Genomic DNA, 350,626 nt, shown 5'->3' on the forward strand with positions numbered 1-350,626 from the left:
CCCGCTCGGGCTGGGCGGCATGGCCTTCGAGGCCACCGCGCTGGACCTGGCCGAGGGCAGCCTGCTCGGCCTCTACACCGATGGGCTGGTCGAGGGCGCCGACCGCGACATCGACCGGGGCATGGCCCGTCTCAGCAGTCTGCTCTCACGGCCCGGCCCCGACCTCGAAACGCTGTGCGCGACGGCGGTCCAGCGGCTGGTTCCCGTCTCCCAGCCCGACGACGTCGCTCTGCTGCTGACCCGCACCCGCGGCCTGGGCCCCGACCAGGTCGTCTCCTGGGACGTGCCGCTGGACCCGGCCGCCGTCGCCGACATCCGGGCCCGTGCGACCCGCCAGGTCGAGTCCTGGGGCTGCCGGGAACTGGCCATGACGACGGAGCTGGTCGTCAGCGAGCTCGTCACCAACGCCATCCGTCACGCATCGGGGCCCGTGCGGTTGCGACTGCTCCGCGACAGCCGCCTGACCTGCGAGGTCGCCGACGGCAGCAGTACGGCGCCGCGGCTGCGGCATGCCCGCAGCACGGACGAGGGCGGCCGTGGGCTCTTCCTCGTGGCGCAGCTCTCCCATCGCTGGGGCGCGCGGTACACACCGGGAGGGAAGATCATCTGGTCTGAGCAGGAGATGCCGTGACGGGTCCGAGGGGGGAGTGGCTGTGACGGGTCCGAGCAGGAGGCCGTGCCCCGGGCCGAGCGGGAGTTGCCGTGACGGGCCCGAGCGGGAGTGGCCGGGACCGGTTCCAGCACGAGTTGCCCTGACCGGTCCGAGCGGTGCTACAGCCCCCCGCGCCCCTGCAATGTCGCCTGCCACGCGGGGGCCGGCTCCTTGAGGTCCGGTTGCGCGCGGCGCCCGCCCCGGGCGAAGAAGTCGGCGAGCGGCAGCAGGGCCGCTCCCACGGTGACGGCGTCCGGGCCGAGGGTCCCCAGGGCGATCCGCACATGCTCGGCGGGATACGACAGGGAGTAGGCGGTGGCGTGCTTCCGCGCGGAGTCCAGGAAGCGTTCCCCGAGCATCAGTCCGGCCCAGCCGCCGACGAGGATGCGCTCGGGCTGGAGGAGGTTGACCAGGTCGGAGAAGCCCGCGCCGACGTACTCCGCCGTCTCCTCCAGGACGGCCAGGGCCGCCGCGTCCGGCTCCGGCGTCGCTCCGCGGGCGTCCGGGCCGGGGTGGGCGGCAGCCAGCAGCGCGGTCAGCGCGGTCTCCTCGTCGACGTCGGCCGGCGGCCGTCCGCCGGCCTCCGCCCAGCGGTCCAGGAGCGCCTCCGCCCCCGCGTACGCCTCCAGGCAGCCCCGCGCTCCGCACCGGCAACGCCGCCCTCCCACCCGTACGGTCAGATGGCCCCATTCCAGGGCCCGGCCGGGACGCAGGTCGTCGGCCACCGCGCAGGCGCCGACGCCGGAGCCGAGCAGCACGACGACGGCGTTGCGGGCCCCGCGCCCCGCGCCGAACCACATCTCCGCCTGCCCGAGCGTCTTCGCGCCGTTGTCGATGAAGCAGGGCACGGACCGCGGCAGGTGGCCGGACTCGCGCAGCAGGCGCTCCAGCGGCACGGCGTCCCAGCCGATGGCCTGCCCGTGCACCACGGCGCCCTCCTCAGGGGTCGCGGCGACGATGCCCGGCACGCCGATGCCCACCCCGAGGAGTCGTTCGGCCGCGATCCCCGCCCGGTCCATGACCTCCCCGATGCCGTCGCGCACATGGCCGACGACCACGCCGACGTCGTACCGGTCCCCGGGGCGCGGGCCCTCGATGGGCAGCGGCTTCTCCACGCGGGCGAGTTCGGTGAGCGCCAGGTCGAACAGCTCGATGCGGACCCGGGTCTCGCCGATGTCCACGCCGATGATGTAGCCGCTGTGCGGGCTGACGCGCAGCAGCGTGCGCGGCCGGCCGCCGGCGGAGTCCACGCTTCCGGCCTCCTCCACCAGCCCCTCGGCGACCAGTTCGGCCACCACGTTGCTGATGGATCCCGAGCTCAGCCCGGTGGCGGGCCCCAGCGAGAAGCGGCTCAGGGGCCCGTCGAAATACAACCGTTGCAAGACGGCGGCGCGGTTCTCGCGCCGCAGGTCACGGACCGTTCGGCCGCCGCGCACTGCCACTGTGCCCCCTCGTCCCGGAGTAGTAGCTCGAACATACCTGTGCGACAGCCCTTGACGCGACCTTCCCACGGGACTTAACTCACGCCGTGAATTAAGCCGTGGGGTGTGCGAGGTGTGCGGCGTGCGCCGCCGTCCCGACTCCTCCCGGCGCTCCCGTCACCCCTCGAAAGGCCCTGGAGCCATGCGCACAGTCAGAGCCGCAGCCGTCGGTGCCGTCACCCTCTCCCTCGTCCTGACCGCGGCCGCCTGCGGCGGCGGTTCGCCGACGGGCGGGTCCGGCGACTCGCCCAGGACGCTCACCTACTGGGCGTCCAACCAGGGCGCCAGCATCGAGATCGACAAGAAGGTCCTGCAGCCGGAGCTCGACAAGTTCGAGAAGCAGACCGGGATCAGGGTGAAGCTGGAGGTCGTCCCCTGGTCGGACCTGCTGAACCGGATCCTCACCGCGACCACCTCGGGCCAGGGCCCGGACGTGCTCAACATCGGCAACACCTGGAGCGCCTCCCTTCAGGCCACCGGGGCGCTGCTGCCCTGGGACGCGAAGAACTTCGAGAAAATCGGCGGCAAGGACCGCTTCGTCGACTCCGCGCTCGGCTCCACCGGCGCGCAGGGGCAGGACCCCGCCGCCGTACCGCTGTACTCGATGGCCTACGCCCTCTACTACAACAAGAAGATGTTCGCCGACGCCGGCATAGCGAAGCCGCCGGCCACCTGGGACGAGCTGATCGCCGACGGCCGCAAGCTCTCCAAGGACGGCAAGTGGGGCCTGGGCGCGGAGGGTTCGAACCCCTCGGAGAACATCCACCACGCCTTCGTCTTCGCCCAGCAGCACGGCGCCGGCTTCTTCACCGCCGACGGCAAGCCGGACTTCACCAACGACGGCGCGGTCACCGCGGTCAAGCAGTACGTCGACCTGATGGCCAAGGACAAGATCATCGCGCCGGGCAACGCCGAGTACGCCCAGAACCAGTCCGTCAGCGACTTCGCCAAGGGAAAGACGGCGATGCTGCTGTGGCAGTCAGCCGCCGCCAACCTCAAGTCCCAGGGCATGAGCGAGGACGACTACGGCATCGCCCCCGTGCCCGTGCAGTCCGGCACCCCGGGCCCCGGCAGGCAGGTCAACTCGATGGTGGCGGGCATCAACCTGGCCGTCTTCAAGAACACCGACAACCTCGACGGCGCCCTGAAGTTCGTGAAGTTCATGACCGGCGACACCGAGCAAAAGATCCTCAACAAGGCCTACAGCTCGATACCGCCGGTGAAGTCCGCGCAGGCCGACCCCGCCTTCGCCACCCCGGCCAACGCCGTGCTGAAGGACACCCTCGCCCAGAGCGCCGCCGCGCTGCCGCAGGTCCCCGACGAGTCCCAGTTCGAGACGGCCGTCGGCACGGCCGTCAAGGAACTGTTCGCCGACGCCGCCGCCGGACGAGCGGTGACCACCGCGTCGGTGAAGGCCGCGCTGGAGAAGGCCCAGCAGCAGATGCCGGCGAAGTGAGCACCATGACGACCACCATCGCCGAGCCCGCCGTGCGCAAGGGCTCACCCGGGGCGGCGGGGCGCGGTCCCCGCCGCCCCGGCCGGATCCGCCGCATCGGCCTGCCCTACCTGCTGCTCCTGCCCGCCCTGCTCCTCGAACTCCTCGTCCACCTCGTGCCGATGGTGATCGGCATCGTGATGAGCTTCAAGGAACTCACCCAGTTCTACATCCGGGACTGGGGCACCGCCCCCTGGGCGGGCCTCGGCAACTACGAGGTGTCGGTGGACTTCGACGCCCCCGTCGGCCAGGCCCTGCTCCACTCCTTCCTCGTCACCGTCGCCTTCACCGTGCTGTCGGTCGGCCTGTGCTGGCTGATCGGCACGGCGGCGGCGATCTGCATGCAGGACACCTTCCGCGGCCGGGGCCTGCTGCGCGCCCTGTTCCTGGTGCCGTACGCGCTGCCGGTCTACGCGGCGGTCATCACCTGGGTGTTCATGTTCCAGCACGACAACGGCCTGGTGAACCACGTCCTGCACGACCAGTTGGGCCTCACCGACAAGCCGTCCTTCTGGCTCATCGGCGACAACAGCTTCATCGCCCTGCTCACCGTCTCCGTGTGGAAGGGCTGGCCGTTCGCCTTCCTCATCGTGATGGCCGGACTGCAGAACATCCCGAAGGAGCTGTACGAGGCCGCCGCCCTCGACGGTGCCGGTGTGTGGCAGCAGATCCGCCGCATCACCCTGCCGTCGCTGCGCCCCGTCAACCAGGTCCTGGTGCTGGTCCTGTTCCTGTGGACGTTCAACGACTTCAACACGCCGTACGTGCTGTTCGGCAGGACCGCGCCCGAGGCAGCCGACCTCGTCTCGGTCCACATCTACCAGGCGTCCTTCGTCACCTGGAACTTCGGCACCGGCTCCGCGATGTCCGTCCTGCTGCTGCTCTTCCTGCTGGCCGTGACGGGCGTGTACCTCGTGCTCACCTCGCGCGGACGGAGGGCCGCCCCATGACGAACAGGTCCCCGATGGCGGCACCCCGCACCTTCCTGTGGACGCGGCGCGTCTTCCTCACCCTGCTCACCGGGTTCGTCCTGGTACCGGTCTACGTCATGATCTCCAGCTCGCTGAAGCCGCTGGCGGACGTCTCCGGACGGTTCCGCTGGCTGCCGAGCGAGCTTACGATCCGCCCCTACATCGACATCTGGTCGACGGTGCCCCTCGCGAAGTACTTCGTGAACTCCCTGATCGTGGCGGGCGCCGCGACCGTCTGCTCGGTGGTGATCGCGGTGTTCTCCGCCTACGCGGTGAGCCGCTACAGCTTCCGCGGCAGGCGCGTCTTCACCGTCACCGTGCTGTCGACGCAGATGTTCCCCGGCATCCTCTTCCTGCTGCCGCTGTTCCTCCTGTACGTCAACATCGGCAACGCCACCGGCGTCGCGCTGTTCGGCTCGCGCGGCGGGCTGATCCTGACGTACCTGACCTTCTCGCTGCCGTTCTCCATCTGGATGCTGATCGGCTACTTCGACTCCGTGCCGCGCGACCTGGACGAGGCCGCGCTGGTGGACGGCTGCGGGCCGCTCGGCGCGCTCTTCCGGGTCGTGGTGCCGGCCGCCGTCCCCGGCATCGTCGCCGTCGCCGTGTACGCCTTCATGACCGCCTGGGGCGAGGTGTTGTTCGCGTCGGTGATGACCAACGACGCCACCCGCACCCTCGCCGTCGGCCTCCAGGGCTACTCCACCCTCAACGACGTGTACTGGAACCAGATCATGGCCGCCTCGCTCGTCGTCAGCGTCCCCGTGGTCGCGGGATTCCTGCTGCTCCAGCGCTACCTCGTCACCGGCCTCACCGCGGGCGCGGTGAAGTAGCCGGTCCCCATTCCCGTTCCTCCCCGAAGGATCTTCGTGTCTGAACCGATAGACCTCGCCGCCTTCCCCCACGACTTCGCCTGGGGCGTCGCCACCTCCGCCTACCAGATCGAGGGGGCGGTCGCGGAGGACGGACGAGCCCCCTCGATCTGGGACACGTTCTCCCACACCCCCGGCAGGACGGCCGGCGGTGACCACGGCGACGTGGCCTGTGACCACTACCACCGCTGGCCCGAGGACATCGCCCTGATGCGGCGGCTGGGCATCGGCACCTACCGCATGTCCCTCGCCTGGCCCCGCGTCGTGCCGGGCGGGGACGGACCGGTCAACAGCGCCGGTCTCGACTTCTACGACCGGCTGGTCGACGCCCTGCTCGCCGCGGGCATCACCCCCAGCGTGACCGTCTACCACTGGGACCTCCCTCAGACCCTCCAGGACCGCGGCGGCTGGACCGAACGGGACACCGCCGAACACCTCGCCGCCTACGCCTCTGTCGTCGCCGAACGCCTCGGCGACCGCGTCACCCAGTGGGCCACCCTCAACGAACCGCTGTGCTCCGCCTGGATCGGCCACCTCGAAGGCCGAATGGCGCCCGGACTCACCGACCTCACCGCCGCGGTCCGCGCCTCCTACCACCTGCTGCTCGCCCACGGCCTGGCCACGCAGGCGATCCGCGCCGCGGCGCCCGCCGCACGGGTCGGCCTCGTCACCAACCACTCCACCGTCGAGCCGGCCTCGTCCCGCCCGCAGGACATCGCCGCCGCCGCACGCGCGGACGGCCACACCAACCGCTGGTGGCTCGACCCGGTCTACGGCAGGGGTTTCCCCACCGACATGCGCGAGCTGTACGGAGTCGACCTGCCCGAGCGCCCCGGCGACCCGGCCGCCATAGCCGCGCCCCTCGACTGGCACGGCCTGAACTACTACTTCCCCGTCACCGTCGCCGACGACCCCGAGGGGCCGGTCCCCCACGCCCGCGAGATCCGCCTGCCGGACGTGCCGCGCACCGGCATGGACTGGCAGATCGGCGCCGACGGCCTGGAGGCACTGCTGCTGCGCCTCACCGACGACTACGGCGTCCGGCGGCTCTACGTCACGGAGAACGGCTCCGCCTTCCCCGACCGCGTCGGCCCCGACGGCACCGTCGACGACCCCGAGCGGACCCACTACCTGGAACAGCACCTGGCGGCCTGCGCCCGAGCCCTCCGCAAGGGAGCCCCCCTGGCGGGCTACTACGTCTGGTCGCTGCTCGACAACTTCGAGTGGGCCTACGGCTACGACAAGCGCTTCGGCCTCGTCCACGTCGACTACCCGACCCAGCGGCGCACCATCAAGGCCAGCGGCCACCGCTACGCCGGCCTCATCCGCGCCCACCGGCAGGCCACCGCCGTCGGCTGAGCCTGCCGACCGGCCGTTTCCCCGCGCTGGCCGGGGGGAACCCGGCGAAGCCGACACGCCGATCGAGGACGGAGGCGATGGAGATGACCGGCCGCGAGGCAGACTCCGCCGACGAGCGCGCACGCGCGCGCAGCGAGCAGGAGCCGGGAGCCCACTCCGGCGCGGAGAGCCAGGCACGGGAGCGCACGATCCCCGGCACGGCGAGCACCAAGGAGGGCTACCAGCCGACACGCGGAACGGTGGCGGGCAAACCGCTGGAGGGTGTCGAGGCGGAGGAGCAGGACCAGCGGGCCGCGGACGACCAGGGCGGCGCGGCAGGGCGCGAGCGGCGCACGTAACCGGCGACGGCACGCCTACCAGGAGCACGGACGCCGAAGGGGACCCGCGTCCGTGCTCCTCCGGACACCTCGGGACAGCCACAGTGGACACGTTTCTGCTCACGTTCGGGCACGGCACCGCGGGGCGCGAGCGGATCACCGAGCTGCTGCGCCACGCCGGGGTCGCGGCCGTGGTGGACGTGCGCACCGCTCCCGGCAGCCGCCGCAACCCGGACGTGTCCCGGCAGCGGCTGGCCGAGTGGATGCCGGACAGCGGGATCGCCTACCGGTGGGAACCCGCCCTCGGCGGGTTCCGCAAACTCCCCCCGGACAGCCCGGACACCGTCTGGCGCAACGCCTCCTTCCGCGGCTACGCCGCACACACACGCTCTGCCGAGTTCGTCGCCGCCCTCGACGAGGTGCTGCGCGAAGCGGCCGCCGTGCGCACGGCGGTGATGTGCAGCGAAGCGGTCTGGTGGCGCTGCCACCGCCGCCTCATCGCCGACTTCGCGGTGCTCGCCCGCGGGGTACCGGCCCGGCACCTCATGCACGACGGGCGGACCAGCCCCCACACCCCGACGCCCGGCGCACGTCTGCGCCAGGACGGGCTCCTCGTGTACGACGACCTTGCCGCGGCGGCCTCCGGCCGGCGCAAGGCGCCATGACACTCCCCAGGACGCCGCAGTGATCCGCACGCCGCGCGCGCCCGCCCGGTCGCGGCACTGTCCGCGTGCCGTCGCGCCGTGTTCCGCGACGGACATATCCGTGCCCGGCGCTGCTCAGCACCCGTCCGCCGGGCCGCCGCCTTCCGTTCCTCGGGCCCCGTCGCCGCCTCCGGCTCCCTCGCCGAGCGCGGCGACGGCGGCAGCGCCGTGCCCCGCGGCGAGCAGGGGCGCCCGGACGTCGCGCTCCAGGTCGGGCAGGTAGCCGAACAGCACATCGGCGGGCCCGTGGACGCGTACGCGGCCCAGCGCGGCGGGCAGCAGCAGACTCCGGGCGCGATCCAGCCGCCCCGACCAGCCGTTCGTCTCGACGGTCACCGCGGCGCCCGCGTTGCTGAGCACGTGCGCGGTTGTCAGCTCCCGCACGAGCGGCGCGGGCGTGCCCGCCCGCCACCGTTCCAGGGCGAAGTGGGGGCCGGCGGCCAGCACCGTACGTTCCACGCCGTCGTCGACGCGCACACTCAGGCCGGAGTGGAAGTCGGGACGGTGCTCGGGCCGCCACTGGTCGAGCAGCCGCCCGACGTTGGCGTGCCACTCCTCGTCGTCCAGGGCCGAACCGTCCTCCATGCGCCACCGCATGGCGTGCTGCTGGATGTCCGAGGTCTGCTCGATCTCGTACACCAAGGTGCCGGGGCCGAAACTGTGGTACGGACGCCCCGGAAGGGGGGGAGGACAGGCGCATGAGACCCCTGACGATCCTCTTCGCGCCGGAGAGCGCGTACGGTCCCACCAACAACTGCGTCGGCATAGGCGACGTGTTACGCCGTCGAGGCCATCGCGTCGTCTTCGCGGCCGAGGCGTCCTGGAAGGGCAGACTCACCCCGTTCGGCTTCGAAGAGGAGCTGATCGACCTGGCCCCGCCGCCCGAAAGGCCGCAGGAGGCAGGCCAGTTCTGGAAGGACTTCATCCGGGACACCGCCCCGGAGTTCAGGAAGCCGACGATCGAGCAACTGGGCACCTGGGTGAGGCCCGTCTGGGAGGAGCTCGTCTCCGGCGCCAGGTACTGCGAACCGCGGCTCAAGGACATCGTCGACCGGGTCCGGCCTGACGTTATCGTCGAGGACAACGTCGTCTGCTTCCCCGCGCTGACCACGGCGGGAGTCCCCTTCGTGCGGATCGTCTCCTGCAACCCGCTGGAGATGAAGGGCGAGCATGTCCCCCCGCCGTTCTCCGGATACCCGGCCGCCGACCGCACCGGCTGGGCCGACTTCCGGGCCGAGTACGACCGTACGCACCGCGACGTCTGGTCCGCGTTCAACACCTGGGTGGTGGAACAGGGCGCCCGGCCGCTGCCCGAGCTGGAGTTCATCCACGAGGGCGATCTGAACCTGTACGTGTGCCCGGAGATCGCCGACTACACCGAGGCCCGCCCGCTGGGCCCCACCTGGCACCGGCTGGACTCCTCGGTCCGGGAGACCGACGAGGAGTTCTCCCTGCCCGAGCAACTGGCCGAACCACCGGGTGGCACGGGCGACAGCGCACTGATCTACTTCAGCCTCGGTTCGCTCGGTTCCGCCGACGTCGACCTCATGCGCAGGGTCATCGCCGCACTGGCCCGGACCCCGCACCGCTACATCGTCTCCAAGGGCCCGCTGCACGACCGGATCGAGCTCCCGCCGACCATGTGGGGCGCGGAGTTCCTCCCGCAGACGCGCATCCTCCCGCTGGTCGACCTCGTCATCACGCACGGCGGCAACAACACGACCACCGAGTGCTTCCATTCGGCAAGCCCATGATCGTGCTGCCCCTCTTCTGGGACCAGTACGACAACGCGCAACGGGTCGCCGAGCTCGGTTACGGCGTCCGTCTGGAGCCGTACCGCTTCACCGACCGTCAACTGCACGACGCCGTGGAGACCTTGCTCGGGGACCGGCGCCTGCGGCGCACCTTGCGGGAGGCGTCGGAGGTCATCCGGGCCCGGGACGGGCTCCGTACCGCGGCCGACCTCATCGAGCGGTGCGGTCGCGATGCCCGGTGAGGCGGGAGCCGCCGGCGGTTCACCCCCCCGGCTGGCTCTACGGCGACACGGGAACGAAGCCGCGCAGCTCGTCCGTGCCCGGCTGCACCACGAGGTAGCTGGAGTCCGGGACCTCGTTCCAGGCGCCGGGAAGGTCCCCCAGCGGCTCGGAGACGACCAGGCGCGTCTCGTCCCCCACCTCCTGCAGGAACGTCACGTCCGGATGGAGCTTGCGCAGGGTCTCGACCCGGCTGCTGAAGAAGAGCGAACGCGGGGTGTCAGCGCTCGAATAGCGGAAGGCCCAGGTGCGTTCCCCGTCGGTGACCGCCACCGTCATCTGCAGGGGGTGCTGCACACCGTGCTCGTGGCCGAGGCCCTCGACGAAGCCCGCCATCCGGGCGACGGCGCCGGGCGGGTCCTGGTCCAGCCCGAACGTGAGCGCCAGGAAGAACATGATCTCGGAGTCGGTCGAGCCCTCGATGCTGGAGAACAGTGCCGGGTCGACGGCCAGGGCGAGGTCCCGGCGCAGCCGGTGGAAATCCGTGATGGCCCCGTTGTGCATCCACATCCAGCGGCCGTGCCGGAAGGGATGGCAGTTCGTCTGCTGGACGGCCGTCCCGGTGGAGGCCCTGATGTGGGCGAAGAACAGCCCTGACCTCACATGGGAGGCGAGCTCCCGCAGGTTGCGGTTGCTCCAGGCCGGGCTGGTGTCGCGGACGATGGCCGGGGTGCCCCTGTCGTCGGCGTACCAGCCCACGCCGAAGCCGTCGCCGTTGGTCGTCTCCGCGCCGAGCCGCGCGTGCAGGCTCTGGTCGATCAGAGAGTGCTGGGGCCGGTAGAGAAGCGCCTCGAGGAGCACGGGCGTACCCGAGTAGGCAAGCCACCGGCACATACGATCACCCTCCTGTCCTGCGGTTCCGTTTCTCACTGTGCCGCCGGTGGAGGTACCCGGCTACCGGGGTTGTACGAGCCGCCCGGCTGCCGGGCCGCTATGGGGGGCCGTACGGAATGCGTACGAGCGCTGTGACGAGTGCCGTACGAGACCCACTCCGCCCGTACGCAGTCCGTTGCCGGACACGTCGGCCCGGCTCAGCCGGAACTTCGTCGACGGGTGCGATCGTTGTCCGGGTGGCACACCATTCGGGTGTGACCCGATGGACGAATGACGACGTGTACGACGAGGGGCGCCGATGGCGATCTGGGACCGGATCAAGGAACAGGCCAAGGGCCTGCAGCAGTCGCAGGGCCACGGAGGCTCCGCGGGCGCGGGGCACGGCCGGCCGTCCGGCGGCGGGTCACGCGCTCAGCTGGTGGGTGTGCTGAAGTCCCAACTCGGCTCACTCAAGGCGGAGTTGAAGAGCGGCGCCTACCGGGACGCGAGCATGGCGATGTGCGCGCTGGTGGCCGCCGCGGACGGACATGTCGACCCTGCCGAGAGGCAGCACGTCGAGTCGATGATCCTGGGCAACGAGGTACTGCAGAACTTCCCGCCGGAGCAGCTGCGCGAGCGGTTCAACCGGCATGTGAACCAGCTCATGAGCAACTTCCAGGTCGGCAAGAGCGAGGCGCTGCAGGTCCTGGCGAAGGCCGCGAAGAACCCGACGGAGGCCCGGGCGGTGGTCCAGACGGGCATCGTCGTCGCCGGTGCCGACGGCCACTTCTCCCAGGCCGAGGCGTCCGTCATCAGGGAAGCGTGCGGCGCGCTGGGCGTTTCCCCTGCCGAATTCGGCCTGTGAGCCGCACGCCGTGAGGGCGTGAGCGGCGACCGGGTGACCGGCGGATGAGTGCCGAGGCCACGGGCTGTGGCCTCGGCGTCGTCTCCGCGTCGTCTGGCGTCGGCGGGGAGACGGCGGTGAGATCTTCCGCCCAGCTCAGGGGACGGGACGTTCGCCCACCGGTCACGGTCTCTGTCCGGTCCCTGTCCGTGTGCCGTCCGGTGGCTGTCCGGTCGGTGACCGTGACGGTCAGCGCAGCACGAGCAGGACGGCCAGCGCGACGAGCAGCGAGTCGATCCGGTCCAGCAGGCCGCCGGAACCGGGCAGCCAGCGGCCCGCGTCCTTGGTCCGCACCCCCCTCTTGACCATGGACTCGAGGAGGTCGCCGGCCGGACCGCCCACCGCCACCGCGATCGCCATCGGCCAGCTCAGTGAAGACAGCACGGCGAGCACAGCGAGGCCGGCCGCCGCCCCGGCCAGGGTTCCGCTCCACCGCTTGGCCGGTGACAGGGGCGACAGCCGAGGCCCGCCCAGCCTCCGGCCGGCGAAGTACGCCACGATGTCGGCGATCGAGACCGCGACGAACAGCGCCAGCGCGCTCGCTCCGAGCGGCACCAGCGCGGCCGGCAGACTCAGCCAGGCAAGCCCGAGCAGGCCGGCCCCCAGCCGGCGCAGACCGTGCTCGGCGTCCCCGGCCAGGAGCGGTACCGCGGCCACCGCGAGCGCCCCGACCCCGGCCACCCGCACCACCTGCCCGGGCGCGAGCCAGGCGGCCAGTACCACGCTGACCACCGCGGCGGCCAGCACCACCTGGTCCGCCCGGCCCAGCCCCACCAGCCCGCCGAACTCCAGCACGGCGATCACCCCGACCACGAGGGCGAGGACCGCGGTGCCCGGGCGGCCCCACCAGAACGCGGCGGTCACCAGGGGCACCCCGACCGCCCAGGCGCACCACCGGATCAGCAGCTCACGGCGCCGGGAGGCCGCCACCGCGACCCCGCCCAGCACCAGCGCCCCGCCGAGGTAGGGCGCCAGGGAGGCCACGGTGATCATCGAGCGTGTCCGGCGGTGGGACGGCGCGCGGGCATCGCCCCGAACGAGCCCGAGGCCGGTCGGAGCGCGTCCAGGGCGGCCCGGCACGCCGCCACGATGCGCGCGTTCTCGGCGGTGTCCCTGACCGCGATGCGCACGGTGCGGCCCTGGTACTGCGGCGACAACGGCGACAGATCGCGCAGGTAGACGTCGTGGCGGCGGCACTCGGCCACCAGCTGTGCGGCGCTCGGTCCGCCGGACGGCAGGTTCACCGTGAGGAAGTTGGCCACGGCCTCCTCGACCACGACGGCCTCGTCCAGCCCGGCCAGGTCGGTGGCCAGCCGGCGGCGCAGCGTGTGCGTGCGGCGCCAGCAGCCGCTGTAGTACGCCGGGTCACGCAGGGCCGCCACCGCGGCCAGCTGGGCCGGGAGGCTGACCGGCCAGGGCGGTGTCCACCGGCGGAGCCGCGCCGCGGTGACCGGCTCGGCCACCAGGTAGGCGGCCCGCATGCCGGACAGTGCGTACATCTTGGACAGTGAGCTGCAGACCACCACCCGGGGGTCCGTCGCCGCGAGACCGGCGAGCGACTCCTCCAGGCCGACGTAGCCCATGTACGCCTCGTCGATCCACCAGCGGGTCCGCGGCGGCGCGGTGGCGATCACCGAGCGCAGTTCCGCGGCCGGCGCGTGGCGCCCGGTGGGATTGTTCGGGTTGACCACCACCACGAGGTCGTAGCGACCGGATCCGACGGCGGCGGACAGCTGGTCCGGATCGATCCGCCAGCCGTCCTCACGGCGCAACCGGAGCCGGTCCACCCGGCACCCGATCACCCTCTCCGTGACGTGGGCGTACTCGCCGTAGCACGGGTCCGTCAGCAGCACTCTGGACTCCGGGGTCAGCCACCGGCCGAACGCCCGGAAGATCAGGTCGGACGAACCGGCTCCGACCGCGAGCGTCTCCACCGGCAGCGTCCGGGAGACGGCGATGTCCGCGAGCAGGCCCTCGGCGCCGGTCGGCGGTGAGGTCCGGGCGGCCCAGTCCGGATCCTCCGCGAGCGCCGCGCGGACTCCGGGAGCCGGCGGGAACCAGGCATCCAGTACATCGGCCGCCACCACCTGATGACGCCGGCTCAGGCTGCGGAAGTCCGTGCCCAGGGCGGTGAAGGACGCGCCGCCGTGCTCGCAGCCGTCCGGACCCGGCGCGAAGGGCACGTCCAGCCGCCAGTCCACGTCGGCCCGCAGACGCTCCAGCAGGGCCCGGTAACGGCCCAGCGTGAGGTTCGTCAGCTCGGTCACCTCCCCGGTGAGCACCTCGAAGGTCAACGCGCCGCTGTGCACGGTGCGGCCGACCGGGCGCAGGCCGGTGGCCTGGTACATGGACAGCAGTTCGGTGCGCCCCATCGCCACCACCCGGCGACCGCCCCGCGCGGCGATCCAGCGCAGCGCCGCGTACATCAGCAGCGGGGCCGCCGCGGTGGCCCGCCAGCGCGGTTCGACGGTGAGGATGCGCACCTCGAACAGATCGCCCTCGTCGAGCAGCGGCAGTTCGTCGCGGGTCAGGTACTTGTCCAGCCCGTACCGCCCCACCCACGGCGGCGTCAGGCTGACGAAGCCGACGCGGGCCGTGCCGCGCGCGGCGACCAGATAGACGTTGTCGCCGTCCAGGCCGTCGCGCAGCCGCCCGGCCGGGTTCGGCGCGTGCTGGCCCAGCTCCTGTGCGTACACCCGGTGACGCAGTTCGTGGATCCACTCGAGATCCTCCGGCGTGGCGGCACGCAGCTCCAGGTCACGGCCCATGAACACCTCTTTCGACAGGGGGGTCCCATCGTCGGGAACAGGGAGTCGCCGTGTGAGAGCCAAGAGACACAGCCGGTCTGAGTACGCGTACTCAGGCGTGCAGCGGCACCAGTGCAGGAGGCGGCCGCGAGGACACGACCTCACGCAGGGAGCGGGCGGCCCTGCCGGGTATCCACTGCCCGGTGCGCACCGACCGGACAGGCATGGCCACAGACCGGTAACGACGGGCAACTTACGGCAAGTTGGCGAGGTCTAGGCCACCATGAAGATCTCTTTCCTGCTGCACAACGCGTACGGCATCGGCGGCACGATCACCACCACGTTCAATCTGGCCCGTGCGATGGCCGAGCGTCATCAGGTGGAAATCGTCTCCGTGTTACGGCACCGGGAGCATCCCAGCCTCACCCCGGACCCCAGGATCGGGCTGCGGGCACTGGTGGACCTGCGGACCGATAAGGGACATCCGCTGCATCGGAGACCGGCGAGGGTGTTCCCCTCCGCCGAGTACCGCTACCAGCAGTACAGCGAGCTGACGGACCAGCGGATCGCCGAATGCCTCGAGGCCATCGACGCGGACGTGGTCATCGGCACCCGGCCGGGGCTCAACGTGCACATCGCGCTCCAGGCCCCGCGGCGCGTCATACGGGTCGGCCAGGAACACCTGACCCTCGACAACCATCCGCCGCGGCTGCGTGCCGGCCTGCGCCGGGTCTACCGCCACCTGGACGTGATCACCACCGTCACGGAAGCGGACGCCGCCGCCTACCGGCGCAAGATGCGGCTGCCCGGCGTACGCGTCGAGGCGCTCCCGAACAGCGTCCCCGATCCGGTGCTGCCGGCCGCCGACGGCACCGCCAAGGTCGTGATCGCCGCGGGTCGGCTGGTTCCGGTGAAACGATACGACCTGCTGATCGAGGCGTTCGCCCAGGTCGCCGCCGCGTTCCCGGACTGGCAGCTGCGCATATACGGCAAGGGACAGGAACAGGACAGGCTGCGGCAGCTCGTCGAGAAGCTCGGTCTGTGGAACAACGTCTTCCTGATGGGCCCGGCGGCTCCCATGGAAGCCGAATGGGTCAAGGCCTCGATCGGTGCGGCCACGTCCGACTTCGAGCCGTTCGGCATGACCATCGTGGAGGCGATGCGCTGCGGACTGCCCGTGGTGAGCACCGACTGCCCCTACGGGCCAGGCGAGATCATCAAGGGCGGGGTCGACGGCCGCCTGGTCCCGGTGGGGGACCGTGACGCCCTGGGGGCGGCGCTGCTGGAACTCGTCGGCGACGACGAACGCCGCCGCCGTATGGGCCGGGCCGCCCTGGAGAACGCGCGGCGCTTCGCCCCGGGCCCCGTCGTGACCCAGGCCGAGCGCCTGCTCCGGGAGGCGGTCTCGACCAGGAGCACTGGGCAGCGGACCGCACCAGCACCAGGACCGGCACACGGCGTGCTGATCAGCCAGGGCCATGCCGCGCGCGACATCGCGCATGCCGCCGCCGTGGACGCCCTGCGCCTGCTGCGGAGGGGACGGCGATGAGGACGCAGGGCACGACGCCGGACACAGCGCCCGGGGACCACGTGGAGCCCGGGGAACAGACCGGACGCGGGGAGAGCACGGACCACATGGAGCAGCACGAACACCTGCGCGCCGACTGCACCGTCGACGCGGAGGGCCGCATCACCTTCCACCTTCCGGCCGGACCGGCCGCCCGTCCCCGCCTGCTGATACGCCTGCGGCCCAAGAAGGGAGAGCCCGAGAAGACCCGGCACCTCATCGACCTGGAGCCCGCCGGAGCCGACGGCGGATGGCGCGCCGTGCTGGAGCCGCGCCGTACGCTCGCGGAGGGCCGCTGGGACGTGTACCTGCTCCCCGAGCCCGGCGCCGAACGACACAGGCTGCGTCCCGGACTGTGCGACCTGCGCGCCCTCGTCGACGGTCACCTGCGCGACCGGCCCTCCCCGGTGGCCGTCCGGCTCCCGTACGTCACGAAGGACGGTTTCCTCGCCCTGCGGGCGTGGCTGCGCGCCGCCCACGCGGAGGTTCGCCGGATCGACGCCACGGACCGGGCGATCACGGTCGGCGCCCGGCTGCACGGCGCGGAACTTCGCGAGGACGCCACCGTACGGCTGCGCCTGCGCGGCAGCGCGGACACCGTCCGTACCGTGCGGCCCCGAGCCGCGGACGACGGCAGGAGTCTCTTCTTCACCACCGCCCCGGAGGACCTGGTGCCCGAAGCGGGCAGCGGTGGCGCGATCTGGGACCTCTTCGTCCAGCCCGCCGCCGGGGCACCGCCCATCCGGATCGGCCGTCTGCTGGACGACCTCGCGGACCGCAAGCACGTCCACGTCTGTCCGGCGATCGCGGTGGACGGTCGCGCGCTGCGCCCCTACTACACGGTCGGCAACGACCTCTCGATCGAGGTGACCACGGCCGGCTGAGGGCGGCCCAGCGCTCGGCGCGGCTCAGACGAGCGCGACCTCGACCGGCAGCTTCTTGATGCCGCAGGCACGGACTTCCCTGCCGGACTGCGTGGTGCAGAGCTGGCCGGCATCGACATGGTCCTGCTCGACGCGGCCATCGCCGGGTGCATTGCCACCTGGCACAACAACAGTGGCTCCCTGGGCGCAGAGCGCCATCGCATACTGCGCGACTGCGCCATGCATCTGGACCAGGCTCAACCCCTGATGACCGAAGCTGAAGAAATCCAGTACCACCGATGCCTGCGGCAACTGGCCGTGCGCTTGAGGGCTCATAACCACTGAGGGAAACGAGCCCCACGGACGCTGCCCGCCTGACTGACCCTCGCCCACCGCGTACGGCCCGTGCGGCACAGCGGTCAGGTGTGTGCCGCACGGGCGGCTAAGGGGCGCGTCGTCCCGTGCTCGTGATGCGCGTGACGGCTCCAGGGTGAGGGCGCGGTCGTGGGGGACGGGGGACAGGGCGCGGTGCAGTGCCAGTCCCTCGATGAGGGCGTCCGGTTGGCGCGCGGTGGCGGCGTCGACATGCCTCTCCAGGTGGACGCGGCTGCGCGCCATCCATTCCTGGGTGAGTTCCCGGTAGGCGGGCCGGCGTGCGGCGAGGGTGTAGAGCTCCTGGGTGAGGATCAGGCCGCGCTGGCTTCCCTCGGACAGTGCGTGGATGAGGTCGGCCACCGCTGCTCTGGCCTCCTCGGGGTCGGCCGGGGGCGCCAGGTGAGTGTCGAACAGCGCGACGACGTGGTCGGTGAAATGCCGGAACGCCTCGCGCAGGAGGTCGTCCATGCCGCTGAAGTGGTAGGTCATCGATCCCAGGGGCACGGCGCAGTCCTCACCGATGGTGATGGCGGCGACGTCCAGTGCGGTGAGGTTGTAGTTGACGAAGGTGCGCGCGCCGATCGTGATGTTGGTGCCGTAGTCGACGTACAGCGGCGGCCGCACGTGTGCCTCCGCTCCCAGGGCGCCGAGCAGTTCGGCGAGGAGCGGCCGGGCGGCGTCGGCGTCCTCGACGTAGGCGGCCTGGTAGCGCGCGGCCAGGCGGACGGCCTGCTGCTGCCGGCGCGCGATCTCGGGATCGTCGGCGATGTAGAGGTCGCCCGCGATCATGCGCTCCAGGTTCGTGCGCGGGTCGTCCGCGAAGTAGTCCATCGGCATGCGTACGGCGCTCCGGCAGAGGGACGTACGGAAGTGCTCAGGAGCGCCCTACGGTGAGCGCGTCAACCGTCACCGGTCCTGTGCGATCAGGCCTGGGAGCTGCGCGGTTGCGCTGTCGGCCCGGCGCTTGGCCTCTGCGGCGCGTCCGTCGGCGGTCCGGGCCCGCTCGCGTGCCGCGCGTTCGGCCGTGCGGGCCTGCCGCTGCTCCTCCCTCGCGCGCCGCAGTTCCTCGGTCAGTTCGTCGACGCGCCGCTGGAGCCGTTCCACCAGCTGTTGGGCGTCCTTCGCCTCGCGGTGGGCGGCAGCGGCGCCTTCCTCGCGATCCCGCAGTTCCCGTTGGGCCTCCTCGACCTCCTGCCGGGCCCGGGCGATCTCTCGTCGCCTCTCCTCGGCCTCGGCGTCACTGCGGGCCGCGGGCGCGGAACGACCCGACGAGGGCGGCGGGCCCGGTGTGCGGCGCGGTACGGCCTTCTCCGTTGCCGTGGGAAAGCCGACGGCGGCGCTCAACGGCTTGACCAGCCGGCCGTCCGCCCATTCCCGGGCCGCGTCGGGGTCGGCCAGGACGGCGTGCAGGGTGGACTCGACCTCCTGCTGGACGTCCTCCCCGACCGGGTGACCGGCCTCGGCGGCAAGCCGCCTCGCCTGCCGGGCCAGTGCGGTGATCAGGGCGTGCTGTCGGCGGCTCAGTTCTCGCAGCTGCCCGCCGTCCAGGTCGCGATGGGCCTGCCGCAGGCCCTCCCCGAGGCGGAGCAGCGGCTCGACCTCGCCGGGCTGCTCGCGGACCAGGAGGTTGCAGGCCCAGGCCGACAGGCTGGGACGGCGCAGCTTGGCGATCTTCTCCGCGAGAGCCCGGTCGCCGGCCGTGCGGGCCTCGGCCGCCCGGACGTTACGGGCGGCGGTGAAGTCCTCCGGCCGCAGCCCGTACAGCTCGTCGGCGACCGTGTCGAAGTCCACGGGCCTCCTCCTCCCCGTACGAGAGTCCACACCGATCTTCCCAGAGGTGGCGACGGCAGGCCCCCCGGCGGCCCGGCCGATCGCCACGGTGCCGGGGGCGTCCCGTGGGGACAGCTGCTCCGTACCGGCGAGTGCGGTCAGGGGGTGCTGTCGCTGCTGCCGGAGTCGTCGGAGCCCGTGCCCGGGCGGTCGGCGTCGAGTTCTTGGACCAGGCGGCGCAGGACGGGGCCGTACTCGGGATGGGCGAGGGCGGAGGCCATCTGGGCGACGAGGTAGTCGGCCGGGTTGCCGGTGTCGTACCAGCGGCCCTGGATGACCTGCCCGTACACCGCGCGGCTCGCGGCGTAGGCGTTGATCGCGTCCGTCAGGTAGATCTCGCCGGTCCTGTGTTCGTACCAGCGGCGGGTCTGCTCGCGCAGCTCGTCGACGATGCCGGGCGTGATGACGTAGCCGCCGATGGCCGCGAAATCGGACGGGGCCTCCTGCGGTTTCGGCTTCTCCACGAGGCCGGTGATCCGCAGCATCCCGTCGCCGAGGTCCTCCTTGACGACCGGCACGCCGTAGCGCTGGGACTCCGCGCGCTTCATGGGCATCAGGGCGAGCACCGGACAGGCCGTCTTCTCGTATGCGCGGATCAGCTGCTGGGCCCGGGGCACCTCGGCCACGAAGACGTCGTCGGGCCACAGCACCAGGACCGGTTCGTCGCGGAAGCTGCGGGCGGCGTTCAGCACGGGCGTGCCGTTGCCGTACGGGCCCTGCTGGTCGAGGTAGGTGATGTGTCCCTGGGCGGCCAGCTCGGCGACCTCCTCCACCGCGTCCGCGTAGGCCGTTTTGCCGTCGGCGCGCAGCTGGGCGACCAGCGCGGGGTTCGGTCGGAAGTGGTCCTGGATCAGGCTCTTGCCGGCGGAGACGACGATGGTGATGTCGGTGATGCCGGAGTCCACCAGCTCGCGGACCGTGTGCTCGATCACCGGCTTGTCGCCGACCGGCAGCATTTCCTTCGGCGTCGCCTTGGTCAGGGGCAGCAGGCGGGAACCGAGGCCCGCGGCGGGGATGACGGCTCTGCGAATGGTGGGGGACATCAGTCTCTCTCGGACGAACGACACCATGCCTGGAGCGGCTCCGTCGACGCTACCAGCGCAGGGTTTTCCGTGCGGTCGACAAGCCGTGCCGCTGGGCGGGGCGGCGCGCCCGGTGCGAGCCGCGCCAGGGCCACACGGGCACCGTGAGGGGGCCGGGCCGCTCGACCGGTTCAGGCCGAGGCGACGTGACGCCGTCGAGTGCGACGAGGTCGTTTCACTGCCACGTCCGGGCTTCCCGGGCGAGTTCCCAGGGCCGAGGCCCGGTGCCGTCCGTCCAGGCCAGGAGGGTCTGCCGGTCCACGCACACGATCCCGCACTGGTCGGCGTACTCCACCGCCGGCGTGGTGAAGTCGCTCGTGGTGACCAGGACGGCGACGTCGGCCTCGTGGACGGTGAAGCAGGTGCCGCCGAAGCGCTGCAGGTCCTGGGAGCCGACCCGGTTCGCGTCACCGTAGCGCTTGCACTGCAGGACGACACGACGCCCGTCGGGGGTCACGGCCACGACATCGGCGCCGAGGTCCCCGGCACCGCCCACGACCTCGACGGCAGAGCAGCCGTCGCGTGCGCAGAGAGCGGCGATCGCCGCCTCGAACTCCTCGGGGGTCAGGGCGTCGTAGTCGACGTCGGGCGCCACGGCCTGGCGCTGGCGGGGAATCACCGGAGCCTCCAACTCGTCGGCTGCTTCCCTCGCCGCCTCGTCGAGCGCGGCCGCGGCCCGACGTGCCGCTCTCGCCACGTGCAACCGGCGCCGCAGACCCATGAAGCCCGCGACGCCTGTGAGGACGAGGGCGAACGCCCAGGCGGGACGCCGCTCGACGGCGGCGGCCACCGTACGGGCCGCGAACCCCAGAACGCTCACGACCACGGCGAGAAAGACGAAGAACAGGGCGGTCGAGCGGAGGTCGAACGCACGGCGGCGGTTCGCCGGCGGTGTACGACGCGCAGGTGTGGCCACGGTGATGAGCCCCCTCATTGGACCGATATGAAGATCACTCCCACCGAATGCCCAAGATCGGGCTCTTCATCGTCCGCCAGGCCCGCCAGGCCCGCCAGGCCCGCCAGGCCCGTCCGGCCCGTCCGGCCCGTCCGGCCCGCCCGGCCCGGCGGGGCGTGGCCAGGGTGGCGCCGTGGCCCTTACCGGCCGGGGCCCGGTGCTCGGACGGACGCGGCGGCCGGGCAGCCCCCGCTCTCGCCCTCCCTGGGCGAGCCGGCGTGGGTGCGCGTGGCCGGTTCGGCCGGGCTGCCGACCCTGCCGCGCGAGGTGACGTTCGCCGAGGACGGCTCCGTACGACAGCGACCGGCCGGTGAGCTCCTCGCGCTGCGCGACGAGAGGGCACCTCCGCCGCTCGGGGAACTCGCCGCACCGGCCCGGACACCGCCCCGGATAATGAGGCGGTGTCCACTCCAGTGATCTCCGCCCGGGAAGCCGAAGTCCTCGCGTTGCTGGGGGAGTACCTCAGCAACGCGGAGATCGCCGCGCGGCTGGTCATCTCCGTGCGCACCGTCGAGTCGCACGTCTCCTCGCTGCTGCGCAAGCTGCAACTGCCGGACCGGCGGGCGCTCGCCCGGCACGCGGCCGAGTGCGCCCGCGCCGAACAGTCGCGCTCGGCGCCCGCGCTGCCGGCACCGCTGACGGCCTTCATCGGCCGGGTGCGGGAGCGCAGAGAGCTGGCCGAGGCGGTGAAGGCGCACCGGCTGGTGACCGTGGTCGGCCCGGGCGGGGTGGGCAAGACACGCCTCGCGCTGGCCGTCGCGGCGGACGCCGCAGGCGACTTCGCCGACGGGGTCTGGTTCGTCGACCTGGTCCCGGTCACCGAGCCCGGCCGCGTCGGAGCGGCGGTCGCGGCGGCCGTGGGGCTGGGTGAACAACCCGGGCACCGCGTCGACGACGCGGTGTCGGCCGCGCTGGCGGATCGCCGGGCGCTGCTGGTGCTGGACAACTGCGAGCAGGTGCGTGACGGAGTGGCGCCGTTCCTGGAGCGGCTGTTGGCGGCCTGCCCCAGGTTACGGGTGCTCGTGACCAGCCGGGCCAGACTGATGGTGCCGTTCGAGCGGGTCTTCCCGCTCCCGCCGCTGTCACGGGCCGGCGGCGGCGAATCGGAGGCGGTGGCCCTGTTCATGGACCGGGTGGCCGCCGTCGGCCCGCCGCCGGGCCCGGCCGCGTACGAGGGAGTCGTGGCCGTCTGCGAACGGCTCGGCGGCATGGCGCTGGCGATCGAGCTGGCCGCGGCGCGGTGCCCCACGCTCGGACTGGACGGTCTCGCGGCCGGCCTCTCCGATCAGTTGCGGATCCTCACCGGCGGGCCCCGCGCCGACGACAGGCACCGGTCTGTGCGGGCCGTGCTGGACTGGAGCCATGACCTGCTGGAGCCGCGGGAGCAGGCACTGCTGCGCCGCGTGTCGGTGTTCGTCGCGCCGTTCACCACCGAGGCGGCCGCCGAGGTCGCCGGGTTCGCCCCGCTGGACCCGGCCGCGGTGGTCGACGGGCTGGGCAGGCTCGCCGAGCAGAGCCTGCTCACCGTGGCACCGTCCGCGAGCGGCACCCGGTACCACGCGCTGGAGACCATCCGGCAGTACGGGACGGAGCGACTGGCCGACGCCGGCGAGCTGACCGATGTCCGGGCCCGCCACGTGGCGTGGTGCCTGACCGGCGCGGCCGCCCTCACCGGAGCGTCCGGTGGGGAGTGGCGGGCCCGGTTCGACGGCGTGGCGGACAATTTGCGGGCCGCCCTCACCTGGGCCGCCGGCCGGCCGGAACTGCGTGCGGAGGCGTACCGTCTCGCCGTGTCCCTGGCCGAACTGGCCTTCGCCCGCCACCTGCTCGGCGAGTCCCAAGAGCGCTACGAGCAGGCGGCCGGGCTCGCCGACGACACCGCCGGTGCCGCGGCGCTGCGGCAGGCCGCCGCGGTGGCCGGGTGCCGCAGGCTCGGCGACGACATGTTCCGGCTGCACCGCGCCGCCGCGGAGGCCTCCCACCGGGCGGGGGACAACGTCAGCGCTGGCCGCGACCTGGCGGCAGCCGCCACCGTCGCGTACCGCTTCTCCACCTCGTTCACGCGGATTCCCCCCGTCGAGGAGGTGACGGCCCTGCTCAAGGAGGCGCGCGAGCTGTCCGGCGACGCCACCGACGCCCGGGCGGCCATCGCACTGGCCGAGGCGGCGGTGCTCGCCGACGCGTACGGCGCGCTGCAGGGAGACGCCGACAACACCGCGCGGGAGACGGTCGAGCGCGCCGAGCAGGCCGTCGCGCTCGCCCGGCGCGCGGGCGACCCGGTGGCGCAGTCCGCCGCACTCGACGCGCTCTCCGGTGCCCAAAGCTGGGCCGGTGACGCCTTCGCGGCCGCGGCCGCCGCCCGGCGCCGGACCGACATCCTGGCCTCCGCGCCGCCGGCTGCCGCCGCTGTGCACGAGATGACGGACGCCCTCGCCATGGCGGCGGGAACCGCCCTCGGCATGGGCGAGCTGTCGCGAGCCCGGCGGTGGGGCCGACAGCTCGCCGACCATCCGCTGCTGGCCGAGGCGGGCCACCACGCCACGTCCTGGATCCTGGTCGCGGACGCGTTCGCCGGCCATGCCGACGAGGTCCTCACCCGCAGCGTGCGCTTCCTCGACGCGTGGGAGCAGAGCGGCCGGCAGCGGTCGCTCTCCCTGGGCGCGGCAGCCGCGTCCGTCGCCATGATCCACGGCCTGCGCGCCGATCAGGAGGCCCGCGCGACCTGGCTCGCTGTCGTCGACCGGGCGGACACGGCGCCGCAGCACCAGCACGGCTACGGCGCGGTCTTCGACGCCATGGTCCTGCTCCACCACGGGGACGTGGACGCGGCGCTGGAGCGGGTCGCGCCGGAGCCGGACGAGGTGTGGAAGTGGGTGTGCTGGATCTGGCTGCACTGGTACGTGGCTCTCAGGGCGGAGGCGGCGGTACTCGCCGGGCACCCGCAAGCCCCGGCCCGGATCGCCGCGGCCCGGGCCGTGGTCGCCGGCAACCCGGTCGCCACCGCCCAGGTGGACCGCGCGCAGGCCCTGCTCGACGGCGACCTGCCGCGGCAACTCGCCGCCGCTGCCGCGTTCGACGCGGCCGGCTGCCCCTACCAGTCGGCGCGCACGCTACTGCTGGCCGGCGGTGAGCACGCCGCCGCCGGCACGGCCGCGCTGACCGGCCTGGGCCTCACGCCCAAGGCCGCCCCGTAGCCGTCGTGGCCGCTCGGTAGCCGTCCGGGGCGGACCGGCCAGGCGCCGGGCGCCGGCGGAGCCGTGGTCGGTGTCAGCCCACCGCCTGCTTCACCAGCGCCGCGATCCGCGCCTCCACGTCGGCCGTCACCTCGGTCAGGGCGAAAGCGGTCGGCCACATCGCGCCGTCGTCCAGTTTCGCCGCGTCGTTGAAGCCGAGCGTCGCGTAGCGCGCCTTGAACTTCGCCGCGCTCTGGAAGAAGCAGACGACCTTGCCGTCCAGCGCGTAGGCGGGCATGCCGTACCACAGCTTCGGAGCGAGCACCGGTGCGTTGGCCTTGACCACGGCATGGACGCGCTCGGCCATGATCCGGTCGGAGTCCGGCATCTCGGCGATCTTCGCGAGCACGTCCCGTTCCGCCTCCGCCGCCTTCTCCGCCGCGCTCGCGCCGCGGCGACGTGCCGCCTTCTTCTGCTCCTGGGCGTGCTCCTTCATCGCGGCACGCTCCTCGGGTGTGAATCCCTCGTACGTGCCGTTCTCGGTGCCGGTCATGGTCACTCCCGTGGTCGTGGGGCAGGATCGGCCCGGCGTGTCCCGGCGGGCCGATCGCTGTTCGCTGTGGTCACAGCATCTCCCGGCCGGGGCAGGGGCCGCCTCCGTACTGAGCACGGAACCCACCACGGACCCCTGCCCGCACCGCGTTCCTCATCCGACCTGGATGCCGACGATGCAGGTGTCGTCGTCGGTGTCCGACCTGCTGTAGGTCAGCAGGCGGTCGAGCTGCTGGTCGAGCGTGCTGGGTGCCGTGCGGGCGGTGGTCAGCAGATGGGTCAGGGACTCCTCCACGGACCGGTCCCGGCGCTCGATCAGACCGTCCGTGTACATCAACAGGGTGTCCTCGGCGCTCAGTTGGAGTTCGGCCTCCTCGTACACCACCTCGGGCAGCGCTCCGAGCAGCATTCCCTTGACCAGCGGCAGGGGAGTGGCTTCTCCGTCCCGGACCAGCACGGGCGGCAGGTGGCCCGCCCTGGCCCAGCGCAGCGTGCGCCGGGCCGGGTCGTACAGGCCGCAGACCGCCGTCGCGGTGACCGCTCCCGTCAGGTGGTGGGCGACGATGTTGAGCCAGGACAGCAGCTGGCCGGGACCGGCTCCGGTCACCGCGAGGCCGCGCAGCGCGTTGCGCAGGACGACCATGCTGGTCGCGGCTTCGATGCCGTGGCCGGCCACGTCCCCCACGCACAGCAGCACCAGCCGCGACGGCAGGACGACGGCGTCGTACCAGTCGCCGCCCACCAACTGCTCGGTCTCCGCGGGCCGGTATCGGACGGCCACCTGGAGGTCGTCCACCTCCAACGGCGCCTGGGTGGGGGGCATGATGGCGTGCTGCAACTGGAGGGTCAGCCGGTTGCGTTCGGTGGCCTGCTGCTCGGTGTGCGCCAGCTGGTCGCGGGTCGCGGCGAGCGCCACCTCGGTCCAGTGCTGGGCGGAGATGTCCTGGCACGCGCCGCGGACGAGGAGCAGCCGGCCGTCGGTGTCGAGCACCGGTTCGGCGACGACCCGGATGTGGCGGGTCACTCCGTCCGGCCGCTGCAACCGGAAGGCCGCGGCCGCCGGCCGTCGGTGGTGCAGCAGCGTACGCAGGAAACGGCGGATGGAGACGCCGTCGTCCGGGTGCGCGTGGTTCGGCAGCTCCTCCAGGGGCACCGGCGTGCTCGACCTCGGCCGGCCGTAGAGGTCGAACAGCTGCCCGTTCCAGGTGATCTCGCCGGTCAGCACGTTCTCCTCGAAGCCGCCGATGCGGCCGAGGCGCTGGGCGTGCTGGAGCAGGCTCGCCAGCCGGGCCGTCTCGTCCTCGATGCGCCACAGGAGCAGGACGGCCGTGCCGTGCCGGCTGATGCTGATGTCCGCGACCGCCGAGAGGGGGACCTGGTCGACCAGGGCGGTGAGGTTCATCCGGCGGGCCCGGAACGGCTCACCGGTGGCGTACACCCGCTCGATGCGCTGGAACAGCTCGCTGTCACCGGCGGCCATCGGGTAGGCCTCCAGCAGCAGCGCGCCGCTCACCACCGCACGCGGCCGGCCGGCCGGGTCCAGGAAGCGGTCGTTGACGTGCTGGATGCGGAAGTCCACCAGGTTCCCGGCGCCGTCGAGGTGGGGCACCAGGACCAGGGCGGGGTCGTGCAGCCCGTCGGCCAGGTCCATCAGCTCCGCGGCGTCCGGCAGGACGCGCGGCTCCTGCGCGGCGCCCAGCAGCGGCGTGTATGTCTCCAGCGTGTGGGCGCACAGCTCCGCGAGGGCCTCCACCTGGCGGACGATCTGCGGAGGCTGCGGTGCCAGGGGCGTCGGCCAGGCGATCTCCAGCACGCCGTGGACGCGCCCTCCGGTACCGGCGGGCACGGCGGCCCTGCCGCCGTCCGGATGGTGATGCAGGCCGATGCTGGGCAGCCCTGTCCCGGCGAGGGACGTGATCCACTGCCCCTCGCGCTCGGCCAGGCCGCGCCGCGCCACCGTCACCACGTCCGGCGGGACGTAACGCCAGCGCGCGGCCTCCGCGGGGGAGAAGCCGGCGCTGCCCGCCAGGGTGAGCGAACCGTCCGCACTCGCCGCCCAGATCGCCACCGCCACCGCGCCGAGCGGGCGCAGCGCCTGCTCCAGCAGGGCGTCGGCGACGGCCTGGGTGTCCTGCGCCGCCAGCGCACCGCTCTCCGCCGCGCGCAGACGCACGGCGGCCGACTCGGCCTCCGCCTCGTCGGCGGCCCGCGTGGCGGCGAGGAACGCGTTCGTCACCTCCGACATCCGGTCCCGGGCGGCCTGGTTGATGACGTCGACCGCGAACTCCAGCAGCGTGACCTGGGCCTGCCCGGCCAGTTCGGTGAGCTGCCGGGCGGCCTGGGCGGGCCCGCACTTGAGCCGCTCGACCAGGATGCCCTTGGCGAGCTCGATCAGCGCACGCCCCTCGGCCTCCGCCTGGGCGGCCCGCACCTCCCTGCTGAGCCGTTCCACGGTGGCCGCCAGCCTGCCCACCGGTGACACGGGCGGGACACCCGCGAGGTCCGCGGGCGTCCCGTCGGTGAAGGTCACCGACAGGGCGGAGGACGCCGGGGCAGCGGCGGACTCGAGCCTCGGCTCACCGTCCTGACCCGGATCGCGCGGATGCTCGGTGATGCTCACGGTGTGGATGCTCCTCGGCTGGAGCGCCCTGGGGCGCGGAACAGAAGACGCTGCGGGTCGGGCACCGGCGTACTCATGCGGGCAGCCAGCGCCGCACGCAGGCGATGAGATCGCGCGTGTCGACGGGCTTGGTCACGTAGTCGCTGGCGCCCGCGGCGAGGCTCTTCTCCCGGTCGCCGGGCATCGCCTTCGCGGTGACGGCGATGATGGGCAGCTCGGCGTACTGCGGCATCCTGCGGATCTCGGCCGTCGCGGTGTAGCCGTCCATCTCCGGCATCATCACGTCCATCAGCACGAGCGCGACGTCAGGGTTGCCGACCAGCGTCTCGATGCCCTTGCGCCCGTTCTCGGCGTGCAGCACCCGGAAGCCGTGCAGCTCAAGGATCCCGCTGAGCGCGAACAGGTTGCGCGCGTCGTCGTCGACGACCAGGACGGTACGGCCGGCCGGCGCGTCGTCCGGGCGCGGTGCCGGATGGTGCGGTTCCTCGGACCGGACCAGGGCCAGCACCTCCCCGGGCTCCTCGGCGGACAGGTGCAGGGCGATGCGCTCGCGCAGTTCGTCGAGGCTGGAGAGGAACTCCAGTGCCCCGCCCGACGAACGGGACCGGAGCGTCTCCTCCAGGGACACGTCCGTGGGGTAACTGCTGTGCACCAGCACCGGCACGTTCGCCAGCGCCGAGTCACCCTCCAGGGCCTGCAGGAACCGCGACGCCTCGCCGTCCTGCATGCCGTGCTCAAGGACGACGCAGTGGCACGCTTCGGCGGCGAGGGCGCCCGCCGCCTCCTGCGCCCCGACGGCGGTGATGATGTCGACCGCGGGCTGCCCACCGTCCTCCCGGCCGTGCGCCAGATCCGCGACCACGCTCTCCGCGACGAGGGTCAGCAGACCGCGCGGCCGTTCCTCGACGACCAGCAGCCGCCTGGGCCGCGGTACGTACCCGACCCGGGGCACCGGCACCGGGCGGGACGGTTCCTCGGGGACGGAGTCGGCCGAGGACGGCTCCGGACTCCTGCCGTGGCCGGCCAGTTCCTCGTAGTCGGGCCGGGCCACGGGCAGGAAGAGCGTGAAGGTGCTGCCCTGACCGGGTGTGCTGTCCACCGTGACGGCACCGCCGAGCAGTTGGGCGATCTCCCGGGTGATGGACAGTCCCAGACCGGTGCCGCCGTACTTGCGGCTCGTCGTGCCGTCCGCCTGCTGGAAGGCGCCGAAGATCGTCTCCAGGTGCTGCTCCTGGATGCCGACGCCGGTGTCCTTCACACGGAAGGCCACCACGGCACCGCCCCGGATCACCCCCTCGGGCACCTCCTCGTCGGGCGCCGGTTCGATGCTCAGCTCCACACCGCCCGTCTCGGTGAACTTCACGGCGTTCGACAGGAGGTTGCGCAGCACCTGGCGCAGCCGGGAGTCGTCGGTGAGCAGGTCAGCGGGCGCCCCGGGAGCGGTCGTGACCGTGAAGTCCAGCCCCTTCTGCGTCGTCATGGGCCGGAAGGTGGCCTCGACGTACTCGATGAGCTGCCGCAGCGCCACCCGCTCGGGCGCGACGTCCATCTTCCCGGCCTCGACCTTCGACAGGTCGAGGATGTCGTTGATCAGCTGCAGCAGGTCCGAGCCGGCGGAGTGGATGATCTGCGCGTACTCGACCTGCTTCGGGGTGAGGTTGCGCGACGGGTTCTGGGCCAGCAACTGGGCGAGGATGAGCAGGCTGTTGAGCGGGGTGCGCAGTTCGTGGCTCATGTTCGCCAGGAACTCCGACTTGTACTTCGAGGCCAGCGACAGCTGCTGGGCACGGGTCTCCAGTTCCTGCCGCGCCTGCTCGATCTGCAGGTTCTTCGCCTCGATGTCCCGGTTCTGCGCCACCAGCAGCGAGGCTTTCTCCTCCAGTTCGGCGTTGGAGCGCTGAAGCTCCTCCTGCTGGACCTGCAACTGCTCCGAACGGGCCTGCAGTTCGGCCGTCAGGCGCTGCGACTCGACCAGCAGCTCGTCGGTGCGGGCGTTGGCGACGATCGTGTTGACGTTGACGCCGATGGTCTCCATCAGCTGGGCCAGGAAGTCCTGGTGGGTCTCCGTGAAGGGGGTGACCGACGCCAGCTCGATGACGCCGAGGACCTGGTCCTCCACCACGATGGGCAGCAGCATCAGCGCCGTCGGCACCACCTGGCCGAGCCCCGAGGAGATGGTCACGTAGCCGGGCGGCAGCTCGTCCACCGTGATGGTGCGGCGGCTGCGCGCGGCCTGGCCGACCAGGGTGCGGCCGAAGGCGATACGGGTGGGCCGGTCGCTGTCGTCGGGGTAGCCGTAGGAGCCGACGAGCCGCAGCTCGGGCCCGTCGTCCCCGTCCTCGGCCAGGTAGAAGGCACCGTACTGCGCCGACACCAGGGGAACCAGCTCGTCCATGATCAGCTCGGCGACCACGGGCAGGTCGCGGTGGCCCTGCATCAGACTGGAGATCCGGGCGAGGTTCGTCTTGAGCCAGTCCTGCTCCTGGTTGGCGCGGGTGGTCTCGCGCAGGGACTCCACCATGGAGTTGATGTTGTCCTTGAGCTCCGCGACCTCGCCGGAGGCCTCCACGGTGATCGAACGCGTCAGATCGCCCTCGGCGACGGCGCTCGCGACCTCGGCGATGGCGCGGACCTGCCGGGTCAGGTTGCCCGCCAGTTCGTTGACGTTCTCCGTCAGGCGCTTCCAGGTGCCCGAGACGCCTTCCACCTCGGCCTGTCCGCCGAGGCGTCCTTCGGTGCCGACCTCGCGGGCGACGCGGGTGACCTCGTCGGCGAAGGCGGAGAGCTGGTCGACCATCGTGTTGATCGTCGTCTTGAGTTCGAGGATCTCGCCGCGGGCGTCCACGTCGATCTTCTTCGACAGGTCACCCCGGGCCACCGCGGTCGTCACCAGTGCGATGTTGCGGACCTGGCCGGTGAGGTTGTTGGCCATCGAGTTGACGTTGTCGGTGAGGTCCTTCCAGGTGCCCGCGACGTTCGGCACGTGCGCCTGTCCGCCGAGGCGTCCTTCGGTGCCGACCTCGCGGGCGACGCGGGTGACCTCGTCGGCGAAGGCCGACAGCGTGTCGACCATCGTGTTGATGACGTCCGCCAGCGCCGCGACCTCGCCCTTGGCCTCGACCGTGATCCGCTGCGACAGGTCGCCGCGCGCCACGGCGGTGGCGACCTGGGCGATGGAGCGGACCTGGCCGGTCAGGTTCGACGCCATCACGTTGACGTTGTCGGTGAGGTCCTTCCAGGTTCCCGACACGCCGCGCACCTGCGCCTGTCCGCCGAGGCGTCCTTCGGTGCCGACCTCGCGGGCGACGCGGGTGACCTCGTCGGCGAAGGCGGAGAGCTGGTCGACCATCGTGTTGATGGTGTTCTTCAGTTCGAGGATCTCGCCGCGGGCGTCCACGGTGATCTTCTGGGAGAGGTCGCCCTTGGCGACCGCAGTCGCCACCAGTGCGATGTTGCGGACCTGGCCGGTGAGGTTGCCCGCCATGAAGTTCACGGAGTCGGTCAGGTCGCGCCAGGTGCCCTTGACGCCCTTGACGTCCGCCTGTTCGCCGAGGCGTCCTTCGGTGCCGACCTCGCGGGCGACGCGGGTGACCTCGTCGGCGAAGGCGGAGAGCTGGTCGACCATCGTGTTGATGGTGTTCTTCAGTTCGAGGATCTCGCCGCGGGCCTCGACGGTGATCTTCTGGGAGAGGTCGCCCTGCGCCACCGCCGTGGTCACCTGGGCGATGGAGCGGACCTGGCCGGTGAGGTTGCCCGCCATGTGGTTCACCGAGTCCGTCAGGTCGCGCCAGACGCCGGCCACACCCGGCACCTGGGCCTGTCCGCCGAGGCGTCCTTCGCTGCCGACCTCGCGGGCGACGCGGGTGACCTCGTCGGCGAAGGCGGAGAGCTGGTCGACCATCGTGTTGACGGTCTCCTTCAGCTGCAGGATCTCGCCGCGGGCGGGCACGTCGATCTTCTGGGAGAGGTCGCCCTTCGCCACCGCCGTGGCCACCTGGGCGATGTCGCGGACCTGGGTGGTCAGGTTGCCCGCCATGGCGTTCACCGAGTCCGTCAGGTCGGCCCAGGTGCCCGAGACGCCCGGAACCTCGGCCTGCCCGCCGAGCGTGCCCTCCGTGCCCACCTCGCGGGCCACGCGGGTCACTTCGGAGGTGAACACGGACAGCTGGTCCACCATGCCGTTGAAGACCTTCGCGATGTCACCCATGAGGCCGTCGGCGTCGTCCGGCAGACGGGTGCCGAAGTCCCCGTCGCGTACCGCCGTCAGGCCCGCCAGGAGCCGCCGCAACTCCTCGTCGCCCGGAACCGCATCGACGACCCCGGTGCTCTCGCTGGTCATGCGCACCCTCGCTCCGCTCCCCAGGAGTCCCCGGAACCGAGGACTCGGACCCCCGCCGGACCGATCGGCGGCCCGGTTGTCGCCCACGCGTTTCCGCAGTTCACGGATCTGCGCGGGCAGAAAATACGCCGCAGGCTAACCCACGTTCCCGGCACGGAACAAAGCGTCGGGGCCAGGAGAAGACAGGCATCGACAAACAGGTATGCCCTGTGGAAACAGGGGTACTGGGAAAGATTTCGCGAAGCTCGTTCGCGGATTGTGCGGAGCTCGTCCGCGGAGAGCCGGCGCAGCCGGACTGCCGTCGTGGAACTCAACTGCCGCCGCGCCGGTCGGCGTGGGCGGGGCGGAAGCAGGCCGCCACCGTCTTGCCGTGCCGCTGGCACGTCATCCCCCAGTCGTCGGCGAGCTCGCGCACGATCCCCATGCCCCGCCCCGACTCCTCGCCCGCCTTCGGGTCACGCTGCCGCGGCAGCGTCGGATCGTCGTCATGGACGCTCACATGGAGGCAGTCACCGTCCCAGGTGAGGACCAGGTGCGCGTCGCTGTGCGCGTGCATGTGCGCGTTGGTGAGCAGTTCGGACACCGCCAGGACGATGTCGTCCACCGTCTCCGGTTCAGCGGCGGTCCACGGCAGGGACTCCAGACGCTCGCGCGTCCACTGCCGCGCGGCGCGCACGCCCCCCGACACGGGGAACGTGTGCACCCAACCCATCGCCTTGACCGCCACCGACATCACTCCTCCCTGCCGTCAACGCCCGTTTCTACACAGGCCGTCTACCCGGCGCCCGCCTTCACAGGCCTTCGAGCCCGGTTCCCAGTCCGGGCCGCCGTGCACCTCGTGCGAAGAAACTCGTGACGGCTGTGACCCCGTGGGGCGTCAGTCGTCACTCCGGGGACCGTGCCAGTCCAGGATGACGACCGTGGCGTCGTCCTTGAGGTTGCCCCGGCAGGCGTCCAGCACCGCGGTCGTCAGGGCGCGGACGGCCTCCCTGGGGTGCGAGGCGCGGGTGTCACGCACGACAGAGGGCAGGTCGACGGCCGCGGCACCACGTTCCTGCATACCGTCGGTGAGCAGGACCAGGCGGTCGCCGGGGCGAAGCCGGAGTTCCTGGACGCGGTAGGAGGTGGGTGCCGCCACGCCGAAGGGCAGGTTGACGGCGAGCTTGATCTCCTCGACCTCGGTGGCGCCTCGGCGCAGGCGCAGGGGCCACGGGTGTCCCGCGTTGACCAGCTCGCAGGTCCCTGTCCCGAGCCGGATGCACATCACCTGCCCGGTGGCCAGACCACGGCTGTGGGCCAGCAGGGCCTCGTGGGCGCGACGGGCCTGCTGCAGCGCGTCGCAGCCACTGCGGCGGGCGCCGCGCATGGCACCGACCAGCAGCGTGGCCAGCAGGGCGGAGTTGGTGTCGTGGCCCATGGCGTCGGTGATGGACAGGTGCAGGGTGTCGCGGTCGAGGGTGTAGTCGTAGGTGTCGCCGCCGATGTCGTCGGCCGGCACCAGCCCCGCGGCGAGCGTGAACTGCGGGGCCTCGCAGCAGGGCGCCGAGGGCAGCAACTGGTGCTGGATCTCGGCGGCCAGGCTGGTCGGGGTGGTGCGTCTGCCCGCGTGGTACAGGTCGGTGAAGCGGCGGTCCGTGACGATGATGTAGGCCAGCGCGTGCGCCGCCTCGCTGATCTGCCGGAGCACGGTGTCGTCGGCGCACTGCAGCGTCACCTCCAGCACCCCGATGCAGTCGCCGCGGTTGGTGACGGGCGAGATCACGCGCCGTCCGCCCAGACCGTCCGGTTCCACGTGCTGGCGCTGGCTCTGCAGAACCGTGTCGTAGACGCTGCCCCGAAGGTCGATCCGCTCCGCACCACCGGCCGTGTCACCTGCGGCGGGCGCGGTCAGACGCAGCAGCCGCTGCCCCATGAGATCGACGAACAGGAACGACACCCGCTCCGCCCCGAAGCGCTTGCGCAGATCGAGCGCGAGCACGTCGACGGACTCCCCGGGCGGCGCGGCCTCCGCCGCGGCCAAGAGCTCGCCCAGTCCCAGATCTCCGCCCTCCATGGCAACCTCCCATCCGATGTCGCCACGTCTTCCCCGGCTTCCGCCGACCTCACCCGATACGTCCCTCACACCCGGTGAGGACGTGCTGCCTTCCCCCGACGGGGGGACGCCCGGGCAGCACCAGTGTTCGAGACCTGACACGTGCGGTCACGACGTCGGGACCCGGATTCCCACGAGCGGCGAAGTACCGGGTGAAAGCCAAGTCTTCGGACTGTGAATCGATGAGAGGAGAGGGGCTGCCGACCGAGCCGGGCAAGCTGACGGTCACCCTGCGCGACAGGGGCGGGGCGCCGGACTTCGACCGGCCGACGAGGGCGGACGAGTGGCCGATGGTCCAGTTCTTCCTCTCCGGCCTGCTCCGCGCCCCCGCTCTGCCGAACGGGCTGCGCCCCGCGGCGTTCGAGGCGCTCGCCGCGGTCCCCGGGGTGAAGGTGCTCCCGGAGCAGACGGACGCCGACGGCCGCACGGGGATCGGCATCCAGTACGTGGGCAAGCCCGGCACTCCCTGGGCGGACGGCGGACCCGTGCTGGTCTTCGACGCGAGGACGTACCGGTACCTCGGCACGCGTGACGAGCGCACAGCGGGCGGCCGGACGTACGAGCAGTGCTCGTACGTCCAGCCGCCGCCGCAGTGGTGGACCGGGTGAGGCAGCGCCCCTGAGCGTCCGTCACCTCAACACGGAACGGGGCTCGCGTCCGGGCCCGGTCACTGGCTGAAGTCAGTACCCGGGCCCGGCCGTCGGGACGTGTGCCACCTCCGTCAGACGCGGCGGGTCACGCGGCGGGCGGGGGCCCTGCCGTGCTCGCCCACGTGTGCGTCGGGGAAGGACCTGTCGCCGAAGAGGACGCGGCCGGCCGCGGCCCGGCCGAGGGGTGTGCGCAGCAGGGTGAAGGCCGCCGCTGTCAGGGCGGGTGTGCGGAGGTGGGCCAGACCTCGGCGCAGCATGAGGCGTCCTTTGAAGTCGGCGCGCAGCGAGGCTCCGTCATAGTGGGTCAACGCCTCCGGCTTCCCGGACCGCAGCGCGTCGTGCAGGACCGCGGCCGCGTGTTCCGACAGCCGCAGGCAGGGGTCCAGGCCACCGGCGGTGAGCGGTGAGACCGCACCCGCCGCGTCGCCCACCAGCAGCCCGTCGGGGCAGCTGATCCGGCGCAGTACGCCGCCGACGGGTATCGGGCCACCGCGCCGCTCCACCACCTCGGGACGCTCCACGCCGGCCAGTCCCGGCGCCGACGCGCTGAACCGTCGCAGGGCCTGGCGCAGCCCGGCCGGGAAGCGGTCGGCGTAGCCCGCGACGCCGACATGGGCGTGCTGTCCGTCGTTGACCACCCAGGCCAGGTAACCGGGGGCGAGCGTGGGATCCACAACGCAGTGGAACGTGGGCGGTTCGTCATGGCCGGGGAGTGCGAAGACCTCCTCGGCCCCGATCAGCAGGTGCCGGTTGCGGTCGAGGGCGAGGTCGCGGGCGACCGTCGAGCGGGCTCCGTCGGCGCCGACGACGAACCGGGCCCGGACCGTCGTCGGCCCGTCACGGCCGACCAGATGGAAGATGTCGCCCTGACGGCCGGCGTAGCGCGTGCCCAGCGCCGTCCGCACCCCGGCGGCGGCAGCGGTGGCCGCCGCCGCTGTGTAGAGCGGGGCCATGTCGCCCACCCGGTACTCGTCGCGGGCGCTGACCAGGCTGACGGGGCGGTCCAGGCCAGGGGGGTAGAGGACCACGCGGCGAATCGGTGGTCCCAGGTGTTCGGCGGGCAGCGGAAAGTCGTCGAGTGTCTTCCGTACGAAGATTCCGGTGGTGCGGATCGCGCCGGTCAGACTAGCCCGCCGGTCGACCAGGAGCACGTCGTGACCTTCCCGGGCGAGGAGGGTGGCGGTGTGCAGGCCGGCCAGTCCGGCGCCGACCACCAGGACGTCGGTACTGGCCGTGACCGGGACGCCGTGGGCGGTGCCGGCTGTCTTCATGGGCTGCTCCCTGTGGACCTTGATCATCGGTGGCCTGCGTGCGCGGCGCCGTCCGCCGGCTGCTCGGCCTCCCAGCGCAGCAGGTCACCCGGCTGGCAGTCGAGCGCCTCGCAGAGCGCGGCCAGCGTGGTGAAGCGCACCGCCTTGGCGCGGCCGTTCTTGAGGACTGCGAGGTTGGCGGGTGTGATGCCGACGCGTTCGGCGAGCTCACCCACGGACATCTTCCGCCTGGCCAGCATCACGTCGATGTCGACGACGATCGGCATCAGATCACCTCTTCCAGCTCGGCCCGCATCCGTGCCGCCTCGACGTCGCGCGCGACGGCCTGGGCGAGCAGCATCCGCAGCACGAGCACGATGAGAGCGACACCGAAGACAGCCAGGGAGACACCGCCCAGGAGGAGCACGATGCCCGGCGCCACGGCCTCACCGGGCGCCAGCACCACCCCCAGGGCGAACACCAGCAGCGCCGCCGCGACGAATGCGCCGATCACGAGGTGTACGTAGCGGAAGGCGGCGGGGGAGAACACGGTGCCGCGTCGCACCATCGTCACCAGCTGCCATACGCAGACCAGGACGACCTGGACCGTCACGATGCCCAGGACCAAGATCACCAGGATCGGGACGCGTCGGTCCGCGAGGACGCTGTCGTCCATGTCGTCGGCCAGCAGCGCCACCATCACCGTCTGGACGAACACCGAGCCGGCGAGCAGTGCCACGCACACGGCGCGCAGCGCGGACACGGTCAGCTTTCCCATCATGGCCCCCTCAATCGAAACGCGATGGGAATCTATCGAAATTCGATAGGTTCGCGCAAGGTGGTGCCGTGGGGGACCGAGCGCAGCCGTCGAGGGCCGGGCGTACTCGTCAAGGCCGGGCGCAGCCGCCGGAGCTCGGAGTGCGGGCTCGGTGCCTGCGTCAGTCGGTGCTCGGTCCGGTGCGGTCCCACCGTCGCCGGGCTGGGTGCGGCAGTGACTCGCGCCCCTATTGCCCGTATCCTCGTCAATGCCCAGTATTTCCTAAAGCGGATGTGTGAAGGGCTGGGTGAGGCGGAGCGTGGTACGGACCGGCGGGGAACCGATACCGACGGGGAGCGCGACGGGCGGTGCAGGGCCCGCCCGTTCCCGTGAGCGGTTTCTCCAGGGCGATCCGATCGACGACGTGCGCACGTCGATCCTGCGCTCCTGGCAGCGCTGCCGATCGCTGGCTCTCTCGCCGGACCAGAACGACCTTCCCTTCCGGGACGACTTCGACCCGGAGAGCCGGCTCGTCCGCGCCGCCGAGCCGGTGCTCGACCGGCTGCGGTCCCGGTTCGCCGGCAGCGCCATGAACATCTCCGTCGCCGACGCGAACGGCACGGTGGTGCTGCGGCGCTTCGGTGAGGAGTCCCTGGCCAGACGCCTGCCGACGATCCAGCGGGTCCCGGGCTTCGTGTTCGCCGAGCAGTTCGCCGGTACGAACGGCATCGGCCTCGCGCTGGCGGAGCGACGACTGATCCGCGTCTACGGCGCCGAGCACTTCGCTGAGCGCTCCCAGGGGAGCGCCTGCCGTGCGCTTCCCGTCCGCGACCCGCTCAGCGGGCGTATGGAGGGCGTCCTGTGTTTCGGCTACCCACGCGGCCTCGAGGACCCGGCGCTGACCACGGTGATCTGCAAGGCGGCCGAGGCCATCGAGCGACGGCTGCTGGGCCAGAGCTCCGCACGGGAGCGCGCCCTGCTGGGGGCGTATCTGGACTCCGCGGCCCACGACGCGGTCGGCCTGCGCCACGGAGTCGACGTGGATGAACTGGCCGACCGGCTGCCCGCCCGTGACCGGGAACTCCTCCGGGAGAAGGCCACGGAGCTGATCTCCCGCGCGCAGCGGGGCGCGGTCGACGTGGCCCTGTCCGAGGGCCGGGTGACGCTCGTGAGCCGCCCGGTGACGACCGCATCGGGCATCGAGGGCATCGCCATCGAGGCGATCGTCCCCGCCCCCGCGGCGCGGCCGCTGCTCGGTGTCTCACACCATGAGGACCACCGGCTCGCCCTCCCCGCCGAGCCCGCCGCCTCCCCTGCCGGTCCGCTGTCCGGGGGCCGTCCCGTGGCCCTCGTGCCCGGGCAGATCGCCGTGGCGTCAACGCAGTCTCCCGACGCGGCAACCGGCCGGGAGGCCGCGAGAACCCGGGGCGTCCCGACCGCCCGCGGCGGCGGCCCGGCCGGCATCCCGGCCGGCATCCCTTCCGGCCCTTCCGGCCCTCCGGGCTCCCCGCCCCAGGCACCCCGCCTCGTGCTGCTGGGGGAGCCGCACGTGGGGACGTACGCCCTGGCCGCGCGTCGCCGCCTGGAACTGCTGTCCGAGGCCAGTGCCCACATAGGCACCACCCTGGACGTGCTCCGCACCGCGCAGGAACTCGCCGAGACGGTCGTCCCACGCCTGGCCGACTACGTCACGATCGACCTGCCCGAGCCCGTTCTGCGCGGCGAGGAGTCCCCCGACCCCGGCAGCGACCTGCGCCGTGCCGTGGTCCACGGCATCCGCGACGACTGTCCCTTCAGCCCGGTCGGCAAGAGGATGGACTTCGGTCCGCTCGCGCCGCAGTCACGGTGTCTGGCCGGTGGGCACGCGGTGCTCGAACCGGACCTGGCAGCCGCCGCGGGCTGGCTGTCCCAGGACCCCGAGCACACCGAACAACTGCTGACGTGCGTCCAGTCCCTCATCGTGGTCCCGCTGCTCGCGCGCGGCGTCGTCCTCGGCATCGTCAGCTTCTACCGCTCGCCGGACTCCCCCCTCTTCGGCGACGACGACTCCTCGCTGGCGCAGGAACTCACCTCCCGCGCCGCCCTGTCCATCGACAACGCCCGGCGCTACACACGCGAACGCACCATGGTCCTGGCCCTGCAGCGCAGCCTGCTCCCGCACGGCCTGCCCGACCAGGACGCCGTCGAGGTCGCCCATCGCTACCTGCCCGCCGAGTCCGACGTGGGCGGAGACTGGTACGACGTCATCCCGCTCTCGGGCACCAGGGTCGGCCTGTTCGTCGGAGACGTCGTCGGCCACGGCATGCTCTCCGCCGCCACGATGGGCCGGCTGCGCACCGCGGCGCGCAGCTTCGCCGAGCTCGACTTCCCTCCGGACGAGGTCCTCACCCACCTCGACAACCTCGTGGGACGCCTGGACCGGGACGACGCCGGCGGCGCCGGCATCATCGGAGCGACCTGCCTGTACGCCATCTACGACCCGACCTCACGGCAGTGCACCATGGCCCGTGCCGGCCACCCTCCGCCCGCTCTGGTCGCCCCCGACGGCACCGTGTCCCTTCCCGAGCTGCCCGCCGGACCCCCTCTGGGCCTCGGGGGTCTGCCCTTCGAATCCGCCGAGATCCAACTCGCCGAGAACAGCCAGCTGGTCCTCTACACGGACGGACTCATCGAGGACCGGGACCGCGATGTCGACGTGGTCCTCGACCAACTGCGCGCCGAACTGGCGCGCCCCGGGCGCACCCCGGAGGAGACCTGCCAGGCCGTCCTCGACACCGTGGCGCCCGCCCATCCCCGCGACGACATCGCCCTGGTCGTCGCCCGCACCCATGCCCTGGACCCCGACCGGATCGCCGCCTGGGACGTGCCCGCCGACCCGGCCCGGGTCAGCGACGTCCGTGCCGCGGCCGTCCGGCAACTGGCGGACTGGGGCCTCGACGAGACCGCCTTCGCCGTGGAACTGCTGCTCAGCGAGCTGGTCACCAACGCCATGCGGCACGGTGCCGGGCCGATCACGGTGCGGCTGCTGTACAACCGCACGCTGATCTGCGAGGTCTCCGACAGCAGCAACACCGCCCCGCACCTGCGCCAGGCGGCCAGCACCGACGAGGGCGGCCGCGGCCTGTTCCTCGTCGCCCAGCTGGCCCAGAGCTGGGGCACGCGGTACCTGCCGCAGGGCAAGGTCATCTGGGCGGAGTGCGGCCTCGGCGACGTCTGAGGGGCGAGGCACACCGGCGCACCGAGCATCCCTTGGCGGCCCGCCGGCCCGATGGGTGTCACAGCGGGCCGGAACATGTCTGAAATGTAATGATTTGCTCAAACAGCGTCCCCGATGAACGTCGGGAAGAAATCGCCAGGCCGATCCCCGGAGATGTCCGTGCACGACGCTCCCGACACCTCTGCGCAGGCGGTCCCGCCCGCCGGGGCGGACCCACTGGTCCGTATCCGCGGGCTGGTCAAGCGGTTCGGCGGCACCCTCGCCCTGGCAGGCGTCGACCTCGACGTCCACGCCGGCAGCGTCCTCGCACTCCTCGGCCCCAACGGCGCGGGCAAGTCCACGCTCATCAAGATCCTCGCCGGCGTCCACCACGCCGACGCGGGCCGGATCACCGTGGGCGGACACCCGCTCGGGACCCACCCCGCCTCCCACGGCATGTCCTTCATCCACCAGGACCTGGGGCTCGTGGAATGGATGACGGTCGCCGAGAACATCGCCCTGGGCACCGGCTATCCGCGCCGCGCCGGGCTGATCTCCTGGCGGCGCACCCGGGAGCGCTGCACCGACGCCCTGCGGATCGTCGCCGCCCACCTCGACCCCGACGCGCCGGTCGCCGACCTCGCCCCCGCTGACCGTTCACTGACCGCCATCGCCCGAGCCCTGGCGGCCCGGGCGAAGCTCATCGTGCTCGACGAGCCGACCGCTCGCCTGCCCGCGGCGGACTGCGCCCGCCTCTTCCGCGTCCTGCACGCCCTGCGCGACCGAGGACACGGCATCCTCTACGTCAGTCACCGCCTGGACGAGGTGTACCAGGTCGCCGACACCTTCGCCGTCCTGCGCGACGGCCGCCTCGTCAGCCACGGCCCGCTCGCAAGCCGCGACCCCGCCCGTCTGGTGCACGACATCGTCGGCGACGAACCGACCGGCCGCCGCCCCGCCACGGCCTGGGCCGAGGGCCCCGCGACGCTGACGCTCGACGGCGTACGGACCGCCGGAACCGGACCGGTCAGCCTGCGCCTCGCCGCCGGTGAGGTCCTCGCTCTGGTCGGTCTCACGGGCGCGGGACACATGCACCTGGGACGAGCCCTCGCCGGCGCCCTGCCCGTCCTCGGCGGTCAGGCCCTTCTCGACGGCCGTCCCTACCACCCCCGCACCGTCGCCGAGGCCGTCGGCCGCGGGGTCGGCCTCGTCACCGCCGACCGGCAGCGCGACGGCTGCGCCGACGAGCTGACCGTACGGGAGAACCTGCTGCCCAACCCCCGCGCGGGACGCCCGAGGCAGCCGCGCTGGATCAGCCCCCGCCGCGAACGCACCGAGGCGGCCGCGCTGATCGCACGGCTGTCGGTCCGACCCCCCGACAGCGAGGCCCCCATCGCCACCCTGTCCGGCGGGAACCAGCAGAAGGTCATGATCGGCCGCTGGCTCCGTACGGGCCTGCGGCTGCTGATCCTCGAGGAGCCGACGGCGAGCGTGGACATCGGCGCCAAGGCGGCCGTCTACCGTCTGCTCGACCAGGCGCTGGCCGCCGGCCTCGCCGTGCTGCTCGTCTCCAGCGACTTCGAGGAGGTGGCGGGCGTGTGCCGGCGTGCCCTGGTCTTCGTGCGCGGGACCTCGACTGCGGAGCTGAGCGGTCCGCGCCTCACGGTCGCCGAACTCACCCGGGAGGCTTCCGCCATGCCCCCCTCCGGCAGCGCGGCACACCCATGACGTCCTCGTCCTCGCCCCGGCCGCGACGGCGACGGCCGGGCCCGCCCGGCCGGTTCCGCCGGCCTGACGGGCCGGTACCGGCGGCGCGACCGCGCGGCCCGGGCGGACACCTCGTCGGCGCCTACGGCCTCCTGGCCCTGACCGCCCTGCTCTGCCTGGTCTTCTCCCTCACCCTGCCGCGCACCTTCCCCACCGCGGCCACCCTCGACGCGATCCTGTCCAACCAGTCGATCCCGGCCGTCCTCGCCCTCGCGGCGATGGTGCCCATCGTCACCCGCGCGTTCGACCTGTCCCTCGGCTACGGCCTCGGACTCGCCCACGTGATGGTGATGCAACTCGTCGTCCACGAGGGCTGGCCCTGGCAGCTCGCCTGCCTGGTGGTGATCGCCGGCGGGGCGGTGGTGGGCGTCCTCAACGGTGTCATCGTCGAGTTCGGCCGGATCGACTCCTTCATCGCCACGCTCGGAACGGGAAGCATGCTGTACGCCGTCACCGGCTGGGTCACCGACGGCGGCCGGATCGTGCCCGGGCCGCAGGGCCTCCCGGCCGCCTTCACCGACCTGTACGACTCCACGTTCCTCGGCCTGCCGGTCCCCGCCTTCTACGTGCTGGCCCTGGCGGTCGTCCTCTGGGTGGTGCTGGAACGGCTGCCGCTCGGCCGGTACCTGTACGTCGTCGGCTCCAACCGCCGCGCCGCCGACCTGGTCGGCATCCCCACCCGCAGGTACTCCGTGTACACCTTCGCCGTGTCGGGGCTGATCGTCGGCTTCGCCGGTGTGCTGCTCGCGGCCCAGCAGCAGATCGGCAATCCGAGCGTCGGTCTCGACTACCTGCTGCCCGCCTTCGTCGGAGCCCTCCTCGGCTCCACCGCGATCAAACCCGGCCGCCCCAACGCGCCGGGCACGGTCGTCGCCGTCGCAGTCCTCGCCGTCGGCCTCACCGGCATCGGCCAGATGGGCGCCGACTTCTGGACCATCCCGCTGTTCCACGGCGGCACGCTGCTCCTGGCGGTCGGCCTGGCCGGCTACTCCGCGCGCCGCCTGCGCACCAGCGCCGCCACGGCCCGCGACGCCCCTGCCGGACCACCGCCCCGCGCGTCGCGGCCCGGCGGCCCGGCGGACCGCCCTCCCTGACCGCGCCACGGGCCCATCCGTGTGACCCCCGCACCCCCGACGTGTCCTCCCATCCCCTCCGTTCCTCCGCGAGGAGCTCCCGTGTACGGCAATCGCAAGGCCCACGGCACCTCCCCGATCCGGTTCGTCTCCGCGCTCCTGCTCGCCTCGGCCACCGTCCTCGCCGGCTGCGAACGCGGCTCGCCGTCGGGCCCGGGCGACTCGACGACCGGTCCGAGCGGCTGCCCGGCAGCACAGGCGAAGGCCCAGTCCGCCGTGAGACAGGCGGAGCGGACCGACGCCCCGTGGAACGGACCGACCAGCGGCCCCACGGCGGTGTCCGGCAGGACCCTCGTCTACGTCGCCCAGACCATGACGAACCCCGGAGTCGCGGGCGCCGCGAACGGCGTACGCGAAGCCGCGCGGGTCATCGGCTGGAACGTCCGGGTCATCGACGGCGGCGGCACCCCCGCCGGCATCCAGGCGGCGATGAGCGAGGCCGTGGCCCTCAAGCCCTCGGGCATCGTCATCGGCGGGTTCGACCCCCACACGACCTCCCGGCAGGTCGCGCAGGCCGACGCCGCGGGCATTGCGCTCATCGGCTGGCACGCGGTCCCGGCACCGGGTCCCAGCCGACGGCCCAAGCTCTTCACCAACGTCACCACCCGGGTCGAGGACGTGGCCCGCATCAGCGCGCAGTGGGTCATCCTGCACTCCGGCGGCCGCTCCGGCGTCGTCCTCTTCACCGACGACTCGATCCCCTTCGCCAGGAACAAGTCGGATCTGATCGGCAGGGAACTCGCCACCTGCTCGGGCGTGCGGCTCCTCGCCCGGGCCAACATCCCCATCCCCGATGCGAGCAGCCGCACACCGCAGGAGGTCTCCAGCCTCCTCTCCCGCTTCGACACCAGATGGACCCACTCCGTCGCCATCAACGACCTGTACTTCGCCGACGCCGCCCCCGCCTTCCGCGCGGCCGGCCGGGATCCGTCCGGACCGCCCTTCAACATCGGCGCCGGCGACGGCGACCCCTCCGCCTTCCAGCGCATCAACAGCGGCCGGTACCAATCCGCCACCGTGCCCGAGCCGTTGTCGCTGCAGGGCTGGCAGATCGTCGACGAGTTCAACCGAGCGTTCTCCGGCCGGCCGGCCAGCGGATATGTCGCCCCCGTCCACATCTCCACGGCCGACAACAGCGACGGTGCCACGACCTGGGATCCGTCGGGCTACCGGGAGGCGTACCGGGGGATCTGGGGCAGGTGACGAACTGATGAGCGGGCCGAGGGTGTTCGCGCTCCTGCGGCGGATCGTGGATGGCCGTCGTCACCCACCCCTTCGCAGGGGAGCACGGTCAGCTGCCGCTGGTGGCCCTGGCCATGGGCGCGGGCGCCCTCGCGCTGTCCACATCAACGACGCCGGGTACTGGATGTTCACCAAGCTCGCCGGCCTCGACGTGGCGGCGGGCCTGCGCACCTGGACGGTCCTGACGACCGTCATGGGATGCGCGGGCTTCGTGCTCACCACGGTGCTGTGGCCGTTGCTCTGAGCGGACGTGTCGGCTCGAAGGGCCGTGGAGGCGCGCGGACCGAGGGAGTCCCCACCTGAGGGTCGCGGTGGCCCGAGGCCGCGGCTCGGCGGCCCGCCGGGGATCTGTCCGGCGGGCCGCGCGGCACCCACGGCGCAGGCAGCGGCCCGTGGGGGCACGCAGCGAGGTGCGCCACTCAGGTGCCGTGACACACCGGCCCCGCCCGGCGGGCGCCGTGGCTGGTTACTGGGTCAGCTCGTGATGGGCGGCTCGGTGTGCGGCGACGGCCATGACGACGACGGAGACCAGGACGATACCGGCGCCGACGAAGAGAGGTGCGGTGTAGCCGAGGCCTGCCGTGATCGCCAGGCCTCCGGACCAGGCGCCGAGGGCGTTGCCGACGTTGGACGCGGACACGTTGGCGCCGGCGGCCAGTGCCGCCCCCTGCGCGAAGTCGGTGACGCGTGTGATCATGCCGGGGACGCTGGCGAACCCGAACACACCCAGCAGAAAGACCAGGATCACCGACGCTGTGGCGCTGTGGGCCAGCAGACCGAACGCGACCAGGGTGCCGGTGAGGCCGACCAGAGCCAGGACCAGCGCGCGGTCCCGGTCATGGTCGGCCGCCCGGCCGCCGATCAGGTTCCCGACGACCAGACCGACGCCGTACACCATGAGCAACCAGGCGACGTCCGCGGGGGAGAAGCCACCGACCTCGGTGAACGTGTAGGCGATGTAACTGAACGCGCCGAACATGCCGCCGTAACTGAGTGCGGTGGCCGCCAGGGTCAGCCAGACCTGCCCGGACCGCAACGCGCCGACCTGGGCCCGCAGGCTGCTGGGAGGTATCGGTGCCGAACGGCACGACACCGTCGGCGACGGCGTCTCTCCCGCCCCTGCGGGTACGAGGGCGACGATCCCCGCCAGCGCGAGTACGCCGATGCCGGTGACCGCCCAGAACGCCGCCCGCCAGCCCCAGCGCTCACCGACCAGCGCGCCGAACGGCACGCCCAGGACGTTCGCGACCGTCAGCCCGGCGAACATGACGGCCACCGCACGGGACTTCTTCTCCGGCCCGACCAGAGCGCGCGCGACCAGCGAGCCGATACCGAAGAACGAACCGTGGCACAGCGCCGCGACGATCCGCCCGAGCAGCATCACCTGATAGTTCGGCGCGATCGCGGACAGCAGGTTGCCGATGACGAACAGGACCACCAGGCCGACCAGGACCTGCTTGCGGGGCAGCCGTGCCGTCGCCGCGGTCAGCGCGATCGCGCCGACCGCGACGCTCAACGCGTAACCGGAGATGAGCCATCCCGCGGCCGCCTCGGAGACCGCGAAAGTCGACGCCACCTGGGGTAACAGCCCCGCGATCAGAAACTCGGTGAGACCGATGCCGAAGCCGCCAAGCGCCAGCGCGATGAGTGCAGTCGGCATTCGTCCCTCTCCGGTCCCGTGCTCAACTACCCCAGCATGCCCAGGAGTTCGCTTGAGAAACAGATGTCTCGTACGGTCGGGCTCGCGGATGCAGCCGTTGAACACGGCGGTGCGACGCAGTTGTCCGGCGCACCACCGGAAGTGCCCGTCGCTGTCGTCCAGGCCGGACAGGTCGTAGGTGATGAGGGCGTAGGCGGCCTGGTAGGCGGTGAGGGCGGCGGGTTCGTACCCGAGCTCGTGCCGAGCATGGGGCCAGCAGCCGCACCTGCCCGGCCGAGTCCGTGGGCGACTTAACTCGGCGGCTTCTGAAGGCGAGCGCGGGTCGCAGACTTCTGTGGAGAGCAGGAGCAGGAGCAGGCGGGCAGGGGCAGGAGTCGGCCCTGGAGTGCGCGGACCGTCACGGCCGGGGATCCTGCCGGACTTTCGGCCCCCAGTCCGCCGACACCTCGGCCAGGCAGTGGGAGCACAGAGGGTTGCCGCCGTGGCCGTAACGATGCGTCCTGCGGTGGCACCTGGCGCACCGGCCGACCTCGTCGGCCCGGCACGTCAGGGCCGAGGGGTCGGGCTCCGTCGGTGGGGGAGCGGGCTCAGTCATCGGTGGGTTCCCGGTCCGGGCGTGCGGCGGTTCCCGTCTGGAGCGGGGAGTGGACGCGAGGGCCGCCGACCGCGGCGCCGGGGTGCACGTCCGCCCTCTCTCAGTCGACCGGCCATGTGTGGACCGGGGCGTTGAGGTGCATGTAGTCCGTGTACAGCTGAGTCATCCGCCGCAGGGCCTCATGGCGGCCGGAGTGGGTGGAGCTGTCGATGTGGTGGAACATCTCCTTCTGCCAGACCGCTCCGTTGCGGGCGGTGACGCACCGCTGCTCGATGATGCCGAGCAGCGGCTCCCGCCAGGCCTCGTCCATGCCGGAGCGCTCCAGCCCCCGGTGCGCCAGCGGCAGCAGACGCCGCAGGACGAGTTCGGACGCCGGCACCTCGCCCATCCCAGGCCAGTACAGCCGTGCGTCGATGCCGTGCCGCGCCGCCGTGTGCAGATTGTCCTCGGCAGCCGCGAACGACATCCGGGACCAGACCGGCCGCTCCTCCTCCACCAGGGCGCGAGTGAGCCCGTAGTAGAAGGCGCCGTTGGCGAGGGTGTCGGCGACGGTCGGGCCCGCGGGCAGCACACGGTTCTCCACCCTCAGGTGCGGCTTCTCGTGGGCGACGGCGTAGACCGGTCGGTTCCAGCGGTAGATCGTGCCGTTGTGCAGGGTGAGTTCGGCCAGTTCGGGGATGTCGCCTCGGTCGAGCGTCTCCGCGGGCTCCTGCTCGTCGCACAGGGGCAGCAGTGCGGGGAAGTAGCGCAGGTTCTCCTCGAAGAGGTCGAAGACGCTGTTGATCCACCGCTCCCCGAACCACACCCGCGGCCGCACCCCCTGCACCCTGATCTCCTGCGGCCGGGTGTCGGTGGCCTGCTCGAACAGCGGGATACGGGTCTCGTGCCACAGCTCCTTGCCCAGCAGGAACGGTGAGTTGGCCGCCAGCGCAACCTGGACTCCGGCGATAGCCTGCGCCGCGTTCCAGTAGCCGGCGAACTCGTCCGGGGACACCTGGAGGTGGAACTGGGTGCTCGTGCAGGCGGCTTCCGGAGTGATCGTGTCCGCGTAGGTCCGCAGCCTGTCGACGCCGTCGACCTCGATGTGCAGGTCCTCGCCCCGGGCGGCGAAGATCTGGTCGTTGAGCAGTCGGTACCGGGGGTTCTCCGACAGTGCCGCCCCGCCGACGTCCCGCCGCCGGAGCGTGGGCAGGATGCCGATCATGATGAGATGGGCGCCGACCGACCTGGCGCGTTGCTCGGCGTGGTTGAGCGCGGCGCGGATCTCCGACTCCCAGTCGTCGGGGCCGCCGGCCGTCAGACGGCGGGGCGGAATGTTGATCTCGAGGTTGAACCTGCCCAGCTCCGTGGACCAGGCGGGGTCGGCGATCGCCTCCAGCACGTCGCTGTTGCGCATCGCCGGTTCCGCCTGGTCGTCGATCAGGTTGAGCTCGATCTCCAGGCCCACCTGGGGGCGCTCGTACTCGAACCGTGACTCGCGAAGCATCTGTGCCAGCGCGTCGAGGCACTCCTGCATCTTGATCCGGTACCGGCGGCGGTCCTCGCGGGTGAAGACCAGTGCTGGAACGTCCCGTCCCATGGGCCCTCCAGGCTCCCCCCTGGGACACCTCTTTCCCACCCAGCGTCGCACCACCGGGCGGCCCTGACCATGCGGGACGGCCACCGCCGACGCCCAAAGACGGCGCTGCCCCAAGACGGCTACCAGGACGGCGGCGAAGACCGCGGCGACCGGGAAGCCGGGCCACCGGAACCTCCGTGTCGCAGGCCCGCAGGCCGCTTGCTCGCGCCGGGCGCCCGGCGCACGCTGGTCGTATGGGTGCGCGCGACGGTCCGACGCTCATCACCTCCGTGCAACGGGCCTTCCGGTTGCTGGAAGCGGTGAGCACGCACGAGAACGGCGCGCCGGCCAAGCAGCTGGCACGCGAGACGGGCCTGCCCCTGGCCACCGCCTATCACCTGCTGCGGACACTGGTGCACGACGGATACGTCAGGAAACTCGACGACGGCGGGTTCGTCCTGGGCGACAAGCTGCAGACGCTGCACGTGACGGGCCGTGGCCAGGCGCGGCTCAGCCGGGTACGCCCCACACTCGCCGCTCTGCGCGACGAGCTCGCCACGGCCGCCTACCTCACCTTCTACGAGGAGGGTGAGATCCGGGTCGCCGAGATCGTCGACGGCCCCCGGACACCCCGGGTCGACCTCTGGGTGGGATTCCAGGACGCCGGGCACGCCACCGCCCTCGGCAAAACCGTCCTGCGGGAACTGGACGAGGAGTCCCGCCTGGACTACCTCTCCCGGCACCACCTGGCGGACCTCACGCCACGGACCATCACCAGCCCTCCGGAACTGCTCCGCCGCATCGACTCCTCACCCATGGCCCCGGCTGTCACGGACCTGGAGGAGTACTCCCTCGGCACGGTCTGCGTCGCCGTACCCGTCTACAGCGGGGATGTGCTCGGCTCGCTCGGCGTCTCGCTGTCGGCGGACCGGCTCTCCCGGCTGGAGGAGATCCGGGCGCGGCTGCTGCCGGTCGCGAGCCGTGTGACCAGGGCCCTGTCACTCACTATGTGAAATCCCCGTCCTTGTGCAGCCCGCCCCGACCGCCTTTCCTGGAGGAAACAGACATGTCGGGCGGTGACTCCGGCATGCGTATCCCGCATACGGATGAGGACCGCGGAAGAAGTATGAGTGAGGCCCGAGACCACGGCGGCGACCCCTGGCCCGTACGGCCGATCACGAACTTCCTGGCCGCTCTTGTCGGGTACGTCCGAAGACGCGACCAGCTGACCGCCGGCATCCCTGTACTGCCCGTACTGATCGTCTCCCTCGTCGTGCTCGCCGACCTCTCCGGCGGAGCGGGGATGATCTGGCTGCCCCTTCTCGCGGTGGGGCCGGCGCTGGCCGCCACCACCAACGAACCGCGCGGTGTCCTCTGCGTCGGCCTCTTCGCCGCGGTGCTCGGGGCGGTGCTCGGCACCCGTGACGGTGTTCCGGGCCGCGAACTGGCGGCCGTGCTGTCCGCCCTGATGGCCGTCACCCTGGCCAGCGGCCTGGCCAGCGCGCTGCGACGGCGTCGGGAACGGGTACTCGCCGCCGTCCGCTCGGTCGCGGAGACCGCTCAGCACGCCCTTCTCAAGCCCGTACCGCAGACCGTCGGCCCGTTCCGGGTGGCCGTGCGCTACAGCGCCGCCGCGGCGGAGGCCCGTATCGGCGGGGACCTCTACGCGCTGGTGTCCACGCCCCACGGGATACGACTGATCGTCGGCGACGTGCGCGGCAAGGGGCTGCCCGCGGTGGGGACCGCCGCGCTCGTCCTCGGTGTCTTCCGGGAGGCCGCCTACGACGAACCCGATCTGCTCGCGGTGGTCGGCAGGATCGAGCGGAGCCTGGCCCGCAACCTCGGACAGGACGACTTCGTCACCGCCGTCGTCGCGGGGTACCCGACGGCAGGCCGGCTGCACGTGGTCAACTGCGGGCACGCGCCCCCGCTGCTGGTGCGCGCCTGCGGAGGCGTCGTCGCGGTCGACCCCCCGCATCCGGCCCCGCCGCTCGGGCTGCGCGGCCTCGCGGACGAGACCCCCGCCCTTCAGGAACTGCCGTTCGCCGACGGGGACCAACTGCTGCTCTTCACGGACGGGGTCACGGAGGCCCGGAACGCCGACCGGGAGTTCTACCCGCTTGCCGAAGGGCTGGCCCGTCACGTCTGCGACGAACCCGAGCGCACCCTCACCGCGCTCCACGGCGAACTGCTGGCACACGTCGGCGGCCGGCTGCACGACGACGCGGCGCTGCTCCTGCTCCAGAAGCCGGCTGTCGCCGTACCTCGATGAGGTGTCGTGGCACACCCCTGATGTCACACCCCCGGTGTCTCCGCCCTCCGGGCCGCCGTCCACGGCACAGTGGAGGCATGACCACAGACGACAGGAACGTACTGGCCCGGGGACGCGTGGCGACCAGGCTGCCCGCCCAGGACCTGGACCGCGCGCGGCGCTTCTACTCCGAGCGGCTCGTCTGGAGCCCGTCGACGAACGGCCCGGTGGGTTGCTGTACCGGTGCGGAGACATGGAGTTCGCGGTGTTCCAGTCGACGGGTGCCTCACCCGGCACCTTCACGCAGATGGGGTGGCAGGTCGATGACATCGACGAGGCCGTCTCGGAGCTCAAACGGCGCGGCGTGACCTTCGAAGAGGTGGACGTACCCGGCTTTCGGACGAGGGACGGGATCGCCGAGATCGAAGGGAACTACCCGACCAAGGGGGCACGGGGTGATCGCGCCGCCTGGTTCCGCGACAGCGAGGGCAACGTGCTGGGCATCGGGGAGCCGGTCCTCTGACCCTGCCCAGGCCCGCCCCGCATGCACGCGAAACGCACGTCGAACGTACGCGGGACGTACGTTTCCTGGGATAGGGTGGCGGCCGGAGGTGCCGCATGTCCGAGTTGTTCGACGCGGTAGACGCGCTGGTCGCGTCCAGGTCCCCGCTGCCGCCGCCCGAGGAGCGCAGGCGGCTGCGGAAGGCCCACGGCCTGACGGTCGAAGAAGTGGCAGCGGCACTGAAGGTGCGCCGTGCCACGGTGAGCGGCTGGGAGGCCGGCAAGACGGAGCCGCGCCCGCCGGAGCGCGACGCGTACGCGCGGCTGCTGAACAAGCTCGCGGAGCTCTACCCCGCCTCCCTCACGCCCCCGCAGGACACCGGTGCGCCCGAGACGTCCCCCGGTACGCCCACACCGGTGCCGGACGCGCGCACTGAGGCGACGGGCCGGACCGCCGACGCGACCAGGACGGCCAGGACCGAGGGGGGCGCTGCGCCCCGCCCCGCCGTCCCCGCCCGCACCAGGGACACCGCCGTCCCGTCCGCTGCCGCGTCTGCTGCATCTGCCGCGCGTCCGCCGCGCACCCCCGGCCCGACCTCGACGTCACGGCGCCCGGCCGTGAAGAACCCTGCGCCGGCCGGCACCCCGGTGACCGGCACCGACGCGCGCTTCGAGAACGGTCCGCTCGCGGTCGTCGACGTCGACGCCGACGGCCAGGTCCTCGCGTACTGCGTCGGTGGCCTGGTCCTGGACGTACCCGCGAAGTCCCTGCCGTCCCTGGTCGACTGGACGCTGCGGGAGGCCAGGCTGGGGCAGCCGAAGCTGTCCGGCTCGGGCAAGGACGCCGACCCGCTGCTCGTGCTCACCGAGGCCGCGTGCGAGCGCTACGGCCTGCCGGCGACCCTCAGCGAGGACGAACGCCTGGCCGGGCGGCTCCCGGAAGGACACAAGGTCGTCAAGCAACTGCTGCGCGCGGAATGGAAGTTGACCAAGCGGGGCTTCGGGCCGTGGGCGCGGATCTACCGCCCCGCGCAGGGCTCGGAGCGCGCCTGCGTGCAGCTGTGCATCCCGTCGTGGCACGCGCTCGATGCCCGCCACTGGGGCGACGCCGCCCAGCTTCCGCCGGCGGACCTCGCCCGGCTCCTGGGCACCTACGCGGCCCGGGTGATCACGCCGCGCGGGTCGACCGCCGTGACCGGCCTGGAGCTGATGACCGCCCTGCACCCGCCGACCCGCGCCTCCGAGCCGGACGAGGCGGGCAGGCGGCACAGCGAGCACAACCCTGGCTCGCTGGGGAAGGACCCGGTCGACCCGGCGCCGTGCGAGGCCCCCGACGGACACCCGATCCTCAAGGACCTGCCCCGCTTCCACCGCCGTACCCCGGCCGAGGTCCTGTTCGAGGAGGCGTACGACTGGGCGCGGCCGCTCACCGACGACGAATGCATGCGGCAGTTCCTGGTCGGCATCGACGTCAACATGGCCTTCGCCGCAGGCGCCAACGGTCTGACCGTGGGCCTCGGCGCGCCGACCCACGTCACACGGCCCGCGTTCGACCCGAAGCTGCCCGGCTCCTGGCTGGTCGACCTGTCCCACGTCGACCTGTCCCGCGTGAAGCTCGGCAAGGAGTGGGTGCATCTCCACGGCGACCTGCTGCCCAGCCCGTTCACCCCGACCGGCGACCGCCCCGAGGGACCGGCCTGGTACGCCACGCCGACCGTCGCCTACGCCGTCGAGCTCGGCTACGACGTCGCCCCGACCGAGGGTTACGTCCGCCACGAGAACGGCCGCTACCTGGACGCCTGGTACAGCCGCCTGCGTGACGCCTACGTCCACACGATGGCCGACCTGGGCGTGCCCGCCGACGCGAGCCCGGAGGAGTTCCTGGCCGCGATGGACGGCTACCGGGAGCGTGACCCGGAGCTGGCGATCGTGGTGTCCGCGATCAAGGCGACCGTGAAGGGCGGCATCGGAAAATTGCGTGAGCGCCCTCGCGGCGAGCGCTGGAAGCCCGGTCAGCCGTGGCGGGCCCTGTCCCGGCCGACGTGGCGTCCGGACATCCGCGCAGCGGTCATCTCCCGTACGCGCGTCAACATGCACCGCAAGATCGTCAGGCACGCGGCGTTCACCGGGCAGTACCCGGTCGCGATCCTCTCGGACTGCGCCGTGTACGCCGCCGACGGGCCCTCCCCGCTGGACTTCCTGCCCTACCGGGACGGCAAGCCGCTGCCGGGCGGGTGGCGGCTCGGCGTCAGCCCCGGGATGGTCAAGCACGAGGGCACACAGACGGTGCTGTGGGGCGAAGGGGTCCGGGAACAGTTCGAGGCGCCCGAGCTCAACCTCGCCCGGTACATCAAGACCGGCGAGGTCACCCCACACGACAACGGGGAGTAGGCGGCCGCGATGAGCATGTTCGGGGACGGCCTGGACAAGGCGGTGCAGGGGGCGTTCACCCGTCCGATCCCGAAGTCGGCCGGCGCGCAGATGCGGTACCTGGTCAAGCAGCTCAAGGGCACCAGGGCCGTCGCCCGGATGCTGCGGGTCTCCCAGCGCACCGTCGAACGGTACGTGAAGGACCAGCTCAAAAAGCCCCGCCCTGACCTCGCCGCCCGACTGGAGGCCGAGGTCAGGAAGCGGTGGCAGCCGCAGATCCGCGCCCGGGCCAGACAGCGGGCGGCGACCACCGACGGCATCGTCATCGACACCCGCGCCCGGATCGGCTACACCGCCCCGATCGGCTCCACCGACGACGCCCGCCTCCGGCATCTCACCGTCGCCCTCCCCCCGCAGTACGCCGCCCGCCTCTTCGAGGCGCGGGAGCAGGGCGCCACGGAGCAGCGCCTGCGGGAGATCGCCGCCGAAGGGCTCAGGGACGTCTACTTCCAGGACGGCGGCCGCCGCGCCGGCATGCTGGAAGAGGTGCGCTTCACCGACATCGAACACGTCGAGTTCGACCTGTAGGGGTCTTGTTGCCTGGGCCTGGCAAACCCGGTGGGTCGTGCGCTGCCGGCAGCGGGCATGGGCGACCCTCGGCGGACGTGCTCCAATTGGCGTGCGAGCGCTGCGCGGGAGAGAGGACGGGGGACGGTGAGGTCGTCGGGCCGCAGGGCGACGCGGAGCGTGGCATGGCTGCTGGTCGGTGTCGTGTGTCTCGTCCTGGGGACGGTGTCGGCCTGGGAGATCGGCGGAGCGCTGGAGCGGGAGCGCGAGTTCCGTGCGGCGCCGTCGTGTGTCTCCGTGCCCGTGAGGGCGTCGGGGTGCGTGTGGGAACAGGCATTCACCGTCCGGAAAGCCGACATGCACCGCAACGAGAGAAGCGAGCCTCCGGAGGCGGAGTTGTCGCTGCCGTCCGGCGAACCGTGGCACGTGACGTTCCGGCAGACCGACCCGGTGCTGTCCGAGATGCAGCCGAACGACAAGGTCGTCGGTCTGATCTGGCACGGGCAGGTCGTCGAGGTACGCGACACCGACGAACGGCGGCAGCAGACGTCGGCCGGCCCCCTGGGGTGGCCGGCGGACCGCCTGGGTGGCGCGCTTGCTTGCATCTCGGTCGGCCTGACGGCCCTCGTGGGAGGGCTGTGGTCCCTTCTCGCGCGGGGCAACCGGCGTCAGGCGAGGGCGGCGACCGTGGTGCGGTGGCACGGCGTCGTCATGGGCGGCGCGGCCATCCTGACGCTCTGGGCGCAGGAGGCCAACGACTGGCCCCTCTGGGCGATACCGGCGATCTGGGGGCCGCTCGCGCTGCTCGCTCTGGCTTCCCTGGTCGCCTTCACCATCGCCGCCGTACGCGGCGACCTGGATGACGACGCGCCCCCCACCCCGCAGGCAGCTCAGCCACCGTCCCCGCCGCGGATGGGCCTCCCGGCCGGCACAACGGGACCGGAGCGCCCTTCCCCTTGATGCTGCATCGGGTGGCCTCCATCGGTCCCGACGCGGTGCGTACCTCGGCCCTCGTCACTGGCCCACCCTCCCGTCGACGCACTCGCGCAACAGGTCGGCGTGCCCGCAGTGACGTGCGTACTCCTCGATCCTGTGCACCATGAGCTCCCGAACCGCGATCCGTTCCTTCCCCACCCGCTCGCTCAGGTCCCGGTGCTCGGCCAGCGCGGCGTCGGTCGCGGCCTGCTCGCGCGCCAGATCGCGGTAGGAGGCGTCGACCACGTCCTGCTCGGCGACAGCGCCGTCGAAGTCCGCGTCCCGCTCGCCGTACAGCTTCGGCAGCGGGTCACCGTCGGTGATCCAGTTGCGCCAGTCCCGTTCCACCTCCGCGAGGTGGCGGACCAGGCCGAGCAGTGACATCGTCGAGGGCGGAACCGACCGGCGGGCCAGTTGCTCCGCGTCCAGGCCGTCGCACTTCATCCGCAGGGTCATGCGGTAGTTCGTCAGGAAGTCCTGCAGCGTGGCGAGTTCGCCGTCCGGGCTGGGACCTTCGTTGTTGCGGGGGTCGTCGTCCGGGTCGGCCCACATGTCGGGGTAGACGGTCGCCTGGCTCCAGCGCGCGGGTTGGTCATTCATGCGTCGCATGGTCGTCCGTTTCGGCACGTCCCGCTACTGAGTTTCGTGCCCGAGGGGACGTCACGTGGCGGCACTTCAGAACGTGCCCCTGTGCTCAACGGTGTGATGCCCCAACTGTCGGCTGAACACCGCGCGGAAGCCGTCGAAAGCGGCGGCCAGCCCCTGTATCACCCATCGGCCTGCCGCTCCTCTCGATCAGCGTCAGCCACTGTGTCACCGCCCTCCGGCAACGGGCCTCGGCAGCCCGGTCCCGCGCCGACAGCGGCAAGGAGAGCGGCACGACCATGTACGACACGGGCCCGTTTGGACAGGCCGAGGATGCGGTGGCCCGGCAGGTAGCCGACGTGGGCGGTGCCGACGAACGGCAGCAGATGATGCTCGCACACCGACCGCACGGGAATGCTGCGGGCCAGCACCAACCTCGTCGTACTCCTCGTCGTCGGGGAAGGTGGGCAGGTCGAAGGGGCGGGGGCTGAACAGTTCGGCGTAGGCGCGGGCCATACACCCGGGGGTGCCGCGCAGGCTCTCCGTGCCGGTGTCGATGCCGAGCGCGTCAAGGAACCGCGCGGCCGCGCGTTCGGCTTCGGCCAGGTCGATGCCGCCGGGATCGTGCACGACACGCAGAGGGCTGACCGAGGGTGCCGGTGTCTGCGGCCGGGGAACGCCGGCGCCGGGCGGAGCGGGCATGTCAGCGCTCCGCGAGGTGTGGTCGGTGATCGATACGCCGAAGTTCACGACGTACTCCTCCTCTGAGGGGGACAGGGCGGCCGGACGGCGACCGGTGCGTGGACGACGACCGGTACGTCCGGAACTCGCGGGCGCCGGCGGGAGGGAGCGGGTTCCAGGCGGACACAGCAGTGGCCGGGACTGGGTGCCAGCGTGCCTGGAGAATGCCTTCTTTGAGCCGTTCGAGAACGCCGCGGAGCGGGTGGAGGTTCATGCCGCAGACGGTCTGCGTGTGTTCGCGGGCGAGCGCGTCAGGTGAGCCTCCCGCGTGACCGGGGCCGGGGCGCAGGGGTGTCATGAAGTCACTGTGAGCCGTCCAGTCGCATGAGGACGGCGTACGCCGACTCGGCCCGGCGCGCCGGTGCGGCGTCGGGGCGTGCGTGGTCCAGGAAGCTCCGCGTCCCGCCGTGGTGGAGAATCCGGCCGCCGTCCATGAGGGTGACGGTGTCGGCTTCGTCGGCAAGGTCGGCGATGTCGTGCGTCGACATCAGGACCGGGGTCTTCGCCGCGACCTCCCGCAGCACGTCACGGAAGACAGTGCGCTGGTGCGGGTCGAGTCCGGCCGTCGGCTCGTCCAGCAGGATGACGCGCGCGTCATGGGCGAGGGCGCAGGCGATGCCGACACGGCGGAGCTGTCCCCCGGAGAGCCTCGCCGTCTTCCGGCCGGCCTGTTCGGTGAGGCCGACCTGGTCGAGGGCCGCCCCGGCACGCTCCCAGGCGCGGGAGCGGCTCTCACCCTTCAGCCAGGCGACGTACGCCACATACTCGCGAGCGGTCAACTGCCGGGAAGAGGGCACCCGTTGAGGCAGCCACGCCACGTGTCGGCGGTATCCACGGCTGGCGGAGGTGAGATCCGTGCCGCTGAACAGGACCCTGCCCGCCCTCGGTGCGACCGTTCCGGCGAGCAGCGCCATCGTGGTGGACTTGCCCGCCCCGTTGGGTCCCAGCAGGATCGTCAGGCCTTCCCCGGGGACCTCATAGGTGAAGCGGGACAGGACAGGACGCAGCCATCGGTGGTAGCTGAAGGTCACACGGTCGAGCAGCAGAGTCATCGGTCGATCCTTGGTGCGAAACAGATGAGGGAGAGAACCCCGGCCAGAAAGACGGCGGCAGCGCCTGCGGCAGCATGTGTGACATGGGCTTCCTCCGTGACGATCACCCATGGATAGGGATCGTTGATGCTCCGGCCTCCGAGGAACATGGAGTGAATCATCCAGAAGACCGGGAGCAGGGTCGCCCGGTGTCCGAGCAGTGGCCAGGCCCCCAGGGCGAGTCCGCAGAAGAGCAGGTTGTTGCGCGCCGCTGTCCACATAGCCTCCGGACCGAGCGGAGACATCGCCATGGCCACCGCGGACACGATCACGGCGAAGCCGGAAACCAGCGTGATGTCCCGTGCGTCGAGCCTGCGGACGGCCGACCGTTCCATGGAGGGCAGTCGCCGTTCAAGACAGACGACCAGAGCGACGGAGGGGATGAGGCAGAGGAAGTTGCTCAGCTCTGTCGGCACCGCGTAAGCACCCAGGAACGTGGGGAAGACGAGGACCACGTCCAGGGTGAGCACGACGCTGAGGACGAAGGCCACCAGGGCTCCGGGCAAGAGGCCCAGGGCTCCCCGCTGGCGCAGCCACCACATCATGGTCAGCGACCTGCCCTACAGGCGTGACGGAGCCGCTCGGCGTACCAGGCCTTCTGCTCCTGGGAGGAGAGCTTGTCCACGGTCGCCATCTCGGAGAGGAGCTGTTCCCGGCTCTGCCCTTGCCGGAACTGCTGGGTCTCACGGGACAGCCAGGCCAGGTACTCGCTCTCCACCCCTGCCGTCCGGGCGGCCCAGAGCGTGTTGTAGTGCAGAGCGTTCCAGTCCGGTCGCGCGCAGGGCATTCCGACGACGGAAAGGGCGATGTTCTCCCGGAGGACCTCGTCCGCGTTCCCGGGCACGAGGTCGAGGACCCAGTGTTCCCCCCTGGTGTCGATCTGGTGCACATCGGCCACGCTCAGATCGGTGATGCGGTCAGGGCTCTTCGCGATGATGCCCCGGGCCTGCAATCTGCTTGTCATTCGGGCGAGTTCGGCCTGTATCTCCCCGATGTGCTCGGAGCCGGCCGACGGCAGGCAGACTTCAGGCGTGCTTCCCTCACAGGTGACGGTGGCGAGACCCTTGGCGGCAGGAGCGATCGAGCGCCAGTCCTTGGTGATGCCGTATGCGCCCAAGAGGCCACTGACCGCGATCACAAGGGCCGCGGCGACAGAGCTGACGCCGATGCGCCGGGGCGCCGCCAGGACAACACAGGCAAGAGCCAGACCGAGCGTGGGCAGAACGGCGGCTGCCGTCATGGCCGGGGAGTACGCTTCTCCGAATCCCAACCAGGCGATGGATCCCGTGACATGGTGCGCCCAGTAGCTGTCCGTCCCCAACGGGAAGCTGATCCCGATGAACACGGTCACGGCTACGAGCGGTGCGGCGTACAGCGCGTGGAATCGGCGCCCTATGACGAACCCGATCACAGCGTGCGCCGTGAGCAGGACGATGACGATGGCCATCAGGTGCAGCACGTACAGATCGGGAAGGACCCCAACCACCCACAGGCCGCCGGCCGTGATACCGGCGGTGAGGATCGTCAGGCAGAGCACCGTGATGACGATGGGCTGGACCGCGATGCGCCAGGTGGAGCGCGCGGCCCCCACCTCCCAGGTGCCGAGGGCGCGCAGCCGCGTCGCTTCGACCGCGGCCAGGCCCGCCGCAGCCGCAGCGGCCATCGGGACCGGCGCGTGCACGGCGTACGACGCGACCTGTGCGGGCCACGGCACGGCAATCAGCCGATCGATGTTCCGGGTGCTCGTGACGAAGACGAAGGCGAAGAAGAGGCCGATCACGGGAAAGGCCAGCACGGCTGGATGCGTGCGAAGAGCGGAGGAGAAGCGCATGAACCCTCGTATGGAGAACAAACCCGGGCCGCCGCACGCTGTGCGGCGGCCCGGCAGGATCAGTCAGCCAGGGTCGTGTCTACGCTGACTTTGTCAGCGGCACCCGTGCAAGCCCCGCACCCCGAACCGAGCTTGGTGACCTCGAGGTAGTAGCTGTCATAAGGCAAGTTGGACTCGGTGGCCGTGCTGGTGTATCCAGGCCCTTTAAAGCAATTGGTGAGCGTCGACGTGTCGTGCTTTACGTCACTGCCCCAGTCTATCTGCTGCCACAGCGCCACATCGACGCTGTTCGAAGTTCCTGCCTGATCACAGCCAGTGAAGTGGAACTCGTTGTACTCCTCATCGACCCACTGCTGGGAAGTGGTGCCCTGAACAAGGCTGAATGGAGACTTGCTCCAGTTGGCCCAAGCTCCCGTAGCCGTCGCGATCGTGAGTGCGGCGGCAGCTCCCGCGACGACACAGGCGTTGCGCAAACGTCTTCCCGTCAAAGGAAAACTCTCCTTGTCCTTCCGGTCTTCGAGGCCCCCCTCGAACTGGAGACCGAAAGGCTGGGTGACTGTAACACCGCCCCCGCCGCATGTCAGCCATGATCGAATAGAACCTTTCGCCAGGTGGATACAGGTTTTTACCTCCTTCGAGGTGGCGCACGCAGGCGTCCGGCCCTGTGTCGGTCGGGTGCAGCTCACCCGTTCGCAGCGCCTCGGAGGCTGAGTGGGTCAACTCGTCGCACGGAAGGTGACATGGGATTCCACTTACGCATGTATGATCTTGCAACGGGCGATCACGGTCGAGCAGTAGGCGATGGCTGCCTAGCGGTGACCGGAGAGAAGAACCCGACGCCGGTCGTCAGATTGGCGCAACAGGCGGCCGAGGTCACCAGGCCGGCCAGTCCGTCACTCACTGGGCTTTCGCTTTTTCACGTAACCGAAGGCCGCGCCATGACGGGTGCGACCACCGAGTGCCAAGCGGCGCTGAAGAAGGCAGAGGACCAGTTTGATCGCGGCGGCCGTCGGCGGTTGACGCACGGGATCACCTCGTCGGGCGTGATGTAGTCCACGGAGAGCCATGCCCCGTCAGTTGCGGGATAATGCGTACTGGGCGGCCCGAAGGCCGAGTGGATGCTGTCGGACGAGGCGCGGGCTTGAGGGTTGGGTGCGGCGCCGTTCCACCCCGCAGGCGTGGGCTTTGCGGTACCGGATCATCCCGCCTTGCGCCAGCGGGGCGTCTAACAAGGACGTGGCCGCGCAGCTCGGGTCCACCCCGCATGCGGTGGGCCGTTGGCGGGCCCGGGTTTGTGGAGCATCGGATCACCGGCCTGGGTGACATGCCGCGTTCCGGTGGGCCCAGGACGGTTCACCGACGAACAGATCGCCGCCGTGGTCACAAGAACGCTGGAGAGCACACCGAAGAGCGCCGCGCACTGGTACGACGCGGGCGATGGCAAAGGAGATGGGCCTGTCGCAGTCGACCGTGTCGCGGGGCGGGCCGTAGGCCAGCAGCACCACCGCTCGGAGACGTTCAAGCTGTCGACGGACCCGTACTGGGCCCGCCCGAGCGCGTTTTGGCGTTCTGCGTCGACGGGAAGTCGCAGATCCGGGCTCTGGAACGTGGACCTTTGAGCACCCTGGCCGCCGAACGGCTGGACCTCGGCGCGGCGCAGACCCATGACCCCGACGCCGCCACACCGCGCTGCGGCTGCGGATCCAAGGCGTTCATCGACCGTCATCTCGGACACCCGGACCTGTCCCCGCGGACCATCGCCGCCGCGCACCACCTGTCTGCGCGCCAGGTACACCGGCTCTTTGAGGCGCAGGGCACCACGGTCAGCCGCTGGCTCCAGCACCGCCGCCTTGAGGCGTGCGCGCCCGACGCCGACGGCCTCGTGGTCGCCGCCGTCGCCAACTGCTTCGGCTTCGCCGGCCACGCCCACTTCAGCCGGGTCGCCCGGCGGCCTATGGGATGTCACCCAGTGAATGGCGCGCTGTGCGGCTTAAGAGGGCATGCGGGCGCGCGACAGGGGATCACGACTGCCTGGCCGCCTGACCTGTGATGCGTCGCGCCGTTGCCCCGCTGGCATGGTGTGGTTCGATCTGATCGGCAGCTCTCCTTTCGCCGATCAGAACACGTGCCGGTCATACGCCGCCATGGGCCGCCGGTGACCGGCGATGCGGGAGGTGGGCGGCCGTGCGGTGCCCGGCATGACAAGCTGTGACTCCATTGCCCGAACCAGGAGGTCACCATGACCGCAGAAACTCCATCACAAGAAGGTTCGGAGCCGGCTGACGCCGGGAGCCGTGCCCTGGCGCCTGACGATGACGGCCAGTACGACCTGAAGAGCAAGTTCCGGGAGGCGCTGGCGCGTAAGCGAGGCAAGCAGGCGGAGGCCGCGGCCGTCACTGCGAACACCGACGCCTCGAAGGTCCGCGGCGAGCACGGCCCGGCCGCGAGCCAGCGGTCGTTCCGGCGGAAGAGCGGCGGCTGAGGTCGAACCGCCGCCGGATGAAACTCCGCGAGACCCCGCCCGGCCGCCTTGACGGTGGCCGGGCGAGACCGGTTCGAAGAAGCCCGGCGCATCGGTTCACGCAGGGCCGGAAGGCCCGACGGTCGGGAACACCGCCCCGCTGGACGTCGTCCAGCGGGGCGGAATGCTGCGAAAGGGCGGGAACTGCGTGCGGGCGCGTGGTCTGCCGGTCAGCCCGGCGTCGAGGCGAGCCAGCGTCGCGACCAGCCCCACGGAACAAGCGCACGGAGGCGAGGCGGCCCGGGCCTCGGAGGCGTGGCCGAGCCGTGCCGTGACCGTCAGCCGGCGGTCAGGACCATCGCCGCCTGGTCGTCCAGGGTGGCGTTGCCCGCGAACGCGGTGACCGCCGCGGTCACGGCCTCGATGAGGTTCGCGGCGGTGGCCTGCGCGGTCCCGGCCGCGAGGAGCGCCTCGGTCAGGCGTTCCTCGCCGAAGAACTCGCCGTCGGCCGAGCGTGCCTCGGTGACGCCGTCGGTGACCAGGACCAGGCTGTCGCCGGGGTACAGGTCGATGCCGCACGGGCTGAAGTCAGGTTCGCGGCTGATGCCCAACAGCACGCCCGGCGGGGCGAGTTCCTCGACGGTGCCGTCGGCGCGCCGCACCAGTGGCGGTACGTGCCCTGCGCGGATCAGGTCGAGCCTGAGATGGGAGGCGGTGTGCCGCAGCTCGCCATAGGTGAGCGAGACGAACTGATCCTCATCGGTGGCGTTCTCCGTCAGCGCGTCGTTGATGGCGGTGACCACCGCCGCCGGGTCGTCCAGGAGGCGGGCGGCGACGCGTGCGGTGTGGCGGACCATGCCGGTCGTCGTCGCGGCGAGCGCACCGCGTCCGCACACATCGCCGATCATGAGCGCCCAGCGGTGCTCGGGCAGCGGGAAGACATCGTAGAAGTCACCGCCGACGTCGAGTCCCTCACCGGCCGGATGGTAACAGGCCGCCAAGGTGGCGCCGGGAATCCTGGGCAGTTCGGGAGGCAGCAGACCCGCCTGGAGATCGCGCGCGAGCCGGGCACGGTCGGTGAACTGGTGGGCGTTGTCGGCGATGGTGGCGGCCCGGCGGGCGAGTTCCTCGGCCAGGGCGATCGTACGGCTGTCCAGCGGCAGGTCGGTGGCCAGCAGGGTCAGCACACCGAAGGTGCGGCCCCGGGTGGTCAGCGGCACGCACACGTAGCCCCTGATGCCCGGGTGTGCGGAGAAGCTGCCCGCGGAGACGGTCTCGGTGGCGCCCGAGGCCAGCACGCAGGCGACGGTCCGGTCCACCTCCTCGCACAGTGCCGGGGAATCGAGCAGCTCTTTCCCGTCCCGGGTGGCGGCGGCCACCGCGATGCGCTGGGTGCGGCCACGCTCGGTCACGTGGACGGCGCACAGCGGTGCCAGGGCCGGCACGGTCAGCCGGGCCATGCGCTGCAGGGCGTCGGAGTAGTGCGTCTCACGGGTGATGGCGGTGCTGGCCTCCAGGACGAAGGCCAGATCCTGATGGGCTGCCTTCTCGCGCTCCTGGGCGGCCTGGCTCGCCTCCACGGCGCGGTGGCGTTCGATGGCCAGCGCGGCTATGCGGGTGAACGCGGCGCTGAGCGCCAGGTCCTTGTCCTCGGGTGCCTTCGGCGTGCGGTGGTACATCGCGAACGTGCCCAGCAGCCGTCCCTCCGTGTCCTGGATCGGCGTCGACCAGCACGCCGCCACCCCGGCCCGTAGCGCCACGTCGCGGTAGTCCTCCCACAGCGGATCGGTGGCGATGTCGACGACGATCACCCGTTCACGCCGGGACGCGGACGTGCCGCACGAACCGACGCCCTCGCCGATGGGAGCCCCGTCGATCGCCTCGTTGTAGAAGTCCGGCAGGCTCGGGGCGGTGCCGTGCCGCAGATGCCGTCCGTCGGGATCGGTGAGCAGCACCGAGACGATCATGTCCGGGGACAGCTCCTCGATCGCCCTGGCCATGCCGCTCAGGATCTCCGCGAGCGGGGCGTCGCGCGCGATCTGCTCCAGGAGCGCCCGCTGCTCGGCGGCCAGCAGGTGCGCGTGGTGGTGGGCGGTGGTCTCGACCGCTATCACCACGACCCCGTCGATCCGGCCGATCTCGTCATGGCGGGGCTCGTAGGTGACGTCGAAGTACCCCTCGCGCTGCCGGCCCGGCAGGCCGAGCAGCAGCCGCCCGCCTCGGGCCCGGTAGGCGACACCGGTGCGGTGGACCGCGTCGAGCCGGTCGAGCACACCCTGTACGGCCAGTTCGGGAACCAGCTCTCCGACGGGTTCGCCCAGCCGGGCCCGGTCACGTCCCACGGCCTCGAAGAACGCCGAGTTCGCCGCTTCCAGCAGATGGTGCGGTCCCCGCAGCGCGGCGAAGATCACCGGCGCCTGTTCGAACAGGTCCTCGTACTCCTCGTTCCGCCGGTCCGTGGAGGCGGGAGGGGCAGCGGCCGGGCCGCGGCGACGGGAATCTGTTGACATGACAGGTGGCCCTCTCCTGTCTGACCGGCCGCTGATCACGCGGCGCGTCCTCTCCACTCTGGCATGTCTTGTGCGACACACGTCTTCGCGGTGTCCAGACCACGCTCGCGCCAGATGATGCCGTGACGCGCACGGGACCCCGAGGCCCCGCACTCAGCCGACCAGGGCTGAGCGTCGCCCGGAGGCGACTCCAGCTCAGTCGGTCATGGTTCGCACATCGGTGCTATGAAGGGTACATGAGGGTATCTTCCGGGAGATTCCGGACACAACCCCGGTCGCCTTCTCGTGCCCCGCCCACCAGAGGCGCACGCGGTCGTCGCGGCTCTCTGCTGGATCCGCGCAGCGCGGCGGGGCAGGTGTTCCTCGTCCAGATCCTGATCGTGGTCCTGCTGGTCGTGGCCGGGATGGTGAGCGTCATGCTCCAAGCGGCGCACGACGCTGTCCAGCAGGGGCGCCGGGACTCGCTCGTCGCCGCCCAGTCGTTCGCGAGTTCCCCCGGCATGGTCGAGGCGCTGCGCAGCCGCGACCCGACCGCGGTGCTGCAGCCGCGCGCCGAGGAGGCGCGCAAGAAGACCGGCGTGGACTTCGTGGTGGTCACGGACACCAGGGGCATTCGCCTCACGTACCCCTACCCGCAGGAGATCGGGAAAAAGTTCGTCGGCACCATCCAACCGGCGTTGGAGGGGCGCACCGTCATCGAGCAGGCAGGCGGGCCGCCCGTGCCCGCGGGCGAGGGGACGGCAGTGCAGGCGGTGGTCCCGGTGACCGACGCGCGCGGCACCGTCGTCGGTCTGGTCTCCGCCGGGATCACGGTCGAGAACGTGGGAAGGCTGTGGGTACCGCAGCTGCCGATCATCCTCGGAACCGGTGCGGCCGGACTGGCCCTGGCGGCCACGGGGACGACACTGGTGTCCCGGCGGCTGCTACGGCACACGCACGGCCTCGCCCCGCAGGAGCTCGCGCGGCTGTACGAGCACCACGACGCGGTCCTGCACGCGGTGCGGGAAGGCGTGCTGATCACCGCCGGCGACGGGCGGCTGCTGCTGGCCAACGACGAGGCGAAGCGGCTGCTCGGGCTGCCGGCCGACGCACCGGGGCGCCCCGTGCGGGAGCTGGCACTGTCGGAGCAGATGACTGACCTGCTGATGTCCCCGGAGGCGGTCACCGACGAGGTGTATCTCGCCGAGGACCGGTTGCTGGCCGTGAACAAGCGGCCGACGTTCCCGGGCGGCGACCGGGGCGGCAGCGTGGTGACACTGCGGGACACCACCGAGTTGGCGGCCGTCTCCGGGCGCGCGGAGGTGGCACGCGAGCGGCTGACGCTGCTGTACGAGGCCGGGGCGCGGATGGGAACGACGCTCGACGTCAGGCGTACGGCCCAGGAACTGGCCGAGGTGGCGGCACCGCGGTTCGCCGACATCGTCACGGTCGATCTGCTGGACGCGGTGCTGCGGGGACGGGAGCCCACGGCGGAGGGATGGCGGCATCTGCGGCGTGCGGCGATCAGCGGCCATCCGCAGCTGATGCCGATGTATCCGCTGGGTGAAGTGATCACCTTCTCGCCGGATACGCCGCAGATGAAGGCGCTGCAGCAGGGCAGGGGCCTGCTGGAGGCGGACCTGCGGCAGGCGCACGGCTGGCAGGAGCAGGACCCGGACCGTGCCCGCAGGGCCCTGGAGCTGGGGTTGCATTCGCTGGTGACCATGCCGCTGCGGGCACGGAACGTACCGCTGGGCGTGGCGAACTTCTACCGGTCGACGCCCTCCCCGGCGTTCGAACCGGAGGACCTGTCCTTCGCCGAGGAACTGGCCGCGCGCGCCGCGGTGGCCATCGACAACGCCCGGAGGTTCGCCCGGGAGCACGCGATGGCGGTCACACTGCAACGCAGTCTGCTGCCGCGCGGGCAGCCGCAGCAGGACGCACTGGAGGTGGCCTGGCGGTATCTCCCCGCGGAGGCGGGCGTGGGCGGGGACTGGTTCGACGTCATTCCCCTGCCGGGCGGGCGCGTGGCGCTGGCGATGGGCGACGTCGTCGGCCATGGACTGCACGCCGCGGCGACCATGGGCCGGCTGCGCACCGCGGTGCACAACTTCTCCACGCTGGACCTCCCCGTGGACGAGGTGCTCGCCAACCTGGACGACTTCGTCGTCCGCATGGACAACGAGGAGAGGACCGAGGACGACGGCGAAGGCCACGAAGGGGAGGGGGTGACCGGAGCGACATGCCTGTACGCGATCTACGACCCGGTGACGGGAAACTGCACGATGGCCCGCGCGGGGCACCCCGAGCCGGTGCTGGTGCGCCCGGACGGTACCGTCACCTGTCCCCATGTACCGGCGTCGGCCCCCCTGGGCCTCGGCTGCTACCCCTTCGAAACCGCCGATCTGCACCTGAGTGAAGGCTCTCAACTGGTGCTGTACACCGACGGCCTGGTGGAACAGCGAGCCCGTGACATCGACGTCGGCCTGGACCGGCTGCGCCGGACACTGCACGAGGCCGGGAGGCGCACTCCGGAGGAGGCGTGCCAGGCGGTGATCGAAGCGCTGGGGCCGGCACACCCCGTCGACGACATCGCGCTGCTGGTGGCGCGGACCCGGAGGTTCCCGCCCTCGCGCGTGGCCGAGTGGACCGTGCCGTCGGACCCGGCGATGGTGCCCTCCGTGCGGGCCAAGTGCAGGGAGACGTTGCGGACTTGGGGGCTGGAGGAGATCGGATTCACCACGGAACTGATCCTCAGCGAGTTGGCCACGAACGCGATCCGCTACGGGCTGCCGCCGGTGCGGGTGCGGATGCTGTACGGGCGCTGTCTGATCTGCGAGGTGTCGGACGGCAGCAGCACATCACCGCGTTTGCGGCGGGCGACGACCACGGACGAAGGCGGGCGGGGCCTGTTCCTCGTGGCGCAGTTCGCGCAGCGCTGGGGCACGCGCTACACCGCCCGCGGCAAGGTCATCTGGGCGGAACAGACCCTGAGCGACGGCCCGTCCGCCGGCACGGCCCATGCACCGGTCGACGCTCTCCTCGAACAGTTCGGCGATCCCGCCCTGTGAGCCGGCCCGCACCATGCCCGCCGGAGGCGACTTGAGCCGACGAACCTCGACGAAAGACGGATCTCGACGGCAGACGAACGGCAACGAAAGCGGGCCCGGCGGACGGCCGAGGACCCCGACGGGGCGGCGTACAGCGACGTGGTGTCGGAGTACGCCGCCCCGGGGCGGACGAGGTGCGGGAGGAAGGCCGCCCGCCCCGTCATGGCGGCTACTTCGGGTCGCGGTTGAAGTTCGAGGTCGACCAGAAGCAGCCGAGCACCGCGAGCCCCAGGCACCAGACGACGGCCAGCCACCCGTTGTGCCCGATCTCGCTGCCCAGCAGCAGGCCCCGCAGGGTCTCGATGGCGGGCGTGAACGGCTGGTACTCGGCGATCGGCTGGAACCAACCGGGCATGGAGTCGACCGGGGTGAAGGCGCTGGAGAGCAGCGGCAGCAGGATCAGCGGCATCGCGTTGTTGCTGGCGGCCTCGGCGTTCGGGCTGACCAGACCCATGCCGACCGCGATCCAGGTGAGCGCCAGGGCGAAGAGCACGAGCAGCCCGAACGCCGCCAGCCACTCCGACGCGGTCGCGTCCGTGGACCGGAAGCCGATGGCCAAGGCCACGGCGCCCACCAGGACCACGCTCAGGACCGACTGGAGCACGCTGCCGACGACATGCCCGACGAGCACCGACGGGCGGTGGATCGCCATCGTGCGGAAGCGGGCGATGATGCCCTCGCTCATGTCGTTGGAGACGGACACCGCGGTCCCGACCACGGTGCTGCCGATGGTCATCAGCAGTAAGCCCGGGACGACATACGCGATGTAGGCGGAGCGGTCGGGACCGCCGCCGCTGATGCCCGAGCTCATCGTGTCGCCGAAGACGTAGACGAAGAGCAACAGCAGCATGATCGGGGTCAGCAGCAGGTTCAGGGTGAGGGACGGGTAGCGCCGCGCGTGCAGGAGGTTGCGGCGCAGCATCGTGGCCGAGTCGCGTACGGCGAGGGAGAGGGAGCTCATCGGACAGCCTCCTTGGGCTGGTTCGGCGGGGCGGAGCCGCCGGTCAGGGCGAAGAACACGTCGTCGAGGTCGGGGGTGTGCACGGTCAGCTCGTCCGCCTCGATGCCGGCCGAGTCCAGCAGGTCGAGGAGGGAGCGCAGCTCGCGCTGGCTGCCTCCGCTGGGGATCTGCAGGGCGAGGGATTCGTCGTCCCGGGAGGCCTCGCGCAGCGCGGAGGCGGCGCTGTTGTAGGCGGCCGGGTCGGTGAAGCGGAGCCGGACGTGTCCGCCGGGGATGAGCCGCTTGAGCTCCTCGGCGCTGCCCTCGGCGGCGATCCTGCCGTCGTCGAGCACCGCGATACGGTCGGCGAGCTCGTCGGCCTCCTCCAGGTACTGCGTGGTGAGGAAGACGGTGACGCCGCCCGTGACCAGGTCGCGGATGATCTGCCACATGGTGTGCCGGGAACGCGGGTCGAGGCCGGTGGTCGGCTCGTCGAGGAAGATGATCCGCGGGTTGCCGACCAGGGTCATGGCGATGTCCAGGCGGCGCTTCATGCCGCCGGAGTAGGTGGAGGCGGGCTTCTTCGCCGCCTCCACAAGGTCGAAGCGCTCCAGCAGTTCGGCGGCGGTGCGCCGCCCCTCACTGCGGGAGAGGTGGTGCAGGTCCGCCATCAGGAGCATGTTCTCCTCGCCGGTGATCAGGCCGTCTACGGCGGAGAACTGCCCGGTGACACCGATCGCGGCGCGCACCGCCTGGGGATCGGCGGCCAGGTCGTGGCCGCCGACGTGGATCACGCCGTCATCGGCACCGATCAGGGTGGAGAGGATCTTCACGGCAGTGGTCTTGCCGGCACCGTTCGGGCCGAGCAGGGAGAAGATCGTTCCTGCGGGGACGGCCAGGTCGACACCGTCGAGGACGACCTTGTCGCCGTGGGACTTGCGCAGTCCGTTCGCCGCGATGGCCAACTTGGTCATGAGGGGTGCTCCTTACAGGCCGCGGGCGGTGATGTCGCCGTGGGAGGTGGTCGCGCGGATGTTCAGGCCGGCGGCGCCGCCGTCGGTGTTCCTGAGCGCGTTGTGGATCCGGCCGTAGCCGGTGCTGGCGTCCAGGGAGGCGGAGACTCCGTGGGCGGCGCCGACCGAGATGTCGCCCTGCTCGGCGCGCAAGGTGACCGTGCCGCGCACGGCCTCGGTGATCTGGATGTCGCCCCTCTGGGTGCTGATCTCCGCGGGGCCGCTCAGTCGGCCGACCGAGACGTCGCCGTCGAGGACGGTGAGGCGGGCGCTCGCGGCCTCGTCGAGCTTGACCGCCCGGTAGCCGTCTCCGAAGGCGACGTCCCCGAGCCGTCCGACGCCGCGGAACTCGGCGGCGACCGCCTTCGCCTCGACGCGGGAGCCGACGGGCAGTTGAACGGTGACCTCGACGGCTCCGGAAGGACCGAGGATCCGGTTCTTCTCGGCCGGCGCCTCGATCCGCAGGACGCCGCCGCCGTACTCGACCGTGGTCTGCTCCGCCGCCTTCACGTCGCGGCACCGGGAGGCGTCCGCGGGCAGGACCTCGACCGTGGTGTCGGCCCGCTCGGCGGCGATGAACCGGACGCGCCCCGCGGGGACGTCCAGGAGGGCGGAGACCGGGGCGGGGGTGTCGAACCGGTGCATGATTGCTTCTCCTGTCTGCGGATCGTTTCTGATGGCGGAAACGCTACGTTGCATTCAGGAACGCTTCAATACAGTCGTTGCATACAGTGGTTATCAGCGCAGGTGAAGGCAGAGAAATCGTTGCAATGGGTCTGAACGTAACGCAATGAAGGGGCTGCTTTCGTTGCAATGGAGTGGGAGTGAACGCTATGGTGAAGCCTCAAGTGGCGGGAAGGGAGAACGGTGATGCCGGGAGGCAGGCTCACCCAGCAGGAACGCCAGCAGATCGCGCTGGGGCTGGCCGACGGCCTCGCCTACGCGGAGATCGCCAGACGTCTCGACCGCCCCACCTCGACGATCACACGTGAGGTGATGCGCAACGGCGGCCCCACCGCCTACCGAGCCGACCTGGCCCACCGCGCCAGCGAACGCCGCGCCCGCCGCCGCAGGCAGGCCCAGCCCCAGGGGCCGGGGACGCCCGCGCAGGGCCACGGGCGCGACACCGAGGCCGTGCGCGAGTACGAGGAGGCGTTCACCACCCTCCTCATGCAACAGGGCCTGCCCAAGATGACGGCCCGGGTGCTGACCTGCCTCTACACCACCGACGCGGGCAGTCTCACCGCGTCCGAACTCGTCCAGCGTCTCCAGGTGAGCCGGGCGTCCGTCTCCAAGGCGGTCACGTTCCTCGAAAGCCAGGGCCTCATCAGCAGGGAACGCGACGAACGCCGCCGCGAGCGCTACGTCGTCGACAGCGACGTCTTCTACCAGTCGATGATCGCCGCCGCCCGGTCCAGCGCCCAGCTCGCCGAGACCGCACGGCAGGGCGTCCGCATCCTCGGCCCCGACACCCCGGCCGCCATCCGCCTCGAGGGCATCGCCCGCTTCGTCGACTTCGTCACCGAGAGCCTCACCCGCGCGGCGGAGCAGGCCCGCGACATCCTCTACACGAGCGCCGACACGACGTCAGGCGGCCCTGCCACGCCCAGTTCTGAGCGCGGATAGACAGGCCGGTCCGGTTCACAGGCCGGGCTGCGAGGTGCGGCCTATCAGGGCCCAGACGCACGTACCGTCAGGTGCGCGGTGGACCCCGTAGCGCTCGGCCAGTACCTCCACCAGCCACAGGCCCCGGCCGCCCTCGGCGGCGTCGTCGTACTCGGGGTCGGCCGGTGCTCGCCACACGCCGGTGTCGCGGACCTCGATCCACAGGTGTGACGGGCAGCGGGCCAACCGCAGGGTGGCCTGGGGGGAGCCGCTGTGCCGGACGGCGTTGGTGACGAGCTCGGAGACGACCAGGCCCGCCGTCTCCTCCACCGCGCCGCTCATCTCCCACTGGGCCAGCCGGGCCCGGGTGAACGCCCTGGCGCGTGCGGCCGCCTGCGTCTCGGCGGGCAGCGTGCAGCAGGCGTACGCCGTGGCGTCCCGGGGGTGGGACAAGGCGTCCCGCGCACTCGGGCCCCCGCGCTGGTTCGGTCCTTGCCGGAGGGCCGGCATGATCGGTCAACTCCCTGCTTGCAGCGCGGAGTTTCCGGGGTCGGGGCTCAAGGAGGTGTCGGACACGATGAGCGCGTCCAGCCTCCGGGGCCCGTGCACCCCTTCCACTCGGTCGAGTTCGATGTCGCTGGTGGCCGACGGCCCGGAAACGAACGTCAGCGGCCGCGCCGGATCCAGGCGGGCCAGAGCCTCCGGTACCGAGGCCACCACCTGGTCGGCCCGTACCACGCACACGTGGACGTCGGGTACGAGGGTCAGCGCACGGCGGCCCTGTCCCGGCCCTCCGTCCAGCACGAGCGTTCCGGTGGCGGCGATGGCGACGGCCACGGTCGTCACCACCGCGCCGACCCGGTCGAGTTCGGCGACGGGCAGGAGGGGGACGTCCGTCAGGACCCGCTCGCAGTGGAGCGCCGACCGCCAGGCGGGCGGGAAACCCTCCGGCACCACCACGGAGCCACGGCCGCCGACGGATCGAGCGACCAGGGCGGCCACCTCCTCCTCGGAAACCAGCCGCACCGACGCCCCGTAGTCCGCCAGCCGTTCGGCCAGAAGATCCACGGTCCTCGGCGACCCCGGCGGTGGCATCCCGCCGTGAGAGTAGTCCCGAGGGACCGGGATGTCCTCGGCGCGCTCGTCCCCGGGCACGTCCCGCAGCGCGTGCCTGATCCGGAGCAGTACCTCGCTCCGCGCGTCCGGCCGCGCCTGTTCCCGACGTACGGTCATCGGTGGGTCCTCCTCCACCAGGCGCGGAAGCTCTCGTTGGCCGGCACCGGGGCGTCGCGGGCGTCGGTCCAGCGGGACAGCGGGCCGGGCAGCCGGCCCAGGCGGTCCCGGCGCGTCACCAGCCGCGCGGCCAGGGCACCGGCGCGCTGGGCGGCGGCGAGCCGCGACGGGGCGGCAAGCACCCACCGTGCGACCGCCATCCCCAGGCGTTCGGGAGCGGGGACGAGCCGTCCGCGCTCGCTGTCGACGACCCGGGCGCGCAGATGGACCAGCAGCTCCGGAATGTCGATCTTCACGGGGCAGGCCTCGTAGCACGCTCCGCACAGCGAGGAGGCGTAGGGCAGGGAGCGGTCCACCTCCGAGGCGGTCCCCCGCAACTGGGGGCTGAGGACGGCACCGATCGGGCCGGGATAGACCGAGCCGTAGGCGTGGCCGCCGACCCGTTCGTAGACGGGGCAGACGTTCAGACAGGCGGAACAGCGGATGCAGTGCAGCGCTTGCCGGCCGACCGGGTCGGCGAGTGTCTCGGTCCGTCCGCCGTCGAGGAGGACCAGATGGAAGGCGCGGGGTCCGTCGGCGGCCCGCGTGCCGGTCCAGGTGGAGGTGTACGGGTTCATCCGCTCCCCGGTGGAGGAGCGGGGCAGCAGCTGGAGGAAGACCTCCAGGTCCCGCCATGCCGGAACGACCTTTTCGATCCCGGCGACCGAGATGAGCGTCTCGGGCAGCGTCAGGCACATCCGCCCGTTGCCCTCCGACTCGACCACGACCGCCGTTCCGGTCTCGGCCACCAGGAAGTTGACGCCCGAGACGGCCACCTTCGCGCGCAGGAACTTCTCCCGAAGGTGCCGCCGGGCCGCCTCCGCCAGCCGTCGGGGGTCGTCGTCGAGGTCGGCGGGCGCGGGAGTGCCGTACGCCCCCATCGACCGCAGGAAGATCTCCCTTATCTCCGCCCGGTTGCGGTGAATGGCGGGCACCAGGATGTGCGAGGGGCGGTCCTCGCCGAGCTGCACGATCAGCTCGGCCAGATCCGTCTCGAACGCGGCGATACCGGCGTCGGCCAGTGCGTCGTTCAGCCCGATCTCCTGGGTGACCATCGACTTGACCTTGACGACCTCCCGCTCGCCGGTGGCCCGTACGAGGTCCACGACGATGCGGTTCGCCTCCTCGGCGTCACGCGCCCAGTGCACCTGCCCGCCCGCCGCCGTCACCTTCTCCTCCAACTGCACCAAGTGACGGTCGAGATGGCGCAGGGTGCGCTCCTTGACGGCGCGGCCCGCCTCCCGCAGCCGCTCCCAGTCGTCCAGCTCGGCCACGGCGGAGGCCCGCCGGGCACGGATGGTGCCGGTGGCGTGCGCGAGGTTGCGTCGCAATTGGGTGTCGGCCAGGGCGCTGCGCGCGGCGTCCGGGAACGCCGGCATGCCCAGGAACGTCGTGTCCTTCACGGGGTCCTCGTCCTTTCGATGCCGGGCCGGTCCGCGGTGCGGTCCCGGGAGACGGGAGGGGGCGCGGCGGCGGCCGGCAGGTGGATGCCGACCGGTGTCGGGGAGCCCTCGGTGGACGCGAGGATCTCGGCGAGGTGCAGGGTGCGGACACCGGCGCGCAGCCGGGACAGCATGCCGCCGATGTGCATCAGGCAGGAGTTGTCGCCGGCGCACAGCACCTCCGCGCCGGTGTCCAGGACATGCCGCACCTTGTCCGCGGCCATGGCCACCGAGGTGTCGGCGTTCTTCAGCGCGAAGGTGCCGCCGAAGCCGCAGCACTGGCCGGCCGCGGGCAGTTCGACCAGTTGCATGCCTCGTACCGCACGCAGCAGGGCCAGCGGCCGGTCGCCGACGCCCAGCATGCGCAGCGAGTGGCACGTCGGGTGGTAGGTGACCCGGTGCGGGAAGTACGCGCCGACATCGGTGACGCCGAGCACGTCGACGAGGAACTCCGACAGCTCGTACACGTGCGGGGCGTGCCGGACCGCCGCGGACAGCCGGGCATCGCCCGCCGCTTCGGCCACCCGTCCGTGGTGCTCGCGAACCATCGCGGCACAGGAGCCGGACGGGGTGACGACGGCGTCGCAGTCGGCGAACACCTCGCTGAAGCGTCGTACGAGGGGGACACACGCGCGCCGGTAGCCGGTGTTGAAGTGCATCTGCCCGCAGCAGGTCTGTTCCCTCGGGAAGTCGACTTCGCAGCCGAGCCGCTCCAGCAGCGTCACCACCGCCCGGCCGGTCGTCGGGAACAGGGTGTCGGTCAGGCAGGTGATGAAGAGCGCGATCCGCATGGGTTCCTCCGGTGTTCGGACGGGGTGCGGCTGCTAGGGCAGCATCCAGGCGAGGGCGTTGGACTGCAGGAACACCAGCAGGCACAGGGCCAGCAGGAGCAGCAGGCTCCACTTGATCGCCGCCCGGAAGAGCACGGATTCCTGGCCGGCCAGGCCGACGGCGGTGGCGGCGATGGTGAGGTTCTGCGGGCTGATCATCTTCCCGACGACACCGCCGGAGGTGTTGGCCGCGACGAGCAGGGTGGGGTCGAGATCCGCCTCGTGCGCGGCGGCCTGCTGCAGGGTCGCGAACAGCGCGTTGGCGGAGGTGTCGGATCCGGTGACGGCGGTGCCCAGCCAGCCGAGGACGGGGGAGAGGAACGCGAAGGCCGCGCCGGCTCCGGCGATCCACGTGCCGATGGTGATGGTCTGTCCGGACAGGTTCATCACGTAGGCGAGGGCGAGGACGGCGGCCACGGTCAGCAGGGCCCAGCGCAGCTTCACCACGGTGGCCACGAACTCCCGTGCCGCCGATGCGGGGGACACTCGGTAGACGGCGGCGACCACGAGGCCCGAGAGCAGCAGCAGGGTTCCGGGAGAGGAAAGCCAGGGGAAGGTGTACACGGTGGTGGTCGAGACCTTCCCGGCCGCGGTCAGGACCTGCCCGTCCAGCCCCGGCCAGCTGATCTTCATGTCGGTTGCGGCGAGGAACTCCTTGGCGGGCGACCACAGCTTGGCGAGCGAGAACACGGCGATGACGACCAGGTAGGGCAGGAAGGCCATCAGGATCCGGGAGCCCGCCATGCGCGGTCGGTTGCCCCCCGGTGCCGGACGGGTACGCGTGGCGGCGTGCCGGTCCTCGTTGCCGGGCGTGCCGTGGGACCGCAGCCCCGGCGAGGCGGCGTCGGTCGGGCCGTCGTCTCCCGGTGCTCCGGCCGTCCCGCCTTCCGTCGGCTCTCGCAGGTCAGCGAGGGCCTGCTCGCCGCCCCGGGGCTGCCACACCCGCAGGAAGAGGACGACGGAGGCGAGTCCGGCGAGGGACGCGACGATGTCGGTGAGCTCCACCGACAGGTAGTTGGCGCTGACGAACTGCGCGAAGCCGAACACCGCGCCGCACACCAGGGCGACCGGCCAGGTCTGGCGCAGCCCCCGGCGGCCGTCGACCAGCGCGACGAGCATCAGGGGTACGAAGAGGGCGATCAGGGGAGTCTGCCGGCCCACGTAGGCGCCGATGTCGGTGTACGGGATCTTCGTGAGGTTCCCCGCGGTGATGATCGGGATGGCGATCGCGCCGAACGCGACGGGGGCCGTGTTGGCGACCAGCACGGTCAGGGCGGCCCGTACCGGGGCGAAACCCAGTCCCATGAGCATGACGCCGGTGATCGCCACCGGAGCTCCGAATCCCGCCAGCGCCTCCAGCAGGCCGCCGAAGCAGAACGCGATGATGATGGCTTGCACCCGTGGGTCGGCGCTGATCAGTCCGAAGGCGCCGCGCAGGTCCTCGAACCGGCCGCTGACCACGGTCAGCTGGTAGACCCAGATGGCCGTGAGGACGATCCACATGATCGGGAACAGCCCGAAGGCAGCTCCCTCGCCCGCCGACAGCAGGGCGAGGTCCGCGGGCATGCCATAGGCGGTCACGGCGACGAGGACGGCGACGGCGAGCGAGCCGAGGCCGGCCCAGTGCGCCTTCATCCGCAGGCCACCGAGGAGTACGAACAGCGTCAGCAGGGGGAGGGCGGCGACCAGGGAGGACAGAGCGAGGCTGTTGCCGAGAGGGGAGAGATCAGGCTGGTACATGAGAGACCTTTGCTATGTGGCTATGGTCAGACCATGCGTTGGACTTTCCACGCTAAGCAGCCTCACAGCGGCTTGTCCATGCCCGGAGTGGAAGTTCTTTCTTGGTCGGACCAATCTGCAGGCCTGCCAAGCTATGATCAGATGTCCGCACATCGCCGGGTCGTACGCAGAAGGGGCTGTCCGTGGCTGAGTCGACGGGCTGGGAGCCGGTGCCGCGTTCGCGCACCTTCGAGCTGGTCCTCGCCCGGATCGAGGAACAGATCCTCGCGGGCAACCTGCGGGTCGGTGACCGGCTGCCGCCCGAGCGGGAGCTGGTGGAGATGCTCGGGGTGAGCCGGGCCGCGGTGCGTGAGGCGCTGCGCGTCCTGGAGGCCCAGGGTGTGCTGCGCTCTCGCGTGGGCACCGGACCGTCGTCGGGCAGCGTGATCGCCGCCATGCCGGACGAGGGCCTCACCCAGCTGCTCCGGCTGCACATCGCCCTGGCCAACCTGCCTCTGGACGACGTCATCGAGGCCCGGGCCACCCTGGAGCGTGCGAGCGCCCGCCTCGCCGCCGGCCGAGTCGCCGAGGTCGATCTGGAGCCCATGCGTGAGCCGCTGACGCGCATGGACGAGGTGGGCCTGCCGCGCGAAGCCTTCAACGACTACGACACCGCGTTCCACGTCGCGATCGCGGAGGCCGGGGGCAACCGGCTCATGGCGGACATGACGGTCGCCGTGCGCAACGCGGTGCGGCACACCCTCCTCACGGCGTTCAACAAGATCGAGAACTGGGAGAAGATCGCGGCCAGACTGCGCGCGGAGCACCACAGGATCTACGACGCCATCGAGGCCGGTGACGCCGAGTCGGCCGGGAACCTCGTGGAAGCGCATGTGCGCGGGTTCCACCACGACGTCGTCCAGACGGTCCTCGACAGGCCGGACGCCCCCACCTCCGCGCGCTGAGGGAGCGCTCCCCTGCCGCGCTCCGATGCGCGGGTCGGCGCCGTGAGCGCTGCGGCGCAGGTGTTCGGGCCCGGCGGCAACGCCGGCAGCGTGGCCCGCCGTGGACGTCGGCGGGTAGAAGAAACTGTCACGCCTGTTCCGAGCAACCTGTTACGCCTGCTCGGGAACCGCCATCTCGCCCAGCAGCGACCAGTCGTCCTGTGGAATGTTCGCGTTCACGATGCGGGGTGTCTCGACGAGATGCGGCGGCAGCTTCTGCTGCGCTGCCTCGAAGTGCGCCGACTGCACGTGGGCAGCCCCTGCCTCGTCGTCGCGGAAGGCCTCGACCAGGACGTACTCCGTCGGGTCCGCGATGCTGCGCGACCACTCGAACCACAGGCAGCCGGGCTCCTGGCGTGTGGCCTCGGTGAAGTCGGCGGTGATGTCCGGCCACTGGTCGGCCTGTTCGGGCCGGACGCGAAACTTGGCGGTGATGAAGATCATCGGTCTTCCTCTCTCCTGGAACGCTTGTCGTCTTCCGGTGCCTTGGCCGCCCGCGCCGCCCCGTCCGGACGCGGGCCGGCCGGGGCAGCCGGGCCGGCAGGCCGGACGCGGTGGTCGGCTCGTGGCCGGCGCGTCGTCGGCCCGGGTGCGGCGATCAGGAACCGGCAGTGACGAGATCGTATGGCGTCAACCGGTGGTCGGCGGTCCGCGCGGATCCTGGCGGTGCCTGCTTTGGGGTGAAACCTCGTTGCTCATTACAGCTGTCTGTTTTCTCGACAGGTGGAAACTTGCACCATGCCGTCCGGTTGACCGTGCGGTTACGGGCACATGACGATCTCCTCGCCCCGCATTCGGGATTCCGTCACAAGGAGTGTTTATGAAGGCAGTGCGTGTGCACCGGTATCATCAGCGGCCCGTCGTGGAAGAGGTTCCGGAGCCCAGGATCACCTCGGCGCAGGACGTCATCGTGGAAATCGGCGGCGCCGGACTGTGCCGAACCGACCTCCATGTCATCGAGGGGCAGTGGCAGGAAAAGTCACAGGTGTCGCTGCCGTACACCTTGGGCCATGAGAATGCCGGATGGGTGCGGGAAATCGGTTCCGGCGTGACCCATGTGGCGGTCGGTGATCCGGTGATCATTCACCCCCTGATGACGTGCGGCCTGTGCCGCGCATGCCGCTCGGGCGATGACGTGCACTGCGCGAACAGCGCCTTCCCGGGCATCGACTGCGACGGCGGCATGGCCGAGCTGATGCTCACCAGCGCACGCTCGTGCGTCAAGCTCGCCCCCGGTCTCCTCCCCGCCGGCGTGGCGGCGCTGGCCGACGCGGGCCTGACCGCCTATCACGCCGTACGCAAGGCGGTACCGCTGCTCTACCCCGGCGCCCATGTCGTCGCCATCGGCGCCGGCGGCCTCGGCCACATCGGCATTCAGGCCCTGGTGGCCATGACCGCCGCCGAGATCGTCGTGGTGGACACCTCCGAAGCGGCCCTGGAGCTCGCCAGGAGCCTGGGCGCCCACCACACCGTGCGCGCCGACGGCGACCCGGTGGCCGCGGTGCGGGAGATCACGGCCGGTCAGGGCGCCCATGTCGTCATCGACTTCGTGGGCGAGCGTGGCACCGAGGCCCAGGGCGTCGCCATGCTGCGCAGGGCCGGTTCCTATTTCGTCGTCGGATACGGAGGGCACGTCCACGTTCCGACCATCGACATCATCTCGAACGAGATCAACGTCATCGGGAACCTCGTCGGCAGCTACAACGACCTCGACGACCTGATGACGCTCGCGGCCCAGGGAAAGGTGCGCCTGCACACCACGACGTATCCGCTCGATGCGGTGAACGACGCCATGGACGATCTCCAGCAGGGCCGGCTGCAGGGCCGCGCCATCCTCGTGCCCGGAGCCCGGTGACAACCGCCCCATCGCATCCGCGAGGCGCCGTGCCGGGCACTGCCCCGGCGCGGCCCCGGGGACGCCCCCGCACGCGCCCGCAGGCCGGGAGTTCCGCGCGCCGGGCCGGAAAACGCCCACCGTCACACAGTGAAAAGGAGTTGGGGGCCGCGACCTCCGGCGAAAAACCATGACAGAGAACATGGAGAACACATATGCCCAGCGGTTGCTCGCCGAGTTCCTGGGCACCGCCATCCTTGTCTTTCTCGGGGTGGGGTCGATTCCCGCCACTCTCATGCTGCAGGAAATCGGGAAGACCAGTTTCACCATGGCCGACCTCGGTGTCATCGCGTTCACCTTCGCCATGGCGGTGGTGGCTGCGGTGTTCGCGATAGGCCATGTTTCGGGCTGTCATATCAATCCGGCCGTCACACTGGCGCTGGCGGCCACGGGCCGGATGCCCGGGCGTGAGGTGACGGGATACATCCTGGCCCAATGCGCCGGAGCGGTGGCCGGTGCCGGCGCCGTCGTCGCCGTGCTCGGCAGCCGCGCGGTGCACCTGGGTCTGGGAGTCGCCTCGTACGCCCCTCCCACCTCCGCGTCCCAGGCGTTCCTCGCGGAGGCGCTGGGCACCTTCATCCTGGTCTTCGTCGTCTTCGGGGTCGTCGACCAGCGGGCCCCGGGCGGCTTTGCCGGGCTGCCCATCGGATTCGCGGTCTTCGCCATAGCGGTCGCCGTCGGCCCGGTCACCGGAGCGGCGCTCAACCCCGCACGGACCCTGGGCCCCCTGCTGGTGTCCGGTCCGGCCGGAGGGCCGGTGGACTGGTCCCAGCTGCCCGTGTATCTCGTGGCGCAGTTGGTCGGTGGTCTGCTGGCCGGTCGGCTGTACGTGACGATGAACCGGTTGCGTACCATCGCCGCATGACCGTCCCACGCCAGGCAGTCCTCGCGCTCGAAGGCCGGACCGGCCCGTCCGGCACGGCCGGGGACCGCTCGCCCGTGGCCGGTCACAAGGTAGGTTCCGCTGGAGCTGGAGCTGGAGCTGGAGCCGGAGCCGGCCACCCGGCGGCCCCTCACCGTGCGACGCGACCGGCTTCCCCACGCCGCGCAGGAGGCACATGATGCACGGCACCGAGACGTTCGCCGCCGGGACCGCCGACCTGCTCGGATCGGTCCGCCGCGCGCTCAGGGTGCTCGAGGCGGTCGCGGCCGGCGGTGACGGCATCACCGCCAAGGCCGTCGCCCGGCGCGCGGGCCTCCCCCTTCCGACGACGTACCGGCTGCTGAACACCCTGGTGTACGAGGGCTACCTGGTCAGGCTGCACCAGTCCCGCGGCTACGGCCTGGGTTACAAGCTCACCGGCCTGCACCGGCGCCTGAGTCAGCAGCTGGAGGTGACCCCCGGCGTGCTGAGTGTCCTCCACCGCATTCACGACGAGTGCGCCGCCGCCGCGTACTTCACCGTGTTCCGCGACGAGGAGATCGTCGTGGCGGAAGTCGTGGACTCGCCCTCGGCGCGGCGGGCGGAGCCACTGGACGTCGGCTTTCACCAGGCTCCGCACGCCACGGCCTTCGGCAAGGTCATGCTGTCGTGGCTGCCGGCCGAGCGGCGCCGGGACCATCTGCGGCAGCAGGGACTGCCCCGGCTCACCGAGCGCACCATCACCACCCCCGACGTCCTGGAGGACCATCTGGCAATGGTGCGTACCTCCGGCGTGGCCGTGGAGGTGGGAGAGTTCCAGGGAGGGCTGTCCTGTTTGGCTGCTCCCGTGTTCGATGCAGGCGGCACGGTGGCCGGTGCTCTGGCCACGTCCGTACCGGTGGAACTGTTCGAACAGCGGCACAGGAAGCTCAAGGACGCCGTCAGCGCCGGCGCGGCCCGCGTTTCTCGTCTGATCGCCGGCGTCCCGGAGCAGCACGACGCGGCAGCGAGACCGAGAAGGCCAGGCAGCCGCGGGTAGAACCGTCACGGGACCGCGGTCCGTCAGTGGTCCCCGTCCGGACTGCACGGGCCGGCGGCAGGCACCCGGATCTGCGCCGGTGGCTGGTCGTGGCGATCGCCTCGATGGTCCGGCGGCGCACCCTGCGCCTCGTGCTCGGCCGACGCCTGGAGGGGGATGGTCGTGGGCCGTGCCCCGGTCGGCCTGCCCTGGCCGGTCTCACCGCGGTGCGGAGTGTGCGTGCGGATACGGCCCTTGCCTGCTCTCTTTGCCTCGTACATCGCCTGGTCCGCCTGGTGCAGCAGTTCCTCCGGCGTGACTCCCGGACGGGCTACGGAAATGCCGATGGAGGCCGAGACGAACGCGTCCTCGTCGGCGATCCGGTAGGGCTTCGTCAGGGCGGACAGCAGGCGTTCGGCGACCTCCCGTGCGCGTGGGGGGTGCGTTCCCGCCTCTCCCTCGAGGAGAGCGGCGAACTCGTCACCGCCGAGGCGGGCCACGGTGTCCTCCGCTCGTACGGACGCCTGGAGCCGGCGTGCGGCGTGCACCAGGAGTGCGTCGCCGGCCGCGTGTCCGGCCGAGTCGTTGACGGCCTTGAAGCCGTCCAGGTCGATGAAGAGCACCGCCGGCGGGGCCGTGTCGGTGGTCCGCTTGCGCAGGGCGTGCGCGACGCGGTCGGCGAAGAGGGCGCGGTTGGGCAGTCCGGTGAGCGCGTCGTGGAAGGCGAGGCGTTCCAGTTGCGCCTGTTGGGCGACCTGGTCGGTCACATCGCGGCTGACGAAGATCACTCCTTGGGAGTGGTGGCTGACCGTCGATTCGACGTGGCGCCAACGCCCGTCGGCGTGCCGGACCCGGCAGGACACGCTGCGGCCCGGACCGCGCTGGCCTGACGCCGCTTCCTGCCGCATCTCGTGGAGGGCCTGCATCAGCGACGTCACGTCGTCCGGGTGGCAGTGCAGGGGGAGGGTGCTGCCCGTGAGGTCCTCGGCCCGGTAGCCGAACACGGCATAGGAAGCCGGGCTGGCGAACAGCACCCGGCCGTCCAGGCTGACGACGGTGATCACGTCGCGGGTGCCGTCGACGAGGGCGCGGTAGTGCTCCTCCCGGCGCGTGGCCTCGCGGGTGATGCGCAGTTGGTCGGCGTGGATGACGCCCTGCCGGGTGCCCAGCGCGACGAGCAGCGAGCCTGCCAGAAGCAACAGCACCATGTCGGTGTCGCCGCCGACCATGGTGTGGGCCGTCAGGGCGAGAGCGCAGACGGCCACCGGGACGAAGGCGGCGACGACTCCGATGACGGGCACGGTCCGCTGGTCGACGTCCATGGCGCTGGCGCCTCCGGGCAGCCACGGGGCGACGGCGGCGAGGAGCAGGCCGGTGATCGAGCAGGCCGCCGCGCAGGGAATCCCCCACCAGGTGCCGGGGGCGGGCAGGAGGATGCGCAGCATGTCGCTCGCCGTCAACACGACGAGGGCGAGGGCGCCCACCGTGGTCGCTGTCCGCTCCGTGCGCTTCATGCTGAAGCGGAGGGCCACCATGAGCCCGAAGACGAGGATGTCCGTCACCACGCGTGCGAGATCCTGCAACGAACCGAACGCGTCGCCGTCTCGGTCGGCACGGTGCAGCAGCAGTACCCAGCCCAGCGTGAGCAGGGAACCGGCGATCATCCATCCGTCCAGGACGCGCCGCAGCGAGATCAGGTTGGTGCCGCCGTGCGCGGCCGCGACGACCAGCCCGGCGACCCCCAGCACCAGGCAGAGGCCGATTCCGGTGCCCGCCAGCAACTGCAGGACCGAGTACGGGCCGTCGGTGGACTCCTCGGGCGGGGGCGGGAACTGACTGATCATCAGATGGTGGAGCCCGCCTGCTGCCACCGACACCGCGAGAAGGACGAACCGAAGACGCAGCTGCGCGGCGGCCTTCCTGGCGCGTGCGAGAAGGGACAGCGCGGCCAGGCCGTGCGCGGCCGGTACGCCCACGGCGGCCGGCGTGAACAGAGCAGCCGTCGCACCCGCCACGACGGCGGTGGCGAACAGGCAGGCCAGGCCCAGCGTCCTGCCCCACCTATGTTGTGTCCCTGACCAGCCGACCAGTACGGCGCGCACCGCGCCCCGGCAGCCAGCCCGCCCGTGCGTCACGAGAACCCCCGACGGTCATCGAGACCAAACCGGGGCAAGCCCCCGTGTCCGGACTACTTGTGTCCGATGAGAGGGTAGAAGGATCAAGGGCGCTGACTCAAAGAATACCGGCGAGTTCACCTGATAAAGGGACAAGATCCTGTGTGCTGACGTGGTGCGCCCGCCGAGAGGTCGTCGTGGGTCGTCGTCCCACGGCTCAGCGGGGCGGCGTCGACAGGTGGGTGAGGATGCCGCACACCTCGTCCACGATCTGCCGGGCCTCCGCCTCGTCGGCGCAGTCGCCCAGTTCCCGCGCCGCGCCGCCGATGACGGTGGTCAGCACTCTCACCCGGACCCGGCCGGCGCGTCGCTTCTCGTCCACTTCCAGGAGACGGGCGTTGCGCCGTACCCACGCGCGGTCCCACTGGCGGCGCAGCGTGTCGAAGCCGCCCGGGCCGTCGTCCTCCGCGAAGAGCCGGGCGAGCCGCCGGTTGTCCCAGGCGCCCTCCAGGTACGCCCTGGCTCCGGCCACGAAGAGGACGATGGGATCGTCCACGCCACCGCCACGCTCGGCGGCCAGCGTGGCCGCGGTCCGGCGCTCCTGCTCCTCCCGGAACTCCTCCCACAAGGCGAGGTACAGCCCTCGCTTTCCGCCGTAGTGCTGGAACAGGCTGCCCAGCGGGAGGCAGGAGCGTGTCGCGATCTCGGCGAGGCCGGCGTCGGCGTAACCGCGTGCGGTGAAGACCTCCAGCGCGGCGTCCAGCAGGGCGTGCCGAACCGAGCCGTAGGGCTCGGCAGGCCCGTCCGGCAGGCCCGTACGCGACTGTCCGTCCGGCAGGTCAGTGCCCGTACGCGACGGCCGGTCCGGGCACTGACCTGCCGGCTCCGTGCCGGTCGGCTCCATGATGCCGCTCACTGTCCGTCCTCACCTTCCCCGGCGCCGTCGCGGATGGCGAGGGCGACCAGCAGTTCCAGAAGGTCGGCGATCCGGCGCGGATTGCGCCCGGTGCGTTCCTCGATCCTGCGCAACCGGTAGTGCGCCGTGTTGTGGTGCACCCGCAGCCGGTCGGCGGCCAGCCGCAGGTTGAGATCCGCCTCCGCGAAGGCCCGGATGGTGGCCGCCAGCGTGTCGCCACGCCGACGGTCCTCCGCCAGCAGCGCACGCACCCGGGGATCGACCAGCTGGCGGGCGAGGTCGTCGGCGCGCAGCGCCAGATAGTCGAACGGCGACAGGCGCGGCAGCGCCGCCACCCCGCCTCCGCCCGGCACCAGGTCGAGGGCGGCCCGTGCCTCCTCGTAGGCGCGCGGCAGTTCCCTCGCGCCCTGGGCGACGGTGCTGATCCCCATGGCGAGCCCGGTTCCCTCCCGCGCCAGCCGCCCCTGCACGGCCTCGAAGTGGGCGCAGATGTCCTCCGCGTCCATGCCGGTGCGGACCACGGGCACGGCCACCACCTCGTCGTGGCGTACGACGACCAGGGTGCGGCCGGCCCACGGCCCGGCGACGCTGAGGGACGCGCTGGCCGCGTAACCGTGCTCGGCCGACGTCGGGTCGCCGGTGCGGGTGTCGCCGACGCACACGGCCACCACCGCCATCATCGGCGAGTGCGGCCCGATGCCGTACGCCTGTGCCGCGGCGAGCAGCGGACCGCGCGTCGGTGCCGCGCCCGCCAGGAGCTGGTCCAGCAGGTCCCGGCGCTCCCGGTCCGCGTCCGCCACCACGTGCTGCTGGTACTCGACATAAGCCTGCGCGGCGTGGGTGCTGGCGTAGTCGACGTACCGCATCAGCGGAGTGACGAGGGACAGCGCGGCCTGCTGCGCCTCGGCGGACGTGCCCGCGCAGTCCAGCAGCGCGTCCCACAGCACCTGGCGGCCGACCCGGAAGGCGCTGATCCAGTCCTCCAGGGCGAACCCCGCGCGTGCTCTGCGCATGGCTGCCGCGCGGCTGAACACCAGGTCCTCCGGGGCGATGTTCCGGTCGTCGGCCAGCGCAGCCAACTGCATCCGGTAGTGCGTGAGCACCTGGTCCCGGACGTCGTCGAAGAACCGCTCGTCCTGCAGCGCGTACGACGGGATCTCCGTGCGCATCACCGCCACGGCGGTCCTGGCCACGTCCTCCAGCCGGTCCTGGACGGCGTGCAGGATCCGGTGCCGCTCCCGGACGAGCGGATCGGAGAGTGCGGGGGTGCCCAAGGCGGGACCACGAGGCATGGCGCAGATCGTCGCCGCCCGCTGGTGTCCCGTCAACAGGCCCGGTGGGGGAGGGGTTGGCTGAACTGGGCGTGGCGCACAAAGCGGTGACCGTGAAGTTGGGTGCTCGCACCCAATGTGCGCCCGGAAGGCCCCCACCTACTGTGACGCTCGCCCACCCCCCAGCACCTCGGAAGGGGCGTCACTCATGCTCGTGGTCGACGGTATCAGCGTGCGCTTCGGCGGGATCACGGCACTGGACGGTGTCGGGTTCTCCGTCGAGCAGGGCACCGCCGTGGGGCTCATCGGACCGAACGGAGCCGGCAAGACCACCCTGTTCAACTGCCTCACCAGGCGCTGCACCCCCCAGGCGGGGACGGTGCGGTTCGACGGCGAGGACCTGCTCGCCCTCCCGCCGCACGCCGTGGCCGCGCGCGGCATCGCCCGCACCTTCCAGAACCTCGGACTCTTCCCGCGGCTCACGGTCCGGGAGAACGTCATGGTCGGCGCCCACAGCCGGGGACGCACCGGACACCTCGCCGCGGCGCTCCGGCTGCCCCGCGTCCGGCGGGAGGAGGCGGAACTGCGTGACCGGGCGGACGCACTGCTGCGACGACTCGACCTGGCGGACGTCGCCGGCCATCCCGCCTCCGGGCTGCCGTTCGGCACCCTCAAACGCGTCGAACTCGCGCGGGCGCTCGCGGTACGCCCCCGGCTGCTGCTCCTCGACGAACCCGTCAACGGCCTCAGCCACGGCGAGGTCGGCCAATTCGCGGATCTGGTCCGGGAGGTGCGCCAGGACTTCGACCTCACGCTCGTGGTGGTGGAACACCACATGGGGTTCGTGATGGACCTGTGCGACAAGGTGGTGTGCCTCGACTTCGGAAGCAAGATCGCCGAGGGCCCGCCGGAGGACATCCAGCGCGACCCGGCCGTCATCGAGGCGTACCTGGGAGTGGCGGCATGAGCGAGCCGACCACCGACCGCACCGGGACGCAGGAGACGGCACAGCCCGACTTCCTGACCGTGTCCGGCCTGCACGCCGGATACGGCCAGGCCCAGGTGCTCCAGGGGCTGGACTTCTCCGTCGCGCGCGGCGAGGTGTGCGCGGTCCTCGGACCCAACGGCGCGGGCAAGACCACCACGCTGCGGGCGCTGTGCGGCATGGTCCGCGGCCGCGGCTCGGTGCGGCTGAACGGTGCGGAACTGCTGGGCCGCGCGCCCGAGCAGGCCGCCCGGCTCGGCGTCGCGCACGTGCCCGAGGGCCGCGGCACCTTCAACGACCTGACCGTCGAGGAGAACCTGCGCGTCGGCGCCCACCTGCGCCGGGGCCGTGCCGAACGCGCTGCCGTGGCCACCGACCTGGAACGCGTCTACGGCTACTTCCCCAAGCTGCGCCGGCGCTCCCGCCAGGCCGCGGGCAGCCTCAGCGGCGGCGAGCAGCAGATGCTCGCGATCGGCAGGGCGCTGATGCTGCGGCCCGCGCTGCTGCTGCTGGACGAACCGTCCCTGGGCCTCGCGCCGATGGTCACGCGCGAGCTGTTCGAGATCATCCGTGCCGTCAATGAGGAGGAACGCACCACCGTGGTCGTCGTCGAGCAGAACGCCCAGCTCGCGCTGGATGTCGCGCACCGGGCGCACGTACTGGAGGCCGGCCGCCTGGTGCTGTCCGGACCGGCCGCGAAGATCCGCGAGGACGGGCAGGTCGCCGAGGTGTACCTCGGTGTCTCCGTCCGCTCCGGAGAGGGCGGGTGAGCGCCGTGAGCGAACCGCTCCAGCAAGTCGTGGAAGGGATCGGCTCCGGCGCCGTCTACGCCAGCCTGGCGCTGGCCCTGGTGCTGATCCACCGGTTCACCGGGATCGTGAACTTCGCGCAGGGTGAGCTCGCCATGCTGTCCACGTACGTGGCGTGGCAGCTGGTGGCGTCCGGGATGCCGTTCTGGCTGGCGCTGCCGGTCACCCTGGCGGTGTCGTTCGCCGGCGGCATGCTCATCGAGCGGCTTGTCATCCGGCCCGTCCAGGGTGCGCCCGAACTGACGGTGGTCATCGTCACGGTGGGGCTGTTCATCTTCGTCAACGCGATGGCCGGTCTGATCTGGTCGTTCACCGTGAAGGACTTCCCACAGCCGTTCCCCGGCGGAGGGATCGACCTGGCCGGGGTGCGCGTGGACTGGTCGACGCTCGGGATCATCGTGGTGGTCGCCGTCGTGATGGGCCTGCTGTACCTGCTGTTCCAGCACACCTCCCTCGGCCTGGTGATGCGGGCGGTCGCGTGCAACCCCGCCTCCGCCCGGCTGTCGGGCATCCGGGTGGGCCGCGTGCTCATGCTCGGCTGGGGACTGGCCGCGACGGTCGGCGCGGTGTCGGGCGTACTCGTCGCGCCGGTGCTGTTCCTGGAGCCCAACATGATGGGCGGGGTGCTGATCTACGCGTTTGCCGCGGCCACCCTCGGGGGCTTCGACAGCCCGGTCGGCGCGGTCGTCGGCGGCCTGTGCGTGGGCGTCGCCGAGACGCTCGCCGGGGCGTACGTGGACGTGATCGGAGCCGATCTGAAGGTGGGCGTACCCCTGGTGATCATCCTGGCGGTGCTGCTGGTCCGGCCCCAGGGCCTGTTCGGGCGGACGGCGGTGGAACGCGCATGAGCACGATCACCACAGCACTCGCCACCGACCGCGCCCGGCGTCTGCGGGCCGCCCTGACAGCGCTGCTCGTGGCAGCCGTCGCCGTCGGCGTGCCGTTCTACTTCGCCCCCTTCCAGGTCTTCCAGCTGACGATGGTGCTGCTGTACGCCGTGGCGCTGGCCGGACTGAACCTGCTGGTCGGGTTCGGCGGGCAGATCTCGCTCGGGCACGGCGCGTTCTTCGCGGCGGGCGCCTACACGGCAGCCGTCATGCTCGACCGGTACGACACCGGCCACCTGGCCACGCTGCCGGTGGCGGCCGTCGGCTGCTTCCTGCTGGGGCTAGGGTTCGGGGTGCCCGCACTGCGGCTGCGCGGACTGTACCTGGCCCTGGTCACCCTCGCGTTCGCGGTGTTCCTGCCGCCGCTGCTCAAGCGGCTCGAACCGGTCACCGGCGGCTCCATGGGCCTGACCGTGGACAAGCTGCAGCCGCCCGCGTGGAGCGGGCTGGCCGAGGACCAGTGGACGTACTTCGTCGTCCTCGCCGTCACCGCGGCGGCCCTGCTGCTCGCCCGCAACCTGCTGCGCTCCCGCGTCGGCCGGGCCCTGCTCGCCGTGCGGGACAACGAGAGCGCGGCGGAGGTCATGGGCGTGCGGCTGTCGCTGCACAAGACCCTCGCCTTCGCCTGGAGCGCGCTGTTCGCGGGTGTCTCCGGGTGTGTGTACACCTGGGTGATCGGCTTCGTCTCGCCCGACTCCTTCAGCTTCGTCCTGTCCATCACGCTGCTGGCCGGCCTGGTGGTCGGCGGACTCGCCTCGCTGTACGGGCCGCTGCTGGGGGCGGCGTTCGTGATGTACGTGCCGAGCGTGGCCCAGGACATCAGCGACGCGGCGCCCGGTGTGGTGTTCGGCCTGCTGATCGTCGCGGTGATGTTCGTGGCCCCGACGGGACTGGCCGGCCTGGCGGGCCGCCTCCGGGCAGCCGCGGCCCGTCGCCTGACCCGCACCACCCCCGCCGCCGGCCGGCCGGCCCTCTCCGACCCCGAACCCGCCGCGACCCCCGCACCACAACCGGACCCCGCCCCTGTCGACGCCGAAACCGTGGGCGCACCGCCCCGCACGGAAAAGGAATGAACCACATGCGTGAGACGAAGCCCATGCGCGAGACGCAGCACATGCGCAGGACGACCGCACTGCGGGCGGCCGCGGCCGTGACCGCGGCCCTGCTCACCGTCACCGCCTGCAACAGCCAGCGCGGGCAGGACGACAAGGACGCCGCCGCCGACGGCGCGTGCCAGGGCCAGCAGACCACCGGCATCACCGACAAGACCGTCAAGATGGGCGGCATCTACCCGCTGTCGGGACCTGCCTCCGCGTACGGCACGATCAGCACGGGCGTGAGCACCTACTTCAAACACGTCAACGACAAGGGCGGCATCGACGGCCGCACCGTGGAGTTCGTCGTCCGCGACGACGGCTACCAGCCGCCCAAGGCGGTCGAGGAGGCCCGCAGACTGGTCGAGCAGGAGAAGGTCTTCGCAATCTTCCAGACCCTGGGCACCCCGTCCACGGCAGCGGTGTGGGACTACCTCAACAAGCGGAAGGTGCCGCAGCCCTTCGTCGCCACCGGTGCGTCCCTGTGGGGTACGGACGACAAGCACCCGTGGACCATCGGCTGGCAGCCCAACTACGTGTCCGAGGCACGGGTGTACGCCAAGTTCCTCAAGGAGGAGAAGCCGAAGGCCGAGGTCGCCGTCCTCTACCAGAACGACGACTTCGGCAAGGACCTGCTCGGCGGGTTCAAGGAGGCCGTCGCCGGCAGCGGCGTCAAGGTGGTCGCCGAGGAGAGCTACGAGGTCACCGACCCCTCCGTCTCGGCGCAGATGACCAGCCTCGCCCGCTCCAAGGCCGATGTGCTGCTGAACATCACCACGCCCAAGTTCGGCAGTCAGGCCCTCGCCGCCGACGCCAAGAACACCAAGTGGAACCCGCTGCACATCGTCAACGCCGTGTCCGCGTCCGCCACTGTGCTCAAGCCCGTCGGCTTCGAGAACGTCCAGGGCCTGGTCTCGGCGACCTACTTCAAGGACCCCGCCGACCCGCAGTGGGCCGACGACGCGGAGATGAAGACGTACCGGGAGGCCCTGCGCAAGCACGCGCCCGACGCCGACCCCGCCAACCAGTTCAACGCCTACGGCTGGGCCGTGGCCTCCAGCCTGCACAAGGCGCTGGACGCGATGAAGTGCCCCACGCGGGAAGGGCTGCGTGACGCGGTGCGCGACTTGAAGGACGTCAAGGTGGACATGCTGCTGCCCGGGGTCACCCTCTCCACCGGGCCCGACGACGCCTTCCCGATCGAGACGATGCAGCTGATGCGGTTCAAGGGCGAGCGCTGGCAGCTCTTCGGCGAACCGGTCGACACCCGCAAGGAGTTCGGCTCCCCGGTCGACTGAGCCGGCGGGGGGGCGGCTTCGCCCTGGGCCCCCGGCAGCGGAACGCCGTGGTGGGCCGCGAGTGCCAGCAGGGCCACGCGCAGTGGTCCAGTCTCCAGGACCGTACCCGGCTCGAACCAGCGGGCCACGGCGGCTCCGCTCGCCGCACGGGCCGGAACCGACCATCGCGGCCAGACGCTCCCGCTGCCGGCTCGCCGGGGCGTTCGGGCCCTGCCGCGGCACGCGGAGCCCGGCCGGCGGACATCGCACCGGCCGCCCACGAGACGCTGGTGCTCGGACTCACCTCGACGCGGGGCGACGGCTGAGTCCCCGGCTGCCGGCGGCCCGGGGCGGCGGCCGACGGCGGAAGTCCGAAGCGCCACGCAATGCTCACAGGCAGCGACGCCTCGTGAACCGCCGGGCGGCGAGCCGGGCCGGGCCGCCTGCCAGCTGTCGGCCTCCGTCCCACCCGGGCTTGCCCGGTCAGGGGCCCGGCGACCGCCGGTGTCGATGACTCCGGTCGCCTCCCGCTGCCGGGCGGCACGGGCCGCTTGGCCTGCCGGAGATCAAAGACCGCGGATCATGTCCGCGGCCTTCTCCGCGATCATGATCGTGGGAGCGTTGGTGTTGCCCCGCACCACGGTGGGCATCACCGAGGCATCCACCACCCGCAGGCCGTTCACGCCGTGCACCCTGAGCCGGGAATCCACGACGGGGCCGATGGAGCAACTGCCCGCCGGGTGATAAAGGGTGTGCAATTCCCGTCGGGCGTAGTCGAGCAGCCCGGCGTCGTCGGTGGAGCGCGGTACGCGGAAACTCGCACGGCGGTGCTTTACCAGGCTGGGCTGCTCGGCGATGTCGAGCAGCATCCGCAGGGCCCGGACCATCGTGGCACGGTCTTCCTCGGTGGTCAGGTAGTTGTGCACAATGCGCGGTTTGGCGCTGGGGAGGGCGGACCGCAGGGAGACCTTGCCCCGGCTCGTGGGGGAGAGGAGGACCGCGCCGAACATGAAGGCGTGGTCGGTCACGGGGCTGATGCCCTCCCCGTGGAACATCACCGGGGTGGCGTGCACCTGGATGTCGGGGGCGTCCAGTCCCTCACGGCTGCGGTGGAACCCGCCGGCCTCGCCGAGGTTCGAGGTGAGGGGACCGCGGCCCTCGCTCTCCAACAGGCGGACGTTGTCCGGTGTCTCGGCGGTGAACAGCGACTCGGTGTCGGTGAGGTAGGACAGACCGACGTGCGGATGGTCCTGCAGGTTCTCTCCCACCGGGAGGTCCACGCGGGGCGTGATGCCGAGGGCCGTCAGTTCACCGCCCGGGCCGATCCCGGAGAGCATGAGCAACTGCGGCGAGTTGTAGGCCCCGGCCGACAGCACGACCTCCCGTTCCGCGCGCAGGGACAGCGGTGCGCCGTCCCGCTCCACCTCGACGCCGGTCGCCCGGTCGCCGTTCAGGAGCACGCGGGTGCACTGGACGCCGGTCAGTACCTCGAGGTTCGGCCGGGACAGGGCCGGCCGCAGGTACGCGTCGGCCGTGCTGCAGCGCAGCCCGTCGCGCTGGGTGAGGTGGTAGTAGCCGACACCGTCTTGCTCGGGCCCGTTGAAGTCGCTCGTGCAGCGGTGGCCCGCCTCCTGGGCCGCCGTCACATAGGCGTCCATCAACGGATGCCTGGACCGGCCCTCGCTGACCGTGAGGGGCCCGCCGGTGGAGTGCCACGGCGACGGGGCGCCGGTGAAGTTCTCGGCGCGCAGGAAGTACGGCAGGACATCCTGCCAGCTCCACCCGTCGGCGCCGCCGGCCGCCCAGGCGTCGTAGTCGCGGCGATTGCCGCGTATGTAGATCATGGCGTTCATCGAGGAGCAGCCGCCGAGCGTCCGGCCGCGGGGCAGATAGCGGCGGCGGCCGTCCAGCCCCGGCTCGCACTCGGTGAGGTAACTCCAGTCGTACTTCGTCTGGAACAGCTTGCCGAACGCTGCCGGAACCCGGATTTCGGCGGCATCGTCCTCGGGGCCCGCCTCGATGAGCAGAACACGCGTGCTCTCGTCCTCACTGAGCCGGCGCGCGAGCACACACCCCGCCGACCCCGCACCCACGATGATGTAGTCGTACACCTGGCCCCCTCGCCCGACGCGGTAGCTCGACCCCTCTACCCAAGCGGCATCGGCGGGCGGATCACACCGTGCTGTCGGCCATTGCCGGGCTGGTTCGCGTTCTGTCGAGAACCAGCCCCCCAACTGCCCGCCGCAGCGGCGCCCCGGCGGCGCCGGCGCCTCCTCGAGGCAGGGGGTCAACGAGCCTCGTGCAGGGAGAGGACGGCCTGCACCAGCGCGTCGGGGCTCTCCCAGTTCAGCATGTGCCCGGCGTCCGGCACGGTGATCAGCCGCGCCCCCGGTATGCCGTCGGCCAGGCGTCGGGCGTGGCGGGGCGGAGTGCTGCGATCGGCCGAGCCGACCATGACGACGGTGGGGACCGCGATCTCGGCCAGGCGTGGGTAGCGGTCCTCGCGGGCGAACGCCCGCACGATCGGCACGAGCGGGGTGTGGGCCTGCTGGAGGAAAACCTCGCGGAAGGCCCCGATCATGGCGGGAGAGGGCTGCTTGCCGCACTGAACAGCGCCGAAGAGGACTCCGCCCGTGCGGGTGCGTGCCAACCGCTGGAGGATGCCCCGCTCCAGCAACGGGATCTGCAGCCGGTTCTGCGGTGCTCCGTCGTAGATGCGGCCCGCCCAGGTCGCGAACAGCACCAGACCGCGCAGCCGACGGGCGACGCCGGGGTGGTCGAGCACGGCACGAAGCGCGAGGAACCCGCCCATGGAATGCCCGACGAGCACTGCGTCGCGGACGTCGAAGTGCTCCAGGACCGCCAGGTAGTCCTGCGCCATGGGGCCGGAGCCGATGCCGTCCGCACCGAACGTCGACCCTCCGTGGCCGCGCTGATCGAAGACGATGACACGGTGACCGCAGGCCACCAGGGTGGCCTGCACCAGATTCCACCCCAGGAGCGAGGCACCGTAGCCGTGAGCCAGCACCACCGGTGGCCCGTCACCCGCGACGATGGTGCGCAGCACCGTCCCGTCGGGCCGGGAGAGGAACACTTCCTCGCCCTCGGGCTCGCGGCGAAGCCGTTCGTACGGGACGGGGTCCGGCAGACGCTCGATCCAGCCGGCCGTTGCCCGCGCGGCCGCCATGACAGCGAGGGCCGCCGCCGCGCCACCCCAGACCAGCCGCATCTTCATCGATGTCTCCCCCATCCGTCCCTCTGTGTGTCAGAGCCGGGTCGGAGCGCGCCTGACGGGGCCCATTCTGTATGTCAACGAACCTTGGTGCGCCGATGATTGCCGGGGAATGGCTCAGAAGGCGTTGTTTCAACTGGACGCCCCCGGCTCCTGGTTGCCGCCATCGGCTGGACCTGGAGGCGCGGCCGCGCCGAACCGGCCCCGGAGTGCGGTTTGGCCGGACGATGCCCGCTGGACAGCGGTAGCGGGGCGCGCCGGTTCGGAGGGAAGTGCCGCGAGGTCCAGGAAGTGCCCGACGCCGACTTACCATACGGGACGACCCGTATGGTAAAAAGGAGTCATGGAAGCAGTGACAACTCGTCCTGGGCGCCCACGAGATGAGCGGGCTCACGCGGCGATCCTCGCCGCCGTCACCGAGCTGGTGGCCGAGTCGGGGTACGCCGCCATGTCCCTCGGTGCCGTGGCGGCACGGGCCGGAGTGGGCAAGGACACCATCTACCGCAGGTGGTCCGGCAAGGCGGAGCTCGTCTACGAGGCCGTGTTCACCGCGAGCGACGCCGCACCCGTCCCCGACACCGGAAGCCTCGAAGGCGACCTGACCGTCCTGGTCCAGCAGCTGATCGACGAGTTCAGTACGCCGGCCGCCGTCGCGGCCCTGCCCGGCCTGCTGGCGGACTTCGCCGCAGCATCCGACCTGCGCGCCAGGATCCGGTCCGCCTTCCTCGAACCCGCCAAACAGCGCCTGACCGTCGTCTTCGACCGGGCCCACGCACGACGGCAGACCGGCCCGGACGTCGACGTGGACCTGGTGCTCGACGGGCTCGTCGGAACCGTGTTCTTCCGGCTGGGCATCCTCGGTGAGTCCGCCGGCCCCGAACTGGCCCAAGACATCGCCCGGATCGCCGCCAAGGGAATCGAGAGCCGATGAACGGATGGCTGTCGGCCGCAGGGGTCCTGGCGACCGCAACGGCCCTGATCCACATCACCGCGGGAGGCCGTGACGTGGTCCGCCCCCTGCTGGCCAGCGGCTTGGACGCCGAGCCGCTGCGCACGCTGCACGCGGTGTGGCACTTCGTCAGCGCGGACCTGCTGTTCAGCGGAGCCGCCCTGATCGCCCTCGCCGCCGACCCCACTCCGCACACACCGCTCGTCCTCTTCATCGCCGCGCACTTCCTCACGTACGCGGCTGTGTTCCTGGTCATCACGCTTCGCGCGGGCTGGTCACGGCCCCTGCTGCGGCTGCCCCAGTGGCTGCTGCTGCTCCCGGTGGCGGTGCTGGCCGGGACCGGAGCGCTGTAGAGGGCCGTACCCGGCTCGTTCGGACGCCTCGTACGGCGAGGCCGTTCCTCCGGGGTGCTCAGAGGCGGTGATGCAGCGAAACGCTCCGCCTGGCATGGCGCGGCTCGCCGCACACGCCGCCGTGTCACCTGGCGTGGGTGTCGAGCCAGGCGGCGATGGTGGAGGCGACGTGCAGCCCTGCATCCTCCAGCATCATGTCGTGGCCGACGTCCGGTACGAGCAGTGGGGCCACGCCGTACAGCTCTGCGATGTCACGGGCGTCATGCACGGGTGAGCGATCTTCCTCGGGACCCACGACGAGGACCGGACAGCGGATGGAAGCCGTGTCGACGTGGACACTCCCGTCGCTGTAGGCGTTGATCACCGTGGGCGACTCCGGGCTGAGCCGTGCCATGACAGAGTCCATAGCCGCTTCGGATACGTGCCGGAACCACTGTTCGCGCACATGGTCGCGGCTGACGGTGACCGGACGGTCCGTCGGATACGGGGTGCTGCGCATCCGGCCCAGTCGGCCGGGACCTACGGAGGAGACCAGCACCAGCCCGCTCAGCGAGGAACGCTCCGCCACGAGCTGCGCGACCAGACCGCCCATGCTGTGCCCGAGCACGGCAGCCCGCGGCGCCGTGCGCTCCAGCACCGCCAGCGCAGCGTCCGCGTAGTCCTGGGGAGTGAGGCGGAGGTAGTCACGGGCGGCGACGGCACGGGACCCCGCGTGGTTCGGCAGCGACATCGCCAGCGCGGTCCAGCCCGCCCGCGCGAACACCGGCATCCACCGCTCGAACGCCCACCAGCCGTGCAGGGCACCGTGGATCAGCAGCACCCGGCCATGATCGGCCACTGCCGCATCGCGGGCCTCACGGACCAGCAACCCGTCGACGTCGTGGTTGATCCACTCCAGTGTCACCGCACCTCCCGGACCGGTCGCGCCCGCCAGGTGCCGTTCGCCGTGTGCCGCCGGCCTGCGGCCACCTGGAGTACACAGACCCCGGACTAGGGAACGACCCTGAGCAGCCTGTTGGGTGAGCCGGTGCCGATGTTGCGCAGCACCCCCGTCGTCGCTCCGCTGACCAGAGCGCTGTGCACGGTTGCCGGGCTCGCTGTGGGGTGTGAGGTGAGGTAGACGGCCGCGGCTCCCGCGACATGGGGGGTGGCCATGGAGGTGCCGGAGAGGATCGCCGTGGCCGTGTCGCTCGTGTACCAGCCGGCGGGGATGGAAGATCCGGGGGCGAACAGGTCCACAGAAGAGCCGTAGTTGGAGTAGGCGGCTCGGTAGTCGGTGCTGGTGCTGGCGCCGACGGTCAGGGCGGTGCTTACGCGCGCCGGTGACGAGTAGGCGGCGTTGGTGTTCGAGTTGCCGGCGGCGACGGCGTAGGTGACGCCGGATGAGATCGAGTTCCTCACCGCGGTGTCCAGCGCGGTACTGGCGGTGCCGCCGAGCGACATGTTGGCGACGGCGGGGCGGACGCGCTGCGCAGTGACCCAGTCCACGCCGGCGATGACGCCCGAGGTGGTGCCCGAACCGTTGTTGTCCAGGACGCGTACCGCCACGATCCTCGTGGCCTTCGCGGCGCCGTACGTGACGCCGGCGACCGTGGTGGCGACATGGGTGCCGTGTCCGTTGCCGTCGGCGGCGACGGTGTCCCGGTCGATCACGTCGTACCCGTACTCGGCACGACCCCTGATCTCCTGGTGGGTGATCCGTACGCCGGTGTCGATGACGTACACCGTCGCGCCGGCACCAGCCGTGTCGGGGTAGGTGTACGTCCTGCTCAGCGGCAGTCTGGCCTGGTCGATCCGGTCCAGGCCCCAAGGTGGGTTGACCTGCGTCGAGCTGAGGCTGACCTTCTGGTTCTTCTCTACGAAGGCGACAGCCGGGTCCGCCGCGAAACTCCTGGCTCCCGCCGCGCTGACGCGGACGGCGTAGCCGTTGACCGCGGAGTTGTAGGTCCTCTCCACGGTGGCACCGTACTTGGCCGCGAACCGACTGCCTTCCTCCGAGGCCGCTCTGAACTTGGCGGAGGGTTTCAGCGTGACGATGTAACTGTTGTCAATGCCGTAGGGAGAGTTCTCGTTGAGGGGGGTCCTCTCGACGGCCGGGGCCGCCTCGGCGGGCAGACCGGCTCCGCTCCCCAGGGCGAGGGCCGTGACGATCACGCCAACGGCTGAGACGATCCAGCGCCGGGCGGTGAAGGCTTCTCGCATGCTGACGACCCTTCCTGGGAGCCGACTCCTGGACGATCTTCGCTGTCGCTCTGGCGAGAACGGCCAGACCGTTCATTGACGAGATGCCATGCGTGTGACGCAGGGCCGCGCGCATTTGTATGACTTACCGCGTAAGAGTGTCGTGGGGCTGGGCTGCTCGGCCCACACGTGGCCGGTGCGTGTCGGCCGCGGGCTGCCGGTGCCCCTGCCGGGCGGGCAGCGATCGGCGCCGACTCGGCCATGCCGTCATCGCGCACCGCCCAGGGCCGGAGATGACCGTGCCTCCCGGAGGCGCCGAACGGCGGCTGGGCGAGCTGAACACCGACAGCAGGATTCAGCCCTGCAAGGTCCTTGACTCTTGGCCTGAACCCGCCGGTAACATCTGGCCACCCTTGTACGGCACCGGTGCTCGTCCGCTCGGCGTGCCCGGACTGTTCCGCTGTCAGCTGCGGTCGCCTCCGTAACCCGGAGCGGACGCGCGATTGCCATGGCCTTCTCTCCATGCCACCCCCCGCAGCTTCGCAGTCAGTCCCCGGTCCCCGTCCGCCGCGAGGTCGTCGTGAAGAAAACCCGTGCCCTGGCGCCGATAGCCGCCGCTCTCCTCCTGCTCCTCGGGCAGGCGCCCGCCCGCGCCGCCGGGAGTTCCGCCTTCCGCCCGTCGAGCAACCCGATCATCTTCGTCCACGGCTACAACTCCAGCGGATCCATCTGGAACACGATGGTGAGCCGCTTCCAGAACGACGGCTGGCCTTCCGGCCACCTCCGGCAATGGAGCTACGACTGGCGCCAGTCGAACGCGACCACGGCCCAGCAGCTCGCCATCGAGATCGACGGACTCCTCGCCGACACCGGGGCCTCGAAGGTCGACGTCATCACCCACTCCATGGGCGGACTGTCCTCCCGCTACTACGCCAAGAACCTCGCAGGCGCGTCGAAGATCGACGCCTGGGTGTCACTCGGCGGACCCAACCACGGCACGGACTGGGCCGACACCTGCACCGACACCTCCTGTGTCGAGATGCGTATCGGCTCGGCCTTCCTGAACGACCTCAACTCCGGAGACGAGACGCCCGGTCCGCCGCGCTATGCCACCTGGTGGTCGCCGTGCGACACGATCATCAACCCCGACAGCAGCGTGTCGTTGTCCGGTGCGGCGAACACCCGGACGGCCTGCCTGAGCCACAACGCCCTCACCACCGACGGGACCGTCTACGCCCAGACCCGGGACATGGTCAACTCGTGAGGCGTGTCGGAGAAGGTCGTCAGCAGGGCACCTCCCCTGCGTGAAGCGGGGCGCTGCGCCACCATCAGTGGTGGCGCATGCGCCCGTTCCCCACGAGGCGACGGCGCAGAGAGGCGCACAGAGGAGGGGAGTGAGGGGGGAGCGGCCCGGTGCGTACGGCACCGAGGGCGGTCACCAGGCAGTGTCGTCCCACTGGTCGAGCAGGGCGTCGGCCGTCGCTTCCTCGGCGTCGGCCTCCGGGCCGTGGAGGGACTGTTCGGCCCAGATCACCTTGCCGCGGTCCAGGTAGCGCGTGCCCCACCGCTGGGCGAAGCGGGCGACCAGGAACAGTCCCCGTCCGCCTTCGTCGGTGGTCGCCGCCCGACGCAGGTGCGGTGAGGTGCTGCTGCCGTCGGCGACCTCACAGATCAGGCTGTTGCGGTCGTGCAGCACCCGCAGCCGTATCGGGGCGGTGCCGTAGCGGATGGCGTTGGTGACCAACTCGCTGATCACCAACTCGGTGGTGAACGCGATCTCCCCCAGCCCCCAGACCTCCAACCGGCGGGCGACCTGCGCACGGATCGCGGAGACGACCGCAGGATCGCCCGGCACGTCCCATTCGGCGACCTGGGACGGTTCGAGCCGGTGGGTACGGGCGACGAGCAGGGCTATGTCGTCGCCCGGGTGAGCCGGCAGCAGGGCGTCCATGACGTCCTGGCAGGTCTCCTCCGCGGTCCGGCCCGGGTGCGACAGGGCTTCGCGCAGTGCCTTGAGCCCGGCGTCGATGCCCCGTTCCCGGTCCTCGATCAGGCCGTCGGTGTACAGGACCAGCCGGGAACCCTCGGGCAAGGTGAGTTCGGCCGTCTCGAAGGGCTCCCCGCCGCCCAGCCCGAGCGGCGGGGAGGCCGGCACGGGCACGTACTCCACGGTGCCGTCGGGGAGCACCAGGGCCGGCTCCGGATGCCCGGACCGGGCCAGCGAGCACGCCCCGGAGGCCGGGTCGTAGATCGCGTAGAGGCAGGTGGCTCCCGTGACGCCCTCGGTGTCCCGCTCGGCGCTCTCCTCGCTGTCGATCCGGGTGACCAGCTCGTCGAGGTGCCCGAGAAGCTCGTCCGGGGGCAGGTCCAGGGCGGAGAAGTTGTGCACCGCGGTGCGCAGCTGCCCCATGGTGGCCGCGGCGTGGAGGCCGTGGCCGACCACGTCCCCGACCACCAGCGCGACCCGGGCACCGGGCAGCGGGATGACGTCGAACCAGTCACCGCCGACTCCGTCCAGCGCGGGCAGGTAGCGGTGCGCGGCGTCCACGGCTGACTGGTCGGGCAGGGACCGGGGCAGCAGGCTGCGCTGGAGGGTCTCGGCCAGGGCATGCTCGCGGGTGTAGCGCCGGGCGTTGTCGATGGCCACCGCTGCCCGCGCGGCCAGCTCCTCGGCGAAGGCCAAATCCTCCTCCTCGAAGGGATCACTCGTCGAGCGCCAGAAGCCGACCGTGCCCAGCACCATGCCGCGGGCCTGGAGCGGCACGGTGACCAGGGAGTGGAAACCGTGGTCCAGCACCCGCCGGGCGCGCTCGGGGCCCTGAGCGGCCCGTCGGCCGTCGGAGGCGGTCAGGTCCGCCTCCAGGACGGCGCGGCCCCGATCGGCGTCGGCCGCCACGGGCGAGCTGGGCACGCAGCGGATCAGCTCCCCCGCGGGATCCAGGCACCGGGCACCCTCGACGCCGTGCACGGCCACGCGGCGCATCTCCGGCGCGGGTCCGGCCGACTCCTCACCCCGCAGGACCGGAACCAGCAGATCGACGGTGGCGGCGTCGGCGAACCGGGGGACCGCCACCTCGGCCAGCTCCTGAGCGGTGCGCGCCACATCCAGCGTGGTGCCGATCCGCACACCCGCCTCGTACAGCAGCCACAGCCGGTCCCGGGCCACCTCGGCCCGGCCTGCCAGCGCCCGCAGCTCCGTCGTGTCGCGTAGCGTGACCACACTGCCCGCGGGCCTGCCGTCGGGGTCGACCGGCCGCATGTTGACCGCCAGCAAGCAGCCGGTCGCCGGCCAGGTGCACCTCGTCGGTGGCCGCCCGGCCCGAGACCAGCAGCTGGGCGGTGCCCGCGGCCAGGCCCAGGTCGGTGACACGGCGCTCCTCGGCATCCGCGGGCAGGTCCAGCAACCGCCGTGCCTCATCGTTGGCGAGCAGGAGCCGTCCGCCACCCCCGAGGATCAGCACCCCTTCCCGCACCGCGTGCAGCACCGCGTCATGGTGCTCGTACATCCGCGTCATCTCGGACGGATCCAGGCCGTGCGTCTGCCGCCGCAGCCGCCGCGAGACCAGCGCCGTCCCACCGGCCGCGACCGCCAGCGCGCCGCCGGCGAAGCCGAGCAGGTGCGGCAGCTGACCCTGCACCACGTCGTTCACGCTGTCGACGGTGATGCCGACCGACACGAAGCCGACGATGGTCTTGCCGTCGGTGTCGTAGACGGGGACCGTCGAGTCCACGGAGAGGCCGAGGCTGCCCTCGAAGGTGTGGGTGAAGGGCCGGTCGGCCGCAGCGCCCCGGCGCAGCGCGAAGACGTGCTTCCCGATCAGCCCGGGATCGGGGTGGGTCCAGCGGAAACCGTTCGGATCGAACGCTACGACGTAGTCGACTCCGGATTCCTTCCGGGCTTCCTCCGCCCCCGGTTGCATCAGCTTGCTGGGGTCGCCGGACTTCATGGCCTGCAGCGTTCCCGGGGCGTGCGCGAAGGTCTGGGCGACCCCGACGGCCAGCTGCCGGGCCTCTTGCGTGCTGGCGTTCCGTGCCTGCAGCACGAGGGCCACGCCCGCGGCCGCGGCGAACAGCACCATGATCCCCAGCTGCAGCAGGAACACCTGGCCCGCGACGCTGCGTACCCTCGGCAAGGAGGACGCGCGCGGCCCCGGTGACCGGCCTCCGGACTCCCGACGCAGGTCGTGCGCCCCAGGCCGTCGTGAGGCCCGTGCGGAACGAGCGTCCCGACCGCTGTACGGGTCGGATCGAGAGACCGAGAGCCGGCCACCTGCTCTGCCCATAGCCGTTCCCCTTCATGTAGCGCACCTGGAGCTCAGGCACGTGCCCACGCCTGCCAGCGCTTGGTCACCGCGTCCCTGTTCTCGAGCCACCAGGCCACGTCCAGGTCGAATCCGGACCGCAGGTGCCCGGGAGTACTCGGCAAGTGAGCGGCGGTGGTCTCGGACAGATACGCGTAGGCGGCGGGCACGACAGGACCGTTGGGATGGATCCGGGCCAAGTGGGCCTGCACGTCGGGCCGCAGGGCGAAGTCGATGAACCGGTAGGCGGCGTCGGTGTTCGCGGCGCCTTTGAGGATTCCGTAGCCGTTGCTCTGTCGGCGGGCACCGCTCCACGTGTACGCGAGCGGGGAGCCGTGCCCGGTCGGAGGCCGGAGGCGACCGAGCCAGGCGCTGGAGGCCACGACCTCATTACGGTTCAGCAGCTCGGCCGGCGCGGCACCGTTCTCCCAGAATGCCTGTACGAAGCCCCTGATCTCGTCGAGGGCCTTGAAGGCACGGTCCACGTCGAGGGGGTACAGCCTGTCGACCGGTACACCGTCGGCCAGCAGGCCGAACTCCAGCTCCGGCCAGTCCAGTGAGCTCTGCAGCGCGCGCCGGCCGGGAAACGCCCCGACGTCCCAGAAGTCCGCCCAGGACTCCGGCTTTCGCCCGCCGAAGGCGTCGGCGCGGTAGGCCAGGACACTGGCCCAGTACGCCTTGCCCACGCCATGAGAGGTGAGCAGGGACTCGGAGATGCCGGTGTTCGCGGCGTTTCTCAACCTTTCGTAGTCGAGCTCCTCGGTGACGCCTTTCTGCTGGAACAGCGCCAGGAGGGACATGTTGGTGTCCGTGACGTCGCACGGCGGGCGGCCCCGCTTCACCTCGGCGAGCATCTGCTCGTGCAACATGTTCACCACTTCGATCCGGATGCCGGTCTCTTTGGTGAACGGGTCGTAGAGGGCCTTTCGATTCGCCTCGCCATAAGCGCCGCCGATGTCACGGACGATGAGCACCTCTGTGCTCCTGGTCCCGGTGGCGTTCCGTTCGGCGCGGGACTGGCACGCGGTGAGCGAAGCGGTGGCGACGCCTGCCGCGACGCCGCCGACTCCGCTGAGGAACGCTCTGCGGTCGATCCCGACGCCTTTTCTCACCGTCTGCCTCCGATGGGTCTGGATGCAGTGGTGGTCGGCAGCGCCTTCGGCTTCGGCGCGCAGCGTGGCTGTGGGTCCGCCGTGGCGAAAGGCAGCCGGTTCTGTGCCGGCCGTGCAGGCCACGGTGTGTTCACGTACGGGCGGTGCCGGGCCTCACCCGCCGACACCTGGGCATCCCGAGGGGGATGACAGGTGACGGCAGGTGCTTCCCCGCTTCGCATCCCATCACGTTCGCGGTAGGGCATCACCATTCGATGGATCTTTCTTCGCGAAGCTTTCGTACGTGTGTAGCAGGAAAAGTCGATTCTTTACAGATGTCGGGTCACAGAAGACTCGTACGACTTCGCCGGGGGTGTGCTCGCTTACCCGTCTTGACGGCCCTTCGTTTCACTGTCATTCTCTGTGCCACTTCGGTCGGCGTTCCCCGACTTCCACGCGGGGCGACCACGAGGCCCGAATTACGAGCGCCCTGCCTCAGTGAGTCGTGGTGCCGTCCACCACGTATCCGCGTCGTTTGTCGGCGGTGTGCGTAGCGGGCGGCCCTCTGTGAGGTGGGTGAAATTGCTCAGGAACAGCTCGATGAGTGCTTTCCTCTCGCCCGTGGTCTCGCCCGGGGACACGCTCGTGTTGCACACCGACGGCCTCATCGAGTGCCGCGACGAGGACATCGACGCCGGCCTGGCGCGTCTGACCACGGCCCTGGCCCACAGCGCCCTCGGCCCGGACCGACTGGCCGACCCGCTGCTGACCCGCCTCGAAGTCGCCGGGGCGCCCCGGACGACATCGCTCTCAGCGTCATCCGTCTCTGACGCTGCGCAGCCGGTCCAGGGCGTTGCAGCCTGATGACCGACGAGGCCGAGGTGGCCTCACAGTCGGCAACGCCCCGGTCGTGCTGGCCGTCACCCGTTCGGGCCTCTTGATGGGCGCCGCCTTAAGGCGGCGGGCAGGCTCGGTCGCAGCTCTTGTCCGTCGACGGTTTCCCGGACGAAAGGACTCTCCATGGCGGTCCGCGACAAAGTCCGCACCATTGGCAACAGCGGTCTGGAAGTGCTCGACATCGCCGTGTCCAGGCAGTGCACGGTCGAGATCAAGGAACCCCGCGACACCCTCACCCTCAGCCGGCGCCTCAACGGCGTGAATCTGGATCTGGTGGACGACCAGAACTTCACAGGTCTCAAGACCGGCCAGACCATCCCTTGGGGAAGCATCCGCGCCTCCGGGCCTGTAGGGCTGCGGATCTCCTACCGGGTGCGGACCGGACGGGATGTGACGGGAACCCCGGAGTTCTGAGGCCTGGGCCTGCCCCCACGCACCACGCCTGACTCGGCGAAGCGGCCACAGCGTTCGCAGCCGTTGCCGACATTGCCGCTGCGGATGGCGGCAGCGCAGGCCGCCGTAAGTGCCCAACGATGTTGCTGGCGGGTGGCCCGATTCTCGGCGGTCTGTACCTCCGGTGCCCGATGGGCTTGGTCGTGCACGGTCTCGACCGGCGTGGCATCGCCGTCACGCCGCCGATCGGACCTGCGCGGTCGCGACCGCCGGTCACCTGGCACAACCTGGACGGAGCCGGAGCCTCGGCCGAGGTTCCGGTTCGACGCGGTCGCAACGGAACCCAGGGAGGTCCCCTTGACTGACGCCATGCCTCACCTTGACGACACCGGCGAGAGCGACGACGTCGTGACCCTGCTGATGCAGCAGCACAACCACATCCGTGACCTCTTCGCCCAGGTCGAGAACGCGGCTGCCGGCGACCGCGCGGACGCCTTCCGCAGACTCGTCCGTCTCCTGGCTGTCCACGAGACCGCTGAGGAAGAGGTGGTCCACCCCTCGGCCCGCCGGCTCTTCGAGGGCGGTCAGCAGGTGGTGGACGACCGTCTGGAGGAAGAGAGGGCCGCGAAGCAGAAGCTGAGCCGCCTCGATGACATGAGCACCGACGACCCCGAGTTCATGCCCCTCTTCCGGGAGCTGCGCGCGGAAGTGCTGCGCCACGCGGCCTCCGAGGAACAGCACGAGTTTCCCCGGCTGCGCGAGAACGCCACAGCGCAGCAGCTCCGCATGATGGCCACAGCTGTCCGGGCCGCCGAGGCCATGGCGCCCACCCGCCCGCATCCGGGTGTGGAGACCGCGGCGGAGAACCTCGCTGTCGGGCCCGTGGCGGCCGTGGTCGACCGGGCCCGCGACGCCGTCCGCAAGGTGATGGGCAAGCAGAGCTGAGCGACTGCCGGAGGCCACCGCTGCGGCCTCGGGCCAACCCGCCGGAGTGGTCGGCCCGGCCGTAGCCGGTCCGATCGCACCGCTCGACGGTGCCGTCGACCTGAACGTACTGCGGTTGCTCGTCGCAGGCGCGCACCTGTGCTCAGGCCAGGCCCTCTCCGGCCGTTCCCGGTACACACCGGCGGGCAGCGATCGAGGGGCGATCCAGTGGCCCCTCGGCAAGGCATCTCGACTTCACCGTGGTGCAGATGGCACCGTACATCCGCATGAAGCGGGGTGAATCCGTACAAACGGAAAGATCGGTGCGCTGGAGGCTGGTGCTGGCCAGCACCACCATGCTCTTCGTCGAGCTGGCGCTGATCAGATGGGCGGGCGCCAACGTCGTCCACCTCAGTTATTTTTCGAACTTCATCCTGCTGGGATCGTTCCTCGGCATCGGCATCGGGTTCCTGATCCCCGCCGCGCGCGGACAGTGGCTCAAACGCTGGACGCCGATCCCGCTCGCACTGCTCGTCATCCTGGTACGCGAGTATCCGGTGCAGGTACGTCAGAGCAGCAGTGAGGTCATCTACTTCACCTCCGTGAAGACCACCGGCCTGCCCGAGTGGGTGACGCTGCCGGCCATCTTCCTGCTGACCGCGGTGATCATGGCGGGCATCGGAAAGATCACAGCCGACCTCTTCCGGCAGCTTCCCTCGCTCGACGCCTACCGCTACGACCTGCTCGGCAGCATCGCCGGCTCGGTGTCCTTCGCTGTGCTGTCCTGGCTGCGTGCCCCGTCGGTGGTATGGGGCGTACTCGCCGCCGTGGCCCTGCTGATCCTCGGCGGACGGCGCAACACCCTCCTGTACGGCATCCCCCTCACGGCGATGGTGGCGGCGCTGTTCCTGGAGACGGCGACGTCCGGCATCTCCTGGTCCCCCTACTACAAGATCCAGCTCAAAGCGTCGCCGACCACCAACCGCACGTACAACATCTCCGCCAACGGCGTCCCGCACCAGAGCACCGCGCCGCTCCCGGTGCTGCTGCGGGAGAACTCGCCCTACCGTCAGGCGTACGAGCAGACACCACGCAACCCGCACAAGCGCGTGCTGGTCATCGGGGCCGGCAACGGCAATGACGTGGCCGTCGCCCTGGCGCACGGAGCGGAACGCGTCGACGCGGTGGAGATCGATCCCCGGCTGCAGCAGATCGGCGCACAGTTGCACCCCGCCAGGCCGTACGACGACCCCAGGGTGCACGTCCACATCGACGACGGACGGGCCTTCCTCGAGCGGACCAAGACCAAGTACGACCTCATCATCCTCGCGTTGCCGGACTCGTTGACGCTGGTGGCCGGAGCGAGCAATCTGCGGCTGGAGAGCTACTTGTTCACCCAGCAGGCGTTCGAGGCCGCACGCGATCACCTGGCGCCGAACGGCGCGTTCGCCATGTACAACTACTACCGCAAGAGCTGGCTGGTCGACCGCTTCGCAGGCACCCTCGACGACATCTACGGCCACGCCCCCTGCATGACGACGTTCAACAAGCACGCGGCCGTGCTGGTCGCCGGGATGACGCCCGCCGACCAGTCCTGCGAGCACATCTGGCAGCCCAGTGGGGCGGTCCCGGCGGCGGCGAGCGACGACCACCCCTTCCCGTATCTGCTCCATCGGAACATTCCCACGCTCTATCTGGGAGCCCTGGGGGCGATCCTTCTGGTGACGCTGGTGTCGGTGCGGCTGACCGGGGTTCGCATCCGCAGCACATTCCGGTACACCGACATGTTCCTGCTGGGCGCGGCGTTCATGCTGCTCGAAACGAAGAACGTGATCGGCTTCGCCCTCTACTTCGGTACGACCTGGCTGGTCAACGCCCTCGTCTTCTTCGGGGTCCTGCTCGCCGTCCTCGCGGCGGTAGAGGTCCGGCGCAGGCTGCGGCGGGTCAACCAGCTGGTGCTGCAGCTCATGCTCTTCGGCTCCCTCGCGGTGGCCTGGCTCGTCCCGGCGCACGCCGTGCTGTCGCTGCCGTTCGCCGGCCGGCTCGCCTGCGCCATCGCCCTGGCCTTCACCCCCATCTTCTGCGCCAACCTCATCTTCTCGGACCGCCTCGCACTCGCCCCCGACCCGACGTCCGCGTTCGGCGCGAACCTGCTCGGTGCGCTGACCGGGGGCGCGCTCGAATACCTGGCCCTGGTGACGGGCTACCAGGCGCTGCTGCTGGTCGTGGCCGCGCTGTATCTGGGTGCGTGCGTCGCCATGCGCATCGTCGGGCGCGGGACAGGCGTGCGGGCAACGCGGGTGCGGGACGAGTCGGTGGCCGTCAACGCCCCTGGCGGACCATCGCCATCATGATCGGTTGGATCGCCGTTGGGAGTGGACCGTCTCTTCGAGGGCTGCGCGGGCAGTCCGGAAGCTGACCAGGTGGTGATCGGCTCGTCGAGATGGGGGAGCGAGCGGTCGGAGTCAGGGATGGGATGTCGGGTCACCAGCCGGTTCGGCGCCCGCCGGCCGGCGGCGCAGCGGCGTGAGTCTGTCCGTACGGTGGCCTCGAAACTTGATCTGCGACCGGCCAATCCACTGACTGCTGTTTGACGAGGTGTTCTCTGGAAACACGTCTGGCGAACCGACAGCAAGGAGAAACCTCGCCATGGGCATTATCGCGTGGATAGTTATCGGTCTGCTCGCCGGGGCTATTGCCAAGGCGCTCATGCCGGGCAAGGACCCGGGCGGAATCATCGTCACCATGCTCATAGGTATTGCCGGTGGTCTGCTCGGAGGCTTCCTCGGCAAGGTCATGTTCGGAGTCGACTCGATCGACGGCTTCTTTGATTTGTCTACATGGATCGCGGCCATCGTCGGATCCGTCATTCTGCTCGCGCTGTACCGGCTGTTCACCGGCCGCGGTCACGGCCGCGGACACCGGCGCGGGCACGTCCACGCATAAGACGCTGGAGCAGCCGGCCGCCCGGCCGGGTGCAAGCGGCGTGGATCGCGTTACGCGAGTGCTCCCGTCTTCGGACGGGAGCACTCGCCGTTGCGGCCAAGGCGGCACCCACCCTTCGCCCTGGCCCACCCTGTCCGTCTGTGACCCGCACGCACGCGCCGTCCATCGGGTTGTCGCCCTCATCGCGGTGGATGCGAGGCGCTTCGACTTTGTGTGTGCGCCCAACAGCTCGCCGCCCGCATGATCGGGCGGCGGTTCTGTGCGGGCCGTGGCTTCGGGCTGCCGCATCCGTCCGGGCTGGTCAGCTGCTTGTCCGGATCCCGCCTGGGCGAGGCAGCCAGAGGCCGGAACCCGGGTTGTCCGTGGGTGTTCGACGCGGCCAGCATGACCGTATGGAGAGCTTGGGGGAATTACGACCGGAGCAGGCCCGTGATGCCGGCGAGTTTGCTGTTGCCTTGAGGCAGCTGAAGGCGTGCACCGGATTGACGTACCGCCAGTTGGAAGAGCGGGCAGCCGAGCATGGCGACGTGTTGGCGCGCAGCACCCTGGCTGACGTACTCAGCGGCAGGACCACGCCGCGCCCGGAGTTGCTGATCGCGTTTCTGCGAGCCTGTGGGGTGGGGCCGGCGGAGATGCGGACGTGGATCCGGGCAAGGGAACGGATCGCTGCCGCATCCGGGACACAGGGCGACGAGCGTGTGGCCTCGGCGACGCGCGACGGCGAGAGAGCGCCTGAGCAGGTGCCGTGGTGGTCGCGATGGCCGGCATGGCCGGTGCGCCGGCGCGGGGTCGTCGGGACGGTGGCTCTGCTCGTGATCGTGGTCATTGCCGGCGTTGCCTATATCGCCATGCCTGCTGGAGGACCCAAGGTGGTCAAGGCATCTTCTGGGTCAGCGGCGGCATCCAGTCCGTGCGGGAGCGATGGCTGCCGAGGCAAGGATCCTGAACAGCATGGGTGCCTGTACGACGGAAGGCGCGTGAACAGCGTCAAGACCGAAGCCGGGTTGGTCAATTTCTTTCACAGCTTGCAATGTCGGTCCCTGTGGGCGGAAATCTCCCATGATCCGGCTCTGGTCTCGATCTATATGAAGAACGACACCGGTGAGGCTCTGAGTATGGGGAGTCGGCACCTCAAGCGGACCGCGCCGTCTGCAGGGACCATGGTCCGCACTCCGATGCTGCCCTCTGCAAAAGCACCGCGGCACGCTGAGGTCTGTGCCACGTACCGGCAAATGGAAGCATGCGTCAGTACGGACAACATGACTCGAGTGAAGCCTTACCCCACCCAGTCTGCGGGGTGACGTGCTGCGTGCGGTCAGGAGCCACGGGGCGTCGAGACCACCTGGTCCGGGCGTCCCGTCGGCGCCGCAACGTCAACTGACTCCTCCTTGACTGGCGCTCCCGGCGACAACACGGGCAAGGACGCTGACTGCTTTCCGGGCATACTTGTCAATCGGGTACGAACAGTCCTCCCTGGCGCAAGTATGTCCGAGCGGGGGGCTGCGGCCGGCGGCCGACGCCGCGTACGTGGGGGGCGGAACCCGCAACCACGAGGTGATCCGAAAGGCAGGCAGAGGCGACCGGGTAGCCGTCGTGCGCTTGGTGGTGTGTGCCGCGTGCCGCAGCCCATTACATTGGCCCGCGGCCCAGCCGAGACGGGCCGGTGCACTGGTAATGCTCGCTCGGTCACCCCACGTGTCTTCATCGTTCGTCTTCATCTTTCGAGGTCGCTCCCCGCATCGGGGACGCCCCTTGTACGGAGGTCACCGGCATGCCCCACCATGCGAAGTCCCCGAAGAAGTTGCAGCGCAACCGCTCCGCCCTCACCCACAAGGTCGCCTATGCCCTGACTCACCCCGGCCGCGTCACCCCGTACCTCCGCCGGGCGGCGCGGGACACCTGGCTGCGCCTGAAGCACCCCGACCACGTCGGCTACTACCGGGCGGTGATGGCCTCCGACACCCGCCGCAACCCGGAGGCAGCGGTCGGCAGCCAGACCCACGAGCGCTGGCTGGCGCTCGGGCAGATGCAGTTCGACTACCTGATCGAGCACGGGTTGCGCCCCGCTCACCGGATGCTCGACATCGGCTGCGGCAATCTGCGCGGGGGCTGGCGCTTCATCGACTACCTCGATGCGGGGAACTACTACGGCATCGACATCTCGCCGGACATCCTGATCGCCGCCAAGAAGACGCTCGTCGAGCGGGGCCTGCAGGACAAGCTGCCGCACCTGACCCTCACCGGCGACCTCACCCTCGACTTTCTCCCCAGTGATCACTTCGACGTCGTGCACGCGCACAGCGTCTTCTCCCACTCGCCGCTGGATGTGATCGAGGAGTGCCTCGCCCACGTCGGCCGGATTCTGACGGACAGCGGCTTCTTCGACTTCACCTTCGACCGCACCGAAGGTACCGAGCACCAAGTGCTGCGCGAGGACTTCTACTACCGCACCGAGACCCTCCTGGGCCTGGCCCGCAGGCACGGTCTGTACGCGCGTTTCATGGACGACTGGGAGAAGCGGCCTCACGGCCAGTCGAAGATCAGGGTGAGCCGCTCCCCGCTGCCCGACCCGGACCAATCCGATGCGCTGCCCAGGCGCAAGCCGGAGGTCACGGACTCGGCTGGCGATACGTCGTCGTGGTCGAACAAGCAGCAGCAAGACAGTCATCGGTCAGTCTCGTCGCAGCAGTGACCAGACGCTGCAAGGCCTGATGCGCGCTCGTGAGGAAACGGCCCCGGAGTCTGGGTGAGAAGAGCCCCCCTTCTGCGGGTCGTTGCAACGCCCCAGTGCAGACGGACGACGGGGGTCGGGGTCCGCAAGGCGCGGACGGATCTGCAAGTACTTGGCCATCAAGGGCTGACGTGAGCTGCGCTGGAGCTCGTCGAGGCGCGGCGACCGGCGGCGCCCGGCGCAGCTCCGCCGTCGCGCGCCGCAGCGCCAGTGTTTCGGTGGAGCCGGTCCAGACGCTGCCAACCACCTCAAGCGATGGATGACCGGGGATGGGCCGCTGCCGCTGCTCCGGGGTCGGCACTGTCATCCGGGTCCACTGCTGGGCCCAGTCAGCCCCCCGCGTGGCTCCAACGAGAAGACCAACGGCTTGCTGCGGCACCTCTTCCCCGGGGGTACGGAGCTGTCCGTCCAAACGGCCGCGCCTGCACGCCGGCTGGCCACTCGAGCAGGGACCGGGGTCTTCGTCGGTGTGGGCGGTGGGTGCCCGCACGGTTTCGTGAGGGTGCGCGTGCTGGTCAGCCGCCTGTCACAGGTCGGGCCGCCGAGGTCGTCCCGCGCGACATGCCGTCGGCGCGCGGTGGCCTGTGGGCGCCGACCGGGGTGACCGGTGTGCGTTCCGAGCGGGGGGAGTGCAGACACGGAGCCGGTTGGTCCGGCGTTCGGGACGCGTGGGCCGCCGACGAGATCGTGTCGCGCGCCAAGCCCTCAGCCGCAGAAGGGGAACGCCGCCTCAGCACCATGGCCCGACCGGCCGGCGCGGGCGCGCCGTAGCCGCCCTGGGCGCGCCACGGAGCCCGCAACTGGCCGCGCTGGTCGAGGAGCCACGCTTCGGCGCGGGCGATCAGTGGCTCGAACCAGGGCAGCGCCAGCAGGATCAACAGCCCCGCTGCCCAGCCGAGCAGGACGTCGCTGAGCCAGTGAGTACCGAGGTAGACGGTGGTGAGGCCGACGCCGAGCGCCATGGCCGCCGACAGCGCGGACAGCCAGCGCCGCGCTGTCGGAGTGGACGCCAAGTAGGCCAAGATGCCCCAGGTCACCACGGCGTTGGCGGTGTGACCGCTGGGGAAGATCTCGCCGCCCGAGCCCATCTCGTTCGAGCCGATCACGGTCGCGTAATGCGGACCGAGACGGCCCATGCCGATCTTGGCGGCGCCGACGGTGATGTTCAGCAGCAGCAGGGAGACGGCGAGCGCCAGCAGCGGGCGGAAGACGTGCTGCCGCCACGAGCGCCAACCCAGCCACGCGGCGACCAGCACCGCCGTGGGGCCACGCTGGCCGAGCACCACGTAGTGGTCGGCGAAGGCGTGGAGCTGCGGCCACTGCTGGTACGGCCGGAAGAACATCAGCTGCCAGTCGAGCCGTACCAGCCGGGACGTGGTCAGCACGGCCCAGACGATTGCCAGGTAGAGGATCAGCGTGACGGTGAGCAGCACGATGCGGTGCCGGCTCATCTTCGGCACATCAACGTGTGCCTGCCGCTCCGGCTCACGGTCCAGCCTGGCGAAGAGCCGGTCCAGGCGGGTCGCAGTGTGGTCCGTACGCACCCGAGCGACATTACAGTTTGTGAGCGACTGATATCTCTCCGTGCTCGCGCCTTTGGCGGGTCGCGGGCCGGGGAGGGCGGGCTCGTCGTCACCGCGGGCCGACTTACCGTGAACAGGCGACGGGCAGCTGAGGCAGAGAAGAGCGCAGCACGCCTGAAACGTGGCGCAAAGGGGTGTGGACGTGCGGTCGATGAGCAGCGCCCGAGATGCGCGGGCCGTGCTGCGTGCCTCCTGCCCAGGGGCGCGCCGGTCACTGGCAGCATGGTCGGCTCGTGCCGGTTGGCGGCCTGGTGCCTGGGCCGCCGGTCTTCGCCGGTGCCTCGATCTGCCGGGCCGATCGGCCCAGGGCGGTCCCGGGCGTGTCTCAGCCCAGCTCCGAGCCGCGCAGCAGAAGTTGGGTGACAGCGATGGCGGCCACCACCATCGCCGCCCGGAACGGCCACCGGCTATGGATGCCAGAGTGCAGAGCCGTGCCTGTGACCGCGACCGTTCCGCCCACGGCTGCCAGGACCCGGTCCGAGGCGTCCGCCGGCCCGGGCGGCCCTGCCAGCACCACACCGAGGGCCGCCAGCATCACGACAGGCGCCAGCCACCGGCAGGCCGGCCGGCCCAATCGCTGCGGCAGCCCTCGTACTCCGGTCGCCAGGTCGTCCTCGATGTCCGGCAGGACGTTCACCAGATGGGCCCCCACACCCAGCAACAGCCCGGCTGTCACCGCCCACCAGGCGGGCCAGGTCGGCGACGGAAGGCCGAGGGTCACGAAGGCCGGCAGCGAGGCGAAGCCCACGGCGTAGGGGAGCGGTGAGAGCACCGTCTGCTTCAGCCGCAGGTTGTAGGACCAGCCGGCGGCAACCCCCACCAGGTGTACCGCTCCAGCGGCGGCACCACTCAACAGGGACAGCGGCACGCACAGCGCCAGAGCGGTCACGGCGGCGACCGCCGCCGTACGGGGCGGCAGCTCGCCGGTGGCCGTCGGCTTGTCGCGGCGCCCGCAGGCCGTGTCGCGTCGCGCGTCGGCCGCGTCGTTGCACCAGCCGATCGAGAGCTGGCCGGACAGCACGGCCGCGGCCACCGACGCAGACCCCGCCGCTCCGCGACCCGCTGCCACGGCCAAGGCGGTGACGAACACCGTCACGGCGAGCGCAGGCTCGAGATGGCAGGAGCGCAGCAACACCGGGACACGGTGTGTCGTGCGGGAGAGAACTCCAGACGGGTGGAGAGACACGTCAGCAAGGTAATCGGTGGTCCGGAACGAGGAAGGCATGACCGACATGCGTGTCCCCGTGATCGTCGATGAGGCCCCCGTCCCGCCTCCCGCACCGCACCGGACGGCCGCGCCCACCGCGGCGACCACGATCGTCGCCGTTCGCACCGCGCTACCGCCGTACCGCTACACCCAGGACGACCTCACCGAGCGGATCGGTGATCTGTGCCTTCCCGCGGAGGCCGACCGCAGCGTGCTGCGCCGTCTGCATGCGTCCGCCGGAGTGCGCACGCGTCATCTCGCCCTGCCGATCGAAAAGTACGCCGCCCTGGGTGACTTCGGGCAGAGCAACGACGCCTGGGTGGCGGCGGGTCTCGAACTGGCCGAGGAAGCCCTCACCGGCGCGCTGCAGGAGGCGGGACTCCGACCGGCCGACGTCGACCTGCTCGTGTGCGCCTCCATCACCGGTGTCGCCGCCCCGTCGCTCGACGCCCGGCTGGCCGGGCGCGTGGGACTGCGGTCCGACGTCAAGAGGCTGCCGGTGTTCGGCCTGGGCTGCGCGGCGGGAGCCGCCGGACTCGCCCGGGTCCACGACTACCTGCGCGGGCACCCCGACGACATCGCGGTGCTGCTGACCGTCGAACTGTGCTCGCTGACGCTCCAGCAGCACGATGCCTCCCGCGCCAACCTCGTCGCCGGTGCCCTGTTCGCTGACGGCGCGGCGGCACTCGTCGCACGAGGCCGCGGCAGCGGTGGTGACGGACGCAGTGACGGCGGCTGTGCGGGGCCGGACATGACCGGGCCCTCGGTGGTCGCCACACGCAGCCGCCTGTATCCGGGCACCGAACAGCTCCTGGGGTGGGACGTCGGCGCGAGCGGATTCCGCGTCGTGATCGACCCATCTGTTCCCGGTCTTGTGCGGGATCACTTCGGCCGACACGTGAACGGTTTCCTGGCCGAACACGGCCTGGACACCGAGGACATCGCGACCTGGGTGTGTCATCCGGGAGGCCCCAGGATCCTCGCCGCCGTGACCGACACGCTCGGTCTGCCCGACGGTGCTCTGGACTCCGCGCGGCAGTCCCTCGCGACGGTGGGGAACATGTCCTCCGTCTCCGTCTTGCACGTCCTGCAGAACACGATGCAGTCCCGTCGGCTCGCTCCCGGTGCGTGGGGACTGCTCATGGCGATGGGCCCGGGATTCTGCTCCGAGCTCGTCCTGTTGCGCTGGTGAGGAGCCCTCGTGTCGTGGTACTCCCTACTCGTCCTCGCCGTCGCCGCCGAACGCGTCGCCGAACTCGTGGTGGCGCGGCGCAACGCGGCCTGGACCCTCGCCCGCGCCGGTGTGGAGCGCGGCCGTGGTCACTACCCGGTCATGGTCGTCCTGCACACGGGTCTGCTCGTGTGCTGTCTGCTCGAACCCGTACTCGCCGACCGGCCGTTCCTGCCCGCGCTGGGGTGGCCCATGCTCGGGGCCGCCGTCCTGGCCCAGGCTCTGCGCTGGTGGTGCATCGCCACACTCGGGCCGTACTGGAACACCCGGGTCATCGTCGTTCCGGGAGCCCGTCTGGTAGGCGGTGGGCCCTACCGCTTCCTGCGCCACCCGAACTACCTCGCCGTCGTCGTGGAGATCGCCGCCCTGCCACTGGTGCACTCCGCCTGGCTGACGGCGACGGTGTTCTCCGTCGCCAACGCGGTGCTGCTCGGTGTCCGCGTCCGCTGCGAGAACGCCGTACTCGCCCAGGCGGTGCCCGCGTGACCTCTTGCCATGACCTCCTGATCGCCGGAGGCGGACCCGCCGGCCTGGCGACCGCGCTGTACGCCGCGCGGGCCGGACTCGACACCGTCGTCGCCGAGCCACGCCCGGCGCCGGTCGACAAAGCGTGTGGTGAAGGGCTGATGCCCGGCGCAGTCCGCGCACTGACCGCCCTCGGCCTGAAAGTCCCCGGCCACCCCGTCGTGGGCATCCGCTACGTGCAGGGAGCCCGCCAGGTCGAGGCAGCCTTCCGGCACGGCCCCGGGCTCGGCGCGCGCCGCACCGATCTGCACGGAGCGCTGCACCGAGCCGTCATGGACGCCCACGTGCCCGTGCTGCCCCTGCGGGTGGAGCACGTGCTGCAGGACGCCGCGGGCGTGACCCTGCCCGGGACAGGCCTGCGTGCCCGGTGGCTGGTCGCCGCAGACGGCCTGCACTCACCCGTACGCCGTTCCCTCGGTCTGCAGGTGACGACTCGCGGGACACCCCGATACGGGTTGCGCCGGCACTTCGCCGTGCCGCCCTGGTCGCCTTACGTCGAGGTGCACTGGGGAGCGCACGCGGAGGCGTACGTCACCCCGCTCGGCCCCGCACTCGTCGGCGTGGCCCTGCTGACGACCAGACGAGCCCCCTTCACCACCCAACTGGAGGACTTCCCCGACCTGGCTGCGCGCCTCCCCCCGGAAACGGCCGTCACCGCGGTACGAGGCGCGGGACCCCTGCGCCAGAGAGCCCGTGCTCGCGTCCACGGGCGGACCCTCCTCGTCGGCGACGCCGCCGGATACATCGACGCACTGACCGGTGAGGGCGTGTCCCTGGCCCTCAGCGGCGCGGAGGCCCTCGTCGCCAACTTGCGCCGGGGCACACCGAGCCGCTACGAGAACGACTGGTGCCGAGCGACGCGCCGACACCGCCTCCTGACAGAGGCTCTGGTGAGAGCCCGACAGCAGCCCGCGCTGGCTTCACGCATCACGCCCACGGCCGCACGCCTGCCACGCCTCTTCGCGGCAGTGGTGAACGCACTGGCGTGAGAGTCAACATAGGCATTCGTCACTGGGTGAGGCCGCGGCCGCATGAGGCATCGTCGGCCGCGGTGGCCTGAGTGACGGTGACGTGGTCGGGGGAGAAAGGAGTGAAGGCGACGTTCAGGTGGGTGAGCCCACGGAAGTTGAGGCTGCGTTGCCACTGCGGCGCTGTGTCGCCGAGCCGTAGATCGGGAAGCCGGGTGAGGAGTGCTTCCAGGGTGATCGCACCCTCCAATCGGGCCAGTGCGGCGCCGAGGCAGAAGTGCGGCCCGTGCCCGAAGGCGACGTGCCGTCCTCCGGGCCGCTGGAAGTCCAGAACGTGGGGATCAGGGAAAACGGCCGGGTCCCGGTTGGCAGCCCCACACACGAGGAGCACCACCTGTCCGGCGGCGATGGTGCGGCCCGCCAGGTCCAGCTCATGTCGTGCGCGGCGCAGCATGAGCTGGACCGGGCTGTCGTAGCGCAGGAGTTCCTCGACGGCGGCGGGCATCAGGTCGGGCCGACGGCGTAGCTGGTCGGCTGCGTGCGGGTGGCGGAGCAGGGCCAGTGCGGCGTTGCCGATGAAGTGGGTGGTGGTTTCATGGCCCGCAATCAGCAACAGCGCGCAGTTGGCGAGGAGCTCGTCGAATTCCTGGTCCGCGCTGTGCTCCTTTGCGCTCAGGAGCGCACGCAGGGTGTGGGGAGCGGGCGGCATGCCGTGGCACATGAGGAGGTCACGGAGGTAGGCGAGCATGCTTGCCATGCTCTGCGAGGCGGCACGGCTCTGGTCGGCGTCGAGCCGGGAGCTGCCGATGGCCGCGGCTACCGGGTCGGACCAGGAAGCCAGAGCCGGCCGGTCCTGTTCCGGTACATCGAGGAGGTCGCAGATGATGGTCAGGGGCAAGGGGCGGGCCAGGTCTGCGACGATGTCCATCTGACCGTTCGGCGCTGCCTGCGCGATGATCCGCTCGACAGCCTCAGAAATCCGGTCGCGGAGCTTCTCTACTGCCCGGGGAGTGAAGGCCTTGCTGAGCAGGGCACGCAGCCGGGGATGGTCCGGGGCGTCGCTGTAGACCATCTGCCGACTCAGGACCCGGGCCAGCGGCCGCAGTTCCTCGGAAACGGCGTCGATGTCGGGATAGCGCACGGAGGACAGTCGTGGATCACCGGCGGCGTTACTGACGACTGTGTGGCCGGTCGCGACCCAGGCGTCCAGACGGCAATCCCAGAACAGCTCGTCGGCGCTACGAAGCTCCTCGTAGAAGTCGTAGAGACGTGCCTGGACGCGAGGCCGGCCGGCCAGCAGCAGGGATGCGGGAGTGTGCATCGCCCCACGCTAGCGTCGTATGTCAGCACCTCTGCCTGGTTCTGAGTTTCTGTCCAAGTGCTGGCCGCCTGCACGCACGCGCGCACGACGCCGGCTTCCCGGCCCGTCGGTAGGCCCGGCGTATGACTCCGCTGCCGGATAGGCGATTCGAGCGTTGGGCGCGGAGTCAGAGCAATCGGCGCCGGTTCCGTGCGCGCGGAGGGTCGCCAGCCCACAACCGAAGCGGCAGCGGTGATGTCAAGTAACCTTTACACAGTGTCTGATCTGCTTTACATTTCGCAGGTGACACACGAAGAGAAGCGAGCGTGGATCATCGCCGTGCTCGCCATCGGAACGTACGCGGCCTACCTCGCCGTCATCCTGGCTCGAGCCGCTGACAACACTCCTCTGGCCGAGGTGTCCTACGCATCGACGCTGCTTTGGACCGTGGGCATCTCGATCGCGGCATCGATCGTGCTCAGCATCGCCGTTTCCATCGGCGCGCCGAAGGATGCCGGAAGGAGAGACCAACGCGACCGTGAGATCCACGGGTTCGGGGAGTACATCGGTCAGTCGTTCGTTGTTCTGGGAGGAGTCGCGGCCCTGGGGATGGCACTGGCCGACGTGGACCAGTTCTGGATCGCCAACGTCCTCTACGCCGGATTCACCCTCTCGGCGAGCGTCGGATGCGCGGCGAAGATCGCCGCCTACCGCTGGGGCTTTCAGCTTTGGTGAGGCGAACGACCAGGGTCACCAACTCCATCCGGAGTCTTCGGTTCACGCACGGTGAGATGACACAGGCGGAACTGGCCGACCGGATCGGCGTGACGCGCCAGACCGTCATCGCCATCGAGAAGGGCCGCTACTCGCCCTCATTGGAGATGGCCTTCCAGATTGCCCGGGTGTTCAAGGTCCCGCTCGAGAACGTGTTCCAGTACGTGGACGAAGAAGAAGGAGACACACCATGAAGGCAATCGTCCAGGACGTGTACGGCCCGCCCGATGTCCTGGAACTCAGAGACATCGACAAGCCGGTGGCCCGTGATGATGAGGTCCTCATACGGGTGCGGGCAGCCGGGGTGGATCCCAGCGTCTGGCACCTCATGACGGGCCTGCCGTACCCCATACGCCTCATGGGATTCGGACTGCGCAAGCCCAAGCTCCGCATACGCGGATGGGACGTCGCGGGCCGTGTCGAGTCTGTCGGCAGGAACGTGACCCGCTTCGCACCCGGCGACGAGGTCTTCGGGACTTGCGAGGGATCGTACGCGGAATACGCGTGCACCCGGGAGGACAGGTTGGCGGCGAAACCGTCCAGGACCACCTTCGAGCAGGCTGCGGCCGTCCCCATCTCCGCCTTCACCGCTCTGCATTGCCTGCGCGAGCAGGGGCGGATACAGCGGGGGCAGAAGGTCTTGGTCATCGGCGCGGGCGGCGGCGTGGGGACGTACGCCGTACAGCTGGCCAAAGCGGTCTTCGGCGCGGAGGTCACCGGCATCTGCAGCACCGGCAAGACCGAACTGGTCCGCTCCCTCGGCGCGGACCACGTCATCGACTACACGCGTGACGACTTCGCCGGCGGCGGCCGCCACTACGACCTCATCCTCGACACCGCTGGCAACCGACCGCTGTCCCACCTGCGGCGCGGGCTTACCGCCCGGGGGACCCTCGTCATCGTCGGAGGAGAAGGCGGAGGGCGATGGCTCGGCGGTCTGCACCGCGCCCTCGGAGCGCTGGCCCTGTCCCCGTTCGTCGGCCAGAACCTGCGCGCACCCTTCGTGAAGGAGCCCCAGGCGGACATCCTCCAGTCCCTGGCCGAGTTCATCGAAGCCGGCCAGATCACACCGGTCGTCGACCGGACGTACCCCCTCAGCGAGGCCCCCGACGCCATCCGTCACTGGGAAACGGGCCACACACGCGGCAAGCTCGTTGTCACCGTCTGACAGCAACCAGATGAAACAGGCCTGTCCGGCCGATCACGCTGTCACTTGATGACTGATTCATTTTTCTGCTCGTGGGCGGGGCGGTCTGACGAACGACGAGTGCACGCGGCTGGCGCCGGATCTGCCGAAGTCCGGCCGCCAGGGCAGGTGGTGGAGCGACCATCGGACGGCGGCAAACGGGACCCTGTTCCGGGTCCGCACCGGCGTTCCCGTGCGGGACTTGCCGCAGCCATCCAGCGCCACAAACCGTCGCTCGCCCTTCGACGCCTCATCGGCCTCGGACTCGTCGTCGGGGAAGACCTTGTGCACCGGCGGGTCCGTCCGGGCGGGCGCTGGCCGTTGATGGCGCGCTGATGACCTGACCGGGCAGATCCTGCCGTTGTTACGGAACACGGGCGGTGCCCGCGTCTGACGCACACGATCCTTTCGTCGAGCGGGACACTCACGACGCCTTCCAGCTCCGGTCTAGCCAGCCCCCGGCTCCAGGGAGCCACTGAGCTCAGCAGAACCCACACTGCTGTAATCGGTCGAGATCGGCCCGCGTTCGGGTGAAGCGGAGCCGCGTGTCCTGAGACAGCCGTCGCTCCTGGTGATCCTCAAGTACGTCGGTGGTGGCATCGAGGTGATGGGGGACTGCTCATGACTCCGGATGTGCAGGGTGGCGAAGGGGCGGACACGGCCGATCCTCCACTGCGCAGGCTGACGATCGCCGGCGGTCTCATGGTGGGGGGCTTCCTTCTCAACGTCATCTTGACCGCCGCACTTCATCCCTCAGGCGAGGAAGACGACCACCCGGCCATCTTCACCAAGTACGCGGACAGCAGCTCCTGGGTCGCTGTTCATCTAGGCCAGTTCATCGGCGTCCTGGTGACGCTGGGCGGCCTGCTGGTGCTGTACCGCGTCCTGCGCGCGGCCGACGGGCCTTCGCTGCTTGCGCAGCTCGCGGCGGCAGCAGCTGTTGCCACTGCCGCGATCTGGGCTGTCCTGCAGGGGCTGGACGGCGTGGGACTGAAGCAGGCCGTCGACTCATGGGTCAGCGCGTCGGGCAGCGACAAGGCTGTCCGCTTCGCCAACGCCGAAACCGTTCGCTGGCTGGAATGGGGATTCCAAAGCTACTTCCGTATCCTGCTCGGGCTGACCCTCGCGCTCTTCGGGGCCGCGATTCTCGTCACTCGCCAGATCCCTGGCTGGCTGGGCCTGACGGCTTGTGCCGCTGGCGCCTGCTCTCTGGTCTTCGGCGTGGACGTGGGCTACAGCGGCCTGGCCAGCGGGCTGCAGGACGTCCTTGGTGTCGCCATCTTCATCCTCGTCCTGGTCTTCGCTGTCGGAGTACTCGTCAGCGGGGTGCGTGGGCTCGGGCGGCCCCGTAGCTGAACGACAACCACGCGCCAGCTGCTGGCCCATCGGTACTGGGATGCTCGCGGGCCGAGCGTGGCTCTGTCCCTTACGACCGGTTGTTCCGGCGCTGCCGATGCTCGTGGCTTGCGCCGCCTGCGTTTCTCCACCGTGCTGAGCCAGGGTCGGCCCGGGTCGGTGAGTTCCAGTTCCGTCCGCCCTCTGCCGCTGCCCCGCGCCGTCGGCCGGGACCGCCGCGCGGCAGACAGCTCGCCCGAAACGCTCCAGTCCAGACGCCCGTCCGGCGGCAGCCGGGCCTCGGCCGGCATCTCCGTCCAGACATGCCAGCGAGGCCGTCCGGAGGCTGTGGACGTCCCACACCTGTCGGCGGGGTCCCATCGGCCTTGCACGGCACCGACGTCCTTCCTACGTACCCCAGGGTGACAGCTTTCCGGGGCCAGCGATCGGGGTCCTCACCTCACGCGGGGCCGGCCCGCGGAGCTGTCACGAGCCGCCGGACATGAGCTGTTGATGCGTTTAACGTGCCAGGCTTGTTCCACCTGGCGAAGATGCAGGTCGGACTTGTGCAGCTGGGAGAAGTGAAAACTCTGAGGCGCCGCCTCCCGCAGCATCTCGCTCAGTGCGGAGAGGGCGGTGACGAGCTGCTCCATGTCTGGCAGCACGTTGCGCAATTGCCCAGAGTGCCGGCCCATCTCGGCCGTGGATGGCTCAGTCTGCGTGGTCGGCGATGCGCCGGGGCCTGCACGTTTCGTACACCGTATGCCTCCCTCTCCTCAGGCGACCGATCGGCCGTGTGCCCGTCGGCAGGTATTGGCGGACACCCGGCTATCTCGGACTGGAGGGGCCGGATCGGATTACTTGAAGGCCGTGACGTTGCGCGCCACCCACTCGCCGAACGAGTGGGCCGGCCGGTCGACCAGCTGCTCGACGGTCGGACTGACTTGCTGCTCGCGCGGCAGCGGCGCGCCCAGGATGTCGAGCGTGCCCTCCACCACGGGCTCGGGCATGAACCGCAGCATGCCCTCCCGAGCCTGCTCGCGCGTCAGTTCGGCGAAGTGGACCGGTTCGCCCAGCGCCTGACCGATCGTCTCGGCCTGTTGGCGAGGCGTGATGGCCGCCGGACCGGTCAGTTCGTAGATGCCGCCGGAGTGCTTGCCGTCACGCAGGACGACGTCCGCGGCCGCGGCGATGTCGACGGGATCGATGACCGGCAGGGCGACATCGGCGAAGGGCGCCGCGATCGTGCGTTGCGTCCGGACGGACTCGGCCCACGCGAAGGCGTTGGAGGCGAAACCGCCCGGGCGCAGGATGCCCCACTCGAGACCGGACTGCTGGATGGTCTCCTCGAACTGGCGCAGGCGGCCGTGCGAGACGGAGTCGGGGCGGGTCCCGACGATTTGCGAGGACACCAGGACGACACGCTCCACGCCGCTGGACTTCACCACGTCGAGGAGGAACTCCGGGCTCTCGCCGAAGGCGTTGAGCTGCCCCGCCAACAGGATGAGCATCGCCTCGGCGCCCTTGAGTGCGGGGCGGAGGCTCTCGGCGTTGTCCAGGTCTGCCTGCTTGTGGATGACGCCCCCGGGGAGCTGGAAGTTCGGCGTGCTCCTGGAGACGGCCGTCACCTGCTCGCCGGCCGCCGCGAGCATCGAGATGAGCGGCCGGCCGATGTTCCCCGTCGCGCCCGTTACTAAGATCATGATGTCCCCCAGAGTCGTGTGGTGCCGTGGTGACGGAGGCCTGTTGAACAGGGTCGCCGAATGCGGTTACGTCGTTGCCAAGCAACGTCACTCGCCGCGACGTCCGTGACGCTAACAGCCGCGACACAGTAGGTACCTAGGGGAAAGTGACTATCCGCAGCGGCTACTGGGGCGGGCGAGCGGGGCGTCCGGCTCAGCCCCGGCCTGGGCGGTCGCGGCCAGCGTGCGCTCGTCCAGGCGGCAGGCGAGCAAGCGCCACGCGGTGGCGAGTTCGAAGCCCTTCCGGCCGTTCCTCGGGCGCCGGTGGCCTTGAGGGAAAGGGCGCGGACCAGGCGGAAGGTCCGCGGTCCGTGGCGGCGGCGAGATAAGTGGCCGGTCTTGGCTCAAGGCCCAATGGATGAACGGTCCGCTCCCGGTATGACGCCGGGACGTGCGCGTACCCGAGACGGATCCGCCTGCCCTCCACTACCACGCGTTCGAGTACCGAACGGTGCGGACCATCGGTCGTGATCGACGGCCTGGGCTGGTCACTTCCGGAGAGGAGGGCGAGGAGGCCGAGGTCGCGGTGGCGAGGAAGAGCGCTCGGACCGCCCGCGTGGTCAGCTCCGTAGATCGGTCCGGGCCCCGCCCGGCAAAGCCCAGCCTTCTCCCCGTGGCGAGCAGACGCAGATCAGGAGACGCGTACAGTCGATGCTTGTTGGACCGTGACTTTTCGGGGGGTATTCCATGGTCGAGACCGCCGACGCACGCCGCGCCCATGCGGCGTTCGTGCAGCCCGAGCAGGCCTGCCCGATCGCACCGGTCCTCGACATCGTCTTCAGCCGCTGGACCACCCCGATCCTGTGGACTCTCAACGAGTACGGCAGGCAGCGCTTCATGGAGTTGCAGCGCACCATCGCCACGATCACGCCGAAGGTTCTGACCCAGCGGCTGCGGCAGTTGGAACGCGACGGTCTGATCGTGCGTACCTACCACCCGGAGGTCCCGCCCCGGGTGGAGTACGAAATCAGTGACCTGGGACGCAGTCTGGCGCCGCTCTTCGCCACGCTGTCGGAGTGGGTAGAAGGCAACCTGGCCAAGGTGGAGCAGGCCCGCCAGGAGTTCGATGCCGCGGAGCAGCGTCCCGCCGGTCGGTAGGGGTGGACCCATCCGGCTGGCGGACGTCCGGGCACGCTGCCGGGATGGTGGGGCGGGCGCATGCCGACGGGGTGCGGCGTAGCGGGGAACGGTTCGCGCAGCCGTTCGCGGCGGCGGGCCTCACGTCGGATCTGCGTCGAGCATGACATCGCCCACTGCGAATGATCTACGTCATGCAGGGTGACCTGCTGTCGGCGTACACCTGCATGTGTCCAGGCGACTATGGAGGAACCGGCTCCTCCCTGGTGTCGTGGTATCCCCGTCCGCACAGGTGATCAGGTCAAGGGCCTGTCAATGCTGCTCCCGCGCATTGTCGTAGGGTCCGGTAAGAATCCCTCGTCCTTCGGAGCCACCGTGCCGCAGCTTGCTCGCCTCGTGACCACGCTCGCCGCCCCTTTGGCCTTCTCGGGAGCCGACGCCGCTCCCTGCCTGGTTTCCCGGCCCGCAACGCGGCTGCTTATCCAGCGAGGGGACACGGAGTTGGTCGTGCAGGAGCTGAAGCCCTCGGCTGCGGCCTCGACCGTCCGCTTTCCGGCCCCCTGGCCGCGCCGCTTCGGACGATGCGCGGTGTCCCCTGCAGGTGATCTGGCCGTTTTCACAGGTCCGCACGCGCTACAGGCTGTCGACCAGGCGGGGAACGTGCAGTGGGAGCTGCGGCACCGCTGTTGGGGAGGCTGTGCAGGGCACGAAGCGTTCACCGAATACGCAGACGAGCGCGACCATCGGTACGCGAGCAGCGGCTCGGCCGGTTTCTCTGCGGACGGGACGCTCGTGTGGGCTCACATCCGCGGCCCCCTGGCACACGAGCAGCCCGACCGCGGCCGCGGGACAGAAGAGTGGCTGGTCATCAACGCTGGGGACGGCACGGTGCTCGCACGTGCCCGGACACATACGGCAGCCGCGGGCTCCTTCCACGTTCCGCACCCGGACCCCAACCAGATGGGTCTGACGATCGGCGAAGGGCAAGAGGGCTCCCCGCTGAGATGGGGACGCTGGGACGGCGACACACTTGCCGTCGACAGTTTCGGCGGCGAGAACCGCGTCCTGCTGGCGGTGAGCCCCACCGGTGACCGTTTGCTCACCGTCACCCACGATCAGGACACCGTGGCCCTTCATCGGGTCAGCGACGGCGCGGTGGAAGCCGAACTGAGTGCGGTCGCGGTCCCCCGGCATCCCTCGGTCGAAAGCGAACCCTCCGGGACGTTCGAGGACGACGAGACGCAGGCGTTCTTCGACTATGGGGGAGGCTTCCTCAACGAGGACACTGTCGTCGTGGGGACAGTCGAGAGCGACGAGGAGTTCGGTACCGGCCGGCACTGGCTCGTCGACACGGCCCGCATGCGGCTGACCGACCGGCTCACCTACCCCTTCGAGGTATCCGGCCTGCCACAGGCGCTGGGCGACGGCACCTGGTACACCGTGTCCGACACCGAGAACGCCCTTCACGTCTGGGCCCTGTAGCCGTGGTACCGGCGAGCGCGTTGAGCACGTTCATGCGTACCCGGTTGAGCACATAACCGCGTACACCGACACCTGCCTGTCTTTTGTCGTCCGGCGAGGGTGGGGCCGTGCAGGCCGGCGATGCCGTGAACGCCGTCGCCCCTCGAGGCGGCAGTCACGCTGGACTTCCCACGGGCGAAAGCGTGTCCAACGCGAGCACGAACCCCGACCGACGTGTGGTGCCGTTGTCGGAAAGCGGCGCAGGCGCACCGGCGGTCTGGTAATTCTGGGCTCCATGTGGCGGCCAGCGGGCCGCCGTACGAAGGGCGGTGTCGTGTCGAGGAGCACGAAAGCAGCGGTGCTGACCGTTGCCGTACTCGTCATTGTCTCCACGCCGCTGGTGTGGCTGCTGGGCAATCCGGACGCGGGGCAGTTGGTCGGTGCGTCGGTGCAGGCGGCCACAGGGGTGGCGGCGTTGGTGTGGGCCCTGATCCAGCGGGAGTCGGCCGGTTCCGGATCCGCGCTGCGATCCCGGGACCGGAACGTCGCAGTAGCCACTGGGCGGGCAGAGGCCGAGGACGGGGCAACAGCGTCCACTGGTGTGCGTCGACCGACCGGGGCACCGGGTGGATCGGCGCGGGCCAAGCGGACCGGTGACGCTGTCGCACGTGGTGAAGGCAGCCGTGCCAGCACTGGCGTTGACTTCGGCTAGTAAGGCGGGCGGTGGACAGGTCAGGCAGACGCATGGGACGCGGTAACAGCGGCCGCAAACGCAAGGGTGGCGGCAAGGCGGCAGGCAGCGGGCGATTGCACAAGCAGTCTGCCGTCCCGCCGTACACACCGTCCGGCGACCCGTTCGCAGTGACGGCGCACACGGGAGACGCCCGGGCAACAGACGGCGCCACTGCGGTGACCGGCCTGCGAGGCACCGTGGTAGGCCGGGGCGCCTGGGTGCGCCGTACAGGGAATGCCAGTGCGAGCGGCCCCAATTCCGTGGCCATCTCGGGTGCTGGCGACGTCACTGTCGTGCAGGCTCCCTCCGAGCCGCCTCAATGGCCGCAGGTGGTGGGAAACCCGCCGACGCCCGCATCGCCCTTTCAGGAACGCGCCGAGGTTCGGGAACGCATTGAGTCGGCACGGAACCGGCACGCCACGGTGGTTCTCACCCAGGTGCTGCGCGGCGGTGGCGGAGTGGGCAAATCCCAGCTTGCCGCCAAGCTGGCCTGGGAAGCGCTCGACGGGGGAACCGACTTGGTGGTGTGGGTGAATGCGGCCTATCCCGGCCAGGTGGTCGCCGAGTATGCCGGTGCAGCCCGCCGGGTGGGCGCACGCGGTGCGGACGGGCAGGACGCCGAGGTCGACGCACGGGCTTTCCTGGACTGGCTGGCTGGTACCCGGCGCCGGTGGTTGGTCGTACTGGATGACGTGGCCGACCCTGACGCCCTCGCGGCCTGGTGGCCCCCGGCATCGTTGCGCGGCCGCGGCCGCGTGCTGGCCACCACCCGCCGCCGGGATGCCGTGCTGTCCGGCGGTGGCCGCACGGTAGTGGAAGTCGACAGCTACACCCCGGCCGAGGCCGTCGCCTATCTGGAGGGCCGGCTGGCAGAGGCGGGTGCCGACCACTTGAAGGACGGGACGCTGGCCGACCTCGCGGCCGCGCTGGGGCTGCTGCCACTGGCGCTGTCACACGCCGCCGCCTACATGATCAATGAGGATGTGGCGTGCGAGCAGTACCTGCGGCTGTTCCAAGATCGCCACCGGCTGTTGGACGAAGTGCTTCCGGCCAGCGCGGATACCGAGGGGTACGGGCGACAGGTCGCCGCGGCGCTGCTGCTGTCCCTGGACGCCGCCCGGGCCGCCGACCCGGTCGGGCTCGCGGTGCCCGCACTGCGCCTGATCGCTCACCTCGATCCTGCAGGCCACCCGCGCGAGTTGTGGCACAGCAGAGCAGTGCTCCGCTACCTGCGCGCACACCGCGAACCGCGCCGACGCCTGCTGCGGCCCCGAACCGGTCCCGAGCAGGTACGCGCCGTGCTGCGTCTGCTTCACCGCTACGGCCTGATCACCGACGACTCGACCCAAGGCCGGCGCGCGGTCCGGCTGCATGCGCTGACTGCCCGGGCCGCGCGCGAGACGGTACCCGGCCGGGACCTGCCCGCCACCGTGAGAGCGACCACCGAAGCGCTGGAGGAGCTGTGGCCGGAGCTGGACCAGACTGATCCCGACCTCGCTGCCGTCTTACGCGCCAATACCAGTGCCGTCGCCGCATGCGCCGAGGACACCGTCTGGGCCGACGATGATGCCCGACTGCTGCTGTGGCGTGCGGGCAAGAGCCTGCTGGACGCGGGCGCCTACACCACCGCTTTCGCCTACTGGGAGGACCTGACCGAACGGGCTGGACGGCGGCTGGGCCAGGGGCACCGCCACACCCTGCTGGCCCGCAACAACCTGGCCTCCGCCTATGGACAGGTGGGCCGCATCAGAGACGCTATCGCACTGCAGGAACGTGGCCTCGAGGAATGCGAGCAGGAGCTCGGCACCCGGCACCGGGCCACTCTCATCGCGCGAGCCAACCTCGGTGTTTCGTACCAGCAGGCTGGTCGCATCAGCGAGGCCCTCGCCGTACTCGAGCAGGTCGCTGCAGACCGCGAGCGGCATCTCGGCGCCGGCCATCCTGACTTCGAGAACTCCCTGGTGAACCTCGCTCCTTGTTACTGGCATGTGGGCCGCACCGACGAGGCCATCCGCCTGCTGGAGCGCATCAATACCGGCCGTGGTCGCGCTGACGACCCGAACACTCTCACCGTGCGTTACGTCCTGGCGCAGTCCTACCATCTCGCCGGGCGCACCCAGGAGGCGATCCGTCTGATGGAGCGGGTCATCGCCGACCGCGAACGTCAGCTCGGCCCCGACCACCCGGAGACCCTCGCCGCACGCGGCAGCCTTGCCGCTTGCTACTTGCAGGATGAGCGCAGCGGAGAGGCCATCGCCCTTCTGGAGCCCAACGTCGCCGACTGGGTGCGCCTTCATGGCCCGCAGCACCCCAGCACTGTCGCCAGTCGGGCTCATCTCGCCAACGCCTACTGGAAGGCGGGCAGCCGAGCGGAGGCGATCGCCCTGCTGGACATGGTTGTTGCCGATCGCCGTCGGCTGTTTTCGTCATCGCATCCCGAGACCGTGAAGATGGCTGCCACGTTGCGGCAGTGGCAACGCGAACAGAGGCCACGTCGAGGCTGACTGACTTCCACGGATTCCAGCGTTTCCGGGGCAGCGAAGCATCGAGGCTCGTGCGGTCGCGGCCAGCCGCACCCGCCAGCCCCACCCCGGCCACGCAGCCGCCCCCCACCGCTACCTTCACCGAGCGTTCGCCCGTGCCTGACGGGCAGTTCGAAGAAGGTGACCTGGGGTTCGGTCAGGGCCGCCAGCTTTGGGCCGCCGAGGTCGACGAGCCGTTGCGCCAGGTCGGACGCCGTCGACGCTGACGCCGTTGCGGGTACACGGCACCCCGGTGGTGGGCAACGCTGCCACGGCTCCGGTCAGCCGCAGCGGCTGGAGCAGGGTGCCCAGCGGCTGCGGCGCGGCGAGGGTGGTGAGCCGGTCCAATGCCGCGTAAGAGACACCGGCGGTACAGCCCCATCGCTGCCCTCGTCGGACCGGCGGCGCCAACTCATTGTCAGGCTCGCAACGTTGGGCCCGATCCGTCAGCTGCGCGCAGGGTATGGTTCGGTACGGCGACCAGAGCCGGGACGCCGTTCTGGGGCATCCCGCAGTCCAGGTACCCGACGTGGGCGATGCGCTGGGGTCGCCGGTCGGCGGCGCCGAGCATCGGATGGATGTCGTAGTCGTGACCGACGCGCATGATTTCCCGGCAGGGCGCCGCCTCCGCCGCGTTGATCGCCGCGGCCGCCTTGGCGGCCTTGTCCGGTGGCGTTCGGCCGTGCCACCTGCCCGCCCTACCCGGGCCGGACGCGAACTGAAGCGTGCACCATCGGGCCGAGGCGGTGCCCGCCACGAAGAGAAGCTTGGTACTTACGCAAACAGGGACGACTGTCGGCCTGTCCTGTCTGGCGAGGACTGGGCGATCGGCTGTGTAAATCCTTGGGCTGCGGCGTGAACGAGGCTCAGCATCGGCGGCGTCCAATGGTCATGTCCCCTCGCATTTCCGTTTCTCTCCGTGACTCAACATACGCAAGGCGCAACCGGCATGGCGCGAAAGCCTCTTGAGTCGGCCCGGAGGCGGCAAAAGACTTCTGCCGTAGCAAGGCCGCACATGCGTCCCGGGACCCGCGGCACAGCAGTCACGATCGCAATGTGAGGAGCACGTCGTATGCCCGACGCCGGCTGTCGAGACGCCACACGATCGATCACGCTGACCGACGGCACCGCCACACGAACCCGGGAAGCCACCCCTGGAGACCTGGCGCCGGTCCAGGAACTACACCGCCGGTGCTCGCTGGGCAGCCGAGCCCTGCGATACCACGCGGGCAAGTCCGGGATCTCGCCGGCCGAATGGCGCCAGTTGTCCAATCCGGAGCGCGGCACCACCCTGGTGACCACCCCGGCCGAGCGTGCCGACCACGTCATCGCCATGACCAACGTCATGCGCACCGATCAGCAAGGAGTGGGCGAGCTCGCGATCCTGGTCGAGGACGCGTGGCAGTGCAGGGGGCTCGGTACCGCGCTGGCCGCACACGCGGCCACCGTGGCCCGCCGCGAGGGACACCACACGCTGACCGCCGCGGTGGCGGCGAGCAACAAGCCGATGCTCCACGTCCTGCAGAGACTGGACGCGACGCCGACCGAAGCCACGGGGCCGGTGCTCGACCTTCGCATCCCGCTGTAGCGGCGGGCTGGGGCGGTCGGCACCGGCGAGTCGACCGCCGCGGCGTCCCCGCGAAAGCCGGGCGGGGCCGTGACCTCGTCCGGCGACGTCGTTCCGTGCGACGGAGGTGGGACGGGCTGTTCATCGAGGTTTCGGGCACTACGCGTCGGGGGCCGGAAAGCCACTGCTCTACGATCACGCGCTTGTCTCGATGCGCGCCTGGAGGCCGAAGGACGGGACCTGAGGCAATCCGTCCGCGGACTCGATGCCGGAGAAGTCGTCGCCGCTGGCACCCTCAGCACCCTGATCTTCATGGAGGAGATCTCCGCCCGGCTCTGATGGGCGCGGGAGCCGCGTGAGGTGACGCCCCGCAGGCGCCCGGTATGGAGCTTGCCAATATCGACCAGCGGGTCGGTCGGCAGTCGACCCGACCTCAGCAGATCGCGGACGTGATTCCCGCCGTCGTGGCCGACTATGAGGAGACGCACGGGAACGCATAGGAGCGCAGCAACGGAGCTGGCCACTGCTACCGGAATAGCGTCAGGGCCGGAGCGACGTTGTCGGGCCCTCGGCGGCAGCGCTGGAGGCGCGTCGGCGCTGCTGTCGGCCGGGTCTTCGTCCGTGCGGCCGCCAGGCTCCGAGGTTCCGGGGTCGGCCTGGGGCGCCACGGGGTGAGCTCCGAGCGCTCCGTGGGCCCCCGACTCGTCGGTGTCCGGGAGTTAGACGCCAGGCAGGGGAAGAAGGCGTGGCGCGCTCCATGACTGGATGCGGCGCCTCCTATGACTGGATGCGCACAATTCCGCCACATGTGGAACCGACGGTGTTTCCGCAGGGTGCTGCGCGTAGGGCAAGGCCGGACACCCCTGGTGTCCCTGCGTCACCTCCGGTCGGAGCCGGCCCGGGTTGGCGTTAAAGACGCTTCAAGGCGGCTCGACGGCACGGCATGCTCTCAGTGCTCAGCCGCGTGCTCCGTCACATACGGCACCTCGCTCACTCTTCGCGGCAGCCGGGCAGCCGGGCAGCCGGGCGGCGGAACGAACCTACGCCATGAAGTACGACCGCCACGAAGTACAGCGGATGAGTGCGCGCATCACCGCACTGGCACCACAACAGGCAGACACTGCCGAGTCTCTCCCGGGTCCCCCCCCGGTGCTTCACAGCACGGAAGCGAGTCACCCAACGGTCTCCACTTCCCGAGGAGCAAGCATGGTGAGAACTACTTTGCGGGCCACTGCACTTGTGACAACGCTCTGCGGCTTCGCACTGCACCTCAGTGGTGTGGCCGGCGCCGCCACCAGCGAAGCGCCGCTGACACAAGCCTTCGCCACCACGCTCGTCAACAAGACCGGCACCACCGTGACCGTCACCGCGGGTGTGGGTTACGGCAACACGATCTCCGTATGGCAGGTGGGTGACAGCATCAGGATCAGGGACACCGGCGACCAGATCGCCGCGTCCGGCGGTTGCACCTCGGTCAGCGCCAACGAGGCCGTCTGCCCTGGTGCCGTGACCACGACCGAGCTGGTGGTCGCGGCCGGCGACCAGAACGACAGCGTCACCTCGTCCCTCAGCGGGCTGGGGGTCACCTTGATGGGCGGTGGGGGCGACGACAGCCTCGTCGGCGGGGGAGCCAACGACACACTCGAAGGGGAGGAAGGCGCCGACTCGCTGTCGGGCGGGGGCGGGAACGACACCCTGATCGGAGGATCAGGCGCGGACCGGATCACCGGCGGCTCCGGCAACGACTCCGTCGAGGGGCGTGACGGCGCGGACATCGTCGGTTCGGGTTCCGGCAACGATGTCATCGAGGGAGGCAACGGCGCCGACCAGATCGTCACCGCGGAGGGGTCCGACTACGTCGACGGAGGCAACGGCAGAGACACCATCGACGTGGTGGACGAGATCAGTGGCAACGACTACGCCGTCGGCGGCGCAGGATCCGACCGGTGCAGCTACGACGTCGGCGACTCCGTCACGGGTTGCCCCTGACGCCCAACGGCCGTGAACGCGACAGGCACATCCCATCCGACGGGACGACAGGGAGACACGTGATGACGAACACCAGGCGTGCGCGGGCCATACTGTGCGTCACCGCACTCGTTTGCGTATCACTGGCCGGCTCATCGGCCTGGGCCGGCTCGGGCTTCGCCGGAGCCGGCGGGCTCGCGGACACGACGGTCGTGTCGTTCTCGGACGACAGCGTCATCGTCACCGCGAGTACGGGCGTCGCGAACGACATCACCGTCCGGCGGCAGGGAGACCTGCTCGTGGTGTCGGACGCCGGGGACGCCGTGTCGGCTGTCGCGCCGTGCCAGGTGCGGTCGGCGAACTCGGCGACCTGTCCGCTGCCCGGGACCTCGATCCATATCAACGGTCAGGACAGCGATGATCAGATCACGGTCTCGGCGAACGTGGAGACGCCCTCGACAGTCTTCGGAGGCGACGGTGACGACCGCCTCGTCGGAGGCCCCAGGGCGGACCGTCTCTTCGGCGATGACGCGGCCCGTGGGATCAGAGCCGCGACGCCGGGCAACGACACCATCAACGGCGGCCCGGGCAACGACACACTCTCGGGGCTGGGCGGAAACGACACGATCAACGGCAACGCCGGGAACGACACGCTGAACGGCAACGAGGGCAATGACACCCTCAACGGAAACATCGGCAACGACACCCTCAGGGGAGGTACGGGCAACGACAGTCACAACGGCCAGGAAGGAATCGACACCCTCGAGGCCGTCGACGGCATCCCCATGAACGACTCGCTCGACGGCGGTCTGGCCATCGACACCTGCAACCGCGACCCCGGGGACGCGACCGTCAACTGCCCCTGAGGCCAGCATTGCCGTTGCGAAGTCGGCCTTGCGCCTCAGGGACGGCGCGCCGCAGCCGTCACCGGTGAAGGGGTGATGGACCCCGGCGGTGCCCAATCGTGCGGTGCGCGCGGCCGTCGCCCCAGTTCAACTGCGGGATAGTTGTCGAGCCCAACAGGCCTCTGCCCGCCCACCATGCAGCGGTGGGCGGGCAGAGCAGCGAGCCCTGTCAGTGGGGGCCTGGGTGAGGTACCACCCGGGTGACCTCGTCAGGGGCCAGGTCGAGCGGTGTCCCGGCCGCAGCATGGATTTGCAGCCGGTAGTCGCCGGGACCGTTGCATGTCAGGACGGGCAGTTCTCCGTCCAGGTCGTCCATGATGCCGCGGACCAAGAGCTCTCTGGAGGCGGAGTGTGCCGAGACTCGGGCCGCCTCCTGCCGGTCGCCGCCGTGGCGTACGGGCGCCGCTGTACGTGCTCGAGCCACCCGCCCCCGCCCAAGTGATCAGCTCGAACCGGGACTGGGGTTGTCGGACGCTCCGCTCGCGGCAGGGGGGTATCGGCGTTGATGCGCTGAGCCTCCTCGAGCTGGTCCTCAGGGCCGCTCGGTGGCCGTCCGTTGCTTGTCCGTGTCGTGCACACCCGGTGAGGGCCGTGCCGACGCGCGTCGGCACGGCCCTCACCGTCGAACCGCCGCCTCGCCGCTGCGCGCAGTCCCGTCGAGGCCAAGCAGCCCGGTCCTGGGACAGCCGCGTGATCACCGCCATCCGCTGCGCGGTGAACGCGACACTGGTCGCTTACTACGATGCCGGCGCGTCCTCACGGGGCTGTGTGGTCCGGGGGGACGTCGGAAGCAGGTTGGCTCCCACATGGCTCCCAAGTGGCTCCGAGCAGGCTTCGGTGGGGGAGCGCCCGGGCGCCGCGTCAGTCACCCTGAGTGGGTGCAGCCGACTCTTCTTCCTCCTCCATGAAGCGGATGCCCTCATGGGTCAGCGACGCGGTGGCGGGAGTCTTGTGCGATGTCCAGTCGACGTTGATCAGGCCCGCGTCGGCCAGGTAGGCGCAGGCTGCGGAGAGGTCCGCGTCGGGAAGACGGACCTCGTCACGGAGTGTCGCTCCGCTGACCTCGGGACGATTGCGTTCGACGGCCCCGTAGAGGGCTCGGAGAATCGCTTTGCGGTAGGTCTTGCGTTCACGGAGTGTCGTCATGGCTGTTCGCTCTCGGGCTGGTGGCCGACGGTGCGGGCGCGGACGGGGGGCGGCAGGCTGCGCGGCCGTCGACGTCTTGTCACGCCTCCGCCGCGTTGCGGGCTGGCCGCTCCGGCGGATCCAGCCGGGACTGTACAGGCTGTGAGGCGTGCCTGCTGGTTGTTGGTGAGACGGAGACGGCACGCCCCTCCGCGGTCAGCGGGGTAGCTGCGCTGCTCGGTCGAGGCAGCAGCGACGCCCCACCTCGGCGACGGCACGGGACACCTCCGCATCCGCCGTGACGAGGCGGACGGCGCTACCCGCGGAGGGCAGTGGTTCGTCATCCCTGCGTACCTCCTTCGGGAGGTGGCGCTGAGGACATGTGCGGCCACACTCGGACGTCCGGCGTCCGGGTGCCGCTGCGCTTCCGCACGCGCCCCTTCCTGAAGCGTATGCCGCGACTTTGGTCCCTGCCGTCGAAGCAGGCGCCGTGGTCGGGCCGATCCCGGAGGTTCCGGCAGTGGGGGGCACGGGGAGTAGCGTGGGAGGGACGAGGCGCATCCTGTGTTGGCCCCGGTTCCCGAAGACGGGTGGTCCTCATGACCGGCTCCGATTCATCCCCTGACTCCCGGCATCTGCCGAGCGGCGTTCACCGGGCCATGCGGCCGGGGTGCGCGCTCCTCCGGCTGGAAACGACGGAGTCGCGGGAGGGTGTCCTGGACGGTGCGTGGTGGCCGCGGTCGCGCGACATCGGCGCCGAGCTGCCCGCGCTGCTGAGCGCCCTTACCGGGTATCTCGGCCCCGTGACGCGCGTCGGGCTGGACGCCGCGGCTTGGGAAGGGCTCCCGACGCGAATCGTCGTCGACGACCGGGTGGTGCACATCGACTCCTTCCTGGTGGGAGACGGCACCGTCCTGATCACACGGGGCGACCAGGACATGTTCTCACTGTTGGTGATCCCGCCGCACGCGACGACAGAGGCCGCACATGCCGCAATGGCCCAGGCCGTCCGGGCCGACAACGTCGCCCAGGCGGAACAGATCCTGATCGACACCAGAAGCGGGCAGGATCCCGTGGACTGACGATCCGTCCCTCGACCGAGGCCGGCCGAGGGACGACGCACGACAGCGATGAGGTCAGCCGCGCCACTCCACCATGAGCAGCGTCGCGCCATCCGTGGGGGTTGTCGGCTCCGCCCCGCTTGAGGGCGTGGAACAGGGAGTGCGCCACCGCCCGGATCCCGTGGCCGGTTCTCTCCAGCTGGTTCACACGGTTGATCAGGGGCTCCGGGCGCTCCTCCCCACCGGTGTTGTGCTCCTTCACCAGTCCATCGGTGAAGCAGAGGACGCGGGTCCAGGCTCAGACCCGGATGCACCCTTCAGCAGATGCTGGCACCCGGCCGGTCCGCGGTGACCTGACCGGCGTACTCGGCCCGCTGCCGGCCGTTGTTCAGAACGGCACGGACGCCCGCGTTGCACGTACACGCCTGCAGAGGGCCGCACCCTCGAATCAGTCCGCAGGCCGCAGTGGAAAGCACCCAGTGGCACCGAGGCCGAACGCCGCAACCGAGGGTGACAGCTCTGCGGCTCGCGACGCTCACCAGGAGGGCGTCGCGTTCGCGACCACGCGGTCCGCCACCGAGAACACCGTTCCGCAGTCAGTGCACGCCGCTTGTCCGAACAGATACGGCACCCTTTGAGCAAGCGCCGGTTGTCCGTCGGCAAGGGCCTGGTGATGCAGCCGCTTGGCCAGGCCCTCCAGCTCTGCCGGAGCAGTTGGCCGCAACGGTGTCTTCTCGACAACCCCGAGCGCATAGTCATCGCTGCAGGAGAAGAAGCCGTCAGCCCCCATCACGATGAACAGGTTCACCCCGCAGTAAGGGCAGTCGACTTCGTACTCGCCTTGCGCCAGGTTGTCCAGGTGCTCGTCCCAGACTTCTACATCCTCGAAGGCCAAGCCCGCCTGGAGCAGTCCGACATAGTCCTCCATCTCCAGCGGCAGACGGAGGCACTCCTCAGTGAGCCGCGAAAGCTCCGCGATCTGCGAGGAGTAGACCGCACGCGCGGCAACGCCGTCCACCGACCGGCGCGCGCAGGCCACGATCGGGCCCGCCGCGAACAGAACCCAGCGCCGCTCTTCAGGATTGCGGTCGGCTGCGATCTCAGCAAAACGGGGAAGCGCCGCGAAGCTCGCCGAGAAAGCGGTGTCGAGCATCGGCCACAGCCGGTCCATCAGCTCGGACCAGACACCACGCGGATCGGCCTCGAACCGGTCGAGCAGAGCGGGGACGCCTTCCGCGGAGCCATGTGCGTCACTGAGTTTCGACCAATCCGTCATGCTCAGATCCAAGCAGGCGGGCTTCAGCGAGCCAACCAGACCCTCAGCTGAGATGGCTGCGTGATCCGACTGTCTCACCACGCCACTGCCGGGCATTTCCCTGCCGGAGCTGAGCCCTCACTTGGAAGGACCGCTGCCCCTCGCCCTGAGTTTCGATGCACTCGGCTTGATCGTGACGGGCTTCGGCGGACGGCGGTCCGCCGGCACGGGAGTTCGGTCAGCGGCGCTGGCGAAACTGAACGCCGTTCATCTGGTGGTGATCGCGGCCCTGGGTTCAGCGCCGGCCACGATCGGCCTTCACGAGCGGCTTGTCCGCCACCGGGTCGCGCTGGGAGCCTCCGCGGCCCTGGGCGACCTGATCGCCTCCCTGGGTTTCGGCTGCGACACCGTGGTGGCCGCCTCCGGGGGCCTCACCGTGTCGCGGTCGACACCGCCGCCACCACGCTCGTGGCCGGGCAACCGACATCAGCCTGATGACCTTCAACGACCACTCCCACTTCGCAGGGGAGCGCCGGGACCTGCTCACCTACCGCGACCGGCAGGCCCGCTCGTGGCGTGTGGCGAACATCACTACACGTGACATACCTACCGGTCGGTACCCTCGCCCTGGACTTGAACGACAGGAGACGTGATGTCTGCGACCAACCGCCAGATCCGTTTGGCAGCCCGACCCGTCGGCGAAGTGAAACCCGAGGACTGGGAGCACCGTTCAGAGCCCGTCGAGGACCCCGGCCCTGGCCGGTTCGCGGGCCGGACACGCGTCATCTCCCTGGACCCGGCCATGCGCGGCTGGCTGGACGACCGCCCCTCCTACCTGCCGCCGGTCGGCATCGGCGAGGTGATGCGCGCCGGGTCGGTCATCGAGGTCACCGCCTCGAACCACCCCGACTACCGGCCGGGCGACCACGTGGTCGGCACGTTCGGCGTACAGGAGCACGTGGTCTCCGATGGCAAGGGCGCGATGAAGATCGACACCTCCCTCGCCCCGCCCTCCACGTATCTCGGCGCGCTGGGCATGCCCGGCATGACCGCCTATTTCGGTCTCCTCGACGTCGGGGCGCTGAAGGACGGCGAGACCGTCGTGGTGTCGGGGGCGGCCGGCGCGGTCGGCACCATGGTGGGGCAGATCGCGAAGGCCAAGGGCTGCCGGGTCGTGGGCATCGCCGGAGGGCCGGAGAAGTGCGCGCTGCTCACCGGCGAACTGGGCTTCGACGCGGCGATCGACTACCGCGCCGAGGATGTGAGGAAGGCGCTGCGCCGGGAGGCCCCCGACGGCATCGACGTCTACTTCGACAACGTCGGAGGGGACATCCTCGATGCCGCCCTGACCCGGCTGGCGATGCACGCGCGCGTGGTGGTCTGCGGAGCGATCAGCCAGTACAACAACGCCACCCCGGTCAAGGGCCCCTCCAACTACCTCACCCTGCTGGTGCGTCGGGCCCGCATGGAGGGCTTCGTCGTCTTCGACTACGCCGAGCAGTACGCCAGGGCCGCGCGGGAGATCTCCGCCTGGATCGCAGACGGCCGCATCAAGGTCAAGGAACATGTGGTGCGAGGCACCGTGGACGACTTCCCCGAGACGCTGCAGATGCTCTTCCGCGGCGAGAACGTCGGCAAGCTCGTGCTGGAGCTGGCATGACCGCCGTCGAGGCCCTTCGGTCAGGGCAGAGGGCCGGCGCCGCGCTCACGGGCAAGGTGGCGATCGTCACCGGCGGTGCCAGCGGACTCGGCCGGGCCATGGCGCTCGCACTGGCGGAGGCCGGGGCGCGGGTGGTCGTCGCGGACCTCGACGCGCGGGCCGGCCGCGAGGTGGCCGACCTGGTAGACGGCGCCTTCCGCGCCTGCGACGTCTCCGACCTCGAGGCCAATCGCGCGCTGGTGGAGTTTGCCCAGGACCAGTACGGCGGCGTCGACATCGCGCTGCTCAACGCGGGTGTGGCGACGGGATGCGGCGTGGGTGGCGACTTCGACCCGGCGCGCTACCGCCGGGCGATGGGCGCCAACCTGGACGGGGTGGTCTACGGCACTCACGCGGTGCTGCCGGCGCTGCGGGCCCGGGGCGGAGGGGCCATCGTCGCGACTGCCTCCCTCGCGGGACTGGCGGCAGTACCGCTGGACCCCCTGTACGCGGCCAACAAGCACGCGGTCGTCGGACTCGCCCGCTCCCTCGGGCCGGCTCTCGCGGCGGACCATGTGCGCTTCAACGCGGTCTGCCCAGGGTTCGCCGAATCGCGGATCATCGACCCGCTGCGCGACATGCTCTCCGCGCAGGGTATGCCCGTCATCCCGGCCGAGGCCGTGGCGGACACGGTGCTACGGATCGTCACCGGTGACGGTTCGGGGGAGTGCTGGTTCGTCCAGGCGGGCCGGGAAGCGGAACCTTTCCGGTTCCGCACCGTCCCCGGCCCGGTGAGGCCCGCCGACGTCTGAGGGCGGAACGAATCCGTCGGACAGGACGGCAATCCGTTCGCCAAGGCACGTCGTGGTGCGAGTGACGAGGATGCGCAGCGAACGTCGACGGCGCTGGGCCGTCTGTGCGCCTGGTGCGGGCGCCGGGGCGAGCTGTCGCCCCGGCCGGGCGGGGAAGGCGGCTGGCGCAGGCGGCGTGGCCAAGGTGCCGGCGTCGCCGGCGCTTTGACGTGCCGTCCGCGGATGGGACGGGCGCAGCGTGCCTGGCCGCCCTTCTCGCCGAGGACGTCGCCCGGCCGTCGAATGCGGCCCGTTCATGCGCATCTCGGAGTCGTACGTCTCGAGTCGACCCGCCACGGCTGTCCGAGGTGTGCTTGTCCTGGCACCTGCGCCCGCCCGATCAGTTTGAACCGGGACTGGAACTGCCGGACGCTTCGTTCGCGGCACGGCGGTATTCGGCGTTGATGCGCTGAGCTTCCTGGAGCTGATCCTCGAGGATGACGATGCGGCAAGCAGCCTCGATGGGGGTTCCCCTGTCGACGAGCTCGCGGGCGCGAGCGGCGATCCGTAGTTGGTAGCGGGAGTACCGGCGATGTCCGCCTTCCGAGCGCAGCGGAGTGATCAGACGAGCCTCACCGATGGCTCGGAGGAACCCAGGGGTGGTCCCGAGCATTTCGGCGGCCCGGCCCATGGTGTATGCGGGGTAGTCGTCGTCTTCCAGACGATCGCTGAGTGGAGTATCTGCTGCCATGTCACCTCGTCGTGCAACGCGTCGAGGGGCCCTGATGCCGCACGGCACCAGGGCCCCGAAGGAGATTCAACACCATCTGCCGGCCCTCATGGTGTGCCGACCTTCTGTTTCCGCTCCCCGGCCCGGTGAGGGGAGGGGTGCGCGGATCGCTGTTGCGTGACCGGGGACCACCATCGTTCCGGGGCCTTGCTGTACCCGGACCGAGAGTTTCTCGGGTCGGGCGATCCTGATGGCGCCTGCTCCTCCGTCCTTCCTCTGCACCAACCATTTGGTGACTGGATGCTGCGGTACCGCTCGGTGTTGGCAGCCCCTACCGGTCCCTCAGCCTGGTCGGGCAGTCGCCTCTTGTCACTCCGGCGGCCGCCTCAAGCCCAGGGGCCAGCGCCGAACAGACCGATGCGCGTGTGGGGGTGCGTGTGCCGGCGGTGCTGAAGGACTGTGTCCGTCTCGGCCACTGAGGGCAGTCGGACGCTCCTTCGCCCCTCCGCTCGGCCCGGACCTCCGCATGGACGGCGAGACGGCGAGACGACGGTGAGGGCCCTGCCGACGCGCGTCGGCACGGCCCTCACCGGGTCTGCGATGGCGGCTTTCCGCCTGTCCTCACACCTCTGGGGAGGCGATGCCCCCGAGCAGCGCCGAGGCCCTCTGGAGCGGAGTGGGCACAGCCGACGGAGCGGTCTCGGCGTGGTCGTGGCAGGTGAAGCCGAGGCGGGTCATGGCCCGGACGACTTCCCCGCTGGTGAAGTCGCGGCGGTCCTGTCGGGTGATGACCTGGCCTACTTGCTTGACCGGGTAGCGGCGGCGGCCGATGGTCACGGACTCACCTGTGACGAGCTCGGGCGTGACACCCTTCATCGAGGCCAGCACCCCGCTCTTGGTCAGCTCGAACGGGTACCGGGCGATGACACAGCGCATGATGCCTCACAGACAAGAAAGAGAACGGGCTGACCGGGCGAGGTGCACCAGCGGGCGACGGTGAGGACGCCCGGGGTGCGGCCATGCTCCCCGATCACAGCGGCTCTAGGCAGCCGAGTCGAATCCGGTCCGCCGCGGTGCCCTGCGGCGCGCCGCTTCGCCGAATGACCCGCCCTGGCCGGCGTGGCCCCGGCGACCCCGACGTCCCTGGGACGACGAAGACGCGCCGCGTTGACGTTCCACGCCCGGCGCGGAGATGACGACCGGGACACCGGAAGGGGCCTGGGCACCCGTGATGCGGCTCAGCTCCGCCTCGCCCGAACGTACCTGGGCGATCCGGGGGGTGATGCCTGCCGAAGCCATCAGTCGGGTCATACCGCGACGCTGATCGGGGGTCACCAGGGTGACGACGCTGCCGGACTCGCCGGCGCGGGCGGTACGACCGCCGCGGTGCAGGTAGTCCTTGTGGTCACTGGGCGGATCCACATTGACGACCAGGTCGAGGTTGTCGACGTGGATCCCGCGCGCCGCGACGTTCGTCGCCACCAGTACCGTCACATGCCCGCTCTTGAACTGGGCCAGAGTCCGCGTGCGCTGCGGCTGGGACTTGCCACCGTGCAGGGCCGCGGCGCGGACACCGCTGCCCAGCAGGTGCTTGGTCAGCCGGTCCACCGCGTGCTTGGTGTCGAGGAACATGATCACTCGACCGTCGCGCGCCGCGATCTCGGTCGTCGTCCGGTGCTTGTCAGCGTCGTGCACATGGAGGACGTGATGCTCCATCGTGGTGACCGCCCCCGCCGACGGGTCGACGGAGTGGACCACCGGGTCCGTCAGGTAGCGGCGGACCAGCAGGTCGACGTTGCGGTCCAGGGTGGCCGAGAAGAGCATCCGCTGCCCGTCGGGACGCACCTGGTCGAGCAGGGCGGTCACCTGCGGCATGAAGCCCATGTCGGCCATCTGGTCGGCCTCGTCGAGGACAGTGATGTCGACGGCGTCCAGCCGGCAGTCGCCCCGGTCGATGAGGTCCTTGAGCCGCCCGGGCGTCGCGACGACCACCTCGGCCCCGGCACGCAGCGCACCGGCCTGCCTGCCGATGGACATCCCGCCGACGACGGTGGCCAGCCGCAGGCTCACGGAGCGGGCGTACGGCGTGAGCGCGTCGGTGACCTGCTGGGCGAGCTCGCGGGTGGGGACGAGGACGAGGGCGAGCGGCTGCCGTGACTCGGCACGCCGCCCCGCTGTACGGGCCAGTGCGGCGAGGCCGAAGGCGAGGGTCTTGCCCGAGCCGGTACGGCCACGCCCGAGTACGTCACGACCGGCCAGGGAGTTCGGCAGGGTCGCCGCCTGGATCGGGAACGGTACGGTCACGCCCTCACGGCCGAGCGTGGCCAACAGCTGTGCAGGCATGCCGAGATCGGCGAACGACTCGACGGCGGGCAGCGCGGGCGTGATCGTCTTCGGCGGCGCGAACTCGCCCTGTACGGCCCGTCCGGCCTGTCGATTTCCGTAGGTCTTGGAACGGCGCGGACCACCGGAGCGGTTGGCGCCGGCGCCTCCTCCGAAACGGTCGTATGTGCGGGATGTGTGGGCACGCTTCATGCGGAACCTTCCTTGATGGGGCACGTAGCAAGGAGTTCCCGCAGCAGATGAGCGGCGCAGAGAATCTCGAAACGAGCCGAAGTCGATGTGGGGCGAGTCGGGCCGACGGGAAACATGTCAGCCGTCGTTGATGCGGTGCATGCTTCCCGTCTCCCGCCCTGAAAAGCAGCGAGCTGGGGCCCGCACCCCAGAGGTGCGGGCCCCAGCTGCGAAGTATGCGTCAGCGCCGATGTCAGGCGGGGACGATGTTCTCGGCCGTCGGGCCCTTCTGGCCCTGCGCGATGTCGAACGACACCTTCTGGCCTTCCAGCAGCTCGCGGAAGCCCTGGGTGGCGATGTTCGAGTAGTGGGCGAAGACGTCGGCGCCGCCGCCGTCCTGCTCGATGAAGCCGAAGCCCTTTTCCGCGTTGAACCACTTCACGGTGCCAGTAGCCATTTTGTTTCTCCTTCGGAGACGGTGTCAGGAATACGCCGTGTGCGAATTCCGTGTCGCCGTGATGATTACCCCGTCGGAAATGAACCTTCTGGCAACCACACCTGCAACTGAGATCGACAGTAGCACGGTGCGATCGGCCCTGCACCGTCGATAATTTCCGATCCGGTCCACGGTCGAGGAATACTCGCGGTGCCCTGCACTTATTTCTCATGTCACGGGCACAGATATTGCTGTCCGCGGGCGCGGCCTTTTCCCCGTGCGCGTCCGCCCGCAGCCCTGTGACCTCCGTCGACGGGAGATGTGCCGCTGCCACCGTCGTCGGCCTGTGACACAACGGCGAACGCGCCGAGACTCCACTGCCGCGATGAAGGTCACATCGCCCGCGAAGAGCGTGACGGCCGTGGCCGCGACAGGTTGTGGGCCGTGACCGCCCGCACGCGCGCACCACGTCGGCCGCAGGGGCATGCGCGACCTCACCTGCCTCGACTTCGCAGGCGCGGTGAACGCGGCACTGTCGCTGACCACGATGCGGCGGTCCTGTGGGACTGATGTGGTCTGGGGGGTTCGAGAGCAGGTTGGCTCCCGGCTGGTGGGAGGCTTCGAGGTGGGGACGACCGGGCACCCCCTCGGTCACCAGGAGATCACCGGAACCGCCGGCGGACGGGGGCGCCCCCGTGCCTTCGGTCAAGAGAAAGGAGGGGAGCCGGGCAGCATGGCGGGGCGGCTGATCTGCTGTGGGATGTCGAACAGACAATGGTCCACGGGGCTTGTGAAATGGGCGCGCCACCGTATCCCCTGCGCACAGGTGCGGTCGATTGGCCCCGGCGCGCCTCCCGTGCGCACGACACGGCGGTGGGCACCCCGCACAGTACTGGCTGGTGCGGTGGCGCACTACGCGTCGGTTGGCGCGCAGGGATGTGCGCCAGGTGCGGGATGTCAATCGACGGCCTGGCGCAAGGCGATGGCACGTGTGGGATGAAGGTCACCAGTAGTGTCGGCGGCCGGCGACCGCGTGTCCCATGGAGCCCATGATCCACAGGATCGCGCCGATGACCGCGAGGATGATCCCGATCGTCCACAGGATCGATATGCCGGTGACGAAGCCGATGACCAGCAGGATGATGCCGAGGAGGAGCATGACGGCCTCCGGTGCGGAGTAGTGCTGCTTTCACTGTGGACCCCCGCGCCGCGATAGGGAAGCCTCGTCGCGGAGCTCGTCGACCCGGAATGTGTCGGGGTCGACGGGGCGGGCCGGCGGTGGATGAGCCCTCGTTGGGGGCGGGGCGCTGGCGACGGCGCCCGGGTGTGAGCTGTGTGCAGGGTGGGGCAGCAGTCTACGAAGGTGACGACGCCGACTAGTTGCAGGACCGCAATGAGCGGGTCACTGGATGCCGCCAGCGAAGCAGCGTGAATCCGTCGGGAAGCGGGGTCGTCGAGCCGGTCGGTGTGGCGTCGAACGTCGTCTTCTACTGGTTCTGTAACCACGTGAGCACGCTTTGTGGGTTCTGTGGACTGCCGCCCTATTCAGCGTCTGGTTCAGCGCGCTTCTCGGCGCCCGTCTCCAGGTAACCGGGGTCGTCGCCGGCGACCCGGCCCACGAACGTCTCGTTGGGTGTCGTTCCTGTCGTGCTGGGATGGTTCGCTGCCTCGTCCTCCGGCTTGCCGCCCGTCTCCTGCGACCTGCCTGAGCGGACCTCCGCGGTACCGACAGCCGTGGAGGGCCGGATCGATCTGCCCGACAGGTGTTCTCGGACCCACGCCCAGAAAGACATGATGCCTCCTGACCAGGAGGTGGTACTGACGTCGACGGCGTACCCCTCAGCGCCGTCGGCATTCAGCGTCGCACCCACTTCAAGGTGTTTTGGTTCTGAGTCCGGGGGTCGTCGGGCAAGGGGCTGCCTCGGTGCAAGTAGGTTCGAGCATTGGCCCGGTGGTCGGCGGCGGCCGCCGCGTGGTGTCTGGCGTCCCGGAAACGCGACGTGTTCGGCGTCTCGGCGAACCCACCAGACCCGACTAGCGAACCCGCACCAAGCGATGCGTGGCCCACGCTTCCGATGCTGGGGACTGCGCGGTGGGCTGCTGTGTGTCAGCTGCCGGCGGGTGTCACGCCGAACATGAGGGTGTGCCGTGGGACGTCGTATTGAACTGTCTGATTGTGCTCCAGCAGATCCTTCAAGACGTCGGCGTCGTCGGCATCGACAGTGAGGACTTCTTCCCCGGCGCCTTCGTCAAGAACCAGTTGCAGGGTGAAGGTGCCGCGCTTGCCGGGTTCTCCGGCCACCCAGCTGAACTGGTAGTGGTTGACTTGGCGAACTTTGATGGCGGCATCTGTCAGGGGCTGCTCGACCTGTGTCATGACAGCTGACTCCTTTCCTGTTCCTGTGCTGATTGAGCGCGTGCCCCGGGCCGCCTGAAGCCGCCGTCTTGGGGCAGCGTCTCGCAACCGCGGGCCCGGGTGTCCGGTGGGCATCGACCTACCGAACATGGCGGTGAGCGCGCGGGGTGGGGGGCGACTTGTCGCGCCCGTATTCGTCGATGCCTTCGGTTGGATTCTTTCGCCCTGTCCGACTCACCATCCCAAACAGGGATGAAACCGGATAAAAGCTTCCTAAAGGTAAATCTGCATCCCAGGAGGTGGGCTGGCTCTCCTCTTCTCCTTTGAACCACTCAGCAGTGGCCATAACTGTGGTCCCCCCAGCCGGGCGGATGGCCACGGAGACCGGAAGGCAGTCGCCCTTCTCCGCCCGATCCAGGACGGCGCGGGATCACCCGTGTTTCGGGTGCTTGGTGGAGGCGAACCGCTCAACGAGGGCCCGGGTGAGCGCCTCGGTCCCGAGAAGCCCGTGCGAGAGGACCTGGCGGCGGGCGACTACATCAACGAGCGCGGTGACTGGCGCCCATTAGCGATGCTGGAGGGTCGTGAGCTACGGCCGTCGGCGGGATCCCGACGTGGTTGGGGCCGTCGGTGCGAGCGCACAGCGCACTGCTGACCGCCACGGCGCGGACGGGCTGGGTGTACGGCTTCGACCGGATCTACGAGGCGCGCCGCGCCCAGGCCGACCCGGACGCCGAACACGGCCAGGCGCTCGGCTGGGAGCCGTCACTCTTCCCGCCGGGCGCCTGGGGCCTTGCAGGCCGCATGATCGGGTTGGTGTATCTGGTCGGTCGTGGTTGAGCGGCCTGGGTCGGATCGTCACCGACGGAGAGGCTGCTCGCGTTTCATCGCGTCGGCCAGTTGCTGGCGGGCCACGTACAGCGCCGTGTCCAACTGGCGGGTGCCCGTGATGACACACAGCGTGTACGTCGCGTCCTCGAGCTGGCGCATGGCCTGCGCGCTGCCACCGGACGCCGTGCGCCGTCTGAGCGTCTCGCAGCGTTCGACGAGATGGCGCAGGAGTGAAGGATCCGCTCTCAGCATGACGGCGGCCTCCGTCCTCCCCCCGGTTCGGAGCTATCCCTCCACTCCTACGGTCGCAGCCATCGGCGCTGGCCGCACCCGGGGAGCCTTACCTGGTCACACCTGCAGGAGGCGACCAAAGTACGATCACGCGTTGAAAATCGTCGCCTCTGCGCAGGCCGCGTACGGACACTGTGCACCGCTGGGGGAACGGTGCGGCCGGGCGAGCGGTCCCGTGGGTTGCGCAGGACCCGCAGGGTGCGGGGGCGACGTCGGGCATTCGGGCCCGCCACACTGCCCGTCCGGTTGATCGGTCCTGCGGCCCGTCCGGTTGCCGGCCAGCCGGGCACAGGCGCACCACCGGTTCCCCGAACCGTGCACAGACGCTCACCCGGGCAGGAAGGACACTGGCGGCCGGGCGTAAGCCAGTGTCATCGCTCAGGCCGGCGTGACGTTCTCGGCCTGCGGCCCCTTCTGCCCCTGAGTGACGTCGAAGTGGACCTTCTGGCCCTCACGCAGCTCCCGGTAGCCACCACCGGCAATGGCCGAGTAGTGGACGAACACATCAGGCCCGCCGCCGTCCTGCTCGATGAAGCCGAAGCCTTTTTCCGCGTTGAACCACTTCACCGTGCCGGTGGCCATGTCGGTCTCCCTCATCCATGATCGGGCGGCGCAGCACTGTGCCACGCGGCCGTAGGTTGCATCATCGTGGACCACCCGGGCGCTGGAAAGGAGAAACGCCCCGGAGTCACACCCTGCGTCGCGGCTACCCGCCACCCGCCGCAGCAGACTCTTGTCCCCGTCGCGGGCCGACTGGACGTGCTTGTCGCCGCTCCCCCGAACGACGAGGTGATGCGCTTGCCCACCGGCTCGCGACAGACCACAAAGCAGGGCGCTCTTGCTCTTACCGTACAGACATCAGGATCAAGGACGCTGAAACCACAGCAGAGGAGTCCTGGAGCCAGAAGTAAATCTGTCATGGTGAGAGTAGACATTGGGGCGCGCGGGGGTTAGTCTTGTCGTCGTACTCAGGAAGTCCAAGAGGGCGTGGCAGGCATGAACTGCCACGCGAGAACGCCTAGAAGGACACGGAACGGCAGGTCGGTGGCGGGGCCTGAGGTCTGGATCCCCGCCTCCGCCTGCCGGGCCGGAAGCAGTACCCGCGTTGTCCAGTGCAACCGCAACCGAATGAGGGAGGAGCAGACGCCATCAGGATCGCCCGGGCGAGGACGAAGAGACCGCTCGGGTACCGCAGGCCCCAGAACGGAAGGTGGTCCACGGTCACGCATCCGCGATCCCCGCAGCTCCGCCCTCCCAGGCGGGCCAGCGGAACAAGGAAGCCGGCGTGAAGTCAGCCGGCAGATGGTGTTGAAACCTCGGGGCCCGGGCGCTGCAGTAGCGCCCGGGCCCCCCGACGCGTCTTTCGAAAGAAGAGGTCTATGCCCCCTGCCAGTCCCCGCCCCGTCAACCCCCTTGACGACGACGACTACCCCGCCTACACCATCGGCCGGGCCGCCGAAATGCTCGGCACCACCCCCGCCTTCCTCCGTGCCCTCGGCGAACACCGCTTGATCGCCCCCCTGCGCTCGGAGGGCGGCCACCGACGCTACTCGCGATACCAGCTGCGCATCGCTGCCCGCGCCCGCGAACTCGTCGACGCCGGCACCCCTATAGAAGCCGCCTGCCGCATCGTCATCCTCGAAGACCAGCTGGAAGAAGCCCAGCGCATCAACCAGGAACTACGCGCCCACGGAACCAGCCAGCCAAAGACCTCAGCCTGACCCGGACTCGGCCGCGCCGAAACCGGCCCGGCCGAACAAGTGGGCAGATACGATTGCGAACCACCAGGTCATTGATCACGGGGGCAGGCGGTCGGGACGACGCGTTCTTCGCAGGGCTGGCCAGGTGAGTTCCGGGGCTGAAAGGAACAGTGCCCCGTCGTGGTGGTCCGTGAACATTTATTGTGAAACACCCACACTGACGGTCGGCGACCGGGGCAGGCAGCACATGAAACCGCAAATCGACTACGAGGCGGTCTTCCAGGCCCTGCCCGGCATGGTGGCACTGCTCACGCCGGATCTGGTGTACGTCGACGCCAACGAGGACTTCCTCCGGCTGGCCGGGCGCACCCGGGAGCAGCTGGTCGGTCGCTACATTTTCGATGTCTTTCCCGAGAACCCTTACGATCGCGCTGCGGTCGGCATGCGGGAGACCCAGGCGTCGATGCTGCGCGTGGTGGCGACCGGTGAGCGTGACACGATGGCGCTGATCCGCTACGACATCGAGGATGCCGAGCGGCCAGGTCGTTGGGAGGAGCGTTACTGGAGCCCGATCAACGCGCCAGTTCTCGGCCCGGACGGGCGAGTAGTGCTGATTGTGCACCGGGTAGAGGAGGTCACCGAGCTCATCCGCGCCCGCGGCGGCGCGGCCGTCGGTGACCGGGCGCGGGTGCTGGAGGCCGAGCTCTACACCCGCTCTCGTGACCTGCAGGAGGTCAATGAGCGCCTGCGCCAGGCCCACGCCCGCGAACGCGAGGTCGCGGTAGCTCTGCAGGAGGCCATGCTGCCCGCCCCCAGCTCCGTAGGCCACCACCGGGCGGCCGTGCGCTATCAGCCCGCCGTCGGCACCTTGAACGTGTGCGGCGACTGGTATGACCTGGCCGACCTGGCCGGCGACAGTATCGCAGTCGCCGTTGGTGACGTCGTCGGCCACGGCCTCACGGCTGCCTGTGTCATGGGACAACTGCGCAGCGCGCTGAGCGCGGCCTGCCGGGTGGCCGACGGCCCGGCCCGCGCCCTGGAGGCTCTCGGTCTGTACGCCCGCTTCGTCGAGGGCGCGGAGTCGACCACCGCCGTGACGACCTTCATCGACTGGGACCGTCACACCATCACCTACAGCAGCGCCGGTCACCCACCACCCGCCCTCCTCCACTCCGACGGCTCCGTGACCTTCCTCGACCAGGCCACAGACCCGCCGCTCGGAGCCCGCCCCGAACACGTTCCCCGCCCCCAGACCAGCACGCCGTTCCTCGAGGGCGCCACCTTGGTCTTGTACACCGACGGCCTGATCGAGCGCCGGCATGAGGACATCGATACCGGTCTGGCCCGCCTCGCTGACTCCCTCACCCGCCACCGGCACACGGACCCCGAATCCCTGGCCGACGCCGTCCTGGCCGACCTCCTCCCACCCGCCGGCAACACCGACGACATTGCTCTGGTTGTCGTCCGCCTGTGAGTGACTGCCACTGACTGAGGCACAGGTGCACCGACAAGGGCTGAACCGTTGGCTGAACGGTGTCTCCCGGGGGCGAAGGTGGCGCCGCGCTTGTGCATGGCTGGTCTCCAGAACCTCGCTGTTTGCATCCGCCGGTCGGTGGTCACTCGCCGTAGTAGTCCCTAGGTGGAAGGCGACTGGGAGTGAGTGATCGTGGCTCGAGAGCAGAAGGCAAAGGCCAAGACGGAGCAGGCCAAGGGCAAGGTCAAGGGAACCGTCGGCCGTGCGACGGACGACGAAGGTCTTGCGGCCGAGGGCCAGGCCAAGAAGTCGAAGGGCAACGTACGTGAGGCGAAGGAGAAGATCAAGGACACCTTCCGACGCTGACAAGGCACCTGGGTGGGTCCCCGTTCTCGGGGACCCACCGTCCGGGGACGACGGCGCGCTCCCGCGCGGCCCGACCTTGCTGCGGGAGATCACCACGAACTGCCGCAGGGATCTCGACCGATGTCACCATTGAGGTGAGACTGGGCGGCGCCGAGGACTCGGGAACGGACGTCGCGGGCCACGTCCAGTGCTCGGTGGCCGTCGGACCGGACGCAGCGTACGTCCATGCGCCAGCCGGAACCGTCGGGTGCCAGCGCTCTGCACGGGTCAGCGGCTGGAGCGCGAGCTCGGTGGAGAGGGGGGCGGCCGGGCTGTCGGAGCCGGGCTGCCACCGGTGCGGCGCTGCGTCTGGAAGGCGTTCAGGAGAAGGCCGCCGCAGTAACTGGCTGCTGGCGGTCACCGTTGTGATCGCCATGGTTCGGATGGCTTGTCGCCGCCCCGGCAGGGGTTGAGATCGGGCGTAGGCGTCCAAGGCCGCCTACTAACCCCTGCTGGCCGCCGGTGCCGTCAGGGGCATTCTCGACGCCTGCTCGTGCAAGCAGGCGGGGTAGATGTTCCCCCGGCCAGGACGAGGACGCCACTGCCACCGCGGATGAGGAGAGCCCCTGCGGCGAGGTGCCGGCGCCGCCACGCTCAGGCACCTTCGCGGCAGTCAGGGCGGCCGCCTTGCGGTGATCTGCTGACTGCCGGCCAAATGCAGAGGGCCAGACCTCGCCGCCCGCGGGTCTATCGCTCATTGGCTGCCTTTCACGAGGGCGAACGTGGCCCGTTCACCAGTGTCCGAGGTGCGCCCTCTCTTGAGGTGGGCAACAGTGGAAGCGGTGTCCATGTGCTGCCGGCCTCCTGCCCACCGAAAGGAAGTAACGAGATGTCGCAACGCAATACGGTTCTGCGCAGCCTGCACGACCTGGGGCTGGCCGCATGGTTCGGTGGATCCTTGATGGGCGCGGTGGGCCTGAATGGCGCGGCAAGAGCCGAAGGTGGAACGCCGGCGATCACGACGCGGGTCATGAGCTCCGGCTGGGCGAAGTGGGCGCCGGTGAACGCCACGGCTATCGGCACCCACCTGGTCGGCAGTAGTGGACTGCTCGCGGCGAACGCGGCACGGGTTGCCACCCAGCAGGGGGTGGCCGCCTCCACCGTTGCCAAGACGGTTCTGACCGGGGCTGCCCTGGCGGTCACCGCTTACAGCCGGGTGCTGGGCAAGAAGATCGAGCTGGCGTCCTCCGACGAGCCAGAAGATGCCGAAAAGGCCCGCGAGCACCCCGTCGACACGGAGAAGGCGCAGCGGCAGCTCGCCTTCCTGCAGTGGACGATCCCGTCACTGACAGGCGGCCTGCTCATCCTCAACGCGCTGCACGGAGAACAGCAGCGTCCCGAGGAGCAGGCCCGCGGGATGTGGCAGCGGGCCATGAGCAGGGCACCACACATGCCGCCGATGCCGCACATGCCACCCATGCCGGACTGGCGTTGGATGCAGCACTGACGATCGGGGGCTCCGCCGCCCGTGCGCACGGTCCGGCGACGGCTGCACGGTGCCAGTGGGCACGGACCGGCGATGTCGGAAGACCGGGTCGGTGAGGACGCGGGTGGGCTGCTGGCCGCGGGTGACCGACGACGGTCACGCACAGTCGTGCCGTCACAGAACGTGAGCCAGAGCACGAAGCCATCGCTGTAGTCAGCCAGGAAGCGGCCGATGCCGGCCATGAGGGCTTCGGCGGTCTCGTTACTCTCGCTCGGCAGGTGAACCTGGGCTCCGCTGTGCAGCCATTGGGGTGCTTCTTCCGGGGAACGGGCCGGAGGAGGGTGGTCGGATAAGTCACTCCGGCCACCCACTTCCGTCCGCTCTGTTCGCCGACAGTGGGTTACCAGACCCCGGTCTGTATGTACGGAGACGTCGCTCGGAAATTGCTGTCATAGCTGGCCCGGAAGACGTAGTTCGCGTCGGCGCGGGTCAGTCGGCCGGAAGTGTGGGCGTATCCGGTGCCGTCCGACAGGTAGGTCCCGTCGGAGAAGTTCCAGCTGCGGCCGCCGTCCGTGCTGTATTCCAGCCAGATCCACCCGCGCGGGTCCCAGCCGGAACCGACCAGCCGACCCCAGCCGTACTGGTAGCCGTTGTAATACCCGGAGCGCAGCTCGATGGTGATGCTGCCGCGCGTCCGCGGCACGTGGGTCACGCGGTTGGTCGTGGCCATCACCTGGTCAGTGTTGATCACTTCGGGTGCCGCCTGTGCGGGTGTGGCGAGCCCGGTCACGCCCAGCGCGCCCACTACCGTTGCAGAGCCCGCCGTGCGCAGCAGCGCCCTGCGATCCATGGATCGGCTCACGGTTTCCCCCTTCTGGCCTACTACGGGTCGCGCACAGCTTCGCAGAGGAAGACAGAGGACGCGGAGTCTTTTCGACTCTCGGCGAGTTCGCGCAGCGCCCCTGGCGAAGGGGTGGTGCGTGCGGGCCCTGGTCCCGATCGCTTGGGGCCGTATCACCGGGTCAGCACCAGTAGTTGCCGTGGCGTCCGGTGCCACTACGACCGTCCTGCGGAATCAGGCGGGGGGCCGGACGCATGTTCTGTTTCCTCTTGCGCGAGAACGAACGCACGCTGTCCGTCCGCAAGGTTCGATCAGGGGCAGCCGGACCTGCATCTCGGGGGCGTCCAGGCGGAGCCCGATGCCTTCGTCCGGGGTGCAGGCGAGCACGTCCGACATGGTCCGCAGGCCCCACGCGCAGGCGCAGTCGATGACCTGGAAGAGGTCTAGGCTTCACGCGCCGTTGCGGTGCGCGCCAATTGCTCATCCCAACGGCATGGTCACGTCACCGGACAGCGGCAACCCCTTCACCTTCGGTGCCAAGGATCTTGGCGGCCCGACGCAGGGACAACGCCCAAGCGTTGCCCCACCGGGTCTCGTCACTCTTCTCTTCCCCCTTCGTGGAGGTACTGTGCGCAACCTGCGCGGGACACAGACGGCCGCGATCGTCGCGGCCCTGACCGCCGTGGCGGTCCTGCCCGCCTCGGCCCAGGCCGATGACAACGCGCTTCCCGGGGTGACCGCCACCACGGAGACCCCGGCTCTGTACGGCGACGACGCCGGCGGCAACGCCGACGCCGACGACCCGGCGATCTGGCGCAACGCCGCCAATCCGGACGCCAGCCTGGTGATCGCCACCGCCAAGGAGGGCGGCCTGCGCGTCTACGACCTGGCCGGCAAGGAAGTGCAGTCGATAGCGGCGCCGCCCGCCCCCACCCCCGACGACAAGCCGGGCCGTTTCAACAACGTGGACCTGGTCTCCGGCTTCCCGCTGCCGACCGGCCGTGCCGACGTCGCCGTCGTCACCGACCGGGGCCGCGACCACCTGCGCATCTACCGCATCACCCCGGGCTCCGCCCAGCCGCTGACGGACATCACCGACCCGAACGCCCCGCTGGTCTTCTCCAGGACCCTGGACGAGGTCAACGACCAGGCCACCCCCTACGGTCTGGCCACCTGGACGGACAAGTCCACCGGCCGCTCCTACGCCGTAGTGAGCCGACGCAGCCGCACCCGGCTGGCCCTGCTGGAGCTGAAGGCGACCGCCACCGGAGCGGTCACCTACCGGCAGGTGCGCACCTACGACCTGCCCGCCTCCTTCACCCTCCCCAGCGGCCGGCCCTGGACCCCCTGCGCCGACCCCGGTGACCTTCCGCAGGTCGAGGGCATGGTCGTGGACCCGGTGAACAAGGTGCTCTACGCCGGTCAGGAGGACGTCGGCATCTGGCGGATGCCCGCCGACCTCAGCGGCAAGCCGAAGCTGATCGACAAGGTGCGCGAGTACGGCGTCCCCGCGACGTACGACGAGGCGACCGAGGAGTGCGTCGCCGGTGCGGATCCCGGCTACGGGGGTACGCACCTGTCCGCCGACGTCGAGGGCCTGACCATCCTCGACGAGGGCGGCGGTGACGGTTACCTGCTCGCCTCCAGCCAGGGCGACAACACCTTCGCCGCGTACGACCGCGAGGTGACCGACAACAACGAGTACGAGAGCGGCTTCCGGATCACCGCCGGGACCGTCGACGGCTCCGAGGAGTGCGACGGCGCGGCCGTGCTGAACGCCCCGCTGGGCTCCCGCTACCCCAACGGCCTGCTGGTGGTGCAGGACGGGCACAACACCCCGGACGAGACAGTCGAGCCGGGGGAGACCCGGGACAACACCAACTTCAAGTTCGTCGATCTGGGCAGGCTCACCGACGCGCTGGACGGCGACGGCTGAGCGCATCACCGCGGCGGACCGCGCGGTTCCCTGTTGTCCCTTGCCGAGCGAGTGAGAGGGAGCAACAGACCAACACTTGACGCCGATTCATCGGGGGTTTGCCCGGTTCGCCGGTCAAACCCTCGTCTCGGAATTGCCCGGCCGCACACATCCTGCGTTCTCGGGCTGATACCGGGCCGACGGCCACCTGGCGGACGGAGATAGCTGACGGGCCTCTGCTCGGGTGCTGGGTCCCGCCAGGCCGATCATCGCCCGGCGGCGCGGCCGTCCTCGCCAGGCGCTACGACAAACGCGACTACATCTTCAACGGCACCCTGGCCGTCACCGCGATCGTCATCTGGCTCCGAGACATCGTCCAAGAGCCATCACAAACGGCCAGAACGGCCTAGTAGCTGTCGTAGCTGGGGTTGCCGTTCGGCCGGTAGACGCCGATGATGGTGCCGCCCTTCGTCGTCGAGACGCTGACCGGCTCCAGCGCAGTGGGGATCGCTCCGTCGCCGAACAGCCGCTTGCCGGTGCCGATGATCACGGGATGGATGGTCAGCCGGTACTCGTCGACGAGGCCGTGCTGCATGAGGGTCTGGGCAAGGTCGCCGCTGCCGACGACGTTGATGTCGCCGCCGTCGGAGGCCTTCAGCTTGCGTACGGCATCGACGACGTCGCCCTCCAGCAGCGTGGAGTTCTGCCACTCGACGGACGTCAGGGTCCGAGACGCCACGTACTTGTGCATGCTGTTCATCCGATGGGTGAACGGGTTATCGGGATCCGCGGTCGGCCAGTACGACGCGAAGATGTCGTACGTCTTGCGGCCGAGCAGCATCGCGTCGGAGTGCTCGTACCAACCGGCGATGGCCGTGCCGACCTCGTCGTCGGCCACCGGTTTCTGCCAGCCGCCGTGCTCGAAGCCGCTGTCAGCGTCCTCGTCCGGACCGCCCGGCGCCTGCATGACGCCGTCCAGCGTCAGGAACGTGCAAACGATGATCTTGCGCATGGTGCGCTCCCTTCGTCGACGGGTAGACCGCACAACCGCCGGAAACTCATCGGCGGAACTTCCGTGGCCAGGGCGTGTATCGAAAGTGGATCACGGGACTCGGCAATGCCGGACGGGTCACGTGGCTCGGTCGTGTGGTCGGGCGCCTGCGGCGACAAGCATGGCGATCGTTTCGGGGTAGGGGCCGGTCATCGCCCATTCAAGTGGTGAACGGCCCATGCCGTGGTCTTCGCGGAGATTGGGGTCGGCGCCGTGGGCGAGGAGTGCACGCACCGTCTCGGTATGGCCCCAGCACGCGGCCGCGCACAGGGGCGTGCCATCCGCACCGCTTCCGCTCTCGGTGTCGGGCAAGGCCCCGGCTGCCAGCAGACGCAGGACGTTGTCGGCGGCTCCGGTGACTGATGCGGCGTAGAGAGGCGTGGTGCCCTCGGTGGTGCTGGCCTCCGGGCAGGCCCCGGCTCGCAGCAGAGCGTGGATCTGGGTGCTGTCGCCGAATGTCGCCGCCTCGACGAGACGCCTGGACAGTTTCTTCTGCCGCCGCCTGTTCACGATCGCTCAGACTAATCAAGAGGTGAGCGAGGGGCTCGGTCAAAGCCACTCGTTGATGGCTGCAGCCAGGACGGTTGCCTCGTAGCGGACCGCGAGTTTGTCGTACCCGCGTGGCAACGGCGCGGTGCCTTTTGAGGCGATTGATGCCGCACTCGACCGCGTGCCGGGCCTCGTACTCCTCGGGATCGAATTTCGGCGGACGGCCACCACGCGAGCCGAGCTTCTTGCGGTTGCGGGCCTGATCGGCCTTGTCCGGGATGGTGCAGCGGATGCCGCGCCGCCGCAGATAGGCACCGGTTGTTGCGGGCGGCGTACGCCCTGTCGGCGCGCACCCGCCGCGGCCTGGTGCGCGGTCTGCCCGACCCAATCGGGGCACCCGGGCCCGGCCCAGGACGGCCTCGACCGCAGTGCGGACCCGGAAGCGTATGCCGTCGATCAGCTGCCGCCGGGTCCATGTCGGCAACCGGCCTGGCTTCTTGCCCGCGCGCGTCTTCGTACCGCACTCGTGTGGCTGACGACCCCGTCTCATAACCTTGTGCCTGAAGACGTCGGATGCCATGTGTGTCCACTTGAGGAGGCGATGGTGCTCGGAAGAGGCACGTGGTTGCTCGCGGGCGCCATGACCGCGGTCTGCATGGTGCTCGTCGGCCCCAGTGCACCAGGCGGCGCACTTTTGGCCAGGTCACTGCCCGTTGAAGCCGTCAGGGATGTCGTACCGAACCGTGTCATGACGTGGAACATCTGCAACCCGTGCGAGGCAAGCAACGCCGACCGGGCAGCGGAGATCGCCACGTATGCTCCGCAGGTCATCGGGCTGCAAGAAGCATGCGTGCGTGACGTCGAGGGGATCCGCAACCATCTGGAGAGCCTTCACGGGTTGGTGTACCACGTCGAGTACGGGACCGTTCTGCGGAATTGGGGCCGCTGCGGGGGAGTGCCGTGGAGTGCGGGGGCCTACGGGCAGGCCATCCTCTCGGTGGCACCGATGACAGACCCTGTCAGCGTGGAATACCCCGACGGCGGATCAGAGGACCGCGGCTACATGGCGGTCACCACCACTGTGGGCGGTCAGCCCGTCCGGGTCTTCAACACGCACCTCGCCCAACGACGTCAGGAGACGGTCCGGGCAGGCCAGACCGGCGTACTCGCCGCAGACGTCGCCCGGCACGACCGCGCGATCATTCTCGGCGACTTCAACGCCGTGCCGGACGCCCCGGAACTCGCCGGGATATGGGCACTGGCCGCAGATACGGACCCCCAGTGCCGTCCCTCGTCCACCGGCATCTGCAAGCCGACCACCGACTGGCAGAGCAAGTTCGACTACATCTTCCTGCGCGGCTTGGTCCCGCTCGAGCACCGTGTGCGTCCGACCCCGTACTCGGATCACCACATGCTCTACACCGACCTGGACCCAACGTGAGCGGACGTCGTGACCGGCTCGGCTGGTGGGCCCTAGGGCGTGTCCGATGGGTCGTGGAATCGCGTGGGCTCAACGAAGCACTCCGGCGATGATGGGTGGGTGTTCTACGAAGATCTCAGCGAGTACGACTACCGGGACGAGGATGCGTTCACGGACAGGGAGTCGGGCTTCTACGCGCTCTGGTACCGCCCGGCGTACACCCGCCTGAACATCGGGTGGCTGGAAGCCGGCAAGCCGTACTCGACAGGGACGGTCCCCACGGTGGTCGTAGAGAAGCTGAAGGCTGTTCAGGAGGTCCAGTGGATGAACGTCTGCCTCGGGGTGCACGAGTGCGACCTGTGTCCTGCGGGTGAGGCTCCGGAGGGCAACGGGGAGGTGCGGATTCCGGGTGGGCCCGGCTTCGCTTATGCCGCTCCGTTCCTGATCACGCACTACGTCACCGCCCACGGCTACCGACCGCCGCAGGCCTTCATGGATGCCGTTCTCGCTGTCGATCTGGGCGTCCGCACGGTGGCCCGACGTCCCTTTTCCCTGGGTTCCGGAGGACGCGGAACGCATGTTGGAGTAGAGGCGAGCGAGGCTCACGTACGCAGCCAGAGCCGGATCGAGGCGACGGTGACCGGCCCGTGGAAGACATAGGCCCGCTTGTCGTAACGGGTCGCCACCGCACGGAAGATCAACCGCCAGCGGCGGGGCAGCACTGGCGGCCGTCCGACGGGGTTCGACAGAGAAGTCCACCGACGCCGCAACGAAGTGGAGCGGACGATCGACCGGCTGATCTGCGGCGTCGCCAGATCAAGCGCCCCCGTCCGCCTCGGCGGTGAGTTCCGCCGTGCGGATGCCCTGGGTCCATTCGGCGTCGTGGCGCCAGTCCATGGCGTAGGCGGCCACGCTTTCGGGCGGCAGCGGGATGACGCGCTCGGCCGTCACGTCCGTCGTCATGGCGTCAGGCTTCCGCCTCCTCGCCAGCGGTCACCACCCGGTGGCGAGCAGATGGTGGGGAGCCGCGCGAGCAGTGCCTGGGCGGCCCGCCAGGCGCGGGCAGGGCGCGAGGACGGGAGGCCAGCTGGACCACCGGACGGTGCGCGGGAGTGATCCGCACAGCCGGGCGGGCGCTCACCGTACGCGCGTATCCGCCTGGTCCATGTCACGGCCCGGTCGCCGCTGCTTGGGCGGCCCGGCTTCGTGGGCCAGTGGTGCGTCCTGCCCCGGTACGGCCTGCTCGGCCCAGATGACCTTGCCCCGCGGGGTGTAGCGAGTGCCCCAGCGGTCGGCCACCTGGGCGACCAGGAACAGTCCGCGGCCGCCCTCGTCGGTCGTCGTGGCGTACCTGAGGTGCGGTGAGGTGCTGCTGCCGTCGGACACCTCACAGGTCACCGTCCGGTCGCGCAGGAGGCGTACGTGGATGGGCGGCGAGCCGTGGCGGATGGCGTTGGTGATCAGCTCGCTGAGTACGAGCTCCATGGTGAAGGACAGCTCGGACAGACCCCACTCGTGCAGCTTGTGCGACACGGCGGCGCGCATCCCGGCGACGGCGGCGGGGTCGCTGGGCACGTTCCAGTCGGCCACCCGGTCGGCCGGGGTGGCCAGGGTGCGGGCGACGAGTACCGCGACGTCGTCCTTGGGCCGCCCGTGGAGGAGTTCGTCCACCAGTGCCTGGCAGTGTGCGTCGGGGGAGCGGTCCGGGTGCCGGGCGAGGGCCTCGCGCAGCATGTCCATGCCGACGTCGAGGTCCCGCGCGCGGTCCTCGATGAGCCCGTCGGTGTAGAGGACGAGCTGGGTGCCTTCCGCCAGTTCCAGCTCGGTGCTCTGGAACATGCCCCCCAGGCCCAGGGGCAGGCCCGTCGGCACGTCGGCAAACGTGACGTCGCCGTCGGGACCCACCAGGGCGGGGGCCAGGTGTCCGGCCCGTGCCATGGTGCAGCGTCGCTCGACCGGGTTGTGGATGGCATACAGGCAGGTGGCGCCGATGACGCCGGAGTCGTGGTCCGGACCCGACTCGTCCTGGTCGATGCGGCTGACCAGGTCGTCCAGACGGCTGAGCAGCTCGTCCGGCGGCAGGTCGAGGGCGGCGAAGTTGTGCACGGCGGTGCGCAGCCGGCCCATGGTGGCCGCGGCGTGCAGACCGTGCCCGACGACGTCGCCGACGACCAGGGCCGCCCGGCCGCCTGGCAGGGGGATGACGTCGAACCAGTCGCCGCTCACACCCGACTGGGCGGGCAGGTAGCGGTAGGCGACCTCGAGCGCGCTCTGCTCGGGCAGCGCGCGCGGCAGCAGGCTGCGCTGGAGGGTGACGGCGAGGGTGTGCTCGTGGGTGTAGCGGCGGGCGTTGTCGATGCTGAGCGCTGCCCGTGCGACGAGCTCTTCGGCCAGGGACAGTTCGTCCTCGTCGAAGGGCTCCGGTGTGCGGGAGCGCCAGAAGGTCGCCACGCCGAGCATGATGCCGCGGGCCTGGATCGGGACGGAGATCAGTGAGTGGACGCCGTATTCCTCGATCCTCTCGACGCGTGCGGCGTCCTGGAGCCGGAGGCCGGTGGCGGTGGCCAGGTCGGTCACCAGTTCCGAGCGGCCCGTGCCCAGACCGCGGGCGTGCGGTGTCGACGGGACGAAGTCGATCAGGGAGCCGACCTCGTAGAAGGGATGGTCCTCCCGGATGCCCTTGACGGCGGTGCGGCGCATACCCGTCCCCGCCCCGTCGGGCTCCTCGCCCTGCAGCACCGCGTCGAGCAGGTCCACGGTCACGAAGTCGGCGAACCGGGGAACGGCGATCTGAGCCAGTTCCTCGGCCGTACGCGTCACATCGAGGCTGCCTCCGAGGCCCAGGCCCGCGTCGTAGAGCAGCTTCAGGCGCTCGCGGGCCATCTCGGCCCGGCCGGAGAGCGCACGCAGTTCGGTGGAGTCCCGCAGAGTGGCCACCGTGCCACCGCAGAAGCCGTGGTGTCCGGTGGGCCGCTGGTTGACCGCGAGCAGGCGGTCCCCGGACAGGTGCACTTCGTCGCTCGCCCTGCGCCCGGAGGTCAGCAGTTCCCGGATGCCCCGGGTGAGGCCGGGCAGCTCCGCCACCGGTCTGCCCTCGGCGTCCCGGGGCAGGCCGAGCAGCCGTGAGGCCTCGTCGTTGGCCAGGAGCAGCCGGCCGTCCGCGCCGACGATGACCACACCTTCGCGCACGGAATGCAGGACCGCGTCGTGGTGCTCGTACATCCGCGTCATCTCGGCGGGGCCCAGATTGTGGGTCTGCCGCCGCAGCCTCCTGCCGACCAGTGCCGTTCCGGCCGTGGCCACCGCCAGACCGGCCGCTCCGGCGCCCAGGATGAGCGGCAGCTGCCGTTCCGCGAGGCTGGTGACCGTCTCGACCTTCAGCCCGGCGGAGACCAGCGCTGCCACCTTGCCCTCGCGGTCGTTGATCGGGACGGTGGCCTGGACCTCGTGACCGAGCGGCCCGTGCACGCTCTCGGTGTAGACCCGGCCGGCCAGCGACGGCTCGATCCGGCCCACGAAGCGCTTGCCGATCCGGTCCGGCTGGGGATGCGTGTACCGGATGCCGTCGGTGTCCATGACGACGATGAAGTCGACGCCGGCCGCCTTTCGGCCCGCATCGGTGAGGGGCTGCAGCACCTTCGACGGCTCGGGGGCCCGCAGCGCGGCGAGGACGCCGGGGGAGTGGGCGTAGGTCTGGGCGACGGCGATGGAGCGGCGTTCGGCCTCCGCTCTGCCGGCCCGCTGCGACTGCAGCACCTGCGCCACCACGGCACACGCCACCAGCAGCACCACCAGCGCCACCTGCAGGAGGAAGACCTGGCCGGCGACGCTGCGCGGACTCCTGCTCGCCAGAAGCCGCGACGATAGGCCACTGAAACTGCGAAAAGCAGACATTAGCCACTATTCCTACACGAAGAACCTCCGGATGGCCATGCTCTGACTGGTGCCGACATCGGAACGATGACGACGATCATCGAAGGTCTTGGAACCCACCTGACGCCACGTGGCTCGCCGCCCCGGGGGCACCGCGCCGCCAGCCGTGAAGCCCGGTGGTACGACCTCTGCCACGGGCAGGTGCGGCGCACCTGGGCAGGTATGGCCGGTGTGCCGGCCCACCCGCAGGCCGGCCGAACGACGCCGTCCGACTTCGTCATGCGCACCTGGGCGGTCGAACTCGGCCGGCGTGACATCCGGGTCCTGGCCGTGACCCGGCCTCGGCACCGCCCGCAGCAGGACCTCGACGGAGAAGCGGGGGATGAGGCTCGCTCTACGCGAGGTTGTCCGGCTCAGACGGCCATCCGATGACGTCGTCCAGTTGGACGTTGCGCAGGAGCGTTCCCTTGAGCCGGACTCCGGTGACGTTGGTGAGGCCGTACGGCGTTCTGCCGCTGTTCACCCGGCCGAGCTCGGCGTCGGTGAGATCAGCGTCGCGGAGGTCGACCTCGCGGAGATCACAGCCGAACAAGCGGGCCCCACGAAGTGACGCTCCGCGCAGATCCGCACCGCTCAGATCGCAGAACTTGAACCAGCAGCCGTCCAGGGTGGCCTGCCGCAGATCGACTCCCGCGAACGAGCATCGTGTGAAGCGCAACTGTGAGGGGCGAGCAGAAGTCAGATCCTGGCCGGTGAAGTCCTCCCCCTCCAGGGCTGCGTAGCGCGGGAGCGCGGCGAGTCGACGCCTCGCGTTCAGGGGCGTGGTCATGGGCGACAGTGTGCCAGTCAAACCAGAAGTGAGCTCGCAGGTTTCCCATGGGCTGCTGTGCGGACAGGTTCTGCGGTCACCGTTGATCACCGGTGGGTGAAGGCTGGTGATCCTCTGTCAGGTAGCGGTCGTCGGTGATCAGCACCAGCAGAAGTACCCTCCGGGCCGTTGTGAAGGTCAGCGTGATCTTGCGCCGGGCCTCCGGGTGGTCGATCCGGACCGTCACCGAGTCCGCGTCGGCCTCCAGGGGCAGGTCGTGCCGCGCCACCCAGGTACTCACCAGCCGCTGCCACTGGTCGGACAGCGTGGGCCCGCCGGGGGAAAGAAGGCCACGTCCGCGCACGTCGTACCGCCTCCAGCACCATATGGTCGGAGAGCCCTGACGCCCGCCGGGAACGTACGCACCGGACGGGGCTCCCGCAGTGCGTCGGAAAGGCCCGGGGGCGCCGCCACCCGGGCGGGGCCGCGCCCCGGGCGAGCCAGGCCGCTCCCGTGGCCACCGCCACGTCCGGCTCGGACACGTCCAGCACCGGCCGCCCCGACCGTGCGGCCAGCAGCTCGCCGACCATGGGAAGCCGGGAGCTGCCGCCCACGGGGACGATGAGATCGAGGTCCGCCCAGGAGAGGCCGTGAACCTCCTCTCTCGGCTCGTCCCGGGTGAGCGTGACCTCCACCGGCGGATCGAGCATGGTGAGCGGATCGGTGTGCTCCGACGAGACGGACAGCTGCTGCTTGAAGGCGGTGCACGCCTCGGCGAGCTGGGTCCGGCGTGGCATCTGCGGGCCCGCTCCCAGGTGGCCGGGACGGTGATCCCCACCCGGTCCGGCTCCGCCCCGACGGCCCGGCGGGCCTGTGCCACCAGGAAGCCGAGGACTCGTGCGGTGAGCTCCACACCGCTGAACCGGCGCTCGCCCAGCCGGTGTGGGAACGGCTCGCCGAACTCCCGCTTGAACTCGGCCCGGAAACGCTCGGGGCGTCGCAGGCGAGAGTTCTGGGCCGCCTGCCCGACCACCGGCGATCCGTCCGGGAGAAGACACACGGCACTGCGCACGGAGGTCGCTCCATGAGCGCTGACGAGGTCGCGCACCGGCAGCGGGGCTGCCCCTGACGCAGTACCACCAGGGCGGATGCCCAGGTGCCGAAGTCGATGCCGAAGACCACGCCGCCGGCCGTGCGACGTGGGCCTGTGCTGCAACTCACGGCGTGTCGAACTGGTCGGGTTCGAACGACGCTCCGCCTGACGAAGTCGAACGCGCGTCTACCCATGCCTGCGGGCCCCGGGTGTTCCCAGGGCCCGCAGGTGTGGGGGCACGCCGCTTGACGGTTACCAGCGGTACCAGCGGCCCTTGCGACCGCTGGTGTCCGCCGTCCGCACGACGAAGCCCAGCAGCCAGACCACCAGCACGATCACGGCTATCCACCACAGTGCCTTCAGCGCGAAACCCGCACCGAAGAGGATCAGAGCCAGCAGCAGAACGAGGAGCAAGGGGACCATAGTTATCAACCTCCGATGCTCCGGATGCCCGGCCAATCGAAGAACACACAATCGATTTCCATGGTTTCTTTACCGCTCCCATGGATACTCGACGCACTTGCACTACCCCACGTACCCGCCAATCGCGCGGCGGAGCCTGAGTTCCCCGCTGTCACCGAGCCCCTCTCCGCGAATTGCCGACCGTAACCGATCGGTGCGAGCGCTCACGACCGCTCCACCGCCAACTCCCATACCTTGGTGGCCGTTTGTTCGGCGTACGCGGTCGGGGACGGGTCGGCGGGGAGTTGGGCCGGCACGGACGAGTGCTTCTTGGGGCCGGGGCGGTCGGCGAACAGCGCTACCGTCAGGGCGAGCCGGTTGTCGAAGCCGGTCGTCCAGACGGTGCGCCGGGCGGTACCGCCTCCGGCCCCGGCGGTGAAGAACGTGCCGGGTGCCTCGGGCCGCACGGCGACGGCCTCACTGCGACCGTCCGGCCAGCTGTAGCCCCCCTGCGTCCGTGCCTGCGCCGTCACCATGAGGGCGCCCTTCTCGTCGATGACTTGCGGGGTGATGTCCGGCCGCGTCGTGTGCACGGTGTGCCCCTCGCGGGTGATCCGGGCGACCGTATGGGGCTCCGCGTGATCACCCACGGCCGCCACCGCCGCGTACGCCGAAGCCAGACGCAGCGGTGTCGGCGCTGCCGACTGCAGCAACCCGTCCAGCGGACCCGCGAGCCGTACGCCCTCGAAGGGGTCCAGCACCGAACCGGCCTCCACCGCCCCGCTCACCGCGTCGTTGAACGGCTGCCGCGCGTAGTCCGCCCCGCCGTACAGCACACGAACCGCCCCGTCCCCGGGCTCGATCCCCACCACGGCCGTGTGCACCCGCACCTCGCCGTCCGAGTCGTCCGGGCCGTCCTTCACCAACTCGGCGGTGGCGTCCTGAAGGGCGAGGTCGAAGGTGGTGTGCACGGTGTAGCCCCCGCGTGCCAGCTGGTCCTCGGTGATGCCGAGCCGGTCGGCGGCCTCCTTCGCGGCCACGTCGATCAGATACTGCCGCTGCCCCTCCGTCTCACCCGGCGGATAGAACCGGAAGGCGGGGAAACGGGCCGCGTCCCGCTGCTTCTTCGTGATGCTGCCCCCGGCTTCCATCGCGTCGAGCACCCACTCCCACCGGTCCCGGAGTTTCGCGGTCACTTCCGGGTCGGAGCCCGCCTTCTCGTAGTACGAGGGGATGTTGACGATCGCGGCCAGCGCGGCCCCCTGCGAGACGGTCAGGTCCTTGGGCGCCACGTCGAAGTAGTTGCGGGCGGCGGCCTGGACCCCGGCGGCGCCCCGGCCGAAGTACACGGTGTTCAGATAGCCCTCGAGGATCTCGTCCTTGCTCCGGGTGCGGTCGAGCTTGATCGCGATCAGTGCTTCACGGGCCTTACGGGACAGCGACTGCTCCGGGCTCAGCAGCGCGTTCTTCACGTACTGCTGGGTGATCGTGGAACCGCCCTGCCGCCCGCGGCCGGTCACCGTGGCCATCACGGCACGGGCGATGGCGCGCGGTGAGATGCCGGTGTCCGTACGGAAGGACCGGTTCTCCGCCGCGATCACGGCGTCCTGCACATGCCGGGGAACCTGCGACAGCGGCACCTCCTGCCGGTCCACGGGACCGCGCCGGCCCAGGTAGGAGCCCTCAGTGTCGAGGAACACCGTGCTCTGCACGACCGTCTCGGGGTGCGGCTCGGGGATCACGGTCAGCTTGTACGCGACGAGGGCGGCACCGCAGAGGGCGCCGATGAGTACGACGAACGTGACCAGCAGCCGTCGCAGCCAGCGCCCACGGGTGCGGCGCAGCCGGACGCGGAGGGGGATGCGGGGACTGGAGTGGGGGCGTCGGCGGGCGGCGAGGCGGGAAGCGCTCCGGGAAACGAAGCGGGAGACGGAGATGCCCGTGGCCTTCCGCATGAGCCGGCCGGGGGTCGTCGGACGCATGTTCACGACGGCACCGCACCGATGCCCGACCGCGCGACGACGGCGCCCGCCGCGTCGTACACGGTGACCGTCGGGCCGCCGCCCCCGGCGAGGAGATCGTCGCCCTCGGGCCCGGACAGCGGCGCGCTCGCATACCACACGCCCCAGCCCCGGTCGCCCGCGAGCGTGAGGACGTTGGCGGTGATCCTCCGGTCTCCGACGCCGATTTCGACGCGGGCCGCGTCGCCGGAAAGCCCGTAGTACAGGCCGGACAGAAAGTACCGGCCCTGCACCGCTTCGGCCTGCGCGGAAATGCCCGGCTCGCCGGCCGCGAGGTTCACGTCACCGGCCCCGCGGAACTGGTTCGGCGCCTGCGGAGTGGACCAGTGCTTGCCGTCCGGGGTCAGCCAGACGTCCACACCCGGGGCTGCGGCCACCCGCTCACCGGAGGCGACGATCCGCACCGGCCCGGGGACCGCGTCGTCCGCGGCCTCGGCGGAACCGGTGGCACCCCGGCTCCCGAACTGATCGGCGGCGAGGACGGCCGGGGGCGCGAGCAGCAGGGCGCACCCGGCGGCCACGGCCCGCATCCGCCGTCGGCGCCGCGCCGCGCCGTCCCGCTGGATCTCGTCGAGCGGAACGGCCGAGGACGTCATGCCGTCGAGGTCGGCGGCGAAACCGGCCCGCAGGGCCGCCCACTCCCTTCCGGCGGGCACCGTCCGGCCTACGAGGGCCCTTCTCACCCCGCGCCGCGCGGTGGAGCGCACCGCTCCCACCGAGCACCCCAGCACATGGGCGATCTCCGTCTCGCCCAGCCCGTCCCAGTACCGCAGCACGAGCACGACCCGCTCCCGGGCGCCGCCCAACAGCCGGGCCCCGCCGCGCAGATGCCCCTGCACAAGACAGCGCCGTACGTGGAAGTCGACGTCGTTGCGCGGAACGCGCCGCCACTGGGCGCACATTCGGACCAGGGTGAGCCGCGCCAACTCCTCGCCGCATCGGGCGTCCTGGGTGAGAAGGCAGGCAGTGGCCACGAGCCGGGGCCAGTTGGCACGGGCGTACGCCGCGAAGTCACCGCGTGCGACAGGCGATACGGAGGTGCCGCATGCCTCCCCTCCAGGATCCGCACGCACCTGCACGGCGGACGGATGGATCCCGGCACCCGTGTTCATCGTCTTCCTCCAGGGGTTTGCTTCGATGTGCGCGACCTGCGGGACCTGTACGCATGACGGGGCCTGCCGGGTTGCACGGGAAATCCGAGACTCCGGTGGAGGGTATGACCGAGGACGAGTTCGACGCTTTCTACGCGGCCGCGTTCCCCCGCTTGACCGGGCAGCTCTACGCCTTCACCGGGGACCTCGGCGAGGCCCAGGACGTGGTGCAGGAGGCGTTCGTACGGGCCTGGGACCGGCGCCAGAGGCTCCTGTCAGACGAGGCCCCCGAGGCATGGATACGCACCGTCGCGATGCGACTCGCGGTCAGCCGCTGGCGGCGGGCCAGACGGTGGCTGGAACTGATGCGCCGCACCCCGCCCCCGGAGTCGACCCCGGGCCCCGGCCCCGAACGCGCCGCATTGGTGATGGCGTTGCGTCAACTCCCCGAGAGTCAGCGCATGGCGATCGTCCTGCACCACCTGTGCGACCTCAGCGTCGAACAGGTAGCCTCCGAGACCGGCGCGCCCGTGGGGACGGTCAAGGCCCGGTTGTCCCGGGGGCGGGCGGCACTGGCCAAGCATCTGTCGGTGGAGGAGGCCGAGGAGCCGGCCTGGAAGGAGGGCCGCCGTGTCAGATGAACTCGCTGCCGCCTTGCGCGAGTTGGCCGTAAGGCACGAGACCCCACCGCCCGTGACCGCCCACGAGGTCCGAGCCAGGGCCGCCCGCCGCTCCCGCCGCCGCCGGGCGACCGCGGCCGTGGGCTTGGTCACGGCGGTGGGCACGCTCGCGGTGATCGCCCTGACGCCGCACGGCGACGCCCCGGACAACGACCGCCGGCTCCCGGCCACCGCGCCGGACACCCCGACACCGACGGTGTCCACCCCGCGCCCGGCCATCACCACTCCCAGGGTCCTCGACCTGGGCCGCCACACTCTCACGGTCGGCGACCGCGTGATGCGGGTCGACTCGCACTTCTTCGATGCCTTGCCGCCCGGCCGGGAGCTGACGGTGACCGCGAGACACGAGGTGCTGCGGCTGCCGCAGGAGGCGGAGGCGGCCAAGGACGCTTACTTCGTCAAGATCCCGTACGTCGTGGAACTGCACACCGCCGACCGATTGCCGATCTACGCCGGCCCCCTGGGCTTCGACACGAAGGCCCTGGCCACCCTCGCCCCCAAAGCGAGCTGGATCGGCCTCGCCCCGACGGACGCCGAGTGGCTCTACACCCGCTCCCGCGAGGGCGACCGCGTGACGGTCACCTCCACGGCCGTCCCGGGCACGCGGGAGGGCGGGGCGTCGGTCACCCCGACGACCCCGCCGGACCGCACGGTTGCGCCGGACCGCACGGTTCCACAGGACCGCACGGTCACCGGCGAGCCGGGGTGACGCGTCGGTGGATGCGGCGCGGGACGTGCGTGGGCTCCTCGGCCCGGACCTTTCCTGCCGGGAGTCGGTCCCCACGGCCTCGTGTCCGCCGCCTGGCGTGCCAGACGCTGACCTGGAGGACACCGGCCCTGGTGGTTCCCATCAGGTACGTGCCGGCGGCGAGCACCCGGAGGACGAAGGAGAGCTTGCCGGGGCGGGCCCGGCTGCGGAGGGGATGTGCATACGTCTTTGCGTAGGGGGCGAGGCCAGGTGGCGGCTTCGACGGTGATGCGGTCGGCCGTAGCGAGCTGGTCGGTGTCGGCGTCGAGGTGGCCGAGGATGAGGAGGTCGGCGGAGGCGGAGGGGCCGTCGCGGTAGAAGAGGGCCAGGTTGGCCCAGGGCGCGTAGTAGGCGAGGTCGCCGGCCTTCGGCGCGGCCGGTTCGGGGGCGTCGGCGGTGGTCAGCTTGCGCGGCGGGTAGCCGATCCGCTCCGTGCCGTGGAAGTCCTCCAGATCCACGGTGAGCGGGAGAAGAGCAGCGAGGTCGCGGGCGGCAGGGGTGTCGTTCAAGGTGGCGTCGACGGGCCGTCCGTCGAGGGTGGCACGGATGTCCATGAAGGTGTTCCTGTCGGAGCCGGGCGGGGTGGGGGATGCCGGTGCCTCCTGCCGCCCCGTTGCGGCCGAGGACGACAGTGCGGACGGCGAACCGGCGTGCGGAGCGCCGTCGGAGCAGCCGGCCACGGTCAGCAGCAGGACGGCTGCCGGGACGGCGCACGGCAGGGCCCGGCGGGGCGCGGAGGTCATCGGCATCATCCTGAGGGTCAGTCGGGCGTGGCTTCGGCGGAGGGGCGGAAGCCGTCTCGCTCGGTGTGCAGGGCGTACAAGCGCTCGGCCAGGACAGCGGGGGCTGGAGCGCTCGGCGGGGCGAATCGCGCAAGGGACGATCAGCTGGGCCGCATGGATGTTCTCCGGGGCGAGGCGGTGGGTCAGGGCTTGAGGAGCGCCTTGATCGCGGCGCTCGTCCATGGCCCGGTAGCCCTCGGCGACCTGTTCCAGCGGGAGGGCGAGGTCGAAGACCTTGCCCGGGTCGATGCGGCCGGTCAGGACGCGGTCGATGAGGTCGGGCAGGTAGCGGCGCACGGGGGCGGGGCCGCCGCGCAGCCCGACGTGGGAGAAGAACAGCTCTTGCCCGTCCACCGACACGTCGTGGGGGACGCCGACGAAGCCGACGTTGCCACCGGGTCGCGCCGCGTGCAGGGCCTGCTGCGCGGCCTGCGCGGTACCGACGCACTCCAGGACGCTGTCGGCGCCGATGCCGCCGGTGAGCTCCTTGATGCGGGCGACGCCCTAGTCGCCGCGCTCGGTGACCATGTCGGTGGCGCCGAACTCCCGGGCGAGCTGTTGACGGGACTCGCGATGATCCGCTCGGCGCCCATCTCCTTGGCGGCGATGACGCCGCACAGGCCGACCGCGCCGTCGCCGACCACGACGGCCGTGGAGCCGGGCCTGACACCGGCGGCGTCGGCGGCCCACCAGCCGGTGCCCATCACGTCGGAGACGGCGAGCAGGCCGGGCCAGTGCTCCTCGGCCGGTAGGCCGTCGGTGGCGACGAGGGTGCCCTGGGCGTTGGGGATCCGCACGTACTGGGCCTGGCAGGTGCTCATGAACTCGCGGTGCAGGCAGTTGGACTGGAAACCGTTGCGATTTCGCCGGTGTCTCCCCGGCCGTCCTCGAAGCTGTCGCCCGCGCCCTGCAGCTCGACGACGCCGAACGCGCCCACCTGCTGAACCTGGCGCAGGCCGCCGACGGCTCCGACGCTCTCACCCGCCCCCGGCGCCGCAGCACGCGGCAGTGGACACCCCACCGCAGTCTGCAATGGACCCTGGACGCGGTCACCGCCGGGCCCGCGTTCGTCCGCAACGGCCGCATGGACATCCTCGCCGCCAACCAGCTCGCTCGCGCTTTCTACCACGACGTCTACGCCACGCCCCACAACCAGGCCAACCTGGCCCGCTTCAACTTCCTCGACCCCGCCTCCCGCCGCTTCTACCCCGACTGGGACACCTTCGCCGACGTCGCCGTCGCGATCCTGCGGACGGAAGCCGGCCGCAACCCCCACGACAAGGACCTGCACGATCTGGTCGGTGAACTGTCCACCGACAGCGACTAGTTCCGCACCCGCTGGGGCGCCCACAACGTCCGCCACCACGGCCCCGGGACCAAACGGTTCCACCACTCGGCCGTCGGGTACCTCACCCTCGCCTTCGAGGGCCTGGACATGGCCGCCGAGCCGGGCCTGACCCTCACCATCTACACCGCCGAACCCGGTTCGCCCTCCGAAGAGGGCCTGCGCCTCCTCGCCTCCTGGGCGGCCACACAAGAAGCCGACGCCGACACGGAACCGACCGGCACCAACTGACCACGGCTGACGCACGTCACAGCGGTCCCTGCGGGCATCGGCGGACCGCCCATGTGCTCGAGGGGCACCGACGACGCGGTCGCGGCAGTCCGGGGCCGCTTCCGCGTCCGGATGTTCTGCTTCTCGCGGCACCGTGACGCCCCAGGCACACCCGGGGCGAAAGGCGTTGGCGGTAGGGCGCGGACGGAGTTCGACAGGCAGGCGGAGGAGAAAGTCAAGTCGCCGATGCTCGGCAATGGCCGACTACCGCGAACGCCACGCGGTGGAGTGCGCGGGATCGACCGCCCGAAGCGGCACCGCGCCATGGCGGCCCGGTACGACAGGCTTGCCGTCGGCTACGAAGCGACGGTGCTGGTCGCAGGTATCGACGAGTGGCTGTGACAAGCGCCTCTAGGCACCTGCGGGGCACCGCGGTTCGCGCCACATCGCCCACAGTACCGGCCCGTTCTCCGGTAGCCGAAGCTCCCCACGCACGGTGAAACCGAAGTGTTCGTAGAAGGGCAGGTTGGACGGCTTGGAGGACTCCAGATAGGCGGGCAGACCCGCTGCGTCGGCCTTGTCCAGCCCCGAGCGCAGCAGGGCGGCCCCGTGCCCCTGACCCTGGGCAGCCGGGTCGACGCCGATCACCGCCAGGTACCAATGCGGTTCCTGGGGTGTGTGCTGGGCGGCCGTCTCGACAGCGTCCCTGAACAGTGGAGCACGGTCACCAAGGATGTTCTGGAGCTCCTGGATGGTCTCCGCGTCGGGAACGGCCTTGGCCTGCGCCTCCGGCGGTACCCAGAAAGCGGCCGCCGCATCGGTGCGCTCACACACACCGTGGTGGACGTACTGCCGGGTGAAGACTGTGGTGAAGTAGCGGCCCAGTCCTGCCTCGCGCGAGGCGTCGCCGGTGAAGAGCCAGCGCATCATGGGGTCGTCGTCGAAGGCGCGGGCCAAGGTGCGACTGATCAGCGGAGCGTCGTCGATCGTTGCCGCCGTCGGGATCTTCGTCATCGGCATACGGGCCATTCTGTACCCCTGGGGGTTCCTCGGCGTCGGGGGGTCCGTCCGCTCGCGGGCCGACACGTTCGGCGACGGGAATTGGGTCAGGGTGCGCGGCGAAGGGACCGGCGGCGGCCGTTGTGACGATGGCCAGTCAGCAGCTTGGCAGCGCGCCCTGCTTTTGTTGCCGATGTGTCTGGGTCCGGACGCTGGGTGTTTCGAGCTGTGTCTGCACCCTGTACTGCGGATCACGGGCATGAGGGAACGTGGGAAGCCGCCGGTCACACGAGCGCTGAGGAGTGGTGTCCATCCGGCTGGCACCCGTTCGAGCAGGGGCGTATCCCGGATGGTCGGTGGCGCGTGCTGTTCCTGGCCTCGGGTCGTGATCTCTATGCGTTGCTGGTTATCAAATGCTGTACTCCTGCTGGCTCCCTCAGCTCTGCCGTTTCCCGCGGCCTCGGCCACGCCACGTCCCTCCGCTACGGCTGGGATGGTGCAGCGGGACGCAGACGCGCTGCGCGACGCCGGAGTCACCGGCGTGGCGGTCCGGCTGGAGACCCCACGCGGGATCGTCACGGTCCGCTCCGGTGTGGAAGATCTGGTCAGCCGCCGCCCGGCGGCTACCTGCGTTTTGGCAGCACCTCCAAGACCTTCGTCGCCACCGGCGCGTTGCTACTGGCGGGCGAGAAACGGCTGTCCCTCGACCAGACGGTGGAACAGCTGTTGCCCGGAGTGGTGTCCGGAGCCGGAAACGACGGCCGTACCATCACGGTCCGCAATCTGCTCCAGCACACCAGCGGTTTGCAGGACTACATCCACGACGTCTTCCCCGGCCCCAGCGCCCAGACCTGCTTCGCCAGGAGTGCGGCCCTCGGAGGAGCCGGCGTCGCGAGCCCGGCGTGTGCAACGCCGGGCTCGCGACGCAACTCCCCTGCCGGAACGGGGTCGTCGGTCAGGCGCCCTCGATCAGCCGGCGCGTGTGAAGACCTTCGCCGTGGATTCCGTGGCACAGGACTTCTTCTCTTCGGCGGTCATCTTGCGGGACTTGACCATCACCGCGCTCCGCTTGCCGTCCGTGCCGTTCGGGGCGGGGCTGGTGATCTCGTCGGGGACGAACCAGTAGTAGTGGCCCCACTCGCGGTCTTCGTAGTGCGTCTGCCAGGTGCCGGATATGCGCTGCATGACCTGGGAGCGCGAGATCCATCCCACCTCTCCCGGTGCCACGGTCACGGTGGCACTGCTGGTCTCGGTGTGGGAGCTCTGCCATGTGTAGTTGTAGGTCGCGGTCACGCTGGCGCTGATGATGCCCTCGATGCCCCCGCCGACGCTGATCGAGCCGCCGACCGAGTGGCTGGAGCCCACGGTGTCGGCCCAGCTCAGCGACTGGGAGGCGGGTGAGGAGGAGCAGTTGTAGAGCAGGTCGGAGACCTGGCGCGGCTCCCCGAGGTAAGCTTCCGAGATCTGCGGATCGTTGAAGGTGCACTGGCCCTCACCGGAGGCGCAGTCGGCCATGATCTGCTCCCGGGTAGGTTGCTCCTCGGCTGCGGCGGGCAGGGCGGTCGCGGCGACCGTCCCGAGCGCGACGGCCGTCAGCGCCATCGCGCGGCCGCCGTGTCGGAGCATGCGGTTCACTGTCATCGTTGGTGCCTCTCACACAAGTGGGGGGACGGTGACAGCAGACTCCTTCTGTGGCTGACAGGGCCGCAGTCACCGCCTGTGCCCAAGAGGCTTACGCACATGACGGCCGAGCCACACCAAGGAACGGTAAAGTTGTAGTTGATTGACGTACTGACGCTTAATCAACTCACTTTGTGGGGCTGTGATTTCGCGACCCACCGGGACGGGAGGGCCCGGTGACGCGATGGCCGGTGAGCGGGATACACCTCGCTCGGCACCGCGAACGACCAGGGCAAGACGTCCGGCGTCAACGCGATCGGTGTCATCGCCGAGGCCCTCGGTGCGGGCACGTCCCCAGGGGAGATCGGCGTCGTCGGCCAGGACACCGACGGCACCGTCACCCCGCAGGACGCGGGCATGTCCTGGGTGGTCTCCAGGCAGAAGGATTTCATCGGAAAGCGGTCCTACTCCCGCGCCGACGCCTCCTGCACCGACCGCAAGCAACTGGTCGGCCTGCTCCCGAGCGATCGCACGACCCGGCTGCCCGAGGGCACCCAACTCGTCACGACCGACGCCGCCTTGGAGACGGTGCCCGTGCCGATGCTCGGCCACGTCACCTCCAGCTACCACAGCCAGCCCTCGGCGCCCCTTCGCCCTCGCCCTCGTCGCCGACGGGCTGGCGAGGAAGGGCCAGACCCTGCTCGCCCCGGTGGCATGGACTTGGTGCCCGTCGAGGTGACCGACTTCGTCCTCCACGACCCCTGAAGGGACCAAGCGCGATGGCTGAGCCTCGGCTGACGATCGACGCACGGGTGAGCCCGTTGGCGCACTCGGAAGAGCGGATGCGCGCCGTCACGGTCAGCAGCGACCGCGGCGTCACGCTCGCCGAGCGACCGTTCCTCACCATGGTGAACGTGCGCGTCGACCGTGCGTCCGAAGCGGCCGACCGCATCGAGAAGACCCTGGGAGTACCGCTCCCCGCGCAGTGCGGCCGGACCACCGCATCCGGCTCTCACACGGTCTTGTGGCTAGTGCTGTGACCGGGAAGGTTCACCGGGTTGGGTGGTACTGATGGCTCCCTACACCAGTACAGTCGGCGCACTGAAGGAGCAGAGGAGCCCCGGTGCGCAAAAGAGACAGCAACGCTGATGGCCACGGCCAGCGGGCCGTGGCCATCAGGCGGATACAGGTCGTGCTGTTCGGAGTCGTTGTCCTGCTGGTCGGATTCCGTATCTGGGAGCGAGAGCACAGCGGTGGTTCAAGCTCGATCGTGTTCGGGCTGATGGCCGCATCGGCACTGTCCATCGGCGTGCTGGAAAGTTATCGGGCAAACGCCGCCAAACGATCTCGGTGACTCACCTTCCAGCCCAGCTCAGGCTGCCGGTGGCAGGGGCCGACCGCCCCAGCGGATGCCTTTCTCGCTGCGGACGCGGGCGCGTTCACGTCGTTCTGCGGCCAGGACGTCGCGGTGGCGGCGTTGGCGTTGCGCCAGCGCAGGTAGGCGTGCAGGGCCCGGGTCTGCACGGTGTGGTCGGGGTGGTTGGAGTTGGCGATGGTGAACTGCCTCAGCGGTCCGAAGTGGGCCTCGATCGGGTTCGCCCACGAGGCGTAGGTCGGGGTGAAGCACAACTCGACCTTGTTCTTCTTCGCCCAGCGGCGGATGTCGGCGCCCTTGTGGGCTGACAGGTTGTCCACGATCACGTACATCGGGGCGCCGTCCGGGCGGGCGGCACGGATCGACTTCAGCGCGGCCAACGTGTTTGCGGCACGGCCTAGGGCCAGGGCCGCTCGACGCGCAGGGATTGGCGGCGTGCGTGGTGGGCCGGGCGGGCCGGGAGGTGGTGGAGGCGGAGGGGTCCGGAGGCCATGTGCCCCCGGGCCCCTCGTCGGCGTCACCGGCGCAGCGGTCCCTCGCAGAGGTAGTCGGACGTGCCGCCCGTGCGGTCCGGCCAGATCTGGACCTCGCCGAACGCGCAGTCCATGTCGGCGAAGTTCGGTGAGGCGGGCGCAGCCCGGTCGAGCAGGAACCGGTCGACGGTCCACGCCATGTCCTGGAAGACCCGGTCGGCGCTGTCGGCGTCGGTGAGCCGGGCGGTGATCCGCCCAGTGCACGCGAAGCGGGGCATGCCCGCGTCGCCGTTGGCGGTGCACTCCGCCCCCGAGGAGGTCGCCGCGATGAAAACCGCGCGGACCGCGTCGGCGCCGGACTCCCGGAGCCGATCGTGGGGGACGTAGGAGGTGCGGGGCACGAACAGGTCGTCGGCTTTGGCGATCTGCCGGTCCAGGAAGGCGTCGTAGCCCTGCTGCACGGCTGCGTCACGGCCCAGCCGACCGCGCCAGGCGTCGAAGGCCGCCGGGTCGTCCGCCCGCAGGTGCCGGTACATCTCCCGCAGCTGGGAGGGGCGTTCGGTCCACAGGTACGCGAACAAAGTGCCGGCGTAGTCGTAGAAACGGAAGCCGTCGCCGCCGTACGTGGCGTGCAGGATCCTGTCGACTGACATGCGCGGCCCCCCGCCCGCGGTGTCCCGGACGATGCCGTGCACCAGTGACCTGCGGACGGCGACGCCGTCGTCGCGGGTGGCGCCGGCGAAGAACTCCGCGGTGCCCTCGTCCATGGCGGTCGTCCGGTCACCCCGGTACCAGGGGCCCTCGCCGAAGGAACCGTGCACCGCCCAGCGGCCGTTGAGGTAGTGCACGTACTCGTGGCGGAACAGCTCCTCCAGCGTGAGCCGGGAGTCCTGCGGGACGCGCCGCTGGTAGGTGTAGAACGTCGCGCCGCGCTCGATGTAGATGCCGCCGTTGTCGGTGTCCATGCCGGTCAGCAGGGGATGGTAGGCCTCGTAGTCGGCGCGGGAGGCGTACAACACGACGGTGAGGACCCCGTTGGAGTCGCCGGCGAGCGGTGTGCCGGTGCCGAGCACCCTGTGGAACTGCGCCTTGACCTGTTTGCTTGCGTAGTAGAGCTGGTCGACGGTGACGCGGTCCAGGCCGGTGCGGACGGTGAGGGTGCCGTTGTCGTAGCGGTAGGTGTGTGGGAACAGCTCACGCTCGATGTCCCTGATGCACACGCCGTAGGGTGCGCAGGCGTCATAGTGGTTGAGCCAGGAGACGATTTTCGCCCAAGGGGCGCCGCGACCCCAGTCGGCCGTCACCGGCCCGAGCAGGGCGCCGAGGTCGGCGACGATCGCGTCACGCAGGGACGGGATCTCGCCGAAGCGGGCGTACTCCGACAGCGCGTCCCGGGCGGCCCACTCGTTGGGCGTGCCCTTGAGGTGGGTGTACCCGGCGAAGGCGCGGAACGCGGCGCGGTAGGCGTCGTTGCGCGCGACGAGCGTGCGGAAGGAGCGGTCGTCGTTCCCGGCGTACAGGCCGAGGTAGTTGACGGTGAGCGCGGCGAGGGCGGCGCCGCCCCAGGAGGAGTCCGCGTAGGTGGTGGTGTGGTACCGGTCCAGGGTGGCCAGCACCTTGCGGATCAGTGGGAGCTGGGAGTGCCGCAGACCGGCGGCGCTGCCGGTGTAGAGGGCCTCGCGGAGCGTCTCGGCGTTGCTGCGCGTGGCATCGAAGCTGCGGGGTGCGGCGCCGAAGGAGTGGATGGCACGTCGCATGGCCTGGGCGGTGGGCGGGTCCGACACGTCGATCTCGGCGCGCGAGAAGTCGTGGTACACGACCGCGTGAAGATAGGTGAACATCTCCAGCAGGTGGCTGGAGTTGCGGCCGTCGTGTCGGGCTGCGAGCGCCGTGGCGCGCTGGGCGACGGCCCGGACATGGGCGTCGTCCATGACCGGCGCGAGGCGTGCGTCCCATGTCCACAGGATCGTGCGCAGGCAGCCGTCGGCGGTGACGGCCGGGTCGGCCAGGAAGTCGGCGAACGTCTCGGGGCCGAGGCGGGTCACGCCGTCCAAGGTGCAGGGTACGGCGGACGCGGGTGCCCGGCGGGCGTCCTCGGTGCCGACGGCGCCCGAAGTCCGACCGGCGGGTCGAGCCGGAGCCCGGCCCGGGGTGCGGCCGTCGACGCGGCGGTCTCCGGGGGCGGTCGTCGCGGGGGCGGCGGGTGCCGGGGCCTTGCCCAGACGGTGCACCTCGTCGTGCGGGTGGCGCCCCGGTGCAGTCGAGGCGAGAAGACGTACGGGATCGCGCTCCTCGGGCGTGCTGTTGGCTGGAGCGCCCGCGGAAGCGAGGAAGGCCATGGTGACGGCGGCGAGGAGGACGGTACGCAGGGGTCTGCGTCGGGACGCTGCGGACAGGCGCGATCTGAGGAACACCTGCGGCTCCTGGTGTGTGGAGGGTGACAGCGAAGCGTCCGCGCCTGTCGTGCCGGTGCTCCGGCGTGAACGCCCATGCAGCAGCGGCCAATTGATCGGGGATGAGGAGTGCGTGCCGCTGCGATGTGAGGCGTAAGATAGTAATGTGATATTGCACTGACAACCCCTCAGGTCCCTCCGGCTCTTGGTCATCCGCTCCGGCGAACCACTTGGCCGAAATCGCCGCACTGGGGGCCGGCCCCCCTCCGCGCTGTTCCAGTCCGCGGTGCGTGGGCGCAGCCACCTCGGCGCCGAACGCCCACGGTGCCTCTTTCGAGCAGCGGTGGTTCTGACCACGTATGCATGGCCTTCACCGGAGGCCGCCCGCAGCTCTTGATCACACCTGCGTACACTGCCTGCAATTATCGGCAGCCTGCCGCAGGTGGCGGGCATGACCCTTCGGGGACTTGATGCGTAGATCGACGATCGGCTCTGCCTTGCTCGGTTCGCTGGCCATAGCCGCTCTTCTTGCTCCGGGTGCGCAGGCGGACGAAGTGGTGGGCAACGTCGATATCGGCGCATTCCGGATCACCGGCGGGGGCGGCTCGGGCAACAGCGTCGTCCTGGGCACCACCGACTCCAGGACGATCACTGCCAGTCTGACGGTCAGCGACAACTCGGGCATCGAGTCCGCCGACTTCACGCTCTTCCACGGGAGCGGCCTCAGCAACGCCGACGCGGTCTTGAAACCCAGCGAAGTGGCGCCAGTGTGCACGACCGACGGAACCACTTCCGTCTGCACCAAGCACTACACGATCGATCCCCGGCGTGATCTTGATAACTCCCTGGCCGGCATCTGGAAGGTCGCTGTCGAAGCGAAGGCCAACGACGGGGACTACGTGAAGACGGACGGTCACACCACCTTCTTCATGAAGCGCTACGCCAGGCTGACGGCCAACGCTTCTCCCGAGCCTGTCGCCAAGGGCGGCACCCTCACCGTCACGGGCAAACTCACCCGGGCCAACTGGGACACGCACGACTATCGTGGCTACACGAACCAGCGGGCTTACCTCGAGTTCCGCCGGCCGGGCACCGACTACTACGAGTCTCTGGGCTACGTCCTTACGAACTCCACCGGGGCAGCGACAGCGAAGATCACCGCAACCGCCGACCGCTATTGGCGGTATGAGTTCAGAGGCACCATGACAACTCATGGCGTCAAGGCGACAGGTGACTTTGTGGACGCTCGTTGAACGTGTCGGGCTCGGTTCGACCGGCTGGGCCCGGGGCCCAGTGTGCACGTCCAGGCATTCCGGCTCTGTCGCCGATCTTGTGATGCTGCCGTGCCTCCAGGATCCGCTCACCTGTACGACCTCATGGGGGAACACGGTGTTCACTTCGCTGCTGGGCCCCGACGATGCCGACTTCCTTGGCAACCGCAGCGAACAGCCCGCCCTGGCCGTGTGCGGCCCCGATGGCGCGCCAGTGCCCGCAGCGTGGGCCATTGCCCAGTGACCACCGCTTGTCGACGATCAACCTTTCTTTTTCGGCGAAGAGCTTGCGACGGTCAGGTCAGCTGGCGAAGAGTACGCGGTTGCGGAGCATGGGCACGCGGGGCGGATCTCCCTGCGCGCCTCGGCATTGCTGGGGGAAGCCGGTCCGGGCGGATTCCCGTTGAAGTCGACCTGAGAAAGTGCACTGATGCGGCATTCTGCCGAGCCAGTGGCAGAGAAGTCTGGCAGCGGCCGGACGGAAGTGGCACCTGAAGCACGGTAATCCGGCTCACGGGGAGCAAGGCAATGCCTGAATGTGGACATCATTTGGTCAGCGCCCGATCGGGTCAGACGCCATCTGCCCAGCAACAGCGCGCAGTTCAGCCGGAGTCGGCGAGAGCCTCCCTCCGTTCCTCGACCCGACAACGGTGGCCGAATCCCATCTCTCCGAAACTCTAGTGAGTAGCCCTCCGAATGAGGGGTACTTGCGCTCATGCCGTCTACCTGATGCACACTCCGGCGTCGGTGCGGGTGTTCACGTATCGTTGGACTGATTGTTTGAGGGGTGCGTCTTCTCGAAGCACTGGACCTGTCGTACGGCATGCTTTCCCTTCGTCCGTACTCGCTGCGGGCCAGGCGTTGAAGGGACGGAGTTCAGGTGACGAATACAGGTGCCTCTCAATCCGAGATCGCGCCCGTAGCCGGCGAACAGGACCGCTCGGGGAGCGGGCACAGTGCCGTACGGAAACTGCTGTACTGCGAAGCGGTCTCGGCCTTCGGCGGCGGCCTGTGGTTCAGCATGTGGGCCGTCTACCTGACATCAGTCAAGGGAATTCCCGCCGCTTCCATGGGCCTGGCGATGGGGCTCGGCGGCGGAGCCGGCCTCCTCGCCGCCGTGCCGGTCGGGGCCCTCGCTGACCGGCGCGGTGCGCGGCAGGTGTTGGTGGCCGTCAGCGTCGCCCGCGGATCACTGGTGCTGCTCTTCCTCACCACGAGCGGTTTCTGGGGACTGCTGGTCGCAGCCGCACTCTTCACCGCCGCCGAGACGTCGGGGAGAGGCGTGAAGGTGACCCTGGTGTACGTCCTGATGCCCGACCACCAGCGCCTGACGGTGCTGGCCCAGGCCCGGGTGGTACAGCACATCACCTATGCCGCGGGAGCGGGTGCCGCCGCATGGGTGCTGTCCACCGACACGGCCGGCCCCTACTACGCCGCCCTGGCCGTCGTGGCTCTCTCGGCCTTCCTCTCCGCCACGGTGCTCATCGGCCTGCCGCCAACCCCACCGGTGCCGGCGGACCGGCGCAGCCCAGGGACCCGCGCCGTGCGCGACCTCCCCTTCCTGAGCTTGATGAGCACCACAGCTCTGCTCTCCCTGTGCTGGCCGCTGCTGTCCAGCGGGCTGCCCCTGTGGCTGCAGTACCAGACTGCCGCCCCGGTATGGCTCGCGCCGGTGACCGTAGTCGTCAGCTCCCTGTTCATCGCTCTGTACCAGGTGCGCGTGACTCGGCAGGGGGAGAGCCTGCGCGGCGCGGTTCGCTCAACCCGAAAGGCCGGAATCGCCCTGGGCGTCTGCTGTCTGCTGTTCGCCGCCGCGGCCTGGCCCGCACACGCCCTGCTTTCCTCCCTCATCGTCCTGGCCGGCCTCGCCGCGCACATCTACGGCGAACTGCACTACGTCGCCTCCCGCTGGGGTCTTTCCCTGCGACTGATGCGCCGCGATGCCGAGGGGGAATACCAGGGATTGGCCGCGAGCACCGAAGGAGCGGTAGCCACCGTGGGACCCGCGATGATCACTACCCTCGTCACCGGTGCGCTGGTCGGCGGCTGGGCCGTGCTCGCCGTCGTCTTCATGGCCGCCACCGCACCCACTGCGGCGTTGTGCCGCCGGGCGTTGCGGACGTCAAGAGGACGTGCCTCGACCGGATAGCCTGCCTGGCCCGCCGGTCGGAGGCGTCCGCGGAAACGCTGGGCATCGACGCCTCGGGAACTGCCCGATCTCGCGTCCGCGGACGACGTCCAGGCGATGGAGCAGATGGTGGGGCACCCGATGCCGCGGTTGCTGCGCAGGCTCTACCTCGAAGTCGCAGTCTCTGACGGACACCGGCGACTGGTTCAGCGACTGTGCCGATCTCGCGGAGGCATACCGTGACTTCGCTGATCGCGAGCACTCACGCAGGGGATCGTTCCGCTCATGGACCGGGGCTGCGCCATGTGGACGCTGATCGACGTCAGGACGGCCGACGGGCAGATGTGGGACTGGGACCCCGGCCTCTGCTGCACCGAACGTGCCCTGGCCCCTCTCGTCAGTCGCTGGCCGAGTGGATCAATGACTGGTTGCGAGGCACCATGCCCGACGGGGCTTATGCGCAACGTGAGATGTCCGGCAGGAAGTGCATCGCACGCTGATCAGCCTGCGAGCTGGCATCCGTCCCGGTGAGAGCGCTCGTGCACGCGGTACGAGGTCGGGGTCGGCCGCATGAACGTGGCCGAGGCGGCGGCCCACCTGCGCACCGCCACGCTCCGCGTGCTGAAAGCACAGCCCCCACAGAGCTGAGTATCGATGGCGGCGGTGGCGGCTCGCTCGGTCAGGCCCCGCTGGCGGGGCAGGGCAACTGTGCTGCTCTGTCGCTGTTCACCGCGGCTGGCGCGACGCCCTCGGAGCAACTGGGCATAGGGCGTCATCGAGGGCCTGGTGTCCGGAGGAAGAGGGTTCAGCCTCCACTCGTGCAGGAACGTCACCATCGCCGACGTCTGCACGGACGGCGAGGACGGCAGCGCGGGCAACGCTGGTTCGTCTTATGTCCAGGCAGCCCTTGCGGGCCTCCAGGCCCCACTGGCCGACGCTGTCGAGGAAGTCCGTCCTTCGCCCAAGAGGCTGGTGCGCCCTTTCCCAGTCCAGCAGTCTCCGTGTAACTCCCCGGCGGACAGCACGTTTTCGGCCTGATCCACTCCCTGCGCTGCGAGCACAGAGGGTCTGATCAGCTTATCGTTACGTTCATGGTCTTCCAGCCGACGACAGAACCCCCCGTCTTCCACGCTGCACTCCGCGATCAGTTCGAGACGTTTCTCGATGAGCATCGAACCGCGCTCCACGACAGCCTGAACGGGCTGACCGAGGAGCAGGCGCGCCGCTCGCTGGTGATGTCCAAGACCACGCTGCTGGGCCTGGTCAAACACGCCACGTTCGTCGAGAAAGTCTGGTTCGACGAGGCGATCACGTGTCGATCCCGTACCGAGATCGGCATTCCCGACACGCCCGACGAGTCGTTCGATCTCCACGACGGCGACACCATCGCCTCAGTTCAGCGCGCCTATCAGCAGGCTTGCGAGGCGTCCCGTCGAGCCACGGCGAAGATGACGCTGGACGACGTCGTACGGGGCAACCGGCGGGGCCCGCTGCCGCTGCGTTGGGTCTACCTGCATACCCTGCGTGAACTGGCCCAGCACTGCGGCCACGCGGACATCCTTCGCGAGCAGATCCTCGGCGGCACGACACGCCGCGGCTGAAGCGGGGACCGTCCCGCAGAAGTGTGATGCCGTGACCCACCGCGAACCATTGAGAAGCCACCGGGCGACGATCGGTCCTGAGGGCGGGCTGCAAGGTCGTCACCAGCGGTGTGAAGAAGGTGGTCGAGGACGTTGTCGGAGTTGATCCGGCCGGGGCGGTCCAGGAGGGCGTTCTTGAGGACGGGCCGCGGGTGGCTGAGGTGCGTTCCGAGTACCACCAGCGCCCTGATCCGCAGGGCTTCGATGAGTGTACGGACGTGAGTGCTGCGAGCGCGGCAAGGACAATGAGGGACGACTGCGGGTGAGCAGAACGAATCAGGCGGACTACGTCCGTGACACGGTCGAGCGGGCCAGGGCGTTGGTGCCGACGGGCGAGGTGCTGCGTGCTGATCACGGGGTCAAACTCGCCGAACGGGCACCGTCGCCCGGTAAATTCCGCCGCCCGCGCGTGCTGCGATCCGAACGCCGCACGCTCGGTGGCTGGTTGTTGATTCCGGTGTACTGGCTTTTGAGACTGTTTACGGCCACCTCCTGGAACCCGCTCGAGTGGCTGGTCGAAGCGTTCATGGAGCGTGACAAGAAGAGGCCGGGCAAGCCGTTTCACGGCGGCTGGAACAGCATGGCCGGTCATCTGGCCCGCGGCCTGGTGCCTCGGACGAACAACCCGGCCAACCCGGCAACCATGGTGATGCAGGTGACCGACCGCCGTCTGCAGATCGTGTACGTGTCACACGTGCGTTCCTTCACCGGCAACCCTGGTCCCGTCGAAGCGGGGTGGGCCACGGACATGCGCAATGTGACCTGGATCCGGGATCGCAGCGACGTGGTGGGCGGCGACCACGAGATCGGCTTCGTCGACGGTTCGTGGTGCACGGTCCACTTCTGGGGTGAGGGGTGGAGCCGGATGTCGGAGGCGTTCCCGTTCCGGTTGAGTCACCTCGACCCGATTCCGAACCTGCGGTGACCCGTCAGACGTGAGCTGGAGTCAGTCAAGGTGGCCTTGGGTCGGCGACCCGGCCCAAGGGGCCCGCTGTCGGAAATCCGTGCAGGGTCGTCCAAGCGGCGCACCGCGCCGATGCCGCGCGGAGACCGGTTGCCTGGTCACCGTGGAGGCCTCCCCGAGGCGGCATCGGCGCTGCCGGTGACACGGCGCAGCGCCCGGATCCGCCGATCACGGCAAACCCGGGCGCCTGCTCGCGGTACCGGCGGGGAACGGGCGGGGGCCCGTGCCGCCGGTGGTGATCACCTCATCGTGCCTGCCGTGCGTAAGGCGTGACGGTGATCCGGTCGATCAGCGGTGCGTAGCGGGAGCGGAGCAGCACCCCGGGGAAAGTGTCCGAGGCGTAGGTCGTGCCGTCGAAGTTCGGCAGTTCCTCCGAGTGGAACGTGATCGTGTTCCGTCCCTTCTCGAGGTGGACCGGGACCGTCAGCTCCCAGAAGTTGTTCTGGTGGAAGCTGTGCGGGAAGCCCACACGCCGGGCCATGCCGCCGTTGACGCTGATGTCGGCGTGGCGGGCGAGCGGGTCCGGGTTGTAGTGCGTCGCCTCGGACTGCTCCGGGTTGGAGTAGCGGATGCGCAACGCGTACAGGCCGGCCCGGTCGGCATCGACGGTGAACGTCGCGTCGTTGCCGTTGCCCGGGTTACCGCCGATGCCCGTGATCGCCGTGCCGCCGGTGGCCAGAGAGAGCGGGGCGAGTGTGGCCGAGCCCGCGAGCTGGGCGGCGCCGGCCTCGTACGTACGCGTGGGCAGCGTGCCCTCGGTCGGCGTGACCGTCAGGCGGTCGACGAGGGTCGTGACCGAACCTCCGGTCACGGTCACCTTGTTGACGCCGCCCGAGAGGGAGACCGCCGCACGGCTGCGGTCCTTGGTGAGGCGCAGAACGTCGTGCCCGTTGACGGAGAGCCGGGCGCCCGTGCCGCCGAGGGTGTCGACCTCCAGGGTGGCCTCGTGGTCGGCGGGGGAGTAGACCCAGAACGTGGCGGTCCCCTTCTTCGGCAGCCGGGCCGCGCCTGATCCGGTGGCGGCAGCCTTGGCGTGCTTCGGCAGGTCGTAGACGGGCCGCGCCCCGCCGCCCAGCCATGCCAGTTCACCTTCGTACACCTGGGTGCCGGCGGAAGCGCCCGGCAGGGAGAGGGTGAGGCGGTCGACGATGGCGTCGCCCTGGGTGGCGCCCTCGCCGTCGGCGCTCTTCGTGGCGAGCGTGAGTGTGTGCTTGCCCTTGGTGAGCTTGACCTTGGTGTCGGTGTGGTCCCACACCACCCACTTGTAGCCCAGCGGCAGGTACAGCTCCTGTTCGCTGTCCGCCTTGCCGTCCACACGCAGGAAGACGTTGGTGGGGCCCTGTTCCTTCACCCTGTCGAAGGTGTTGAGGGAGTTGGCGAAGACGCTCAGGTCGTAGGTGCCGTCCTCGGGCACGTCCACGGTGAAGTCGAGCGTGACGTCCGATCCGGTGCGCAGGCCGCCGACGTCGTAACCGCCGGAGGTGTAGAACTTCGACACGTCACGCGGCGAGCCCTCCGGGCCGTTCTTCGAGTAGCCGGAGCCGGTGTGGGCGGCGTCCTCCGCCTCGTAGGAGCCCTGCCAGCGCACCGGCGGGGACTGGGTGCCCTTCGCCTTCCCGGCCGGGCTGAGGACGATCTCGTAGGCCGAGGACTCCTTCAGCTTCGGCAGCGCGCCGTCGCCGAAGTCCACGACGACCGTGCCGTCGTCACCGACCTTCAGGTTCTGCTCCGCAAGCAGCTTCGGGCCGGAGTTGTCGCCGATCTGGCCGCTCCACTCGATCTCGCGCACCCAGGCGTGCACGGTGTCCCCGAAGACCTTCTGCGGGACGCCCGCGAAGGTGATGTGGCCCTTGCCGGTGGAGCCGCCGAAGATCAGCCGGGACTGCTTCTTCTTCTCGTCGAGCGTGGCGACGCCCTGCATGGTGTAGTTCTCGCCCGGGAACGGCGGGGTCACATTGACCGTGTGCCCGCTCATCGAGGCGTACGCGTTGAGCAGCCACCACTGGCCGTTGCCGCGGTTGGACTGCACCGCCGAGTCGGAGAGGTTGCCGTCGATGTTCCAGTAGGCGATGTCGGCGTCCACCTTGGACTCCTCGATCGCGGAGACCCACTGGATCATCTGGCCGGGGACAGAGGTGTGGTAGTTGAAGGCGTACTCGTTGATGTTGATGGGGAGTCGGGTGCCCTCCTTGTCCGTGCCCTTGAACAGGTCCTTCTCCCAGGCCCGGTACTTGGCGACACTCTGGCGCACCGCCTCCGGGTGGCTGAGCTCGTGCCAGGTGATGACGTCCGGGAGCGTGCCGGCGGCCAGGGCGTGCTTGAGGAAGCCCTGCACCTGGTCGAAGAGGATGCTGGTGTTGGGGCCGGCGATGCGGGCCTCGGGCATCTTGCTCTTGATGAGCTTGTAGAAGTCGTCCCAGGCGGCGAAGTAGTCGTCCGGGTCGTTGAGCCAGCTGACCTTGTTGTAGCTCCATTCGCCGGTGCCGAACATGTTGCCCTCGGGCTCGTTGAACGGCACGAAGACGATGTTGTCCTGGTACTCCTTCGGCAGCTTCAGCACCTGGTCGACCTGCTCGGCGACCTTCTCCTTGTACAGCCTGAGCTTCTCCGCGGGGGTGTCGCCCGGCCACTGGTAGGGGAAGCCGCGGTGGATGTCGGTCATGTAGATGTACACGTCACCGTCGGTGGAATCCGCGAGCGGCTTGACCACCTCCAGCGCGTCCGCACCGGGGTGCTGCGGGCCGTCCTGCGCCTTGGTGGAGACCGTGCGCAGGCCCATGCCCTCCATGAGGTTGTTGGTGGGAACGTCCGGTCCGTACACGCCGTAGAGGGTGCCGGAGGCGCCGCCGTGGAAGGCGCCGGTGTCCGAGCCGAGGTCGACGGTGAGCTGTCCCTCGCGGACCACCGTGACGGTCGCCTTCACCGCGCGTCCGGCCGCTGTCCCGGCGACCGTGAACGACCCCGGCTGGGCGTACCTGTCGGCCGGTACGGCGTCCCAGGTGACCGGTGTGTCGCGGTCGTAGCCGTCGGAGAAGGAGGCGCGGACCGCCGCGGGGAGGGACGGGGCGCTGCCGGTGGTGGTGCGGACCTCGAAGGACGTCTGCGAGAGCTGCTGCAGGCTGGGCAGAGCACCGACGGTGCCGGCCACCTGCTGGGGGCTGAGCGCCGCGTGCCACACGGTGAAGTCGTCGACCGCTCCCTTGAGCAGCGGGTCCGGCCAGAAGGACTTGCCGATGTAACCGGCGGCCGTGGCCGAACTGTCCAGCAAATCCTTGGCCTTGATGCTGGTCTCGGCCGAGGAGACGGCCACGCCGTCGACGTAGGTGGTGAGCCGGCCGGCTGCGCTGTCGAGGGTGACGGTGACCGTGCGCCATTCGTTCGCGGGCAGCATCGCGTAGCCGTTGACCTGTGCCTCCGCGCCCCCTCCGCCGGTGGTCACCGCGGTGCGCAGCACCCCGCTTCCGCTGTACGGGGTGGTGAAGAGGTACTTGGTGGTGTTGGTGCCCAGATCGAAGATCCGCTGCCAGGACGACTTGTCACCGCTCCACTTCACACGGGCGGACACCGTCAAGTCGGCAGCGTCACCCACCACTTCGCGAGGCAGGCGGACGTAGGCGCCGTTGGAGTCGGGCGCCCCGCCGGGCAGGGCGAGCGCCTTGCCCCCGTCCGTGCCCGCTACGGACTGGGCGGTGGAGCCGTTCACCAGGCTCGCCGTCAGGCCGTTGCCGGAACTGTCGGTGATCCTGCCGGAGGCGAGGTCGTCCTGGTCGAAGGTGTAACGGGCTGCGGGTGGGGGAGCGTCGGCCGCCTGGGCGGGCGCCGCTGGTGCGGTCAGCAGGCTCGCGCCGAGAGCCACAGCCACGGCGGCCGGTGCTCGGTGCCGGGCGGATCTGTCAGCGGATGGCATGGATGGCGTCCTCAATCCTTGAGTAACGACAAGTCGAACCGGTCCGATCGCCCGCGCTGGGCAGGCGCGAGAGCCACTCGCGGTGACAGGGGCGGCGACCCGTACGGCCTGGGGAGGGAGCCGTCGGGGCCGCCGTGGCGGAAGGGTCGCTTCATCGAACCGGTTCGGCGAAGCTAGCACCGGGGCGCGCGGCCAGCAATCCCTCGGACGCCAGGTTCCGCCGGTCCCCTTGCGGAACGCGGAATGAGGGGTTGGGTGTTGACAGGCGTTCGGTCGGTTCCTACCGTCACTTCACGCGAACCGGTTCGACAAGCCGGGCTCGCTTCTCGTTCCAGCCCATGCCCTCACGACCGGTGGGCGCCCCTCCCTCCGAGGGGGCGAGCCGGTGCGAGCAAGGAGTCGTCGTGAACATCGGTGAGATCGCCCGGCGAGCCGGTGTCTCGCGCAGCACCGTTTCCTACGCACTGAGCGGCAAGCGCCCCGTCTCGGACGAGACCCGGCGCAAGATCCAGGACGTCATCGACGAGCTGGGCTACCGGCCCAACGCGAGCGCACGCGCCCTCGCCAACGGCCGGACCAGCACGATCGGCCTGGTCTTCCCGCCGGCCGGGAACCACTACACCGGGATGCAGCTGGACTTCATCGGCAGTGTCGTGGAGGCCGCCGCGGTCCACGACTACGACGTGCTGCTGTCCCCGAGCGGCGTGGACAGCGACCGCTCGTTCCAGCGGCTGCTGGGGGAGCGGCGGGTCGACGGCGCCATCCTGATGGAGATCCGGCTGCAGGACGACCGGGTCGATCACATGGCCGAGCTGGGCTTCCCCTTCGTCACCATCGGCCGTACCGCGCACCCGGAGCACGGCTGGTGGGTCGGCCTGGACCACACCGCACTGGCGGCGGCGTGCGTCCACCACCTCGCGGACCTCGGCCACCGCAAAGTCGCGTTCGTCAACCGGCCCGAACAACTCCTGCGGGCGGGATACGAGTCCGCGCACCGCGGCCTGGACGGCTTCACGAAGGCCGCCGCCGAGCGCGGTCTGACGGTGCGGACGTACTGCTGCGGAGACGATGCCTCGTCCGGTCAGGCATGCGTGGCACAGATCCTGCACGACGACCCGGCCACCACCGCCCTGGTCACCCTCAACGAGGCCGCCCTGGGCGGCCTCTACCGGGGGCTCGCCCTGGCGGGCCGCCATGTGCCGCGCGACTTCTCCGTCACCGGAGTGGTGGCCGCCCGGTGGGCGGAGACGGTGACCCCGCAGCTCACCGCGGCGGACGTGCCGGCCGAGGCGTTGGGCCGGCGCGCCGTCGACCTGCTCATCGAGCGGCTCGACCATCCCGACGCGGCTGCCCGGCACCATCTGCTCGCGCCGCCGATCTCGTTGCGGGCCAGCACCGGACCCGCCGCCTGAACGTCCCTGAGGAGGCACCGGACTTCGGCCCTCGTCCGTACTGCTGACCCTCGATCACAGGCCCCTCGCTCTCCGCCCTCCCGCTCCGCCAACCGAACTGCTCACCTCGCCGTCCGGCCTGCCCGTGCCCCGTCGTACCTCCCGCTTCCGTCACCCTCCCACGGCGCACCTGTGCCAAAAAACAAGGAACCCCGCCATGCAGAGATCCTCCAGACTCCGTCTCACCGCCGCGGCCCTGTCAACCGTCGTCGCGGTCGTCGGCACCGCCTGCTCCTCCGGCTCGGGCAGCACCGACGCGAAGGGCGCAGACAGCGGCACGTACACCATCTGGGACCCGTACCCGCAGTTCGACAAGGCCTCGGCCTGGACGAAGCTGCTGGACAAGTGCGGCACCGAGGCCGGCGTGAAGATCAAGCGGACCGGCTTCGACACCAGCGACCTGTCGAACAAGGCGCTGCTGGCGGCGCAGCAGGACAACTCCGCGGACGTCCTCATCGTCGACAACCCGGTGGTGTCGACGCTGGCCGAGGCGGGCGTGCTCACCACGACCGACGACAACAAGCTGGACACCTCCAAGGTGGACCCCAACCTGCTCGCGGCAGGCCAGTCGGGCGGGAAGACGTACGGAACACCGATCGGCGCCAACACCCTCGCCCTCTACTACAACAAGAAGGTGCTGAAGGACGCCGGGGTGGACATCGCCTCGGTCAAGGACTGGACGTCGCTCACGGCGGCGCTGGAGAAGGTCAAGAAGGCGGGCAAGAAGGGCATCACCTTCTCCGCGATCGGCACGGAGGAGGGCAGTTTCCAGTTCCTGCCCTGGTTCTGGGGTGCGGGCGCAAAGCTGACCGAACTCGGCTCCGCCCAGGCCGTCTCGGCGCTGACGCTGTGGACCGACTGGCTGAAGAAGGGATACGCGCCCAACTCCGTCATCAACAACACCCAGACGACCAGCTGGCAGGAATTCGCCGGCGGCGACTACGCCTTCGCCGAGAACGGCACCTGGCAACTCGCCAACGCCGAGAAGGTCGGCTTCGACTACGGCATCCTGCCGATCCCCGCCTCCGGCGGAGGGAACGCCGCGGCCCCGACCGGCGGCGAGTTCGTCACCATCCCGGTCCAGGGCGACACCGGTCGCTACGCCACCTCCCAGAAGCTGGCGACCTGCCTGACCAGCACCCAGAACCTGTACGACACCGACACCACGCTGTCCTACGTGGCCCCCACCAGCGAGGTGCAGGACAAGCAGGTGGCGTCGAACCCCGCGCTGAAGCCCTGGGTCGACGCGGTCAAGGCGGCCAAGGGACGCACCAGTGACGACCTGGGCACCAAGTACCCCAAGATCTCCGAGCAGATGTGGAAGGCCGTCCAGTCGGCCCTCAGCGGTGCCGCCTCGCCCAAGGACGCGCTGACCACGGCGCAGTCCGCCGTCAAGTAGCCGACGATTGCTGGTCGGCAGATGAACCACACGACGCAGCTGTCGGACCGCCGGTCCGCGCAGGACGGGAACGGGGCGGCCACCGCCGCCCCGCCCCCGGCCCCCGCGCGAGCACGGCGCCGCCCGGCCTCCCCGCAGTGGGCCGCCTGGGGCTTCCTCGCCCCGGTGACCTGCTACCTCGTCCTCTTCTACGCCTATCCGCTCTACCGCAACATCGACCTGAGCCTGCGCCACTACACCGTCCGCTCCTTCGTCCAGGGCGACGCGCCCTTCACCGGCCTGCGCAACTACCTCACCGTCCTCGACGACCCCACCTTCGCCCCGGCCCTGCTCCACACCGTGGTCTTCACCGCCGTGTGCCTGGTCTTCCAGTACGCCATCGGCCTGGCCCTCGCGGTCTTCTTCCAGCAGCACTTCCGACTCTCGGTGACCCTGCGTGCCCTGTTCCTGGTGCCCTGGCTGCTTCCGCTGATCGTGTCGGCCTCCACCTGGTCGTGGATGCTCAACAGCGACTCCGGGATCGTCAACGCCGCCCTGCACGCCCTCGGCATCGATCCGGTGAACTGGCTGACCTCACCGGACTGGTCCCTGACCTCGGTGATCATCGCGAACATCTGGATCGGCGTCCCCTTCAACCTGGTCGTGCTCTACAGCGGCCTGCAGTCCATCCCGGCGAACCTGTACGAGGCGGCGGCGCTCGACGGGGCGAACGCCTGGCAGCGCTTTTGGCGCATCACCTTCCCGCTGCTGCGCCCGGTCTCCGCGATCACGCTGCTGCTGGGCCTGGTCTACACACTCAAGGTCTTCGACATCATCTGGATCATGACCAAGGGCGGCCCGGCGGATTCGTCCACCACCTTCGCCACCTGGTCCTACCAGCTCGGCTTCGGCAACCTGCTGCCCGCCTTCGGCCCGGGCGCGGCAGTCGGCAACCTGCTCGTCGTCGCCGCCCTCGTCTTCGGCCTCATCTACGTGAAGGTCCAGCGAAAGCAGTACGCCTCATGACCACTGCGACCACATCGCGCTCCCGACTGCGGCCGCCCGCGCACCGGACCACCTGGTGGAAGACGGCCACGGGCCTGCTGCTCACGGCGGTGATGCTCTTCCCGGTCTACTGGATGCTCAACGTGTCCTTCACCCGCGAGCAGGACATGCGCAAGAGCCCGCCGGACCTGTTCCCCACCCACGCAACCCTGGCCGGCTACCGCACCGTGCTCGACGAGCAGTTGCCCTACCTCGCCACCAGCCTCGTCGTCGGTCTGGGCACCGTCGTCCTGACCGTGGCCCTGTCCGCACCCGCCGGATACGCGCTGGCCAAGCTGCGCCCGCGCGGCGGCGGCATCCTGCACTTCGTCCTGCTGGCCGCCCAGATGATCCCCGGCATCATCATGGCGATGGGCTTCTACGCCATCTACCTCCAGCTCGGCCTGCTCCAGTCCGTCCCCGGCCTCATCGTCGCCGACTCCACCCTGGCGGTCCCCTTCGGCGTCCTCATCTTCACCGCGTTCATGTCCGGCATCCCCGGCGAACTGCTCCAGGCCGCGAAGACCGACGGCGCCGGGCCGCTGCGCACCTTCTGGTCCATCGTCCTGCCGATGAGCCGCAACGCCGTGATCACCGTGTCACTGTTCGCGTTCCTGTGGTCGTGGTCGGACTTCGTCTTCGCCGGCACCCTCGTCAACGGCGGCGCCCACGAACCGATCACGCTCGGCATCTACCACTACATCGGCAACAACAACCAGGAGTGGAACGCCATCATGGCCACCGCCGTCGTGGCGTCACTGCCCGCCGCGGTCATCCTCGTCCTCGCCCAGCGCTACGTCGCCGCCGGCGTGACCTCCGGCGCCGTCAAGGACTGACCTCCACACCCGCAACACCCCCCTTCCACCTGGTCACGGCCGCACACCTGCTCGCCAGACGGCCGATCGCCCCTGCTCGAGAAACGAGTCACGCTTCATGACCGCCGCCCGATCCGGCCCATCCTTCTCCGTCCACGACATCCCGTTCAGTACCTACGGATCATGGTTCGACATCTCGCCCGTGGTGGCGGAGAAGACGTATGCCGAGGACCTCCACCTCGTCTCCCACCAGAACGGCATGCACGCCGTCCTGCGCCTCGTCCCCCTGGACACGGCGACGGGCCATCGCGCGGACACCCGTGTCGAGGCCACCCCGGGCCTGCTCACCTGGACCGGCACAGCAGGCCGCGTCGACCTCGCCTACGAATCGCCGGACACCATACGCCTGCGGGGTACCGGCCTGAACATCAGCGTCTTTGCGGCCGCGCAGGCCCTGACCCCGTTCAGCGGCACCTACTTCTACCGCGAGCCCGGCACCGAGGCGTACGTCTTCACCTCGTACGAGACCGGGCGCCGCTACCGGATCACCGTCCTGTCCGGGACCGTGACCGAGACGCCCGGCGCGCAGGCACTCGGCAGCGCCGACCGCGGTGTCATCGCGGGCGCCGAGGCCGGCGCGGACTGGGAGGTCGCCATCGAGGAGTACGAGACCGCGCGCCGCCCCTACACCTCGACCACCGGCTTCGACCAGATCGTGGCAGCCGCGCGCACCGCCTTCGCCGCCTTCACCGACACCATCGCGCCCTGGCGCTCGTCCGCCACCCCCGCCGCGGAACTCGCCGCCTATGTGCTGTGGTCCGCGACCGTTGGTCCGAAGGGCTTCGTGACCCGGCCCGCGGTGCTGATGTCCAAGCACTGGATGGACAAGGTCTGGAGCTGGGACCACTGCTTCAACGCCCTCGCCCTGGCGCCGGGACGCCCGGAACTGGCTTGGGACCAGTTCTGTCTGCCCTTCGACCACCAGGACGAGACCGGGGCCCTGCCCGACTCGGTCACCCACTCAGAAGTCCTGCACAACTTCGTCAAACCCCCCATCCACGGCTGGGCCTTCGGCCATCTGCGCCGACGGCTCCCCGTGCCTCTCACTCCGGCGCAACTGACCGAGGCCTACGACAGGCTGTCCCGCTGGACGGACTTCTGGCTCACCGCGCGGCGCGCACCTGGCACCACGCTCCCTCACTACCAGCACGGCAACGACAGCGGCTGGGACAACGCCACCACCTTCGACCCCGAGCGTGTCGTCGTCACCGCCGACCTGGCCGCCTTCCTCATCCTCCAACTGCGTGAACTCGCCGCTCTCGCACGAGAGCTGGGTCTGCGGGATGACGCCCGCCGGTGGAACCGAACCGCCGACGCGACGCAGGATGCGATGCTCAGCGAACTGTGGACCGGTGACCGGTTCGCCGCCCGCTCGGTCGGCACCGGGGACAGCTGGACCAGCGCCAGCCTCCTCGACCTGATGCCCATCGCGCTCGGCGAGCACCTGCCTGGGGACATCAGCGCCGTACTGGCCGACCGGATCGAGGCCCACCTGACCCCGCACGGACTGGCCACCGAACAGCCCACCTCACCGCACTACCTCGCCGACGGCTACTGGCGCGGCCCGATCTGGGCACCCTCCACGGTACTCGTCGAGGACGGCCTGCGCCGGGCCGGCCATCAGCACCTTGCCGACGAGATCAGCGCCCGCTTCCGTGCCCTGTGCGAAACCAACGGCTTCGCGGAGAACTTCGACGCCCTGACCGGTACGGGTCTGCGCGACCGCGCCTACACCTGGACCGCCAGCAGCTACCTCGTCCTCGCCGAGGCCCACGAGCTCCGGCGTAGCGCACCGGCCCCGACAGCCGGAGGTTGACAACCACCCTGGGCGGAGCGACGCCCAGGGAGCACCACCCAACCCCGGGAGAGCCGCAATGGGCACCACTCTGCCCTTGCCCAGCTGCTCGGCCTGACGAGTTGGGCGCCTCGGGTGTCTCTGCGGCCACAGCACTGGCCGGGCCGGGACGGCCGACTCACCGCAAGGCGACCAGCCGCCCCTCCCACCCCCAGCCCGCCACCGGACCAGTGAACCTTGCAGGCCTGGGTCGCTCGGCGTGGTCAGCTCGATCGCTTGCCATCCGCTGACTTCCTTGGGGGGCCCGGCCCCGAGCATGACTTCCGGCCGCTGGCCGGCGTGACGCAGTGGGGCTGCTGCCGCCAGGCCGCCGGCCGGGAAACGACCGTACTGACCGCGTACGCGATCCTTCCCTGGCGGCCGCGCCTGGCGGAAGCCGGCTGTCAGCGCACGTCGACGTAGTCGCCTGCGGTGGTGACCGCCGAAGTGGTGGACGTGCCCGCGAAGGACCAGCGCCAGTAGCCGTCGGCCGCTGCCGTGGCCGTCGTCGACAGGTTGCCCGTCGAGTTGGTGTAGACCGTCTTGAGGGTCGTGTAGGTGGTGGTGCCCGCCTTGCGGAACTGCAGCTTCACGGGCTGGTTGGTGTAACCCGCGTACATGCGCTTGTCCCAGTTGGCGCGGGCCAGCTTGCCTGTGACCGTGATCGGCTTGCCCTTGGCGACCGGCTCGGGCCCGGCGTTGACACTGAGCGTGGCGCGTCGCAGGACCGGGTGCTTGGCGGCGCCGCCGTTGTTGTAGAGGTCGCCGTCCCTGGACTTGAGTTGGACGGTCACGTCCCACTTACCCGCGAGGGTGTTGCGGGGCACGCCCCAGCCCGAGTCGAGCTTGACAGTGAGCTTGCAGGTGGAGGTGGTGGCGTTGACGGCGGTGCACGTCGGGGTGCCGTGGTATGACCAGTAGTCGTCGCCGACCTCCCGGTCGATCTGGAGGAACGCGAGGTCTTCGCTGATCCCCGAGTCGTCCGAGGCGGTCACCGAGATGGTGAACGACTCGGTCTGGGAGGTGCCGAGGACGATGGGCTTGCCGCCGTTCACGGACAGCTTCTCGATCACCACTCCGGTCTCCGCCGCGTGGGCGGCCGGGGCGGTGACGGCGGAGGCGGAAAGCGCCAGGGCGCCGGTGAGGACGGCACCTATGGATTTCATGCGCATGAATCCCCAATTGGTTCGGGCCTGCCCCGGCCGTGAATCCCCCCGGCCGCAGGCATGGCAGGTGGGGGGAGGATATGTCACCCGCTGCTCAGCCGCCGACGGAGTACGGTCCGGCCGAGACCCCTGCCTGACGCATCGCGTCGGCGAAGGCGGCGACGAGCTTGTGTTCGCCGGAGGCGTTCGGGTGCCGTACGCCCTCGACGACGGGGGACAGGAAGGTCGCACAGCTCGCCGGCCAGGCGGGCGCGCGTGAGACACGTTTGACGATGCCGAGCGGGCACGGGAGCGGCTGGGCCGCCACCTCGGGGCCGTGAGCGCGCTGCCGGAGAAGCTGTACGGCACCGGTCCGGACAGCCCCTGGCGCTGTCGGCCGTGCGGCTGGCGGTGATCGAGTGGAGAACCGGATGCCAATCCCGTCCACCGCGTCGGCGAGCTGACAACCTGGCCGCCGCCGAGGCAGCCCCCCGCCTGCACGAGGACATCGGGCGGACTATGCTGTCGCGCTCGTGACCTGGGGGTTGTCTGCGGCAGACGCGTCTCGGATGCGCACGAGCAGCGCATCGTCGTCTTCGAGCGCCCGCGCGACTGACCGCCGTGGCCGCTGTCTCGCCTACAACCGCGCCATGCCCAGGACGCACACGCCCGCTTCCCGAGCATCGTCCAGTGCAAGACCGCACAGCGCTGACCGCCCCCCCGCCGTCGGGCATCGCTACGCCCGCCGCCTGTACGCCCCTCGCCGCCCGGCCTGGCAGACCGGACAGGCCCTGGGCATCACCAAGGCCATTCGTATCGGGGATGTCGGCGGCCTCGATCCGCTCATCCTGGTGAAGGTCCCGACGCCGACGCCTGTCAGGTAGTCGCGGCTTCCTGGTACAGATCCACCTCGCGGCTGCGCGGTGTCGGGTCCGCCGCCAGGCGGTGGGGACCTGCTTGAGTGAGTAGTTGGGGCCTGGCCACGGGTGCCATGCCCCAACGTGGGGCTGGTGTGCCTATTGAACGAGCTCCCAGTCCTGCGCACCGTCGTTGACCGCGTTCTGCAGGGTGAGCTGCCCGTCAGCGGTCGCACCGGTCAGGTACAGGCTCGTGTTCTTGACCGACTGCAGCTTGTAGAAGCCATCGCTCGTCTTGACGAGGTTCCAGCTGCCCGATCAATCAGGGTTGGTCGTTCGCTTCGGCTGCCCGGGTCTGTTCGGCGTCGGCGGAGACGATGACGCGTACGTCCCAGGGGCCGAGTTCCAGCGCTGCACCCGCGGGGACGGAGGTGCCGGTGAGAGCGTCGGAGAAGTCCACCGGTGCGGGGACGCTCGCCGGCTCCCAGCTCCAGTTGTGGACGATGTGGACGCGGCGCCCTTCGGGAGAGGTGCCGGTGGTCGCGGTGACGGACTCGGGCAGGTCGCGCCACCCGCTGAGCGCGGCCGGGGCCAGCCACTCGGCCACCGCTCGGGCCAGGTCGCGGCCGGGCACGGTGCCCACGCAGGTGACGCGACCCGCTCCGTGGCGGCGGGTGGTGATGGCCGGCCAGCGGCCGAAGTGCGGATCGTCGTAGGCGGCGAGGACATCGGCGTCAACGACCGTGAGGCTGTCGATCCACTGGGTCGCCGCCGCGTCGGCGGGCACCTCGAACGGGCTGCCGGGCACCGCGCGAACCGGGACCTCGCGCTGGAGGTTGCTGAACTCGTCGTACCGGACGCCTGCGGCCTCGGTGAGACGTCCGGGGGCCGGTTCGTGCCGGGCGCGGGCCTCGTGGTCTGCGTAGGCGGTGCGCGGTCCGAGGACCAGGTGGCCGCCCGCCTGAGCGTAGGCGGCGAGCCAGTGGACGGTCTCGTCGTGGGCGATGTACAGACCGGGGACGACGAGGACCGGGTGGCGGCGCGCGGCCGCCTCGGGCGTCATTCCCTCCTGTTCACCGTACGGGTCGTGCAGCTGACGGGCATGGATGATGCGCACCTGGCGGCCGGCGTCGAAGGCACCGCGGTAGAAGGGGTCGAAGATGCGGTGGTAGGCGGCGGGGTCCGGCTCGCCCTCGGCCGTCGCGAGCGGCGGGTACTTCTGCATCAGCCACTTGCTCGGCGTCGAGTAGACCATGGCGATGTCGGCATCCGGCTCGATCCCGGCCACGAGCGAGCCGGCCTTGTCGAAGTCTTCCCCGAGACGGGCGAGTTCGGCGTAGGTACGGCCGGGCAGTCCGCTGTGCGGCAGGACACCGCCCCAGTACGTCTCCGCGCCGAAGCGCAGGGTCTGCCACTGCCAGTACTCGATCATCCGGGCCCCACGCGCCACGTGCGCCCAGGCGGCTTGGCGCCACTGGCCGTCGTAGGCGGGGCGGTTGTCCCACGGGAAGCCGATCGACTGGGCGTTGGTCTCCGTGACCAGGAACGGCTCCTGGCGGGAGGAGAACATCCAGTCCGCGGTCTGGTAGAGGGACCAGACGCCGGTGGTCTTCCAGATCTGCTCGTGCGTGTCGGGTGTGGGATCGGGCAGCAGCAGGCCGTCCTGCATGTCGTAGTACGGGTTACCGGAGGCGATGTCGAGCCGGGCGGCAAGTTCGTCGTCCTGCACGCCCTGGCGGGTGTAGGAGATGCAGGTGGTGACGAACTGGCCGGGGCGGGTGTACTCGCGGACGATGTCGGCCTGCCAGCCGATGAACTCCGTGACCTGGCGTGCCTGGAACTCGCGCCAGGCGACGTCGTACTGCGGCTGGGCGTTGCTGTCCGGCGTCCACAGGTCTGCCCAGGTGGACAACCGGTGCGACCAGTAGACCAGGCCCCATTCGCGGTTGAGGGTCTCGATGTCGCCGTACTGCGCGCGCAGGTGGTCGATGAAGCGCTGGAAGACGCCGTGGTTGTGGAAGAGGTGGAGGCCCGGTTCGTTGTCGACCTGCCAGCCGATGACGGCCGGGTGCTCGGCGTACCGGGCGACGATCTTCCGGATGATCCGCTCGGCGTGGAAGCGGAAGGCGGGGTGGGTGAAGTCCACCTCCTGTCGGGCGCCCCAGCCGAGGCGCTGTCCGGTGGCGTACTCGCCGGTGATCTCCGGGTACTGGCGGGCCAGCCACGGCGGGACGGCGTAGGTCGGCGTGCCGATGATGACGGAGATGCGGCGTTCTTGGGCTCCGTCCAGGACGGGCTGCAGCCAGTCGAGGTCGAACCTCCCGTTCTCCGGCTCCCAGGTCGACCAGACCGACTCGCCGACCCGGATCACGGTGAAGTGTGCGTCGGCCATCAGGTCGAGGTCGGTCTTGAGCCGTTCGTCGGGCCGCAGTTCGGGGTCGTAGGCGGGCGTGTACTCGTGGTAGTACGCGGCACCGAACAGGACGCGGGCGGGCAGATCCGCCATGGAGGAGCCTCCGGAGGGTGAGGGGTGGGTGCGCTACTGCTTGACGCTTCCGGTCGCCAGCCCGCTCTGCCAGTAGCGCTGGAGCAGGAGGAAGGCGATGACCAGCGGGACGATGGAGATCAGCGATCCGGTTACGACGAGCGGAAGCATGTCGCTGCTGGCGCCGGCCCCGCCGCCATCGGGCCGGTGTCCTGCGGGATCGCCCAGACCTGGCCGTCGGGCCCGCTGACCTGCGCCCATGTCCAGTCGACGAATGTGTCCTTCAGCGTGGACGCGCCGTAGGGAGCGAGGTCCAGCAGGCTGTTGGTGATCGTGAAGGTCGGCACCGCCTGGTACTCGATCTGCGCCAGGTCCGGGGCTCCGGTGCCGGCCTTGAGCGCGGTGCGCAGCTTGGTGTAGTGGGCCACGCCCTGGCCGGCGTTGACCACCTTGACCTTGATGTCCGGGTACCTCTTCTCGAAGAGCGCGATCTCCTTGTCGATGTTCGGGACCCAGGTCCAGAACGTCAGCTCGGTCGGCGTCTTCATCGCCTTGTCGATGTCGGCCTGGCCGACCGGCTTGGCGGAGGCGGACGAGCCGCCGGAGCCGCTGCCGCCGCAGGCGGTGAGCGCGACGCCGAGCGACACGGCTCCGGTAGCGGTGAGGAAGCCACGTCGGCTCAGGGAGGCCGGAGAGGAGCCGGTGAGGAATCTGGACATGGTGGACTCCGTGGAAGGGCGTAGGGGATCGGCGGCCCGGGCGGCGGTTGCTGTGTGGAATGCCGGTGGTTGCGCTCGGGCATGCGGGGGCGGGCCGCGCAAGGCCGACGGGGAGCGAGCGGGTGACGTCTCGGCGTCGTGCCGAGCACGTGATGTCCGCTGACTGAGTGGGCTCGTGCCGGTGACGGTGTGAGCAGGGGCGAAGGGCCCCTCGGCGGTGACCGGCTCTGTAGACGGTGCCCTAGGACGTGGCGCCGGTGAGGGTGAAAGTCCCGCGGGATGAGCGGCTCGTGTGCTCAGGAGGGGGCGTAAGAAAACGGGACTGGGCTTGTCGGACTGTGGGTGGTCCGGCCTCGCAATCGGGAAGGGGCGTGAGGAGTTAGGCGGAGGTTCGCCGGTGATTCGGGGTCGTCCGGTGCGGCGGGGGCGCGGTCGATGCGCGGACGACGAGCTCGACCGGCGGGTCGTTCACCGGAATCGGGTTCGCATCCGGGTGCTCGATGGCGTGTACCAGATGTTTGAGGCCGTCCTGCGCTGTGGCATCGAAGGGCTGTCGCACGGTGGTCAGGGGAGGAGTCACGTAAGCGGCGACCGGGATGTCGTCGAGGCCGACGACACTGACGTCCTCCGGGACCCTACGGCCGGCTTCCAGCAGCGCGCGGATCAGACCGATGGCCATGTCGTCGTTGGCGGCGAAGACGGCCGTCACGCTGTCGTCGGAGGCCAGTCGGCGGCCGGCCGCGTAGCCGGAGGCGGCCGACCAGTCGCCTGGGATGACGGGCGGTTCGCGTCTGCCGTACGCGGCCAACGTCGCTCGCCATCCCTCAAGACGGTCCCTGGCGGCATACCAGCGTGGGGGACCGGCGAGGTGGTGGACGGTCGTGTGGCCCAGTTCGAGCAGATGCTCGGTGGCCGCCCGTGCCAGCTGGTCGGAGACGATCCCCGCGGTCACCACCCGGGAGGCGGCGAACTGCGGCGGCGCGCCGAGGACCAGGACCGGCACGTCGACGCGGCGTGAGAGGTCCGCGTCACCCTCCTCGTCGATCGGCTCGGAGATGACGATGCCGTCCACGCCCTGATCGAGGAGCGAGTCGACGGCACCGGCGATGCCGGCGGCGTCACCCTCCATGGTGTTGACCACGTGGAGCGCGTAACCGGCGTCCCGGACGGCACGCTCGACCCCCATCAGTAGTGAGGCGGGTCCGTACAGAGCCGTTCCGAGCGTCACGACGCCGATGGACCGGGCCCGCCCGGAGGCCAGCGCCCGGGCCGCATGATTCCGCCTGTAACCAAGCTCCGCGGCGGCATCGAGGACGCGTCGGCGCACGTGGTCGGAGACGTACTGCTCACCGTTCATGACCCGTGACACGGTCTTCTGCGAGACGCCGGCCAGCCGCGCCACGTCAATGCTGCGCGGTGCGGTGCCGGTGCTACGGCCTGCCAGTCGTGCCATGGGTGTCTCCTGAACGTCAGCAGGTCCGAGCGCGAATCCGCCCTGGTGTGACTGCGCTGTCATGACTGCGCAGACATATCTACGCACTCAAAGGCGGCGCGTCAAGAGTGTGTGCAAGCCCTGAAGCACGATGCCCCGTCAGCATCGAGTGGGATGCCCCCTGATGCCGTCACAGGGAGGCTGGGTGGCCTCTTCCCACGACACTAGCCAGTCGTCAGCGCGCACGTTCGCGGACTCCTGTCCTTGAACGGCACGGAACCCGCACCGGGCACCGTGCTGAAGCGCGGTGTCCGATGCGGGTTCTGCAGCAGTGCGGCGTGCTGGCTGGGCTTGTGGGATGCCGCTCTCAGGGAACAGCGAGGGTGATCTTGCCGTGGGCCTGATGGGAACGGAGCCGCTCGGCGGCCTTGTCGGCGGTGTCGAAGGTGACGGTGCTGTCGATCAGGGGCCGCACCCGTGCGTCGGCGACGGCAGGCAGCAGCTGCTGCCCGGCGGTGGCGAACCAGTGCAGCAGCGCTGTCGTCTGCTCGACTACCCATCGCTTGGTGCCCAGGCCAGACCCGTGGTCGGTGCCGCGGCGGGCGATCACGGGCTTGATGCCCTTCGCCCAGACCTGGGGGCGGTAGCAGTCGTGGTCATAGCCGCGGTCTGCGGTGCGTTCCCGTGGTCGCTACCGTGGCCGACCCCGCTTGCCGCGGGTCGGCGGGATCGCCGTCAAAAGCGGCATGAGCTGGGTGATGTCATTGGCGGACGATCGCCGCGCACGGCCGGATCCCGAAGACCTGCCACTGCTACGCCCGGATGGTGCGCGAGCAGCGAAAGAACGGGTGTCAGCCATGCACGAACCGCCGGCCCGTGTGGCCCGTGCAGGGCTGACACCGTCCCCCGCCTCTCCGGCCAGCCAGGGCTACGGCACGGGGCCGAGGCTGCCCTCCAGGGTGGTGCGGGTGATCAATGGGCGGTCCCAGCGGGCGAGGATCTCGTTGGCGAGGTCCACGACAGGCAGGGGGTCGACATCGTTGCGCACCTCGATGCCGGCGGCCAGCAGGCTGCGCGGGACCGCGCCAGCGTCCAGCAGCACGCGCCAGTCCTGCGGGCAGAGCGCCAGGAACTCCAGACCGGTCAGCCGGGATATGTCCAACGGGTCGGCGAGCGTGCCCGGGTAGGCCCTGAGGGTCCGCAGGCGCGGCAGGTCCACGACGGGCTCCAGGCTGAGCGGTTCGCCCTCCCACACGCCGATGCTCAGGACCTCCAGCGCGGGGTGCGTGGCGGCCTCGACGCTGCTCAGACCGCGCGTGTTGACGTGCGCCACGGCCGGCGGCTCGTCATCCGCGCGTCGGCGGGGTCCGCGCTTCCCCAGCCCGGGCAGCACCAGCTCGGTGAGCGAGTCGGCGATCAGGCCCGCACCGATGCTCTCCTCCCGGCTGAGGAGGATGACCTGCCCGGTGTGCCCGCCCGGCCCCGGGGTCAGGTCGACCGCGATCCGGGCGCCGTCACAGTCGCCGAAGACGATCCAGCCGGGTGATCCGACCAGCCCCTGCACCGCGGCGTCGGACCGGGTGTCGACCGCCTCCGCCTCCATCGCCGCGAACCGCCACGCGGACGGGCGTGAGGCGGCGTCGGCGATGTACACCTCGTCGAGGGGGAAGAGGTGGCAGCCGACGGCATCGGCGACCCGCATGGCCGACTCGTATTCGTCGTTCCAGTCCTCCCAGCGGGCCCGGGTCACCCGGTACAGCGCCTTGAGCTCGTCAGGCAGCGCGACACCGAGGCGTGCCTCCGCCTCCGCCAGCTCCGCTTCCGTGGCGCCGACGGCGTCGGAGAGGCATTCGCGCAGGAAACAAAACTCTCCAGTGCCGCCGGATCCGCCGCCGGCGAGAGCCTCGCGCCGGGCACCGGATCGGGCAGCCGGCGCCAGGGCTCGGGCACGGCGCCTTCGACCAGCACGAGCGCACCCGGGAGCGGCCCGCTGCCCTCGGCCTCCACGGCAGGCCCGAAGTCGAGCAGCTCCAGCACGGCCGGGCCGTCCGGGGACATCCGGCCCACGAAGGAGACGCCGTCGGCGCCGGCCTCCGCGAGCGCGCCCCGCACCCGCCGCACGGCGTCGGCCTCGGGCCGCCTGTCCGCCGCGTCATACGCCTGCCCGTGCATGGTGAACATCGTCCCCCAGGGCATCGGCACGCTGTACGCGTGGGCGCCGATCCGTCCGGCGACGTGACCGCCCAGAGCGCCCGGCGCCGCGGTGTGAGAGGACCGCAGGACGTGCAGCAGCGGCTCCCAGGTCGCGAACTCATGGAGCGTGGACAACAGGTGCCTCCGATCGGCGCGGTCAACGTGGCGAGGTGATTATCACGGGAGGCACTGACAACCCCTCCCCAGTGGCGCTCGGCCTCGCAGACGACTTTGACTTGACCGGCGAGGCATGCGCGGTAGCCGCCCACCACGGCCCGACCCCATCGGTCAGCTGCCGAAAACACCTGAAGAACGATACGGTCACAGGCATGATCAAGTGCGGGAGGCCATGGGACGTGCCAGATGCGTGCCATGATCGTCCATCCGGCTGGCAGCGTTCCAGAAGGGGCGTATCCCGGATGGCTGGTAGCCCTTGCGCTTCCTGGCCTCGGGTCGTGATCTCTCGTCGTTTACGGTGATGAGCTGCAGCGCTGGCGCTGGCGCTCGCCGTGTCGTCTCTGCCGTCTGCTGCGGCGTCGGCCATGTCGCACCCCTCGGGCACGGGTTGGTCTGTGCAGCGTGACGCCGACGCGCTGCGGGATGCTCGGGGTACCGGAGTAGCGGTCCGCCTGGCGACCCCGCGCGGGACAGTCACAGCCCGCTCCGGAGTGGGGGACCTGGTCACTCGCCGCCGGCGCGGCCGACGTCACCGGGACGTAGGGGGTCGCGATGCTTGGCGGTCGCGCATGGAGACGGAAATGGGAAACGACACGTCTGCCAATCGCCGTCATCGCGGCTGAGCTGTCATATCTTTTTGGCTACCGTCGTCTCCTTCCACAGGAAAACCCGAGACCTGCGCGCCATGCCCGATGGACAGCACAACGGGACGTATCAGGCACTCAAGAGATTCCGTTCCACCGGCCTCGGCTCGCACGCGCTGATGGCCTGCGCCGCCACCGCAGTCGTGGCGTCGATGGCCGCCTGTTCCTCCACCGGCCCCCTCGAGGAGGTACGGGCAGCCCCCACACGGGGTAATACGCCAGCCGCTGTACTGGCGGCGCCACCACCGTCAGCAGACCCCGACGCGACTCTCGCGCGAGCGCTCAAGCCGGTCCTGCGGGACGGCGACACGCGCCTGGCGGTGGCCGTGCTCGCCCTGGACGGCGCGGACCGGCAGATCGTTTCCTACCGGGGCGACGCAGCGTTCGACGCGGCGAGCATCAGCAAGGTGGACATCCTCGCGGCGCTGCTGCTCCGGGCTCAGGACGAGGGCCGCGCGCTGACAGCCGAGGAACGCCAGGCCGCTGAGTCGATGATCAGGACGAGTGACAACGACGCGGCGAACCTGCTGTGGCGGGCGATCGGCAAGGGTGAAGGTCTCGACGCGGCGAACGAGCGGCTGGGGCTGCATTCGACGAAGGCCGGCGCGGGAGTCCGATGGGGTCTCACCCAGACCACGGCGAAAGATCAGATCCGGTTGCTGCAAGCGGTGTTCGCCCATAGGCCGGTGGCATCCGCCCGCTCGCGCCAGGGGCTGACCGGGGCATCGCGTGCCTTCATCCGGGAGCTGATGGGCGACATCGCGAAGGACCAGGACTGGGGAGTGTCATCGGTGGCCTCCCGTTGGGCCCTGAAGAACGGCTGGCTGCAGCGGTCCACAACCGAGTTGTGGGTCATCAACAGCATCGGGCAGGTCACGGTGCACGGGCACCGCTATGTGGTCTCTGTCCTCAGCAGCGGCAACGCGTCCATGGAGGGCGGTATCTCTCTGGTCGAACGGGCGGTGAGGGCGGCGATCGGCGTGGCCAGCGCCCAGGTCCGTCCCTGGCCGAAGTGAGCCGTCCCCCTGCGGAGCCGAACCGAAGTCATCCGCTTCGTTGCCGGACGCCGGACGCCGGACGCCGGGCTGCCCTGGCCGCCCAAGGCAGCACCACGATGACTCTTTCGAAAGGAGGGCGGGTGGGCGGCGCGGGAACAACGGGCCCGCTGCAGCCTGGTCGGCACGGTGCACCGGACGCGGAACCTTACCGTCTCTGTGCGTGAGTTGGACGGACGAAGACGCCGGCGTCCCTCCATCGCCGGAATCGGTTGTGGTCAGTCGGCTAGGGACGTCCCGTAATTGATCTTTGAGTCGCCTGGATACCGTTGCGCCTGTGCCCGCCCGCTCATCCGGCGAGGGCGAGGTTGTGCAGGCGGGCGATTCCAAGCATGGCGTGGTGGGCGCCGTCCCCTTTCAAGCGGCAGTCACGGAGGACCTTCCATCCCTTCATTCGGGCGAAGACGTGCTCGACGCGGGCGCGGACCTTGCGGTGGGAGGCGTTGTGCTCCTCCTTCCATGCCGGAAGTTCGGCCTGGCCTTTCTCGCGGCGGTGCGGGATGACCAGGCCGGTGCCCCGGTAGCCGCCGTCCGCGATGACCGTCGCCCGGCCGATTTCACTTGTGATCAGCAATCCCGGAGCTGCCCTCTGCCCTGACATCTCCCGCCGGAGGTCGATGCTCGTGCGCCAGGCTTCAGCCGATGAACGCGTCGCTGATCACGATGTACGCGTACCAGAGAGCGCCGCCGAGGGCAGCGAGGCCCACAAGCGCCAGGACAGCCGTCATGCTGCGCATCGCGAGGGACTCGCGGATCACGGCCCGGGAAGGATCCGCCGGATCGTAAGTGACCTCGATCCGCCGTTCGTAACTGGTGGTGGTGCAGAGGTGGCTCTCCCCGCTGGTGTCCGTGTAGCGGTACGCCCTCATCCCGTCCGCGTTGTGCGAGAACTGCGCGATCACCGTGATGCCGTGTCTCCGCAGCCGCCGCGACCGATACAGGCTCCTGGCCGGCAGGTAGGCCGTCAGCCCACCGATGAGGACGCCGATGAACGCGGGCACCAGCATCGCCGAGTAGCGCGCTCCCCCGGCCACACCCACGGCCACCATCACAGCTGCCGCCGCCAGGAGCAAGGCAATCAGGACCGCGCCTCCCGCGGTCATCCGCCGTTCCTGGACCGCCAGGGAGCGGATGCTGACGAGCGTGGAGCCGTCGATGCGCGGCTCGCCCTGCGACCGCCGCGGCAGCAGCCGGTTGACAGCGCCGGCGAACGCGGTGACCGCGGCCACGCTCTCGTCCTCCACGCAGTGGACGTGCGGCGCGGTGCCGTCCGGCACGGTCAGTTCGATCGCGGCACGCCGCCCGTCCACCGTGACCCGTTCAATCGCCGCAAGCGGTATGGCCACCTCCTCGCCCGCCCGCTCCAACAACACCCCGTCGTGAACCAGCCGCGCCACCACGCCACCACCCCGCAAAACGAGATTAGGCGTCGTCATCTCAAACCCCGGCGGGTGTTCCCCGCAACGTGGTTACCCATCACCCTGCCCCCTGTCTGTTCGATCAAGGCGGATCCTAGATGCGCCGATCCTCCGCTGTCATCGGCCAGCCCTCCTCGCCGACGCATACAAGCCCGTCCCGTCTGCCCGGTCGGCGTACGTGCCCACTGGCCCGACGCAGTGCCCGCCCGGAGCAGCCAACACATACGTGAGTCGTTCGGCCCACAGGTGCCCTAGCAGGCGACTTGAGTGGGGGCATCACCTGACGGCAGGGGCAACCAGCACGACAGCAGCAGTGAAATGGCCGGCGGCGAGGCGAAGGCGTTCACGACGCCATGCTCGGCATGGCTCGTCGGCACGACCTCATCCAGGCCGCCCAGACAGCCATCGCCTGGGCGGTTCGGCATAGCGCGGAACACCTGAAGATCGATTACGGGACGTCACTTAGGGCATGCCGTCGAATGATCTTGGTTGGTGGATCACGGTCTGGTGATACGGCGCCATGAACTATCTGGTGCGGAGTGGGAGTTCGTCCGGCCGCTGTTGCCGGAGCCGTTTGCGGGGCCGGAAGCGGCTGGACGACCGGACGGTCCTCAACGGGATCGTGTGGAAGTTCCGGGCCGGGGCGGCCTGGTGGGACGTACCGGAGCGGTACGGGCCGTGGGCCACGCTGCACACCCGTTTCTGCCGGTGGGCCAAGGACGGCACGTTCACCCGGATGCTCCAGGCCGCACAGGCGAGGGCAGATGCGGCCGGAGACATCGACCGGCTGGTGTCCGTCGACTCCACTATCGTGCGGGCTCACCAGCACGCCGCCGGTGCCCGTAAAGGGGGCGCCCGGCACTCGGACGGTCACGCGGCGGCCTGATCAGCAAGATTCACGTAGCCTGCGATGCCCTCGGCCGCCCGCTCGCACTCATGGTCACGGGCGGCAACACCAACGACTGCACCCAGTTCACCACGGTGATGGAGGCAGTCCGGGTGCCCCGCATCGGCCCAGGCCGGCCGCGGACCAGGCCGCCTCACATCATCGGCGACAAGGGCCACAGCCAAGGCGATGCGCACCTGGCTGCAGCGGCGGGGCATCGCTCACACCATCCCCGAGCGGGCCGACCAGATCCGCAACCGCCTCAGGCGCGGCAGCCGCGGCGGCCGGCCCCCGGTCTTCGACCGGCAGATCTACAAAACAAACGGCGCAACGTGGTGGAACGGTGCTTCAACCGGCTCAAGCAATGGGGCGGCATCGCCACCCGCTACGACAAGATCGCCGAGTCCTACCAAGCAGCCGTCACCCTCGCATCCGTACTGATGCGGTGTGACATTTGATGACCACTCCTAGGCGTGTGGCCGCATAGGTTCACCGGGTCGGGGCGTGTGCTTCCCTTTCACCGAGCAGGCGCTTGGGAACGCTCGTGCAAGGGAAGCTGCGGGAACACGGAAGGGTCACTGGTGCTCGGATGAGGCTTGTCGGCGGGAGAGGGCCGGCCTGCGTCGCTCTCGGTCGATCTCGGTGACGACGACCGTGACCTCGTCGCCGACGTGGGCGACATTCGATGGAGTTTGCACGGGCGTCCAGGTGAGCTCTCGCAGGTGGACCAGCCCCTCGATTCCGTCGGCGACCTGGACGAAGACGCCGAATGGGACCAGCTTCGTGACCTGCCCGTGCAGTTTCTGCGCCACCGAGATGCCGCTGGCGAATGCTTGGGAGCGGTCCGGCTGCGTCGCTCGCAAGGACAGTCTGGCCTCTAGGTTCCATGTGTCGAACTGGAGGAACTCGCAGGAGATCCGCTGTCCGACCTGCACGACGTCGGAAGCTGCTTCGATGCGCCGCCATGAGCGGTTTGTCGGCGCCAGCTCGGTCTTGACACGAGGCCACTCTGAAGCTTCCCTATGTATGTTGCGTATCGCGCTACTGTTGTGTGATGTGCAACCTGGGGCCATGGTACGGCTCCGGTTTCCCTACACCGCGGAGTAGCGCTACAGATGACTCGCAAGCCACCTGCTGAGGACCCCGGCGAGGCCCGACTGCGGGTCGGCCCGCCGAAGGAGTACGCCGCCGGCATCCCCGCGGTCACCTCCTCCCTGCGGCACGCCGGCGAGCAGATGGGGGTCCGCCGCAGCCTGCTCACTCTGCTCCGGGTCAATCAGAAGGAGGGCTTCGACTGTCCCGGCTGCGCCTGGCCCGAAGCGGACCACCGGCACAAGGCGGAGTTCTGCGAGAACGGCGCCAAGGCCGTGGCCGAGGAGGCCACGGTACGGCGGGTCACTCCGGAGTTCTTCGCCGAGCACACTCTGGAGGATCTCCTCCCGCGCAGCGACTACTGGCTCGGGCAGCAGGGACGCCTCACCCACCCGATGTACCGCCCGGCCGGCGCCGACCGCTACGAGCCGATCTCCTGGGACGACGCGTTCGCGGTGATCGCCCGTGAACTCGCCGCGCTCGACCACCCGGACCAGGCCGCCTTCTACACCTCCGGGCGGGCGAGCAACGAGGCCGCGTTCCTCTACCAGCTCTTCGTCCGCGGCTTCGGCACCAACAACCTGCCGGACTGCTCCAACATGTGCCACGAGTCCAGCGGCTCGGCCCTGGTGGAGACCATCGGCATCGGCAAGGGCAGCGTCAGCCTGGAGGATCTCCACGAGGCCGATCTCGTCCTCGTGGTCGGCCAGAACCCGGGCACCAACCACCCCCGGATGCTCTCCGCCCTGGAGAAGGCCAAGCAGCAAGGTGCCCGCGTCATCGCGGTCAACCCGCTGCCCGAGGCGGGCCTGCTCCGGTTCAAGAACCCCCAGAAGCCCTCCGGCGTCATCGGCGGCGGTACCAAGTTGGCGGACCAGTTCCTCCAGATCAGGCTGGGCGGCGACCAGGCGCTCTTCCAGGCCTTCAACCGCATGCTGCTGGAGGCGGAGGACGAGGCACCCGGCACCCTGGACACCTCCTTCATCGAGCGGTACACGCACGGCTTCGAAGAGTTCGCCGAGCACGCACGCAAGGCGTCGTGGGAGGAGATCCTGCAGGCCACCGGCCTGCCCGAGGAGGAGATCCGGGAGGCGTTCGGCCAGGTGCTGGCCGCCGAGAAGATCGTCGTCTGCTGGGCGATGGGGCTCACCCAGCACAAGCACTCCGTGCCCACCATCCGGGACATCGTCAACTTCCTTCTGCTGCGCGGCAACATCGGCCGCCCGGGCGCCGGCCTCTGCCCGGTGCGCGGCCACTCCAACGTGCAGGGCGACCGCACGATGGGCATCCACGAGAAGCCGGACGACGCGTTCCTGGACCGGCTCGGCGCCGAGTTCGTCTTCACGCCGCCCCGACACCACGGCCATGACGTGGTCGACAGCATCCGCGCCATGCGCGACGGGGACGTGAAGGTATTCGTCGCCCTGGGCGGCAACTTCGTCGCCGCGGCCCCCGACACCGGCCTGACCGAGCAGGCGCTGCGCAGGTGCCGGCTCACCGTCCAGATCTCCACCAAGCTGAACCGCTCGCATGTCATCGCCGGGGAGCAGGCCCTCATCCTGCCGTGCCTCGGCCGGACCGAGGCCGACCTGCGGCCGAGCGGACCACAGCTGGTCACGGTGGAGGACTCCATGGGCATGGTGCACCTCTCGCGAGGACGGCTTGCGCCCGCGTCCGAGCACCTGCTGAGCGAGGTCGCGATCATCTGCCGGATGGCACGCTCCGCCCTCGGGGACGCAGGCCCGCAGGTGCCGTGGGAGGACTTCGAGGCGGACTACGACCGCATCCGTGACCGCATCGAACGCGTGATCCCCGGCTTCGAGGACTTCAACGCCCGGGTGCGGCGGCCGGGCGGCTTCGCCCTGCCCCATCCGCCCCGCGACGAGCGCCGGTTCACGACCGCCACCGGGCTGGCCAACTTCACCGTCAATCTGCTGGAGAGCCCCAAGGTCCCGCCGGGCCGGCTGCTGCTCCAGACGCTGCGCTCCCACGACCAGTACAACACCACCATCTACGGCCTGGACGACCGCTACCGCGGCATCCACCAGGGCCGCCGGGTCCTCTTCCTGCACCCCGACGACCTCACCGAGCGAGGCCTCGCCGACGGGGACACGGTCGACATCGTCAGCGAGTACGGCGACGGCGTGGAGCGCAGGGCACCGGCCTTCCGGACCGTGTCGTACCCGACCCCCCGAGGCTGCTGCGCCGCCTACTTCCCCGAGACCAACGTCCTCGTTCCCCTGGACTCCACGGCGGCCATCAGCAACACGCCCACGTCGAAGTCCATCGTCGTCCGGCTGGAACGGGTCTCCGGCGACGTGTGATCCGGTGGCGGCGGCGGGGGTGGACCGTCCGCCGGTCGTCCGTTCCCTGCCGGCAAGGTGGTGACCGATGAGTGGAAGCCCGTACGACCTCACCCCGCTGGCCCGCTTCGGCGGTCTCGTCGCCACCGACCTGCGGGATGTGACCAGTGATCCCGCGGCCTTGGACTCCACCGGCTTCTGGGCCGTGGTCGCCAGCTTCGAGGGGCGCCTGGTCTGCGCGCGCTTCGGTGACGTACGCCGTGCGCCCGTGCCCGCCGCCGAGCCCGGCGTGTGGCGCGGCCCGGACCCGGACGCCTGGACGTCCTCACTCGACCGGGCCGCCTACCTCGCCGGGGTCCGGCGTATCCGTCAGCACATCGCGGCCGGAGAGGTCTACCAGGCCAACCTGTGCCGGGTGCTGTCGGCGCCGCTGCCCGACCCGGAGCGCGCGGACGTCGACGCCCTCACCGCCTTACTGGCACGGAGCAACCCCGCGCCGTACGCCGGCACCGTGCGCCTGCCCGCGTACGGTGTGGAGATCTCCACGGCCTCGCCCGAGCTCTTTCTGCGCCGGGACGGCCGTACGGTCGAGTCCGGGCCCATCAAGGGCACCGGCCGCACCGCCGCGGACCTCCTCGACAAGGACCACGCCGAGAATGTCATGATCGTGGACCTGGTCCGCAACGACCTGGGACGCGTGTGCGTCACCGGCTCCGTGACCGTCCCCGAGCTGTGCGCCGTCGAGACACACCCCGGTCTGGTGCACCTGGTGTCCACCGTGCGCGGCGAACTCGCGGAAGGCGCCGGATGGCCCGAACTGCTCACCGGCACCTTCCCGCCCGGGTCCGTCACGGGCGCCCCAAAGTCCAGCGCACTGCGCATCATCGCGGCGCTGGAGACCGCGCCCCGCGGCCCGTACTGCGGGGGCGTCGGCTGGGTCGACGCCGACCGCGGAACGGGTGCGCTCGCGGTGGGTATCCGCACCTTCTGGATCGAACGCACCGCTCCTGGCGGCCCGTTCCTCCGCTTCGGTACGGGAGCCGGTATCACGTGGGACTCCGACCCCGAGCGTGAGTGGGCGGAGACGCGGCTGAAGGCGCGCCGACTGCTCGGGGTGGCGTCGGCTGGGTACCGGCTGATGGGTTGATCGCTGTCGGGCAACTCTTCTCGACGGGCCCTTGACAGCCCTTCTGAGGCATCAGATCGTTGTTGCCCATAGTGAATAGCAATGCATAATTCGCAACGCTCCTTGGTTGGTTGTCGCTCCGCCTCCCCTTCCCTCGCCGATCTCCACCTGGTCCGGTGATTTTGTCACGACGGAACAACTGACGATTTCCCCTCTTGCTCGGTCGCGCATCCGTCGTCCGCGACAGAGAGTCCACTGCCGTCTGCGGAAAGGACGAGCTGATGAACGAAACCCGTGAAAGGAACGGGAGTCGAAGCCATCCCGTCGAGGCGGATCTGCCGGGAAGCCCGGCGGTATCCGCCCGCCCCCGCACCGACCCGGTCGTCTTCGGTGTCGCCGCGGCCCTCACCCTCGCCTTCGTCGTGTGGGGGGTCGTGGCGACCGACACGCTGGAGAGTGTGTCCAGGAAGCTGCTGGACGGGACCATCCGAAACGGCGGCTGGGCCTTCGTCCTGGCCGCTTCGGGCTTCGTCGTCTTCGCCCTCTGGCTGGCGATGAGCAAGTACGGGCGGATCACGCTGGGCAAGGAGGGGGAACAGCCCGAGTTCCGCACGGTCTCCTGGATCGCGATGATGTTCAGCGCGGGCATGGGCATCGGCCTGATGTTCTACGGCGTCAGCGAACCGCTGTCGCACTTCATCACGCCACCGCCGGGCACCGACCCGGCCGATGCCAACGAGGCCATGGAGACCGCCATGGCCACCACCCTCTTCCACTGGACGCTGCACCCGTGGGCGATGTACGCGGTCGTGGGCCTGGCCATCGCCTACAGCACCTTCCGGCGCGGCCGTCGGCAGCTGATCAGCGCCGTGTTCACCCCGCTGATCGGTGAGAGGCGGGCGAACGGCTGGGGTGGCAGGGTCATCGACATCCTCGCCATCTTCGCCACCCTCTTCGGCTCCGCGGCCTCCCTTGGGCTCGGCGCCCTGCAGATCGGCAGCGGCTTCACCGGACTGGGCTGGCTGGGCTCCGTCGGCACCGGCCTGCTGGTCGCCGTGATCGCCGTGCTGACCGTGGCCTTCGTCGCCTCGGCCGTGTCCGGCATCGCCAAGGGCATCCAGTGGCTTTCCAACATCAACATGGTGTTGGCGGTGACCCTGGCGGCCTTCGTCTTCCTCGTCGGGCCGACCATCTTCATCCTCGACCTGTTGCCGACCTCCATCGGCGCCTTCCTCGGCGACCTGATCCGGATGGCAGGGCGTACCGAGGCGTCGAGCGGTGAGGGAGTCGCCGACTGGCTGGCCGGCTGGACGGTCTTCTACTGGGCCTGGTGGATCTCCTGGACGCCGTTCGTCGGCATGTTCATCGCGCGCATCAGCCGTGGCCGAACCATCCGGCAGTTCGTGGGCGGGGTCATCCTCGCCCCCAGCACCGTCAGCCTGCTGTGGTTCGCGATCTTCGGCGGCTCGGCGATGCACCTGCAGGACGAGAAGCGCCTCAGCGACGCCTCGACAGCCCAGGGGCAGCTCTTCGACGTGCTCCAGCAGTACCCCATCGCCACGGTGACGAGCATCGTGGTGATGATCCTCGTCGGTATCTTCTTCGTCTCCGGCGCCGACGCCGCCTCGATCGTGATGGGGACGCTGTCGCAGCGGGGATCCCTGGAGCCGTCCCGAGGCGTCGTGGTGTTCTGGGGTGTGCTGACCGGGGCGGTCGCCGCGATCATGCTGCTCATCGGTGGCGGCAAGGGCGACGCGCTCACCGGGCTGCAGAACCTCACGATTCTCGCGGCGGCGCCCTTCACCCTCGTGATGATCGGGTTGTGTATCGCGCTCACCCGCGACCTGCGCCAGGACCCGCTCATCATCCGCGGGCGCAAGGGCAAGGAAGCCATCGAAACGGCCGTCATCGCGGGCCACGAGAAGTACGACGGCGACTTCGAACTCCGCATCGGTCCCTGCACGTCCACCGACGGCACGGAGGGCGCGCAGTCCGAGCAGCCCGCGCACCCCACGGAGGCCACGGAAGCCACCTCCTCCTCCACTCGCTGAGCTGGGCGGGACCCACGCCCGGCGGGGTCGTGAACCGGCATGTGCGGTCACGGCCCCGCCGGGCGTTCGTGCTGTTCCACCGCTCTCGAGGCGGCTGAGAGAACGTCGTCGAGCTGCTTGACCCCCGGTCGGCGCTCCACGATGCTGTGTTGCGACACATGAGATGTGTGCCGTAATGAGCAACATTCGCGTGGACATCTGATTCACGTCTCGACCAGCCGAGGAGTGGCCATGACGCACCAGGTCCGTGCTGTCGTCGCGCGGGGCAAGGGCGCCCCCGTCAGCCTGGAAACGATCATCGTGCCCGACCCGGGACCGGGTGAGGCGCTGGTGAACATCCAGGCCTGCGGGGTCTGCCACACCGATCTGCACTATCGCGAGGGCGGCATCAACGACGATTTCCCGTTCCTGCTGGGGCACGAGGCCGCGGGGATCGTGGAGTCGGTGGGGGAGGGGGTCATCGACGTCGCGCCCGGAGACTTCGTCGTCCTCAACTGGCGTGCGGTGTGCGGCCAGTGCCGGGCCTGTCTGCGCGGGCGGCCCTGGTACTGCTTCAACACCCACAACGCGAAGCAGAAGATGACCTTGTTGGACGGCACCGAGCTGTCTCCTGCCCTGGGCATCGGCGCGTTCGCGGAGAAGACGCTGGTCGCGGCCGGGCAGTGCACCAAGGTCGACCCGACCGCGTCGGCGGCCGCCGCCGGTCTGCTGGGGTGCGGTGTGATGGCGGGCATCGGCGCGGCCATCAACACCGGGAACGTGGGTCGGGGTGACTCGGTCGCCGTCATCGGCTGCGGCGGTGTCGGGGCCGCGGCGATCGCCGGGGCGAGCCTGGCGGGCGCGGCGAAGGTCATCGCTGTGGACATCGACGACCGCAAACTGGACACGGCCAGGAAGCTGGGCGCGACCCACACCGTCAACTCCAAGGACGCCGACGCGGTCGAGGCGATCCGCGAGCTGACGGGCGGATTCGGCGCCGACGTCGTCATCGAGGCGGTCGGCCGTCCAGAGACGTACAAGCAGGCGTTCTACGCCCGCGACCTCGCCGGCACGGTCGTCCTGGTGGGTGTGCCCACCCCGGAGATGAAGCTGGAACTGCCGCTGCTGGACGTCTTCGGCCGGGGCGGCTCCCTGAAGTCCTCCTGGTACGGCGACTGCCTGCCGAGCAGGGACTTCCCGATGCTCATCGACCTCTATCTCCAGGGCCGGCTGGACCTGGACGCCTTCGTCACGGAGACCATCGCGCTGGACGAGGTCGAGAAGGCCTTCGAGCGGATGCACCACGGCGACGTGCTGCGCTCGGTGGTGGTCCTCTGATGGCCGCCCGCATCGAACAGCTCGTCACCTCCGGGACGTTCTCGCTGGACGGCGGCACCTGGGACGTCGACAACAACGTCTGGATCGTCGGCGACGACACCGAGGCGATCGTCATCGACGCCGCACATGACGCCGAGGCCATTGCCCAGGCCGTCGGCGGCCGGCGCCTCACCGCGATCGTGTGCACCCACGCGCACAACGACCACATCGACGCCGCCCCCGCCCTGGCCGACCGCACCGGAGCCCCGGTCCTCCTCCACCCGGACGACCTGGCGCTGTGGAAGCAGACCCACCCCGACCGGGCGCCGGACGCCGAACTGACCGACGGCCAGGGCCTCACGGTGGCCGGTATCGAACTGACCGTGCTGCACACACCCGGTCACGCCCCCGGGGCGGTCTGCCTCTATGCGCCGGCCCTGGATGCGCTCTTCAGCGGCGACACCCTGTTCGCCGGCGGGCCGGGGGCGACAGGGCGGTCGTACAGCCATTTTCCGACCATCATCGAGTCCATCCGGGACCGGCTGCTGACGCTGCCGGGGAACACCGTCGTGCACACCGGACACGGTGATACGACGACCATCGCCGCTGAGACCCCGCACCTCCAGGAGTGGATCGACCGCGGCTTCTGACGCCGTCGGCGACCCTTGAGCGCCCGCCGTGTCGGCTCGCGGCCATCGCGAGCCGACACGGCGGGCTGCTGTTGTTTCATGTGAACCATGTTTCCTGTGACGCAACGAAATTCACCGCTCGGAGTGCCCTCTGCATGCCTTGACAAGGGTTCGGGGCGACCTCAGACTGATGTTGCGCTTACCGCAATCCGTTTCGCTATACGCACCGAGGTGTCATGATGATTCCCGCGTGCCGTCTCGAGGACCTCCCGCGAGGCGAGGCCCACCGGCTCGACATCGATCCGCCGGTTTCGGTGTTCCGCACCGACGACGGCGAACTCTTCGCCATCGACGACACCTGCACCCACCAGGACGCGTCGCTCGCTGACGGCTGGCTGGAGGGCTGCGAGGTGGAATGCCCGCTGCATGCTTCCAAGTTCGACCTGAGGACCGGCGCGGTCGACGCTCCGCCGGCCAAGCTCCCGGTCCGGACGCACGAGGTCGTCGTCGAGGACGGCGTGATCTACGTCCGCCTGTCCACCGAGGCGCCCAACCTGCCGCCCTGCATCTCGGCCCGGCTCGCCGGGGGTCCCGCGTGAGGACCGTCGCCGTGGTCGGCGCCTCACTGGCCGGCCTGTCGGCGGCGCGCTCACTGCGCAAGCAGGGCTACGACGGGCGGCTCTTCCTCATCGGGGACGAGCTCCACCGCCCGTACGACCGGCCCCCGCTGTCCAAGGAGTTCCTGGCCGGCACCCTCGGCGAGGCCGAACTCGCCCTGGAGACCGATGACGAGGACCTCGGGGCGGAGTGGCTGCTCGGCGTCCCCGCCACCGGACTCGACCACGCGCGGCGTGCCGTCCGGCTCGGCGACGGACGGGAGGTGCAGGCCGACGGGGTCGTCATCGCGACCGGCGCCGCAGCGCGCACCCTGCCCGGCTCCGAGGGGCTGGCCGGAGTGCACACGCTGCGCACTCTGGACGACGCCCGCGCCTTGCGGGACGAACTGGCCCGCGGCGGACGCCTGGTGGTGATCGGCGGCGGATTCATCGGCGCCGAGGTCGCCTCGACCGCGTACGCTCTCGGACTCGATGTGACCGTCGTGGAGGCGGCCCCGACACCGCTCGCCGGACCGCTCGGCGAGGCCATGGGTGCTGTCGTGTGCGCCCTCCACGCCGACCATGGCGTACGGCTGGAGTGCGGCGTGGGCGTCAAGGGGCTGAGCGGGGAGACCCGCGTCGACGCCGTCCTGCTGGAGGACGGCCGCAGCATCCCCGCCGACATCGTCGTGGTCGGGGTGGGCGCACGTCCGAACGTCGAGTGGCTGGAAGGCTCCGGCATCGCACTCGACAACGGCGTCACGTGCGGCGCCGACGGCCGTACCAGCCTGGCCGGCGTGGTCGCGGTCGGCGACTGCGCCAACTGGTACGACCCGCGCGCGGGTTTCCATCGCCGCGTCGAACACTGGACCGGCGCGCGTGAGCGCCCCGACGCCGCGATCGCCACGCTGCTGGCGGGCGGCGCGGTGGAACCGGGGGTGCCCCGGCCGCCGTACTTCTGGTCCGACCAGTACGGCGTGAAGATCCAGTTCGCCGGTCACGCGGCCGGCGCGGACAGCGTGTCCATCGAGGCGGGCGCCGCGGACGACCGCGACGTCCTGGCCGTCTACCGGCGGGCCGGGGACCCGGTCGCCGTGCTCGGGATGAACCAGCCCCGGCTGTTCATGCGCTGGCGCAAGCAACTCGCCGCCATCGCGTCACCGCCTGCATCGTGACCCCGCCTGCATCTTGACACCGCCCCAGCGGCATCCCATGCTGCGGTTGCACATAGCACGCAGCGTTGCTCCATGCACAACGCCGTCCGCGCTCTTCCCGGCGCGTGAATGACCCCTCCGCGACGTCCTCCCGAGGAGTGCACCGTGACCTCGACCAGCTTGCCGGACAGCCTGATCGCCACCCTCCCCGGCTCCTCCTACACGGATCCCGGGGTCTTCGCCCAGGAGCAGGAGCGCATCTTCGAGACCATGTGGTTCTGCGTGGCGCGCGCCTCCGAGTTGGCGAAGCCCGGTGCCTTCCGCACCGTCGACGTGGGGCGCGAGAGCATCCTCGTCACCCGGGCGAGGGACACCTCCATCCGTGCGTACTTCAACGTGTGCCGGCACCGCGGTGCCAAGCTCTGCACCGAGGAGACCGGTGAGGTCAAGCGGGCATTCCAGTGCCCCTACCACGCCTGGACGTACGACCTGAACGGCAAGCTCGTCGCGGCGCCCAACCTCACGAAGATGCCCGACGTCGGCCGTACCGAATACGGCCTGGTGAGCGTGGCCGTTCGCGAATGGCTCGGCTATGTCTGGGTCTGTCTCGCCGAGAACCCGCCCTCCTTCGAGGAGGACGTCATCGGCGAGGTCGTCGCCCGCCTCGGCGACGTCGAGTCGATCGAGCGCTACGGCATCGAGAACCTCTCCGTCGGCAAGCGCATCACGTACGACGTGAAGGCGAACTGGAAGCTCATCATCGAGAACTTCATGGAGTGCTACCACTGCGCCACCATCCACCCCGAACTCACCGAGGTGCTCCCGGAGTTCGCGGACGGTTACGCCGCCCAGTACTACGTGGGCCACGGCGCGGAGTTCGGTGAGGACGTCCAGGGCTTCACCGTCGACGGCTCCGAGGGCCTGGACCGCATCCCTGGCGTCGCCGAGGACCAGGACCGCCGTTACTACGCGATCACCGTCAAGCCCCAGGTGTTCATCAATCTCGTGCCCGACCACGTGATCTTCCACCGGATGTACCCGGTGTCCGTGGACCGCACGATCGTCGAGTGCGACTGGCTGTACCTGCCGCATGTCGTCGAGAGCGGCAAGGACGTCAGCCGGTCCGTGGAACTCTTCCATCGCGTCAACCAGCAGGACTTCGAAGCATGCGAGCGCACGCAGCCCGGCATGAGCTCCCGGATGTACGCCAAGGGCGGCGTGCTGGTGCCCAGCGAGCACCACATCGGCGCCTTCCACGACTGGGTCAGCGAGCGCCTGGGCACCGTCCAGGGGTGACTCAGCCCAGGTAGCCCATCCGGTGGCTGATCTCCTCGGCGCCCTTGAGCAGCACCGGGGCGAGCTCGTGCAGACGCTTCTCGGTGAACCGGTAGGCGGGACCGGACGCGCTGAGTGCCGCGATGACCTCGCCGTCCCGGTTGCGGACCGGCGCGGCCATGGCGTGCAGACCGATCTCCAGCTCCTCCAGGGTGAAGGCGTAGCCCCGCTCCCGCGCCTCGGCGAGGTTCTTCTCGAGCCTCGTCTTCGCGGTGATGGTGTGCGGGGTGACCTTCTTCAGGCCGGCGGCGGACAGCAGCGCGGCGCGCTCCTTCGCGGGCAGGTGGGCCAGCAGGATCTTGCCGCTCGACGTGGCGTGCAGCGGGGTCAGCTGGCCGACCCAGTTGTGCGCGGTGACCGCGCCCGGGCCGCGCACCTGGTACAGGTTGATCGCGTAGTGCTCCTGCATGACGGCGATGTTGACCGTCTCGCCGATCTCCTCGGCGAGGCGCTCGCAGACCGGGCGGCCCTGCTGGGTGATGTCGATGCGTCCGGTGACCGCGCCGGCCAGGCGGACGATGCCGAAGCCGAGCCGGTACTTGCCGCGCTCGCCGGCCTGCTCCACCAGGCCGCGCGCCTCCAGGGCACCGAGCAGGCGGAAGGCGGTGGACTTGTGGACGTCGATCTCGCCCGCCACCTCGCTGACGCCCACCTCGCCACGCTGGGCGAGGATCTCCAGGACGCTGATGGCGCGGTCCACCGACTGCACGCCGCCGGCCTGCGCATTCGACGTTTCTGTATCAGGGCTGTAGTTGCTCACAGTAAAACTATACGCGTAGTAAACAACGCCCCTGCAAGTAACAGGACCGAAACCAAGATGTTGGAAGTTGCGTGGTTCGCAACCTGGTGCGTATAACGCGACCGGGTCTAGCATGCCTCGCATATCTACGGCGCGAGCGAGACGAGGCACCATGGCTCCTGTGCAGTACGACTTCGTCATCGTCGGTGGCGGTTCGGCCGGCAGTGCGCTGGCGAACAGACTCTCCGCCGACCCGGCCAACCGGGTGCTGGTCCTGGAGGCCGGCCGGTCGGACTACCCGTGGGATGTGTTCATCCACATGCCCGCGGCGCTGACCTACCCGATCGGCAGCCGGTTCTACGACTGGAAGTACGAATCCGAGCCCGAGCCCCACATGGGCGGCCGGCGCATCTATCACGCCCGGGGCAAGGTGCTGGGCGGCTCCAGCAGCATCAACGGCATGATCTTCCAGCGCGGCAACCCCATGGACTACGAGCGCTGGGCGGCCGACCCGGGCATGGAGACCTGGGACTACTCCCACTGTCTGCCGTACTTCCGGCGGATGGAGAACTGTCTGGCGGCCGACCCGGACGACGAGTTCCGCGGTCACGACGGCCCGCTCGTGCTCGAACGCGGTCCGGCCACCAATCCCCTCTTCGGCGCCTTCCTCAAGGCCACGCAGGAGGCGGGCTACGCCCCCACGGACGACGTCAACGGCTACCGGCAGGAGGGCTTCGCCAAGTTCGACCGGAATGTCCATCGCGGACGCCGGCTGTCGGCCTCGAAGGCGTACCTCAAGCCCGCGATGAAGCGGCCGAACCTCACGGTCAGGACGCGCGCCCTCGTCACCCGCGTCCTCTTCGAGGGCAAGCGCGCCGTGGGTGTCGAGTTCCAGCGCGGCCGGGGCGCCCTCCAGCAGGTCCGTGCCAGGGAGGTCATCCTGTGCGGCGGCGCCATCAACTCCCCGCAGCTGCTGCAGCTCTCCGGTGTCGGCAACGCCGAGGAACTGCGTGCCCTCGGCATCGACGTCGTCCACGACCTCCCGGGCGTCGGCGAGAACATGCAGGACCACCTGGAGGTCTACGTCCAGTACGCCTGCAAGCAGCCCGTCTCCATGCAGCCGTACATGGCGAAGTGGCGCGCCCCCTTCATCGGCCTGCAGTGGCTGTTCAGGAAGGGTCCGGCGGCGACCAACCACTTCGAGGCCGGCGGCTTCGCCCGTAGCAACGAGGACGTCGACTACCCCAACCTGATGTTCCACTTCCTGCCCGTCGCGGTCCGCTACGACGGCTCATCACCCGCCGGTGACCACGGCTACCAGGTGCACGTCGGGCCCATGTACTCGGACGCGATCGGCTCCGTGAAGATCAAGAGCAAGGACCCGCGCCAGCACCCGGCGCTGCGCTTCAACTACCTCTCCACCGAGCAGGACCGCCGCGAGTGGGTCGAGGCGATCCGGGTGGCCCGCAAACTCCTCAACCAGCCCGCACTCGCCCCGTACAACGGCGGGGAGGTCTCACCGGGACCGTCGGTACAGACGGACGAGGAGATCCTCGCCTGGGTCGCCAAGGAGGGCGAGACCGCCCTGCATCCGTCCTGCACCTGCAAGATGGGCACCGACGAGATGTCCGTCGTCGACCCGACCAGCATGCGGGTGCACGGCACGGAGGGCCTGCGCGTGGTGGACGCGTCCGTCATGCCCTACGTCACCAACGGCAACATCTACGCTCCCGTCATGATGGTCGCCGAGAAGGCCGCCGACCTGATCCTCGGCAAGGAGCCGCTCGCGCCGTCGAAGGCCGCGTACTACCGCCACCGTGACGCCCAGAAGCAGACGGGGTAGGCGTTGGCCGCCGCAGGGCTCCGGGCACTGCTGGACAGCGTCCGCTACGAGGTACTGCCGGGGAAGGCGACCGAGGACAAGGTCCTCGCCCATGTACCGCGCGACGTCGTCGTCACCGTGACGGCGTCGCCGGTCAAGGGCCTGGATCCGACCCTCGACCTGACCGGCCGGCTCGCCGCGCACGGTTACCGGGTCGTCCCGCACGTGCCGGCGCGGCTGCTGCGGGACGACCTGCACCTCAAGGAGGTCGCGGGCCGGCTGCGCGAGGCGGGCGTGGACGACGTCTTCGTCCCGGCGGGTGACGCCGACCCGCCCGCCGGGGTCTACGACGGGGCGCTGCCGGTGCTGCGCAGGCTCAGCGAGCTGGGCAGACCCTTCGCGCACGTCGGCGTCACCGGCTACCCCGAAAGCCATCCCCTCATCCACGACGACGTCACCATCCAGGCGATGTGGGACAAGCGCGAGCACGCCACGTACCTCGTGAGCAACCTCTGTTTCGACCCGCGGGTGCTGGGGGAGTGGATCGTGCGCATCCGGCGCCGGGACGTCACCCTGCCCCTGTACGTGGGTGTCGCCGGTCCCGTTCAGCGGGCGAAGCTGCTGGCGATGGCCACGAAGATCGGGGTGGGGGAGTCGACGCGCTTCCTGGCGAAGCACGCCTCCTGGTTCGTGCGTTTCGCGGCACCCGGTGGGTATGCCCCCGAGAGGCTGCTGACCCGCACGCAGGAGGCGCTCACCGCACCCTCGGCGGGCGTGGCCGGCCTGCACCTGTTCACGTTCAACCAGATCGCCGAGACGGAGCGGTGGCGCCGCGCGCTGTTGGACCGGCTGGGCGGCTGAACCGGGAGAAGGATGGCAACGGACACCGACTGGCAGCTGACCCGAACCTTCACCAGCACGTCCGGTGACGTCCACTGGGACCGGCTCGGCCCTCCCGGCCGGCCCGCGGTCGTCCTTCTGCACGGGACGCCCTTCTCGTCGTACGTCTGGCGTGCCGTCGCCCGCTCGCTCGCCCGCGACCATCAGGTGTTCTTCTGGGACATGCCCGGCTACGGAACCTCGCAGATGGCCGCGGGCCAGGACGTGTCCCTCGCCGCCCAGGGACGCGTCTTCACCGAGCTCCTGGGCCACTGGGGACTGGCGGATCCGCTCGTCGTCGCCCACGACTTCGGCGGCGCCGTCGCGCTGCGGGCCCACCTGCTGCACGGCGTTTGCTACCGGGCCCTCGCGCTGGTCGATCCGGTGGCGCTGGCGCCGTGGGGGTCCCCGTTCTTCCGGCTGGTCGGTGAGCACCCCCACGTCTTCGAGCGGTTACCGCCCGCACTCCACCGTGCCCTGGTGCGTGAGTACGTCGGTTCCGCCAGCAGCCCGGGCCTGCATCCCGCGGTGCTCGACCGGCTCGTCGCCCCCTGGCTGGACGGCCCCGGCCAGGCGGCCTTCTACCGGCAGATCTCCCAGGCCGACCAGCGGTACACCGACGAGATCCAGAGCCGGTACGGCGGGATCGGCGTCCCCACGCTCGTCTGCTGGGGCGAGGACGACACCTGGATCCCAGTGGCGAAGGGGCGCGAGCTCGCCGCTCTCGTCCCTGGCGCGCGCTTCGAACCGATCGCCGGCGCGGGTCACCTCGTCCAGGAGGACGCCCCCGCGGAGCTCACGGCCGCGCTCATCGCCTTCCTCCAGCAGCCGCGGTGACCGCCCAGCGGTACGCCCGGGGCCGTATACGGTGGGGGCGGGACATACGACGGGGGCGGGACCGCAATCCGGTCCGCCCCCGTGTGCATGCTGCTCAGCGGAAGACCACCGTGCGGTTGCCGTCCACCATCACGCGGCTTTCGCTGTGCCACTTCACCGCGTGCGCGAGCACCTGTGCCTCGACGTCCCGTCCGACCGTGACCAGGTCGCCGGGGTCGAGGGAATGGTCCACCCGGACCACGTCCTGCTCGATGATCTGGCCCTCGTCCAGGTCCGGTGTCACATAGTGCGCCGTCGCGCCGACGAGCTTCACTCCGCGCCGGTAGGCCTGCTCGTAGGGGCGTGCGCCCTTGAAACTGGGGAGGAAAGAGTGGTGGATGTTGATGGCGCGGCCGTCCAGCTCCTTGCACAGGTCGTCGGAGAGGACCTGCATATAGCGGGCCAGCACCACCAGGTCGATGTCCAGCTCGCGCACGAGCTCCAGCAGCCGGGCCTCGGCCTCGGGCTTGGTCTCCTTGGTCACCGGGATGTGGTGGAAGGGGATGCCGTACGTCTCCGCGAGTCCCTCGAAGTCCCGGTGGTTGGAGACGATCGCGGGGATCTCGATGTTGAGGGCGCCGGTGCGGCGGCGGAAGAGCAGGTCGTTCAGGCAGTGGCCGAACTTGGACACCATGATCAGTGTCCGGGTCGGTGTGGCGGCCTCCCTCAGGGTCCAGGAGATGCCGTAGGCCTGGGCCACCGGGCCGAACCGGTAACGCAGTTGTTCCAGACCGGCGTTCGGATCGGAAACGTCGAAATGGACCCTCATGAAGAAACGGCCCTGGAGCCGATCGTCGAACTGCTGGCTCTCCAGGATGTTGCCGGAGTTCCTGACGAGAAAGCCGCTCACTGCGTGGACCAGTCCGGCGCTGTCGGGACAGGAGAGAGTGAGGACGTACTCACGGCCAGGTTGCGGTCGAGGGGACATAAGCGGCCTCCGTTGGTGCGTAATGCACAACATGGTGAGCGATACGCAACATGGTCGGCGGGTCGACGCTTGCGGTCAAGGGTGGCCGGGTAAGTGATCGCATGGCCAAATCGTCACCGGTCAACCTCTTGACGTCTGTCTGGGCATTCGCCAGGGTGTTCCACCACAAGCAATCGGGTGCGCGATGCGCAACGAATTTCGGTTGAAAGGCTCGGCGCGTGGCAGACCTGTACGTGGATGGCGAATGGCGGGACCCGGTGGCCGGCGGGCACCGGGAGATCCGATGTCCCGCTGACGGCACGCTCGCGGCGACCGTATCGGAGGCGACCCGCCCCGACACCGAGGCGGCGATCGCCGCGGCCCGCCGGGCCTTCGACGAGGGGCCCTGGCCGAACACCTCCGAGCGGGAGCGCGGCGCGCTGCTGCTGCGCACCGCCGACCTGATCGAGCGCGACGCCAAGGAATTCGCCCGCGCCGAGTCCCTGGACACCGGCAAGCGGCTGGTGGAGAGCGAGTACGACATCGCCGACGTCGTCTCCTGCTTCCGCTACTACGGCGGGCTCGGCGGCACCGACGCAGGCAGGGTGATCGACACCGGCCGGGACGACGCCGTCAGCCGCGTCGAGTACGAGCCGGTCGGGGTGTGCGGACTGATAACTCCCTGGAACTACCCGCTGCTGCAGGCCAGTTGGAAGGTCGCCCCCGCGCTCCTCGCCGGCAACACGATTGTCCTCAAGCCCAGCGAGCTGACCCCCTCCACCTCGATCCTGCTGATGAAGGCACTGGAGGAGGCAGGGCTTCCGGCCGGCGCCGCCAATCTCGTCCTGGGAACCGGGCCCGAGGTGGGCGCACCCCTCTCCGAGCACCCCGCTGTCGACATGGTCTCCTTCACCGGGGGCCTGGAGACCGGCAAGCGCATCATGGCCACCGCCGCCGCGACCGTGAAGAAGGTCGCGCTGGAGCTCGGCGGCAAGAACCCCAACGTCGTCTTCGCCGACGCCGACTTCGAGACGGCCGTGGACTTCGCCCTCACGGCCGTCTTCCTGCACTCGGGACAGGTCTGCTCGGCCGGGGCCCGCCTCATCGTCGAGGACTGTCTGCACGACCGCTTCGTCGACGAGGTGGTCCGCCGGGCCCGGCAGATCCGCCTCGGCGGCCCCTTCGACCCCGATGCCGAGACAGGGGCGCTGATCTCCGCACAGCACCTGGCGAAGGTCGAGGCGTACGTCGCGGCCGGCCTCGCCGAAGGCGCCGTGCTGCGCTGCGGTGGCGCACGGCCCGACGACCCGGCGCTGGCGAACGGCCACTACTACCCGCCGACCGTGCTCGACGAGTGCCGGCAGGACATGCGCGTGGTGCACGAGGAGTCGTTCGGGCCCGTGCTCACGGTGGAGCGCTTCACCGACGAGGACGACGCTGTACGCATCGCCAACGACACCCAGTACGGACTCGCCGGAGCCGTGTGGACGCAGGACGCCGGCAAGGCCCAGCGGGTCGCCCGGCGGCTGCGCCACGGCACGGTGTGGATCAACGACTACCACCCTTATGTGCCGCAAGCGGAATGGGGTGGCTTCGGGCACTCGGGCGTGGGCCGGGAGCTGGGACCGACCGGCCTGAACGAGTACCGAGAGCCCAAACACATCTGGCAGAACATCCAACCCCGGCCGCAGCACTGGTTCCGCGGCTGAACGCCGAAAGAAGGTCGACCGTGACCACACAGACCGAGGTGCCGCAGCGGCGCGGCACGCCCCAGGACTCGGGCTCCACCCCGGTCATCTCCGTGCGCAGGCTGTGGAAGGTGTTCGGGCCGAAGGCCGACCAGGTGCCGGACTCCGAGGAGTTGTGCGGGCTCACCCGCCGCGAGCTCATGGACCGCACCGGATGCACCGCTGCCGTACGCGACGTCCACTTCGACGTCTCCCCCGGCGAGGTCTTCGTCGTGATGGGCCTGTCCGGATCGGGCAAGTCCACGCTGGTGCGATGTCTGACCCGGCTGATCGAACCCACCGCCGGTGAGGTCGTCTTCGAGGGTGAGGACATCCGTCAGGCGGACGACAGGCGGCTGCGCGACCTGCGTCGCCGTAAGTTCTCCATGGTCTTCCAGCACTTCGGTCTGTTGCCCCACCGCCGTGTCGTGGACAACGTGGCGTTCGGTCTGGAGATCCGGGGCATGGGCAGGGCCGAGCGCACCAGGCGGGCCCAGGAGGTCGTCGAGCTGGTCGGCCTCGCGGGCTACGAGAACTCCTATCCCGACCAGCTGTCGGGCGGTATGCAGCAGCGCGTGGGCCTGGCCCGGGCGCTGGCCGGTGATCCGGACGTGCTCTTCTTCGACGAGCCGTTCTCGGCGCTCGACCCGCTGATCCGCCGTGACATGCAGAACGAGGTCATCCGCCTGCACCACGAGGTCGGCAAGACGATGGTGTTCATCACCCACGACCTCTCCGAGGCCCTCAAACTGGGCGACCGCATCCTCATCATGCGCGACGGCAAGATGGTCCAGTGCGGCACGGGCGACGAGTTGGTGGGCGCCCCGGCCGACGACTACGTGCGCGAGTTCGTCAAGGACGTGCCCCGCGGCGACGTGCTCACCCTGCGGTGGATCATGCGCCCGCGGGAGGACGGCGACGAACTGGACGGTCCCGAGCTGGGTCCCGACGTCGTGGTGAAGGAGGCCACCCGGGCGGTCCTCGCGGCCGACAGGCCGGTCAAGGTCGTCGAGAACGGCAGGCTGCTCGGCATCGTCGGCGACGAGGAGATCCTCGCGGTGGTCGCCGGACAGGAAGGCGGCGCGTGATGACCGTCGCCGTCGAGAAACCCGAGAAGACACAGGCAGCCGAGCCGGCTGCTCCTGTCCAAGAGACACGCAAGATCAGCCGGTCCATGGTGGTCGGCGCCATCCTGGTCGTCTGGCTGGTGCTGTTCCTCGTCCTGCGCGGCAAGCAGACCCTCGCCCTGGCGGCGGCCGACCTCACCGATCTGCACCGGTGGATCAACGACGTCAACGACTCCATCGGGGCCAACCGCAACTCCAACCCGCTCTTCCTGTACTTCTTCAACGAGATCCGGCTGGTCATCGACCACCTGGTGATCTTCATCCAGGAGCTGATCTCCCAGCCGACCGGCGCCCGCCCGGTCCCGCAGATCGGCTGGCTCGGTGTCGTCGGCATCGCCGGTTACATTTCCTGGGCCGTGGGCAACTGGCGGGTCGCGCTGCTGGCGGTGGCCGGGTTCACCTTCATGGGACTGCAGGGCCTGTGGCAGGAGAGCATGGACACCCTGGCGCTCATCCCGTGCGCCGTGTTCGTGGCGCTGCTGTTCGCGCTCCCGCTGGGTGTGTGGGCGGGGCTGTCCGACCGGTTCAACCGGATCATGACGCCGTTCCTGGACTTCATGCAGACGATGCCGACCTTCGTCTACCTGGCCCCGCTGACCCTGTTCTTCCTCATCGGCGGCGCCTCCGCCACCATCGCCACCGTCATCTACGCGGCCCCTCCGGCGATCCGGATCACCGCGCACGCCATCCGGAACGTGCCCGCCACGACAGTCGAGGCGGCCGACTCACTGGGCGCCACACGCCGGCAGTCGCTGCTGAAGGTCCTGCTGCCGATGTCCAAGCGGACCGTGGTGATGGGCGTCAACCAGACCATCATGGCCGCCCTGGCCATGGTGACCATCGCAGCCCTGATCAACGCGCCCGGCCTCGGCGCGGTCGTCGTCCAGGCACTTCAGTCGCTCGACGTCGGCACGGCCTTCAACGCGGGTCTCGCCATCGTCGTCATGGCGATCGTCCTGGACCGGGTCACGACCGCGGCCGCCGCACGGGAAGAGAATGCACGGCGTTCGAAGAACCGCTTGGTGACGTGGCGGCGGCCCCTGCTGGGAGCCGGCGCGGCGGTCACCGCGGTCCTGATCTACCTGTCGCACACCTACCTGTGGGCGGCCGAGTTCCCCGGCGACGGCACCATCGGCAGCCACATCGCGAGCGCCGCGGACAGCGGGACCACCTGGGCGCAGGACAACCTGTCCGGTCTCACCAACGCGATCCGCGACGCCATTACCAACGGCCTGCTCAACCCGTTCCAGACGCTGGTCACCGACTCCCCGTGGTGGCTCGTCGGCGCGGTGCTGATCGCGCTGGGCGTGGTGCTCGGCGGCTGGAAGTCCGGGGGCACCACGGCCGTGTGCGTGGGCCTGCTGGTCGGCACCGGCGTGTGGTCGGATGCCATGACGACGCTCGCGTCGACACTCGTCGCGACGGTGCTCGTGATGGTGCTCGGCATTGTCTTCGGCGTGTGGATGGGACGCAGTCCGCTCGTGGACCGGTTGATCCGGCCCAGCCTGGACGCGGCCCAGGTCATGCCGCCGTTCGTCTATCTCGTGCCGTTCCTCGCGCTGTTCGGGCCCACGCGCTTCACGGCCATCGTCGCCGCGATCGTCTACGGAGCGCCCGTCGCGATGAAGATCATCGCGGACGGGATCCGGGCCGTGCCCGAGACCACCGTGGAGGCGGCCACCTCCGCCGGGTGCAGCACCTGGCAGGTCATCACCAAGGTCCAGCTGCCGATGGCACGCAGCGCCCTGACCCTCGCGACCAACCAGGGCCTGATCTACGTGCTGTCGATGGTTGTGGTGGGCGGCCTGGTAGGCGCGGGCGCCCTCGGCTACGACGTCGTGGCCGGCTTCTCGCAGGGTCAGTTGTTCGGGAAGGGGCTCGCCGCCGGGCTCGCCATCGTCCTTCTCGGAGTCATGTTCGACCGGATCACTCAGGCAGCGGCGCGGCGTACCAGCGCGTAAGGAGTTCACTGACCATGGCAAGGCAAGCAACACAGTGGAGAGTCGGCGCGGCCGGCATAGCGGTCCTCGGCCTCACCCTCACCGCCTGCGGCGGTGCGAAGGTCGGTGACAGCTCCGCGGGTGCCGGCAGCGACGGCAAATGCGGCACCTTCAACCTCGCGGTCAACCCGTGGGTGGGCTACGAGGCGGACGCGGCGGTCGTCGCCTACGTCGCGGAACACGATCTCGGCTGCAAGGTCAACCAGAAGGACCTGAAGGAGGAGATCGCCTGGCAGGGCTTCGGGACGGGCGAGGTGGACGCCGTCCTGGAGAACTGGGGTCACGACGACCTGAAGAAGAAGTACATCACCGACCAGAAGACCGCCGTCTCGGCCGGCTCGACCGGCAACAAGGGCGTCATCGGCTGGTACGTACCGCCGTGGCTGGCGAAGGCCCACCCGGACATCACCGACTGGAAGAACCTCAACAAGTACGCGGCGAACTTCAAGACCTCCGAGTCGGGCGGCAAGGGTCAGCTCCTCGACGGTGACCCGTCGTACGTCACCAACGACGAGGCGTTGGTGAAGAACCTGAAGCTGGACTTCAAGGTGGTGTACGCGGGCAGCGAGACCGCCCTCATCCAGGCCTACCGGGACGCCGAGAAGAACAAGAAGTGGGTGATCGGCTACTTCTACGAGCCGCAGTGGTTCCTGTCCGAGGTGCCGCTGGTGAAGGTCAAGCTGCCCGAGTACAAGGAGGGTTGCGACGCCGACGCGGAGAAGGTCGCGTGCGACTACCCGGTGTACGACCTGGACAAGATCGTCAGCGCCAAGTTCGCCAAGTCGGGCAGCCCCGCCTATGACCTGGTGAAGAACTTCAACTGGACGAACGACGACCAGAACACCGTGGCCAAGTACATCGCGGTGGACAAGATGAAGCCCGAGGCGGCGGCCAAGAAGTGGGTCGAGGCCAACCGCGACAAGGTGGACGCCTGGATCAAGTAGGGCCTTCACGGATGCCCGGTGGGCGGTGCGCACGGACGCGCACCGCCCACCGGGCATTGCTGTTTTCCGAGCCGTTCTCCGACGTCACCGGACCTCTTGACACCCACCTGCACGGCAGGCACATTGAGTTGCGCAACCTGAATCAGGTTGCGCAGAAAGCAACTCAACCGGAGGTGCGGCGATGGCGGGACCGCGTGTGGTCATCATCGGAGCGGGAGTCGTCGGCGCGGCGCTCGCGGACGAGATCTCGGCGCGGGGCTGGACCGAGGTGACCGTGGTCGACCAGGGGCCGCTCCCGGCCACCGGGGGCTCGACCTCGCACGCCCCTGGCCTGGTCTTCCAGACGAACTCCTCGAAGACCATGACGGAACTGGCCCGCTACACCGTCGAGAAGTTCTGTTCCCTCGACGTCGACGGCAAGCCCTGCTTCCTTCAGGTCGGCGGGCTCGAGGTGGCGACCACGCCGGAGCGCCTCGCCGAACTGCACCGCCGGCACGGCTGGATCACCGCCTGGGGCATCGAGTCACGGATCCTGACCGCCGACGAGTGCGTCGAGCTGCACCCGCTGGTCAACCGCGACAAGGTCCTCGGCGGCCTCCTCGTCCCGACCGACGGCCTCGCCAAGGCGGTCCTCGCCGTCGAGGCCCAGATCCGCCGGGCCACCGAGCGCGGCGTACGCTTCCTCGCCCGCCACGAGGTCCTCGACGTCCTGACGGCCGACGGCGAGGTGACGGGCGTCCGCACCGACCAGGGCGATCTGGAAGCCGACATCGTGGTGTGCTGCGCCGGCATCTGGGGCCCGAAGATCGCCCGCATGGTCGGCATGAACCTGCCGCTGACCCCGCTGGCCCACCAGCTCGCCTGGACCGGCCCCGTCCCGGCCCTCGCGGGGCAGACGGAGGAGGCGGTCCGCCCGATCCTGCGCCACCAGGACGCCGACCTCTACTACCGTGACCGCTTCGACGGCCTGGGCATCGGCTACTACGGCCACCGTCCGATGCCGATCTCCGCCGACGACATCCTCTCCGTGGACGAGGCCGACGAGATGCCGTCGATCCTGAAGTTCACCGAGGAGGACTTCGAGCCCGCCTGGACCGAGACCCAGTCCCTCCTCCCCGCCACGCAGGAGGCCAAGGTCGAGGAGGGCATCAACGGCCTGTTCTCCTTCACCACCGACAACTTCCCGCTGCTCGGCGAGTCCCCGGACGTCAAGGGCTTCTGGGTCGCCGAAGCCGTGTGGGTGACCCACTCCGCGGGCGTCGGCCGGGCCATGGCCGAGTGGCTGGTCGACGGCCACTGCTCGTCCTTCGACCTGCACGAGTGCGACGTCAACCGCTTCGAGCCGCACCAGCTGTCCCCGGAGTACGTCCTGGCCCGCGACTGCCAGAACTTCGTCGAGGTCTACGACATCCTCCACCCCCTCCAGCCGTCCGGCGACCCGCGCCCGATCCGCACCAGCCCCTTCCACTCCCGCCAGCAGGAGCTGGGCGCCTTCTTCCTGGAGGCGAACGGCTGGGAGCGCCCGCACTGGTACGAGGCCAACGCGAAGCTGGTCGAGGGCCGCTCCATCCCCACCCCGAACGACTGGGCCGCCCAGTTCTGGTCGCCCATCGTCGGCGCCGAGGCGCAGGTCACCCGCGAGACCGTCGCGATGTACGACATGACGGCCCTCAAGCGCCTGGAGGTCAGCGGCCCCGGCTCCGCCGAGTTCCTGGAGCGCCTGTGCACCGGCAAGGTCGCCAAGTCGGTCGGCTCGGTCACGTACACTCTGCTCCTCGACCACGACGGCGGCATCCGCAGTGACATCACCGTCGCCCGCCTCGCCCGCGACCTCTTCCAGGTCGGCGCCAACGGCAACCTCGACCTCGACTGGTTCACCCGCCACCTCCCCGCCGACGGCACGGTCCAGGTCCGCGACATCACCCCCGGCACCTGTTGCATCGGCCTGTGGGGCCCGCTGGCCCGCAAGGTCCTCCAGCCGCTGACGGATGAGGACTTCACCAACGACGGCCTCAAGTACTTCCGCGCCAAGCGCGCCTACATCGGCAGCGTCCCGGTGACGGCGATGCGCCTGTCGTACGTCGGTGAACTCGGCTGGGAGCTGTACACCACCGCCGACCAGGGCCTGAAACTGTGGGACACCCTGTGGCAGGCGGCGAAGCCGCTGGGCGGCGTCATCGCGGGCCGAGGCGCCTTCAACAGCCTCCGCCTGGAGAAGGGCTACCGCTCCTTCGGTACCGACATGACCTACGAGCACGACCCGTACGAGGCCGGCGTCGGCTTCGCCGTCAAGCTCGACAAGGACGACTTCATCGGCAAGGCCGCACTGGAGCGCCGCAAGGAGAACGTACGGCGGAAGCTGACCTGCCTCACGATCGACGACCCGCACGCTGTCGTCCTGGGCAAGGAGCCGGTGTACGACGGCGGCCGAGCGGTCGGCTACGTCACCAGCGCCGCCTACGGCTACACCATCGACAAGGGCATCGCGTACGCCTGGCTCCCGGCCGACCTGACCACGCCCGGCACGCCCCTGCAGATCGGCTACTTCGACCAGCGCGTCGAAGCGGTCGTCGCCGAGGAGCCCCTGTTCGACCCCACCATGTCCCGCCTCCGTGGCTGACATCCCGCGTCGACTCCGAGGGAAGGAACACCGCCGGTGAACGCACAGCTGCTCGACGGCAAGGCGACCGCCGCCGACATCCGCCGCGAACTCACGGAGCGCGTGGCGAAGTTGACGGCCACGAACGGCCGCCCGCCGGGCCTCGGCACCGTCCTGGTCGGCGACGACCCGGGCAGCCATGCCTACGTCGCCGGAAAGCACCGCGACTGCGCCCAGGCCGGCATCGCCTCCATCCGCCGGGACCTGCCCGCCGACGCCTCCCAGCAGCAGGTCGAGGAGACGATCGACGAGCTCAACGCCGACCCCGCCTGCACCGGCTACATCGTCCAGCTCCCGCTCCCGCGCCACCTGGACACCAACGCCGTACTGGAGCGCATGGACCCCGCCAAGGACGCCGACGGGCTGCACCCCGTCAACCTCGGCCGGCTCACCCTGGGCGTCGAGGCCCCGCTGCCGTGCACCCCGCGCGGCATCGTCGAGCTGCTCCGCCGCCACGAGGTGCCCTTCGCCGGGGCGAGGGTGTGCGTGATCGGTCGCGGCATCACCGTCGGACGCCCGATCGGCCTCCTCCTCACCCGCCGCTCCGAGAACGCCACCGTGACCCTGTGCCACACCGGCACCAAGGGACTTGCCTGGCACGTCCGTGAGGCGGACATCGTCATCGCCGCCGCCGGCTCGCCCGGACTGGTCACCAAGGACATGCTGCGCCCCGGCGCCGCGGTCCTGGACGTCGGCATCACCCGCACCGACCAGGGCCTGGTCGGCGACATCCACCCGGATGCCGCCCAGGTCGCCGGATGGATCGCGCCCATGCCCGGCGGCGTGGGCCCCATGACCCGGGCGATGTTGCTGGCCAACGTCGTCGAGGCCGCCGAGAGGAACGCCACCGCGATATGAACGCGCACGCCCCCAAGTACCCGCAGCATCCGCACCTCGCAGACGCCCTTTCAGAAGACGGAGACGTCCGATGAGCCCCCGCACCCCCGGCGCCGATCTCCCTGACCACCCCGACTTCCTGTGGCGTAATCCCGAGCCCAAGAAGTCGTACGACGTGGTGATCGTCGGTGGCGGCGGCCACGGCCTCGCCACCGCGCACTACCTCGCCAGGAACCACGGCATCACCAATGTCGCGGTGCTGGAGAAGGGCTGGCTCGCGGGCGGCAACATGGCCCGCAACACCACGATCATCCGCTCCAACTATCTGTGGGACGAGAGCGCCGGCATCTACGAGCACGCCCTCAAGCTCTGGGAGGGCCTGGCGGAGGAGCTCGACTACCCGATCCTCTTCTCCCAGCGCGGCGTGCTGAACCTGGCGCACAGCCTCCAGGACGTCCGCGACAGCGTGCGCCGCGTCGAGGCCAACCGCCTCAACGGTGTGGACGCGGAGTGGCTCGACGCGGACGGCGTCAAGGAAGTCTGCCCGATCGTCAACATCTCGCAGGACGTGCGCTACCCGGTCCTGGGGGCCACGTACCAGCCCCGCGCGGGCATCGCCAAGCACGACTACGTCGCCTGGGGCCTGGCCCGCTCGGCGGACGCCGCCGGGGTCGACATCATCCAGAACTGCGAGGTCACCGGCCTCGACGTGGTCGGCAACCGCGTGGTCGGTGTCCAGACCGACCTCGGCCCCATCGCGGCCGGCAAGGTGGCGCTCTGCTCGGCGGGCCACACCTCGGTCCTCGCCGCCATGGCGGGCATCGAGCTCCCCGTCCAGAGCCACCCGTTGCAGGCCCTCGTGTCGGAGCTTCTGGAGCCGGTGCACCCCACGGTCGTCATGTCCAACGCCGTCCACGTGTACGTCAGCCAGGCGCACAAGGGTGAGCTGGTCATGGGCGCGGGCATCGACGCGTACAACTCGTACACCCAGCGCGGTGCCTTCCACATCATCGAAGAGCAGATGTCGGCGGCCCTGGAGCTGTTCCCGGTCTTCGCCCGTGCCCACGTGCTGCGCACCTGGGGCGGCATCGTGGACGTCAGCCCCGACGCCTCACCGATCATCGGGCTCAGCCCCGTCGACAACCTCTATCTCAACTGCGGCTGGGGCACGGGAGGTTTCAAGGCCACCCCCGGAGTCGGCTGGGTCTACGCCCACACCATCGCCAACGACACCCCGCACGCCCTCAACGCCCCCTTCTCGCTCGACCGTTTCACCACCGGCGCGCTCGTCGACGAGCACGGCGCGGCCGCGGTGGCCCACTAGGGAGCCGAACCCATGCTGCTCATCCCCTGCCCGTGGTGCGGGCCCCGTGACGAGGCCGAGTTCCATTACGGCGGCCAGGCCCACGTGCCGTACCCGGAGGACCCGGCGTCCCTCTCCGACGAGGAGTGGGCCCGCTACCTGTTCTTCCGCGACAACCCGAAGGGCCCCTTCGCCGAGCGCTGGAGCCACACGGCGGGCTGCCGCCGCTGGTTCAACGCCGTACGGGACACGTCGACGAACGAGATCCTGACGGTGTACAGGTCGGGAGAGGAACGCCCGGCAACGCTGGAGCCGAGACCAGTTCTTTCAGCCCGTCTGGGGGTCCCCCCGCTGGGGGAGTTTGAGGACGAGGCCGTTCAGGCCGAAGGGGGGTCAGGGCGCGCAGCCCCCAGCGGGGTCGAAGGGGCGGAGCCCCTTCAGGGCGGGAAGGGTAGGGGCGGCGGGGGCGAGACCAATCCGTTCCGCCACCCCACCCGCGGCCGAATCGACCGCGACACCCCCCTCACGTTCACCTTCGACGGCACCGAATACCGAGGCTTCCGAGGCGACACCCTCGCCTCCGCCCTCCTCGCCAACGGCGTCATCCAGGCAGGCACCAGCATCAAGCTCGGCCGCCCCCGAGGCATCTTCTCCGCCGGCGTCGAAGAGCCCAACGCGGTCATCCAGATCGAGGAGCCCTTCCCGGAGCCCATGCTCCCCGCCACGACCGTCGAGCTCTACGACGGCCTCGTGGCCACCAGCCTCGCCGGCCAGGGCCGCCTCGCCACGGAACCCGACCCGGCCCGCTACGACGCCGTACACGCCCACTGCGACCTGCTGATCGTGGGCGCCGGCCCGGCCGGCCTCGCGGCAGCGGCGGCGGCAGCGAACAGCGGCGCCCGCGTCATCCTCGCCGACGACCAGCCGGAACCCGGCGGCAGCCTCCTGGGCACGGCCGAACACCTCGACTGGGTGCGGGAGGTGACCGAGCAGCTCGACGCCGCCCCCGAGGTCCGCGTCCTGCCCCGCACCACCGTCTTCGGCTACTACGACGACAACCACCTCCTCGCCGTCGAACGCCGCACCAACCACCTCGGCGCCGACGCCCCCGAGAACGTCTCCCGCGAACGTGTCTGGCGCATCCGCGCCCGCCGAGTCGTCCTCGCCACCGGCGCCCACGAGCGCTCGCTGGCCTTCGCGGACAACGACCGCCCCGGCGTGATGCTGGCCTCCTCGGCCCGCACCCACGTCAACCGCCACGGCGCCCTGCCCGGCCGCCACGCGGTCGTCTTCACGACCAACGACAGCGCGTACGCGGCGGCGCTGGACCTTGCCTCGGCCGGCCTGGCCATCGCGGCGATCGTCGACACCCGCCCCGAACCGGGCGAGTGGGCCGAGCGCGCGAGGGCGGCCGGCATCGAGGTGCTGGCCGGGCACGCCGTCACCGGCACGGAGGGCGAGGCCCGCCTCTCCGCCGTGACCGTGGCGCCGTACGGAGAGTCCGCGGGACGGCGGGAGTTCGCCGCCGACCTGCTGCTGGTCTCCGGCGGATGGAACCCGGTGGCGCACCTGTTCAGCCAGTCGGGCGGCAAGCTGCGCTACGACGACACGCTGGGCTCCTTCGTCCCCGACACCACCCGCCAGGCGGTCGAGGTCGTCGGCAGCGCGAGCGGTGCCCTCGACCCGGCCACCGTCCTGGCACAGGGCGCGGCCGCCGGTGCCCGCGCCGTCGAGGCGGAGGGCTACACCCCCGAGGCGCCGCGCCTCCCGGAGGTGCCCGCGCAGCCGCGGCAGACGCCGCCGATGCACGTGTACGTCGTCCCGGGCGACGCGGAAGGCCCCCGTTTCGTCGACCTCCAGCGCGACGTCACGGTCGACGACCTGGCCCGCGCGACCGGCGCCGGCCTGCACTCGGTAGAGCACACCAAGCGCTACACCACGGCCGGCACGGCCAACGACCAGGGCAAGACCTCCGGCGTCCTGGCCAGCGGTGTCGTCGCCGAACTGCTCGGCGTGGACATCTCGGCGCTCGGCACCACGACGTTCCGTCCGCCGTACACCCCGGTCTCCTTCGCCGCCCTCGCGGGCCGCGACCGAGGCGCGCTGAGCGACCCGGTCCGCACGACCGCTATCCACGAGTGGCACGTCGCGCACGGCGCGCTCTTCGAGAACGTCGGCCAGTGGAAGCGCCCCTGGTACTACCCGCAGGACGGCGAGGACATGGAAGCGGCTGTGCTGCGCGAATGCGCCGCCACCCGCGAGAGCGTCGGCTTCATGGACGCCTCCACGCTCGGCAAGATCGACGTACAGGGCCCGGACGCCGGCGTCTTCCTGGACCGTCTCTACACCAACATGATGAGCACCCTGAAGGTCGGCATGATCCGCTACGGCGTCATGTGCCGCCCGGACGGCATGGTCTTCGACGACGGTACGGTCATCCGCGTCGCCCCGGAGCGCTTCCTGGTCACCACGACGACGGGCAACGCCGCCGCCGTACTCGACTGGATGGAGGAGTGGCTCCAGACCGAGTGGCCCGAGCTGAAGGTCCACTGCACCTCCGTGACCGAGCAGTGGGCCACGATCGCCCTGGTCGGCCCGAAGTCCCGCGAGGTCCTCGGTTCGCTCGCGCCCCAACTCGCCGTGGCCAACGAGGACTTCCCCTTCATGGCCTGGCGGGAGACGACCGTCGCGGGCATCGAGGCCCGGGTCTGCCGGATCAGCTTCTCCGGTGAACTCGCCTTCGAGATCAACGTGTCACCGTGGCAGGCCCTCGCTCTGTGGGAGGCGGTGTACGAGGCCGGCGCCCCGTACGGCATCACCCCGTACGGTACGGAGACCATGCACGTCCTGCGTGCCGAGAAGGGCTACCCGATCATCGGCCAGGACACCGACGGCACCGTCACCCCCCAGGACCTCGGCATGAGCTGGGTGGTGTCGAAGAAGAAGCCGGACTTCATCGGCAAGCGGTCCCACGCCCGCGCCGACACGTCCCGCCCGGACCGCAAGCACCTGGTCGGCCTGCTCCCCGAGGACCCGGGGACCTTCCTCCCGGAGGGCACCCACCTGGTCGCCGACGGTGTGTTGCCGGCCCCGCCCGTCCCCATGCTCGGCCATGTCACGTCCAGCTACCGCAGCGCCGCCCTGGGCCGGACGTTCGCGCTCGCCCTGATCAAGGGCGGCCGGGACCGCATCGGCGAGCGGCTGTACGCCCCCGTCGGTGACCAACTGGTGCCGGTGACCGTGGCCAGCCCTGTCCTCTACGACCCCGAGGGAGCACGCCGCGATGGCTGAGACCGCCCTTACCGCCCCGCTCCGCAGCCCGCTGTCGCGCGTCACCGACCGTCTGGCCACCGCGACCCACGCGTCCGGGGGTGCGATCCGGCTGGCCGAACTTCCCTTCCTGGCCCAGCTCAACGTGCGTCTGGACGCCAAGGGAGCCGCGGCGGAAGCCGTCGGGCTGACCCTGGACCTGCAACTGCCGCTCCAGCCCAACACCGTAGTCCGCGCGGGGGAGTTGACCGCGCTGTGGCTCGGCCCGGACGAGTGGCTGCTGGTGGGACCGCCGGGCAGCGAGCGGGACCTGGAGAGCCGGATCCGGGAGGCCGCGGGCGCCGAGCCCGTCTCGGTCACCGACGTCTCCGCGCAGCGCACCACGCTCCTGGTCTCGGGCCCTCGCGCCCAGGACCTGCTGGCCCACGGCTGTCCGCTGGACCTGCATCCGCGGGTCTTCGGCGCCGGACGCTGCGCCCAGACGACGCTGGGCCGCACACAGGTCGTCCTGGTCGCCCGGGACGAACCGAGGGCCGGATTCTGGGTTCTGGTGCGCTCGACGTTCGCCGGCTATCTGGCGGACTGGTTGCTCGACGCGGCGACGGAATACGTCTGAGCGTCCTGGGCGGGTTGTCCCGTCCCCCCTGTGGCAGCTCCCCCGAGGAGCTCCCACAGGGCTTTGTGCCGCACGTCTCTTCACATGCTTCGAAGGCTGGACCCTGTGACCGTCACGGCTGACACCACCACCCCACTGCACCCGGGGATGCCCGCACTCCACCCGGACGGGCTGCCCGCACCCGGCCGGACGCTGGTCATGGGCGTCGTGAACGTCACCCCGGACTCGTTCTCCGACGGCGGGCTGTCGTTCGCAGCGGACGCGGCCGTCGCGCACGGGCTCGCGCTGCTCGAACAGGGCGCGGACATCGTGGACGTGGGCGGTGAGTCGACCCGCCCCGGCGCGGTACGCCCGCCGGTCGAGGAGGAACTGCGACGCGTCCTGCCCGTCGTCCGGGAGCTCGCCGCGGCGGGCGCGATCGTGAGTGTGGACACCATGCGGGCCGAGGTCGCCGCACGCGCGCTGGACGCGGGTGCGCGGCTGGTCAACGACGTCTCAGGGGGCCTTGCCGACCCCGCGATGCTGCCGTTGATGGCCCGGGCGGGGACGCCCTACGTCGTCATGCACTGGCGTGGACACTCCGCCGGAATGCAGGCGCACGCGGTCTACGACGACGTCGTCACCGATGTGCTCGACGAGTTGCGCCTCAGAATCGACGCCGCGCTGGAGGCGGGCATAGCGCCCGGCTGTCTGGTCGTCGACCCCGGGCTGGGCTTCGCCAAGACGCCCGACCACAACTGGGAGCTCCTGGGGTGCCTCGGGGACGTCATGGCCCTCGGCCACCCCGTCCTCGTGGGCGCGTCACGCAAGTCGTTCCTGGGCAGTCTGCTGGCCGACCGGGCGACGGGACAACCCCGCCCCGCGCGGCTGCGCGACGCCGCCACCACCGCCGTGTCCGTGCTCGCCGCCGCGCAGGGGATCTGGTGCCTGCGCGTGCACGATGTCGCCTCCACGGCCGACGCGGTACGCGTGACGGCCCGCTGGGGCGTCGAGGCGGCGGCCTCGACCCGGTCACCGCTGGGCTGAGCCTCCTTGTGCAGTTCGGCCCAGGTAACCCATCCGGCGGCTGACCTCCTCCGCGCCCCGGATCAGCGCAGGTGCGAGCTCGTGGATGCGTTCCTCGGTGAAGCGGTACGTGGGGCCCGAAGCGCTGAGGGCGGCGATCACCTCGCCGTCGCGGGAGCGGATCGGGGCGGCCATGGCGTGCAACCCGATCTCGAGTTCCTCCAGCGCCACCGCATACCCCCGCTTCCGCGCCTCGGCGAGATCCTTCTCCAGCTTCGCCCTGGCGGTCAGGGTGTGCGGCGTCAGCTTCTGCGTCCCCGAAGCCGCGAGCACGTCGGCGCGCTCCTTCTCCGAGAGGTGGGCCAGGAGTATCTTGCCGCTGGACGTGGCGTGCAACGGGGTCAGCTGCCCGACCCAGTTGTGCGTGCCGACCGCGCCCGGGCCGCGCACCTGGTAGAGGTTGACGGCGTAGTGCTCCTGCAGGACCGCGATGTTGACCGTCTCGCCGATCTCCTCGCTGAGTCGCTCGCACACCGGCCGGCCCTGCTGGGTGATGTCCAGGCGCCCCGTGACCGCGCCGGCCAGGCGCACGATCCCGAAGCCCAGCCGGTACTTGCCCCGTTCGGCGGTCTGCTCGACCAGGCCACGCGCCTCCAGGGCCCCGAGCAGACGGAACGCGGTCGACTTGTGCACGTCGATCTCGGCGGCCACCTCGCTGACGCCCGCCTCGCCGCGCTGGGCGAGGATCTCCAGGACGCTGACGGCGCGGTCGACGGACTGCACGCCGTTCACCGAGGTACCTGTTGTTTCGCTATCTGCGGCGTAGTTGCTCATAGCGCAACTATACGCATTCCTCGGTGCGTCACGGGGGGCCGCGGCGACCGGGCAGAAGGCCGGTTGGGTACTTGCTGCCGACAGTCTCCGCGCACTCTAGGGGTGTCCGTTCCTCAGCGGAAGACGACCGTGCAGTTCCCGTTGACCGGCACACGGCTCTCGCTGTGCCACCCGACGGCGCGGGCGGGCACCTGTGCCTCACCGTCACGGCCGATGGTCACCAGCTCGTCGGGGCCGCGCGAGTGGTCCACGCGGACCACGTCCTGCTCGATGATCGGGCCTTCGTTCAGGTTGGGCATGTCCGTGGATGGGCGACGTCGTGTCAGTGGGTGTCGGGCGTCCGTTTTCCGCCGGGATGGCAACTTCGCTCGGCCAACCCCTTGACAGTGAGTGTCCGCAGGGAGACAGTTTTGGTCGATCGTTGCTTATAGCGAAGAGAGTTGCGCAATACACAACCGATGGCCGCGCTCGGCCCCGGGCAGCGGGCTCCGCCCGGGCCCGGGGAACCTCTCTCCCTCCCTCGTCGATCGCTCCGGGGAGCGATCGATGTCCCCCGCCGTCCAGAACATCAGGCCGAAGATCCCGAAGATCGCATTCGGCCGTCCCCTCGACGAGGAGATCGACCGTGACACACGAGGTACGCGCCGTCGTCGCCCGGCAGAAGGGCGCACCGGTCTCGGTGGAGACCATCCTGGTGCCGAACCCCGGCCCCGGTGAGGCGCTGGTGCGGGTGCAGGCCTGCGGCGTGTGCCACACCGACCTGCACTACCGCGAGGGCGGGATCAACGACGAGTTCCCCTTCCTGCTCGGCCACGAGGCGGCGGGTGTCGTCGAGGCGGTCGGCGAGGGCGTCACCGACGTCGCGCCCGGCGACTTCGTCATCCTCAACTGGCGTGGCGTCTGCGGCGCTTGCCGGGCCTGCAGCAAGGGCAAGCCGTGGTACTGCTTCGCCACCCACAACGCCACGCAGCCGATGACCCTCGCCGGCACCCCGCTCTCCCCGGCCCTCGGCATCGGCGCTTTCGCTGAGAAGACCCTGGTCGCCGCCGGCCAGTGCACCAAGGTCGACCCGGCCGCCTCGCCCGCCGCGGCCGGTCTGCTCGGCTGCGGGGTGATGGCCGGGTTCGGTGCCGCGGTCAACACCGGCGGTGTCGGCCGCGGTGACTCGATCGCGGTGATCGGCTGCGGCGGCGTGGGCATGGCAGCGATCGCGGGCGCCAAGGTGGCCGGCGCCTCCCGCATCATTGCCGTGGACGTCGACGAGCGGAAGCTCAAGTGGGCCGAGCAGTTCGGCGCCACCGACACCGTCGACTCCTCCAGGACCGACGCCGTCGAGGCGATCCGTGAACTCACCGGCGGCTTCGGCGCCGACGTCGTCGTGGACGCGGTCGGCCGCCCCGAGACCTTCGAGCAGGCCTTCTACGCCCGCGACCTGGCCGGTACCGCCGTCCTGGTCGGCGTCCCCACCCCGGAGCTGACCCTCGACCTGCCCCTGCTGGACCTCTTCGGCCGCGGCGGGGCGCTGAAGTCCTCCTGGTACGGCGACTGCCTGCCCTCCCGGGACTTCCCCGCCCTGATCGACCTCTACCTCCAGGCTCGCTTCGACCTGGGCGAGTTCGTCACCGAGACGATCACCCTGGACGACGTGGAGGCCGCGTTCGCCAAGATGCACCACGGCGACGTCCTGCGCTCGGTAGTGGTGCTGTGACCGCGCGCATCGAACGCCTCGTCACCTCCGGCACCTTCGAACTGGACGGCGGCAGCTGGCAGGTCGGCAACAACGTCTGGCTCAACGGCGTCGACGACGAGTTCCTCGGCGTCGACGCCGCCCACGACCCCGGCCTGATCGCCGCCGCTGTCGGCGACCGGCGCCTGGTTGCCGTCGTGTGCACCCAGGCCCACAGCGACCACGTGAGCGCCGCCCCGGCCCTGGCCGCCCGCTACGGTGCGCCGATCGAGCACAACCCCTACGAGGCCGGTCTCGGCTTCGCCGTCCGCCGCACCAAGGAACACTTCACCGGCAGGGCCGCGCTGGAGGGCATCGACGACGAGACGGTCACCCGTCGCCTCACCCCGCTGGTCACCTCGCCGCCCGCGGCCAGCGCGTGCTCGGCATCGAACGCTTCGGCCCGGCCCACAACCTCGGCTCCAGCCACGGCGGTTCCCGTATCTACCGGCAGGCCTACTTCGAGGACCCGGCCTACGTACCGGTGCTGCTGCGCGCCCGCGAACCGTGGGAGAAGCCCGCCGTCGACTCCGGGCGCGAGGTCTTCACCGAGACCGGCGATCTCATGATCGGCCGCGAGGACAGCGAGGCCTTGGCCGGCACCCTGCGCAGCGCCCACGAGTGGGGCCTGGCCCACGAGGCCCTGGGCGCCGCCGACATCCCGCGTGGGCGCCGAAGCTGCTCGCCGACCTCGGCGTGCGCGTCACGGTGGAGCGCCAGGTCATGTACTGGTTCCAACCCGAGGGCGGAGTCCGCCCGCTCAGCGCCGAACGGCACTCCGTCTACCTCCGGGAGGACCCTGACGGCACCCAGATCTACGGCTTCCCCTCACTCGACGGCCCGGACGGCGGCGCCACAGTCGCCTTCTTCCGCAAGGGCGGCCCCTGCGACCCCGACCATCTCGACCGCCGGATCCACCCGGACGAGATCGTGGCCATGGCCGACTACCTGCGCCCGCGCATCCCGACCCTGCCCGGCCGCTTCCTGAAGGGGGCGGGCCTGCATGTACGCCAACACCCCGGACGAGCACTTCGTCCTCGCCCGGCACCCTGAACATGCGCAGGTGATCGTGGCCTGCGGCTTCTCCGGCCACGGGTTCAAGTTCGTCCCCGTCATCGGCGAGATCCTCGCCGACCTTGCCATCGAAGGCACCACCGACCACCCCATTGCCCTGTTCGATCCCCGCCGCGTGCGCGTCTGACATCTTCCGAAGGTGACACGATGACCATCACGAACCTGCCGCCCAGCCTGATCCCCACGCTGTCCGGCGAGTACTACACCGCCCCCGAGGTCTTCGCCCAGGAGCAGGAGCGGGTCTTCGAGGCCATGTGGTTCTGCGTGGCCCGCGCCGCCGAGCTGGACAAGCCCGGCGCTTTCCGCACCTACCAGGTGGGCCGCGAGAGCGTGCTGATCTCCCGCTCGAGGGACGGCTCGATCAAGGCGTTCCTCAACATCTGCCGGCACCGCGGCGCCAAGCTCTGCACCGAGGAGTCCGGCGAGGTCAAGCGCGCCTTCCAGTGTCCGTACCACGCCTGGACCTACGGCCTGGACGGCAAGCTGGTCGCCGCGCCCAACCTGACCTCGATGCCGGACATCGACCGGACCGAGTACGGCCTGATCAACGTCCACGTGCGGGAGTGGCTCGGCTATGTGTGGGTGTGCCTCGCCGACGAGCCGCCGTCCTTCGAGGCGGACGTGCTGGGCGCGGTCGTCGAGCGGCTCGGAGACGTCGAGTCGATCGAGCGCTACGGCATCGAGAACCTCTCCGTCGGCAAGCGCATCACGTACGACGTGAAGGCGAACTGGAAGCTCATCATCGAGAACTTCATGGAGTGCTACCACTGCGCCACCATCCACCCCGAACTCACCGAAGTGCTGCCGGAGTTCGCGGACGGCTATGCGGCCCAGTACTACGTCGGCCACGGTGCCGAGTTCGGTGAGGAGATCCAGGGCTTCACCGTCGACGGCTCCGAGGGCCTGGACCGCATCCCGGGCGTCGCCGAGGACCAGGACCGCCGCTACTACGCGATCACCGTCCGGCCGCAGGTCTTCATCAACCTGGTGCCCGACCATGTGATCTTCCACCGGATGTACCCGATGGCACCCGACCGCACGGTCGTCGAGTGTGACTGGCTGTACCTGCCGCACGTCGTGGAGAGCGGCAAGGACGTGGAGCGTTCGGTGGAGCTGTTCCACCGGGTCAACCAGCAGGACTTCGACGCCTGTGAGCGCACCCAGCCGGCGATGAGCTCGAAGGCGTACGTCAAGGGCGGCGTGCTGGTGCCCAGCGAGCATCACATCGGCGAGTTCCACACCTGGCTGCAGAACAAGCTCGGGGTTAGCGCCACACACTGACCCGCCCCACCCCCGGTACCGCCCGTCCACCTGCTGTTGCGGCCCCTCCGGCAGGTGGACGGGCCATTGGGCTGTCATGGACGAACCCGGGATCCGTCCCGGCCGAGGTTGCGTAATGCGCAACGTCGAGCATCATCGGAAATTGATAGGTGACGCCTCCCTTGACAATGCCCGCACCGCGCGGAAAGCATGTTGCGTATAGCGATTGTCGTTGTGTCATGTGAGACACCCCGTCTGGAGCCGGCATGAGGAGCATCACCGTCGTCGGAGCGTCGCTGGCAGGCCTGAGCACGGTCCGCGCGCTGCGCGCAGAGGGCTACGACGGCGAGATCGTCGTCGTGGGGGAGGAGCGCCACGCTCCCTACGACCGCCCGCCGCTGTCCAAGGACTTCCTCAAGGGCGACATCGACGCCGAGGGACTCGCGCTCGGCGACGCGGACGAGTACGAGGTCCTGGACGCGCAGTGGCTGCTCGGCGAGCGCGCCGTACGGCTCGACCCCGCCGCCCGCACCGTCACCCTGGCCGGAGGACGGCATGTACGCACCGACGGCATCGTCATCGCGACCGGCGCCACCCCCCGCACCCTCCCCGGCACGGACGGGCTGGCGGGCGTCCACACCCTGCGCACCCTGGAGGACGCCCAGGCCCTGCGCGCCGAACTGCTCGACGGCCTGCCCCGCGTCGTCGTCATCGGCGCCGGGTTCATCGGCGCCGAGGTGGCCTCCACCGCGCACCGGCTCGGACTGCACGTCACCGTCGTCGAGGCGCTCCCCGTACCCCTGGAGCGTCAACTCGGACGCGAGATGGGGCTGGTGGTCTCCTCGCTGCACAGCGATCACGGGGTCCGGCTGCAGTGCGGAACCGGCGTGGCGGAACTGATCGGCGAGGGCCGGGTCACGGGCGTACGGCTGGCGGACGGGCGGCTGCTGCCCGCCGACATCGTCGTGGCCGGCGTGGGCGTGCGGCCCAACACCGACTGGCTCGTCGGCTCCGGTGTGCACGTGGACGACGGCGTGATGTGCGACGCCGGCTGCTCGACCGGTGCCCCGGGCGTGGTCGCCGTGGGTGACGTCGCCCGCTGCCCCCACCCGTTCACGGGACGGCACGCCCGCATCGAGCACTGGAACAACGCCACCGAGCAGGCGAAGACCGCCGCTCGCACGCTGCTGACCGGTGTGCCGGCCGAGGCCCCGCTCACCCCGCCGTACTTCTGGTCCGACCAGTACCAGGTACGCATCCAGGTCGCCGGATACGTCGCGCCGGGCGCCGAACCCGAGGTCGTCGAGGGCGACATCGACAGCCGCACCTTCACCGCCGTCTACCGGCGCGAGGGCACCCCCGTCGCCGTGCTCTCCCTCAACCAGCCGAAGGTGTTCAACCGGCTGCGCCGCACCCTCGTCCCCGCCGCCGCGGCCGTCGTGTCATGAGCTCCGCGCCCCAACTCTCCCTGGAGACCGCGGGGAAGACCGCCCCGAGGGAATCGGTGGGGGAGACCGCCATGAGCATTCCGCGGCACCTCCGCTACACCTGGGACCACGAGTGGCTGGTCGTGGACGAGGGCAATGCCACCGTCGGCATCACCGCGTTCGCGGCTGAGGCCCTCGGTGACGTCGTCCACCTCCGACTGCCCGAGGTCGGGACCTGGGTCGAGGCGGGGGAGAGCTGCGGGCAGATCGAGTCACGAAACGCCGTCAGCGGCCTGTACGCCCCCGCCTCGGGCCGAGTCCTGGAAGTCAACCCCGCGCTGGCCGACAACCCCGGCGTCGTCAACGCCGCCCCCTACACCGGCGGCTGGCTGTTCCGGCTGCGGGTCGAGAACATCGCCGGCGCGCTGACCCCAGATGCCTATGCCGCCCACTGCGCCCACACCCAAGGAGACCGCCGATGACCCTGTTCAACCAGCCCCTGCACGAGCTCGACCCGGAGGTGGCCGCCGCGGTCGACGCCGAGCTGGAGCGTCAGCAGTCGACCCTGGAGATGATCGCCTCCGAGAACTTCGCGCCCGTCGCCGTGCTGGAGGCGCAGGGTTCGGTGCTGACCAACAAGTACGCCGAGGGCTACCCGGGCCGTCGTTACTACGGTGGCTGTGAGCACGTCGACGTCGCCGAGCAGATCGCCATCGACCGGGTCAAGGAGCTGTTCGGCGCCGAGTACGCCAACGTCCAGCCCCACTCCGGCGCTTCGGCCAACCAGGCGGCTCTGTTCGCGCTGGCCCAGCCCGGCGACACGATCCTGGGGCTGGACCTGGCTCATGGCGGCCACTTGACCCACGGCATGAAGATCAATTTCTCCGGCAAGCAGTTCAACGTCGTTCCGTACCACGTGGACACGGAGACCGGTCTGGTCGACATGGCGGAACTGGAGCGGCTCGCCAAGGAGCACCGGCCGAAGGTGATCATCGCGGGCTGGTCGGCGTACCCGCGGCAGCTGGACTTCGCCGAGTACCGGCGGGTCGCCGACGAGGTCGGCGCGTACCTGTGGGTGGACATGGCGCACTTCGCCGGTCTGGTCGCGGCCGGCCTGCACCCGAACCCGGTGCCGTACGCGGACGTGGTCACCTCCACCACGCACAAGACCCTCGGCGGGCCGCGCGGCGGGATCATCCTCGCTCGCAGCACGGACTTCGCGAGGAAGCTGAACTCGTCGGTCTTCCCGGGTTTCCAGGGCGGCCCGCTGGAGCATGTGATCGCGGCCAAGGCGGTCTCCTTCAAGGTCGCCGCGTCGGAGGAGTTCAAGGAGCGCCAGCGCCGCACGGTCGAGGGCGCGCAGATCCTCGCCGAGCGGCTGACCGCGTCGGATGCCCGTGAAGCCGGGGTGAACGTGCTGTCCGGCGGCACCGACGTGCACCTGATCCTGGTCGACCTGCGCCAGTCGGAGCTGGACGGGCAGCAGGCCGAGGACCGCCTCCACGAGGTCGGCATCACGGTCAACCGCAACGCCGTCCCGAACGACCCGCGCCCGCCGATGGTGACGTCAGGCCTGCGCATCGGCACCCCGGCTCTGGCCACCCGCGGCTTCCAGGCCGAGGACTTCGCCGAGGTCGCCGACGTCATCGCCGAGGCGCTCAAGCCGTCCTACGACGCCGAAGCGCTCAAGGCCCGGGTCACGGCCCTGGCCGACAAGCACCCGCTGTACCCCGGCCTGTGACCGACAACCTCCCCGCAGGGGCGTGCCGTGACCGTTCGTCGCGCCCCACCCATCCCACCGGAGTATGGCGTGGCAATCAGCGTCTTCGACCTGTTCTCCATCGGCATCGGCCCGTCCAGCTCGCACACCGTCGGCCCGATGCGCGCCGCCGGCATGTTCGTGGCCAGGCTGAAGCAGGACGGCGTGCTCGCCCAGACCGCCACGGTACGGGCGGAGCTGTTCGGCTCCCTCGGAGCCACCGGCCACGGCCACGGCACACCCAAGGCGGTGCTGCTCGGCCTGGAGGGCAACGAACCGCACACGGTCGACGTCGCGCAGGCCGACCTGGACGTCGAGCGGATCCGCGGCACCGGACGCATCCGCCTCCTCGGTGCCGAGATCGGCCCGGCCCACGAGATCGGCTTCGACGTCTCGACGCAGCTGGTCCTGCACCGTCGGCGCTCGCTGCCGTACCACGCCAACGGCATGATCCTCTTCGCCTACGACGCCGACGGCGTGCCGCTGCTGGAGAAGGCGTACTACTCGGTGGGCGGTGGCTTCGTCGTGGACGAGGACGCGGTCGGCGCGGACCGGATCAAGCCCGACGACACGGTGCTGACCCACCCGTTCCGCACGGGCGACGAACTGCTGCGCCTGACGAAGGAGACCGGCCTGTCGATCTCCGCGCTGATGCTGGAGAACGAGAAGGCCTGGCGCACCGAGGAGGAGATCCGCGCGGGACTGCTGGAGATCTGGCGGGTCATGCAGGCCTGCGTCTGCCGGGGTCTGGGCCGCGAGGGCATCCTTCCCGGTGGCCTGAAGGTCCGTCGTCGGGCCGCGGCGGCGGCTCGGGCCCTGCGCAGCGAGGGGGACCGGGCGGGCCGCGCGATGGAGTGGGTGACCCTCTACGCGATGGCGGTGAACGAGGAGAACGCGGCGGGCGGCCGTGTCGTCACCGCTCCGACGAACGGCGCGGCGGGCATCATCCCCGCCGTCCTGCACTACTACCTCGACTTCGTGCCCGGTGCCGACGAGGACGGAATCGTCCGCTTCCTGCTCGCCGCCGGGGCGATCGGCATGCTCTTCAAGGAGAACGCTTCCATCTCCGGCGCCGAGGTCGGCTGCCAGGGCGAGGTCGGCTCCGCCTGCTCCATGGCCGCCGGAGGGCTCGCCGAGGTCCTCGGCGGCAGCCCCGAACAGGTCGAGAACGCCGCCGAGATCGGCATGGAACACAACCTCGGCCTGACCTGCGATCCGGTCGGCGGCCTGGTCCAGATCCCGTGCATCGAACGCAACGGCATGGCCGCGGTCAAGGCGGTGACGGCCGCCCGGATGGCGCTGCGCGGCGACGGCCGCCACCACGTCTCCCTCGACAAGGTCATCAAGACCATGAAGGAGACCGGCGCCGACATGAAGGTCAAGTACAAGGAGACCGCCCGCGGCGGCCTGGCCGTCAACGTCATCGAGTGCTGAGGCACCGGACGAAGCGGGACAGGGGCGAAGCAGGAGAAAGGGCCGCAGCCATGCTCATCGACACCTACGGTCGCGTCGCCACCGACCTGCGGGTCTCGCTCACCGATCGGTGCAACCTGCGCTGCACGCGCCGCATGCCGGAAGCGGGCCTGCCGTGGCTGCCCAGGCCCGATCTGCTCACGGACGACGAGGTCGTGCGGCCGGTCCGGGTCGCGGTCACTCACCTCGGCGCCGAGGAGATCCGCTTCACCGGCGGCGAGCCGCTGCTGCGCCCCGGTCTCGTCGGGATCGTCGAGCGGTGCGCCGCTCTCGCACCGCGCCCCAGGCTGTCGCTGACCACCAACGGCATCGACCTGGGGCGGACCGCCGAAGCCCTCGAACGCGCCGGCCTGGACCGGGTCATCTCGCCGGACACACCGCGGCCCGCCGCCGCACCTCGTAGTGGCGGTCCCGCCGGGTCACCTGGCCGCGGCTCGCTCCGGCGGGCTCACCCCGGTGAAGGCCAGCGCCGTCCTGATGCCCGGACCGAACGACGACGAAGCACCCGAACTGCTCGCCTGGGCCATGGAGAACGACTACGAACTCCGGTTCATCGAGCAGATGCCGCTCGACGCCCAGCACGGCTGGCGACGCGACGGCATGGTCACCGCCGGGGACATCCTGGAGAGCCTGAGCAGCCGCTTCACGCTCACTTTCGAGCCGGACGAGGCACGCGGTTCCGCGCCGGCCGAACGCTGGCTCGTCGACGGCGGCCCGGCCCGGGTCAGCGTCATCGCCTCCGTCACCCGCCCCATTTGGCCGCGCCTGCGACCGCACCCGGCTCACCGCCGACGGCCAGGTGCGCACCTGCCTGTTCGCCCGGGAGGAGTTCGACCTGCGCGGGGCGTTGCGCTCCGCGGCGCCGGACGAGGAGATCGCGGGGCTGTGGGAGCGCGCGATGTGGGGGAAGAAGGCCGGTTCCGGCCTCGACGAGCCGTCCTTCCTCCAGCCCGACCGGCCGATGTCGGCCATCGGGGGCTGGCGCCCCGGGCGTAGAGCGCAGCGACGTCCACAGACAGAACCTGGAGTGAGGCCATGGGACGGGTCACTGAGCGACGGCGCGTCGTCCGGGTGCGCAACGGTGCCGTGAGCACGCGCCCGGACACGCTGGTGTCGGAGGAGCCACTGGAGATCCGACTCTGCGGCAAGCCGCTGGCGATCACCATGCGCACGCCCGGGGACGACTTCGCGCTCGCCGCCGGGTTCCTGGTGAGCGAGGGCGTCGTGGGCCGGGCCGAGGAGGTGGCGACCATCGTGTACTGCGCGGGCGCGACGCAGGACGGCTCGAACACCTACAACGTGGTCGACGTGCAGCTCGCCACCGGCGTTCCGGTGCCCGACATCACGCTCGAGCGGAACGTGTACACCACGTCGTCGTGCGGACTGTGCGGGAAGGCGAGCCTGCACGCCGTACGGACCACGGCGCGGTGGCCGATCGCCGACACGCCCCAGGTCCGGGTCACCCCCGATCTGCTGGCTGCCCTGCCCGACCGACTGCGGGCCGCCCAGAGGGTGTTCGAGCGGACCGGTGCACTGCATGCAGCCGGACTGTTCTCGCCCGAGGGCGAACTGCTGGACCTGCGGGAGGACGTCGGCCGACACAACGCCGTCGACAAGCTGATCGGCCGCGCGTTCCAGTCCGGCCGACTGCCGCTGTCGCGCAGCATTCTGCTGGTCTCCGGGCGGGCCTCCTTCGAGCTGGCGCAGAAGGCGGTCATGGCGGGCATCCCGGTCCTGGCGGCGGTCTCGGCACCGTCCTCCCTCGCCGTGGACCTGGCCGCGGAGACCGGGCTGACGCTCGTCGGCTTCCTGCGCGGCGGCTCGATGAATGTGTACGCCGGCGAGCAGCGCCTCGATCTGCGAGGCAGGGCGACGGCAGGAGCCGGTACGTGACCCGGCTCGAAGGCCTCCACAGCCGCACGCTGGTCGGCCCGCCCCGGCTGCGGCCACCCGACGCCCGCCACCGCCCCCGCCGTGTCGCGATGCTCAGCGTGCACACCTCACCGTTGCATCAGCCCGGCACCGGAGACGCCGGCGGGATGAACGTCTACATCGTGGAGCTCGCCAAGCGCCTTGCCACGATCGGCATCGAGGTGGAGATCTTCACTCGGGCCACCTCCGCCGTACTCCCGCCGAGGGTCGAACTCGCGCCCGGCGTCCTGGTCCGGCACGTCGACGCGGGCCCCTACGAGGGACTGGCCAAGGAGGATCTGCCCGCCCAGCTGTGTGCCTTCGGGCACGGCGTGACGCAGGCCTGGGCCGGCCGGCAGCCCGGCCACTACGACCTGGTCCACTCCCACTACTGGCTCTCCGGCCACGTCGGCCGCCTCGTCGCCGAACGCTGGGGCGTCCCGCTCGTCCACGCCATGCACACCATGGCCAAGGTCAAGAACGCCGCCCTTGCCGAGGGCGACACACCCGAGCCCGCGGCCCGCGTGCTCGGCGAGACCCACGTCGTACGGGCCGCCGACCGCTTGCTAGCGAACACTCAGAAGGAGGCGGAGGAACTCCTCCGCCACTACGGCGCCGACACCGGCCGAGTCGCCGTCGTCCACCCCGGTGTCAACCTGGAACGCTTCCGACCCGACGCCCGTGGTGTCGAGGCCGGCCGGGCTGCGGCGCGGTCCCGCCTCGGCCTCCCGCAGAACGCGCTGATCCCCCTGTTCGTAGGCCGCATACAGCCGTTGAAGGCGCCGGACGTCCTGCTGCGCGCGGTGGCCGGACTGTTGGAGGAGCGGCCGTGGCTGCGTGAGCGGATCGTGGTGCCGGTCGTGGGCGGGCCCAGCGGCAGCGGCCTGGCCAAACCGGAAGGGCTGCAGAAACTGGCGGCCTGCCTCGGCATCTCGGACGTCGTGCTGTTCCGGCCGCCGGTCGGCCAGGACCAGCTCGCCGACTGGTACCGGGCGGCGTCCGTGCTCGTCATGCCGTCCCGCAGCGAGTCCTTCGGCCTGGTGGCCGTCGAGGCGCAGGCCTGCGGCACCCCGGTGATCGCCGCCGAGGTCGGAGGCCTGCCGGTGGCCGTACGGGACGGGGTGAGCGGCGTCCTCGTACCCGGGCACGACCCGGCGGACTACGCACGGGCGCTGTACGGCTTCGCCGCCGACCCGGCCCGCCTCGCCCGCATGAGCGAGGCCGCGGTGCGGCACGCCCGGTCCTTCGGCTGGGCCACGGCCGCGGCGGCGACCGCGGACGTGTACACGGCGGCCCTGCACGAGCGCGGACTTCTGGCGGTGGCCAGCCGGCCCGCACGGCGCGATCCCGCGAGGGGAGACCGCGCGCCCGTCGGCCGTGGTGTTGGAGCAGCGGGGAGGTGACCGTCCCCGCCGCCACCCGGCACGGCTCGCCGGGAGCCGACGGACTCCCACGACGGTACGGTCCGGTCGCTCAGGGAAGCGCCTGCAGGCAGCCGTCATTGATCTGCCGGCGCAGCAGCAACTTCTGGATCTTCCCGATAGCGTTGGCCGGGAGCGGGTTCGGCGTCGGGCAGTGGGAGAGGGTGTAGGTGCGGGTGCTGCGGTACGGCATGGCGCAGCTGGACGTGTGACGCACCGGCAGTTCGAGTACGTCATCCGGGACCTGATGCGCCGGGCCGGTCGCCCTGTCGCCGAACAGGTCGGTGGCCAGGGCGACCTGGGCGCGGACGTGAAGGCCACCGACCCCTACGGGGGGCGCTGGGTGCTCCATGGAACCTCACCATGCGGCAGCTCGCCCCGCTCTTCGGATGCTCACCTGCCACCGTCTGCCGTGTCATCCAGCGTCTGCGACCATACGCCCGGTCAGCGGGGTGCGGCATCTGCGTTGAGATGCACGACGTGCGGACCCGGAGCTGCCCGGACGGCACCGGCCTGCTTCTCCCACACCGCCGTGAACGCGGCCAGGCCGAACTACCAGCTTGGAAAGAGGAGCACAATGCTTCCCACCGCAAGGTCCGAACCTGGGTCGAGCACGTCTTGGCGCGGATGAAGGCTTGGGAGATCCTACGTGACTGCCGTCTGACAGGCGACGGCGTGCACGCCGCCATGCTCGGCATCGCCCGGCTGCACAACCTCGCCCTCTCGGGGTAACCCCCGGTCAGCGCCGCTGGCTTGCGCGACGGCATCGGTGGAAACGGTGGGCGTTATGGCTCTGGCCTGTGCAGATACTCTCCTCGCCGGGTGGTCGGCGAGTTGTTGGATCGCGCCGATGTTGCCCGCGGTTGTCCGCTCTTATGGACACGCTGTGGGCATGGCGCCGGCTCAGGAGTGCGGGAGCCGCGCTCGGTGGCTGACGGACGACCGAGCCTTGGCAGCGGGAACTGGTCGGAAGGGCACCGCTGCGGGAGCATACGGGCGGAGGCTTCAGCATCTCCTTGGGGTGAACGGGGCCGTGAGTGCCGCTTCCCAGCCCCACGCTTGACACAACGTCCGAACATCGTGCCCGCAACGGACAGATCACGCGTGGGCTCCGTGCGGGGCGTCGGAGATATTCGATGGACCGCAACAGTCGCACGATCCACGCCGCCGGTGCAGGCCCGTTCGAGCATCATGCCCGGGCAAGGCCAATCCGGTGATTGCCGAGGTCGCCAATCAGGTCGCCTTCGAGATGATCGGCACGACGTCACCACCACCATGGCGGCGGAGGCCGGACAGCACCCCCCACGCCTTCGAGCCGATCATCCGGCACTTCGTGTCGGAATCCACACCCACCTGTGCGCCGCCTTTCTGACCCTCGCTGAGCGGTGCGTCGACGGCATCACCGCAACACGGAGGCGCGGGGGCGGGCGTCGAGAGCTGTATCGGCCTGGTGACCGCCCAACCCGAACACATCGGATCCACGGAGGCCAACACATCGCCAAGCAGGCCCTCGCCGCCGGCTGGTCCGTGGCCTAACTCGCTCAGAAGAAGGGCCTGTTGCCCGCGCGGAAAGGCTCGCCGACCTGTTGGGCGCCGAGACCGTGGCTGGCAGCCGTCAGGCCCTGGTCCGAGATGCGCGATGAGCCTGGTCGAACTCGGCCCGGTGACGCTTGGTATGTCCGCTCCCGATTCGCGTCGTTCCCGAAACCAGTAGAGGAAAAGCATGTCGCTCCTGAAGACCATCGATACCGATCCCTCCTTCGCACCCCGCGAGTCCGGCCCGCTGCCGGAACGTCTGATCTCCGGCAATCCGACTTACAAGACCTGGGCCCAGGACGCCGCCCGCGGGGAAACGATCAATACGGGCGTCTGGGAAGCCACGCCCGGCGAGACGCGCTCGATCAAGGGCGAGACCTTCGAGTTCTGCCACATCCTTTCCGGCGTCGTCGAAATAACGCCGGAAGGTGGCGAGCCGGTGGTCTACAAGGCAGGCGACAGCTTTCTCATGAAGCCGGGCTTCGTCGGTGTCTGGAAGACCATCGAAACCGTGCGCAAGATCTACCTGACCGTGTCGTAACGCCGGTGCCGCAGGGCACGATCGTCGTCGAGCCCTTCAGCGAGGGCACCTGTCCAGAAGGCGCATGTCCTCGATGCCTGAGGCACGCGCCGTGGCAGAAGTCCAGCTCAGCGATGCGTTATGAGGCGATGAGACCGGCGGCTGCCGCCCGGCTGCGTCCGTACTGCTCGGCGTCGCTACGCAGAAAGAAGGCGGGCGCACGGAGAGTCCCGGATCGAACAGCCGGGCGCCCAGCCGCGCGGCATCGGCGGGGCGGCGGCCTGGGCCGACGCCTCCGGCCTGATGACAGCGCCGGTCGAGGACAGCGGTGTGTCCCTCCAGGAGCCGGTGCTGCGGGTAGCGGCGGGCGAGTACCTCCCGGTCCAAGACCTCGTGATCCAGCCCACGGATGGAGAGGAGGAGGTGCATGGACGGTGAGGCGGTCTCTCCCATCACGAGCCTGCCGCTGCGGCGTCGCAGCGGCAGCCTCGACCGAGGCAGGGCTCATGGCACGGCAGGTGGAGCACTGCTCCACCCTTGCGACCACGGCTCTCCTGGACGCCGTCTGGATGGGTCGCAGGACGCTGCGGGGCTTGTCCTCGTACGGGTCTACGGAATCGGCGCTTCCCCTGATCATGCGCTGGGGTAATTCTGCATGACGCTCTTCGCGTGCTCACGTGCTCACGTGCTCACGTGCTCACGTGCTCACGTGCTCACGTGTATCGCGCGTAGCGCGCTGTGGGAGCTGAGCCAGCCGACCGGCCTGCCGTGCTTGGGGTCCAGAACTGGTACGCCGGTGCTCGCCGTCGAGAGAAGGGCGTGCAGGGCGGCCCTGGCGAGGGGCTGGTCGGTCGTGACGGGGGCGGGACGCTCGGCAAGCCCTGCCACCGTTGCCGGGACGGCGTCCGGCTGCTCCGTCAGTGCCTCGGCGACCGCCCGGGCGGTGACGACACCCACGTAGTGCCCGGAGGCGTCGGCCACCGGCAGTGCCCCGTATCCGGAAAGGCTCAGCAGGTCGGCGGCGTCCGTGAGCCCGGTCGACGCCGGCAGCGGCGAGGGCAGGGGATCCATGACGGAGCCCACATGCTGGGTTCCGATCCAGGCGCCAGAGGCGGGGCCTTCCAAGTCGATGCCCCGGCGGCGCAGTTTGAGGGTGTAGATCGTGTCGCCCGACAGCAGGCGGCTGACGGTGGTGGCCAGCACGATCGCCAGCATCAGCGGCAGGATGATCGAGTACTTTCCGGTCAGCTCGAACATGATCACCACGGCAGTGATCGGCGCCCGGGCGGCGCCGGCGAAGACCGCTCCCATGCCCACCAGCGCGTACGCCCCTACGGAGCCGGCGGTCGCGGGCATCAGGTGGTGGACGCCCGTTCCGTAGGCGGCACCGAGCATCGCCCCGATGAACAGGCTGGGGGCGAACACCCCGCCCGAGCCGTCGATACCGATGGTCAGGCTGGTCGCCAGCATCTTGCCCACGAGCATCAGCAGCAGGAAGGCGACCGCATACCCGCCCGCCGTCGCCTTCTCCAGCACCGGGTAGCCGACGCCGTACATCTCCGGCAGCCAGAGCAGGAGCAGACCCAGCGCCAGCCCGCCGGCCGCGGGACGCAGCCACTCCGGGCCGCGCCAGAGCCAGTCGCAGGCGTCCTCGATCAGATACAGCAGCCGGGCGAAGCCCACGCCGACCACCGCGGCGATACTCCCCAGCAGGGCGAACAGGCCGTCCTGGGTGAGATGGCCGACGTGGAAGGCCGGAAGGGTCAGGAAGGCCACGTCACCGAAGGCGGCCCGGCCGATCACGCTCGCGGTGACGCTGGCCAGCACGAAGGCACCGAACGCCTCCGCCGTGAAGGTGCCCAGGACCAGACCCATGGCGAAGAAGACACCGGCCAGTGGTGCGTTGAAGGTCGCGGCGATGCCGCCCGCTGCGCCGCATGCGACCAGCAGCTTCATGCGGTCCTCGGTCACCTTCGTCACCCGCCCCAGGGTGGAGCCGAGGGCGGAACCGATCTGCACGATCGGCCCCTCGCGGCCCACCGAGCCGCCGGATCCGATGGTCAGCGCAGAGGCGAGAGTCTTCACCACGGCCGCCTTCGGGCTGATGCGGCCACCGCGCTGAGCGACCGCCAGCATCACCTCCGGCACGCCGTGACCGCGCGCCTCCTTGGCGAACCGGTGCGTCTGTTGGTCCCTTGCCATCCGAGCTTGGCGAGGAGTTCGGTGCAAGCCTGCTCACAGCTTCGGCACCTCCGCGCAGACGCGGCAGTGCTCATGGGCGCTCGCGTGACTGCCGCACTCCTCGGCGCACGCCTTGCAGGCTGTGGCGCACGCCTGCAGGATCGCGGGCTGATGTTCGCGTCGTAGCCCGTGTGGCGGGACAGTACCGACGCCGTGGTGTTGCAGATGTCGGCGCAGTCCATGTTCGTGCGGATGCACTTCGTCAGCTCCTCCACCATGCCTTCGGACAGGCACGCGTCCGCACAGGCCGTACACGCCTGCGCGCAGGCGATGCACTCCTCGATGCACTTCGCCATCGCCTCGCGGTCCACACCGCCCGGGTCGGCAGGGTAGGCGTCGAGCATCTCCTTGACGGAGGTGGTCATGGTCATCGTCTCCCAAGCATTGACGTGGGCTGTGGGACGCTCTTAGCCCGCCACAGCGCTTCGCTGGACTTCTCCAGCTACGCGGAGAAGCGGAAACTGATCCACCTGGCGATTCGTCTTGGGTAACGAGCCGAGCGGATGGGAAGCCAGGTGGAGCGAGCGGACAGCGGTGTGACGTCGACGGGAAAGGCAGCAGTGCCCCGGTGGGCGCGGCGCTGGGTCGGGCCGTGGGTTCCGGGCGAGGGCGGAAAGGGGGATGCAAGGCGCCGGTGGGTCTGGACGCGGGGGCGGGTGCCCGCCGCGTCCGCGGTGCTGACGGCCGGGCTGCTGGCGTTCCACCGGGCGGTGCCCAACTCCGCGGGCCGCCTGGGCAGTTTGTTGGAAACCTTCCTGCCGTGGCTTGGCCTGGTGGTCCTGGTACTGCTCGGTCTGACCCTGCTGCGCCGTTCAACCATCGCCCTGGTGGCCCTGCTCCTGCCGGTGGCGGCCTGGACGTACCTCTTCGGCGGGCTGCTCCTGCCCGGGGCGAAGTCTGGCCCGCACGACCTGGCCGTGGTGCAGCACAACGTCAGCGACGAGAACACCGACCCGGCGGGCACGGCCCGCGCCCTGGCCGACGCCGGGCCCGATCTCATCGCGCTGCAGGAGCTGGTGCCCCCGGCGCTGCCGGTTTACGAGAAGACTCTCGCCCCGGATTACCCGTACCACGCGGTGAGGGGCACCGTCGGACTGTGGTCGAAGCATCCGCTCACCGATGCCCGGCTACTGGACATCAAACCGCAGGGAATCGCGGGACCATGGAGTCGCGGACTGCGGAGCGTGGTCCACACGCCGCACGGCGAGATCGCGGCGTACGTCGCGCACCTGCCCTCGGTCCGCATCCGGGCGAGCGGCCTCGCATCCTCCTGGCGCGACGAGAGTGCCCGCTTGCTGGGCAAGGCCGTCGCTGCCGAGCAGTTGAAAACGGTGATCTTGCTGGGCGACCTCAACGGCACGGTCGACGACCGCGGGCTGGCCCCGCTGACCTCACGGATGAACGTTGCGGAGCGGGGTTTCGCCTTCAGCTTCCCCGCCGCCTTCCCGCTGGCCCGGATCGACCAGGTCATGGCCTGCTCAGCAACCGTCGCCCACATCCGCACTCTGCCCGCCACCGGCAGCGACCATCTGCCGGTCGCCGCCCAGATCACACTGCGATGAAGGAGCGGTCTCACTGCCAACAAGCCTGCTATGTGACACCTATCGGGCTTCGGCCCACCCCACCATCAAGATCACGATCTACCGGTGTCGCGCGGCAGGCGTGCCCGACGCCCTCAACTGGTCGTCCACGGCCTTCACCGGCACAGTCTTCGACGGGCTCAACGGCCTCGCGCTCGGCCACCTTCTCACTGCTCATCGATGCATGTTCCATGATCAGGAGTTACACCGAACGATTAACAGTGTCACGCAGGTCCTTCGCTTCCCTCTGTCCGCCTCCGAGCGGGGTGTGCGGCCCGTGGTGCGGCGGGGATCAGTCCACGTTCACAGCCTGCCAAAGCTGGCTGTCGGCGTTCGTGTCCGTCCTCTGCACGAGCTGAGCGCCTGCTGTCGTCGAGGAGTCGGAGACCGCGAGCAGCTTGCCGCTGTTCACGTGTTGATCTTGTAATAGCCGTTTCCGTTGGATGACGTTGGCTCCGGCGGACGTCGACGTACCTGAGACATCGATCGCCTTGGCGCTCTTCTTATTGAGAATCTTGTAGTTGGCGTTCGTGGCGGGGAACGAGATGGAGACGAACGCGTCCAGCGCGCAGACGGTGTTGGGAGGGGCCGTGTTCTTCTTCTCGAAGAGCGGCACCTGCTTCATCACCGTCGAGGCGTAGGCGTCGAACGCCCGCGGGCCTCGCCGTCGGCCGGCCAGCAGGCCGGGCTGCGCCACCACGCGCCCACCTACACCGCACCGGACCACGCAGTCCGAGGCGGACGTTCTGCACACTGGTCCCCGACAACGGGAGCGCTCAATCGGCGAAGCCATGGGACTCGGCTGTACCCGACAAGGGCGTGAGCACTACCAGTACCGGACCGTCACCCACGAAGAGATCGACCGAGCGTGTCTTCGGGGACCTGAGGTTCAGGCCCACCCGGTCGTCGCGGGCGCGCCTCGCGCGGGTCTCCGTGGAGACGGCCTCGCCGGCCCACCGGACGAGATCGGTGTTCCAGGTCGCACCGAGGCCGACCGCCTGGGCGAGGACGGTGGCCTGGCCCATCCAGGCGACGCGCTGCAGGGCCTCCTGGCCGGAGTGGAAGGCCGCGATGCCCAGGCGCTCGACGGCGGGCGTGAACTGATGCAGCCATCCCATCTTTTCGTCGAGGTTGAGCCGCTACAGAAGGTCGTCGATGCGCGCGCGAACGCCAGCTGTGAGCGCGGAACGGCGGTGGTGCATGCGCCATGTGTGGCAGACACGTGGGATTCCCTTGAGGTGGATCGGAGAGTGCTTTCGAAGCGCTTCGATGCATGCCAGGGGCACTAGGAGGGCGTCAAGAGATCGACACCGTTCATCAAGCAGAGAACGTGGAGAACCTCCTCCAGCGCCTCGAAGGAATCTTTGAAGCGTCCCTTGTGCGCCCATGGACGTTCACTTAATCTCACAGCAACATCGAAGCGCTTCGACTGCGTAGACGTCGACAGCGATGGGATGTCCGCTTTCAGCTCAGCTGGTTGAAGTCACGCCACCGCAGCCGACGGACACCGCCAGGTGTCCGGGTGCGCCATGAAGGGTTGACGCAATGACGCCGAACGTCGCCTCCATATCCTCACAACCGAGCCGGAGAAGCTTCCTCGCCTCCACGGCGGTCGCCGCCGCAGCCGTGGCCGGTGGGATGCCGCTGCTCACCGCTTGCGGTGAGTCGGACGGCGGGTCGCGCGAGGGCACCACCTCGGGCAAGGCCGCCGACAAGCTGCTCCCGACGTACGTCGCCAGCACGATCGCCAAGCCGGACCTTCCGTCGAAGAACGGCTCGTCGGCCGGCTACATCGGCAAGGTCGACCTCGCGGCCCTCGCCTCCTCGGTGCCGGACAAGCTCGGCACCGGCGCTCCCCTCAAGATCATGTCCCCGCTCTGGGGCACTCCGCCGAAGCCCGATTGCGCGTACTACAAGGCACTCGACGCGGAAGCGGGCACCAAGATCACCTGGCAGAACCAGGACGGCAACACCTACGGTGAGAAGCTCGGGGCCGTCCTGGCCTCCAGCTCCATACCCGACATGGTGGTCGTGCCCAGCTGGGAACTGGTCGGCAAGATCTCGAGCGCGGTCACCGCGAAGTTCATGGACCTTGGCCCCTACCTGGCGGGCGACAAGGTCAAGAAGTACCCGAACCTGGCCGCGATCCCGTCCGACTCCTGGCGCATGAGCATCTTCGGCGGCGCACTGCGCGGCATCCCGATGCCCGCCGCCTCCACGCCCGGCATCGTGCCCTACTACCGCAAGGACGTCTTCGACAAGAAGGGCTACACCGTTCCCAAGTCGGCCGACGAGTTCCTCAGCTGGGCCAAGGAGGCCACCAGCGCCAAGGCCAAGGTGTGGGCCTGTGGTGACATGAGGTGGTCGGCGGCAGGCTTCTTCGGTGTCCAGCCTGCCGGGACGCTCGGCTGGAACATCGGGGACGACGGCAGGCTGACGTACCGCATCGAGCATCCTGAGTACCTCGAACATCTGGAGTGGGTCCGCAAGCTGTTCGCCGCGGGCGTGGTCCATCCCGACGACAAAGCAAACACGGGCGACGCGAGCCAGCGGTTCACCGCCGGGCAGATCCTGGTCTTCAACGGCGACATGTCCGCCTGGTACGGCAAGACCACCGAACAGGCCCAGTCCAACCCGGACTTCCAGATCGAGGGCATGGACTACTTCGCCGCCGACGGGGGCAACCCGACGCTGTACGCCGCCCAGCCCGCCGGCATCTGGTCGATGATCCGCAAGGGCGCCTCGAAGGAGACGATCGAGAACGCGCTGGCCGCCGCCAACTTCGCAGCAGCACCCTATGGCACCAAGGAGCGGATGTTCGTCGACTACGGCGTCGAGGGCACCCACTACACGGTCAAGAACGGCGTCCCGATCAAGAACGATCGGGGTATCCAGGAGGTGAACAACGCCTGGGTGCTGCTGGCGGCCCCGGCTCCCTACACCGCCCACCCCGACTTCCCCGAGATCGCCCGCAAGCAGGTCGAGTGGCAGCAGCGGCAGGGTGCCTTCGTCAAGAAGACGACCACGTACGGGATGAACATCGTCGAGCCGAGCCGCTACGCCACCCTCTCCAGCCAGTTCGAACAGCTGGAGATCGACTTCGTGCGCGGCAACAAGAAGCTGTCCGACATACAGCAGGCCATCTCCACCTGGAAGTCCTCCGGCGGCGACAAGCTGCGCGACTGGTACAAGCAGCTCCTCGACAAGAACGGCAGTGGCAACTGATGTCCCTCACGGCCGGAAGCAGGCCCGACGGGACCCGTCCCCCCGTGGCCGTCGAGGAACCGGCGGCCGCGGTCGCCGCAGCCACCGCGAAGGAGAGCGTGCCGCGCAGGGCCGGCAAGGCGGGCAGGGTTCCCGTCCGCGTCCGGTGGGGCCGCGACCGCGCGCTCGTCCTGATGACCCTGCCCGTCATCGTCCTGCTCGTGCTCTTCAACTACGTCCCGCTGCTCGGCAACGTCGTCGCCTTCCAGGACTACGACCCGTACGTCGCCGGCAACGGCATCACGGCGATCTTCCACAGCCCCTGGGTGGGCGTGGAGCAGTTCTCGCGGATGATCGACGACCCGCTGTTCTGGAGCGCCGCGAAGAACACCATCGTTCTGTTCGTGCTCCAACTGGTGTTCTTCTTCCCGGTCCCCATCGCCCTCGCGCTGGTCATCAACAGCGTGATCCGGCCCCGCGTGCGGGCCGTGGCGCAGGCGATCATGTACCTGCCGCACTTCTTCTCATGGGTCCTCGTGGTCACCGTCTTCCAGCAGATCCTCGGCGGCGCGGGCATCATCGCGCAGACCCTGGAGAAGTACGGGTGGAGCGGCTTCGACCTGATGACCGACGCGGACCTCTTCAAGTTCCTGGTCATCGGGCAGGCCGTGTGGAAGGACGCCGGCTGGGGGATCATCGTCTTCCTCGCCGCCCTGTCCGCCGTCAGCACCGATCTGTACGAGGCCGCCGCCATGGACGGCGCCGGACGCTGGCGCCGCATGTGGCACGTCACGCTGCCCGCTCTGCGCCCGGTGATCGCGCTGCTGCTGGTGCTGCGGGTGGGCGACGCGCTGAGCGTCGGCTTCGAGCAGTTCCTGCTCCAGCGGTACGCGGTCGGCGCGGGAGCCAGCGAGGTCCTCGACACCTACGTGTGGAACGTGGGTATCCAGAACGGCGACTTCAGCTATGCGGCCGCGGTCGGCCTCGTCAAGGGAGTCATCGGAGTGTGTCTCGTCCTGGGCGCGAACAAGGTCGCGCACCTGCTGGGCGAGCAGGGGGTGTACCGGAAGTGAGCCTCAACACGCAGCTCGTCCGCAGCCTGAAGGCGCCCGCCCGCCCTGTGTGGGAGGAGCCGCCGAGCAGGGCCGGACTCACCGCCAAGACCGGCTTCCTCGTGCTCTGCTGCCTGGGGGTGCTCGGTCCGCTGTGGATCGTGATCGTCACCAGCCTCTCCCCGAAGCCCGTGATCGACCGGGTCGGCGGCCTCGTCGTGATCCCCCAGGGCATCACCTTCGTCAACTACACCGAACTCCTCAGCGGCGGCCAGGTCAGCCGGGCCATCATGGTCTCGGTCGGCGTCACGCTCTTCGGCACGCTGTTCTCGATGACGGTGTCGGTGCTGGCGGCCTACGGCCTGTCCCGGCCGGGCAGTCTGGGCCACCGGTTCTTCCTGATGACCATGATGGCGACCATGTTCTTCGGGGCCGGGCTCATCCCGACGTACCTTCTGGTGCAGTCACTGGGCCTCACCGACACCTACCTGTCGCTGATCCTGCCGAGCGCGGTCAGCGTCTTCAACATCCTCGTCCTGCGGGCCTTCTTCATGGGGATCTCCCCCGAACTCACCGAGTCGGCCCGCATCGACGGGGCCGGTGACCTGCGCATCCTGCTGACCATCATCATGCCGCTGTCCCGCGCGGTACTGGCCGTCATCTCCCTGTTCTACGCGGTCGGCTACTGGAGCGCCTGGTTCAACGCCTCCATCTACCTGACCGACCAGCAGATGATGCCGCTGCAGAACGTGCTCATCCAACTGGTCCAGAAGAACACCGAGGCCCCCACCGGCCTCCAGCAGGCTGTCCGAACCGGCCAACTCTCCTCCCTGGGACTGCAGATGGCCGTCATGGTCCTGGCGCTGATCCCCGTCGCGGTAGCCTCCCCCTTCGTCCAGCGGCACTTCAAGAAGGGCATGCTCACCGGCGCGATCAAGGGCTGACGCCCTTGCCCCGGCCCGCCCGTAGAGCCGTCGGTCGCCTGTCCGTGGCTTCGTTGGTGTGGCTGGTCGCGCCCACGCGGCGGAGCCGCACAGCGATACCGCCCCGCGCCCCTGAGGGCGTCACCTTCCCCTTTGTCCTGCGCAAGAAGGAGGAAAGTCATGCACGCATTCCACCTCAGCAGAAGAGCTGTCCTCGCCGGGACCGCTGCCACCGCCGCGGTCGCCACCCTGCCGCTCCTGCAGGGACGTGCGCAGGCCGCCGGTAGCGGCGCCGAGACCGCCGCCTCCGCCTACCGCTGGCGCAACGCCGTCCAGGGGGGCACGGGATTCATCTCCGGCATCCTCTTCCACCCGTCCTGTCGCGGCCTCGCCTACGCCCGCACGGACATCGGCGGCGCCTACCGCTGGGACGACCGTTCCGACCGATGGATCCCGCTGACCGATCACCTCGGCTGGGACGACTGGAACCTCCTCGGCGTCGAGGCCATGGCCGTCGACCCGGCCCACCCCGACCGCCTCTATCTCGCCCTCGGCGCCTACACCCAGTCCTGGGCCGGCAACGGAGCCGTCCTGCGCTCCGAGGACCGCGGCGCCACCTGGTCCCGTACCGATCTCAGCGTCAAGCTCGGTGCCAACGAGGACGGGCGGGGCACGGGTGAGCGGCTGCTCGTCGATCCGCGGGACAGTGACACCTTGTGGCTGGGTACCCGGCATGACGGGCTGCTCAAGTCGACAGACCGGGGCGCCAGTTGGCAGGCCACGAGCTTCCCGGCCGCCCCCAGCGCCACCGGCCAGGGCATCACGCTCCTCGTTGCCGCCGGCCGTACCGTCTACGCCGGCTGGGGCGACTCCGACGGCACCGCCGGCAAGCCCAACCTGTACCGCACCTCCGATGGCACGACCTGGGAGGCTGTCCCCGGGCAGCCCACCGGCACAGCGGCCAAGGTGCCGATCCGCGCCGCCTACGACAGGCACACGCGAGAGCTGTACGTGACGTATGCCAACGCGCCCGGCCCCAACGGCCAGTCCGACGGCAGCGTCCACAAACTGCGTACCGTCAACGGCAAGTGGACCGAGGTCACCCCGGTGAAGCCGGGCGGAACCGCGACGGACGGGTCGACCGACGCCTTCGGCTACGGCGGAGTCGCGGTCGACGCCCGCCGCCCCGGCACGCTCGTTGTCTCCACGAACAACCGGTGGGCCGAGATCGACACCGTCTTCCGCTCCACGAACGGCGGCCGCACCTGGACGTCCCTGAAGGACAGGGCTGTCCTCGACGTCTCCGAGACCCCCTACCTCAAGTGGGGCGGGGACAAGCCCAAGTTCGGCTGGTGGATCCAGGCCCTCGCCCTCGACCCGTACGACTCGGAGCACGTCGTCTACGGCACCGGCGCGACCATCTACGGCACCCGCGACCTCAAGCACTGGGCCCCGCAGATCCGCGGCCTGGAGGAGGCGTCCATCCGCCAGCTGGTCTCGCCGCCGACCGGTGAGGCGCACCTGCTCAGCGGGTCCGGGGACATCGGTGTGATGTACCACGAGCGGCTCACGGCGTCGCCGTCGCGCGGCATGGCGTCGAACCCGGTGTTCGGCACCTCCACCGGCCTGTCGCTGGCCGCGGCCAAGCCGTCGTACGTGGTCCGGGCGGGCTGGGGCAACGACGGCAACGGCGCCTACTCGAACGACGGCGGCAGGACCTGGGCCCCCTTCGGGGCGCAGCCCGCCATCGCCAAGGACGCGCCGGGGCCGATCGCCACCAACGCCGACGGCAGCGTGCTGCTGTGGTCCTTCGGCACGGCGAACCCCGGATACCGCTCGGCCGACAACGGCGCCACCTGGTCCGAGGTCGCCTCCTTCCCGAAGGGCGCCGCCCCGATCCCGGACCCCGTCGACCCGACCCGCTTCTACGCCTTCGACACCACGACCGGCACGGTGTTCGCCAGCACTGACAGCGGCCGGACCTTCACCGCGCGGGCCACCGGCCTGAGCACGGGCGACAGCGAGTTCCAGCTGACGGCTGCTCCGGGCCGCACCGGCGACCTGTGGCTCAGCCTCAAGGGGAACGGCCTCTACCGCTCGACCGACGCAGGCGCGACCTTCGCCAAGGTCAGCAGCTGCCACGCCGCACACACCCTGGGCTTCGGCAAGGCCGCCAGGGGCGCTTCCTACCCGGCGATCTACATGGTCGGTGCCGTCGACAGCTTCAACGCCGTCTACCGCTCCGACGACGAGGCGAAGACCTGGACACGGATCAACGACGACCAGCACCAGTGGGGCTGGACCGGAGCCGCCATCACCGGTGACCCGCGCGTGTACGGCCGGGTCTACGTCTCCACCAACGGACGCGGAGTGCAGTACGGGGAGCCCGCCTGATACCCGACCTGGGCGAAGCTCGAACCTCACCCAGGCGCACGGGAGTTCGGCTGGCGGAGCTGATGCAGGCAGGCGGCATCGGCGTGGTCCTCGCCACCCCACTTCAATCGTCCCGCCCTGGATGGGCCGGCTGCACGTGTTCGGAGAACCGGATGCCGAGAGGCGCCTCGTCACGCATCACACCCTGGTACGGCCGGGCGGCGATCAGCCCCGCTGATTCAGCAATCACTCGCAGAACAGGAAACTGCATGAGGAAGTCTTGGATTTTACCCCTGATCACGCTTGTCGCTGTCGCGCTCGGGGTGACGGCGACGGGCGTGGCCCCTGCCTCCGCCGCCCCCACCACGCCTTTGCGGGTCATGCCGTTGGGCGACTCGATAACCTGGGGCGTGGGAAGCAGTGCGGGCAACGGCTATCGGGGGCCGTTGTGGAACCGGCTCGCGGCGGACGGCCATCCGCTGGACTTCGTGGGCACGGTGCGGAACGGTTCGATGTCCGATCCGGACAACGAAGGCCACTCGGGGTACCGCATCGACCAGATCGCCGCGCTCGCCGACGCCTCGCTGACCCGCTACCGGCCCAACGTCGTGACGCTGCACATCGGTACCAACGACCTCCAAGGAGCCTCCGAGGTCGACAGCGCCATCGCCCGGCTGAGGTCGCTGGTCAACCAGATCACCGCCGACGTCCCCGACGCAACCGTCCTCGTCGCCTCCCTGGTCGTGTCCACCAGCAGCTCGGAGGAGCGGTTCCGGGGCACGTACAACCAGGCCACCCGGCACATCGTCAGCGACGCGCAGGCCGCGGGCAAACGCGTCGCGTTCGTCGACATGAGCAGTCTGACCACGGCCGACCTGGCCGACCCCCTGCACCCCAACGACTCGGGCTACCAGAAGATGGCCGACGCCTTCCACCGTGGTGTCCAGTCCGCGGACAGCGCCGGGTGGCTGAAGAACCCCGCCCCCGCGCCCGCCCGCGTGCAGTCCGGCATCGCCGGCAAGTGCATGGACGTCAACGGTGCCAGCACCGCCGACGGGACCGCCGTCCAGACGTGGAGCTGCGGCGACGGTGCCAACCAGTACTGGTCCGCCTACACCGACGGCACTCTGCGTTCCCTGGGCAAGTGCCTCGACGCCGCCGGCGGGGCCACCGCCAACGGCACCAAGGTGCAGCTCTGGGCCTGCCACGGCGGTGCCAACCAGGTCTGGCAGCCCTACAACGGCGGCTACCGCAACCCCGCCTCCGGCCGCTGCCTCGATGTTCCGGGCTCCTCCACGGCCGACGGCACACAGCTCGTGCTGTGGGACTGCAACGGCGGCTCCAACCAGAAGTGGACCACTCTGACCACCGGATGACACCGGCTCCCGGGATCTGCGCCTGACAGGCTCAGATCGCGGGAGGACACCGGTGCCGGGTCGCGCTGGGGACGGCACCGGCTGCGGTCGGCTCATACATGGCAGGACAGCGAGGACAAGCATCGTACGACTGTGCGCTGAGTCGATCTCGGCGCGCTTGACCAGGTAGGCGTCGACTCTCTTCCAGGCGCAGTCGGCCCGGGGACCTCGACGGTCAAGGCGGTGTTGAGCGGAACGCCTCCCGGGCCGTTCGCGACGCGGGGCCCATCCGAGTCGCTCCCCGAATGCCTCGCCACGAGTGTCGTTCCGCTTCGGGCCCACCGTCCTCGCGGCCCAGGGCGGCCTCCAACAACCTGGTCGAACTCTGCCTGGTGTCCGTCGCTTCCCAAGCTGAGAGCGCGAGTTCGCTTCTCGTCACCACCCGCTCCCACACGAACCCCCAGGTCATAGACCCGGGGGTTGTCTATTGTCCAGACCCGGGGGAGGAGGGCGCGCACCACTACGGGCCATGAGGCCGCTGCTTGCGGCCTGTGGGTGTCGGAGTGCTGAGGGATGCCTGCTCGCAGGACCGGCCTACGCGGACCATCGTGTCACTGAGGGCACGCGTCAGCGGGTCGTCAGGGTGCGTCCGGTGTGACGAAGTTCGTAGAAAGCGGGAAGCCGTCCGGGAGGGCGAAGGAGGCGCGCCGAAAGGGCACCCTCTGGCCGTCACGGTCGTGGGAGCAGGCGCACGCCTCGGGAAAGTGAGGTCGAGCATCTGTGTGCAGCGCCGGTCGGCAGGGGGCCCGGCCGCATGGTGCGGCGTCGGCGAGGGGGGTGGAGGCGCTACTGGGAGAACGAGAAGTACAGGGTTCGACCGTAGTCGCCCGTCGCCGTGGTGGGGCCGCCGCTGGGGCCGAGCGCGGACGGTGCGTCGAACTTGGTGCCGATGGCCGGGATGGCGTCGAGGAACGACAGGTCTCCCTTCGGGAAGGGCGGCGCGGTATGGCGGGGGTCGGGGCCGAACCGGGGGGTGAAGAGGCGAAGGTAGAGGTTCTCGTCCTCGGAGACCATGGTGATGCGCCCGGCGGTGGTGTGCAGGGACGCCCAGCGGACGCCCGCGTGGTAGCCCTTGAACTCCGGGTACACCCAGCCGTCGGCACCGGTCGCGGTGTCGTTGTGCTGCTTCGTCCAGACGTCCGTCGCGACGCCGCGCAGCCGGTTCTTCCACACCCTGTGGGGTCCGTGGCCGAGCCATGTCACGCCGGTCACCTGCGCTTCGGGATGGTCGAAGCCGACGCCGAAAAGGTCGTGCTCGCCGATGAGGTGGTAGCGGTAGTCCAACTGCAGCCAGCCGCTGGGGTGCAGATGCCACCGGACGTGCCGCAGCACGCCGGAGTACTCGGCCTCCACCGCGTAGCCGTTGCCGTCGGGCCCGTGCGTCAGGCGGGTGAGGTCGGCCGTTCCGGTGGTGGGCAGCGGGCCGCGGGACAGCGCGAAGTCCGTCCCTCGGTGGGTGACGCCGGCCAGCATGCCCGTCGTGGCGTCGAGCGTGACCGTGGTGTGGCGGGATGCGAGGGTGAGCCTGTCGTCCGCGAGCCGGCCGCGTACGGCTGGTCCCGGGCCTGTCCGAACCAGCCGTCGGGCCTGTTCGGCGGCGGACGCGATGGTCCATGTCCAGCGGCAGATCTCGCGGCCGTCGGCATCGGTGACGGTGAGCGCCAGGGCGTCGGCACGTCGCCAGCCGGACGGCAGGGGCAGGCGCAGCACTCCTTGCGCGCCGGGCTCGATGTCCGGCGCGGAGGCGGTGCCCTGGGCGCGCACCGTGTGGCCGTCCCGCCGCTGCGACGGGGTGGGGAAGCCCAGCAGCCGCCAAGCGAACCGGCAGGTACGGGTGTTGGTGAAGGCGTAGTGGTTGGTGAGGCGGATCCGCCCGTCGAAGTCGTCCGGCAGGCCGCAGGTGAACCGCTCCCGCTCGGCGAGTTGTACGGGAGACCAAATGTCCTTGATCGTGTAGAAGCTGGCCTCCTTCTCACGGAAGGGGCCGAGGATGCCGTCGGGTGCGGCGTTGCCCGCCACGTCGATGGCGCCGCCGAGGTCGTCCCGCACGATGCCCTCGTCGACCAGAGCCCACAGGAAGCCTCCGGCGCAGAGCCGTTCACGGCCCATCAGCTTCCAGTAGTCGTCGAGCCCCGCGCCGGCGCCGCCGTCGTAGAGGCCGTGGAGGAACTCGGTGGGCATGAAGACGTCGCCCTGTTCCTGGAGGATGCGGCGCGTGCTGTCGTACGTCTCGTAGTGGTCGGTGTTGATGCCGCCGAAGTTCGCCCAGGGGTGCAGAACGGTGCGCTGCTGGGGGTCGTGGCGGGCGTAGTCGGCGTCGAGGGCCGTGTTCCAGCCGCCTTCGTTGCCGTTGCACCAGAACAGGATCGACGGGTGGTTGACGTCACGGGTGACCATCGAGGCGACGAGGGGCCTGCCTGCCTCCTCGTCGTAGGACTTCTGCCAGCCGGCCAGCTCGTCGAGCACGTACAGCCCGAGTTCGTCAGCGAGGTCGAGGAAGTGCGTGTCCGGCGGGTAGTGGGACATCCGGACCGCGTTCATGTTCATCTCCCGCATCAGGATGATGTCCTTGCGGCTGATGCGCGCACTGGTCGCGCGGCCGGACGTGGGCCAGATGGTGTGCCGGTTGGCTCCCTTGAGGATGACCTTGACGCCGTTGACGTACACGCCGTCGCCGGGGCGCACCTCGACGGTGCGGAAGCCGAATCTCTCGTCGACGCGGTGGACGATGCGGTCGTCGGCGCGGAGCGCCACCTCGACGCGGTAGAGGTGCGGGGTTTCCGCCGTCCACTGCCGGGGGGAGTCCACAGCTGTTTTCAGGGTCACCGTCGTGTCGCCGGGAGCGACGGCCGCGGTGAACGGGGCGCCGACCGGGCGCCCGGAGAGGTCGGTGACCCGGGCGACGAGACGGTCGGCGGCACCGGTACCCGAAAGATGGGCGTCGATCCGCAGCGTGCCGTCGGCGCGGGCGTCGACGGCGATGCGTTCGATGTGCTGGAGCGGGAACGCCTCGAGATGGACGGGGCGGTAGATGCCGCCGAAGTTCCAGTAGTCCCCGAGGCGTTCGGCCCGGTTGACGGAGTCGTCGGTGGACTCCTTGCTGACGGTCACCTCCAGGAGGTTGTCCTGTCCCGGACGCAGCTGTCCGGTCACCTCGTGCCGGAACCGGTAGAAGCCGCCGCGGTGGACGGGCCCGGCCGACTCGCCGTTGATCCACGCCTCGGTCTCGGTCATCGACCCCTCGAAGACGAGGAAGACGCGTCTGTCACGCCAGTGGGCGGGCGGCGTGAAGGTGTGCCGGTAGCGGCCTTTCTCCTCCGGGCGCAGATTCCACCCGTAGTTGTACGTGCCGTATCCGTGGAACTCCCAGTGGGACGGAACAGGGATGCTGCCCCAACTGCCGCTGCGCCGCCCGCTGGTGCACAGGAAGTCCCAGTCGACCGGGTTGTCGGCGTCCTCGCCGGACAGGTACAGGCGCTCGGTGCGCGTGGAAGCGTCCGTTCCGTCGGCCGTCTCGGCCTCGGCGGCCCGGGCCGAGCCCGTGGGAAGGCCTCCGGCGAGGGCCGCGCCGGCCGCGCCCAGGATCAGAACACCACGGCGTGACAATTGCATGACATCTCCAGCCTTCAGAAACCATCGGGAGGGAACGGCGGGGACGTGCGCGTAGTCGACGGGTCCGGGTCGGCGTTTTCCCCGCCCGCGCACCGGGGGCAGACAGACCGTCGCGGGGCCTGCCCGGCCCTGTCAGCCCTGGGCGGTGGTGTCAGCCGAGGCGCCACTGCTGGTTGCTGCCGCCGTTGCAGTTCCACAGTTGGACCAGTGCGCCGCTGGCGGTGGAGGCACCGGTCACGTCCAGGCAGAGGCCTGACTGCACGCTGGTGATGGTGCCGTTGGAGTTGAGGTTCCATTGCTGGTTGGTGCCGCCGTTGCAGTCCCCTATCGCGACTTCGGCGCCGGCCGTGGTGCCGGTCGCGTCGAGGCACTTGGCGCCGCCGTAGACGGTGAGCTGCTTGGTCGACGTGCTGGTCCAGGTCTGGTTGGTGCCGCCGTTGCAGTCCCAGATCTGCGTCTGGGTGCCGTTGCTCTGCGAAAAGCCGGGCACGTCCAGGCACTTGCCGGAACCGGTGGCGTGGACCGGACCTGTGGTGGTCCCGCCGGTCCCGCCGTCGAGTCCGAAGAAGGCGACGGCCCGGGCCGCCATGCCGCTGGCGGGCAGGCTGTGCCCGGCGCCCTGGATGCTGATCGCCTCGACCGGTGCCTGCGCGCCGGCGGAGCCGTAGCGGGTGCGGGTCCAGCCGGGCTGCGGGGAGTCGGTGAAGACCGGGGTCTGGCTCACCCCGAGCACATTGGTCCACTGCTTGATCTCTTCACCGAAGTTCACATAGTCCAGCGCTTCGTCCTCGGTGCCGTGCCACAGCTGCATCCGCGGCCGGGGGCCGGTGTACCCCGGGTAGGCGTTCCGGACGAGGTCGCCCCACTCCTGCGGGGTCTTGGTGATCCGGCCGGTGGAGCAGGCGCTGTTCCAGCCGGAGCCGTCGGTGGTGGCGAAGCAGCCGAACGGCACGCCCATGAACGCCGCACCGGCCTTGAACAGGTCGGGGTAGTCGCCGAGCAGGACATTGGTCGTCATCGCGCCGGACGAGGCGCCGGTGACGTAGACCCGGCTGGGGTCGGCGTTCATGTTCTGCAGGGTGTATCGGACCATCGAGGCGATGCTCGTGGGGTCACTGCCCCCGTCATGCTTGAGCGCCTGGGGTGAGGAGACGTCGAAGCACTGCCCGCTGACGTTCGCGTCCGGGTAGACGACGATGAACCCGTACTGGTCGGCCAGGCGGGCGAACTCCGTGTTGGAGTAGAAGGCGGGCCCCGTGCCGGTGCAGTAGTGCACTGCCACCAGCACGGCCGGGCGTGCCGGAGCGTTGTCGGGCCTGTAGACGTACATCCGCAGGTTTCCGGGGTTACTACCGAAGTTGGTCACCTCGGTCAGTGACGCGGCCGACGCGGTGGTGGCCGAGGCGCCGGTCAGTACGAGCGCCGCGATCAGGGGCGAGATCGCCATCAGCAGGGCTACGAGTACATCTGTGACGCTTCTCTTTTTGGACTTCCGGGACATGACGGTGTCCTTTCTGCAATCCGGCGCAGCCGACCGGGTGGTGAAGCGCTTCGACGCTTCCATTGTCCTGGGCGCGGTGTCAATGCCTGGCGGGAAGCCAGGCGGTGTGGCCTCCATTCCTCTGTTTCAGCAGAGAATTCTCCTTGACTCGAGTTATCGATTGAAGCGCTTCAACACTCGCTGACGGCTACCGGCCGGCCTTGATCGCTTTTCAGGTATGGACCATGACCGTGTTCGGGAACGCTGCGGTGAGCCGATTCGCCGCCGACTGACCGCGACGGGAGGAGCGGTTGTCGACGATCCAGAACACGCGCTTGGCGCTTGCGTGGGGTTCCTGGCTCATGGCCCGGGAAGCCAGGCGGCTGTGCAGGCCAGGGCGCGCCGCGTCTGTTGGGGTGTTCGACGCGCATCGCCCCGGCCCTGCCGGGGTCGAAGGCGGGGTGGCAGCGGCACCGGGCCTGGGATGGAGGCCTTCTCGTCCGCGCTGATCACGTACTCGTCATCGCCGAGCTGTTCGCCCTGCCAGGTACAGGGAGTCGTCGGTGCCGTAGCCGAGGCGGGTGACGTAGTTGCCCAGCGCCCGTCAGCGGCACTGGCGTGTCGTCTCGGTGGGGCTCTCGTGCGGGCCTCGGCCGTCCAGCCCCGCCGGGGCAGCCGCACGTACGTCGCGCGGGCTCGCGCCGAGTTCACGGCGGCAGGCCTTGTTGAAGGCCTGGAGGTCGGCGATGCCCACAGCCGCGGCGACGGCGGTGATGGACAGGGTGGAGGACAACAGAAGGTGACGGGCGCGCTGAAGGCGTCGGTGCCGGATGTACGACACGACCGTGCGCCCGGTTTCGGCACGGAACACGCGTGTCAGGTGCGTGTGGGAGATGCCGACGGCGCGCGCGACGTCCGGTACGGACAGCGGGCCGGCCAGGTGCTCCTCGACGTAGGCCTGGGCGGCTGCCACGAAGGGGTGGCGGCGCCCGGCTCCCTCGGCCCTCGGTAGCTCGGCGATGCGCCACAGAGCGGTCCAGACCTCGGCCGTGGCTCGTGGGGGAGAGGCCGGCATGGCCGTCACGGCGTGTCGGAGCAGGTCGGCCAGGTGGGTGCTCTCGGCCGCGGCGTCCTGCATCACCGGCACCACCCGCGCGGTTCCGCCGTCGTGCAGCCGCAGGTGGACGTAGAAGTGTTCCGACCTGCCCCGGTAGTGGAAGTGCACCTCCGTGTTCGGCGGCACGAGGCTGACGTGGCCGGGACGTATGGGGTGGACCGACTGGCCGAGGGACAGAGCACCTTCGTAGTGGTAGAGGTGCAGCTGCCACAGATCAGGCAGCCGGAAGACATCGTGGGCGGTGGAGACGCCGTGTACCCCGATGCCGGCATCAACCACGGTGGGCGCCTCGTCGAGCCGCAGCGTTACGTGTTTCACGAGGACGGAAAATTACCAGCACTGGACGATTTCAGCCCACGACCGAGCCGGACCGGGCCCGTACGTTCGTCGCATGTCAACCAGGAAGCAACTCCTGACATCCGTTCAGGTGGCGCGCTTCGTCGGGCAGGGAGTCCTGCGCCTGGACGGGGTGGTGCCGCAGGAGATCAATGAGCGGGCCATCGCGGCCTTGGCCGAGGGCCTGGCGGAAGTGTCCTACGGCACTCCGCTGCGCGGGGCGTTCGCGCAGGACACCTTCGTCCACGAGCTGCTCGCCCTGCCGGTCGTCGCGGGCGCTGTCGAGAGCCTGGTCGGCCCCGAGCCGACCGTCGACCACCATGCGGTTCATGTGCGCGAGCCGCACGAGGGACAGGCCCAGCCGCTCCACGGGGACGCGATCATCGACGTGCGGCCGGACGCGTTCGACATCCAGCTCATGTACTACCCGCACGAGGTGACCGCCGACATGGGCGGCACCCTCAGCGTGCCCGGAAGCCATCTGCGCAGGATCAACGAGACGGACGTCGGCCGCGTCCAGAACCTCAGGGGACAGACCCGTCTGACCTGCCCGGCGGGCACGGTCGTTCTCGTGCATCACGGCATCTGGCACAGTGGCCGCCGCAACGACAGCGCGCGCCGGCGCTACATGTACAAACTCCGCCTCAACCCGACCGTGCCGCAGGTGCGTCTGTGGGACGTCTCCGACCTGCACGACCCCGCGGTGACCGCGGAACTCAACACGTACTTCCCCTGGTACGAGTGGGCCACGGGCCGACTGGAGATCTACAACCGAATCCTGCTGTGGCGGGCCCTGACCGGAGACGACTCGTTCGACGTCGACTACTGGGTCACGCGCGTCAGCAACCGGCCGGCCCTGAGGAGTCGCGCATGAGGCAGCAGGTTCTGGTCCTCTATCTCGCCACATCGGCGCTGGACTCCCCCGTCGTGGGCTGGTCCCGCTACGACGGGACCGGCCGGACCCGTCCGACGACCGGTGACGGCGACGAGCCGCCCTATTCCACCGGGCTTGGCGCGTTGCAGGACGGGTGGCGCCTGTTCCAGGCCTCCCAACTGCTGCCCGCGCAGCCCGGTCATGAGTACGACGTCTCCTTCCTGAAGCACGAGTTCTTCTTCGAGAAGGTGGAGGACGGCCTTCGCCTTTGACGCAGGTCACACGCCGCGACGGAACTCCCTGCGTTCGTCTGTCTCACCCTCGTGCAGACGGTCTCCAGAAAGAGATTGCTACGGCCCGGTTACGTTCGAAGCGCTTCGACAATATGGTGCAACGAATGAAGGGCCTGTATATGACATTCAGGATTTCGTGGCGGAGACACAGGAGCTGTACGGCGCTGCTCACCACGGCGACCGCCCTGCTGGTGGCGCTTCTGACCGGGTTGGGCGCCGCCGGTACGGCGCAGGCGGCCACCGTGGACACGAACGCGTCGTATGTGCTGGTCAACCGGAGCAGCGGCAAGGCGCTCGACGTGTCCGGCGCGAGCACCGCCGACGGGGCGGCCGTCCATCAGTGGGCCCGCCACGACGGGACCAACCAGCGGTTCCAGTTCGTGGACTCGGGCGGCGGCTACTACCGGCTGAAGGCGCAGCACTCGGGCAAGGTGCTGGACGTCTCGAACTACTCCACGTCCGACCACGCGGACGTCGTGCAGTGGAGCGACGCCAACAGCGTCAACCAGCAGTTCCGGCTGGCCGATTCGTCGGACGGTTACGTCCGTCTGATCAACCGCAACAGCGGCAAGGCGGTGGAGGTGCAGAACGCCTCCACCGCCGACGGCGCCAAGGTCGTGCAGTACACCGACGGGGACGGGGCCAACCAGCAGTGGCAACTGGTCTGGGTCGGCTCGACGGGAGTGCTGGCGCAGGTGCACACCGCGGGACGGGTCAAGGACTCCGGGAACACGGTGCAGTACAGCTGGCCAGGCGTGTACTTCGAGGGCCGGGTCAGCGGCACCGGCGTGGGCATCGTGCTGGGCGACCCGGCTGCCGACTACGACGTCCAGATCGATGGATCCACCCTTGCCACGCTGGTCACGCCCGGCAACACCACGCACTGGATCAACGGCCTGTCCAACAGCACGCACACCGTCCGGCTCGTCAAGCGCAACGACACCCCGTGGGACACCAGCACGTTCGGAGGCTTCGTCGCCGCGCCCGGGGGTGCCGTACGGAGCAAACCGGCCGCCCGCAGCCGTCAGATCGAGTTCATCGGCGACTCCCTCACGGTGGGCTACGGCAACCTCTCGACCTCCCGCACCTGCCCTGGGGACCAGGTCAAGCGGACCACCAACACCGACGTGAGCTACGGCGCCCTCACCGCCCGGCGACTGAACGCCGACTACCAGATCAACGGCTACTCGGGCCTCGGCATGGTGCGCAACTACAACGGAGGCTCGCCGGACGTCACGTACCGGACTTTCTACGACCGTGCCCTGCTGAACGTGTCCGGCGACGTCTGGCAGAACCCGGGCACCTGGCGTCCCCAGGTCGTCGTGGTCAACCTCGGCACCAACGACTTCTCGACCGCCATCAACCCCGGTGAGCCGTGGACGCCCGACAGCCTCGCGGCCGGTTACCGCACGGCCTACGGCGACTTCATCCAGAAGCTGCGGACGCGCTACGGGGCCGACACGACCATCGTGGCGGTGGGCGCCGGGCAGTACGCCGGACATGTCCAGCAGGTGGTCGAGGCACGCAACGACGCCGGCGACAGCCGGGTCCGCTACTGGTTCCTCGACGACTCGGGCCTGGACTTCCTCGGCTGCGACTGGCACTACTCTGCCCGCGACGACCGGCTCATCGCCGACCGGCTCACCTCGTTCCTCGCCGGTCTGCCGACAGGCTGGTGACGGCACCGACCGGCCAAGAGCATCCCATCAGAAGCATCCGACTCGGATCCCAGTGCCGGCTCGGTCTCGGGGAGTGTCTGCGCGCACCAGATCGTCTTGACGTTGGTGGTGTGCCGGGTGCCCCACCCCTGGGTGAGCTGGGCGACGCGCAACAGGCCCCGGCCGCCGTCGTCGAAGGCGCGGGCCCGGCGCAGGTGCGGGGCGGTGGTGCCGGCGTCGGAGACCTCGCAGATCAAGGAGGTCGTGAATCAGCCGCAGCTTCATCGGCGGCTCGCCGTATCTGATGGCGTTGGTGTTCGGTGACGAACGCCGCCTCCTCCAGGCCCCAGGCATCCACGTGGTCGACGGCGAGCTTCCTGGCGCGCGGCACCTGCACGGTGTCGGGCTCGACGTCCCAGTCGGCGACGTGGTGGGGATCCAGCGCGTGGGTGCGAACGAGGAGCAGGGCGTCGTCGGTACGTCTGCTCGGCGGCGGCCCCCTGGGCGGTCGAGTTGCCCGCGAGGCCCAGCACTTTGCCGCTGTTGCGGTTGACGAGCTCGTAGTAGCCGTCCCCGGCGGGCTTCGACCGCCACTGCTGGTTGGCGGTGTTCTGGTCGGTCCACTGCTGGATACGGGTGCCGTCGGCGGTGGAGAAGCCGTCGACGTCCAGCACTTGCCGCTGCGTACGGAAACCAGCCGGCGGATCGGCGGTGTGCTCCTCTTGGCCCACGCCGCCTCCTTCTGATCAGCCGGCTGGAGGAAGGCTCTCGCCCCTGATCCGATGCCGGAACCGCGCCCGAGCGGCCCCGGATCAGTAGCCGTAGATCATCTTGTAGGCGACCTCCGGGAGGAACTGGCCGGCCGAGGAGCCGGCTCCCACGCCGCAGTTGCCGTCGGACTCGCCCGGAACCTTGATCCACAAGAGCATCTCGGCGCCTCCGCCCAGCTGGCTGGGGGTGCCGATACGGCGGCCTGAAGGGTTGCACCACTGGCCGCTGGAGCCGTTGCCGTTGCGGCTGGTGTCCACGACGAACGGCTTGGTGTAGCCGTACCGGGCGCCGAGCTCCCTGTTGACGGCGTTGCCGTACGCGGTGTTCTCGGCCGTGGTCAGGTAGTTGGAGACGTTGAGCGAGAAACCGTGGGCCTGCCGGAGGCCGGCTTCGTGAAGGCGCCGGGCCATGACCGCCGCGCTCGCCCAGGCCGGGTTGCCAGCGTCGAGATACACCCAGGTGTTGGGCGCTTGGCGGTTGAACTCGGCGAGGGCGCCGGTGAGCATGCCCTCGCGTTCGTCGATCTGGGCCTGGGTCATGCAGCCGTAGTCCCCGAGGGAGTCCGGTTCGAGGATGACGAGGGCCGGGCGGTTGGAGATCCCCCCGGCGAACTGGGCGATCCAGCTCCTGTAGGCGGACGGCGAGGCGGCGCCGCCCGCGGAGTGCCCGCCGCAGTAGTCGCGGTTGTAGATGTTGTAGGCGACGAGGACGGGCAGTTTGTCCCGGGCGTCCGCGGCGCCCACGTACGCGCCGGTGGCGGTGCCGATGGTGCCGCTCCAGGAGCCGAACCAGCGGGCCGTCGGTGTGTTGGCGATGGAGACGTTGATCGCTTGTGCCCGGCCGTCACCGGGGTTGGCGGCGACCCATCGCTTCGCGCTGGAGTCGGGGTCCACGTAGAACCCGTTGGTCATGGTCGTCGGGTCGGCCGCGTGAGCGGACGGCGCGGCGGCGAGCGTCAGCGGCAGCGAGGAGAGCGCTGCCACCAGGGCGAGGAGTTTGCGGCGCATGACGGGTACCTCGGCTTTCCGGCAGGGGTGCGTCCGAAGGTTGGCGGTGAGGATGGGGAGCGCTCCCACCGGAAGCGTTTCCCATCGCACTGTCGGTCAGCAGGTCGAGTTGGTCTGGGTCAGGAGGCCGAGCCGCCAGGGGAGGAGGTTGTAGTCACCGCCCGCGTTAGGGTTCATGCCCTGGTAGACGTACTGGAGCCGGCAGGCGGGAATGGTCAGTGTCTGGTCGTGGCCGGCACGGATCATCTCGCCATGACTGATGTCGCGGGTCCAGGCGCCCGAGGGGAAGGTGACGTTGTTGGCCCGAGCGAACGGGTTGCTCTCGGACGCGGCCAGGGGAGTCCAGGAGCCGGCGAGGCTGCCTGAGGTCCAGGAGCGGAAGTAGCGTCGGCCGTCCGATCCGATGGCCTCGACGAGCAGCAGGTACTGGTTACTGCCCTGCACTTTGTACACGTTGCTCGCTTCGAACAAGGCGTATTTGGAGTCCTGGGCCGCGATGACGGTGTTGCTGAACCCATTCGGAAACTGGCCGACGGTCGTCTGCGAGCGGTACAGGTGTCCGTTGTCGTCGGAGGAGAACAGGTAGCAGTTGGCGCTGTCGCAGATCACCCACATGTCGACCCAGTGGCCGTTGCCGATGTTCTGCTTGATGATGTCGGGCATCGACGAGTAGAAGTGGCGCGGCGCGCTCCACCCGTTGGGGTTGCTGATGTCGGGGTTGGTGGAGTACGAGGCGTTGCCGGTCTGGTACACGAGGTACCACAGGCGTTGCGGCGCGTAGTAGAAGACCTGCGGAGCGGCGCGGTAGCCGCGGCCGATGGCGCTGCCGTCCAGATAGTGGTGCGTGGCCGAGCCGGCCTTGGACCAGTCACTGAAGTTCAGGTAGACCAGGTTGTAGCCGGAGGAGCTGGCGACGCTCGCGAACACGTGGTACTTGCCGTTGTAGTGGACGACCGTCGGGTCCTTGATCCCGGCGATGTTGTGGGTGGCGTCCGACTTCGGCGAGATCAGCGGGCCGCTGGAGCTCCACGAGTAACGGCTGGGCAGAGCAGCGGCGTCGGTGGCGCTCCGCGGAGCGGCGGGCGTGCTGCGGGTGGCGACGGGCGTGCCGCCCATCGTCGTCAGCACCGCGTTGTACGCAGGTTTCTTGTTGCCGCTGCGGTCGAACAGCAGCGGGTTCTCCGAGGCCCGCCAGGAGTCGCTGTCGCGGATGCCCCAGACCGTGATGCCGGTGCAGCGTGCGACGTTCATGCAGGCCCTGACCGTGTTCGCGTACGCGGTCGGCGACGCCTGTGCGATGTCCAGTTCGGTGATCTGGACGTCCACGCCGAGGGCGGCGAAGTTCGACAGTGTGGTCTGGAAACTGGCGGGCGGGCCGCCGGTGCCGAAGTGGGCCTGGAGGCCGACGCAGTCGATGGGAACGCCGCGCGCCTTGAAGTCGCGGACCAAGCGGTACACGCCCTGGGTCTTGGCGTCGCTCCAGTTCTCGATGTTGTAGTCGTTGTAGCAGAGCTTGGCCGCCGGGTCGGCGGAGCGTGCGGTGCGGAACGCCTGCTCGATGAAGCCGTTGCCCAGCACGTCCCGGAAGACGGAGCTGCGGAGCTGGCCGCTGGGCCCGTCGGCGAAGGCCTCGTTGACCACGTCCCAGGAGTGGATCCGGCCCTTGTAGCGGTTCATCACGGTGGTGATGTGGTTGTTCATCACGCCGCGCAGTGTGTTCGCGTCCCTGATCGAGCTGACCCAGCCGGGAAGTTGGGAGTGCCAGACCAGGGTGTGGCCACGCAGGCGCTGACCGCGGGCCTGCGCGCGGTTCGCGATCCGGTCGGCGGGGCCGAAGTTGAACGAGCCGCGGGACGGCTCGGTCGTGTCCCACTTCATCTCGTTCTCGGCCGTGACCGAGTTGAACTCGCGGTCCAGGATGCCGGTGTACGTGCCGTCGCCGAGCCGGCCCGCGGCCACGGCGGTTCCGAAGTACCGTCCGGACTGGGCCGCCTGGGCGCCCAGGGTGGAGGCCTTCACGGCGTCGGGCGCGCCGGTCGCGGTCCCGGGGGTCGCCAGGACGGTCGCGGCCAGCAGGGCGAGGACCGAGGCTCGGCGACGGCCGAGCCGTTTCAGTGGGTTCATGGTTCTCCTCGTGGGGTGGTGGGGGGTTGCGTGGTGCGGTCGGTGGGCCACTTCAGGGTGTGGACAGCTCGAACCGCGTGACGCGGACCGCGCCGCCGAGTGCCTGCGTGGTGTGGTTGAAGAGGGCGAATCGGTAGCCCATGAAGAACCGCCAGTCGTTGCCCAGGGGAAAGGCGGGGCCGAGGCGGGTGAAGGTGGTGCCGTCCGTGCTGTAGGAGAAGGTGGCGGGGCGAGCCGTGCCGGGGCGGATGTCCGCGCTCGCGCGCAACCAGACACGGCTGCCCGGCGCGGCCGCGCTCGCGACCGCCGTGCCGATGCCGGTCGTGTTCCAACTGGCGTCCATGGTCAGCCCGTTGACCATCACCACCCGCGCCGCGCCGCCGTCACGGCTGATGCCGATCCAGGCGGAGGAGTCGCGCAGCAGTGCCAGTCCGGCCCGGTCGCCGTCGCGCATCGCGGAGTGGTCGAGCTGGACCGTGGCGGTGGAGACGGGGCCCTGGATGCGGTGCGTCAGGGTGTTGCGGGCCCAGTAGAGGTCGTTGGTGACGGTCGCTGTGCGCAGGGTCAGCCCGTTGCCGACCGACCACTTGGTGTTGTCCGGGTTGTGGTTCCACTCCCATCGCGGCTTCAGGGTCGAGCCGTCGAAGGTGTCAACGCCGGTCATGGGGGTCACCGGGCGAGGCGGAGGGAGCACGGCCGGGCTGGGGTACGAGGTGCCCCATGAGCCGTCGACGAGCTGCACGACCGGCCAGCCGTCCGAGGTCCACGTCACGGGCGCCAGGGCGGGCATCCGGCCACCGGGGTAGGCGTCGACGAAGGCCAGGTAGTACCAGGCGCCGTTCTGCGTCTGTACCAGCCCGCCCTGGTGCGGGACGCCACCGCCGGGGATCGGCCCGCGCAGGTCGAGGAGGACCTGCCGCATCGTGTACGGACCGAAGGGGCCGCGCGAGGACTTCACAATGTACTGACCGTTCGCGGGGCGGGTCAGGAAGATGTAGTACTGCCCGTTGATCTTGTAGAAGCGAGAGCCTTCGAGGGTGCCGACGCTCGACGGTGTCGTGAACACCTGCTGGGTGCGGACCTGGGTGCGGCCGTCGGGCGAGAGCTGGGCCACGCTGATGGTCGTGTTGCCGTACGCCACGTAGAGGGTGTCGTCGCTGTCGACGAGCAGTCCCGCGTCGTAGTAGGGCGTGCTGATCGTCGTCAGCCTGTTCCATGGCCCCTCGGCGGCGGTGGCGGTGTAGACGTACGTCCGGGCGAAGTCGATCTGGCTGAGCCAGTAGAAGGTCCGGTTGCTCGGACGGTAGGCCAGTGACGACGCCCAGATGCCTCTGACGTAGCCACGGGCACCGTTGAGGTCGTACTTGGCGCCGAAGTCCAGAACGGGCACCGAGTGACCGGCGACCTCCCAGTTCACCAGGTCGTACGACCGAAGGACGGGCGCGCCCGGCGAGTAGTGCATCGTCGAGGCCGAGGCATAGAAGGTGTCACCGACGCGGATGACGTCGATGTCCGCGAAGTCCTGCCAGATCACCGGGTTCGTGTAGGCCGCCGCGGTCGCGAGATCCGCCCTCTGGGCAGCGGCGGAAGCGATGCCGGGGACCGCGGCCGGAGGAAGCAGGGCGCCGGCGGCCAGGCCGGTGGCGGCCGTCAGGGCGCGGCGACGGGACAGCGCTTGATGAGGGCATGACATATCCATGGGCGTTCTCCCTGTGCGGCTCGGCCGCTGTGGTGTGGCGCTGCCTGGAAGTGCCTTGTTTTGCCCGCGTGGAGCGACTGCATCACGGTTCGGCATTTCGAACGTACATCGATGCGCCGGGTATTCAGGATGATAGGGAGCCCGTGAGTGCCGTCAATGCCTCTCGCACTATTCGGTTGAAGCATCGAAACATTCGATGCCGACAGGGTGGGTCGCTGCAGGTCAATGGCGCACACGGGATGGATGCGCGGAGTGTTGACAAGTTCTGAAGCGTCTCTATCATCCGTGGCACTGGGAGTTTCCGAATGGCATACGAAATTTCGAACCCGACTTCTCTTCCGTGCGATGTCACGGGAGCACCGTGAACCGGGCACCACCAACGGCACCCCTGCCATCACCTGGCCCTGCAACGGCCAGAGCAACCAGAAGTGAACCGGCGTGTGGGCAACCTCTTATGGCCCGCCCTGGTCGCGGTGCTGGTCGTCCTGAGCATGGGCGGCACGGCACTGGCCGTTCCCAGGCCGAGCACACTCCGCTCACGGCCTCCGGCACGGCTGCCGCACCCGTCGGCACCCCGCCGCCACCCCTGCCGCCACCCCCGGATGCGGCAGAGCCCCCACCCTGACGAGCGGTACTCACACGATCCGGAGCGGCGGCAAGAACCGGAGCTTCATCTCTGGGCGGCAGCGCCACCGACGTCGCCACGGGCCGCACCGTGGAAACGGGCACCTGGGCCTACTACGGGCTGCAGCGACTGGCCGACAACAGCGCCGTCTTCGTCGCACCCCAAGGCCTCAACAACGGCTGGGCCAATGCCGACGGGGAGGATGTCACCTTCGTCGACGACATGATCAGACGGATCGTGGCGGACCTGTGCGTCGACACGACACAGCGCTTCGCCACGGGCTTCAGCTACGGCGGCGCCATGTCGTACGCGCTCGCGTGCTCCGGGGCGACGGTCTTCCGCGCGGTCGCGGTCCTGGGCGGCGGACAGCTCAGCGGATGCAGCGGTGGCACCCAGCCGATCGCCTACCTCGGCGTGCACGGCCTCAGGGACAGCGTCCTCGGCATCTCCGGCGGACGGGCGATGCGGGACAGTCCGTCAGGAACAACGGCTGCGCCGGGGCGGTCGGTCAGGAGGCGGGTGTGACGCGAGTGCCGGTGACCGAGTCTCCGGACTTCTTGACGTGATACATGAGCTTTTCGCCGCTGTAGAAGTGGAAGGTCAGTGTCACCAGTTCGCCCTCGCGCAGCGCGTCCAGGAATGCGGGGGTCAGGATGATCGTGTCGTTCGGGTAGTCCGGCTTGAAGGACTTGTTGAACTCCTGGTACGGAGTCCAGTCGGTCTGGCCGGCGTTGCTGCCGTCGCCGTACCTGGCCTCCATGGTCGCCAGCACGTCACCCTTGTACTGGGTGGGGACGGTGAACGCGTCGGTCTTGCCCGTGGCGTCGGACAGCACCGGTTCGTCGGAGGTGACCACCTCGAGCTGCCAGGGCAGTCCGCGGGAGAACCGGGCCTGGAGCGTGGCGTTCACTCCGTACTCGCGGTCGCCCGTCAGCCGGGTCAGCGCGCCGGCCGTGAGGACGAGCCGCGTCTTGTCCCACAAGGTGTAATCGCGTCCCTCGACGAGCTCCGTCTTGCCGTGCCACAGCCCCCGGAACTTGGTCCCGTTCAGATTCAGGGTGACCCCCTTGGCCGTGATCGGTTCCGACTTCGGCACGAAGACCTTGTCGAAGGAGGCCGTTCCCGAACGGGTGGTCCAGCCGGCCTTGATCCATGCGATCAGGGCCGGGTCCGTCCACTGCAGGGTCTCCCGGTTCAGGTAGGCCCACGTTCCGGGGTCCCACAGCGCGGTGGTGACTCCGGCGAGGCGTGCCGCGTGCCCGAAGTGCTCGTAGTACTTCAGCGCCTCGCCCCGCTCGACACGGGAAGGATGGTTGTGGTCGGGGTAGCCGAGCAGGCCGTACTCACCGAGGTAGACGGGGATGTCCCTGGCGACGAAGGTATCGCGCATGCGGGCGAAGGCGTCGTTGAGGTCGTTGCGGGCGACCTCGTCGTAGTGGGTGCCGCCCGCGATGTTGATGCTGAACGGATACCAGCCGTAGTAGTGCACGGTGGCGATCAGATGGCGGTCGTTCAGCGACTTGATCGTGGTGTACAGGTCGTCCATGAAGTTCTGGGAGGGCGTGCACCCGTCCGTGGGCAGCACGAGCAGGCGGTCGGTGTTCCTGCCGCCCGACGAGCGGACGATCTTGTGGAAAGAGGTGTTCAGCTCGTGCAGGAGCTTGGCCTTCTGCTCGGCCGTGGCGTTCTCGAACTGCGGCTCGTTGACGCTCTCGAAGAGCAGGGTGCGCGGCTCGTCGCGGAACGTCCTGGAGATCTGGGCCCAGGTGGAGTTGAAGCGGGCCAGCACTCCGTCGTGGTCGGCAGGCATCTTCTTGATCCACTGCCACGAGTCGTGGTGGACGTTGAGCACGACGTACAGGCCCTCGTCGAGCGCCCAGTCGACGACCTCCTTGACGCGGCTCATGTACGTGGCGTCGACGGTGTAGGGGGCGGTGGCGGACTGGTGGTCGGACCAGGTCACCGGGATCCGGACGCTGCGGAAACCCTCCTCGCGGATGGTGGTGAACAGGTCCCGGGTGACCTTCGGGTTGCCCCAGTTCTCCTCGTGGGGGATGGCGTCCAGGGTGTTTCCCAGGTTCCAGCTGGGCTGCATCGCGGCGACGGCGTCCATGGCGCGGGCCGGAACTCTGATGGCGGACCCTGTCGGCTCTGCCGTGTGGTCGGTCGCGGCGGTCGAGGTGCCGCCGGCCAGACCCAGCAGGACGGCGAGGACCAGGAACAGGGGGGCCAGGCGGCTGGTGCCGCGGCTGCGGTGGTGCGCGGGTTGCCGTAGGTCCTGCATGTGTGGGCCCTTTCGGTTGGTCGTGCCCTTCGGTCGGTTCAGCCTTCGAGGGGCTCGTAGTCGAACCAGTCGAAGTGGACGGTGCCCGCGGCCGCGTACATGCCGATGACGCGGCCGGTGAAGCCGCCGGCGACCTCGGTCGACAGGTAACGGCCGTCGAGGGCCGCGAGTTCGGTGAACGTGCCGTCGGGTTGCTCGATGCCGAGGGAGACGATGTCGGGTCCGGTGCACGGCCCGTGCGGAGGCGGTGGGTCCGAGATGGTGAGGGCGAGGACCAGTGGCCCGGCGGGTACGGGTTGTTCGGCCACGACCGTGCGCAGGGAGCCGACGCGCGCGATCACCCGTACCTCCGTCCCGGACGCCTCGATCGCGTAGTGGTGCCGCTCGTCGAGGCGGACGGCGAGGCCGCCGCGACCCTGCTCCGGGTCGACCAGGGTGCGGGCCCGGCAGGTGAGGTGCTGCTGGCGGCGGCCGGTGAACACCGCGTCGGGCTCGTCCAGGGAGCCGCCCCGCGCGTGGAGCGTCAGCCATCCGGGGCGCTCCTTGGTGGTGCAGAGCTCGGTGGGGCGGTCCCGCACGGAGATCCAGGTCGGCCCGAGTGCGCTGAGCTCGAAGTGGTCGCGCCCTTCCTCGGCGGGGGCGGGGGAGAGCGGCCACGGGAGCGTGGAGAGGTCCGTGGTGACCTCGCCGACGACGGGCCAGCCGTCCTCCCAGGTCACGGGTGCCAGAAAGGTCTCCCGGCCGAGCACATGCCAGCCGGGCGTGCCGCCGCGCGGCCGTACGCCGAGGAAGACCATCCACCACGAGTCGTCAGGGCCCTGGACCAGGTCGGCGTGGCCGGTGTTCTGGATGGGGTGATCGGTGCCGCGGTGGGTGAGGACGGGGTTGGCCGGGCACGGCTCGAAGGGGCCGGTCGGCGTCAGGCCGCGGGCGATGGACACGCCGTGGCCGCGTTCGGTGCCGCCCTCGGCGATGAGCAGGTACCAGTAGTCGCCGATCCGGTACAGGTGCGGCGCCTCCGGGGCCTTGGCGCCGGGGCCGCCGGACCAGAGCTTGTGCGGTGTGCCGTGCGTCTGCCCGGTGGACGGGTCGAGGCGGACCTGTGCGACCCCGGCGACGGTGCACCAGCAGGTGCCGTCCTCGTCCCAGGCCAGGTCGGGATCGATGCCGGGTACGTCGGGTGCGGGGATCGGATCCGACCACGGTCCGGCGGGGTCGGTGGCGGTGACGATCAGGTTGCCGCCGCCCTCGCTGCAGTTGGTGACGATCAGCCAGAAGCGGCCGTCGTGGTGGCGCAGGGTGGGGGCGTAGATGCCGCCCGAGGAGGGCATGGAGGCCGGCAGGCGCAACTGCTCCGGCCGGTCCAGGGCGTTGCCGATCTGCCGCCAGTGCACGAGGTCGCGGCTGTGGAAGAGGGGTACGCCGGGGAAGTACTCGAAGCTGGAGCAGGCGAGGTAGTAGTCGTCGCCGACCCGGCAGATGCTCGGGTCGGGGTGGAACCCGGGCAGCACGGGGTTGGTGGCGCGGGTGGGCTGGTTCTGGGCGGGCACCCTTGGTCGTCCTTTCGTCGGGTGGGCAGCAGGGACGGCGCTCAGCGAGCGTCCGGCTCCGTGCGGGTGATGCGCAGCAGCGCCGCGGAGGGCGCGGTGGGCAGGGTCATGGTGAGGTCGGCGGTGTCCGGGTTCCAGACGGCACCGGCCTGACCTGCGGCGGGGTACAGCACCTCGGCACGGGCCGCGCCGCCCGCCCGTTCGGGCAGCCGGAGGGTGGTGGTGGCCGGACCGCCCGGTCGGCGCCAGACAGTGAGGTAAGTGGTGGCGGGGGTGTGCAGGGCCAGGGCGATCCAGGGGTCCTCCCAGCCGGGAAGGCCGAGCGGCCAGGACGGCACGGCCCCCGGCAGGTCGGCGCGGACGGCTTTGTACACGGCGACCGCCTCGTGGACCAGGGCGCGGGCCTCGGGCCCCAGTTCCGGCAGGTGGCCGGAGAGGTGGATGCGGCCGAGGAGGGCGCTCACCATGGTGAAGGCGACCTCGTCGAGGGAGTCCTCCGGCTGCGGATAGGCCCACACGGCGCCCTGCTCGGGGGTGACGGCGGTGGGTGCGGAGGCCGCGATGGGCGCGTAGAGGAGCAGGTTCTGCTGGTCGCTGGTGGACTGCAGTTGCAGCCGCGACAGCAGGGCGTGGTCCCAGCGCATGCCGCCCGAGGCGCAGTTCTCCACCACCAGGTGCGGATGGCGGTCCAGGATGCCGTCGAGCCAGTCCAGGTGCGCCCGGTTGTGGCCGAGCAGACCGGCGCCCGGGGTCTCGCCGGGGTGGGCGCTGGTGCCGGAGCCGGGGTCGATGTTGTGGTCGAGCTTGAGATAGCCGACGCCCCATTCGCCGACCAGGCGGTCCACGACCTGGTCCAGGTGGGCGCGGGCGGCCGGGTGGCGCAGGTCCAGGTGGTGCCGGCCGGTCTCCGTGAGGCGGACGCCGTCGCGGCGGAAGAACGCCTCGTCGGGCAGGGACTTGGCCATGGGGCTGTCGACGCCGATGACTTCCGGCTCCAGCCACAGGCCGGGGACCATGCCGCGCTCCTGGATGCGGTCCAGCACCTCGTGGATCCCCTTCTCGCCGGGGAAGCGGGAGGCGGCCGGTTCCCAGGCGCCGACGGTGGTCCACCAGCCGCCGTTGTCGCCGTCGTACCAGCCCGCGTCGATGACGAAGTACTCGGCGCCGGCCTCGGCCGCCGCGTCGATCAGAGGCAGCAGTTTGTCGGTGGTGGGGTCGCCCATGAGGCAGTTCATGTAGTCGTTGAAGATGACGGGCAGACGCCGGTGGTCGGCGTGCGGGCGGCGGTGGGCGCGGCGGTAGCGGGTCAGCGCGGCGAACGCGGCGTCGGGGCCGCCGTCGGCGCTGAAGGACAAGGCGGCGGGTACGGTGCGGAAAGCGGCGCCGGGTTCCAGGGGGTGGCGCCAGCCGTGGTGGGCGTCGGTGGGCCCGAACAGTGCCGCGTAGGCCGCCCGGTCGTGTTCTTGGCACTCCCAGCGCCAGCCCCCTCCGTTGTGCTCGATCTGCCACATCCAGGTGCGGCCGGTACGCCGGTCCGTCAGTCCGCCCATGGGCAGGTGTCCGCAACTTGACCAGGTGCCCTGGCCGTTGAGGGCGAAGCCGGCCTTGCCGTGCCCGTACTTCACGCGTCCGCTGACGCCGGGTGTGGTCCGGCGTATCGGCTGCCGCTGCCAGCGGCACTCGGCGAGCCAGTCGTTGTCCGCCCACAGCAGGTCGGCGGCGTCGACGGCCGCCGAGTCCCGCGGGGTGAGGCAGCCCACCGTGAGCGAGCTGACCGACTCCAGGTGCAGTGTGGTCTGCCCTTCGTTGCGCAGGGTCACTTCGCTGCGGAGCACGGGGATGCCGTCCGGCGACCGGTAGGTCACCTCCGCGGCCAACCCGGTTTCCGGGTCGTGGAGATGCACGGTCAGCGTGTGCCAGTCACCGTCGCGGGCCGCGCGATGGGCCCGGTGGCGCAGCCGCCCGCCGAGAGCGGTCCCGATCAGACGGCTGGCCGACCAGTCACGGCCGTGACCCGCGGCAGTCACCTCAACCAGCGGCAGGGACGCACCGGGGTCGCTGCCCGCTTCGCCGGGCAGTCCCAGATGCGTCAGGCGTACCCTGCCGTCGTCGCCGAGGACGAACTCGAGATGCAGGGCGTCGTGACCCCAGCGGAAGTTCCGCTGTTCGTTCTCCATGGTGTCCTTTCCACGTCAGTGGCCGCACGGGACCACGCAGCCACCGGGCGGCAGTAAGTGGGCTGTGGGGCCGGTGTCTCGGCACGGTGGTGTGCGGGGCGGTGATGCACAAGGGAGGCGCCGCCAGATCATCAGCTCGGTCTTGGAGTTGCAGTCGGTCGGCGCGGGGTACGGGTCGATGAAGATGTCGTACGTGGCCTCGTAGTACGAACCGGACTTCGGGTATGCCGACTGGCTGAACCACGTGGTGTGGTTGGGGCTGATGTCGCGGCTCTTCTTGGGGAGTGTGGTCACCGGGGAAGTACAGCCCCAGTCCTTGCGGTTGACCATGGCGACGAAGCCGGTGCCTGTCGAGGAGTTCACACCCCAGAAGTTGTCGTTGCTGTACCACGTCGAGGCGTTGCCGCCGGTCGCGTAGTGCTTGAACCAGTACGTCCGTGACGCTGCCACTGCCGAGTTCGGCAGGGTGAAGACGAGACCCGGAGCCGTGAGAAGCGCGGCCCAGCCGATACGGAATCATCAGCCCTCCGGAATGTGTGCTGAGTGGGGGGATCACACAGGAGAGGAGAAGCCGGTCGTCCTGCCCCGGCGGCAGGGCCACGTCGGTCTCCCCCTCGGGACGGCGGGTGCGGAGCGGGGCGGCCGGGAGCCGCACCTCACTTCGCGTCGCCGTAGATGACTCCGCGTCCGTTCGTCCCGAAGTAGACGCGACCGTAGATCCGGGGGTCTCCGGTCATGGTGTTGCCGGTCCAGGCGTACTGGTGCCGGTCGTCGTTGATGCGGATCCAGGTCCGGCCCGCGTCGTCGGACCGGAAGATGCCGCGCACGCCGTGGATCTTGGAGCTGGTGTAGACGGCGGGGTACGGGGCGCCGGGTGCGGCCTTGCCGAATCCGACGACGTCGCCCTGGTCCACCACTTCGAACCTGGTGAAGGACGCTCCGGAGTCGGTCGACCGCCACAGCCCGTAGGGTGTGGGGGTGGTGGGCTTGGCGGTGCCGCCAGCCAGCCAGATGTCGCCCTCGTGGCCCGGTACCGGCTTGAACCGGACGTTCCCCGCGGTGGGCAGACCGGTCGCCGCCGTGGCCGTGAAACTCTTGCCGCCGTCCGTGCTGAGGTAGAAGACGCCGGAGTCGTAGGCGTAGAACTTCGCCGGGTTCACCCGGTCCGAGCGCACCGAAACCCCGGTCGGCAGCCCCTTCGAAGCCCTCCAGGTCGCTCCGTGGTCGTCGGACCAGCTGACCGGCGCACCGGCCGGTGACCAGACGATCCGCTTTCCGTCGGCGCTGATGGCGACGGCCTGGTCCTCGACTCCGGGCCCGGTGACGCCGGACGGTTCGCTGCCGGACGGCTTCCAGGTGTCGCCGCCGTCGGTGGAGACGGCGAAGTGCTGGGTCCAGCCGCTGGTGGGGCGGCCGACCCGGACGATGGTGTGGGGAGCCAGCTCCGCGTAGTCCAGGGCCGGGGTGTTGTCGAAGGTCGGGTTGTCGTACATCTTCGGCGCCTTGTGGAGATCCGTGTGCCGGAAGCCGCCGACGTCGCCCACGCCGGAGAAGAGGTGCGCGCGACCGGCGGGCGGGCTGATCAGGCACAGGACCGCGGTCTCCTCCAGGCCCTGGGCGCGCACGGACAGGTGTACCGTGCCGCCGCTGTCCCAGTCCGTGAGGTTGTCGGCGCCGTAGATCGTCGCCCCGGTTCCGTACATGAAGTGGTCGGAGTCGAAGGGGTCGATCTGGACGGACTCCATCATCCAGCCCAGTTTCGGTGCGAGCTCGGGCAGCGACGGCGAGGCGTTCCAGGTCAGCCAGGGGGCGGCGGATATGTCGATGTCGTAGCGCAGGGTGCGCTCGGAATTCGTGTTCAGGTCCCAGGCGCGGGCCCAACTCGCGCCGCCGTCGGTGGAGCGGAAGAGGATGCAGTCGGGCCACCAGTTGATCTGGGTGGACACCATCAGGGTGTCCGGGTTCTGCCGGTCGATGGTCAGGCCGCTGTAACCCCACTTGCTGTCGTCGCTGGTGGACGGGACCGGGCTGATGCGGGTCCAGGTGTCGGTGGCGGTGTCCAGCTTCCACACGTCGCCCTTGGAGCCGTCGTACGGGCCGGCGGTGTCGCTGGTCGCCAGGTACAGGTAGCCGCCGACGTGGTCGAAGACCGCGTGGTGCGGGATGAAGCCGGTGGGCTGCCCGGGTACGCGTTCCCAGGTCGCTCCCGCGTCGGTCGACCGGTACAGGACGTTGTCCTTGTCGGCGACGGTGACGTAGAGGGTCCGGGTGGCCTTCCCCGCTCTGCCGGTGCGCTTGTCGAAGACGACCTGCAGCACGCCCAGGTTGTCGCCGTTGTAGCCGTCAGGGTCGGTGGGGTCGGGCACGAAGTTGCCGACGTTGGGGAAGTCGGCCACCTTCGCGAAGGTCCTGCCGTGGTCGGTGCTGCGCCACAGCCCGTGGCCCCCGCGCACTCCCAGGTAGAGGATCCTGTTGCGGTTGGGGTCGATCACCAGCCGCTCGCCGATGCCCCGGCCGGGCATGTTGCCGCCCAGCCGGAACGGCAGGGGAGTGGTCTTCCAGGTGCGGCCGCGATCGGTCGAGCGCAGGATCGCCGCCATGCTCGGGTCCCAGTCGGGGAGGGTGTAGGTGCCCGCCGCCAGGTAGACGCGGTCGGGGTCTGCCTCGTCGGTGGCGATGCTGATGATGCCGGTGTGTCCGTACTCGTCCCAGCCGATCCAGTCGGTGAGGGGGATCCACCGCCGGGACGCCGTGTCGAGGCGGTAGGCGCCGCCGATGTCGGTGCGCGCGTACACCAGTCCGGGCTCGCGCTGGTTGAAGACGATGCCGGTGACGAAGCCGCCGCCGACTATCTCGGCGTTGCGGAAGGTGTAGGGCGTGTGCCGGACCTTCCCGGCCACGCGGGCGGGTGTGGCCGATGTGACGGGTGTGGCGGAGGCACCGGAGGGGGAGAGCAGGGGGAGTGCGGCCGTGGCCGCGCCTGCGGCCAGCAGGCCTCGGCGGGACAGGTGCGGGGCATGGGTCATGACGGGTCCTTGCCTTTCGGGTGCGGGTCCGTAAGGGGCCTGCGCACAAGCAGCGGTCCGGCCGGCCGGCTCCAGAAGGCGATTCCGCAGACCTCCGGCGCGCCGAGGGTGCCGTACCGGTGGGGCGGCCGGAGTCGGGGCACCACCGAGGCGCTCGGTGATGGATCTTCCGTCGCCGAGGCCGGAGTTGGTCTGCCGGACTTCGCCGGAGCTACTGCTGGGGAGGTCCGCGAGAAGGTGGCCGGGGACGTGCCGGGGGTGTTCCCGCCGGCGGGCTGCACGTTGATCGTGGTGCCCAACGCCCGGGACACGGCCTGGTAGTCCTCGTTGCCGGCGGGTGGCAGCGGTGGGAGGGAGACGGCGCCCGCCACGCCGGCGGCTGTTCGCAGGACGACTCGGCGGTTCCTCTCACTGCTCATGTCGTTGCGGCCCTTCGTTCGCGTCGATCCGACCAGCGGGCGGGCAGACGCTGCGTCGTCCGGTGGTCTCATGTCCGGAGGGCGGCAGCCAACCGAGTCGACGCGCTTCGACGTTTCGGTGAGACTAAGGCCGCGTTTCCGGGGGCGACAACGGGCCGCCAAGGTCACTTTTCGGTAACAGGCGCGGTCGCGGGTGAGAACAAGCACCGCCCTCCATGCCATTTACCCCAGGTGAGCTGGCCTTCTAGGTGAACTATCAAAGAGGAACGCCGACGCCGGAAGAACGGCTCGCGGCGGCTGGACGACCTGTGATTGACACACGACTCAGCGTCATGTCACCGTCGAAGCGCTTCGACTCTTTCTGCGACAGTGCGATCGACACAAGCCGTGCGCCGCCCGGCTCCGCAGTCGCCCACGCTTCCCACGCCTTCTCCGCCGACCTCCTGCAAGGGACTTCTCAGGTGAGTACCGCCGCCACATCCCCCGAGCCGCCCACCACCGACCTGCCGTTCCGTGACCCCGCGCTACCCCTCGCCCGGCGAGTCGACGACCTGATCTCCCGGCTGACGCTCGACGAGCGCATCGAGCTGCTCTACCAGTACTCACCAGGAGTCCCGCGCCTCGGACTGGCCCCCTTCAAAACCGGTACCGAAGGGCTGCACGGCGTGGCCTGGCTGGGGCCGGCCACCGTGTTCCCGCAGGCGGTAGGCCTGGGAGCCACTTGGGACGAGGAGCTGCTGCACGAGGTCGCCACGGCCGTCGGCACCGAGGCCCGCGCCTTCCACCAGCGCCCCGCCGCCGACGGCCGCCGGCACAGCCTCCAGATCTGGGCCCCCGTGGTGAACCTGCTGCGCGACCCCCGCTGGGGCCGCAACGAGGAGGGGTACGCGGAGGATCCGCTGCTCACCGGCCGGCTCTCCGTCAGCTTCTGCCGCGGGCTGGCCGGGGACCACCCGGTCTATCTGCGCACTGCACCGCTCCTGAAGCACTTCCTCGCCTACAACAACGAGGACGAGCGCGACATCACCTCCTCCGTGGTGCCGCCCAGGGTGCTGCACGAATACGACCTCGCCGCCTTCCGCCCGGCGATCGCGTCCGGCGCCGCCACCGGCGTCATGCCGGCCTACAACCTCATCAACGGCCGCCCCTGCCATGTCAGTCCACTGCTCGAGACCGAGGTACGGCGCTGGGCCGAGCCCACCGGCCACGAGCTGTTCGTCTGCAGCGACGCCGGAGCGGTGACCAACCTCGCCGAATCGGAGCACTACTTCGACGACCACCCCACCTCCCACGCGGCGGCGGTACGCGCCGGCGTCGACAGCATCACCGAACTGGACGAGGACGGCAGCATCACCCTCGACCGGCTCCGCACGGCGGTCGACCGCGGGCTGCTCACCGAGGACGACATCGACCGCGCCGCGCGACGCCACCTGTCGATACGCTTCCGCCTCGGCGAGTTCGATCCGGACCTCGACCCCTACGCCGGCATCCGCGACGACGTCGTGGACAGCCCCGCCCACCGGGCGCTCGCCTTGCGCGCCGCCACGGAGTCGGTGGTGCTGCTGAAGAACGACGGCGCACTGCCGCTGTCACCGGCCCCCGGCGGGCGCGTCGCGCTCGTCGGTCCGCTGGCGGACACCCTCTTCGAGGACTGGTACAGCGGCACCATGCCGTACCGGATCACCATTGCCACCGGCCTGGAGGCGGCCCTCAAGGAGCGCGGCGCCGAAGCGGTCCGCGCGGAGGGAGTCGACCGGATCACGCTGCGCGCCGCCTCCACCGGAGGCCTCCTGCGCGTGCCGACGCTCGACACCGGCGGGCCCATGGTGGCCGGTGCTCACTCGGACGAGCAGGAAGCGGGCGACAGCGCCTGCCACGACCTGTTCGACTGGGGTGAAGGTGTGCTGACCCTCCGCAACGCCTGCACGCAACGCTACGTCACCCTCAAGGACGGCGACCTCACTCTCGCCGCCGACCAGACGCAGCCGAACGGCTGGTTCGTCCACGAGACCTTCCGGCTGGAACCCCAGCCGGACGGCACGGAACTGCTGCGCAACATCAGCAACGGCCGCTACGCCGCCGTGGACCCCGCCACAGGCCGCGTCACCCTCTCCGCCGAAGCCCCCGAGCAGGCGGAACGCTGGACCCGGACGGTCGTCAGGGACGGCATCGCCGAAGCCGTCGCGGCCGCCGCCTCGGCGGACGTCGCCGTGGTCGTCCTCGGAAACGACCCGCACATCAACGGCCGCGAGACCGAGGACCGTGCGGGCATCTCGCTGCCGCCCGCGCAAGAGGCCCTGCTGCGCGCCGTCGCCACCGAGCGTCCCGAGTCGGTACTGGTCGTCATGAGCAGCTACCCGTACGCCGTCGACTGGGCGGACGAGCACCTGCCCGCCGTGGTGTGGACCTCCCACGGCGGGCAGGAGACGGGCCGGGCACTCGCCGCGATCCTGCTCGGCGAGGCCGAACCCTCCGGACGGCTCCCGCAGACCTGGTACCGCGGCGACGACCCGCTGCCCGGCCGCCTCGACTACGACATCATCAGCGCCGGCTGGACGTACCAGTACCACGACGCCGCACCGCTGTACCCCTTCGGGCACGGCCTGTCCTACACCAGCTTCGCCTACTCCGGCCTGCGGCTGTCCGCCCGGGAAGCGGCGCAGGACGACACCCTGGTCGTGAGCGTCGAGCTCACCAACACCGGGCCGCGCACGGGCACCGAGACCGTGCAGCTCTACACCCGCGCGCTCGCCGCCTGCCACCGCGCGCCCAGGCGCAGACTGACGGACTTCCGCAAGGTCTCCCTCGCCCCCGGTGAACGGCGGCGGCTGGAGTTCGACCTGCCTGTCGCGGCCCTGGCCCACTGGTCCGTCGCAGCCGGCGCCCTCGCCGTGGACCCGGGGCCGTACGAGATCCTCATCGGGCACTCCGCCGAAGCCATCGCCCTGGCAGCGCCCCTCACCGTGACGGGGCCGGCCCTCCCTGCCCGCGCTCTCCTCGGCCGACGACTGGAGGCCGTCGACTTCGACGAGTGCGAGGGCGGCACGCTCGTCGACACCACCCGGGAGAAGGGGGAGGCGGTCACCCCGGCGACCGGTGACATCCCCTGCGCACTGCGCTACGACTCAGTCGACCTGGGCAGCCCGGCGGACGGGCCACGGGTCATCACGGCCGAGGTGTCGTGTGCGACGGAGGAGGACGCGACCGTGGAGATCTACGCCGACGGCGCTCCCGGTGCCGGAACCTTGCTCGCCGCCCTCCGTGTCACCACCGGCACCGGCGACCGGTACGACTGGCGCGCGGTCAGCGCGCGGATGCCGGAGGAGGTGACCGGGGTGCACGATCTGCATCTCGTCCTGCGGGGCGGTGTCCACCTGGCAGCGATCGCCGGCGGGACGTGGTGAGGAGCGGCGGGACGCGGTAAGGAGCGGTGGGACGCGGCAAGAAGACGGTCCGCCGCCGCGTTCCACACTCTCCGACCATTGACGCACGCGGCCCGCGCGGATCTATCCTCTGCCTGAAACAGGGGGGCGCCCGGGCTCCGGCCGCGTCGTCGTACCGCCGGACGGTGTGGAGGATCGGGGTCCGTACCGGAGGAGGGCCGGGGCGGGTATGCGACAGACCGCACGCCATGACGTCGTCTTCGTCGCCGGCACCGCCGGAGAGCATGAACTGACCTGGTCGCAGAAGGCCCATGAACGCGAAGGATGCGACCCCCGTCTCCACGGACCCCGCAACAGGAACGTACGGATGGGGCGGGCACTGGACGGCCGGCCCGACATGTCCGCGGTGCTGCGTGCCTTCGCCGCGGTCATGGCTCACTTCGAGGCTTTGCGCACGCTCTATCCACGTGACGCGGACGGGCACCCGCGCGCGGTCGTCGTGGCTTCCGGCGTGCTCCAGATCGACGAGTACGCCTCCGACGCCCCGCCGACCTGCGACGAGTTGAGCGCCTTCACGCTCCGACTGGCCGAGCCCGGATTCGCCCCGGACGACCTGCCGTTGCGGGCCGCCGTCATCACCGTGGACGGCAGACCCACCCATATCGCGCTGTCCTTGCACCACTTCTCGGCGGACACGACGAGCGCCCGGATCGCGGCCGAACACATAGCCCGACTGGCCGCAGATCCCGGCGCCGACCTCGGCTCGGGGTGGCAGCCGTGGCAGATCGCGCGCTTCGAAGCCAGTTCCTCGGGGCGGCGGCACGCCCATCGTGTCGACACCCATGACCGGGCCATGCTCCGTCGGTCCGCCATGCCCGAACTCCAGGCTCCACCGGGCCACAGGGCCGCCGTCTACAACTTCGTATGCCTCGACTCCGCGGCGGTCGCCCTCGCGGCAGCCGGTCTGGCGAAGCAGTACCGGACATCCGCGGCCGCCGTCCTGCACGCCGCATACGCGCGCACGCTCGCCGAGCACCTCGGCATCGGCACCTGCGTGTTCAACACCGTGATACCCAACCGGCACACCGCCTTCGCCCGCGAGGCGGTGGCCCATATCGCCGGCAGGGCCCTCGTCCCGGTCGACACGTCCCTGGGCAGCGACCGGTTCCCGGCGCTGTGCCGGGCCGTCGACGCGGCACTCGTCAGATCCTCCTCCGTCAGCCTGCGAGAGCCGGACCGCTACGCCAGATCCCTGGACGAGGTCTCCGCCGAACTGGGCCGCTCCGCACACAACCCGTACGTGGTCAACATCCGCCCCATAGCGCCCCGCACGCTGATCCGGGCTCGCGCGGACAGGGCACCGCAGGACCTCGACCGAGCCATGGCATCCAGCCGTTACCGACGATTCCCCAAACCCGTCGACGCCTACTCCGGAAACCTTTCCTTCGATGTGTGGGGCATGTCCGAGACGGCCGGAATCAGTCTGGGGACGGATGCGACGTCGTTCGACGCGACGGATCTCGAACAGATACTGCGGTCCTTCGAGAGCCGGCTGGTCGCAGCCGCGATCGGCGGTCACGCCGCAAGGAGCGGCTCCTTCGCCGGCGCATAGAGCGCGGCGGAGCGCGGATGGCCGGCGTCGAGATCACTCACGACGCCGGGTGTGCTGCCTGGTACGAGCGGGCTGCCTCTCTGACTGAGCATGTGGTGCAGCTTTCCGGGCAACGGTGCCGCCGTCGGTGCAACGCGTCCCACTCTCGGATAACCGGAGTTCGGCCTGTCGGCGGGGGCGGTCCCGCTGGTCGGGGGAGTGAGCGGCTTCGGGCGCCGCGATGGGATGGAGGTGCCGGTCAAGGCCGACAGGAGCGGGTGAATGAGTATCTAACGGGACCGGCCCGCCGAGTGCATGAAGTACGACTGCCGCGATGCACCGTCGGCCCTGGTCGACCGCGCTCGGGCGATCGCCGAGGTCTGCAGGCGCACGGGACCACCCTGCCCGCCGCCGCGATCGCCTTCCCGTACACGCATCCCAGTATCATCAGCGTCACCCTCGGCATGCGGACTGCGGACTGCGGACTGCGGACAGGTCGGACGAAACGTGGGACTCCATGGTCAACACGTCCCCGACGGCCTCTGGGACGATCTTCGCACTCAGGGGTTGATCCGGTCGGACGTGCTGGCGGGGCACGGTGAGGGGAGGGATGCGTGGTGTCTCTGACGGACAAGGCCATCGAACAGATCCGTGAGCTGATCCGGACCGGCGCGCTGCCGCCGGGCTCGAAGCTCCCACCGGAGCCGGACCTGGCCGCCCAGCTGGGGCTGTCCCGCAACCTCGCCCGCGAAGCGGTCAAGGCGCTGTCCGTCGCCCGCGTCCTGGAGGTACGGCGGGGCGACGGCACGTACGTGACCAGCCTCCAGCCGAGCCTGCTCCTGGAGGGTCTCGGCGGCGCGGTGGAGCTGCTGCAGGGCGACTCGGTCGCCCTGCAGGACCTCATGGAGGTCCGGCGGCTCCTTGAACCGATGGCCACGGCCCTCGCCGCCACCCGGATCTCCGACGCCCAACTCGCCGAAGTGCAGCGGCACTTGGACGCCATGCGCGAGGCCCGCGACGACGTCGAACAGCTCAACGCCCACGACGCCGCCTTCCACCGCGCCGTCGTCTCGGCCACGGGCAACGAGACCCTCCTCGCCCTCCTGGAAGGGATCTCCGGCCGCACCCTGCGCGCCCGCATCTGGCGCGGCCTGGTCGACGACAAGGCCGCGGGCCGCACCCTCGCCGAGCACGAGGCGATCTTCACCGCGCTGTCCACCCGTGACGCCGCCCTCAGCCAGGCCGCCGCACTGCTGCACGTGAGCAACACCGAGCAGTGGCTGAGGGAACACCTGCGCTCGGCCGAGCCCTTCCCCGTCCGGACGACAGAGCGGAAGTGACGGGCGGGTGGCGCCGGCTCACTGGGTGTAGAAGGTGGCGTCCGCCCGGTCGGTCGTCGTACTGAGAGCCTGGACATACAGCAGGTAGTTGTAGTGGCGGATGTAGCGGCCCGGGAAGTTGTACGACTCGTACGAGACCCCGGCGGAGTCGGAGAGGCCGGCCCGGGCCGTGAAGGAGGCGTCAGCGGCGAACAGCGACGTCCCGTCGTTCTTCTCCACCCACACCTCGTTGTTGTTGTGGCGCAGGAAGTAGCCGGGGAAGTTCGCCGACTCCAGGGAGACGGTGCCCGTGCCGGCGAGACCGGCGACGACGCGGAACTGCGAGTCGGCGAGCGGGGAGACGTTCGGCTCGATCTTGGCTCGGTACTCCCAGTGCCGGATGAACCGGTCGGGGAAGTTGTACGAGGAGAGCCGGATCGGCGTGAGGCCGTCGGCGACCGGGATGCCGAAGTCGGGTGTGCCGTCGGCCTTCCAGTAAATCTTCTGCACGCGGGTGCGGCGGTTGGGGTCGTTGAGCGGGGAACCGCTGATGTCCTTGTAGCTGCGGTCGTGATAGACGAGGACGTCCGACTTGCCGTCCTCGGAGACCGTGAACTGGTTGTGCCCGGGGCCGTACTGGCTGGTGGCGGCGTAGCTGGCGAAGACGGGGCCTGTGCTCTTGGCCCACGACGACGCGCTCAGCAGGTCGGCCGAGGCGGACGCGGTCAGCATGCCCATGCAGTAGTTGGCGTCGGTGGCACTGGCCGAGAAGGTCATGAAGACCTTGCCGCCCCGCTGGATCACGGCCGGGCCCTCGTTGACCGTCTCCCCTCCGGCGGTCTCCCACGCGGCGGTCGGCCGGCTGATCATGACCGGTGCGCCGGTGATGGTCCACGGGCTGGACATCCGCGCCAGGTAGATGTTGGTGCCGCGGCCGACGGCCGGGTCGTTCTGCGCCCAGGCCAGGTAGCGGGTGCCGTTGACGACGAAGGTCGTCGCGTCCAGGGAGAAGGTGTCCAGCGGCAGGGCGATACGGCCCTTCTCCGTCCAGGTGCCCGTGACCGGGTTCGCGGCCGTGCACTCCAGGACGTAGGGCCGGATCCTCCAGATGTCGTTGGCGGCGCCCGCGGCGAAGTAGATGTACCACTTGCCGTCGATGAAGTGGATCTCCGGAGCCCAGATGTGGGCGCCCATCTCACCGGTGGAGTGCTTCGTCCAGATGGTCGTCTCGGCGGCCGACGTGAGCCCCTGGATCGTGGTGGCCCGGCGCAGCACGATCCGGTCGTACGCCGGTACCGTGGCGGTGAAGTAGTAGAAACCGTCCGTGTGCTTGAAGATGTGCGGGTCGGCCCGCTGCTCGGCGATGGTGTTCGTGTACGTCACACCGGGGGAGGCGGGCACGGCGGCGTGGGCGGTACCGGCCGAGATGCCGGTGACGGTGGCGGCGGCCGAGCCGGCGATCATGCCGAGGACCGTTCGACGGGTGAGCGCAGGTCTCACGGAGTACTCCCTCTGGTGCTGGTGGTGCGGCGGACTGCCTCTTCACACTGGGTCGATATATCGAACATCGTTCGTAAGTTCGGCCAGAAGATAAGTTCTGCACCTTTCTCCGTCAACAGTTGTCACACAAGTATCCGGAGCGTCTTTCCGCCGTCGAGAAGCGAGGCTGGCGCTGCTCCGTGTCAGGGATGGTGCACTTCACGGGGGAGGGGGCGGCCAACCAGCAGATGTACCTGTCCCACAGCACGGACGGTCTGCACTGGAACGACTTCAACGGCGGCGGCATGGTCCTGCGCTCCACGGTCGGTACGAAGGGGGTGCGCGATCCCGCATTCGTCAGATCCCCCGGCGGCAGCCAGTACTGGATCACCGCCACCGACCTGTGCTGGGGCTGCGGGTCCACTGGACGGCTCCATCAACAACGGCAGCCGCAGCATCGTGGTGGGGCAGTCGACCGCCCGGCGCCCAGGAGATCATCGACACCCAGATCATCGAGATGCCCTCCGGCGTCGGCAACTACCGCTACGTGCGGGCCTCCGGCGACGGGCAGATCACCCTTGAAGGCAGCAACTCGATCCTCGGCACCTGGACCAGGCTCGGTGACCTCTCCGGCATCGGCCTCACCGGCTCCCAGGTCGAGGGCCCGATGTGGATGAAGTGCAACGGCACCGACAAGTGGGCCCTCTACCTCGACCAGTACGCCACCAGGGGCGGCTGCATGCCGGTCGTGACGACCGACCCAACAGCCCCGCCCAGCGCCTCCAGTCGTACCCCTTCCACGCGAACGACGCCGCGATCATGCGCTGGCCCAGCATCGGCGGCACCAACCAGCGCTTCGCGTTCGTGCCTTTCGGCGACGGTACACGCGGTTCGTCAGCCAGGCGAGCGGCAAGGACACCGTCATCAGGTCGGCCTCCCGCGACGCGGGCGCGAAGGCCATCCAGTACTCGTACGAAGCCAACGCGAACACCAACGAGGGCAGCGCCCAGAGCGACCAGTCGGAGCAACGCCCGTTCCACGACGCCGACCACCAGATGATCACCGTCTCCTGACGCCGCTGAACGAGACAGCCACTCGGCAGTGCATCACTGGAAAGGGGGATGCCGGCGCTCTCGCGGAGGCGCCGGCGTCCCTGTCGGTGCGGGTCAGTTCGTCACGCGGAAGGTGGCGTCGCTGCGTCCTGTCGCGGTGGTGATCGGGTCGAGGCGGAGTTGGTGGGCGTAGTGGCGGATGTAGCGGTCGGGGTGGTTGTACGACTGGAAGGACGACCAGCTCGCGTCGGCGAGCCCCGCGACCTGCCGGAAGGTGGCGTCCGCGGCGAACTGGGTGGTGCCGTCGTTGTGGGCGAGCTGGAAGTCGAATCCGGAGTGCCGCAGGAAGTACCCCCGGTAGTTCACCGATTCGAAGGAAACGGTGCCGGAGCCCGCAAGGCCGGGCCGCAGCCGGAACTGGGCGTCCGGGCCGGTGATGTTCTGGTCGATGCGCACGTCGAAGTTGGTGTGGCGCACGTACCGGTCCTGGAAGTTGTACGACTGGAGCCGGTTGGCCGGGATGTCGCTCCAGCGTGCGAGCACGCGGGACTCCTCGGCGGCCGTGAGGTTCAGGATCGAGCCGTGGCGCTTCTTCGTGACGCCCATGGAGTAGGTTCCCGACGCCGGAATCCGGTAGGTGCCGGGGGCGGAGGGGTTGGTCGTCGTGACCGGCAGGTACCCGCGTCCGGAGGAGTACTGGTCGAGGTAGAGCGCCCACTCGTTGCGGTCGCGGAACTTCATCCACATCGGGCCCTCGACCTGGGAGCCGGTGAGGCCGATGCCGGAGAGGTCACCGAGCCTGGTCCAGGTGCCGAGGATCGAGTTGCTGCCTTCAAGGGTGATCTGCCCGTCGCCGGAGGCCCGCACGTAGCGGTAGTTGCCGACGCCGGAGGGCATCTCGACGAGCTGGGTGTCGATGATCTCCTGCAAGCCGGGGCGCTCGATGTAGATCTGCGGGGTGGTGATGGAACGGAAGTCGCTGGTGCGGGCGTAGTAGATGCGGTGCTTCTTTACGCCGTCGACCGGCTTGTTCGTCGCCCAGTACAGGACGTAGTCGTTGGAGGCCGGGTCCCAAATCGCCTCCGGTGCCCAGGCGTTGCGTCCGTCGGGGATCGCGCCGGCGACATTGAGCAGCCACGGCTCCGACCAGTTGATCAGGTCCGTCGACTCCCACACCACGAGGTTGCGGCTGCCGTTGTACACGGCGGCCTCCCAGTTCTGCCCGCAGCTGATGCACAGGTCGGTCGCGATGATCCAGTACTTGTCACCGTTCGGGGATCTCACCAGTGCGGGGTCGCGCACCCCCTTCGTGCCGACCGTGGAGCGAAGGGCGATTCCGCCGCCGTTGAGCTCAGTCCAGTTCAGGCCGTCCGTGCTGTACGAGAAGTAGATCTGCTGACCGTTCGACCCCTCCCCGATGAAGTGCGTCATCAGGTAGCCCGGGTCGGCGGCGGCCGCCCGGCCCGGTGTGATCAAGGCTTGGCCCGTGAAGAGCAGGCACACAGCGAGCAGTATCGCCGACAGCCGGGCGCGAAGCGCGGACATGTATGTCTCCTGTCGTTCTGCAGTGGCCACCACCGGGCGCGCGGACGGGGCCGACTCATTCCGGGTGACGCGTCTCTCCCGTGGGCGGTGTGCTTCGCCGCGGTGGCACGCTTGTCACCCGAGTGGGGCGGTCGGGGTGCGGGGGCCGACCGAGCGGTTGTCGATGCGAGCGGGGTCTCGGTCTCCACTGCCGGGGAGGTGGAACTTGCGTATCCGACTCCCTGTCCGGCGAGGTGAGTTGTCCGATAAATCGAACGACGTTCGTAAGGTCGGGCAGACGCTAAGTGCGAGGAGCGGGACGCGTCAATACCTCCGGCAGCAGTAGCCGTGGGACCTGAAAGGGTGTCGCAGTCGGTCAGCATGGCGTTCCGCCGGAGCAGGCCTGGCTGACGCCCAGCGCGCCCCGGCTGCCGAAGCCCCGCTCGACGACGTTCACGTCGGCCGACCGCCCACCCGGTGGCGACCGCGCCACCAAGGTGGCCGAATGGCCCGCCCGTAGCGTGGGGTTCGTACGGATCCGGGCCAGCGCGGCCACCGGCGGGTACGCCACCATGGGCGGCGTCAGGATCGGCGGCCGGACGGCCAAGCCGGCCCTGGTCTCCACCACGCTGCCCGGCGACGGCACCGTCTACCGACCTTCACCGACACCGGCGATGGCTACTGCGAGATCAAGGGTGTGGGCAGCGGCAAACTGCTGGAGGTCGCAGTGCAGACCGTGGAGATGCCCGCTTCCTCCACGGTCCGCCGTTCGCGCTCGCAGTCCCGGTCCCGGTGCAGGAGGGGCAGTCCCCGCAGCTTGGTTCGCTGTCGTGGGACTGCCCTCTTCCGGCCGGACGTCTGCCGGTTACGGGAGCGTGGTCCACTTCTGGTTGTTCTGGCCGTTGCAGGTCCACAGGATGACCGGGGTCCCGTTGGCGGTCTGGGCGCCGTTGACGTCGAGGCACAGCCCGGCATGGACGTTGCGGATCGACCCGTCGGAACCGACGGTCCACTTCTGGTTGTTCTGGCCGTTGCAGGGCCAGATGACGACCGGCGTGCCGTTGGTGGTGCCCTGGTTGGAGGCGTCCAGGCACTTGTCGCCGTAGACGCGGATCTCGCCGCCGGCCCAGGTGGTCCACAGCTGGTTGGCGGCCGTGTGGCAGTCCCAGATCAGCGTCTTGGTCCCGGCCGCCGTGGCGGCACCGTCCACGTCCAGGCAGCGGCCGGACCCGGTACCGCGCAGGCGTGCGGTGGTGGAGGCCAGCGGGCTGCCGCCGGTCACCTTGAACACGGCGACACCGTGCGCGGGGACGCTGGCCGAGATCTGCCCGGAGGTGGTCGACGTGCCGCCGGTCCACAGGTCGGTGAGGGTGAACGGCCCGCCGGAGAGGCCGACTTGTGCGGCCGTGGTGGTGACGGTCGCGGTGCTGCTGCCTCGGTTGAACAGGCCGACCGCGACGGAGCCGTCGGACAGGGGCTTGGCGAACACCTCGGTGTCGCCGTCGTCGCGGACCCGGCGTCCGCCCGCGCCCAGCGAGTCCTGGTTGACCGCGAGCAGGCGCGGGTTGCGCAGGATGGCGCTCACGTCCGCGGACATGGTGCGGATGTCGTTGCCGGCCATGAGCGGGGCACTCATGAGTGCCCACAGGGCGAAGTGGGAGCGGGACTCGGTCAGGGACAGGCCGGGGCGGCCGACGACCAGCATGTCGGGGTCGTTCCAGTGGCCGGGACCCGACTGCGCGGCGAGCGGGGCGGTGACGTCGAGGACGTTGCCGACGCCCATCGGGTAGCTGTTGGTGTTGTTGTTCTGCCAGATGTCGAGCAGGTCCTCGGTCGTCCGCCACAGGTCGGCGACCTCGCCCCAGTTGTACTTGTCGCCGGTGGGGGCGTGGAAGCTGTTGGGGTTGATGCTGTAGACGATCGGCCGCCCCGTGGCGCGCAGCGCGTCGCGCATGAGCGTGAACTGTGCGATCTGCTCGCTGAGGGTGCCGCTGCCGGAACACCAGTCGTACTTGAGGTAGTCCACGCCCCACGAGGCGAACGTGGCGGCGTCCTGCCTCTCGTGGCCCTTGCTGCCCGTGGAGCCGGGGTAGGTGCCCACGCCCTGGGCGCACGTTTTCTCGTTGGGGGCCTGGTAGATGCCGAACTTCAGGCCCTTGCTGTGAATGTAGTCACCGAGCGCCTTCATGCCGCTGGGGAACTTGGTCGGGTTGGCCCGCAGGTTGCCGGCCGCGTCACGCTGCGGGTCGAACCAGCAGTCGTCGACGACGACGTACTGGTACCCCGCGGCCTTCATACCCGAGGACACCATCGCGTCGGCGGCCTCACGGACCTGCGCCTCGGTGATCCCGCACCCGAAGCTGTTCCAGCTGTTCCACCCCAGCGGAGGGGTGAGGGCGGGGCTGCCCGGTGCGGCCTCGGCGGTCGTGCCGACGGAGGCGGTGACGGTGGCGGTGAGCGTCAGTGCGGTGGCTGTGAGGAGACGCAGCAGTCGTCTGTGCAGGGGAACCATGGGAGGTCCTTCCTGGGAGGCAGAGCGGAAGCTGCTTTGCCTCCCTCCAAAGGGCAAGGTCACGAGCTTGTGATCACGTGCGCGCAGGTCAGCGCTGCAGGGTGAGCAGGCCCGGCCGGTACGGCAGTCGCTGGTAGGGGGTTTCTCTTGGGATGTCGGGGTCGTAGCCCTGGTAGAGGAACTGCAGCTTGCACGGGTCGATGGTCATGGTCTGGTCGGGGTCGGCGCGGACCAGGTCGCCGTGGCTGATGTCGTTGGTCCAGGTGGCACCGCTGTTGGCCTTGCCCGCGAAGGGGCTGCTCTCGCTGCCGGCCTGGAGGGTCCACGGACCGTTCAGGCTGGAGGCGGTGAACGAGCGGAAGTAGCGGCCGCCCGCGCCCTTCGCCTCAACAATCATGAGGTACTGGTTCTGGCCCTGGACCTTGTAGACCTCCGGCGCCTCGAACAGCTTGTCCTCCGTATCGCTCATGACCGTCGTGTACGACGAGCCGAAGCTGCTCGGGAAGTTCCCGATCGGCATGACCGACCTGAAGATGCTGCCCTTGTCATTGGCGAAGAACAGGTACATGTTCTGGTCGTCGGCGATCATGGTCGGGTCGATCGGGCCGCCTGTGGGGAGGCTGCCGGTGAACAGCTCCTGCGGCGCGGACCAGCCGTTGGGGTTGGTGGGGTCGCTGGACGTGCGGTAGGTGAAGGGCCAGGCGGTGCCCCACCCGTTCGAGACCAGCACCCATATCTTCTTGGGCGCGAAGTAGAAGAGTTTGGGCGCCACCGCGGCCCCGCTGATCCCGGTCTGGCCGGCCGAGGCCATGTCCGACCAGTTCGTGAAGGGCCGGAACGTCATCGCACCCCACGACGATCCGTCAGAGGTGGTCCCGTAGACCAGGTGCTGGCCGTTGTACGTCACGGTGGTGAAGTCCTTGAGCGCCACCCAGCCATTCGCCGGCTGCGCCAGCGGACCGGTCGACGTCCACCGGTATGTCGACGGAAGAGAACACGAGTTGGGCGTCCCGGACAGGCCGGTCCACTTCTGGTTGCTGCCGCCGTTGCAGTTCCAGAGCTGCACCGCCGTGCCGTTGGCCGTAGCGCCGCCGCTGATGTCCAGACACAGCCCGGACTCCACGGCGACGATCGTGCCGTCGGCGTTCACCCGCCACTGCTGGTTCGTACCGCCGTTGCAGGACCAGATCACCGGCCTGGTACCGGCCGTGGTCGCGTGGCCCGGGACATCCAGGCACTTGTTGCCGTACACGGTCAGCTGGTTGCTGTCCGTCAGCGTCCACTGCTGGTTGGTCCCGCCGTGGCAGTCCCAGATCTGCAGGTTCGTGCCGTCGGTCTGGGCGGCACCCGGTACATCGAGACACCGGTTGGAACCGGCACCGCGCACGGCGCCGGTGGTGGCCGCCTGAGCCGGATGGGCGACGAGCGTCGCCGCCGACGCGACCAGGGCCGCGAGTACCACGGACAGATGTCTGCGGCTGAAACGTAGTCTGCGCAATGCGGGCCTCATTCGTTGAGTGAGCGTTTCCGGTTCGGCCCCGTCAGAGGCTGTCCGGACTGTCGATGTGCTGCGCCTCGACCTCCTTTGTTCTCGATATCGAACGAAGGTCGAAAGGTCGAGCGTGGTGGAGGATGGGGACCGGCCAGGAGGTGCTTCCGCGCCGGCCTAGTTCCTCACGATGCGCCACCGGTTGTCGGCAGTGCCGTCGTCCGAGTCCTGGACCGCGAACGCACCCACGGCGGTGGAGTTGTTCGCGATGGCGAGCAACTTGCCGCTGTTCTCGTTGCGGATCTTGTAGGTTCCGTCTCCCTGGTCGAGCAGCGTCCATCGGTGGTCGGCGGTGCCGTTGTCCGACCACTGCAGTACGGTCGCGCCGTCTGCCGTCGACATGTTCAAGACGCCGAGCACCTTGCCGCTGTGGACATTGCGGAAGCGGAATCCGCTTCCATCGCTGATCATGTACCAGTCGTGGTCGGCGGTGCCGTTGTCGGACCACTGCAGAGCGCGGCCACCGTCGGCCGTGGACATGTTCTGGATGCCCAGGAGCAGACCGCTGCCCGCGTTGACGAGACGGACGCTGCCGCCGGCGTTCCAGTAGACGGTGTAGTTGTGGCCGTGCGCGTCGTGGAACGGGCCCAGGCTGACGGTGGAGCCGTTGGCGGTGGCGGTGAAGGCGAGCGAACTGCTGCTGGTCCGTGTGATCGAGGCCGTGTTCAGCGTCGGCAGGGAACTGAGCGCGGTGTCACCGTAGTTTCCGGACAGGACCACCGGGCCGTAGGTGATCGCGGCGACGTTCGGGTTGTCGTTGGCCGCTCGCATGACGATCCGCATGGGCAGGCGGACGGTGACCGTGTCGCCGGAGGTCCAGGAGCGGGTCAGGGTGGCGTAGCTGCCGGGGGTGGTGGTGATGTTCTGCCGCGTGCCGTTGACACTGATCGTGGCCTCGGCGGTCCAGCTCGGGATGCGGATGCGCATCGCCCAGGTGCCGCTGACGTTGCCGGTGACCTGCAGGTTCGTGGTGTCGCTGACGGGGTACGTCGTGGTCTGGGTGACCGTGATCCCGCGCTCCGACCAGGTGAGCACCGAGGGCACGAACAGGTTCACGATCAGCGTGTTGTCACTGCGGAAGTAGATGGAGTCCATCAGCCTGGTGTGCATCTCCAGGCCCGTGCCCTGGCAGCACCAGAAGGTGACGTAGTCGGTGCTCCAGGTGCCGCCGCCCCACGCCGGGCCCACACCGCGCCGGCCTCCCGGATTGAGCGGGGTGAAGTAGGTGACGTGGCCGTGGTCGTCGGCCGGATTCTGCTGGCCGATCATCTGGTTCAGCCACGCCCGCTCGTAGTAGTCGAACAGCGCGACCCGGTTCGGGTCCAGCGCGAACAACTCCCGGGTGAGGCTGAGCATGTTGAAGGTGTTGCAGCTTTCGCACGTGTCCTTGTTCAGGTAGCCGGCGATGGCGTTCGGGGCGCGGAAGTGCTCCGCCTGGCTGTTGCCGCCGATGGCGTAGGTGTGCGCGTTGACGGTGAAGTTCCAGGCGTTGGTGGCGATGTCGCGGTAGCGGGTGGTGCCGGTGGCCTTGAACTCCCGGGCGGCCCCGATCCACTTGGGCACCTGCGTGTTGGCGTGCAGTCCGTTGAGCCGGTCCTGGTTGGACGCCAGCGGGTCGAACACCGCGGCGTGGTCGAACCGCCGGGCCGCGGTGAGCCACCGCGCGTCGCCCGTCTGCTGGTAGAGATCGGTCAGCACGGCGTTCATGCCGCCGAACTCGGTCTGCAGCATGGCCTGCATCTGCTGGCTGCTCAGCCTGCCGGTGCGCCAGTCGACCCATCCCGCCAGGGCGAGCAGCACGTCCCGGGCCTGTGTGCTGCCGATGTGGCGCCACACGTCCAGCAGGCCGGCGAGGGTCTTGTGGATGGTGTAGTACGGCACATTGCCGTTGCTCAGGGTCCGCTGCTCGAGAGTGGTGAAGTCGGACTCGGGATAGCCGGAGAGGTACCCGGCGTTGAAACCGGCGGCGCCGTTGTTGGCCTGGCACTTGGCCAGCTCCGCGACCATGTAGGTGGCCTTGTCCCGACAGACGGTGTCCCCGGTCACGGCGTACAGCTGTGCCCAGGCCGTGAGGAAGTGCCCTTGGACGTGGGTGCGGAACGGGAAGTTCGGTGCTTCCCAGCCGCCGGTGGCGGCGGCGCCGTTGGTGGAGAGCCGGTGGTTGGCGCGGAAGTTGTACAGCAGCCGGTCGACATCGACGAACCGCAGATAGTTCTGCGTTCGGTTCTGGTTGTCCAGCCACCGGCTCGCGGTGAGCCGGACCTGGCCGAGTTCGAAGGGGTGCGCCAAGACCCCTATGTCGGCCCTTGCGGGAGGAACGGCCGCCTGCGCGGGAGATGCGCCCATGAAGGATCCCGTGGCAGATGCGGCGACCGTGGCCCCGGCTACTTGCAGCAGGCGCCGTCTGCTGACGAAGGAAGACATCTTGCACCTTTCGATGACGAGAGCGATTGCTTGGTCGTTGACACCCGGCGGGGACTTCGCCTCCACGCCTCAGGGTCCCCAGCCGGTGACGCGATGGAAGGTCCATCGCCGGTCGGAACTGCCGACGTCGCGGTACTGGATCAGTGCGACACCGTCGGCCGTACTGCCTCCCTTGACATCGAGCACCTTGCCGCTGTTGCGGTTGACCAGGACGAACTCGCCCCCGGTCTGCGGCCGCAGCTGCCACTGCCGGCTCGTCCGGCCGTCGGCGGTCCTCTGCACGACCGCCGCGCCGTCCGCCGAGAACCCCGCCACGTCGAGCACCTTGCCGCTGCGGACACAGGCGATGGTGTGGTAGCCGTTCCCCGTGGACCGGAAGGCCACTGCTGGTTCGACGCGCCGGTGCCGGGCCACTGGGTGACGGCGGCGCCGTCCGCGTTCGACGCGGTAGACGTCGGCGACCTTGCCGCTGCGCACGCTGACGCGCGTGTAGACCCAGGTGGGCGCGATGGTGTACTGCGCCAGTCGACGTCGACGTAGCCGGTGCCGTTCGGGTTGCAGGTGTAGAGGCCGACCCGGTCACCGCGGTATCCGCCCCAGATGAGCTGGTAGGTGCCGCCGAACGAGGAAAAGACGTTTCCGTCGAGGCTGTAGGAGAACCGGCTGACTCCGTTGACGTCCCAGGTGGTGCGCAGCCACACGGCGTTCTGCGTGATCGCCGGACCGTAGGTCAGAGTGCCGCCGGCGTTGTGCGCGATCGTGGTGGTGGTCCCGGAGCGCCGGACGCCCACCCCGGCGTAGGTGGCGGGGCAGTGGCACAGCCCGGCGTGTTGGCCGTCGGCGAGGCCGGCCAGTTCGAGGCGGCCGGTCACCGTCGCGCCGCCCGCCGTGCGCAGCACCCGCTGGGTGAGGGTGTTCCCCACCTTGGTCAGGTTGTCGGCCACCGGCGGGGCGAACGCCTTCAAGCGCAGGTAGCCGGGGCGTTCGGTCAACGACCAGTGGTCCGCGCGCGGCTGGTAGTTCCACTCCCACTGCGGCCCCAGGCGGGTGTCGGTGAACAGGTCGCTGGTCACCACGGGGGGCAGCGCGTCGACCGGCATACCGGGCGGGCCGCCGGCGGGCACCCGGCTGGTCCATACCATGGTGCCGATGCCGTCCGCGCCCACCTCGCCCAGGATCGGCCAGCCGTCCACCCAGGTCACCGGCAGCACGGAGAGCACGCGCCCCTCCCAGCGTCCGGTGCCGTGGTGGGTGATCCAGTACCAGGCGCCGTCCGGAGCCTGCACCAGCCCGCCCTGGTTGGGCTCGCGGTCCACCGAGGGGGAGACGTGCTGTAACTGCCGGGTCTCGAACGGGCCGTAGAGGCTGGAGGCGCGGTTCATCATGACCACCCGGCCCTCGGACTTCACCTCGCTGAACGGGTGGTAGTGGACACCGCTGATCTTGTACAGCTTGTTGGCCTCGCTGCCCCGCGACCGGTGGATGACCGTGGACGGGCCGACCAGCGACTTGCCGTCCTCGGACAGCTTGAACAGGTGCACCTTGTAGCTGTCCGCGTAGTGCGTGGTGACCAGGTAGCCCTGACCGTCGTCGTCCCGGAACGGGCACACGTCGTTCCAGCCGGAGATCCGCCACAGTGAGTGCAGCGGCTCCCACGGCCCGGCCGGCGACGAGGCCGACGTCATGAAGAAGCCCTCGTCGGGCGTGTTGAAGTACAGCCAGTACCGCCCCGCGTGGAAGCGGAGGGCGCCGGCCCACACGCCACGGCCGTAGCGGTTCGACCGGTCCCCGTTCAACTCCGGTCCGGTCCGGGTGACATGGCCGACCGCGCCGCCGAGCGTTCGCCAGTTGACCAGGTCCTTCGAGTGCAGGACGGCCATGCCCGGCGAGTACCCGAACGTGCTGGTGGTGCCGTAGTAGTCGGAGCCGACCCGGATGCAGTCCCAGTCGCTGAAGTCGCCCGGGAGGATGGGATTGACGTAGGTGCCGTCGCCCTGGTCGCCCCACGTGCCGGCCGGAGGTACGGCCGCCGCCGCCCTGCTCGGGGGCAGCAGGCCCGGCAGCACGAGCGCCCCGGCGCCGACCGCGGCGAGCCGGCCGAGCTGTCGTCTGGTGATGTCCACGAGAAACACCGCCTGGACCTCGAGTGCGCGAAGTCCGGTGTACAGGCGGTGGGGTTGGGGAAGGGGTCGCGCCTGGAAAGCGCGGTTCGGGGCATGGGGGGTGGGTTCCTTCCGGAGGCGGGACCGCTCTCGCACCGCGGATGACCGATATTCCGAACGTGGGTCGAATTGCCGGACGGGGTCGGCGCCGAACGTAAAGGGTGTCCCGTACGGAAGTCAACGTGTGTGACAGTGCGGCTTCTTCGGTATCCGGGCGGCGCGAAATGCACCGAACGGTACTCGTCGGAAACATTGACGGAACCACGGCCCAAACCTATCTTCTGCTCGAAGTTCCGAACGCTGGTCGGTATTCCGAACAATCGCATCCCTCGTCACGGCGATCGGCCCAGCGGACTGGCCGAGCCCGGAGGAAGAGTTGAACAGAACCGTAAGAAAGCTGCTCGCCCTGCTGGGCCCGCTGCTGCTGGCCCTGCTGGGCGGCGCCCTCTTTGAGGGCACCGCCTCCGCCGTCGCCCCACCTGCCGGGCAGGCCACGCGGTACACGATGACCGCGTTCACCAACAGCAGTGAGTCGAACCTGTACGTGTACGACTCGCCGGACGCCACCGGATTCACCGTGCAGAAAGGCCCCGCCTACACCCTGCCGTCCGGGCTCATCCGGGACCCCAGCATCTTCAAGCACACCGACGGCTACTACTACCTCACTTACACCACAAACTGGACGGGGAACACGATCGGTTTCGCCCGGAGCACCGACCGGGTGAACTGGACGTTCCTGTACAACCACACGATCCCGATCAGCGGGCTGACCCGCACCTGGGCACCTGAGTGGTTCATTGACACCGACGGCAGCGTCAACGTCATCGTGTCCCTGACGGCGGCGAGCACCGCCACCCACTTCACCGCCTACAAGATCACGGCGACCAACGCAGCGCTGACCACCTGGTACGCGCCCACCCAGCTGTCCGGTATCGGCCCGAACTACATCGACACCTTCATCGTCAAGGTCGGCTCCACCTACCACGCGTTCACCAAGAACGAGACGACGAAGTACATCGAGTACGCCACCGCCTCCTGCCTCACCGGCCCCTACACCGTGCGTAAGACGGGCGACTGGGCCGGCTTCGGCGACTGGGTAGAGGGCCCGGCCCTGGTCCAGCTCGACAACGGCGGCTGGCGCATCTACTACGACGGCTACCGCGCCGGGAAGTACTGGTACAGCGACAGCTACGACAACTTCGCCACCTGGTCCGCGCCCACCGAGGTGCCCGGGCTGTCCGGCTTCATCCGCCACGCCACCGTGCTGAAGGAGACAGTCCCCGGCGGTGTCACCCTGCCCACCAACGCCACCAGGTCGCTGCGGTCGGTCAACTACCCCGACCGGTACGCCGTGGTACGCTCCGACAGCCTCGGCTACACCGACCCGGTGAGCACCTCCAGCAGCACCGCCGTCAAGCAGAGCGCCACCTTCACCGTCGTACCCGGCCTCGCCGACGCCAACTGCTACTCCTTCCGCGACTTCTCCGGCCGCTACCTCCGCCACTGGGACTTCCGGGTCCGCTTCGACAGCAGCAACGGCACCGACACCTTCAACAAGGACGCCACCTACTGCGCCCGCCCGGGCAGCGCCTCCGGCTCCGTCCGCCTGGAGTCGTTCAACTACCCCGGCCGCTACCTGCGCCACTACAACTACGCCCTGCGCGTGGACCCCTACCAGAACACCGACACGTTCCGCGCCGACAGCTCCTTCACGGTGGTCAGCCCCTGGGCCTGACCTGTCCGCGGTGTTCTCCCGGGATCTGAGACGCTGAGCTGGTCCTGGTGGCGGCGCCGCCACCCGGCAACCGCACGACGCTGCCACTACCGTCGCCGTCACGGTGGAGGTCACGAACTTCCGGCACCTGGGGCCACGGCAGCCGAACAGACTCGAAGGGGTGCCTCTGACCAGCAGAGATAGCGAACTGCAACGGGAGTACTAACTTCCCCGGGTCAGTTGCATGGTGGCGTAGCCAGGGCACCAGTATTGTCTGACATGACCTATGTGATCACTGCCGCTCATCCTGACGACGCCCCGACGCTGGGGCCCTTGCACCTGCGGAACTGGCTGCAGAACTACCCCAACGCAGACGCAGGGATCGATGAGTCCTGGATCCGTGAGCACCGGGGTACGTCCGCCACGGCAGAAGGCATCGCGCAGTGGCGAGAGTTCATCGAGGTGGCAAACCAGCACCCCGCGCCGCACTTCTGCCGTGTCGTCCGGTTCAAGACGGAGATCGTCGGCTATCTCTGCGGCCACCGGGACGAATCGGAATCGGTCACCCTCGGACCGATGTATTTGCTGGACCACGCCCAGGGGCACGGGCTCGGTGGCTACATGATGACCGAGTTCCTCACCTGGGCAGGACCTGCACGTATCCGCCTCGGGGTCGTCGACTACAACGAACGTGCGATCCGGTTCTACCAACGCCACGGCTTTGAGATCGCAGGCGAACGGTACCTCTGGCGAGGGAGGCTGCCAACCCTGCCTATGACCCGCGAGGCCCCATCAGCCGCCGACTGCAGCTGAGCACAGACATCGGGCCGAGCCCGGTCACGGCACCGCCCTCATTTCTCGGGTTCTGGCTCAGCTTCTGTGGTGCTGCCACTGTGAATGATCGTTGCTACTTCAGCGCCCGGAGGATCAGCTGCAATTCCTGGCGCCATTCGGCAGCATCGGTGTGGTCCACCCAGCCCTGTGCCAGCTCGGATTCGTCATCCAAGACGCGGTGCAGGGCTTCCCTATTGGCGGAGTGCACTTGTTCTGCAGGTGCCGTATGCCTGTTCTCGGCGGGATGAACGGGAGCCACTGAGGCGGTGAGTCCGGGAACCACACTGGTCTATCCGTGGAAGGGATGGACCAGGGCACAGGTCCATGATCGGCGGCGAAAGTGAGAGCCACCTATGGGGTGACGTCGTGAGGTTGGCCAGCGACCTCTTCAGGTGTGACCACACGCCCTCGACGGGGTTGAGCTTGGGAGCGTACGGCGGCAGCTGGTAGACGGGTCCCCGGCGGCCCCAGGCGCGGCCTTTGGGCGGCCTCAGGCCCTGGCCGGCTTCGTCATCGAAGCAGAGCCAGGCGCCCAAGTCCGCCGCCCTCTTTTTATGACGGGCCACTGCTCGTCCTTCCAGGCGGCGATCTTCGCCTCGTGCCGCTCGGTGGCCCTGCGAGAGGGGACCTGCACGCTCCAGCCGATGCGGTGCAGCAGCAGGTCCAGCCCCGCCAGGGTGGACTCAACACCGAACCGGCGGCGCACGACCTCGGCGATCCTCGCCAGCGTCCAGCACTGGTCACTCCAGCCAGAGGCGGCCGGGCCGGCTTCCAGCACCGACTCCACGAGGCGGAGTTGTCCCGCGTCGAGCTTGCAGCGGGCACCGCCGGGGCCCTTGGAGGCCAGGGCCTGCCGCCCGCCTGAAGCCAACGCCCGCCGCCAGCGGTTAGCCGACATCCGGGTCACCCTGAACCGCCGGGCTACTTCCCGGTCGCTGGCCCCCGCCTCGATCAGGTCAGCGGCTGCGAGCCGGACTTGCTCACGCCGAGCCCGTTCCTCGGCCGTCAGTCCACCACCATCGGGAGACCTCACCCTCCTGGCGTAGCGCGGCCCACGACAGCCGTCACGACCCCGCGTAACCCGCACTGTTAAAGATCTCTAGTTGTATGAGGGCTCGACGTTGGTGACGCTCTCGCGCAGGCGTGCTGCTGGCGGGTTTCCGGCGGCAGCACTATGCGGCCGGTGGTAGTTGTAGTGGATGTTCCACACTGCGATCGCGGCTGACCGGGCGTCCTCGCTGGCGAACTCGCGGGCGTAGAGGACTTCCTCGGCCATGATGCGCTGGTAGCGCTCCACCTTCCCGTTGTGCCGAGGTGTGTATGGCTTGGTTCTTTGATGTCGGGTGCCTTGCCCGACGATGCGGGCGAAGTCGCCGGAGCGGTAGCAAGCGCCATTGTCGGTGACGACCCGGTGGATGTGGTTGATGCCGTGGGCGGCGAACCAGACCTTCGCCCGGGCGAGGAAAGCAGCAGCCGTCGCGCCCTTCTCATCGCCCAGCGGTTCTGTGTAGGCGAGCCGTGAGAAACCATCGACGACGGAGTGCAGGTAGACGTAGCCACGCTTCGCCCCGGCCGACTTCGCCCGACTAGCGACCTTGGCCTGATCGCTGTCCCGGCCGTGGATCCGCCTCAGCTTCGCGATCACGGTCAATGCCGGCGGCAAGGGTGTGGAGGCTGGGCAGGTTGTCCTGCCGAACTGCGCCGAGCCAGTCCGGCAGGCGCTCGCCTTTGCGTTCGGTGAGCATGGTCGCGAAGGACCGTAGGTGCCAGGTGAGCGCGTCGACCGCATACCTCTTCGTCAACGGCGCGCTCCATCAGGAAGATCTTGAACGCCTGGCCGACGGCATCCAGCGGGGATAGCGGCCAGCCTGTGGACATCGAGAACTGGTCCACCGCACAGCCGCGCGCCTCCGCCCCGCCGTCGACCGTCTGCTCGCCCGGGTTCGCGGCCGCAGGACGAGAGGGCAGCGATCCCCGACAGTGATCGAGCGATGGTGGAGCAGGGTCACCACCGATCGCGAGCCGAACAGCGATCCGCTGAGCCGACCGCCGCGAAGCTCGCTTGAAGCCCATGGCCAGCCCTGATCGCCGGAGCTGCTCACCCTCGCGTTCAAGTGGTGCAGAAGCAGTATTCCGGGGGTGCGCTGTTCGAGGGCTGAGGCTGTGACGGCTCCGCCGTTGCCTCCCGGTCGGCAGGCCGAGGGCGGTGGTGAGCGCGCCCGCACTGGATGATCACGTCAAGACGCCGTGAAGATCGCCAGTAGCGGCGTTAAGAACGCGCGAAGAATCGGGCGCTGCTTCGAGGGACGCGTTGGCTGCCGGTTGTGTCGATATCGTTCAAGCGGCTGGTCGTGGGCCGTCCGCTCAGCAGTGACCGTCTGGGTGAGCAGATGCTGCCCAAGCGGATCGCCCTGCCGGTTTTTGCCAGTGACCCGTTGTCGTCGGTGGCGTACGCGACGCAGGAGATCTTGCTGGTTCTGACGCTGGGCGGGCTGGCCTATCTGCATCTGGCGCCCTGGGTGGCGGCCGCGGTGGTGGTGCTGTTGGCGGTGGTCGTGCTGTCCTACCGGCAGGTGGTGCAGGCCTACCCCTCAGGCGGCGGCTCGTATGAAGTGGCCTCCCGCAACCTGGGCCCCTGGGCGGGGCTGGTGGTGGCCTCGGCGTTGCTGGTGGACTACGTGATGACGGTGGCCGTGTCGGTAGCAGCCGGCGTGGACAACATCATTTCCGCGGTGCCGGCATTGGGCCCGTACAGGGTCGCGGTGAACCTGGCGTTCGTGGCGCTGCTGACCGCGATGAATTTGCGCGGGGTCCGCGAGTCCGGGCGGATGTTCGCGGTGCCGACCTACCTGTTCATCGCCGGCGTCCTGGCGATGGTCGTGACCGGGCTGCTGCAGACGGCCTTCGGCCATGCGCCGGTGGCGGAGAGCGCTGGATGGCAGGTCCACCCCGAGCCGGGAAGCGTGGGGCTGACCGGGATGGCGCTGGTGCTGCTGACGCTGCGGGCGTTTTCCTCCGGCTGTACGGCGCTGACCGGAGCGGAGGCCATTTCCAACGGAGTGCCGGCGTTCCGGCCCCCCAAGGCGCGCAATGCGGCCACCACGATGGCAGTGATGGGCGGGCTGTCGATCAGCATGTTCGCCGGGATCACGGCGCTGGCCCTGATCGCGGATGTGCGGTACGTGGAGGACACCTGCCAGCTGGTCGGGTTCCCCGGCAGCTGTGCGACCGGCTCGCAGCGCACGGTGATCGCGCAGATCGCCGCGGCGGTGTTCGGCGGCACGCATTCGGTGATGTTCTTCTACATCCAGGCCGCGACCGCCTTGATCCTGATCCTGGCGGCCAACACCGCCTTCAACGGCTTCCCGCTGCTGTCGGCGATCCTGGCCGAGCACCGCTACCTGCCCCGGCAGCTGCACACCCGTGGAGACCGGCTGGCGTTCTCCAACGGCATCATCATCCTGGCCGTGGTCGCAGGGACCCTGATCTACGCCTTCCAAGGTTCGGTGACCCGTCTGATCCAGCTCTACATCCTGGGCGTGTTCACCTCCTTCACCCTCTCGCAGGCCGGGATGGTCCGGCACTGGAACCGTGAACTGGCGCGTGTGGGCGATCCGGGGCAGCGCCGGCGCATGCACCGCTCGCGGGTGATCAACGCGGTGGGCGCGTGCCTGACCGCGCTGGTGCTGGTCGTGGTTCTGGTCACGAAGTTCAGTCACGGCGCCTACCTCGTGGTGATCGCCATGCCGGTGCTGTACGTGATGATGCGGGGCATCCGCCGCCACTACGACCGCGTGGCCAGCGAGTTGCGCCCGCGGCCGGGCGGCATCGTGCTGCCCAGCCGGACCCACGCGGTGGTGCTGGTCTCGCAGTTGCATCAGCCCACCCTGCGGGCGCTGGGTTATGCCAAGGCCACCCGCCCGGACTCCCTCACCGCACTGACCGTCAAGATCAGCGATGAGGAGGTGAGTGCGCTGCGCGCCGAGTGGGAGGAGCGACAGATCCCGGTTCCGCTGACGGTGATGGCTTCCCCGTACCGGGACATCACCGGCTCGGTGCTGGAGTACATCGCCAGCCTGCACCGTGAGCATCCCCAGGACCTGATCGCGGTGTACATCCCCGAGTACGTGGTCGGCCACTGGTGGGAACAACTGCTGCACAACCAGTCCGCGCTGCGGCTCAAGGCCCGGCTGTTGTTCCAGCGCGGGGTGATGGTGACCAGCGTGCCGTGGCAGCTGGACTCCAGCGACCGCGTGGCCGCACAGCAGCCGTATTCGGCCTCGCCTGGCGCGGGGTCGAAGGTCGGTTAGCGTTTCCCATCATGAAGGGCATGGAACTGCCGCACGACGGTGGACGGCGCCGCTGGAGCACGGGGCGCCAGCTGGCCGCGGCCGGCGCCGCCGCAGCGGGCCTGGCAGTCCTGACCACGGCTCTGGTGCCCGTGAGGGACTCGCTGTCGCTGGCGAGCATCGTGCTGATCTACCTCACCGCGGTGGTCATCGTGGCCGCCACCGGCGGTCTGCGCCTGGCACTGGCGGCCGCGGTGGCTTCCGACGTGCTGGTCAACTTCTTCTACGTCCCGCCCTTCCACACTCTGACGGCGGAGAACCGGGACCTGGTCATCACCCTGGCCGTCTACGTGGTGGTCGCCACCACCGTCAGCGTCGCGGTCGACCTTGCCGCCCGGCAGCGCGCCGCCGCCGCGCGCAGCGGCGTCGAGGCCGCCCTGCTGGCCCGGATCACTGAGGCGCCGCTGGAGGAACGTCCGCTGAGCGCGGTGCTGGAACACGTACGGGACACCTTTGGCATGACCGGCGCCGCGCTGCTGGAACGCGACAGCGAAGGCGAACGCCCGGTCGCCATCGTCGGGGAGACACCCTCAGCCGATCCGACGCTTTCCGCACCGGCCGGTGAGCACCTGCGGCTGGTGGCCTACGGCCCGGCCCTCTTCGCCGCCGACCAACGCTTCCTCACCCTGCTGGCCACCGCCGCAGCCCGCGCGCTGCAGGCCGAGCGCCTTGCCGCCCAAGCCGCCCGCGCGCGGGAGCTGACCGAGATCGACAAACTACGGGCCGCGCTCCTGGCCGCCGTCGGGCACGACCTGCGCACCCCGCTCGCCGGCATCAAGGCATGCGTGTCCAGCCTGCGCGAGCCCGACCTGGAACTCACCGACGCCCAGCAGGCCGAGCTGCTGGCCACCGTGGACGCCTCCGCCGACAAGATGAACGACCTGGTGGAAAACCTCCTCGCGCTCAGCCGCCTGCAAGCCGGCGCCCTCAGCGTCCACCCCCGCGCCACCGCCGTGGACGAGATCACCGCCGCCGCCCTCCTGCACACCCCGCCACCCCCCGGACGCACCCTCGACATCGACGTCCCCGACGACCTGCCACCCGCCTGGGCCGACCCCGGCCTGCTGGAACGCGTCATCGCCAACCTCGTCGCCAACGCACTCCAGGCCGGACCGCCCGGCCGGCCCGTCCACGTGCACGCCCGTCAGGAAGGAAGCGTGATCCACCTGCAGGTCACCGACCACGGCCCCGGCGTTCCCGCCGACCAGCGCGAACGCATCTTCGCCCCCTTCCAGCGCCTGGACGACCACACCACCGATCACGGCCTCGGCCTGGGCCTGGCCATCGCCCGCGGCTTCACCGAAGCCATGAACGGCGCCCTGATCCCCACCGACACCCCCGGCGGCGGCCTGACCATGACCCTCACACTCCCCACAGCACCATGACCCGCATCCTCATCGTCGACGACGACCCCCACCTGCTGCGCGCCCTGACCATCGCCCTGACGGCCCGCGGCTACCAGACCAACGCCGCCCCCGACGCCACCACCGCCCTGCAGGCCGCCGCCACCGACGCCCCCGACCTGGCCGTCATCGACCTCGGCCTGCCCGACCTCGACGGCATCAACATCGTCGAAAGTTTGCGCGGCTGGTCCACCGCCCCGATCATCGTCCTGTCCGCCCGCCACGACGAAACCGCCAAGATCAACGCCCTGGACGCAGGCGCCGACGACTACGTCACCAAACCCTTCGGCATGGGCGAACTCCTCGCCCGCATCCGCGCCGCCCTACGCCGCGCCACCCCCGCCGACGAACAAGCCGTGATCAACACGGCCGCCTTCACCATCGACCTCGCCGCCAAGCGCGTCACCACCGCAACTGGCGGAATCCGCCTCACTCCCACTGAATGGCACCTGCTGGAAATCCTCGTCCGCAACCCCGGACGCCTGGTCACCCAACGCCAACTCCTCCAGGAGGTATGGGGACCCCGCTACGAGAAGGAGACCAACTACCTGCGCGTTCACCTCGCCAACCTCCGTCGCAAACTCGAACCGGAACCCTCCCGACCCCGCTACCTCATCACCGAGCCCGGCATCGGCTACCGCTTCACCCCCGACACTCCCGCCTGACAGCGACGGCCCATGCCCACACCCTGGGACCTGCCGGCAGCCCAGGCCTCCTTGCTCTGGTCGGGTGCCGTACCACGCCAGGGTGTGTCCACGTTGGAAGGCAGACAGGGTGCGTGCAGCCATCGATATCGGCCAGGAGGCCGCGCGGGCAGGCCAGGGGAGGAGTACCCGGTGCCGAAGTCGTCGATGGAGATTGTGCGCCGAGGTCGTCCGGAGTCCATGGGGCGCGCGGCAGCAGTGGGCGCATGGCCGCAACCGGCAGGGGTCATGCGCCGTCCCATCCGGCAGCCAGGACCCGGCGTGCGGGCAGCCCCTGCAGGAACTCGGCGGCTGCCTGGATCTGCTCCACGGTCGGGACGTGATCCTCCGCATGCGGCTTGTTGGCTCCTTACTGTGACAGTGCAGGTCAGCGCGTTGGAGGCGATCAGATGCGGCTCGAGAGGTACATCCGAGTGTCAACCCGGCGGACAGGTGGACAGATTCGGGCTGGAGGGCCTGGAGCGCATCGTGCGTCGCTGGACGCGGGACCACTGCCTCGTGAAGCTGTCGTGGAGGAGGCCGTGTCCGGCACGTCGCCGGCGGTGCGCCCTAAGCTTCTAGTAACTCCCGCAGAGGTTCGTGTCCCGAGCTGACGCCATTGCCGCCCTTGAACAGCTCAAGCGTTTCGGTACCTGCCGACAGTCTGCTCAGGACGCTCTCCTTGGAGCCTTCAGGCTCCATTCCTCGTAGCAGAACCCCCACCGGGCCAGCATTCCTGCGCGCAGCAAGGTACCGCCTGCTCTGATAGGAAAGGCATCAGCGGTCTCTTGCATGATGAGGACCGATGCCCGGCGTGTATCTGCTCCGTAGGCAGCGAGCACTGTCTCGGGAGGCCTGTCACGGGTGAAGGTGATGCAGAATCCGGGGACCCTGGGGTCTTCTGCCCATTCCCATACGCCGCGGTGTGTGCTCACGGCTCTTCTCCTCTCTAAAGCCGCGCCCTGTGCCGACCCAGGGCGCGGCCGTGATCGGTGAGCGTCAGGCGGTGACGGTCACGTCGTACTTCTCAGTGTCGAGGACTCGGTCGGTTTGCGGGAAGCTTCCGAGTTTGCCGCCGGCGGCCTTGTTGTCAGTCAGCGGGACGTGGCCTCGGGCGCATGACTCGGTGAAGGTGACGGGCTTGGTGGGGTCGGCTTCGAAGACGAGCCACTGGTCGCCGACCTGCTTCGGGACAACGTCCGCACACAGGGCGCCGTCAGTGCCTCCCTCGTAGGTGCGGGCGAAGGGGAACTCGTCGCACGAATCGTCCTGCACGACGGTGTCCGGGAACGGTTCGAAAGGATCGCTGCTCTTGTCTCCGCAGTCCTGTCTCCGGTTGAGGCCGGACCCGTACTCGCTCGCCAGGCGCCGCAGTGGTGTCGGGGCTGCTGGAGGCGACGTTGGAGAGCCAGCCGCGTCGCAGGAGCGACCAGATCCCTTCAACGGGATTGAGGTCGGGTGCGTAGGGCGGCAGGTAGTAGATGGTCAGCCAGTCCAGTGAGGCGGCGAACGCCCGAACATCACCGTCTCCGGCCTCGCCCGCGCCGCCCGAGTCGACCGCACCTTCCTCTACCGCCACCGCGGCCTGCTCGAACGCGTCCACGCCGCTGCCAACGCGCCTGTCCAGGAAGCGACGATGACGGCGAAGAAGCGCGCGGAGCGAAGGTGCGGACCAGGTGCGCAAGGGGCGGCCGTGGAGCCTGACTCTGGAGGACCGGATCCTGCTGGTAGCGGTCTACTGGCGTACGAACCTGACGCTGAGGCAGCTCGCCCCGCTGTTCGGGGTGTCGAAGTCGGCCGCTGACCGCATCATCGGCCACCTCGGACCGTCGCTTGCGCTTCAGCCCCGTCGGCGGTTCCGTAAGGACGCCGTCCTGGTCGTCGACGGCGCCCCTGGTGCCCACGCGGGATCATACGGTTGCCGAGCAGTCGAAGAACTACCGGTACTCGACCAACCACCAGGTCGTCATCGATGCCGACTCCCGACTCGTTGTCGCCGTCGGCCGACCGGTCACGGGCAACCGCAACGATTGCAAGGCGTGGGAACTTTCGGTGCGAGGGCCGCCGTCGGCCGGGCCACGGTCATCGCGGACGGCGGCTATCGGGGCACCGGCCTGCTTATCCCACACCGCCGTGAACGCGGCCAGACCGAACTACCAGCTTGGAAGGAGGAGCACAACGCCTCCCACCGCAAGGTCCGGGCCTTCGCGCGGATGAAGGCATGGAGGATCCTTCGTGACTGCCGGCTGAAAGGCGACGGCGTTCACCACGCCATGCTCGGCATCGCCCGCCTGCACAACCTCGCCCTCATGGGGTAACTCCCGCCCCATACGAGACGAGAGAGGCCCAGGGGAGGCGGCGGCTCCCCCCTCCCCGGCTCGGAGGGTGCTCAGTCGATACAGAATTCGTTGCCCTCGATGTCCAGCATTGGGATGCACGACTCGTTTTCCTCGTCGGCATACAGCGTTTGCACGTGGGTGGCGCCGAGCGCGACCAGTCGTGCGCACTCGGCTTCGAGCGTGGCGAGGCGCTCGTCCCCCACGAGCCCTGTGCCGACCCGGACGTCGAGATGCACGCGATTCTTGACGATCTTGCCTTCGGGGACGCGCTGGAAGTACAGGCGCGGGCCCACGCCTGAGGGATCACTGCAGGCGGACCATGATCCCTGCTTCTCAAGAGGCAGGGTGCGGTTGAAATCGTCCCAGGTGGCGAACCCCTCCGGTGGCGGCGGTATGACGTACCCCAACACTTCGCACCAGAAGCGAGCGAGTCGCTCAGGGTCTGCGCAGTCAAAGGTGACTTGGAACTTCTTGATCGCTGACATCGGCGCACCGTACCGCGTACCAGGGGGGCCCTGCCGCTCATTTCCACAGGCGTATCCGCCCACCACTCGTCGCATCCTTGGCCGCCGTGGATGCCAAGTGATCAAAACGGACAGCCCACGAGCCTGACGCGACCGTGGCGGCGGAGCGCCCCAGCGGTTCCCAGGATCCAGTCTTGAACAACCACCTTCCAAGATCAGTTGCATCACGACCGGAGAGAGCGATGACGGACCCATCGTGAACACTGCACCCTGATCGTCCCCGACCGTCCGGATACAGGTGCGGCCTGCTAAAGTCCGCGCCTGCATCCGGACCCACGCTCCCTACCAGCCGGTCGGCGGCGAGGTGGACCTTGCTGGTCTGCCCGCCCCTGGACCGGCCGACCAGGTCTGGCGGCCCGGCCCGGTCACGAACGCGATCAGAAGCCCGCCGACTTCCTCACCGAGCTGGAGGGTGTGCTATGACTCGAGCCCTTGGATGGATCAAGTGCCCATCGAATCCGGTGGGGTCCACCGGCACGCCGGGTGATGGCGGACATGCTTCATCCCCTCACGGTGCAGGGGAGCATGAGCGCGCCTGTGTCCTCCCCTCACGGAGGGACGGAGCCTTGTCGGCCCCTTCTCCCGCCCGGTGACGGCCTGCGACAATCGGCCGTCCTGAAAGACCGGTTGGTTATACGGTCGATCCACGACACGGACCCCGACACGGAACGGAGCGTGCCGGGGGCCGACGGGTCCGGGTGAAACGGGGACACATGCCGAGAGCCGACAGGCAGCGTCGCGTCCTTGTGTGGGGCGGGGCCGGTGGGGGAGTGGTCGCGGTCGCGAGTGTCGCGCTGCTGTGGGATCCGGGACAGACGCTGGCCTGGGCGGCCGGTGTCGCGGCGGCTGCCGCGGCCGCCTACCTCGGCCAGCAGGCACCTCAGCATCTCCAGGAGTCCCTGGCCCGGCGTCGGGCTCGACGGGAGCTGACGGAGACCGACCCGTTCGCCGTCACCGTAGAGATCAGGAACCACGACTACGTCACGCTCGACGTCGGTGACCGCGTCGCCGATGTCCCGGCCGCCGGGCACACCGTACGGATCGTGGTGACCTCGACGGGGCCTTCGGCCGTGGTGCTGACCGGGTTACGGGCGGAGGTGCTGTCCCGTGAGGAGTTGCCCGGGGATCTCGCCCGACACGCGGCCGAGATGCCGGTGCGGCGCTTCGAGGTCCTCCTCGACTCCGATCCGCCGCAGGTGCGCGCCCTGGGTGCAAGCGACTTCCCCTACCGGATCGCCGCGGACGAATCCGAGGTCCTCGACCTTCTCGTCACCACCGAGCGCGGCCTCGTGCGGTGGGTGCTGTGGCTGGACTGGACGTCCGCAGGCCGCCAGGGCAGCACCCGGATCGACCTTCAGGGTCACGCTTTCCGCACCGCCGCGCGGCAGCCGGGCGGCTGCTGATGGCCACGGGGCAGCGCCGTGTCGGCGCGGCCACCCTGGCCGGGGCACTCCCCGCAGTGGCCGGCAGCGCTGTCCTCGCCGCCACGGACGTGCACACATGGCCGCCATACGTCGCGGTGGCCGCCGTGTCGGCTCTTTCCGCGCTCATGGCGCTCACGCGGCACGGACGGCGGTGGCCCGGCCCGGCAACGGACCCCGCCGGGCAGACGCAGGAGCCGTCACAAACGGTGTCCGTAGCTGAACGGGATCCTTCCGCTTCGACACCGGATGAGGGCCGGGCGAACGGCGCGCCCGTCGGGCAGGGGAGGTCCATCTACGACATGACGCGGCCCGTCCGCCCCGTACCCGTCCAGGGACTGACGGGCCATCCGCCGTTCACGGTGCGGGCCGCCGTCCACAGTCAGCTCACACTCATCGCCTCGCCCGGGCTGTTGGGCACCCCCGAGGCGGTCCACATCCCGCTGACCGGGCACAATCTCCTTCTCTCCCTGACCGCGACGGGACAGGAGGAGGTCGTCCTGCGGTCGCTCCGGGCGGAGGTGACGGACCGTCTGCCGCTGCGTGTGGACGGCGCCTCGCTGGCCCGGTCGCGTATGCCCGACCTGGTGCTGAGCGCCGACCTGCTGGAGTCCGCCCAGCGCGCGGCCCGGGCCTACCGGCGCCTGCGCAGTCCCGACGTCGCGGTCCTTCTGGAGCCGTCACCCGCCCCCGTGCTGGCGGAGCTCGGTGCGGATCCCGTCCTGCCGCTCACCGCCACGCCCGGTGCGAGCGCCGGCCTCACCTGCGCACCCGTGACGGACGACGGGCGGTGGGTACGGTGGCGGCTGACTGCGGAGATCGTGTGCGCGGGGCGCATCTGGCGGCCCTGGTGGGACCTCACGGTCACCGCGACCACGGGCTTCGCAGCGTTCAGCGGTGACGCCGCACCGGTGGCCCAGCCCGTGCACGAGCTGTACCCCGACCACTACGACCCCAGGGACCTGGACGGACAGCGAGCCACCGCATCCGCGGCGGACCGGGCCTTCCACCTCGTGGCCCACATCTCGCGGGACGGCGAGGGCGTGCTGCAGATGCCGTCCCGGCCTGAGCCCTATCCGGAGCCACCCGGCGCCGAGGAGGCCGTCCGGCGCGCCGCCGCCCTGGCCCGCGGCGGCGACCTGTCCGGCGCCGCCGAGATCTACCGGTCGGCGGCCGAGGCGGGCAGCGGGCAGGCCGCTTACCTGCTGGGAAGGCTCACACAGGACCGCGGAGACACGGACGGTGCGGTGTGCTGGTACGAGAGGGCCGCCGCCCGCCGTGTCCACGCCGCGTACAACAACCTCGGCGTGCTGGCCATGCTGCGCGGCGATCTCGACACGGCCGAACGTTGGTACCGCCGGGCGATGGACGTGGGCGACTGGGCGGCGGCCGTGGGCCTCGGCGTCGTACTGGAGAAGCGGGGCGACGAGGCGCAGGCAGAGGAGCTGTGGCGGCTCGCCAGCCGGCGGGACGTTCCGAACGCGGATCAGAACCTCGCGGTCCTCTACCAGCGGCAGGGCCGGCTGCGGGAGGCTGACGAGTTGTTCACGCGGGCCGCCGAAGCGGGCGACGTCCAAGCGGCCGTGCACGTCGGCTTCCGCTGCCACGAAGCCGGCGACGAGGCCGAAGCGAAGCGCTGGTGGCGTACGGCGGCCGATGCGGGCAGCGCGGAAGGCGCCTTCTACCTCGGGTTGCTGCTCGTGCGCGAAGGGCGGGCCGAGGAAGGGCAACGGCTGTGGGAGCGCGCCGCCGAGCGCCTCGGCACGCCCAGGCAGGCGGTCGCGAGAATGCCGGCGGGACCGGAGGCGGGGACCACCTACCGGGCCGGCGGCACGGCAGCGGAGTCGGGCGAGGTGTACGCCGCGTACCACCTCGGGTTGCTCCACTGGGAGCGGGACGACCACGAAGCGGCTCTGGCGTGGTGGACCCGTGCCGCCGGGGCGGGCCACGCGGATGCCGTGTTCCGGCTGTGCGAGCTGCACCTGAACGTACGCGGCGACCTCATGGAGTGCCTGCGCTGGGCGACCTTCGCGCTGGAGCTCGAGGGGGCGCCGGCCGGCCGAGTGGAGTCTCTCGCTGTGGGGATGCGCGGGATCGCGGAGCGACTGGCCGAGGCCGCAGGCGCGTACGAGCCCGATCCCGGGGCCGCCGCGGAGGCCTGCTTCGTGGCGGCCGAGGCCTACCGGCGTCTCACCGCCCACGACGATGTTCACCGTCCGGCGTGGGAGGACAGTGTCCGGCGCCTCTCCGCCCTGGCCAGGCTGTCCGGGTCGTCGCGAGCGCGGGGGTTGGCCGCGAACGCCGAGGCACGGTTGCGGGCGGCGGACTGAGGTCGGCGGCGTCGCGGAGGCCGCTGCGCGGGGCAACGGCCGCCGTCCCAGGCCGGGCTGGGATGCGCCGATGCTTACCGCACGCCGCCGACGAGGGCCGGGTCAGGGGCCTGCCGCCTCGCACCCCATGTGTGGCGGCGGCGACCAGCACCGGAGAAGTGCTGCCAGTCAGCAATAATGCCCAGTGCGCGGTGGCGCTGCAGGCGCCGATCATGATGACCGGGTCGCCACGTTCGAGTGCGCTGCGAGCCGCCGTCCAAGCGGCGCCCCTGCCGGCCTGACCTGCCCGCTGCGGCACGGCACATGCACCTCCCACACCTGACGGCCCGCATTACGGATACGGCTCCACAGGTGCCGGCCTGCCTGCCCGCGGTGCTGTGAGGCGAGGCCTTGGTCGCGGCTTGTGCCGCACCGCGCTTTGCGCAGGACGCGCCAGGTCTTGAGGGTGCCCATGGCCTGTTCACCGAGGGCTCGGGTCTTGGCGTGGGAGCGGTTGACGGCCTGCTGGCCTGCGGAGAGGCTGTGCCAGCGGCCGCGGCCGGGCACGCTGACTGTGCTGCCAGCGCCTTGTCAGCCCTTGTCAGCCCTTGTCAGCCCAGAGGGGCATGCCAGCGTCTGTCAGGGTCTCGACGGTGCCGTGGTTGCGTTGGCCTTGATGTCGTGCACGGCTCCGGGTTGAGGCGGGCCAAGCCTCAGAGCAGTTGCCGAACGGGTCGGCGATGACTGTCGGCGTACGACGCCGGCTCCCCACTTGCGTACGGATCGACGTCCGGTGAAGTCGGCCGACCTGAAGAGAGCTTGGTGGCGCAGAGCCGCGAGTGCCAGGAAGTTTCCTCCAGTCCGGAAGCAGCGGTCAGCGAGGAAGCGGCGAAGCATGCCCGGCCGCGTTCCAACCCGCCCCCGGCACGCTGCCGTCGGCAGAGATCTACGTGACATGCACCGGGTGAGCCGTGTCTCACTGTTGCGGCGTTGCTATGCAACGAGTTGCATAGGAGGATCGTGCACATGGCGCTCGAGCACGCGATCCTCGTTTCCCTGCTGGAGAAGCCGGGCTCCGGCTATGAGCTGGCCCGGCGGTTCGAGCGGTCCATCGGGTACTTCTGGACCGCCACCCATCAGCAGATCTACCGCGTGCTCAAGCGGATGGAGAGCGACGGCTGGGTCGACGTCCGGGACGTTTCGCAGTACGGGCGTCCGGACAAGAAGGAGTACTCCGTCGCAGGGCCCGGACGGGACGCGCTCTCCACGTGGCTGCACGAAGCGACCGAGCCGGAGAGCGTGCGGCACGACCTGGCGGTGAAGGTCCGGGGCGCCGCCTTCGATGATCCGGCCGCCCTGATCAGTGAGGTCGAGCGGCACCGGCAGGCGCACACGGACCGCCTCGCCCACTACCTCGCGGGCGAGGTCCGCGACTTCGGGGAACCCCCGGCGGACGGTCCGCTCGACGCCGAACGGGAACTCCAGCACGTCGTGCTGCGCGGCGGCATCGCGTACGAGCGGATGATGATCGCCTGGCTCGACGACGTCCTCGCCACCCTCGCCACCCTCGCCGCCGGTCGCTGACCGGCCGAGCAGGCCCCCGGGACCCGTACCTATACCCACCCTCATCCTCTCAGCCGAAAGGCGGCACCCATGGCCGACGCGCTGCTCTTCAACCCGCGGACATACGACCCCGCGCACTTCGACCCGGAGACCCGCAGGTTGCTGCGCGCCACCGTCGACTGGTTCGAAGAGCGAGGCAAGCGCCGGCTGATCGAGGACTACCGGACCCGCTCCTGGCTCGGCGACTTCCTCGCCTTCGCAGCCAAGGAGGGGCTCTTCGCGACCTTCCTCACGCCCGCCTCCGCCGCCGCGGAGGGCGAGGGCGACAAGCGCTGGGACACCGCCCGCATCGCCGCGCTCAACGAGATACTCGGCTTCTACGGCCTCGACTACTGGTACGCCTGGCAGGTCACCATCCTCGGTCTCGGCCCCGTCTGGCAGAGCGACAACCCCGCCGCCCGTGCCCGCGCCGCGGAACTGCTCTCCCAGGGCGAGGTGTTCGCGTTTGGCCTGTCCGAGAAGGCTCACGGAGCCGACATCTACTCCACCGACATGCTGTTGGAGCCCGACGGCACGGGCGGTTTCCGGGCCACCGGCTCCAAGTACTACATCGGCAACGGCAACGCCGCCGGGCTCGTATCCGTCTTCGGCCGCCGCACCGACGTCGAGGGTCCCGACGGCTACGTCTTCTTCGCCGCCGACAGCCGCCACCCCGCGTACCACCTGGTCAAGAATGTCGTCGACTCGTCGAAGTACGTCAGCGAGTTCCGCCTCGAGGGCTACCCCGTAACTCCGGAAGACATCCTGCACACCGGCCGTGCCGCCTTCGACGCAGCCCTCAACACCGTCAATGTGGGCAAGTTCAACCTGTGCACCGCCTCGATCGGCATCTGCGAGCACGCGATGTACGAGGCCGTCACCCACGCGCAGAACCGCATACTCTACGGCCGCCCGGTCACCGCCTTCCCGCACGTGCGGCGCGAGTTGACCGACGCGTACGTCCGGCTCGTCGGCATGAAGCTGTTCAGCGACCGCGCAGTCGACTACTTCCGCACCGCGGGCCCCGACGACCGCCGCTACCTTCTCTTCAACCCGATGACGAAGATGAAGGTGACCACCGAGGGCGAGAAGGTCATCGACCTGATGTGGGACGTCATCGCCGCCAAGGGCTTCGAGAAGGACAACTACTTCGCCCAGGCCGCCGTCGAGATCCGCGGCCTGCCGAAGCTGGAGGGCACCGTCCACGTCAACCTGGCGCTGATCCTCAAGTTCATGCGCAACCACCTTCTCGACCCGGTCGCGTACGAGCCCGTCCCGACCCGCCTCGACGCGGCCGACGACGTCTTCCTCTTCCGGCAGGGGCCGGCCCGCGGCCTCGGCTCGGTGCGTTTTCACGACTGGCGGCCGGCCTTCGACGCGTACGCCCACCTGTCCAACGTGGCCCGGTTCCGCGAACAGGCCGACGCACTGAGCGAGTTCGTACTCACGGCCGCTCCTGACGAGGAGCAGAGCCGGGACCTCGACCTGCTCCTCGCCGTCGGGCAGCTCTTCGCGCTCGTCGTCCACGGGCAGCTGATCCTGGAGCAGGCAGCCCTAGCCGGCCTCGACGAGGACGTGCTCGACGAGCTGTTCGCCGTCCTCGTGCGGGACTTCTCCGCGCACGCCGTCGAACTGCACGGCAAGGACTCCGCGACCGAGGAGCAGCAGCTTTGGGCGCTCGGCGCGGTCCGGCGCCCGGTCGTCGACGGGGCGCGTTCGGAGCGCGTCTGGCAGCGCGTCGAGGCTCTGTCGGGGGCGTACGAGATGATGCCCTGAGACCTCGACGCGCGGCCTCGGACCGCCTCGCGGAGTACGGCGGCCGTGCCACGTGCTCCGCGAGGTGTTCGCCGGTGAGCGTGGAGCCCTCCATCCGACCCATGCCCGCGCGGGCGCGGCCGGGGCCACCGTGGCCGCCCGAAGGCCGGCGTATCGATACGCCGGGCCGCCTGTAATGCTGGCTCCACGTTGGCCAGATACCCAGCACGCGGGCGGCGGCCGGAGTGCCCGTGGTACCCGTGACGGAGACGCTGCCAAGGTGCGAGGACTGCCTTTCGTCTGGATGACCGCCAACGCCGACGGGCTCGCGAACGCGCTGGCGGCAAAGGCAGGCTCGCCTCTGTTGGGAAAGTCGTGGCTGTCGACGGCTGATTAGCTTGTGGCTGCCGTCGGAATCTTCGAAGATGTGCCCATGTCTGAAGCCCCTGACATCGCGACCGCCTGGCGCTGGCTCTTGGAACGCAGGTCGGGCACTCGGGGCGCCACGCAGGAATCGCTGCCTGTCGTCGTTGAGGCCGCCCACGCCGAGCCACGCCTGCGCGGCCTCTATCCCTTCCCGTCACACGGCGCGCTGCACTTCCTACGCAGCGCCCCGCCCTGCCACGAATCGGATCACGACGACGTTCCGTTCATCGTCTACGGCGGACCGCCGTATCAGGTCTACGCAGCTGGCTACGCCGCCCTCCTGGGCGAGGTTGCGACGCCCGCGGAAGCCGCCGCGCTCGTGGTGAGCAATTTGCCCCCGCGGTAGTCACGCTGTCATAGCCACTCATTGAGGACCGCGACCAGCACCGTTGCCTCGTAGCGGACGGCAAGCTTGTCGTACCTCGTGGCCACGGCACGGTGGCGCTTGAGACGATTGATCCCGCATTCGACCGCATGACGCTCGCGGTAGTCGGCCTTGTCGAACCTCGGTGGCCGTCCGCCTCGGGAACCGAGTTTCTGACGGTTGCGGACTCGGTACGCCGGGACCGGGATGGTCGCCTTGATCCCGCGTCTGCGCAAGTAGGCCCGGTTATGGCGGGAGTCGTACGCCTTGTCGGCCCGCACACGGTCTGGTCGCCTGCGGGGTCGCCCTGGACCGAGGCGGGGCACCCGGATCGCCTCCAGGACCGGCTCGAACTGCGGAGAACTGCCCCGCTGGCCAGCCACGATCAGCACCGACAAGGCTTCTGACCCTGCTCAACGGCAAGGTGGATCTTGGTAGTCAGCCCGCCCCGGGAGCGTCCGAGCCCGTGGTCAGCCGGCTCGACGACAGGGCCACCAGGTGGCTCCTTTTGCAGATCCCCCCTTTTCGCCGCCCCGGCGGCGTGCTGGTGGGCCCGGCAGACGGTGGAGTCGATGTTCACGTCCCAGGTGATCAGGCACTTCGCGTCCGTCTCGGTCTGGAGCCTGGTGACGATCTTGGCCCAGGTGCCGTCTCGCTGCCAGCGGCGGAACAAGTCGTAGACCCGGACCCACGGGTTGTACCGCTCGGACACATCACGCCAAGGGGCACCGGTGCGGGTTCGCCACCGTATGCCGTCTATCAGCTGCCGCCGAGCTCGCGTCGGGGCTGTCACGACGGTGGCTGGTGTGAGCGGACCCGTCGATGGTCATCGCGTCGCAGCAAGGTGACCACGCTGAGCGCTCCTCACATCGAAAGCGTCTCGATCGTCTGACAGGATGACGTCATGGTGTCAAACGTCGATCGTCTTCCCGAATCTCCCGCTCGTAAGCCTGATTTTGAGGACGCTTTCACCGCTCCCCGACTCAGGGAAGATCGCTGGGTCGATCACTATCTGCCGCACTGGACGTCGCCCGAGCGGTCTCAGGCACGCTACGACATTGACGATGCCGGGCTGCGGCTGCGTATCGATGCTGACCAGCCGGATTGGCGAGAGGAAGACGCCCCGCTCCGCGTGTCCAACCTGCAAACCGGGAGCTTTTCCGGCCCAGTGGGCTCTCGGCGAGGAACACACCGGCACCGCTCGGACGGACTTGTTGTCCGCACGGAGACACCAGAGCGTTTGCTGTGGGCGCCCACCGCTGGACGTGTGGATATGACCGTGAGCGCGAGCGTGGACGAGGGATGCATGCTCGCGGCGTGGCTTGTGGGGACGGAGCACCTGTCGGAGAACGACAGCGGCGAGGTGTGCATCTTCGAGATCGACGCTGACGCTGTCGGCGAGAGGATGAGCCATGCCCGATGCGGAGTGAAAGCGCATTCAGACGCACGGCTGACAACCGACATGACGGAAGTCGCCCTTCCCCTGGACGCTTCAAAGCCCCACACCTGGACGGCCATCTGGGGGCCGTCAGGCACCATCATCGGTTGCGAGGGCGTTGTCGTGAAGCGAATGCCTCAGTCCCCGGGCTACCCGCTTTTCTTGCTGATCGACCTCTTCGAGATCGGTCCTCGCTCGGGGACCGAGGCCTCCTATCCGAAGACCGCTTACATCCACCGCGTGCGTGGGTGGGACGCCGTTTCAGTGAGTGATAGGCAATAGCTCGGCGAGGAGTACGGATTCGGCTTCGTACTCGTAAACGACTCAGACAGTCGGCGCAGTCTTCTTCGACCAGCCACGGGCGGGCTTCTTCCGGGGCCGTCGCCTGGCCATAGGGGTGATGAGTGCCCGTTCAGGTGAGCTTCGGAGTGCCGCGGGATGGGCTTGATCCGCTTTGACGGACATCGGAGATCGGGAGCCTCGGTTCCGGAAGGAGGATGTCCATCATGGATGGTTCTCGGTGCGGGGCTGGGTGCAGTAGGCCGAGGTCGACGCCGGCGATCAAGAGAGCTTGATCAGCGGTGAGCGCGAGGAGCTCGCCCGGCTGCGGCGGGAGAACCGTCGGCTGCGGGAGGACGTCGAGACCCTCAAGCGTGCTACGGCTTGCTTCGCGACGGAGATCCGGTGAGCGTGTACCCGTTCATCGAGGCGGAGAAGCAGCAGGACAGCGTCAAGCGGGCGTGTGAGCTGTTGAAGGTCTCCCGTGCCGCCTTCTACGCCCGCCGCACCGCTGTTCTCGGGCCGCGCGATGCGCGACGCGGAGCTCACCGAGCGGATCAGCGAGGTCCACGAGAGCTCGCGCGTCAGTCGCGGGGCCCCGGCGTATGCACGCTGCACTCCGACGCGATGGTGAGTCGTGGCCGTCATGGTGCGGTTACCCCGGCCGGCCGCGCCCAGTGCTTGGCGGGCCTTGCCCGAGATGCGGCACAGCGGTTACCAGTTGACATGGCATCGGGTCGGTCGGCTCGACGCCAGCGTCCACGGCCCAGGCGCTCGCCCATACCGTACCGGCCTTGCATTCGTGGCCGACGCACAGCGGGCGGTCGACATCCGGCGCGGGCTGATCAGTCGGCCTCCCACTGCGGCCACTGCTCCAACGCGGTGGTGACGCGGTCAGTCAGGGTCGGAAGGGTCTCGCCTGCCTGTTCGTAGGCGCCGAAGAGTTGCTCCAGCATCTTCGTGTTGCGCTGCACGTCGTCCGTTTCCGAGTCGAGCACGGACGTGCACTCGCCGGCCGCGTCCCGGCCCTTGGCCAGGAGGGTGGACCATGCGCGACCGAGATGGGGATCGGGTACACCCAGACGCTTTCGGGCGGTGACCGTGTCACGGGCGAGGCTGGTGCAGACGGGGCGCAGGGCGTCCGCGTCGACGGCGCTGGTCTCGGTATCCGCCGACTCCTTGAACCACTTCCCGAGTGCGGTGTAACGAGACGCCAGGGCAACCATGTCGGCCTGTCCGCTCAGCTTGCACCAGGCCAGCAACTGGAAGCTGCGCACCTTTTCGTCGGTGTCGGCAGCCGGGGGACGCTCGGGCACCGCCAGGCTCATACTCTCGCCCGTCACGAGCGCACGGCGACGACGGACGACATGACGGCCAGGACCGCGACGACGCCCACAGCGATTCGGATCGACCAGGACCGCCGTACGGCTTCGGAATGTGCTGAAGGCCTTTCGCCGCGGGGGAGTCGGGCCAGGGGGGCGACCAGGGCGGCGCCGAACATCGCCGGTGCGGCCGTTTGCACCAGGACTTCTGTCAACGACCACGCGCCCTGTGCCACGGCCCTCTTGGCCCCCGCCCGCCAGACGCCGGGATCGGCACCCAGGGCCACGGCCCCCAGGTCGGCGTACAGTTCACGGTGGCGCAGGGTGTCGGCGCGGGCCAGGACGACCAGCAGGAACAGGAACACGGCGGTCGCGATGTCCCTGACCAGGTAAGGCCGGGCAGCGGGCCAGAAGACGGCGTCGACGCTAAGGCGTACAGGCGTCCTTCGCCGTTGCGGCCGTGCAGGATGCGGGTGTGGCCGTCGGTGTGTGTCCTGCCGGTCTTCCAGGTGGTGCCGTAGTCCGCGAAGGCCGTCCGGGCCCGTTCCGGCGTCATGCCGTCCCGGTTGTCGGTCACCACGATCTGGGGGATGGCCTTCCAGTCGAGCGGCGTAGTTCGACGTCGACGAGGGTGGCGTTCGCGTCCAGGGCGTTCCACACCAGCTCCGCGATGGCGGCGATCTGGGGGTTTCTTCTTTAACTGGAGGATTTTCCGCTCGCCGACCGCGAGTTGGAACTCTGTCGAAGCGCGGTCGGCGGTCCTGATCCCCTCCATGGTGGTGGGCACTGAAGAGGGCCACGGCGATTACTTCCGCGCCGACCGGACACCGGCGCGGACCTCGCCGGACAACGGACACGACGTCTGACCACCGAGACGAAGTCGGCCCCACGACGGCCGTCAGGGATCGCGGTGCCGAGGTCACCCATGAGATCGCATGGGGCGATGTGTGGTGGTAGAAGTACGTCGAGTGTCCGTAAGCGCGACGGAGAAACCAGGGAAATCGACCGTGTGTTCTTCGATTGATCGGGCATCCGGTGCGTCGGAGGTTGATAACTATGGTTCCCCTGCTTCTGGTTCTCCTGCTGGCTCTGATCCTCTTCGGTGCGGGTTTCGCGCTGAAGGCACTGTGGTGGATCGCCGTGATCGTGCTGGTGGTCTGGCTGCTGGGCTTCGTCGTGCGGACGGCGGATACCAGCGGTCGCAAGGGCCGCTGGTATCGCTGGTAACCATCAGGCGGCAACGCGCCACACTGCGGGCACCCGGATCCACCCGGGTGCCCGCAGACATGTCCGGCACCAGAAGATCCCATCCGGTAAGAATGGTGTACGCACCATTCTCATGGGACCAGGCCTGATAACTGGGGCCCGGTGAAACAGCGGAACCTACGCCTCCATCCATCGGATGCCAGCCCACCTCCTGTCTGCGCCGCATCCGGTCTCTACGGAGCAGTGCGGCCGGCGATGTTCCCGCCGGGGTCGTCGGCCAGCGCGATCAGAGCCGTGACGCGTTTGCCGACGGGTTCGCGGTGGACTTCATAGCCCTGGCTGACGGCGAGGGTGATCTCCAGGCCGTGCCGGCCAACTCGTTGCGGGTCGGTGGCGGCGACGTCCGGCAGGACCGGGTCGCTGTCCCACACCGACACCCGTACCGCACCGCCAACGATCTGCAGATTCAGCATCACTGGCCCAGGCGCGTACTTCACCGCATTGGTGACCAGTTCGCTGACCACCAGCTGCGTCATGCCCAGCGCACGCTCCGACACCGGCAGCCCGTGCACGGCCTGCACGTCGGTGAGGAAGCCGATGGCCAGGCGCCGCGCGGCACCAATACAGGAAGAATCGCCGTCATAGGCGGCCGACGCCGACAGCGGATCACTGTCCCCGATCTTCTGTCCCTCATCCCCCGCCGTCTGCCCCATACAACCCGCCCCGCCTCACATGACCGTCACAAGAACTTCACGCTGCGCTCCGGCAGGATTGCACGGCCGGCCGGACAGCGCCCTTCGCCTCCCGAAATCGCTGTCGAATCGCGTCCGCTGTCGTGTTGAGGGCCAGAGTGCCTGCTGGCTGCCCCGCTGTATCGCCGCACAAGCCTCTGGTCTGGCAGACCAGAAGTCGCTTACCTCTTTGCGGAGGCGGGCGGGCTGTCGGTCACGGCGGCGACTGCGTCGGAGGTTGTGGCATGGACAGGCAGGAGTGAGTCGACGCCGGTCATGCTGAGCATGCGCATCAGGCGGTCGGGGACGTTGGCGAGGCTGAGCGAGCCTTCCGCTGCCTGGGCCGCGTGCCAGATGCCGATGATCGCGCTGAGACCGGCGGAGTCGCAGAAGCCGACCTGTTCCAGGTCCAGGGCCAGGCGCGGGTGTCCTCGCCGGATGATCTCCAGGGCTCCGGAGCGCAGGGTGGGCGCGGTGTGCACGTCCACATCCCCGTCGACCGTGGCGATCGCGAGGCCGGGGTGGGGGTGCTGGACGGTCAGGTGAAGTGTGTGGGTCACGTCGGTCATCACTCCTGGCCGAAGTGTTCGGGTGCGGCGGTGGTGTGGGCGCTGCCGGCGACGCCGGTGCCGGGTGGGGTTTCGGCGTCGGGTACGGACAGGGCCAGCAGGGCCACGTCGTCGCCGGCTCCCTCGGGCAGCGAGGCCAGCAACGTGACGGCGTCTTCGACCAGGGCGGCGGCCGTCACGGGCCCGGTGCGCTGGTGGAGGAAGCCGGTCAGGCCGTCCTCGCCGAGCATGGCGCCCGGGATGGTGCGGGCTTCGGTCAGCCCGTCGGTGTAAAGGAACAGGCCCTCCCCGGGCGCCAGGGAGAAGGTGGCCTGGACGAAGTGTGCCTGGGGGAAGGCTCCGACGAGCATGCCGCCCTTGGGCCGGACCGCCTTGACCCATACCGCGCCGCTGTCGTCGGGGCGCAGGTGGTAGGCCGGCGGGTGGCCGCCGGTGGCCACTGTGACGCTGAAGCTGCCGTCCTCCTGTGGTGCCAGGAGGCCGAAGAGGGCGGTGCAAAAGCGGCTTCCGGCGGTGACGTCGGTAAGCAGGGCGGTATTGAGCGTGCTCAGGACGGTGACCGGGTCCGGGTCGATCTGGGCCGCGGCGCGCAGGGTGTGGCGGGCCAGGGCGGTGACGGTCGCCGCCTCGGGGCCCTTGCCGCACACGTCACCGAGGAAGAACGCCCACCGGCCGCCGCCGGCGGGGAAGACGTCGTAGAAGTCGCCGCCCACATCGTGGACGGAGGCGGTGTGATAGTGGCAGTCCAGCTCCAGGCCGGGCACCACGGGAAGCGCCGGGGGCAGCAGGGTGCGCTGGAGGGTGGAGGCGAACGCGGCGATGGCAGTCTTGTCCTTCTCCGCCTGTTCCCGCGCCGCCCGTTCCACCTCCCGCCGCTCCTGCTCGTGGCGCAGGGCCCGCAGCGCCGACAGCCGCAGCTCCATCTCGTCCAGCACGATCGCGGCAAGATCGGCCAGTGTGGCGGTGTCGTCCTCGGTAATCGAGCGCGGCTTGGTGTCCAGGACGTTGACCGTGCCCAGCCGGTGGCCGTCGGGGGTGATGATCGGTGCGGCAGCGTAGAAGCGCACACGCATCTCCCCGGTGACCAGAGGATTGTCCGCCGCCACGGGATCACGAAGGGTGTCAGGGATGACCAGCGCGTCATCGCGCAGAATCGCCGAGCCGCACAGTCCCGGATCGCGGCCGATCTCCTTGACACCCTCCAGCCCGTGTGCGGCCTTGAACCAGATGCGGTCGGTGTCCACGATCGTGACCGTCGCCACGGGGACATCAAAGAGGCGGGCGGCCATCGCCGCCACCCGGTCGAACGCCCCGTCGGGCGGAGTATCGAGGATGTCATAGCGGCGTACCGCCGCAATACGGGCCACCTCCACACCCGGGTCCGGGACCAGCTCAGGCCGCCGCCCGGGAGCCGGGTCGGTGACCGAGGCCTGCTGGGTCATCGGCTTCCCTCTCCGTCGATGGGCTGCCGCGAGCGGCACGAACCGACGCAGCCTAAATCGACTACACGTCCCAACGCCAATGCCGCAGTGAACACCAGATCTATTGCAGCACCGCTAACGTCCTCCCGGCGTTCCTCCTGTAGCCTCGCATGCTCGACTGGGCCACCGTTTCACAACGCTTTGACGGCCCGGATCCGCAGACAGGCTGCCCGGGGCATCGCGCCGGAGAGCCCAGCAAGGCTGTCTTCCACATCCCGCCGCCTGCGGGCAGCCAGCGCGCCGCCTCCTCATCCCGGCACGGCCAAAAGCACGGAGCACATGCTGCTTCCAATGCGCAGGAGTGCTCCCGCCAAGTGCGGGTATGCGCCTGTCGTCGGCGCGCGGTTGCCGGCACGGCACGGGCAGGACACATGGGAGGGCACATCATGACGGTGACGATGAAGGCGGATGCGCGAGTAGCCGAACTACCGGAGGTTGCCAACCCGTCGCAGGTGGCTCCCAAGGACGCCCGTGCACTGTCGCGGCTGTTCTTCGACCAGCTGGCGGTGCTTGAGGAAGGCACTGCCGAGTACCAGTACGCGCGCAACACGCTGATCGAGATGAACATGTCGCTCGTCCGCTATGCGGCCGCCCGCTTTCGCAGCCGCGGGCCGGAAGAGATGGAAGACATCGTCCAGGTCGGCATGATCGGCCTGATCAAGGCCATCGACCGGTTTGAGATCAGCCGCGAAGTGGAGTTCACCTCCTTTGCCGTCCCCTACATCGTCGGTGAGATCAAGCGGTTCTTCCGCGACACCTCCTGGGCCGTCCACGTCCCCCGCCGCCTGCAGGAAGCCCGCGTCCAGCTGGCCAAGGCCACCGAGGAACTGCGCAGCCGGCTGGGCCGCACCCCCACCGTCACCGAACTGGCGCAACTGATGTGCCTGAGCGAGGACGAGGTCAACGAAGCCATGCTGGCCTCCAACGGCTACAACTCCGCCTCCCTGGACGCCGCCATCAGCTCGAGCGAGGACGGTGAGACCGCACTCGCAGACTTCATTGGCACCGAGGACACGGCCCTTGAGCTGGTGGAAGACTTCCACGCCCTGGCTCCCCTGATCGCCGAGCTGGACGAACGGGACCGGCGCATCATCCACATGCGGTTCGTCGAAGAACGCACCCAAGCCGAGATCGGTCAACACCTGGGCGTGTCCCAAATGCACGTTTCCCGTCTGCTGAACCGCACACTGACCCGACTACGCGAAGGCATGCTCACCACCCACTGACCACGACCAGCACCCGCAGCGATCCGTTCCACACCTGACGAGCAGCCAGAGTGAGCCGTCGGCAACGCTCCACTCCGGGCTGCCCGAGCCGGGGCGCTTGACCATCCCCGGCATAGAAGATCCACCAACTTCGAAATCCGCAGGTCGTTGGGGCTGGCGTGAGTCGTTGATCAGGCACTCGTGCTGGGCGAGGGGGTTTGTCGGAGCTCAATATCGTCTGCCGTTTCAGCGATCACCGATCTGCGGATTCCCGGGCGTGTGCGCGGCGGGTGTCCGTACGATCCGGGCGGGTGGTGCGTTCAGGTGGCCCAGGATTGGGAGCCGGACCTTCGCGGATTGATCACGGCCCGTAGGGCCGAACTGGAAGTGCAGGCAGAGAAGTTGAGCCAGCAGCTGCAGGAGGTCGTGACGAGCTGGAGGAGCTCGCCGTCGCCGAGCGGGTGGCACGTCGGCTGGCCGAGCAGGTGCGCACCGAAGCTGAGCGGACGGCGACGGGGCCCGCCGGGCAGGTCGCGGGCCGTGCGGTGCTGGCGGTGCCGCCACGCGAGCGGGGCATGGACGACGCGGTCTTGCCCGCGGACTACCAGCGGATCATGGAAGTGGTGCGGCGGGCCGACGGTCCGGTCATGGTGAAGCAGGTCTGCGGTGAGCTGGGGATCGCCTCCGCGCCTGCCCGCTCGGAGGCGATGCGGGCGAAGCTGAACCGGCTGGCCGAGCGGGGCTGGCTGCGCAAGCTGGTCGACGGGAAGTTCACCACCACGCTGTGAGCGCGCTGGGGCGGCAACGTCATACGGCTCGGGCCGTAACATCCGTGTCCCTGGCGACAGTTGATGTCGTATGCGAAACAAGACCAGCTCCGCCAGGGACACTGAGACGGTTGTCTACCAGTCCAGCCTCACCCTGTCCACGGCCACCCTGACCTTCCTCGGCGACCTGCTGCGCGGCCACCTGAAGAAGATCCGCTCGCAGTGGCGCAAGCTCCCGCCCGGAAAGATCGCCGCGATCGTCCTCGCCGTCCTACGTCATGACCAGCGCCTCGCCGACATGGCGGGCGGCAACACCATCTCCGCCACCACGGTGCGTCGCTGGGTGCTGGAAGTGCTCGGCCTGCTCGCCGCGCGGGGCCCAGCGCCTGGACCGCGCGCTGAAGAAAGTCGGCCGAAACGGTGGCCACGTCGTGCTGATCGACGGCACCCTGATCCGCACCCGGCGCCGCACCGGGAAAGACAACCGCCGCACCTACAGCGGGAAACACAAGGCCCACGGCCTGCTCTTCCTCGCGCTCACCGACGACAGGGGCCGGCTGCTGTGGATCTCCGCGGCCCGCCCGGGACGCTCCTCGGAGATCACCACGGCCTTGCTACAACCAGCTCGTCGAGCGCCTGCGCGCCACCGAGCTGGGCGCCCTCGGTGACCTCGGCTTCGTCGGCCTGGACGACGACCCGGACAACCCGGTGGTCATCACCGGTTACAAGGCCGCCCGAACCAAGTCCCTCACGTCCGCGAAGAAGCAGGTCAACAAGCTGATCGCGTCCGTCCGTGCGGTCTGCGAGCACGCCTTCGCGCACCTGAAGAACTGGCGCATCCTGACCAAGCTGCGGATGTCGCCCCGTTACGCGACCACGCTGCTGCGGCCCCTGCTTGTGCTGACCAAGACCGAAGTCGCACGCTGACGGGCCCGGCAGACGATCTTGGGCTCGGACAACCGCCCTGACCAGTACGAGTACACGATCGCTCACTCACACCAGCCCCAACGTCCTGCGGATTGGAAGTTGGTGGATTTCAGTGACGAGACCGGCCGCCCGGCCCTGGCACTTCGACAAGGATGTCCTGGACGCCCAGGCCGCTGCCGACGGCTGGTACGCGTTGCTGACCAACCTGAGACCCGAACAGGCCAGCACCCAGGAGGTGTTCCTGCGCTACAAGGGGCAGGGGCTGGTCGAACGCCCGCTACCACGACTTCAAAGGCCCGCTCGCCGTCGCACCGTGTTCTTGCGGCACAACCGCCGCATCGCTGCCCTGATCACCGTGATCTGCCTGGCCCTGCTGGTGTTCTGCCTGATCGGACGCCAGGTCCGCCAAGCCCTGGGCTCCGAGCAGACCATGCGCGGTCTCTACCCCGACAACCGCGCCGTCCGCCCCACTGGCCGCATGATCTTCTGCCAGCTGTCCAGCCTGACTCTCCGCCCCGGCAGTGTGACCGACGCACCTGTGAGCCTCATCAACCGAGGAGTTCAAGCACACCTGCTTGAACTCCTCGGCGTCGACGAGACACGACCCCGCTGGCTGGGGACCTAACTCCTATGTGAGAAGTCTCCGGCTGGCAGGAGGCCCGGCAGAAGCGCCGGGCCGATCCGGGGTGTGGCCCGGGGTCCCGGAGCCAGCTATGCCGCGCTCGGCGGGGTTGACTGGAAGTGGCGCCGGCGCGCGCGGAGGAAGGGCACCGTGCTACTGAGCAGGACCAGGAGGAGGACAACCACGCCCGCGGGGGTGAGCTGGACCGTCACCTGCAGCGTGGTGGGCAGCACGGCCACCGCCACGCCCGCGACGGTCAACCGGTTACGCGTGCCGAAGAGCAGGGCGATCGCGAGGACCCCGGCCCACAGGACCCCGGCCCACAGCGGGCCGATGTCGTTGAGAACGACCAGCGTAAAGGGGTAGTACACCTCGACGAGCTGCACGCCCGACACCAGGACGGCCGCCAGGGCGGTGGTTCCCATGATCGTGCGGCGTTGTGACAGGGAGAGGCCGAGCAGATCCCTGGGTGCGGCGAGGACGACGGCGCCAGTGAGCAGCGGCACGGCCAGTCGGATCACTGCGATCGAGGGGGTGCCGTGGAAGCCGGAGGAGGCGAACGCGGCCAGCAGGACGTCGGCCAGGCACAGCACCATCGCCGGCACGACCAGTGCACGGGCCACGGTCCAGCGCCCGGTCCAGACAGCCGCGAGCGCCGCCAGCCAGAGCAGCGGCGTGAGGCCCGTGTTGGCCAGGCTCAGCACATTCGGAGGCGAGGACGTCGGCATGGTCCGGACGCCGGGGGCGAAGAGCCACAACAGGCCCGCCACGAAGCTACCCGTCGCCACGGCGACAGCCAGCGGGGCCGCCTGCGCCAGGACCTGACCCGCCATCCGGTCGGAGCCCAGGCCGGTGCGCCGCCGCAGGCCATGACCGGCGACATCGAGCGCCTCGCGCAGCCGGCCGAGCGGGCCGGCATCCTGCGTCGCCTCGGCATAGATCGCGGTCAACTCGGCTTCGTGCTCAGCGCGGTAGGCGGCCGGATGGAGGCGCAGCGCCCAGCGGAACGCGAGTGAGCTGTGCTGCTGCGTCATGCCAGGGCCCCCTTCGGGCGGATGGCGTGGGCGCGACGGGCGGCCAGTCGACGCTCGGCCTCGGCGACGACAACACGCAGCCGCTCCGTCTCGGCGGCCAGCACGTCTCGGCCGGCCTCGGCGAGGGCGTAGACCTTGCGCGCCCGACCGTCCACGACCTCCTCGCGCTCGACCCGGATCAGGCCCTGCTGGACCAGCCGGTCCAGCGCGCCGTAGAGAGTACCGGTGCGCATCCGCACACGGCCCTGGGAGATCGCGTCGATCTCCTGAATCAGTCCATAGCCGTGCCTGGGCTCGTCGGCCAGGGCAGTGAGCAGGAGCAGCGTCGGCTCCTGAAGCGGTCGCTCATTCATGCTGCCTATATATATCAGCGACCGGCATATGTTGTCGATCGATTAATCGTTCTGACCGCCCGGAAGCCCGATCCGCTGCCTGGGGCCTGGCCGCTGTGGCGGCGGCACGTCAGCGGGCTGATATCGCCCAATACCCGATTGCACCGATAGTCGCTGGCCGGCTGCACCTCAGCGCCGGATTCGTCGACTACGGCATACGGCGGCACTCCATCCGGGAGCGCGACCGCGCCGCCCACGCGAGGCAGTACTCGACGACCACGCAGAGCTCGTCACGGCGCTCGCGCTCCTACCACCAAGCGCACGGCGAACGGTAGCGAGGCCACCAGCCCGGCGGGCGAGAAAGTGCAGTCAACAGGTCATCCACACCAGGCCAGAAGGCCCTCACCCATTTCTAGATCGCACGTCAATGATCGCTGTCACCAACCTCCGTGGACAGAACACCTTTCCTCACCAAGCTGCGGATGTCGCCCCGTTACGCGACCACGCTGCTGCGGGCCCTGCTCGTGCTGACCAACACCGAAGTCGCACGCTGACGGGCTCGGCAGACGATCTTGGGCACGGCCAACCACCCCCGACCAGTACGGGCACACGATCGCTCACTCACACCAGCCCCAACGACCTGCGGATTCGAAGTTGATGGATCTTCATAGAACCGTGCCGGCAGCGTGAGACCCAAGCAGGGGCCACAAGGCGGACCTGGGCCGGCTCGACAGCCAGGTCAAGATCAGCGGCTACCGCGTGGAACTGGGCGAGATCGAGCAGGCGCTGCGCTGTCTGCCCGGCGTCCTCGATGCGGTCGTCGTGGTCCGCGACGACCGGGCCGGCACCGTACTGGAAGCGGTCTACAGCGGGGACGGCGGCGACCCGGCCGCGCTGTCGGCCGTCCTGCACGAGCGCCTGCCCGCCTACATGGTGCCGCGCACCCTGCTGCACCTACCCGAACTGCCGCTCAACCTGAACGGCAAGACCGACCGGGCCGCCGTGACCGCCGCCCTGGACACCGCCCGCCGCCCGGCACCGGGCAGCCCCGCCCCCGCCCCCGCGCCACGGACCACCGGGCCGCCGCGGCACCCGAAGCCTCCGCCACCCGCCGCGCACCCCTCCGGGAAGGAACCCCGTGACCGTGACCGCACCGACGACCACCCGCATCCCGCTGCCCGGCCGTGAGGAGTTCTGTACCGCCATGGCGCAGCTCGCCACCGGCGTCGCCGTCATCACCACCGCGGGTCCCGAGGGACCCGTCGGCTGCACCGTCAACGCGGTCCTGTCGCTGTCCACCGACCCGCCCTCCCTGCTGGTCTCCCTCGCCAGTGCCAGCCGTACCGTGGCGCACGCCCAGAGGCGGGGCTCGTTCGCGGTCAACATCCTCAGCTGGCAGCAACGGGACCTGATGGACCGGTTCGCCCGGCTGCCGGCGGCCGAACGCTTCGACGGTGTCGGCTACCGCGACCACGAGGGCTGCCCGGTGCTGGACGGGACGGTCGCCACGGTGGTGTGCCGGCTCGACCAGGCGCCCGCCGCGCTCGACCACACCCTGCTCATCGGCAGGGCCCCGTGGACCCGCCGCGACCCCGCCGCCCGCGCCCTGGTGCTCTACGAGCGCGACCAGCACGCCGTGGCCGGCTGATCGCGGCCCGCCCGGCGCCCTCCGCGCCCGCGACGGTGCCGGGGCCGACGCCGCTGGTCCGCCCGGCCGCCGGATCCCGCACTCCCCACCACCGCGTCCGCAGCCCGCACCGACCACCCCGCGCCCGTACCGAGCCGACAGGAATGAAGATGAGCGTTTTCGACACCATGGAATCCGACGTACGCAGCTACAGCCGGGCGTGGCCCACCGTGTTCACCACGGGGCGCGGCGCCGTGCTGCACGACGAGAGCGGCCGCTCCTGGATCGACTTCTTCGCGGGCGCCGGAGCCCTCAACTACGGTCACAACCCACCCGAGTTGAAGGCGGCCCTGCTGGAGTACCTGTCCGGCGACGGGGTCACCCACGGCCTCGACATGCACACCACCGCCAAGCGCGACTTCCTCGAACGGCTGCGGGACGTGATCCTCCTCCCGCGCGGCCTGGACTACCGCGTCCAGTTCCCCGGCCCGGGGGGCACCAACGCGGTGGAGGCCGCGCTCAAGCTCGCCCGCAAGGTCACCGGCCGGCACCAGGTGCTGTACTTCCAGCGCGGCTTCCACGGCATGACGCTCGGCGCGCTCGCCGTCACCGCCAACCCGATGAAACGGGCCGGCGCGGGGGTGCCGCTGCCGGACACCACGCCGTTGCCCTACGACGACCCGGCCGACGACGAGGAGCGGGCGGTGGCCCGGCTCACGCATCAGCTGGCCGCCGCGGCCCGGTCCGGCCCGCCCGCGGCCGTGGTGGTGGAGACCGTGCAGGGGGAGGGCGGCGTCAACCCCGCCCGCCCCGGCTGGCTGCGGGCGCTGGCCGCCTCGCCCGGGAGCACGGGGCGCTGCTGGTGGTGGACGACATCCAGATGGGCTGCGGGCGCACCGGACCGTTCTTCTCGTTCGAGGAGGCCGGAATCGCTCCCGACATCGTGTGCCTGTCGAAGTCGATCGGCGGGTACGGGACGCCCATGGCCCTCACACTGATGCGCCCCGAGTACGACATCTGGAAGCCGGGCGAGCACAACGGGACGTTCCGCGGGTACAACCCGGCGTTTGTGACCGCCACCCGCGTCCTGGAGCTCTACTGGACGGACGCCACGCTGGAGGCCAGGACGGCGGCGCTGGGCCAGCGGGTCCGCCGCGCGCTCACCGGGACCGCCCGGCGGTACGGGCTGCCCGATCCGCGCGGCCGCGGTCTGGCGTGGGGGCTGCCCTTCGAGCGTCCGGGTGCGGCACAGGCCGCGTGCGAGGCGGCCTACCGGCGCGGTCTGCTGGTGGAGACGGCCGGCGCCGACGACGAAGTGGCCAAGATCCTTCCTCCGCTGACCGTGGCGGAGGAGGAACTGGACCGGGGCCTCGGCATACTCGACGAGGCCGTGGCGTCGGTGCACCAGGCTCACCCCCTGGCGGCCTGACCGGGTCCGGGCGCTCCGTGCGCCCGGACCGCAAATAAACGGTCCCGGCCGCACAGGCCCCAGGGACGGACGAGCGGAGAACTGATGTCGGTCGACCTGGCCGGTTTCCTCGGCGTGGTGCTGGTGGCGTACGTGGTGCCCGGCCCGGACTTCCTCGTGGTGGTGCGCTCCGCCACCGAGCATCCGGCCAAGGGGCGGGCGGCGGCGTTGGGAGCCCAGACGGGGCTGTGCGTGCACATGCTGGCCGCAGCCGTCGGACTGTCGGTGGTCGCCACCCGCTCACCCATGGTCTACGAGGCGATCAAACTCGCGGGTGCGGCCTACCTGCTCTACCTCGGGGTCCGTGCGGTGCTCGCCGCCCGCCGGGCCGCCCGGGAGCGGAAGGCGGACGGCGGGGGAGGGGACGGCTCCGACCACTGGTCCCACGGTCCGGCCGGGACGCCGGCGGAGGAGAGCGGACACGCCCCGTCCCGCTGGCGGTCCGGCTTCACCCAGGGACTCCTGACGAACGTCCTCAACCCCAAGGCCGCGCTGTTCTTCCTCAGCATCCTGCCGCAGTTCGTCGACGGCGGCGGATCCATGACCCGGCAGATCTTCTTCCTCGGCATCCTGGACATCCTCATCGGCGTGGCCTATTGGTTCGCCCTGGTCGTCGTCGCCGCGCGGCTGCGCTCGCTGCTCGCCCGGCCCACGATCCGCCACCGCTGGGAACTGACCACCGGCTGGCTCTTCATCGTCATCGGCATCTCGGTCGCCGCCGTGGCCTGAGCCGGGACGGTCCCGTGAGCCAGGACGGTCCCGCCTCGTCGCCGGCGCGAGGGCCGCTGCCGAGAGCGGGGGCCGCCTGCCGGCCCGGGGGCCGCCCCCACGCCGGCGGGCGGTTCCCGCGCGTCAGCCCCCGGTCCGGAGTGGTCCTGTCCCGTCCGGCTTCCCCGACGTCGTCGCTTCGCTGTGCGAGGCCTGCGGTGTGCCGTCGTGCGTCATGCGGATGTTCGGCAGCCTTCCGCGCCAGGTCTCCCGCTCACCTGTGAGCGTGAATCCGTAGCGCTCGTAGAACCGGACCGCCTGTTCGTTGCAGGCGGTGACCCACAGGCGCATCGGTGAACCTCCCGCCCAGGTCAGGAACTCGCGCATCAACCGGCCTCCGACACCCTGCCCCTGGGCTTCGTCAAGCAGGTACATCGGCCCGGGGGGTGACCACGTCCTCCCGGCGACCGCAGAGGAAGCCCACGATCTCCGTCCCGGACCGGACGGCACGGCAGAACAGCAGGTCCGGTCGCTGCTCGGCCGCCTCGATGAACTCCCGCCGCCAATCGATGCCTTCTGGGGTGTCGGAGGCGCCTCGGTGCTCGCGGATCCACGTCTCGTCGATCCCCGCCGCCTCGTTCGGGTACGTCTGCAGCCAGACCCTCAACTGCAAAGGGCCCAACGAGGCGGCGTCCTCGGGACGGGGTGAGGCGATCACATGGGTCACGGCGGCCCTCCGACCGGTCACGAACACTGCGGGTGCCAATTAATCATCCGGCCTGGTGGTCAAGCGGCATGTTGGTACTCGTGAAGGGTCCCGCCGAGTCGATCGCGTCGTGGATCTCCAGGTGTTCGATCTGTCCTGGTTCGCTGATCGCTGCGGGAAGGTGGCGGAGCGGAGCGGCTTGCATCAGGGCGCGGTGGGGCCGGTGTCCGTTGTAGAAGGACTCGAACTCGCGGAGCGCGTGCAGGAGGTGGCTGTGGTTCCAGATCAAGGTGCTGTCCAGGAACTCGCGTCGGCAGGTCTGGATCCAGCGCTCTATGAGGGAGTTCATCCTGGGCATTCGGATTCCGGTGGTGATGACGTTCAGTCCGGCGTCGGCCAGGACGGCGTCGAAGGCCTGCGTGAACCTCGAGTCGCGATCGCGTATCAAGAACCTGGCCTTGCTGCCTGCGTCCTCAAGGTCCATGACGACGTTCCGCCCGAGCTGCACTATCCACTCGGCGGTGGGGTGTGCGGTGGCGCCGAGGATGCGGATACGCGAGGGTGGCGGCGTGCTCGACGAAGTGCTTGCAGTAGCCGCCGTCGACTCCGACCTTGCGGAGGCCGGGGTGGGCGGCGGCCACCTGGTCGAGCAGGCGGGTGCCGGCTGCCGAGTCCTGGACGCTGGCCGCGGTGACCAGCACCGCGAGGAGGAGGCCTGGCGTGTCCGTGACGAGAGCTCCGCTTTCGCGCAGGTCGTGTTCGGGCGGTCGGCCGAAGTCCAGGGCCCGGCCGCGGCGCTCGAAGCGCCAGGCCGCCAGGACCGGCTCGGTCAACTCGCGGGCGTCGGACAGATCACTCGGATACGGGCGTCGTGCGCTCATGACCTGGACGTACCGCTCGTACGGGCCCGCGCCCAGGCGTGCGCCCGTACCCGTGGAAGCACGAGCCCGGACGGGCGTCCTGGGATGAGACAGGCACAAGCCGCATCTCACCCCCGGCGTCACACCATCCGGCCCCTTTAGCTCAACGCCATCAGACGCCGCATCAGCACCGCACCCCGACAATCAGCAAACCTGGAGGAACCACGGCTTCACCGATGAAAACGACCTCTTAGTGAGCGTTTGGTTCTCGGTTGTCTGTTTCATTTGCCTTAGCTGTGCGCCAGTTGGTGGTGGCTTGGACACCCTGCGGCACGTCGGCCTGGACAAAGCAGCAGTGATCAAGGGCGGTGCCGAGAAACGTGTCAGCACAGGGGGTAGGGAGCGAGTCGCGTCATGGCGGGACGATACGGGGCGCGGACGACGTCACCTCGGATCTGCCCGCCGCGCACGGGCGCGCGAGACGTGACTGCTGAGGAACGCGCCGACAGGAGGTGCAACGACCTCCCGCATGAGCCGCGCGTCGCCCGGACCGGCTTGCAGATCATCTTCGGTGTCCTGCTCATCGCTGTCTTCCAGCCCGTCTCCACCGACCTGGGCCACCACCGACCGCGTTCCGGACGCGCGCACCACCGGGGCGCCGGCACTCCGGGACGGCTCGTCGGACTGATCGTGCTGCGGGTGGTCGTTCCTCTGTGGGAAAGGCGTCACTGCACCATCCACGAATAACTTCTGCCCTATGTGAGCCACCAAGCTGTACTACGTGGTCTGCTCCTGGTCAGCAGCGGTGACCAGGGGTCCTGCATGACGTGCGCGCCGCAGGGCCTGCGTCCCGTCGAAGCCGTGCCCTTGTCGTCATGGCCCCATGTTGCCGTCGATCGCATTATGCCCGTCGGTGAGCGCGTGCTGCCGGGCCGGCCGGGTCGGGGCGGCCGCGCACCACCGTCAGCGGGTGGCGGCCGGGCGCTGGCCGTCGCTCCTTCGCGATGGCGGTACCGAGGAACTGGTCCAGGTGCGGCGACAGGAATCCCGCTGGTTTCGGCGGCCGCCGGCTCGTTCTGCGCCGGCTCGCCGACCTGGCCACCCGCCTGGTCGAGCGACCTCTTTCCTTGCGCCTGACACAGCGAGAGGGTGGAGGGCACGAGGGGGGCAACAACCCCCGCAGGCTGTAACGGGGCACCGTCTTCGGAGGGCGGACCCGTGAACCGCCCATTGGCCAAGGGAAATGATCTCGCTCTCCGTGCTACGGGAGATACGCCGGCTGGCCGAGCAGACCCCGGCGCACCGGGACCGGCATGTCGACCTCCTCCGTGCCGTCGCGATCGTCACCGTGGTGGTCGGCCACTGGCTGGTCGTGCACGTGACCTACGACGGCACGCTGAGCGGCGACTCCGTCCTGGCCCTCGTGCCGTGGACGCGTCCGTTCACCTGGCTGTTCCAGGTCATGCCGGTCTTCTTCCTGGTCGGTGGTTTCTCCAACGCCGCCTCCCTGACCTCCCATCGCGAGCGGGGCGGCAGCGTCACCGCCTGGGTGCTGCGCCGTACCGGCCGTCTCGTCCGCCCCACCACGGCGCTGCTGGCCGTACTGGCCGTTGGCGGTCTCCTGGCCAGGGCGCTCGGCGCCGATCCCGGCCTGACCGGCACCGCCGTCTGGCTGGCAGCCATCCCGCTGTGGTTCCTTACGGCCTACCTGACCGTGATCGTGCTCACCCCACCGATGCTCGCTCTGCACCGCCGTTACGGGCTGGCCGTACCCATCGCGCTGACCGTCCTGGTCGGCCTCGGTGACGCGGCACGACTAGGGCTGCGGATGCCTTACCTGGGAGAGGCCAACTACCTGCTCGCCTGGTTGGCCGTGCACCAGTTCGGCTTCGCCTGGCAGGACGGAAGGCTCGCCGGCCGGCGCGGCGTCGCCCTGCCTCTGACTCTGGGCGGCCTCGTCGCCCTGGTGCTGTTGACGGTGGCCGGCCCCTATCCGGTCAGCATGGTCGGGATGACCGGGCAGAAGATCCAGAACACCTCACCTCCCACCCTGGCCCTGCTGGCGCTGGCCGTCACCCAGACCGGGCTGGCCTTGCTGCTGCACGACCCGGCCCGCCGGTGGCTGCAACGCACGGTCCCGTGGACGGTCGTAGTGGCGGTCAACTCGGTGATCATGACCTTGTTCCTGTGGCACCTGACCGCCGCCGTCCTGGGCGCAGTGGTGTTGTACCCGACCGGGCTGCTGCCGCAGCCGACGCCGGGATCATCGGCCTGGCTGGCGCTGCGCATACCCTGGCTGATGGTGCTGGCCCTGATCCTCACGGTGTTCGTCGCCGTGTTCGGACCCATCGAGCGACGCAGAGGCCCTCGCCCCGGGCCGGTCGACACGACCGGCGTCCTGCCGGCCCTGCTCACCTTTACCGGCGTGGCAGGCGTGCTGGCCGGGCTCCTCGGCATCGCCCTTGCCGAACCGGGCGGTCAGGGTCCCGCCGGCCTGCCCGTCACGGCCCTGGCCGCCTACTTCGCCGGTGCCGCCGTGTTGTCGTTCGCCCGCCGACATCCCAGCTGAGCGGCGCCGTTCCTGCGGACGGTGGCCCATCCAGCCCAGGCGTCTGGCGTGCCAGCTGCGCCCACTTCCCTCACCGGCTGCCGCCTGCGACGCAAGGCGCCGGGGCCGCTGCGACGTCCCGCTGTGCCATCCCGACCTACAGGGGTGCTCGCCGGGCGTGAAGGTACGGGAGAATGAAGGCATCCTGGCGCGTGCTGAAGGCGGTGGGAGCGATGACGCTGCCCCTGGTCGTGGGCGTCGACGGATCAGAGACCGCCCTCTGGGCGACCGACTGGGCCGTGGACGAAGCGGCCCTGCACACCCTGCCGCTGCGCATCGTGCACGCCTCCCTCTGGGAACGCTACGAGGGACCCATCTCCTTGGAGTCTGAGGAGGTTCCCTCCGAGCGCGCGCTCGCGCAGCACATCATCGGCCGCGCTGCGGAACGGGCGCGGCAGCGCAACCCGGATGTGAAGATCACGGTCGACATCGTTCCGGACGCCGCCGCGACGGCACTGCTGCGGGAGGCGCGCCACGCCACCGCCGTCGTGACCGGGTGCCGGGGCAGGGGACTGATCAAGGGGGCACTGCTGGGCTCGGTCAGCCGTTCCCTGGCGACGCATGCCGCCAGCCCGGTTGTCGTCGTCCGCGGCACGCCGCACAACCGGCAACGGGCAAACGGTCGCATCGTGGTCGGCGTGGGTGATGCCACAACGAGCACAGAGGCGATCCGCTTCTCATTTCGCGAGGCCCAAGCACGGCGCTGCACTCTGCAAGCCGTGCGCGCCTGGCGTCGCTCCGCCCGCAAACCGTCGCAGCATCCGCTGTTCGCCGGGGGTGCCGCCCACCAGCAGGAGGATCAGGCAACGGCCCTGCTCGACGACGTCCTGCGCGCTGCGGAGAACGAACATTCCGACGTACTGGTGCATCGCATCACCGCCGAAGGCCCTGCCCACCACGTACTGCTCACTTACTCGGCCACGGCCGATCTCCTTGTCGTCGGGGCCCCTCGACACCAGGGTCCTCTCGCACTGCCCCTCGGCCGTGTAGCGCTCGCCGCGCTCCAGCACGCCGACTGCCCGGTCGCGGTAGTACCAACCGTCAGGCCACCTGAAGCAGTGCCGACCACGGCGAACAGCGCACATGCCGCTGACCACTGAGCGGCGGTCGGCTGCCACGTCCCCTTCGAGGACCTCGAGGAAGGGTGTACCGCTGATCGCGCAGGTACTTCAGCGCCGTGCGCCTTCGGCCGGCTTCAGCCGACTCTGCACGTCCTGCGGGGCGTACGCCCCAAGACCGTGAGCGGCGCCGGCCTCGGTCAGCTCGGGACAGGGTCGGCGGGAAGCATTCGCCCGACGATTCGTCTGCGGACGCCGAGCACGGCTGTTCAAGCACGGCGAGGTGGGGACGTCCAGGAGGTGGGACATGCCCCGAGCGGCGCGCGGTGAGGCAGCGTAGGAATGCGTGAGTCCCGGAGTCTGTGACTCCGGGACTCTCTCAGTCTCCGCTCAGAAGGCTTCGGCCCGCCCTCGGCGGCCCCATCCCGGCACACGAGGACCGGCAGCGCCGGATCGAGCCGGCCTTCGCCGACCAGCGCCGCCGGCGGTACACCGGCCGCCGTCACCGCACCGCGCCGCACGCCGCGCTGTGGCTGCCGGCCCGGATCGGGCGCCAGGACGTCGCCGACGCACCGCCCGCAAGCCATCACCGCGGCTTGGCCGTCAGCAGAGGCACCCGACGTCGCGGACTTCGATCACGTCACCGCGGACGATGTACTCAACCCAGCACGACGGGCCGAATGCTGCGGCCAGTGCTCCTGGTTTGGGGAACGGGGCCGAGGCCACGGCGTCGAGGAGCACGACGATCTCCCTTTGGGCGTCGCCAGGGACGTCCATCAGCACGTCGGCAGCCTGCCGGATCAGTTCGACTCGCATTGCCGCTGAGCCTCCCGCGAAGAGGGTCCCCCTGGCGCCCGCGGGCATGCACCCGGACCACGACAGAATCCCCGCATGTCTAGATCATCAGGCCCTCCAAGAGCCCCGCGCGTACCACGGTGACGGGGCACTGGGCGTGGTGGAGAACGGCCTGGCTCACCGAACCCAGCAGCAGTCCGGCGAAGCCTCCACGCCCGCGCGCACCGACCACGATGAGCTGGGCGCTGCCGCTGGCCTCGATCAGCGCGGGCCGGGTGCGCCCGCGCACCACGCGCGAGCGTACGGTCACGTCCG

The 350,626-nt window shown here is 70.0% G+C and carries 274 protein-coding genes and 41 pseudogenes (1 of these 315 running past the window's edge); 170 read left to right on the plus strand and 145 right to left on the minus strand.

What is annotated here, in order from left to right; translation table 11 throughout:
• Positions 1–631, plus strand: partial view of a SpoIIE family protein phosphatase gene (locus tag ACFPZJ_RS25595; RefSeq protein ID WP_381026035.1) — the end only. It extends 1,832 nt beyond the left edge of the window; 631 of the gene's 2,463 nt are visible here — the last part of the coding sequence; the start codon falls outside the window, past its left edge; the stop codon is at positions 629–631.
• Between the two features lie 140 nt (positions 632–771).
• Here ACFPZJ_RS25595 and ACFPZJ_RS25600 read toward each other — a convergent pair whose 3' ends face one another.
• Positions 772–2,094 (minus strand): ROK family protein, encoded by a 1,323-nt coding sequence (locus tag ACFPZJ_RS25600; RefSeq protein ID WP_381026038.1) that lies wholly within the window; start codon positions 2,092–2,094, stop codon positions 772–774.
• A gap of 181 nt (positions 2,095–2,275) precedes the next feature.
• Between ACFPZJ_RS25600 and ACFPZJ_RS25605 the strand changes: the two genes are divergently transcribed.
• The 6 genes from ACFPZJ_RS25605 (at position 2,276) to ACFPZJ_RS25630 (ending at position 7,812) form a co-directional block, all read left to right on the plus strand.
• A complete protein-coding gene (locus ACFPZJ_RS25605) occupies positions 2,276–3,589 on the plus strand; it encodes an ABC transporter substrate-binding protein (protein ID WP_381026041.1) in 1,314 nt (437 codons plus the stop codon).
• Between the two features lie 5 nt (positions 3,590–3,594).
• Positions 3,595–4,578: a carbohydrate ABC transporter permease gene (locus ACFPZJ_RS25610; protein WP_381026043.1), complete on the plus strand. Its 984-nt coding sequence runs from the start codon at positions 3,595–3,597 to the stop codon at positions 4,576–4,578.
• 14 nt (positions 4,579–4,592) lie between these two features.
• Positions 4,593–5,432 (plus strand): carbohydrate ABC transporter permease, encoded by an 840-nt coding sequence (locus tag ACFPZJ_RS25615; RefSeq protein WP_381026659.1) that lies wholly within the window; start codon positions 4,593–4,595, stop codon positions 5,430–5,432.
• A 36-nt stretch (positions 5,433–5,468) separates the two neighbouring features.
• Complete coding sequence (locus ACFPZJ_RS25620) at positions 5,469–6,830, plus strand: GH1 family beta-glucosidase (protein ID WP_381026046.1); 1,362 nt, start codon at positions 5,469–5,471, stop codon at positions 6,828–6,830.
• Between the two features lie 77 nt (positions 6,831–6,907).
• Positions 6,908–7,168 carry a hypothetical protein gene (locus tag ACFPZJ_RS25625; protein ID WP_381026049.1) on the plus strand — a complete coding sequence of 87 codons (261 nt, stop codon included), beginning with the start codon at positions 6,908–6,910 and terminating at the stop codon, positions 7,166–7,168.
• Between the two features lie 83 nt (positions 7,169–7,251).
• Complete coding sequence (locus ACFPZJ_RS25630) at positions 7,252–7,812, plus strand: DUF488 domain-containing protein (protein WP_381026052.1); 561 nt, start codon at positions 7,252–7,254, stop codon at positions 7,810–7,812.
• A 114-nt stretch (positions 7,813–7,926) separates the two neighbouring features.
• Here the strand turns inward: ACFPZJ_RS25630 and ACFPZJ_RS25635 are convergent, their stop codons facing one another.
• A complete protein-coding gene (locus ACFPZJ_RS25635) occupies positions 7,927–8,493 on the minus strand; it encodes a hypothetical protein (protein WP_381026055.1) in 567 nt (188 codons plus the stop codon).
• 56 nt (positions 8,494–8,549) lie between these two features.
• Between ACFPZJ_RS25635 and ACFPZJ_RS25640 the strand changes: the two genes are divergently transcribed.
• On the plus strand, positions 8,550–9,605 hold the full coding sequence (locus tag ACFPZJ_RS25640; protein WP_381026058.1) for a glycosyltransferase: 1,056 nt from the start codon (positions 8,550–8,552) through the stop codon (positions 9,603–9,605).
• Positions 9,602–9,847, plus strand: coding sequence for a hypothetical protein (locus tag ACFPZJ_RS25645; protein ID WP_381026060.1), 246 nt, complete (start codon positions 9,602–9,604; stop codon positions 9,845–9,847). Before ACFPZJ_RS25640 ends, ACFPZJ_RS25645 begins: the two co-directional genes overlap by 4 nt.
• 37 nt (positions 9,848–9,884) lie before the next feature.
• On the opposite strand, the gene ACFPZJ_RS25650 is transcribed toward ACFPZJ_RS25645, so the two are convergent.
• Positions 9,885–10,718: a class II glutamine amidotransferase gene (locus ACFPZJ_RS25650; RefSeq protein WP_381026062.1), complete on the minus strand. Its 834-nt coding sequence runs from the start codon at positions 10,716–10,718 to the stop codon at positions 9,885–9,887.
• A gap of 298 nt (positions 10,719–11,016) precedes the next feature.
• On the opposite strand from ACFPZJ_RS25650, the gene ACFPZJ_RS25655 reads away from it, so the two are divergent.
• Positions 11,017–11,562, plus strand: coding sequence for a tellurite resistance TerB family protein (locus ACFPZJ_RS25655; RefSeq protein WP_381026065.1), 546 nt, complete (start codon positions 11,017–11,019; stop codon positions 11,560–11,562).
• A gap of 228 nt (positions 11,563–11,790) precedes the next feature.
• On the opposite strand, the gene ACFPZJ_RS25660 is transcribed toward ACFPZJ_RS25655, so the two are convergent.
• Entirely contained in the window at positions 11,791–12,594 is an 804-nt protein-coding gene (locus tag ACFPZJ_RS25660; protein WP_381026068.1) for a phosphatidate cytidylyltransferase, read from the minus strand.
• Positions 12,591–14,369, minus strand: a complete 1,779-nt coding sequence (locus ACFPZJ_RS25665; protein ID WP_381026071.1) for a histidinol-phosphate aminotransferase family protein — start codon at positions 14,367–14,369, stop codon at positions 12,591–12,593. Before ACFPZJ_RS25665 ends, ACFPZJ_RS25660 begins: the two co-directional genes overlap by 4 nt.
• A 262-nt stretch (positions 14,370–14,631) precedes the next feature.
• On the opposite strand from ACFPZJ_RS25665, the gene ACFPZJ_RS25670 reads away from it, so the two are divergent.
• Positions 14,632–15,897, plus strand: a complete 1,266-nt coding sequence (locus ACFPZJ_RS25670; protein ID WP_381026073.1) for a glycosyltransferase family 4 protein — start codon at positions 14,632–14,634, stop codon at positions 15,895–15,897.
• An 86-nt stretch (positions 15,898–15,983) separates the two neighbouring features.
• On the plus strand, positions 15,984–16,799 hold the full coding sequence (locus tag ACFPZJ_RS25675; protein WP_381026661.1) for a transferase: 816 nt from the start codon (positions 15,984–15,986) through the stop codon (positions 16,797–16,799).
• Positions 16,800–16,823: 24 nt separating this feature from the next.
• Here ACFPZJ_RS25675 and ACFPZJ_RS39905 read toward each other — a convergent pair whose 3' ends face one another.
• The 5 genes and pseudogenes from ACFPZJ_RS39905 to ACFPZJ_RS25695 form a co-directional block, all read right to left on the minus strand.
• Complete coding sequence (locus ACFPZJ_RS39905) at positions 16,824–17,642, minus strand: TetR/AcrR family transcriptional regulator (RefSeq protein ID WP_465269684.1); 819 nt, start codon at positions 17,640–17,642, stop codon at positions 16,824–16,826.
• Positions 17,643–17,654: 12 nt separating this feature from the next.
• Positions 17,655–17,990: pseudogene (locus ACFPZJ_RS25680) on the minus strand (maltose acetyltransferase domain-containing protein); the annotation flags it as partial.
• Between the two features lie 69 nt (positions 17,991–18,059).
• A complete protein-coding gene (locus ACFPZJ_RS25685; protein WP_381026076.1) occupies positions 18,060–18,944 on the minus strand; it encodes a hypothetical protein in 885 nt (294 codons plus the stop codon).
• Between the two features lie 137 nt (positions 18,945–19,081).
• Positions 19,082–20,026 (minus strand): UTP--glucose-1-phosphate uridylyltransferase, encoded by a 945-nt coding sequence (locus ACFPZJ_RS25690; RefSeq protein ID WP_381026077.1) that lies wholly within the window; start codon positions 20,024–20,026, stop codon positions 19,082–19,084.
• 214 nt (positions 20,027–20,240) lie between these two features.
• Positions 20,241–20,981: a restriction endonuclease gene (locus ACFPZJ_RS25695; RefSeq protein ID WP_381026079.1), complete on the minus strand. Its 741-nt coding sequence runs from the start codon at positions 20,979–20,981 to the stop codon at positions 20,241–20,243.
• A 440-nt stretch (positions 20,982–21,421) separates the two neighbouring features.
• On the opposite strand from ACFPZJ_RS25695, the gene ACFPZJ_RS25700 reads away from it, so the two are divergent.
• A complete protein-coding gene (locus tag ACFPZJ_RS25700; RefSeq protein ID WP_381026082.1) occupies positions 21,422–24,214 on the plus strand; it encodes an ATP-binding protein in 2,793 nt (930 codons plus the stop codon).
• A 73-nt stretch (positions 24,215–24,287) separates the two neighbouring features.
• On the opposite strand, the gene ACFPZJ_RS25705 is transcribed toward ACFPZJ_RS25700, so the two are convergent.
• From ACFPZJ_RS25705 to ACFPZJ_RS25725, 5 genes are all read right to left on the minus strand, one after another.
• Positions 24,288–24,746, minus strand: a complete 459-nt coding sequence (locus ACFPZJ_RS25705) for an iron chaperone (RefSeq protein ID WP_381026085.1) — start codon at positions 24,744–24,746, stop codon at positions 24,288–24,290.
• Between the two features lie 153 nt (positions 24,747–24,899).
• Complete coding sequence (locus ACFPZJ_RS25710; protein WP_381026087.1) at positions 24,900–27,365, minus strand: SpoIIE family protein phosphatase; 2,466 nt, start codon at positions 27,363–27,365, stop codon at positions 24,900–24,902.
• 73 nt (positions 27,366–27,438) lie between these two features.
• The gene (locus ACFPZJ_RS25715; RefSeq protein WP_381026090.1) at positions 27,439–31,704 is read right to left on the minus strand and encodes a HAMP domain-containing protein; all 4,266 of its coding nucleotides are present in this window, start codon (positions 31,702–31,704) and stop codon (positions 27,439–27,441) included.
• Positions 31,705–32,014: 310 nt separating this feature from the next.
• Positions 32,015–32,431 carry an ATP-binding protein gene (locus ACFPZJ_RS25720; protein WP_381026664.1) on the minus strand — a complete coding sequence of 139 codons (417 nt, stop codon included), beginning with the start codon at positions 32,429–32,431 and terminating at the stop codon, positions 32,015–32,017.
• A 150-nt stretch (positions 32,432–32,581) separates the two neighbouring features.
• Positions 32,582–33,757 (minus strand): PP2C family protein-serine/threonine phosphatase, encoded by a 1,176-nt coding sequence (locus ACFPZJ_RS25725; RefSeq protein ID WP_381026093.1) that lies wholly within the window; start codon positions 33,755–33,757, stop codon positions 32,582–32,584.
• Between the two features lie 221 nt (positions 33,758–33,978).
• Here ACFPZJ_RS25725 and ACFPZJ_RS25730 point away from each other — a divergent pair, with 221 nt between their 5' ends.
• The gene (locus tag ACFPZJ_RS25730; RefSeq protein WP_381026096.1) at positions 33,979–34,404 is read left to right on the plus strand and encodes a hypothetical protein; all 426 of its coding nucleotides are present in this window, start codon (positions 33,979–33,981) and stop codon (positions 34,402–34,404) included.
• Positions 34,405–34,517: 113 nt separating this feature from the next.
• Here ACFPZJ_RS25730 and ACFPZJ_RS25735 read toward each other — a convergent pair whose 3' ends face one another.
• The 3 genes from ACFPZJ_RS25735 to ACFPZJ_RS25745 are packed head-to-tail and all read right to left on the minus strand — an operon-like array spanning position 34,518 to position 36,474.
• Positions 34,518–35,717 carry an FAD-dependent oxidoreductase gene (locus ACFPZJ_RS25735; protein WP_381026099.1) on the minus strand — a complete coding sequence of 400 codons (1,200 nt, stop codon included), beginning with the start codon at positions 35,715–35,717 and terminating at the stop codon, positions 34,518–34,520.
• A gap of 23 nt (positions 35,718–35,740) precedes the next feature.
• Positions 35,741–35,983 (minus strand): helix-turn-helix domain-containing protein, encoded by a 243-nt coding sequence (locus ACFPZJ_RS25740; RefSeq protein ID WP_381026102.1) that lies wholly within the window; start codon positions 35,981–35,983, stop codon positions 35,741–35,743.
• The gene (locus ACFPZJ_RS25745) at positions 35,983–36,474 is read right to left on the minus strand and encodes a DUF2975 domain-containing protein (RefSeq protein ID WP_381026667.1); all 492 of its coding nucleotides are present in this window, start codon (positions 36,472–36,474) and stop codon (positions 35,983–35,985) included. Before ACFPZJ_RS25745 ends, ACFPZJ_RS25740 begins: the two co-directional genes overlap by 1 nt.
• A 298-nt stretch (positions 36,475–36,772) precedes the next feature.
• On the opposite strand from ACFPZJ_RS25745, the gene ACFPZJ_RS25750 reads away from it, so the two are divergent.
• The 5 genes from ACFPZJ_RS25750 to ACFPZJ_RS25770 all read left to right on the plus strand — a co-directional run bounded on the left by ACFPZJ_RS25750 (position 36,773) and on the right by ACFPZJ_RS25770 (position 44,035).
• Positions 36,773–39,670: a SpoIIE family protein phosphatase gene (locus ACFPZJ_RS25750; protein ID WP_381026669.1), complete on the plus strand. Its 2,898-nt coding sequence runs from the start codon at positions 36,773–36,775 to the stop codon at positions 39,668–39,670.
• A gap of 159 nt (positions 39,671–39,829) precedes the next feature.
• Positions 39,830–41,377, plus strand: coding sequence for a sugar ABC transporter ATP-binding protein (locus ACFPZJ_RS25755; protein ID WP_381026105.1), 1,548 nt, complete (start codon positions 39,830–39,832; stop codon positions 41,375–41,377).
• Complete coding sequence (locus ACFPZJ_RS25760; protein WP_381026107.1) at positions 41,374–42,510, plus strand: ABC transporter permease; 1,137 nt, start codon at positions 41,374–41,376, stop codon at positions 42,508–42,510. The genes ACFPZJ_RS25755 and ACFPZJ_RS25760 overlap by 4 nt, the downstream gene beginning before the upstream one ends.
• A 117-nt stretch (positions 42,511–42,627) precedes the next feature.
• Complete coding sequence (locus ACFPZJ_RS25765; RefSeq protein WP_381026672.1) at positions 42,628–43,752, plus strand: substrate-binding domain-containing protein; 1,125 nt, start codon at positions 42,628–42,630, stop codon at positions 43,750–43,752.
• A gap of 163 nt (positions 43,753–43,915) precedes the next feature.
• A complete protein-coding gene (locus tag ACFPZJ_RS25770; protein WP_381026109.1) occupies positions 43,916–44,035 on the plus strand; it encodes a hypothetical protein in 120 nt (39 codons plus the stop codon).
• Positions 44,036–44,257: 222 nt separating this feature from the next.
• On the opposite strand, the gene ACFPZJ_RS25775 is transcribed toward ACFPZJ_RS25770, so the two are convergent.
• Both ACFPZJ_RS25775 and ACFPZJ_RS25780 read right to left on the minus strand, forming a co-directional pair.
• Positions 44,258–45,451: an MFS transporter gene (locus tag ACFPZJ_RS25775; protein ID WP_381026112.1), complete on the minus strand. Its 1,194-nt coding sequence runs from the start codon at positions 45,449–45,451 to the stop codon at positions 44,258–44,260.
• 695 nt (positions 45,452–46,146) lie between these two features.
• Positions 46,147–47,625, minus strand: coding sequence for a glutamate-cysteine ligase family protein (locus ACFPZJ_RS25780; protein WP_381026115.1), 1,479 nt, complete (start codon positions 47,623–47,625; stop codon positions 46,147–46,149).
• A gap of 233 nt (positions 47,626–47,858) precedes the next feature.
• Between ACFPZJ_RS25780 and ACFPZJ_RS25785 the strand changes: the two genes are divergently transcribed.
• The 6 genes and pseudogenes from ACFPZJ_RS25785 to ACFPZJ_RS25810 all read left to right on the plus strand — a co-directional run bounded on the left by ACFPZJ_RS25785 (position 47,859) and on the right by ACFPZJ_RS25810 (position 54,253).
• On the plus strand, positions 47,859–48,617 hold the full coding sequence (locus ACFPZJ_RS25785; protein ID WP_381026116.1) for an IclR family transcriptional regulator: 759 nt from the start codon (positions 47,859–47,861) through the stop codon (positions 48,615–48,617).
• 113 nt (positions 48,618–48,730) lie between these two features.
• Positions 48,731–49,876: a PP2C family protein-serine/threonine phosphatase gene (locus ACFPZJ_RS25790; RefSeq protein ID WP_381026119.1), complete on the plus strand. Its 1,146-nt coding sequence runs from the start codon at positions 48,731–48,733 to the stop codon at positions 49,874–49,876.
• Positions 49,877–49,953: 77 nt separating this feature from the next.
• Positions 49,954–50,378: pseudogene (locus ACFPZJ_RS25795) on the plus strand (VOC family protein).
• A gap of 95 nt (positions 50,379–50,473) precedes the next feature.
• Positions 50,474–52,747, plus strand: coding sequence for a telomere-associated protein Tap (gene tap / locus ACFPZJ_RS25800; protein WP_381026122.1), 2,274 nt, complete (start codon positions 50,474–50,476; stop codon positions 52,745–52,747).
• Positions 52,748–52,756: 9 nt separating this feature from the next.
• Positions 52,757–53,314, plus strand: coding sequence for a telomere-protecting terminal protein Tpg (gene tpg / locus ACFPZJ_RS25805; RefSeq protein WP_381026125.1), 558 nt, complete (start codon positions 52,757–52,759; stop codon positions 53,312–53,314).
• A 159-nt stretch (positions 53,315–53,473) separates the two neighbouring features.
• A complete protein-coding gene (locus ACFPZJ_RS25810; protein ID WP_381026127.1) occupies positions 53,474–54,253 on the plus strand; it encodes a hypothetical protein in 780 nt (259 codons plus the stop codon).
• A gap of 54 nt (positions 54,254–54,307) precedes the next feature.
• Here the strand turns inward: ACFPZJ_RS25810 and ACFPZJ_RS25815 are convergent, their stop codons facing one another.
• The 6 genes and pseudogenes from ACFPZJ_RS25815 to ACFPZJ_RS25840 form a co-directional block, all read right to left on the minus strand.
• A complete protein-coding gene (locus ACFPZJ_RS25815) occupies positions 54,308–54,877 on the minus strand; it encodes a DinB family protein (protein ID WP_381026130.1) in 570 nt (189 codons plus the stop codon).
• A gap of 278 nt (positions 54,878–55,155) precedes the next feature.
• Positions 55,156–55,555, minus strand: a pseudogene (locus ACFPZJ_RS25820) (GTP cyclohydrolase I); the annotation flags it as partial.
• A gap of 341 nt (positions 55,556–55,896) precedes the next feature.
• Complete coding sequence (locus tag ACFPZJ_RS25825; RefSeq protein WP_381026133.1) at positions 55,897–56,646, minus strand: ATP-binding cassette domain-containing protein; 750 nt, start codon at positions 56,644–56,646, stop codon at positions 55,897–55,899.
• Positions 56,643–57,230, minus strand: a complete 588-nt coding sequence (locus ACFPZJ_RS25830) for a hypothetical protein (RefSeq protein WP_381026134.1) — start codon at positions 57,228–57,230, stop codon at positions 56,643–56,645. The genes ACFPZJ_RS25825 and ACFPZJ_RS25830 overlap by 4 nt, the downstream gene beginning before the upstream one ends.
• Positions 57,231–57,232: 2 nt before the next feature.
• On the minus strand, positions 57,233–58,516 hold the full coding sequence (locus ACFPZJ_RS25835; protein ID WP_381026136.1) for a DUF7224 domain-containing protein: 1,284 nt from the start codon (positions 58,514–58,516) through the stop codon (positions 57,233–57,235).
• Positions 58,517–58,575: 59 nt separating this feature from the next.
• Positions 58,576–59,004 carry a hypothetical protein gene (locus ACFPZJ_RS25840; RefSeq protein WP_381026139.1) on the minus strand — a complete coding sequence of 143 codons (429 nt, stop codon included), beginning with the start codon at positions 59,002–59,004 and terminating at the stop codon, positions 58,576–58,578.
• A gap of 327 nt (positions 59,005–59,331) precedes the next feature.
• On the opposite strand from ACFPZJ_RS25840, the gene ACFPZJ_RS25845 reads away from it, so the two are divergent.
• From ACFPZJ_RS25845 to ACFPZJ_RS25855, 3 genes are all read left to right on the plus strand, one after another.
• Positions 59,332–59,568, plus strand: coding sequence for a hypothetical protein (locus tag ACFPZJ_RS25845; protein WP_381026142.1), 237 nt, complete (start codon positions 59,332–59,334; stop codon positions 59,566–59,568).
• A gap of 563 nt (positions 59,569–60,131) precedes the next feature.
• Positions 60,132–60,566 carry a helix-turn-helix domain-containing protein gene (locus ACFPZJ_RS25850; protein WP_381026145.1) on the plus strand — a complete coding sequence of 145 codons (435 nt, stop codon included), beginning with the start codon at positions 60,132–60,134 and terminating at the stop codon, positions 60,564–60,566.
• Positions 60,567–60,755: 189 nt separating this feature from the next.
• Positions 60,756–60,998, plus strand: a complete 243-nt coding sequence (locus ACFPZJ_RS25855) for a DUF5302 domain-containing protein (protein ID WP_381026146.1) — start codon at positions 60,756–60,758, stop codon at positions 60,996–60,998.
• Positions 60,999–61,315: 317 nt separating this feature from the next.
• On the opposite strand, the gene ACFPZJ_RS25860 is transcribed toward ACFPZJ_RS25855, so the two are convergent.
• Positions 61,316–63,487 (minus strand): SpoIIE family protein phosphatase, encoded by a 2,172-nt coding sequence (locus ACFPZJ_RS25860; protein WP_381026149.1) that lies wholly within the window; start codon positions 63,485–63,487, stop codon positions 61,316–61,318.
• A 236-nt stretch (positions 63,488–63,723) separates the two neighbouring features.
• Here ACFPZJ_RS25860 and ACFPZJ_RS25865 point away from each other — a divergent pair, with 236 nt between their 5' ends.
• Positions 63,724–66,537, plus strand: coding sequence for a SpoIIE family protein phosphatase (locus ACFPZJ_RS25865; protein WP_381026151.1), 2,814 nt, complete (start codon positions 63,724–63,726; stop codon positions 66,535–66,537).
• Positions 66,538–66,745: 208 nt separating this feature from the next.
• Here the strand turns inward: ACFPZJ_RS25865 and ACFPZJ_RS25870 are convergent, their stop codons facing one another.
• The 3 genes from ACFPZJ_RS25870 to ACFPZJ_RS25880 are packed head-to-tail and all read right to left on the minus strand — an operon-like array spanning position 66,746 to position 69,174.
• Complete coding sequence (locus ACFPZJ_RS25870; RefSeq protein ID WP_381026154.1) at positions 66,746–67,537, minus strand: ABC transporter permease; 792 nt, start codon at positions 67,535–67,537, stop codon at positions 66,746–66,748.
• Positions 67,534–68,490: an ATP-binding cassette domain-containing protein gene (locus tag ACFPZJ_RS25875; protein ID WP_381026156.1), complete on the minus strand. Its 957-nt coding sequence runs from the start codon at positions 68,488–68,490 to the stop codon at positions 67,534–67,536. The genes ACFPZJ_RS25870 and ACFPZJ_RS25875 overlap by 4 nt, the downstream gene beginning before the upstream one ends.
• A gap of 12 nt (positions 68,491–68,502) precedes the next feature.
• A complete protein-coding gene (locus ACFPZJ_RS25880) occupies positions 68,503–69,174 on the minus strand; it encodes a DUF4097 family beta strand repeat-containing protein (protein ID WP_381026158.1) in 672 nt (223 codons plus the stop codon).
• Positions 69,175–69,399: 225 nt separating this feature from the next.
• Here ACFPZJ_RS25880 and ACFPZJ_RS25885 point away from each other — a divergent pair, with 225 nt between their 5' ends.
• Entirely contained in the window at positions 69,400–70,155 is a 756-nt protein-coding gene (locus tag ACFPZJ_RS25885) for a GbsR/MarR family transcriptional regulator (RefSeq protein ID WP_381026161.1), read from the plus strand.
• 15 nt (positions 70,156–70,170) lie between these two features.
• On the opposite strand, the gene ACFPZJ_RS25890 is transcribed toward ACFPZJ_RS25885, so the two are convergent.
• The 5 genes from ACFPZJ_RS25890 to ACFPZJ_RS25910 are packed head-to-tail and all read right to left on the minus strand — an operon-like array spanning position 70,171 to position 75,418.
• Positions 70,171–70,644, minus strand: a complete 474-nt coding sequence (locus ACFPZJ_RS25890; RefSeq protein ID WP_381026163.1) for an ATP-binding protein — start codon at positions 70,642–70,644, stop codon at positions 70,171–70,173.
• A gap of 6 nt (positions 70,645–70,650) precedes the next feature.
• Positions 70,651–71,367, minus strand: a complete 717-nt coding sequence (locus ACFPZJ_RS25895) for a LutC/YkgG family protein (RefSeq protein ID WP_381026166.1) — start codon at positions 71,365–71,367, stop codon at positions 70,651–70,653.
• On the minus strand, positions 71,364–72,785 hold the full coding sequence (locus ACFPZJ_RS25900; protein ID WP_381026674.1) for a LutB/LldF family L-lactate oxidation iron-sulfur protein: 1,422 nt from the start codon (positions 72,783–72,785) through the stop codon (positions 71,364–71,366). The genes ACFPZJ_RS25895 and ACFPZJ_RS25900 overlap by 4 nt, the downstream gene beginning before the upstream one ends.
• A 20-nt stretch (positions 72,786–72,805) precedes the next feature.
• Entirely contained in the window at positions 72,806–73,639 is an 834-nt protein-coding gene (locus ACFPZJ_RS25905; RefSeq protein ID WP_381026168.1) for a (Fe-S)-binding protein, read from the minus strand.
• Between the two features lie 33 nt (positions 73,640–73,672).
• Positions 73,673–75,418 (minus strand): L-lactate permease, encoded by a 1,746-nt coding sequence (locus ACFPZJ_RS25910; RefSeq protein WP_381026170.1) that lies wholly within the window; start codon positions 75,416–75,418, stop codon positions 73,673–73,675.
• Between the two features lie 182 nt (positions 75,419–75,600).
• Between ACFPZJ_RS25910 and ACFPZJ_RS25915 the strand changes: the two genes are divergently transcribed.
• Positions 75,601–76,362, plus strand: coding sequence for a FadR/GntR family transcriptional regulator (locus ACFPZJ_RS25915; RefSeq protein WP_381026172.1), 762 nt, complete (start codon positions 75,601–75,603; stop codon positions 76,360–76,362).
• Positions 76,363–76,512: 150 nt separating this feature from the next.
• Here ACFPZJ_RS25915 and ACFPZJ_RS25920 read toward each other — a convergent pair whose 3' ends face one another.
• A complete protein-coding gene (locus ACFPZJ_RS25920; RefSeq protein WP_381026174.1) occupies positions 76,513–76,845 on the minus strand; it encodes a putative quinol monooxygenase in 333 nt (110 codons plus the stop codon).
• Positions 76,846–77,221: 376 nt separating this feature from the next.
• On the opposite strand from ACFPZJ_RS25920, the gene ACFPZJ_RS25925 reads away from it, so the two are divergent.
• The 3 genes from ACFPZJ_RS25925 to ACFPZJ_RS25935 all read left to right on the plus strand — a co-directional run bounded on the left by ACFPZJ_RS25925 (position 77,222) and on the right by ACFPZJ_RS25935 (position 80,196).
• The gene (locus ACFPZJ_RS25925; RefSeq protein ID WP_381026176.1) at positions 77,222–78,256 is read left to right on the plus strand and encodes an NAD(P)-dependent alcohol dehydrogenase; all 1,035 of its coding nucleotides are present in this window, start codon (positions 77,222–77,224) and stop codon (positions 78,254–78,256) included.
• 181 nt (positions 78,257–78,437) lie between these two features.
• Positions 78,438–79,160, plus strand: coding sequence for an MIP/aquaporin family protein (locus ACFPZJ_RS25930; protein WP_381026179.1), 723 nt, complete (start codon positions 78,438–78,440; stop codon positions 79,158–79,160).
• Between the two features lie 193 nt (positions 79,161–79,353).
• Complete coding sequence (locus ACFPZJ_RS25935; protein WP_381026181.1) at positions 79,354–80,196, plus strand: IclR family transcriptional regulator; 843 nt, start codon at positions 79,354–79,356, stop codon at positions 80,194–80,196.
• A 23-nt stretch (positions 80,197–80,219) separates the two neighbouring features.
• Here ACFPZJ_RS25935 and ACFPZJ_RS25940 read toward each other — a convergent pair whose 3' ends face one another.
• The 3 genes from ACFPZJ_RS25940 to ACFPZJ_RS25950 form a co-directional block, all read right to left on the minus strand.
• Positions 80,220–82,310, minus strand: a complete 2,091-nt coding sequence (locus tag ACFPZJ_RS25940; protein WP_381026184.1) for a diguanylate cyclase domain-containing protein — start codon at positions 82,308–82,310, stop codon at positions 80,220–80,222.
• A 196-nt stretch (positions 82,311–82,506) separates the two neighbouring features.
• On the minus strand, positions 82,507–83,205 hold the full coding sequence (locus ACFPZJ_RS25945; RefSeq protein WP_381026187.1) for a TetR/AcrR family transcriptional regulator: 699 nt from the start codon (positions 83,203–83,205) through the stop codon (positions 82,507–82,509).
• The gene (locus ACFPZJ_RS25950) at positions 83,202–84,497 is read right to left on the minus strand and encodes a PucR family transcriptional regulator (protein ID WP_381026190.1); all 1,296 of its coding nucleotides are present in this window, start codon (positions 84,495–84,497) and stop codon (positions 83,202–83,204) included. Before ACFPZJ_RS25950 ends, ACFPZJ_RS25945 begins: the two co-directional genes overlap by 4 nt.
• A 187-nt stretch (positions 84,498–84,684) precedes the next feature.
• Here ACFPZJ_RS25950 and ACFPZJ_RS25955 point away from each other — a divergent pair, with 187 nt between their 5' ends.
• The 5 genes from ACFPZJ_RS25955 to ACFPZJ_RS25975 are packed head-to-tail and all read left to right on the plus strand — an operon-like array spanning position 84,685 to position 89,549.
• A complete protein-coding gene (locus tag ACFPZJ_RS25955) occupies positions 84,685–85,443 on the plus strand; it encodes an ABC transporter ATP-binding protein (protein WP_381026192.1) in 759 nt (252 codons plus the stop codon).
• The gene (locus ACFPZJ_RS25960; RefSeq protein ID WP_381026195.1) at positions 85,440–86,231 is read left to right on the plus strand and encodes an ABC transporter ATP-binding protein; all 792 of its coding nucleotides are present in this window, start codon (positions 85,440–85,442) and stop codon (positions 86,229–86,231) included. Before ACFPZJ_RS25955 ends, ACFPZJ_RS25960 begins: the two co-directional genes overlap by 4 nt.
• A 5-nt stretch (positions 86,232–86,236) precedes the next feature.
• The gene (locus ACFPZJ_RS25965; protein WP_381026196.1) at positions 86,237–87,118 is read left to right on the plus strand and encodes a branched-chain amino acid ABC transporter permease; all 882 of its coding nucleotides are present in this window, start codon (positions 86,237–86,239) and stop codon (positions 87,116–87,118) included.
• Complete coding sequence (locus tag ACFPZJ_RS25970; RefSeq protein ID WP_381026199.1) at positions 87,115–88,230, plus strand: branched-chain amino acid ABC transporter permease; 1,116 nt, start codon at positions 87,115–87,117, stop codon at positions 88,228–88,230. Before ACFPZJ_RS25965 ends, ACFPZJ_RS25970 begins: the two co-directional genes overlap by 4 nt.
• Positions 88,231–88,235: 5 nt before the next feature.
• Entirely contained in the window at positions 88,236–89,549 is a 1,314-nt protein-coding gene (locus ACFPZJ_RS25975; RefSeq protein ID WP_381026202.1) for an ABC transporter substrate-binding protein, read from the plus strand.
• 545 nt (positions 89,550–90,094) lie between these two features.
• Here ACFPZJ_RS25975 and ACFPZJ_RS25980 read toward each other — a convergent pair.
• The gene (locus ACFPZJ_RS25980) at positions 90,095–91,639 is read right to left on the minus strand and encodes a GMC family oxidoreductase (RefSeq protein ID WP_381026205.1); all 1,545 of its coding nucleotides are present in this window, start codon (positions 91,637–91,639) and stop codon (positions 90,095–90,097) included.
• A 176-nt stretch (positions 91,640–91,815) separates the two neighbouring features.
• The gene (locus tag ACFPZJ_RS25985; RefSeq protein WP_381026207.1) at positions 91,816–92,778 is read right to left on the minus strand and encodes an alpha/beta fold hydrolase; all 963 of its coding nucleotides are present in this window, start codon (positions 92,776–92,778) and stop codon (positions 91,816–91,818) included.
• A gap of 334 nt (positions 92,779–93,112) precedes the next feature.
• Between ACFPZJ_RS25985 and ACFPZJ_RS25990 the strand changes: the two genes are divergently transcribed.
• Positions 93,113–93,691 (plus strand): TetR/AcrR family transcriptional regulator, encoded by a 579-nt coding sequence (locus ACFPZJ_RS25990; protein ID WP_381026210.1) that lies wholly within the window; start codon positions 93,113–93,115, stop codon positions 93,689–93,691.
• The gene (locus ACFPZJ_RS25995; protein WP_381026213.1) at positions 93,688–94,062 is read left to right on the plus strand and encodes a hypothetical protein; all 375 of its coding nucleotides are present in this window, start codon (positions 93,688–93,690) and stop codon (positions 94,060–94,062) included. Before ACFPZJ_RS25990 ends, ACFPZJ_RS25995 begins: the two co-directional genes overlap by 4 nt.
• A 124-nt stretch (positions 94,063–94,186) precedes the next feature.
• On the opposite strand, the gene ACFPZJ_RS26000 is transcribed toward ACFPZJ_RS25995, so the two are convergent.
• A complete protein-coding gene (locus ACFPZJ_RS26000) occupies positions 94,187–94,966 on the minus strand; it encodes an alpha/beta fold hydrolase (RefSeq protein WP_381026214.1) in 780 nt (259 codons plus the stop codon).
• Between the two features lie 86 nt (positions 94,967–95,052).
• Positions 95,053–96,264 (minus strand): S8 family peptidase, encoded by a 1,212-nt coding sequence (locus ACFPZJ_RS26005; RefSeq protein WP_381026216.1) that lies wholly within the window; start codon positions 96,262–96,264, stop codon positions 95,053–95,055.
• Between the two features lie 559 nt (positions 96,265–96,823).
• Between ACFPZJ_RS26005 and ACFPZJ_RS26010 the strand changes: the two genes are divergently transcribed.
• On the plus strand, positions 96,824–97,507 hold the full coding sequence (locus ACFPZJ_RS26010) for an esterase/lipase family protein (protein ID WP_381026218.1): 684 nt from the start codon (positions 96,824–96,826) through the stop codon (positions 97,505–97,507).
• A 171-nt stretch (positions 97,508–97,678) separates the two neighbouring features.
• Here the strand turns inward: ACFPZJ_RS26010 and ACFPZJ_RS26015 are convergent.
• A pseudogene (locus ACFPZJ_RS26015) lies at positions 97,679–100,322 on the minus strand (SpoIIE family protein phosphatase).
• A 236-nt stretch (positions 100,323–100,558) separates the two neighbouring features.
• Positions 100,559–101,656: an ABC transporter substrate-binding protein gene (locus ACFPZJ_RS26020; protein WP_381026222.1), complete on the minus strand. Its 1,098-nt coding sequence runs from the start codon at positions 101,654–101,656 to the stop codon at positions 100,559–100,561.
• Positions 101,657–102,262: 606 nt separating this feature from the next.
• On the opposite strand from ACFPZJ_RS26020, the pseudogene ACFPZJ_RS26025 reads away from it, so the two are divergent.
• The 7 genes and pseudogenes from ACFPZJ_RS26025 to ACFPZJ_RS26055 form a co-directional block, all read left to right on the plus strand.
• Positions 102,263–102,465: pseudogene (locus ACFPZJ_RS26025) on the plus strand (SpoIIE family protein phosphatase); the annotation flags it as partial.
• 190 nt (positions 102,466–102,655) lie between these two features.
• On the plus strand, positions 102,656–102,946 hold the full coding sequence (locus ACFPZJ_RS26030; RefSeq protein WP_381026224.1) for a hypothetical protein: 291 nt from the start codon (positions 102,656–102,658) through the stop codon (positions 102,944–102,946).
• A gap of 348 nt (positions 102,947–103,294) precedes the next feature.
• Positions 103,295–103,870 carry a hemerythrin domain-containing protein gene (locus ACFPZJ_RS26035; protein WP_381026227.1) on the plus strand — a complete coding sequence of 192 codons (576 nt, stop codon included), beginning with the start codon at positions 103,295–103,297 and terminating at the stop codon, positions 103,868–103,870.
• Between the two features lie 302 nt (positions 103,871–104,172).
• A complete protein-coding gene (locus ACFPZJ_RS26040) occupies positions 104,173–106,203 on the plus strand; it encodes a spermidine synthase (RefSeq protein ID WP_381026230.1) in 2,031 nt (676 codons plus the stop codon).
• A 295-nt stretch (positions 106,204–106,498) separates the two neighbouring features.
• On the plus strand, positions 106,499–106,795 hold the full coding sequence (locus tag ACFPZJ_RS26045; protein WP_381026236.1) for a GlsB/YeaQ/YmgE family stress response membrane protein: 297 nt from the start codon (positions 106,499–106,501) through the stop codon (positions 106,793–106,795).
• Between the two features lie 392 nt (positions 106,796–107,187).
• Positions 107,188–108,096 carry a helix-turn-helix domain-containing protein gene (locus ACFPZJ_RS26050; RefSeq protein WP_381026238.1) on the plus strand — a complete coding sequence of 303 codons (909 nt, stop codon included), beginning with the start codon at positions 107,188–107,190 and terminating at the stop codon, positions 108,094–108,096.
• A 470-nt stretch (positions 108,097–108,566) separates the two neighbouring features.
• Positions 108,567–109,346: pseudogene (locus tag ACFPZJ_RS26055) on the plus strand (class I SAM-dependent methyltransferase); the annotation flags it as partial.
• A 695-nt stretch (positions 109,347–110,041) separates the two neighbouring features.
• Here ACFPZJ_RS26055 and ACFPZJ_RS26060 read toward each other — a convergent pair.
• Together ACFPZJ_RS26060 and ACFPZJ_RS26065 are read right to left on the minus strand one after the other, a co-directional pair.
• The gene (locus ACFPZJ_RS26060) at positions 110,042–111,070 is read right to left on the minus strand and encodes a phosphatase PAP2 family protein (protein WP_381026240.1); all 1,029 of its coding nucleotides are present in this window, start codon (positions 111,068–111,070) and stop codon (positions 110,042–110,044) included.
• Positions 111,071–111,434: 364 nt separating this feature from the next.
• Positions 111,435–112,241 carry a UbiA family prenyltransferase gene (locus ACFPZJ_RS26065; protein ID WP_381026677.1) on the minus strand — a complete coding sequence of 269 codons (807 nt, stop codon included), beginning with the start codon at positions 112,239–112,241 and terminating at the stop codon, positions 111,435–111,437.
• 100 nt (positions 112,242–112,341) lie between these two features.
• Between ACFPZJ_RS26065 and ACFPZJ_RS26070 the strand changes: the two genes are divergently transcribed.
• From ACFPZJ_RS26070 to ACFPZJ_RS26080, 3 genes are read left to right on the plus strand one after another with little or no spacing between them, the layout of a single operon-like run.
• Complete coding sequence (locus tag ACFPZJ_RS26070) at positions 112,342–113,508, plus strand: type III polyketide synthase (protein WP_381026679.1); 1,167 nt, start codon at positions 112,342–112,344, stop codon at positions 113,506–113,508.
• A 9-nt stretch (positions 113,509–113,517) separates the two neighbouring features.
• Positions 113,518–114,033 carry an isoprenylcysteine carboxyl methyltransferase family protein gene (locus ACFPZJ_RS26075; protein ID WP_381026243.1) on the plus strand — a complete coding sequence of 172 codons (516 nt, stop codon included), beginning with the start codon at positions 113,518–113,520 and terminating at the stop codon, positions 114,031–114,033.
• A complete protein-coding gene (locus ACFPZJ_RS26080) occupies positions 114,030–115,061 on the plus strand; it encodes an NAD(P)/FAD-dependent oxidoreductase (RefSeq protein ID WP_381026245.1) in 1,032 nt (343 codons plus the stop codon). Before ACFPZJ_RS26075 ends, ACFPZJ_RS26080 begins: the two co-directional genes overlap by 4 nt.
• Positions 115,062–115,080: 19 nt before the next feature.
• Here the strand turns inward: ACFPZJ_RS26080 and ACFPZJ_RS26085 are convergent, their stop codons facing one another.
• Positions 115,081–116,361, minus strand: coding sequence for a cytochrome P450 (locus ACFPZJ_RS26085; RefSeq protein ID WP_381026248.1), 1,281 nt, complete (start codon positions 116,359–116,361; stop codon positions 115,081–115,083).
• A gap of 255 nt (positions 116,362–116,616) precedes the next feature.
• On the opposite strand from ACFPZJ_RS26085, the gene ACFPZJ_RS26090 reads away from it, so the two are divergent.
• From ACFPZJ_RS26090 to ACFPZJ_RS26110, 5 genes and pseudogenes are all read left to right on the plus strand, one after another.
• A complete protein-coding gene (locus ACFPZJ_RS26090) occupies positions 116,617–117,075 on the plus strand; it encodes a hypothetical protein (protein WP_381026251.1) in 459 nt (152 codons plus the stop codon).
• Positions 117,027–117,308, plus strand: a complete 282-nt coding sequence (locus tag ACFPZJ_RS26095) for a helix-turn-helix transcriptional regulator (protein ID WP_381026254.1) — start codon at positions 117,027–117,029, stop codon at positions 117,306–117,308. Before ACFPZJ_RS26090 ends, ACFPZJ_RS26095 begins: the two co-directional genes overlap by 49 nt.
• Positions 117,305–118,282: an NAD(P)-dependent alcohol dehydrogenase gene (locus tag ACFPZJ_RS26100; RefSeq protein WP_381026256.1), complete on the plus strand. Its 978-nt coding sequence runs from the start codon at positions 117,305–117,307 to the stop codon at positions 118,280–118,282. The genes ACFPZJ_RS26095 and ACFPZJ_RS26100 overlap by 4 nt, the downstream gene beginning before the upstream one ends.
• 55 nt (positions 118,283–118,337) lie before the next feature.
• Positions 118,338–118,511, plus strand: a pseudogene (locus ACFPZJ_RS26105) (transposase); the annotation flags it as partial.
• A 410-nt stretch (positions 118,512–118,921) separates the two neighbouring features.
• Entirely contained in the window at positions 118,922–119,656 is a 735-nt protein-coding gene (locus ACFPZJ_RS26110; protein ID WP_381026258.1) for a hypothetical protein, read from the plus strand.
• Positions 119,657–120,090: 434 nt separating this feature from the next.
• On the opposite strand, the gene ACFPZJ_RS26115 is transcribed toward ACFPZJ_RS26110, so the two are convergent.
• Together ACFPZJ_RS26115 and ACFPZJ_RS26120 are read right to left on the minus strand one after the other, a co-directional pair.
• Positions 120,091–120,309: a hypothetical protein gene (locus ACFPZJ_RS26115; RefSeq protein ID WP_381026261.1), complete on the minus strand. Its 219-nt coding sequence runs from the start codon at positions 120,307–120,309 to the stop codon at positions 120,091–120,093.
• Positions 120,310–120,492: 183 nt separating this feature from the next.
• Positions 120,493–121,338: an SDR family oxidoreductase gene (locus ACFPZJ_RS26120; RefSeq protein ID WP_381026263.1), complete on the minus strand. Its 846-nt coding sequence runs from the start codon at positions 121,336–121,338 to the stop codon at positions 120,493–120,495.
• A 726-nt stretch (positions 121,339–122,064) separates the two neighbouring features.
• On the opposite strand from ACFPZJ_RS26120, the gene ACFPZJ_RS26125 reads away from it, so the two are divergent.
• The 3 genes from ACFPZJ_RS26125 (at position 122,065) to fxsT (ending at position 127,152) form a co-directional block, all read left to right on the plus strand.
• Positions 122,065–122,475, plus strand: coding sequence for a winged helix-turn-helix transcriptional regulator (locus ACFPZJ_RS26125; protein WP_381026265.1), 411 nt, complete (start codon positions 122,065–122,067; stop codon positions 122,473–122,475).
• Between the two features lie 375 nt (positions 122,476–122,850).
• Positions 122,851–123,936 carry a hypothetical protein gene (locus tag ACFPZJ_RS26130; RefSeq protein ID WP_381026267.1) on the plus strand — a complete coding sequence of 362 codons (1,086 nt, stop codon included), beginning with the start codon at positions 122,851–122,853 and terminating at the stop codon, positions 123,934–123,936.
• 723 nt (positions 123,937–124,659) lie between these two features.
• Positions 124,660–127,152, plus strand: a complete 2,493-nt coding sequence (gene fxsT / locus ACFPZJ_RS26135) for an FxSxx-COOH system tetratricopeptide repeat protein (protein WP_381026269.1) — start codon at positions 124,660–124,662, stop codon at positions 127,150–127,152.
• A 436-nt stretch (positions 127,153–127,588) separates the two neighbouring features.
• Here the strand turns inward: fxsT and ACFPZJ_RS26140 are convergent, their stop codons facing one another.
• On the minus strand, positions 127,589–127,927 hold the full coding sequence (locus ACFPZJ_RS26140) for a hypothetical protein (protein ID WP_381026272.1): 339 nt from the start codon (positions 127,925–127,927) through the stop codon (positions 127,589–127,591).
• 315 nt (positions 127,928–128,242) lie between these two features.
• Here ACFPZJ_RS26140 and ACFPZJ_RS26145 point away from each other — a divergent pair, with 315 nt between their 5' ends.
• The 3 genes from ACFPZJ_RS26145 to ACFPZJ_RS26155 all read left to right on the plus strand — a co-directional run bounded on the left by ACFPZJ_RS26145 (position 128,243) and on the right by ACFPZJ_RS26155 (position 131,571).
• Positions 128,243–128,758: a GNAT family N-acetyltransferase gene (locus ACFPZJ_RS26145; RefSeq protein ID WP_381026275.1), complete on the plus strand. Its 516-nt coding sequence runs from the start codon at positions 128,243–128,245 to the stop codon at positions 128,756–128,758.
• A 1,218-nt stretch (positions 128,759–129,976) separates the two neighbouring features.
• Positions 129,977–130,726, plus strand: coding sequence for a calcium-binding protein (locus tag ACFPZJ_RS26150; protein ID WP_381026278.1), 750 nt, complete (start codon positions 129,977–129,979; stop codon positions 130,724–130,726).
• 62 nt (positions 130,727–130,788) lie between these two features.
• The gene (locus tag ACFPZJ_RS26155) at positions 130,789–131,571 is read left to right on the plus strand and encodes a calcium-binding protein (RefSeq protein ID WP_381026281.1); all 783 of its coding nucleotides are present in this window, start codon (positions 130,789–130,791) and stop codon (positions 131,569–131,571) included.
• Between the two features lie 900 nt (positions 131,572–132,471).
• On the opposite strand, the gene ACFPZJ_RS26160 is transcribed toward ACFPZJ_RS26155, so the two are convergent.
• Positions 132,472–132,756 (minus strand): hypothetical protein, encoded by a 285-nt coding sequence (locus tag ACFPZJ_RS26160; protein WP_381026283.1) that lies wholly within the window; start codon positions 132,754–132,756, stop codon positions 132,472–132,474.
• A gap of 578 nt (positions 132,757–133,334) precedes the next feature.
• Between ACFPZJ_RS26160 and ACFPZJ_RS26165 the strand changes: the two genes are divergently transcribed.
• Complete coding sequence (locus ACFPZJ_RS26165; protein WP_381026682.1) at positions 133,335–133,817, plus strand: DUF5994 family protein; 483 nt, start codon at positions 133,335–133,337, stop codon at positions 133,815–133,817.
• A 514-nt stretch (positions 133,818–134,331) separates the two neighbouring features.
• On the opposite strand, the gene ACFPZJ_RS26170 is transcribed toward ACFPZJ_RS26165, so the two are convergent.
• A complete protein-coding gene (locus ACFPZJ_RS26170; RefSeq protein ID WP_381026285.1) occupies positions 134,332–135,072 on the minus strand; it encodes a hypothetical protein in 741 nt (246 codons plus the stop codon).
• Between the two features lie 631 nt (positions 135,073–135,703).
• Here ACFPZJ_RS26170 and ACFPZJ_RS26175 point away from each other — a divergent pair.
• The gene (locus ACFPZJ_RS26175; protein ID WP_381026287.1) at positions 135,704–136,711 is read left to right on the plus strand and encodes an NADP-dependent oxidoreductase; all 1,008 of its coding nucleotides are present in this window, start codon (positions 135,704–135,706) and stop codon (positions 136,709–136,711) included.
• Entirely contained in the window at positions 136,708–137,502 is a 795-nt protein-coding gene (locus tag ACFPZJ_RS26180) for an SDR family NAD(P)-dependent oxidoreductase (RefSeq protein ID WP_381026289.1), read from the plus strand. The genes ACFPZJ_RS26175 and ACFPZJ_RS26180 overlap by 4 nt, the downstream gene beginning before the upstream one ends.
• A gap of 379 nt (positions 137,503–137,881) precedes the next feature.
• On the opposite strand, the gene ACFPZJ_RS26185 is transcribed toward ACFPZJ_RS26180, so the two are convergent.
• The 6 genes from ACFPZJ_RS26185 to ACFPZJ_RS26210 form a co-directional block, all read right to left on the minus strand.
• Positions 137,882–138,232: a helix-turn-helix domain-containing protein gene (locus ACFPZJ_RS26185; RefSeq protein ID WP_381026291.1), complete on the minus strand. Its 351-nt coding sequence runs from the start codon at positions 138,230–138,232 to the stop codon at positions 137,882–137,884.
• Positions 138,233–138,832: 600 nt separating this feature from the next.
• On the minus strand, positions 138,833–139,147 hold the full coding sequence (locus ACFPZJ_RS26190; protein ID WP_381026294.1) for an SCO5918 family protein: 315 nt from the start codon (positions 139,145–139,147) through the stop codon (positions 138,833–138,835).
• Positions 139,148–139,252: 105 nt separating this feature from the next.
• Positions 139,253–140,746, minus strand: a complete 1,494-nt coding sequence (locus tag ACFPZJ_RS26195; protein ID WP_381026297.1) for a DEAD/DEAH box helicase — start codon at positions 140,744–140,746, stop codon at positions 139,253–139,255.
• A gap of 232 nt (positions 140,747–140,978) precedes the next feature.
• Positions 140,979–141,182: a cold-shock protein gene (locus ACFPZJ_RS26200; RefSeq protein WP_028799214.1), complete on the minus strand. Its 204-nt coding sequence runs from the start codon at positions 141,180–141,182 to the stop codon at positions 140,979–140,981.
• Positions 141,183–142,164: 982 nt separating this feature from the next.
• Positions 142,165–142,320: a DUF6131 family protein gene (locus ACFPZJ_RS26205; protein ID WP_381026299.1), complete on the minus strand. Its 156-nt coding sequence runs from the start codon at positions 142,318–142,320 to the stop codon at positions 142,165–142,167.
• Between the two features lie 948 nt (positions 142,321–143,268).
• Positions 143,269–143,538, minus strand: a complete 270-nt coding sequence (locus ACFPZJ_RS26210; protein WP_381026302.1) for a hypothetical protein — start codon at positions 143,536–143,538, stop codon at positions 143,269–143,271.
• A gap of 609 nt (positions 143,539–144,147) precedes the next feature.
• Here ACFPZJ_RS26210 and ACFPZJ_RS26215 point away from each other — a divergent pair.
• Positions 144,148–144,357 carry a hypothetical protein gene (locus ACFPZJ_RS26215; protein ID WP_381026305.1) on the plus strand — a complete coding sequence of 70 codons (210 nt, stop codon included), beginning with the start codon at positions 144,148–144,150 and terminating at the stop codon, positions 144,355–144,357.
• Between the two features lie 18 nt (positions 144,358–144,375).
• Here the strand turns inward: ACFPZJ_RS26215 and ACFPZJ_RS26220 are convergent, their stop codons facing one another.
• On the minus strand, positions 144,376–144,600 hold the full coding sequence (locus ACFPZJ_RS26220; RefSeq protein WP_381026308.1) for a DUF5133 domain-containing protein: 225 nt from the start codon (positions 144,598–144,600) through the stop codon (positions 144,376–144,378).
• Positions 144,601–145,017: 417 nt separating this feature from the next.
• Positions 145,018–145,221, minus strand: a complete 204-nt coding sequence (locus ACFPZJ_RS26225) for a cold-shock protein (protein ID WP_381026310.1) — start codon at positions 145,219–145,221, stop codon at positions 145,018–145,020.
• A gap of 797 nt (positions 145,222–146,018) precedes the next feature.
• Here ACFPZJ_RS26225 and ACFPZJ_RS26230 point away from each other — a divergent pair.
• The 4 genes from ACFPZJ_RS26230 (at position 146,019) to ACFPZJ_RS26245 (ending at position 149,665) form a co-directional block, all read left to right on the plus strand.
• On the plus strand, positions 146,019–146,360 hold the full coding sequence (locus tag ACFPZJ_RS26230) for a MerR family transcriptional regulator (RefSeq protein WP_381026313.1): 342 nt from the start codon (positions 146,019–146,021) through the stop codon (positions 146,358–146,360).
• A gap of 226 nt (positions 146,361–146,586) precedes the next feature.
• Complete coding sequence (locus ACFPZJ_RS26235) at positions 146,587–147,813, plus strand: PP2C family protein-serine/threonine phosphatase (RefSeq protein WP_381026685.1); 1,227 nt, start codon at positions 146,587–146,589, stop codon at positions 147,811–147,813.
• Positions 147,814–148,005: 192 nt separating this feature from the next.
• Positions 148,006–148,179, plus strand: a complete 174-nt coding sequence (locus ACFPZJ_RS26240) for a CsbD family protein (protein WP_381026315.1) — start codon at positions 148,006–148,008, stop codon at positions 148,177–148,179.
• Positions 148,180–149,047: 868 nt separating this feature from the next.
• The gene (locus ACFPZJ_RS26245; protein ID WP_381026318.1) at positions 149,048–149,665 is read left to right on the plus strand and encodes a hypothetical protein; all 618 of its coding nucleotides are present in this window, start codon (positions 149,048–149,050) and stop codon (positions 149,663–149,665) included.
• Positions 149,666–150,044: 379 nt separating this feature from the next.
• On the opposite strand, the gene ACFPZJ_RS26250 is transcribed toward ACFPZJ_RS26245, so the two are convergent.
• Positions 150,045–150,506, minus strand: a complete 462-nt coding sequence (locus ACFPZJ_RS26250; RefSeq protein ID WP_381026321.1) for a hypothetical protein — start codon at positions 150,504–150,506, stop codon at positions 150,045–150,047.
• Positions 150,507–151,113: 607 nt separating this feature from the next.
• Between ACFPZJ_RS26250 and ACFPZJ_RS26255 the strand changes: the two genes are divergently transcribed.
• Positions 151,114–152,421: a phytase gene (locus ACFPZJ_RS26255; RefSeq protein ID WP_381026323.1), complete on the plus strand. Its 1,308-nt coding sequence runs from the start codon at positions 151,114–151,116 to the stop codon at positions 152,419–152,421.
• Between the two features lie 385 nt (positions 152,422–152,806).
• Here ACFPZJ_RS26255 and ACFPZJ_RS26260 read toward each other — a convergent pair whose 3' ends face one another.
• The 3 genes and pseudogenes from ACFPZJ_RS26260 to ACFPZJ_RS26270 all read right to left on the minus strand — a co-directional run.
• Positions 152,807–153,412: a dihydrofolate reductase family protein gene (locus ACFPZJ_RS26260; RefSeq protein ID WP_381026325.1), complete on the minus strand. Its 606-nt coding sequence runs from the start codon at positions 153,410–153,412 to the stop codon at positions 152,807–152,809.
• Between the two features lie 117 nt (positions 153,413–153,529).
• Positions 153,530–153,961, minus strand: coding sequence for an ankyrin repeat domain-containing protein (locus ACFPZJ_RS26265; protein WP_381026328.1), 432 nt, complete (start codon positions 153,959–153,961; stop codon positions 153,530–153,532).
• A gap of 39 nt (positions 153,962–154,000) precedes the next feature.
• Positions 154,001–154,355 (minus strand): annotated as a pseudogene (locus tag ACFPZJ_RS26270) (transposase); the annotation flags it as partial.
• A 186-nt stretch (positions 154,356–154,541) separates the two neighbouring features.
• On the opposite strand from ACFPZJ_RS26270, the gene ACFPZJ_RS26275 reads away from it, so the two are divergent.
• From ACFPZJ_RS26275 to ACFPZJ_RS26285, 3 genes and pseudogenes are all read left to right on the plus strand, one after another.
• The gene (locus tag ACFPZJ_RS26275) at positions 154,542–155,381 is read left to right on the plus strand and encodes an endonuclease/exonuclease/phosphatase family protein (protein ID WP_381026688.1); all 840 of its coding nucleotides are present in this window, start codon (positions 154,542–154,544) and stop codon (positions 155,379–155,381) included.
• 99 nt (positions 155,382–155,480) lie between these two features.
• Positions 155,481–155,807, plus strand: a pseudogene (locus ACFPZJ_RS39910) (DUF7919 family protein); the annotation flags it as partial.
• Between the two features lie 243 nt (positions 155,808–156,050).
• Positions 156,051–156,158, plus strand: a pseudogene (locus tag ACFPZJ_RS26285) (IS5/IS1182 family transposase); the annotation flags it as partial.
• A gap of 24 nt (positions 156,159–156,182) precedes the next feature.
• Here ACFPZJ_RS26285 and ACFPZJ_RS26290 read toward each other — a convergent pair.
• The 8 genes and pseudogenes from ACFPZJ_RS26290 to ACFPZJ_RS26325 all read right to left on the minus strand — a co-directional run.
• Positions 156,183–156,323, minus strand: a pseudogene (locus ACFPZJ_RS26290) (SRPBCC family protein); the annotation flags it as partial.
• A 174-nt stretch (positions 156,324–156,497) separates the two neighbouring features.
• Entirely contained in the window at positions 156,498–159,254 is a 2,757-nt protein-coding gene (locus ACFPZJ_RS26295; protein ID WP_381026333.1) for a SpoIIE family protein phosphatase, read from the minus strand.
• A 373-nt stretch (positions 159,255–159,627) separates the two neighbouring features.
• Positions 159,628–160,062: a pentapeptide repeat-containing protein gene (locus tag ACFPZJ_RS26300; RefSeq protein ID WP_381026335.1), complete on the minus strand. Its 435-nt coding sequence runs from the start codon at positions 160,060–160,062 to the stop codon at positions 159,628–159,630.
• A 76-nt stretch (positions 160,063–160,138) separates the two neighbouring features.
• Complete coding sequence (locus ACFPZJ_RS26305; protein ID WP_381026715.1) at positions 160,139–160,405, minus strand: hypothetical protein; 267 nt, start codon at positions 160,403–160,405, stop codon at positions 160,139–160,141.
• A 142-nt stretch (positions 160,406–160,547) separates the two neighbouring features.
• Positions 160,548–160,838, minus strand: a pseudogene (locus ACFPZJ_RS26310) (Hsp70 family protein); the annotation flags it as partial.
• Between the two features lie 548 nt (positions 160,839–161,386).
• Positions 161,387–161,557, minus strand: coding sequence for a hydrophobic protein (locus ACFPZJ_RS26315; protein WP_361950522.1), 171 nt, complete (start codon positions 161,555–161,557; stop codon positions 161,387–161,389).
• A 203-nt stretch (positions 161,558–161,760) separates the two neighbouring features.
• Positions 161,761–163,518: a transglycosylase domain-containing protein gene (locus ACFPZJ_RS26320; RefSeq protein WP_381026337.1), complete on the minus strand. Its 1,758-nt coding sequence runs from the start codon at positions 163,516–163,518 to the stop codon at positions 161,761–161,763.
• A gap of 2 nt (positions 163,519–163,520) precedes the next feature.
• Complete coding sequence (locus ACFPZJ_RS26325; RefSeq protein WP_381026339.1) at positions 163,521–164,531, minus strand: sigma factor-like helix-turn-helix DNA-binding protein; 1,011 nt, start codon at positions 164,529–164,531, stop codon at positions 163,521–163,523.
• A 242-nt stretch (positions 164,532–164,773) separates the two neighbouring features.
• On the opposite strand from ACFPZJ_RS26325, the gene ACFPZJ_RS26330 reads away from it, so the two are divergent.
• Both ACFPZJ_RS26330 and ACFPZJ_RS26335 read left to right on the plus strand, forming a co-directional pair.
• The gene (locus ACFPZJ_RS26330) at positions 164,774–165,289 is read left to right on the plus strand and encodes a SigE family RNA polymerase sigma factor (protein ID WP_381026342.1); all 516 of its coding nucleotides are present in this window, start codon (positions 164,774–164,776) and stop codon (positions 165,287–165,289) included.
• Positions 165,279–166,037 carry a hypothetical protein gene (locus ACFPZJ_RS26335; RefSeq protein ID WP_381026344.1) on the plus strand — a complete coding sequence of 253 codons (759 nt, stop codon included), beginning with the start codon at positions 165,279–165,281 and terminating at the stop codon, positions 166,035–166,037. The genes ACFPZJ_RS26330 and ACFPZJ_RS26335 overlap by 11 nt, the downstream gene beginning before the upstream one ends.
• A 284-nt stretch (positions 166,038–166,321) precedes the next feature.
• Here the strand turns inward: ACFPZJ_RS26335 and ACFPZJ_RS26340 are convergent.
• Positions 166,322–166,828, minus strand: a pseudogene (locus tag ACFPZJ_RS26340) (cyclophilin-like fold protein); the annotation flags it as partial.
• Positions 166,829–167,001: 173 nt separating this feature from the next.
• Positions 167,002–167,718 (minus strand): annotated as a pseudogene (locus ACFPZJ_RS26345) (zinc-binding dehydrogenase); the annotation flags it as partial.
• On the opposite strand from ACFPZJ_RS26345, the pseudogene ACFPZJ_RS26350 reads away from it, so the two are divergent.
• Positions 167,712–168,434: pseudogene (locus ACFPZJ_RS26350) on the plus strand (MmyB family transcriptional regulator); the annotation flags it as partial. The pseudogenes ACFPZJ_RS26345 and ACFPZJ_RS26350 overlap by 7 nt on opposite strands.
• A 390-nt stretch (positions 168,435–168,824) precedes the next feature.
• Here the strand turns inward: ACFPZJ_RS26350 and ACFPZJ_RS26355 are convergent.
• The gene (locus tag ACFPZJ_RS26355) at positions 168,825–169,442 is read right to left on the minus strand and encodes a GNAT family N-acetyltransferase (RefSeq protein WP_381026347.1); all 618 of its coding nucleotides are present in this window, start codon (positions 169,440–169,442) and stop codon (positions 168,825–168,827) included.
• 333 nt (positions 169,443–169,775) lie between these two features.
• On the opposite strand from ACFPZJ_RS26355, the pseudogene ACFPZJ_RS26360 reads away from it, so the two are divergent.
• Positions 169,776–170,171 (plus strand): annotated as a pseudogene (locus ACFPZJ_RS26360) (serine hydrolase); the annotation flags it as partial.
• Positions 170,172–170,381: 210 nt separating this feature from the next.
• Here ACFPZJ_RS26360 and ACFPZJ_RS26365 read toward each other — a convergent pair.
• Entirely contained in the window at positions 170,382–171,038 is a 657-nt protein-coding gene (locus ACFPZJ_RS26365) for a hypothetical protein (protein WP_381026350.1), read from the minus strand.
• 363 nt (positions 171,039–171,401) lie between these two features.
• Between ACFPZJ_RS26365 and ACFPZJ_RS26370 the strand changes: the two are divergent.
• From ACFPZJ_RS26370 to ACFPZJ_RS26380, 3 genes and pseudogenes are all read left to right on the plus strand, one after another.
• Positions 171,402–171,819: pseudogene (locus tag ACFPZJ_RS26370) on the plus strand (glycine cleavage T C-terminal barrel domain-containing protein); the annotation flags it as partial.
• Complete coding sequence (locus ACFPZJ_RS26375; protein ID WP_381026353.1) at positions 171,812–172,072, plus strand: hypothetical protein; 261 nt, start codon at positions 171,812–171,814, stop codon at positions 172,070–172,072. The pseudogene ACFPZJ_RS26370 and the gene ACFPZJ_RS26375, both read left to right, overlap by 8 nt.
• Positions 172,073–172,155: 83 nt before the next feature.
• The gene (locus ACFPZJ_RS26380) at positions 172,156–172,386 is read left to right on the plus strand and encodes a hypothetical protein (RefSeq protein WP_381026355.1); all 231 of its coding nucleotides are present in this window, start codon (positions 172,156–172,158) and stop codon (positions 172,384–172,386) included.
• Between the two features lie 18 nt (positions 172,387–172,404).
• On the opposite strand, the pseudogene ACFPZJ_RS26385 reads toward ACFPZJ_RS26380, so the two are convergent.
• Both ACFPZJ_RS26385 and ACFPZJ_RS26390 read right to left on the minus strand, forming a co-directional pair.
• Positions 172,405–172,799 (minus strand): annotated as a pseudogene (locus ACFPZJ_RS26385) (transposase); the annotation flags it as partial.
• A gap of 125 nt (positions 172,800–172,924) precedes the next feature.
• Positions 172,925–175,219 (minus strand): collagenase, encoded by a 2,295-nt coding sequence (locus ACFPZJ_RS26390; RefSeq protein WP_381026691.1) that lies wholly within the window; start codon positions 175,217–175,219, stop codon positions 172,925–172,927.
• 521 nt (positions 175,220–175,740) lie between these two features.
• Between ACFPZJ_RS26390 and ACFPZJ_RS26395 the strand changes: the two genes are divergently transcribed.
• The 4 genes from ACFPZJ_RS26395 (at position 175,741) to ACFPZJ_RS26410 (ending at position 181,237) form a co-directional block, all read left to right on the plus strand.
• Positions 175,741–176,526, plus strand: a complete 786-nt coding sequence (locus ACFPZJ_RS26395; protein ID WP_381026358.1) for a calcium-binding protein — start codon at positions 175,741–175,743, stop codon at positions 176,524–176,526.
• 898 nt (positions 176,527–177,424) lie between these two features.
• Positions 177,425–178,693: an MFS transporter gene (locus ACFPZJ_RS26400; RefSeq protein WP_381026361.1), complete on the plus strand. Its 1,269-nt coding sequence runs from the start codon at positions 177,425–177,427 to the stop codon at positions 178,691–178,693.
• A 1,070-nt stretch (positions 178,694–179,763) separates the two neighbouring features.
• Positions 179,764–180,273 carry a DinB family protein gene (locus tag ACFPZJ_RS26405; protein ID WP_381026363.1) on the plus strand — a complete coding sequence of 170 codons (510 nt, stop codon included), beginning with the start codon at positions 179,764–179,766 and terminating at the stop codon, positions 180,271–180,273.
• Between the two features lie 247 nt (positions 180,274–180,520).
• The gene (locus ACFPZJ_RS26410; protein ID WP_381026366.1) at positions 180,521–181,237 is read left to right on the plus strand and encodes a hypothetical protein; all 717 of its coding nucleotides are present in this window, start codon (positions 180,521–180,523) and stop codon (positions 181,235–181,237) included.
• 283 nt (positions 181,238–181,520) lie between these two features.
• Here ACFPZJ_RS26410 and ACFPZJ_RS26415 read toward each other — a convergent pair whose 3' ends face one another.
• Entirely contained in the window at positions 181,521–185,183 is a 3,663-nt protein-coding gene (locus tag ACFPZJ_RS26415; RefSeq protein WP_381026369.1) for a LamG-like jellyroll fold domain-containing protein, read from the minus strand.
• Positions 185,184–185,587: 404 nt separating this feature from the next.
• On the opposite strand from ACFPZJ_RS26415, the gene ACFPZJ_RS26420 reads away from it, so the two are divergent.
• From ACFPZJ_RS26420 to ACFPZJ_RS26440, 5 genes are all read left to right on the plus strand, one after another.
• Complete coding sequence (locus ACFPZJ_RS26420; RefSeq protein WP_381026372.1) at positions 185,588–186,595, plus strand: LacI family DNA-binding transcriptional regulator; 1,008 nt, start codon at positions 185,588–185,590, stop codon at positions 186,593–186,595.
• 196 nt (positions 186,596–186,791) lie between these two features.
• Positions 186,792–188,033, plus strand: coding sequence for a sugar ABC transporter substrate-binding protein (locus ACFPZJ_RS26425; protein WP_381026374.1), 1,242 nt, complete (start codon positions 186,792–186,794; stop codon positions 188,031–188,033).
• Positions 188,034–188,054: 21 nt separating this feature from the next.
• Positions 188,055–189,038 (plus strand): carbohydrate ABC transporter permease, encoded by a 984-nt coding sequence (locus tag ACFPZJ_RS26430; RefSeq protein ID WP_381026377.1) that lies wholly within the window; start codon positions 188,055–188,057, stop codon positions 189,036–189,038.
• On the plus strand, positions 189,035–189,892 hold the full coding sequence (locus tag ACFPZJ_RS26435; RefSeq protein ID WP_381026378.1) for a carbohydrate ABC transporter permease: 858 nt from the start codon (positions 189,035–189,037) through the stop codon (positions 189,890–189,892). Before ACFPZJ_RS26430 ends, ACFPZJ_RS26435 begins: the two co-directional genes overlap by 4 nt.
• Positions 189,893–189,989: 97 nt before the next feature.
• Positions 189,990–191,747, plus strand: coding sequence for an amylo-alpha-1,6-glucosidase (locus tag ACFPZJ_RS26440; RefSeq protein WP_381026381.1), 1,758 nt, complete (start codon positions 189,990–189,992; stop codon positions 191,745–191,747).
• Between the two features lie 422 nt (positions 191,748–192,169).
• On the opposite strand, the gene ACFPZJ_RS26445 is transcribed toward ACFPZJ_RS26440, so the two are convergent.
• The gene (locus ACFPZJ_RS26445; protein ID WP_381026382.1) at positions 192,170–192,931 is read right to left on the minus strand and encodes a hypothetical protein; all 762 of its coding nucleotides are present in this window, start codon (positions 192,929–192,931) and stop codon (positions 192,170–192,172) included.
• A 94-nt stretch (positions 192,932–193,025) separates the two neighbouring features.
• The gene (locus ACFPZJ_RS26450) at positions 193,026–193,238 is read right to left on the minus strand and encodes a hypothetical protein (protein ID WP_381026385.1); all 213 of its coding nucleotides are present in this window, start codon (positions 193,236–193,238) and stop codon (positions 193,026–193,028) included.
• A gap of 274 nt (positions 193,239–193,512) precedes the next feature.
• Between ACFPZJ_RS26450 and ACFPZJ_RS26455 the strand changes: the two are divergent.
• Positions 193,513–193,734, plus strand: a pseudogene (locus ACFPZJ_RS26455) (DNA helicase); the annotation flags it as partial.
• Between the two features lie 355 nt (positions 193,735–194,089).
• Here the strand turns inward: ACFPZJ_RS26455 and ACFPZJ_RS26460 are convergent.
• From ACFPZJ_RS26460 to ACFPZJ_RS26490, 7 genes and pseudogenes are all read right to left on the minus strand, one after another.
• A complete protein-coding gene (locus ACFPZJ_RS26460; protein ID WP_381026388.1) occupies positions 194,090–196,273 on the minus strand; it encodes a beta-galactosidase in 2,184 nt (727 codons plus the stop codon).
• Between the two features lie 33 nt (positions 196,274–196,306).
• Positions 196,307–196,447: pseudogene (locus ACFPZJ_RS26465) on the minus strand (carbohydrate ABC transporter permease); the annotation flags it as partial.
• A gap of 2 nt (positions 196,448–196,449) precedes the next feature.
• Positions 196,450–196,971, minus strand: a pseudogene (locus tag ACFPZJ_RS26470) (extracellular solute-binding protein); the annotation flags it as partial.
• A gap of 379 nt (positions 196,972–197,350) precedes the next feature.
• Positions 197,351–198,424 carry a LacI family DNA-binding transcriptional regulator gene (locus ACFPZJ_RS26475; protein ID WP_381026391.1) on the minus strand — a complete coding sequence of 358 codons (1,074 nt, stop codon included), beginning with the start codon at positions 198,422–198,424 and terminating at the stop codon, positions 197,351–197,353.
• A 346-nt stretch (positions 198,425–198,770) separates the two neighbouring features.
• Positions 198,771–198,938: a zinc-binding dehydrogenase gene (locus tag ACFPZJ_RS26480; protein WP_381026693.1), complete on the minus strand. Its 168-nt coding sequence runs from the start codon at positions 198,936–198,938 to the stop codon at positions 198,771–198,773.
• Positions 198,924–199,169, minus strand: a pseudogene (locus ACFPZJ_RS26485) (IS5/IS1182 family transposase); the annotation flags it as partial. The pseudogene ACFPZJ_RS26485 and the gene ACFPZJ_RS26480, both read right to left, overlap by 15 nt.
• A gap of 162 nt (positions 199,170–199,331) precedes the next feature.
• Positions 199,332–200,731: pseudogene (locus ACFPZJ_RS26490) on the minus strand (SMI1/KNR4 family protein).
• Positions 200,732–201,410: 679 nt separating this feature from the next.
• Between ACFPZJ_RS26490 and ACFPZJ_RS26495 the strand changes: the two are divergent.
• Entirely contained in the window at positions 201,411–202,433 is a 1,023-nt protein-coding gene (locus ACFPZJ_RS26495; RefSeq protein WP_381026394.1) for a serine hydrolase, read from the plus strand.
• Positions 202,434–202,761: 328 nt separating this feature from the next.
• On the opposite strand, the pseudogene ACFPZJ_RS26500 reads toward ACFPZJ_RS26495, so the two are convergent.
• Positions 202,762–203,130 (minus strand): annotated as a pseudogene (locus tag ACFPZJ_RS26500) (transposase); the annotation flags it as partial.
• Positions 203,108–203,869, minus strand: a complete 762-nt coding sequence (locus tag ACFPZJ_RS26505) for a hypothetical protein (RefSeq protein WP_381026396.1) — start codon at positions 203,867–203,869, stop codon at positions 203,108–203,110. The pseudogene ACFPZJ_RS26500 and the gene ACFPZJ_RS26505, both read right to left, overlap by 23 nt.
• Positions 203,870–204,464: 595 nt before the next feature.
• Here ACFPZJ_RS26505 and ACFPZJ_RS26510 point away from each other — a divergent pair.
• Positions 204,465–204,776 (plus strand): transposase, encoded by a 312-nt coding sequence (locus tag ACFPZJ_RS26510; protein ID WP_381026398.1) that lies wholly within the window; start codon positions 204,465–204,467, stop codon positions 204,774–204,776.
• Positions 204,777–204,784: 8 nt separating this feature from the next.
• On the plus strand, positions 204,785–205,234 hold the full coding sequence (locus ACFPZJ_RS26515) for a transposase (RefSeq protein ID WP_381026696.1): 450 nt from the start codon (positions 204,785–204,787) through the stop codon (positions 205,232–205,234).
• Between the two features lie 117 nt (positions 205,235–205,351).
• Here ACFPZJ_RS26515 and ACFPZJ_RS26520 read toward each other — a convergent pair whose 3' ends face one another.
• Complete coding sequence (locus ACFPZJ_RS26520) at positions 205,352–205,711, minus strand: S1 RNA-binding domain-containing protein (protein WP_381026399.1); 360 nt, start codon at positions 205,709–205,711, stop codon at positions 205,352–205,354.
• Positions 205,712–205,891: 180 nt separating this feature from the next.
• Here ACFPZJ_RS26520 and ACFPZJ_RS26525 point away from each other — a divergent pair, with 180 nt between their 5' ends.
• From ACFPZJ_RS26525 to ACFPZJ_RS26560, 8 genes are all read left to right on the plus strand, one after another.
• Entirely contained in the window at positions 205,892–208,192 is a 2,301-nt protein-coding gene (locus tag ACFPZJ_RS26525; RefSeq protein WP_381026401.1) for an FdhF/YdeP family oxidoreductase, read from the plus strand.
• Between the two features lie 67 nt (positions 208,193–208,259).
• Positions 208,260–209,318 carry a chorismate-binding protein gene (locus tag ACFPZJ_RS26530; protein ID WP_381026403.1) on the plus strand — a complete coding sequence of 353 codons (1,059 nt, stop codon included), beginning with the start codon at positions 208,260–208,262 and terminating at the stop codon, positions 209,316–209,318.
• 260 nt (positions 209,319–209,578) lie between these two features.
• On the plus strand, positions 209,579–211,348 hold the full coding sequence (locus tag ACFPZJ_RS26535) for a BCCT family transporter (protein ID WP_381026406.1): 1,770 nt from the start codon (positions 209,579–209,581) through the stop codon (positions 211,346–211,348).
• 231 nt (positions 211,349–211,579) lie between these two features.
• Complete coding sequence (locus ACFPZJ_RS26540) at positions 211,580–212,665, plus strand: S-(hydroxymethyl)mycothiol dehydrogenase (RefSeq protein WP_381026408.1); 1,086 nt, start codon at positions 211,580–211,582, stop codon at positions 212,663–212,665.
• Complete coding sequence (locus ACFPZJ_RS26545) at positions 212,665–213,294, plus strand: MBL fold metallo-hydrolase (RefSeq protein ID WP_381026411.1); 630 nt, start codon at positions 212,665–212,667, stop codon at positions 213,292–213,294. The genes ACFPZJ_RS26540 and ACFPZJ_RS26545 overlap by 1 nt, the downstream gene beginning before the upstream one ends.
• A 215-nt stretch (positions 213,295–213,509) precedes the next feature.
• Positions 213,510–213,872 carry a bifunctional 3-phenylpropionate/cinnamic acid dioxygenase ferredoxin subunit gene (locus tag ACFPZJ_RS26550; protein WP_381026414.1) on the plus strand — a complete coding sequence of 121 codons (363 nt, stop codon included), beginning with the start codon at positions 213,510–213,512 and terminating at the stop codon, positions 213,870–213,872.
• Entirely contained in the window at positions 213,869–215,044 is a 1,176-nt protein-coding gene (locus ACFPZJ_RS26555) for an NAD(P)/FAD-dependent oxidoreductase (protein WP_381026416.1), read from the plus strand. The genes ACFPZJ_RS26550 and ACFPZJ_RS26555 overlap by 4 nt, the downstream gene beginning before the upstream one ends.
• A gap of 144 nt (positions 215,045–215,188) precedes the next feature.
• Complete coding sequence (locus ACFPZJ_RS26560; protein ID WP_381026419.1) at positions 215,189–216,319, plus strand: aromatic ring-hydroxylating oxygenase subunit alpha; 1,131 nt, start codon at positions 215,189–215,191, stop codon at positions 216,317–216,319.
• A 1-nt stretch (position 216,320) separates the two neighbouring features.
• Here the strand turns inward: ACFPZJ_RS26560 and ACFPZJ_RS26565 are convergent, their stop codons facing one another.
• Complete coding sequence (locus tag ACFPZJ_RS26565) at positions 216,321–217,067, minus strand: IclR family transcriptional regulator (RefSeq protein ID WP_381026698.1); 747 nt, start codon at positions 217,065–217,067, stop codon at positions 216,321–216,323.
• A 202-nt stretch (positions 217,068–217,269) separates the two neighbouring features.
• On the opposite strand from ACFPZJ_RS26565, the gene betA reads away from it, so the two are divergent.
• The 3 genes from betA to ACFPZJ_RS26580 are packed head-to-tail and all read left to right on the plus strand — an operon-like array spanning position 217,270 to position 220,635.
• Positions 217,270–218,940, plus strand: coding sequence for a choline dehydrogenase (gene betA, locus ACFPZJ_RS26570; RefSeq protein ID WP_381026421.1), 1,671 nt, complete (start codon positions 217,270–217,272; stop codon positions 218,938–218,940).
• Positions 218,941–218,943: 3 nt separating this feature from the next.
• Positions 218,944–219,780, plus strand: a complete 837-nt coding sequence (locus ACFPZJ_RS26575; RefSeq protein WP_381026424.1) for a methylenetetrahydrofolate reductase — start codon at positions 218,944–218,946, stop codon at positions 219,778–219,780.
• Between the two features lie 12 nt (positions 219,781–219,792).
• A complete protein-coding gene (locus tag ACFPZJ_RS26580; RefSeq protein WP_381026427.1) occupies positions 219,793–220,635 on the plus strand; it encodes an alpha/beta fold hydrolase in 843 nt (280 codons plus the stop codon).
• A gap of 94 nt (positions 220,636–220,729) precedes the next feature.
• Here ACFPZJ_RS26580 and purU (ACFPZJ_RS26585) read toward each other — a convergent pair whose 3' ends face one another.
• Entirely contained in the window at positions 220,730–221,602 is an 873-nt protein-coding gene (gene purU, locus ACFPZJ_RS26585; RefSeq protein WP_381026430.1) for a formyltetrahydrofolate deformylase, read from the minus strand.
• A gap of 218 nt (positions 221,603–221,820) precedes the next feature.
• Between purU (ACFPZJ_RS26585) and ACFPZJ_RS26590 the strand changes: the two genes are divergently transcribed.
• The 10 genes from ACFPZJ_RS26590 (at position 221,821) to folP (ending at position 237,090) form a co-directional block, all read left to right on the plus strand.
• Positions 221,821–223,290 carry an aldehyde dehydrogenase family protein gene (locus tag ACFPZJ_RS26590; protein ID WP_381026432.1) on the plus strand — a complete coding sequence of 490 codons (1,470 nt, stop codon included), beginning with the start codon at positions 221,821–221,823 and terminating at the stop codon, positions 223,288–223,290.
• A 20-nt stretch (positions 223,291–223,310) separates the two neighbouring features.
• A complete protein-coding gene (locus tag ACFPZJ_RS26595) occupies positions 223,311–224,396 on the plus strand; it encodes a quaternary amine ABC transporter ATP-binding protein (protein WP_381026434.1) in 1,086 nt (361 codons plus the stop codon).
• Positions 224,396–226,396 (plus strand): ABC transporter permease, encoded by a 2,001-nt coding sequence (locus tag ACFPZJ_RS26600; protein WP_381026437.1) that lies wholly within the window; start codon positions 224,396–224,398, stop codon positions 226,394–226,396. Before ACFPZJ_RS26595 ends, ACFPZJ_RS26600 begins: the two co-directional genes overlap by 1 nt.
• A gap of 14 nt (positions 226,397–226,410) precedes the next feature.
• Positions 226,411–227,379 carry an ABC transporter substrate-binding protein gene (locus ACFPZJ_RS26605; protein ID WP_381026440.1) on the plus strand — a complete coding sequence of 323 codons (969 nt, stop codon included), beginning with the start codon at positions 226,411–226,413 and terminating at the stop codon, positions 227,377–227,379.
• A 181-nt stretch (positions 227,380–227,560) separates the two neighbouring features.
• On the plus strand, positions 227,561–229,999 hold the full coding sequence (locus ACFPZJ_RS26610) for a GcvT family protein (protein WP_381026442.1): 2,439 nt from the start codon (positions 227,561–227,563) through the stop codon (positions 229,997–229,999).
• Positions 230,000–230,035: 36 nt separating this feature from the next.
• Entirely contained in the window at positions 230,036–230,896 is an 861-nt protein-coding gene (locus ACFPZJ_RS26615) for a bifunctional methylenetetrahydrofolate dehydrogenase/methenyltetrahydrofolate cyclohydrolase (RefSeq protein ID WP_381026444.1), read from the plus strand.
• 70 nt (positions 230,897–230,966) lie between these two features.
• On the plus strand, positions 230,967–232,199 hold the full coding sequence (locus ACFPZJ_RS26620) for a sarcosine oxidase subunit beta family protein (RefSeq protein WP_381026447.1): 1,233 nt from the start codon (positions 230,967–230,969) through the stop codon (positions 232,197–232,199).
• Between the two features lie 12 nt (positions 232,200–232,211).
• On the plus strand, positions 232,212–235,469 hold the full coding sequence (locus tag ACFPZJ_RS26625) for a sarcosine oxidase subunit alpha family protein (protein WP_381026448.1): 3,258 nt from the start codon (positions 232,212–232,214) through the stop codon (positions 235,467–235,469).
• Positions 235,462–236,064, plus strand: a complete 603-nt coding sequence (locus ACFPZJ_RS26630; protein WP_381026450.1) for a sarcosine oxidase subunit gamma — start codon at positions 235,462–235,464, stop codon at positions 236,062–236,064. The genes ACFPZJ_RS26625 and ACFPZJ_RS26630 overlap by 8 nt, the downstream gene beginning before the upstream one ends.
• 147 nt (positions 236,065–236,211) lie before the next feature.
• Positions 236,212–237,090: a dihydropteroate synthase gene (gene folP / locus ACFPZJ_RS26635; protein ID WP_381026700.1), complete on the plus strand. Its 879-nt coding sequence runs from the start codon at positions 236,212–236,214 to the stop codon at positions 237,088–237,090.
• On the opposite strand, the gene ACFPZJ_RS26640 is transcribed toward folP, so the two are convergent.
• Entirely contained in the window at positions 237,076–237,903 is an 828-nt protein-coding gene (locus ACFPZJ_RS26640) for an IclR family transcriptional regulator (protein ID WP_381026453.1), read from the minus strand. The two genes, folP and ACFPZJ_RS26640, sit on opposite strands and share 15 nt — an antisense overlap.
• A gap of 113 nt (positions 237,904–238,016) precedes the next feature.
• A pseudogene (purU, locus tag ACFPZJ_RS26645) lies at positions 238,017–238,199 on the minus strand (formyltetrahydrofolate deformylase); the annotation flags it as partial.
• Positions 238,200–238,528: 329 nt separating this feature from the next.
• Here purU (ACFPZJ_RS26645) and ACFPZJ_RS26650 point away from each other — a divergent pair.
• The 12 genes and pseudogenes from ACFPZJ_RS26650 (at position 238,529) to mshA (ending at position 249,936) form a co-directional block, all read left to right on the plus strand.
• A complete protein-coding gene (locus ACFPZJ_RS26650; RefSeq protein WP_381026456.1) occupies positions 238,529–239,611 on the plus strand; it encodes an S-(hydroxymethyl)mycothiol dehydrogenase in 1,083 nt (360 codons plus the stop codon).
• The gene (locus tag ACFPZJ_RS26655; protein ID WP_381026458.1) at positions 239,608–240,198 is read left to right on the plus strand and encodes an MBL fold metallo-hydrolase; all 591 of its coding nucleotides are present in this window, start codon (positions 239,608–239,610) and stop codon (positions 240,196–240,198) included. Before ACFPZJ_RS26650 ends, ACFPZJ_RS26655 begins: the two co-directional genes overlap by 4 nt.
• 154 nt (positions 240,199–240,352) lie before the next feature.
• Positions 240,353–240,682 (plus strand): N-methyl-L-tryptophan oxidase family protein, encoded by a 330-nt coding sequence (locus ACFPZJ_RS26660; protein WP_381026461.1) that lies wholly within the window; start codon positions 240,353–240,355, stop codon positions 240,680–240,682.
• Positions 240,633–240,830: an FAD-dependent oxidoreductase gene (locus ACFPZJ_RS26665; RefSeq protein ID WP_381026463.1), complete on the plus strand. Its 198-nt coding sequence runs from the start codon at positions 240,633–240,635 to the stop codon at positions 240,828–240,830. The genes ACFPZJ_RS26660 and ACFPZJ_RS26665 overlap by 50 nt, the downstream gene beginning before the upstream one ends.
• 20 nt (positions 240,831–240,850) lie before the next feature.
• On the plus strand, positions 240,851–241,984 hold the full coding sequence (locus ACFPZJ_RS26670) for an aromatic ring-hydroxylating oxygenase subunit alpha (protein ID WP_381026465.1): 1,134 nt from the start codon (positions 240,851–240,853) through the stop codon (positions 241,982–241,984).
• Between the two features lie 245 nt (positions 241,985–242,229).
• Entirely contained in the window at positions 242,230–243,411 is a 1,182-nt protein-coding gene (locus tag ACFPZJ_RS26675) for an NAD(P)/FAD-dependent oxidoreductase (RefSeq protein ID WP_381026468.1), read from the plus strand.
• 71 nt (positions 243,412–243,482) lie between these two features.
• The gene (gcvH, locus tag ACFPZJ_RS26680; RefSeq protein WP_381026470.1) at positions 243,483–243,872 is read left to right on the plus strand and encodes a glycine cleavage system protein GcvH; all 390 of its coding nucleotides are present in this window, start codon (positions 243,483–243,485) and stop codon (positions 243,870–243,872) included.
• Positions 243,869–245,131: a serine hydroxymethyltransferase gene (gene glyA / locus ACFPZJ_RS26685; RefSeq protein WP_381026472.1), complete on the plus strand. Its 1,263-nt coding sequence runs from the start codon at positions 243,869–243,871 to the stop codon at positions 245,129–245,131. Before gcvH ends, glyA begins: the two co-directional genes overlap by 4 nt.
• Positions 245,132–245,200: 69 nt before the next feature.
• A complete protein-coding gene (locus tag ACFPZJ_RS26690) occupies positions 245,201–246,583 on the plus strand; it encodes an L-serine ammonia-lyase (protein WP_381026475.1) in 1,383 nt (460 codons plus the stop codon).
• A gap of 50 nt (positions 246,584–246,633) precedes the next feature.
• A pseudogene (locus ACFPZJ_RS26695) lies at positions 246,634–247,601 on the plus strand (GTP 3',8-cyclase MoaA); the annotation flags it as partial.
• Positions 247,602–247,657: 56 nt separating this feature from the next.
• The gene (fdhD, locus tag ACFPZJ_RS26700) at positions 247,658–248,515 is read left to right on the plus strand and encodes a formate dehydrogenase accessory sulfurtransferase FdhD (protein ID WP_381026478.1); all 858 of its coding nucleotides are present in this window, start codon (positions 247,658–247,660) and stop codon (positions 248,513–248,515) included.
• A complete protein-coding gene (mshA, locus tag ACFPZJ_RS26705; RefSeq protein WP_381026480.1) occupies positions 248,512–249,936 on the plus strand; it encodes a D-inositol-3-phosphate glycosyltransferase in 1,425 nt (474 codons plus the stop codon). Before fdhD ends, mshA begins: the two co-directional genes overlap by 4 nt.
• 70 nt (positions 249,937–250,006) lie before the next feature.
• Here the strand turns inward: mshA and ACFPZJ_RS26710 are convergent, their stop codons facing one another.
• A complete protein-coding gene (locus ACFPZJ_RS26710; RefSeq protein WP_381026483.1) occupies positions 250,007–250,306 on the minus strand; it encodes a hypothetical protein in 300 nt (99 codons plus the stop codon).
• Positions 250,307–250,458: 152 nt separating this feature from the next.
• Here ACFPZJ_RS26710 and ACFPZJ_RS26715 point away from each other — a divergent pair.
• The 3 genes and pseudogenes from ACFPZJ_RS26715 to ACFPZJ_RS26725 form a co-directional block, all read left to right on the plus strand.
• Positions 250,459–250,686: pseudogene (locus ACFPZJ_RS26715) on the plus strand (IS5/IS1182 family transposase); the annotation flags it as partial.
• 432 nt (positions 250,687–251,118) lie between these two features.
• A pseudogene (gene aspA / locus ACFPZJ_RS26720) lies at positions 251,119–251,597 on the plus strand (aspartate ammonia-lyase); the annotation flags it as partial.
• Between the two features lie 80 nt (positions 251,598–251,677).
• Positions 251,678–252,031: a cupin domain-containing protein gene (locus ACFPZJ_RS26725; RefSeq protein WP_381026485.1), complete on the plus strand. Its 354-nt coding sequence runs from the start codon at positions 251,678–251,680 to the stop codon at positions 252,029–252,031.
• Positions 252,032–252,715: 684 nt separating this feature from the next.
• Here ACFPZJ_RS26725 and ACFPZJ_RS26730 read toward each other — a convergent pair.
• Together ACFPZJ_RS26730 and ACFPZJ_RS26735 are read right to left on the minus strand one after the other, a co-directional pair.
• On the minus strand, positions 252,716–254,212 hold the full coding sequence (locus ACFPZJ_RS26730) for a chloride channel protein (protein WP_381026487.1): 1,497 nt from the start codon (positions 254,210–254,212) through the stop codon (positions 252,716–252,718).
• Positions 254,212–254,616, minus strand: a pseudogene (locus ACFPZJ_RS26735) (four-helix bundle copper-binding protein); the annotation flags it as partial. The pseudogene ACFPZJ_RS26735 and the gene ACFPZJ_RS26730, both read right to left, overlap by 1 nt.
• Before the next feature lie 291 nt (positions 254,617–254,907).
• Between ACFPZJ_RS26735 and ACFPZJ_RS26740 the strand changes: the two are divergent.
• Complete coding sequence (locus tag ACFPZJ_RS26740) at positions 254,908–255,813, plus strand: endonuclease/exonuclease/phosphatase family protein (protein ID WP_381026490.1); 906 nt, start codon at positions 254,908–254,910, stop codon at positions 255,811–255,813.
• A gap of 310 nt (positions 255,814–256,123) precedes the next feature.
• On the opposite strand, the gene ACFPZJ_RS26745 is transcribed toward ACFPZJ_RS26740, so the two are convergent.
• Entirely contained in the window at positions 256,124–256,531 is a 408-nt protein-coding gene (locus ACFPZJ_RS26745) for an RICIN domain-containing protein (RefSeq protein WP_381026492.1), read from the minus strand.
• A gap of 175 nt (positions 256,532–256,706) precedes the next feature.
• Positions 256,707–256,949, minus strand: a pseudogene (locus ACFPZJ_RS26750) (hypothetical protein); the annotation flags it as partial.
• Between the two features lie 427 nt (positions 256,950–257,376).
• Here ACFPZJ_RS26750 and ACFPZJ_RS26755 point away from each other — a divergent pair.
• The 4 genes from ACFPZJ_RS26755 (at position 257,377) to ACFPZJ_RS26770 (ending at position 263,404) form a co-directional block, all read left to right on the plus strand.
• Positions 257,377–259,056, plus strand: coding sequence for an extracellular solute-binding protein (locus ACFPZJ_RS26755; RefSeq protein WP_381026495.1), 1,680 nt, complete (start codon positions 257,377–257,379; stop codon positions 259,054–259,056).
• Complete coding sequence (locus ACFPZJ_RS26760) at positions 259,056–260,108, plus strand: ABC transporter permease (protein ID WP_381026497.1); 1,053 nt, start codon at positions 259,056–259,058, stop codon at positions 260,106–260,108. The genes ACFPZJ_RS26755 and ACFPZJ_RS26760 overlap by 1 nt, the downstream gene beginning before the upstream one ends.
• The gene (locus ACFPZJ_RS26765) at positions 260,105–261,031 is read left to right on the plus strand and encodes a carbohydrate ABC transporter permease (RefSeq protein ID WP_381026500.1); all 927 of its coding nucleotides are present in this window, start codon (positions 260,105–260,107) and stop codon (positions 261,029–261,031) included. Before ACFPZJ_RS26760 ends, ACFPZJ_RS26765 begins: the two co-directional genes overlap by 4 nt.
• A 159-nt stretch (positions 261,032–261,190) precedes the next feature.
• Positions 261,191–263,404 carry a 1,4-beta-glucanase gene (locus tag ACFPZJ_RS26770; protein ID WP_381026503.1) on the plus strand — a complete coding sequence of 738 codons (2,214 nt, stop codon included), beginning with the start codon at positions 261,191–261,193 and terminating at the stop codon, positions 263,402–263,404.
• A gap of 103 nt (positions 263,405–263,507) precedes the next feature.
• Here ACFPZJ_RS26770 and ACFPZJ_RS26775 read toward each other — a convergent pair whose 3' ends face one another.
• A complete protein-coding gene (locus tag ACFPZJ_RS26775) occupies positions 263,508–263,765 on the minus strand; it encodes a hypothetical protein (RefSeq protein ID WP_381026717.1) in 258 nt (85 codons plus the stop codon).
• Between ACFPZJ_RS26775 and ACFPZJ_RS26780 the strand changes: the two genes are divergently transcribed.
• Positions 263,653–264,759: a ricin-type beta-trefoil lectin domain protein gene (locus ACFPZJ_RS26780; protein WP_381026505.1), complete on the plus strand. Its 1,107-nt coding sequence runs from the start codon at positions 263,653–263,655 to the stop codon at positions 264,757–264,759. The two genes, ACFPZJ_RS26775 and ACFPZJ_RS26780, sit on opposite strands and share 113 nt — an antisense overlap.
• An 825-nt stretch (positions 264,760–265,584) precedes the next feature.
• Here ACFPZJ_RS26780 and ACFPZJ_RS26785 read toward each other — a convergent pair.
• The 3 genes from ACFPZJ_RS26785 to ACFPZJ_RS26795 all read right to left on the minus strand — a co-directional run bounded on the left by ACFPZJ_RS26785 (position 265,585) and on the right by ACFPZJ_RS26795 (position 271,325).
• The gene (locus tag ACFPZJ_RS26785; protein ID WP_381026507.1) at positions 265,585–268,410 is read right to left on the minus strand and encodes a glycoside hydrolase family 2 TIM barrel-domain containing protein; all 2,826 of its coding nucleotides are present in this window, start codon (positions 268,408–268,410) and stop codon (positions 265,585–265,587) included.
• 151 nt (positions 268,411–268,561) lie between these two features.
• On the minus strand, positions 268,562–269,911 hold the full coding sequence (locus ACFPZJ_RS26790) for an extracellular catalytic domain type 1 short-chain-length polyhydroxyalkanoate depolymerase (RefSeq protein WP_381026509.1): 1,350 nt from the start codon (positions 269,909–269,911) through the stop codon (positions 268,562–268,564).
• 583 nt (positions 269,912–270,494) lie between these two features.
• Positions 270,495–271,325 (minus strand): AraC family transcriptional regulator, encoded by an 831-nt coding sequence (locus ACFPZJ_RS26795; RefSeq protein WP_381026510.1) that lies wholly within the window; start codon positions 271,323–271,325, stop codon positions 270,495–270,497.
• Positions 271,326–271,398: 73 nt separating this feature from the next.
• Here ACFPZJ_RS26795 and ACFPZJ_RS26800 point away from each other — a divergent pair, with 73 nt between their 5' ends.
• The 3 genes from ACFPZJ_RS26800 (at position 271,399) to ACFPZJ_RS26810 (ending at position 274,189) form a co-directional block, all read left to right on the plus strand.
• Positions 271,399–272,217, plus strand: a complete 819-nt coding sequence (locus ACFPZJ_RS26800; protein ID WP_381026513.1) for a phytanoyl-CoA dioxygenase family protein — start codon at positions 271,399–271,401, stop codon at positions 272,215–272,217.
• Positions 272,214–272,489 carry a hypothetical protein gene (locus tag ACFPZJ_RS26805; protein WP_381026516.1) on the plus strand — a complete coding sequence of 92 codons (276 nt, stop codon included), beginning with the start codon at positions 272,214–272,216 and terminating at the stop codon, positions 272,487–272,489. Before ACFPZJ_RS26800 ends, ACFPZJ_RS26805 begins: the two co-directional genes overlap by 4 nt.
• Before the next feature lie 140 nt (positions 272,490–272,629).
• Positions 272,630–274,189, plus strand: a complete 1,560-nt coding sequence (locus tag ACFPZJ_RS26810) for an RICIN domain-containing protein (RefSeq protein ID WP_381026519.1) — start codon at positions 272,630–272,632, stop codon at positions 274,187–274,189.
• Positions 274,190–274,245: 56 nt separating this feature from the next.
• On the opposite strand, the pseudogene ACFPZJ_RS26815 reads toward ACFPZJ_RS26810, so the two are convergent.
• The 5 genes and pseudogenes from ACFPZJ_RS26815 to ACFPZJ_RS26835 form a co-directional block, all read right to left on the minus strand.
• Positions 274,246–274,658 (minus strand): annotated as a pseudogene (locus ACFPZJ_RS26815) (ATP-binding protein); the annotation flags it as partial.
• Positions 274,651–274,868 (minus strand): annotated as a pseudogene (locus ACFPZJ_RS26820) (RICIN domain-containing protein); the annotation flags it as partial. The pseudogenes ACFPZJ_RS26820 and ACFPZJ_RS26815, both read right to left, overlap by 8 nt.
• Before the next feature lie 112 nt (positions 274,869–274,980).
• Positions 274,981–275,946: a glycoside hydrolase family 6 protein gene (locus ACFPZJ_RS26825; RefSeq protein ID WP_381026521.1), complete on the minus strand. Its 966-nt coding sequence runs from the start codon at positions 275,944–275,946 to the stop codon at positions 274,981–274,983.
• A 96-nt stretch (positions 275,947–276,042) separates the two neighbouring features.
• Positions 276,043–278,070, minus strand: a complete 2,028-nt coding sequence (locus ACFPZJ_RS26830) for a glycoside hydrolase (RefSeq protein ID WP_381026524.1) — start codon at positions 278,068–278,070, stop codon at positions 276,043–276,045.
• Positions 278,071–278,122: 52 nt separating this feature from the next.
• Positions 278,123–279,763 (minus strand): glycoside hydrolase family 43 protein, encoded by a 1,641-nt coding sequence (locus ACFPZJ_RS26835; protein ID WP_461096684.1) that lies wholly within the window; start codon positions 279,761–279,763, stop codon positions 278,123–278,125.
• A 721-nt stretch (positions 279,764–280,484) separates the two neighbouring features.
• Between ACFPZJ_RS26835 and ACFPZJ_RS26840 the strand changes: the two genes are divergently transcribed.
• Positions 280,485–280,919 carry a CE1 family esterase gene (locus ACFPZJ_RS26840; protein ID WP_381026528.1) on the plus strand — a complete coding sequence of 145 codons (435 nt, stop codon included), beginning with the start codon at positions 280,485–280,487 and terminating at the stop codon, positions 280,917–280,919.
• Here the strand turns inward: ACFPZJ_RS26840 and ACFPZJ_RS26845 are convergent.
• From ACFPZJ_RS26845 to ACFPZJ_RS26865, 5 genes are all read right to left on the minus strand, one after another.
• Positions 280,903–282,678 carry a cellulase family glycosylhydrolase gene (locus ACFPZJ_RS26845; RefSeq protein ID WP_381026531.1) on the minus strand — a complete coding sequence of 592 codons (1,776 nt, stop codon included), beginning with the start codon at positions 282,676–282,678 and terminating at the stop codon, positions 280,903–280,905. The two genes, ACFPZJ_RS26840 and ACFPZJ_RS26845, sit on opposite strands and share 17 nt — an antisense overlap.
• A 38-nt stretch (positions 282,679–282,716) precedes the next feature.
• On the minus strand, positions 282,717–284,228 hold the full coding sequence (locus tag ACFPZJ_RS26850) for a glycoside hydrolase family 43 protein (RefSeq protein ID WP_381026533.1): 1,512 nt from the start codon (positions 284,226–284,228) through the stop codon (positions 282,717–282,719).
• Positions 284,229–284,269: 41 nt separating this feature from the next.
• Positions 284,270–286,405: an alpha-galactosidase gene (locus tag ACFPZJ_RS26855; RefSeq protein WP_381026534.1), complete on the minus strand. Its 2,136-nt coding sequence runs from the start codon at positions 286,403–286,405 to the stop codon at positions 284,270–284,272.
• A 15-nt stretch (positions 286,406–286,420) separates the two neighbouring features.
• The gene (locus ACFPZJ_RS26860) at positions 286,421–286,855 is read right to left on the minus strand and encodes a hypothetical protein (RefSeq protein ID WP_381026536.1); all 435 of its coding nucleotides are present in this window, start codon (positions 286,853–286,855) and stop codon (positions 286,421–286,423) included.
• Positions 286,856–287,061: 206 nt separating this feature from the next.
• A complete protein-coding gene (locus tag ACFPZJ_RS26865; RefSeq protein WP_381026537.1) occupies positions 287,062–289,431 on the minus strand; it encodes a xyloglucanase in 2,370 nt (789 codons plus the stop codon).
• A gap of 880 nt (positions 289,432–290,311) precedes the next feature.
• Between ACFPZJ_RS26865 and ACFPZJ_RS26870 the strand changes: the two genes are divergently transcribed.
• The 3 genes from ACFPZJ_RS26870 to ACFPZJ_RS26885 all read left to right on the plus strand — a co-directional run bounded on the left by ACFPZJ_RS26870 (position 290,312) and on the right by ACFPZJ_RS26885 (position 296,164).
• Positions 290,312–293,254, plus strand: coding sequence for a glycoside hydrolase family 3 C-terminal domain-containing protein (locus tag ACFPZJ_RS26870; protein ID WP_381026539.1), 2,943 nt, complete (start codon positions 290,312–290,314; stop codon positions 293,252–293,254).
• A gap of 208 nt (positions 293,255–293,462) precedes the next feature.
• A complete protein-coding gene (locus tag ACFPZJ_RS26875) occupies positions 293,463–294,845 on the plus strand; it encodes a condensation domain-containing protein (RefSeq protein WP_381026541.1) in 1,383 nt (460 codons plus the stop codon).
• Positions 294,846–295,441: 596 nt separating this feature from the next.
• Complete coding sequence (locus ACFPZJ_RS26885; RefSeq protein WP_381026703.1) at positions 295,442–296,164, plus strand: FadR/GntR family transcriptional regulator; 723 nt, start codon at positions 295,442–295,444, stop codon at positions 296,162–296,164.
• 18 nt (positions 296,165–296,182) lie between these two features.
• Here ACFPZJ_RS26885 and ACFPZJ_RS26890 read toward each other — a convergent pair whose 3' ends face one another.
• The 3 genes from ACFPZJ_RS26890 to ACFPZJ_RS26905 all read right to left on the minus strand — a co-directional run bounded on the left by ACFPZJ_RS26890 (position 296,183) and on the right by ACFPZJ_RS26905 (position 300,772).
• Positions 296,183–297,607: a family 43 glycosylhydrolase gene (locus tag ACFPZJ_RS26890; RefSeq protein WP_381026706.1), complete on the minus strand. Its 1,425-nt coding sequence runs from the start codon at positions 297,605–297,607 to the stop codon at positions 296,183–296,185.
• Between the two features lie 1,181 nt (positions 297,608–298,788).
• A complete protein-coding gene (locus ACFPZJ_RS26900) occupies positions 298,789–300,219 on the minus strand; it encodes a glycoside hydrolase family 43 protein (RefSeq protein WP_381026543.1) in 1,431 nt (476 codons plus the stop codon).
• Between the two features lie 355 nt (positions 300,220–300,574).
• Positions 300,575–300,772: a hypothetical protein gene (locus tag ACFPZJ_RS26905; protein ID WP_381026546.1), complete on the minus strand. Its 198-nt coding sequence runs from the start codon at positions 300,770–300,772 to the stop codon at positions 300,575–300,577.
• On the opposite strand from ACFPZJ_RS26905, the pseudogene ACFPZJ_RS26910 reads away from it, so the two are divergent.
• A pseudogene (locus ACFPZJ_RS26910) lies at positions 300,678–300,925 on the plus strand (alpha-L-fucosidase); the annotation flags it as partial. The gene ACFPZJ_RS26905 and the pseudogene ACFPZJ_RS26910 overlap by 95 nt on opposite strands.
• Before the next feature lie 138 nt (positions 300,926–301,063).
• Here ACFPZJ_RS26910 and ACFPZJ_RS26915 read toward each other — a convergent pair.
• The 5 genes and pseudogenes from ACFPZJ_RS26915 to ACFPZJ_RS26935 all read right to left on the minus strand — a co-directional run.
• Complete coding sequence (locus ACFPZJ_RS26915) at positions 301,064–302,710, minus strand: glycoside hydrolase family 27 protein (RefSeq protein ID WP_381026548.1); 1,647 nt, start codon at positions 302,708–302,710, stop codon at positions 301,064–301,066.
• Positions 302,711–302,798: 88 nt separating this feature from the next.
• Positions 302,799–304,208: a non-reducing end alpha-L-arabinofuranosidase family hydrolase gene (locus ACFPZJ_RS26920; RefSeq protein ID WP_381026551.1), complete on the minus strand. Its 1,410-nt coding sequence runs from the start codon at positions 304,206–304,208 to the stop codon at positions 302,799–302,801.
• A gap of 168 nt (positions 304,209–304,376) precedes the next feature.
• On the minus strand, positions 304,377–306,683 hold the full coding sequence (locus ACFPZJ_RS26925; RefSeq protein WP_381026554.1) for a beta-L-arabinofuranosidase domain-containing protein: 2,307 nt from the start codon (positions 306,681–306,683) through the stop codon (positions 304,377–304,379).
• A gap of 69 nt (positions 306,684–306,752) precedes the next feature.
• A complete protein-coding gene (locus ACFPZJ_RS26930) occupies positions 306,753–307,160 on the minus strand; it encodes an RICIN domain-containing protein (RefSeq protein ID WP_381026708.1) in 408 nt (135 codons plus the stop codon).
• Between the two features lie 104 nt (positions 307,161–307,264).
• Positions 307,265–308,941: pseudogene (locus ACFPZJ_RS26935) on the minus strand (glycoside hydrolase family 43 protein); the annotation flags it as partial.
• Between the two features lie 280 nt (positions 308,942–309,221).
• Here ACFPZJ_RS26935 and ACFPZJ_RS26940 point away from each other — a divergent pair.
• The gene (locus tag ACFPZJ_RS26940) at positions 309,222–310,580 is read left to right on the plus strand and encodes a glycoside hydrolase family 43 protein (RefSeq protein ID WP_381026557.1); all 1,359 of its coding nucleotides are present in this window, start codon (positions 309,222–309,224) and stop codon (positions 310,578–310,580) included.
• A 258-nt stretch (positions 310,581–310,838) separates the two neighbouring features.
• Positions 310,839–311,372, plus strand: a complete 534-nt coding sequence (locus tag ACFPZJ_RS26945; protein ID WP_381026560.1) for a GNAT family N-acetyltransferase — start codon at positions 310,839–310,841, stop codon at positions 311,370–311,372.
• Positions 311,373–311,466: 94 nt separating this feature from the next.
• Here ACFPZJ_RS26945 and ACFPZJ_RS26950 read toward each other — a convergent pair whose 3' ends face one another.
• The 3 genes and pseudogenes from ACFPZJ_RS26950 to ACFPZJ_RS26960 all read right to left on the minus strand — a co-directional run.
• Positions 311,467–311,676, minus strand: a complete 210-nt coding sequence (locus ACFPZJ_RS26950; RefSeq protein WP_381026561.1) for a DUF4259 domain-containing protein — start codon at positions 311,674–311,676, stop codon at positions 311,467–311,469.
• 82 nt (positions 311,677–311,758) lie between these two features.
• Positions 311,759–312,426: pseudogene (locus ACFPZJ_RS26955) on the minus strand (winged helix-turn-helix domain-containing protein); the annotation flags it as partial.
• Between the two features lie 66 nt (positions 312,427–312,492).
• Positions 312,493–313,014 (minus strand): annotated as a pseudogene (locus ACFPZJ_RS26960) (integrase core domain-containing protein); the annotation flags it as partial.
• A gap of 769 nt (positions 313,015–313,783) precedes the next feature.
• Here ACFPZJ_RS26960 and ACFPZJ_RS26965 point away from each other — a divergent pair.
• The 3 genes from ACFPZJ_RS26965 to ACFPZJ_RS26975 are packed head-to-tail and all read left to right on the plus strand — an operon-like array spanning position 313,784 to position 317,810.
• Positions 313,784–315,703 (plus strand): APC family permease, encoded by a 1,920-nt coding sequence (locus ACFPZJ_RS26965; protein WP_381026710.1) that lies wholly within the window; start codon positions 313,784–313,786, stop codon positions 315,701–315,703.
• A gap of 20 nt (positions 315,704–315,723) precedes the next feature.
• Positions 315,724–317,127 carry a sensor histidine kinase gene (locus ACFPZJ_RS26970; protein ID WP_381026566.1) on the plus strand — a complete coding sequence of 468 codons (1,404 nt, stop codon included), beginning with the start codon at positions 315,724–315,726 and terminating at the stop codon, positions 317,125–317,127.
• Positions 317,124–317,810 (plus strand): response regulator, encoded by a 687-nt coding sequence (locus ACFPZJ_RS26975; protein ID WP_381026569.1) that lies wholly within the window; start codon positions 317,124–317,126, stop codon positions 317,808–317,810. The genes ACFPZJ_RS26970 and ACFPZJ_RS26975 overlap by 4 nt, the downstream gene beginning before the upstream one ends.
• Before the next feature lie 1,017 nt (positions 317,811–318,827).
• Here ACFPZJ_RS26975 and ACFPZJ_RS39915 read toward each other — a convergent pair.
• Positions 318,828–319,271, minus strand: coding sequence for a NucA/NucB deoxyribonuclease domain-containing protein (locus ACFPZJ_RS39915; protein WP_461096537.1), 444 nt, complete (start codon positions 319,269–319,271; stop codon positions 318,828–318,830).
• A pseudogene (locus ACFPZJ_RS26985) lies at positions 319,207–319,344 on the minus strand (transposase); the annotation flags it as partial. The pseudogene ACFPZJ_RS26985 and the gene ACFPZJ_RS39915, both read right to left, overlap by 65 nt.
• A 139-nt stretch (positions 319,345–319,483) precedes the next feature.
• Here ACFPZJ_RS26985 and ACFPZJ_RS26990 point away from each other — a divergent pair.
• Positions 319,484–320,146: pseudogene (locus ACFPZJ_RS26990) on the plus strand (transposase); the annotation flags it as partial.
• A gap of 71 nt (positions 320,147–320,217) precedes the next feature.
• Here ACFPZJ_RS26990 and ACFPZJ_RS26995 read toward each other — a convergent pair.
• Positions 320,218–320,652, minus strand: a complete 435-nt coding sequence (locus ACFPZJ_RS26995; protein ID WP_381026575.1) for a VOC family protein — start codon at positions 320,650–320,652, stop codon at positions 320,218–320,220.
• A gap of 752 nt (positions 320,653–321,404) precedes the next feature.
• On the opposite strand from ACFPZJ_RS26995, the gene ACFPZJ_RS27000 reads away from it, so the two are divergent.
• Together ACFPZJ_RS27000 and ACFPZJ_RS27005 are read left to right on the plus strand one after the other, a co-directional pair.
• On the plus strand, positions 321,405–322,094 hold the full coding sequence (locus tag ACFPZJ_RS27000) for a hypothetical protein (RefSeq protein ID WP_381026578.1): 690 nt from the start codon (positions 321,405–321,407) through the stop codon (positions 322,092–322,094).
• 320 nt (positions 322,095–322,414) lie between these two features.
• A complete protein-coding gene (locus ACFPZJ_RS27005) occupies positions 322,415–324,442 on the plus strand; it encodes a tetratricopeptide repeat protein (RefSeq protein ID WP_381026580.1) in 2,028 nt (675 codons plus the stop codon).
• A 396-nt stretch (positions 324,443–324,838) separates the two neighbouring features.
• On the opposite strand, the pseudogene ACFPZJ_RS27010 reads toward ACFPZJ_RS27005, so the two are convergent.
• A pseudogene (locus tag ACFPZJ_RS27010) lies at positions 324,839–325,166 on the minus strand (transposase family protein); the annotation flags it as partial.
• A gap of 281 nt (positions 325,167–325,447) precedes the next feature.
• Between ACFPZJ_RS27010 and ACFPZJ_RS27015 the strand changes: the two are divergent.
• The 3 genes from ACFPZJ_RS27015 (at position 325,448) to ACFPZJ_RS27025 (ending at position 328,550) form a co-directional block, all read left to right on the plus strand.
• Positions 325,448–326,005, plus strand: coding sequence for a PadR family transcriptional regulator (locus ACFPZJ_RS27015; RefSeq protein WP_381026583.1), 558 nt, complete (start codon positions 325,448–325,450; stop codon positions 326,003–326,005).
• Positions 326,006–326,074: 69 nt separating this feature from the next.
• On the plus strand, positions 326,075–327,799 hold the full coding sequence (locus ACFPZJ_RS27020) for an acyl-CoA dehydrogenase family protein (protein ID WP_381026585.1): 1,725 nt from the start codon (positions 326,075–326,077) through the stop codon (positions 327,797–327,799).
• Between the two features lie 412 nt (positions 327,800–328,211).
• On the plus strand, positions 328,212–328,550 hold the full coding sequence (locus tag ACFPZJ_RS27025) for a DUF6193 family natural product biosynthesis protein (RefSeq protein ID WP_381026588.1): 339 nt from the start codon (positions 328,212–328,214) through the stop codon (positions 328,548–328,550).
• An 8-nt stretch (positions 328,551–328,558) separates the two neighbouring features.
• On the opposite strand, the gene ACFPZJ_RS27030 is transcribed toward ACFPZJ_RS27025, so the two are convergent.
• Entirely contained in the window at positions 328,559–328,960 is a 402-nt protein-coding gene (locus tag ACFPZJ_RS27030; protein ID WP_381026591.1) for a transposase, read from the minus strand.
• Positions 328,954–329,361 carry a transposase gene (locus ACFPZJ_RS27035; protein WP_381026594.1) on the minus strand — a complete coding sequence of 136 codons (408 nt, stop codon included), beginning with the start codon at positions 329,359–329,361 and terminating at the stop codon, positions 328,954–328,956. Before ACFPZJ_RS27035 ends, ACFPZJ_RS27030 begins: the two co-directional genes overlap by 7 nt.
• 111 nt (positions 329,362–329,472) lie before the next feature.
• On the opposite strand from ACFPZJ_RS27035, the gene ACFPZJ_RS27040 reads away from it, so the two are divergent.
• Positions 329,473–330,288: a LamG domain-containing protein gene (locus ACFPZJ_RS27040; protein ID WP_381026597.1), complete on the plus strand. Its 816-nt coding sequence runs from the start codon at positions 329,473–329,475 to the stop codon at positions 330,286–330,288.
• An 842-nt stretch (positions 330,289–331,130) separates the two neighbouring features.
• Here ACFPZJ_RS27040 and ACFPZJ_RS27045 read toward each other — a convergent pair.
• Complete coding sequence (locus ACFPZJ_RS27045; RefSeq protein WP_381026598.1) at positions 331,131–331,613, minus strand: hypothetical protein; 483 nt, start codon at positions 331,611–331,613, stop codon at positions 331,131–331,133.
• 11 nt (positions 331,614–331,624) lie between these two features.
• The gene (locus tag ACFPZJ_RS27050) at positions 331,625–331,972 is read right to left on the minus strand and encodes a hypothetical protein (protein ID WP_381026601.1); all 348 of its coding nucleotides are present in this window, start codon (positions 331,970–331,972) and stop codon (positions 331,625–331,627) included.
• Between the two features lie 691 nt (positions 331,973–332,663).
• On the opposite strand from ACFPZJ_RS27050, the gene ACFPZJ_RS27055 reads away from it, so the two are divergent.
• On the plus strand, positions 332,664–332,834 hold the full coding sequence (locus ACFPZJ_RS27055) for a hydrophobic protein (protein ID WP_361950522.1): 171 nt from the start codon (positions 332,664–332,666) through the stop codon (positions 332,832–332,834).
• Positions 332,835–333,046: 212 nt separating this feature from the next.
• Here ACFPZJ_RS27055 and ACFPZJ_RS27060 read toward each other — a convergent pair whose 3' ends face one another.
• The 3 genes from ACFPZJ_RS27060 to ACFPZJ_RS27070 form a co-directional block, all read right to left on the minus strand.
• The gene (locus ACFPZJ_RS27060; RefSeq protein WP_381026603.1) at positions 333,047–333,526 is read right to left on the minus strand and encodes an ATP-binding protein; all 480 of its coding nucleotides are present in this window, start codon (positions 333,524–333,526) and stop codon (positions 333,047–333,049) included.
• Positions 333,527–333,726: 200 nt separating this feature from the next.
• A complete protein-coding gene (locus ACFPZJ_RS27065; RefSeq protein ID WP_381026605.1) occupies positions 333,727–334,104 on the minus strand; it encodes an STAS domain-containing protein in 378 nt (125 codons plus the stop codon).
• A gap of 8 nt (positions 334,105–334,112) precedes the next feature.
• Positions 334,113–335,555: a PP2C family protein-serine/threonine phosphatase gene (locus ACFPZJ_RS27070; RefSeq protein WP_381026607.1), complete on the minus strand. Its 1,443-nt coding sequence runs from the start codon at positions 335,553–335,555 to the stop codon at positions 334,113–334,115.
• A gap of 425 nt (positions 335,556–335,980) precedes the next feature.
• Between ACFPZJ_RS27070 and ACFPZJ_RS27075 the strand changes: the two genes are divergently transcribed.
• The 5 genes from ACFPZJ_RS27075 (at position 335,981) to ACFPZJ_RS27095 (ending at position 339,118) form a co-directional block, all read left to right on the plus strand.
• The gene (locus ACFPZJ_RS27075; RefSeq protein ID WP_381026610.1) at positions 335,981–336,820 is read left to right on the plus strand and encodes an RNA polymerase sigma factor SigF; all 840 of its coding nucleotides are present in this window, start codon (positions 335,981–335,983) and stop codon (positions 336,818–336,820) included.
• A gap of 464 nt (positions 336,821–337,284) precedes the next feature.
• Positions 337,285–337,587 carry a hypothetical protein gene (locus ACFPZJ_RS27080; RefSeq protein WP_381026611.1) on the plus strand — a complete coding sequence of 101 codons (303 nt, stop codon included), beginning with the start codon at positions 337,285–337,287 and terminating at the stop codon, positions 337,585–337,587.
• Positions 337,588–337,844: 257 nt separating this feature from the next.
• The gene (locus ACFPZJ_RS27085; protein WP_381026614.1) at positions 337,845–338,234 is read left to right on the plus strand and encodes a transposase family protein; all 390 of its coding nucleotides are present in this window, start codon (positions 337,845–337,847) and stop codon (positions 338,232–338,234) included.
• Between the two features lie 40 nt (positions 338,235–338,274).
• Complete coding sequence (locus ACFPZJ_RS27090) at positions 338,275–338,493, plus strand: transposase family protein (RefSeq protein WP_381026615.1); 219 nt, start codon at positions 338,275–338,277, stop codon at positions 338,491–338,493.
• Between the two features lie 112 nt (positions 338,494–338,605).
• A complete protein-coding gene (locus ACFPZJ_RS27095) occupies positions 338,606–339,118 on the plus strand; it encodes a hypothetical protein (protein ID WP_381026617.1) in 513 nt (170 codons plus the stop codon).
• 86 nt (positions 339,119–339,204) lie between these two features.
• On the opposite strand, the gene ACFPZJ_RS27100 is transcribed toward ACFPZJ_RS27095, so the two are convergent.
• Both ACFPZJ_RS27100 and ACFPZJ_RS27105 read right to left on the minus strand, forming a co-directional pair.
• The gene (locus tag ACFPZJ_RS27100) at positions 339,205–340,149 is read right to left on the minus strand and encodes a hypothetical protein (RefSeq protein ID WP_381026619.1); all 945 of its coding nucleotides are present in this window, start codon (positions 340,147–340,149) and stop codon (positions 339,205–339,207) included.
• Positions 340,146–340,502, minus strand: coding sequence for a PadR family transcriptional regulator (locus ACFPZJ_RS27105; RefSeq protein WP_381026622.1), 357 nt, complete (start codon positions 340,500–340,502; stop codon positions 340,146–340,148). The genes ACFPZJ_RS27100 and ACFPZJ_RS27105 overlap by 4 nt, the downstream gene beginning before the upstream one ends.
• A gap of 738 nt (positions 340,503–341,240) precedes the next feature.
• On the opposite strand from ACFPZJ_RS27105, the gene ACFPZJ_RS27110 reads away from it, so the two are divergent.
• The 4 genes and pseudogenes from ACFPZJ_RS27110 (at position 341,241) to ACFPZJ_RS27125 (ending at position 344,305) form a co-directional block, all read left to right on the plus strand.
• Positions 341,241–341,669 (plus strand): AMP-binding enzyme, encoded by a 429-nt coding sequence (locus ACFPZJ_RS27110; RefSeq protein ID WP_381026625.1) that lies wholly within the window; start codon positions 341,241–341,243, stop codon positions 341,667–341,669.
• Entirely contained in the window at positions 341,626–342,129 is a 504-nt protein-coding gene (locus ACFPZJ_RS27115) for a flavin reductase family protein (RefSeq protein WP_381026626.1), read from the plus strand. The genes ACFPZJ_RS27110 and ACFPZJ_RS27115 overlap by 44 nt, the downstream gene beginning before the upstream one ends.
• A gap of 167 nt (positions 342,130–342,296) precedes the next feature.
• A pseudogene (locus ACFPZJ_RS27120) lies at positions 342,297–343,537 on the plus strand (diaminobutyrate--2-oxoglutarate transaminase).
• A gap of 84 nt (positions 343,538–343,621) precedes the next feature.
• Positions 343,622–344,305 (plus strand): LysE family translocator, encoded by a 684-nt coding sequence (locus ACFPZJ_RS27125; RefSeq protein ID WP_381026628.1) that lies wholly within the window; start codon positions 343,622–343,624, stop codon positions 344,303–344,305.
• Between the two features lie 123 nt (positions 344,306–344,428).
• Here ACFPZJ_RS27125 and ACFPZJ_RS27130 read toward each other — a convergent pair whose 3' ends face one another.
• From ACFPZJ_RS27130 to ACFPZJ_RS27145, 4 genes and pseudogenes are all read right to left on the minus strand, one after another.
• Positions 344,429–344,671 (minus strand): GNAT family N-acetyltransferase, encoded by a 243-nt coding sequence (locus ACFPZJ_RS27130; protein WP_381026632.1) that lies wholly within the window; start codon positions 344,669–344,671, stop codon positions 344,429–344,431.
• 34 nt (positions 344,672–344,705) lie between these two features.
• A complete protein-coding gene (locus ACFPZJ_RS27135) occupies positions 344,706–345,011 on the minus strand; it encodes a hypothetical protein (protein WP_381026634.1) in 306 nt (101 codons plus the stop codon).
• 59 nt (positions 345,012–345,070) lie between these two features.
• Positions 345,071–345,546, minus strand: a pseudogene (locus tag ACFPZJ_RS27140) (integrase core domain-containing protein); the annotation flags it as partial.
• A complete protein-coding gene (locus ACFPZJ_RS27145; protein ID WP_465269683.1) occupies positions 345,464–345,871 on the minus strand; it encodes a transposase in 408 nt (135 codons plus the stop codon). The gene ACFPZJ_RS27145 and the pseudogene ACFPZJ_RS27140, both read right to left, overlap by 83 nt.
• 462 nt (positions 345,872–346,333) lie before the next feature.
• Here ACFPZJ_RS27145 and ACFPZJ_RS27150 point away from each other — a divergent pair, with 462 nt between their 5' ends.
• The 3 genes from ACFPZJ_RS27150 (at position 346,334) to ACFPZJ_RS27160 (ending at position 349,558) form a co-directional block, all read left to right on the plus strand.
• Positions 346,334–346,597: a DUF6328 family protein gene (locus tag ACFPZJ_RS27150; RefSeq protein ID WP_381026637.1), complete on the plus strand. Its 264-nt coding sequence runs from the start codon at positions 346,334–346,336 to the stop codon at positions 346,595–346,597.
• 496 nt (positions 346,598–347,093) lie between these two features.
• Positions 347,094–348,419 (plus strand): acyltransferase family protein, encoded by a 1,326-nt coding sequence (locus tag ACFPZJ_RS27155; protein ID WP_381026640.1) that lies wholly within the window; start codon positions 347,094–347,096, stop codon positions 348,417–348,419.
• Positions 348,420–348,592: 173 nt separating this feature from the next.
• Complete coding sequence (locus ACFPZJ_RS27160; RefSeq protein ID WP_381026642.1) at positions 348,593–349,558, plus strand: universal stress protein; 966 nt, start codon at positions 348,593–348,595, stop codon at positions 349,556–349,558.
• A gap of 561 nt (positions 349,559–350,119) precedes the next feature.
• Here ACFPZJ_RS27160 and ACFPZJ_RS27165 read toward each other — a convergent pair.
• Positions 350,120–350,332, minus strand: a complete 213-nt coding sequence (locus ACFPZJ_RS27165) for a hypothetical protein (protein WP_381026645.1) — start codon at positions 350,330–350,332, stop codon at positions 350,120–350,122.
• A gap of 79 nt (positions 350,333–350,411) precedes the next feature.
• Positions 350,412–350,626: universal stress protein (locus ACFPZJ_RS27170; RefSeq protein WP_381026647.1), on the minus strand; the 215-nt coding region annotated here is incomplete at its 5' end.

This window comes from Streptomyces bullii (assembly GCF_042657145.1).
In the GTDB taxonomy this organism is placed as follows: Bacteria; Actinomycetota; Actinomycetes; order Streptomycetales; family Streptomycetaceae; genus Streptomyces; species Streptomyces bullii.

Bases quoted from the DNA above. Each gene is read 5' to 3' on its own strand.
- ACFPZJ_RS26300 (WP_381026335.1), bottom strand. From the start codon at position 160,062: ATGACCACGCCCCTGAACGCGAGGCGTCGACTCGCCGCGCTCCCGCGC.
- ACFPZJ_RS26050 (WP_381026238.1), top strand. From the start codon at position 107,188: ATGGAGAGCTTGGGGGAATTACGACCGGAGCAGGCCCGTGATGCCGGC.
- ACFPZJ_RS26670 (WP_381026465.1), top strand. From the start codon at position 240,851: ATGACCATCACGAACCTGCCGCCCAGCCTGATCCCCACGCTGTCCGGC.
- ACFPZJ_RS26145 (WP_381026275.1), top strand. From the start codon at position 128,243: ATGCCCGACGCCGGCTGTCGAGACGCCACACGATCGATCACGCTGACC.
- ACFPZJ_RS25855 (WP_381026146.1), top strand. From the start codon at position 60,756: ATGACCGCAGAAACTCCATCACAAGAAGGTTCGGAGCCGGCTGACGCC.
- purU (WP_381026430.1), bottom strand. From the start codon at position 221,602: ATGTCCCCTCGACCGCAACCTGGCCGTGAGTACGTCCTCACTCTCTCC.
- tap (WP_381026122.1), top strand. From the start codon at position 50,474: ATGTCCGAGTTGTTCGACGCGGTAGACGCGCTGGTCGCGTCCAGGTCC.
- ACFPZJ_RS25825 (WP_381026133.1), bottom strand. From the start codon at position 56,646: ATGACTCTGCTGCTCGACCGTGTGACCTTCAGCTACCACCGATGGCTG.
- ACFPZJ_RS27125 (WP_381026628.1), top strand. From the start codon at position 343,622: ATGTCGGTCGACCTGGCCGGTTTCCTCGGCGTGGTGCTGGTGGCGTAC.
- ACFPZJ_RS26675 (WP_381026468.1), top strand. From the start codon at position 242,230: ATGAGGAGCATCACCGTCGTCGGAGCGTCGCTGGCAGGCCTGAGCACG.
- ACFPZJ_RS27005 (WP_381026580.1), top strand. From the start codon at position 322,415: ATGACGCGGCCCGTCCGCCCCGTACCCGTCCAGGGACTGACGGGCCAT.
- ACFPZJ_RS25615 (WP_381026659.1), top strand. From the start codon at position 4,593: ATGGCGGCACCCCGCACCTTCCTGTGGACGCGGCGCGTCTTCCTCACC.
- ACFPZJ_RS27025 (WP_381026588.1), top strand. From the start codon at position 328,212: ATGTCTGAAGCCCCTGACATCGCGACCGCCTGGCGCTGGCTCTTGGAA.
- ACFPZJ_RS26200 (WP_028799214.1), bottom strand. From the start codon at position 141,182: ATGGCTACTGGCACCGTGAAGTGGTTCAACGCGGAAAAGGGCTTCGGC.
- ACFPZJ_RS26230 (WP_381026313.1), top strand. From the start codon at position 146,019: ATGCCCCCTGCCAGTCCCCGCCCCGTCAACCCCCTTGACGACGACGAC.
- betA (WP_381026421.1), top strand. From the start codon at position 217,270: ATGGCTCCTGTGCAGTACGACTTCGTCATCGTCGGTGGCGGTTCGGCC.
- ACFPZJ_RS26165 (WP_381026682.1), top strand. From the start codon at position 133,335: ATGACCGGCTCCGATTCATCCCCTGACTCCCGGCATCTGCCGAGCGGC.
- ACFPZJ_RS26315 (WP_361950522.1), bottom strand. From the start codon at position 161,557: ATGGTCCCCTTGCTCCTCGTTCTGCTGCTGGCTCTGATCCTCTTCGGT.
- ACFPZJ_RS25625 (WP_381026049.1), top strand. From the start codon at position 6,908: ATGGAGATGACCGGCCGCGAGGCAGACTCCGCCGACGAGCGCGCACGC.
- ACFPZJ_RS25770 (WP_381026109.1), top strand. From the start codon at position 43,916: ATGTTCACCAAGCTCGCCGGCCTCGACGTGGCGGCGGGCCTGCGCACC.
- ACFPZJ_RS25950 (WP_381026190.1), bottom strand. From the start codon at position 84,497: ATGCCTCGTGGTCCCGCCTTGGGCACCCCCGCACTCTCCGATCCGCTC.
- ACFPZJ_RS25985 (WP_381026207.1), bottom strand. From the start codon at position 92,778: ATGGGGGAGACATCGATGAAGATGCGGCTGGTCTGGGGTGGCGCGGCG.
- ACFPZJ_RS26580 (WP_381026427.1), top strand. From the start codon at position 219,793: ATGGCAACGGACACCGACTGGCAGCTGACCCGAACCTTCACCAGCACG.
- ACFPZJ_RS26835 (WP_461096684.1), bottom strand. From the start codon at position 279,763: ATGTCATGCCCTCATCAAGCGCTGTCCCGTCGCCGCGCCCTGACGGCC.
- ACFPZJ_RS26355 (WP_381026347.1), bottom strand. From the start codon at position 169,442: ATGGCCCGTATGCCGATGACGAAGATCCCGACGGCGGCAACGATCGAC.
- ACFPZJ_RS27045 (WP_381026598.1), bottom strand. From the start codon at position 331,613: ATGAGCCTGGCGGTGCCCGAGCGTCCCCCGGCTGCCGACACCGACGAA.
- ACFPZJ_RS27145 (WP_465269683.1), bottom strand. From the start codon at position 345,871: ATGAGCGCACGACGCCCGTATCCGAGTGATCTGTCCGACGCCCGCGAG.
- ACFPZJ_RS26320 (WP_381026337.1), bottom strand. From the start codon at position 163,518: ATGCGTCCGACGACCCCCGGCCGGCTCATGCGGAAGGCCACGGGCATC.
- ACFPZJ_RS27160 (WP_381026642.1), top strand. From the start codon at position 348,593: ATGAAGGCATCCTGGCGCGTGCTGAAGGCGGTGGGAGCGATGACGCTG.
- ACFPZJ_RS25730 (WP_381026096.1), top strand. From the start codon at position 33,979: ATGAGAGGAGAGGGGCTGCCGACCGAGCCGGGCAAGCTGACGGTCACC.
- ACFPZJ_RS26710 (WP_381026483.1), bottom strand. From the start codon at position 250,306: ATGGAGCACCCAGCGCCCCCCGTAGGGGTCGGTGGCCTTCACGTCCGC.
- ACFPZJ_RS26865 (WP_381026537.1), bottom strand. From the start codon at position 289,431: ATGACCCATGCCCCGCACCTGTCCCGCCGAGGCCTGCTGGCCGCAGGC.
- ACFPZJ_RS25775 (WP_381026112.1), bottom strand. From the start codon at position 45,451: ATGCCGACTGCACTCATCGCGCTGGCGCTTGGCGGCTTCGGCATCGGT.
- ACFPZJ_RS26810 (WP_381026519.1), top strand. From the start codon at position 272,630: ATGACATTCAGGATTTCGTGGCGGAGACACAGGAGCTGTACGGCGCTG.
- ACFPZJ_RS25675 (WP_381026661.1), top strand. From the start codon at position 15,984: ATGGAGCAGCACGAACACCTGCGCGCCGACTGCACCGTCGACGCGGAG.
- ACFPZJ_RS25890 (WP_381026163.1), bottom strand. From the start codon at position 70,644: ATGCCGGCCCTCCGGCAAGGACCGAACCAGCGCGGGGGCCCGAGTGCG.
- ACFPZJ_RS26295 (WP_381026333.1), bottom strand. From the start codon at position 159,254: ATGTCTGCTTTTCGCAGTTTCAGTGGCCTATCGTCGCGGCTTCTGGCG.
- ACFPZJ_RS26445 (WP_381026382.1), bottom strand. From the start codon at position 192,931: ATGAAATCCATAGGTGCCGTCCTCACCGGCGCCCTGGCGCTTTCCGCC.
- ACFPZJ_RS26775 (WP_381026717.1), bottom strand. From the start codon at position 263,765: ATGACCCGCAAAGGCGTGGTGGGGGCGGCGGAGGCAGGGGCCACGCCC.
- ACFPZJ_RS26225 (WP_381026310.1), bottom strand. From the start codon at position 145,221: ATGGCCACCGGCACGGTGAAGTGGTTCAACGCGGAAAAAGGCTTCGGC.
- ACFPZJ_RS26540 (WP_381026408.1), top strand. From the start codon at position 211,580: ATGACGCACCAGGTCCGTGCTGTCGTCGCGCGGGGCAAGGGCGCCCCC.
- ACFPZJ_RS26915 (WP_381026548.1), bottom strand. From the start codon at position 302,710: ATGGTTCCCCTGCACAGACGACTGCTGCGTCTCCTCACAGCCACCGCA.
- ACFPZJ_RS26845 (WP_381026531.1), bottom strand. From the start codon at position 282,678: ATGCAGGACCTACGGCAACCCGCGCACCACCGCAGCCGCGGCACCAGC.
- ACFPZJ_RS26660 (WP_381026461.1), top strand. From the start codon at position 240,353: ATGTACTGGTTCCAACCCGAGGGCGGAGTCCGCCCGCTCAGCGCCGAA.
- ACFPZJ_RS25935 (WP_381026181.1), top strand. From the start codon at position 79,354: ATGATGCACGGCACCGAGACGTTCGCCGCCGGGACCGCCGACCTGCTC.
- ACFPZJ_RS27085 (WP_381026614.1), top strand. From the start codon at position 337,845: ATGACCAGCGCCTCGCCGACATGGCGGGCGGCAACACCATCTCCGCCA.
- ACFPZJ_RS25925 (WP_381026176.1), top strand. From the start codon at position 77,222: ATGAAGGCAGTGCGTGTGCACCGGTATCATCAGCGGCCCGTCGTGGAA.
- ACFPZJ_RS26085 (WP_381026248.1), bottom strand. From the start codon at position 116,361: ATGCACACTCCCGCATCCCTGCTGCTGGCCGGCCGGCCTCGCGTCCAG.
- ACFPZJ_RS27075 (WP_381026610.1), top strand. From the start codon at position 335,981: ATGACGGTGACGATGAAGGCGGATGCGCGAGTAGCCGAACTACCGGAG.
- ACFPZJ_RS26760 (WP_381026497.1), top strand. From the start codon at position 259,056: ATGTCCCTCACGGCCGGAAGCAGGCCCGACGGGACCCGTCCCCCCGTG.
- ACFPZJ_RS25725 (WP_381026093.1), bottom strand. From the start codon at position 33,757: ATGGAGGGCGGAGATCTGGGACTGGGCGAGCTCTTGGCCGCGGCGGAG.
- ACFPZJ_RS25665 (WP_381026071.1), bottom strand. From the start codon at position 14,369: ATGGGCCGTGACCTGGAGCTGCGTGCCGCCACGCCGGAGGATCTCGAG.
- ACFPZJ_RS26425 (WP_381026374.1), top strand. From the start codon at position 186,792: ATGCAGAGATCCTCCAGACTCCGTCTCACCGCCGCGGCCCTGTCAACC.
- ACFPZJ_RS26045 (WP_381026236.1), top strand. From the start codon at position 106,499: ATGGGCATTATCGCGTGGATAGTTATCGGTCTGCTCGCCGGGGCTATT.
- ACFPZJ_RS26725 (WP_381026485.1), top strand. From the start codon at position 251,678: ATGTCGCTCCTGAAGACCATCGATACCGATCCCTCCTTCGCACCCCGC.
- ACFPZJ_RS25875 (WP_381026156.1), bottom strand. From the start codon at position 68,490: ATGACCAAGTTGGCCATCGCGGCGAACGGACTGCGCAAGTCCCACGGC.
- ACFPZJ_RS25970 (WP_381026199.1), top strand. From the start codon at position 87,115: ATGAGCACGATCACCACAGCACTCGCCACCGACCGCGCCCGGCGTCTG.
- ACFPZJ_RS26210 (WP_381026302.1), bottom strand. From the start codon at position 143,538: ATGACACAGGTCGAGCAGCCCCTGACAGATGCCGCCATCAAAGTTCGC.
- ACFPZJ_RS26260 (WP_381026325.1), bottom strand. From the start codon at position 153,412: ATGCGCAAGATCATCGTTTGCACGTTCCTGACGCTGGACGGCGTCATG.
- ACFPZJ_RS26600 (WP_381026437.1), top strand. From the start codon at position 224,396: ATGACCGTCGCCGTCGAGAAACCCGAGAAGACACAGGCAGCCGAGCCG.
- ACFPZJ_RS26435 (WP_381026378.1), top strand. From the start codon at position 189,035: ATGACCACTGCGACCACATCGCGCTCCCGACTGCGGCCGCCCGCGCAC.
- ACFPZJ_RS26970 (WP_381026566.1), top strand. From the start codon at position 315,724: ATGGAACTGCCGCACGACGGTGGACGGCGCCGCTGGAGCACGGGGCGC.
- ACFPZJ_RS25780 (WP_381026115.1), bottom strand. From the start codon at position 47,625: ATGGGACGGGACGTTCCAGCACTGGTCTTCACCCGCGAGGACCGCCGC.
- ACFPZJ_RS26175 (WP_381026287.1), top strand. From the start codon at position 135,704: ATGTCTGCGACCAACCGCCAGATCCGTTTGGCAGCCCGACCCGTCGGC.
- ACFPZJ_RS25975 (WP_381026202.1), top strand. From the start codon at position 88,236: ATGCGTGAGACGAAGCCCATGCGCGAGACGCAGCACATGCGCAGGACG.
- ACFPZJ_RS26805 (WP_381026516.1), top strand. From the start codon at position 272,214: ATGAGGCAGCAGGTTCTGGTCCTCTATCTCGCCACATCGGCGCTGGAC.
- ACFPZJ_RS25670 (WP_381026073.1), top strand. From the start codon at position 14,632: ATGAAGATCTCTTTCCTGCTGCACAACGCGTACGGCATCGGCGGCACG.
- ACFPZJ_RS26995 (WP_381026575.1), bottom strand. From the start codon at position 320,652: ATGTCAGCGATCAAGAAGTTCCAAGTCACCTTTGACTGCGCAGACCCT.
- ACFPZJ_RS25905 (WP_381026168.1), bottom strand. From the start codon at position 73,639: ATGCGGATCGCGCTCTTCATCACCTGCCTGACCGACACCCTGTTCCCG.
- ACFPZJ_RS26475 (WP_381026391.1), bottom strand. From the start codon at position 198,424: ATGGCACGACTGGCAGGCCGTAGCACCGGCACCGCACCGCGCAGCATT.
- ACFPZJ_RS26530 (WP_381026403.1), top strand. From the start codon at position 208,260: ATGAGTGGAAGCCCGTACGACCTCACCCCGCTGGCCCGCTTCGGCGGT.
- ACFPZJ_RS26030 (WP_381026224.1), top strand. From the start codon at position 102,656: ATGGCGGTCCGCGACAAAGTCCGCACCATTGGCAACAGCGGTCTGGAA.
- ACFPZJ_RS27100 (WP_381026619.1), bottom strand. From the start codon at position 340,149: ATGACGCAGCAGCACAGCTCACTCGCGTTCCGCTGGGCGCTGCGCCTC.
- ACFPZJ_RS26550 (WP_381026414.1), top strand. From the start codon at position 213,510: ATGATGATTCCCGCGTGCCGTCTCGAGGACCTCCCGCGAGGCGAGGCC.
- ACFPZJ_RS26035 (WP_381026227.1), top strand. From the start codon at position 103,295: ATGCCTCACCTTGACGACACCGGCGAGAGCGACGACGTCGTGACCCTG.
- ACFPZJ_RS26605 (WP_381026440.1), top strand. From the start codon at position 226,411: ATGGCAAGGCAAGCAACACAGTGGAGAGTCGGCGCGGCCGGCATAGCG.
- folP (WP_381026700.1), top strand. From the start codon at position 236,212: ATGCCCGCACTCCACCCGGACGGGCTGCCCGCACCCGGCCGGACGCTG.
- ACFPZJ_RS26275 (WP_381026688.1), top strand. From the start codon at position 154,542: ATGGTGCTCGGAAGAGGCACGTGGTTGCTCGCGGGCGCCATGACCGCG.
- ACFPZJ_RS26905 (WP_381026546.1), bottom strand. From the start codon at position 300,772: ATGGTGGCGTACCCGCCGGTGGCCGCGCTGGCCCGGATCCGTACGAAC.
- ACFPZJ_RS25760 (WP_381026107.1), top strand. From the start codon at position 41,374: ATGACGTCCTCGTCCTCGCCCCGGCCGCGACGGCGACGGCCGGGCCCG.
- glyA (WP_381026472.1), top strand. From the start codon at position 243,869: ATGACCCTGTTCAACCAGCCCCTGCACGAGCTCGACCCGGAGGTGGCC.
- ACFPZJ_RS25880 (WP_381026158.1), bottom strand. From the start codon at position 69,174: ATGCACCGGTTCGACACCCCCGCCCCGGTCTCCGCCCTCCTGGACGTC.
- fdhD (WP_381026478.1), top strand. From the start codon at position 247,658: ATGGGACGGGTCACTGAGCGACGGCGCGTCGTCCGGGTGCGCAACGGT.
- ACFPZJ_RS25640 (WP_381026058.1), top strand. From the start codon at position 8,550: ATGAGACCCCTGACGATCCTCTTCGCGCCGGAGAGCGCGTACGGTCCC.
- ACFPZJ_RS25605 (WP_381026041.1), top strand. From the start codon at position 2,276: ATGCGCACAGTCAGAGCCGCAGCCGTCGGTGCCGTCACCCTCTCCCTC.
- ACFPZJ_RS26945 (WP_381026560.1), top strand. From the start codon at position 310,839: ATGACCTATGTGATCACTGCCGCTCATCCTGACGACGCCCCGACGCTG.
- ACFPZJ_RS26890 (WP_381026706.1), bottom strand. From the start codon at position 297,607: ATGATCGCCGGCTCGGCCGCCGCCACCGTCACCGGCATCTCGGCCGGT.
- ACFPZJ_RS25645 (WP_381026060.1), top strand. From the start codon at position 9,602: ATGATCGTGCTGCCCCTCTTCTGGGACCAGTACGACAACGCGCAACGG.
- ACFPZJ_RS25895 (WP_381026166.1), bottom strand. From the start codon at position 71,367: ATGACCGTACGTCGGGAACAGGCGCGGCCGGACGCGCGGAGCGAGGTA.
- ACFPZJ_RS26535 (WP_381026406.1), top strand. From the start codon at position 209,579: ATGAACGAAACCCGTGAAAGGAACGGGAGTCGAAGCCATCCCGTCGAG.
- ACFPZJ_RS26825 (WP_381026521.1), bottom strand. From the start codon at position 275,946: ATGCGCCGCAAACTCCTCGCCCTGGTGGCAGCGCTCTCCTCGCTGCCG.
- ACFPZJ_RS26220 (WP_381026308.1), bottom strand. From the start codon at position 144,600: ATGCTGAGAGCGGATCCTTCACTCCTGCGCCATCTCGTCGAACGCTGC.
- ACFPZJ_RS26125 (WP_381026265.1), top strand. From the start codon at position 122,065: ATGGTCGAGACCGCCGACGCACGCCGCGCCCATGCGGCGTTCGTGCAG.
- ACFPZJ_RS26095 (WP_381026254.1), top strand. From the start codon at position 117,027: ATGCGCGGCGAAGATCGCCGCCTACCGCTGGGGCTTTCAGCTTTGGTG.
- ACFPZJ_RS25715 (WP_381026090.1), bottom strand. From the start codon at position 31,704: ATGACCAGCGAGAGCACCGGGGTCGTCGATGCGGTTCCGGGCGACGAG.
- ACFPZJ_RS26330 (WP_381026342.1), top strand. From the start codon at position 164,774: ATGACCGAGGACGAGTTCGACGCTTTCTACGCGGCCGCGTTCCCCCGC.
- ACFPZJ_RS26155 (WP_381026281.1), top strand. From the start codon at position 130,789: ATGACGAACACCAGGCGTGCGCGGGCCATACTGTGCGTCACCGCACTC.
- fxsT (WP_381026269.1), top strand. From the start codon at position 124,660: ATGGGACGCGGTAACAGCGGCCGCAAACGCAAGGGTGGCGGCAAGGCG.
- ACFPZJ_RS26190 (WP_381026294.1), bottom strand. From the start codon at position 139,147: ATGCGCTGTGTCATCGCCCGGTACCCGTTCGAGCTGACCAAGAGCGGG.
- ACFPZJ_RS26245 (WP_381026318.1), top strand. From the start codon at position 149,048: ATGTCGCAACGCAATACGGTTCTGCGCAGCCTGCACGACCTGGGGCTG.
- ACFPZJ_RS27130 (WP_381026632.1), bottom strand. From the start codon at position 344,671: ATGCGCGAGTTCCTGACCTGGGCGGGAGGTTCACCGATGCGCCTGTGG.
- ACFPZJ_RS25900 (WP_381026674.1), bottom strand. From the start codon at position 72,785: ATGCCGGCGTTCCCGGACGCCGCGCGCAGCGCCCTGGCCGACACCCAA.
- ACFPZJ_RS26195 (WP_381026297.1), bottom strand. From the start codon at position 140,746: ATGAAGCGTGCCCACACATCCCGCACATACGACCGTTTCGGAGGAGGC.
- ACFPZJ_RS25705 (WP_381026085.1), bottom strand. From the start codon at position 24,746: ATGACCGGCACCGAGAACGGCACGTACGAGGGATTCACACCCGAGGAG.
- ACFPZJ_RS26110 (WP_381026258.1), top strand. From the start codon at position 118,922: ATGACTCCGGATGTGCAGGGTGGCGAAGGGGCGGACACGGCCGATCCT.
- ACFPZJ_RS27155 (WP_381026640.1), top strand. From the start codon at position 347,094: ATGATCTCGCTCTCCGTGCTACGGGAGATACGCCGGCTGGCCGAGCAG.
- ACFPZJ_RS25655 (WP_381026065.1), top strand. From the start codon at position 11,017: ATGGCGATCTGGGACCGGATCAAGGAACAGGCCAAGGGCCTGCAGCAG.
- ACFPZJ_RS25920 (WP_381026174.1), bottom strand. From the start codon at position 76,845: ATGATCTTCATCACCGCCAAGTTTCGCGTCCGGCCCGAACAGGCCGAC.
- ACFPZJ_RS25995 (WP_381026213.1), top strand. From the start codon at position 93,688: ATGAACGGATGGCTGTCGGCCGCAGGGGTCCTGGCGACCGCAACGGCC.
- ACFPZJ_RS26160 (WP_381026283.1), bottom strand. From the start codon at position 132,756: ATGACGACACTCCGTGAACGCAAGACCTACCGCAAAGCGATTCTCCGA.
- ACFPZJ_RS25860 (WP_381026149.1), bottom strand. From the start codon at position 63,487: ATGTCAACAGATTCCCGTCGCCGCGGCCCGGCCGCTGCCCCTCCCGCC.
- ACFPZJ_RS26900 (WP_381026543.1), bottom strand. From the start codon at position 300,219: ATGTCCGCGCTTCGCGCCCGGCTGTCGGCGATACTGCTCGCTGTGTGC.
- ACFPZJ_RS25785 (WP_381026116.1), top strand. From the start codon at position 47,859: ATGGGTGCGCGCGACGGTCCGACGCTCATCACCTCCGTGCAACGGGCC.
- ACFPZJ_RS26925 (WP_381026554.1), bottom strand. From the start codon at position 306,683: ATGTCTTCCTTCGTCAGCAGACGGCGCCTGCTGCAAGTAGCCGGGGCC.
- ACFPZJ_RS25885 (WP_381026161.1), top strand. From the start codon at position 69,400: ATGCCGGGAGGCAGGCTCACCCAGCAGGAACGCCAGCAGATCGCGCTG.
- ACFPZJ_RS26975 (WP_381026569.1), top strand. From the start codon at position 317,124: ATGACCCGCATCCTCATCGTCGACGACGACCCCCACCTGCTGCGCGCC.
- ACFPZJ_RS26525 (WP_381026401.1), top strand. From the start codon at position 205,892: ATGACTCGCAAGCCACCTGCTGAGGACCCCGGCGAGGCCCGACTGCGG.
- ACFPZJ_RS25660 (WP_381026068.1), bottom strand. From the start codon at position 12,594: ATGATCACCGTGGCCTCCCTGGCGCCCTACCTCGGCGGGGCGCTGGTG.
- ACFPZJ_RS27060 (WP_381026603.1), bottom strand. From the start codon at position 333,526: ATGGGGCAGACGGCGGGGGATGAGGGACAGAAGATCGGGGACAGTGAT.
- ACFPZJ_RS25830 (WP_381026134.1), bottom strand. From the start codon at position 57,230: ATGATGTGGTGGCTGCGCCAGCGGGGAGCCCTGGGCCTCTTGCCCGGA.
- ACFPZJ_RS26855 (WP_381026534.1), bottom strand. From the start codon at position 286,405: ATGGAGAACGAACAGCGGAACTTCCGCTGGGGTCACGACGCCCTGCAT.
- ACFPZJ_RS26460 (WP_381026388.1), bottom strand. From the start codon at position 196,273: ATGGCGGATCTGCCCGCCCGCGTCCTGTTCGGTGCCGCGTACTACCAC.
- ACFPZJ_RS26390 (WP_381026691.1), bottom strand. From the start codon at position 175,219: ATGGCCTTCCTCGCTTCCGCGGGCGCTCCAGCCAACAGCACGCCCGAG.
- ACFPZJ_RS26730 (WP_381026487.1), bottom strand. From the start codon at position 254,212: ATGGCAAGGGACCAACAGACGCACCGGTTCGCCAAGGAGGCGCGCGGT.
- ACFPZJ_RS39905 (WP_465269684.1), bottom strand. From the start codon at position 17,642: ATGACCTACCACTTCAGCGGCATGGACGACCTCCTGCGCGAGGCGTTC.
- ACFPZJ_RS26630 (WP_381026450.1), top strand. From the start codon at position 235,462: ATGGCTGAGACCGCCCTTACCGCCCCGCTCCGCAGCCCGCTGTCGCGC.
- ACFPZJ_RS26185 (WP_381026291.1), bottom strand. From the start codon at position 138,232: ATGGCAGCAGATACTCCACTCAGCGATCGTCTGGAAGACGACGACTAC.
- ACFPZJ_RS25650 (WP_381026062.1), bottom strand. From the start codon at position 10,718: ATGTGCCGGTGGCTTGCCTACTCGGGTACGCCCGTGCTCCTCGAGGCG.
- ACFPZJ_RS25960 (WP_381026195.1), top strand. From the start codon at position 85,440: ATGAGCGAGCCGACCACCGACCGCACCGGGACGCAGGAGACGGCACAG.
- ACFPZJ_RS26405 (WP_381026363.1), top strand. From the start codon at position 179,764: ATGGTCTTCCAGCCGACGACAGAACCCCCCGTCTTCCACGCTGCACTC.
- ACFPZJ_RS26205 (WP_381026299.1), bottom strand. From the start codon at position 142,320: ATGCTCCTCCTCGGCATCATCCTGCTGGTCATCGGCTTCGTCACCGGC.
- ACFPZJ_RS26610 (WP_381026442.1), top strand. From the start codon at position 227,561: ATGGCGGGACCGCGTGTGGTCATCATCGGAGCGGGAGTCGTCGGCGCG.
- ACFPZJ_RS26120 (WP_381026263.1), bottom strand. From the start codon at position 121,338: ATGATCTTAGTAACGGGCGCGACGGGGAACATCGGCCGGCCGCTCATC.
- ACFPZJ_RS27020 (WP_381026585.1), top strand. From the start codon at position 326,075: ATGGCCGACGCGCTGCTCTTCAACCCGCGGACATACGACCCCGCGCAC.
- ACFPZJ_RS25955 (WP_381026192.1), top strand. From the start codon at position 84,685: ATGCTCGTGGTCGACGGTATCAGCGTGCGCTTCGGCGGGATCACGGCA.
- ACFPZJ_RS27165 (WP_381026645.1), bottom strand. From the start codon at position 350,332: ATGCGAGTCGAACTGATCCGGCAGGCTGCCGACGTGCTGATGGACGTC.
- ACFPZJ_RS25835 (WP_381026136.1), bottom strand. From the start codon at position 58,516: ATGCGCTTCTCCTCCGCTCTTCGCACGCATCCAGCCGTGCTGGCCTTT.
- ACFPZJ_RS26875 (WP_381026541.1), top strand. From the start codon at position 293,463: ATGCGACAGACCGCACGCCATGACGTCGTCTTCGTCGCCGGCACCGCC.
- ACFPZJ_RS26755 (WP_381026495.1), top strand. From the start codon at position 257,377: ATGACGCCGAACGTCGCCTCCATATCCTCACAACCGAGCCGGAGAAGC.
- ACFPZJ_RS25910 (WP_381026170.1), bottom strand. From the start codon at position 75,418: ATGTACCAGCCTGATCTCTCCCCTCTCGGCAACAGCCTCGCTCTGTCC.
- ACFPZJ_RS27015 (WP_381026583.1), top strand. From the start codon at position 325,448: ATGGCGCTCGAGCACGCGATCCTCGTTTCCCTGCTGGAGAAGCCGGGC.
- ACFPZJ_RS26430 (WP_381026377.1), top strand. From the start codon at position 188,055: ATGAACCACACGACGCAGCTGTCGGACCGCCGGTCCGCGCAGGACGGG.
- ACFPZJ_RS25790 (WP_381026119.1), top strand. From the start codon at position 48,731: ATGAGTGAGGCCCGAGACCACGGCGGCGACCCCTGGCCCGTACGGCCG.
- ACFPZJ_RS26790 (WP_381026509.1), bottom strand. From the start codon at position 269,911: ATGTCCCGGAAGTCCAAAAAGAGAAGCGTCACAGATGTACTCGTAGCC.
- ACFPZJ_RS25865 (WP_381026151.1), top strand. From the start codon at position 63,724: ATGAGGGTATCTTCCGGGAGATTCCGGACACAACCCCGGTCGCCTTCT.
- ACFPZJ_RS25745 (WP_381026667.1), bottom strand. From the start codon at position 36,474: ATGGGAAAGCTGACCGTGTCCGCGCTGCGCGCCGTGTGCGTGGCACTG.
- ACFPZJ_RS26830 (WP_381026524.1), bottom strand. From the start codon at position 278,070: ATGAACCCACTGAAACGGCTCGGCCGTCGCCGAGCCTCGGTCCTCGCC.
- ACFPZJ_RS26170 (WP_381026285.1), bottom strand. From the start codon at position 135,072: ATGACGGATTGGTCGAAACTCAGTGACGCACATGGCTCCGCGGAAGGC.
- ACFPZJ_RS26100 (WP_381026256.1), top strand. From the start codon at position 117,305: ATGAAGGCAATCGTCCAGGACGTGTACGGCCCGCCCGATGTCCTGGAA.
- ACFPZJ_RS26365 (WP_381026350.1), bottom strand. From the start codon at position 171,038: ATGCTCCGACACGGCGGCCGCGCGATGGCGCTGACGGCCGTCGCGCTC.
- ACFPZJ_RS27055 (WP_361950522.1), top strand. From the start codon at position 332,664: ATGGTTCCCCTGCTTCTGGTTCTCCTGCTGGCTCTGATCCTCTTCGGT.
- ACFPZJ_RS26415 (WP_381026369.1), bottom strand. From the start codon at position 185,183: ATGCCATCCGCTGACAGATCCGCCCGGCACCGAGCACCGGCCGCCGTG.
- ACFPZJ_RS26800 (WP_381026513.1), top strand. From the start codon at position 271,399: ATGTCAACCAGGAAGCAACTCCTGACATCCGTTCAGGTGGCGCGCTTC.
- ACFPZJ_RS26965 (WP_381026710.1), top strand. From the start codon at position 313,784: ATGCTGCCCAAGCGGATCGCCCTGCCGGTTTTTGCCAGTGACCCGTTG.
- ACFPZJ_RS25740 (WP_381026102.1), bottom strand. From the start codon at position 35,983: ATGCCGATCGTCGTCGACATCGACGTGATGCTGGCCAGGCGGAAGATG.
- ACFPZJ_RS25930 (WP_381026179.1), top strand. From the start codon at position 78,438: ATGGAGAACACATATGCCCAGCGGTTGCTCGCCGAGTTCCTGGGCACC.
- ACFPZJ_RS25870 (WP_381026154.1), bottom strand. From the start codon at position 67,537: ATGAGCTCCCTCTCCCTCGCCGTACGCGACTCGGCCACGATGCTGCGC.
- ACFPZJ_RS25735 (WP_381026099.1), bottom strand. From the start codon at position 35,717: ATGAAGACAGCCGGCACCGCCCACGGCGTCCCGGTCACGGCCAGTACC.
- ACFPZJ_RS25690 (WP_381026077.1), bottom strand. From the start codon at position 20,026: ATGTCCCCCACCATTCGCAGAGCCGTCATCCCCGCCGCGGGCCTCGGT.
- ACFPZJ_RS26640 (WP_381026453.1), bottom strand. From the start codon at position 237,903: ATGAGCAACTACGCCGCAGATAGCGAAACAACAGGTACCTCGGTGAAC.
- ACFPZJ_RS25610 (WP_381026043.1), top strand. From the start codon at position 3,595: ATGACGACCACCATCGCCGAGCCCGCCGTGCGCAAGGGCTCACCCGGG.
- ACFPZJ_RS27070 (WP_381026607.1), bottom strand. From the start codon at position 335,555: ATGACCCAGCAGGCCTCGGTCACCGACCCGGCTCCCGGGCGGCGGCCT.
- ACFPZJ_RS26440 (WP_381026381.1), top strand. From the start codon at position 189,990: ATGACCGCCGCCCGATCCGGCCCATCCTTCTCCGTCCACGACATCCCG.
- ACFPZJ_RS27040 (WP_381026597.1), top strand. From the start codon at position 329,473: ATGGTGTCAAACGTCGATCGTCTTCCCGAATCTCCCGCTCGTAAGCCT.
- ACFPZJ_RS27000 (WP_381026578.1), top strand. From the start codon at position 321,405: ATGCCGAGAGCCGACAGGCAGCGTCGCGTCCTTGTGTGGGGCGGGGCC.
- tpg (WP_381026125.1), top strand. From the start codon at position 52,757: ATGAGCATGTTCGGGGACGGCCTGGACAAGGCGGTGCAGGGGGCGTTC.
- ACFPZJ_RS26070 (WP_381026679.1), top strand. From the start codon at position 112,342: ATGCGTGTCCCCGTGATCGTCGATGAGGCCCCCGTCCCGCCTCCCGCA.
- ACFPZJ_RS26780 (WP_381026505.1), top strand. From the start codon at position 263,653: ATGAGGAAGTCTTGGATTTTACCCCTGATCACGCTTGTCGCTGTCGCG.
- ACFPZJ_RS26625 (WP_381026448.1), top strand. From the start codon at position 232,212: ATGCTGCTCATCCCCTGCCCGTGGTGCGGGCCCCGTGACGAGGCCGAG.
- ACFPZJ_RS27105 (WP_381026622.1), bottom strand. From the start codon at position 340,502: ATGAATGAGCGACCGCTTCAGGAGCCGACGCTGCTCCTGCTCACTGCC.
- ACFPZJ_RS26235 (WP_381026685.1), top strand. From the start codon at position 146,587: ATGAAACCGCAAATCGACTACGAGGCGGTCTTCCAGGCCCTGCCCGGC.
- ACFPZJ_RS26785 (WP_381026507.1), bottom strand. From the start codon at position 268,410: ATGCAATTGTCACGCCGTGGTGTTCTGATCCTGGGCGCGGCCGGCGCG.
- gcvH (WP_381026470.1), top strand. From the start codon at position 243,483: ATGAGCATTCCGCGGCACCTCCGCTACACCTGGGACCACGAGTGGCTG.
- ACFPZJ_RS25815 (WP_381026130.1), bottom strand. From the start codon at position 54,877: ATGCGACGCATGAATGACCAACCCGCGCGCTGGAGCCAGGCGACCGTC.
- ACFPZJ_RS26620 (WP_381026447.1), top strand. From the start codon at position 230,967: ATGAGCCCCCGCACCCCCGGCGCCGATCTCCCTGACCACCCCGACTTC.
- ACFPZJ_RS26545 (WP_381026411.1), top strand. From the start codon at position 212,665: ATGGCCGCCCGCATCGAACAGCTCGTCACCTCCGGGACGTTCTCGCTG.
- ACFPZJ_RS26375 (WP_381026353.1), top strand. From the start codon at position 171,812: ATGGCTGAGCCTCGGCTGACGATCGACGCACGGGTGAGCCCGTTGGCG.
- ACFPZJ_RS26665 (WP_381026463.1), top strand. From the start codon at position 240,633: ATGTACGCCAACACCCCGGACGAGCACTTCGTCCTCGCCCGGCACCCT.
- ACFPZJ_RS26770 (WP_381026503.1), top strand. From the start codon at position 261,191: ATGCACGCATTCCACCTCAGCAGAAGAGCTGTCCTCGCCGGGACCGCT.
- ACFPZJ_RS26180 (WP_381026289.1), top strand. From the start codon at position 136,708: ATGACCGCCGTCGAGGCCCTTCGGTCAGGGCAGAGGGCCGGCGCCGCG.
- ACFPZJ_RS26005 (WP_381026216.1), bottom strand. From the start codon at position 96,264: ATGCGAGAAGCCTTCACCGCCCGGCGCTGGATCGTCTCAGCCGTTGGC.